The organism is Saccharospirillum sp. HFRX-2 (genome assembly GCF_043196805.1).
Taxonomy (GTDB): Bacteria; Pseudomonadota; Gammaproteobacteria; order Pseudomonadales; family Natronospirillaceae; genus Saccharospirillum.
Genome location: NZ_JBEBMU010000003.1, coordinates 1 through 353786, shown reverse-complemented (window position 1 = coordinate 353786; position 353786 = coordinate 1). Strand labels below are relative to the sequence as shown.

Annotated in this window: 331 protein-coding genes and 1 tRNA gene; 152 read left to right on the top strand and 180 right to left on the bottom strand. The window is 56.9% G+C overall.

Annotated features, from left to right (window positions below):
- Positions 1–351 precede the first annotated feature (351 nt).
- The 5 genes from ABMA60_RS09940 to ABMA60_RS09920 form a co-directional block, all read right to left on the bottom strand.
- Positions 352–993 (bottom strand): sulfite oxidase heme-binding subunit YedZ, encoded by a 642-nt coding sequence (locus ABMA60_RS09940; protein WP_392802274.1) that lies wholly within the window; start codon positions 991–993, stop codon positions 352–354.
- A complete protein-coding gene (gene msrP, locus ABMA60_RS09935) occupies positions 993–1961 on the bottom strand; it encodes a protein-methionine-sulfoxide reductase catalytic subunit MsrP (RefSeq protein ID WP_392802271.1) in 969 nt (322 codons plus the stop codon). Before msrP ends, ABMA60_RS09940 begins: the two co-directional genes overlap by 1 nt.
- A gap of 80 nt (positions 1962–2041) precedes the next feature.
- A complete protein-coding gene (gene pssA / locus ABMA60_RS09930; RefSeq protein WP_392802269.1) occupies positions 2042–2833 on the bottom strand; it encodes a CDP-diacylglycerol--serine O-phosphatidyltransferase in 792 nt (263 codons plus the stop codon).
- A gap of 44 nt (positions 2834–2877) precedes the next feature.
- On the bottom strand, positions 2878–3774 hold the full coding sequence (gene ilvY / locus ABMA60_RS09925; RefSeq protein WP_392802266.1) for an HTH-type transcriptional activator IlvY: 897 nt from the start codon (positions 3772–3774) through the stop codon (positions 2878–2880).
- An 84-nt stretch (positions 3775–3858) separates the two neighbouring features.
- Positions 3859–4023 (bottom strand): hypothetical protein, encoded by a 165-nt coding sequence (locus ABMA60_RS09920; RefSeq protein ID WP_392802264.1) that lies wholly within the window; start codon positions 4021–4023, stop codon positions 3859–3861.
- A gap of 188 nt (positions 4024–4211) precedes the next feature.
- Here ABMA60_RS09920 and ABMA60_RS09915 point away from each other — a divergent pair, with 188 nt between their 5' ends.
- From ABMA60_RS09915 to ilvC, 4 genes are all read left to right on the top strand, one after another.
- Complete coding sequence (locus tag ABMA60_RS09915; RefSeq protein ID WP_392802262.1) at positions 4212–5312, top strand: ABC transporter ATP-binding protein; 1101 nt, start codon at positions 4212–4214, stop codon at positions 5310–5312.
- An 82-nt stretch (positions 5313–5394) separates the two neighbouring features.
- Positions 5395–6372 carry an ABC transporter substrate-binding protein gene (locus ABMA60_RS09910; RefSeq protein ID WP_392802260.1) on the top strand — a complete coding sequence of 326 codons (978 nt, stop codon included), beginning with the start codon at positions 5395–5397 and terminating at the stop codon, positions 6370–6372.
- The gene (locus ABMA60_RS09905; protein ID WP_392802258.1) at positions 6372–8072 is read left to right on the top strand and encodes an ABC transporter permease; all 1701 of its coding nucleotides are present in this window, start codon (positions 6372–6374) and stop codon (positions 8070–8072) included. The genes ABMA60_RS09910 and ABMA60_RS09905 overlap by 1 nt, the downstream gene beginning before the upstream one ends.
- A gap of 139 nt (positions 8073–8211) precedes the next feature.
- Positions 8212–9696 (top strand): ketol-acid reductoisomerase, encoded by a 1485-nt coding sequence (ilvC, locus tag ABMA60_RS09900; RefSeq protein WP_392802255.1) that lies wholly within the window; start codon positions 8212–8214, stop codon positions 9694–9696.
- A gap of 136 nt (positions 9697–9832) precedes the next feature.
- Here ilvC and zigA read toward each other — a convergent pair whose 3' ends face one another.
- Positions 9833–11032, bottom strand: coding sequence for a zinc metallochaperone GTPase ZigA (zigA, locus tag ABMA60_RS09895; protein WP_392802251.1), 1200 nt, complete (start codon positions 11030–11032; stop codon positions 9833–9835).
- Between the two features lie 111 nt (positions 11033–11143).
- On the opposite strand from zigA, the gene ABMA60_RS09890 reads away from it, so the two are divergent.
- Genes ABMA60_RS09890 through ABMA60_RS09870 form a run of 5 tightly spaced genes read left to right on the top strand, consistent with a single transcriptional unit; the run spans position 11144 to position 14551 of the window.
- Entirely contained in the window at positions 11144–11821 is a 678-nt protein-coding gene (locus ABMA60_RS09890; protein WP_392802248.1) for a DUF1826 domain-containing protein, read from the top strand.
- Positions 11822–11852: 31 nt separating this feature from the next.
- Complete coding sequence (locus ABMA60_RS09885; RefSeq protein ID WP_392802246.1) at positions 11853–12020, top strand: hypothetical protein; 168 nt, start codon at positions 11853–11855, stop codon at positions 12018–12020.
- On the top strand, positions 12020–12682 hold the full coding sequence (locus ABMA60_RS09880; RefSeq protein WP_392802243.1) for a metal ABC transporter ATP-binding protein: 663 nt from the start codon (positions 12020–12022) through the stop codon (positions 12680–12682). Before ABMA60_RS09885 ends, ABMA60_RS09880 begins: the two co-directional genes overlap by 1 nt.
- The gene (locus tag ABMA60_RS09875) at positions 12675–13556 is read left to right on the top strand and encodes a metal ABC transporter permease (protein WP_392802240.1); all 882 of its coding nucleotides are present in this window, start codon (positions 12675–12677) and stop codon (positions 13554–13556) included. Before ABMA60_RS09880 ends, ABMA60_RS09875 begins: the two co-directional genes overlap by 8 nt.
- Positions 13553–14551, top strand: coding sequence for a metal ABC transporter solute-binding protein, Zn/Mn family (locus ABMA60_RS09870; protein WP_392802236.1), 999 nt, complete (start codon positions 13553–13555; stop codon positions 14549–14551). Before ABMA60_RS09875 ends, ABMA60_RS09870 begins: the two co-directional genes overlap by 4 nt.
- A 71-nt stretch (positions 14552–14622) precedes the next feature.
- On the opposite strand, the gene ABMA60_RS09865 is transcribed toward ABMA60_RS09870, so the two are convergent.
- The 4 genes from ABMA60_RS09865 to ABMA60_RS09850 are packed head-to-tail and all read right to left on the bottom strand — an operon-like array spanning position 14623 to position 19392.
- A complete protein-coding gene (locus ABMA60_RS09865; protein WP_392802233.1) occupies positions 14623–16062 on the bottom strand; it encodes an ABC transporter ATP-binding protein in 1440 nt (479 codons plus the stop codon).
- A complete protein-coding gene (locus ABMA60_RS09860) occupies positions 16059–16904 on the bottom strand; it encodes an ABC transporter permease (protein ID WP_392802229.1) in 846 nt (281 codons plus the stop codon). The genes ABMA60_RS09865 and ABMA60_RS09860 overlap by 4 nt, the downstream gene beginning before the upstream one ends.
- Positions 16904–17842: an ABC transporter permease gene (locus ABMA60_RS09855; RefSeq protein WP_392802226.1), complete on the bottom strand. Its 939-nt coding sequence runs from the start codon at positions 17840–17842 to the stop codon at positions 16904–16906. The genes ABMA60_RS09860 and ABMA60_RS09855 overlap by 1 nt, the downstream gene beginning before the upstream one ends.
- On the bottom strand, positions 17842–19392 hold the full coding sequence (locus tag ABMA60_RS09850; RefSeq protein WP_392802224.1) for an ABC transporter substrate-binding protein: 1551 nt from the start codon (positions 19390–19392) through the stop codon (positions 17842–17844). Before ABMA60_RS09850 ends, ABMA60_RS09855 begins: the two co-directional genes overlap by 1 nt.
- A 180-nt stretch (positions 19393–19572) precedes the next feature.
- Between ABMA60_RS09850 and ABMA60_RS09845 the strand changes: the two genes are divergently transcribed.
- From ABMA60_RS09845 to ABMA60_RS09835, 3 genes are read left to right on the top strand one after another with little or no spacing between them, the layout of a single operon-like run.
- Complete coding sequence (locus tag ABMA60_RS09845; RefSeq protein WP_392802221.1) at positions 19573–20913, top strand: flavin-containing monooxygenase; 1341 nt, start codon at positions 19573–19575, stop codon at positions 20911–20913.
- The gene (locus ABMA60_RS09840; protein ID WP_392802218.1) at positions 20910–21845 is read left to right on the top strand and encodes an SDR family oxidoreductase; all 936 of its coding nucleotides are present in this window, start codon (positions 20910–20912) and stop codon (positions 21843–21845) included. The genes ABMA60_RS09845 and ABMA60_RS09840 overlap by 4 nt, the downstream gene beginning before the upstream one ends.
- Positions 21838–22722, top strand: coding sequence for an SDR family NAD(P)-dependent oxidoreductase (locus tag ABMA60_RS09835; protein ID WP_392802215.1), 885 nt, complete (start codon positions 21838–21840; stop codon positions 22720–22722). The genes ABMA60_RS09840 and ABMA60_RS09835 overlap by 8 nt, the downstream gene beginning before the upstream one ends.
- Here the strand turns inward: ABMA60_RS09835 and ABMA60_RS09830 are convergent.
- Positions 22716–23918 (bottom strand): EAL and HDOD domain-containing protein, encoded by a 1203-nt coding sequence (locus ABMA60_RS09830; protein ID WP_392802211.1) that lies wholly within the window; start codon positions 23916–23918, stop codon positions 22716–22718. The genes ABMA60_RS09835 and ABMA60_RS09830 overlap by 7 nt on opposite strands.
- Positions 23919–24031: 113 nt before the next feature.
- Positions 24032–24946 (bottom strand): allantoinase PuuE, encoded by a 915-nt coding sequence (gene puuE / locus ABMA60_RS09825; protein WP_392802207.1) that lies wholly within the window; start codon positions 24944–24946, stop codon positions 24032–24034.
- Between the two features lie 76 nt (positions 24947–25022).
- Between puuE and ABMA60_RS09820 the strand changes: the two genes are divergently transcribed.
- The 12 genes from ABMA60_RS09820 (at position 25023) to ABMA60_RS09765 (ending at position 37851) form a co-directional block, all read left to right on the top strand.
- A complete protein-coding gene (locus ABMA60_RS09820) occupies positions 25023–25550 on the top strand; it encodes a DUF6942 family protein (RefSeq protein ID WP_392802205.1) in 528 nt (175 codons plus the stop codon).
- A gap of 76 nt (positions 25551–25626) precedes the next feature.
- Entirely contained in the window at positions 25627–26061 is a 435-nt protein-coding gene (locus ABMA60_RS09815) for a MarR family winged helix-turn-helix transcriptional regulator (RefSeq protein WP_392802203.1), read from the top strand.
- Positions 26062–27684 (top strand): MDR family MFS transporter, encoded by a 1623-nt coding sequence (locus tag ABMA60_RS09810; RefSeq protein WP_392802200.1) that lies wholly within the window; start codon positions 26062–26064, stop codon positions 27682–27684. It begins immediately after the preceding gene.
- 222 nt (positions 27685–27906) lie between these two features.
- The gene (gene xdhA / locus ABMA60_RS09805) at positions 27907–29349 is read left to right on the top strand and encodes a xanthine dehydrogenase small subunit (RefSeq protein WP_392802197.1); all 1443 of its coding nucleotides are present in this window, start codon (positions 27907–27909) and stop codon (positions 29347–29349) included.
- Positions 29342–31675, top strand: a complete 2334-nt coding sequence (xdhB, locus tag ABMA60_RS09800; protein WP_392802195.1) for a xanthine dehydrogenase molybdopterin binding subunit — start codon at positions 29342–29344, stop codon at positions 31673–31675. Before xdhA ends, xdhB begins: the two co-directional genes overlap by 8 nt.
- On the top strand, positions 31672–32520 hold the full coding sequence (gene xdhC, locus ABMA60_RS09795; RefSeq protein WP_392802192.1) for a xanthine dehydrogenase accessory protein XdhC: 849 nt from the start codon (positions 31672–31674) through the stop codon (positions 32518–32520). Before xdhB ends, xdhC begins: the two co-directional genes overlap by 4 nt.
- Positions 32517–33020, top strand: coding sequence for a 2-oxo-4-hydroxy-4-carboxy-5-ureidoimidazoline decarboxylase (uraD, locus tag ABMA60_RS09790; protein WP_392802189.1), 504 nt, complete (start codon positions 32517–32519; stop codon positions 33018–33020). Before xdhC ends, uraD begins: the two co-directional genes overlap by 4 nt.
- 171 nt (positions 33021–33191) lie before the next feature.
- The gene (uraH, locus tag ABMA60_RS09785; protein ID WP_392802186.1) at positions 33192–33521 is read left to right on the top strand and encodes a hydroxyisourate hydrolase; all 330 of its coding nucleotides are present in this window, start codon (positions 33192–33194) and stop codon (positions 33519–33521) included.
- Positions 33521–34729 (top strand): urate hydroxylase PuuD, encoded by a 1209-nt coding sequence (locus ABMA60_RS09780; protein ID WP_392802183.1) that lies wholly within the window; start codon positions 33521–33523, stop codon positions 34727–34729. The genes uraH and ABMA60_RS09780 overlap by 1 nt, the downstream gene beginning before the upstream one ends.
- A 91-nt stretch (positions 34730–34820) precedes the next feature.
- Positions 34821–36344 carry an HDOD domain-containing protein gene (locus ABMA60_RS09775; RefSeq protein WP_392802180.1) on the top strand — a complete coding sequence of 508 codons (1524 nt, stop codon included), beginning with the start codon at positions 34821–34823 and terminating at the stop codon, positions 36342–36344.
- A gap of 1 nt (position 36345) precedes the next feature.
- Positions 36346–37203 (top strand): archaetidylserine decarboxylase, encoded by an 858-nt coding sequence (asd, locus tag ABMA60_RS09770; protein ID WP_392802177.1) that lies wholly within the window; start codon positions 36346–36348, stop codon positions 37201–37203.
- Between the two features lie 72 nt (positions 37204–37275).
- Entirely contained in the window at positions 37276–37851 is a 576-nt protein-coding gene (locus tag ABMA60_RS09765; RefSeq protein WP_392802174.1) for a ProQ/FINO family protein, read from the top strand.
- Between the two features lie 2 nt (positions 37852–37853).
- Here the strand turns inward: ABMA60_RS09765 and epmA are convergent, their stop codons facing one another.
- The gene (epmA, locus tag ABMA60_RS09760; RefSeq protein WP_392802171.1) at positions 37854–38798 is read right to left on the bottom strand and encodes an EF-P lysine aminoacylase EpmA; all 945 of its coding nucleotides are present in this window, start codon (positions 38796–38798) and stop codon (positions 37854–37856) included.
- A 264-nt stretch (positions 38799–39062) separates the two neighbouring features.
- On the opposite strand from epmA, the gene ABMA60_RS09755 reads away from it, so the two are divergent.
- Positions 39063–41228, top strand: a complete 2166-nt coding sequence (locus tag ABMA60_RS09755) for a hypothetical protein (RefSeq protein ID WP_392802168.1) — start codon at positions 39063–39065, stop codon at positions 41226–41228.
- 124 nt (positions 41229–41352) lie between these two features.
- Here the strand turns inward: ABMA60_RS09755 and efp are convergent, their stop codons facing one another.
- Complete coding sequence (gene efp / locus ABMA60_RS09750; protein ID WP_392802165.1) at positions 41353–41928, bottom strand: elongation factor P; 576 nt, start codon at positions 41926–41928, stop codon at positions 41353–41355.
- Here efp and epmB point away from each other — a divergent pair.
- On the top strand, positions 41927–43003 hold the full coding sequence (gene epmB, locus ABMA60_RS09745; RefSeq protein ID WP_392802163.1) for an EF-P beta-lysylation protein EpmB: 1077 nt from the start codon (positions 41927–41929) through the stop codon (positions 43001–43003). The two genes, efp and epmB, sit on opposite strands and share 2 nt — an antisense overlap.
- Here epmB and serB read toward each other — a convergent pair.
- Together serB and ABMA60_RS09735 are read right to left on the bottom strand one after the other, a co-directional pair.
- Positions 42997–44208 (bottom strand): phosphoserine phosphatase SerB, encoded by a 1212-nt coding sequence (gene serB / locus ABMA60_RS09740; RefSeq protein ID WP_392802160.1) that lies wholly within the window; start codon positions 44206–44208, stop codon positions 42997–42999. The genes epmB and serB overlap by 7 nt on opposite strands.
- Positions 44209–44230: 22 nt before the next feature.
- Positions 44231–44407: a hypothetical protein gene (locus ABMA60_RS09735; RefSeq protein ID WP_392802157.1), complete on the bottom strand. Its 177-nt coding sequence runs from the start codon at positions 44405–44407 to the stop codon at positions 44231–44233.
- Positions 44408–44583: 176 nt separating this feature from the next.
- Between ABMA60_RS09735 and ABMA60_RS09730 the strand changes: the two genes are divergently transcribed.
- Genes ABMA60_RS09730 through ABMA60_RS09715 form a run of 4 tightly spaced genes read left to right on the top strand, consistent with a single transcriptional unit; the run spans position 44584 to position 48039 of the window.
- Positions 44584–45906, top strand: a complete 1323-nt coding sequence (locus ABMA60_RS09730; protein ID WP_392802155.1) for a hypothetical protein — start codon at positions 44584–44586, stop codon at positions 45904–45906.
- The gene (locus ABMA60_RS09725; protein ID WP_392802153.1) at positions 45903–46919 is read left to right on the top strand and encodes a FecCD family ABC transporter permease; all 1017 of its coding nucleotides are present in this window, start codon (positions 45903–45905) and stop codon (positions 46917–46919) included. Before ABMA60_RS09730 ends, ABMA60_RS09725 begins: the two co-directional genes overlap by 4 nt.
- The gene (locus ABMA60_RS09720; protein ID WP_392802150.1) at positions 46916–47695 is read left to right on the top strand and encodes a heme ABC transporter ATP-binding protein; all 780 of its coding nucleotides are present in this window, start codon (positions 46916–46918) and stop codon (positions 47693–47695) included. The genes ABMA60_RS09725 and ABMA60_RS09720 overlap by 4 nt, the downstream gene beginning before the upstream one ends.
- 20 nt (positions 47696–47715) lie before the next feature.
- Positions 47716–48039, top strand: a complete 324-nt coding sequence (locus tag ABMA60_RS09715) for a Rieske (2Fe-2S) protein (protein ID WP_392802147.1) — start codon at positions 47716–47718, stop codon at positions 48037–48039.
- Between the two features lie 68 nt (positions 48040–48107).
- Here the strand turns inward: ABMA60_RS09715 and ABMA60_RS09710 are convergent, their stop codons facing one another.
- Complete coding sequence (locus tag ABMA60_RS09710; protein ID WP_392802144.1) at positions 48108–49262, bottom strand: aminotransferase class I/II-fold pyridoxal phosphate-dependent enzyme; 1155 nt, start codon at positions 49260–49262, stop codon at positions 48108–48110.
- 38 nt (positions 49263–49300) lie between these two features.
- Here ABMA60_RS09710 and gluQRS point away from each other — a divergent pair, with 38 nt between their 5' ends.
- The 19 genes from gluQRS (at position 49301) to ABMA60_RS09615 (ending at position 73502) form a co-directional block, all read left to right on the top strand.
- Positions 49301–50212 carry a tRNA glutamyl-Q(34) synthetase GluQRS gene (gene gluQRS / locus ABMA60_RS09705; protein ID WP_392802141.1) on the top strand — a complete coding sequence of 304 codons (912 nt, stop codon included), beginning with the start codon at positions 49301–49303 and terminating at the stop codon, positions 50210–50212.
- Between the two features lie 151 nt (positions 50213–50363).
- On the top strand, positions 50364–50714 hold the full coding sequence (locus tag ABMA60_RS09700) for a carboxymuconolactone decarboxylase family protein (protein WP_392802138.1): 351 nt from the start codon (positions 50364–50366) through the stop codon (positions 50712–50714).
- A 181-nt stretch (positions 50715–50895) separates the two neighbouring features.
- Positions 50896–52521: a sensor histidine kinase gene (locus ABMA60_RS09695; RefSeq protein WP_392802135.1), complete on the top strand. Its 1626-nt coding sequence runs from the start codon at positions 50896–50898 to the stop codon at positions 52519–52521.
- A gap of 1 nt (position 52522) precedes the next feature.
- The gene (locus ABMA60_RS09690) at positions 52523–54061 is read left to right on the top strand and encodes a DUF3369 domain-containing protein (protein ID WP_392802133.1); all 1539 of its coding nucleotides are present in this window, start codon (positions 52523–52525) and stop codon (positions 54059–54061) included.
- Between the two features lie 110 nt (positions 54062–54171).
- Positions 54172–54339 (top strand): hypothetical protein, encoded by a 168-nt coding sequence (locus tag ABMA60_RS09685; RefSeq protein WP_392802131.1) that lies wholly within the window; start codon positions 54172–54174, stop codon positions 54337–54339.
- Positions 54339–57293 (top strand): sensor histidine kinase, encoded by a 2955-nt coding sequence (locus ABMA60_RS09680; protein WP_392802129.1) that lies wholly within the window; start codon positions 54339–54341, stop codon positions 57291–57293. The genes ABMA60_RS09685 and ABMA60_RS09680 overlap by 1 nt, the downstream gene beginning before the upstream one ends.
- 74 nt (positions 57294–57367) lie before the next feature.
- On the top strand, positions 57368–58807 hold the full coding sequence (locus ABMA60_RS09675) for a sigma-54-dependent transcriptional regulator (RefSeq protein WP_392802127.1): 1440 nt from the start codon (positions 57368–57370) through the stop codon (positions 58805–58807).
- A gap of 618 nt (positions 58808–59425) precedes the next feature.
- Positions 59426–60766, top strand: a complete 1341-nt coding sequence (gene pcnB, locus ABMA60_RS09670) for a polynucleotide adenylyltransferase PcnB (RefSeq protein ID WP_392802124.1) — start codon at positions 59426–59428, stop codon at positions 60764–60766.
- Positions 60763–61242 carry a 2-amino-4-hydroxy-6-hydroxymethyldihydropteridine diphosphokinase gene (gene folK, locus ABMA60_RS09665; RefSeq protein ID WP_392802121.1) on the top strand — a complete coding sequence of 160 codons (480 nt, stop codon included), beginning with the start codon at positions 60763–60765 and terminating at the stop codon, positions 61240–61242. Before pcnB ends, folK (ABMA60_RS09665) begins: the two co-directional genes overlap by 4 nt.
- A gap of 99 nt (positions 61243–61341) precedes the next feature.
- Entirely contained in the window at positions 61342–62139 is a 798-nt protein-coding gene (panB, locus tag ABMA60_RS09660; protein ID WP_392802118.1) for a 3-methyl-2-oxobutanoate hydroxymethyltransferase, read from the top strand.
- A gap of 27 nt (positions 62140–62166) precedes the next feature.
- Positions 62167–63009: a pantoate--beta-alanine ligase gene (gene panC, locus ABMA60_RS09655; protein ID WP_392802115.1), complete on the top strand. Its 843-nt coding sequence runs from the start codon at positions 62167–62169 to the stop codon at positions 63007–63009.
- A gap of 44 nt (positions 63010–63053) precedes the next feature.
- Positions 63054–63434 carry an aspartate 1-decarboxylase gene (panD, locus tag ABMA60_RS09650; RefSeq protein ID WP_392802112.1) on the top strand — a complete coding sequence of 127 codons (381 nt, stop codon included), beginning with the start codon at positions 63054–63056 and terminating at the stop codon, positions 63432–63434.
- A gap of 190 nt (positions 63435–63624) precedes the next feature.
- Entirely contained in the window at positions 63625–65271 is a 1647-nt protein-coding gene (pgi, locus tag ABMA60_RS09645; RefSeq protein WP_392802110.1) for a glucose-6-phosphate isomerase, read from the top strand.
- 220 nt (positions 65272–65491) lie between these two features.
- Complete coding sequence (locus ABMA60_RS09640; RefSeq protein WP_392802107.1) at positions 65492–65953, top strand: type II secretion system protein; 462 nt, start codon at positions 65492–65494, stop codon at positions 65951–65953.
- 73 nt (positions 65954–66026) lie between these two features.
- Entirely contained in the window at positions 66027–66620 is a 594-nt protein-coding gene (locus ABMA60_RS09635; protein ID WP_392802105.1) for a Tfp pilus assembly protein FimT/FimU, read from the top strand.
- On the top strand, positions 66604–67179 hold the full coding sequence (locus ABMA60_RS09630) for a prepilin-type N-terminal cleavage/methylation domain-containing protein (RefSeq protein ID WP_392802103.1): 576 nt from the start codon (positions 66604–66606) through the stop codon (positions 67177–67179). Before ABMA60_RS09635 ends, ABMA60_RS09630 begins: the two co-directional genes overlap by 17 nt.
- Positions 67179–68072, top strand: coding sequence for a type II secretion system protein (locus tag ABMA60_RS09625; protein WP_392802100.1), 894 nt, complete (start codon positions 67179–67181; stop codon positions 68070–68072). The genes ABMA60_RS09630 and ABMA60_RS09625 overlap by 1 nt, the downstream gene beginning before the upstream one ends.
- Positions 68069–68485 (top strand): hypothetical protein, encoded by a 417-nt coding sequence (locus ABMA60_RS09620; RefSeq protein ID WP_392802097.1) that lies wholly within the window; start codon positions 68069–68071, stop codon positions 68483–68485. Before ABMA60_RS09625 ends, ABMA60_RS09620 begins: the two co-directional genes overlap by 4 nt.
- Complete coding sequence (locus ABMA60_RS09615; protein ID WP_392802095.1) at positions 68463–73502, top strand: DUF6701 domain-containing protein; 5040 nt, start codon at positions 68463–68465, stop codon at positions 73500–73502. Before ABMA60_RS09620 ends, ABMA60_RS09615 begins: the two co-directional genes overlap by 23 nt.
- Positions 73503–73521: 19 nt before the next feature.
- On the opposite strand, the gene ABMA60_RS09610 is transcribed toward ABMA60_RS09615, so the two are convergent.
- Both ABMA60_RS09610 and ABMA60_RS09605 read right to left on the bottom strand, forming a co-directional pair.
- Entirely contained in the window at positions 73522–73824 is a 303-nt protein-coding gene (locus ABMA60_RS09610) for a hypothetical protein (RefSeq protein WP_392802092.1), read from the bottom strand.
- A gap of 29 nt (positions 73825–73853) precedes the next feature.
- Complete coding sequence (locus ABMA60_RS09605) at positions 73854–74804, bottom strand: OmpA family protein (protein ID WP_392802089.1); 951 nt, start codon at positions 74802–74804, stop codon at positions 73854–73856.
- 157 nt (positions 74805–74961) lie between these two features.
- Between ABMA60_RS09605 and rnt the strand changes: the two genes are divergently transcribed.
- Both rnt and ABMA60_RS09595 read left to right on the top strand, forming a co-directional pair.
- Complete coding sequence (gene rnt / locus ABMA60_RS09600) at positions 74962–75651, top strand: ribonuclease T (RefSeq protein WP_392802087.1); 690 nt, start codon at positions 74962–74964, stop codon at positions 75649–75651.
- Positions 75648–75953 carry an MTH1187 family thiamine-binding protein gene (locus ABMA60_RS09595; RefSeq protein ID WP_392802085.1) on the top strand — a complete coding sequence of 102 codons (306 nt, stop codon included), beginning with the start codon at positions 75648–75650 and terminating at the stop codon, positions 75951–75953. Before rnt ends, ABMA60_RS09595 begins: the two co-directional genes overlap by 4 nt.
- A gap of 22 nt (positions 75954–75975) precedes the next feature.
- Here ABMA60_RS09595 and ABMA60_RS09590 read toward each other — a convergent pair whose 3' ends face one another.
- The 3 genes from ABMA60_RS09590 to trxA form a co-directional block, all read right to left on the bottom strand.
- Complete coding sequence (locus ABMA60_RS09590) at positions 75976–76362, bottom strand: DUF1761 domain-containing protein (RefSeq protein ID WP_392802083.1); 387 nt, start codon at positions 76360–76362, stop codon at positions 75976–75978.
- Positions 76363–76476: 114 nt separating this feature from the next.
- Entirely contained in the window at positions 76477–79089 is a 2613-nt protein-coding gene (locus tag ABMA60_RS09585) for an acyl-CoA dehydrogenase (protein ID WP_392802080.1), read from the bottom strand.
- 248 nt (positions 79090–79337) lie between these two features.
- The gene (gene trxA / locus ABMA60_RS09580) at positions 79338–79664 is read right to left on the bottom strand and encodes a thioredoxin (protein WP_392802078.1); all 327 of its coding nucleotides are present in this window, start codon (positions 79662–79664) and stop codon (positions 79338–79340) included.
- 124 nt (positions 79665–79788) lie between these two features.
- Here trxA and ABMA60_RS09575 point away from each other — a divergent pair, with 124 nt between their 5' ends.
- Positions 79789–80673: a LysR family transcriptional regulator gene (locus ABMA60_RS09575; protein ID WP_392802076.1), complete on the top strand. Its 885-nt coding sequence runs from the start codon at positions 79789–79791 to the stop codon at positions 80671–80673.
- Positions 80674–80686: 13 nt separating this feature from the next.
- Here the strand turns inward: ABMA60_RS09575 and orn are convergent, their stop codons facing one another.
- Positions 80687–81229, bottom strand: a complete 543-nt coding sequence (gene orn / locus ABMA60_RS09570; protein WP_392802073.1) for an oligoribonuclease — start codon at positions 81227–81229, stop codon at positions 80687–80689.
- 72 nt (positions 81230–81301) lie between these two features.
- On the opposite strand from orn, the gene rsgA (ABMA60_RS09565) reads away from it, so the two are divergent.
- Positions 81302–82318 (top strand): small ribosomal subunit biogenesis GTPase RsgA, encoded by a 1017-nt coding sequence (gene rsgA, locus ABMA60_RS09565; RefSeq protein WP_392802070.1) that lies wholly within the window; start codon positions 81302–81304, stop codon positions 82316–82318.
- 24 nt (positions 82319–82342) lie between these two features.
- Here the strand turns inward: rsgA (ABMA60_RS09565) and ABMA60_RS09560 are convergent, their stop codons facing one another.
- The 4 genes from ABMA60_RS09560 to ABMA60_RS09545 all read right to left on the bottom strand — a co-directional run bounded on the left by ABMA60_RS09560 (position 82343) and on the right by ABMA60_RS09545 (position 85675).
- Complete coding sequence (locus ABMA60_RS09560) at positions 82343–82912, bottom strand: hypothetical protein (protein ID WP_392802067.1); 570 nt, start codon at positions 82910–82912, stop codon at positions 82343–82345.
- A gap of 25 nt (positions 82913–82937) precedes the next feature.
- The gene (locus tag ABMA60_RS09555) at positions 82938–83474 is read right to left on the bottom strand and encodes an outer membrane beta-barrel protein (protein ID WP_392802064.1); all 537 of its coding nucleotides are present in this window, start codon (positions 83472–83474) and stop codon (positions 82938–82940) included.
- Positions 83475–83621: 147 nt separating this feature from the next.
- Positions 83622–84995 carry a S1 family peptidase gene (locus ABMA60_RS09550; RefSeq protein WP_392802061.1) on the bottom strand — a complete coding sequence of 458 codons (1374 nt, stop codon included), beginning with the start codon at positions 84993–84995 and terminating at the stop codon, positions 83622–83624.
- A 227-nt stretch (positions 84996–85222) separates the two neighbouring features.
- A complete protein-coding gene (locus tag ABMA60_RS09545; protein WP_392802059.1) occupies positions 85223–85675 on the bottom strand; it encodes a hypothetical protein in 453 nt (150 codons plus the stop codon).
- 411 nt (positions 85676–86086) lie between these two features.
- On the opposite strand from ABMA60_RS09545, the gene ABMA60_RS09540 reads away from it, so the two are divergent.
- On the top strand, positions 86087–86506 hold the full coding sequence (locus tag ABMA60_RS09540; protein WP_392802057.1) for a hypothetical protein: 420 nt from the start codon (positions 86087–86089) through the stop codon (positions 86504–86506).
- Between the two features lie 1530 nt (positions 86507–88036).
- Positions 88037–88636, top strand: coding sequence for a DUF4291 domain-containing protein (locus ABMA60_RS09535; RefSeq protein ID WP_392802055.1), 600 nt, complete (start codon positions 88037–88039; stop codon positions 88634–88636).
- 238 nt (positions 88637–88874) lie between these two features.
- On the opposite strand, the gene ABMA60_RS09530 is transcribed toward ABMA60_RS09535, so the two are convergent.
- The 6 genes from ABMA60_RS09530 to ABMA60_RS09505 form a co-directional block, all read right to left on the bottom strand.
- Positions 88875–89207, bottom strand: coding sequence for a hypothetical protein (locus tag ABMA60_RS09530; RefSeq protein ID WP_392802053.1), 333 nt, complete (start codon positions 89205–89207; stop codon positions 88875–88877).
- Between the two features lie 20 nt (positions 89208–89227).
- On the bottom strand, positions 89228–97465 hold the full coding sequence (locus ABMA60_RS09525; protein WP_392802050.1) for a hemagglutinin repeat-containing protein: 8238 nt from the start codon (positions 97463–97465) through the stop codon (positions 89228–89230).
- Positions 97466–97703: 238 nt separating this feature from the next.
- Positions 97704–99383, bottom strand: coding sequence for a ShlB/FhaC/HecB family hemolysin secretion/activation protein (locus ABMA60_RS09520; protein ID WP_392802047.1), 1680 nt, complete (start codon positions 99381–99383; stop codon positions 97704–97706).
- A gap of 266 nt (positions 99384–99649) precedes the next feature.
- Positions 99650–100273, bottom strand: coding sequence for a peroxiredoxin (locus ABMA60_RS09515; protein ID WP_392802044.1), 624 nt, complete (start codon positions 100271–100273; stop codon positions 99650–99652).
- A 243-nt stretch (positions 100274–100516) separates the two neighbouring features.
- Positions 100517–103009, bottom strand: coding sequence for an ABC transporter permease (locus ABMA60_RS09510; RefSeq protein ID WP_392802041.1), 2493 nt, complete (start codon positions 103007–103009; stop codon positions 100517–100519).
- Entirely contained in the window at positions 103006–103710 is a 705-nt protein-coding gene (locus ABMA60_RS09505) for an ABC transporter ATP-binding protein (RefSeq protein WP_392802039.1), read from the bottom strand. The genes ABMA60_RS09510 and ABMA60_RS09505 overlap by 4 nt, the downstream gene beginning before the upstream one ends.
- Between ABMA60_RS09505 and ABMA60_RS09500 the strand changes: the two genes are divergently transcribed.
- Together ABMA60_RS09500 and ABMA60_RS09495 are read left to right on the top strand one after the other, a co-directional pair.
- On the top strand, positions 103709–104362 hold the full coding sequence (locus tag ABMA60_RS09500; RefSeq protein ID WP_392802036.1) for an arylesterase: 654 nt from the start codon (positions 103709–103711) through the stop codon (positions 104360–104362). The genes ABMA60_RS09505 and ABMA60_RS09500 overlap by 2 nt on opposite strands.
- Positions 104363–104393: 31 nt before the next feature.
- Positions 104394–104906: a sugar O-acetyltransferase gene (locus ABMA60_RS09495; RefSeq protein ID WP_392802034.1), complete on the top strand. Its 513-nt coding sequence runs from the start codon at positions 104394–104396 to the stop codon at positions 104904–104906.
- Positions 104907–104923: 17 nt separating this feature from the next.
- On the opposite strand, the gene folK (ABMA60_RS09490) is transcribed toward ABMA60_RS09495, so the two are convergent.
- The 3 genes from folK (ABMA60_RS09490) to tsaD are packed head-to-tail and all read right to left on the bottom strand — an operon-like array spanning position 104924 to position 106847.
- Positions 104924–105454 (bottom strand): 2-amino-4-hydroxy-6-hydroxymethyldihydropteridine diphosphokinase, encoded by a 531-nt coding sequence (gene folK, locus ABMA60_RS09490; RefSeq protein ID WP_392802031.1) that lies wholly within the window; start codon positions 105452–105454, stop codon positions 104924–104926.
- Positions 105454–105810 carry a dihydroneopterin aldolase gene (gene folB / locus ABMA60_RS09485; RefSeq protein WP_392802028.1) on the bottom strand — a complete coding sequence of 119 codons (357 nt, stop codon included), beginning with the start codon at positions 105808–105810 and terminating at the stop codon, positions 105454–105456. Before folB ends, folK (ABMA60_RS09490) begins: the two co-directional genes overlap by 1 nt.
- Complete coding sequence (gene tsaD / locus ABMA60_RS09480; RefSeq protein ID WP_392802026.1) at positions 105807–106847, bottom strand: tRNA (adenosine(37)-N6)-threonylcarbamoyltransferase complex transferase subunit TsaD; 1041 nt, start codon at positions 106845–106847, stop codon at positions 105807–105809. Before tsaD ends, folB begins: the two co-directional genes overlap by 4 nt.
- Positions 106848–107062: 215 nt before the next feature.
- Between tsaD and rpsU the strand changes: the two genes are divergently transcribed.
- From rpsU to ABMA60_RS09440, 8 genes are all read left to right on the top strand, one after another.
- Positions 107063–107278: a 30S ribosomal protein S21 gene (gene rpsU, locus ABMA60_RS09475; RefSeq protein WP_108126214.1), complete on the top strand. Its 216-nt coding sequence runs from the start codon at positions 107063–107065 to the stop codon at positions 107276–107278.
- A 42-nt stretch (positions 107279–107320) separates the two neighbouring features.
- Positions 107321–107767: a GatB/YqeY domain-containing protein gene (locus ABMA60_RS09470; RefSeq protein WP_392802024.1), complete on the top strand. Its 447-nt coding sequence runs from the start codon at positions 107321–107323 to the stop codon at positions 107765–107767.
- A gap of 325 nt (positions 107768–108092) precedes the next feature.
- Positions 108093–109982: a DNA primase gene (gene dnaG, locus ABMA60_RS09465; RefSeq protein ID WP_392802021.1), complete on the top strand. Its 1890-nt coding sequence runs from the start codon at positions 108093–108095 to the stop codon at positions 109980–109982.
- Positions 109983–110185: 203 nt separating this feature from the next.
- Positions 110186–112045, top strand: a complete 1860-nt coding sequence (rpoD, locus tag ABMA60_RS09460; protein ID WP_392802019.1) for an RNA polymerase sigma factor RpoD — start codon at positions 110186–110188, stop codon at positions 112043–112045.
- Positions 112046–112188: 143 nt separating this feature from the next.
- Entirely contained in the window at positions 112189–113145 is a 957-nt protein-coding gene (locus tag ABMA60_RS09455; protein ID WP_392802017.1) for a TAXI family TRAP transporter solute-binding subunit, read from the top strand.
- Position 113146: 1 nt separating this feature from the next.
- Positions 113147–113656: a DUF1850 domain-containing protein gene (locus ABMA60_RS09450; protein ID WP_392802014.1), complete on the top strand. Its 510-nt coding sequence runs from the start codon at positions 113147–113149 to the stop codon at positions 113654–113656.
- Positions 113653–115671, top strand: a complete 2019-nt coding sequence (locus ABMA60_RS09445; protein WP_392802012.1) for a TRAP transporter permease — start codon at positions 113653–113655, stop codon at positions 115669–115671. The genes ABMA60_RS09450 and ABMA60_RS09445 overlap by 4 nt, the downstream gene beginning before the upstream one ends.
- 246 nt (positions 115672–115917) lie before the next feature.
- Entirely contained in the window at positions 115918–116475 is a 558-nt protein-coding gene (locus ABMA60_RS09440) for a TMEM165/GDT1 family protein (protein WP_392802009.1), read from the top strand.
- A gap of 40 nt (positions 116476–116515) precedes the next feature.
- Here ABMA60_RS09440 and ABMA60_RS09435 read toward each other — a convergent pair whose 3' ends face one another.
- From ABMA60_RS09435 to ABMA60_RS09385, 11 genes are all read right to left on the bottom strand, one after another.
- A complete protein-coding gene (locus ABMA60_RS09435; RefSeq protein WP_392802006.1) occupies positions 116516–116698 on the bottom strand; it encodes a hypothetical protein in 183 nt (60 codons plus the stop codon).
- Entirely contained in the window at positions 116679–117809 is a 1131-nt protein-coding gene (locus ABMA60_RS09430; RefSeq protein ID WP_392802004.1) for a hypothetical protein, read from the bottom strand. The genes ABMA60_RS09435 and ABMA60_RS09430 overlap by 20 nt, the downstream gene beginning before the upstream one ends.
- A complete protein-coding gene (locus tag ABMA60_RS09425; RefSeq protein WP_392802002.1) occupies positions 117788–118870 on the bottom strand; it encodes a glycosyltransferase in 1083 nt (360 codons plus the stop codon). Before ABMA60_RS09425 ends, ABMA60_RS09430 begins: the two co-directional genes overlap by 22 nt.
- Positions 118871–119058: 188 nt before the next feature.
- Positions 119059–120324, bottom strand: a complete 1266-nt coding sequence (locus tag ABMA60_RS09420) for a D-amino acid dehydrogenase (protein WP_392802000.1) — start codon at positions 120322–120324, stop codon at positions 119059–119061.
- A 12-nt stretch (positions 120325–120336) separates the two neighbouring features.
- Positions 120337–121299, bottom strand: coding sequence for an ornithine cyclodeaminase family protein (locus ABMA60_RS09415; protein ID WP_392801997.1), 963 nt, complete (start codon positions 121297–121299; stop codon positions 120337–120339).
- 3 nt (positions 121300–121302) lie between these two features.
- Positions 121303–121656: a RidA family protein gene (locus tag ABMA60_RS09410; RefSeq protein WP_392801994.1), complete on the bottom strand. Its 354-nt coding sequence runs from the start codon at positions 121654–121656 to the stop codon at positions 121303–121305.
- Between the two features lie 33 nt (positions 121657–121689).
- Positions 121690–122724: a histone deacetylase family protein gene (locus ABMA60_RS09405; protein WP_392801991.1), complete on the bottom strand. Its 1035-nt coding sequence runs from the start codon at positions 122722–122724 to the stop codon at positions 121690–121692.
- A 10-nt stretch (positions 122725–122734) separates the two neighbouring features.
- Positions 122735–124012, bottom strand: a complete 1278-nt coding sequence (locus ABMA60_RS09400; protein WP_392801988.1) for a TRAP transporter large permease — start codon at positions 124010–124012, stop codon at positions 122735–122737.
- Positions 124012–124557 (bottom strand): TRAP transporter small permease, encoded by a 546-nt coding sequence (locus ABMA60_RS09395; RefSeq protein ID WP_392801985.1) that lies wholly within the window; start codon positions 124555–124557, stop codon positions 124012–124014. Before ABMA60_RS09395 ends, ABMA60_RS09400 begins: the two co-directional genes overlap by 1 nt.
- Positions 124558–124612: 55 nt before the next feature.
- On the bottom strand, positions 124613–125677 hold the full coding sequence (dctP, locus tag ABMA60_RS09390; protein WP_392801983.1) for a TRAP transporter substrate-binding protein DctP: 1065 nt from the start codon (positions 125675–125677) through the stop codon (positions 124613–124615).
- Between the two features lie 128 nt (positions 125678–125805).
- Complete coding sequence (locus ABMA60_RS09385; protein ID WP_392801980.1) at positions 125806–126591, bottom strand: AraC family transcriptional regulator; 786 nt, start codon at positions 126589–126591, stop codon at positions 125806–125808.
- A gap of 508 nt (positions 126592–127099) precedes the next feature.
- Between ABMA60_RS09385 and nrdA the strand changes: the two genes are divergently transcribed.
- The 3 genes from nrdA (at position 127100) to yfaE (ending at position 130844) form a co-directional block, all read left to right on the top strand.
- Entirely contained in the window at positions 127100–129367 is a 2268-nt protein-coding gene (nrdA, locus tag ABMA60_RS09380) for a class 1a ribonucleoside-diphosphate reductase subunit alpha (protein ID WP_392801978.1), read from the top strand.
- 89 nt (positions 129368–129456) lie between these two features.
- A complete protein-coding gene (gene nrdB / locus ABMA60_RS09375; RefSeq protein ID WP_392801975.1) occupies positions 129457–130581 on the top strand; it encodes a class Ia ribonucleoside-diphosphate reductase subunit beta in 1125 nt (374 codons plus the stop codon).
- Positions 130578–130844 (top strand): class I ribonucleotide reductase maintenance protein YfaE, encoded by a 267-nt coding sequence (yfaE, locus tag ABMA60_RS09370; RefSeq protein ID WP_392801973.1) that lies wholly within the window; start codon positions 130578–130580, stop codon positions 130842–130844. The genes nrdB and yfaE overlap by 4 nt, the downstream gene beginning before the upstream one ends.
- Positions 130845–130890: 46 nt before the next feature.
- Here yfaE and ABMA60_RS09365 read toward each other — a convergent pair whose 3' ends face one another.
- The 3 genes from ABMA60_RS09365 to ABMA60_RS09355 form a co-directional block, all read right to left on the bottom strand.
- Complete coding sequence (locus ABMA60_RS09365) at positions 130891–131055, bottom strand: hypothetical protein (protein WP_392801971.1); 165 nt, start codon at positions 131053–131055, stop codon at positions 130891–130893.
- A gap of 65 nt (positions 131056–131120) precedes the next feature.
- Positions 131121–132773, bottom strand: coding sequence for a sensor histidine kinase (locus ABMA60_RS09360; RefSeq protein ID WP_392801968.1), 1653 nt, complete (start codon positions 132771–132773; stop codon positions 131121–131123).
- Complete coding sequence (locus tag ABMA60_RS09355) at positions 132766–133560, bottom strand: response regulator transcription factor (protein ID WP_392801965.1); 795 nt, start codon at positions 133558–133560, stop codon at positions 132766–132768. The genes ABMA60_RS09360 and ABMA60_RS09355 overlap by 8 nt, the downstream gene beginning before the upstream one ends.
- A gap of 247 nt (positions 133561–133807) precedes the next feature.
- Here ABMA60_RS09355 and ABMA60_RS09350 point away from each other — a divergent pair, with 247 nt between their 5' ends.
- The 4 genes from ABMA60_RS09350 (at position 133808) to ABMA60_RS09335 (ending at position 137422) form a co-directional block, all read left to right on the top strand.
- Positions 133808–135280, top strand: coding sequence for a hypothetical protein (locus ABMA60_RS09350; protein WP_392801963.1), 1473 nt, complete (start codon positions 133808–133810; stop codon positions 135278–135280).
- A gap of 11 nt (positions 135281–135291) precedes the next feature.
- Entirely contained in the window at positions 135292–135981 is a 690-nt protein-coding gene (locus tag ABMA60_RS09345; RefSeq protein WP_392801960.1) for a VWA domain-containing protein, read from the top strand.
- A gap of 178 nt (positions 135982–136159) precedes the next feature.
- Positions 136160–136519: a hypothetical protein gene (locus tag ABMA60_RS09340; RefSeq protein ID WP_392801958.1), complete on the top strand. Its 360-nt coding sequence runs from the start codon at positions 136160–136162 to the stop codon at positions 136517–136519.
- Positions 136520–136594: 75 nt separating this feature from the next.
- The gene (locus ABMA60_RS09335) at positions 136595–137422 is read left to right on the top strand and encodes a 23S rRNA (adenine(2030)-N(6))-methyltransferase RlmJ (protein ID WP_392801955.1); all 828 of its coding nucleotides are present in this window, start codon (positions 136595–136597) and stop codon (positions 137420–137422) included.
- Here the strand turns inward: ABMA60_RS09335 and ABMA60_RS09330 are convergent.
- The gene (locus ABMA60_RS09330) at positions 137410–138252 is read right to left on the bottom strand and encodes a helix-turn-helix transcriptional regulator (RefSeq protein ID WP_392801953.1); all 843 of its coding nucleotides are present in this window, start codon (positions 138250–138252) and stop codon (positions 137410–137412) included. The two genes, ABMA60_RS09335 and ABMA60_RS09330, sit on opposite strands and share 13 nt — an antisense overlap.
- Before the next feature lie 102 nt (positions 138253–138354).
- On the opposite strand from ABMA60_RS09330, the gene ABMA60_RS09325 reads away from it, so the two are divergent.
- Positions 138355–139776, top strand: coding sequence for an MFS transporter (locus ABMA60_RS09325; RefSeq protein ID WP_392801950.1), 1422 nt, complete (start codon positions 138355–138357; stop codon positions 139774–139776).
- Positions 139777–140213: 437 nt separating this feature from the next.
- On the opposite strand, the gene ABMA60_RS09320 is transcribed toward ABMA60_RS09325, so the two are convergent.
- Both ABMA60_RS09320 and ABMA60_RS09315 read right to left on the bottom strand, forming a co-directional pair.
- A complete protein-coding gene (locus tag ABMA60_RS09320) occupies positions 140214–141101 on the bottom strand; it encodes a hypothetical protein (RefSeq protein ID WP_392801948.1) in 888 nt (295 codons plus the stop codon).
- 7 nt (positions 141102–141108) lie between these two features.
- Positions 141109–142083 (bottom strand): ABC transporter substrate-binding protein, encoded by a 975-nt coding sequence (locus ABMA60_RS09315; RefSeq protein ID WP_392801946.1) that lies wholly within the window; start codon positions 142081–142083, stop codon positions 141109–141111.
- A gap of 178 nt (positions 142084–142261) precedes the next feature.
- Between ABMA60_RS09315 and ABMA60_RS09310 the strand changes: the two genes are divergently transcribed.
- From ABMA60_RS09310 to ABMA60_RS09290, 5 genes are all read left to right on the top strand, one after another.
- Entirely contained in the window at positions 142262–143167 is a 906-nt protein-coding gene (locus tag ABMA60_RS09310) for an ABC transporter substrate-binding protein (protein ID WP_392801944.1), read from the top strand.
- A gap of 9 nt (positions 143168–143176) precedes the next feature.
- Positions 143177–144181, top strand: coding sequence for a FecCD family ABC transporter permease (locus ABMA60_RS09305; protein WP_392801942.1), 1005 nt, complete (start codon positions 143177–143179; stop codon positions 144179–144181).
- Entirely contained in the window at positions 144178–145206 is a 1029-nt protein-coding gene (locus tag ABMA60_RS09300; protein WP_392801939.1) for a FecCD family ABC transporter permease, read from the top strand. The genes ABMA60_RS09305 and ABMA60_RS09300 overlap by 4 nt, the downstream gene beginning before the upstream one ends.
- A 325-nt stretch (positions 145207–145531) precedes the next feature.
- Positions 145532–146725 (top strand): multidrug effflux MFS transporter, encoded by a 1194-nt coding sequence (locus ABMA60_RS09295; protein WP_392801936.1) that lies wholly within the window; start codon positions 145532–145534, stop codon positions 146723–146725.
- A gap of 353 nt (positions 146726–147078) precedes the next feature.
- Complete coding sequence (locus ABMA60_RS09290) at positions 147079–148659, top strand: hypothetical protein (RefSeq protein ID WP_392801934.1); 1581 nt, start codon at positions 147079–147081, stop codon at positions 148657–148659.
- 339 nt (positions 148660–148998) lie between these two features.
- Here ABMA60_RS09290 and ABMA60_RS09285 read toward each other — a convergent pair whose 3' ends face one another.
- Positions 148999–149277 carry a putative quinol monooxygenase gene (locus ABMA60_RS09285; protein ID WP_392801931.1) on the bottom strand — a complete coding sequence of 93 codons (279 nt, stop codon included), beginning with the start codon at positions 149275–149277 and terminating at the stop codon, positions 148999–149001.
- A 678-nt stretch (positions 149278–149955) separates the two neighbouring features.
- Between ABMA60_RS09285 and ABMA60_RS09280 the strand changes: the two genes are divergently transcribed.
- Both ABMA60_RS09280 and ABMA60_RS09275 read left to right on the top strand, forming a co-directional pair.
- Positions 149956–150339 (top strand): helix-turn-helix transcriptional regulator, encoded by a 384-nt coding sequence (locus tag ABMA60_RS09280; protein ID WP_392801928.1) that lies wholly within the window; start codon positions 149956–149958, stop codon positions 150337–150339.
- The gene (locus ABMA60_RS09275) at positions 150336–151604 is read left to right on the top strand and encodes a type II toxin-antitoxin system HipA family toxin (protein WP_392801925.1); all 1269 of its coding nucleotides are present in this window, start codon (positions 150336–150338) and stop codon (positions 151602–151604) included. The genes ABMA60_RS09280 and ABMA60_RS09275 overlap by 4 nt, the downstream gene beginning before the upstream one ends.
- Positions 151605–151994: 390 nt before the next feature.
- On the opposite strand, the gene ABMA60_RS09270 is transcribed toward ABMA60_RS09275, so the two are convergent.
- From ABMA60_RS09270 to ABMA60_RS09190, 17 genes are all read right to left on the bottom strand, one after another.
- The gene (locus ABMA60_RS09270; RefSeq protein WP_392801923.1) at positions 151995–152249 is read right to left on the bottom strand and encodes a hypothetical protein; all 255 of its coding nucleotides are present in this window, start codon (positions 152247–152249) and stop codon (positions 151995–151997) included.
- A 670-nt stretch (positions 152250–152919) separates the two neighbouring features.
- The gene (locus ABMA60_RS09265) at positions 152920–153276 is read right to left on the bottom strand and encodes a hypothetical protein (RefSeq protein ID WP_392801920.1); all 357 of its coding nucleotides are present in this window, start codon (positions 153274–153276) and stop codon (positions 152920–152922) included.
- A gap of 86 nt (positions 153277–153362) precedes the next feature.
- On the bottom strand, positions 153363–154319 hold the full coding sequence (locus ABMA60_RS09260; protein ID WP_392801918.1) for a hypothetical protein: 957 nt from the start codon (positions 154317–154319) through the stop codon (positions 153363–153365).
- Positions 154320–154410: 91 nt separating this feature from the next.
- On the bottom strand, positions 154411–155223 hold the full coding sequence (locus ABMA60_RS09255) for a DUF2971 domain-containing protein (protein ID WP_392801916.1): 813 nt from the start codon (positions 155221–155223) through the stop codon (positions 154411–154413).
- A gap of 104 nt (positions 155224–155327) precedes the next feature.
- A complete protein-coding gene (locus ABMA60_RS09250) occupies positions 155328–156029 on the bottom strand; it encodes a hypothetical protein (protein WP_392801913.1) in 702 nt (233 codons plus the stop codon).
- An 80-nt stretch (positions 156030–156109) separates the two neighbouring features.
- Positions 156110–157792, bottom strand: a complete 1683-nt coding sequence (locus tag ABMA60_RS09245) for a hypothetical protein (protein WP_392801911.1) — start codon at positions 157790–157792, stop codon at positions 156110–156112.
- A gap of 521 nt (positions 157793–158313) precedes the next feature.
- On the bottom strand, positions 158314–159015 hold the full coding sequence (locus ABMA60_RS09240) for a hypothetical protein (protein WP_392801908.1): 702 nt from the start codon (positions 159013–159015) through the stop codon (positions 158314–158316).
- A gap of 83 nt (positions 159016–159098) precedes the next feature.
- Positions 159099–159533, bottom strand: coding sequence for a hypothetical protein (locus tag ABMA60_RS09235; RefSeq protein ID WP_392801905.1), 435 nt, complete (start codon positions 159531–159533; stop codon positions 159099–159101).
- 244 nt (positions 159534–159777) lie between these two features.
- The gene (locus ABMA60_RS09230; RefSeq protein WP_392801902.1) at positions 159778–160020 is read right to left on the bottom strand and encodes a hypothetical protein; all 243 of its coding nucleotides are present in this window, start codon (positions 160018–160020) and stop codon (positions 159778–159780) included.
- Between the two features lie 547 nt (positions 160021–160567).
- The gene (locus ABMA60_RS09225; RefSeq protein ID WP_392801899.1) at positions 160568–161530 is read right to left on the bottom strand and encodes an ABC transporter substrate-binding protein; all 963 of its coding nucleotides are present in this window, start codon (positions 161528–161530) and stop codon (positions 160568–160570) included.
- A 5-nt stretch (positions 161531–161535) separates the two neighbouring features.
- Positions 161536–162525 (bottom strand): iron-siderophore ABC transporter substrate-binding protein, encoded by a 990-nt coding sequence (locus tag ABMA60_RS09220; protein ID WP_392801896.1) that lies wholly within the window; start codon positions 162523–162525, stop codon positions 161536–161538.
- Positions 162526–162599: 74 nt separating this feature from the next.
- Positions 162600–163514, bottom strand: coding sequence for a sucrase ferredoxin (locus ABMA60_RS09215; RefSeq protein ID WP_392801894.1), 915 nt, complete (start codon positions 163512–163514; stop codon positions 162600–162602).
- Between the two features lie 13 nt (positions 163515–163527).
- Entirely contained in the window at positions 163528–164595 is a 1068-nt protein-coding gene (locus tag ABMA60_RS09210) for a FecCD family ABC transporter permease (RefSeq protein WP_392801891.1), read from the bottom strand.
- Entirely contained in the window at positions 164595–165623 is a 1029-nt protein-coding gene (locus ABMA60_RS09205; RefSeq protein ID WP_392801887.1) for a FecCD family ABC transporter permease, read from the bottom strand. The genes ABMA60_RS09210 and ABMA60_RS09205 overlap by 1 nt, the downstream gene beginning before the upstream one ends.
- Complete coding sequence (locus tag ABMA60_RS09200) at positions 165620–166489, bottom strand: ABC transporter ATP-binding protein (protein ID WP_392801884.1); 870 nt, start codon at positions 166487–166489, stop codon at positions 165620–165622. Before ABMA60_RS09200 ends, ABMA60_RS09205 begins: the two co-directional genes overlap by 4 nt.
- Positions 166490–166635: 146 nt before the next feature.
- Positions 166636–167736 (bottom strand): hypothetical protein, encoded by a 1101-nt coding sequence (locus ABMA60_RS09195; protein ID WP_392801881.1) that lies wholly within the window; start codon positions 167734–167736, stop codon positions 166636–166638.
- A gap of 35 nt (positions 167737–167771) precedes the next feature.
- Positions 167772–169676, bottom strand: a complete 1905-nt coding sequence (locus tag ABMA60_RS09190; RefSeq protein ID WP_392801878.1) for a TonB-dependent receptor plug domain-containing protein — start codon at positions 169674–169676, stop codon at positions 167772–167774.
- 170 nt (positions 169677–169846) lie between these two features.
- Between ABMA60_RS09190 and ABMA60_RS09185 the strand changes: the two genes are divergently transcribed.
- The 4 genes from ABMA60_RS09185 to ABMA60_RS09170 are packed head-to-tail and all read left to right on the top strand — an operon-like array spanning position 169847 to position 173535.
- A complete protein-coding gene (locus ABMA60_RS09185; RefSeq protein WP_392801876.1) occupies positions 169847–170869 on the top strand; it encodes a hemin-degrading factor in 1023 nt (340 codons plus the stop codon).
- Entirely contained in the window at positions 170866–171690 is an 825-nt protein-coding gene (locus tag ABMA60_RS09180) for a hemin ABC transporter substrate-binding protein (RefSeq protein WP_392801873.1), read from the top strand. Before ABMA60_RS09185 ends, ABMA60_RS09180 begins: the two co-directional genes overlap by 4 nt.
- The gene (locus tag ABMA60_RS09175; RefSeq protein ID WP_392801871.1) at positions 171687–172733 is read left to right on the top strand and encodes a FecCD family ABC transporter permease; all 1047 of its coding nucleotides are present in this window, start codon (positions 171687–171689) and stop codon (positions 172731–172733) included. Before ABMA60_RS09180 ends, ABMA60_RS09175 begins: the two co-directional genes overlap by 4 nt.
- The gene (locus ABMA60_RS09170) at positions 172726–173535 is read left to right on the top strand and encodes a heme ABC transporter ATP-binding protein (protein ID WP_392801867.1); all 810 of its coding nucleotides are present in this window, start codon (positions 172726–172728) and stop codon (positions 173533–173535) included. Before ABMA60_RS09175 ends, ABMA60_RS09170 begins: the two co-directional genes overlap by 8 nt.
- Positions 173536–173554: 19 nt before the next feature.
- Here the strand turns inward: ABMA60_RS09170 and ABMA60_RS09165 are convergent, their stop codons facing one another.
- From ABMA60_RS09165 to ABMA60_RS09105, 13 genes are all read right to left on the bottom strand, one after another.
- Positions 173555–178489, bottom strand: coding sequence for an RICIN domain-containing protein (locus ABMA60_RS09165; RefSeq protein ID WP_392801865.1), 4935 nt, complete (start codon positions 178487–178489; stop codon positions 173555–173557).
- Positions 178490–178599: 110 nt separating this feature from the next.
- The gene (locus ABMA60_RS09160; RefSeq protein WP_392801863.1) at positions 178600–179550 is read right to left on the bottom strand and encodes an SMP-30/gluconolactonase/LRE family protein; all 951 of its coding nucleotides are present in this window, start codon (positions 179548–179550) and stop codon (positions 178600–178602) included.
- A gap of 101 nt (positions 179551–179651) precedes the next feature.
- Positions 179652–180422 carry an IclR family transcriptional regulator gene (locus tag ABMA60_RS09155; protein ID WP_392801860.1) on the bottom strand — a complete coding sequence of 257 codons (771 nt, stop codon included), beginning with the start codon at positions 180420–180422 and terminating at the stop codon, positions 179652–179654.
- 233 nt (positions 180423–180655) lie between these two features.
- On the bottom strand, positions 180656–182161 hold the full coding sequence (locus ABMA60_RS09150; protein ID WP_392801858.1) for a CoA-acylating methylmalonate-semialdehyde dehydrogenase: 1506 nt from the start codon (positions 182159–182161) through the stop codon (positions 180656–180658).
- A gap of 9 nt (positions 182162–182170) precedes the next feature.
- Positions 182171–183337, bottom strand: coding sequence for an iron-containing alcohol dehydrogenase (locus ABMA60_RS09145; protein WP_392801856.1), 1167 nt, complete (start codon positions 183335–183337; stop codon positions 182171–182173).
- A gap of 181 nt (positions 183338–183518) precedes the next feature.
- On the bottom strand, positions 183519–185060 hold the full coding sequence (locus ABMA60_RS09140) for an FGGY-family carbohydrate kinase (RefSeq protein ID WP_392801853.1): 1542 nt from the start codon (positions 185058–185060) through the stop codon (positions 183519–183521).
- Positions 185061–185243: 183 nt separating this feature from the next.
- Positions 185244–186086 carry a class I fructose-bisphosphate aldolase gene (locus tag ABMA60_RS09135; RefSeq protein ID WP_392801850.1) on the bottom strand — a complete coding sequence of 281 codons (843 nt, stop codon included), beginning with the start codon at positions 186084–186086 and terminating at the stop codon, positions 185244–185246.
- 20 nt (positions 186087–186106) lie between these two features.
- Entirely contained in the window at positions 186107–187843 is a 1737-nt protein-coding gene (locus tag ABMA60_RS09130; protein ID WP_392801847.1) for an FAD-dependent oxidoreductase, read from the bottom strand.
- Between the two features lie 63 nt (positions 187844–187906).
- Positions 187907–188893 carry an aldo/keto reductase gene (locus ABMA60_RS09125; RefSeq protein ID WP_392801845.1) on the bottom strand — a complete coding sequence of 329 codons (987 nt, stop codon included), beginning with the start codon at positions 188891–188893 and terminating at the stop codon, positions 187907–187909.
- Between the two features lie 2 nt (positions 188894–188895).
- Positions 188896–189852 (bottom strand): sugar-binding transcriptional regulator, encoded by a 957-nt coding sequence (locus ABMA60_RS09120; protein ID WP_392801842.1) that lies wholly within the window; start codon positions 189850–189852, stop codon positions 188896–188898.
- Between the two features lie 16 nt (positions 189853–189868).
- Complete coding sequence (locus ABMA60_RS09115; RefSeq protein ID WP_392801839.1) at positions 189869–190870, bottom strand: ABC transporter permease; 1002 nt, start codon at positions 190868–190870, stop codon at positions 189869–189871.
- A gap of 45 nt (positions 190871–190915) precedes the next feature.
- Complete coding sequence (locus ABMA60_RS09110) at positions 190916–192481, bottom strand: sugar ABC transporter ATP-binding protein (RefSeq protein WP_392801836.1); 1566 nt, start codon at positions 192479–192481, stop codon at positions 190916–190918.
- A gap of 92 nt (positions 192482–192573) precedes the next feature.
- Positions 192574–193626, bottom strand: a complete 1053-nt coding sequence (locus tag ABMA60_RS09105; RefSeq protein ID WP_392801833.1) for a substrate-binding domain-containing protein — start codon at positions 193624–193626, stop codon at positions 192574–192576.
- A gap of 368 nt (positions 193627–193994) precedes the next feature.
- On the opposite strand from ABMA60_RS09105, the gene ABMA60_RS09100 reads away from it, so the two are divergent.
- From ABMA60_RS09100 to ABMA60_RS09090, 3 genes are all read left to right on the top strand, one after another.
- The gene (locus tag ABMA60_RS09100; protein WP_392801830.1) at positions 193995–195245 is read left to right on the top strand and encodes an MDR family MFS transporter; all 1251 of its coding nucleotides are present in this window, start codon (positions 193995–193997) and stop codon (positions 195243–195245) included.
- Positions 195242–195895 (top strand): SAM-dependent methyltransferase, encoded by a 654-nt coding sequence (locus tag ABMA60_RS09095; RefSeq protein ID WP_392801827.1) that lies wholly within the window; start codon positions 195242–195244, stop codon positions 195893–195895. The genes ABMA60_RS09100 and ABMA60_RS09095 overlap by 4 nt, the downstream gene beginning before the upstream one ends.
- Positions 195896–196040: 145 nt before the next feature.
- Positions 196041–196532, top strand: coding sequence for an Hsp20 family protein (locus tag ABMA60_RS09090; RefSeq protein ID WP_392801825.1), 492 nt, complete (start codon positions 196041–196043; stop codon positions 196530–196532).
- A gap of 65 nt (positions 196533–196597) precedes the next feature.
- Here the strand turns inward: ABMA60_RS09090 and ABMA60_RS09085 are convergent, their stop codons facing one another.
- The 3 genes from ABMA60_RS09085 to ABMA60_RS09075 all read right to left on the bottom strand — a co-directional run bounded on the left by ABMA60_RS09085 (position 196598) and on the right by ABMA60_RS09075 (position 198472).
- Positions 196598–197353: a hypothetical protein gene (locus ABMA60_RS09085; protein ID WP_392801823.1), complete on the bottom strand. Its 756-nt coding sequence runs from the start codon at positions 197351–197353 to the stop codon at positions 196598–196600.
- The gene (locus tag ABMA60_RS09080) at positions 197338–197904 is read right to left on the bottom strand and encodes an RNA polymerase sigma factor (protein WP_392801821.1); all 567 of its coding nucleotides are present in this window, start codon (positions 197902–197904) and stop codon (positions 197338–197340) included. The genes ABMA60_RS09085 and ABMA60_RS09080 overlap by 16 nt, the downstream gene beginning before the upstream one ends.
- Before the next feature lie 166 nt (positions 197905–198070).
- Entirely contained in the window at positions 198071–198472 is a 402-nt protein-coding gene (locus tag ABMA60_RS09075) for a hypothetical protein (RefSeq protein WP_392801819.1), read from the bottom strand.
- A 426-nt stretch (positions 198473–198898) separates the two neighbouring features.
- Here ABMA60_RS09075 and ABMA60_RS09070 point away from each other — a divergent pair, with 426 nt between their 5' ends.
- The 3 genes from ABMA60_RS09070 (at position 198899) to ABMA60_RS09060 (ending at position 201645) form a co-directional block, all read left to right on the top strand.
- A complete protein-coding gene (locus ABMA60_RS09070) occupies positions 198899–200443 on the top strand; it encodes a glycerol-3-phosphate dehydrogenase/oxidase (protein WP_392801816.1) in 1545 nt (514 codons plus the stop codon).
- A gap of 64 nt (positions 200444–200507) precedes the next feature.
- Positions 200508–200984, top strand: a complete 477-nt coding sequence (locus ABMA60_RS09065) for a Fur family transcriptional regulator (protein ID WP_392801814.1) — start codon at positions 200508–200510, stop codon at positions 200982–200984.
- A 163-nt stretch (positions 200985–201147) separates the two neighbouring features.
- Positions 201148–201645: a response regulator gene (locus ABMA60_RS09060; protein ID WP_392801812.1), complete on the top strand. Its 498-nt coding sequence runs from the start codon at positions 201148–201150 to the stop codon at positions 201643–201645.
- 19 nt (positions 201646–201664) lie between these two features.
- On the opposite strand, the gene ABMA60_RS09055 is transcribed toward ABMA60_RS09060, so the two are convergent.
- Positions 201665–202699 carry a type IV pilus twitching motility protein PilT gene (locus ABMA60_RS09055; protein WP_392801809.1) on the bottom strand — a complete coding sequence of 345 codons (1035 nt, stop codon included), beginning with the start codon at positions 202697–202699 and terminating at the stop codon, positions 201665–201667.
- 176 nt (positions 202700–202875) lie between these two features.
- On the opposite strand from ABMA60_RS09055, the gene ABMA60_RS09050 reads away from it, so the two are divergent.
- The 9 genes from ABMA60_RS09050 to waaA all read left to right on the top strand — a co-directional run bounded on the left by ABMA60_RS09050 (position 202876) and on the right by waaA (position 210487).
- On the top strand, positions 202876–203586 hold the full coding sequence (locus tag ABMA60_RS09050; protein ID WP_392801806.1) for a YggS family pyridoxal phosphate-dependent enzyme: 711 nt from the start codon (positions 202876–202878) through the stop codon (positions 203584–203586).
- A 58-nt stretch (positions 203587–203644) separates the two neighbouring features.
- Positions 203645–204466 (top strand): pyrroline-5-carboxylate reductase, encoded by an 822-nt coding sequence (proC, locus tag ABMA60_RS09045; protein ID WP_392801803.1) that lies wholly within the window; start codon positions 203645–203647, stop codon positions 204464–204466.
- A 40-nt stretch (positions 204467–204506) separates the two neighbouring features.
- On the top strand, positions 204507–205133 hold the full coding sequence (locus ABMA60_RS09040; protein ID WP_392801800.1) for a YggT family protein: 627 nt from the start codon (positions 204507–204509) through the stop codon (positions 205131–205133).
- Between the two features lie 61 nt (positions 205134–205194).
- A complete protein-coding gene (locus tag ABMA60_RS09035) occupies positions 205195–206346 on the top strand; it encodes a homoserine O-acetyltransferase (protein ID WP_392801797.1) in 1152 nt (383 codons plus the stop codon).
- The gene (gene metW / locus ABMA60_RS09030) at positions 206343–206945 is read left to right on the top strand and encodes a methionine biosynthesis protein MetW (RefSeq protein WP_392801794.1); all 603 of its coding nucleotides are present in this window, start codon (positions 206343–206345) and stop codon (positions 206943–206945) included. Before ABMA60_RS09035 ends, metW begins: the two co-directional genes overlap by 4 nt.
- A 5-nt stretch (positions 206946–206950) precedes the next feature.
- The gene (locus tag ABMA60_RS09025) at positions 206951–207394 is read left to right on the top strand and encodes a DUF4426 domain-containing protein (protein ID WP_392801792.1); all 444 of its coding nucleotides are present in this window, start codon (positions 206951–206953) and stop codon (positions 207392–207394) included.
- A complete protein-coding gene (gene rdgB / locus ABMA60_RS09020; RefSeq protein WP_392801789.1) occupies positions 207391–208005 on the top strand; it encodes an RdgB/HAM1 family non-canonical purine NTP pyrophosphatase in 615 nt (204 codons plus the stop codon). Before ABMA60_RS09025 ends, rdgB begins: the two co-directional genes overlap by 4 nt.
- Positions 208002–209159 carry a radical SAM family heme chaperone HemW gene (gene hemW / locus ABMA60_RS09015; RefSeq protein WP_392801786.1) on the top strand — a complete coding sequence of 386 codons (1158 nt, stop codon included), beginning with the start codon at positions 208002–208004 and terminating at the stop codon, positions 209157–209159. The genes rdgB and hemW overlap by 4 nt, the downstream gene beginning before the upstream one ends.
- A complete protein-coding gene (waaA, locus tag ABMA60_RS09010) occupies positions 209156–210487 on the top strand; it encodes a lipid IV(A) 3-deoxy-D-manno-octulosonic acid transferase (RefSeq protein ID WP_392801783.1) in 1332 nt (443 codons plus the stop codon). The genes hemW and waaA overlap by 4 nt, the downstream gene beginning before the upstream one ends.
- A gap of 7 nt (positions 210488–210494) precedes the next feature.
- Here waaA and ABMA60_RS09005 read toward each other — a convergent pair whose 3' ends face one another.
- The 6 genes from ABMA60_RS09005 to ABMA60_RS08980 form a co-directional block, all read right to left on the bottom strand.
- Positions 210495–211061, bottom strand: a complete 567-nt coding sequence (locus tag ABMA60_RS09005; protein WP_392801780.1) for an MliC family protein — start codon at positions 211059–211061, stop codon at positions 210495–210497.
- A 276-nt stretch (positions 211062–211337) separates the two neighbouring features.
- Positions 211338–211544: a cold-shock protein gene (locus ABMA60_RS09000; RefSeq protein WP_108126131.1), complete on the bottom strand. Its 207-nt coding sequence runs from the start codon at positions 211542–211544 to the stop codon at positions 211338–211340.
- 401 nt (positions 211545–211945) lie between these two features.
- Entirely contained in the window at positions 211946–213013 is a 1068-nt protein-coding gene (rsgA, locus tag ABMA60_RS08995) for a ribosome small subunit-dependent GTPase A (protein ID WP_392801776.1), read from the bottom strand.
- Positions 213014–213287: 274 nt separating this feature from the next.
- The gene (locus ABMA60_RS08990) at positions 213288–213986 is read right to left on the bottom strand and encodes a response regulator (RefSeq protein WP_392801772.1); all 699 of its coding nucleotides are present in this window, start codon (positions 213984–213986) and stop codon (positions 213288–213290) included.
- Positions 213987–215351 (bottom strand): ATP-binding protein, encoded by a 1365-nt coding sequence (locus ABMA60_RS08985; RefSeq protein ID WP_392801769.1) that lies wholly within the window; start codon positions 215349–215351, stop codon positions 213987–213989. It abuts the gene before it with no gap.
- Between the two features lie 5 nt (positions 215352–215356).
- Positions 215357–216808, bottom strand: a complete 1452-nt coding sequence (locus ABMA60_RS08980) for a TrkH family potassium uptake protein (protein ID WP_392801767.1) — start codon at positions 216806–216808, stop codon at positions 215357–215359.
- A gap of 210 nt (positions 216809–217018) precedes the next feature.
- On the opposite strand from ABMA60_RS08980, the gene ABMA60_RS08975 reads away from it, so the two are divergent.
- Positions 217019–219115: a hypothetical protein gene (locus ABMA60_RS08975; RefSeq protein ID WP_392801764.1), complete on the top strand. Its 2097-nt coding sequence runs from the start codon at positions 217019–217021 to the stop codon at positions 219113–219115.
- 188 nt (positions 219116–219303) lie between these two features.
- Here ABMA60_RS08975 and ABMA60_RS08970 read toward each other — a convergent pair whose 3' ends face one another.
- Complete coding sequence (locus ABMA60_RS08970; protein WP_392801762.1) at positions 219304–221220, bottom strand: alkaline phosphatase family protein; 1917 nt, start codon at positions 221218–221220, stop codon at positions 219304–219306.
- A 152-nt stretch (positions 221221–221372) separates the two neighbouring features.
- Between ABMA60_RS08970 and ABMA60_RS08965 the strand changes: the two genes are divergently transcribed.
- Positions 221373–223244, top strand: a complete 1872-nt coding sequence (locus ABMA60_RS08965) for a PhoX family protein (protein ID WP_392801759.1) — start codon at positions 221373–221375, stop codon at positions 223242–223244.
- A 76-nt stretch (positions 223245–223320) separates the two neighbouring features.
- Here ABMA60_RS08965 and ABMA60_RS08960 read toward each other — a convergent pair whose 3' ends face one another.
- The 4 genes from ABMA60_RS08960 to ABMA60_RS08945 all read right to left on the bottom strand — a co-directional run bounded on the left by ABMA60_RS08960 (position 223321) and on the right by ABMA60_RS08945 (position 226890).
- Entirely contained in the window at positions 223321–224088 is a 768-nt protein-coding gene (locus ABMA60_RS08960; RefSeq protein ID WP_392801755.1) for an EAL domain-containing protein, read from the bottom strand.
- A gap of 72 nt (positions 224089–224160) precedes the next feature.
- Positions 224161–224964 (bottom strand): ABC transporter permease, encoded by an 804-nt coding sequence (locus tag ABMA60_RS08955; protein WP_392801752.1) that lies wholly within the window; start codon positions 224962–224964, stop codon positions 224161–224163.
- Positions 224961–225788, bottom strand: a complete 828-nt coding sequence (locus ABMA60_RS08950; RefSeq protein ID WP_392801750.1) for an ABC transporter ATP-binding protein — start codon at positions 225786–225788, stop codon at positions 224961–224963. The genes ABMA60_RS08955 and ABMA60_RS08950 overlap by 4 nt, the downstream gene beginning before the upstream one ends.
- Positions 225789–225879: 91 nt before the next feature.
- Positions 225880–226890 carry an ABC transporter substrate-binding protein gene (locus tag ABMA60_RS08945; protein ID WP_392801747.1) on the bottom strand — a complete coding sequence of 337 codons (1011 nt, stop codon included), beginning with the start codon at positions 226888–226890 and terminating at the stop codon, positions 225880–225882.
- Between the two features lie 374 nt (positions 226891–227264).
- Between ABMA60_RS08945 and ABMA60_RS08940 the strand changes: the two genes are divergently transcribed.
- Positions 227265–228935 (top strand): methyl-accepting chemotaxis protein, encoded by a 1671-nt coding sequence (locus ABMA60_RS08940; protein ID WP_392801744.1) that lies wholly within the window; start codon positions 227265–227267, stop codon positions 228933–228935.
- Between the two features lie 52 nt (positions 228936–228987).
- Here the strand turns inward: ABMA60_RS08940 and ABMA60_RS08935 are convergent, their stop codons facing one another.
- The 3 genes from ABMA60_RS08935 to ABMA60_RS08925 all read right to left on the bottom strand — a co-directional run bounded on the left by ABMA60_RS08935 (position 228988) and on the right by ABMA60_RS08925 (position 232029).
- The gene (locus tag ABMA60_RS08935) at positions 228988–230382 is read right to left on the bottom strand and encodes a PepSY-associated TM helix domain-containing protein (protein WP_392801741.1); all 1395 of its coding nucleotides are present in this window, start codon (positions 230380–230382) and stop codon (positions 228988–228990) included.
- Between the two features lie 46 nt (positions 230383–230428).
- On the bottom strand, positions 230429–230749 hold the full coding sequence (locus ABMA60_RS08930) for a hypothetical protein (protein ID WP_392801738.1): 321 nt from the start codon (positions 230747–230749) through the stop codon (positions 230429–230431).
- Between the two features lie 146 nt (positions 230750–230895).
- Positions 230896–232029 (bottom strand): GGDEF domain-containing protein, encoded by a 1134-nt coding sequence (locus ABMA60_RS08925; protein ID WP_392801735.1) that lies wholly within the window; start codon positions 232027–232029, stop codon positions 230896–230898.
- A 148-nt stretch (positions 232030–232177) separates the two neighbouring features.
- Here ABMA60_RS08925 and ABMA60_RS08920 point away from each other — a divergent pair, with 148 nt between their 5' ends.
- Positions 232178–233146 (top strand): ATP-binding cassette domain-containing protein, encoded by a 969-nt coding sequence (locus ABMA60_RS08920; protein ID WP_392801732.1) that lies wholly within the window; start codon positions 232178–232180, stop codon positions 233144–233146.
- Positions 233143–233994 carry an ABC transporter permease gene (locus ABMA60_RS08915; protein ID WP_392801729.1) on the top strand — a complete coding sequence of 284 codons (852 nt, stop codon included), beginning with the start codon at positions 233143–233145 and terminating at the stop codon, positions 233992–233994. Before ABMA60_RS08920 ends, ABMA60_RS08915 begins: the two co-directional genes overlap by 4 nt.
- Before the next feature lie 6 nt (positions 233995–234000).
- On the opposite strand, the gene ABMA60_RS08910 is transcribed toward ABMA60_RS08915, so the two are convergent.
- Entirely contained in the window at positions 234001–234669 is a 669-nt protein-coding gene (locus tag ABMA60_RS08910) for an alpha/beta hydrolase (RefSeq protein WP_392801726.1), read from the bottom strand.
- 123 nt (positions 234670–234792) lie between these two features.
- Between ABMA60_RS08910 and ABMA60_RS08905 the strand changes: the two genes are divergently transcribed.
- Both ABMA60_RS08905 and ABMA60_RS08900 read left to right on the top strand, forming a co-directional pair.
- Positions 234793–235557, top strand: coding sequence for a dienelactone hydrolase family protein (locus ABMA60_RS08905; protein WP_392801723.1), 765 nt, complete (start codon positions 234793–234795; stop codon positions 235555–235557).
- A 65-nt stretch (positions 235558–235622) separates the two neighbouring features.
- On the top strand, positions 235623–235958 hold the full coding sequence (locus tag ABMA60_RS08900; protein ID WP_392801719.1) for a DUF3703 domain-containing protein: 336 nt from the start codon (positions 235623–235625) through the stop codon (positions 235956–235958).
- A 6-nt stretch (positions 235959–235964) separates the two neighbouring features.
- On the opposite strand, the gene ABMA60_RS08895 is transcribed toward ABMA60_RS08900, so the two are convergent.
- Positions 235965–237119 (bottom strand): L-lactate dehydrogenase, encoded by a 1155-nt coding sequence (locus tag ABMA60_RS08895; RefSeq protein ID WP_392801716.1) that lies wholly within the window; start codon positions 237117–237119, stop codon positions 235965–235967.
- A gap of 140 nt (positions 237120–237259) precedes the next feature.
- Between ABMA60_RS08895 and modA the strand changes: the two genes are divergently transcribed.
- The 10 genes from modA (at position 237260) to ABMA60_RS08845 (ending at position 249310) form a co-directional block, all read left to right on the top strand.
- Positions 237260–238030: a molybdate ABC transporter substrate-binding protein gene (gene modA, locus ABMA60_RS08890; RefSeq protein WP_392801713.1), complete on the top strand. Its 771-nt coding sequence runs from the start codon at positions 237260–237262 to the stop codon at positions 238028–238030.
- Complete coding sequence (gene modB, locus ABMA60_RS08885) at positions 238027–238719, top strand: molybdate ABC transporter permease subunit (protein ID WP_392801709.1); 693 nt, start codon at positions 238027–238029, stop codon at positions 238717–238719. The genes modA and modB overlap by 4 nt, the downstream gene beginning before the upstream one ends.
- On the top strand, positions 238716–239789 hold the full coding sequence (gene modC, locus ABMA60_RS08880) for a molybdenum ABC transporter ATP-binding protein (RefSeq protein ID WP_392801707.1): 1074 nt from the start codon (positions 238716–238718) through the stop codon (positions 239787–239789). The genes modB and modC overlap by 4 nt, the downstream gene beginning before the upstream one ends.
- A gap of 281 nt (positions 239790–240070) precedes the next feature.
- On the top strand, positions 240071–241141 hold the full coding sequence (chvE, locus tag ABMA60_RS08875; protein WP_392801705.1) for a multiple monosaccharide ABC transporter substrate-binding protein: 1071 nt from the start codon (positions 240071–240073) through the stop codon (positions 241139–241141).
- 42 nt (positions 241142–241183) lie between these two features.
- The gene (gene mmsA / locus ABMA60_RS08870) at positions 241184–242728 is read left to right on the top strand and encodes a multiple monosaccharide ABC transporter ATP-binding protein (protein WP_392801701.1); all 1545 of its coding nucleotides are present in this window, start codon (positions 241184–241186) and stop codon (positions 242726–242728) included.
- 1 nt (position 242729) lies between these two features.
- The gene (mmsB, locus tag ABMA60_RS08865) at positions 242730–243932 is read left to right on the top strand and encodes a multiple monosaccharide ABC transporter permease (protein ID WP_392801698.1); all 1203 of its coding nucleotides are present in this window, start codon (positions 242730–242732) and stop codon (positions 243930–243932) included.
- Positions 243933–244033: 101 nt separating this feature from the next.
- A complete protein-coding gene (locus tag ABMA60_RS08860; protein ID WP_392801696.1) occupies positions 244034–245794 on the top strand; it encodes an IlvD/Edd family dehydratase in 1761 nt (586 codons plus the stop codon).
- 11 nt (positions 245795–245805) lie between these two features.
- Positions 245806–246576 carry an SDR family NAD(P)-dependent oxidoreductase gene (locus tag ABMA60_RS08855; RefSeq protein WP_392801693.1) on the top strand — a complete coding sequence of 257 codons (771 nt, stop codon included), beginning with the start codon at positions 245806–245808 and terminating at the stop codon, positions 246574–246576.
- Positions 246577–246782: 206 nt separating this feature from the next.
- The gene (locus tag ABMA60_RS08850) at positions 246783–248369 is read left to right on the top strand and encodes an aldehyde dehydrogenase (NADP(+)) (RefSeq protein ID WP_392801690.1); all 1587 of its coding nucleotides are present in this window, start codon (positions 246783–246785) and stop codon (positions 248367–248369) included.
- Between the two features lie 20 nt (positions 248370–248389).
- Complete coding sequence (locus tag ABMA60_RS08845) at positions 248390–249310, top strand: SMP-30/gluconolactonase/LRE family protein (protein WP_392801688.1); 921 nt, start codon at positions 248390–248392, stop codon at positions 249308–249310.
- Positions 249311–249471: 161 nt separating this feature from the next.
- Here ABMA60_RS08845 and araD1 read toward each other — a convergent pair whose 3' ends face one another.
- Entirely contained in the window at positions 249472–250470 is a 999-nt protein-coding gene (gene araD1 / locus ABMA60_RS08840) for an AraD1 family protein (protein ID WP_392801686.1), read from the bottom strand.
- Between the two features lie 182 nt (positions 250471–250652).
- Entirely contained in the window at positions 250653–251378 is a 726-nt protein-coding gene (locus tag ABMA60_RS08835) for a FadR/GntR family transcriptional regulator (RefSeq protein WP_392801683.1), read from the bottom strand.
- A 182-nt stretch (positions 251379–251560) separates the two neighbouring features.
- On the opposite strand from ABMA60_RS08835, the gene ABMA60_RS08830 reads away from it, so the two are divergent.
- Positions 251561–252496: a hypothetical protein gene (locus ABMA60_RS08830; RefSeq protein ID WP_392801681.1), complete on the top strand. Its 936-nt coding sequence runs from the start codon at positions 251561–251563 to the stop codon at positions 252494–252496.
- 4 nt (positions 252497–252500) lie between these two features.
- Here ABMA60_RS08830 and ABMA60_RS08825 read toward each other — a convergent pair whose 3' ends face one another.
- The 7 genes from ABMA60_RS08825 to ABMA60_RS08795 all read right to left on the bottom strand — a co-directional run bounded on the left by ABMA60_RS08825 (position 252501) and on the right by ABMA60_RS08795 (position 260755).
- Positions 252501–253295: an ATP-binding cassette domain-containing protein gene (locus ABMA60_RS08825; protein ID WP_392801678.1), complete on the bottom strand. Its 795-nt coding sequence runs from the start codon at positions 253293–253295 to the stop codon at positions 252501–252503.
- On the bottom strand, positions 253292–254572 hold the full coding sequence (locus ABMA60_RS08820; RefSeq protein WP_392801676.1) for a sugar ABC transporter permease: 1281 nt from the start codon (positions 254570–254572) through the stop codon (positions 253292–253294). The genes ABMA60_RS08825 and ABMA60_RS08820 overlap by 4 nt, the downstream gene beginning before the upstream one ends.
- A gap of 78 nt (positions 254573–254650) precedes the next feature.
- Positions 254651–255679: a D-xylose ABC transporter substrate-binding protein gene (gene xylF / locus ABMA60_RS08815; protein WP_392801673.1), complete on the bottom strand. Its 1029-nt coding sequence runs from the start codon at positions 255677–255679 to the stop codon at positions 254651–254653.
- Positions 255680–255949: 270 nt separating this feature from the next.
- On the bottom strand, positions 255950–257560 hold the full coding sequence (locus ABMA60_RS08810; RefSeq protein WP_392801671.1) for a glycoside hydrolase family 43 protein: 1611 nt from the start codon (positions 257558–257560) through the stop codon (positions 255950–255952).
- A 10-nt stretch (positions 257561–257570) separates the two neighbouring features.
- Positions 257571–258416 (bottom strand): carbohydrate ABC transporter permease, encoded by an 846-nt coding sequence (locus tag ABMA60_RS08805; protein WP_392801668.1) that lies wholly within the window; start codon positions 258414–258416, stop codon positions 257571–257573.
- A gap of 9 nt (positions 258417–258425) precedes the next feature.
- Positions 258426–259376 (bottom strand): carbohydrate ABC transporter permease, encoded by a 951-nt coding sequence (locus ABMA60_RS08800; RefSeq protein WP_392801665.1) that lies wholly within the window; start codon positions 259374–259376, stop codon positions 258426–258428.
- A gap of 113 nt (positions 259377–259489) precedes the next feature.
- Positions 259490–260755, bottom strand: coding sequence for an extracellular solute-binding protein (locus tag ABMA60_RS08795; RefSeq protein WP_392801662.1), 1266 nt, complete (start codon positions 260753–260755; stop codon positions 259490–259492).
- 244 nt (positions 260756–260999) lie between these two features.
- Here ABMA60_RS08795 and ABMA60_RS08790 point away from each other — a divergent pair, with 244 nt between their 5' ends.
- Positions 261000–262184, top strand: coding sequence for an ROK family protein (locus tag ABMA60_RS08790; protein ID WP_392801659.1), 1185 nt, complete (start codon positions 261000–261002; stop codon positions 262182–262184).
- Positions 262185–262200: 16 nt separating this feature from the next.
- Here ABMA60_RS08790 and ABMA60_RS08785 read toward each other — a convergent pair whose 3' ends face one another.
- The 4 genes from ABMA60_RS08785 to ABMA60_RS08770 all read right to left on the bottom strand — a co-directional run bounded on the left by ABMA60_RS08785 (position 262201) and on the right by ABMA60_RS08770 (position 265606).
- Positions 262201–263034: a hypothetical protein gene (locus ABMA60_RS08785; RefSeq protein ID WP_392801657.1), complete on the bottom strand. Its 834-nt coding sequence runs from the start codon at positions 263032–263034 to the stop codon at positions 262201–262203.
- Between the two features lie 76 nt (positions 263035–263110).
- The gene (xylA, locus tag ABMA60_RS08780) at positions 263111–264430 is read right to left on the bottom strand and encodes a xylose isomerase (RefSeq protein WP_392801654.1); all 1320 of its coding nucleotides are present in this window, start codon (positions 264428–264430) and stop codon (positions 263111–263113) included.
- 157 nt (positions 264431–264587) lie between these two features.
- Positions 264588–264974, bottom strand: a complete 387-nt coding sequence (locus ABMA60_RS08775) for a VOC family protein (RefSeq protein ID WP_392801652.1) — start codon at positions 264972–264974, stop codon at positions 264588–264590.
- A gap of 29 nt (positions 264975–265003) precedes the next feature.
- Entirely contained in the window at positions 265004–265606 is a 603-nt protein-coding gene (locus ABMA60_RS08770) for an RNA polymerase sigma factor (RefSeq protein WP_392801650.1), read from the bottom strand.
- Between the two features lie 323 nt (positions 265607–265929).
- Here ABMA60_RS08770 and amt point away from each other — a divergent pair, with 323 nt between their 5' ends.
- The gene (gene amt, locus ABMA60_RS08765; protein ID WP_392801648.1) at positions 265930–268110 is read left to right on the top strand and encodes an ammonium transporter; all 2181 of its coding nucleotides are present in this window, start codon (positions 265930–265932) and stop codon (positions 268108–268110) included.
- A 61-nt stretch (positions 268111–268171) separates the two neighbouring features.
- On the opposite strand, the gene ABMA60_RS08760 is transcribed toward amt, so the two are convergent.
- On the bottom strand, positions 268172–268849 hold the full coding sequence (locus ABMA60_RS08760) for a glutathione S-transferase (RefSeq protein WP_392801645.1): 678 nt from the start codon (positions 268847–268849) through the stop codon (positions 268172–268174).
- Positions 268836–270167, bottom strand: coding sequence for a TolC family outer membrane protein (locus tag ABMA60_RS08755; protein WP_392801643.1), 1332 nt, complete (start codon positions 270165–270167; stop codon positions 268836–268838). Before ABMA60_RS08755 ends, ABMA60_RS08760 begins: the two co-directional genes overlap by 14 nt.
- A gap of 272 nt (positions 270168–270439) precedes the next feature.
- Between ABMA60_RS08755 and ABMA60_RS08750 the strand changes: the two genes are divergently transcribed.
- The 9 genes from ABMA60_RS08750 (at position 270440) to ABMA60_RS08710 (ending at position 278769) form a co-directional block, all read left to right on the top strand.
- A complete protein-coding gene (locus tag ABMA60_RS08750) occupies positions 270440–271048 on the top strand; it encodes an NUDIX domain-containing protein (RefSeq protein ID WP_392801640.1) in 609 nt (202 codons plus the stop codon).
- A 7-nt stretch (positions 271049–271055) separates the two neighbouring features.
- Entirely contained in the window at positions 271056–271499 is a 444-nt protein-coding gene (locus ABMA60_RS08745; protein ID WP_392801637.1) for a DUF1249 domain-containing protein, read from the top strand.
- Positions 271500–271621: 122 nt separating this feature from the next.
- Positions 271622–272419 carry a 3',5'-cyclic-AMP phosphodiesterase gene (gene cpdA, locus ABMA60_RS08740; protein WP_392801635.1) on the top strand — a complete coding sequence of 266 codons (798 nt, stop codon included), beginning with the start codon at positions 271622–271624 and terminating at the stop codon, positions 272417–272419.
- 175 nt (positions 272420–272594) lie between these two features.
- Positions 272595–274496: a DNA topoisomerase IV subunit B gene (gene parE, locus ABMA60_RS08735; RefSeq protein ID WP_392801633.1), complete on the top strand. Its 1902-nt coding sequence runs from the start codon at positions 272595–272597 to the stop codon at positions 274494–274496.
- A 30-nt stretch (positions 274497–274526) separates the two neighbouring features.
- The gene (gene cobU / locus ABMA60_RS08730; RefSeq protein ID WP_392801631.1) at positions 274527–275042 is read left to right on the top strand and encodes a bifunctional adenosylcobinamide kinase/adenosylcobinamide-phosphate guanylyltransferase; all 516 of its coding nucleotides are present in this window, start codon (positions 274527–274529) and stop codon (positions 275040–275042) included.
- A 1-nt stretch (position 275043) separates the two neighbouring features.
- A complete protein-coding gene (gene cobT, locus ABMA60_RS08725; protein WP_392801628.1) occupies positions 275044–276096 on the top strand; it encodes a nicotinate-nucleotide--dimethylbenzimidazole phosphoribosyltransferase in 1053 nt (350 codons plus the stop codon).
- Complete coding sequence (gene cobS / locus ABMA60_RS08720) at positions 276093–276866, top strand: adenosylcobinamide-GDP ribazoletransferase (RefSeq protein WP_392801626.1); 774 nt, start codon at positions 276093–276095, stop codon at positions 276864–276866. Before cobT ends, cobS begins: the two co-directional genes overlap by 4 nt.
- Positions 276859–277407 (top strand): histidine phosphatase family protein, encoded by a 549-nt coding sequence (locus ABMA60_RS08715; protein WP_392801623.1) that lies wholly within the window; start codon positions 276859–276861, stop codon positions 277405–277407. Before cobS ends, ABMA60_RS08715 begins: the two co-directional genes overlap by 8 nt.
- Positions 277408–277458: 51 nt before the next feature.
- The gene (locus ABMA60_RS08710; RefSeq protein ID WP_392801621.1) at positions 277459–278769 is read left to right on the top strand and encodes an NAD(P)/FAD-dependent oxidoreductase; all 1311 of its coding nucleotides are present in this window, start codon (positions 277459–277461) and stop codon (positions 278767–278769) included.
- A gap of 155 nt (positions 278770–278924) precedes the next feature.
- Here the strand turns inward: ABMA60_RS08710 and folE are convergent, their stop codons facing one another.
- Together folE and lpxL are read right to left on the bottom strand one after the other, a co-directional pair.
- Positions 278925–279566 carry a GTP cyclohydrolase I FolE gene (gene folE, locus ABMA60_RS08705; RefSeq protein ID WP_392801618.1) on the bottom strand — a complete coding sequence of 214 codons (642 nt, stop codon included), beginning with the start codon at positions 279564–279566 and terminating at the stop codon, positions 278925–278927.
- Positions 279567–279631: 65 nt separating this feature from the next.
- On the bottom strand, positions 279632–280597 hold the full coding sequence (gene lpxL, locus ABMA60_RS08700) for an LpxL/LpxP family Kdo(2)-lipid IV(A) lauroyl/palmitoleoyl acyltransferase (protein WP_392801616.1): 966 nt from the start codon (positions 280595–280597) through the stop codon (positions 279632–279634).
- A gap of 81 nt (positions 280598–280678) precedes the next feature.
- Here lpxL and ABMA60_RS08695 point away from each other — a divergent pair, with 81 nt between their 5' ends.
- Positions 280679–280825 (top strand): hypothetical protein, encoded by a 147-nt coding sequence (locus ABMA60_RS08695; RefSeq protein WP_392801614.1) that lies wholly within the window; start codon positions 280679–280681, stop codon positions 280823–280825.
- A gap of 26 nt (positions 280826–280851) precedes the next feature.
- On the opposite strand, the gene ABMA60_RS08690 is transcribed toward ABMA60_RS08695, so the two are convergent.
- Entirely contained in the window at positions 280852–281235 is a 384-nt protein-coding gene (locus ABMA60_RS08690) for a RidA family protein (protein WP_392801611.1), read from the bottom strand.
- 177 nt (positions 281236–281412) lie between these two features.
- Here ABMA60_RS08690 and speA point away from each other — a divergent pair, with 177 nt between their 5' ends.
- Positions 281413–283329: a biosynthetic arginine decarboxylase gene (speA, locus tag ABMA60_RS08685; RefSeq protein WP_392801608.1), complete on the top strand. Its 1917-nt coding sequence runs from the start codon at positions 281413–281415 to the stop codon at positions 283327–283329.
- 164 nt (positions 283330–283493) lie between these two features.
- On the opposite strand, the gene ABMA60_RS08680 is transcribed toward speA, so the two are convergent.
- Together ABMA60_RS08680 and leuA are read right to left on the bottom strand one after the other, a co-directional pair.
- A complete protein-coding gene (locus tag ABMA60_RS08680) occupies positions 283494–284111 on the bottom strand; it encodes a YqiA/YcfP family alpha/beta fold hydrolase (RefSeq protein ID WP_392801605.1) in 618 nt (205 codons plus the stop codon).
- A 54-nt stretch (positions 284112–284165) separates the two neighbouring features.
- Positions 284166–285863, bottom strand: coding sequence for a 2-isopropylmalate synthase (gene leuA, locus ABMA60_RS08675; protein WP_392801602.1), 1698 nt, complete (start codon positions 285861–285863; stop codon positions 284166–284168).
- Between the two features lie 335 nt (positions 285864–286198).
- Between leuA and ABMA60_RS08670 the strand changes: the two genes are divergently transcribed.
- Positions 286199–286684: an Lrp/AsnC family transcriptional regulator gene (locus tag ABMA60_RS08670; protein WP_392801598.1), complete on the top strand. Its 486-nt coding sequence runs from the start codon at positions 286199–286201 to the stop codon at positions 286682–286684.
- A 132-nt stretch (positions 286685–286816) separates the two neighbouring features.
- On the opposite strand, the gene ABMA60_RS08665 is transcribed toward ABMA60_RS08670, so the two are convergent.
- The 3 genes from ABMA60_RS08665 to ABMA60_RS08655 form a co-directional block, all read right to left on the bottom strand.
- Positions 286817–287089 (bottom strand): HU family DNA-binding protein, encoded by a 273-nt coding sequence (locus tag ABMA60_RS08665; protein WP_108126709.1) that lies wholly within the window; start codon positions 287087–287089, stop codon positions 286817–286819.
- Positions 287090–287150: 61 nt separating this feature from the next.
- Entirely contained in the window at positions 287151–288314 is a 1164-nt protein-coding gene (locus tag ABMA60_RS08660) for an FAD-dependent oxidoreductase (protein WP_392801594.1), read from the bottom strand.
- Positions 288311–288478, bottom strand: coding sequence for a rubredoxin (locus ABMA60_RS08655; RefSeq protein WP_392801591.1), 168 nt, complete (start codon positions 288476–288478; stop codon positions 288311–288313). Before ABMA60_RS08655 ends, ABMA60_RS08660 begins: the two co-directional genes overlap by 4 nt.
- 192 nt (positions 288479–288670) lie before the next feature.
- Between ABMA60_RS08655 and ubiA the strand changes: the two genes are divergently transcribed.
- The 3 genes from ubiA (at position 288671) to phoR (ending at position 291667) form a co-directional block, all read left to right on the top strand.
- Positions 288671–289534, top strand: coding sequence for a 4-hydroxybenzoate octaprenyltransferase (gene ubiA, locus ABMA60_RS08650; RefSeq protein WP_392801588.1), 864 nt, complete (start codon positions 288671–288673; stop codon positions 289532–289534).
- A gap of 109 nt (positions 289535–289643) precedes the next feature.
- A complete protein-coding gene (phoB, locus tag ABMA60_RS08645) occupies positions 289644–290351 on the top strand; it encodes a phosphate regulon transcriptional regulator PhoB (protein WP_392801585.1) in 708 nt (235 codons plus the stop codon).
- On the top strand, positions 290348–291667 hold the full coding sequence (gene phoR, locus ABMA60_RS08640) for a phosphate regulon sensor histidine kinase PhoR (protein ID WP_392801582.1): 1320 nt from the start codon (positions 290348–290350) through the stop codon (positions 291665–291667). Before phoB ends, phoR begins: the two co-directional genes overlap by 4 nt.
- Here the strand turns inward: phoR and ABMA60_RS08635 are convergent.
- The 10 genes from ABMA60_RS08635 to ABMA60_RS08590 form a co-directional block, all read right to left on the bottom strand.
- Positions 291632–292552 carry a response regulator gene (locus ABMA60_RS08635; protein ID WP_392801580.1) on the bottom strand — a complete coding sequence of 307 codons (921 nt, stop codon included), beginning with the start codon at positions 292550–292552 and terminating at the stop codon, positions 291632–291634. The two genes, phoR and ABMA60_RS08635, sit on opposite strands and share 36 nt — an antisense overlap.
- Positions 292553–292639: 87 nt before the next feature.
- Positions 292640–293470 (bottom strand): hypothetical protein, encoded by an 831-nt coding sequence (locus tag ABMA60_RS08630; RefSeq protein WP_392801577.1) that lies wholly within the window; start codon positions 293468–293470, stop codon positions 292640–292642.
- Positions 293471–293896: 426 nt separating this feature from the next.
- Positions 293897–294697, bottom strand: a complete 801-nt coding sequence (locus tag ABMA60_RS08625) for a S1/P1 nuclease (RefSeq protein WP_392801575.1) — start codon at positions 294695–294697, stop codon at positions 293897–293899.
- Entirely contained in the window at positions 294664–294999 is a 336-nt protein-coding gene (locus ABMA60_RS08620) for a DUF3392 domain-containing protein (protein ID WP_392801572.1), read from the bottom strand. Before ABMA60_RS08620 ends, ABMA60_RS08625 begins: the two co-directional genes overlap by 34 nt.
- Before the next feature lie 173 nt (positions 295000–295172).
- Positions 295173–295248: transfer RNA gene (locus tag ABMA60_RS08615), tRNA-Thr, on the bottom strand.
- 115 nt (positions 295249–295363) lie between these two features.
- The gene (phoU, locus tag ABMA60_RS08610) at positions 295364–296080 is read right to left on the bottom strand and encodes a phosphate signaling complex protein PhoU (RefSeq protein ID WP_392801569.1); all 717 of its coding nucleotides are present in this window, start codon (positions 296078–296080) and stop codon (positions 295364–295366) included.
- A 17-nt stretch (positions 296081–296097) separates the two neighbouring features.
- Positions 296098–296973, bottom strand: a complete 876-nt coding sequence (gene pstB / locus ABMA60_RS08605; RefSeq protein WP_392801566.1) for a phosphate ABC transporter ATP-binding protein PstB — start codon at positions 296971–296973, stop codon at positions 296098–296100.
- A gap of 32 nt (positions 296974–297005) precedes the next feature.
- Entirely contained in the window at positions 297006–298319 is a 1314-nt protein-coding gene (pstA, locus tag ABMA60_RS08600; RefSeq protein WP_392801563.1) for a phosphate ABC transporter permease PstA, read from the bottom strand.
- Complete coding sequence (gene pstC / locus ABMA60_RS08595) at positions 298312–299700, bottom strand: phosphate ABC transporter permease subunit PstC (protein WP_392801560.1); 1389 nt, start codon at positions 299698–299700, stop codon at positions 298312–298314. Before pstC ends, pstA begins: the two co-directional genes overlap by 8 nt.
- Before the next feature lie 158 nt (positions 299701–299858).
- Entirely contained in the window at positions 299859–300905 is a 1047-nt protein-coding gene (locus ABMA60_RS08590) for a substrate-binding domain-containing protein (protein WP_392801557.1), read from the bottom strand.
- 270 nt (positions 300906–301175) lie between these two features.
- Here ABMA60_RS08590 and ABMA60_RS08585 point away from each other — a divergent pair, with 270 nt between their 5' ends.
- The 4 genes from ABMA60_RS08585 (at position 301176) to mtgA (ending at position 304507) form a co-directional block, all read left to right on the top strand.
- Entirely contained in the window at positions 301176–301601 is a 426-nt protein-coding gene (locus ABMA60_RS08585; RefSeq protein ID WP_392801554.1) for an acyl-CoA thioesterase, read from the top strand.
- 116 nt (positions 301602–301717) lie between these two features.
- The gene (locus tag ABMA60_RS08580; protein WP_392801552.1) at positions 301718–302398 is read left to right on the top strand and encodes a TIGR00153 family protein; all 681 of its coding nucleotides are present in this window, start codon (positions 301718–301720) and stop codon (positions 302396–302398) included.
- A 46-nt stretch (positions 302399–302444) separates the two neighbouring features.
- Complete coding sequence (locus ABMA60_RS08575) at positions 302445–303710, top strand: inorganic phosphate transporter (protein WP_392801549.1); 1266 nt, start codon at positions 302445–302447, stop codon at positions 303708–303710.
- Positions 303711–303820: 110 nt separating this feature from the next.
- The gene (gene mtgA, locus ABMA60_RS08570; protein ID WP_392801546.1) at positions 303821–304507 is read left to right on the top strand and encodes a monofunctional biosynthetic peptidoglycan transglycosylase; all 687 of its coding nucleotides are present in this window, start codon (positions 303821–303823) and stop codon (positions 304505–304507) included.
- Positions 304508–304511: 4 nt separating this feature from the next.
- Here the strand turns inward: mtgA and ABMA60_RS08565 are convergent, their stop codons facing one another.
- On the bottom strand, positions 304512–305435 hold the full coding sequence (locus ABMA60_RS08565; protein ID WP_392801543.1) for a cation diffusion facilitator family transporter: 924 nt from the start codon (positions 305433–305435) through the stop codon (positions 304512–304514).
- A 126-nt stretch (positions 305436–305561) separates the two neighbouring features.
- Between ABMA60_RS08565 and ABMA60_RS08560 the strand changes: the two genes are divergently transcribed.
- Entirely contained in the window at positions 305562–306428 is an 867-nt protein-coding gene (locus tag ABMA60_RS08560) for a DMT family transporter (protein WP_392801540.1), read from the top strand.
- 8 nt (positions 306429–306436) lie between these two features.
- Here ABMA60_RS08560 and ABMA60_RS08555 read toward each other — a convergent pair whose 3' ends face one another.
- The 4 genes from ABMA60_RS08555 to ABMA60_RS08540 form a co-directional block, all read right to left on the bottom strand.
- A complete protein-coding gene (locus ABMA60_RS08555; RefSeq protein WP_392801538.1) occupies positions 306437–307495 on the bottom strand; it encodes an AI-2E family transporter in 1059 nt (352 codons plus the stop codon).
- A 75-nt stretch (positions 307496–307570) separates the two neighbouring features.
- Positions 307571–309199, bottom strand: coding sequence for a methyl-accepting chemotaxis protein (locus ABMA60_RS08550; RefSeq protein WP_392801531.1), 1629 nt, complete (start codon positions 309197–309199; stop codon positions 307571–307573).
- Between the two features lie 142 nt (positions 309200–309341).
- Positions 309342–309692: a DMT family protein gene (locus ABMA60_RS08545; RefSeq protein WP_392801528.1), complete on the bottom strand. Its 351-nt coding sequence runs from the start codon at positions 309690–309692 to the stop codon at positions 309342–309344.
- Between the two features lie 88 nt (positions 309693–309780).
- The gene (locus tag ABMA60_RS08540; protein ID WP_392801525.1) at positions 309781–310224 is read right to left on the bottom strand and encodes a hypothetical protein; all 444 of its coding nucleotides are present in this window, start codon (positions 310222–310224) and stop codon (positions 309781–309783) included.
- A gap of 178 nt (positions 310225–310402) precedes the next feature.
- On the opposite strand from ABMA60_RS08540, the gene ABMA60_RS08535 reads away from it, so the two are divergent.
- Complete coding sequence (locus ABMA60_RS08535) at positions 310403–311128, top strand: hypothetical protein (protein ID WP_392801522.1); 726 nt, start codon at positions 310403–310405, stop codon at positions 311126–311128.
- Between the two features lie 60 nt (positions 311129–311188).
- Here the strand turns inward: ABMA60_RS08535 and ABMA60_RS08530 are convergent, their stop codons facing one another.
- The 3 genes from ABMA60_RS08530 to ABMA60_RS08520 form a co-directional block, all read right to left on the bottom strand.
- The gene (locus tag ABMA60_RS08530; RefSeq protein ID WP_392801520.1) at positions 311189–313528 is read right to left on the bottom strand and encodes a putative bifunctional diguanylate cyclase/phosphodiesterase; all 2340 of its coding nucleotides are present in this window, start codon (positions 313526–313528) and stop codon (positions 311189–311191) included.
- Positions 313518–314204 (bottom strand): methylamine utilization protein, encoded by a 687-nt coding sequence (locus ABMA60_RS08525; protein ID WP_392801517.1) that lies wholly within the window; start codon positions 314202–314204, stop codon positions 313518–313520. Before ABMA60_RS08525 ends, ABMA60_RS08530 begins: the two co-directional genes overlap by 11 nt.
- Before the next feature lie 116 nt (positions 314205–314320).
- On the bottom strand, positions 314321–315214 hold the full coding sequence (locus tag ABMA60_RS08520) for a helix-turn-helix domain-containing protein (protein ID WP_392801514.1): 894 nt from the start codon (positions 315212–315214) through the stop codon (positions 314321–314323).
- 208 nt (positions 315215–315422) lie between these two features.
- Between ABMA60_RS08520 and ABMA60_RS08515 the strand changes: the two genes are divergently transcribed.
- A complete protein-coding gene (locus ABMA60_RS08515; protein WP_392801511.1) occupies positions 315423–317474 on the top strand; it encodes a methyl-accepting chemotaxis protein in 2052 nt (683 codons plus the stop codon).
- Between the two features lie 87 nt (positions 317475–317561).
- Here the strand turns inward: ABMA60_RS08515 and ABMA60_RS08510 are convergent, their stop codons facing one another.
- The 7 genes from ABMA60_RS08510 to ABMA60_RS08480 form a co-directional block, all read right to left on the bottom strand.
- The gene (locus ABMA60_RS08510) at positions 317562–319046 is read right to left on the bottom strand and encodes a mannitol dehydrogenase family protein (protein ID WP_392801508.1); all 1485 of its coding nucleotides are present in this window, start codon (positions 319044–319046) and stop codon (positions 317562–317564) included.
- Between the two features lie 99 nt (positions 319047–319145).
- Positions 319146–319976 (bottom strand): carbohydrate ABC transporter permease, encoded by an 831-nt coding sequence (locus ABMA60_RS08505; RefSeq protein WP_392801505.1) that lies wholly within the window; start codon positions 319974–319976, stop codon positions 319146–319148.
- A 10-nt stretch (positions 319977–319986) separates the two neighbouring features.
- On the bottom strand, positions 319987–320865 hold the full coding sequence (locus ABMA60_RS08500) for a carbohydrate ABC transporter permease (RefSeq protein WP_392801502.1): 879 nt from the start codon (positions 320863–320865) through the stop codon (positions 319987–319989).
- An 80-nt stretch (positions 320866–320945) separates the two neighbouring features.
- On the bottom strand, positions 320946–322268 hold the full coding sequence (locus tag ABMA60_RS08495; protein ID WP_392801498.1) for an ABC transporter substrate-binding protein: 1323 nt from the start codon (positions 322266–322268) through the stop codon (positions 320946–320948).
- A gap of 115 nt (positions 322269–322383) precedes the next feature.
- The gene (locus tag ABMA60_RS08490; RefSeq protein WP_392801496.1) at positions 322384–323283 is read right to left on the bottom strand and encodes a helix-turn-helix domain-containing protein; all 900 of its coding nucleotides are present in this window, start codon (positions 323281–323283) and stop codon (positions 322384–322386) included.
- A 102-nt stretch (positions 323284–323385) separates the two neighbouring features.
- The gene (locus ABMA60_RS08485; RefSeq protein WP_392801493.1) at positions 323386–324186 is read right to left on the bottom strand and encodes a DODA-type extradiol aromatic ring-opening family dioxygenase; all 801 of its coding nucleotides are present in this window, start codon (positions 324184–324186) and stop codon (positions 323386–323388) included.
- Positions 324187–324329: 143 nt separating this feature from the next.
- Complete coding sequence (locus tag ABMA60_RS08480) at positions 324330–324923, bottom strand: DUF2239 family protein (RefSeq protein ID WP_392801490.1); 594 nt, start codon at positions 324921–324923, stop codon at positions 324330–324332.
- A gap of 119 nt (positions 324924–325042) precedes the next feature.
- On the opposite strand from ABMA60_RS08480, the gene ABMA60_RS08475 reads away from it, so the two are divergent.
- From ABMA60_RS08475 to glgX, 11 genes are all read left to right on the top strand, one after another.
- Positions 325043–325969: an AEC family transporter gene (locus ABMA60_RS08475; RefSeq protein ID WP_392801486.1), complete on the top strand. Its 927-nt coding sequence runs from the start codon at positions 325043–325045 to the stop codon at positions 325967–325969.
- Between the two features lie 335 nt (positions 325970–326304).
- On the top strand, positions 326305–326913 hold the full coding sequence (locus tag ABMA60_RS08470) for a hypothetical protein (protein WP_392801483.1): 609 nt from the start codon (positions 326305–326307) through the stop codon (positions 326911–326913).
- 159 nt (positions 326914–327072) lie between these two features.
- On the top strand, positions 327073–328443 hold the full coding sequence (gnd, locus tag ABMA60_RS08465) for a decarboxylating NADP(+)-dependent phosphogluconate dehydrogenase (protein ID WP_392801480.1): 1371 nt from the start codon (positions 327073–327075) through the stop codon (positions 328441–328443).
- A gap of 192 nt (positions 328444–328635) precedes the next feature.
- Positions 328636–330465 (top strand): methyl-accepting chemotaxis protein, encoded by a 1830-nt coding sequence (locus ABMA60_RS08460; RefSeq protein ID WP_392801477.1) that lies wholly within the window; start codon positions 328636–328638, stop codon positions 330463–330465.
- Between the two features lie 261 nt (positions 330466–330726).
- On the top strand, positions 330727–331029 hold the full coding sequence (locus ABMA60_RS08455) for a hypothetical protein (RefSeq protein ID WP_392801475.1): 303 nt from the start codon (positions 330727–330729) through the stop codon (positions 331027–331029).
- A gap of 123 nt (positions 331030–331152) precedes the next feature.
- A complete protein-coding gene (locus tag ABMA60_RS08450; RefSeq protein WP_392801472.1) occupies positions 331153–332610 on the top strand; it encodes an ATP-binding protein in 1458 nt (485 codons plus the stop codon).
- On the top strand, positions 332607–333194 hold the full coding sequence (locus ABMA60_RS08445) for a hypothetical protein (RefSeq protein WP_392801469.1): 588 nt from the start codon (positions 332607–332609) through the stop codon (positions 333192–333194). The genes ABMA60_RS08450 and ABMA60_RS08445 overlap by 4 nt, the downstream gene beginning before the upstream one ends.
- On the top strand, positions 333184–334557 hold the full coding sequence (locus ABMA60_RS08440) for a sigma 54-interacting transcriptional regulator (RefSeq protein WP_392801466.1): 1374 nt from the start codon (positions 333184–333186) through the stop codon (positions 334555–334557). Before ABMA60_RS08445 ends, ABMA60_RS08440 begins: the two co-directional genes overlap by 11 nt.
- 105 nt (positions 334558–334662) lie before the next feature.
- On the top strand, positions 334663–335508 hold the full coding sequence (gene htpX / locus ABMA60_RS08435) for a protease HtpX (protein WP_392801462.1): 846 nt from the start codon (positions 334663–334665) through the stop codon (positions 335506–335508).
- Between the two features lie 90 nt (positions 335509–335598).
- Entirely contained in the window at positions 335599–337785 is a 2187-nt protein-coding gene (glgB, locus tag ABMA60_RS08430) for a 1,4-alpha-glucan branching protein GlgB (protein ID WP_392801459.1), read from the top strand.
- Positions 337775–339739, top strand: coding sequence for a glycogen debranching protein GlgX (glgX, locus tag ABMA60_RS08425; RefSeq protein WP_392801456.1), 1965 nt, complete (start codon positions 337775–337777; stop codon positions 339737–339739). Before glgB ends, glgX begins: the two co-directional genes overlap by 11 nt.
- A gap of 60 nt (positions 339740–339799) precedes the next feature.
- Here the strand turns inward: glgX and rplQ are convergent, their stop codons facing one another.
- The 28 genes from rplQ to rpsJ all read right to left on the bottom strand — a co-directional run bounded on the left by rplQ (position 339800) and on the right by rpsJ (position 353490).
- Positions 339800–340198, bottom strand: a complete 399-nt coding sequence (gene rplQ, locus ABMA60_RS08420; protein WP_108166115.1) for a 50S ribosomal protein L17 — start codon at positions 340196–340198, stop codon at positions 339800–339802.
- A gap of 30 nt (positions 340199–340228) precedes the next feature.
- Positions 340229–341230 (bottom strand): DNA-directed RNA polymerase subunit alpha, encoded by a 1002-nt coding sequence (locus tag ABMA60_RS08415; protein ID WP_108166116.1) that lies wholly within the window; start codon positions 341228–341230, stop codon positions 340229–340231.
- A 24-nt stretch (positions 341231–341254) separates the two neighbouring features.
- The gene (rpsD, locus tag ABMA60_RS08410; protein WP_392801451.1) at positions 341255–341875 is read right to left on the bottom strand and encodes a 30S ribosomal protein S4; all 621 of its coding nucleotides are present in this window, start codon (positions 341873–341875) and stop codon (positions 341255–341257) included.
- An 18-nt stretch (positions 341876–341893) separates the two neighbouring features.
- Entirely contained in the window at positions 341894–342286 is a 393-nt protein-coding gene (rpsK, locus tag ABMA60_RS08405) for a 30S ribosomal protein S11 (RefSeq protein ID WP_108126662.1), read from the bottom strand.
- Between the two features lie 45 nt (positions 342287–342331).
- Complete coding sequence (gene rpsM, locus ABMA60_RS08400; RefSeq protein WP_108166118.1) at positions 342332–342688, bottom strand: 30S ribosomal protein S13; 357 nt, start codon at positions 342686–342688, stop codon at positions 342332–342334.
- A 147-nt stretch (positions 342689–342835) separates the two neighbouring features.
- Complete coding sequence (gene rpmJ / locus ABMA60_RS08395) at positions 342836–342949, bottom strand: 50S ribosomal protein L36 (protein WP_108126660.1); 114 nt, start codon at positions 342947–342949, stop codon at positions 342836–342838.
- 39 nt (positions 342950–342988) lie between these two features.
- Complete coding sequence (secY, locus tag ABMA60_RS08390; protein WP_392801446.1) at positions 342989–344302, bottom strand: preprotein translocase subunit SecY; 1314 nt, start codon at positions 344300–344302, stop codon at positions 342989–342991.
- Between the two features lie 6 nt (positions 344303–344308).
- Positions 344309–344743: a 50S ribosomal protein L15 gene (gene rplO / locus ABMA60_RS08385; protein WP_392801442.1), complete on the bottom strand. Its 435-nt coding sequence runs from the start codon at positions 344741–344743 to the stop codon at positions 344309–344311.
- 2 nt (positions 344744–344745) lie between these two features.
- Positions 344746–344934: a 50S ribosomal protein L30 gene (gene rpmD, locus ABMA60_RS08380; protein WP_392801439.1), complete on the bottom strand. Its 189-nt coding sequence runs from the start codon at positions 344932–344934 to the stop codon at positions 344746–344748.
- A gap of 6 nt (positions 344935–344940) precedes the next feature.
- Positions 344941–345447, bottom strand: a complete 507-nt coding sequence (gene rpsE / locus ABMA60_RS08375; protein WP_392801437.1) for a 30S ribosomal protein S5 — start codon at positions 345445–345447, stop codon at positions 344941–344943.
- 10 nt (positions 345448–345457) lie between these two features.
- The gene (rplR, locus tag ABMA60_RS08370; protein ID WP_108166123.1) at positions 345458–345808 is read right to left on the bottom strand and encodes a 50S ribosomal protein L18; all 351 of its coding nucleotides are present in this window, start codon (positions 345806–345808) and stop codon (positions 345458–345460) included.
- Between the two features lie 11 nt (positions 345809–345819).
- Positions 345820–346353, bottom strand: coding sequence for a 50S ribosomal protein L6 (gene rplF, locus ABMA60_RS08365; RefSeq protein ID WP_392801432.1), 534 nt, complete (start codon positions 346351–346353; stop codon positions 345820–345822).
- 15 nt (positions 346354–346368) lie between these two features.
- Positions 346369–346761, bottom strand: a complete 393-nt coding sequence (gene rpsH / locus ABMA60_RS08360) for a 30S ribosomal protein S8 (RefSeq protein WP_392801429.1) — start codon at positions 346759–346761, stop codon at positions 346369–346371.
- 75 nt (positions 346762–346836) lie between these two features.
- Positions 346837–347142, bottom strand: a complete 306-nt coding sequence (rpsN, locus tag ABMA60_RS08355; RefSeq protein WP_392801426.1) for a 30S ribosomal protein S14 — start codon at positions 347140–347142, stop codon at positions 346837–346839.
- 11 nt (positions 347143–347153) lie between these two features.
- Complete coding sequence (rplE, locus tag ABMA60_RS08350) at positions 347154–347693, bottom strand: 50S ribosomal protein L5 (protein WP_108166127.1); 540 nt, start codon at positions 347691–347693, stop codon at positions 347154–347156.
- Between the two features lie 14 nt (positions 347694–347707).
- Positions 347708–348037, bottom strand: coding sequence for a 50S ribosomal protein L24 (gene rplX / locus ABMA60_RS08345; protein WP_392801422.1), 330 nt, complete (start codon positions 348035–348037; stop codon positions 347708–347710).
- 32 nt (positions 348038–348069) lie between these two features.
- On the bottom strand, positions 348070–348438 hold the full coding sequence (gene rplN, locus ABMA60_RS08340) for a 50S ribosomal protein L14 (RefSeq protein WP_108166129.1): 369 nt from the start codon (positions 348436–348438) through the stop codon (positions 348070–348072).
- A gap of 31 nt (positions 348439–348469) precedes the next feature.
- Positions 348470–348730 (bottom strand): 30S ribosomal protein S17, encoded by a 261-nt coding sequence (rpsQ, locus tag ABMA60_RS08335; protein ID WP_392801417.1) that lies wholly within the window; start codon positions 348728–348730, stop codon positions 348470–348472.
- 1 nt (position 348731) lies between these two features.
- Positions 348732–348923, bottom strand: a complete 192-nt coding sequence (gene rpmC / locus ABMA60_RS08330) for a 50S ribosomal protein L29 (RefSeq protein WP_108166131.1) — start codon at positions 348921–348923, stop codon at positions 348732–348734.
- Positions 348923–349336 carry a 50S ribosomal protein L16 gene (gene rplP / locus ABMA60_RS08325; protein WP_108166132.1) on the bottom strand — a complete coding sequence of 138 codons (414 nt, stop codon included), beginning with the start codon at positions 349334–349336 and terminating at the stop codon, positions 348923–348925. The genes rpmC and rplP overlap by 1 nt, the downstream gene beginning before the upstream one ends.
- A gap of 11 nt (positions 349337–349347) precedes the next feature.
- Positions 349348–350031, bottom strand: a complete 684-nt coding sequence (gene rpsC, locus ABMA60_RS08320) for a 30S ribosomal protein S3 (protein WP_108166133.1) — start codon at positions 350029–350031, stop codon at positions 349348–349350.
- Positions 350032–350045: 14 nt separating this feature from the next.
- Positions 350046–350378 carry a 50S ribosomal protein L22 gene (gene rplV, locus ABMA60_RS08315; protein ID WP_108166134.1) on the bottom strand — a complete coding sequence of 111 codons (333 nt, stop codon included), beginning with the start codon at positions 350376–350378 and terminating at the stop codon, positions 350046–350048.
- A gap of 15 nt (positions 350379–350393) precedes the next feature.
- Positions 350394–350669, bottom strand: a complete 276-nt coding sequence (gene rpsS, locus ABMA60_RS08310; protein ID WP_108126644.1) for a 30S ribosomal protein S19 — start codon at positions 350667–350669, stop codon at positions 350394–350396.
- Between the two features lie 22 nt (positions 350670–350691).
- A complete protein-coding gene (rplB, locus tag ABMA60_RS08305) occupies positions 350692–351519 on the bottom strand; it encodes a 50S ribosomal protein L2 (RefSeq protein WP_392801409.1) in 828 nt (275 codons plus the stop codon).
- A 17-nt stretch (positions 351520–351536) separates the two neighbouring features.
- Positions 351537–351833, bottom strand: a complete 297-nt coding sequence (gene rplW, locus ABMA60_RS08300; protein ID WP_392801406.1) for a 50S ribosomal protein L23 — start codon at positions 351831–351833, stop codon at positions 351537–351539.
- Positions 351830–352438 (bottom strand): 50S ribosomal protein L4, encoded by a 609-nt coding sequence (gene rplD / locus ABMA60_RS08295; RefSeq protein WP_392801404.1) that lies wholly within the window; start codon positions 352436–352438, stop codon positions 351830–351832. The genes rplW and rplD overlap by 4 nt, the downstream gene beginning before the upstream one ends.
- A 10-nt stretch (positions 352439–352448) precedes the next feature.
- Entirely contained in the window at positions 352449–353081 is a 633-nt protein-coding gene (rplC, locus tag ABMA60_RS08290; protein ID WP_392801402.1) for a 50S ribosomal protein L3, read from the bottom strand.
- A gap of 97 nt (positions 353082–353178) precedes the next feature.
- Complete coding sequence (gene rpsJ / locus ABMA60_RS08285; RefSeq protein ID WP_108126639.1) at positions 353179–353490, bottom strand: 30S ribosomal protein S10; 312 nt, start codon at positions 353488–353490, stop codon at positions 353179–353181.
- Between the last annotated feature and the right edge of the window lie 296 nt (positions 353491–353786).

Here is a 353786-nt window from a genome sequence, read left to right as displayed (position 1 = left end):
CTGACAGGTCACTTGTCGATCGAGTTTTGCCTCGAAAGGCATATAGGTCGACCCACAAGCGCCCACACGAATTACTTCTGACGATGTTAAAGATCACAAGGTGTCACAGCTGTTGGTGACCACCCTTTAGCGTGGCGCGCATTCTACCGATCGGCGCCGCACTGTCAACCGAAGATTCAGATTTTTTCTTTTCAAAACAGGCACTTAGAAAGCACCGAACCAAGAGAAGAAAGACTGGAAAACTTCGTTCCCCAACCGCGCTCAGCGGCGAGGGAGGCGTATAATAGTCTTTTTGCGGCCGCTGTCAACGGCCGCTGAAGGGAAAGTTGAAAGAAAGGTGCCGAACGGCGTTTAGGCGGCTTTTTGTTTCAGTGCACTGTTGGTTTTTGCGCCTCGGCGTACCCGCAGTTTGACGACCAAACGCTCGCCTAAGAGCACCATCGCCAGCAAGGTATAAAGCCAGGCTTCGAAGGACGACACCCGTGACTGCAGCCAAAAATGAATCAATGCCAGCACGATTATTAGATAGATGACCCGGTGCAGACGTTTCCAGTTTTTCTTCAGACGACGCACCATGGCTTTGGGCGACGTCACCGCCAAGGCCAACAACCCCACCCAGGCCAGCATGCCGAGATAGATAAAGGGTCTCTTACCCAGGTCTTCGACAAAGACGCGCCAATCCAACTCGATCCAGCCAAACAGATAAGTCGCCAGATGACAGCTGGCATAGAAGAAACAATAAAGTCCCAACATGCGTCGATAGCGAACGGCCTTAAATGCGGTATGCCGAGACAAGGGGGAGCAACTGAGCGTTATCAACAACAGCCACAGCGCCCACTTACCCATCTCTTCCAGCACCACTTCCAACGCATCCACACCCAGGGTGCGCGGATCAACGATAAACAAAGTCCAGTAGTAAAGCGCCGGTGACAGAGCCAACAAAAACAGCGCCCACCACAGCAAGCCTTGCTTTGGTAAGAATTGAATACGCATTAGAAGAAAGTCCGCAGATCCATGCCCTGGTACAGCGAAGCGACTTCGTCGTAACCATTAAACAGACGGGTACCGATACGATTGATGTCGCCATTCGGACCGATGCGACGCTCAGTTGCCTGGCTCCAACGCGGATGGTCGACCTCAGGATTCACATTGGCATAGAAACCATATTCGTTGGCATTGGCGATATTCCAGGTGGTCGGTGGCATCTCTTCAACGAACTCAATTTTGCTGATCGACTTGATGCTTTTAAAACCGTACTTCCAAGGCAGCAGCAACCGAATCGGCGCACCATTCTGATTGGGCAACGGCTCGCCATACATACCCACCGCCAGGAAGGCTAACGGATGCATGGCTTCATCGAGTCGCAAGCCTTCGACATAGGGATAGTCGATAAAAGAAAACAAGGAGCGCTGGCCGCGCAATTCATCCGGACGCTGGATGGTTTGAAAAGCCACATAGCGCGCTTTGGATTTCGGCTGGAAGGGTTTGAGCAAGGCCGCCAGTTCGATACCGATCCAGGGAATCACCATCGACCAGGCTTCGACGCAGCGCAGTCGATAGATACGCTCTTCGGTACGCTTGCCGCTGAGCAACGCCTCCAGATCCAGAGTGCCGGGGTTATCACACAAGCCGCCAACTTCAATTTCCCAAGGATAAGGATTGAACTCATCGGCATGATTGGCCGGATCACTTTTACCGGTACCGAATTCATAGAAGTTGTTGTAGCTGGTGGCGTCGCGTTGATCAGTCACACCTTCATCGGTAGTGATTGAGCGATAAGCCGTGTTAGCAACCTTGGTACTTAACCAGGGCGGTGCCGCGGGTGGCGTCGCCATGGCTGCGGGTACCAGGCTGGTCATTGCCAGACCGCCGGCAGCCTGCATCAACTGACGACGATTCAGGTAGGCAGATTTTGGGGTGACGTCATTCTCTGTCAGTTCGGAGCGTTGTTTGATAATCATGGAGCCCTCCGTAAAAACCGGTCGTGGGCCTTGAGGCCCGTTCACATACTGTACGTAACGGACCTCTGACCGGTTCTGCTTCAGGAAGTTCCGGACTTACGGGCGTTACGGTACTGCCGAGCACGTCGCCAGATTTCAAAAACCGGGCCCGACAACGCATAGAGCACCGCCATCCCCAGCAAGACCCGCGGCGGGTCCAGAGCGATAAGCGCCAACACCGCTACCGATAGCAGCAACACTACAAAAGGCACGCGACCACGGTCACTGAGGTCCTTAAATGAATAATAGCGTATCGGACTGACCATCATGGCACCGACCAAAGGCACAACGACGACCATGATCCAGGCAACGGACTCGCCGGCCACACCCGACTTGGTCAACGCCCAGACAGAGCCCCAAAGAATGGCGGCGCCAGCAGGACTTGCCAGCCCGACAAAGAATTTTTTGTCGACGCTGTTGATCTGAATATTGAACCGAGCCAGACGCAAGGACGCACCGGCGACAAAAATAAAGGCGGCAACCCAGCCCAGATTATCCAGGCTGTGCAGCGACCATTGGAAGATCAAAATCGCCGGTGCCACACCAAAGGCCATGTTGTCAGACATGCTGTCGTACTGCGCGCCAAACTCGCTTTGAGTATGCGTCATACGCGCTACGCGTCCGTCCATGCCGTCCAGCAACTGAGCGGCAAAGATCGCAATAGAAGCCCGCACAAAATCGCCGTTGATGGCCGAGACAATGGAAAAAAAGCCGGCAAACAGCGCCGCTGTGGTCAGCAAGTTGGGCAGCAGATAGATGCCACGGCGATGGGCTGGCTGTTGCACCGGAAGATTTTGCGTCGGTTGTGCCACCTTGCTGTCATTGGAACTCATAGTTCCCTCCAAATAATAAAATCGAAATGTTAGCTACCGACCATTCAGTTCACGGCATCGGTCAGGTCACTGGCCGTTTTCCAGAAAGCGCTCACCAACGGATCCTGCAGACGTCGATTAAGGACGCAAGCACCCACGTCAAAGGGTTCCAGCTGGCTGTCGGTCTCAATGCGCTCGATTTTCTCTTGCAACGGACTGTTTTCAATCACCAGCCCGGGTACCACGCCAATACCGAATCCCAACCCTACCATGCTGACGATGGCCTCGTTACCGGCCACCTGAGCGTAGATATTCGGCTTGATGCTGTGGGCGCGAAACCAGTTGTCCAAACGCTTGCGAGCCAGGCCGTATTCAGACACCACAAAGGGTATCTGACCCCAGGGAATGGGCGATTGTTGCAGTTGAGTACGCACCGGGCAATCAATCGCCGGCGCGATAAATTCCAGCGGTGTTTCCACGATCGACTGAAACATCAACGGATTGGGCAAATGATCCGGACGCGGCGCGATGGCGATGTCGGTTTCATCATCCATCACCTTCTGCACCGCCTGGGCGGCATCACCGGTTTCCAGCACCACTTCAATATTGGGAAAACGGGCGCGGAATTCGGTCAGCAATCCCAGCATAAAGCTGTAGCTGGCGGTCACCGAGCAATAGAGGCGAATCTGGCCGCGCAACTCAACCGGATCGTTCTGCAGTTTGTGGCGCAGATCCTGCCAGTGCGCCAGCGTTGACTCGGCAAATTCACGAAACAACCGCCCCGCCTGAGTCAGTACCACAGTGCGGTTATCACGTTCGAAAAGAGTGGCACCCAGTTCGTCTTCCAAACGGGCGATGCTTCGACTGAGCGTCGAAGGACTGACGTGCATGGCTTCGGATGTTTTGCCGTAATGCAGGGTCGCAGACAGGTGCAAGAACTGTTTCAGTGCTCGCAGATCCATAACGGGCCTCCTCTGAAGAGGCCTGATTATGGCATGGCCCAGCCTTTATTGCAGCAAACGCAATAAAGACAGAGCACAATTGCGTCAGTAGTCAGTATTAAGTTTGATGAAGGTTTCGTAGGTCGTGGACAGCACCCAAAACCCGGCATCAATCAGGCTTTCTGTCAGGCTGGTGACCGCTTGTGGCCGACTCATTAATGTGACCATTCCCAATAGGGAAAGCGCCAGCCACAGTTGCTTAATAGACATGCTTAGCTCCTTTAAGAGAATGGGCCCGACCCCTTCCCGGCGCAAAGTTTAGCAAAACTCAGACACCAGTCACTATCAGAACTTCTTAAAAGGCTCTGAGATCATCATTCCGGGCTGTCACGGCGCTGTCAGATTTCGGTCACATTAGCGTTATACCATCCGGTTTCCTGCTGTTACCCGAACCCCTTATGACCGATTTCGCGCTCGTCGTCAGTGGCCTGTACAAACACTTTGGCGACAAAACCGCCTTGGCTGGTATTGATCTGGCCCTGCCCAAAGGTCAGGTACTGGCGTTATTAGGTCCATCCGGCTGTGGCAAAACCACCCTGTTGCGCTGCATCGCTGGCCTGAGCAACCTGGATGCCGGACACATTGACCTCCATGGTCGACGCGTCGCCCAGGCCGGTCACCAGCTCAGTCCTGACCAACGAGAACTGGGCATGGTGTTCCAAGATTACGCGCTCTGGCCGCATATGAGCGTGGGCGAAAACGTCGCCTTTCCGTTGGAAATGCGCGGCATCGCCAAGCAGCAGCGTCAACAACAGGTGGACTGGGCATTGTCGTTGGTCGGACTGGCCGATTACGCCTCGCGCAGCCCGGGCTCACTGTCCGGTGGCCAGCAACAGCGCGTGGCACTGGCGCGCGCCATTGTCGGTCGCCCACAACTGCTGCTGATGGACGAACCGCTGTCCAACCTGGACAAAGGTCTGCGTGAAAACCTGGCGCTGGAAATTCGCAGCCTGATCGAAGAACTGTCATTAAGCGCCGTCTTCGTCACCCACGATCAACAGGAAGCTTTCGCTCTGGCCGATCAGGTGGCGGTGTTGCAACAAGGTCGTATCCAGCAAGTCGCCACACCTCAGACACTGTTTCGCCAGCCGGCAACAGCCGATATCGCCAACTTTATCGACGCCGGAGCTTTGCTCGACGGCCAGCTACAGCCGAAGGGCTTGCAGCTGGGCAAACAATGGTTGCCGCTCGGTTGTGACACCGATTATTCAGGACCGGTGCGGTTGCTGTTGCCACGTCATGCCATCCGCATCGATGCCAGCGAGCCGATCCAACTTCAGGCGCGAGTGCTGGGGCAGTTATTTCAGGGCGACTACTGGAGCCTGCGCCTGCAACTTGACGATCAGACCGAGCTGACGCTGAAAACCCCGGATCTTGCCGCCCAGAAGCAACGCATCGAGCTGGGCATCGATCCAGCGGCGATCACCGTCTGGGGAGATGACGGCCAGCTTCTGCCCGGGCTCTATAGCGTCAACACCAACTGGGTCAGCAGCGGCTGATTCAGTGTCTTGTGCGGCAGCCCGGCTGTCATTTCCGTCACTTGCTCCCACTCATTACTTCGACCAACAAGGGAAACCAACCATGTCATCACGCTATCTCGGTTCCATCCTGCGTACCGCTATCGCCAGCCTGACGCTGGTCGGTGCCAGCGCCTTCAGTCACGCTGACACCCTGACCGTTTATTCCGCCGGCCCCGGCGCGCTGATCAATGATCTGGCGGCTGATTTCACCGCCGAAACCGGTATTGAGGTCAACGTCTTCCAAAGCACCACCGGCCAGGTTATGGCACGCCTGGAAGCCGAACGCAGCAACCCGCTGGCCGACATCGTTATTTCCGCCTCCTGGGACAGCGCCGTCGATCTTGATGCCGAAGGTCTGCTCTACGCCTACCAATCACCCAACGCCGCCATGGTGCCCGATTACCTGAAGACCGATCACTACGTTGCTCAAGGCGTATCGGCCCTGGCGCTGGTGTGGAATCGCAACAGCAGCACCCCGGCGCCAAGCGACTGGCACGATCTGACCAACCCGGCTTACGCCAACCAGATCACCATGCCCGATCCGGCCCAGTCCGGCGCCGCCTTCCAATTGCTGACCGGCCTGATCAGCGCTGACGGCGAAGCCGCGACCTGGGAGCTGATCAGCGACCTGGACGACAATGGCATGATCGTTCCCGGCCCGAACGCCCGCGCACTGAACCCGGTGCTGCAGGGAGCCAAGTCGGTTGTCTTTGGTGCGGTGGATTACATCTCTTTAGGTCAGCAGGCCAAGGGTGAAGCCATCGACGTCATCTTCCCGGCCAGCGGCACGGTGATCGCACCGCGTCCGATGATGATTCTGCAATCGACTCAACAACCAGAAGCGGCTAAACGCTTTATCGACTTTGTGTTATCCGAGCAGGGCCAGGCACGCGTCGCCGAGCGTTACCTGATGCCAGCACGCACAGACATTCCGGCGCTGCGTCCGACCATCAATGAACTGCACATCATTGCTGTCGATGACGCCGTCAACGGCCAGCGCGAAGCCATCCTGCAGCACTTCGCCGACACCGTTAATTAATGTCGCTACCGTCGCCAACCCACTGGCTGCGTTCGCTGAACACAGCCAGCCTGATCATGTGGCTGACGGCGCTGGCCGTGCTGGTTCTGGTCGGCCTGCCGCTGCTGTTTATTGTGTTGCAGGCGATTTTCCCGGGGCTGTCGCGGGGCGAGTTAAGCGGCGCCTTCAGCCACCTTGCCAGCACCCTGGGTGATGCCAATCTGCTTGGTCTGTTGCGCAACACCGTCCAATTGGGTTTGGCGGTGGTCATCGCCTGTACGCTGCTGGCAGTACCTCTGGGGGCATTGCGCGCCCTGACTCAGGTACCGGGCGGCGCTCTCTGGGACGTGCTGTTTCTGATCCCCTTTATGATTCCGCCCTTTATCGCCGCCCTCTCCTGGATGCTCACCCTGCAACCCAGTGGCTACGCCCAACAGCTGTTCGGATTGCAGGCCAACGACTTTCTGTTTTCGTTTGCCGGCATCGTCTTTGTGATGGCGCTGAATGTTTTTCCTGTGGTCTATTTCGCCGTTTCGCGCACCATGATGGGCATCGGCGGCCGTTTTGAAGCCGCAGCGCGGGTCAGTGGCGCCAGCCGCTGGCGCGCTTTTTGGCGCATCACCTTGCCGCTGTCGACGCCAGGAATTGCCGCCAGCCTGCTGTTGGTGTTTGCGCTGACCATTGAAGAGTTCGGCACGCCAGCCACGCTCGGCGCCCAGGCTGGTTATCAGGTTCTGGTCACCGGTATTCACAATCGGTTTTCCGACTGGCCGATCGATATTCCCGGCGCAGCACTGCTGTCGATCCTGCTGGTGATGTTGGCAATGGGCGCTTTCTATTTGCAGCACTGGCTGGTCACCCGACGCTCCTACGTCAGCCAGACCGGCAAACCCGGTGCTACGACTCAAGCAGCATTAGGCCTCTGGCGCTGGCCGGTGGTGCTGTTGTTCAGTCTGACCGCTGCCGCTGCCGTGGCGGTGCCGATTCTCGCCGTGCTCGCCACAGCGCTGACGCGCACCCTGTCCGGTGGCCTGGCGCTGAACAACCTGTCCTTGGGCCACTTTCAAGCCCTGCTCGATCAAAGCAGTGGCGCGGTATCAGCGCTGAGCACCAGCCTCGGCCTGGCCATCGCCGCCGCTCTGTTGACCGGTGTACTGGGTGCTCTGGTGGGGTATCTGGTGGTGCGCGCCGAAGTCAGAGGACGACGCCTGCTCGACTTTTTGTCGCTGCTGCCCAACACCATGCCCGGCATCGTCATCGCTGTGGGTCTGATCCTGGCGTGGAACCAGCGTTTCTGGCCGATCCAGATCTACAACACCGGCGCCATGCTACTGCTGGCTTATACCTGTCTACTGCTGCCCTATCCGGTGCGCTATTCACAGGCTGCCTTCCGCCAGATGAGCGACAGCCTGGAAGCCGCCGCCCGCGTCAGCGGTGCCGGCTTTATCACCACCTTCCGACGCATTTTGCTGCCGGCACTGGCGCCGAGTCTGGTGGTCGCCATGCTATTGGTCTTTGCCATCGCCTCGCGCGAACTGGTGGCGTCGTTGATGGTTGCGCCCGCCGGCACCGTGACCGTCGCCACCTTTGTGTTCAGTCAGTTCGAGCAGGGTTCACCCGGTGTTGGCATGGCAATGAGCGCCGTGGCCATTTTCACCACCACTGCCTTGTTGGTCGGACTGACGGTATTGAGCGGTAAACGGCTGCCCATCAATCCCTGACGGCAGCGCCCGCGGCCGCCACCAAATGCATTTCCAGCAACAGTCCGTTGTGAACAATTCATTTAAAGCAATATCCAAAAGCCGCTAGACTGCGGCGCTAACGGTGGGTTTTCCACCATGACTGTTAACAGGATTTCGCATGAGCACTAACTATTTCAACACCCTCAACCTGCGTCAGCAGCTGGCTCAGTTGGGCAAATGTCGCTTTATGGACAAGGCCGAGTTCGCCGATGGCTGCAACGCCCTCAAAGGCAAGAAAGTCGTCATCGTCGGCTGTGGTGCCCAGGGTCTGAACCAGGGTCTGAACATGCGCGATTCCGGTCTGGACGTCGCTTACGCCCTGCGCCAGTCCGCCATCGACAACAAGCGCCAATCGTGGAAAAACGCCACCGAGAACGGCTTCGAAGTCGACTCCCACGAAAACCTCATTCCCAAGGCCGATCTGGTCGTTAACCTGACGCCGGACAAACAGCACTCCAGCGTCATCGAAGCGGTGATGCCGCTGATGAAGCAAGGCGCGGCCCTGGGTTATTCGCACGGTTTCAACATCGTCGAAGTCGGTCAGAAAATTCGTGACGACATCACCGTCGTTATGGTCGCACCCAAGTGCCCGGGCACCGAAGTTCGTGAAGAGTACAAGCGCGGCTTTGGCGTACCGACCCTGATCGCCGTTCACCCGGAAAACGACCCCAAAGGCGAAGGCCTGGAAATCGCCAAAGCCTGGGCGGCGGCCACCGGTGGTCACCGTGCCGGCGTGCTGGAAAGCTCCTTCGTGGCCGAAGTGAAATCCGACCTGATGGGCGAACAAACCATCCTCTGCGGCATGCTGCAGGCCGGCTCACTGCTGTGCTACGACAAGATGATTGCCGAAGGCGTCGACGCTACCTACGCCAGCAAACTGATCCAGTACGGCTGGGAAACCGTGACCGAAGCGCTCAAGCACGGCGGCATCACCAACATGATGGATCGCCTGAGCAACCCGGCCAAACTGCGCGCCTATGAATTGTCAGAAGAACTGAAAGGCCTGCTGGCGCCTCTGTTCCAGAAACACCAGGACGACATCATCAGCGGTCACTTCTCCGCCACCATGATGGCCGACTGGGACGCCGACGATAAAGACCTGCTGGGCTGGCGCGAAGCCACCGGCCAGACCGCTTTCGAAAAAGCGCCGGAAGTGAAAAACGATCTGTCTGAGCAGGAATACTTCGACAACGGCATCCTCATGGTCGCCATGGTTAAAGCCGGTGTTGAGCTGGCGTTCGAAACCATGGTCGACAGCGGCATCATCGAAGAATCGGCTTACTACGAATCACTGCACGAACTGCCTTTGATCGCCAACACCATCGCGCGTAAGAAGCTGTACGAGATGAACGTGGTGATCTCCGACACCGCCGAATACGGCAACTATCTGTTCGCCAACGCAGCAGTGCCGCTGCTGGCTGAGAAGTTCATGCCGAAGATCAAAACCGACGTTATTGGCAAAGGTCTGGGTAACACCAGCCTTGAGGTCGACAACATCGAATTGATCCAAGCCAACCAAGCGATTCGCAACCATCCGATCGAGTGGATCGGTGAAGAGCTGCGCGGTTATATGACTGATATGAAACGTCTGGTCGAGGCTTGATTGCATAGCCCCGACCGGGTGACCGTCTCTCAGTGAGGTCCCCAAAAGGGAATGAGTGTTAGCCCGCCTAATCGGCGGGCTTTTTTTATGTCCATGGATGGACGGTATCCGACAGTGCAGGACGCAAGACTAGCGGTTACGCCCAGGCCGGAAACGGATCTTCCAGTTCGCGCCAGGCCTGTTCGCCAGCAGCCAGCTCTGCTTCGCTGAGTAAGCAGGCATCGAGCTTTTCCACGACCTGATCACGGTCCAGGTTCTGACCGATAAACACCAATTCCTGACGACGATCGCCATAGGGTTCCTGCCAGATCGAACGAATGGCACCCAGATAATCCTCATCCTCTGGCCACTGTTCTTTTGCGACCGCCGCCCAAAACATACCGGCAAAACCATAGCGTGCTATGCCGCCCGCCTGCTGCCATTGGCCGACAAAATCCGGCCGTGTCGCCAGCCAGAAGTAGCCTTTGGAGCGAATCAGTTTGCCCGCTATATCGGAGCTGTGCAGGAAATCGAAAAAGCGCTTCGGGTGAAACGGACGCCGGGCGCGATAAGCAAAACTGCCAATGCCGTATTCTTCGGTTTCCGGCAGATGTTCGCCGCGCATTTCCTTCAGCCAGCCCGGTGCCTGTTCGGCCTTGGCAAAATCAAACAAGCCAGTGGCGAGGATTTTCTGACTGGGAATCTGACCATTCACAATGGGCACAATCTCGGCGTCGGTATTGAGTGTGCGCAAAATGGCACTGAGGCGTTTCAGTTCTGCCGGTGCAATCAGATCGGTCTTGCTGACCAAAATAATGTTGGCGAACTCCACCTGATCGACCAGCAGATCAGTCACACTGCGCTGGTCTTCCTCACCCAGGCTTTCACCGCGTTCGGCCAAGGCCTGAGCCTGATCGTAATCATCTAAAAAGTTGGCACCATCGACCACCGTTACCAGCGTATCGAGCTGCGCGACATCGCTGAGCGTGACGCCTGCTTCATCGGCAAAGGTAAAGGTCTCTGCCACCGGCAGCGGCTCGGAAATGCCGGTCGATTCAATCACCAGATAATCAAACTGCCCGGCTTCGGCCAGACGCCGCACTTCAATCAACAAATCTTCACGCAGCGTGCAACAGATGCAGCCGTTGCTCATCTCCACCAGCTTTTCCTCACGCCGGTTCAGCGATACGTCCTGGCGCACCGTGGCGGCATCGATGTTGATTTCGCTCATGTCGTTGACGATGACGGCAATGCGCAAGCCTTCGCGATTGTTGAGCAAATGGTTCAGCACCGTGGTTTTACCGGCGCCAAGAAAGCCGGACAACACTGTTACCGGCAGCTTCTGTGGTTCAGTCATGGGAAATCCTCTGTCGCAGTCGGCCGAGCAACACGGTTCAGCCATATTGATGTATCAATGGCCAAAATGTTATGTTGTAACATCTCTCCATGCAACCCTGATTAAATCGACATGACTTCAGCATCTCAGCCGCTACCGACCAACCACAGCCACCGCCAACCCCAATACCGACGCAGTGACGACATTCTGGTGTTGACCGACATCTACCAAGACGATGTCAATCTGGCCTGCTGGCAAGCGCCACCCTTGGATAACGTCACGCTCAGTTTCCTTGACGAACTGCGCCAAACGACGCCCGGAGTGCACATCAAAACAGCGCTGCCAGCGAGCCAGGCCGAGGCCATTCTGACCACTTATTTCCCTGACCATCCAGGCCGTACCAAATTAGTCGATTGGCTGTGCCAGTGCATCGATCTGTTTGCCTACCTGTTCGACCAACAACGCGTCGGGGTGCGATTTCGCTGCCTCGACCAAGCCATGTGCCCGCGCTTTCACGTCGACAACCTCGCCGTTCGGCTGGTCCACACCCTGACCGGCCCGGGCACCCACTGGCTGCAAGAAGACAATCTGGATCGCAGCAAACTCGGTCCGCGCCCAGCGGGGCAAAGTGACATCGAATGCGGCCTGATTCAGGACGAACAACAGATTCAACGACTGCAAGCCGGCGATGTGGCACTGCTTAAAGGCAGCGGCTGGGCCGACAGCCCGGTGCCTGCGCTGGTGCATCGTTCGCCCACCGAAGACTGCAGCGCCGGCCGCTGGGTGTTAACGCTGGACCTGGCCGATTAATCGCGCCGCTAACCAAAGAGCCGTTCAAACCATGACGACACACACCCCATCAAGCTACACCACCGACAACTGGAAACTGCCACGCTCGCAGCGACCTGCGCCACTGAGTCTGTTTATCGCCACTGGCGGTCAACGCGCCCTGCTCGCAGCGCTGCTGACGGCTGGCATCTGGACACTGGCCTTCACGGCAGTCGGCTGATGAACCTGGTTGAGCTGAAGCAACTGAGTGTCGGCTACGACCGACCCTTGCTGTATATCGAACAAGCCCAGTTAAAGCCCGGCGACCGGGTGGCACTCATTGGTGCCAATGGCAGCGGCAAGTCCACTCTGCTCAACACCCTGACCGGCCGCATTCCGGCTTTGGGCGGCAGCTTGCGGCTACCGCCAGCGAAGCAAATCGGTTATCTGCCGCAGCAATCGGAGCAGGATCGCGATTTTCCGATCAGCGTGTTCGAATGGGTCCTTTCCGGCCACTGGCACCGCCGTGGTTTGTTCGCCGCCTTCAGCCGCAGCGATCAAATGCTGGTGCAGCAGCAGCTGCAACGCTTTGAATTGCTCTCACTGAGCCACCGTCCTTTAGATCAATTGTCGGGCGGGCAATGGCAGCGAGCGCGCCTGGCACGGCTGCTGGTTCAGCAACCGCGCTGGCTGCTGTTGGACGAACCCTTTAACAACCTCGACGAACTCAGCCAGACGGTCATGATGGCGGCCATCCAGGACGCCAGCGAGGCCGGAACCGCCGTGCTGTGCGTCTTGCACGACAGCAAGCTGGCGGCATCGGGTTTCGAACTCCATTGGCACATTGCACAGGGACAGCTCGACACCAGCGCTTCGACCAGGGCGGAGTTGCTGCATGCTTGACGCCCTACAACCCTTCGTTGAATTCGCCTTTATGCGCCGAGCGTTGTTCGGTTGCTGGTTACTCTGTCTGAGCAGCGCGCCGGTCGGTGTCTTTATGGTGCTGCGGCGCATCAGCTTGACCGGCGATGCGCTCTCGCACGCCATCTTGCCGGGCGTGTCCGCCGGTTATTTACTGGCCGGTTACTCCGTGGTTGCCATGGCCAGCGGCGGCCTGGTTGCTGGCGCGCTGGTGGCCTTGATTACGGCCTGGTCGAGCCGCCGTACCCGAGCGCCCAAAGACCGCAATCTGGCGGCGTTTTATCTCACCTCTTTGGCGTTAGGCGTCTTTATGGTGTCGATCCACGGCAGTTCGGTCGACCTGATGCATCTGTTGTTTGGCGCCGCTCTGGGCATGACCGATGCTGCCCTGATCTGGATTGCCGGCACCGCCACCGTCACGCTCTGGACCCTGCTACTGCTGATCCGCCCGCTGGTGCTGGACAGCGTCGACAGCGCCAGCTTGCAGCAAGGCCGACTGGGCAATCTGGCCGAAACCAGCCTGATGTTGCTGATTGTGCTCAATCTGGTCGCCGGTCTGCACGCCATGGGCAGCTTGATGGCGGTCGGGTTGATGATTCTGCCCGCGACCATCGCCAGCCATTGGTGCCAACGCCTGGAAAGCTATCTGCTCAGCGCCGTTTTGCTCGGCGCGGCGGCCTGCACGCTTGGTCTGCTCGGTTCTTTTTACGCCGACTGGCCGACCAGCCCGACCATCCTGCTGTGTTTAGGCGGCGTCTTTCTGTTCTCGCAGTTGTTTGGCCGCTACCGAAGCCTGTTGGGCAACCGGCTGCGCGCCTGGCTGCATCCTCACCCATCCAAGGAGATCCATTCATGAAGGTTTTTCGTTTGCTGACTCTAACGCTCTTGCTGTCAGCCACCACTGCCGGCACCGCCCTGGCGCAGGACAAGCTGAAGGTCGTCGCCACCTTCAGCATTCTCGGCGACCTGGTTCAGCAGGTTGCCAGCGACAAGGTTGACCTGACCGTCCTGGTCGGACCCAACGGCGATACCCATGTCTACGAACCGACACCCAGCGATGCCGTCGCCATTGCTCAGGCCGATCTGGTGATTCTCAACGGTCTGGAATTTGAAGGCTGGCTGCCACGCTTACTGGAATCGGCCGAATACCAGGGGCCGCAACTGGTACTGGGTGAGCAAATCGAAGCCATGCCATTCCATGATCATGATGAAGAAGAAGACCACCACGATCATGACGAAGCCCACCATGAGCATGAACATCACCATGACGAAGACGGTCATCACGACGAGCACGACGAAGGCCACCACCATCACCACGGCGAATTCGATCCTCACGCCTGGCAAAGCGTGCCCAACGTCATTCAGTACGTAGCCGCCATCAGCGAGCAATTACAGCAACTGGACCCGGAAAACGCCCGCTTCTATCGCTACCACCGCGACTATTACAGCCAGCGACTTAGCGACCTGCAGAGCTGGGCAGAAACCGAATTCGATGCCTTACCAACTGAACATCGTCGTCTGATTACGCCGCACGATGCCTTCGGCTACCTGGCGCGCGATTTTGATTTGCACATCGAATCGCCTCAGGGTCTGTCGACCGAATCCGAAGCCTCGGCGCAAAAAGTCGCCCAGCTGATTCGCCAGGTGCGTGACGAAAACATCGCCGCCCTCTTTGTCGAAAACATCGCCAACGATGCGCTGGTGCGTCAGATCGAACGTGAAACCGATGCCCGGGTGGGCGGCACCCTGTACACCGGCGCCTTGTCAGCAAGTGATGGTCCGGCGCCCACCTACGAAGCCATGATGCGCCATAACTTCCAGACGCTGCTGACGGCACTGGCACCGGAATAAAGCTAGGAAGCGCGGATGCTTTAACCGCGGGAGAAAAAAGGGCGCTATCGATCGATAGCGCCCTTTTTGGTTCAGGCCGCCTGTCGCTGGACAGCGGCCTCGGTTGGCTTTTGTTCCAGTCGAATCAGCTGATCGGCAATGCGTTCGGCCAACGCCGGATCGTGGGTCACCAACAATAAGGCCAGTCCACGTTCGGCGACTTCGGCCAGCAACAGTTCAATAACCTTTTTCTGGCTGACCGGGTCCAGTCGCGACGTGGCTTCATCGGCAAACAACATCACCGGTTCCAGCAACAAGACCCGGGCAATCGCCAGACGCTGCAACTCACCGCCGGAAATACCACTCGGACGACGCTGCAACAAAGCTTCCGCCAGTCCCAACTCGCTGAGCAAATGGTTCAGACGGGCGCGTTCCAGGCCGTGCAACGCCAGCAGATCATCGAAGGATTGGCGCAACGTCTGGTGCGCAATAAAGGCCGCCGGCGGGTCCTGATAGATCTTCTGGTACTTCAACGGCGACGCGCTTTCCGGCCAGTTCAACTGACCCTTATCGGCCGGCAACAGGCCGGTCAGCACATTACCCAGGGTACTTTTGCCACTGCCGCTGGGGCCGAGTACCACCGTCACTTCGCCTTCACGCAGCGTCACATCCAGATCACTGAACAGGTGCCGGTCGCCAAAGCTTTTACTAAGCCCTTGCGCTTCAACCACCACCGGACGCTGAGCGCTGACCTTGGTCTGAGGCAGTGGCCAGTGCTGTGGCATGGCGGCAATCAGTTCGCGACTGTAGGGTTGCGTCGGCGCCTTTAACCACTGCTCGGTGGCACCGTCTTCCAGCAGCCGACCGTCACGCATCACACCCAGGCGACCACCGAGAGCGGCAACCAGATCGAGATCGTGGGTAATCACCAGCAAAGCCCGACCGGCATCCGCTTCGGTCAACAACAGCTTGGCGACGGTCTCACACAGGGCTTTATCGAGCCCCTTGGTCGGCTCATCGGCGAGCAGTAACGGACTGGCGGCAATGCGCGCCATGGCAATGGACACGCGCTGCGCCATACCGCCGGACAATTCAAACGGATAGCTGAGCAGATTATTGCTCAGTCCCAGAGCGCTCAGTTCGGTCGTCGCCAGCTTGCGCGCCTGCTCCAGCGGCATACCTTCCAGCGCCAGCAAGACTTCGGCGACCTGATCGAGCACCGTCATGGTCGGGTCCAATGCCAGCCAGGGTTCCTGCGGCAGCAAAGCAAAGTGCCGCCCCCAGAAAGCGCGACGCTGCGCCGCCGGCAGCGCCAGCAGGTTTTCACCCTGGTAGCGAATCGCGCCGCTGCAGTGCAAGTCATCGGGCAGGCTGCCCATCAGCGCATGCATTACCAGACTCTTACCGGAGCCGGTTTCACCGACCAGGCAAAAAGGTTCTCCAGCCTGGATGGAAAAACTGACGTCAGTCACCAGAGACTGACCGTCAGCGGTTTTGATAGTTAGCTGTTCAATTTCGATCAAAGCGCTCATTTCGGTTTAGCTCCGGCAAAGAGTTGCAGCGACAGCACCAACAGAAAGATGGCCGTAGCCGGCATCAGCACCTGCCAGGGCGCTTCGCTGTAATGCGGCATCAGTTCAACGATGATGGCCCCGAGTTCCGGTGTTGGTGGTCGCAAACCGACATGAATGGCACTGAGCGTACTGACCGCCACCACCGCCGAGCCCATGGCAAAGGCGAACAGCGTCAACATCGGCAACGCCAGCGCAGGCAATAACAAGCGGCGCAGAATATAGCCCCAGCCAAAGCCGAGCCGCAGCGTGGCTTCGACCACCGGCTGGGTAAAAACCCGCGCCGCTTCAATGCGCGCCACCCGGAAGAACTCCACCCACAGATAGAGCGCCAGACCCAGATAGAGCGGACCAAAACTGCCCGGCGCAAAGGCCAGCAACAACAGCACCAATAACAAACCAGGCAAGGCCAGTACCACATCGGACAGGCCGACCAGCGCGCGCTCGACCCAACCACCATGCCAGGCAGCAAGAATGCCCAGCGCTATGCCAGGCAGGGCGGCGCTGGCGGCGGTCAGCAAGGCCATGACAAAGGACAACCGCGCGCCGTGCGCCAAACGCGCCAGCATGGAACGACCAAACTGATCGGTGCCCAGCCAGTGCTCGGCATCACCCGGTGCGACCAGCACGGCATCGTAGTCTTGCGACAACGGATCGGCTTCGATCAGCACCGGTCCCAAAAAGGCAAACAGGCCCAACGCCAGCAAGATGGTCGCGCCAACCAGACGACTGGACGTCCAGAAGCCAACAGACTGTTGTTCCGGCAACACCTCGGCCGGCAAAGTAACGGTTGAAGCTGGCATCAGGCAGCCCTCCGTAAACGCGGGTCTAACTGCACACAGCCCAGGTCCACCAGGCTGTTGAGCACCACAAACAGACCGCCCATAGCCAGCGCAGTGCCCTGAACCATGGGCACATCGCGCGCGATAATGGCGTGCACCAGCGCGTGGCCGATGCCGGGGAAGGCAAAGATGGATTCCACCACCACCACACCTTCAACCAGATAAACCAGTTGCAGCCCCAGATAGGTGAACACCGGCAGGGAGGCATTGCGCAACGCATGGCGCTGCACCACGGCGCGGTCACTGAGCCCTTTGAGACGAGCGTGGGCGAAGTAGGGTTCACGGGTGACGCGCACCATAGCATCGCGCATCACCCGCGATGACATCGCCGCCAGCCCCAACGCCAGGGTGATGGCGGGCAACAGCAGATGCTGCCAACTGCCAAAACCGGCGGTGGGCAGCCAGCGCAACGTGACGGCGAAGATCACCATCATCAGCACCGCCAGCACAAAGGGTGGCACTGCCCGCAGCGCTGTCGCCAACACCAGGGTAAAACGATCCATCCAGGAACCGGGCATCAGCCCGGCCAGGGCGCCCAGCGTCGGCCCGATGAACAGCGAAATGATAAAGGCGAGCACCGCCAGCATCAGGCTATGGCCCAGCTGCAACCCGATTTCATCGACCACCGGCGCGCCGGTCACCAGCGAATGACCCAGATCGAAACGCAACAGATCACCCATCCAGACGACAAAGCGCTGCGCCAGCGGCTGCTCCAAATCGAGTTCCGCACGCACCTGTTCGGCAATGGCACTGTTCATCATATCCGGGCCGTAGCGACCGGCGGCGATACGCATGGCCGGATCACCCGGCAGCGCCACCATCAGCGCAAAACTCAGGGTGCCGACGATCAGCACCACCGCCACACACTGCATCAAGCGCAGCATCAACAGCTGTTTCATCAGTCTTCCGTCCAACGCAGCTCGGAGAGGTAATAATTCTGCTCATAAGGATCGACATAAACGCCTTCCAGACGCTTGCTGGACGCCACGGCCAACTCACTCCATACCACCGGAATGGTCGGCAGTTCGTCGTGCAGTACCGCAGTGAGTTGCTGCAACTGAGCGTCGCGTTCATCCGCATCGGTGCTCACACTCAGCTGATCAATCAAGCCAAAGGCGCGCTCGTTCGACCAGTTCATGGCGCCCCAGTCCGCACCGCCCGGGCCGTAATCTTCCATCACCGTCGCCAAGGGGTCGGGCACCATGGAGAAGCTGCGCGTAACCAGCGCTAAATCCAGGGTGCCATCCTGATGACCCGCCGGAATCTCGGTATAGCTGCCCACGGAAATCTGCAGATCGATGCCCACGGCCGCCAACTGATTCTGAATTGCCGTCGCCAGCAACGGCAGATCCGGCCAGCTGGCGTAGGTGCGCAAGGTGACTTCAAAACGCTGACCATCGCGCGCTAAATAACCGTCGTCGCCGAGCGTCCAACCGGCTTCGCTGAGCAGGTCGCTGGCGCGCTGCGGATCGTATTGCAGCGGTGCCAGTTGGCTATTGCTCCAACCGGAAATGGCTGCCGGGAATAGCTGTTCAGCGGCCAGGTCCGGGTTACGCATCACCACCCGGGCCAGGGCTTCACGATTGATCGCCAGACTCATTGCCTGACGTTCCTGGGCGCTGTCGAAAAACGGCTTGGCGGTATTCAATTTCAGCAAGCGCGTGCGCGGAATGGTCACTACTTGCAGATTGATGTTCGGATCGTCCGCCAACTGCTGGGTCGCTACTGGCAGCAGCGACAGCGTCAGGTCAGCATCGCCGCTTTGCGTCATCATGGTCCGCGTTTCACCGCGCGGCACCGCCAGATAGCTCACCCGTTCGATATGGGCGCGGCCCTGCCACCAGTCGTCAAAGGCCGACAGTTCAATGCGCAGCGGCGGTACCACTTCGTTAACCTGATAAGCGCCGGTACCGACGATGGCGGTGATTTCTCCGGCGTCATCAAAGGACGAGGGCGCCAGCATCAGGGTGCTGTAATGCGCCAGAAAAGCCGGCAGCAAAGCGAAGGGTTCGCTCAGACTGATAACGACCGACTGATCATCGGCGGTTACATTTTCAATCGGTGCATTCTGCAACACACCCGGCCGCTCCAGCGCACGACGCAAATTGCTGGCAACCACCTCTGGCGTCAGCTCAGAACCATCGTGGAACAGCACCGCATCACGCACGTCCATCCGCCAGCTAAGGCCATCGTCAGACACCTCAACGTTCTCGACCAGTTGCGGCACCAGCTGGCGCTCGTGGTCGATGGTGAACAGCGTTTCCGCCGCTTGCATCCGGGTAAACAGATAACCCGATTTGGCCGGTTCCAAACCGGAGATTTCCAGCGGACTGGCAATATCCAGCACCTCGGATGAAGTATCGGACTTCTTATCGCCCAGACCCACCCAAGCCGCCAGCGCTGCCAACACCACAACCGCACCGACTAAAATTCCCGTCTTTTTATTCACACGCTTTCCTTTTATCAGATATGTTACATCGTAACATTGTATTTAATCGCAGCGGCTGTCGTGGCGTCAAGCAGGCATAGGCTGTCCCAAATAAACCACTGACCGTCTCGAAGCAGCCAAGCCAGGGCCAGCACCCTGTCCTTATGCTGATTGCTTGAATCACCACTCCAGGACAGGGTTATGCTTCCCTACGCCATTATCGGCGCCGGTCCGATGGGACTGTGCAGCGCGCGCCGGCTCAGTCAGTACCAACTGCCATGGATCGGTTTTGAACTGAACGACGGCGTCGGCGGGTTATGGGACATCGATAATCCACACTCGACGATGTACCAATCGGCGCATCTGATTTCGTCAAAAACCATGACCGAATTCCGTGACTTCCCGATGCACGAATCGGTGCCGCCCTACCCCAGTCACCGCCAGATGAAGGCCTATTTCGAGGCCTACGCTGAACACTTTGACCTGCACTGCGGCTTTGCCTTTAACACCCGAGTGCTCAAGGTTGAGCGTGATGGCGACCACTGGCAGATCGAGACTGAATGCAAGGGTCGTCAGCAACGTCATGCCGTCGCCGGGGTATTGCTTGCCAGCGGCACCTTGCACGCGCCCAAACACCTCGACCTGCCCGGCCATTTCAGTGGTGAGCAACTGCACAGCGCCGACTATCGCGACCCGGCGGTGTTCGATAACAAAAGCGTACTGATCATCGGCTGCGGCAACAGCGGCTGCGACATCGCCGTCGATGCCGTACACCGCGCTGCCCGCGTCGATCTGTCGGTGCGCCGCGGTTATTATTTTTTGCCCAAATTCGTTGCCGGCCGGCCCATCGACACCCTCGGCGGCAAGGTGCGTTTGCCGAACCGACTGAAGCAATGGATCGATGGCGGCATCATCCGCGCCCTGATCGGCAAGCCGTCCGATTACGGCCTGCCAGACCCGGATTATCGCCTGTACGAATCGCATCCGGTGGTGAACTCCCAGTTTCTGCATCACATCGGTCATGGCGACATTCAACCCCGTGCGGATGTGCAAGCGGTCGATGGCCACAGCGTCACTTTCAGCAATGGTGAACAGGCCGACTACGATTTGATTCTTCAGGCTACCGGCTACCGTCTGAGTTATCCCTACATCGATTCACGCGAACTGAACTGGCAAGGCGCCGCGCCGGACCTGTTTTTAAATGTGTTCAATCCGGACAACCCCAATCTGTTTGTGATGGGCATGATCGAAGCCGCCGGTCTGGGTTGGCAGGGTCGTGATGAGCAAGCTCATCTGGTGGCGCTCTACCTGCATCAGCGCGCCCGCGACACCGTTTCGGCGCGTCAGTTTGAACGCGCTATTCGCGCCCATCCGAACAGCGACTGTCGCGGTGGCATGAACTATTTAGCCGTCGATCGCATGGCCTATTACGTTCATAAAGCGACCTATCTGAAGACGCTGAAAAAGCACCAGCGACGCCTGCAACGTGACCTCGAATCGCCACTGCGCAGCATCGTGCACAGCGCCGAGGAAGTGGCATGACACACATCCTCATCACCGGCGCCAGTGGCTATCTGGGTTATCAATTGGGCTGTCGGTTAAGTCAGCACTATGCGGTCACCGGGCTCGATATTCGCGCCAGAGACGACAGTCCCTTTCCCATCGAGCAGCGCGACATCAGCAGCGCAGGTCTGGCCGACTGGATGGACCAGGAAGCCTTCACCCACGTTATTCATCTGGCCTCGGTACTCGAACCCAGCCGCGATCGAGCGCGCGACTACCGCATCGATGTCGAAGGCACCGAGCAATTATTGGCCGCCTGCGTCGCCACCGGCGTACGCCATTTCACGCTCACATCCAGCGGCGCCGCCTACGGTTATCATGCCGACAATCCCGACTGGTTAACCGAGCGTGATGCGCTGCGCGGCAACATCGAATTTTCCTACGCCTGGCATAAACGGCTGGTCGAAGAACGGCTCGCCGACTATCGCCAAAACCACCCGGAATTACGCCAGTTAATTTTGCGTCCTGGCACCGTTCTCGGTCGCCACACCCACAACCTCATCACCCGTTTATTCGAAGGCAAACGACTGATCGCGTTAAAGGGTTCCAGTTCGCCTTTTGTCTTTATCTGGGATCAGGATGTGCTCGCCATTATCGAACAGGGCGTGCGCGAAGAAAAAAGCGGCATCTACAATCTGGCGGGCGACGGCGCACTCACCCTGGATGAGATTGCCGAACAATTGGGTAAACCCATCTGGCATTTACCGGTGCCTTTAGTGCGCTTTGGTTTAAGCTGCGGGCGTCTTTTTGGGTTAACCGCTTACGGCCCAGAGCAATTGAATTTTTTGCGCTATCGGCCGGTGCTGGCCAATACCGCTTTAAAACAGGAGTTCGGTTACTGTCCGCGCAAAACCTCCGCTGAAGTCTTGGCCGAATTCGCCGCTGGTCTGAGAACCTTGCCGCATGGTTGATGCCCAAGCCACCACGCTGATTACCGGCGCTGCCTCTGGGCTGGGTTGGGAATTGGCGCAGCGTTATGCACGGCTTGGCCATCGATTATTACTGGTCGATTGCAACGCCGAAGCGTTGGAAGAGTGTCTAACTCACCTACAAACTCAACTACAGACCCAACAACCGCAAGCCAATCACTGCAGCAAGGTGCAAGACCTCACTGGGCTCGATGCCGCTGAGCAAATTGTCGCCTGGGTCGCCACGCTCACTCCGAGTCTGACCTTGCTGATCAACAACGCCGGCATCACCCATCGCAGCGTCGCCCAAAAGACGCAGCCGGCGGTGTTTCGTCGGGTTATGGCGGTGGATTATTTTGCGCCTTTAGAACTGACGCTGGCGCTGCGTCCGTTACTGGAAACAGCCCCCGATCATCGTGATCGAGGGGTCATAGTGATCGGTTCCATGGCTGGCTGGATGCCGGTGCTCGGCCGTGCAGGTTATTGCGCCGCCAAGGCAGCACTGCATCAGTTTTTTGAAACCGCCCGTGCCGAAGGGTTGATTCGCGCCGATGAATTAACGCTGATTTATCCGAGTTTTCTGGCAACGCCCATTGAGCAGAATGCGCTCGACCAAAACGGCCATAGAGCTCAGCATCGGCGCTCGTCAGTCGGAAAAATCCGCGACGCCGGCTGGATGGCCGAGCGTATTATCACCAATCATCGCAAACGCAAACGCCGCTGTTTTCCAGACCGTTTCAGTGCGATGGCCGCCTGGTTATATCGGCTGTGGCCCGATCTGTATTTGCGCTTGATGCGCCAGCGATTGGCGGAAGAATTAACATCCGATCAATCCGTCCGGCCAGGCTCACCACCCCATCCAAATACCCATCATCACTGACCGAGTAATTCATCGGCCCGCTCAATAGCACCGTTATACAACGCCGACAGATCAAACAGTTCCAGCTCATAGTCGCGCAAAAAATCAGCTTCCAGTGGCTTGCCATGTGCATAGTCTGTCGCCAGATTCAGCACTCGTCCTGTCAATCCAGTTCTGTCACTCAGAGCGGCTTTCAGATCTTCCTTAAGCGGCAGTTCAATGAGCACCTGCGGCATAGGTTGATCCATCAGTGCATCCAGCACCGATAACAAACCCACAGTGAAAAAACAGTCCTTTTCATCGGGTGCCAGGCGTTCACCCAATTGCTCGCAGAAGAACGCTCGGGTCAGCGCTTCGCGCTGCAATTCTTTGGGTTTGTTTTCAAAGCGATCCATATTAATCAAGGTTGCCCAGCCACGAATACGATCGATCCCCAGCAAGGTCACTGCCTGATGAATGGATTCGATACTGTGCGCCCGACGATAAAAAGACGAGTTCACCAGCTGCAACAATTTATAAGACAGCACCGTGTCCTGTTGCACCAGATAATAGATGTCATTGACCGTTACATCCGGCTTATATAACTGCGCCAGAACCTTCAGCAGATTAACGCGCAACGGCTGTAATCGTCGCCCATGAACCGCTTCGGGGCGACAGAAGAAATAACCCTGAAAATAATCAAAACCCTGGTCCAGACAAAATTGAAAGGTGTCGTAATCTTCAACTTTTTCGGCCACCAGTTTTACCGGGTGAGACGACAACTGACGCACCAGTTCGACAATGCCGTCGCGGCTGGTTGCCAGCACATCGATTTTGACAATATCGACCAGATCAATCAGTTCCGGTCGATAATCTTTCTGCTCGAAATCATCCAGCGCCATGCGAAAACCGCGCTCGCGCAAATGACTGAGTATCGGCACCAGATCGTCATCGGCGTGATAATCTTCCAGCACTTCAATAATCAGGGTCTGACGCAGAAAATCTGGCAGCGCATTGAGCATCGTTTTAGTGACATTCAATAAACCGGGTTTCTGATTCAGCGCCTGAGCGATGTTGCTGTGGGTATATGCATTGAGCATGACCGCCTGGGTGGCCAGATCGCCATCCTCGAAAACGGCCTGGGTTAGATCGCCCTGCCGGAACAACAACTCATATCCAAACACCTGCAAGCCACGATCAAAAATCGGTTGGCGGGCAAACAGTACTTCTTCGGACACGATACACCCTCCGAAACTTCAGCCCGCTACTATACCAATGACATCGGGAAATTGTCTGCTGGCAAAACCGGCCCGGTGTCGGATCGGACCGCCTGGCGCTGCATTAAAATTCACTAATTTAGTGGATGCATTGCCTGCCAGTGATGAGCGATGGCTTCACGCGTCGTGACCCAAACATCGCTGTGCGATTGCACATAATCGACAAAGCGTTTCAGACCCGCAAAGCGGCCCGGCCGGCCGGCCAATCGGCAATGCAGACCGATATTGAGCATGCGTGGTGTAGTCGCGCCCTCGTCATAAAGCACATCGAAGGCGTCTTTCAGGTAGGTGAAAAATTGCTCGCCGGTGTTGAAACCTTGAGGTGTGGCAAAACGCATATCGTTGGTGTCCAGGGTGTAGGGCACCATCAATAAAGGTCGTTGATAATTGAGATCATAATAAGGCAGATCGTCGGCGTAACTGTCGGAGCAGTATAGGAACTCCGGACGCTCGGCGACCAGTTTCAGCGTATTCGGACTGGTGCGGCCGGTGTACCAACCCGCCGGATGTTTACCGGTCAGACGCTGATGAATGTCGATCGCCAACGCCATATGTTCGCGCTCAACGTCTTCGGAAATAGTTTGATAATGAATCCAGCGGTAACCGTGAGAGGCAATTTCCCAATCCGCTTTGAGCATGGCTTCGACCGCCTGGGGATGACGTTCCATGGCCATGGCCACGCCAAAAACCGTCACCGGCAACTGACGTTCAGTAAACAACCGATGCAGCCGCCAGAAGCCAGCGCGGCTGCCATATTCGTAGATGCTTTCCATACTCAGATGACGCTCTGGATAAGCTTCGGCACCGACTATTTCCGACAGAAAACGTTCCGATTCGGCGTCGCCGTGCAGTTGGCCGTTTTCACCGCCCTCTTCGTAATTGATGACGAACTGCACCGCCAACCGCGCCTTATTGGGCCATTGCGCCGCGGGCGGCTGGGCACCGTAACCGATCAGGTCGCGCGGATAGTGCGTTTGCGAACTGGACATGGGTAAACTCCGATCACAGATAGAAAGCGCATTTCACAGCAAAAAACCGACCAATTGAACAACTTACGGATTCGCAATGCCCCAAGACCTAGCGAACACAGCCATTGGCCTGGGTGATGCCGATGCCCGGTGGGTGCTCTTCGCACCGCATCGACCACCGCTGGAGCCCTATCAGAGCCTCGACCGACTGCAGCCGCTGGCGCAGGGTGAACTGGGCGCGATGGTCAGCGCAACAGGCAATCACTGGCGCAAAATTTTTAATCTCTACGCCAAGTTAGTGCACCGTCTCGAGCCACAGGAACCGCGTTGGCAAGACTGTCGCGACCAGCGTCTGCTGCAAGCCGGCAGCGGTTGCGCACTGCTGTTCTCCGCGCCACCGCTGCCGGCGAATAACCGCTGGCAACTGGTTATGGGTAAGGCCTACGCCGAGAGTTGCGGGCTTGATCAACTGGACAATCTGCGCACGGAAAATGGCTTTCGCTGGTCACCGTCACGCCGCCTGATACTGACACCCTATTTTGACTACCGCGCCCTCTCCAACGCCCGTCTGGACGACCTGTACCGATTAATTGACGGCCAGAGCAACGGCCAATTTAAGCTCTAACAGCGGTCCACACTGGCCGCTTTCACTTCCCTGAGTAAACTATTTACTACCTAAACTAAATTATTTAGGAAGTGTAATGAAACCCCAACCTGAAGACAGCCGACGCTTCCAAAGCGCCACCCGCCGCTACGGTTTGCTGATCAAGCCAGTGATGGCGCAGAGAGTCGAACAGGCCACCGGCCACCCCTTTACCGACTATCCGTTGCTGTCGGCCGTTGCCCAGGGTGTCCGCTCACCGAGCGACATCAGCAAACGCATCCAGGTATCCAATTCCCGAGTATCGCACCTTATTGAGCGCGGCCTGAGTAACGGCCTGATTCGACGCGAACTGGACCCGGCCGACAGCCGTCGCTTTTTGCTGTCGCTGACCGAGGAAGGCGAAAACCTGTTGGCGCAGGTCTCCAAGGCACTGCACGACGTCATCGTGCAATCGGGGTTGACGCAAGACGAACTGACGGCCGCAACCCGCGTAATGGAAAAGCTGGCCGCCACCCTGACCGAGGAGCCGTAAATGCCCAAGAACGAATTCACCAAGGCGGAGCGCAACGCCACCCTGATCGGCGCCATGCTGGCGCTGTTTCTGGCCGCGCTCAACCAGACCATTGTTACCACCGCCACACCTGAGATCGTGCGGGAACTGGCCTTTCCCACCAGCTGGATTACCTGGATTGCCACTGCCTATCTGGTGACCAGCACCGCCACCCTGCCGATCTGGGGCAAGCTGTCCGACCTCTATGGCCGCCGCAACAGCATCACCACCGGCATACTGTTGTTCAGTTTCGCCGGTCTGTGCTGCGCCCTGGCGCAATCACCGCTGCAACTGGTCCTGGCGCGGGCACTGCAAGGCCTGGGCGGCGCGGCGATTCTAACCAATGCATTGGCGGTGATCGGCGACCTCTTTACCCCCGAAGAGCGGCCGCGCTATCAGGGTTTGTTCGGTGCGGTCTTTGGCCTCAGTTCGGTGATCGGCCCGGGCATCGGTGGTCTGCTGACTGACCTGGTCGGCTGGCACTGGATCTTTCTGGTTAATCTGCCCATTGCGGCGATTGCGCTGACTTTTGTGCTGACGCGCATGCCAGTGCTGCGTCACGACGGCCCACGCAAAATCGATTACAGCGGCGCCCTGCTGTTACTGCTGGCGGTGATTCCGCTGTTGCTGGCGCTGTCGCTGGCGCCGTCCCGCTTTGCCTGGAGTGCCCCTCAGACGCTGAGCATGCTGGCGTTATCCGTCGGCGCGGCGCTGAGCTTTGGCTGGCATCAATGGCGCGCAGCCGAACCCATCATCGAATTGCGTCTATTTCTTGATGCGCGCTATGGCTTATCAGCGCTGGCCAGTTTTCTGGTCGGTGCTGCCTTTCTCGGCTCGCTGGTGTTTATTCCGCTCTATATGGTCAACGCTCTGGGCGTCAGCGCCACCGCGTCCGGCGCGACACTGATCCCGCTGACGCTGGGCATTGTCTTTGGCAACATCGTCAGCGGCCAGCTGGTGTCGCGCATCGGTGCTTATAAACCGGTGCTGATTCCCAGCCTGTTACTGCTATTGACCGGGGTAATCTGGCTGACCTTGACGTTAAGCCCGGACCAAAGCCAGCTGGCGGTCACCACCCGCGTGGTCTTACTCGGCATTGGCCTGGGCCCGTCCATGCCGCTCTTTACCCAGATGATGATCAACGCGGCTCCAGCCGACAAAATCGGCATGGCCTCCAGTGCCGCCAACTTTACCCGCCAGTTTGGTTCCACTCTGGGCGTGGCGGTGATGGGCACTATTTTCGCGGCGGTGATGCAGGCGCAACTGAGCGGCCAGGTGTTACCGGCCATTCCCGATGTACTGACCGACTACGAGGCCGTCGCCGAACTGACCGAGGCCGATGTTCAGCAACCGCATCTGGATTTGGCGGCCTTGCAGGCCGACATCGAAGCGCATTACCAGACTGAATCGCTGTCTGCCGGGGACGAACGCAAGGCAACGCTGGCTGCGGCTGAAGCACTGGATCGCGATCTGCGCAGCGCCTGGACCGAGAGCATGAGCGCCATTCTCTGGGCTCAGGCACTGGTCATTACCCTCGGCCTGATCCTCACCTGTTTTATTCCCGAAACCCGGCTGCAACATCGGCGCTCAACCGCCTCGGCCTAAGCCGTTACCATTCGAACCAAAACGGCGCACCGTAAAAATTGCGCGCATCGTTTTGGTTCATTCGAGGCTTCGGACAACCGGCTCCGAAGCCGCGCTTTTCCCGCCCCGCTGCTTCTTTGCATTTCCTGACCGTTCGGTCATATTATGGTCTTTAATTTGCATTGCTAAAAACAACAAGGGCAAGCAACCGTGACGGCTTGCCCGCGAACAGCGAGCCATGGCATGACCACCTTTTTATTAAACCGGTCCCGCGTCGAGCTGGCGCCGACCGATCCGGACCTCACCGTTCTCGAATACCTGCGCCAAGACGCCAAACTGACCGGCACCAAAGAAGGCTGCGCGTCCGGCGACTGCGGCGCCTGCACCGTAGTGATTGGCGAACGCACCGAGGCGGGGCTGCGTTACCGCGCCGTCAACAGCTGCATCACCTTCGTCCACAGCCTGGCCGGCAAACAATTGCTGACAGTCGAGCATCTGGCCGCAACCGGCCAGTTGCATCCGGTGCAGCAGGCCATGGTGAAACACCACGGCTCGCAATGCGGCTTTTGCACGCCCGGTTTTATCATGAGTCTGTTTGCGCTCTACCACAGCGACACCGCGCCGGAACGCGAGGCGGTGCTTAATGCGCTGTCTGGCAATCTCTGTCGCTGCACCGGTTATCGGCCAATTATCGATGCCGCCATGGAATTGCTCGAACAGCGTCACGGCGATGCGTTCAGCGAGCAGGCCGAGGCCATTGAGGCTGAATTGGCGGCGATGAACCCGGCCCAGAGCGACAGCGGTGTCGGCTTCTGGCAGCCGCGCAATCGCGATGAGTTGGGCGAGATGCTGGCCGCGCATCCCGAAGCTCGGCTCAGCGCGGGCAGCACTGACCTGGCGCTGGAAAAAACTCAGTCAGTCAAAGAGCTGCCCGCCCTAATCGACCTAACCGCCGTAGCCGAGTTGCAGCAACTGAATGTCGACGCCGCCTTTATCAATATCGGCGCGGCCCTGCCTTACGCCGATCTGGCTCCGGCGCTGCTGGCCGATTACCCCGAAGCCAGCGAATGGCTCGATCGCCTCGGTTCCACGCCGATCCGCAATCGCGGCAGCCTGGGCGGCAACCTCGGCAACGCTTCACCGATTGGCGATACCCCGCCGCTGCTGATTGCGCTGAATGCCGAAGTCACGCTGGCCAGCTCAAACGGTCAGCGTCGGTTGCCGGTCGCGCAGTTGATCACCGGCTATCGCCAAACGGTGCTGGCCGACGGCGAATGGATCGACACGGTTCATATTCCGCGCCGACCCGACAACAGCACGGTACGCGCCTACAAGATTTCCAAGCGCTTTGAAGACGATATTTCCACCGTCTGCGCCTGCTTCTATCTAGAGCGCGATGGCGACAGCGTCACCATCTTCCGCGCCGGTTTTGGCGGCCTGGCTGCAACGCCGTTAAGCCTGGATGACTGGTCGCAACAGCTGGTTGGCCAAGCCTGGTCGCAACTGGATATCGATGCCGTCGCCAGCGATCTCGCCAGCCGACTGCAACCCATCGACGACGTTCGCGCCAGCGCCCAGTACCGCATCACCGTCACCGCCAATCTGCTGCGTCGCTTCTATCTGGAAACCAGCAACAGCGGTTTGATTACCCGTGTATCGAACCCGGGAGCCTTCCATCATGCGTAAACTCACCGATGCCCTGCTCAAGCCCGAATTCAGCCTCGGTCAGGCTGGTCAGCCGGTCGAACACGACAGCGCCAGCCGCCAGGTCGCAGGCCAAGCCCGCTATATCGACGATATGCCCGAGCCTGCCGGTTTGCTGCACGCAGCCGTTGGCCAGGCCGATGTCGCGCACGGCACTCTTAAGTCGCTGCAGTTGGATGCGGTGCGCTCGGCGGCCGGTGTAAAGCGCGTCATCAGCGTTGCCGATGTGCCCGGCCATACCGACATCGGCGCCGTCTTCGGCGGCGATCCGGTGCTGGCGGAAGACACCATTTTGTTTCACGGTCAGCCGTTATTTGCCGTCGCTGCCGACAGCTACGAACAGGCGCGCCTGGCGGTCAAGGCGGCCAGCTGGGAAATCGAAGCCAGCGACGCCATCCTCAGTGTCGAACAAGCCCGAGCCGCCGGCGCCGAAGTCGGTAAGCCGGTGCATTTTCGCTATGGTGATGCCGATACCACGCTCAAAAACGCAGCGCATCAAATCAGCGGCCGCATTCAGATCGGTGGTCAGGAACACTTCTATCTGGAAGGCCAGGCCAGCCTGGTTATCCCCGAAGAAGACGGCGGCATGCTGGTCTACACCTCCAGCCAGCACCCATCCGAAGTGCAGAAACTGGTCGCCGAAGTGCTGGGGATTTCCTTTAACAAGGTCACCGTCGACGTGCGGCGTATGGGCGGCGCTTTCGGTGGTAAGGAAAGCCAGGCGGCGCAGTGGGCGTGCATCGCAGCCTTGCTGGCGCATCACACCGGCCGGCCGGTGAAAATACGGCTGCCGCGCAGCATCGATATGAGCGCCACCGGCAAACGCCATCCGTTCGATAACCGCTGGCAGCTGGGTTTTGACGACGCGGGCGTGATTCAGGCGGCGAAAATCGAGGTCAATGGCTTCTGCGGTTATTCGCCGGATTTATCGAACGCCATTGTCGATCGCGCCATGTTCCATGCCGATAATGCCTATTTCCTCGGCGATTCGGCCATCGACGGCTACCGCTGCCTGACTCACACCGTTTCCAACACCGCCTTTCGCGGCTTCGGCGGACCTCAGGGCATGATGACCATCGAAGCGGCCATGGACGATATCGCCCGCCATCGCGGCGAAGACCCGCTGACCATCCGCAAGCGCAACCTTTATGGTCAGGGTGAACGCGATGTCACGCCCTACCAGATGACCGTCGAAGACAACATTCTGCCGCAGCTGATCGAACGTCTGGAAACCACCAGCGACTATTGGCAACGCCGCGCAGCAATCACCGAGTTCAATCGCCAAAGCCCGATCATCAAAAAAGGCCTGGCGCTGACGCCGGTAAAATTCGGCATCTCCTTCACCGCCAAACACCTGAACCAGGCCGGTGCGCTGGTGCATATCTATACCGATGGTTCGATTCACCTGAACCACGGCGGCACGGAAATGGGTCAGGGTCTGTTTACCAAGGTGGCGCAGATTGTCGCGCTCGAATTCGGCGTCGCGCTGGAGACCGTTCAGGTCTCCGCCACCCGCACCGACAAGGTGCCCAACACCTCGCCCACGGCCGCCTCCAGCGGCACCGATCTGAACGGTAAGGCGGCGCAAAACGCGGCGCGGGCAATCAAGCAACGGCTGATCGAATTCGCCTGCGATCATTATGGTTTAAGGCCCGATGAAGTCAGTTTCCAGGCCGGCAAAGTCACGCTGGGCACTAACATCATCGACTTCGCCGACCTGGTGCAAACCGCCTACCTGAACCGCATTTCACTCTCGGCCACCGGCTACTACCGCACGCCCAAGCTGGAGTGGGACGCCGAAAACGGCAAAGGCCGGCCCTTCCTGTATTTCGCCTACGGCGCGTCCTGCTCGGAAGTCAGCATCGACACCCTGACCGGCGAATACTCGGTCGATCGCGTCGATGTGCTGCACGACGTCGGCGACAGCATCAACCCGGCGCTCGACATCGGTCAGATTGAAGGTGGCTTTATTCAGGGCATGGGCTGGTTGACCAGCGAAGAACTGAAGTGGGACAACAGCGGCCGGTTGCTCAGTAACAGCCCGGCGAACTACAAAATCCCGGCCATCGGCGATACCCCGCCGGTGTTCAATGTCGATCTCTACCCACAACCCAACCGCGAAGACACGGTGTTTAAATCCAAAGCCGTGGGTGAGCCGCCGCTGATGCTGCCGATCAGCGTCTGGTGTGCGCTGCGCGATGCCATCGCCAGCGTCAGTGACTACCAACTCAGCCCGGCGCTGGATACACCGGCCACGCCGGAACGGGTGCTGTTTGCCATCGAAGCACTGAAAGGACGCCAATCATGAAACGACATTGGCGCTGGTTCGAAGCGGTCAACGAGCTGCAACAAAACGGCGAGCCGCTGGTACTGATCACCGTGCTCAGCACCGCCGGCTCCACGCCACGTGACGCCGCCACCAAGATGGTGGTCAGCGCCGCCGATCAGTGGGACACCATCGGTGGCGGCAACCTGGAATATCAGGCCATCGAACGAGCGCGGGAGCTGCTGGCCGCGGGCGAAGCGCGAACCGAGGTCGAACGTGTCGAACTCGGCGCCAGTCGCGGCCAATGCTGTGGCGGTGCGGCTCAGTTGTTGTTTGAAGTGCTGGTAAACGCTCGCCAACCTTTGGCGGTGTTCGGTGCCGGCCATGTGGCCCAGCGCTTGCTACCGATACTGGCGCCCTTGGATGTGCAACTGAGCTGGATCGACCCGCGCGCCGACTGGTTAGCCGCAGCGCCCGCCGGCGTACGCGTGGAATGCCTGAGCAACCCGGTCGATGCCGTGGCAGATCTGCCGGAAAACGGCTGGATGCTGGTGCTCACTCACAATCACCAACTCGATTTCGAGTTGGTCCAGGCGGCGCTGAAACGACCGGATATTGGTTATATCGGCGTTATCGGCTCGGCCACCAAAGCCAAGCGTTTTCGTCAGCGGTTGGCGCATCGTGGCTGGTCAGACGCCGATATCGCGCGCCTTATCTGCCCGGTTGGCCTGGCAGACATTCCGGGCAAACGTCCGGCGGAAGTGGCGGTATCGATTGCTGGCCAACTGATCCAACGGCTGCATCAGCCGATGGCGCAGTCGGCCAAAAAAGTGACCGGCCTGAACTGGCAACACAGCCAGTCGCTGAACCAGGAAGAAACGGAATGACAGTGGAAGAAATCAACGCCCTGCCCGCCGATCAAATGGCTGCTTTTTTGCGCACCACCTGCACCGCCGAGCGCTGGATTGAACGCATGGTTGCGGCGCGGCCGTTCAAAGACCGTACCGACCTGCTCGACAGCGCCCGCATCCACTGGGCCGGCACCAACGAAGAGGACTGGCGTCAGGCGTTCGAAGGCCACCCGATGATTGGCGACATCGACAGCCTGCGCGCCAAATACCACGCCAGCAAAGACCTATCGAGCGCCGAACAGGCCGGTGCAACTGGCGCCAGTGAGGCCACCTTGCAAGCGCTGGCCGAAGGCAATAAGCGCTATCTGAAACGCCACGGTTTTATTTTTATCGTCTTCGCCAGCGGCAAAACCGCCGACCAGATGCTAGAGCTGCTCAACGCCCGCATCGACAACAGCACCGATCAGGAACTGAAACTGGCGGCGCAGCAGCAGTTGAAAATTACTTTGAAGCGGTTGGATGAAGCCGTCTTATAAAGCGATGTGAAACCACTGCATTAAGCGCCGGTTGGCGGACCCTTCACCAGAGGGCGTGGATTCCCAGGGATGGGAATCCCCGAGCATACATGGACGTACTTGCAGCGTCCCTCTGGGGGAGGGTCCGCCAACCGGTGCGGCCAACGCCGACAACAAAAACACGGAGTCAAAATGAGCCACACCCTCTCAACCCATGTGCTCGATACCACCCTGGGCCAACCCGCCCGGGGCATGAAGCTGACGCTGAAAAATTCCAGCGGCGAGATCATCGCCGAAGGCGTCACCAACGCTGACGGTCGTTTTGGCGACTGGCCCGAAGGCGGTTTCGCCGATGGCGTTTATGCGCTGACCTTCCATACCGGCGACTATCTCACCGCCACCCACGGTCAATCTTTCTACCCCGAAGCGACCGTTTGTTTTCAGTTGTCCGGCAGCGATGCGCACTACCACGTGCCGCTGTTGGTCAGTCCCTTTGGCTATTCCACCTACCGAGGCAGTTAATGGACGTTTTTTTCGCTGAATGGGTCAGCCTGTTTTTACGCTGGTTCCATGTCATCGCCGGCGTCGCCTGGATCGGCTCGTCGTTTTATTTTATCTGGCTCGACAACCACCTGAACGAGCCACCGCAATGGAAAAAAGACGCCGGCATTGGCGGCGATCTGTGGGCGGTACACGGTGGTGGCTTTTATGAAGTCGCCAAATATAAGGTCGGCCCCGAGGCGATACCCGAGAAGCTGCACTGGTTCAAATGGGAAGCCTACACCACCTGGATTACCGGCTTCCTACTGCTCACCTGGGTCTATTATTTTGGCGCTCAAGCCTATCTGATCGACCCCAATGTGATGCCGCTCAGCACCGGCCGCGCCATAGCTTATGGTCTGGGTTATCTGCTTGCCGGCTGGGTGATTTACGACGCCCTGTGCCGCACCAAACTGGTCGAAAGCCGCTGGTTTGGCGTGGTTATTTTTATCATCGGCTGCGGCTTTGCCTGGCTGCTGACGCATACCTTTTCCGGCCGTGGCGCCTTTATCCATATGGGCGCGCTGATCGGCACCATCATGGTCGCCAACGTCTTCTTCAAGATCATCCCCGGCCAACGCAAAATGGTCGCCGCCGTGGCGCGGGGCGAACTGCCCGATCCGAAACCGGGCCTGATCGGTAAGCAACGCAGCGTCCACAACAACTACTTCACGCTGCCGGTCATCTTTTTGATGATCAGCAACCACTACCCGATGACCTATCAGGGCGACGACAGCTGGCTGATCTTGATGGCCATCATCGCCATCACCCTGTGCGTGCGGCATTACTTCAACCTGGCGCATCGCGGTATTCGGCAACCGGCCTTTCTGGTCGCCGCGGGCATCGCCTTTGTGCTGATGGCGGCCATTCTCAGCTGGCCAGAATCGACACCGGCAACCAGCAACAACGCCGCTCACAGCGAAGCAACCGCTTCGGTGATGTCCGATGCCGACGCTCTGGCGCTGGTGCAGAACCGCTGCGCCAGCTGCCACTCGGCGCAGCCGACCGACAGCCTGTTCCCCTCGGCGCCATCGGGCGTGGTGCTCGATGATCTGGCCCAGATTGAGCGCTGGTCCGGACGCATCGAACAACGCGCCGTGGTCACCCGCGACATGCCGTTTCTGAACCGGACGGAAATGACCGACGACGAACGCCTGGCGCTCGGCAACTGGTTAAAACAACGTTTTTAAGCCACACTAAAATGTGGGTCGGCCATTGGGATTGCCGGCCCACCCCGATCCGTGTCGGGGACCAGCCACAACCGGACCCGACGACCTGCGGATGAGCACTTCCAACCCCTGGCTAGAACGTATTCAAGCGGCCAATCTTCCCGCTCTGATTCCCCAAACTGCCCTGCCTTCGTCGGACGCACCGCTGTCCGACTGGAGCCAGGCGGTGCGTGAAGATCCGTTATTGGCCATGCAGATCATGGGGCAGGCCAACCGCATTTACGCCACCCGCGACCAGCAACTGAGCACCCTCGATCACGCCGCAGCTGTGCTCGGTGTACAGCGCCTGATCAACCTGAACCGCACCATTCCGCGCATCAGCCCGGGCAGCACTGCCTATCGCGGCCTGCGCCTGAACATTGCCGATAGCCTGGTCGCCGCCAGCCTGATGAAGCAATGGTTCGAGCAGCGCAGCCTGCCCTGGAGTGACGCCGATTTCTGGGGTGTGCTGTTTCACAACCTCGGTTTCTGGGCGCTGTGGCTGCTGGAGCCGCAGCGGATGGAAGCCTTTGAGCAACGCTCGACCGAAGGCCGCGACCGCGCCGAACTGGTCGAAAATCTGATCGAACAACCACTGATCCACTGGACCCGCCGGTTGTGCCATTACCTGAACTTACCGCAGCCACCAGAGCATCTGAGCGCCGCAGAACTCGACCAAATCAGCGAGCGTCTGTTGCCCAATCGCAGCGCCATGCTCAGCGCGCTGCTGCCGCTCAGTCACGAACTGGCGTATCAACTGAGGCTATCGTGGGATTCGCCGGCGCTGGACCGACTGTGCAAAATTGGCGCAACGGCGCTGGGCCTCGCCGACTTCCGCCAACGGCTGAAAACCTGGATTCCTCAGGCAGCGCGTCAATACCACCTGCCGGAAGCCGGCAGCGCGGCCCGGCAATTGCTGGCGCACCAGCCACCGATCAGTAAAGCGGCGCCGGGCGTCGCACCCAAAAAAGTCCGCGACCCCAATCTCGATACTGCCGATGATCTGCGCCTGCGTGAAAAACCCCCAGAGCCGCGTCCCCGGGTGGCCGCCAAACCCGTACCGCCGCCAGCGCCACCACCGCCACCGGTGAAAAAGCGCAGCGCTGTGAATCAAGATCACCTCGATAACGCCCGCACCCTGTTGCGGCGCGACATTGAACTTCCCGATGCGGAAATCCACAAGACAGCGCTCGAAGGCCTGCAAAAAGGTCTGGGGCTCAGCCGTATCGTGATTTTAAAAATGATCGAAGGTAACTGGCAGGCGACGCGCACCGCCGGTTGCAGTTATTATCTGCTGCTGCGTAACCTGCGCCTGCCGTTGTTTAAAAGCACGGTGATGCAGGAATTCAGTCGCCGTACCGCCGCTTTGTGGGTCAACGACAGCAATCGCAACAAAGGCCAGCAAACGCTGCCGGCCGATCTGTTGAAAGCCGCCGATGGCGAAGCGTTTTTCTTGCGCTCTTTCAAGATAGGAACGGCAATACCGTTGCTGATTTACGCCGACGCCAAAGACGATAAAGAAGAACTGAACGAACACGATTATCGCCTGTTCCGTGAATTTTGTGCCGACTGGAACAGCGCCCTGAACCGGAAATAACATGAGCTCACTGACCGAACGCCTCTTCGTCGCCAGCCAATATCTGGCGCCGCATCATCTGTTGTCTCGTTTTGTCGGCCGTCTGGCCGCCAGCGAATGGGCACCGATTCGCCGGCTGTTTATCGGCCGCTTTGCCAAGCAATTTCAAGTCAATATGAGCGAAGCCGAACGCGAAAATTTAAGCGACTATCGCAACTTCAACGACTTCTTCACCCGCGCCCTCAAGCCCGGCGCACGGCCGCTGCCGGACGATCAACAGCGCTTAATCTGCCCGGTCGACGGCGCCGTCAGCCAGGCTGGAAAAATCGAAAATGGCCGACTTTTCCAAGCCAAAGGCCGCGACTACAGCCTCACCGAATTACTCGGCGGCGATGCCGACCAGGGCAAGGCGTTTCGCGACGGTCGTTTTGCCACGCTGTATTTATCGCCACGCGACTACCACCGCATCCATATGCCGTGCGACGGCAAACTGATCCGCACCACCTTCGTGCCCGGTCGGCTGTTCAGCGTCAATGGTGTCACCGCCGACAACGTGCCGCGTTTATTTGCCCGTAACGAACGGCTGGTGTGCGAATTTGAGACCGCGCACGGCCGCATGATTCTGGTCTTGGTCGGCGCAATGATCGTCGCCAGCATCGAAACCGTCTGGTCCGGCATCGTCGCGCCCGACGGCCGCCGCATCAAACACCAGCACTTCGGCGAAGACGGCCCCCAGTTCAAGCGCGGCGAAGAAATGGGACGCTTTCGGTTGGGCAGTACCGTCATCGCTTTATTCGAAGCCGACGCCCTGGAATGGGACGCCACCATCAGCGCCGGCCAGCCGGTTCGACTGGGCCAACCGCTCAATGCGACAAAATGATGAACAAGGTCTCTGGAATCGGGTTTTCAAAGCCGGTATCCTGCGCCGTTCAATGAGCTTGCCGGACAGACCATGACCGACGAAACGACCCAGGAAGATGTGTCTCAAACCAAGCCTGAAGCCCAGCCTCAGGCCGAGGCGGCTACGGCCAGGAAAAAGAAGACCGACGCCCAGCGTAAAAAAGAGTTTGAGGCCAATCGCAAGGCCATGGATGAATTGTGCGAGCTGTATCCGCAAGCGTTCAATCCGCGCCAGCCGAAGCCGCTGAAAATTGGCATTCACGAAGCCTTGGCCGAAGACGGCAAACTGTCGAAAACGCGCATTCGCCGCGCGCTCAACGTCTATGTGCGGTTGCGTTCCTACTACGCCTGCATGGTGGAAGGCGCCGATCGCGTCACCATCGACGGCAGCGCCGCCGGCACCGTCAGCGCTGAAGACGCCGCGCACGCCAAAGAAAAACTCGACGCCATCGACAAGCGTCGTGCCGAGCGTGCCGCCAAAGCCAAGCCAAAAGACAAAGCAAAAGCCAAGGCAAAACCGAAAGCCAAACCTAAAAAACCGGCGCAGCCGAAGGTGTCGGCCGAGGACCAGGAAAATCGCTTGCAACGCAAGTTGGAAGCCTTGGTTAACAAACCCAAAAACGACTGAGTTCAGGCGTTTTCCCGGTTAAAGGGCAGGACCGCAGCAATGCGGTCCTCGCCCAGTATCCGCATCAATAACCGATCCACACCCAGCGCCACCCCGGCGCAATCCGGCAAACCCGCCTGCATCGCCGCCAGCAACCGCTGATCCATCTCCGCCTCTGGCAATTGCTGAGCTTTTCTGCGTTGCTGATCTTCGGCAAAACGCCGCTGCTGCTCGGCCGCATCGGTCAGTTCGAAATAGCCGTTAGCCAGCTCCATAGCGCCCCAGTACAACTCAAAGCGCCGCGCCAATGTCAGCTCATCCTGGGTTTCAAATTGCGCCAAGGCAGCCTGGCTGGCGGGGTAATGCGTAATAAACGTCAGTTGATCGGCCGGCAAAGAAGGTTCCACCACCAGCGCCATCAACGCATCGAGGCAGTCATCGCGTTGCCAATCATGGCTGTCGGCTGCCAGATGCTGATGCACGGCCGCGCGCAGCTCCGTTACATCGGCCCGGTGCGGATCGGGCAAACCAGCCTGTACGAACGCTTCAAGGTAACTCAAACGTTCGGCCGCTAACTCTGGCTGGCCGGAAACCTCGCGGCACAACTGCGCCACCTCATCCATTAACTGAGCATCATCCCAACCCAACCGATACCACTCCAGCAGACTGAACTCAGCGTTATGGCGCGCGCCGCTTTCATCCTGGCGAAATACATGACCCAGCTGATAACAATCGCCCATGCCCGCCGCCAATAAACGCTTCATGGCGTACTCCGGCGAGGTCTGCAAAAAACCGCCGTCGGTGGTGCGGATATTAGTGAGATTGACATCGGTCACGCCGACGTTCGACAACACCGGCGTATCGACTTCCAGTACCTGGCGCGCCGCAAAAAAAGCGCGAATATCCGCCAATAACTGAGCCCGGCGGCGCAGGTTGTTTAAGCTCGCTGTGGGTTGCCAGTCAGTCATCTTGAGTGCCTGTGATCATCATCTCTCCCCAGTCCATCCATCGTTGCCACCTTCTTCGCTGCGCTGACCAACACCGGTTTTCCGTTAAACGAGAAGCGCGTCACACAATCATATTCGCACTTAAAAAAACAACGATGTTTCAAACGCTTATTCAAATGAGCGTCCTTTATTGTCTCTGAGTTTGAGCCCCAGGCAGGAGGTTATAACTCAGGCCCGGGCACGCTGCGACAAACAATGCAGACCCCAACATTATGGAGCACCACGATGAAACGGATTCCAAGGATAGGTTACACCGCCTTGCTGATCGGCCAGTTATTATGGTTACTGGCCGCCTGCGATTCTTCCAGCACCAAAGTCAGCCCCGACACCACCCAACCCAGCGCCACCATCCAATTCCCCACGCCCAACGCCCTCACTGAATCCGACACCATTCGGGTCAGGGGCACCACCAGTGGTTTCGACAGCGGCGTCGACTCGGTCGTAGTCAATAGCGTACCCGCCACCAGCGACGATGGCTTTGCCCACTGGTCGGCGGAAGTGCCGCTGGTCTATGGCAAAAACCCCATCACCGTCGATGTTCGCGACCGGGCAGGCAACCGCAACAGCCTGGCGGCACAGGCGCAGGTGACCTACCAGCCCAATATCCTTCAGAACCCAAATGCAATCGCCCTCGACAGCGTTAACAACCGGGCGCTGGTGGTGGACTCCGGTTTAAAAGCCCTGCTAGAAGTGAACCTCAACAACGGCGAACGCACGGTGATTTCCGATGCCACCATCGGGGGCGGCGATAAGGCTTTCAGTTCTCCGAATGCGATCGCACTCGACAGCATCCACAACCGGGCGCTGGTGGTGGACAGTGGTTTAAAAGCCCTGCTGGACGTGAACCTCAGCACTGGCGAACGCAGGGTGATATCGGATAATGACACTGAGAACGGCGGCCCGGCGTTCAACTTTCCCATTGCCATCGCCCTCGACAACGACAACAAACGGGCGCTGGTGATCGACAACGAGAATTCACCTGCCCTGCTGGCCGTCGACCTCAATACCGGTGAACGCCGGGTTATTTCGGATAACGACACTAAAGGCAGCGGCCAAACGTTCGCCACCCCCACTGCGATCACACTTGACAGCGACAACAACCGGGCGCTGGTGCTAGACGCATTTTTAAACGTTGTGTTGGCCGTAGACCTAGCTGACAACAATAACGAAGGCAAACGCACGGTCATTTCGGATACAACACCGAAGGACGGTGAAACGACGCTCAGCAAATCAGTTGCGATCACCCTCGACAGGGACAACATGCGAATACTGGTGCTGGACGCAGGTTTAGACGCCTTGCTGGCTCTGGATCGAGACAAAAAACTCACGATCATATCGGATGCCACCACAGGGAGCGGCGACAAGGGATTCAGCTCTGCCACTGCCCTTGCACTCGACAGCGATAACAAGCGGGCGCTGGTGCAAACCAGACAGGGCCTGCTGGCCGTGGATCTCAACACCGGCCAACGCACGGTTATTTCGGAGACCTCCATCGGGGGCGGCGACAAAGCGTTTAGCTCACCCCAAGCAATCGCGCTCGACCGCGACAACACCCGGGCGCTGGTGGTGGACGCCAATTTACAAGCCCTGTTCGCAGTGGACCTCAACACCGGCGAACGCAGGGTTATTTCGGATAACGACACCAAGAATGGCGGCCCGACGTTCATCGCCCCCTATGCGATGGCACTCGATACCGACAACAACCGGGCGCTGGTGGTGGACAAAAGTTTAAAGGCCCTGCTGAAAGTGGATCTCAGCACTGGCGAACGCGAGGTTGTTTCGGATAACGACACCAAGGGCAGCGCCCCGGGGCTCAGCTATCCCAGTGCGATCGCACTCGGCCGCAACAACAAAGAGGCGCTGGTGTTGGACGATGGTTTAAATGCACTGCTGGCGGTGAATCTCGATACCGGCGAACGCAGCCTCATTTCCGATAGCACCGACGACTACGGCGACCAGATGTTCATCTCCACTCCCGTTGCAATCGCATTCGACCGTGACACTAAGCAGGCGCTGATGCTGGACAATGGTTTAAAGGCCCTACTGGCCGTGGATCTCGGTACCGGAGACCGCGGGGTCATTTCCGATAACTCCACAGACTTCAGCGGCCAGAAGTTCATTTCTCCCATTGCGATCGCACTCGATAGCAACAACAACCAAGCGCTGGTGCTGGACTACAGTTTATATGCCCTGCTGGCCGTAAACCTCAAGACTGGCGCACGCACGGTTATTTCCGATGCCTCCACCGGGGGCGGCGATAATGCGTTCTACAACCCCACTGCAATCGCACTCGACAGCGTCAACAACCGAGCGCTGGTGCTGAACGATGGTTCAAACGCCCTGCTGGCCGTAGACCTGACAAACGGCGACCGGGTCTATGTCTCCAAATAAAAAGTGCGCCTAACGGCGCGCCAACCTGTGCCAAAAAAAAACGAACCTCAATCGAGGTTCGTTTTTTATATCCGTTCGTTGTGAAACGGCGGTGTAACACAGCAATAACACTGCGCCGGAATCCTCAGTCGGATTTGGCCCGGCTGATGTATTCGCGGGTGCGGGTATCGACGCGGATTTTCTCACCCTGGTTCAGGAACAACGGTACTCGAACCACAGCGCCGGTCGACAGCGTTGCCGGCTTGGAGCCACCGGTGGCGGTGTCACCTTTCAAACCCGGGTCGGTTTCCACCACTTCCAGCTCGATGTGGTTGGGCGGCGTGACCGAAATCGGGTCGCCGTTGTACAGGCAGACCACATAGGTTTCCTGTTCTTTCAGCCAGTCTTTGGTGTCACCCACAGCAGCGGCGTCGGCCGGCAGCTGCTCAAAAGAACCGTCGGTCTTCATAAAGTGCCAGAACTCGCCGTCTTCGTAGAGGTATTCCATGTCGATGTCCATCACATCGGCAGATTCGACGGATTCACCGGACTTGAAAGTACGTTCCCAAGTGCGGCCGGTTTTCAGGTTCTTCAGTTTAACGCGGTTAAAGGCCTGGCCTTTACCGGGTTTTACAAATTCGTTTTCGACGATGGTGCAAGGGTCGCCCTCGAGCATCACTTTCAGCCCTGCACGGAATTCATTGGTAGAATAGGAGGCCATGACCTGTCCTGATTGCCTGGAAATTCAAGAGGAGCGTATGTTAACCGAGTTCGAGCCCCGTGTGGACTCCCCCACCATCATTTCCACCCAAGCGCTTCCATCCTGGCAAACCGAGCTGAAAAACGCCGTCCGTTCGGTCGCGCAATTGCTGCAACTGCTCGATCTTAAGGCAACAGACCTCGACCAGCCGGCGCTGGCCGATGCCGATTTTCCGCTGCGCGTGCCGCTGAGTTACGTCAACCGCATGCAACGCGCAAATCCGCACGACCCGCTGTTGCGCCAGGTGTTGCCGAGCGGCGCTGAACTCGATCCGCAACCGGGTTACCTGGATGACCCGCTGGCCGAACGCGAGCACGCGCCGGCGCCGGGCATCGTGCACAAATACCAGGGCCGCGCCCTGGTGATCACCACTCAGGCCTGCGCGGTGCATTGCCGTTACTGTTTCCGTCAGCACTTTCCCTACGCCGATAACCGCCTAAGCCCGACGCAATGGCAAGGCGCGCTGAATTACTTAGCCAGCCAGGATGACCTGCACGAAGTCATTTTCAGCGGTGGCGACCCGCTCAGTCTGCCTAATGAACGGCTGGCCGAACTGATGGCCGATCTGGAGCAATTACCCAACCTGACCACGCTGCGCATTCACAGCCGCACGCCGATTGTGATGCCGTCGCGCATCGATGCGGGACTGGTGCGTCTATTGGAACAAACGCGCCTGAAAACCGTGCTGGTGGTGCACGCCAATCATGCCAATGAAATCAACGCAGAAGTTCAACAAGCGCTGGCACCGTTGCGGCAAAATGGCACTTTGCTACTGAATCAGGCGGTGTTGTTGGCGGGGGTGAATGATTCGATCGAAGCGCTGACCGATTTGAGCCAGGCGCTGTTTTCCGCCGATGTGTTGCCCTACTACCTGCACCAGCTCGATGCGGTGCGCGGCGCGGCGCATTTTGATGTACCCGACGAACGTGCCCAGCAATTGTGGCGCGAATTACAGGCCAGTCTGCCGGGCTATCTGGTGCCGAGGTTGGTGCGCGAAGTGCCGGGCGATGCCGGCAAACGCTGGCTGAATCAGTAGATGTCCTGGTCGCGGAAACCGAGCAGATAGAGCACGGCGTCCAGACCTAAGGTCGAGATGGAATGACGTGCGCTTTCACGCACCAGGGGTTTGGCACGAAAGGCGATGCCCAGGCCCGCTTCAGAGAGCATCGGTAAGTCGTTGGCGCCATCGCCGACGGCAATGGTTTGCTCCAGCTTAATGCCTTCGCGCTGCGCCAGTTCGCGCAGCAGTTCGGCCTTGCGCGCGCCATCGACAATGGTGCCGCTGACGTTGCCGGTCACCTTACCATCGACAATTTCCAGCTCGTTGGCATAGACGTAATCGATGCCCAGTTTGCGCTGTAGATAGTGGCCGAAATAGGTAAAGCCGCCCGATAAAATTGCGGTTTTAAAACCGTAGGCTTTGAGCGTGCCGATCAAGCGTTCGGCGCCTTCGGTCAGTGGCAGCTTCTCGGCGATGTCGGCCAGCACGCTTTCATCCAGCCCTTTCAGCAACGCCAAACGCTCGCGGAAACTGGCCTGAAAATCCAGCTCACCGGCCATGGCGCGTTCGGTAATGGCGACCACCTGCTCGCCGACGCCGGCGGCGTGCGCCAGCTCGTCAATGACTTCGGCTTCAATCAGCGTTGAATCCATATCGAAACAGACCAGACGGCGGTTGCGGCGGTAAACCGAATCGAGCTGGAAGGCGACATCGATATCGAAACGCGCGCTGATATCCAGAAACGCCTGACGCAAGGCAGCGTCATCAGCGGGCTGGCCACGCAAGGTCAGTTCGATGCAGGCCTGGCCACTGTCATCGGCCTGATCGAGCGCGATGCGGCCAGTCAGACGAGTGATGTCCTGAATGTTCAGGCCCTGTTTGGAGACTTCGCGCGATACCCAGGCCAGTTGCTCCGCGCTGATGCGCCGCGCCAGCAGCGTCAACACATAACGGTCTTTGCCTTGCTGGGAGACCCAGTCGCTGTAGGCGTCGTCGCTGACCGGGGTAAAGCGGGCGTCGATGCCTAAATCGTGGGCGCGGAACAGAATTTCTTTCAACAAGGCCGAGGTGTCTTCACCGTCGGGCAGCTGCAGCAGCATGCCCAGCGACACCTGGTCGTGAATGACGGACTGCCCTAAATCGAGCAAGGTGACGCCGAACTGCGCCAGCGTCTGGGTCAGGTCGGCGGTCAGACCGGGGCGGTCATGACCACTGACCTTGAGCATCAGGATGGTACTCAAGGACGAGCTCCGTCAGTTGGGCTCAGCCCTTGATGTTTTCCAGCGTTTGCAACGCCTGGTCAGCAACCTGTTCCAGCTTGGCGATCAGGTCTTCGGTTTCGTGGGTCGACAACGCGCGGTAGCGATCCGGGCCCATCAGAAACAGACCTTGTTTGATTTCTTTCAACTGGGCAGCCAGTTGGTTGGCGGCATCACTCATGGGACATCCTCTCAACATCAATTGGGCGGACCGGCCTTAGCAGCCGGGCGGTTCTTTAAAGCGACGAATACCGCTACCATTGCGCCCTTGGGTCGACAGTCCACTCAACCGACTGTCGCTCCGGGGGGCCCCCTAGCGGAGGCGATATTGTATCGACCAGACTGAATTATTCCACCATGCATGCTCTGCGTTGGCTCTGGCAGCCATTGACCGCCTTCGCACTGGCCATTTTGGTCGTGCTCAATCTGTTACTCGCCTGGCTGTGGTATCTGCCAGCGCTGAATGCCATCGACCAGACCCAGCAGCGCCTCGGCGAAAGTCTGGCACGGACTCTGGCTTTTGATATCGCCGCGCCCTTGCAGCGTAGCGATCGCTTGGCGATCAGTTTGTTATTGAATCGCACCGCCGAAGAACCCTTAGTGGCGTCAGCTTCGCTCAGCGCCGCCGATCAGAATTTAACGCTCAACTCCCGGCCGGTCGGCCCCGAACCACTGGACCCAGTGGCCTTTGAACATCCGGTGCATTTTGAATCGACCTTGCTCGGCCAGGCCGAAATTCAACTCGATCAACGTCTGTTGATTCAGTGGCGCACCCGCACTCAACGTTCCTGGTTTTTGTTCAATCTGCTGGCGCTGGCCTCTGCCGGCGGACTGATTTTCTGGCGCAGCCAGATTCAGGACGCCACCACCGGCAAGCTGGCACGACAGCTCAGTGAGCATCTGCCGGGCTGGCGCGCTCAGTTCAGCGGCCCGCCGGAAGCGCAACTGAAAGCGTTAGTCGCGCGGTTGAGCAATTCGCTCGATTCCAACAGCCAGGTATTGCGTACCCTGGCGACTGCGAGCAGCGACGGCGAAGCCGAACGCTTGTTGGAACAGGTGCATCTGGCCGGCGAACAGGGCGCTTATTGCGACGTCGCCTTGCTCCATGTGCAGTGCCATAACTGGGACGCCATGACCCGCCACTACGACGCCCACCAACTGCAAAGCCTGTGGGCGCGCTACGAAAATCTGATCACTCAGGTCGGTGAACTTTACGGCGGTGTGTTGTTGCCGGAAGGTTTTACGCTGGTGTTTGGCCTGGGTGATGACGAGCATTTCGCCATGCACGCGGTCAGCGCTGCGCGCGTCCTGCAACTGGCGATTCTGCAAAGCCAGCGTGAACATCCGGCGTTGCAACCGGCCTTTGGTTTTTCACTCAGCGCCGGTCCTGCCTTTGTTTCGCGCACCACCAAACACGGTTTGCCGCTGCCGTTGGTCGCCGGTGATGCCGCCCAGTGGCTGCAGCAGGTCAGTGCCCAGCAACCGCGTGGCGCCATCTATCTGGCTGAACCGATGTTGCAGTATCAGGAAGTGAACCAGAGCATCGAAGTCTCTTTGCTGCGTGACATTACGCTCAGCGACGGCGGCCGTTTGGAAGTCTGGGAGCTTGATGCCATTGCCGGCCATCGCGATCGTTTGCTGGCGTCTCAGGCGCATACCCTGGTCGAGCGCTTGCGATGACCGTCAGCGCCCGCAAGCTGGCCTGGCTGGTGGTCACCCTGACGCTGTTGTCGGCCTTTTGCGCGCTGAGCGTGGGTCCATCGAGCCTGACCACTGCTCAAGTCTGGCAGGCGCTGGGCCAGCCGGGTGCCAGTGTGGACAGCCTTATTGTCTGGCAGATTCGCCTGCCGCGCTTGCTGCTGGCCTTGTGCGTCGGTGCTTTACTGGGCATCAGCGGCGCCATGATTCAGGGCTTGTTTCGCAACCCTTTGGCCGAACCCGGTTTGATGGGCGTTTCCAGTGGCGCGACCCTGGCGGTTGTCGCCACGCTGATTTTCGCGCCCGCTCTGCTGACGATGTTGCCATCTGCTTTGCAAACACTGACCCGACCCGCCACGGCTTTTATCGGTGGTTTAATCGCCACTCAACTGGTCATGCTGATCGGCCGCGACAGCGCCAGTTCACCGCTGCGGCTGATCCTCGCCGGTGTCGCTTTTAATATGTTGGCCGCGGCGGGTCTGGGGCTGTGCTCTTATCTCGCCAGCAACGAACAACTGCGCACCCTCACCTTCTGGACGCTGGGCTCCTTCGGTGCCGCAACCTGGGCAGCGGTGGCTATCACCGCCACGGTGTTGGTGACCATCACCCTGCTGGCCTGGCCGCTGCATAAACCCTTAAACGCGCTGTTGCTGGGCGAATCTGAGTGCCGTCATCTGGGCTTTAACGTGCCGCGCTTGAAACGCCAGGTGATTTATCTGTGTGCGGCGGGTGTCGGCGCTGCCGTCGCCTTTACCGGCATCATCGGCTTTATCGGCCTGGTCGTGCCGCATATGGTGCGTTTGTTGGTGGGCCCGGACCATCGCCGGGTGTTGCCGCTAAGCTTGGGCTTCGGCGCGCTGTTGACGCTTTGGGCCGATTGGCTGGCGCGGGTAGTGATCAGCCCGGCCGAATTACCGGTCGGCATTATCACCGCGCTGCTGGGCGGACCTTTCTTTATTTACCTGATCCATCGCCAACGGAATGCCGGGTTATGAGTCTGACGGGCGAGCGTTTGCAACTGCAGCTGTCTCCCGGCCGCACTGCACTGGACGAGGTTTCCGTTCAGCTCGACGCCGGTGAAGTGCTGGCGTTGATCGGCCAGAACGGCGCGGGGAAATCGAGCCTGCTGAATGTGCTCAGCGGCGAGCGCGCGCCAAACGCCGGCCAGGTACGCCTGCACGACCAGGCCATCAACGACTGGCGCGGTGAAGACAGAGCGCGTCTGCTCGCGGTGTTGCCCCAGCAACATTCGCTGAATTTCGCTTTTCGCGTGGCTGAAGTGGTGGCGCTGGGTCGCTACCCGCACGCCACCGGCAAACGCCGCGACGACAGCATCGTCGCCGAGGCCATGGAACTGTGTGAATTAACCGACCTGGCGCAGCGCAATATTCATGAAATCAGCGGTGGCGAACTTCAGCGCGTTCATCTGGCGCGAGTGCTGGCGCAAATCTGGGACGCCCAGCCGGAAGGCCATCGTTTTCTATTACTGGATGAGCCGGCGGCCAGCCTCGATCTGCATCATCAACAACGGCTGTTTCAGGCGGTGCGTGGTTTTGCCCGGCGTGGCGTGGGTGTGCTGCTGGTGGTGCACGATCTGAATTTGGCGGCGCGTTACGCCGACCGGGTGCTGTTGCTCGATCGCGGTCAATCAGTCTGCACTGGCCGCCCCGCCGAGGTGCTGACCGCGGCAAACATTCAACATCATTTTGGGCTGAGCGTGACGGTGCAGCCGCATCCGCATCACGACTGCCCGCTGATTATCAGTCACTGAGGGGAGTACTGAGGAAAATCATGACCGAACTGTGCAACGTTAACGACCTGGAAGAAGGTCAGTCACTGGGTTTCGATTTACCCGACAACCCGGTTTTTGCCGTGCGCAAAGACGACCAGATTTACGTCTACAAAAACAGCTGCCCGCATCTGCATACGGCGCTGGAATTTATGGAAAACCAGTTTCTCGATATGGACGGCGCGCTGATCGAATGCTCAACGCATGGCGCGTTATTTGAAATCGAAACCGGTCATTGTCTGGTAGGGCCGTGCCAGGGCGAGTATTTGACGCCGGTGGGGTTTGAGGTTCGCGATGACATGATTGTTATTGCGGGAGACGCTTAGGCGCTTCGCGCCGGGAGACGCTGGGTTAGCGTATCTGGCGTCTTCCGTCTCCCGTTCAGCGTCTAGCATTAGCGAATAAACCCAGCCAATCGCTCCACCGCCTCCTCCAGCACCCCTACCTCCGCCGTATACGCAATCCGCACCGCGCTATGTTCCGTGGCGCCACCGAAATCGATACCTGGGGTGATGGCGACGCCAGTTTCTTCCAGCAGTCGATCGCACCAGTCCACCGCGTCGTTTCCGTAGGCCGACATATCGGCGTACAGATAAAAGGCGCCATCAGGTTGTGCGAGCAAAGGTAGGCCGAGTGCTTCGAGTTTCGGTGCCAAATAATCGCGGCGCTTACGCAGTTCATCGCGGCGGGCAAAACATTCGGCTTCGACCTCCGCATCGAAGGCGGCCAGAGCGGCATGCTGCGCCATCGACGGCGCCGATAAATAGAGATTTTGCGCCAGCCGTTCCGCCGCCTCTATCGCATAAGGCGGCACCACCAGCCAGCCCAAACGCCAACCGGTCATGCCGTAGAATTTGGAGAAACTCTGGGTCACCCAGACATCGTCGGTGACGTTCAAGGCCGACGGCGGCAACGCCTCGGTAAAGGTCAGGCCGTGGTAGATCTCATCGGCAAATAACGCCAGCTGATGACGCTGCGCAAAGTCCGCCGCCTGCTGCCATTCATCCATGGTCAGCACCTGGCCGGTCGGGTTGCACGGCGATGCCAGCAGCAAGCCCTGACTGTTCGGCGTCAGCGCCGTTTCCAGCTTGGGCAACGACAGTCGCAAGCCTTGCTCGGCCAAAGGAACCGATACCGGTTTGGCGCCGATCACTTCGAGAAAATTGCGATTACAGGGATAACCCGGCTCTGGCAGCAACACCTCGCGACCGGCATCGATGCTGGCAGCAAACGCCAGCAACAGGGCACTGGACCCGCCGGGCGTGACCAGAATGCGTTCCGGTGCGACCTCAACGCCGTGCCAGCGCCGGTAGCGATCGGCAATGGCTTCACGCAGCGGCTGCAAACCGGTCGCTGGGGTATAGCCGGTATGGCCGTTGGCCAGCGCCGCCTGGCCGGCTTCGATAATGGCTTTTGGCGTACCGAAATCCGGCTCGCCCACATAGAGCCCGATCACCGAACGGCCCTGGTCGGCCAGCGTCTTGGCACGCGCCAAAATCTGCATCACTTGGAAGGGCTGAATGCGGTCGGTGCGGTTGGCGAGCTTCATTGTTGGCGAGTCCGTGGCTGGGAAGGTCCGGCGGCATCATGCAGAATGTCGGGCCGAGCTTCAATTGCGGAACCCTGCTACGCATGATCAATACGCCCTATCGCGGCCGCTTTGCGCCCTCACCGACCGGCCCTTTGCATCTGGGTTCGCTGGTGGCGGCGCTGGTCAGTTACCTGGATGCACGCGAGCGCGGCGGCGCTTGGCTGGTGCGTATTGAAGATCTCGATCCACCACGCGAACAACCCGGCGCCGCCGACGCCATTCTGCGCAGTCTGGAAGCACATGGCCTGCACTGGGACGAAAGCCTGCGCTATCAAAGCCAGCGCAGCGACGCCTACATAGCCGCACTGGAACAACTGGCGAGCGCCGATCAACTGTTCTGGTGCCGTTGCAGCCGCAAGCAACTGGCCGACCAACCCATCTACCCGGGTACCTGCCGTGACTGTCGGCAGCCGCGAACGGACGCCGCCATTCGCTGGCAGGTGCCCGAGGTCATTGAACGTTTCAATGATCGTTATCAGGGTGAACAAAGCGTCGATCTGGCGGCTGAGCTGGGCGATGTGGTGCTGCGTCGCCGCGATGGTCCTTTCGCCTATCAACTGGCGGTCACCGTCGATGACCTGGACCAGGGCATTACCGAGGTGGTGCGCGGCATCGACCTGCTCGATTCCACGCCCTGGCAACGCGCGCTGTTGCGCAGCCTCGGTGCCACACCGCCGGACTACGCACACTTCCCGGTACTGATTGGCGACAATGGCCAAAAGCTCAGCAAGCAGAATCACGCTCCGGCACTGGATGACAGGCACGCCAGTGACAATCTACAACAGGCGTTCAGCTATATGGGCCTGGCGATCGAGCCGGATCAGCCGCAAACCATGCTCGCCCAGGCGCTCTCGGCCTGGCCGGCTCAGCAGTTGCAAGGCCGCCAGCAAATTGCCGTTAAAAATTGACGCAGAGCAAGCTTTAAGCCTCGACCCTGCTTGCTTTGCGACACCGCTCCCTCACCTTTTACAGTGAGGCGATAAGCCGTTGGTTTGAGGTGTTGAGCGGTGCGGACAGCGGCTTCTCATCGGTCCATCTTTTAACAAAAAGGAGCGCGCCATGAGCACACAAACCCACCAAGCCGTCTATAAAAACCTGCAGCAGTTGATGGAACAACTGGGCAACGAAGCCCCCGCTGTGATGTCCGCCTTTGGCCAGCTGCATGAAGCTGGCGTTGCCAGTGGCGCGCTGGATACCAAAACCAAAGAACTGATTGCGCTGGGTATCGCCATTACCGTGCGCTGCAATGGCTGCATCGCCTTTCACGTTCACGATGCGTTGCAATCCGGCGCCAGCCGCGCAGAAGTCATCGAGACCATCGGCGTTGCAGTGCTGATGGGCGGCGGCCCGTCCATGGTCTATGGCTGCGAAGCCCTGGATGCCTTGAACGAATTTGTCCAGGCCGCTTAACCGTCCGGGGACGAGCGCAAACGCTGAAACCTTCAGCAGCGTCTCGTCCTCCACTCAACACCCTGGTTAATTCCAGCCGCCAATCCAGCGTTCGAGCACTGATCGGACAGCCCCGCGCCCGCTCACTGGCAAAAGCCAATATCCCCGCCTAACCTTGAACCAGACTCTTGTGAGAACTGCCATGTTTGAGGTCAATGCGTTTCTCGCCAGACGCTTGCTGGCTGCCATCACCCTGGGTGTGGCCTGCGCAATTCTGGTGACGATATTGATGCAGTCCTGGACGCTGACGCGGACCATGGAAGGCTTGCGCGACCAGAACGTCGATGCCTCTTTGAGTAATATGTTGCCGCTGATCAACGAATCCATCTGGGCGTTCGACAGCGCTAACGTCGAGCGCGCCGCCGAGGCACTGTTGCGCGACCCTTACATCTCCGGCGTGGCGATACGCTCGGTGGAGGGAGAGATTGACCTGCAACTGGGCGACTTGGCTGGCCAGAATCCGGACTGGCTGCAACCGGCCGACTCGCGCACCGAACGACTCACCGAAACCGCCCTGATCATCGCCACGCCGGTGGCGCACGAATTCAACGGCAGTTTGACCACCATCGGCTGGATTTATCTGCGTTCGGACAACGAATTGATCCGCAACCAGGTGGGCCTGGTTTTGGGCGGCGCGCTGGTGTCGGCCATCGTCGCCATCATCGCCTTGCTGGGCGCTTTGTACTGGGTGGTGCAGCATCTGGTGGCGCGACCCATCCGCCATTTCAGCGACTATGTGCAACGCATCTCGCCTCGGGACGTCACCCAGTGGAGCCAGCAGCGCGAACCCTTGCTGGAAGGTCGCAACGACGAAATCGGTCAGCTCTACGAGGTGTTCAACCGCCAACACGACAGTCTGGTCGAACGCGACAGAGCCTTGCGCCGGCACCAGGACAACCTGGAAAAAATCGTTGCCGAACGCACCGAGCAGCTGCAACAAAGCAACCGCAGCCTGACCGACTCGCTCGATAAATTAAAAATTGCTCAGGAAGAATTGCTGCAGAGCGAAAAACTGGCGTCGTTGGGTAATCTGGTCAGCGGCGTAGCGCATGAGGTGAACACGCCGCTGGGCATTTCCATTACCGCCGCCAGTCACCTGACCTCGGAAGCCCGGCTGGCGCAGCGGGCGCTGCAGGGTAATGAACTGAAAAAGTCCGATCTGGAGCGTTTCTTTAATGAATGTCTGGAAACCGGCGACCTGCTGTCGGCCAACCTCGACCGCGCCGCCCAGCTGATTCGTTCCTTCAAACAGGTGGCGGTCGACCAGACCAGCGAAGAACAACGCCGCATCAATCTGCACGCCTACATTGATGAAGTGCTGGCCAGTTTGCGACCCAAGTACAAGACCGCTCCGGTGGAGATCATTAATGATATCGACCCGGACATCACCACGCGGCTGTCACCGGGTGCACTGGCGCAGGTGGTCACCAACCTGGTGATCAACTCACTGCTGCACGGTTTTGACGACGGCCAACGCGCCGGCCAGATTCGTTTTTCCAACGCCCCGGCCGGTTCCAATCGTCTGGCACTGCTGTACGAAGACGACGGTCAGGGCATGAGCGAGGAAACCCTGAAACACATCTTCGATCCGTTTTACACCACGCGCCGCTCCAGCGGCGGCAGTGGTTTGGGGATGAACATCGTGTTCAATCTGGTGACCGGCAAATTGGGCGGGCGCATTCAGATACACAGCCCGCCGCACGACGGCTGCCGCTTCCGCATCACGCTGCCGCTGGAGCCGGCGGCTGAAGCAGTGGAGGATGCTTAGCATGAGTGACGAACTGATCTTTGCTGAAGAACAATCTCAAGACGGCCCGAACGACCAGAAACCCTGGAAAGTGCTGATCGTCGATGACGACGATGAAGTGCACACCATCACCACTCTGGCGTTGCGCAACTTCCAGTTCGATGGCCGGCCCTTGCAGTTTCTCCACGCCTACAGTGCGGCCGAAGGCATTGAACAGGTACGCAACCATCCTGACCTGGCGCTCTGTCTGCTCGATGTGGTGATGGAAACCGAGCACGCCGGTCTGGATATGGTCGAGGTGATTCGCGACCAGTTGCGCAACTCCTTTACCCGTATCGTGCTGCGTACCGGTCAGCCCGGCCAGGCCCCGGAAGAAACCATCATCGCCGATTACGACATCAACGATTACAAAGAGAAAACCGAACTGACGCGCAGCAAGATGCACACCCTGCTGTATTCGTGCCTACGTTCCTACCGCGACATTCTGGCGCTGGAGCGCAACCGTCAGGGGCTGGAACGCATCCTCAACGCCTCGACGGCGCTGCAGCAACATGCCTTTATCCAGGATTTTGCGCACGGCATTCTGGAGCAGATTTCCGCCATCCTCGCGCCCGATGAAGATGCGCTCTATGCCCTGTGCGAAGGCGTTGCTGCGCACGAGCAGTTCGGCCGCCTGACGGTGCTCGCCGGTACCGGTCAATACAATCACCAGGTGGGTCAGCCGGTGGCGGATCTGCTGCCGGTCAGTGCTCAGTCATTTATCAAAAGTCTGGATACCGGCTTTCGCGCCCAGCAACTTGATGGCGGCTATCTGTGTCTGTACCGCTCCAGCGAAATGCATCTGAGTGTGCTGTTTCTGAACGGACTGGTGGTGCGTAATTCTATGGAGCGCCATCTGCTGGAAGTGTTTTGCCAGAATGCGTTAACCGCTTTTGAGAACCTGGCGCTGCGCACTGAACTGGAAGACAGCCAGCGCGAGGTGGTCTATCTGCTCGGTGATGCGGTGGAGCATCGCTCGCGCGAGACCGGCCAGCACCTGCGCCGGGTGGCGGAAATCAGTTATCTGCTGGCGCAAAAAGCCGGTCTGCCCAGCACCGAAGCACGACTGATTCGCGAGGCCGCACCACTGCATGACTTAGGAAAGATTGCCATTCCGGACGCCATTTTGAACAAGCCCGGAGCGCTCGATCCCGACGAGTGGGCGGTGATGAAAACCCACGCTCAGTGCGGCTATGATCTGCTCAGCCACACCGATAAACCGATCCTGAAAATGGGCGCCCAGATTGCGCGTGAACACCACGAGCGCTGGGACGGCAAAGGTTACCCACGCGGCCTCGCCGGCGAAGACATCAGCATCGGCGGACGCATTACGGCCCTGGCCGATGTCTTCGATGCGCTGTCCAGCCGCCGTTGTTATAAAGAGCCCTGGGCGCTGGAAGAGGTCAAAGGGCTGTTTGCAGCCGAACGCGGCAAGCACTTCGACCCGCAACTGGTCGATCTGTTGCTGGCCAATTTCGATGAATTCGCCGAGATCAAACGACGCTATCCAGACCCCAGCTGAACGCTATCCGCGAACGGCGGTGCTCTTACCTGCAAACGCCTGCGGCGGTGCTCTTACCTTCGACCGCCTGCGGCGGTAAGATGGCCGCCGCATAGTGAACGCTGGTCCCGATGTCTCTTTCCATTCTGCTGAAATTACTGATTCTGCCGCTCTATCTGCTGCTGCCCTTTACGCTGGGTTGGGCGGGTCGTAGCGATTTGTGGCCGCTGCCGTTTTTAATCTGGGCCGGGCTGATTGCCATCAATGGTTTGGCTGAATATCTGCGGAGCCGGCGCTGATGGTGTTTCGTTGGGAACTGCTGCTGACCGTCGGTCTGGGCTATCTGCTGGTGTTGTTTTTGATCGCCTACGCCGCCGAACGCGGCTGGGTGCCGCAGCGCCTGACTCAGCATCCGCTGGTCTATGTGTTGTCGATCGGCGTCTACTGCAGCGCCTGGGCGTTTTACGGCAGCGTCGGTCTGGCCTACGAAGTCGGTTATGGCTATCTGGCTTATTACCTCGGCATGGCCGTGGCGTTGATGTTTTCCGCCATCATTCTGCGCCCGGTGCACGAGCTGGCGCGCAGCTATCAACTGGCCTCGCTGGCCGATCTGTTTGCCTTTCGTTATCGCAGCCGCTGGGCCGGTCTGGTCACAGCGCTCGGCGTTTTATTGGCGATGCTACCCTTGCTGGCGCTGCAGATTCAGGCCATCACCGACACCCTGACGCGGCTCGACCCGCAAACCCAGGCCAAACCACTGGCCTTGCTGATCTGTGTGATCCTGCTGGCGTTTTCGGTGCTCTTCGGTGCCCGCGATGTGACTCCGAGTGAGAAGCACCCGGGGCTGATTTTCGCGCTGGCGTTTGAGTCGGCCTTCAAACTCATTGTGCTGCTGGTGCTAGGCGCAGTGGCTTTAAGCCATCTGTTCGGTGGCTGGTCCGGCTTGCTGGAATGGCCGGCGAGTCTGCCGGTGAATCGCGCCATCGAACCCTTGCAACCGGTGCAATGGTTTTCACTGCTGCTGATGTTTATCGCTGCGCCGCTGGTGCTACCGCATCTGTTCCAGCTGCTGTTCCGGGAAAACGCCGACCCGCGCCGGCTGCGTCTGGTGGCCTGGGCGGTACCGATTTATCTGTTGTTGATGGCGCTGCCGATCATGCCGATTTTCTGGGCCGGCATGAGTCTGGGCGCGCCGGTGAATCCGGAATATTTCTCGCTCGGTCTGGGCCTGGTGCTGGAACAACCCTGGCTGGTCTGGCTGGCGTTCCTTGGTGGTCTGTCGGCCGCCGCCGGCATTACCGTGCTGGCGTCCATCGCCCTGGCTTCGATGGCGCTGAATCATCTGGTGCTGCCGTTCCACAAACCCAGCTTCGATACCGATGTCTACCGCTGGCTGCTGTGGGTGCGCCGTTTGCTGATCGGTGTGGTGATCGGGCTGTCGTACTGCCTCTATTTGTTTCTCGGGCAGCTGCAGAACCTGTCGTCGCTGGGCATCACCGCCTTTACTGGCTTGCTGCAACTGCTGCCGGGCATTCTCGGCCTGCTGTTCTGGGCCGGTGCCAACCGCAAAGGCTATATCGCCGGTATGTTGGTTGGCCTCGGTGTCTGGGCGATCAGCTTGTTGGTGCCACTGGTCACCGACAGTCTGCATCTGACCAATCGGTTGCCGCTGCAATTTGCGCTGCAAACCGATCATTGGTCGATGACCACCCTCAGTTCGCTGGCGCTGAATACCTTGGTGTTTATTCTGGTTTCGGTGTTTACCCGCACCAGTCCGGAAGAGCAGGAAGCGGCTCAGACCTGTGTTATCACCTCGGTTGACCGCCGTCATCGATTGCCGCTGAAAGCGCGCAATGCCGAAGAATTTATCGAATCGCTGAGCCGGCCGTTAGGACGCATCATGGCCGAGCGTGAAGTCAAACGCGCCCTGAAAACGCTGGGCTTTCCGCTCGGCGAATACCGGCCCTATGCGCTGCGCCGACTGCGCGACACCATCGAAGCCAATCTGTCCGGTCTGATGGGCCCCAGCGTTGCTCAAGCCCTGGTAATGCGGGCGCTGCCGTACGAACAAAGCGGCACCATCGAGCGCGACGACATTCATTTCTTTGAGCAAAAGCTTGATGGCTTCCACCATCAATTGACCGGTATGGCGGCGGAGCTGGACCGGCTGCGGCGCCACCATCGCGAGACGCTCTACAACCTGCCCATCGGTGTCTGTCACCTGGCCAACGACGGCGAAATATTGCTGTGGAACCGGGTGATGGCGGAGATGACCGGCATCAGCGAGAACGAAGCCATCGGCGCGCGCCTGGACAGTCTGCCGACTCACTGGCACGACCTGCTGCACGACTTTATTCAAAGCGGCGCCAGCAAGGTCACGGTCGAACAACCCGATGCCCAGGGCCCCGGCAAACGCTGGTTCAGTCTTCATCAGGCGCCCGGCCCATTGCGGTTGTCGATGAACGAAGGTCAGGTGGTGCTGCTCGAAGACGAAACCGAGCACAAATTGCTGGAATCGGAACTGGTGCATTCGGAGCGGCTGGCGTCGATTGGCCGGCTGGCCGCGGGTGTGGCGCATGAGATCGGCAACCCCATCACCGGCATCGATTGTCTGGCGCAGGATCTGCGCTACGTCACCGACCCAAACGAGCAACAGCAGATTGCCGACCAGATTCGCGATCAGGCCAAACGCGTCACCCGCATCGTGCGTTCGCTGGTGAATTTCGCCCACGCCGGCCAGCAGGACGACAGCAAGAGCGAGCATCAGCCTTATCCGCTGCGCCAGGTGGTGCAGGACGCCATCGATCTGCTGTCGCTGTCGCACAGCCAGACGGTCGTGTTCGATAACCAGATCGACCCGGAACTGGTGCTGCTGTGCGAACCCCAGCGGCTCAGCCAGGTGTTTATCAATCTGCTCGGTAACGCCCGCGATGCCAGCCCGGCGGGTGAGACCGTTGTTATCAGCGCCACGGTCGATGGCGAAAGCGTACTGGTGGAAGTGGTCGATCGCGGTGTCGGCATCGATGAAGCGGTGATCGATCATGTCTTCGATCCATTCTTCACCACCAAGGAAGTCGGCAAAGGCACTGGCCTTGGGCTGTTTCTGGCCTACACCATCGTCGAGGAACACTACGGTCATATCAGCGTCGAGAGCCCGGCTTTCCACGCCGACAAGCTTGGCACTCGTTTCACAATTCGGTTACCCTTGCACACCCTGTTACCAGAGGTAACAGGCGAGACCGAATCTGACTAGGTCACCGGACGGCTTTCCCAGCCCGGTGCCAGCGCTAACAGCGACGCCCACCGGGCGATCTGACGGAGGCCAAGATGAGCGACATCCTCGTTGTTGAAGACGAAAGCATCATCCGCTCGGCACTGAAACGCCTGCTGGAACGTCACCAGTACCGGGTGACCGAAGCCGAATCCGTCACCGAAGCCAGCCAGCACGACCTGAACCGCTTCAACCTCATCATCACCGACCTGCGCCTGCCCGGCGCGCCGGGCACCGACCTGATCGAGATGGCCAAGTCCGTCCCGGTGCTGATCATGACCAGCTACGCTTCCATGCGTTCGGCCGTCGATGCGATGAAGATGGGCGCCGTCGACTACATCGCCAAACCCTTCGATCATGAAGAGATGGTGCGCACCGTCAGCCGCATCATTAATGAGCAGCGTCGTCAGCAGGTGCGTATCGAGAGCCCGGAGGAGTCTGACAGTCCCAATCCGGACGAACCCCAGGCCGCCAGCGTTCTTGGTGATCTGGTCGGTCGCTGCGATGCCATGCAGCAACTCTATAAACGCATCAGGCGGGTTGCACCGGCCGATGTCACTATCCTGATTCACGGTGAATCCGGCACAGGTAAGGAACTGGCCGCCCGCGCCATTCATCAGCACAGCCCGCGTCATGACCAGTCGCTGGTCACCGTCAACTGCGCCGCCATCCCCGAAAGCCTGATCGAGTCGGAACTCTTCGGTCACGAAAAAGGCGCTTTCACCGGCGCCACAGCAGCACGCCAGGGTCTGGTCGAAGCGGCGGAAGGCGGCACTCTCTTTCTGGATGAAATCGGTGAGCTACCGATGGAAGCTCAGGCCCGGCTGTTGCGCGTGCTGCAGGAAAGCGAAGTGCGCCGCGTCGGCTCAGTCCATGCGCGCACCGTTGATGTCCGGCTGATCGCCGCGACCCACCGCAACCTCAAGCAACTGGTTAAGGAAGGTCGTTTCCGCGAAGACTTGTATTACCGCCTGCAGGTGATCGAAGTCACCCTGCCGCCACTGCGCGAACGCGGCCAGGATGTGCTCGACATCGCTGAACACCTGCTCGCCAAGCACGCCCGCCGCTTGAAGCTCGAAGGTTCGGTGGTGTTGTCGCGTGACGCTCGCGATGCGCTGCTGAAATATGACTGGCCCGGCAACGTGCGCGAACTGGAAAACGCCATTCAGCGGTCGTTGATCCTCTGTGACGACGGTGAAATCGGCCTCGATGAGCTGGGCCTGGATGAAAACGAATGGCAGATTCCGGAATCGCTGGCAGGCCGGGAAAGTACCGGTAACGATCAAAACAGCAGCAACGAGCTGCAACCGGAAAACGAAGAACTGTCGCTGGAAGACTATTTCCAGCATTTTGTCTTGGAGCACCAGCAAAGCATGTCCGAGACCGAACTGGCGCAAAAACTCGGCATCAGCCGCAAATCCCTGTGGGAACGTCGTCAGCGCCTGGGCATTCCGCGCCCGAAAAAGAGTGCCGCGACCGCCAGCTCTTCGCGTTAAAAACGCCCGCTTTCGCTCAGCGTTCCACCGGTCGAACAGCACCCCAAATAACCGTAACAATCCCGCCCAAAACTTCGTAACAAAACTGACACCTTACGTAACAGATGGACGCTGACGAGCTGCTTACGTTTTAACCACACTTTGCTAACCATTTGTTTAATAAAGATTTTTTATTGTTGGCACGCAGCCTGCTCTTACTAGCGCGCAATGCAGGAAAGGCCCGCGAACAAAAACAATAATGGGTCGACCGAGATGCCTTAAAGCGCCCCCACCCAAAAACAACAATAAGGGGGCTGCATTCGGATCCGGACCGCATCGCCTAAAGCGCAAAAACAAAAACAATAAACGCTGAATAACAATAAAAACCGCACTCACAGAGTAAGGCCTCAATAAAAACAACAACGGCCCGCCATTGTACTCTTGCTGCTGAAGCCGGCCTCGTGCCGGCTTTCTCGTCTTTATCCCCTTCCTTATCTTTGTCCCCTTCACCAGCCATATTTAACCGCCCAAACCACCCGAATCTGCAGCGCTGCGGACAGCTTCGCGCCGATCATGGAGAACAGCCGTCAGTTCCGCTAAACTGCGCCCTTCGTTTTTCGTTGAGAACACAGCCCTCGCATGGTCGTAGAATGGATTAAGCGCTGGTTGCCCGCCAAAGGCCCGGCGCAGGCACTGCAGACGGTGACGCGTGATCACCATCGTATCTCCCGCAAGGACATCAGCCCGAACGCACTTAAGGTGTTGTATCGTCTGCAAAATGCCGGCTATCAGGGCTATCTGGTCGGCGGCTGTGTGCGTGACCTCCAACTGGGTTTAAAACCCAAGGATTTCGACGTCGCCACCGACGCCACGCCCGAACAGGTGCGCAAGCTGTTCAGCAATTCCCGCCTGATTGGCCGCCGTTTCAAGATCGTGCACGTCACCTTCGGCCGCGAAATCATCGAAGTCACCACCTTCCGCGGCCGTGCTGGCGATGCCGGACCGGGCGAGCAAAAACAATCGAACGAAGGCCTGCTGCTGCGTGACAACGTCTACGGCAACCTCGAAGAAGACGCCGAACGCCGCGACTTCACCGTCAATGCGCTCTACTACACCCCCAAAGATTTTTCGCTGCGGGTCTACGGCAGCGGTCTGAAGGACCTGGAAAACCAGACCCTGCGCATCATCGGCGATCCCCATACCCGCTATCGCGAAGATCCGGTGCGGATGATGCGAGCGCTGCGTTTCGCCGCCAAACTCGACTTCGAGATCGAACCGCGCACCAGCAAACCCATCGCCGAACTGGCGCCACTGCTCAGCCATGTGGCGCCGGCGCGGCTGTTTGATGAAGTCATCAAGATGCTGATGTCCGGCCAGGGTCTGGCGACCTGGCGGCTGATGCGCGAATACGGTCTGGTTGAGCCCTTGTTGCCGGCTACCCACGCGGCTCTGGCGCGCAACAGCGACCGCCCTTACAACGGCTTTATCGAACAGGCGTTGATCAACACCGACGATCGAATCAATCGCGGTCGTCCGGTCACGCCCGCCTTCTTGTACGCGGCGCTGCTGTGGCCGGCGGTGCGCGAAGATGCCGAACATCGCATCGATATGGGCAGCCCGGAAGTGCCGGCCTGGCAGCAGGCCATGGCGCAGGTGGTGGCTGACCAGGTGCGTTCCATCACCATTCCCAAGCGTTTCTCGCTGCCGATGAAAGACATCTGGGAATTGCAGCTGCGCCTGCCCAAGCGCACCCCCAAACGCGCCGAGCAAACCGCTGCCCATCCGCGTTTCCGCGCCGGTTACGACTTCCTGCTGGTGCGTGAACGCTCCGGCGAACAGCCGGGTAATCTGGGGCGCTGGTGGACCGATTATCAGGAACAGAACCCCGATGTCCGCGCGGCTATGGCACGCGATACCGCCAACACCAAACCGAAGCGTCGCCGGCGTCGGTCACCGGCGTCCAACAGTTCCGAGTCGTGAGTCAGGCCTGGATTGCGCTGGGCAGTAACCTGGGTGATTCCGGTGCCTTGCTCGACCGGGCGCTGGAACAGCTCGCCCAACTGCCCGACAGCCAATTGGTGGCGCGCTCCAAGCGTTATCGCACCGCGCCGGTTGGCGGGCCCGAGCAACCGGACTTCGTTAACGCCGCCTGCCTGCTTGAAACCCGACTGAGCCCGATCGAACTGCTGCGCGCCTTGCAGCACATAGAACAGAACGCCGGCCGGGTACGTCACGAACGCTGGGGGCCGAGAACGCTCGATCTGGACATCATCGCCTTTGACGATCTGCAATCGGACGACCCAAAGCTGACCCTGCCCCACCCGCGTGCCCATCAGCGCGCCTTCGTGCTTTACCCGCTGGCCGATCTTAATCCACACCTGCTGATTGCCGGTCGCAGCGTACAACACTGGCTCGACAGCGTTGCCGATCAGTCCATAAAGCGGCTGCCAGACTGACTGCTCACCGCGATTGACACTTTGATGACATCCGTTGCTTGACTTGCTCGGACCAAATCGCAACCATTCGCACCCTCTTCAGCGACAACGCCCGGTACCATGGCCAAAACCAAGACAACGGCGAGCCTGCAAAAAAAGGTCGCCGAGGGTGAGAAATTCACCGTTCTGACCGCTTACGACGCCACCTTCGCACACCGATTCTCCGAATGGGGCATCGATGTTTTGCTGATTGGCGATTCCCTGGGCAACGTGATTCAGGGCCAGCAAACCACCCTGCCAGTGACCATGGACGACATGGTTTATCACACCGCCAACGTGGCGCGCGGCAATCAGGGTGCCCTGCTGATGGCCGACCTGCCGTTCAACAGCTACGGCACCGTCGAGCAATGCCTGCACAACGCCGGCCGGCTGATGCAGGCCGGTGCGCAAATGGTCAAAATTGAAGGCGGTGCCTGGCTTGCCGAACACATCACAGCTTTAAGCCGCATGGGCATTCCCAGCTGCATTCATCTGGGTCTGACGCCTCAGGCGGTCAACAAGCTCGGTGGTTTTAAGGTGCAGGGTCGCGACGAAGCAGCCGCCCAGGCGATGATCAACGACGCTCTGGCGGCGGTTGATGCCGGCGCCGATATGCTGTTGCTCGAATGCGTACCGTCAGCGCTGGGCAAAGCCATTACTGAGGCGGTTTCAGTTCCGGTGATCGGCATTGGCGCCGGTCCCGACACCGACGCCCAGGTGTTGGTCAGCTATGACCTGCTCGGCTTCAACCCGCACCGCATGGCCAAGTTCGTCAAAAACTACATGGCCGACAACGACAGCATCGAAGCGGCAGTCACCGCCTATATTCGCGATGTCACCAGCGGCGCCTTCCCCGGCCCGGAACACAGCTTTGAATAACGCTCCCAGCGCGAGAGAGACTCTGCGATGAAAACCGTCGATAACATGGCGCAGCTGCGCGCCAGCCTGGCCGAGCTGCGTCAGGGCGGCAAAACGGTGGCCTTCGTGCCCACCATGGGCAACCTGCACGAAGGCCATATACGCCTGGTGACCGAGGCGCGCAAAAACGCCGACATCGTGGTCGCGTCCATCTTCATCAACCCAACTCAGTTTGGCGAAAACGAAGACCTGTCCGGCTACCCGCGCACCTTGGAAGAAGACAAAAAACGCCTGATTGCCGAAGGCTGTCAGCTGCTCTATACCCCGACCACGGCCATCATGTATCCCGAACCGGATCTGACTCGCGTCGACGTCAAACACATCACCACCTTGCACTGCGGCGCCAGCCGGCCAGGCCATTTCGTCGGCGTCGCCACCATCGTGCTCAAGCTGTTTAACCAGGTGCAGCCGGATGTTGCCGTCTTTGGCCTCAAGGATTATCAGCAGTTCACCGTGCTGAAGATGATGGTCGACAATCTGTTCCTGCCGATTCGCATGATCGGCGTCGATACCGGTCGCGCCGACGACGGTCTGGCGCACAGTTCACGCAACAACTACTTAACATCGGATGAGCGCGAGCGCGCACCAACGCTGTACCAAATCCTCAGGGAAACGGCGACAGCCATCGAAGCCGGCGACAACCACTTCGCGCAACTGACCCGCCAGGCCAAGGAACGCCTGACCGAAGCCGGCTTCACGCCGGATTACTTCAATATCAGCCGCCGTCTGGACCTGGAACCGGCCGGTGACGATGACCGCGAACTGGTTATCCTCGCCGCTGCGTTTTTAGGAAAGGCGCGACTGATCGACAACATCCAGCTCGATCGCTGATTCCAGAATCGTGCTGACTGCGTTCCCAAGGTGGAGATTGATCCATGCAACTGAACATGCTCAAAGCCAAACTGCATCAGGCCCGAGTCACCCATGCGGTACCCGATTATGAAGGCTCCTGTGCCATCGGCGGTGACCTGCTCGATATGGCCGGCATTCACGAATACGAACAGATCCAGATCTACAACATCACCAATGGCGAGCGCTTCACCACCTACGCCATTCGTGGCGAAGACGGTTCCGGCATTATTTCGGTTAACGGCGCTGCGGCACACAAGGCGTCGGTCGGCGACGTCATCATCATCTGCGCCTACGCCGTGCTCGACGAAGCCGAACTGCCTCAGTTCAAACCGAGCATGCTCTATATGAACGCCGACAACAGCGTCAGCCACACCAGCAACGCCATCCCAGTCCAGTTCGCCTGACTTTTGTTTGATGGCCGCCAAGGGCGGCCATTGCTTTTCAGCATCTCCCATCCAAAAATGTAGTTTTCTTTCACCTCACGGTGGTCTTGCCCTGCTTTTTGTCATTAAATGACAGCCCGTTTGGCCACCTTGAAGCCTGGCTGAACGACGTCATTTCACAGTCACCGCATTGATCAAAGTGAGCCAAGCCATGTCCTACGATCCGACGCAACTGAGCACCTGGCAGAAACTGCACGAACACAAAAAGCGCGTTGAACCGCTGCATCTGCGCGATCTATTCGCCCAAGACCCGCAACGCGGTCCGCGTTTGTCCGCCTCTGCCGCCGGCCTGGATCTGGATTACTCAAAAAACCGCATCACCGATGAAAGCCTGGCTGAGCTGATGGGACTGGCGCGCGAAGCCGGCCTGCCGCAAGCCATCAAAGCCATGTTCAGTGGCGAGGTGATCAACCGTTCGGAAAACCGTCCGGCGCTGCACATCGCCTTGCGCAACCGCAGCAATCACCCGATCAAGGTCGGTGACGAAGACATCACCGCCACCGTCAACGACACCTTAAAACGCATGCGCGCTTTCGCTGAATCGGTGCACAGTGGCGAGTTCGCTGGCTACACCGGCAAGAAACTGCGCACCATTGTGAACATCGGCATCGGCGGTTCCTTCCTTGGCCCCAAAGTCGTTTCCGACGCGCTCAAACCTTACTGGCAAGACGGCTACGAGCTGCGTTACATCGCCAATATCGACGGCACCGATGTCACCGAAACCTGCCGCGATCTGGACCCGGAAACCACCCTGTTCGTGGTCGCCTCGAAAAGTTTCGGCACGCTTGAAACACTGAAAAATGCGCAGGCCGCGCGTGACTGGTTTTTGCGTCAGGGCGGCAAGCCGGACGACGTCAAACATCACTTCGTCGCCGTGTCCACCAACGTTAAAGCCGCCACCGAATTCGGCATTGACGAAGCCAATATGTTTCCGATGTGGGACTGGGTGGGCGGTCGTTATTCGCTGTGGTCGGCCATTGGTCTGGCGCAATCGATCGTGCTCGGTTTCGATGTCTTCGAACAACTGCTCAGCGGCGCTCATGCTATGGACGAGCATTTCCGCACCACCGGCCTGGAGCACAACCTGCCGGTGATCATGGGCATGCTGGGCGTCTGGTATCACAACTTTTTCGGTGCCGAAACGCAGGCGGTGCTGACCTACGATGAAACGCTGAAAGATCTGCCTAATCACCTGCAACAGGTGGATATGGAATCCAACGGCAAGAGCGTGACTCAGGATGGCAAGCCGGTCGGTTGGTCCACCGGCCCGGTGATCTGGGGCGGCACCGGCACCAACGGCCAGCACGCTTATCACCAGTTATTGCACCAGGGCACGCGTCTGATCCCGGCCGATTTCATCATGCCGCTGACCAGCCACAACCCGGTCGATGATCATCATCAGTGGTTATTTGCTAACTTCCTCGGCCAGCAACAGGCCATGCTCGAAGGCAAAACCGAAGCCGAAGTCATGGCTGAACTGACGGCTAAAGGCATGAGCGAAGCCGAAGCGCGGGAAGTCGCACCGCACAAGGTGATCGCCGGTAACCGACCCTGCAATACCCTTACCTTTGAAAAACTGACGCCGGAAATTCTCGGTGCGCTGATTGCGCTCTACGAACACAAAGTCTTTGTGCAAGGCGTTATCTGGGGCGTGAATTCGTTCGACCAGTGGGGCGTTGAGTTAGGCAAGGTGCTCGGCAACAGCGTTTTCGAGGCGCTCAGCACTGGCAACACCGACGGCTATGATTCGTCGACCGCTGTTTTAATCAAACGATTTCGCGACAACCAAGCCAATTAAACCTTTCTAATTTCCCGCCGATATACCGCTAGCCCAGATAGTATCTGGGCTAGCAAATATCTTTCTATTCTAAAAATCGTTTGAATAGCCGTGTGAACACTCTAGAATTGTCTACACTTTATAGGCAGCCAGTGTGGAGTCGGCGGCCCGTTCTGACGGCATCCCCTCCTGCACTGCGGCCCACCTTTTTTAAAATTGACCGATACGGATACAAGAAGTAATGAAAAAACAGCAAGGTTTTACGCTTATCGAACTGATCATGGTGATCGTGGTGTTGGGCATTCTGTCGGCGTTTGCCCTGCCGCGTTTTGTGGATTTTAGTAGCGGTGCAGAAACCGCCAGCCTCGAAGGCAGCCTGGGCTCGGTGCGTTCAGCATCAGCTATTGCCCACGCTCAAGCATTGGCAACGGGCACTACCGGTGCGACCGGCACAGTGTCACTCGAAGGCGTAAACATCAGTTTGGTACACGGTTATCCCGCAGCCGGTTCTATCGGCGATGCCGCTGGTTTGGATGGTTTTGAAGAAGCGCCCATTACCGGTGGCGTTATCGTGCACTTAGGTGACGGCAAACCCTGCTTTACTTATGCTGAGCCCACTGGGGCAGGTACGGCGCCTACCATCACTTACGACGACTCTTTCGTCTTTGACGACGACGACGACACCTGCGCCGCAGCCTCGTAACATGATTTAATACCTGTCTCTTGACTGGATGCCAGGGCTGCATCGCTAATGCAGCCTGGCATTCGCTAAGGTCTTGATCGTATTGCGACCTGAGGGAGTTACTACCATCATTTCCCGAACCCCAGGTACAGTCGCCACAGGTTTCACCCTAGTCGAATTGGTCTTGGTCATTGTCATCATCGGCATTCTGGCCGCCGTCGGCATGCCGCGTTTTTTTAACGCCGACACCTTCGAAGCCGCAGACGACCGCACCGCCTTTCAGTCAGCCTTAAACCTGGTGCGCAATCGCGCCGTGACCGCTCAGTGCAGCTATGAAGTGCGCATCGACAGCAACGGCTGGAGCGTCTGGCGTGACCAGGACAGCGCCACCAGTTGCGATTCCAGTAACGGTTTCAGCTCACCGGCGCCAGTTTGCGGTAACGATCCGGCCTATGCGTTCAGCGACGGCAATGGCGGCGACTTAACCGGTACCTTGTCGCTGCCCGCCAATTCGGCAACGCCGCAGGTCCGGCTGATTTTCACCCCGCGCGGCCAGGTGCATCGGCTCACGTCCGCGTGCGGCGGCACAATCGATGCCAACAATCCGCCCGCCCCGGATACCAGCATTATTCTGAACGGGGCCACCCTGCGCATTGATGGAGTCACCGGCTATGCCAGCTTGCAGTAAGGGCGCCAGACGCCAGGCCGGGCTGACGTTGATCGAGCTGATCATCACCATCGTCGTGCTCGGCATTGCCGCCGTCGCCGTGTTGCAAATTCTCGGGGTGCTGGTGTTGCGTAATGTCGACCCGATGCTGCGCAGCCAGAGCCGTCTGCTGGCCGAAGCCATGCTCAACGAAGTTCAGACCAAAGCCTTTTTCGACAGCAATGACGACCCGGCGCTAAATCCCGGCAGCATTCCTCTCACCATCTGCCCGACACCGGAAACGCTGAGCGATAACGACCGCAATGGCTGGGACAATATCTGCGACTACAACGGTTACGATTCCGATCCCGACGGACCGAGCTTTCGCGATGGCTCGCCGATGACGGAACTCGCTGATTATCGGGTTCAAATAGCGGTCAACGCTGGTTTTGGCGTTTCGCTCGGCGACCTGAGCAACACCGCCGGCTGCGTTCCGCAGATCGCCCACATCAACGTCACCGTTACCGATCCGCGCGGCCAGCCACTGACACTCGACGCTTACCGCACCAGTTATTTCAATGACACTCAGGGAGGCTGCTGATGCTGACATCCAGTCGCGGTTTTACCCTGATCGAACTGGTCATTGTCATCGTCATCACCGGTATTCTGGCGGTGGTGGTCGGGCCTTTGATCGGTCGCGGTTACAGCAGTGTGTTCCAGTCCAGCGAACGCGCTTCTTGGGTACAGCAGGCGGAATACGCCTTTTTTCATCTGCGTCAGGATTTGAGTCAGTCGGTGCCTAACTCGGTGCGCACGCCGATTAATAACAGCGATACCCAGGCCGTGGAATTTCTCGGTTTTAGCCAGACCGGCGCCACGCCCCGACTGCGCTATCGGCAACAAGCACTGAGCGGTTTTGATCAACTGACAACCGGCGGCGATAACGCCTTTGATGTCTTTGCTGACCTCGGCAACTTACAGCTGCCGGCCAGAGTCAGTATTGCCGGCGGCAGCGCTGCCCAGGTGCTGGGTGACTGGCAAGCCAATGCCTCAAGTGGAAGCCTGGCAGTCATCAGCAGCTACAATGTTCACAGCGATGACCCAGCCGACTTTAACTGTGACTGCGGTGCCTGCGCTAACTGCCCGGTGACGACGCTCAATCTGAACAACGCCGCCCATACCTTTACCGACCACTCTCCGTTTTATCGCGCCTATCTCAGCGATGGCCCGGTGGCTTACCAGTGCAGTGGCGGTTTTCTGTGGCGGCACAGTGGTTACAGCAGCGTCAGCAACAGCGATTTGAGCGACCGCCTATCGCTTGCTGGCAATGCGGTAACCAGCGCCCGGGTGATCGACTCGGTGCAAAGCTGCCGCTTCGACTGGCAGCCCGGCACCGTCATGCAACCGCCCAGCCTGACGGTGACACTGAGTATCGGCAATGCGCGCGAGAATATCCGTTTGATCGACACCATCATCCTGGCAGGTGCGCTATGACATCGCCGCAGCGCCAGCAAGGTTTCACCCTGGTGGCGGTGATCTTTCTGATCATCGTGCTCGGCGGCGCTCTGGCGTTGCTGGCAACACTCGCTACCCAAAGCAGCGGACAGATCACCCAGAACCTGTTGCAAAGCCGGGCGCGTCTGGCGGCCCAGGCCGGGCTCGAATGGGGCACGCAGCAACTGGTCACCGCTGGTGATCCGGCCACCCTGTGCACGGGCACTCTAGAGGGAGCGACGGTCACCGTACCCGCTTACCCCACTATCAGCGTCCGCCTGCTTTGCCAGCAACGCCAGTACGGCAACCCAACCATCGTGCTTTATGATTTAACCGCCCGGGCCGAATACGGCCAGCTGGGCGCGGCGGACTATGTGTGGACGGAGCAGAATGCGACGCTGGAATTTAATTAAACCGGTTTTCGGCCTGCTGCTGGTTGGCTGCATCGGTACCCTCCAGGCAGCGACTTACAATCTATCGCTGGGTCAGCGTCCTTACTGTTCAACCAGTTGGAGCGTTTCAGGTTCGACCTATCGCTGCAACAGCAATGGCCGTATTACTTTGGGCAGTGGCGATATCGTCATCGCCAATGGCTCTGCAACATTGATTGCCAACGACGGTTTTAACCTGCGCAACGCCACAATCGGCACAACCACCAGTCCCATCAAGATACAGTCGAGCTACGGCGATATTGATGCCAATGGCGCCACGGTGTTCGGCGATCTGGAAGCCAGCAGCGGCGACATTGACCTCACCAATAGCAGCGTCGATGGCAACATTATGACCGGCGGCAGTATCGACCTGTCCGGCGGTTTGGTCAGTGGTGATGTCACCAGTTCCAGTCACGGTATTGTCGCCGATGGCACCTTGCTGCAAGGAACCGTCACCGCAAATGGCAATATCCAGCTGACCGACAGTGAGGTTATCGGTCAGGTCACCAGCACCTCCAACAGCATCACAACCACCGATTCAGACCTACTCGGTGGTGCTCAGTCAAACGGCGATATTCGCATCACGGGCGGTACCCTGACCGGCGATTTCCACTCCACCAGTAATCGGATGTACCTCGACCGGGTCACCATGACCGGTGGCAGCCTCAACGCCGGCACCATCCGCATTACCGATTCCAGCCTGGGTGGCGCCACTGGAGTGGTCAACGCCAACGCCCGCAATGGCGCCATCAGTTTAATCAACAGCTCGGTGATTTATGGCGATCTGACAGCGCCAAGCTGGTCCACCATCAACGTCTCCGACGACAGCCAGGTGTTTGGCACCTGCACGCCGCAAAGCCCGGGTTGCATCAATCGACCACCGGTGAATTGCCCACTCGCGAGTGGCTTGGAAGGTGAGTACTTTGCCAATGTCGACTTATCGCCACCGAGCGCCTTTACCCGTACCGACAGCCAGATCGATTTCAACTGGGGCAATAATTCACCCGATCGCAACGCCGTTGGCCGCGACGATTTCTCCATCCGCTGGAGCGGCTATCTGCGTGCGCCGACCAGTGACCAATTCGACATCGCCGTGCGCAGCGACGACGGTGTGCGCCTGAGCGTCGACGAATTCCTGATCATCAATAACTGGACCAATCACAGCGCCACTCTGGACAGCGCCGAACTGAATCTGGAGGCCGACCGCTATTACGCGCTGGAGCTGGAATATTACGAAGCAACCGGCAGTGCCCGCATCGAATTACTGTGGGATATCACCAACGACGGCCGCACCAATTTCACTCCCATTCCAGCGCAGTATCTGGTGCATTGCGACGCGCTGCTGCCCACACCGACACTGGCGTGGCGCATGGACGAACCGCGCTGGAACGGCAGCCCCGGCGAAGTCACCGACAGCAGCGACAACAATAACAGCGGCACCGGCGGCGGCAATATCAGTACGGTGCCCGGCTTTTTGTGTCGCGGCGGTGAATTTGACGGCGTTGACGATTTTATCCGCGCGCCATCGCTCTATAACGCTCTAAGGGGTGATGCGACGCTAAGCTTCTGGATTCGAACCAGGGCCACCGGCAACGACACCCCCTATCTGGCACCGGGCATTAGCGGCGTCGAAGAAAGTGGCGGCACCGACGATATTTTCTGGGGCTGGCTGGACAGTCGCGGACACATCGGCCTGGCCGTCGGCAACGACAGCGACGGCAAATCAAAACAAGCCATCAACGACGGCGATTTCCATCACGTCGTGCTGATTCGCAACGCCAGCAACGGCAATTACCGCATCTATATCGATGGCCAACTGGATCACGCCGGGCGTCAGGCCAGCGGCTTGATCGGAACCTACTTCGAAAGCCTCGGCCGGGTAGAAAACACCAACGGCGGGCCAACCTATTTCCAAGGTGAGCTTGATGAAGTCATGGTGTTCGAGCAGTTGTTCAGCAACGGCGACGTCAAACTGCTGTACGACCTGCAACGCCAGGGTAAAAACCTCGACGGCAGCGATCGCGACCTCAGCCAGTGCGGCGGCAGCCAACCGTTTTGCATCACCGATAATTTCCAGGGTGCACTCGACAACAGCCAATGGCAGGTTAACGGCAACGGCTTTACCCCACGAACCCAGGGCGGCCGACTGCGCCTGACCGACGATGCCGCCAATCGCGCGACCTCAGCGACGCTGTTGCAGCGTTTTCCCAGCGCCGGTAATCGCATCCAGGTGGAATTTGATTTTTACGCCTACACCAACAACGACGATGCCGCCGACGGCGTCGCTATCGTGTTGTCCGATGCCAGCCGCGCGCCGGTCGCCGGTGGTTACGGCGGTTCGCTCGGTTACGCCCAGAACAACAATGCCAACGAAGATGGTTTCCTCGGTGGCTGGCTGGGCGCCGGTATTGATATCTTCGGTAACTACGCCAACGCCACCGAAGGTCGTCAGGGCGGTGTGGGCCAACGGCCAAATTCGGTGTCGGTGCGTGGCTCGGGTGAGGGCCGAAGTGGTTACGCCTACCTGGCCGGCACCGCCGCCAACCTGTCGCCGGCGCTGCTGACCGGACGTAATAATGCTCAGCGCTATCGGCTGACGGTCGATCACAGCAATGGCAGCCAGGCGCTGGTCAGCGTCTATCGTGATGCCAACAAGGATGGCATTTTCGATCGTCTGGTCGGGCCCTTCGATGCGCTCACTCATCCCGGCCAGAGTGCAATACCCGCAGAAATGCTGCTCACCCTGACCGGCTCGACCGGTGGCTCCAGCGCCACTCACGAAATCGACAACCTGGAAGTCTGTGCCACCAGGGCCGAACCCTATGAACCGGAAATTCACCACTTCGAACTGGTGCGCAGTCGCGCCACCGGTCTCACCTGTGAACCGCTGGCGGTGGCGGTGCGCGCCTGCCTCGATGCCCAATGCAGCAGTCAATACAGCAAGCCGTTTGATATTCAGCTGAACGCCAACGGCCCCATCAACAGAAGCGTATCCGGTGACGACATCAACAGTGGCGACCGCCTGAATCTGTGGTTGAGCAATGCCGGCGACTACAGCCTCTCAGTCGCCAACAGCACACCGGCAACGACCAATGCCAGCGCACTAAAATGCTTTATCGGCACGACCGCGCAGGCTAATTGCAACGTCACCATGAAAGACACCGGGTTGCGCTTTTTCGACCCTGATGACAGCGACCAAAGTTCGCTGCCGCTGATCGATCTGGTCGCCGGTGCTGCACGAAATATCAGCGTTCAGGCGGTCGAAACCGATCCTGGCACGCGCCTCTGTCAGGGCATTTTTGATGACGGCGAAACACTCGATTTCAGCATCGGCAGCCGCTGCAGCGACCCAGCCACCTGCCTGGCTGGCGAACAGGTGGTGCTCGACGGGACCAACCTGCCCAACCCACAAGACAAGATAGCCGGCGCCGAGCGCACCAGCGTTGCACTGACCTTCAACACCGACTCGACCGCCAGCTTCGAAGTCATGGCGCCAGACGTTGGCAAGCAGCCGCTGTTGATGTCGTTTGAGCTTAACGACCCGGACAGCGATCCGAGCGCCATCACCGTCATCAGCGATCAAATTGATCTGCGCGTGCGGCCGGCGGCGTTACAGATCGTCACGGTTGAAGGCTCCGGGCGAACACCGGGCCTAAATGAAAGCGTGGCTGACTTGCTGGACGAGAACTATTTTGAAATCGCCGGCGCCCCCTTCTCGGTGACCCTGGCCGGACTCGATATAGAGGGCGAGCCAACCGCCAGCTTCGGCCGCACCACGGTCATGCCCGAGGTGACCTGGTCATCGGATCTGCGCGCGCCCAGTGCTGGCCTCGCTGGCGCCATCGCACCAAAGATCAGTGAGGCCGATCAGTGGAGTGCCACCGACGACGACAACCAACTGCAAACCACCGGCGTCAGCTATTCCGAAGTCGGGGTCACGGCACTCAGCGGCAAGATTGAAAGCTATTTGGACACTGACGGCGTGGCTGATGTCAGCGTCGAAATCAATGAACGTCCGCTGGGGCGTTTTGTGCCGGCCTGGCTGAGCGTCAGTCAGGAAGGTCTGGCGCAATGGAGTGAGCACACTTATCGCTATCAGGGCCAACCGGGTGATCTGAGCGGCCTGAGTTTGAACATCGTCGCCAAAGATTACGCCGGCCTGCCGCTGGCCAACTACGATGGCGACCTGTTCAGATTCGGTACCGACTTCTCGGGCTCGATTACTCGCCTCGACAGCCAGAATACAACCGGCGCGGCGCTGCAATACAACAGTGACGATCTCGACTGGCAGCGCGACGAGGACGACGTCGACTACGATGCCGACACTGCCGCACAACTGGACTTAGCGGATGTCGAACTGACCTGGCCGCGTAAAACCCTACCTGATGCCAACGATGTGTCGCAGAAAATCGACAGACTGCGCCTGAGCCCTGCTGCGCTGACCGACAGCGACGGCGTCTGCTACAAGCCCAATGGCGATGCAGAGGAAGCCTGCGCGCCCTTCGATTTCGAACTGTCTGAGGTGCAACTGCACTACGGCCGGCTCAACGCCGATCCGCGCGCCAGTGGCACCACAACTCAGGTCATTCTCCCGGTTTGGGTGGAGCCCCTGACCGCTGTCGATCCGGATCAGGAACCCGCCTTTACCTTCAACGACCTGGTCACTGCGGACGGCCAAACCAGCAACACCGAATTGACCGGCCTCATAGCCGATGGCGTGTGTCGCCTGGATGGGGAGAACGATGTGGCTGACTGCGCCGCCATTGCCGCCGGCGCCACCGGCCAACTCAGCGGTTTAACCAGCGGCCAGGGTTATTTCACCGTGGCAGGCAACGGCGCTATTGGCGTGGTTGGCGTCCGTGCTCGGGTGCCAAACTGGTTGAGCTGGGATTGGGATGATGACAGCAGCACGGATGAGAACGGACCCGCCTCCATGCTGTACTTCGGCCAATACACCGGCCGGCCGCCGCTGCTGTTCCAAGGACCGGGCTTCCGTTAACGCCAGCCCGCAAAAGTGGTCAGATTAACGGCCATAAGCGCAGGCTGCCACTTGCCGGCGGCTCGCTGACAAAGCGCACCAGAGCGTCGTAATCAAAGCCGCGCCAGCGCGACATATACTGGCGAATCTGGGCTTCGCCGGGAATGCCGACCGGCACCAGAGCCTCACCGCGCGTGCGGGTGCGCAGATGCCAGTAGCACAGGTCGTTATTGGCCATCACGGCCACTTCTTCCAGGTCCGCCATATCCAGCTCGGTCTTGGCTTGCAGGCCACGGCGGTATATCAGGCGGTCTTTGTTCAGTTCCACGGCAGGGGTCGTCATCGGGTTGCTTTCTCCATTACTGCAATCGTTCAGCGCGCTTCAAAATCCGGCAGGCCGTCAAGTGGATCATTGGGTTGGTCTTCCAAGCGTCGCACCAGAATGGTGGTTCGACGGTTGGCGTTACGGCCGGCGACGGTCTCGTTGCTGGCCACCGGATAGCGGTCGCCCTGGTAATCGGTTTCGATCATGCCTGGTTCGATGCCGTGTTCGACCAGATAATCGGTGACCAGATTGGCGCGACGCTCGGACAGCCGCCGGTTTTCGTAGCGGGTGCCCTGGTTATCGCTGTGGCCGACGACCGACAGCGACAAAATAAAGGGATCGGCCTCGATGTAGGTGATCATGTCATCGAGGATGGATTCGCCCTGGGGCGTTAAATAATCCTGGCCCGGCGGATAGAGCACAGTGGTACGTTCGATCTGCGCGAAATTCACCGGCAGCAGGCCCGCCGAACAGGCCAGGTACTGCGGATAAAACTGTTTGAAATCGACCGGTGACAGCCGCACCCGCACCGGCTCGGAGCGGTACTTGGCCTGGCGGGTCAGCGTCGGCGACATGCCATTGCTCAGCTCGGCCATCATGCGCCGCGCCCGGTCCGGTTCGACCCGCAACGGAATCAAGCGTTCACGCACCCGGGTGTAACCGAGCGCCGAGGTCAGCGCGCTGGAACGCCATTCCGGCGCTTCGATGGTGATCGCCGCTTCGCCTTCGGCCATCAAATTGCGCGACACTTCCAGATAAAATTCCAGATCCCGCCCGGCTTCCTGAAAGAAAACCGCCATGCCGTAATTGGGAATCGGCTGCATGAATTTGCAGTAGAATTCGTTGCCTTCGGACACCCAGTCGGTATCGGTCATGCCGGTACCGAAGGTGACTGCCTGGCTGGTCAACGTCAGGCTGGCCAGCATCAGCGACACACTGAAACGGCGAGTTCTCGCCGCCGTGCGCCGCCACCGGGCCAATCGTTGCCGTCCGTTCATGCAATTTCCTCGTCTTACGGTCGTTCTGTGCGGATTATTATTGGCTATAGCAAAGCCTTTGCCAGTCTTGATGAGGTTATCGGCCGGACCATCAGTTTCCTTGCCATAGCAAGCAACTTCATTAAGATGACCGACAAACCCCTGGAGTGGAGCGCGCGTGTCGCACCCCGATGCCCACTGGCTGCTGTCGCAGCGTTTTCGTGGCTACTACCCTGTTGTTATCGACGTTGAAACCGCCGGCTTCAATGCCCAGACCGATGCCCTGCTGGAAGTTGCGGCCATGACCTTACGCATGGATAACGAAGGCTGGCTGCAACCCGATGAAATCCAGTTCTTCAACGTTGAACCCTTTGCCGGCGCCAACCTGGAACCGGCTGCGCTGGAGTTTACCGGTATCGATCCGGATAACCCGCTGCGCGAGGCCGTCGACGAAAGCACCGCCCTGACCAGCATCTTTAAAATGGTGCGTCGTGGCATCAAGGAAACCGACTGCAAGCGCGCCATTCTGGTCGGCCATAACGCCACGTTCGATCATTCTTTTATGATGGCCGCGGCCAATCGCGCCAACCTTAAACGCAATCCGTTCCATCCGTTTTCCACCTTCGATACCTCGGCACTGGCCGGTTTGGTGTTCGGTCAGACGGTGCTGAAAAAAGCCTGCACCACGGCTGGCATCGACTTTAACGACCGCGAAGCCCACAGCGCCGAATACGACACCCGCAAAACCGCTGAGCTGTTCTGCGAGATGGTGAATCGGTGGAAAAAACTCGGTGGCTGGCCGCTGTTTGAAGAGCCGGCGACAATGGCCGATGCGATGGACGCTATGGATCAGGAGCACGGTTCATGAAATGCATGGCTGATTTGTGTGTCATTCCTATCGGCGAAGGCGTGTCGGTGGCCGATGAAATTGCGCAGTGCCAGCGGATTCTGGCGCGCTTTGCGATCGACACCGAACTGCACGCCTACGGCACCACCTTGTATGGCGACTGGGACGAGGTCTTCGCCGCCATCAAGGCCTGCCATGCGGAGCTGCATGAAGCCGGTGTCACGCGCTTGAGTTCGACCATTAAAGTCGGCACCCGCAGCGACAAAGACCAGACCTTCGCCGACAAGAAAAACGCTGTGCTCGACCGCCTCGCCAAAGACTGATCAGCGTCCTGCTAGCACTTTCTTACCGTAAAAAACCGCAGATCGCGCCCATCAGAATAAACACCAGACTGGTGTGGCCAACGTTGATCAGATAGAGCCGCATCGGCCGGTGCTCGAACAGATAATGCACCGCCAGGGCCAGCGCAAAAAACAGCGCGGTTAAACAACCCAATTGCACACCGTGCATCACGGTGTCATCCCGTGCCGCCAGCTCGAAGAAAATTGCCATGATCAATTCGAGCCCGACGGTCGCGCCCATCATCAGTTTAAAATTGGACTGTTTAACCTGCTCCAAGGTCACACCAGCCGCCTGACGCCATTCCTCGCCCAACAGAGGGCCGTACCACAAAGCGCCAACGCCCATACCGACAACCGTGGCCAATACGACTGCGACAATATCCATCACCATGACAAAGCTTCCCGGTCAGCAAAACAATGCTGCCAGCATAGGAGATAAAACGGAGGAAAGGGAAGTGGCGGCAGCGTGCCGTTGAGGCAACGCCACCGCCAGGAGAGCAGAGGCTTAACTGGACTCGTTCGAGGACGAACTGTCCATATTCTTCTCGGAGGTACTGCGCGCCGTTGTGGTGGCGCTGGCATCCGTCTTGGCCTTGGACTTCGCCTTGGCTTTTGCTTTCGGCGCTGCCTTTGCTTTGGCTTTAGCAGGTGCCTTGGCGGCAGACTTGGGCTTGCCGTTGTGCCACACCACCTTGGATTGATCGCGCGCCAGTTCGTCGAAGGCAAAGTCATCGACCGTCAGTAAGTCGAGCACCTCGGCTTCGTAAGTGACCATAAAGTCACGATCGTCCTGGCTGATCAGCTTGGCCTTCAACGCCTCTTCAAAACGCTGCTCCGGGTGCAGCGCCGTCATCGGCAACTGACCTTTGGCGTAGGCTTTGTCGATGGTGCGGTATAGATCGGTGGCGCGCGCGTTGTCTTTCAGCAAGGCGTTGTAACGCGCGACCGGATTGCTGTACTGACCTTTGCTCTGCGTCTGCCAGGTGTCTTCCAGCAAGTAGGCACGCAGCTTGGAATCGGTCGATACATCGTGAGCGATTTCCGAGGTCAGCCGGTCGGCCGGCATATGCCAGCGACGACCCAGCGGCAGGACCACCGGACGCACCGCCCGCGCCACCCAACGGTTAGGCAGATTGTGCAGCACTTCATCCAGCGCCAGTTCAGCACGGTGCAACAGGAATTCACAGGAATAACGCATCAGCGCTTCTTCACCCGGCACCTTACGACCTTCCTGCCATTGCTTGAGCACCATCGACGTCATGTACAGATTCGACAGCACATCACCGAGCCGCGCCGAGAGCATTTCACGCAGCTTCAGCGAACCGCCGAGCGTGCCCATGGCGACATCCGCCATCAGACTGAACGAGGCGCTGAAGCGGTTTACAGCGCGCGCATAGCGTGCAGCCTCGCCATTGAACGGATTGCTACCCGTCGGTACACCCAGCGCTGCGCTGAACGAACGCGCCACGTTGCCAGCGACCATGCCCAGATGGCCGAAGATGGCTTTGTCGAAGGCTTTAATATCGTCGGCGTCTTTGGCCGCCAGCTCATCGAGCACATAGGGATGGCAACGAATCGCACCCTGACCAAAGACCATCAGGCTGCGGGTCATGATGTTGGCGCCTTCAACGGTGATCGACACCGCTGTCGCCGAATAACCAATGCCTAAATAGTTACGCGGACCCAGAGTGACGGTTTTGCCACCATGAACGTCCATGGCATCGGTCACCATCTGACGTTGGAACTCGGTCAGCTGGCTCTTCAGAATGGTCGAGGGCACCGCCGGTTTCTGGCCGTTATCGATCATATTGGCGGTATGCGCCACCGTCGCCCGGGCGATGTAACCCATGGCCGCAATGCGCGCCAACGGCACTTTAACGCCTTCCATTTCCGCCACCGGCGTATTGAACTGACGACGAATGCGCGTGAAGCCACCAGCCAGACCGGCCATATAACGACCGGTTCCGGACGCGCCAGACGGCAAGGTAATGCAACGACCCACCGACAGACATTCAACCAGCATGCGCCAGCCCTGGCCGGCCATTTCGGCGCCGCCGATCAAATACTCCAGCGGAATAAATACATCTTTGCCTTTGATCGGGCCGTTCATAAAGGGGCTGCCGATCGGGCAGTGACGACGACCAATTTCCATGCCATCGGTGTCGCGCGGAATCAGCGCGCAACTGATGCCGATGTCTTCAACATCGCCGAGCAGTTTATCCGGGTCGAACATCCGGAACGCCAAACCAACAACGGTGGCGACCGGCGCCAGGGTGATCCAGCGTTTTTCAAAATTCAGCCGCACACCGACCACTTCCTTGCCGTTGTGCAAGCCTTTGCAGACGATACCGGTATCGGGAATCGAGGTGGCATCGGAACCGGCACGCGGACCGGTCAGACCGAAGCACGGCACTTCACGGCCATCAGCCAGACGCGGCAGGTAATGATTCTTCTGCTCTTCGGTGCCGTATTTCAGCAGCAACTCGCCTGGGCCCAGAGAGTTGGGCACGCCGACAACGACCATCAAGGTTTCGTTTAACGACAGCTTTTGCAGCACCGCCGATTGCGCCTTGGCAGAAAAACCCAGGCCGCCATATTCCTCGGGGATGATCATGCCGAAGAATTTTTCTTTCTTCAGGTAATCCCACACCGCTTCCGGCAAGTCAGCCTGTTCAACGGCAACTTCCCAGGCATTGACCAGACCGGTGACGTGATCGCACTGCTTATCAATAAACGCCTGCTCACGTTCGCTTAATCCCGGATTACGCTGACCCAGCAACTGCTGCCAACGCGGCTGGCCGGAGAACAACTGACCGTCCCAGAAGACGGTGCCGGCTTCCAAAGCAACGCGCTCAGTTTGCGACACACGCGGCGCTACTTGCTTGAAAAAGGCGAACAACTTGGGCGTCAGCCAGCTGCGCCGCAATTGCGGCAGACCAGCGAAGGCGACGACCGCAGCGATCAGGGCGTACAACAAACCCAGCAACGGACTGCCCAGCACGAAGGCGACAACCGTCAGGACCGCCAGGGTGATGACCGACACCAACGCGCCCGGCTCACGCCGCAACACCGCCAGCATCACCACCACAGCGAGGATCAACACCAGTAAATGGTTCATAAGGATCTCCCGGTTAGAAAACACTTGTCACAGTAAACCAAACAACTGTTTGAAAACGTATCGATTTACGGACTCAGATGCCAATACTAGGAGATTTTTTTAACGGTTGTTGACTTCAGCGCAATAAAAAACACCCAATCCGACTCTTGTTGAATACAAAAACGCCAGACAAAAAAATGCCCGGCATAAAGCCGGGCTAGAAATGAGCGGGCCGGGAAAAAGCCCGCTGCTCCCTGGGAAAAGGGGAATCAGGAAGCGTGCTCACCAATGAAAGTTTTCAGCGCGCTGGCGGGTTGAGCGCCAACACGAGTACCGACCGGTTTGCCGTTTTCGAACATCATCAGCGTCGGCAGACCGCGCACACCGTACTTGGACAGTACTTCCGGGTGGGCATCGGCATCGAGCTTAACGATGGTGACCTTGCCGTCGTATTCACCAGCCAGGTCTTCCAGCACGGGGGCGATCATTTTGCAGGGACCGCACCAGTCGGCGTAGAAATCGACCAAAGTCAGGCCTTCACCGCCTTCGACAGACTGGGCGAATTGTTCAGCGTTCAGCATGGTTACAGCAGACATAATGTTGTTTCCTTGAATGACTAACTTTGACAGGACACATAATAGGCCTGATCCGATTTGATACTAGCCATGAATTCTGAGCTTCTTTGTGCCATATTTGGCACAATCAATCGGAGCAGTTTTTATGGATCTGGACGGCCTGTCCCTTTTTATCGATATCGTCAAAGCTGGCAGCATCACCACCGCTGCCGACAAACGCGGCGTGCCGAAGTCGACATTGAGCCGCCATCTGCGTCAATTCGAAGAGCAACTGGGTGTCAAACTGCTGGAGCGGTCAACGCGCCGGCTGGATTTGACCGAAGCCGGCCAAATGCTGTTCGACAGCGCCACGCCCTACATCGAAGAACTCGATGACATTCAGGATTCGGTGCGCGCCTACCAGCGTCAGCCCAAAGGTCGACTGGCGATTCAAATGCCGCAGGAACTGTTCACCACCCAGATGGGCGAATTGATCAGCGAATTCCTGCAGCGCTACCCGGACATCAGCCTCAGTTGCACCCAATACAGCGGCCTGTTCCCGGCACCCTCGCCGGATTACGACCTGCAATTTGTGCTGCACGATAATCCCTTGCCGCCGAGTGAATGGATCGCTCGCACGCTGATGAGTATTCCTCAGGGTTTGTTTCTGGCGCGTCATTGCAGCGATCAGCAACCTGCGCAACTGAGTGATCTGGCGCGCTGTCGTTGTATTTTGCAGGCCGGTGAAACCCAGTGGTCGTTTCGCAAAGGGCAGCGTGTTGAGACGGTGGCAGTATCCGGGCGATTAGTTCTGAACAGTCCGGATATGCAGTTGCAAGCCGCGATACGCGGCCTGGGGCTGGCCCGGCTGGCGCGTTACCAGGCCGAGCCTTTTGTGCGCCGTGGCGCGCTGTTGGAGGTCAAGCTGGAGGGTCAGCCGGTGGCGCAGCAACTGACGGTGATTTACCGCAGCCGCGAATTGCCGTTAAAAACCCGACTGTTTCTCGATCATTTCCAGAACCACATCGGCCGGTTGTACAGCGTGCTGTAACCGGCGTGATGGCTCAGACCTTCAGGAAGCTATCGCGGTAATGCCGCAGTTCATTGATGGAATCGAGAATATCGTCCAGCGCGCGATGGCTGCCTTTTTTATGAACGCCGTCCAACACGTCCGGCCGCCAACGTCGCGCCAACTCTTTTAACGTCGAAACATCGATATTGCGATAATGGCAGTAGCTATCGAGCTTGGGCATATAACGAATCAGAAAACGTCGATCCTGCCAGATGGAATTGCCACACAGCGGTGACGCGCCCGGCTCTACCCACTCATTGAGAAAATCGAGTGTCTGCTGTTCCACTTCCGCTTCGCTTAAGTCACTGTCTTTAACGCGCTGCGTTAAACCGGACTGACCATGATGAGTGGTGCACCATTCGTCCATACCATCGAGCAGCGCATCACTCTGATGCACCACCAGCGTCGGCCCTTCGGCCAGCACATTAAGATCTTTATCGGTGACCACCGTGGCGATTTCCAGGATGCGATCGCTGTCCGGATCCAGGCCGGTCATTTCCAGATCAACCCAAATCAGATTCGTTTGTTTATCCATGCATTCAACCTTTGTTCCGGTGGACGTGTAGAATAGACGCAGAGTATAGCGCCTGAGCCTTCACGTCGATTCATGAGCAAACGCAAACTGTCCCGCCAGCAACAATTCCGCATTCGCAAAGTTCAGGATGAACGCCTGTCGCGCGCGCAGAAGAAAGAGGCCACCATCGATGAAAGCGCGCTCGGCGACGCCCGCCCCGGTCTGGTGGTCAGCCACTATGGCGTCACCACCGATGTGGAAAGTGACGATGGCCAGCGCACCCGTTGCCACAAACGCACCAACCTGCCGGCGCTGGTCACCGGTGATGTGGTGCTGTGGCAACCGGACGACAACAACAGCGGCGTGATCACCGCCTGCCAACCCAGACGCAGTGAACTGGGCCGCCCCGACAGTCGCGGTCAGATGCGTCCAGTGGCCGCTAACGTGGATCGCATTATCATCGTCGCCGCACCCAGCCCGAGAACACCGGCCAACCTGATTGATCGCTACTTAGTCGCTGCTGCGCACCACGACATCCACCCGATCATCGTACTGAACAAAATCGACTGCCTGGACCAGGCGCCGGAAATGCGTGACGAACTGAGCGAATACCAAAACCTCGGCTACGAAACCCACGCGCTTTCCGCCCAGACTGAAGCGGGCATGGCGGAAATTCGGCAATTGGTGGCGACCGGTAATTCGGTTTTCGTCGGGCAATCGGGTGTCGGCAAATCGTCCATCATTGCCACTTTATTACCGGAAGAAGTGATTAAAGTCGGTGATATTTCCGAAGCCACCGGCAAAGGCCGACACACCACCACCACCGCCAAGCTGTATCACATTCCCGGTGGCGGCGATTTGATCGACAGCCCCGGCATTCGCGAATTCGGCCTCTGGCACGTCGACGCCGACAGCCTGCTCGCCGGCTTTCCGGAACTGGCCAACTCGGCCGGCCAATGCAAATTCCGCGATTGTAATCACAAGAGTGAACCAGGCTGCGCGGTGCGTCAGGCAGTCGCAGATGGCACGCTCTCGCAACGACGTTACGAGAGCTTTCTGGCAATCCGGGATTCGCTGGATGAAGTATCGATGCGCGAAGAACCGCGCTGACGGAATAAGCGGAATAAACCGCCGCTAGAGTTTCAACTCAATATTGAAGATGACCGAGGTGTTGGCAACGTCGACAAAATTGTCGTCATACCAATCACGGTCCGTCATCCGCGACATCATAAAAATCGAACTCAGCTGCAAGTGATCATTCGCTTCATAACCGGTTTCGAGCAAAAACGCCTGGCCGGTGTTGACGATAGGGTCGTTACCATTATCGGCGTCAAATCGACTCAGAGCGACGCCCAATGAAAAGAAAGGCGAACCGATATCCGACTCCAGATAATGGGTATAACCCACACCGAGGAGGCCCAGGGTTGCGGTATCAATGTTCGCTTCCTGGTTGTCATAACTCATCCGGGAAGCCTGCCCGAACACAAAGAGCGCATCGACCGGCGTCGTCATCACTCCCACTTTAACCCGCCCTACCAGGCCATCACTGGATGCCGCCGGCTGATTTTCAACATCCCAGGTAGAAACACTCTGATTGTTGATGCCATAACCCAGGCCCAGATTCAGCACTAACTCATTGCGCTCGGCACTGGCCTGACCGGCCAGCAGGCAACCTGCAACGACTAAAACGATCTTGTTGATCATCGATACAACATCCCCGAACGCAGGCTCAAAATTTATATTCCAACTGGAAAGTGAATGTCTTCAACAACAACCCTTCCCGACTTGAGCGATTGATGGTGTCACTGACGTCCAACACAGCGCCCATATGCAGGTTCTCACTAAACTCATTACCCGCCCCCACCAGAAAACCGAAACCTTCAGCGTCGCCCTCGCTGAACTCCTGCGACAGCGCAACACGACTCATGCCCATAGCCGCCTCAACATAAGGAGAGCCGACTGTCGGATTCAGAAAATAGGTGTAACCCAGACCAGAAAAAGAGCTGACACCCCGGGCGCCATCCTCCCAATCGGAACGGTCGAAGCGGAAAAAGCCGAGGCGATATTGGTAATACAAGGCGTGCTGAGGCGAGAACATGCCGCCCAACTTAAAGGACGTCATGAAGATGGGACGTTCATAAACGGTAATATCCGCACCGGTACTGGAGAAATCGGCATCGGACGGCCCCAAGCCAATGCCAAGACCCACCAGAATATCGTTGCGTTCGGCATAGGCTGATGCGCTACTCAGAACAAGCAACGCCAAGAGAATTCGTTTTAGCACTGGAGACCTTCCATAAAGTGTCACTACGGCTCAAAGCGACCTGTCTGGAATATTACGGTATTGCCAAAGGCATGCAATGACCGATGCCGACAAAAGGTGTCGGATCTGTCCGCGACCCTCAGCATCGTTTCAAAGCGGCGCCGCGCCGTGACCCACCCGATTGGAATAACGCACCGGGTTTTCGATCTGCCAAACGTTGTCGGAGATCGGCAGCGGCATCACAAAGCGCAGCATCTGAGGCGCGGTACGACACAGGTCTTTTTGCGTGCGCAACAGCGTCAGACGGTTGCCATCAACCCGCAAAAACAGATGATCATCTTCAGTACAGCCATGAGACACCACGGAAAACTCAAAGCCTTCCGCCGTGACTTCCGGATTGAACAGCACTTCGGGCTCACCTGCGCCTTGGGGCATGGTGGAGCAGCCAGCCAGAACACCACTCACAAAACCTGCCAATAATACCTTGCGCTGGCGCAGCACCATCAATGGCAACGACAACAACCACCACCAAGCACTCGAAAACATCGTGCCGCCTTGCTTTCTCCAGGAACGCTCGTTCATCTTATTCACTATCCAGGGTCTCAATTCTTTAATATCGGCATAAACGCCATAGGATTTAGCGCAGCCCAAACTCCAGCTGACAACGCCGATCTGCTCGTATCCATTGCCAGCATCATAGACCAAGGGACCACCGCTATCGCCCTGGCAGGAATCCTTCGGCTTATTGCCGTCAGTTGGATCTTCCCCATCGGCAAAACCCGCACACAGCATAGACGGCCCATGTATCAAGTCAGCGCCACCTGCAAAGCGGGCATATTCATCTTGGCAGGTGCGGTCAGACACCGTGGGTAACGCAACAGCCTGGAGCTCGGCGCTCGGCTCAGCCACATCATTATTGAATGACTTACGGGTATCACCATGACCAATGACAACCGCATCGGCAAGCAAGGTTGATTGTCCACGCATAGAGAGATTGATGAACTCACTATCGACATTCATAGGCAAACGAATCAGCGCCACATCGTTACGCAACGTCGTCAAACGAAAACCTGGGTGCACGGCAACTGTATGAATGGAGCGACGCACCTGGAAAGCAGCAGATGGCAGCTTTGCCATGGCGATATAGCCTTTGTAATCGAGTCCTGGCTGCGGACTGTCAGTCCCCACCAAACGGCAATCACCTACATCTGAACAATGCACATAATCGTACTCCCCGGAGTGATTCCCCAACACAACAGCGAATGAGTCGCCCTCTTTTAAATGGGTAAAACAATGCGCCGCGGACAGCACAATGCCAGCCCCCAGATAGCTACCACCACAGCTATGAAACCAGACCATATTGGAGGAGTCGCCCGATAAAGAACGGGGCACCAGGAGCGCAGCATAAAAGCCATAGCCAGTCTCCACTGATTCACCGCCAATAATCTTTGGCGTGATGTCCAGCGCCCTGACAGAAGACGACAACAATAGAAAAACAGCTATCCATAGCCCATGTTTCATCATCGCTTGAGATCCTTCTCTATGCCCCGAATCAGGCAATATAACGACAGCTGGTATTAAATAGCCGAAGTGGCTTGAAACAGCAAGGTATGCTCTATCATCAGAAAGCGCAATCAGGCATGAGCAGAGTGACTGCTTTGCTCAGGTACGGATATCATATGCTATTTATGCAGACGGCCATTACGATGGGTGTCCCCTTAATACTTCAGGTGTCCCCTTAATTGTTTTATTCAAAACTTGCCAGAAATCAACTCCAAATAAATTTGATCAGCGAAGTAAGGTATTGAAGTGTCTACACATAATACGGCACTTATGAATTCTTCAGGAGGCATATAATTATGATAGCTAATATAATGACCAACCATAGTCGGAGCTATAAAATAGGTATTTTGAGCATATGGAATTAACAAATTCGCAGCCCCTAAAACCTCTTTACCCTCTTGATTTTCAATTGAAATATAATCCGAATTACATAACTTACATTTTCTTGCCGAACGCTTACGAGAAATCTGAGCATTGAATGAGTTAGTGCCAATAATTATAGAATTTAGTTTATCAACAAATCCTACCGGCACAGCCCCTTTCTTGAATTCATTTTCAACATCGAGCCAACCAATATTATAAGCTGAACTAACCGGCTCACTTAAGAAGTGGCTATACAAACTATAATCATTGTAGTGCATATTTATTATCTCATTCAATGTACATGCGGCCCATTAAACACAACCCATATGGGGTTGCAACAACTGGTCTAACTTAGTACTCAAATCAACTGTCGTTGAATTTTCAAAGATATTTAACGGAGGGTTTGTAGGTGCTTTCAATGTATAGTTAGGAACAATTGCACCAGGCAGCTGACTAACTGGACACCCACTCTAACCCTTGACAGCCGGCCGTTGTATAGCGAACATCGCAATACTGTATATTTATCAGGGTTGATGAGTATGCCAAAGCCAAGGAAGAGCCTTATCTCACTTGACGCAACACCCTATTACCACTGCGTCTCCCGCTGTGTACGACGTGCCTTCCTCTGTGGCCGTGATCCACAGACGGGGATGAACTTTGAGCATCGGCGCGGTTGGATCGAGCAGCGCATGCGCGAACTGGCCCAGGTATTTGCATTGGATATCTGCGCCTATGCCGTTATGTCCAATCACTATCATATGGCACTTAATATCCATGCGGCCCAGGCCAAGGCCTGGAGCACCAAAGAGGTAGTCGATCGCTGGCATATTCTGTTTAAAGGGGTTCCACTGACCCATCGCTACTTAGCAGGCTCTTTGCAAACCAAGGCTGAAATGGATGTTGTAGAAAACCTGGCTGCTCAATGGCGTGACCACCTAATGGACATTAGCTGGTTTATGCGGGTCTTGAATGAAGGCATTGCCCGACAAGCAAATTTCGAAGATCAATGCACTGGCCGTTTTTATAAAGGCCATCCATGGCCTTTACCGAAAGCTCGCTTCGCTCGTGCCAATTCGTTCCGGACGAATTGGTCGGGAGGGTCGATTTAAATCCCAAGCATTGCTTGATGAAAAGGCTCTGGCAGCTTGTTTGGCCTACATTGATCTCAATCCGGTCGAGCTAAGATGACCACTAGCCCAGAGCGCTCAGACTACACTTCAGCTCTACTACGTATTCAGAAAGTGCAGGAAGGTAAAACGCCAACCAGACCCAAACAACCTAAGGGCCTATTTCCATTCGTGAGTTACCCGCGACAGAATATGCCAGCAGGCTTACCGTTTCGACTGCAAGATTATCTGGAACTGTTGGATTGGACTGGCCGGCAAATTCGTAGAGGAAAGCGTGGACATATCGATGATTCACTGCCGCCAATACTGGAGCGACTTAATATCGATCCTGAAAAGTGGCTTTACACCTCAACATACTTCGAAAGTTCATTTAAAAATTTAGTTGGCTCAACACATTCGCTGATCAGTGCATGCCAAAGGTTAGGGTATCAGCGAACGCCAGGACGTTCTGCTTCGGTGCTGTTGACTCAATAAAACCATCCCTACAAATCCCACCAACTAACCTTCTTCAGTGATTCCCCGCGTCCGAAATTCAAGAAATACGCTGCGAATACACTCAAAATTAGCGTCGAACGTAATAACCGTTCAGGTAGCGACTAAAACTTATTCTAGGGCAATCGGTTTTAATCGTGTTTTCGCTATGATGGGTGTCCTGTTTATTGTCGTATCGATGAGTCACTGCCGCCCATTCTGGAGCGACTTAATATCGATGCTGAAAAATGGCTTTATATCTCAACGCACTTCGAAAGTTCATTTAAGAATTTAGTTGGCTCAACACATTCGTTGATTAGCGCCTGTAAAAAGCTTGGCTATCGAGGAACACCAGGACGTTCGGCCTCAGTGCTTTTGACTCAATAAAAATCGTCCTCAAACAAACTAACCCTGATCTTCTTCAGTGACTCAGCATGTCTGAAATTCCAGAAGGACGCTGCGAATACACTTATAATTAGCATCGAACGTAATAACTGTTCAGGTAGCAATTAGAACCTGTACTAGGACCATCTGTTTTAAGCGTGTTTTCGCTACGATGGGTGTCTGGTTTATAGCCGGACATAAACAATAGAAAGGTAGGAGCCTAAAAAATCGAAAAGCCGCTTCCTATCTCGGGCCTCTTGCAATGGGTGTCTTGTTTATCGCTTGGTTTATCGGCTTCAAACCGAGTGGGTGTTTTAGACAGTCAAGTGCGGATCTCATCAGGGCCCGGGGTATCCTCAAGGAACCCCAATTAGAAGGCCGGATATATGTCAGTACGACTGCACTTTGCATCATTCCTTTGATTGAGAATGGCAGTAATAAACTAAACAAATGCGTTGGGTTCTCACCCAACCTAAAGGGCTGCTATGCCTTGACAGTGGTCGGGCGTCCATATATGCCTTGTTTATCCACTAGTATTCAAAGATACTTTTCAGTGCTGTCTGGCAGTTTATCTTCCTTCCCGGAAATTCAACTTGGCCAATACCTATGCCACTATCACCGCTATATATCAGGCTCATGGAATACAGGAATACAGTAATGCCTAACAAAACACACCAAATTCGCGCCACCTATGACGATAAAACCATACGCGTTTATCAGGCCTATAGCGACGCCATAGCAGATGCTGCACTGGAGCATGGAACGTTCAGATCGCCCCCTTTTAAAATGGAGCGCATGACTTGGATTAAACCTTCATTCCTATGGATGATGTATCGCTCTGGCTGGGGGGAAAAAGATGCCAACCAAAATCGCATTCTGGCCATCGATATATCAAGAGAGGGATTTGAGTGGGCCTTATCAAACAGCGTGCTGAGTCATGAAGCCAAGAACTATAAAGATAGAGATGAGTGGTTAAGAATAAAAAAATCAACACCCGTCCGGATACAATGGGACCCCGAAAGGGATTTCCACTTACAGCCACTGGAGCATCGAGCCATCCAGATCGGTCTGTGCAATGAAGCTGTCACTCTTTATGTTAACGAATGGATACAGCGCATTACCGATGTAACATCTTTAGCGGAGAACATTCGCTCACTGGTGCATGAAGAAAACTTAGAAGCCGCCAAGTCACATGCGCCGATAGAGACAAAATACCCTCTCAATGATGCGTTATTTGAAAGGATAACGCCTAGGTGAGTTAAAAACGCTGTTTATTACGAAACCTAAAGCGCCTTTATTATTAAGTTGGATGCCTCTTTTTAGCTGGCTGCTTGGTAACTCTGTTGAACTACAGACTCGTAGAAGGTTTTTTGGCGGTTTCCACTAAGGTGAGTACTCCCTTAATTCGGCCAAATTTTTAATCCAACTTATAGCTAAGCTGCAATCTAACTGGTCATTTTTTTGTCGCCACCTTTAAGATGGGTGTGCATTTAATCTACGACCCATACGTACCAAATGGACCATATATAACTTTATTATCAGCAATAGCTTGAGAAAACTCAGACTGGCTAGGTAAGCTATTGATATGGTCAGGCCACATCTCATTAATATGCTCATCCCATGAAGCAACATCCATTTCATGCAGCGGTTCTAAAATCTCTTCAAGATAAAGCCCATCATTAGCCAGCTTTTCTAAAATATTTTTGACAGCCATATCATAATCAATTCCTTGCGAATAACAACTAACATACGCCCCCTCAACCTCCTTCGGCATTATAGAGTTTTCTAGCCCTTTTACATGACACGACACGATAAAAACTTTTCTCATCCGCTCACCTCTTCTTTTATCTATAAATCATTGGGATCAACAATTCGGACAGTTGACGGATCCATCGCATCCCTTAACCACTGAATTTGTTCCGAATCACGTAACCCAAACTGATCAGAAGCTTTGATATCGACTTGCAAAGGTGACGTTACATTATTGCCTGTAGCTGCTCTATCGTATACTGCTGTCGATCGCAATCTATCTGCTAAAGAAGAATTAACCTCAACAGCCGTGACTGTAGCATTTCCATTTCGATTTACCAGAGCAAATTCCTTCGCCCTTTCTGGTTGTCCAATATTTATGAAAAGTGCTCGTTCACTACCGTCCCTGTTAATAACTTCGGGTATAGTCCCATCACTTGAAATACGAGGAGGATATGGGTTGGTATCCACTCTATAGAGAGTATCCGTACTCGTAGTATCAAAGCGTGTGTATGGCCCCACATAATCAACGCCGTCAGCGTGATTGCCTGGAAGATACGAGAATGGGCCGTCTGCAACTATACTATTATCTACACTCTCATCAGAGCCCTTCGTTACGGCTCTACTCGTGCTAACATTATTTATTGCGGAAGCGGGAAGATCCGATGCCGCATCAACTACATCGTCAGCCCTCCTAACTACTTTCGCCCCTACAGTTAGAACTTTTCCTGCGCCAAATCCAAGGGCCATCTCTGTACCAGTCTCTACAGCCACCCTTGTCAAATCTGCTGTGGGATTAAACTCTTCCGTATGTGTTTCTAGAGAGAGAGTTTTTAATACTTGATCTCCAGCCAAGTAATTGTGATCACCTAGCAGCGCCTCTGCATTATCCTGTAACCCATTTAATGCAGAATCTTGAAGGCCCTGCCCGAAACCACGGACAGTTTCGCAATCGTCACAAACACTACCAACCAGTTCTGTCGCGGCACCAACAGTGTAGATTAAGGCATTGTCTGTAACTTCTTTCGCATTAACTATTACTGAAACAGCGACTTCATTGCTATAAATGAAATCATTTCCGCGATCGAGCAACCCGTATTCAAAGTTGTCTTCATCAGGGTTGCTCTCAACTTCAAACGTCTCCAGTGTTCGCTGAATATTCAAGCCATCTCTTAGGCTAGCATTCCCAGCATCTTCCATCGCTTTCAGTTGTTCGTAATGTGGATCGTTCTCAGAGACACCAGCAGAACAATGAACAGCGGCACATGCTTGCTCGTTGACTTTTTCTAGTAGAGCACTTCGCATTGCGGGCGTTATAAATGGATTATTGTGTATTGCTAATCTTGTCTCATCCAATAGCCCAGCTTCCGCGCCCGTAAAATCGCTATAATTGAGCTCTCCCCGGTCATCGGCCATCCGGAACAGCGTATTATTCGCCGCCAACAACTGCGCATTAGCCGCCGGATCCTGAACCGCTATCGGCGCCGGACGGTTTTCATTAATCTGATCCCTATTAGCAAACGCATTCAAGCGATAGCTCATATCCGCCAGGAAGCCGGTGGTATGGGCATTGATTTCCTCAGCTCCAGCCAGGTGCATGCCTTCGTGGGTCACCGTATTGACCACGCTGTTGATGCTGTCGTCACCAATGCCAACATACATGGCGTCACCACCAATCTCAGCGGCGCCATGCACACCATTACCTTCTTTATTAACCACGCCTTCTACGACCCGAACCCGATCTCCATCTCCACCATTGATTACAGCGTCGATGTCATTGATCGCATCTTGCATCGCCTGTGCATCTTCAATATCCCCGTCACGCATGGCTTCGGTCATGCCTGCAGTTTTGCCTTCGTTATCAGAGGCCAAACGTTTCGAATTAATGGTTGCGTTAAAAGCATCATCCATCTGACCCAAGCCACGACCTTGAAGAAGGTCACCTGCACCACCGACGGTCGCAGCGGTAATAGCCGCTACGTCAGTGAACGCGCCAGTTCCCGCTTTAAGGGTGTTTCCAGCAAACGCCAATTGGTTCCTCAGGATTCTGTCGCGGCCCGCTTCTGTCAGATACTGACCATCCACCATCAAACTGGCATTCAAACCGCCAGTATCGATATCAAGAGTGGTTATCTGTGCATCTGCAACGTCACGATTCAGACCTTCAGGCGCATTGCTGTCATCCAAGGCGACACCACCGACTTGAATGTTTCCACCGCCCAACGTCGCTTGGGTGCTGCCTTCCATTTCATGGCCGGAACGGCTGGCGTTGATTGTGCCACTGCTGGGTTTCCAGCCACCGCTATCGGAACCCTCTCCAGCCTCTGCCGAGTTGTTGCTGAAATTCATCGTCAGACCGAAACCAGTTTGACTGCTGTGACTGCTGTCTTCCAAGCTCGACACATTCAGTTCACCAGTCACCAAGTTCAGGTTGCCATGATCTTCCAGTACGCCTTCTTCGTTGAAGCTGGCGTTTGCAATCATTCCGCCGACTAAGGTGGTGCTATCCGCGGTAACCTGGCTGTTTTCACCATCGGCAATTAAAAGGTGAGATTGGTTACTAACCTGTTTGCCACTACCTTCGCCTTCACCAGTATTGGCACCCAGGCTGCTAAGCGGATTGGTATCACTGAACCCTACATTCACACCCTTACTTGAATTAGTGCTGTTATGAGTATCTTGAAGGCTTTCGATGGTTAAGTTACCGACATCGAGCTGTGCTGTCTGAGCAGAAACTTCAGCACCACGCAGCGTTAGGTTTTCACTGTTACTCGTGAGAGTGCCAACATTAAAGCGGCTATTAACGTATTGGGTGCTGCTGTTTTCACTTTCAGAACTATTCACCCCGACACTGCCACTAGCGCCTCCACCACCTAATTTTACTGTAGCACTGGCTGTAACACTGCTGCTTTCACTCGAACTGGAACTGGAATTAACACCAGCAGTGATAAGAGTATTGGTACTGTTCAGACTGGCGAGACCGGCCGCAATGTTGCTGCCTTCGAAGGTCGCATTTTCACTACTAACACTCAGACTACCCGCGTTAATGGACGAACCTTGCCAGGTATTCTGGGTGCTTTCGCTGTGACTAGAGGAGTTAGTCGTTTCAACATTAAGGTTAGCGTAAAAACCGGTCCCGCCCGTAGTCGCGACACCGGCAACAGACGCGGTGAGAGCGATCTGCGCCTGGACTGCCGCTGCAACTGCGGCAGCGTGGTTCAGCTTGTAATCTTCCAGTGCGGCCTCGTCTAACTCGCCGTTTTTGACCCGTTCTTCTGCTCGCTCAAGTGCCCTGTATGCTTTGCCAACATTCTCTGTGGCAGCAACCAACGCTTCACCGGCTTTGTAGGAGTCTGCGTAAGCATTGCGCGCGCCGACCGTTACTGTCGTTACCTCTGTTTCAGTATCTGTTTCATTGGTCATTGTTGCCTGATGGCCACCAACAACAATGTCCTCTTCCGCCTGCAGTACCGCCTGATTTTCAACATTCAGAGTACTGGCCAGAATATTGATGTCCTCATCGGCCAGCATAATCAGATTGCCAGCGTTTATATTGCTGCCTTTATGAGTCGTCGACGTTTGGGTTTCGGTGACAGTTGTGTCGGTATACTCAAGGCCACCGACGGTTAATTCAGCACTGTCTTTGTCATAAGACATGCCGACACCGGCTATAGTGGTTTCACTTTCAGACGTTTCGGAAACATGTGTTTCTTCTGCCGACAGAACGTTCACGTTGTCAGCGGAAACAATAGCGGTACCTTCTGTCGTAATGTCGCTGGCAACAATATCGACCTGCTCTTCGGCGGCCAAAATCAAGTTGCCACCCGCTTCTAAGGAACTACCCTGTTGCGTGGTCGAGGTATTACGCTCACCGCTTGACTTCGAAAGAGTGACTTCAAAATCGTCGTCAATATAGCTGCCAACGTAAGCCACATAGCCTGCCGCAACCTTAGCAATCCCAGTCCATTCCTCCGTCTCATGCTTCCAGTCTTCATTGGTCAGCGCCAAGGAGTCGACGATCAACTGGTCAGGCGTGCCTTCGCCATTAACGGCGCTGAAACTGCCGTCGTCATTCTGCTCCACTTCCAGGTTGCCGATCATCAGGTTGTTTTCGGCATCCAAATTGGAGGCAGTGATATGAACGGTGTTGTCCGCTTGCAGTTGAATGTTGTTACCACTCAGAGAACTGCTGGCAGCCGTTTGTTCAATGGAGCCTTCGTCTTTGCTTTTTTTCTTGAAGGTGCCTTCGCGCTCTGATGTCTGGCGGTTGTAGCTTTCGTTAACCGCTGCGGTGATTTCGATGTCCGCTGCGGCAATCTGCAAGGTTTCGCTGGCGCTGAGCTCGGAGGCTTGTACGGTGACGGTATCATTGGCCTGAATAACCAGGTTGCCATCACCGGCGCTGAAGCTGGAACCAACGGCGGTGGTGCTGCGAGACTCGGTGCTGTTACTACCGCCACCGCCAAACAGGCCACCGCTCCAACTCGTTTTCTTGGAACTGGAGGAGTAATCGACGCCCGCCAGAATTTCTACGCCGCCTTCTTCGGCCTGAACGGTCAGCCCCTCTCCCGCTTCAACATTGGCTGCTGTTGCAGCGATGTCGTTACCGGCCAGCATGGTGATGTTACCGCCGCCCGTTATTTGGGTACCAACGTCATGGCGTTCTTCATTGGCAATGGTGGTACGGCCGGCTTTGATGTTGTCGCTGGAACTTTCGGTAACCGTGTTTAGGTTCAGGTCGTTTTCGGCATCCAGGTAAACATCACCGGCACTGTCGAGTTGCGCGCCGGTCAGGTTGATGTCGTTACCGGCGGTGGCAATGATTTTTCCGGTGCCATTGGTAACCGACAGACTGGCGTATTGATCAATGACCTGACTGGTACTTTCGCCGACTTGTTGCGTTGTCGAGGTGTTAGAAAACCAGTTAACGTTATTTCGAACAGATTGTTCGTAAACACCACGGCCTTGTGCAGTGGTGGTGGTCACGTTCAGGTCGTTGCCTGCATTCAATGCCAGCAGGTCTTCGGCCTTAACACTGGCGCCGATCACATTGATGTCTTCATCGGCGGAGAGCTGTACTTGCTCACCAGTAATGGCGCCGCCTTCGTGGTTGATGTTATCAGCGTCAACCTTGGCTGTTTCAGTGGCCTGAACAGTACCGGTGTTGGTGAAGTCGCCATCGACATCGATGTTGATGTTGCGACCCGCTAACAGAGCACCACTGGCTTCCAGATCGCCCTCGCGGACGATGGTGTAAACCTTGGGCACCAACGCAGTGGTAACCTGGCCATCAGCCAGTGTGACTTCCTGCTCCACCAACCAAACGATGTCGGTGGTCAAGGCCTCAACTTGAGCGGCTGTTAAGGCGATGCCGGGACGTAATTCTTGCTCTTGTGCAAAGGTAACGCCGGCGGTCATCAGATTTTGGTATTGGGTATTGTCGTCGGTGTTGTCGCCGAGATAACGCTGACCCGTTTGGGCGATAATTTGCTCTTTGATCAGTTGCTGTTCGTAGAAACCATCACCTAAACGAACGGGCGCTTCACCTTCTGAGAAGCCCAAGGCTTGCAACATGAAATCGGAATTGAGCCAGTCACCATAGTTGGCAAAGGCGGGGTCGGTTTGGATCAGGTAGCCCGACGAGGTGTTCGGCATGATTTGGAACAGGCCGCTGGTAGTCAGCTGTGCCAGCGAAGGCGCATCACCCAAGCCTTCCGCTTGAGTTCTGGCATCGACCGACGAGGTTAGATCGACCGTTGCATTTTGTTCTTCGCGAAAAGCAGCTAAATCAACTGTACGGTTAAATGTTTTTTTGTACGTTTTTGTTGGATAACGAGTTCTTCTTTCGCAGTAGATGTCAGCAGGGCCCCAGCACTTCCAATAACGCTCCTTATAGCGATAAATGCCATTATGAGTTGTCGTTACTCCGACTTCTGTCGCTATATTTCTAAGCGTCGTACCTTCAACGTCTAACGTTTCGCCCGCGACTATATGACTGTCGATATTTCGAGCATCAGCACTGGCAATGTTGATGTCACTGCCACTGCGAATTACCCCCTGGGTTTTTGATGTTACTTCAGCACCATAAACATTAACGGTGTAGTCACGGTAATCCGTGCTGTTGATATCGACGTGTTCATGATAAGAGTCGTCAAGGACGATTTTATATTGCAAGTGATCGTCACGGTTCACCAATCGATCGGCATTGAGGAACATATCCCCATAACTCTCAATGGTCGCACTGCGGTTCAGAACGTACTCTGCCGAACCGGTCGCCATATAGTTCTCATCCAGACTGCCACCGATCGACAACTCACCCAAACTCACCAAGGTCGAACCATCGGCGTTGTCGACATTGGTCGCGCCTATATCGAGCCGTTCGCGTGCAGCGATGGTGCCGGTTTGGGTGGTACCGTCGGTGGTTTCAGCGAAGTTATTGAGTTGCTCAGCTTGCAGACCGATATGGTCGCCATAAATGCGACCGCTGCCGATATTGGTCAGCGTACCGGCGTCGATGTAGGTGAGGTCGCCGTCGATCAGGCCACGGTTGGTTAAGGTGTCGGCGACCGTCAGTTCGGTGCGGCCGGCGTTGATGGTGCCGTTGTTGCTAAAGCTGCCGGTGAAGGTGAACGTCAGGTCATTTTCACCCTGGATGTCGCCGGCGTCGTTGTTCAGCGCATCCAGTTGGGCGATCAGGCTGCCAGCGCTGAGTTGGCCGTTGCGGTTGTTCCAGTTTTCAAGCGTCAGGTCGGCGCTGCGGGTGTCGATCAGGCCATCGCTGTTGTTCAGCGAGCTGCCGTCCATGCTCAGACTGTTGAGCTGGAGTTCGCCGGTTTGGTTGTTGATCGATTCGGCGGCGAGGTTCATTAAGCCCGCGCTGGAGATCGTGCCGTCCTGGTTGTTAGCCAGGTTGTTAACCTGGATGCGACCGGCCAGTGGTTTTTCAGCGGACGTCTCATCGGCGCTGTCGACCGGGGCGGCCGGTTCACCGCTGTTGCCATCGGTCGGGGCGTCGATGTCGTCCGGGACGTCCAGGTCAATATCGTCGTCGCTCTCCTGTTCCAGCTGGCCGAGCCAGCCATTGCGGTTGTCGAGTTCGGCCAACTCCAGATCCAGTTCTCGGCTGCCCAGTTGTTGGAGGGTGCCGTTGGCGTTGATCAGGGTGTCGGTTTCAATATCGAAGCGGTTGGTTTGCAGGTTACCGTCGCGGTTGTCGAGCGTCTCGGTGTGGGCAATCAGGGCGTCTTCGGCGGTGATGTCGCCGCTGTTGGTTAAGGTCTCGGCGGTGAGGTCGACATCGCCCTGCTCGGCCTGGATGATGCCGGCGTTCAGCAGTTGGCCGTCTTCGGTGATGACGACGTTGCCACTGGTCGCGGCCAGGGTGCCGTGGTTGTGAATGCCGACGCCGTCTTCGGTGCCGACCAAGAAGATTTTACCGGCGTACATGCCACCCAGGGAGGCGACGTCGATGGACGCGCCCACCGGGGCGTCGGTGTCGTCGTCCAGGGTTAATTGCGAGGCGTCCAGACTGCTGGCATTCACCTTATTGGCGCCGGCGATTACCGACAAATCTTGTGCCCAGATGCCGGCGTTCACATCCACGGCGCGCGCAATCAAACGGGTGTAATCGGTTTGCTGACCGTCCAGGCCATCGCCGTTGATGCCAATGGTGCCACCGGTAACGCGATAGTGATCGAGATGACCGCCGAGCATGACCGGGCGACCGGTGGTCAAAGTGGCACTGGAGGCGTTAATAAAACCGGCGCCATCGACCTGAATACCCGAGGGGTTGGCGATGATCAGCTCGGCACGGCGGCCGGCAATTTCGATGTAGCCTTGCAGGTATGACGGATCGTCGCTGTTGATTTCGTTGAGAATAATACTGGCCGTGCCCTGACTCAGGTTGGCGTTGCCTTCCACCCAACCGGCCAATTCGGTTTGCACCGAATTTTTGCTGTTGTTGAGAATCGCCCCGTCGCCGCCGACGTCGAACTGGCTGTAGACGTTGCGCGATACACCGCCGGCACTGGGCTTGGTGATGTTTACCTGAGTGACGCCGCTGGCGGATTCAGTCACCGTTGCCTGATGCGCATTGCTGGCGTTGCTGTCGGCGGTGATTTGCGTGTCGGCCTGAACCATCGTCAGGCCACCAATCAGCACCACCAGACCTTTGCCCACCGCCCGGGTCAGCAAACCAAATAAGCGTAAGGGTGAGGACTGCAACGGCGGAACCGATGCACCGTTAGCAGCACGATCACCGGAACCGGCCAGCTCACCAGCCACCATCAATTGGCCGCGTACGGCATTAAAAATTACGCGAAAGCAACGCTTATTCATTGGGGAGTTCCCTCTCTATGAACACCAGGACAGTCAGGGTGACGGACCGTGCTCACAGCTTGGGGATAGAGTGAAGGCGGTCACGAAAGAGGGATATAGGGAATTAAAAATAGGGTGTCAACAAAGCGGACAGATGTGCGCCTGTTTTTTGTCAAAATAATAATTTCAACAAGCAAAAACGTTATTTTTTTGACCTTTGATAAGGCTTAAATATTCGAGTGCCAAAAAACCGACACCCCTAAAAAGACTTCGATATCTGAAAGCGATAAATCGTCCCTTCGGTCTCCAAAGATTCAGGAGAAACCAACGGAAAACTGAGGCTGTTTTCATAAGACAGGCCCCATAGCTGGCCTTTCAAACCCAGGCTGCTTCCTGCTAAATACTGGTCTTCAGCGAAGATGGTTCCGGCATCCAGGCCCAACGTCAGTTGGTGACCGTTACCCGGCAGATATGATAAAGCAGGCACAACCCAGGTGAGATCATTACGCCAATAAAAACCGGATTCGCCACTGAACCCACCATTAAATCCTCGCACTGAATAGGCGCTGCCAATGGAGAACTGATCACGGGGTATCAACTGGGTTATATTAGCTTGTGCTTTTATTTGCGAGTCGATACTCCAGTTTTGGTTAAGCCACTGGAAGGGTTGGCGATAGCCGGTATTCATCATGAACCATTGCGGGTTTTCTACGCCATCTCCGCGCGTAACTTCTGGATCTTCTATTGCGCCAAATGCCATTAATCCCAGTTTGTAGGTCAGACCGGAACTAAGCGTCGCCCGCCCAACAAACAACTGATGATTTAAGGCCGCCTCCAGCGAACTGCTGCGCCGGCGCTGCACTTCGATCTCAACATCATTGATGTAGTTGGCCGACTGGCGCGCCTGAACACTCAGATGTCCAGATAACTTATTGCGGTCGTTACGAAAAAGGGTTCGCTCGACTTTCACACTCTGGTTGGCGTTGGTACCGCCGTATTTATAGTCTTCGATCACGCCTTCAACCATCTGGAAGTTTTCGCTGATCCCGCCGTTGAAGCTCAATAACCAATAGCCGTAGGGGATGGAATAGTGACCGTTCACGCCTTGCGATCCATGATCATCAACATCGAATACAATCGACTGGGTATAACTTAAATAAAATAAGTCGTTAAACGCCCAGTAAGGATCGTAATTAATGGTGACACCGGCCTGATAAATACCGCTCGACTCACTGCCGCTGTTATCCAAGGTTTCAGTCACTCGCAAGGGGTCACCCTGACTCCATTGAATCACCAGATCGCTGTAGCCCGGCTCTTCGCCCGGTTCGATGTCGATATTCACATCCACCGACGGCACACGCTTAAAGTTTTCCAGCGCCTGTTCAATATGACGCAGATTTAACAAGTCTCCGCGGCGCATAGGCAGTGCATTCCAATAGGTAGCGCGCCTCGGTACACCTTCAACAAAACGAATGTCTTCGACATAACCCGGCAATAACGTCAGGCTTAACACACCGGAATTCATATCCTGAGCTTCGGCTACCACGCGGCTGGTTACAAAGCCCGCACCGATAACGGCATTCTGGGCTTCAGTCATCATGCGGTTTATACCTTCAGCACCGATGCAGTTGTCCGGTGGCAACCCTTCATTGAGATTTTTTTCCAACCACTGAAAGCGGTCATACTCATCCGACACCAGTCGAACTTCAGTGATTGGGAAACACGGACCAGCTTCCTCTTCAGGCTCTTCGGCTAAAGGAATTTGTGGTGTGTCGAGAAAAATATCGGGTTCGTTCAGGAAGCGCTCATTCAGTTCGTCCTGCCAACCCTCAAAGCGCCTGAACTGCTCCAGTGATTCTTGCTCACTGCGATCCAGCGTTTCCTGGCTGGGGGCTTGAGCTGACCATGCGCATACCGGCGCAATAAACAGAACGAACAACGCACTTCGAATGGATGGACGACTATCGCTGCGAACAGATTGATTGGAAAGACAACACAACAAACCCTTAGCTCCTTTACCCCAAGTTCATTCAGTTTGGCACAGGGGTCGGGCTGGATACTAAAGGTAGCTTTCAATAATGACCATCTTTAGGAAAGCAATGAGCGGAGAATTAAGCCGTTAAAACTAGGATTTCAATTATTCGAGCAAGCCATAAAACAAAAAACCCGGCTGATGCCGGGTTTAATTGAAAAGCTCAAACAACCTTACAGCTTCTCAGAGTTGGTACCCAGGTACTCAGCAACGCCGTCCGGGGTGTTAACCATGCCGGCATCGCCTTTCTGCCAGCCTGCCGGGCAGACGTGACCGTTTTCTTCGAAGAACTGCAGCGCTTCAACCACGCGGACCAGTTCGTCGATGTTGCGGCCGATCGGTTCGTCGTTCATGTGCTGAGCCCGAACCACGCCTTGCTTGTCGATGACGAAAGACGCACGGAAAGCGACGCCAGGCGGGTAGTAGCTGTCACCACCGATAGACTCAACGCCGAAGGCTTTGGTGATGTCATGGTTCATGTCGCCAACCATGGTGTACTTCACTTTGCCGATGCCGCCTTCGTTGATCGGGGTGTTGCGCCAGGCGTTGTGGGTGAAGTGAGAGTCAACAGAAACAGAGATGACTTCAACGCCCAGTTCTTTCAGTTTTTCAACGCGGTGGTCCAGAGCGATCAGCTCGGACGGGCATACGAAGGTGAAGTCCAGCGGATAGAAAAACACCAGGGCGTATTTGCCCTTGATGGTTTCAGCGAAGTTAAAGTCGTCAACGATCTGGCCGTCGCCCAGTACGGCGGGGGCTACAAATTCGGGGGCTTTACGTCCAAGCAATACGCTCATACGAGACTCCTGTCGGATCCAATTATGGTGTGTTTAGGGTCAAAAAATCGGGGCATCGCCGATGCATTGATGCAGCCTAAGAATACGGTCTTTGTGATGACAACTCATGACATGGACCTCTATAAAGGTTATAGCAAATAGCTATCACCATCTTCGACTCTGTCAATCAATCACCGGCTTACTGCGCCCTACAGAATGGGGGCTTGGACCGGCGCCTTCAAGCACCGATCCACTTTGCAAGGTTCAAACTGACTTCAGCACCACCATCGGCGGCGCCTTGATGACTCTGCGAGTGGAAACCACGCCGATGGCACCAATCACCACAGCGCCGATGAACGGGCCCGTGATCCAAAGCAAAGTGTGCGGTGTCCACTCCAGATTGAGCATCTCCACCTGGAAATAGGCCAGCGCGGCTTCGGCACCCAAGGCGCCAAGTAACCCCGCGAGCGCACCCAGGGCTGAAAATTCAATCCATAAACCACCACGAACCAGCGCTGCTTTCGCGCCCAGCGTTCGCAAGATAGCGCTTTCCATCAGCCGCACATCGAGCGTCGCCTGGACGCTGGCGAGCAGCACGATAAAGCCGGCCACCAGCACCAGCGCCAGAATGAACTCAACGGCAACGGTGACCTGGCCGACGATGGATTGGATCTGGCTGATGATGGCGTCTACTTCAATCAACGTGACTGTCGGGTATTGCCGCATTAACTCGGCCAGTATGGGTTTCTGCTCCGGCGACAGATAGAAGCTGGTCAGGTAAGCCGCGCCAGAGCCCTCAAGTATTGGACCACTGAAAATGATGTAGAAATTCGGTGCCATTGAATCCCATTGCACCGAGCGAATGCTGGCCACTTCGGCGGTAACCGCTTGACCACCGATATCGAAACTCAGCTCATCACCGATGTTAATATCGAGATCTTCGGCAAATTCTTCCTCCACCGAGACGCGCGATAATTCGGCATCGCCATCCTGCCACCAGTCGCCGGCAACGATTTCGTTATCGTCGGCCAGGGTGTCACTCCAGGTCAGGTTCAGTTCGCGACGGAAGTCATCGCCTTCGGGCTGAAGACGCTCCAGACGAGCCTCCATGGACTCGCCTTCTACCTCGGTCAAACGACCGCGAATCATTGGGTAGAAAGGTTCGCGCTCTACATCGGCGCCATCGAGCACGGCTTCAAAGCCGGGTCGCTCATCTTCGAATAAATTAAAGGCGAAATGATTGGGCGCGCCTTCGGGCAGTTGGTTTTGCCATTCGCCAATAAGCGACGAGCGCAACAGCGTCAGCACAAACAACAACATCAAGGCGATGGCGAACACCATGATTTGAAAAGCATTTTGCCGACTGTGACGCTGCAAGCTGGCCAGGCCCAAACGCCAGGTCGTGCCCAGACGACTGCCATAACGACGCACCACGGCGATCAGCAAAACCGCCAAGACCGAGACGCCGAGAACAGTCACCAAACCACCGCCAAGCAAGGCCGCCGTCAACCACAGATCACCGCTGTACAACCAGACCAGCGCCACCACAGCGGCCGCACCTAAGGCCAGCGTTAAACGGCGGCCGAGCGTGCCGCCTTCGAGTTCCGATCGCAGCACCCGCGCCGGTGGCGTATGGCGTAATACCCAGACCGGCGGAAAGGCAAAAGCGAGCAAACAAATCAGACCGGTTACAAAGCCGATCAACAATGGCCGAATGCCCGCGGGTTCCAATTCACGTGGCAGCAGATCACCCGCCAGTTCGAGAAAGCCCCAGTGCAAAAACCAACCCAAAGCCAAACCAGCAAAGACCACCAGCACACCCAGCACCAGCAAATTACCGGCGTAAAGCCAGGCGATACGACGCGGCGTCAGCCCCAGAGTTTTCAGCAAGGCCACGTGACCTAATTGACGGTCGGCGTAACGTCGCGATGCCAGCGCCAAGGCAACGCCCGCCAACATCACACCCAGTGAGCCGGCGAGCATCAGAAAACTTTCCGCGCGTTCCAAAGCGGAGGTGATGCCGTCGTTGGCGTCGCTGGGGTCCACCCAGCGATATTGGTAGTCAGAGTTGTCGCCAAAGTTCTGTTCGAACTGATTGCGGAAACCGGCAACATCACCACCAAGCAATAACCGATAACGCACTCGACTACCCAGCTGCACCGCACCTGTGGCGTCAATGTCGGCAACGTTAATCAGCACCCGAGGACCGACGCCAAAGAAGGAGCCGGCACTATCGGGTTCGCTGATTAAAGCGGCGGTGACGGTCAGCTCTGTATTGCCTAAACCAATAGTATCGCCGATGTTGATACCGAGCGCCGGAAACAAACGCGAGGTTAGCCAGGCCTCACCCGGTGCCGGACCGGAGGTAATCGCTTGACCCACACCGAAAGGAGTGTCCGCCAACACCACCTCACCTTTAAGCGGATAGGCACTGGATACCGCCTTGACCGAACTCAATTGCAGGTTGCCATCGGCACCGAACGCCATGGCCTGGAAGGTCACCATATCGGCGGTTTGCAGACCGGCAGCCTGAGCTTGTTCGCGTACGGCGTCATCGATGGTCTGGCGTGAACCGCCGCGTATCTGCGCATCGGCGGCGAGCAAACTGCCGGTTTCATCGAGGATGGAATTGCGGATGCGATCGGTGAATAAACCGATGCTGGTAACTGTGGTCACGGCCACTAATAAGGCCGCGATCAGCACGTTTAATTCGCCGCCGCGCCAATCACGCCACAGCAGTTTTAACGATAAATTCACGCTGGCTGCTCCTCACTGAAAAGCTCAGCCAGTTCGCCGGCTTTCATTTCCAGTTGTCGCGAGCAACGTGCGGCGAGTTTGGGATCGTGGGTGACCAGCACCAGAGTGGTATCGCTGGCGCGGTTTAAGTCAAACAACAGATCGGCGATGGTCTCACCAGTGCGGGTATCGAGGTTGCCGGTGGGTTCGTCGGCAAACAGAATCGGCGCTTCGCTGGCGAAGGCTCGGGCGACGGCTACACGCTGTTGTTCGCCGCCGGATAACTGCAAAGGATAGTGGGTTTCACGACCATCGAGACCGACGCGCTGCAACCAGTCACGCGCGCGCGTCTCGGCATCGCGAACGCCTTTTACTTCCAATGGCAACATGACGTTTTCCAACGCCGTCAGCGATGGCAGCAACTGAAAGTTCTGGAACACAAAACCGACCAACTCGCCACGTAATAAAGCGCGCTGTTCTTCATCCAGAGCGGTGATCTCGCGACCGCCCAACCAGACTTCACCACTGGACGGCCGATCAAGGCCAGCCAGCATGCCCAGCAGTGTCGATTTACCGGAGCCGGACGCGCCGACAATGGCCACCGATTCACCGCGTTCGATGCGCATATCGATGCCTTTAAGGATGACTAAGCGCCCTTCCCGGCTGGGCACTTCCTGTTTAAGCTGCCGGGTCTCGATCATCGCCTTGGATTCCGTTGTCATGAGCGTTACTTCTCTACAGAGCAAATGGATTGTCAGCGGCCTCGTGGCCACTGTTCTGATTCTTGCCACCTTTTTGTCAGCCCCGGCCCGTGCCGCCACCCTTTTGGTGATGGGCGACAGCCTAAGCGCCGGCTATGGCATTGACCCGGAAGATGGCTGGGTCAGCTTGCTGGCGCAGCGACTCGACCAACAGGACGCTTCGCACCAAGTCATTAATGCCAGTATCAGCGGCGAAACCTCGCGCGGCGGGCTCGATCGTCTGCCTGCCTTGCTGGAACAACATCAACCGGATCTGGTGCTGCTCGAACTCGGCGCCAACGACGGCCTGCGCGGCTATCCGGTACCGCGCATCACCACCAACCTCAGCCGCATGATTGAACTGAGCGAGCGCGCCGGCGCCGAGGTCATTTTGCTGGGCATTCAATTGCCGCCTAATTTTGGCAACCGTTACACCGAGCCGTTTTTTCAGCAGTACGCCGATCTGGCCGAGCAATTCGACTTACGCTATCTGCCTTTCCTGCTCGAAGGCGTGGCGCTGACCGATGCCCTTATGCAGGACGATGGTCTGCATCCGACCGCCGCCGCCCAGCCTCAGGTGCTGGACAATGTATGGCCGCTGGTCGCCGCCGCCCTGAGCGAGAGGTCATCTTGACAGAAAGATTACAACGCACCGAAGGCCGGTTATGACCGAGTTCGAACGCATGCGCGAGGGCTTGCCCTTCGATGCCAAAGACGCCGATTTACGCCAGCGCCGCGAAACCGCCCGCCTGGCCTGCGCGCGTTTTAACGCCCATCCCAGCAAGGGCAATCTGCGTCATATCACGCGGCTTTTTGCAGTACATGACCAGGCCGTCATCGAGCCCGGCTTCCAGTGTGATTATGGCAGCCAGATTCACCTCGGTCGGAACGTCTACATTAATTTCCAGTGCATTCTGCTCGACGCCGCCGACATCCATATTGGTGACGACGTTCTGCTCGGCCCGGGCGTTCATCTCTACACCATCGACCACCCCAGAGACGCCATCGCCCGCGCTGCCGGCGAATGCTTCGCTAAGCCAATACGTATCGGTAATCGAGTTTGGATTGGAGGCGGTGCTAAGGTTTTGCCCGGCATCCGCATTGGCGATGACGCCATCATCGCCGCCAACACAGTGGTGCGGCGCGATGTAGCGGCCGGGGAGCGTTTTTTTGGCTAAGTAATAAAGCTAGGGAATTACAGCGACTGATCGCGCCATTGGAAAGGGACCGGCCAGAGTTTCTGGCGGTCTTTGGGATAGGCCGCCCACAGCTCAGCGTAACTTTGCTCACTGCCGGGCATGCGGGTGTCAGGCAGAATATCCGCCATGGGTTTGAGCACGAAGGCATTCTCGGCGGTCTCGGCACGCGGCAATTCAACGCCATCCAACTCGCCGACCACATCGCCGTAAGTCAGCACATCGATATCCAGGGTTCGCGGACTGAATTTGGGGCCGCTGCGATTACGACCGTGATCGTCTTCGATGCGTTTGAGCAAACGCACTATCTCAGCCAGCGGCTGAGCGGTGCGAATCAGCACCACCGAATTCAAAAACGGACTGCCATCGAAACCGACCGATTCACTTTCATAGACCGGCGAACAGAGCAGCTCACCAAAGGCGTCAGTCAGCGCATCCAGAGCGCCGCTGATATGACGGTAACGATCAATATTGCTGCCCAGACTCAAGGCAACATCAAGGACGGCAGCATTAGTCTCGGTTCTTTCCATCAAGGGAAGGTTCGCCTTATGCGGATGCCGACAGCCTGGCAATCGGCCACGGCGCCAGCTTTATTAATGCGTAATTCGATGTCAGTAATGCCAGCAAAACGATGAATTTCCTGGCACAGCCGTTCGCCGAAGGTTTCGATCAGCTCGAAGCTTTGCTCGGCCGCCCAACTGCGAATATGGCGCGACAGAGCGTCGTAATCGAGCGCCTTGCTGATATCGTCATTCACGGCGGCTGGCGCGCAATCGTAGGCCAGCGATAAATCGAGCCAGAGGTTTTGGCGGATCTCACGTTCCCAGTCGTAGACGCCGATCAGCGTTTCAACTTTTAAGCCTTCGAGAAAGACGCGATCGGTCATAACGACTCCGCAGCGATAGGTTCCAGGCTGTCTAACGGCCAGCGCGCTTTAATGTCGATCGACAAATCCGAGTGCTGACCGGCCAATAAGCGCTGCGCACCGGCGTAGGCGATCATAGCGCCGTTATCGGTGCAGAATTCCAAACGCGGATAAAACAGCTTGCAGCGCTGATCATCGGCCATGGCCTGCAATTTCTCGCGCAACCGCCGGTTAGCGCTGACGCCACCGGCAATCACCAGAGCGCGATGCCCGGTGGCTTTTAACGCACGTCGACATTTAATCACCAGCGTATCGACCACCGCCTCCTGAAAGCCACAGGCGATATCGGCCATGACGCTTTCAGGCACGCTTTCGTCGACGGCATGTTCGGCCACGGTTAAGCGCACCGCAGTTTTCAAACCAGAGAAGCTGAAATCCATGCCCGGCCGGTCGACCATGGGACGGGGAAACTCGAAGACGCCGGGCGTACCGGTGTCGGCCAGTTTCGACAGCAGCGGCCCACCAGGATAGGGCAAGCCCATCATCTTGGCGGTCTTGTCGAAGGCTTCACCGGCAGCATCGTCCAGGCTTTCGCCGAGCAGTTGGTATTCACCCACAGCGCGCACATCGACCAACTGGGTATGGCCGCCACTGACCAGCAGAGCGACAAAGGGAAAGCGCGGCGGATTCTCTTCCAGCATCGGCGCCAGCAAATGACCTTCCATATGGTGCACACCCAGCGCCGGCACTTCCCAGGTCCAGGCCAGCGAACGCGCCAAAGAAGCGCCCACCATTAAGGCACCTACCAAGCCAGGTCCGGCGGTATAGGCGACGGCATCGACCTCGCCAAAGGGCAGATCGGCCTCTTTGAACGCCTGTCGAATCAGCGGCACCAACTTGCGAATATGGTCGCGCGAGGCCAGCTCCGGCACCACGCCGCCGAACTCGGCATGCATGGCCACCTGGCTGAACAGCGCATGAGACAAGAGTCCGCTGTCCGTATCGTAGAGGGCAACACCGGTTTCATCGCAGGAGGTTTCGATACCAAGAACGCGCATCCGGGCTCCACAGTCAGTCACTTAGGGATCATCGTTTAGGGTCTTAGTTCCGGTCGGAACAGCGCTGCGCAGTGTAATGAAGCACCACCGATAAAGGAACCCAGGCTTTACACCCGGCAGAGGGCGACGTAAAATTGCGCGCCTCAAATTCAGGGGGTTGCGAAACGCCCGTATTTCCTGAGTTGAGGCCAAACCCACAAACAAAGGTTGATTGAATGCCAAGCGTAAAAGTCAGAGAAAACGAGCCATTCGACGTCGCATTGCGTCGTTTCAAGCGTTCTTGCGAAAAAGCCGGTGTGCTGTCTGAAGTTCGTCGTCGCGAACACTATGAGAAGCCCACTTGGGTTCGTCAGCGCAAAGCCGCTGCCGCCGTTAAGCGTCACGCCAAGAAGTTGCAGCGTGAACAGAAGCGCCTGGTCCGTCTCTACTGATCAATACCTTTTAAAAGCCGGTTTCGAGTGGGTTAACCGACGATGTCTGAGCTCAAGCATACGATCACGGAAGCAATGAAAGACGCCATGCGTGCCAAAGAAAAGGCACGCCTGGGCACCATTCGCCTGATCCTTGCTGAGCTCAAACGCATCGAGGTTGACGAACGAATCGAGCTGGACGATGCCCGAGTTCTGGCCGTCCTGGACAAGATGAATAAGCAGCGTCGCGATTCCATCCAGCAGTTTGAAGCTGCGAATCGAGACGATCTGGCCGCAGTTGAGCGGGAAGAAATGGAGGTGATTGCCACTTTTCTGCCTGCGGCACTTAGCGAAGACGAAATCAACGCCCTGGTCGATCAGGCCATCAGCCAGACTGGCGCCAGCGGCATGCAGGATATGGGTAAGGTCATGGGTGTGTTGAAACCCCAGTTGCAAGGCCGAGCCGACATGGGCGCGGTCAGCAAGACCATCAAAGCCCGCCTGGGTTGAGTATCAACCCGATCGTAAATAGTTGAGCATCAACCCGATCGTTAAAGGGTTGAGTGATCAACCGAACTATCAGAACTTCCAACGTTATCTATTTTCTCCGCTCTACCAACTACCACGGCTTGCGTTATGCTTGCCCCTTAGTTGCCTGGCGGACGCGCCTGACTGGTGCGCACAGCTTTCGTCGGACGTCGTGAATACATCCCTGTAGACTCGAGCTCAGCATCCATGCTGAGCACGCCGCCGAAATCTGCACCCACCACCCAGCCGCTTCGTTCAGTGGTGATTTGAACCATCGAACTGATTGCTCACGCTTTTTGAGGAACGCATGGCCGGCCTGATCCCCAACGACTTTATTGACGATCTGCTCGAACGCACCGACATCGTCGAAGTCATCGGTCAGCGCGTGCCGCTCAAGCGTAAAGGCAAAGATCACTGGGCCTGCTGCCCGTTTCACAACGAAAAATCACCGTCCTTTTCGGTCAACCCGGCCAAGCAGTTCTATTACTGTTTCGGCTGTGGCGCTTCCGGCACCGCCTTACGCTTTTTGCAGGAATACGAACGCCTGCCGTTTCCCGAAGCGGTGGAAGAACTGGCGCGTCTGGCGGGCGTCGATGTGCCACGCGAAGAGCAATCGCCGCAACAACGCGAGCGGCAAAAACGTCAGCGCAGTCTCTACGATTTAATGAGCAGCTGTGGCGACTATTTTGCTCACCAGCTGTATCACCACCCCAAAGCCGGTGAAGTACAGCAATACGTGCTCAATCGCGGCCTCAGCGAAGAGGTGGTGCAGCGCTACCAGATCGGTTTCGCGCCCGCCGGTTGGCAGAACCTGATTCAGCATTTCGGCGACAACGACGAAAACCGCAGCCAGTTACTGGCCACCGGCATGACCATTCGCAACGACGCCGGCCGCGAATACGACCGCTTCCGCGAGCGGCTGATGTTTCCGATTCGGGATCTGCGTGGCCGCACCATCGCCTTTGGCGGCCGGGTACTCTCGCCCGATGGCAAACCCAAATATCTGAACAGTCCGGAAACGCCGATTTTCCACAAAGGCCAGGAACTCTACGGCCTGTATGAAGCGCGTCAGGCGCTGCGCAATTTCGACAACATCATCATCGTCGAGGGCTATATGGACGTGGTGGCGCTGGCGCAGTTCGGCGTCAAAAATGCCGTCGCAACACTGGGCACCGCCACCAGCCAGACGCACGTCTCAAGGCTGTTCAAACTGACGCCGGAAATCGTCTTTTGCTTCGATGGCGATGCCGCCGGTCGCCGCGCCGCCCTGCGCGCTCTGGAGAACACCCTGCCGGAAATTCGTGACGGCCAGCAGGCGCGCTTTTTATTCCTGCCCGACGGCGAAGACCCGGACAGCCTGGTGCGCAAGGAAGGTTACGACGGCTTTATGCACCGCGCCCGCCAGGCGCAGAGCCTGCCGGATTTTCTGTTTCAACATCTGCAGTCTCAGGCCGATACCTCTAGCCTGGATGGCAAAGCGCGCTTGGCAAGTATCGCCCGTGGCTGGATCGATCAGGTGCCCGAAGGCGTGCTGCATCAATTGCTGCTGCAACAGTTATCAAACCTGGTCGGTTTACCGGTCGAACAGATACTGCGCAGCTACAAGCCGATCAAACCGGCCACGGCTGAACCCGAGCCAATGCCGGCCTATGATCAACCGCCGCCGGACGACTATGGGCCTTATGACGAGGCGCCGCCCTATCGCGACGCAGGCGCTAACAGCCAGGCCCTGAGAAGTGGCATGGGCGTGCGCTTTTCGCTGGTGCATCGCTGTCTGGCCTGGCTCATTCGCCATCCGGAAATGGCCCACGAACTGGACCTGGCGGCGCTGGAAACACTGCCGGAGCAGGAAGGCAAAAGCCTGCTGACGCAAGTGGTCGGGCTTTTGCAGGAAGCGCCCGGCAACGATCTGTACCATGCCTTTGACTATCTTTGTCAGCATGGTTTACGCGAAACTCTGGCGCCCATCGCGGCCTCGGATTATCTGTGGCTGGAGCATCGCGTACTGGAAGGTGAGACCACCGATGCCACCGAGCTTGCCAGGACAGAACTTGAAAAACTGCTGGTCGCCCTTAAAAAGAGGGCTCCCCACGCGGAGTATGAGGCGCTGAAACAGCGCATCAACAACCTGGATCCTTCACTGACGAAGGCTGAGAAGCAGCGCTTCCTAGAGCTGCAAAAGCAACGCAAGCTGTGATGGGCAGTTTAGACCGACCGATACTGACTTCGGCCAGGGCGGACTGACTGACTTCATCACCGAAACGCCTTGGCTGCTACCGGGCCAAGCTGTTTTCGACCCTGAGAAAGTGTTGGTCAAAAATTGGCTAACACCCTGAATTACGGTAAAATGTAGGGCTGTTTTGCGCCCGCCTGATCCACTACTGAACTGACAGGGTTTCTATGGCTGAAAAATCTCAGCAACAGTCACGCCTCAAAGAACTTATCGCCCGCGGTAAGGAACAGGGCTACCTGACCTACGCGGAAGTCAACGACCACCTGCCGGAGGAAATCAACTCCCCGGATCAGGTAGAAGACATCATTGCCATGATCAATGACATCGGCATCAGCGTGTTCGAATCGGCGCCCGACGCCGAACAACTGCTGATGAACGATGAAAGCAGTACTGACGACGATGACGCCACCGAAGAAGCCGCCGCCGCTCTGGCTGCGGTGGAAACCGACACCGGCCGCACCACCGACCCGGTGCGCATGTATATGCGCGAAATGGGCACCGTCGAGCTGCTGACCCGCGAAGGCGAGATCGTGATCGCCAAGCGCATCGAAGAAGGCACCCGTGAAGTCATGCAGGCCATGGCTTTTTATCCGGGTGTTATCGAAGACATTCTGCAGACTTACGAAAACAGCCAGACTGAAGAAGGCGGCCGCCTGTCCGACTTCCTCACCTCCTTCCAGGACCCGGATGATTCTGACCCGGAACCGGCCGCCGACTCACCGGACGCCATCGCCCCGCCTGACATCAAAGATGACAGCCGCGACGATGACAGCGATGACGACGACGATTCCGACAGCGATGACGACGACAACGAAGGCGGTCCGGATCCGGAACTGGCGCGCGAGCGTTTCACCCTGCTGGCCGAACAGCTCAAAGACGCCACCAAGGCGATCGATAAGCACGGTCGTTACAGCCAGGAAGCCAACGACGCCTTGAGCGCCATGGGCATGACCTTCTCCTGCTTCAAACTGGCGCCGCGTCAGTTCGATGAATCGCTGGATAAGATCAAAGACATCGTCGACACCATTCGTGTTCAGGAACGTAAGCTGCTGCAAATCTGTGTGCGTCAGTTGAAGATGCCGCGCAAAGAGTTTGTGAACACCTTCGTGGGTAACGAAACCGACGAACAGTGGCTCAACAACCTGCTCGAAGACAGCCGTTTCGCCGAAGAAGCCTTCAAGTACGAAGTCGAACTGCGTCGTGCCCAGCGCAAACTGCGCAATGTGCAGAAGCAGAGCGGCATCACCCTGGCGGAAATCAAGGACATCCACCGGCGCATTTCCATTGGCGAAGCGCGTGCGCGTCGCGCCAAGAAAGAAATGGTGGAAGCCAACCTGCGTCTGGTGATCTCCATCGCCAAGAAGTACACCAACCGCGGTTTGCAGTTCCTCGACCTGATTCAGGAAGGCAACATCGGCTTGATGAAAGCCGTCGACAAGTTCGAATACCGTCGCGGCTACAAGTTCTCGACCTACGCCACCTGGTGGATTCGTCAGGCCATCACCCGCTCCATTGCGGACCAGGCGCGCACCATTCGTATTCCGGTGCACATGATCGAGACCATCAACAAGCTGAACCGTATTTCCCGCCAGATGTTGCAGGAAATGGGTCGCGAGCCGACGCCGGAAGAACTGGCTGAACGCATGGAAATGCCGGAAGACAAGATCCGCAAGGTGCTGAAAATTTCCAAGGAACCGATCTCCCTGGAAACGCCGATCGGCGACGATGAAGACAGCTCTCTGGGCGACTTTATCGAAGACAACACCATGGAAATGCCGATCGATTCGGCCACCGTCACCGGCCTGCGCGAAGCCACGCGTGAAGTGCTGTCCGGCCTGACCGCGCGCGAAGCCAAGGTGCTGCGCATGCGTTTCGGCATCGACATGAATACCGACCACACCCTCGAGGAAGTCGGTAAGCAGTTCGATGTGACCCGTGAACGGATTCGTCAGATCGAAGCCAAGGCACTGCGCAAGTTGCGTCACCCGACGCGCAGCGACCACCTGCGTTCCTTCCTCGACGAGTAAGCGAACGCTTAGGTATAGAAAAACCGGCCTCAGGGCCGGTTTTTTTGTGGGCCATCGCCAAGCTCGGGTACTATCGACCTCGGTTCACAGAAACCGACCTCACACAAAAACAACCTCGCACAATAACAATAGAGGAACGCACGATGAAAACCCTACTCCCTGCTTTGGGCGCGACCCTGCTGCTGGGCTGGTCCGCGGCCCAGGCTGAAGACCTGTCCATTGCCACCGGCGGTACCGGCGGTACTTACTACCCACTCGGCGGCGGTCTGGCCGAATTGATCAGCGAACATCTGGATGGCGCCACCGCTGTGGCGGAAGTCACCGGTGCCTCGGTGGAAAACATGGGGCTGATCCATCGCGAAGATTCTGACCTCGCCATCGCTCTGGCCGACACTGTGCTGCAAGCCTACGAAGGCGGTGAGCGCTTCTCCGGCCGCAAACTGGATGTCGCCGCCCTGGCGTCGCTCTATCCCAATGCGGTGCAAATCGTCACGCTCGCCGATTCAGGCATCAACTCACTGGCCGACCTGGCCGGTAAGCGCGTCTCTGTCGGCGCTCCTGGCAGTGGTACCGAAGTCAACGCCCAGGCGATTCTGGAAAGCAACGGCATCAGCTACGACGACTTCACGGTGCAACGCCTGAACTTCAACGAAACCGCCGATGCGCTGCGTGATGGCGATATCGACGCCGGTTTCTGGAGCGTTGGCCCGCCCACCAGTTCCATCCTCAGTCTGGCCAGTGCGCGCGATATTCGCCTGCTGCCGTTGAGCGATGCGGAAATCCGCAATGCGGTTGCCGTTGAGCCGGTGTTCGCGCCCTATCAATTGCGCGCGGGCCTGTACGAAGGCATGGACAGCGCCGTACAGACCGTAGGCATTCCCAACGTCCTGGTGGTGAACACCGCCATGTCCGATGACCTGGCCTATGAAATCACCAAGCTGCTGTTCGAACGCGTCGAGGAACTGCGCGCCATTCATCCGGCCGCTGACGACACCACGGTCGACTTTGCGCTGACTTCTACACCGATCCCGATGCATCCGGGTGCGCTGCGTTACTACGAGGAAATCGGCGCTGATATTCCGGCCCGGCTGCGCCGCTGAGGTGAGTCGGCCACGCTTGTCGCGCTCGGCCTGGATCGTTCTGGGCGCGGTGCTGTTGCTGGCCAAGGCGCCAGCGGCAGCGCCGGAATCGGCTGGAACGCTGGTGGTTCAGGCAGCCGACGGCGCACCGCTGGCCAGCCTGGCGTTACCGGCCGACGGACGCTGGTGTCTGCTGTGGCATCACTCGGTACAGGGCTTTCAAGTCGAAGACTGTTACCGAGTGGCCGATGGCCAGATGCTGCTGAGCAGCACGCACACCCCGGACTTCGCCGCTGGCCTGGGCCATACGCCGGGGCGCGGCCGTTTGCTGTCTGACACCGAGCACGGCTATCGCATTGTCGATATTGATGCGCCGGTGCCAGCCAATCGTTTTTTGTTGCGCGTCGGCAGTATGCGCGTCGATCATCGCATTGCGGTGGGTAAGCGGCGTCTCAGCCTCAGCCAATTGGCGGCGGGCGAACGCGTCGAAATTCGGCTGATCCCATCGACTGACGGACCTTCATCGTTATGAGTCACTATTCCGCCCTTCCTATCAAAACCAGTGGCAGTTGGCAGCCAGAGGCGCTGCCGGGCAACCGCTTCAGCCTGGCGCTGATTACCATCCTGGGCATCGGTTTATCGCTGTTTCATCTGTACGGCGCCGGCATTCAACCGCTGGGTCTGTTCTATCAACGCGGCATTCATTTGGGTTTGATGTTAATGCTGTGTTTTGTGTTGTTTGGCCCACGTCCGGGCCAGACACGTGGCCCGCTGGCGATCGCGCTCGATACGGTGCTGGTTGCAGCCGCTGCGCTGTCGGGCTTTTATCTGGTGTATTTTCTCGATGACATCGTGGGTCGCGCCGGGTTTTGGTCGAGCACCGATATCATTGTCGCCTGTGTTTGCATCGTCACCGTGCTCGAAGCCAGCCGCCGCGCCGTCGGCACCGGCCTGACCATTATCGGTGCGGTGGCTATCGTTTACGCCCTGGCCGGTTCACGCGGCGCCCTGCCTTGGCTGGGTGAATGGCTGCCGGGATTGTTGAGTCACCGGGGCTATTCGCTGGATCGTCTGGCGGCTCAGCTTTATTTGGGTCAGGAAGGCATTTTCGGATTGCCTTTGGGCGTCGCCGCTACCTTCGTCTTTATCTTCGTGCTGTTCGGCGCGCTGCTGGAAGTGACCGGCGCGGGCAAGTTCTTTATCGACCTGGCATTTTCCGCCACCGGTCGTCAGCGCGGTGGCCCGGCCAAGGCAGCGGTGTTGGCGTCGGCCAGCATGGGCTCGATTTCCGGCAGCGCCATTGCCAATGTGGTCACCACCGGTGCCTTCACCATTCCGTTGATGAAGAAACTCGGTTATCGCCCGGCTCAGGCCGGTGGCATTGAGGCCGCGGCCAGTACCGGCGGGCAGATCATGCCGCCGCTGATGGGCGCTGGTGCCTTTTTGATTGCCGAGTACACCCGCCTGCCCTATCTGGACATCGTTAAGGTCAGCATCTTTCCGGCGTTGCTCTATTTCGCCACCGTCTATCTGTTTGTGCACATCATCGCCGTTAAGCAGGGCATGAAAGGTTTGCCGGGTTCAGAACTGCCGCAGGTGCGTCAGGTGCTCGCCAGCGGTTGGTATTTTCTGGCACCGCTGCTGTTGCTGGTCTATCTGCTGGTGCTGGGCATTTCGCCGATGCGGGTGGGTTTCTACGCCATCGTCGGTTTGATTGGTGTGGCCGGGCTGAACGGGCTTTGGCTGGCGTTTCAACAAGGTCGCCGCGAGGGTCGTTTACGCCAATGCCTGACTCAAGCGCTGCGCGATGGTTCGATTAAGCTGTTGCAGGCACTGGAACTGGGCGCGCGCAATGCGCTGGCGGTGTCCATCGCCTGTGCGGTAGCAGGCATCATCGTCGGTGTGGTCGGCTTAACCGGTCTGGGACTGAAGTTTTCCTCGATGATGATCGCCTTCTCCGGCGGCCATCTGCTGTTGGCCTTGCTGTTGGTGGTCATTGCCAGCCTGATTCTCGGCCTGGGTCTGCCGGTGACCGCCAGCTACATCGTGCTGATCGTCTTGGTCGGCCCGGCGCTGACCAACGAATTCGGGTTGTCGTTGCTGGTCGCTCACCTGCTGGTGTTCTGGTATTCGCAGGATTCCAACGTCACCCCGCCGGTGGCGCTGGGGGCCTTCGCCGCAGCGGCGATTGCCGGGAGTAAGACCATGGAAACCAGTGTGCAATCGTGGAAATTCGCCAAAGGACTGTATCTGATTCCGCTGTTCTTTGTGTTCAATCCGATCATCATCGAAGGCGGGCCACTGCTGTTGCTGCTGTGGAATGGTTTGATTGTCATTCTGGCTCTGGTTGCCTTTGCCGCCGTGATTGAGGGCTATCTGTTTGCGCCGCTGCCGATCTGGCAACGACTGGTACTGACGGCGGCGGTTATCGCCATTTTCTACCCCAGCCTGGCGTTTGAGATAGCCGGAGTGATCACCATGGTGGCGCTGTTGTCGGTCAACGCCTGGTCGTCGTCCAGGCACCGAGACGCTCCGGCCAACGGCTGAGCAACCCAGGGCCGTCGCTTGTCTCCCCCCGGTCGAGCCGCTAAACTGCGTGCCGTCTTGGGGGAGTAATCGGCCGGTATTGTTCCATCCCCACCGGCGCGGCGGTCAACATAATTGAGCCACAGCTCATGGTCGTCGCACCCAGCCTCTCGGCTGGCTTGATGAGACCTAAGGCAAACGGCACGGTGCCGGGCGGGACCGTGTGGTTTGCCTTATGTGATCTCATCCCGCCCCTAAGGAATCATCTTGGACGCTCTGCTCAGTTCCACCGCTGTGGTGACTCTTGCCGAAATCGGAGACAAAACCCAACTGCTGACGCTGTTGTTGATCACGCGTTTTCGCGCGCGTACGGCCATCACCTTCGGCATTCTGATCGCTACTGTCATCAACCACGGCATCTCGGCCTGGCTCGGTGACTGGCTGGTCGGTTGGATACCGGCGGGTTGGGGCCCTTGGTTGATCGGCCTGAGTTTTATTGCCGTCGGCCTGTGGATTCTGATTCCCGATAAAGACGATACCGATACCAGCAGCGTCGAACGCTGGGGCCCTTTCCTGGCAACGCTGGTGTTGTTTTTCCTGGCCGAAATCGGCGACAAAACCCAGATCGCGACGGTTATTCTGGCGGCGCAATATCAGTCCATCTTATGGGTCACGCTGGGCACCACCGCCGGCATGCTGGCCGCTAACTTGCCGGTCATTTTTGCCGGTAACTGGGTCATGGAAAGAGTTCCGGTGCGCGCCGCTCACCTGTTTGCCTGCGCGCTCTTTATCGGTTTTGGGGTGTGGACGCTGGTGTCGTTCTGACACCGCCACTGACACCGGCAACTACCCGCATTCAATCGGGTTATTTTGGTGGAGTTTCGCCAGCCATACGCTCAATTCGGACTCGCTCTGCCTCGCGGTCTAACCAGGCTTGGTAGACCGGGTCCGGCGTGGCCACGAGAACGCGCCAACCCAGCCACAGATAAAATACCGCCAGCGCAATAATGGCCAGGCCGCGCAACAGATCAGTACTTAAAATACGCATGAGGCACAAACCAGGCTAACACCATGATGGCAATCCACACGCCGCTGGCGGCAAAGTACATCGGCCAGAGGCGGTGCAGACGATAGAAAACAAAATACAGCGCCACCAGAAACGGCGGCTGCCAAAAAACAAAACGCGGCATCGACATCAAGCCGGTCAGCAATGGCATAAAAAGGGTCGGAATCATAAACAGGGCCAGGGCGTATTGCCGACAATACATCAGCACCGCAATTGAGATAATTCCCAGCACCGCCGTCAGCGAGTAATAACCGGATTCAAAACCGCGAAAGCCATCAATAATAGCGCCGAACGGATTTTGCAGCGTGCGTCCCCAGTATATCTGCGCCGATTTGAACGCCAGAGGATCGCCAACCAACTGATCCAGCAACAGCATAAACAGCGCCAGCCCCAGAGGGATCAGCATCAGCCCGAGCAACCAGTTCAGATTGCGGCGACTCAACCACTGTTGCTTATCCCGACGCTGCCAAGCCAGCAGCAAATAGGGCAACACAAAAAACACCCCTACCACCCGAGTGGCCGATAGCAACGCTGCTATCGCACCCGACCACCAGTAACCGCGCTGCAAAGCGATAAATGACAGCGTCAACAACAGGAAATACAGCGACTCGGTATAGCCGGCGTGCATATAAATAACGAAGGGATTCAGCGCAACCAAGGCGCCAGCCCAGTGCGGTTGCACGTCGGGATGATAGTGCCGCAGCAGTTTGATAAAGGCGTAAATATTGCCCAGCAGAAACAGCTTACCCAACAGTATCAACGCCGTCTCAGCGCTGATCGGCAGCACAGCTACCAAGCCGCGCGCCAGCATCGGCAACAACGGAAAAAACGCCCAGTTTGCGTAGCGGAGCAAGTTGGTATCGGTGCTGCCATCGGCGTAGCCGCCCGAGGTAAGATCGGCATACCACAAACAGTCCGCCAGACAGAAACCGGAAAAACTGGGCATTTCAATGGGCAGAAAACCCGAACCGATCAGCGCTACCGAATAGACCAGCACATTGCTGACCGCAAACAACAGCAGCGCAATGCCGAGGTCATTGCCGAGCCATTCCAGCCGAACCCACTTTGATGTTAGACGCGACACCAAACCCATAACCTCGACGCCTGATAGTTCCAGAAAAAGCCGGCAAGAATGCCAGAGAAACTGGCCAGCCACCACTGGGTATCGTGCGCGTAGAGGAACACCGAAACCAGATAACTCAAACCAGCGCCCATGGAACAAATCAGACCGTAAGACAACAACGCCTTCAGGTAATGCGCATGACGACGCTGATTATTGGCAAAGGTCAGCCAGTCATTGAGCTGAAAATTTCCCACCATCGCCACCAGGATCGCGACCGCCTGCGCCAAGCGGAAATCCACCGCAAAAACCTGCAGCAGTAACCACAACACACTCAGATGCACCGCCATACCAATCGCACCGACCAGACCATAAAGACACAGCGCAAACGGAAAGCGTTCACCAAAGCGATGCTTAACCAGAAACTCGAGCATTTGCAGAGCAACGCGGCTGTCGAGTTTGCTTTCACCGGCGACGCGGCTGCGAAAAACATAAGGCACCTCGGCAACACGCGTTTGCCTGGGCGCCTTGGCCACCAGCTCGAGCAAAATCTTGAAACCGTCGCTGCCAACCTGGTCGATATGACGACGCGCAAAATCGCCGCGCATCAGAAAAAAGCCACTCATCGGATCGCTCAGCGAATGGCGAATAAACATCCGGCTCAGCAAGGTAGCGGCACGACTGACCAGCAAGCGCAGACGCGACCAATCCGATACCCCGCCATCACCGCTGTAACGACTGGCCACCACCAGATCATGGTGCTGCGCCTGAACCAGCATCTGCGGCAGGATGCTTTCATCGTGCTGCAGATCGGCATCCATGATCGCCACGCACTCACCACGCGCGGCCAGCACGCCTTCCTTGCAGGCAGAATTCAGACCACGGCGCCCTTTGCGACTGATATAACGAATGCGCTCATCGCTGCTGGCCAGCTGTTGAATCGCCGCCAGCGTACCGTCAGGCGAATCATCATCGACAAAGATGACTTCCCAGCAGTACTCCGCTAAGGCCTGGCGCAACCGTTGCACCAAAGTAGCAATATTTTCAACTTCGTTATAAGTCGGAATAACCAAGGAGAGCTGAACCGCAGACACCCAACCACCTTATACGTTTCATTAACTCGAAAGCGCAGAAGGAGATCATTTAGATACCTTAAAGGCAAGTGCTAATGATCAGCACAGGAAGGTTTTGTGGACTGATTCGCGACTATTATTTATTGTTCGGCCTCAAAAGGATAATTGGTATTGTAATGCTATACCTTTAGAACAAAGCCGATCATCCTTCATCCGCGAACCCCAAAACCCCTTAAATAGTCTGGCAAGGCTTCACCATCGAGCTGGCGGGCGACCCAATTGGCAGAGCCGGCGGAGAGCGTCCAGCCAAAGGTACCGTGGCCGGTATTAAAATACAGATTGGGCAAACGGCCATCCGGGCTGGCACCCAACAATGGCGGACCGTCCGGCGTCATCGGCCGAAAACCGGCCCAGGCCTGCTCCACCTGGCCGTTGGTTGCTGCGGGAAAGCGGCTGCGCAGTGCCTGTTGCATCACCTCAAAACGCGCTGGCGGCAGGCGGCGATCGAGACCGCACAGTTCCACAAAACCACTGACTCTCAACCGCTCACCCAGACGGGTACAGACGACTTTGTAGCGATCATCGAGCACGGTGGAACGCGGTCCCTGATCGGCGTTGATCAGCGGCAGCGTCATCGAATAGCCTTTCACCGGGTAGATCGGCGCCGCCAGACCCACCGACCGTGCCAGTACCCGGCTGGCAACGCCGGCACAGAGCGCTGCCGCATCGAGTTCCAGCCGCTCGTCGTTATCGAGGATGACGGCGCGCACTCTGTTGTTCTCGACAGCCAGTTCTTTAACCGAGACACCGTAGCGAAAGCGCACACCCGCAACGGCTGCCTGAGCCGCCAAAGCCTGAGTGAACTGATGACAATCGCCGGTTCCGTCGCTGACCAGGCGCAACCCTCCGGCCAGCGGGGCGTCGTTATTCAAGGCTGGTTCGTAACGACGTACGCCTGCTGCATCGAGCAGTTCATAGTCGATGCCTAAACGCTCCAACAGGGTGGTATCGGCGCCCAGGCGTTCGCGTTCTTTGACGCTGCTGGCCAGCTCAATCAAACCCCGGTGATCGCCATCGAATGCCAGCGCCGCTCCCAACTCCTCCTGCAGCGCCAAAAAGCACTGCCGGCTGTGTTCAGCCAGACGCAACATGGCTTCGCGGTTGGCATCGAAGCGGCCAGGCGTCAGAGCGTGTTTGAGCGTACGCAACGCAAAGGCGAGCGTTTCCGGGCTGGGCGGTAACGCCAGTTTGAACGCGCCGTTCTTGCTGAAAAAAGTTCGCAGCGCCTGCTGCATCAAAGCCGGCGAGGCCCAGGGATAGACCGCGCCATAAGAACGCTGGGCGGCATTGGCGCGGCTGGTTTCCAAGCCAGGTTCACTGAGTGCTTCAACAACGGTGACGTCATGACCACGCTGACACAATTCCCAAGCCAGGGTGACGCCGGTCACGCCGGCGCCAATCACTACAACTTTCATGTTCATATCCGTTTAGTTGGCAGCCTTCACCTGCTGCCAGACTTCAATCGCAGCCGCCAAATCTTCCAGCGATGCACCGACCGATTTAAACACCGTTATGGCATCTTCATCGGCGCGACCCGAATGCTGCTGTCGCGTCAGCTCAGCCAGATCGGCGCGGATATCGGCAAACTCAAAACCACTTTCGTGTTGCGCAAAATGCAGATCCCCCGCCTCGCCTTTGGCGCCGGCGTAGGTATCGACAAAAACCGCCTGACCATCGATGCAGGCAGCATCGGTTTCGCGCATCGACTTGCGAAACGCACCGACCAGATCCAGATGAGTACCACGACTCAGCCAGGCGCCGTGTACCAGTGGCTCGGTGGACAGGGTGGCGCAACTGACCACAGCGGCGTCAGCGACGGCGCTGGCCAGATCGTCCGTTGCCTCGACCGACTCCAACACCTGCACGCCACCCTTGTAACCACGGTATTCATCAGCCAGCGCTTTGGCTTTATCTATATTGCGACCCCAGATGCGCACCCGCCGGATTGGTCGCACTGCGGCGTGCGCTTCAATCAGCATCGGCGCCAAGCGACCGGTGCCGACCACCACCAGACTGTCGGCCGACTCGCGCGCCAGATAACGCGCCGCCAACGCCGAGGCCGCTGCAGTACGACGCCGTGTCAGTTCGCTGCCATCCATACAGGCCAACGGCTGACCAGTGTCGCCATCGCACAGCAGATACAAGCCGGAAATGGCCGGCAGGCCACGGTCGGCATTTTGCGGAAACACATTGACCATCTTCATGCCGATAAACCCATCCGGCTCCCAGGCCGGCATCAGCAACATGGTCGCTTCGCCCTCGGGGCGTTCGATGGCGTGATGATGACGCGGTGGCGCTTCGATGCCCTGGCGAAAGGTGGTGTCCAGTCGGTCCACCAGCGCCGGCCAAGGCAAGGCCGTCGCCACGGCCTGCGACGACAGAATATCCATGCCTTACTCCTTAACGGCCGCGGTCACCATGATTTCGACCAGCCATTCCGGCTTGGCCAGCTTGGCTTCCACACAGGCGCGGACCGGCGGACGACCGGGCGCCACCCAGGCATCCCAGGCGGCGTTCATGGCATCAAAATTAGTCATATCGGTGACCCAGATGGTCGCCGCTAACAGATGCGACTTATCCGAACCGCCTTCGGCCAGTAGCGCGTCAATTTGCTCCAGTATCTGTTGGGTTTGACCGGCGGTATCGGCGCTGGCATCGGCAGCCACCTGACCGGCCAGATAGAGCGTGCCGTTGTGAACCGTGACCTGACTCATGCGTGCGCCTGGCTTGTGATATTGAATGCTCATGGGGTTTCCTTATCGATCGTTGCAGTAAAAAAATCAGCCGTTCAGGCCGGATAAAAAAGCGCTCAGGTTAGCGCCCAGTGCCGGCGTCGGATAACCGCCTTCCTGGACCACCACCATCGGTTGTGTCAGTTGCGCCAGCCGCCGACCGACGCGGGTAAAGTCATCGGTGGTCAAGGTCATGCCGGCCAGCGGATCGTCCTGATGGGCATCAAGTCCCAGAGCGATAACCACCGCTTCGGCGCCAAAGTCATCGAAACCTTTAAGCAGTGTTTCCAGCCCATCCATAAAGGCATCACCATCGGCGCCGACGGGCAAGGGCACATTGAGATTAAAACCCTCGCCCGCGCCGTCACCGGTCTCCTTCGCCGTGCCCCAGAAAAACGGATAAAAGCCATCCGGATCGGCATGAATGGAACCGGTCCAGACATCGTTGCGCGAATAAAAAATTTCCTGAGTGCCGTTACCGTGATGCAGATCGACATCGACAATCGCCACCCGCGCAAAGCGTTCACGCAACACCGCCGCCGCCAGCGCCGCATTGTTCAAAAAACAAAAACCTCCGGCGCGTTCCGGCCCGGCGTGATGACCCGGCGGACGACACAAGGCATAGCTGCGCTGAGCCGGATCCAGCAACACCGCTTCCGCCGCTCGTTCGGCCGTCGCCGCGCTGGCAACAACGCCGCTGTAACTGGTCGGCCCTAACGGGCAGGCCATATCGTGCAGATGCCAGCCGGCCTGACCGACCGGGTGGCTGGGGTAATGCTGAGCCGACGAGGTAGGATGAACGTTGGGTGCAACGCGCTGGGGCGCACCGGGCAGTTCGCCCCAGCGCTGTTGGATGGTTTTCAAAAAGCTCAGATAACGCGGCTGATGCACCGAGGCCAGCCGCTGCGCCAGCGCCGCCGAACCCTGACCATCGAGTTGCTCGACCGCCAACCCCGCTTTATCGAGCGCGGCCAGCAAGACATCAGCGCGAGTGCTCTGTTCGGGTGACGGGGCCGGCTCGCCGCGCAACAAAAAGCTATCGGGCGAATGATCCGCCTGACGCGGAGAGTAAAAGCACTGCATCTTGGCTCCATTAATCCAGCAAAGAAGGAATCCAGGTCGACAACAACGGGAACTGCGCCAGCAACACGATGACCACCAGAAACGCCAGATAAAACGGCCAGCTGGCCACAATGGCACGCTCGTACGGCACCTTGGCGATGCGTGCGGCGGTCATCAGGGTCATGCCCACCGGCGGCGTGGCATTGGCGACGTTCAGCGTGACGATCATGACGATGGCAAAGTGCAGCGGATCAAAACCAAGCCGCACCATGGCCGGCACGATCACCGGTGCCACCACCACCAAGGCCGGCAACACATCCATCACCGTGCCGAGCAAAATCAACAGCACGCACACCAGCAAAATCTGAATAATGGCAACATCGGAAATAGCGGTAATAATTTCGGCGGCATCGCGGGCAATGCCTGAACGGGTCACAAACCAACTGAGCACCGCCGAAGTCGCCAGCAGAAAAAACACCACCCCGGATAAACGCACCGTGGTTACCAAGGATTCCAATACCTTGCGCCAGGTCAGATTGCGGTACAGCAGAAAACCAATCGCCAGAGCATAGACGGTGGCAAAGCCTGACGCCTCGGTAATGGTGGTAGCGCCGGTCAAAATGCCGCCGAGAATAATCACCGGTACAAACAAGGCGGGCAGCGCGGTCACAAACGCAATCAAGGCCACCTTGATCGACTGTGCCGGCTGACGCGGATAACCGCGTTTAAAAGACAAAACCAAGCTGGTACCGAGCAAAACCGCCGCCATCAACACACCGGGAATGATGCCGCCGGCAAATAAATCGATCACCGAAATATCGCGCAGCATGGAGGCATAGACCACCATCACCACACTGGGTGGAATGATCGGCCCGATGATCGACGAACAGGCAGTAATGGCCGCGGCGTAATCGGCGTCGTAACCCTGCTTTTTCATCTCCGGAATCATGATCTTGCCGATGGCCACGGTATCGGTAATGGCCGCACCGGTAAGGCCGGCAAAGAACAGGGAGACGGTCACATTCACATGCGACAAAGCACCGCGCACCCGACCGAGCAAGGCGTTATTAAAAGCAATCAGTTTGCGCGTCAAACCACCCTGGTTCATCAGCTCGGCGGTAAAAATAAAATAGGGCACAGCGATCAACATATAGCCGGACACGCCGGAGAACATGCGATCGGCCACAATGCCAATCATGCGTTCGCCACCGAGCATAAAAGAACCGGCCATACCGGAGACAGCCATCACAATGGCCACCGGCGCACCGATCAACAAAATTAAAACAAAAACAATCAAGGCGACGGCCATCACACACCCTCCTGTTCAGCATCATCCAGGCTGGCATCAATCAGTTCGTCTTCATCGAGATAATGCTCGAGCAGCGAAAAGCCCTGCGCCAGATGCAAGAGGATGATCACGCCGGTAATGGGTACGGCAATGGTGGTTAATTTATACGACACCTGAATGCTGTCGGAGACCATATAAATCTGCCGGGCGTTGCTGAAAAAATCCCAGCCATAAACGATCAGCGCCAGACCAAAAAGCGCCAGAATTGCCATCGATAAACCAGCGGCAATACGCACCCCCCAGTCGGGCAACACACGCATCAACAAGGTCATGGCGACGTGCTCACCCGAATGCAGTGCCACCGTTGACGACAGCAAACCAATCCACGGCAAAAACAAACGCGCCAATGAGTAGGTCCAGCTCAACGCACCGCCAGTGAAAAGAGTGTAGAGAAAACCGGTAAAGGATATCGCGAGCATCGCCAGTACACAGAAAATGCACACCGCAATGGCAGCGGTATTAACGCCATCGCTCAACGCCCGCGCTGCGGTTAACAAGCGCTTCATCACAGACTCCAGAAGTTGACCGACGCCGTTCTTGAGCGCCGGTCAACGGTCAGTTTCAGTTGCCGTAGCGGGCGTAGTCCTGCTGCTCAAGTTCGCTGCCGATGCGCTCGACTTCAGCCCACAGATCGTCGATCAGGCTTTCATCCAGACCGAAGTCGTCCACGATCCATTCCTTCCAGGCCGGACGCGCAATCTCGGCCATGCGCTGACGTTCACTGGTCGGCATCAGGTAGCACTCGTCAAAAACTTCGCAGGATTTTTCCCAGCTGGCGGTCGCAAAAGCACCGGACGCTCCGTGACTCATGGTCACCGCTTCGCGCGCCGCTTCAATGATCACCTGCTGATACTCTTCCGGCAGTTCCTGATACCAGCTTTCGCTGACCACCCAGCTGGCGCTGTTATAAACGTGGCCGGTCAAGGTGGTGTAGTCCGTGACTTCGTTGAAGTTAAAGGTGGTGTTCAGCACCGGCGCGTTGAACTGACCATCGGCCAGCCCGGTTTCCAAAGCGGTGATTAATTCACCCCAGGGCAGCGGTGTGGCGGATGCGCCCAGCGCATTCATCATGGCCACGTGGGCCGGGTTTTCTTCGACGCGAATGTTAAGGCCTTCGAGATCTTCGACGGTACGAATCAGGCGTTCGTTGTTGGTGAAAGCCACAAAGCCGCCGCCGTCATCGAAGGTGCCGAGGTAACGCATATCGGCTTCGTCGATGGCGCCGCTCATAAAATCGGCAAACCATTCACCGTCGAAAAACGCCCAGGCCTGACGCCAGTCTTCAAACATAAAGGGCGTGGTGACCGCCTGATATTTCGGATAGAAGGACGACATCGCACCAGAGGTCAGAATGGTCGATTGCAACGCCCGGCCACCGGCCTGAACCTGCGAACCGGTTTCCACTTCCGAGCCGAGCTGACCACCGCCGAAGATAACAACTTCCACTTCCCCGTCAGTACGTGTTTCGACCTGGTTTTTAAAATGCACCAAGGCCGGATAAATAGCGTTATTGTTCAGGTTTTCCGGAATCAAAGTAGCGATGGCCATCTCGTATTCCGCGGCTTCGGCAACGCCGAATGCCAGGCCAGCGGTTAGCGCCAGCGCTGTTGTCTGCTTGCTGATCATGGGTCTCTCCCTTTTTTAAGCGATTATTATTGGTTTGGTTTATGGAGCCGCTGTGATCGCGTTATTTCGACTCTAAGGGAGAGCGGTGAGAGGTGCTTGCCCGAGGCTCAGGCAGTTTTGCCCGAAACTCAGGTACGCAGCGAAGAGGGCGCGCAGCCGAAGCGGCGCCGACAGGCGCGGCTGAAACTGCCCTGATCGCGAAAACCCACTTCGGCGGCAATGGTGCCGATGGGCCAATCGGTTTCGCTGAGCAACCAGCGCGCCCGTTGCAGGCGACGTTGCTGCACGAAAGCCATGGGCGTCTGGCCGGTCTGGGCGCGAAACGCCTGGTGAAAATAGCCCGGGCTGAGACAACACAGCGCCGCCAGATCTTCGACTTTAATATCGCTGGCCAGATGCGCCTCAACATAGGCCACCAACTGATTCATGCTGGCCGACGACAGCCGGCTGTGCACCGACGGCGCCGCCACCGCGGGGCGTCGTTCGGCCGGCAGAGCCCGATCGTACAACCCCAAATAGAGGGTGCGCAGAATCAGCGCCGAGATTTCATCGTGCAGCCCGGGTGTCACCCTCGCCTGCTGCGCCAGGGTAGCGCCCATCTGTTTGAGCGCGCCGGGCACACTATAAAAGGTGGGCCGCTCGAACAGCCGCTGGGCATCGTCGCTGCGCGTGAGTTTGCCCAGGGCGGCGACCGGCAGATCCATCACCAGGGTGGTGTTACGGCCGTCGCCCAGGTAATCGTGATGATAACCGGACGGAATCAGACAGCCGGTGTCGCCGGTAATGCGATTACCCCGACCTTCAATGCTCAGTTCGGTGTTGCCAGAGGTTGCCAGAATCAACTGATGATGGTCGTGCGAGTGCGACACCCATTGCTGCGTCAATGTACAGGTTTGTAATTGTACGATGGCCATGGTGTACACCTGCGGATTTAGGTTTCAGTAAACGACATCTTGGGGTTGACGAAAGGCATGCGTTTGAACCTATCCCAACGCGTTCGCGCACAAAAATCAACCAGTCAGATTCAGCCCCCCTTTATGCGGTCAATTGCGGGCAAGCGAACACTCACCTTAAAACTATATATTGACAGCATCCTCGTTAGCGACCACCATATCTAGGCATTTTGGCACTTAAGCCCAGCAGCGCCCTGAACGTCAGCAGTGGCCTGGAAAACGCCATAACAGCCCGCCCCGCACGTTTGAAAAACGCTGTCCCGGGTGGTGCACAACGCAGGATCCGCCGTCGTAATCCTGCCGGTTGAGGCAACCAAATGCACAGCGAAACGCCTTGCTTTCAGTACCCCTCAGGGCGTTCCTTTTTGACACCCAGCAGGCGGAGGTGAACTGCGGCACAACGGCAACAAGCCAGGAGGGTTTGCACCGTTCGACGCGTCACCACCAGAAGACCAAACAGGAGACGCAGGTGAACACTTCTCAAATCACAGTGGCCAAGCGCGACGGGCATTCAGAACCACTGGACCTCGACAAAATTCATAAAGTACTGAACTGGGCGGCTGAAGGCCTCGACGATGTATCGGTTTCCCAGGTGGAACTGAAAGCCCAGCTGCAGTTTCACGATGGCATCACCACCAGTGATATTCACGAAACCCTGATCAAGGCCGCGGCCGATCTGATCAGTGCAGAAAACCCCGATTACCAGTACCTGGCCGCGCGCCTGGCGATCTTCCATCTGCGCAAACGCGCCTATGGTCAGTTCCAGCCGCCGAAACTGCGCGACCACGTAGAAGCCATGGTCGAAGCTGGCCGCTACGATTCACACCTGTTCACCGATTACTCCGAAGCCGACTACGAAGCGATGGAAAGCTTCCTGCGTCACGAGCGCGACCTGAACTTCTCCTACGCCGCCGTCAAGCAGCTCGAAGGCAAATACCTGGTGCAGAACCGGGTGACTGGCGATGTTTATGAATCGCCGCAGTTTTTGTATGTCTTGATCGCCGCCAGCCTGTTTTCGTCCTACCCGAAAGACCAGCGTCTGGACATCATCCAGCGTTTCTACGAAGCGGCCTCGACCTTCAAATTGTCACTGCCGACACCACTGATGTCCGGTGTGCGTACGCCAACACGTCAGTTCAGTTCCTGCGTACTGATCGAATCTGACGACAGCCTCGATTCCATCAACGCGACTTCAGCGGCCATCGTGCGTTATGTCAGCCAGCGCGCGGGCATCGGTATTAATGCCGGTCGTATTCGCGCCATCGGCTCACCGATTCGCGGCGGCGCGGCTTTCCACACCGGCTGCATTCCGTTCTACAAACATTTCCAGACCGCGGTTAAATGCTGCTCGCAAGGCGGCGTTCGCGGTGGTGCGGCCACCCTGTTTTACCCGCTGTGGCACCTGGAAGTGGAAAGCCTGCTGGTACTGAAAAACAACCGTGGTGTTGAAGAAAACCGCGTGCGTCAGCTCGACTATGGCGTGCAGATCAACCGTCTGCTGTACACCCGTCTGATCAAAAACCAACAGATCACGCTGTTCAGCCCAGGCGATGTTCCGGGTCTGTACGACGCCTTCTTTGAAGACCAGGAAGAGTTCGAACGGCTCTACGCTGAGTACGAACAGCGCACCGACATTCGCAAGAAATCCATTCCGGCCGTGGAACTGTTTTCCACCCTGCTGCAGGAACGCGCCTCGACTGGTCGTATCTACATTCAGAACGTCGACCACTGCAACACCCACGGCGCTTTCGATCCGAAACAGGCGCCGGTGCGTCAAAGCAACCTGTGCATGGAAATCACCCTGCCGACCAAGCCGCTCAACGACATCAACGATGAGAACGGTGAAATCGCTCTGTGTACTCTGGCCGCGTTCAACCTGGGCGCGCTGGAATCACTGGACGAACTGGAAGAGTTGTCCGAACTGATCGTGCGCGCACTCGACAGCCTGCTCGACTACCAGGACTACCCGGTCAAGGCCGCCGAAATCGGTTCCATGAAGCGTCGCACACTGGGCATCGGCGTCATCAACTACGCCTACTACCTGGCCAAAAACGGCAAGAAATATTCCGACGGTTCTGCGCTGGAATTGACGCACGATACCTTCGAAGCCATTCAGTATTATCTGCTCAAGGCGTCCAACAAACTGGCCGGTGAATTCGGTGCCTGTTCTGGTTTCAGCGAAACCCAGTACGCCGCTGGCAAACTGCCGATCGACACCTACAAGAAAGATCTCGACAAGGTGTGCAACACCGAGTTGAAACTGGACTGGGAAGGTCTGCGTGCCGACATCAAACGCGACGGTCTGCGTAACTCCACGCTGACTGCGCTGATGCCGTCCGAAACCTCTTCACAGATCGCCAACGCCACCAACGGCATCGAACCGCCGCGTGGTCTGGTCTCGGTCAAGACTTCTAAAGACGGCGTCATGAAGCAGGTGGTACCGGACATCGCCAACCTCAAAGACCAATACGAACTGCTGTGGCAACAAGGCAGCAACGAAGGTTATCTGAACCTGGTCGGTGTCATGCAGAAATTCGTCGACCAGTCGATTTCCGCCAACACCAACTACGACCCGGCGCGCTTCGAAGGCGGCAAAGTACCGATGCAGAAACTGATCGGCGACCTGCTCACTGCCTACAAACTCGGTGTGAAAACGCTCTACTATCACAACACCCGAGACGGCGCCGGTGCCGAACTCGAGGACGACGATTGCGCATCCGGAGCATGCAAAATCTAAATCCCCAACGGCCTCACCTTCGGGTGGGGCCGAATTCATTGACCCATCCGATTTGTTAGATTTTCAGCTGCGGCTGACAAGGACACATCATGAGTTACAAAACATTCAACCAGGCTGATTTTGATCCGTTCAGCCAACCGATGTTTTTTGGCGAAACCGTCAACGTCGCGCGTTATGACCAGCAAAAATACAGCATCTTCGAACGACTGATCGAAAAGCAGTTGTCGTTTTTCTGGCGCCCGGAAGAAGTCGATCTCAGTGGCGACCGTAAAGACTTTATCGCCCTGCCCGATCACGAACAGCACATCTTTTTGAGCAACCTCAAATACCAGACACTGCTCGACAGCGTGCAAGGCCGTTCACCGAACGTCGCCCTGCTGCCGATCGTCTCGTTGCCGGAACTGGAAACCTGGATCGAAACCTGGGCGTTCAGCGAAACCATTCACTCGCGCTCCTATACGCACATCATGCGTAATGTGTTGACCGAGCCGGGCAAGGTATTCGACGACATCGTAGCCAACCCGGCCATCGTTGCGCGCGCCACTTCGGTCACCCGTTACTACGACGAACTGATCGCCCAGACGCAACGTTTCCAGACGGCGTCCGATGAATGGCGCGCCGGCGCCGACGGCAAAAAAGCGCTGCGTGAATTAAAGCGTGCTTTGTACCTCACCATGGTGTCGGTCAACGTGCTCGAAGCGATTCGTTTTTACGTCAGCTTCGCTTGCAGCTTTGCTTTTGCCGAACGCTCCAAGATGGAAGGCAACGCCAAAATCATTCGCTTTATTGCCCGCGACGAAGCGCTGCATTTAACCGGTACTCAGCACATGCTGAACCTGATGGCCAAAGGTCAGGACGATCCGGAGATGGGTGAAATTGCCGCTGAAGAGCAAGAAAATCTGGTGAAGATTTTCAAAGAAGCCGCCGAGCAGGAACGCGAGTGGGCCAAGTATCTGTTTAAAGACGGTTCGATGATCGGCCTCAACGCCGACATCCTCGGTCAGTACGTTGAGCACATTACCGACCAACGCCTGGCGGCACTGGGTCAACAGCCGTTGTTCGGTGCGCCGAAAAATCCGCTGCCGTGGATGGACGCCTGGCTGCAAAGCGATTCGGTGCAGGTTGCGCCCCAGGAAACCGAAATCACCACCTATCTGGTTGGCGCCATTCACTCTGATGTCGACGCCGATGCGCTGGGCGATTTCGAGTTGTGAGTCAGCAACGTTCGGACAACCGCAATACCCGCAAAGTCACGCTGTTCCCGCAGCGTGACAAAACGGTGCTGCAACAACTGGAAGATCAGGGTTTTCAAATTCCCTATCAGTGCCGCGAAGGTTATTGCGGCGCCTGCCGCATGACACTGATTCGTGGTCGGGTTGAAGAGGTTGGCGAGCCACTCGCCTTTTGCGGCGCCAACGACATTCTGGCGTGCAGTTGTAAGGTGGTGGTCGATGCCACGGTGGAGTTTTGGGATTGACCAGAAAGGCGGGCTGACACTGTGAGTATCAGCCCGCCATGACGACTTACATATCGTCGTCTTTCATCATGTCGTCGTCTTTCATCATTTCGCTGTCTTTCATATCGTCGTCCATCATGTGATCGTCCGATCCCATGCTGGAACAACCAGCAACGCCCAACAAAACGATAAAAGCAGCGGCAGGCAGGCTCAGCAGTTTGAGTTGACTCATGATCGTTATTCTCCGTTTGCAGTGAGTTGACCCAGCCGCCATCGGCGCCCGGGTCAGACTTCGACTCAGCCTTTGGAGAAAGGTTCCGTGCCGGTATCGCGAAAATCTTCCAGCGCCCTAAAAGGTTCATTGAGCCGCTCAAAATCCGGCTCTAAATCGCTATCAAAACCATCATCTTCCAGCCGTGTCTGCGCCAACGGCAAGGCCACTTCGAACGCCACACCGCGCACATCCAGCGGTGTAAACAGCAACTGCGACTCACGGCGGCGGTTTTGCAGCTGAATCACCCAGGCCGGCCGACCGGGGTTATCCGGGTCCAGCCAGAGTGTTTTGCCGCTGCTGTCATCGAGCGTTAAACGTTGCGGTTCGCGGCGCCCCTGAATGGCAATTTCAATTTCCGCAGCGCGATGATCAAACTGCCAGCTGCGTTCTTTGTCAGCCGTGCCGTCGGCCTGTTTTACCAGGGGCAGTTCGTTGTCCAGCAGGGTTTCAATAATATCGCTAACCACGCGACCGTCTTTTAAAGTCACCCGCAGCGATAACCGACTGGCTTCGTTTTCGATATTGCGAATCCGCACCTGGCCTTCATAGCCTTTGACGATCTCACCGACAAAAAATAACCCCAAGCCTTTGCCGTGATTTTCCTGAACGCGGCGGGTCGAATAACCCAACTGAAAAACCCGCTGCTGATCTTCTTCGCTGATCGGTGGTCCGCCATTGAAGACACTCAGATGAGCGCGCCCTTGCTGCTCACTGAGCTTGACGGCAATGCGCCGGTACTTATGTCGATAGGGCCGTTTGCCACTGAAGAACTGGGCATTTTTCAGCAGGTTTTCCAGCATCAATACCCAGTGGTTTTCATTACCCAGCAAGCTGCCACAGGGTTCTATCTCGATATGGAACTGGCTGTCATCGCTCCAACGCAGCGGCAGATCCTGTTGCAGTTGCTGTACAAAATCCTCGGAGTTTTCGAGCATCGGGATCAGCGCTCGTTCCAGCGCACGCTGGGGCGAGAAGTCCGGTTGCAGTGCCCAGGTCGAGGTCGCTTCGGGGTTCAGTTCGCGCTGATAATATTGTTCTTCCAGCTCGCCCATCTGGTTAGCGATGTGCAGCGCAATATTATCCGCCGTCGCCAAATCCAACAGGTCCCACAGATAGCGTAGTTGCTCTAACGCATCGCCGGTCATACGGCGGGCAAAGTCGCCTTCGGGCAGGCCGGCATAGGCCGCTTCCAGTGCGCCCTGAACCTTGTCGAAACTGATCACACCGTTGTGACGCACTTCGGCGGCGATGCTTTTAAAGTGCAGAAATTTTTCGTCGTATTCGATGTATTCGAGCAGCTTATCGCTGATAAATAATTTCAGTTTGTCCGCCTGGCCAGCGTGGGTGTGGGCCTTGCGCTGCAGTTGCTTGCGGCTGTCCCAGAGCTGATTGATTTCATCGCGCAGCCGTTCACGCTCGCGGCGATGTTTTATTTTGTCGCGTCCATAACGATGCGCATCCCACCACAGCAAGAGCGCAAAAACGGCCATGGCGGCCACTTTATAAGGCCAGTCGAAAACGGCGTCGGTCAGACCGTAATAGGCCGCGATCTCTGGTTCAGTCGCCAAAAATAAATAGGTGACCAAGGCCAGGGCAGCAAAGCTGCTGGGCCAACTGAAATGAATCTTCAATTTGGCCTGATAAGGCTGATCGTTATTGGCGGTTTGTTTAGACATCCGGCCTCCAGCAATAAGATTCTTCATCGCCAAAGGTGACGATGCCCTGTCCCTGTCGGCAGCGTTCACTGAAGGCATTGGGTTGGGCTTCAGCCTGGTCAAAAGCGCGCCTCAGGGTGCGAATGTGCTGACGGTAATTGGCGTAGGAAAAGCGTTCCGGGTCGGCATCGAGTTTATCGGCAATCTGCAAGGTCGACAGCGGGCTGGGCGCCGCCTCGACCAGATAACGCAGAATTTTGCGCGGCGTCGGTGCCAGTGGTCGCCGGGCATTGGTCGGATTCATCAGCCGAGTGCCGTGCCAGAACACTTCCCAGGTGCGGGTATCGATGCTCAGCGAGCCGCTGCGAATGGTGTCGTCATTCTGTGGCTGAGCGGCGCTGTTTTGGTGGTGTTGTTGGCGCAAAACCGCGCGGATACGCCAGCACAACACGGCTTCCACATTACGCTGATGCTTGGCGATAAAGTCCATGGTGCCGCTTTGTTCAAAAGCTTCCTGCTCAATGTCGGTTCCTGAATGTTCCGACAAATACAGCACCGGCAACCCCGGCCAGCGCTTGTGCAAGGCACGCGACACCTGCAAACCGGCCATGCTGTTGCCGCCCATATGGGCATCGAGCAAGGCCACATCGGGCGCTGCTTTGGCGGTGCGGATGTGCTGGCAGGCGGCTTCGGCAAACTTAAAGGTGGTCACCTCGGTCGGCTGGCCACCAAAATCGGTGGCCTCAAGCACAGGCTTGAAGCGCTCTATCCAGTGACTTTGGTCTTCTACCCACAAAATATTGGTCATGGTGTTGCTACTGCGATGACGGATAGTGCCAGTCTAGCATTGTAAAGACGGCTCTAGCGTGAAGGAGTTAACGGGGAATGCTTAACGCTGGACGGGAGACGGGAGACGCCAAGTAGCGGTCAACCAGCTTCGCTGGTTGCGTAGCAAGCGTCTGGGCGGCAATCCGCTCCCGCCAAATCTCACAAATTTTTCACCAGCACCCAGCACACTCCGCGTCGTACTCGAATCCAACAAGAGGAACGACGCCATGTTCGAACAACTACTAACCGTCTGGTCCGATTCGCTCGCCATCTCGGCGGCCATCTGGCTGGTGTTGCTGGTTACCGTTTTGTACCTGGGCCGCCAGCAGGCTCATCAACTTTTTATCACTCTCGGCCGCGCCATCCATAACGCCATGCGTCTGGCGGCGTTTTCGGTGCGTGGGCTGGAGACCCGTCTGATCGTCCGTAACCGCGATGTGCTCATCGCTCAAGGCCGGGCCCAGGCGGAAAAAACCATTGAGCGCGAATTCAATCGGGTCAGCACCCTGGTCGAACGCGATCTGGGCGCTTACCCCAAGCTGCACCGCAAAATAGCCGACGCCATCGAAAAAATCGAAGCCGACTATCAGGCTTCGACGCAAGCCGCACCGCTGCCACCGGCCTGGTCCGAAGTGGTGGAAACCATAGCGGCGTTGCCGACCAACGGCGACCCGGCCATGAACAAGGTGCTCAACAACATCAAGGACGCCATCGAAGAGTCGCACCAGCAAACCTTAAAGGCCTATCAGAAGGCGACGCTCGACCGTCATCGCCATCTGAGCACCATGCAACCTCAGTGGCGTACGCTGCAAAGCTCGATGGATAACGTTAAGAAAACCCTCGATGGCCTGGAAGAACGCACCCGCACCATCGACGGCCAGATGCAGCGCTACGAGTCCATCCGCAAAGGTGAAGACGCCTCGGTGAACGCGCTGACGTCCTCGTCCATCACCCAGTTTTTGATTGCCGGTCTGGTGTTGGTTATCGCCACCCTGGGCGGCCTGATCAACTTCCAGCTGATCGCCCTGCCGATGTCAGAAATGGTTGGCGCGACCTCCACCATCGGTTCAATGCGCACCTCAGACATTGCTGCTCTGGTCATCATTCTGGTGGAAATCGCCATGGGTCTGTTCTTGCTCGAATCGCTGCGCATCACCCATCTGTTCCCGGTGATTCACTCCATGGACGACCGTCTGCGCCGGCGCATGATCATCATTACCCTGACCATTCTGACCATCCTCGCCACCATCGAAGCTTCTCTGGCTTATATGCGTGATCTGCTGGCGCTGGACCGTTCCGCGCTGCAGCAATCGCTGTCTGGCGTGGCCGTGGTCGAAGCGCAATTCCGCTGGATTCCGTCCATCGGCCAGATGGTGATGGGCTTTATTCTGCCGTTCGCGCTGGCATTCGTCGCCATCCCGCTGGAATCCTTTATCCATTCACTGCGCACCGTTATGGGCATGGTCATGGTTGGCCTGCTGCGCACCCTGAGAGTGGCTTTGCGACTGGTCGGCAGCCTGGGCCGCTATGCCTGCCAGATCGTCATCAGCCTTTATGACCTGTTCATCATGGTGCCGCTGGGCGTGGAACGACTGATCAAGTCACGTCGCGAACAGCATCGTCCGGAAGACGACTGGGACGACGAACCGGCGCTGTTGGAAAGCAAGCGCATCCGCAACCAATCCACCGCAGACGTTTGAGGAGAATCACCATGCGACTGCTGAACTCACTGCAACACCTGACCCGCCGCGGCCGTCTGGCCGCCAGCACCCTAGCGGTCACCGTACTACTGGCCGGCTGTGGTGAACCGCCGGTACAAAGCCGCGCTGTTTATATGCTGATGGATATTTCCGGCACCTACACCGAGCAATTGGATAAGGCCGAGAAAATCATGAACTACCTGCTGGGCACGCTGAACACCGGCGATTCACTGGCACTGGCACGCATCGACAGCGCCAGCTTCAATGAAGAAGACATCATCGTTCAGGCAACGTTCGACCCGCGCCCCAGCGCCGCCAACGATCAAAAGCGCGCCTTCCAGAAACAGATGCACGACTTTATCGCCAGCGTGAACGGCGGCAGTGCCTACACCGATGTTACCGGAGGTGTGATTCAGGCGGTCGACTATCTGAACGAAACCGAAGCCGGTGAAAAATACCTGCTGGTGTTTTCCGACCTGGCGGAAGAACTGCCCGAAGGCCATATCCGCGACTTCCCAATCGACGTCGCCGGCATTCAGGTGGTGGCACTGAACGTCACCAAACTGAACCAGGACAACATCGATCCGCGCGACTATCAAAACCGCCTCGATGCCTGGCAGGCACGGGTACTCGACGGTGGCGGCGAATGGCAGGTACTGAACGATCTGGAACGCATGGATCGTGTGATCGCAATGAACTGACTCTTTAACGGGAAGCCAATCTTCCCGACACCCTTGTCATTATGGCGTCCTACTCTGCTTGTTTTACCGGCCCTTCGTGGCCGGTTTTTTTATCGGCAAAGCCAGTCCCTTAAACCTTGACAGCCTCACGTCTGCCACTTAACTTAATGATAATAGTTATCATTACAAGGAAGGCCGTATGACCCAGGCAGCCATCGCCCCGACTGCATTGCTGGCGCGCAAAATCCGCTTTGCCTCAGAACCCGACAACCCCGAACTACTGCGTCACTGGCTGGATGCGCCGGTGCCACATCGACTGCAAAGCCAGGCCTCGCAACGCCATTATTACCGGCTGCAATATCAGCTATTGCGCGAAACCATTAGTGACGAATTCGTCCCTGAAGACTGGCGTTGCCGTTGCCTGGAATCGATTTACCAACCGCTGCAACGCCTGGAGCAACTAGCGCAAAGCAGCGCTGAAAAACGTGAGGTGAGGGATCTGTATTTCGAAGTGGCGATGATGAGCCGCTGCTGCCGGCCGCCGCAAACCCTGCATTAGTCGATAGCGGTGCTGGTCGCCAGCGCCCCTAGCGCTTAGTATGCCCGCTCTTTTCCGCTCAGAGTTCCCAGCGCCATGCTCAGCTACCGCCACGCCTTTCACGCCGGCAACCACGCCGACATGCTCAAACATCTGGTACTCAGCCTGTGCGCCGATTATTTAACGCGCAAAGACAAACCGCTGGTGTATGTCGACACTCATGCCGGCGCCGGCGCTTATCGATTCAGTGCCGCCCAGGCGCAAAAAACCAAAGAATTCGAAACCGGCATCAGCCGCTTATTAGCCGCCGACAAACCACCGGCTGAGGTTCAGTTTTTTCTCGAAGCGCTGAGCCGCACCGGTCTGGACTTGAACGAGCTCTATCCCGGCTCGCCCGCCATTGCCGCCAGCTTGCTTAAAGCCGATCACCGCCTGCAGTTATTCGAATTGCATCCCAACGACTTCCCGGCGCTGGAACGTCACTTTCACGGTGATCGCCGGGTGCGCTGTTATCAACGCGATGGCTATGAGGGTTTGTTGTCGGCGATGCCACCCAAGGAAAGACGCGCTCTGGCGCTGATCGATCCGCCCTACGAACAGAAATCCGATTACGATCAGGTGGCCGCAACGCTGGCGACCGTCACCCGCAAGTTCCAGCCGCTGTGCGCGCTGGTCTGGTATCCGATCGTGCAGCGCGAACGCAGCGATGCGCTGGTGCGCAAGCTGAAGAAGCTGAGCAAAGACTGGTGTGTGGCGGAGCTGAATATCGCGCAAGACAGCGACGGCTATGGCATGACCGGCTCGGGTATGTTCGTGCTGAATCCGCCTTATTTATTGGCCGAGCAACTGCGCAATTGTTTGCCGTGGCTCAGTCGGCAGTTATCGGATGAGGGATTCTTCGCGCTCGACCATCAATCTGGCTGAGCCATCAGTTGGTGCAATTTGACGTCGGTGGCGTCATCTTGCGGCATGTACACCATCATGCGGTCGCCATTGCGCGGCGCCGTCCACCAGTTCAACACCTGAAAGCGTAAAACGCCAACCTCAGGGTGATGTGCTTCTTTGAGCATGTTCTCCACGCCATTGATTTCATAACGCTGCCAATAGCGGCGAAATTCCTCGGAGACCATCAGGCTGTCCAATCGTAGCTGCCATGCCGGATCGCCTTCGTGCGCGGTCATCTGGCTGCGAAACCGGCCGACCATTCGTGGCAGCGTCTGCTCCAATGAGCGAAACCGGCTGCGCAGCGTTTCGTTATTGAACGCCAGATACATCACATTGCGGTCAAATTCGTCGAGCTCGCTCAATTTAAAACCGTAGAAATTATCCAGTGCCCGATTCCAAGCCAGATAATCCGAGCGCGCATTCAGCATATAGGCCGGGTACGGCAGCAGTTTATCGAGCATCTTCTGACACGCTTCCAGCATCGGGTCGACATCACCGGACTCGCGATTAAGCGGAGCCAGTTGCGCCAGACTGAACAGATGATCGGTCTCGGCCCGATTGCATTGCAGCGCCTCGGCGATGGCAAGCATGGTCGCCGCCGATGGCCGCACTTCCCGACCTTGTTCCAGCCAGGTGTACCAGGTGGTGCTGACGTTCGCGAGTTGCGCCACCTCTTCACGCCGCAAACCCGGCGTGCGGCGGCGACCCTGGCGCGGCAAGCCAAGACGAATCGGGTCCAGGCTCTCGCGTCGACTGCGCAGAAAGTTGGCCAATGCCTGGCCTGGCGTGGATTGATCAACCGTGGTCATCGCCTTTCCTGTTAGTTTTGATACCAGGATAACTACTTACTGGTACCTGTTTAATGCGCTGCTGATAATGCGCGTCCTTTCGGTATGAATCAAGGAACCTGAATGACCACAACCACCACTCAACACCTGGGTCGACTTGGCCTGGTATTACTGTTGTGCGGGCAGATGCTGCCCTTAATCGATGTCGCCATTATTAATGTCGCGCTCAACACCATCAGCGCCAGTCTCAATGCCAGCCAGATCGAACTGGAATTGCTGATGAGCGTTTATAGCCTGGCACTGGCACTGACCTTGGCATTCGGTGGTCGCAGTGGCGACCGTTTTGGCCGCCGCCGAGTGCTCAACATCGGCGTCGCCCTGTTTGGCCTGGCGTCATTGTTCTGCGGTTTGGCGACCAATATTCCCATCTTGCTGGTCGGTCGTTTTCTGCAAGGTATCGCCGGTGGGCTGATCATCCCGCAGGTGTTGGCGACCATTCATGTGTCACTCAGCGGTCGAGCGCATTCCAACGCCATCGGCATTTTTGGTGCGGTCATTGGCCTGTCGTTTTTGATCGGTCAGATTCTGGGTGGCTGGATCATCGCAGCGGACATCGCCGGTACTGGCTGGCGCGGAATTTTTCTGGTCAACGTGCCGGTTTGCCTGCTGGTGTTGTTACTCGGCCCGCGCTTTATTCCGCAAACGCGATCCGGGCAACCGGCGGGTTTTGATGTCAGCGGCACGCTGCTATTGGCGGTTGCCATCGCATCCATCCTGTCGCCTTTGGCAATTGGTCCGTTGTTGGATTGGCCACGCTGGTGCTTCGTGCTGATGTTGGTGGGCGTGGCGCTGTTGCCGCTGTTTTTGCAACTGGAGCGCCGCAAAGAACACCAACACCGCTGGCCATTGATTCCGCCGTCGCTGATGCAAACCGGCTCGGTTCGTTTTGGTCTGGTGCTGGCGTTGTTCTTCTTCACCTACGTCAGCGGCATGATGTTTTGCCTGGCGCTGAGTTTTCAAATGGGATTGGGCATGACGGCGCAGCAATCGGGCAATGCGTTTATCGCCTGCGGTGTGGCCTTCTTTGCCGCGTCCTACGTCAGCGCCCGCATCACCGCCCGTTTGGGGTTACTCAACACCCTGCTGTTCGGCTGTGTGCTGACGCTGCTGGGATTGGTCTGGTTGCCGCTGACCCTGGCGTCCATCTGGTCGCAACCCGATGCGGTTCAGTTGATTGGCAGCACCGTCTTGCTGGGTTTTGGTCAGGCGTTGGTGTTGGGCAGTTTCTTCCGCATTGGCTTGTCGCAGGTACCCGCCGAACAAGCTGGCAGCGCCTCAGCCGTGTTAAGCACCGCTCAACAGATTTGCCTGTGTTTTGGACCGGCGTTTTATGGCCTGGTGGTGCATCAGATGAGTTTAACAGAAGGATTATTGGCAGGACTGACAGCGGCTTTCCATGTGCAGCTCATTGCCATTGCAGCGCTGGCATTTGCCACCTTGGTTTACATCCGGCTGCAACGACGCACGGCAACCGGCGCCGTGTAATAACGGCATCAGAACGCGCTGAAGCCCTGCTGCCAGAATTGCGCAATGGCAATAGCAGCAGTAAACAGCGCGCTCACGCACAGCAATGACAGCAGTTTGATTTTGATGTCCATAACGCAGTTCCTTGGCGCAAAAGGCGACCGGTAAAAAAACACCGGCCGGGATGCATGTTCGCCCACCCATCCCGGCCGGCAACCATTCAGTACCCTTACGTCCTGTTCCGCTTCCAGCCAGACCCGATCACGACAGAGGGAGAGTAATCGGAAAACGGTGCGGAGGTCGTCCATGTTCGATGGCGTGCGGACCGTGCTCCAAACCATCGAGGCGGGTACTGAATCGACCTTCGAGAGCAACATTAACGATAATTATTATCATTTGCAAATGATAAATGTGACTTTCGTCACAACTTAGCAGCTCGATCGCTTTTCCCAGCAACCTCAGTCGTGATGGTGACGCAGCAAATGCTGGCGCAGCCGCTCATCGCGTTCGACCGGTTTGACCAGCACGCAGGTGCTGCACAGATGGCCGCTGTCGGCGGTGTAGTAACGGCAGCAGCCGCCGCGGGCGCGGAAGGTCTGGGAAATGGTTTCACCCGGCTTGCTGGGGTGATCGACCGTGATCTCGACAAAGCCGGTCTTGGAATTGTGCATTGCCGCCTGCGGATCGCCGATCAGCGCATCGGCAACGGCGCGCGCCTGGGCTTCCATCTGCAACACCTGCCCGGTGGTCAGAAAAGCGCCGGCCAGAGAATCGGCCGCCTGGCGCCATTGCGCGCCGCGGCTTAACCGGCTGATCGATTTAAAGCGCTCGATCAGCGGCGAGAGCACGCTTTCCAATTGTTCGTTCAGATGGCGGTACAGCTGTTCAGTAGACTCGACAGCAACGCCACCGGCGGGCAGTTCACCCTTTTGGTCGGTCCAGAAACGGTCGTCGATAAAACGCCAGTCGATGGCCTGATAGGTGCCGGATTCTTTGCCGTGTTGCCAGGGCACTTGGCGAGTCCGGAACGCCAGGCGGTCAGCCTGCAACAGCGGCACCTGTCGACCGAGCAACAACAGCGGCGCCAGCACTATCACCAGATAGTGCACCACCCCGCCAAGCAGGAAGGCGACCTGACCTTTGTCATCCAGCCCCGGGCAGCGTTGCGCTTCCAGCGCCAGCAATTCATCGCGCAGCGGCGACTGTTGTTTCAGCAATTCACTGAAGGGCGTCCATTCACCTTCCAGCGGACCAACGTCCGAGCCCAAATGCTCTGACACCGCCGCCATTCGTGCCAGCGAATCAGCCAGAGTGGGAACTTTGTAGAGACGCGCCGCTGAGCTCATGATCGTCTTACTCCACCGATGACGGAACGACGGTATTGGGATCACCATCGACCGCCAGTTCCAGTTCCGGCACCAACTCGTCGAGCAGATAATCCATGCTCAGCGGGCTCATAAAGGAAAAGGCACCACCGAGCAGTTCGCCGACAAAGACTTCCCGGCCTTCCCGATTGGCCGTCAACATCGGTCGTAACGACAAACCATCGACGGCTTCCAGCGCACTACTGCCCGACAGCCAGACCAGCACATCCACATCCAGTAAATCGAGGCGTTCTTCGCTGAACGACGCATAGAAAGAGCTACCGGCTATTTCGTCGTAGACCTCGGGAATATCAAACCCAAAGGACTGCATTAACTGACTGCGCAAATCGTTGGAGCTGTAGGCGCCGACATCGCCGTTGTAATAAAAAGCGATGGCCGCCTCTTTGCCCTGAAATTCCGGGTGGTTTTCTGCCACGGCGTCAATGCGCGCCTGCAACCGGCTGACCAGCGCCTCGGCCTGGTCGTCTTTACCCAGCGCCCGTCCAATGGTGCGCGCGCGAACATCCCAGGGCACACCGTAGTCGATGTAATCACCCGACTGCGGCAAGGTCGGCGCAATACGGCTTAAGCGCTTGTAGACGCGGTTACTCATGCCCGAGGAAATGCCGATGATCAGGTCCGGCTCCAGCTCGGCAATGGTTTCGTAATCGAGGTTGCCACGACCAAGCACCACCGGCTGGGCATCACCCAGTTCGTCCTGCGCCCAGGGCCAGGTGGCGTAGGGCATCTCGCCGTACCACTCACGAATGGCCACCGGCTTAACGCCCAGCGCCAGAATATCGTCCTGATCGCTGAAACCGACCGAAACCACCCGCAGCGGTTCGGCATCGATGGTGGTGCTGCCGTACTTGTGTTCCAGCGTGACCGGAAAAGCCGATTCGGCCTGGGCGGCACCGGCCAGGGCTAACAAAAAGAACGCACCAATACGCAAGAGTGACGACACAGCAAGACTCCAAAATAAGGCAGCGGAGTGCGGTTTGAGGCCGCCTTCCGGTTGAAGGGAACTGGCCGGAATAGTATTGAAAATGAGAACTCCTATCAATAGTATGTCGGGTCTTTGCGCTGGCCTGACCGCCGCCACACGCGCCACCCAATCCCGCCGATACAAACCAGAGGACGCCATGTTCAAGCTCAGAATCGCCCTGCCGCTGCTTGCCATCTGGGGTTTTGCCCAGGCCGACACCCTCACCATCGATCACGCCATGGGCAGCACCGAACTGGACGCGCCGGCGGTGCGAGTCGTCACCCTCTATCAGGGCGCTACCGATGCGGCGGTCGCACTGGGCATTACCCCGGTCGGAGTCGTCGATTCCTGGGTGGAAAAGCCCATGTATCAATACCTGCGCGATGAACTGGAAGGCGTGGCGCATGTCGGTCTGGAAACTCAGCCCAACCTCGAAGAAATCGCCGCGCTGAACCCCGATGTGATCATCGCCGCCAAGATGCGTCACGAAGCGGTTTACGATCAGCTCAACCAGATCGCCCCGACCATCGCCCACGAAACGGTGTTTCAGTTTAAGGAAACGCTCGATCTGGTTGCCGCCGCTACCGGTCGCACTGACGCCGCCGAGCAATGGCATCAAAACTGGGACGCGCGCATCGCCGAATTCCAGCAAAAAGTCGCCGAACTGGACACCATCGATTGGCCACAGCAAGTAGCGCTGCTGAATTTCCGCAACGACCATGCGCGCATCTATTACTCCAGTTTTGCCGGCAATATTTTGAACGAACTGGGTTTTGAACGGCCGCCAGCGCATCAAGAAGATGTCTGGGGTGTGAAGCTGACGTCCAAAGAAAGCATTCCGGCAATGAACGCCGATGTGTTCTTTATCTTTATGACCGAAACCGACGCCACCGTGATGGAAAACTATCAGGAATGGACCAGCCATCCGCTGTGGAACACCCTCGATGCGGTGCGTAATGATCAGGTTTACCGCGTCAATGAAGTCGACTGGAATATGGGCGGCGGGCCGATTGCTGCCCAGCGCATGGTCGACAGCGTGTTCGAACATTACGGTCTGGACTGAATCCCGACCTTGCTAGCCAACACCTTCACCAAAAGCCTGGCGCTGTTTTTCTGCCTGCTGCTGACGCTGGTCAGCGGCTTTGCCAGCATAGCGCTGGGCCAGACGGCGATGTCGCTCGACACCGTCTGGCAGGCGCTGTTCGCCTACGACGACAGCGTCGTCAACCACATCATCGTGCGCGCCAACCGGCTGAATCGGGCGGTGCTGGCACTGCTGGTCGGTTCCAGCCTGGCGGTGTCCGGCGCGCTGATGCAGGCGTTAACCCGTAATGCACTGGCCTCGCCCAGCCTGTTCGGCATCAACGCCGGCGCGCTGTTTTTTGTCGCTCTGGCGTTCAGCTTTTTATCGCTGACCTCGGTCAGTCAGTTTATCTGGTTTGCCTATCTGGGTGCGGCGGTGGCCGGTGTGCTGGTGTATCTGCTCGGCATGAGCGGTCCGGCCGGTCTGTCGCCGGTGCGTATCGTGCTCGCCGGCGCGGCCATGACGGCTTTGTTCGTTGCCTTCACCCAGGGCCTGCTGATCCTCAATCAGGAAAGCCTCGAAGGCATTCTCTATTGGCTCGGCGGTTCGGTGGCCGGTACCTCTTTTGCCACCATGAAACCCTTTGTGCCGATCTTTGTGATCGCGCTGATCGCCACGGCCTTACTGGTCCGGCAGATCAACCTGATGATGCTCGACGAAGCCGTCGCCCGCAGCCTCGGCCAGAACGTGCTGGCAACGCGGCTGGCGTTGGGCGTGATTGTAGTGGTGCTCGCCGGCGGCTCGGTGGCTTTGGCCGGGATGATCGGTTTTATCGGTTTGATTATTCCGCATCTGGCGCGCGGACTTTTTGGTCGCGATCACCGCTGGGTGTTACCGGCGTCTGCGTTATTGGGCGCCAGCCTGTTGCTCGGCGCCGATACGCTGTCGCGCTTTATCGTGCCGCCTCAGGAAATTCCGGTCGGCGCGCTCACCGCTCTGGTCGGTACGCCCTTTTTTATTATGGTGGCGCGTAAGCGGAGCCCCGCCTTATGAGCCATTTTCTGTTGCGCAACCGTTCCGAAAGCCTGGCGCTGGCGTTGCATCGGCGCACGCTAACCGGCTGTGTACTGGCGTTGCTGGCACTGGGCGGACTGCTGTTGCTGAGCCTTTGCCTGGGTTCGAGCGTGCTGACGCCGACCGATGTTTTCACCGCTGCGTTCCGGCCGGACAGCGAGCATCGTTTTGTCGTCCATACGCTGCGTCTGCCCCGGGCTTTATTGGCGGTTCTGGTCGGTGCCGGTCTGGGCGTTTCTGGCGCGGTGTTACAGCAACTGGTGCGTAATCCATTGGCCTCGCCGGACATTATCGGTGTCACCGATGGCGCCGCCGTTGCCGCCGTGCTGTTTCTGGCCTGGGGCAGCGCGCTGAGCCTGGACTGGCTGCCGCCGCTGGCGATTGCCGGGGCGTTAACCAGTTCGGTTTTAATCTACGGCCTGGCCTGGCGCGGTGGTGTGCTGCCGATCCGGCTGGTGCTGGTCGGTATCGCTCTGGCCGCAGCGCTCAAGGCCATTACCACCCTGGTGTTGGTGATGAGCCCGCTGTCGACCACGGTGCGCGCCTATGTCTGGCTGACCGGCAGTCTGTACGGCGCCCAGTGGCAGGATGTCTGGGGTTTATTGCCCTGGACGCTGACACTGTTGCCGCTAACGCTGTTGTTCGCCCGCCAGCTCGGCCTGATGGGCATGACCGACAGCCAGGCGCTGGGTTTGGGCTTGGCCGTTGGCCGCTATCGTTTGCTGTTGTTGTTATCCAGCGTGGGGCTGGCCGGTTCTGCGGTCGCCTTTGCCGGCGGCATCGGTTTTGTTGGTTTGCTGGCGCCGCATCTGGCACGCGGTTTAACCGGCCAAACCATCGTCGGCCGACTGATCGGTTCGGCCTGCACCGGTGCCGCCCTGGTACTGATTGCCGACCTGATCGGCCGCACCCTCTTCCTGCCTCAGGATTTGCCCGCCGGCATTTTCGTTTCCGCCGTCGGCGCACCCTTCTTTATTTATCTGCTGTACCGGCGTCGTCATTAATTCATCACCAACTGTCGATAAGCTGCTGCGCCAAACGATTAGACTCAAGATTGACCAAGGCCGCCAAGCGGCACAGGGACGTGCCGTCCGCCGGACCTTGTTCGGGCGCGAGCCTTGGCAACTCAAGAAGAACCACGCATCTTCGCCAGAGTTGCCAAGGCGTGTCGTTCACTCAGCAGGGACGCTGAGTGAACGACGTAGATAAAATGCCAGAAAAGCATGACCTTCGGGACATTCGCCACTCGCTGTAAACCGTTATTCTGTTGCAGTGTCCGCACCCGTCTCGGTTGCCTTGCCGGGACATCAAACCTCAAAGGAACCATCCGTGAATACCGACTTATTCAAAACAGCCCTGATCCTTGGGCTGATGGGCGCCCTTGGCCCCTTCGCCATCGATATGTATCTACCCGCCATGCCCACCATCACGGCGGACCTGGCCACCACCACCTCGGCCACTCAGGGCACCTTGATGTCCTTCTTTGTTGCCTTTGGCCTGTCGCAACTCTTCTATGGCCCGGCGTCTGATGTTTTGGGCCGCAAGCCGCCGCTGTATTTCGGTCTGGGTCTGTTCGCCGTCGCCTCCATTGGTTGCGCGCTGGCGCCGAGCATTGAATGGCTGATCGTACTGCGCTTCTTCCAGGGCGTGGGTGCGGCTGCCGTGATGTCGATTCCGCGCGCCGTTATTCGTGACCGCTACACCGGCGCAGCGGCGACTCGCTTAATGTCGACCGTGATGCTGGTGATTTCCGTCGCCCCCATGCTGGCACCGATGATCGGCAGCGCCGTTATCATCCCGTTCGGCTGGCGCGCCGTCTTTATCGCCTGTGCACTGGTCACCATCGTCAGCGTCAGCGCCGCCAAATTCGGCCTGCCGGAAACCCTGGCCCCGGAAGATCGCGCACCGTTTAAATTCAGCAACATGATGCGCGCGTTCAAGACGCTCTTCGCTGACCCGGTGTTTATGGGCCTGACGTTAATCGGCGGCATGGGCATGGCCAGTTTCTTCTCGTTCCTGTCCATCGCCTCCTTCCTGTACACCGACTACTACGGCCTGAATCCGTTCCAGTTCAGCCTGTTCTTTGCCGTCAATGCGCTGGGCTTTTTCAGCACCAGCCAGATTGCCGCCAACCTGGGCAACCGCTTCGGTTCCATCGCCGTCGTAAAATGGGCCGTCGCCGGCTACGCCACCTCAGCGCTGTTATTGCTGACCTTTGTACTGCTCGGCTGGGACGCCTTCCCGCTGCTGGTCGCCATGCTCGCCCTCACCTTCGCCTTCCTCGGCCTGGTGATCCCCACCTCCATGGTGTTGGCACTGGAAGAACACGGCCCCATCGCCGGCACCGCTGCTTCTTTGGGTGGCACCTTGCAGATGGTTTTGGGCGCGGTTGCCATTGCCATTCTGAGTGCGCTCTTTAATGGCACACCGGTCGCACTGGTGGCGGGCATCGCAACCTGCGCGACCATTGCGGTGGTGTTGTCGGTGGTTACGCTGAAAACGGTTGAGCCTGCTACGGCTTGACGTTAGTACGGAACGCAAAAACGCCGGGCTTTTGCCCGGCGTTTTTTTATGCCCGTTGAACCATCACCTCAATAACCGCGTCGTCCAGGCCTTGAGCCAGCTGGGCCGGCACACCGGATTTAACCGATCACCCAACTGTATGCGGTGTGGGTGTCTGGTTAACCGGTCTTTAAAAGCAGACCTCAAAGCTTCAACCCCCAACAACCTTCACTTTTGTGACCCATCGCTCAATCTCCCGCCAACAACTCCACTATTTTCCGTCGGTTTAGTGTCAATATATTGGCGTTCGCTGAGCACGCTGATCTAAAAAACCAGCTCAGCTCGGCTGGATCACACTGTTAAGGAGAACGGTTATGGAAAGCATTTATAGAAAGCGGTTACGGAAAGCAGTTATGGAGAGAAGCGAAATGACTAACACCTTAGGCAAACCCTTTAAACACACTCATTGGTCGGCACCTAGCTTAGCCATGCTGCTAAGCCTCGGCCTGGCCGCCTGTGATTCCGGCTCGTCCACGCCCGGTACACAATCACCCCCGCCCCCACTCGGACCAAACTCTAAGCTTGAACTCAGCGCCTGGGTGGGTGCTGACAACAGCCAACTAACCATCAGTGGCGACTACAATGGCTTGGAAGACCTACACTTCTACCTCGGCCAAGACCCGGACTGCGATGTCATCGCCGATGGCGAAACCTGCGCCCAGGAACACAAACTGACCAAACAGCCCTTTACCTTCAACGACAAAACCCACCTCAAACTCGGCCTCGAACAACCCCTCTACGCCCGCTTGCGCCTGGGCGAACGGGAAGCCACTACCCCAGTGGAGCTAAATGAAAGCGTTTATGCCGAATTCAGCCCACGCTCCGATACCCAAGTCGTCCGCTTCGATGCCGGTGAGGGCGAACGGCTGTGGCTGGTGGGTGGACATGACGGGGCCAATAATCTCAACGACATCTGGTCCTCAACCGATGGCATCCATTGGGAGCAGGTAGAAACCGCCCCGGGCCAACCCCTGTTTGCACCACGCTCCGGCCATCAACTGGTAGTCTTCGAGGCCAAAAGCGATGAGGAAAGCGTTCCACAGGGCCCGCAGCTTTGGGTGATTGGCGGTGCGAACGGCGGAAACTATTTCAATGATGTCTGGTCTTCCCCGGACGGCGTTCATTGGACCGAACACGAACCCGTCTGCACCGGCGACTGCTTCAGTGCACGGAGTGACCATCAAGTGGTGGTGTTCGATGCCAACAACGAAGGCGAACGACTTTGGTTGATTGGTGGTGCCTCTGTGGACGGTGACGGAAACAATGACGTCTGGTCGTCAGTCGATGGCATTCATTGGCACCAAGTGATCGAGGCGGCCGACTTCCCAAGACGCACTGAGCATCAAGTGGTGGTGTTTGATACTCACGATGAGGCAGGGACTGTTGAGCACCAACTGTGGCTGGTTGGCGGTACGTCGAGTGACCTTTCAACCGGCGCAATACCCTTCTACAACGATGTCTGGTCGTCGAAGGATGGCAAAAAATGGGACCAACAAAACCTCTGCACACCCAAACCATGCTTCGTTGGCCGTGCCGGCCATGAGCTAGTGGTTTATGCCGCACCCGGCGAGACCGTGCCTAAACTATGGCTGGTTGGCGGGCGACGTAACGATATAAATCTAAATGACATATGGTCATCCAACGATGGCGTCGAATGGAACCTGGAAACCGATGCCCCATCTCTCTCAGCACGCAACTCACATCAACTGGTAGTGTTCGGCAGCAACCCAGATAAACCAGAAGACAATGCGCTGTGGATGATTGGCGGCAATACCTACTTCAATATTTCCGACTCGAACGTTAACTATAACGAGGTGTGGCGTTCCACCGATGGCAAAGATTGGCGGTTGTCCGTCAAAACCCCCTTACAGAATCCGCTCTCAAACGAACAGTAACCACAAAACAAAAAGGCGCCTCGGCGCCTTTTCTTTTTAAAATATTGAATGCTGAATTCGTTAAATATCGCACCTAAAACATCTAATAAACGGCCGAGAATACACTTATTTAAACGCTAAAATCGCTAACGAATTATCCGGCAGTTGCAGCCATGGATACATCAGCGATAGCACAGCGATAATGGTGTAGCGTTTTCATTGTTCTATAACTTAAAACCATCCCAATCAACGAAGTCATCCCTTCACCGTTGACCAACCTATGCAGACAACCTTTCCCACGCCTTATCCTACTGTGCCCATAACTATGTACCGTTTCATACACATCCAATCTGGCCGGTATTAACTGCGTTGAATACGGTAATTCCGTATAACATTGTTACTAACCGCTCCCCAGCGAGAGGCTTTAACGTTCTGCTGATGTAACGCAAATGCCGTCTCGCTGGCAAACACTTCATAGACAGTAAAACGGGTATGCTCATTGGGATCTTGCTCAACGCGAAAATCCAAACAACCGGCTTCCGCCCGCGTCCGATCGATATGCGTGGGCAATTCCGCTAGCAAAGAATCCAGGTCGCCGATGGGAACATCGATGTAGCCCGTCAGAGTGATTATTGGCATTGGGCTTAGCTCGCTGATTGTCAGTACACACTATAAACGAGATATCCATTTAACTACTGACATTAATTCGCTTACAGCTGAGATAGCTTACCAGCTTACCTGGACACCCACCTTAAGCCTTGACACGGAAAGACACCCATCTGAACGATTTCCTATGATGGGTGTTTTGTTAACTCTCCGCATAATTACTTACACATTAACTAGGTCGATTTTCATAGTTTCGTTTTATCAAGAACAGCAAACAAGATACTTATCTTTAAAGAATCGTATGAGGCTGATTTCAGTTAAGGCAAAGCAGTGATGGTTGATAACGCCACTGCTAAGTAAGAAAGGTCCACTACGTACGCTACCGCCCAGCCGGTTACAGAGCGCGCCAAGTTCTTAATTATCCGAATAGGGTTACGACTACGCCTTTTTGTGACGCATCTCAAATTTATGGGTGCGGTCATGTCCGCTTTTGGCGATGAACGGTGTTTCAAGGTGCAGTATTGGTTGAAACGCTTTGTGTGAAAGCTTGGAAGCAAATGCTTGAGTGGGAAAGTCGTGAGGTTTTGGTCCAGCAGTACAACATTAAAGCTCAATAGAAAAAGCAACTTATATGTTTCTTTTTCTGTTTTCGATAGGATGAACACCTTAAAAGCAACAAATAAGTTGCCTTCTGCAAAATAAGCAACCAATATGTTGCTATATACTGGAAAAGCAACATATACGTTGACCATGATGAAATCGATACTGCGACAGATAAAACGGCGGCGACTGGCTCTTGGCCTTAAACAGAGCGATATGATGATGCGCGTTGGCGTTTCGCGTCAGCAATATCAGCGTCTGGAATCAAAAGGCAACCCCAGGCTGGATACGCTGGAGTTGATCGCTAAGGGTTTGAATAGCGAGCTTGTACTCATTCCAAAGGAAAAACTAGGCGTTGTTTTGGCGCTCCTTGAGCACGAGAGTTCCGAGCCAGGCAGCGCGCAAAGGCTTCAACCGGGAAATGGGGTTGGGGAAGAGGCAAAGGAAAGTCTTTCAGATGATCCGTGGCAGGGTTTGCTGGAGGATGAATCATGAGTGACGACCGTAGCAATGAAATAAACGTGCTTAAGTTGAGCTTGCACGGAAGATTGGTTGGCTATTTGGCTGGCTTTCAAAACGGTAAGAACGTGCTTAGTTTTGCCGAAGAATTCATAAATGATACAAACCGCCCCACATTCAGTTTGATCACTCATCCAGCATTTCCTCGTTCTAGACAGATACTGTCGGAACCTTGGGCAAAAAATCAAAAATTACATCCTGTTCTGTCTAACTTACTTCCTGAAGGCTCATTGCGTGAGTTAATTGCACGAGAGCTCAAAGTCCATACCGACAACGAGTTCCGTATTTTTTCATATTTGGGTGATGATTTGCCTGGCGCTTTGATCGCCGAGCCTTTGGAGCCTGACGATGTTCCAGGAAATATACTCAGTACTTACGGCGACGTTCGCGCAGTAAGGTTTGAAAAAACATCAGCGGAAAATAAATTTTCGTTGGCCGGTGTCCAAATGAAATTTTCAATGAAAGAAAAGGATGGACGCTACAACCTTTCCAAAAACGGCGTTTTGGGAGATTGGATTGTTAAAACGCCATCCACCCGGCATAAAGATGTACCTCTGAATGAATACACGGCAATGAAACTAGCTGAATCGGTTGGTGTCGATATTCCAGAAATAAAATTGGTTGAACTGAATAAACTCGACAATCTTCCTCCGATAAATCTACCCGATGAAAAGCTAGCTTTTGCAATTAAACGTTTTGACCGCAATGGTGACGCGCGCATTCACATGGAAGACTTTGCCCAGGTTTTGGTCAAATATGCGCATGAAAAGTACAACAACGCCAACTACGAACAAATCGGCCGACTCATTTACAGTTACTCTGGCAACAGCATAACTGATGCACAACAGTTAGCCAGAAGACTACTCGTTAATATTCTTCTAGCTAACGGCGATGCGCATTTGAAGAATTGGAGTTTGATTTATTCAGACACATTCACGCCCCGACTTTCACCCGCATACGACATCGTCACCACGAACGTCTATATCGATGGTGAAAAAAATTTCGCGCTCAACTTAGGAAAGACTAAAGATTGGTACGCCGTCTCAATGGAACATTTTCAGTCGTGGGCTGATCATGCTGAGATTCCCTGGAGAGCCATTAAACCGCACTTGGATGATGTAATGGATAAGGCTCGAACTCATTGGCGGGAAATGATTGAAGACCTTCCAATGAATGAGACGCACAAGGAAAAATTGCAGATACACTGGCGTAATTTGCATGACGATTTTCGAATTAACTAAGGTTTGAAAATTCCGCTAGTGCTGAACAAGGGATTCAACAATCTGTAACGTCAGATAAAAAAAACAGGTTTGTGGGGGACTACAGATGCAATGATGATTAAGCGGTCAATCCGCCTTGACACGAGTCTGGTCAGGACACGGTTGATTTAAACCGAATGGGTGTTTTAGACAGTCAAGTGCGGATCTCATCAGGGCCCGGGGTATTCTCAAGAAACCCCAATCAGAAGGCCGGATATATGTCAGTACGACTGTACTTTGCATCATTCCTTTGATTGATAATGGCAGTGACAAAATAAAACAAAGGCGTTGGGCTTTCGCCCAACCTGAAGGCCGCTATGCCTTGACAGTGGTCGGGCGTCCATATATGTCTTGTTAACTAACTTGCTTGGTTTAACCTTCTGATTCGGAAAGCAATGTCCACAAGATCTTGTAACCATTGGCGATGCCAACGCCTGAATCTAAGCCAGAGTCTAAAATTACATTGACTCCCTCGTCTTCGAGTGGGTCTTCGGTAAACAATCCATCTAAGTGGAGGGATGAGACATCCACATATTCGCCATCCTCAAGCTCCGTATGTAACTCGTAAGTGGCCACAAGTTCATCGGCTTTATAGATCAATACCTTATAATCTCTCTCGATGCTCATAGAATCGCCTGCAATGCATAATCTATGGTTAAGATGCCGGAGCGAATACATAACTATTGCTAAAAGTAGGTGTCTTGCTAGCCCCTTGCTCCTCTAATTTGATCTAAGCCATTTACCCTGCTATTGGTTAGATTGGTCGCTGTCTGACTTGGCTTCAAACTAAACCATTATGAGGAACAAAACTATGGCTGTACGACATACCCCTCCGAACGGTGAAAGTATCGTGCACAAAGGGCAAAAAGGCAGAGATACAGGTTGCGGAATTGATACCACTAAAAACCCATCGCATTGGACAAATACCAATAGTGCTATCACCTGCAATAAAAATGGATGTAAAAACTAAAGGCTAATTGGGCGCCCACTTAACGACTTCCTAAGGTGGGTGTCCTATTAGACTACTTATTAGACTACTAATTAGCGCTTGCAAAAAACTCGGCTATCGACGAACACCCGGGGCGTTCTGCCTCAGTGCTTTTAACTCAATAAATCTTTCTCGAAAAATCCGCCGACTGATCTTCTTCAGTGATTTATCGTGCCTGAAATTTGGCATTGATACTGCGTAGATGTTTAAAAACCAATATCGAACGCATCAACTGTTTATATCGCAACTAAAATGTTTTGAAAGATCATTGGTTCAATGGTGTTTTCGCTAGGGTGGGTGTCCTTTTAACTAACGTTGGTCATTGAAACTCCAGCTCTCTTTTCCATCTTTGGAGTAACAGGGGAAGAAGTACCAGTATGAACCTTCCCCGATTGGCAGCATGTCACCTGAGTGTGTGCAATCACCATAGAATTTTAGATCACCTAATCGAATAAATGCAGCAGCTGTATAACCTTCCCAGTTATTCTTTATTTCCGTTTTAATGAAGCCTTTATTTGCAGATTCAGTTATCTCATTTAGTATTGGTGCCAACTCGGAAACTCTTTTGAAGGATTTCTCTAATGTTTCTTGATTAGGCAAGTCTTCCTTTTGAAGTTTGTCTAAGTCTGAGTTAACTAGTTTTCTTATCTCTTTTTTTAGACTCACTCGAAACTCTTTTTCCTATTGCACTTAACGCCTAAAGCACGGGCGAAAAAGCCAGAGTGAAGCGGCATTTTTGACGTCCTGTACCTTTACTTGTTAGATGTTTCCTGACTAAATAGCGGGTCTCTTTTTAAGCGTATATTGATCTCTTTTTCATCAATACTTTTAGCCTGATCTAGTTGTTCCTGAAACTGCAAATTCAAAGATTTTTGTATTCTTGCTATGTTGTAGTGTACGACTGCTTTTGACGAAGACGCCATATCAACTTCTTCAGCTAAATGCACTAAAACATTGAGCATATTTTTGCGATCTTTTTCATTTGATGCGATGGCATCTGCACCGATAAGATCTGCTTCAACCCAATATCTCCTTGCACTACCGGAGTTTAGGTACTCCCTCGCTTTTTCGGGGAACCCGTATAGAGAAAGAAGAGAAGCTATATTGTCCTTTTGGCTACCTGATGAAATCGAGCCACCTCGAAGCAGCTTAAATATAACCAGAGGAAAAATTTCTCGATATCTCTTATTTGACAACATGAATGCAAAAATACCCGCATAAGCAGCAGCAAGGGCAATGCCTATGGCGGGTTTAATTTCACTTTTTGTTGCCCCGATCTTTTCTCCCACTATGCCTTTAGCCCGTAGTGATACTTCGGGCTCTGAAGCCAAAGTTGACTGATTTTTTAATAATACAGATAGACTAAGCCCTTCGTTTGGGTTCAAGCTAGTTATTGATAACGTCACTGAATCATCTTTAATATCTTTTTGATATTTGATCGCATTATCAATACGTATATTTGATTTCTCTATCTGTGACTCAGGGAATCGTATTATTAGGGTTATATCTTCCGCTGTTTCATCTCCACTATTTGAAACCTCAAATTGCTGAATGAAAACTTGGCTACCGCTATCGTCAAAGGGAATACTTCTTACATAGTTGTATGTAAGCTCAGGTTCCTTGGTTTGCCACCAAAAGAGAAAAATTCCGGTCCCTATGGTAACAATGGCCGTGACTAACCCAGTTGCTAATATTGATTTCCAGTTCATAAATTTCTCTCTGAGCAGAGCCTACATCTAACGCCCTGGCTTTACGGCGTGCCGGAGCGCCAGCGTAGGTACGTCCGCCAACAGCCATTGGTTAGCTTTTGTTGATAGATGGTTTTGCAACGAGTTTCCATGAGTGAACATCAGGTTCACATTGCATCATCTTCATATCTTTTCTCCCCCAGGACTGGAGCACACCTTTCAACTCTTCATCAGTAACAGAGCCTTCTTTGGTAACATTTCGATATAAATGCCGCCCCAAGTATATTTCCTTAAGTGAGTTCTCCGGCACATCAAAGCAGTATAGAGGTCGACCAGAGACAGTCACCTTATTCCATTCACGATAGCGACCGCCACCAGTGTGATAACCGAAGGGGATATCCTCTATATTCTTTACAACACGGACTTCTTCTTCGTATGCCCACTCGAGAGACTTATACAGAAAAGCTCTCTTCATTAGGTTGAAGGCACTCGAGTCAAAGCGGAGCCTACCACCAATATTCAGTAGCTCATCTTCGCCAATCATGGGGAGATCGTTGTGCGGCTTCGTAGCCGAGTAGATCATCTCTCCGTACTGGCCTGGAATCACATTGCTTTGCAGGTCTGAAAAGCCTGTCAAATCGCAATCGAACCCAAGAACTACTCCTTGATGAGAGTCTCCATAATGCGACCACATAAGCGCGTTTAACGGCTGACGAGTCAACGATAAAACACCGTATTTCCTCGAGAAATGGGTTCTACAAGCATCCGTGGCGGTTTTCGCGCTTATAGACTCATCGCTATCTTCAAAACCAAAGGCTGTGCATTCAAAAGGGTCGTTCAAATCTTCAAGACATGAAAATCCTAGTGACAGGGTTTCAATCACCTTTCGAGCAGCACCAAAGGACATGTACTTGTATAGAATCATGAACCTGCCTCAAGAGAAGCTAACGCCGCAATAAACGGACCGAAAAGCGTAGCTTATTGGGTCCGGTGGAGGCCCAAAGAGCCAGAACGAATTTCACTGCCTTGTTATGTGTAGTTCTTGGTACTCTCTCGCAGCTTATCTATATTCACAATTGGTTGGTCGAAATCCTTGGCCTCAAGGGTTTCCAGCCTATGGACCGCAATATTTCTAAAATTCTTCGTTTCCTGCCAGAGCTCTTTGATAGGTTGCTCGGCTTTATAGAAAATCAATGCCCCCGGCCTATGATCAGGCAAATTCATAGATTTAGCTCGATCAATAAGCTCATGCTCGAAGATGCCCCACTTACCCAAAAATGTACCCAGTTTCTTTTGGATCTGGCTCTCTGAAATCAGAGATAGCTCAACTTTAAAAAGGTTTTGAAATAACGTTTTGGCCAAAGACAAATAGGTTTGCACCCTAGCAATTTCTACAGTTATTCCATTACCAGAGTGATATAACTGATTCCGAATTCTGTGATACCACTCGATTTCATCAAGACTAACACCGGTAAGATTTTCACCTGCGAATTCTTCAAGTAAATCTAGAAGAAGAGGAAATGAGTTGCTCGCCTCTTCAAGCTGCTTCCGAGAGGGTTTACCTCCTTTGTCTTTGCGTCGAGGTAGACCGAGATACGTTTTGATCATGAGTTCGACCGCATTATCAACGCTGATCATGGCGATTCGTCTGTCAAAATCACCGTCATGTGCAATATGATCTACAGCGTGCTGAAGTAATTCTTTTGGTCCTTCTGACCACGGTCCGTCCATTGCCTACCTCTTATACATAACGCCGCGCTCTGCGGAAAATTTGGAATGCAGCGAAAAATTTGTCCGACAGCAGCGCCTTGTTAAGCATTTTTCTTATGAATATCGAAAAGAAGACCTACTGGTGATTTCTTCACTTTCTTGTTTTCATCTGCGAGGTCTCTAATTGATTTTGGAATGTCTTTTAATTTCGGCACATCAAACATTTGACCTGCTGCTATTGTAGCCATACCCCAAACAGGAGTTCCAGTGACTGCGGCGGCCACTTCAAGCGAGCCAACAACTAACCACGAACCAATATCTTTGCCTGCAAACTTCCATTTTCTACTACTGAGATCATCTATATTTTTTTGGTGTTGGCTAAATGCTAAATTTATATTATCGAAAATCTGGTCTCGACTGCGATGAAAATTAGCAGGATTGACTTCAATTAAATCATTTACCCCTTTACCTAAAATTTCTCTAATCTCTTCCATTGCGCCTTCTTTTCGTATTTCAATTAGTGCTTCTGGAGGGATGTTTCCAATCCAATGCATCTCACCTGTTGAAAGATCACTAAGGCCTTTAACGACATGGAGGTCTTGAGAATTTAATTCTGACTCAGCTCTTTCAGCATCGTACTCCATCTTCCATACGAGGTACTGCCAGGATGTCGGAGCATCTATCATCGGAGTGCCATTTAAGCGTCTTGCTTTAACAAGCATTTCGTTGCTGACAGACATGCGGCCAAGAGCTTGACTCGCTAACGCTACTCCGGGAGCAATTTGACCAAAAGGCTGCATATGTTCACTTTTCATTGCCTTTTCTATTTGGTCTCCAATATCTTCATCCCAATCTGTGTCGAATAAGACTCTACTACCGTCAGATATTTCAGCGACGGTTCTTTCAATTGAGTCCAATGAACCACAAAAGTCCATTAACTCTTCGAAAGACTCAAAATCTCGACCAAACAATTTACCCGCGTGAACTAATGAATCCTCTCTTCCTAAACGATTGAAAAACTCCCGTTCGCCTTCTTGCAAGACGCCCATATCAGGCAATATAACAACTATCGGATATTCTACATCTGCACACGCCAGCTCCCTGTATTGCAGGATGTTCATTGCGTGTTTCATGAAGTAGTAGGCTTTATCCGCGAGACTATAATGTTCGAAAATTACTTTAGACCTTAAGAAAGGATCTGGAAGAATAATTGTATCGGTATATATACCACACTTAGACGCGATATTTTCATCATGCGAAGGAAAAAGATCACCGCCAAAAATGCCCTTTACGTTGTGATGCATATCTTCGACATGGATGTGTGCTATTTCGCCAATGCCTTCCCAAAATTGATCTATCACATCAAGAAACTTATTGAGATTTTCTGTTATTTCTTTTATAGAACCTTCGCTATTTTGTGCCGCCATTCCTGCATCATGAGGAGTCATTCCTCTTTGATTCATAATCTTAAAAAAGCTTCCAAAATTGTCTTCAATGAATTTAAAATACATATTTTGTATTTCACTCAATGAAGCTTCTTTTTTAAGCTCCTCACGATCATGCATCGCGGTGACTGCTAGCGCCATAGACCTTACAAGACCGTCCACAGTATCGAGATCTACCTCACCATCTGGACCGGTGCGAACAGCAAGAAGGCTCTTCTCCACATCAAGTCCTTCAGCAATCCTTATCTTCCCTTCTTTAAATTGCTCTTGAAGAATCTTCAAACGTCGGCGAAGCCTTTGTTCATATTCAACTTCTTCGATTGACTTATCTTCGCTCATTTAGAACTCCAATTTCGATGAGATGCTTAACGCCGTAAGCAGCTGCGGCTTTATAGTGGATTGTTTTGCGCTAGCGGAGCGTTAAAGCGCAAAACAAGGAACGGAAAGGCAGTCAGACTGACTTCCATTGCTAAGCCAGTAATTTCCTAGCGTCAATATGCTTGAATCTCCCCTGCTCATCCAGATAAAAACCATGCAAAGGCATATTATATTTTTCAAGTATAGACTTAATAAAATCGACTGGACTTTTACCCTTTATTATCTCTCCCTGAAGACTATATTTTGGATAGTAGAGTATCCCAAGATTTGCATGCACGAAGTAGATTCCTAGCCCAATAGCATTTGGAGATAAGGAGGCAAAAAAGGTGACGCCGTAAGCTCCACCTTCGAAAGGCAAATAGGACACCCATCGTAGTGCATAGCGGTTAAGGTAGGTGTCCTATTAGCTCATCGCTATCGTACTCTTCATTATCATTAGTCATTTACTTTTCTCATATATTGAATCTTGATCTTCATAACATCTAATCAGCCGATGCGTTAGCGGTCGGCTGAATTGAATCGTTAGCTGGCTTGACTTTAGACTGTCTTTTTTTCGCAATATGATAAAGCCCGTCTTTATATGATTTACCTTGCCAAATGAATGAAATACATACAAGCACTGACAGAATAATGGAGACCACATAGTACCAATTAATATCGGCGGACTTATTCAACTCCGGCAGCGAGTAAATAAGAAATAATATCCACAACAGGAACACATATATACTGATAAGTATATTAACCTTTGACACCGAAACTTCTGCTGGCCCTGTAATAAAATTGGAAGCACGTTGACACCCATTCATTTCATCATTTCGCTTTAACTCGATTTTATATAGAGGCCCGGTGATACCGTCCTCTAATATGTCAACATGTTTTTCCCAGTTTTCCTGCCAGTACTTACTTCCTTTATTTACACACACCCAACCAAATGAAAACACCAACCCTATACAAGATAGGAAAACAGAAAGATCGGTTCTTAAAGGTGAGTCAGATGCCTGCACAGCTAAGAACGCAGCAAAAGTAGCACCGATAAATGTCCAAAAATAAGTAGCCCTTTTCCAGTAAAGTTCGATTTCAAATTTACGAATATCGACAGCCTGATTAAATGCTGCCAACTCCTTTCCCCTAAATTCTTGAGCATATTCTTCAGGAGATAATGTTTTTGTTGTCGTATTCGTCATCTATCTCATATCTCTGATTTCTACTTACAGCTAACAGCTTATTTCTTGTCACTTACGCCTTTGGAACTAACAGGACACCCATCTTAATGATTTCCTATGATGGGTGTCCTGTTAACTTCACTAGGCTCAATATCCTCGTGTGCAACAAACCCCGAGATGGCGTAATTCCTTAGTACATGTTGGAGTTGACCAGTTTTGACCTTAAAGGAAGCAAGGTGGCTTAAAAACAATCTGAAATGTCCAACTTTCCAAAACGTAGCCTCTTTAGGGGCGCTTGAAGAGTACGCGTGGTCTAGTTCTAACTCGTCTGCGATACTGAGCACCAAATCTTCTTTCGCACCGGCCAATAGCTCCTTAACGTAAACCCACTTGCTATTAACACTCGGTTGGAAATCCCTGCAGTCAATGCCGTAGGCACCGAGAAAAACATCGATGTCAGAAAAGCCCATCTTCGACTGGAGTTCACCGCCAATTCGATCAATGAGATTAATGAGATTAATTCTGTCTAATACCTTCATCGCGAAGATTTCTTTCTCACATAACGCCCACACCATGCCCGGCTTTGTAGTGAAGGAAAAGCCTCAACGAAAAATCCGTCGTTATGCCTCCGACTGTTATAAATCAATTGGTTACTGACGCAATATTCGTTCATCTTGCCCCCTGTATTGAGTATTAATGACAAGCGCAACGGCGCCAGCTTGCGAGCGTCCGGCACCTAAAGTGGCGAATTGCCGCGCATTGTTATGACTTGAACAAAGATAACTAGTCATACTTTAGGTACGACGAAACATCCCTTACCTTTGCCATTTCTTGATCAATATGTTGCTGGTTGCAGCCTTGCGATTTTAGCCAATCTTCAATGCCTTTTAGATAATCCGCATAGCCAACATTTTCTTTATTCGCTGCTTCAAGTAGCTCCGCCGCTCTCTCAGAATCATTTGCGTGACCGGCAAACTTCTTGTCGGCGACGCCAAAAGCGCCTGCTATTTTGTCTTTCCAGCTCATAGGACCTCCGATTTCGATTTAGTCATAACAGCCTATTCATTGTCACTTACGCCTCTTATTTAGGCGCAACCTTGGTTCCACGTAACCACAGTATTTTCAGCTATCGTATATCCCAGTGTGGTTGAAGGCTTACTACCGCTAACATCAATTCAGAGAAACTGTCCCCGACGCCTATTCCTTGTATCAGTATCTCCAAAGACGCGAGCCTTGTTTGCTATCAACACCTATTCGAAATAAGCAACGGCATCTCCCTTAAGCTCTTCGCAATAACCACGCTACCGCCAGGCCGGTTACAGGGCACACCAATGGTATTACTTGTCATCAGACGAAATCTGCGGTGCATCTAGGGTTAACGCTAAATGTGATGGAGTTCAAGATTAGGTGGCGCGGATGTGTCCGCTTTGGGGGAGTGAACGATGTTCAATAATGTTCAGAACGCCTTCCTTGGCGATGGGTTCAAAACGATAGAACCCGTGCTGGCGGGGCCTGGCGCTGTTATTCCTGATCGCGCCCATTAATACCCCGCCATGGCTTTACCAGCTATCTATCAGTCAGCTTTTTTCTGCCAATCCCGCCCAACAACATGCGTGGTCAACAAATCCAAATTCAGTTCCAACGCACTGAACGCGTAGCCGAAGCTGGCGTAGGGGAAGAACAGCACCTGGCCTTGGCGGCAGGCGTGGAGTGCCTGGCACCAGCTGGGGAAAAAGCTGTTTAGGCCAGCGCGCACGGCTTCGGGGCCGTCTTCTGGGGTGCTGCCGTAGAAGTTGATCAGGAAGTCGGCGTCTATATCCATCAGCCGTTCCGGGCTGAGTGAGATCTGGCGTTCGTCCATTTGCGCAATCCAGTCGGGTAACGCTAGGCCGAGGTCGTCGATGGCGACGGTTAAGGCGCCTAGGTCGCGATACACGTAGAGGGCGTCGCCGGCGGGAAACGAGAACACCACGCTGATGTCCGGTTTGGTTTCCAGCGCTTCGAAGTAACCGCGCGTTTGCGCCAACTTGCGTTGATAGTTGGCGTCCAGGCGTTGGTAGTTGGCTTGCTGGCCGGTGATCTCGGCCAGGCGTTGCATGCCTTCGCGCACCGGATATTCGTTGGGATCGATGACCACCGTTGGCGCAATGCGCGACAGTGGTTCGGCCTGGGTTTCGATCATGGTGATGATCAAATCCGGCTGCAGGCTGGCAATGCGTTCGTAATCCAGTTCGTTGTAGCTGCCAATAAAGTCGATGTCGCTGTTGGCGAAGGTGATGCCGAGCAAATCCGGTACGGCGCGCAGGTAGGGTTGGCCTTGGGCATCCAAACGGCCTGCACTGCCGACCAGCGGTACGCCCAGTTCCAGTAACGGTAAGGTCAGGCGGTTGTCGTTTTGCGAAATCACCCGCTGTGCTTGCAGCGGAATCTCGACTTCACGACCGGCGTCGTCGATCACGGTCTGGGTTTCGGCCAGTGCCAGCAATGGGCTAAGCAGCACAGCCAGCAAAAGCGTTTTCAGCGCGTTTAAGGTCATGGCGATTAATCCTGTTCGGGAACTTGGGTGTTCGGGTCGCCATCGATGGCGGTTTCTATCAATGGCACCAGCAGATCGACCGCGTATGGCAGGCTCAGCAGCGTGCCGTAAGACAGCGCGCCGTTGCGCTCGGAGGTGTCGGGCAGGAAGATTTCACGGCCTTCTTGGTAGGCGCGTAATTGTGGCCGCAGCGGCAGTTGTTCGATCTGTTGGCGCGAATCCGCCGAGCTGTACCAGAACAACAGGTCGGCATCCAAACGCGGCAGTTCTTCTTCCGACAGGGTGATGTAGAACTCGCCCGGCTCGGTCAGCGCTGTAACTTCGGGCAAGACGGTCAGGCCCATGGCCTGGATCAACGCCACCGAGGTGTCTTCGGCGGAATAAACACCCACGCTGTTGTTCCAGTAGGTCGCCATCACGAAATTTTTGCCCCGCCAATCGGGATGCTGATCGGCGGCTTGTTGCAGGCGATTTTCGACCTCGGCGATGCGCGCTTCAGCCGCGTCGGTGCGATTCAACACCCGGGCGACCAGGCGCGCGCGTTGGTCCCAGGTCAGCGCGTAATCACCAACACCCGGCGGCACCGCCACCACGGGGGCAATTTTGCTCAACTGCTGATATTCCTGAGCGGTAATGCCGGAGCGGATGGCGATGATCACATCGGGTTCGGTGGCGGCAATTTGTTCGAAGTTCAGTTCACCGCGTAACACTTGCGGTTGTTTGGTGACCAGCGGCTGTACCCAGGGCCAGTAGCTGTTGTCGTAATCGCCAAACCAGTAACGCACCGTTAGCGGTTGGTAGCCCAGTGCCAGTAAGTTATCGCCACCGGCGTAATCGATTGAGGCGACGCGTTCGGGTTGGGCGGGAATGACAGTGGTGCCGAATTTGGTGTCCAGACTGAGCGGGTATTGGGTGTCGGCCTGAGCAAACGCAGCGGCGACACTGAGGGCGAGTAAAACGGCGTAACGACGGAACACAGAACCAGGGCAGCGCATCTTATATCCTTCACTTGGACCAAAACGTTAATGATAACAATTCCCATAACGTTTTGTGATGCGCTTTGTCGAACTCAGCTTACCGCTTCAACAACGACTGGCTGCCAGGTGTCGTAAACCGCCGGTGGCAGGCCTTCGTCGATATCCGCACAGGTGCCGTAACGAACGCTAGTGATGGCTTCAAGCTGTACATACAGCGCGCCCTCAGCACTGACGGACTGCCAGTGGGCGTGGAAATCGAGACCGCCTGCGCGGCTTGCAGGCAGCTCGGTCAGCTCAATGTTCAACGGCACTGTGCCGGCCGATTGCAAATGCTCACGCGCCGCCACATCAGCGACTTGCTGCGCCGGGCTTAACCGGCCATCGCCACGGTAGTTGGGCAAATAAGGTTGGTCGGCCAGCTCGGCCTGCAACAGCGCGCCGGCCTGCTCCGGTTCGATGCGACCGTATTTGCGCAGCGCCGGAAACATCAGCGCCGAGGATGCCAACCGACAGCCGCCCAGATGGCTGCTCTGCCAGATTTCAAAAGCGTCGTCATAGGCTTGCGCCGCCTGATCCAGAGCTTTGAAGGCGGCGTTGCCGAACTTGGCGCAGCATTTGTCTTTTACGCCGTGGGTGCAGCACAGCAGGATGCGGCTGTGCACCGCGCCAACCTGCCAAGGCGCCAGCGATTGCTGCTGTTGCAGGGCATCGAGGAATGCAGCCAGTTCCCCGCGTGGGACGTTAAAGGCCAGACATTCGGGCATTAAGTAAGCGCGATGCACATCACCGCCTTGATCGGCGCGATGGATCAGATTGACGCGACGGCCGGCAGCCACCAGGGCGCGAATCTGGTCGGACACCTCCGGCGTCATCGACTTGGCCTGATGGTAGGTCCGGGTCCAGTCGCCAATGGGCCAACTGAGTAAGAGGTTATTGGGCAGATGCGCTGCGGTACCGGGCAGCGGCTCGCCAACCTCTTGACTGTATTGAGCGCAAAACTGCGTCATCGATGACTCCGCGTTAGAAGGTGCTTTTGGCCTGAGCCCGGTGCAGCAATACCACAAAGAACGGCACACCAATGATGGCCGTCACCAAGCCCGCCGGAATCTGTATGGGGGCGAACAGCGCGCGACCAAGCAGATCGGCCAACATCACCAGCAGCGCACCCAGCAGCGCCGTCAGTAACAGGTGTAACCCGACCCCGGCCCGGGCAAGCCGGCGCGCGGCGTGAGGCGCAATCAGCCCGACAAACCCCAGCGGGCCAACCACCGCCGTGGCAATCGCTGCGAGCGCTACCGCCACACTGATCAGGGCATAGCGGACCCGGCGCGCCGATACGCCCAGACCAATAGCGGTATCTTCACCCATCTGCAGCGCCGCCATGGCACGCGATAACCCCAGCGCCAGCGGCAACAGCAGCACCAGCCACAGGCTCAGCATCTGAACATCCGGCCAGCCTGCGGTGTGCAGACTGCCGCTGAGCCAGGCCAGCGCCGATAAGGCGCGCTGAACATCGCCGTAGGTCAGCAAGGCAGAGGTAATGGCGGTAATAAAAGCCGCCATGCCGATGCCCATCAAAATAAAACGAATGGAACTGCCGCCCTGTCGATTCCAGCTTAATGCCTGAATCAACGCAGCAACGATCAGCGAACCGCAAAAAGCCGCCCAGGGATACCAACTGCCGGGCAGCTGCGGCCAAACAATGGTCAGCGACACCACCGCCAGACCGGCGCCCTGTGAAATACCCACCAACGCCGGGTCGGCCAGGCCGTTGCGGGTAACGTTTTGCAAGGCAGCGCCCGACATGGCGAGCATGGCGCCCACCAGCGCCGCCACCAGGGTTCGCGGAAAGCGGAATTCCCACACCACGATGGCGCGGTCTGATTCAGCATGCAGGCCGTTCAGCACCTGCCACACCTCGGCCGGTGACATCGAATAACTGCCCAGCATCAAACTCAGCGCCAGCAGCGCCAGTAACGCCAGACACATCCCGACTAACGCCAGCAAGGGTTGGCGTGGCAGTCGCAATGCCAGGCGTTCATTGGCCAGACGCAGGGTCCAGTAGACAGAAGGGGATGCTTTAGCCATTAGCGCGCTCGCTGCCGAACCAAGTGAATAAACAGCGGCGCCCCGACCAAGGCGGTGACAATGCCGGTGGCGATTTCCTGTGGCCGCAGAATCAGCCGGGCGATGATGTCGACGCCGAGCAGATAAGCCGCGCCGATCAACGCCGAATAGGGCACGATCCAGCGGTAATCGGAACCGAAAAACAGCCGCACGGCGTGAGGAATCACCAGGCCGACAAAGGCCAGTGGGCCGGCCAATGCCACGGAACCGGCAGTCAGCGCGACCACACAGAGCAGCGCCTGCACTTTCAGCCAGCCGGTGCGCACGCCCAAACCAAGCGCGACCTCATCGCCCATCGCCAATATCGTCACCTTGTTGGCCAGCAGCATGGCCAGCGCCAGCGCAATACCCAGCCACGGCAACGCCACCCAGATCAGATCCCGACCGGAACCGGCCAGCGAGCCGACCAGCCAGACGCGCAGCTGTTCAAACGAATCCTGATTGAGCAGATGCGCCACGGAAATCAGCGCGGTCAGAAAAGCAGTAATGGCAGCGCCGGCCAGCGTCAGAGTCAGCGGCGTGGCGCCACCGGGTGCCCACTGGGCAATCAGCCAGACCACCAGCGCCGCCACCAAAGCCCCCAAAGCGGCGACCCAGGGCAACCAGAAACCGTCGAGCCAGTTGAACACGCCAATCACCATGACCACGGCAAAAGAAGCGCCGGCCATCAAGCCGAGGATATGGGGTTCGGCCAGCGGATTACGCGTCACGCCCTGCAATAAAGCGCCGGACACCGACAGACTGGCGCCGACCAGCACCGCCATCAGCGCTCGCGGCAAACGCAACTGACGCACGATGATGTGATCAAACTGACTGGGATCGAAATGCAGCAATGCCTGAAACACCGTACCCAGCGGCACCGGGCGCGCACCTACGGCCAGATGCCAGGCAAATAAAACGGCGATCACCAACAAACACAGCGGCAAAGCCGACAGGCCCAGCCACAGATGCTGTCGTGATCCAGGGTTGGCGACGGCGGCTGCCGTCATGCGATGCGGGCTCCAACCTCAACGGTCGACGACACCTCGCCTAAAGAGGACGGCACGCAGAGCAGGCGTTGCGAATGCGGATCGCGAATCACATGCGCATCCAGATCGAACACCGCCTTCAGGTTAGCGCTGTTAAAGATGGCTTCCGGCGTGCCGGACTGCTCAATGCGACCGCTGCGCAACATCACCAGCCGGTCGGCATAGGCGGCGGCAAGGTTCAGTTCGTGCAGTACGATCACCAAAGTACGACCGGTGTCGTGGGCCAGCCGCACCAGCATATCCATCAAGTCGACCTGCACTTTCAGATCGAGAAAGGTGGTCGGTTCATCGAGCAGAATCAGATCGGTTTCCTGCGCCAGCACCATGGCAATCCAGCAACGTTGACGCTGACCGCCGGACAAACCATCGACCGGCCGGTCGGCAAACTCCATCACCTGCGCGGTTTCCATGGCGCTGTTCACCGCCCGCTCGTCGTCACTCGACCACTGGCGCAGCAGGCTTTGGTGCGGAAAGCGACCCTGCCCGACCAGTTCACGCACGGTCAAACCTTCCGGCGCGATCGGCCCCTGCGGCAACAGGCCGAGTTTCTTAGCCACTTCGCGCGTCTTGCTGCGATGAATGTCTTCACCATCCAAAATCACCTGCCCCGAACGCGGCGACAGAATACGCGCCAACGCTTTCAGCAGCGTCGACTTACCGCTGCCGTTGGGGCCAACCAGAATGGTCACTTCACCATCGGGCACTTCAAAATCGACACCATCGAGAATATTGGCATCGTCATAACCCACAGTCAGGGCTTCGCCATGCAAACGGCTGCCGGTGTTGTGAGAGTTGCGGGAAGAGTTAGCGGTGGAATTCGCAGTCATGGGCACTCTTGGAGGTCAGAGCAGAAGAATCTGTAGGAAGGGAATGGTATTGCGAATTGGTTGCATTTTCAAACTTGATGGTGGTGCGAGCGGGTATGAAAAAGCCGGGCTGGGCCCGGCTTGATGGTGATATATGAAGGTTAAACTTACATCGTTACGCCGTAATAAATTGCAGCGCTTCCGTTACCAGACTCACCGCCGTTAAGGAGGAAAGTGCCGTCGCCAGTCAACTGCACATCCCAAACACTACCAGAGCAGCTGACCGTAGTGCCCGAATCGAAGTCAAAACAACTTGCTGGAAGTGGTGCCGTACCACCCGTTGTTGCTGTCCACGTCACAGCGGTATCGCTGAACGTTCCATCACTATTTCCTTGCACGAAGAAATCGACCTCGATGGACATCGTATGATTTGGCATAAAATCGTAGGTATATTTCTTAACACTCATTTTCGCAAAACTATCGCCTTCCGCAGAGCGAATAATGTGTACATTGCCTGGATTGGCAACATTGGCATTTGGACTAGCCGCTCCATGCACAAGAGCTGTTCCTTCACGATTTATCGCCGCTTCAAATTCATCGCCCGTAAACGACAAATCATTGAGGTCGTAACTTGCCGCTAAAACGTCGTTAGCCTTGCCCGGTTTATCGCTTGAGTTTGCGTTGGTAAACACCGACACATTAGCGCTGCCATTACTGTTGTAGTACTGGCTTTGCGCGGCCGCTAGCGCCACCTGTCGGTCTTCACCGAGCGTTACGGAAGTTCTGCTGAAGGCGAGATCAAAGTCGCTCGTTGATACGCCTTCAGAAGTGCCGCTTTCATCAAAGACTAAGTACGCCGCGCCGGCGGATGCATCCAATTCAATCTCATTAATGGTGTGCGCTTCCAAGGGTTCCAGCTGTCGGTATCGAACAGTTACATGGCCACTGACATCCGAATCGTTGTAGTAGTTTGACATCTGAAACAGCGTAACAATGTCGCCATCACTAGACGCAGCGCCCGCATTTTTCAAAACGAACACACGATAGTTCGGATAAATGCCATGACCGCCCTTCAGGTCATAGGCGTACCAAGGGTTTTTAACCAAGGCATTGGTGAAACGATCCGTCGCAAAGGCACTGCCAAAAATGCTGTTACCGTCGGTGATGGGTATTTGTTGCGCCCCTTCTTCACCGTCCTCAGTCGGATTGCAGCCTGCCAATACCAAGACGGAAAACAGCACCGGCAATCCCAGTTTAGAAAATGTCATATCTCCTCCCATTATTTTTAATGTTTTAAAAAAAGTTATTGCGGCGCATATCGCACAGCGACCAAATACTCACGCCCGGCAATGGGCAAAGGATCTTGACTGCGCGCCGTTTCCGACCAGACATCGGTCAGGTTGTCGACGCCAACGGTCAGCGTTATGGCGGGTGTTAATTCGGTTGCCAGAGAGACATCAATTAAGGTGTAAGGGTCGACCGGCTGACTCTCTTCGGCGGCATAAAATTGCGGCCCGGTATGGGTGAGGCGGGTGTTGAGTCGATGCGGTTTTAGCGTGCTGAATTGCCATTGATGATTCAGGCCAAGGTGATACTCCGGGCGGCGCGCCAGGCGCTCGCCGGTTAGGCTGTCTTCGGCATACAGCCACTGAAATTCGGCTGATAAAGAGTGCGATTTCCAGCTGCCATCCAGACCTAAGTTAATGCCCCAGATATCGGCTTCTTCGACGTTGCTGTATTGGTAATCGGTGATGCCGCCGCTGCTGGATACTTCGCGGGTGCTGATTAAGTTCTTAACGTCGCGCACAAAGATTTCGACCGAGGCCGGGCCAGCCACCCATTCAGCCTGAGCGCTCAAAGATGTCTCAGGTTGCAAATCTGGATTACCGATCACGCGATAGCCATGCAGGCTGTGATCGAACAAATAGAAACGTTCTTTTAAATCCGGAACGCGATAACCCAGGCCGACGCTGGCGCGAATAAATTGCTGTTCGGATAAGTCCAATCGCGTTGCCAGGTTCGGCGCCCAATGCAGGCCGTAACTGTCTTCCCAATGGCCACGCAAACCGGTGACGATCTCGACCCGCTCACCGACGAACCAATCGTCTTGGACATAAACCTCAACGCTTTGCTGGTCCGCCGGTTCAATTTCTTTGACATCCGCTTGGCCCAATTCTTCTTTGGTCTGCCCCAGATAAGCCGCACCGAGTCGAGCACCGACGACCTGATCGCGCGATGCCCAACTGAAAAACAATCGGCTGTCGATGGACGCATCCCAGCTTTCATAGGTGCGCGTCAGGTCGACCTCTTCGGTTGCCATCTTGTCTTGCTCGGAAACACCGCGACCTAAACCGCCGGCCAGAATAATTTCAGCCTTGTCGCTTTTGGCGTGGTATTGGCCGGTGAGGTGTTGTTCGAACACCGAGTTTTCGTTGGGGTTGCCGGTCACAGCGTGTTCACCGGGTTGCGATAAATCCCAGCCGCTCCAGCCAAAACCGAGGCTGTGATTCACATCACCGCGCAGGTCCCAGCGTTCGTCCAGCGACCAGGACAGACCGCTGGCGCTTTGGCCTTCCCAGGTATCGGGTGTGCGATCAAAACCGGTGTCATAAGACAGCGACGCAGTCGACGCCAATTGCCCACCGACGAAGGGCGTCACCACGCGACCATCGACATCGGTCCGGGTCGGGCCACGGTCGGTACTGGCTTCGGCTTGACGGGTGCGAATGCCAACTTCATAGCCCGGATCTTCCGCTTGGCGGGTGATCAACTGCACCACCCCGCCCATGGCCGCGCTGCCGTACAGCGAGGACGCATTGGCGGCAACAATTTCAATGCGTTCGACATTCGCCAACCGCACCTTGCGAGTGTCGATGTTCGAGCGATTAGCCTGGTTCAGCGGCACCCCATCGACCAGCACCAGGACATGTTTTTCACCCATACCATTCAGCATGATCGACGACCCGGTCTGCCCATGCGTCTGAATCAACTGAATGCCCGGCACATCGCCCAGCAGATCTTCGAGCGTTGCGGCCTGGCTGCTTTCAATGGCGTCGCGGCTGATCACCTGCACCGGCACCGGGCTGTCTTCGATCAGGGTTTCGCTGAGCGTGCCGGTGACGACAACGGTGTCGAGCTCTGGCTTATCGGCGCTCTGGAGGCTTTGTTCAGCTTGAACGGCGCCCGTGGCGACCAGCAGTGCGGGCAAGATGGCGCACCGAAACGCACGCCCTGACGAGGGTTGGCTGACTCTCTTCATTTCTTTTGATAACCATTTGTAAATGCAAATACTTATCAATTACGATATAGAAACAACCACGCTCTCGTCAACAGAGTTGAGAATCATTCTTAAAAACAGACAACCCTTAGAGGCACACCATGATTCACGCTGAACTGGCTCAGGCCTGGGCCAAGCTCAAGGCTGATACCCCCAAACTGCGCATTCGCAACGCTGCCGATCAACTAAACGTCAGCGAACTGGATTTGCTGTTGACCCGTCTGGGCGACGGCGTGACCTGGCTCTCGGTCAGCGGTCACCAACTGGCCGGCAACCTGCCCAAGCTGGGCACGGTGATGGCGCTGGTGCGTAACGATAACGCCGTGCACGAAACCACGGGCGCCTTTGGCGAACTCAAAGGCGGCGAGCAGACCGGGCTGTTTCTCGGCGCTCAGGACCAGCGGTTGTTCTTCTCCAAATGGGCCTTTGTGGTGGCGGTGGAAGAAGATGAACGCCACAGCTTGCAGGTGTTCGATGCCACGGGCACGGCGGTGATCAAGATCTACCGCAAAGACGCGACCGATGCGGACGCCTGGAATGCGCTGGTGGCCGCATACAGCGCCGAGCTAACTCAGGCCCCAGCGTTGGAAAAAGCGGCAAAGCTGGTGCGTCGCGCCGTAAAAAACGTCGATCAATTCCGCAGCGAATGGAACGCCATTACCGATGTGCATCAATTCCACGGTTTGCTGAAACGCCATGAAACGGACCGCTTGAGCGCACTCGAAGCGGCCGGTTCGGAACTGGCCGAGCGCGTCGATGTCAGCGCTTGCGAAGCCGCCATCACCGCCTGCCGCGACCGCGCCATCCCGCTGATGACCTTCGTCAGCAACGCCGGCGCCGTGCAGATTCACACCAAAGTGCCGCAAAAACTGCTGCGCACCGGCCCCTGGTTCAACATTCTCGATCCGGGTTTCAACCTGCATCTGAGCACCGAGGCGATCGACTCCGCCTGGGTAATCCGCCGTCCGACCAGCGATGGTCAGGTGACGTCCCTGGAAGCTTTCGATGCCCAGGGCAATTCCATCGTGCAGTTCTTTGGCGAACGCCACGAGGGAAATGCTGAACGCGCCGACTGGCGGGCGCTGATGGATGAGTTGACTGCTGCCGAGGAGGTGCCGGCATGAGGCTGAAGTCCGCTTTGCTCGCGCTGACCACTCTGGCAATGGCCGGTCTGGTTCAGGCCGAACGATTGGTCACCATCGACGGCTCCATCACCGAAATCGTTTATGCGCTCAGCGCCGAAGACCGGCTGGTCGGCGTCGACACCACTTCGATTTATCCGCAAGCGGCCACCGAACTGCCCGACGTCGGTTATATGCGCACGCTGTCGGCCGAAGGCATTTTGTCGCTGGCACCGGAGCGCATCATCACCACCGAAGATGCCGGCCCGGCCGATGCGCTGGAGCAATTGCAGAACGCCGGTGTGCAGATCGACATTCTCGACAACGAACCCAGTCTCGACGGCCTGAAAACTAAAATTCAGGCCACCGCCGATGCGCTCGGTCTGAGTGACGCCGGCGTTCAACTGGCCGCCGAAGTCGACGAAGAAGTGAGAGCAGCGCAACAGGCGTTGCAGCAAAACGTCGGCGAATTGAAGGTGATGTTTGTGATGGACGGCGGCTCGCGTGGCTTTCAGGTGGCCGGCACCGGCACGCTCGCCAACGGCGCTTTGCAAGTCGCCGGTTTCAACAACGCCTTTGGCGATATTCAGGGCTACAAGCCGCTGACGCCAGAAGCCGCCATCGAGGCCAACCCAGACGCCATTCTGGTGTTTCACAGCCAGGACGATTTGGCGACGCTGGCCGCGAACCCGGCCTTGCGCCTGACCGCTGCAGCGGAAAACGGCCACATCTACAGCGTCGATGATATCGACCTACTGGCCTTCGGCCCGCGTCTGGGCTGGTCGCTGCAACAACTGGCGGAGCGCATGGCCGAGTCTTTATGAACACCACGCCGTTTTCGTTGGCCATGACGGCTCTGCTGGCGCTGGCCGTGGTCATGGCGCTGGCGATTGGCGCGGTGCCGGTATCGCTTGATCAGCTCGGTTTGTGGTCGCTGCGCTGGTGGCCGGGTAACGCCATCGAATTGCCGCGCCATGTGGAGATTGTGCTCAGCGATATCCGCGCGCCGCGCTTGCTGATGGGCATGTTGATCGGTGCGTCTCTGGCCATGGCCGGCGCGGCGATTCAGGGTTTGTTTCGCAATCCGCTGGCCGATCCGGGTTTGATCGGTGTGTCCAGCGGCGCGGCCTTGGCGGCACTGGCGGTGATCGTGCTCGGCAATACGCTGCTCGCCGGCTGGATGGCGACCTTGGGTTTTCTGGCGCTGCCGCTGGCGGCGTTCGGCGGCGCGTTAGCAGTCACCTGGATCATCTACTGGATCGCCAAGCGCACGCCCGGCGGCGGCCAGATCACTACCCTGATCCTGGCCGGCGTTGCCATCACCGCTTTCGCCGGGGCGGTGTCCGGCATTCTGACCTTTCTCGCCAACGACGCGGCGCTGCGCTCTTTCACCTTCTGGAGCATGGGTTCGCTGGCCTCGGTCACCTGGCGTGATCTGGCGGTTTCGGCACCTTGGATAGTGGTATCGCTGATCGCCTTTCCGTTGCTGGCACCGGCATTGAACGTGCTGCTGATGGGCGAAGCTGTGTGCGAACACCTGGGCATCGATCCGCATCGCATTCGCCGTCTGGTGTTTATTTTTACTGCCCTGGCCGTGGGCGCTGGCGTCTCTGTCGCCGGCATGATCGGCTTTGTCGGTTTGGTGGTGCCGCATCTGGTGCGGCTCTCCATCGGGCCCGACCACCGGGCTTTGATTCCCCTGTCCGGTATCGTCGGCGCCGCCCTGCTCGTCTGGGCCGACATCCTGGCCCGCATCGTGGTAGCGCCGGCGGAGTTGCCCATTGGCATCATCACCTCGCTGATCGGCGGGCCTTTTTTCCTCTATTTATTGCTGCGGCAAAACGACAGGACGCTGAACCATGATTAACGCCCGCAATCTTTATTGGCGAGCCGGCCAACGCGCGCTGGTCGAGGGCATCGACCTGCAACTAAAGCCCGGCGAACTGGTCGCCGTGCTCGGTGCCAACGGTGCCGGCAAGTCATCGCTGTTGAAAATTCTCAGCGGCCAATGGCCGATGCAGGACGGCGAAGTCGAACTGAACGGACGTTCGTTGAGCCGTTTTTCGCGCGCCGACTTAGCCAAAGTTCGCGCCGTCATGCCGCAATCGAGTCCGCTGCATTTTCCGTTTCAGGTCTGGGAAGTGGTGGCACTCGGGCGCACGCCTTACGGTCGTAAACGCAAAGCAGTGGAGAAAAAACTGGCGCTGGAACGGCTGCGTTTAACCGGCACCGATCATCTTGCCGAGCGTTTATTTCCAACGCTCTCCGGTGGCGAAATGCAGCGCGTGCAATTGGCGCGGGTGCTGCACCAGTTGTTGTCGTCCACGGCGGAAAATCGCTATTTATTTTTGGACGAATGCACGGCGAGTTTAGACCCGGCGCATCAGCATCAGGTGTTTCAATTAGTGCGGCAATTAACGACGCAAAATATCGGTGTGTTCGCCATCGTGCACGACATTAATTTAGCGGCGCAGTACGCCGACAAGGTGTTGTTAATGAAAACGGGCCGAGCATTGGCGCTCGGCCCCGTTAAGGAAAGTTTGACCTCAGCTCGCATCGCCGAGGCTTTTGCGCTGCGCACTCATTGCCTGGCGCATCCGGAAGCGGATTGGCCATTGTTGGTGGCGCAGCGCGAACCGGTCGAACGATTACCCGGCGGCGTTCACTGACGCCCCCGGTGTTTTTCGTTCAGTTCTGGCGCCAGCGCTGGCCGTCACTGCTGGAGCAGGTTTGCTGTTCGAGCGTGACGCCATTGGCGGTGCCGTCGTTCAGCAAGCCCAGACACAAACCACTCAAGCGCGACTGCAACTGGAAGTAGCCGTCACCGGTATCGACCGGCAGCCACTGCTGGTTATTGCCGCCGTTGCAGGTCCATTGCTGGACATTGGCGCCGGCGCTCGTGGAGTTGCCGTCCACGTCCAGACATTTGCCGGAATGCTCGGCGGTCAGCGTCAGGTAACCGGCGCTGGTCGGCGTGGCCTGCCAGCGTTGGTTGGCGTCGTTGTGACAAGTCCAGAGCAGCACGTCATCACCGTCGGCACTACCGGCGCTTTCCACATCGGCGCAGCGGCCGCTGGATTTCGATTGCAGCCGGCCGGTGCCGATTAGCAGTTCGTCCGGTCCTTCAATCTGCAATAAATAGCTGGCCAGTTGCTGGCGTTGTTGCAGCGTTAAGGTATCGGTGCCGCCATGGCTGCTGGAATCGAGTACGTCTTCCAGTGTGGCGGCCTGGCCGTTGTGCAGGTAGGGCGCTTTGAACCAGAGGCCGAGCAACGACGGTGTGTCGAATCCGACACCCGCCAGCGATTGCCCACTGCCCTGGCCGGAACTGGCCTGAATGGTGCCGACATCGTGGCGCTGGCCATCGGTGAAATAGTCACCGCTGTGGCAGGAGGCGCAGTTCAGGCTGTTGAACAGCGCTTCGCCGGCGACACCGTCTGAGGTCAGGCTGCCATCGCTGTTGCGGTACGGGCTGGCCGGTGTTTCCGCGAGCGAAGTGACATAAGCCGCCAGATCATCAAGGTCGGCATTCAGTCCGGCTTTGGCTGCACCGAGCGGATCGGACGTGGCGGCAAAGTCGGCCGCCGACAGGAAGCCGCTGCCACCGAACTCGCCGCGAATGTCGTTTTCGAAATCGTGGATTTCGTCGAAATTCGCCGTCCAGTGCACATTGCCGTCGCGGGTGCCGGCGGCGCCGATCAGGCTGCGGGTGTTGCGCAGGCCTTCACCTCTGTTGGTGAAGTCCCAGACGCGGCCGTCGGAATCGCCATCGATGTGGCAGGAGGCGCAGGTCAGATAGCCGTCGAGCGCCATGCGGGTGTCGTCGGCGTTATAGAAGATGCGCTTGCCGTTAAGCACCTGCGCTGACAAGGCTTCGCTGCCGACGGTATCGACCAGCGCCAGTGACGATGCCAGGAAGTTGGTACCGTCGATCAGACCGCCGGTATCGAACACTTCCACGCTGCGGCCCATAAAGTTGTGCACGTACAGACGGCGGCCATCGTCGCTGATCGCCAGACCTTTGGGCGCGCGATCGGTGATCAGCTGACCGAGGCTGGAGCCGGCGTAAGCATCGAGCAATTCCACCTTGTTGTTGGCCTGGAGCGCGACAAATACATAGTCACCGAGCGGTGTGAACACGGCGTCCGTGGCGAGGTTCGAATCGTTGAAATCGAACTGGGCGGCGAAGTCTTCGTCGTGCGTCGCCAGATCGATTTGCGAGACGATGGTGCGCACCGTGCTCTCGAAGGTCAGGGCTTCACCGCTTAAGAAAGTACCGCGACCGGTGTTCACTTTCTGCGATGGCACCCAGGCGCGTTCGCCGTCGGGCGAGATGGTGACCGAGGCCAGATAGTTCGGATAACCCTGGGAACGGTCTTCGCCATCGACGGTGCTGGTGTCGTTTTGCAGCACGATGGTCTCCGCCAGATTGAGGCCAGCGGCACTGACCCGCCAGACTTCACCTTGCGGCTGCACCGGCGAGATAAAGCGCGTCACATAGATGTTCTGACCATCGGCCGAGACCGCCAGACCGCGCGGCGTTGCGCCGACATCGAGGCTGTCGAGCTGAGCGCCGGTGCCGGTATCGAGCGACAGCAATTCGCCGCTGGCTTCCAGGCTGACATACAGCGAGGAGCCGGCTGGATTGAACACCACGCCGTAAGGCTGCGAACCGCGCGGCAGATCGACGGTGGTCACCACAGCGCCGCTGCTGCCATCGAGCACGCTCAGGCTGTCGCTGCCCTGGTTGGCGACCCAGACATTGCCGTTATTGGCGATGGCCAGAGTGCGCGGTTTGTCGCCGACGCTGACTTCCCAGTCCACCTGCAAGGTTGCAGCACTGATCGCGGTGACCGTGCCGGCATCGGTATTGGCGGTATAAATCCGGCCGTTGGCCTGAGCGATGCTTGAGGCGCGCGTTGGTGCGCTCGCGGTCAGGGTGCGATGCACCGTTTGCAACCGGTTGGCGTTGGCGGTGTTGTTGCTTTCATCACGCACCGTGACGATTACCGGATAGTGGCCGGCGTTGGCGTAGCTGTGGCTGGCGGTGGCATCGGTGGAGAAACCGCGGCTGTTGCCATCGCCAAAGTCGAAGGCGTATTCCAGGGTGCCGTCGCCGCCTTCGCCATCGGCTGCGAACTGCACGCTCTGGCCGGCTTCAACCGCACCGGGCGCGGGCAATTCGACGCTTAATGGCAGCACCAGCTCATCGAACAAGGCGCGTTGCTCGGTGGCGGAATCAGCGAAGGTGCCGCTGGAAACTTGCGTCCAGCTGTTGCCGTCAGCGCTGACTTCAACGCGGTAGTTGGCAATGCGGCCGTTGGATCCAGACTGGCGCGGCAGGTAATCGATACCACCGAGCACCTGACCTTCGGCCAGCTTCAGCGTGAGGTGATGCGGATGCACCGGATTCGCCGCCTGCCATTCGGTGTGCCAGAAGGTGGCGGGGTTGTTGTCGATAGCGTTAAAGGCGGAACCGTCTTCACCGGCCAGCTCTTCGCTGTCGACGTCGTAGAGGTCGAGATTGGCCACCGAAATCGCGTTGAGATTGCTATCCAGCACGGTCAGTTCGGCGACCGAGGTCCAGGCCTCGCCGTTGACTTCCGAATCGGCAATCAGCTTCACAAAGCATACTTCGTTGCCCACCGCATTACAGCCCTGTACCGGTTGCAGCGCGCTGAATTCGTACAGCGCGGCCCAGGAACTTGGCGGCAAGGAGGTGAAGTTGACGCGCATGTATTGGGCGGTGACCGGCGCAAACGTCAGCGTCTGCTGGATGGTGGTTTCCGGGTTGTTGCTGCGATCGGCGACCTGGGTCCAACTGCTGCCGTCGCTGGAGACTTCGATCGTGTAGTTGTGTTGCTCGCCACCGAATTCGAAGGTCAGTTGGGCGCCGGAGAACTCGTGCGGCGTGCCGTAATCGACCTGGAACCATTGCGGCACCGAGCCATCGCTGGCGGTCCAGCGAGTGCTGTAATCGCCGTCGTTACCGTCGCTGGCCGGGTGACCGGATTGCGTCGTACTGGCGCTGGCCGTGCCGCCGCCAATCGGGCAGTTCTCGCTGCAATCGGCCGAGCCGGAACCGTCGCCGGTGGTAAAGGTTGAGCTGAAGGCGACATCGGTGGTATTGCCGGACCAGTCGGTAATACCGCCAGCTGGCACGATAACTTCATAGGTGGTGTTGGCCTGCAGGGCGGCATCGGGCGTGAAGTTAACGATGTCGGCCTGACCGCTGTACTGACCGGCCAGCGGCACACTGCTGCCCTGTTCGCGCACGATGAAGGTGGTGTTATCGAGCGAGCTGATCAGCGCATTGTCAGCCAGCGCCAAACCGATACGGCTTTTCAAACCTTGATTGGTCGCGCCATCGCGCGGGCTCACCTGAGTGACGTTGGGACCGGTCGAATCGGCGGCCGTTTGATGGACGATAAAACCATTGCCACCGCCGTGGTCGTTACCGATATAAACCAGGTTACCGAATACCGACACCTGGCCATGGTCGCTGCCACCACCGACGCTCAAGGTGCCTGCGCCCTGCAACACCGGATCGGCCGGCGTGCTCATATCGACAACGCTGACGTCTTCCTGATTACCAGAGAAATAACGGTCGCCCTGAGTCGCGCAATAGAGCGCCTCATCGATGCGCAGTTCGTTCTTGCTCAGTTCCACAAATTGCGTCGGGTCACTGATATCGACCACCTGCATGTAAGCCGGAGTCCCACGGTTGGTGAACATCACCTGGGAGCCGTTAAAACAGATGGCGTAAAAGCGTTGGCCGGGCGAATAGGTTGCCAGCAATTGCGGTTGCGCCGGGTCGCTGATGTCGATGCTGGCAACGCGGCCATTGGTGTCCATGCTCGACACCACCATATGGTTGCCCATCGCAAAGATCGGCCCGATGCGGAAACCGCCGAGCAGGGAAATCGGCGTGCGGCTGACGATTTCCAGATTGTTGATGTCGCTGGTGTCGATCACCGTGATGCCCTGGTTGGCATTGGCGACATACAAATACGGCGCTTGCCAGGTCAGTTGCCAGGAGGTGTTGGTGTAATCGCCAGCGGCGATATTGGGAATATCGAAAGCGGTGACGCGCTCTGGTGGCACGCCCGGGCCAACGTCGGTGAAGTCCCAGATTTCCACGCCGTAGCCGGTGGGAATGGCGGCGTAATAACGGCCATTCTGAATGGAAAAACCGGTGCCGTGGTTTTCGCGGAAGTCACCGGTCTCACCTAAAAAGTGCGGATCCTGCTGACCGTTGCTGTAGCCGTTGTAGGCGTTGCCGAAGCTGTAGGTGGAATCGTATTTGCGCGCCACCTGCGTCGGATTGCGCGGATCGGACACATCCAGCACCAGCCAGCCGCCGGACGAATGGCCGTGGTCGGGCGCGAAAATGCCGACAAAATAGCCGTTGTACATATAACCCAGATTCAGGCCGAACACGGCCGCCGGGTCGTTGGAATTATCGGGAATACCGAGCGAGCCATCGACCAGCGAAATGCGCTGGTACAGCTCGCCCGCGTTGTAGTTGAGATTGCCCAGGCCCGGCCCGTTCAGAGCAAAGGCGAATGGCACGGCGGCCAGCGACAGCAGCGTCGCCAACAGCATCCTTCTTATTGTTTTCATTGTGATCTCCTTGCCGAACGAACGACGCACGGATCGTTCGGACGCACTGTGATTGGCGTAAGACCGGCTGAGTTTTTTGTTGGGTCAGTCCGGTCAGGTCTGGCTGAAATTCAGGATCGGGCAACCTCCTTAACCGCGCCGGGCTCCTGCCCGTCACTGTTACATTGCGCTTCAGGCAACCCGCTCCAGGGCACCCGGATATGGAACAGACCGCCGGCTTCGGGCTCGTGGGCGCGCTCAGCATCACTGAGTTCAAACTGGGCGGTGCAGATAAACAGATCACGCCGGTCCGGCCCGCCAAAGGTGCAGCGGGTGACTTGGGAAACCGGCAGATGAATGCGCGTGCTCAGCCTGCCATCGGGCGCAAAACGGCTGACGCAACCACCGCCCCAGTGACACACCCAGAGCCCGCCCTGATCGTCGCAGCACAGGCCATCGGGTTTGCCTTCGTCCTCGGCGAGGGTGGTGAAAATACGCGCTGGCCCGAGTTCACCGCTGACCGGGTTCAGGTCGTAGCAGCGCACCTGGCGGTGGAACATATCGACGGCGTAGAGGCGTTTGCCATCCGGGCTGGCGGCGATGCCGTTGGCGACGGCAAAACCAGCATCGACAGCGGTGCAATTCAGGTCGGCATCCAGGCGAAAGAGCTCCCCTTTGGGACTCGCTAAATCAGCCTCGCACAGGCTGCCGGTCCACAACCGGCCGGCGCGGTCAGCGATGGCATCGTTAAGGCGGATGTCGGTTTGGTAGGCGCAAGGGTCGAGCAGGAAAGCGGTGGTTTTGAAATCGGCATCGAGCCGGTAAAGGCCACTGCGGCTGGCGGCAATCCAGTCGCCGGCGTCGGTCGGCACCAAAGCGGTGATGCCGATATCGACCTGATGTTCGCTGTGCCGGCCGCTGGCGGGATGGAAGCGATGGATGCGGTCGCTTTCGATATCGGCCCACACCAGGGTGGCGGATTGGGCGCACCAGATCGGGCTTTCGCCGATCACATCGGCGCAGGGCAGCACACAGACTGGGGTATCGGAAATTGGATCAGCGAGCGGTTGGGCGAAGGTCATTGAGCGGGCTCCGCAAGGTTGTTGTTTTTTTAAACAACCTAGCGGGAGCCCGCACCAAAGTCAAAATAATGAGACAAATAATCTCATTATTGAAATATATTTCAGTTTTTCACGCCATCGAGCACCTGACCGAGCTCGGTGGCGGCGCGTTGCATGGCCGGAATATGGCTTTTTAACTCGTCCAGCGAGCAGCGAATCACCGGGCCGTGCGCAAACAAGCAAGCCACCAATTGACCATCGCCGGTGCGCACCGGCACCGAGACCGCCACCATGCCATCGATAAATTCTTCGTTGTCGGTGCCAAAGCCTTGCGCCCGGATGCGTTCGAGTTCCGTGGCCAGTTCGCTCGGGTCGGTCACGGTATTGCGCGCCCGCTTATCCAGCGGCAGGTTGCGAATGACCCGCTCGCGCACGGCTTTGGGCAACAGCGCCAGATACAGTTTGCCACTGGCGGTACACCAGATCGGCACTTCGCTGCCTACCGGCAAATGCACCTGTAACGGCCAGTTGGCCTGAACGCGATCGTAATACAGCATGTCGGTGCCATTAGGGATGGAAATGCCGCAGGTTTCGTCCACTTCCCGCGCCAAGCCTTGCAGAATCGCCTGACGCTGAATTTTCACCTCGTTGCTGCTGAGCACACCCAAGGCCACTTCCTGCAACGCCGACCCGGGCACCACATTGCCTTTGAGATTGATCTGCAAAAAACCCGCTTCTTCCATCTGCTGCACCAGACGATGCACCGTGGCTTTGGGAATATCGAGTTCGTCGATCAGGCTCGGCAAGGAAGCACCGCGTTCGGCCAGACTGACGGTTTTAAGGATGTCGAGCACACGCAGGATGGAAGAGCCTTTTTCGCGGCGTTGGGTCATGGATGGGGTGGGCTCCGTGCCGGTGGTGGAAGTTGGGGACTATATCACGTCATTTTTAGGCAGGTCTTGAGGCGCAATAAAAACCACTGGAAGTAGCGGCGTTCTTAGCAAGATACTTATGTGGGAAAACAGGCGCATCCCTGCGCCCAAACTTCATCCCTGCTCCGCTCTAAAGGCGGTTTTCAGACAGGCAGTCATTGGCCGAAGCCGTCTTGCATCGCACTCGAAAATAATTACTTCATCGTCGGCATCACAAACTCGGCCGGTGCCGCGACCTCGCTGTCGGGCCAGCGCGTGGTGATGGTTTTCATGCGCGTGAAGAAACGCACGCCGTCCGGGCCGTGCATATGCAGCGGGCCGAACAGGGAACGCTTCCAGCCGCCGAAGCAGTGATAAGCCATGGGCACCGGAATCGGTACATTGACGCCGATCATGCCGACCTGAACTTCCTCGCCGAAGCGACGCGCGGCCTGGCCATCGCGCGTGAAAATAGCAGTGCCGTTGCCGTATTCGTGAGCGTTGATTAATTGCACCGCGCTGTCGAAATCGGGCACGCGCACCACACATAAAACCGGGCCGAAAATTTCTTCGCGGTAGATGGTCATCTTGGGTTGAACGTGATCGAACAGACAGCCGCCGATAAAGAAGCCATCTTCGTGGCCGGCGACTGTTAAATCGCGTCCATCGACAACCAACTGCGCGCCCTGCTCCGCGCCGCTATCGACATAAGAGCGCACCTTGTCGCGATGCTCGCGGGTGATCAGCGGGCCCATATCGTTTTCGGTTTTTACACCGTAACCGGCGCCAATTTTCAGCGCCTCGACGCGGGGTTTGAGTTGCTCAACCAGCGCATCGCCGACGGCGTCGGTTACCGCCACCGCCACCGAAATCGCCATGCAGCGTTCACCGGCGGCACCGTAAGCCGCGCCCATCAAAGCGCTGACCGCGCCATCGAGATCGGCATCGGGCATCACCACCAGATGATTTTTCGCGCCGCCCAAGGCCTGGGCGCGTTTGCCGTGGGCGCTGGCGGTTTGATAAATGTATTCGGCGATGGGCGTGGAGCCGACAAAGCTGACCGCCTGGACGCGTTCATCAGTGAGCAAGGTATCGACGGCTTCTTTATCGCCATTGATCACATTAAAAACGCCATCCGGCAAGCCGGCTTCGCGCAACAATTCGGCCAGACGCAGCGCCACCGACGGATCTTTCTCCGAGGGTTTCAGCACAAAAGTATTACCGGCGGCGAGCGCTATGGGGAACATCCACATCGGCACCATGGCCGGGAAATTAAAGGGCGAAATACCGACGCAAACGCCAAGCGGCATCATCTGGCTGTGGGTATCGACACCGGTGCCGACGTTGCGGCTGTATTCACCTTTTTGCGCATGCGGCATACCGCTGGCGAATTCGACCACTTCCTTGCCGCGCGTTAATTCACCGCGCGCATCCGACAACACCTTGCCGTGCTCGCGGCTGATCAGTTCGGCCAGTTCGTCTTCGTGTTCTTCAAGCAAAGCTTTAAAACGAAACAGGACGCGTGCGCGGGTTAAGGCCGCGGCCGTGGACCAGGCAGGAAAAGCCGCCTGGGCAGCAGCGATGGCCTGGCGGGTGTCGTCGGCCGACGCCAGTTGCACCCGCGACTGAACCTGGCCCGTCGCCGGATCATAAACGTCGGCGTAGCGTTCACTGGCGCCACTAACGCGTGCGTTATTAATAAAGTGTTCGATGGTTTTCATGGTGATTCCTTAAGCCTGATTCCAAACTTTTTTATAGAGCGTGACGATTTCGTCAGCCGTCGGTACACGCGGATTATTACCCGGCGAACCCGACGCCAATGCCTGCTCGGCCATCAATTCCAGCTTGCCGAAAAAGTCGCCTTCCCCAATGCCAAAACCAGCCGGCGTTGGCACTTTTAATTCGTCGTTCAATGCTTTTAATTCAACCAGCAATTTGGCGTTGGCGGCGGCATCGCTATCGCTTGCGGTGGCAATGCCCATGGTGCGTGCGCAGGTGGCGTAACGCGCTTCGGCAGCCGGGAGCGACCACTCAGTAATGGCCGGCAACAGCATGGCGTTGCTCAAACCGTGCGGCACATGAAAGTGCGCACCGATTGGCCGGCTCATGCCGTGCACCAAGGCAACCGAGGCGTTGGAAAAGGCCACGCCCGCAAGAGTCGCGCCAAGCATCATGGCTTCGCGCGCGGGCTTGTCGTCGGGGTGGTGATAGACGCGGCGCAGATTCGGCGCAATCAATTCGATGGCCGCGAGCGCCTGCTGGTCACTGAACTGATTCGCCTTCTGACTGACGTAAGCTTCGATGCCATGGGTCAGCGCGTCGATGCCTGTATCGGCAGTCACCCGCGCTGGCGCCGTCATCGATAATTCGTAATCGATCACCGCCGCGACCGGCATAAAACCCAATCCCATGCAGAGCATTTTTTCGTCGGTTTTGGCATCGGTAATGATGGTGACGCGGGTCGCTTCTGAGCCGGTACCGGCGGTGGTGGGAATGGCGATCACCGGCAGGCCGGCTTCATCGACGATGCGCGGCACCTTGTAATCGGCCATCTGGCCACCGTGCTTACCGAGAATGGCGATGGCCTTGGCGCTGTCGATGGCCGAGCCGCCGCCGAGGGCGATCAATGCATCGAAATCACCGGCCTTGACCTGTTCGACGGCGGGTAACAATGAATCCTCGGTCGGCTCGGCCATGGTGTCGGCAAACACTGCGCTGTGAATGCTGGCCGTCGCCAGGATGTCTTGCAGGCGTGCCGCGTGGCCGAGCTGCACCATAATCGGATCGGTGATCAGCAGCGGTTTTTTGCAGCCCAGCGTCTGCAACAAGGCCGGCACCTGTTGCACTGCGCCGGCGCCGGTTTCCATCAGTCGGGGTAGAACGATTCTATGAGTCATGTCGGACCCTCCTTGCCGCCGGCGGACCGGCATCTGTTGGGCGGCTCAGGCGCCGCTCTCGCTGTTATCTGGTCAATATAATTTATATTGAGACTTTTTGTACCGTTTTTACAAATTTAAATTTTAAGCCGCACAAAGCCGACCCGGTGCCTGTTACCGGGTCAGCAGGGTTCACGGGGAATTAATCGCTCGGGGTCAGGCCCTGATTAAACTCGGCCAGTTGCTGCCACAGCGGTTCCATGGCGCGGCGCAACTGGCAGAAGAACTGATAGCGCCGCTCGAAGAAGTCGCGTTTATCGGTGCAGGGCTGATAGTGAGCGCTCAGTCGCGTCATTCGGGCGGTGCCTTCGGCGTAGTCGGCAAAACAACCAGCGCCGACGCCGGCGGCAATGGCGGCGCCCAGGGCGCCGGTTTCGCTGCCGTCAGCGGTGTCGATCTCGACATCGAGCACATCGGCAAACAACTGGGCCCAGTAATCGCTGCGCGCGCCGCCGCCGGTTAAGCGCACCGAATCGAAGTGCACACCGGCGGCGCGCAAACGATCAAGATGCTGGCGATGGCCGAACACCACGCCTTCAAACAACGCATAGAGCATGGCGCTGCGGTCGTGCCAGCCAGTCACGCCATAAAAGCCGCCGCGTGCGTGCAGCGCCTGACCGGCGCCATACAGATAAGGATGGAACAATGGCAGATCGGCGGGCAGCGTTACGTCGGTGAGTTCTTCGGCGATGATCTGATAGACAGAAGCGTCGCGGTCACGCGCGCGCTGGCATTCATCGGCGCAGAACTCGCGGATAAACCATTCCAGATTGGCGGTCGAGGTGGCGCTGGATTCAATCGCCAGAAAACGCTTCGCATCGAAGGTACTGGCCATAAACACCGAGCCGGGCTCGGGCGGCTGCTCGACGATCACCTGATTAATGCTCCAGGTACCGGCAATTAACGACGCCTGACCGGTGCGTTCAACACCACTGCCCAGAGCGCTGGCGACTACATCGAACAGACCGGCGACTACTGGCGTGCCCGCAGCGAGGCCAGTGGCTTTTGCTGTGGCCGCAGTCACCTCGCCGACCACCTCGGTCGATTGATGCAACGGCGGCAACCAGTCGTGGGCGTCGTCCAGACCGTAAGCAGCCAGCAGTTCATCGGAATAACCGCCCCGGCCAAAATCGATCAGGCCGCAACCGCTCATATCGCTGAAGTCGCTGGAACGCGCGCCGGTCAGCCGATGCACCACAGCATCCTTGCACAAAAAAGCGGTGCCAATGCGCTGATACAGCTCCGGCTTATGCTGGCGCAACCAACGCAACAACACCGGCGTCTGCGCCGCCCAGATGCCTTGATGGTTCAGCGGCAGAATCGCCGCCTCGTCCAGTTCGCCACTGGCGACCAAAGCTTCGGCGCGCGTGTCCATCGACTGAATGGCTTTGAGCGGCTGGCCGTCGCGGTCGAGCAGATACAAGCCATTGCCGTGGCCACTGACGCCGATGGACTGAATCGCCGCACCGGTCACACCGGCTTTTTTCAGGGCACCGGCAATGGCATTTACACAGTGCTGCCAATGCTCGTCCATATCGGTTTCGGTAAAACCGGGCGCCGGTTTTTGGGTATCGACACTTTCAGCATGCACCGCAATTTCGCGGCCGTTCAAATCGAACAGCGCTGCTTTCACCACGGTATTGCCGCAATCGATGCCCAGTAATAAAGGCGTCTGGGTTGCCATAACTTGCTCGCTTTTTGTTGTTGTTTTATTTCGAACTTAACCACCACCAGTAGCGGCTGTCTTGGGTGGTCCGCTTGGAGGACGTCTTTGACATGGATGTCAAAGTCGAGCCCCCATGGATGGGTTTACGGCGTGCCTCCAAGTGGACCACCCAAGATGGCAGCGGACCGCTAACCTCCAAACTCAACCCTGCTCGTAAATCCCCATAGCCGCCTGCGCACTAACGCCATCATGGATCATCGCCATCAAGGCCTTCACCACCCGACTCGGGTCCGGATGCTGATAGATATTACGACCATAGACCATGCCATGCGCGCCCTGTTTCAGCAGTTGCTCGGCCTTGCCAAACACCGCCGACAAATCCTCTTTGCCGCCACCACGGACCAACACTGGACAACGCGCCGCTTCCACCACTTCGTGGAAATCTTCAGCTTCGGTCGTCGGATCGGCCTTAATAATATCGGCACCCATCTCGCGCGCCAGCCGCACCAGGGTGACGATTTTTTCGCGGTCGCCATCGACCATATAACCGCCCTTGCCATCATGCGGACGCATCACCAACGGCTCGATCATCAACGGCATCCCGACACGGTCGCAGGCATTACGAACTTTACCGATATTCTTCACACACTGGCGAAACAGATCGGGTTCATCAGGCAGCATAAATAAATTCACCACCACACAGGCCGCATCCATTTGCAGCGCTGTGTTAATCGGATCGTCTTCATTCTGCAACACCGCCCACATACTGCGATGACGTTCCGGGTTGTAGGGATTACCCATATCGGTGCGCAATACCAGCGCCGGCTTGTCTTTGCCATTGCGGTTTTGCAGCAAATCCGCCTGGCCATAATTCATCTGAATGGCATCGGGATTGGCCGCGACTAACTGATCAACCACACCGGCCATATCGCTCAGGCCATTCAAAAAACTCGGCTCATTACAGACGCCATGATCGATGGCGACATCCAGACATTTGCCGTTATTCAACAAGCGGTTCATCCGAACCTTATGCGTATTAAACATGATGCACTCCTTATGATGCGTCAGGCCGAACGCGAATTGCGTTCGGCGGGGTTCAGTTGCCAGTCCGCCAGGCCATGCAGGCGGCGAAGCTGGTCTCGGGTTTGTTGCAGCATGGCGTTACCTTCGGCATCACTCAGTGCCAAATGCCGGTTCAGTAACGCCTGTAATTCGATTAAACAGTCGGGCGAAATACGTCCGCCAATGCCAATACTGGTGCGGCGTAAGACCAGATCCAACAACGTCTGGGTCGCCTCGAATTCGATCAGAAAACCAATTTCACGTTCGCTGTAATCGTTAAGGCTGCGCAACGGTTGATCGCTGCCAGCAGCCAGATAATCGAGCACTTTTTCCGCACGGGTACCGTAACGCTCAAACAATTGCGTCAAGCGCTCCAGTGACTCGGCGTAACGCTGTTGCCAATCATTAAGCAGGTTTTGTCGGGCGCGGCTGTCGCTCGGATAATGCCGACCACCGCCAATGGCTAGCGCGTTGGTAGCGACGTTTCGCTCACGTTTAAGCTGCTGCAAAACCCGGTCGGCAACCTGTTCGCCGAAGGCGCGGAAGGTGGTCCACTTGCCGCCGACCATCGACAAAATCGGGAAAGACCGTTGCGGTGTTGGCGCGCTTTCGCGGCACTGATGATTGCGACTGATCTGGCCGGTCACCGCCGCGTCGCTGCGCGGCAAGGGGCGAATGCCACTGAAACGATAGAGAATCTGTTGCGGCTCAATGCGAATGTTAGGAAACACATAAGCCAGCGATTCGAGAATGTATTGCTCTTCTTCCGGCGTGCAATAAGGCTCGTTTGGCGAGTCCACTGGCAAGTCGGTGGAACCGACCAAAACCTGGCCCATAAAAGGAAACAGAATGCAGACGCGACCGTCTGGCGTTTCATAAAAAATCATATGGTCGCCGGTGGCCGCGCGCAGTTCATCATTGGCAACAATCAGATGCGAACCTTTGGTACCGCCGATAAATTCACTGGCACTGTTCATCGCCTCATTGGTGTGATCAATCCAGGCACCGCTGGCGTTAATAACGACCTTAGGTTTGAGCGTGGTTTGGGCACCGCTGAGTTGATCAGTCAGGGTTAATTGATCGTCTTGGGTATTCGTCAAAGCGACATAATTCATCGCCAGCGAATCAGGCGCGCTGGCCTGGGTGTCGAGCACCATTTCCAACGCCAGACGTTCGGGATAACTGATCCAGGCATCGTAATAGGTCGCGCTACACACCAGTTTTTCATTCAGTTGTGGCCAGCGCTTTAAGGTTGCCGAACGCGAGCGAAAACGATGTTTCGGTAACGCCTGACGGCGACGGGTATAGAAGTCATATAACCAAAGCCCGGCCTTGATAATAAAAGCGCCGCGACGCGACGGACCGGGTTCGCGACCGAACAGACGACTGAGCGCTGCGCCGACACCGGCGAGCCAGTAGAAAATCGGGATCGTGGTCGGCAGCGGCCGTACATAATGGGGCGCGTTGTGCAGCAGCGCATTGCGTTCAGCCAGGGATTCACGCACCAGAGCCGTCTCGCCGGTTTCCAGATAACGTAAACCACCGTGAATCATGCGCGATGGCGCGGCGCTGGCGGCGCCACAAAAATCGCCCTGATCAATCAGCACCACATCAATGCCCTGCAACGCCAGTTCGCGATAGACACTGATGCCGTTAATACCGGCGCCGATTACCACTACCTCAGCCGTTTCCCTGGCGGTTAATTTTTGCCACAGCGCGGCCCTGCTATGCTCGTTCATAACCCTGATCTCATCTGCATTTGGTCGATTGGGCGCGCGTCACCGCGCCCGCTGGCGTGAGCGCTAGCCGTCGATATCCGACAGGTGCTTAGCCCGGGCCGCTTCGATGTGTGCGCAGTCGGCGGCGCTTAATTCAACCTCGCCGGCGCGAGCATTTTCCGCTGCCTGGGAAGGATTGCGCGCGCCGCACAGCGCGTAGGTAATACCGGGTTGCTGCAAGGTCCAGGCAATAATGATCTGGCCGGGCGTGGCGTGGTACTGACTGCACAAGGGTTCGATATCGGCAAAAAAATCAGCGACTTTTTTGCGGTTGTCGACACTGAAACGCGGATTATTTTTGCGCTGGTCGTCACCCTCAAACTGACGCGTCGGAGTCATTCGTCCGCTGAGCAAACCCAGCGCCATAGACGAATAACTCAAACAGGAAACACCGTTGCTTTTGCAGATCGGCAACAGCGTGGTTTCGATGCCGCGATCAATGGCCGAATAGCATTCCTGGATGGCATCGACCGGACCGAATTTCAGGTATTCGCGAAGGTCTGCTTCGCTGGCATTACTGATACCGATGGCGCGAATTTTCCCCGCCTTTTTCAGTTCCAGTAACTTATTCATGGTGGCTTCAATCGGCGTGGTTGGGTCCTGCCAATGAGTGATGTACAGATCGATATAATCGGTACGCAACCGTTTCAGGCTTTGCTCCAGTTCGTATTCGATGGACTCCGGGCCGAGGTAGCGATTGACCGGCTGACCGTCTTCGTCGACGAAGAATTTTCCCTTGGATTCGTCGTGCCAGATCATGCCGCACTTGGTTGCCAGAATAACTTCGTCGCGCCGGCCTTCAATGGCGCGACCGACTAATTCTTCGGAACGACCCAGACCATAAGCCGGAGCGGTATCGACTAGATTGATGCCACGGTCGAGGGATTCACGGATGGCGGCGATGGAGTTGTCATCGTCATGACCACCCCACATCCAGCCGCCCATGGCCCAGGTGCCGAGGCCGACAACCGAGGCTTGAATGTCTGTGCTACCGAGCGTTCTCATCTTCATAGTCAGGCTCCTTTTTCCAAGCGTTTTAGCACTGCCTTGGTGGTGACTTCATCGCTGATCAGCGTTTTGAAAAAGCGACCGCGCAAAGCGCCCACGATGGGGTTCACCTTGCTGGCGGAGGCTGCCACCCCAACCGACAGTGGAATGTCGCGCAATTCATTCAGTGTTAACGCGACCAGTTTTTCGTTATGTTGATGACCGACTAATTGGCCATCAACGTTAAACAGATGGGCGAACAGATCGCCGGTCGCGCCTTCGTTGATCAAGGCATCGCGATCGGTTCGGCTCATGGCGCGTAAATCGAAATAGCTGGAATCCTCGGGCACGATGGAACCGATACCCAGCAAGGCGATGTCGGCGTGACGGGCTTTGTCGAGCACTTCGCGCGTCTGGCGCATGTCCATCAGCATGTTGCGTTCTTCGGCGCTGTCGGCGAACAGCGGCGCGTGCAATTGCAGCGCGCGTCCGCCAAGGCGTTCGGCCAGCTCCATCGCCAGGTGATTTACATCGGTGTAATGCTTGCCTTGCACACCACCGGTGGCTGGCACCACGGTCACGTCGTAATGGCGCTGTGGATTGAGCGCATTAACGATTTCGGTAATCTGCTTGCCGCCACTGATGCACAGCACATCGCCATCGCGCAGGTGTTGCAGCAGATAGTCGGCGGCGGAACTGCCGACGGTGCGAGCGACGGTATCCGGGTCGTCCGAGTAAGTCGGGCTGACCAAAGCTTCGGGAATACCGCTGGCCTCGGTGAGCGCTTTTTCCAGTTCAAACAACGACTGGTAAGGCGTCTTGATACTGATCTCCAGATAGCCTTCGTCGCGCGCCTGGCGGATGATGCGATTAACTTTGGCGGTCGACAGTCCCAGCAGTTTGGAAATATCGGACTGATTGCGCTGCTCAATAAAATGCATCGTCAATATCCGGCTGAACAATCGCGCCTTGTCGTAATCCACCTTCATCTCCTTCGCCTTAACCCTGTTGCACCGAACGGTTGTGCAGGATGTGATCGATGGCCACAGCCGCCAGCAGAATCAGACCTTTAATCAGGTCCTGCCAGTACACCGAAACGTTGAGCAAAATCAGTGAGCTCGACACCACCGATAACAAAGCGATACCGAGAATAGCGCCAAATACAGTGCCTTCTCCGCCTTTCAATGAAGCGCCACCAATCACCGCTGCGGCGATGATATTGAGCTCGAGCCCGACACCAAAGTTGGGCGTGGCCGCGCCGAATTTGGACATATAAATAATGCCGGCCAGACCACAAAGCGTTGAGCTGAGTACCGTCACGCCAATCTTGATGCGGTTAGTACGAATGCCGGAGAATTCTGCAGCGCGCTCGTTACTGCCGGTGTAGAAAATCTTCCGGAAAGCAGTGGCGTTGCGCAGCAGATAGTCGGCGATGATCACCACCACAAAGAAAATAATGATCGAAAACGGCACACCCCAGAGCGTGCCCTGACCGACGAATTTAAATTCCGGTGGTAATGAAAATAGCGAAATCGGCGTGCCCTGGGTAATCACCATCGAAGCGCCGCGGGCGATGCCCATAAACGCCAGCGTTACAATAAAGTGATGCATGCGAATGCGGGTCACGCAGTTGCCCATGATCAGGCCAATGATGCTGCAGATACCAATTGACGTCAGGCTGGCTAACCAGGGGTTCATCCCCAGCACAAACAGCTTGGCGGCCATCACCATGGCCAGACACATGACCGCGCCAACCGACAGATCGATGCCACCGACAATCAGCAACATGGTCATGCCGACCACCACAATGCCCTCGGTGGAGAACGACAGCAGCATGGCCTTCATATTGGCCCAGGTCAGAAAATAGGGTGAGGCAAAACTCATCACGATAAACAGGCCGACGATGATCAGAATCAACGTCAGTTCGCGCATTTTCCGGATGTTGCCGAACAGTCCCCGATTCGCTGGATCGGGTGAAAAACTCGGTGTATTGGCGGTCATAAAACCACTCTCCTGTATTGCCTGTTGTTATTGTTTTGCACGGCCTTAGGTCGCCGGTTGCACACGCAATTGCGCCTGGTTTTCTGCGCCGGTTTTTGCCGCGGCCGGGCCCAGACCAGAGGCCAGGCGAATCAACCGATCTTCATTAATTGCCTCGCCACTGACGATGCCGTTGTTGCGTCCTTCGCACATCACCATGACGCGATCGCACAGACCGACCACCTCGGGCAATTCAGAAGAGATGACAATGACACCTACGCCCTGGCTGGCGAGCTCACGCGTCAGCCGATGGATTTCCGACTTGGCGCCAACATCAATGCCGCGCGTCGGCTCATCCATAATCACCAGGCGCGGTTTCACCGAGAGCATCTTGGCAATGGCGACCTTTTGCTGGTTGCCGCCGCTCAACGACGACACCGGGTGATCGAGCCGGCCGTATTTCAGGTTCAGCCGTTGCGCCAGTTCGGTGGCCTGCTCGCGCTCCAGACGACGATTCACAAAGCCGTAACGCGATACCTGATCGAGATCGAGCGCGGCGATGTTGCCGGCAATCGGCAGGTCTAGAAAAACGCCGTTTTCTTTGCGATCTTCCGACAGATAAACAATGCCCAGTCCGACACTGTCCTGATAATTGCGAATGTCGGCGCGCTGCCCCAAAAAAGTCAGCTCGCCGCCGGTGCGTTTGTGCAGTCCGCAAATGGCTTTCACCACCTCGCTGCGACCGGCGCCGATCAAGCCGGCGATGCCAAAAATCTCACCGCGATGGACGCGGAAACTGACATCGTGAAAACGCCGTTCATCGGAATAATTTTGCACGTCGAGCAAGACCTCGCCGGACTCCGGCGGCGTGCTCAATTTAGGCGGATAAAGTTCACCCAGTTCGCGGCCGACCATCTTGCCGACGATGGCATCGGGCGTGGTGTCGGCAATATTTTCGGTGCACACAAACTGGCCGTCGCGCAGCACGGTGATGCGATCGCACTGCTCAAAAATTTCCGCCATGCGATGGCTGATATAAATAATGCTGATGCCCTTGGCTTTCAGCTGCTGCATGATGCGAAACAGTGCCTGAGTTTCGCTTTCGGTGAGCGCTGCGGTCGGCTCATCGAAAATTAAAATATCGCAGTTGAGGGTTAAGGCTTTGGCAATTTCCACCAGCTGCTGATTGGAAATACTCAGTTCTTGGATAAGCGCATCCGGATCAATATCCGCCAGCGGTTTAATGGCGTCGCGAGCGATGCGGCGAATCTCACGAAAATTCACAAACCAGCGTTTGCTGGCGTTGAGCATCGGCATGGAAATATTTTCCGCAACCGACACATCCGGACAGAGTGCAATTTCCTGATGCACCAGACCGATACCCATTTTTTGCGCCGCCAATGGATCGGCAATCTGCGTCGCCTTGCCATGGACGCGAATCTCACCGGCGTCGGGCTGGTGAATGCCGTCGATGATTTTCATCAAGGTTGATTTGCCCGCGCCGTTTTCACCGGCCAGCGCATGGATTTCACCCTTGCGCAAACTGAAGTTGACGCCGCGCAATGCCCGGGTCGCGCCGAAGGCTTTTTCGATGCCGATCAATTCCAAGACGGTTTCATCAAAGCGTGTCAAAACCGATCCTCCCATCTGTCCAAAACAGCGTCCCTGCGGTGCTTAAGAATCCCTGCGGGGGCGGTGCGGAATGCACCGCCCCCAAACCGGTCTTACTCGTTAATACCGCGTGTGCCACGACGTTCGAGGTAATCACCCCAATAGAAGTCGTCGGCGTTGTCGGCGGTGACGATGGAGAAGCCATTATCGACAAAGGGCACACCCATGGGGTTAAAGCCGCTGCGCAGATAATCGTTCATCGGATCGATCTGTTCCGGATGCGCCGCCAGGTAGAGCAACATCATGCCCATATAACCCTGGATACCCTGGTTGGGGTTGACCGCACCGAAGATTTCACCGGCTTTGATCATGTCCAGAATCTTGGCGTTAACGTCGGCGTTGAATACCTTGATGCCGCGATCCAACTCCTTCGCCGCCTGAGCAGCACCGAGGGCGGAGTTGGCTTCGGGCATAAAGACCGCACCCAGATTCGGGTTGGCTTGCGCCATGGTCAGTACCGCGTTGTAGGCGCGGGTCGGGTCCTGGTTGCTCGCGGCGCGGGCGACCAGTTCCATATCCGGCCAGTTCGATTCCATGCGCTCGATAAAGGCAGCGATGCGACGGTCGTGGTTGTCCTGACCGGGGTTTTCCAGCACGGCGTATTCGCCTTCACCGCCCATGGCTTCGGCGATGGTGTCGGCGGCGTAACGGCCTTCCTGGTAGTTGTCGGAAGTGATAAATGAAACCCGGTCGCTGTTGGGAGAATCGGCGGCAAAGGTCACCACCGGAATGCCCATTTCAGCAGCGCGGTTGATCGGTTCGATAAAGGGATCGGGGTTCATCGGATGCAACAGAATGCCGGCTGGATCGCGCGCCAGAATCTGCTCGAAAGACGCCAGCTGCTTGTTAACGTCGTATTCCGGGGTACCGGTGTAAACGGTGTCGCAACCCATCTGTTCGGCGGCTTGCTTCATCATTTCATAGACCGGGAACCAGTACTCGACGCCAGAGACCATAACGTTCATGTAGTAGGTTTCGCCCGGATCGCAGCGGAAGGGACCGTGATCGTGGCCCGAGCTGGGCGCTTCTTCGGCCAGCGTCAGGCTGGCTGCGAGGGTCAGTGACAGGCCACACAGACCCCGTTTGAGGATGGACAACTTACTCATCAGCACTCTCCTTATTTTTATAGGTGCATTGAGATTCGTCAGGCGTTGAACAGCATAGGTAGTCGATTACGCCTTTGTTTGAAATATATTTCAGTTAAAAGAAATAAATTTCATAGATGGATAGTAATTGCACAATTTTGGGGCTGTCAAAACATTTTTGAGACATTTTGTACCGTTTTTATTAAGTGTTTGATTTTGCTATTGATTTAACGGTGTCTTTTTTCGCGTCGAAACAGAGGCACTTTTCCCGCCTGGTCGCGATAAATTCCTGTTCGACAAAAAGCATTGGCGATCTCCGCCGCCGTGACACCCTGACCATCGCTCCCTATAATCCAGCCCCCTTCACCAGTCGTCGTACGGGCCCGCCGATGCTCCATCGCTTGTCGCAATTCTCACCGCTGATCTGGACTGTTATCGGTGGCACCTTTCTGACCCGCCTGACCTACTTTATGGTCTGGCCATTTATGGCCATTTTGCTCAAAGAGCAGTTCGACTTATCGGTGTTCACCATCGGGCTGATTTTGAGTAGCGCGGCCTTCACCGGCAGTTCGTTAAGTTTTGTCGTGGGCAATTTGTCCGATCGCTTCGGCCGTCGAGTGGTAATGATTTCCGGCACACTGGCATCGGCCATCGCCTTCGGTAGCCTGGCGTGGGCTCATCATTTACCGGTTTATATCGCCTGCATCTTGCTGGTCGGTGCCGGTTACTCGCTGCTGGAGCCGCCTTCGAAAGCGATGATTTCCGACGAAATCAGCGACCCGGAAGCGCGCGGTCTGGCTTTTAATCTGCGTTATTATTTTCTCAACATTGGTGCCGCCGCCGGGCCCTTAAGTGGGGTTTATTTTGGCCTGACTGCCCAACAATCGACCTTCAGTTTGGTGATGGCGACCTATGTGATATACGGCTTGGCATTGGCTTATTTCAGCCGTCATCAACCCAGTATCAGTGACGATCAAAAAGCCGCAGCAGGCTTGGCGAAAGCCTGGATCGTGCTGAAAAAAGACAAGGCGTTTCAGCTGTTGGTGATCGCCAACACCCTGATCATGACTTGCTACGGCCAGTTCGAAGCTACCCTGGTGCAGTACCTGGGTTTGGTGCGGCCCGGCGATGCGGTTGGTTTGTATGCGACCCTGGTGATGGTCAATGCCGCGACCATTTTGATCTTTCAATTTCCGATGCTGGCTTTGTTGCGCAATATCCAACTGCACAACCGCATCTATTTAAGCCTGGCGTTATTCGCGCTCGGTTTCAGTGCTTACGCCTGGTTGCCGCAACAGCTTGCCATCGCCTGGATACTGGCCACGTTGATTATGAGCGTGGGTGAATCGGTGCTGTTTCCGACCCTGAATATTCAGATCGATGTGATGGCTCCCCAGCATTTACGCGGCAGTTATTTTGGCGCCAATGCGCTCAGCAATTTTGGGTTTTCGCTGGCGCCCGCCTTCGGCGGTTTAATGTTGGAATTGCTCGACCACAATGCCTGGTGGGTGACCGGCGCGCTGGTGTTACTGGCCATGGCGTTGTACTACCTGGCCGTGAAGCTGTTACCCGCCCGCCGCCAATGGATTGCCGAATTGGAAGCCGAAGTACGCGCCGTTGAACCGGTCGCGCGAGCATGAAAACCCGACTGGGCAAACGCCTGACGGCGCTGTTCAACGTCGTTGCCGATGACTACGACAGCGTTTGGGATCTGTGTTGCGATCATGGCCGGCTCGGCATGGCGCTGCTGGAAACCGGGCGCGCACCGCAAGTGCATTTTGTCGATTGCATCGACAGCATTATGACCGACCTGGCGGCGCGCTTAGAGCAATATGGCGCGCGCCATTATCAGTTACAGTGTTGTCCGGCCGAGCAAATTTCCTTGCCGACAACGGGCAAGCATCTGCTGGTGCTGGCCGGGGTCGGCGATGAAGTGACCATCCGCATCGTGCAACAGCTGAACGCTCAAACCACTGACGCCCAAATCGATTGGCTGATTTCACCGGCCAATAATCTGTTTCAGGTGCGGCAGTTTTTGCAGCCGATTTTTGGGATCTTGGATGAAGGCGTGGTCGCGGAAAACGGCCGTCTTTATGAGTGGTTGTGGGTGCGTTCCGACGCGCTCGAAACGATTGAAAATCCGGCACCTTTTTGGAACCCGGAGGATGCCGAGCATCGTCGTCACCTGAGCAAATTGCTCAAGCACGCTCGCCAGCAGCAGCGCCAGGGGCATAATCCGCAAGCTAACGCCGCTGCCCTTGCTTACGCCCAATTGCTCGAAGCGCGCTAACGTAATCTTTACAAACCTTCCCCCTTTGCTCTGAGTTGGGCTGTCCCTATTTAGTGCTTTGCCAGCGGATGTCTCGATGAGAGTCCGAGGGCAACGGCCATAAGGGCCAACACTTTATATTGCTTCTCAATGGAGGATATACACCATGACTACGATTGATCTCACTCCCCTGTACCGCAGCACCATCGGCTTTGATCGCATGGCGTCTTTGCTCGATTCCGCGTTGCGCGGTGAACAGTCCAGCGGTGGCGGTTACCCGCCGTACAACATCGAAGTGACTGGCGAAAACCAATACGGCATTACTCTGGCCGTGGCCGGTTTCGAAGAGTCCGAACTGGATATTCAGGTGGAAAACGGTGTGCTGAGCGTACGCGGCAAGAAAGCCGACAGTGAAGGCAACGACCAGCGTCGCTTCCTGCATCAAGGTATCGCCTATCGCTCCTTCGAGCGTAAGTTCAACCTGGCCGACCATGTGGAAGTCAAAGGTGCCGAACTGCGCAATGGCCTGCTGACCGTTAGCCTGGTCAAAGAAGTGCCGGAGGCTATGAAGCCGAAGAGCATCGCCATTAACAGCGGTTCCAACACTCTGGAACACAAGAAAGACGAAAAGGCCGACCAAAAGGCCAAAGTCGCCTGAATCCGCGACTGGATTAAACGTCGCTGTTAAAGCAAAAGGCCGGCAATCGCCGGCCTTTTTTGTGCTTACCAATTCGTCAATTGTATGCAGGGTCCATCGAGCGCCGCCGTTTCCAGACTGACGCTGTCAGCCGAGGTACTGACCGCCAGGTTGTGACTGTTAGCCACCGCCTGCCAGGCATCGGAATCCAGTTGCCAGCGACGATTCTCCGTCGTGACCTTGCCCAGATAAACCCAGCTTTGCTCTGCTCCACCGTCAGCCCACAGGTGCAGTTCGCCTTCCGGCCGGTCACCCAATCGCTCTGACCACTGAGTGGAAATCCAGGGCGCATCGCCGTCCCGACCTTTATAGCCACTGACCACCAGCGCCACATTGCCTTGCCAACTCAGCGGTGCCATATAGTCGGCGGCGCGCAGTTCCGTCGGTTGCCCCAGGACTAAAGTCAGGGTGACCACCAACGCCATAGCCGTCGCCATGCCACCAACAGCACTGGTGCGCCAGATATCCCACTGGGCGACGAGGCGTGACCAGGATGAGGTCGACTCGGATGAGGACTGCTGTTTCATATCGGCTTTAACGCGACGATCGATGCGCGACCAGAGATCGGCAGGTACCGCCTGTTCCGGGTAAGGCTGCTGCAGCGGCTCAAGATGAGTGGACCAAAAATCAACCGCCGTGCGCAGCGCCGTATGGCGACGCATCAGTTGTTCGGTACGACGCCGCACCCGGGGAGTCATATCACCGGCGACGTATTGCGCCGCCAGTTGATCGCACAATTGCGGGTTGTCGTATCGAGCGGCGCTGTTCAGGCTTCCAGACATTTTTTCAGCTCCTGCAATCCGCGCCGAATCCAGGCTTTAACCGTGCCCAGCGGCCGTGCCAAACGTTCGTGCAATTCCTGATGGCTGTAGCCATAGATGTACGACAGCACGATGGCTTCACGTGCGTTTTCGTTAAGTTGATCCAGGCATTGATGCACACCCAGATCATGGCTTTCCGAAGCGGGCATTTCGACCAGAATATCGGCGCCGGGATCTTCGGATAAATCTTCGCGCTTGCGTTTGATGCTCTTCAAGCGATCCAGCGCCGCATTACGCGTCATCACCGTCAGCCAGCCCATGACCGAACCGCGGCCGCTGTAATCGCCCGCCTGCTGCCAGATTTTCAGGTAAACGTCCTGCAACACATCGCAGGCTTCCTGCTCGTTTTTCAGAATTCGGTTCGCCACGCCCATCAGGCGACTGGATGTTGCATCGTAGAGTGACTTCAAAGCAGCGTAATCCTGATGAGCAACACGATTCATCACGCGCATCATCCAGGCCGAATCGTGCTGCTTGGAAGCATCTGGCACTGAGCTTGAAGATTGGGTCACAACTACAATCCCGATTAATCTGGCCAAACGTCTGGTGACGTTTTGCGGTGGCCACGGCTGATAAAATTCAGCCCGGCAATTTGGCCGGGCTGATCCTTGAACGCAAACCGGAGTGTTCACGCTATTAATCTGGGGCGCTGCTAAGAGACTCCCCGACTTTCCTTAATTACCGGCCCATCTGGACAACGAACCAGGAGCCACCGACTTCATGTCCGGTGACGTCGCCCGGCTTTTTATCGTTCACCCAGTAATACAGGGGCTGACCATCATAAGCCCACTGGCGGCTGTCGTCATCCCGTTCAATGACAGTAAACATGCCGCTGTCCCGAGCGCGGCGACCGGCTTCAAACGGCGGCCAGCTTTGCGCGCAACCGCCGTAACAGTTGGACTTGCTGGCGTCATCACGGGTGAATATATAGAGCGTCATGCCGTCGTCATCGGTCAGTACCGAGCCCTGGCTGCTGTCGTGGGTGTCCACCGGAACATTGTCAGGCAGGTTTTCGGCCAGAACACTGGCGGCCAGTGCCAGCAAGGTTGCAGTTGCGGTGGTGGTGATCAGTTTTTTCATGGTCATACTCCTTGAATTGTCAGGACAGTGTCTGTGTTCCCTGAGTAAGACGACCTTGGCACAGCCCCGGATGCATGACGTTGTTTTTTATTCCGCTCGCTGAACGTTGCTATAAAAGCCCATCGTTCGAACAGCCTAAAGCGTGCGTTGCTTTTTAATGACGCCCCAGTGACAGCTGAGACAGTCCGGGTTTAAGGCTGGCGCGCCGGCCAAGCAAAGGGAGCGTCAGTTCATCATGGTATTGGGCAGAAACAGCGTTAGCCTAGCGGTGAACACGCCTACATCGGTTTGCGCTATGGCGCCCTGTTCGATCTGGATAATTCCCTCGATAGCGAAACACAAAACGAAAAATAACGAATATTTATTTACTAATAACGAACATCGGCGCTACCATCCTTTCACTCTCTTCATCTGACAGGAGCCAGCATGCCTCGCCCACTCCAAGCCGACCAACCCTGGGACCGCCAGGCACAACGTCAAGCTATGACCGAAGCCGACCTCGATGTGCTGATCATCGGCGGTGGTGCCAGTGGCGCGGGGGTGTTGCTGGACGCTCAAAGTCGCGGACTGAAAGCCGCCCTGATAGAACGTCAGGACTTTATGGCCGGCACTTCGAGTCGCTCCACCAAGCTGATTCACGGCGGCGTGCGCTATCTGGAACAGGCTTTCAAAACGCTCGACATCGGCAAATACCAGTTGGTGCGCGAAGCGCTGGCCGAACGCAAACGCATGCTCGCCATGGCACCGCATCTGGCCTGGCCGCTGACGCTGATCACGCCGGTCAAATCCTGGATCGGCCTGCCCTACTACCGCACCGGCCTGGGTCTTTATGATCTGCTGGCTGGCTCGCAACGGCTCGGTCGGTCACGCATCGAGAGCAAAAACGAACTGAAACGCGCCTGCCCGGCCATTGACGAAACACCACTCAAAGGCGGTGTCAGCTATCAGGATGGCCAGTTTGACGACGCCCGTTTCGGCATCGCCATGGTCCGCACCGCTCTGGAGCAAGGCGGTTTGGCGTTGAATTACTGCGCAGTTGACAGTCTGATCATGGACGACAACCGCGTCACCGGCGCCCGCTGCCGTGACCAGCTCAGCGGCGATGAATTCGAGCTGCGTGCCCGCGCCGTGGTCAATTGCACCGGCCCCTGGACCGACCAACTGCGCCAGATAGCTAACCCCAATGCCAAGCCGATGATGACCGTTTCCAGTGGCATTCACCTGCTGATCGATCGCGAACTGCTGCCCGATGGCCGCGGCATTCTGATCCCCGAGACCGAAGATGGCCGCGTGCTGTTCCTGCTGCCCTGGCTGGGCAAGACGCTGGTCGGCACCACCGACGATCCGGCCGAACTCAGCGATCAGCCAGAAGCCAGTCAGCAAGAAATCGACTATCTGCTGCGCCACCTTAATGGCTTGCTGAGTGACACCATCAGCGAGTCCGATATCAGCGCTACCTTCTCCGGCTTGCGGCCTTTGGTCAGCGATCCGCACGCTGCGGGCACCTCCGGGCTATCGCGCGATCACGTCATCGTCACTGAGCAAGGCCTGACCAGCCTGACCGGCGGTAAATGGACGACCTGGCGCCGTATGGCGGAAGACTGCATGGATGTGGTGGTTAAAGAAAACGGACTGAAGGCCGGCCCGTGCCGCACTCAATCGCTGCAACTGGCCGGTGCCAACGGCGATCGTGCCGCCACCGAGCAGGCGCTGAAAGAGCTGCCGGCCGACATCGCCGACCATCTCTGGCAGGCCTATGGTGATCGCGCCGCGGCCGTGCTGGCCCAAGGTTCAGCGCAGCGCCTGCTGGACGATGCGCCCTATGTTGACGCCGAACTCAGCTGGGCGCTGGATTACGAAGGCGCCTGCCGCGCCGAAGACGTGCTGAACCGACGCCTGCGTATTGGCATGCTGAACCAGCGTCAGGCCGAGGCCATTGGCAAGCAACTGGCGGCGCGGCTGGCCAATTGAGCAAGGCTTCGCTTCGCCGGCCTGACTGGTTACCATAGGTCCCTCATCTTGATGACCGACTGCCATGACTGATCAAAAACAGGCAATTCTGGATAAAGCCAGCGAACACTGCCAACAACTGGGCGAACGTCTGACGCCGAAGCGCGAACGCTTGCTCGACTTGCTGCTGGCCGCAGAAGGCCCCAAATCCGCCTATGACCTGATCAGCGATCATCAGGCCGCCTACGGTGAGGCGCCTGCGGCCATGTCGGTGTATCGGATGCTGAATTTCCTGGTTGATGCTGGCCTGGCGCATAAGCTGGCCACCACCAACCAGTTCCTCGCTTGCTCGCACATCAGCTGCGATCACGATCACGAAGTGCCGCAGTTCCTGATTTGCGACCGCTGCCAGGCGGTTGAAGAAGTCGGCATGCAACGCGCCTTGATGACCGAACTCAAAGCCAGCGCCAGTCGCGTCGGCTTCCAGATGGGCAGCCAACAGCTGGAAGTGCATGGCATCTGTGCCCGCTGTGTTCAGCAAGCGGCCATAGCCGACGCCTAAGCACCCGTCCCCGCCGAATCGAACCTTTTAGCCACTGTTTCGACACAGCGGACAGATATGCGCCCTTGAGAACGATTTCAGAATTGCAAACAACCGGCTTTTGACTATCTTAGTGGCACGGTAATCGCTGGACGTTCCAGCGCGGCGAACAGGAGTGACGCTGATGACGCCCGTGGATTGGCTGGCCGAAGAAAATGATGACGACAGCCCGGCTTCCAATGAAAGCTGGCAAGTCTTGGTCGTCGATGACGAACCCGAAGTTCATGCCGTAACCCGCCTGGCATTAAGACGCTTTCGCTTCGAAGACAAACCGCTCATCGTGCATACCGCCGCCAGCGCAGAAGAAGCCCTCAATATCGTGCGTCAGCTTGGTGATGACCTGGCGATGGCGTTGATTGATGTGGTGATGGAATCCGAGCACGCGGGCCTGGATCTGGTCAAAGCGATTCGCGAGGAGATCGGCAACCACCTGATCCGCCTGGTGCTGCGCACCGGCCAACCCGGCTATGCCCCGGAAAGCGAAGTCGTGCGTGACTACGACATCAACGACTACAAAGAAAAAACCGAACTGACCGCGCAAAAATTCCAGACCTTAATGTACGGCGGTCTACGCAATTATCGCGACCTCAAACAGATGCGCGCTGCGGCCACCCGACACTGATGGCCAGCTCCGACTGAACTTAAAAATTCTCCGGATGCTTGGCTTTCTGACGCGCCGCATCGCGCTCAACCACCCCACTTTGCACCAATTGCGCAAGGCTCTGATCCAGCGTCTGCATGCCCTGCTGCGCACCGGTCTGAATGGCCGAATACATCTGCGCCACCTTGTCTTCACGAATCAGGTTCCGAATCGCCGGCGTACCGATCATGATTTCGTGCGCTGCCACCCGGCCACCGCCCACCTTCTTCAATAAGGTCTGGGAGACCACGGCCTGCAGCGACTCGGACAACATCGAGCGCACCATGGCTTTTTCTTCACCGGGGAACACATCCACCACCCGATCGATGCTCTTGGCCGCCGAGGTGGTGTGCAAGGTGGCGAAAACCAGGTGACCGGTTTCAGCGGCGGTCAACGCCAGCCGGATGGTTTCCAGATCACGCAGCTCACCGACCAGAATGATGTCCGGATCTTCGCGCAGCGCCGAGCGCAAGGCATCGGCAAAACTGTGCGTATCGCGATGCACTTCGCGCTGGTTGACCAGGCATTTTTTGGCCTCGTGCACAAACTCGATGGGATCTTCGATGGTCAGGATGTGGTCTTGCTTGTTGTCATTGATGTAATCGAGCAGCGCCGCCAGCGTTGTTGATTTGCCCGAACCGGTCGGTCCGGTTACCAGCACCAATCCTCGCGGCACCTTGGCGATTTCCTCAAACACCGGCCCCAGGCCCAGCTCTGCCATACTCAACACCCGCGAAGGAATGGTGCGAAACACCGCGCCACAACCCCGGTTCTGGTTAAAAGCATTCACCCGGAAACGCGCCACGCCAGGCACTTCAAAGGAAAAATCCGTCTCCAGCCGCTGCTCGAATTCGGCGCGCTGCTGCTCTTTCATAACGGAGTGCACCAACGCCTGAACCTCAGCATGCGACAAGGCCGGCACATTCACCCGGCGCATCTCACCATCGACCCGAATCATCGGCGGCAATCCGGCAGAGAGATGCAGATCGGACGCATTCTGTTGGGCGCTGAAGGCCAGAAGTTCGGTCATATCCATGAGAAAAAGGCTTCCTTCAAAAGTGGGCGGATGATACTCAGGCGAGTCGAAAACCGGTATGCTGTTGCGCTTTGCAAGGCCGGTGGCGAGCGCCGCCAGCCCTAATGAATAACGACGCCAGTGTAACCGAAGAACGATGTTTTGCGAGCACCGTTCCTGCTTGTCGGAGTGCCAGCTTGAGCCCTGAACAAAGCCCGTTGTACGACCGTTTGGCCCGCGTGAACAAGCGCATCAACGCCGCCTGTGCGCGAGCCGGCCGGTCTGCTGATGAGATCACCTTAGTGGCCGTCAGCAAAACCTGGCCGCTGGCCGATTTGCAGGCGGCCGTCGCCGCCGGCGTCACCGAACTGGGTGAAAACTACGTTCAGGAAGCGGTCGACAAGGTGCAGCAATGGCAAGGTCCGGCGCCGGTCTGGCATTTTATCGGTCCATTGCAGTCGAACAAGACACGGCTGGTCGCTGAGCACTTTGACTGGGTGCAGAGTGTTGATCGACTGAAGATCGCTCAACGCCTGTCTGATCAGCGCCCGGAGCACTTGCCAGCGCTCAACATCTGCATTCAGATCAACATCAGCCAGGACCCGGCCAAAGCCGGCATCGACGCTGCTGAACTGCTGACTTTTGCCGACCAGCTCAGCGCGCTGCCGCGCTTGCGTCTGGGCGGCATCATGGCCATTACCGCCGCCGATCTCAGCGATACCGAACTGCGCCGCCAGTTCAATGAATTGAAAAGCCTCAGTGATACCCTTATTCAACAGCAGCCGGATGCCGGTGTTTTGTCGATGGGCATGAGCGCCGATTTCGAAACCGCCATCGAGTGCGGCGCGACTCATGTCCGGGTGGGCAGCGCGCTCTTTGGTCAGCGCAACTATGCTTCGCAAGCATGACGTTGATCATTAGCGGCCACCATCAATTAACAGCGGCAACGTTTTGAAGGAGACCAGAATGCAAACAGCCACCATCGGCTTTCTTGGTGCCGGCAATATGGCAGGCGCCATTATCAATGGCATGCTCGCCAGTGGCTTTGACGCCAAACGCATTCAGATTTGCGATCGCAACCCGCCCAAGCGCGACGACTTTGAGCGCAAAGGTTTAGTCACAACCGCCGATGCGGCCGAACTCGTCGCCGCTTGCGATATCCTTGTGCTGGCGGTCAAACCCCAGGTATTGAAGTCCGTTATTGAGCCCCTGGCACCCGCATTTCAGGCACGGCGTCCCTTGGTGGTCAGCGTGGCTGCCGGCGTCACTGCCGAAAGCATCGACCGCTGGCTGGGTGGCGATTTCGCCATTGTGCGCACCATGCCCAATACACCTTCGCTGGTTATGACCGGCGCCACCGGCCTGTTCGCTAATAAGCGCGTCAGCGCCGAAGAACGCACGGCAGTACAGCAGATTTTTGATGGTGTCGGCGCCACCCTCTGGGTCGATAACGAAGACGAATTGCACGCTGTCACCGCCACCAGCGGCAGCGCACCGGCTTATTTCTTTCGCTTTATGGAAGCCATGCAGAAGGCCGCCGAACACCAAGGTCTGGATGCCGACAGCGCCCGCGCTCTGATCGTCCAGACCGCCCTGGGTGCCGCCAAGATGGTGCAGGAAACCGGCGAAACGCCGGCCGAACTGCGCCGCAAGGTCTGTTCACCCAATGGCACCACCGAACGCGCCATCCGCAGTTTCGAGGCAGACGACCTCGATGCGATGGTGGATCGAGCCATGCAAGCTTGTCGTGTGCGCTCAATTGAATTGTCCGAAGAACTGGCTGACTGAGCCTCGCTCGTTGCCACCGACCGATTAAAAGGAGCCCGACATGGTGCTGGCTAGTATCGCCGTCCTAATTCTGAAAACCGCCTTCAGTATTGTGCTGATCGCCTTGATTGCCCGCTTCCTGGCGCAGGTTGCGCGCGCCAATACCTATAACCCTTTGGCCCAGACCGTACTGAAAATCACCAATCCGTTTTTGCTGCCGCTGCGGCGCATTATTCCCGGCTTTGCCGGTCTCGATATTGCCGCTCTGGTGTGCATCTGGATCGGTCAGTTTGTTTTGGCCCTGGCCATTATTCTGGTGAACGGTAACAACCCTGTGCCGCATCTGGGTTCGATGGCGGTGCTGTCGTTGTTGGCGGTCGCGGGTCTGCTGATGACGGTGCTGCAATGGAGCATGATCATCGTCGCCATTGGCAGCTGGATCAGCATGGGTCAACAAAACCCCATGCTCAGTTTTCTGCAGGAACTGGTGGAGCCTTTTGTCGGTCCGTTCCGGCGCTTAAACCTGCAAATCGGCATGCTCGATTTGTCCTACATCATCGCCTTTCTGGTGCTGATTATTCTGCGCGATTTTATTCTTGGCGGCGTCATCGTGCCGATGACCGGTCTGTACGACAATAATTTTATTGGCTTTGCCACTGGCGGCATCATGCCGGTGATCGGCCTCTAAGCGTTATCGATTCGCCCGCCTGCAACGCGCCGACGGAATGAGCTCAACAGGACATCGCTTCATGCCCACAGAAATACCGGCCGACAGTGTCGGCCTGGTCGAACCCCAGACCGCTTTTTTTGATGAGCCGTTGCCACTGCGCTCCGGTCGTTCGCTGTCGTCTTATCAACTGGTTTATGAAACCTACGGCACGCTCAATGCCGATCGTTCCAACGCCATTTTGATCTGCCATGCCCTCTCGGGTCATCACCATGCCGCCGGTTTCCACAGTACCGATGAACGTAAACCCGGCTGGTGGGATGCCTGCATCGGACCGGGCAAAGCCATCGACACCGAGCGTTATTTTGTGGTGTCACTGAATAACCTCGGCGGTTGTCACGGCTCCACCGGACCCACCGATGTCGATCCGGAAACCGGTCGTCGTTACGGCCCTGATTTTCCCATCATGGCGGTGCGCGACTGGGTGAAAAGCCAGGCGCGTCTAGCCGATCGTCTGGGCATTGAACAATGGCTGGCGGTGATCGGTGGCAGCCTGGGCGGCATGCAGGCAATGCGCTGGTCTATCGACTATCCAGAGCGCTTGCGTGGTTGTGCGGTGATCGCCTCGGCGCCCAAATTATCGGCGCAAAATATCGCTTTTAACGAGGTGGCGCGTCAGGCCATTACCAGCGACCCGGATTTTCACGGCGGCCATTATTATCAGCACGATACGTCACCGCGCCGCGGCTTGATGTTGGCGCGGATGCTCGGTCATATCACCTATTTGTCGGAAAGCGGCATGCGCGAAAAGTTCGGCCGCGAACTGCGTCAGGGCAAACTGCATTTCAGTTACGATGTCGATTTCGAAGTCGAATCCTATCTGCGTTATCAGGGTGAAAATTTCTCCGATAATTTTGATGCCAATACTTATTTGCTGATGACCAAGGCACTCGATTATTACGACCCGGCCGGTGATCACGATGGTGATCTGGCGCGGTGCCTGTCACAGAGCCAGTGTCGTTTTCTGGTGACTTCCTTCAGCAGCGATTGGCGCTTTACGCCGGCGCGCAGTGAAGAAATTGTGCGTGCTTTGGTGCGCGCTAAAAAGCCGGTCAGTTATCTGGAAATTGAGGCGGACCAGGGTCACGATTCGTTTCTGTTTCCGATTCCCGAGTACGTTAAATTGCTGAGCGGTTTTCTGGCTTCACTGAGCACCGAAGGAGCGCCGGCATGAGTCAAATAGAACGCCCCGATTTCGATTTTATCGAACCCTGGATCGAACCCAACAGCCGCGTGCTCGACCTCGGTTGTGGTGACGGCGGCTTGCTCGCCATGCTGCGAGACAACAAAAACGTGCACGGTTACGGCCTGGAAATCGATACCGATAATATCGTCGAATGCGTGGCACGCGGCGTCGATGTTATTCATCAGGATCTGGATGCGGGCCTGGACAATTTCGACGACCAGAGTTTCGATACCGTCATCATGACGCAATCGTTGCAACAGACCACAGCGCCCGATCGCATCGTCGAGGAAATGCTGCGCATCGGCCGCCAGGCGGTGGTGACTTTTCCCAACTTTGGCCACTGGACCACGCGCGCCTATCTCGGTTTTCGCGGCCGTATGCCGGTATCGGAATCCTTACCCTACGCCTGGTACGAGACGCCCAACATTCACTTCTTCACCTTTCGCGATTTCGAAGTACTGTGTCGCGAACGCGGCATAAAAATTCTCACCCGAGCGGTGGTGGATCGCAATCACCAGGCCAACTGGAAGATGCGCATGCTGCCCAACCTGCTCGGTGAAATTGCGCTCTATCACATCAGCCGGTGATCGCCATGATTCGTTCTGTCTTCTTTATTGCACTGTTCGGTGTGCTGTCATTGACTGCCCAGGCCGAACAAAAAGTCGTCTTCAATGGCGACTACGAACTGCACTACATCGTCTTTAATTCGACCATGTTGCAGCCAGAGATCGCGCGTCAATACAACCTGCCTCGCGCCGGTCGCAGCGCCATCGTTAACCTCTCGGTTTTGCAACAGCAGGACGATGGCGTGGCCACGCCCGTTGAAGCAACGGTCAGCCTGAGCGTGCGTGATTTACTCGGCCAACAACGCAACATTGAACTGGACGTCGTACGTGAACAAAACGCCATCTATCACCTGGGCATCGTGCGTTTGCTCGACCGTGAAATGCTCTGGTTTGATATCAACGTCGAGATTCCCGGCGAACGCGATTACGAGTTTAGCTTCAGCAAAGAAATGTGGGAGGAAGACGCATGAGCAGCGCCTGGGTACTGGCCTCCGGTAACGCCGGCAAACTGCGCGAATTCCGCCACTTGCTGGAGCCGCTGTCGATCGATATTCAACCCCAGGGCGAACTGGGCGTGACCGACGCCGACGAAACTGGCCTGAGCTTTATCGAAAACGCCATCCTCAAGGCCCGCCATGCCGCAGCGGCCACCGGACGACCGGCCTTGGCCGACGATTCCGGCCTGGAAGTGGACGCACTCAACGGCGAGCCGGGTATTTATTCAGCGCGTTATGCATTGCGCGCCGGCGGCGAAAAAAGCGATGCCGCCAATATCGAACGATTGCTGCGTGAACTCGACGGCGTACCTACCGAACAACGCAGCGCTCGCTTTCAATGTGTGCTCGCGGTGTTGCGTCACGCTACCGATCCGACCCCGCTGATCGTGCAACGCAGCTGGGAAGGTCGCATTCTGGAAACCCCATCCGGCAGCGATGGCTTTGGTTACGATCCGGTGTTTTTTGTGCCCGAACTGGGCAAGACGGCGGCCGAACTGGATAAGGCCACTAAGAACAAAGTGTCGCATCGCGGCCAGGCGCTGGCAGCCTTGTTGCCGCTGCTGCGTGATCGTTTCGGTCTATGACACCCCAGTCGTCAACGCTGCCACCACTGTCGGTTTATGTGCACGTGCCCTGGTGCGTGCGCAAATGTCCCTACTGCGATTTCAATTCCCACGCTCTGGATCCCAGCGCCATTCCCGAGGCCGACTATTTAGCACGGTTGATCGAAGACCTGGAGCAGGACGCACCTCTGGCGCAAGGCCGCGCGGTGCATTCGGTGTTCTTTGGTGGCGGCACGCCGAGTCTGCTCAGCGCTGAAACCATCGGCGCCATTCTCGACGCGCTGCATCAGCATTTGGGTTTGGCCGAGGATTGCGAAATCACCCTGGAAGCCAACCCAGGCACCATCGATGAAAGTCGTTTTAGCGGTTTGCGCGCGGCCGGTGTGAATCGCTTATCCATCGGCGTGCAGAGTTTTCAGGCGCACCAGTTGGAACGTCTGGGCCGTATCCACGATCCGGATCAGGCGGTGCACGCAATCGAACGCGCCCGCGAAGCAGGCTTCGATAATTTTAATATCGATTTGATGCATGGCTTGCCGGAACAAAGCGAAGCCGATGCACTGGCTGACCTCGATCGCGCTATCGTCTTGAACCCGACGCACCTGAGTTGGTACCAACTGACCATCGAACCCAATACCGAATTCTACCGACGTCCGCCAGAACTGCCGGTGGATGATACGCTCTGGGCGATTCAGGAAGCCGGCCAGCAACGCCTTAAAGAAGCTGGTTTTGCGCAGTACGAAGTCTCGGCTTACGCCCGCGATGACAAGCGCTGCCGGCACAATCTCAATTACTGGGGTTATGGCGACTATTTAGGATTGGGCCCGGGCGCGCACGGTAAAATCACCCAAACCGATCCGTTCGTTATTCGCCGCACCCGTAAAACCCGGCTGCCGAAAGATTATCTGGACCGCTCACGACTGCTGCTGCGTCAGGAAGAAGAGGTCAGCGCTGAAGACCGGCCGTTCGACTATTTCATCAACAGTCTGCGCCTGGTCGAAGGCATGCCGCTGGACCATTTTGAGGTCGCCACCGGCCTGGATCGCGCTACACTGGAACCGACTCTAAGCCAGTTGCAGCAACAAAATTTACTGACCATCGAGGCTGGACGCTTGCGTACTACACCCCAAGGTTTTCTATACTTAAATGACATTCTTGCCGAGTGGCTGGCATGAGCACTCTAGCGCGCCACCTCTATTCGCTGCTGTTTTATCTGCTGACGCCGCTGCTGTTGGTGCGCGTCTGGCTGCGCGGTCGCACCCTGCCGGCTTATCGCAAACGTCTGGGTGAGCGTTTTGGTCACTGGCCCAAAATACCGGCCGGTGCGCTCTGGGTGCATTCGGTCAGCGTCGGTGAAACCATCGCTGCCAAGCCGTTAATTGAACGCTGGCTTGAGCGCCATCCAGGTATGCCGGTTTTGGTCACGACGATGACACCCACCGGTTCCGAAACCGTTAAAGCGCAATTCGGCGACAGCGTTTATCACGCCTATCTGCCCTGGGATTTACCGCACGTACAGCGGCGTCTGCTCAAGCGCCTGCAACCGCGTGCGCTGGTGATCATCGAGACCGAGCTGTGGCCCAACCTGTTACACGCCTGCAAACAGGCCAAAGTACCGGTACTGCTGGCCAATGGCCGCCTGTCCGAGCGTTCCTTGCGCGGCTATCAGCGACTGAGCGCTTTGATCGGCCCGATGATGCGCCAGCTCGATGGTGTCGCGGCCCAACACGCACCCGATGCCGAACGCTTTGCTGAACTGGGCATCGACAGCAAACGCATCGAAGTCACCGGTTCGATTAAATTCGATTTACCGCTGACGCCGGAACTGCACAGCCGCATCGACACCTATCGTCAGCAGCTGTCTGGCCGGCCGGTCTGGGTGGCAGCGAGCACCCATGCCGGTGAAGAAGAAACGCTGCTCAAGGTGCATCGTGATATTCGCGCCAAACTGCCCGATGCTCTGTTGATTCTGGTGCCCCGTCATCCCGATCGTTTCGATGCGGTTGCCGATTTGCTCGATCGCGAACGCTGGCGCTACAGCCGCCGCTCACGCACGGGTCAGCCGCGCAAAAATGATGCGGTCTTTCTGGGCGATACGCTGGGTGAATTGCTGCTGTTTTACGGCGTGGCGCATGTCTCGGTGATCGGCAACACCTTCAACGAAGGCGGTGGCCATAACCCCATCGAACCGGCGGCGCTGGCCAAGCCCATTCTGCTGGGCCCGAGCTTTATCAACTTCCAATCCATCGTCGATGCAATGCTTAAAGAGCACTGTCTGGTGACGGTCGAAAACAGTACAGAACTGACCCAGCGCCTGCTCGGCCTGCTGCAAAGCCAGGATTTGCGCGACACCTACGGCCAACGCGCCTATCTGTTTTTCCAGCAGCAACAGGGTGCCTTGCGACGCTTGGAAAGCTGGATCGAAAAGCACCTGGATTTGAATCCAGACAGCGACCCGAGCAGCGCCTCACGCGACATTCGTCCGCTGCGCACCGGCCACTGACACTCGGTTAAAGCGCCTTTGGCCAGGCTTTCGTCAAGGCTCGACCACAGCCATGAAATGCCTGGCCGTCCAGGGTAACGACTGCCGTCCAATCGAAATCTTCGCCACTCATGCTGTCCTGACAAGGCACCGGCTCCAGATGAATGATCAATTCGGTCACCTCACCGCTTATATCGTAACTAATGCCTGGCCCGACGGCCTTGGCTTCAGGCAGCGGGGTGACGGTTCGTACCTGGCCGTAGTCGGTTAACAAATGCGCCTCGCGATCGCTCAACTCCAATAGCCAGCCCGGCTCGTTGCCTAAGGCACGAAAGTTGACCGGATAACGCCCGAGCGTATCGCGTGGCGCCCGGGCTTCGTTGAGCTGGCACTCGGTTTTGGCCTGGCCGGGCAACGTCAGCAAGGCGTGATTGCCTCTATCCCAGAACTCCACATCCTCACCGACAAAACGCGCTCCGGAAGCCGAGCGCGCCTGGCTCAGTTCAACCGGTCCGTCGGGTAAATACAGCCGGGCATCCTCGGCACTGAGGTAATAAAAACTGACACTGGTCTGAGCGCATTCAAAAACACTCAAACTGGCTTGATCCGTGGTTTCGGTAACGGGCTCGCGACTGGCACAACCGGCCAGGATCCCAAGCAAAACACACCCAGCTAACACCCTGCCTTTATTCAAAACCCTCTCCTTGTAGGATGATTAGGATGCTTCCAGCATGCCTGTCGCCGGGTGCTAATTGAAGTGCGCGTTATAAAGAGGGTGACGTCGGTCATACCGGTGCGCACAAAAAACCGCAGCCACAAAAAAAGGCCGCCGAGGCGACCTTTTATGGAATGGGGTAAACCGATTAGGGTTTTAAATAACTTCGACGTCAGAGGCTTGAGGACCTTTCTGACCTTCAGTGATGGTGAACTGAACGGCTTGGCCTTCAGCCAGAGTGCGGAAACCGTCACCCTTGATGGCGCTGAAGTGAACGAAAACGTCTTTGCCGCCTTCCACTTCAATGAAGCCGAAGCCTTTGGTTTCGTTAAACCATTTTACTTTGCCAGTCTGTACAGACATTGCTTTCTCCTGGAAGAGGATGCGATGTATTTCGGACAGCGCTCGAGCCAGAGCAATCCAGACAGTCGCTGCCGGTAAAGATAACGTCTTACTTACGCGCAACCTGCTTAGGGAACTTCTTCAGAGTACGACAAAGTCTCACCGGGTCTTGCTTATAAGTATTGCGACAATCTTTTACAAAGCTCACTTTAGCGAAGCCAAATCGGATGTAAAGTACTTTTTAGCGCCCCGAAAAGCCGCCAAAGTCGCTTAACAGCGCCGTTCTCACCCGCTTTCTGAGCGTTGTTCGACAACTATCTGATATTGCTCGTTTTTTCACCAATTGCGAGTCACGCCCGACCCAAAAACAGCTTGCTGGCCGGGCGTGAATTTCTAATGACAGCCGACTAGCGACGGTCAACTCAGTCGGTTTTTTTGGCCCGTTGCTGGTCTTGCACCACGCGCTTAGCCATCTTGCTGAACGCCTTGTGGCGACGCCGTTGCTGCCACTTGGTTTCGCTGGCCTGGGCGGTTTCACGCTGCAGTTTTTGATAGGAACGCAGCCGCCGGGCATCCAACTCGCTCGACGCCACGGCCGCCTCTATCGCACAGCCGGCGTCACCTTGATGCGAACAGTCGCCGAAACGACACTGCTGCGCCAGCGCTTCAATATCATCGAACAGGGCGCTGACACCCTCGGTCGCCTCACCCAAACGCAACTCACGCATGCCCGGCGTATCCATGATCCAGGCGCCCAGAGGCGTGCGTTCCATCTGTCGTTGAGTGGTGGTGTGCCGGCCTTTGGCGTCGTCTTCGCGAATGGCCGCAGTGGCATAGCGCGCCTCGCCGATCAGGCTGTTGGTGAGCGTGGTTTTGCCAACGCCGGACGACCCTACCAAGGCCAGACTCTGACCCCGCATCAACCAGGGTGACAGCGCATCAACCGACCAGCTTTGGCGGGCATCGAGACAGACCACCGGCAAATCCGAACGCAGCGACTGCGCCTGATCACGCAGTGCGTCAGCGTCCGCGCTCAAATCCGCCTTGGTCAGTACGATCACCGGATCGACACCCGCATCCAGCGCCAAGGCCAGATAGCGCTCCAGCCGCGACAAATTAAAGTCGGCATTGCACGAGGCGACGATCAGCAAGGTGTCGAGATTGGCTGCGATCAACTGAGGCTTCGGCTCAGAGCCCGAGGCGGTGCGCCGCAACAGCGTCTGCCGCTGCAGCAAGCGTTGTGGTTCACCACTGACAGCATCGAGCCACAGCCAATCGCCCAGCGTCGGGCGATCTTCGGCCTCGGCGTGGCGAAAAGCGCCGCTGATCATCCAGCTGTGTGCGCCCGTTTCGTCGAGCCATTCCAGACGATCGCGATGCACCGCCGTCACTCTGGCCGGCCGGCCATTGGACAGTTCGTCGAGACTCAGTTGTTGTTGAAATACCGGTCGCCAGCCGAGGTCGGCCAGCGTTAATAATGCAGAAGTCATGAGGGTTTCCCTTCACGGAGCCAGCGTCAAACTGGCATTAACAGGCTAAGATCCAAGTCATTTAACTTGGATCGATCCGGTCCGATTCAGGGCAGGTAAAACTGGAGCGAAAGCTCCACAGGAAGAAGGAGTGCGCTCAGCCTCGACCTGCCACTGGGGCAAGCTCTACAAAGGTCATGTTCATCAAAACGCCTCCTTTTTGAGATGGGACTTCATCGCCACAGCGACAACGCCCAGCAGTTTGCCGCAGCCACAGCGGCCAAGCAATAGCCAATCAGTTTGATAGCTGGTTTTGTCCCAGAAAACGATAACCGACACCCGGCTCGGTTTCGATGTAGCGCGGGTTGGCCGCATCGTCATCGAGCTTCTGACGCAGCTGACGAACCACATTACGCAGATACTGAGTATCGTCGCGATGCGTCGGCCCCCAGATGGTTTCCAGCAGTGCCGTCTGGGTCACCAACCGACCCGAGGCCAGCATCAGGTGACGCAACACCGCCCACTCCTTACGCGTCAGCACCACATTGTCGTTACGCACCAACAACCGACGCTGCGCCACATCGATGCTCAGATAAGCATCATTAAACAACGGCTCCGGCTGCATTGGCTCGGTCGCCCGTGACGCCAGCAAGCGGCGCACCCGAGCCAGAAGCTCATTAACGCTGAAGGGCTTCACCACATAATCCAGCGCGCCCAGATCCAGCGCCTGCACTTTTTCGGCTTCATCCGAACGCACCGACAATACCAATACCGGCAGACTGCGTTCCGCCAAAATGCGCCGCAGCACCTCCTTGCCATCCAAGTCCGGCAAGCCCAGATCGAGCACCACCAAGGCCGGCTCGGCCAGCGCCGCCTGAGCCAGACCGGTGGCGCCATCACTTGCCTCAATCACCTCATAACCCTGGGAGGTCAGGCTGATGCGCAAAAATTTGCGGATCTGCGGTTCGTCATCAATGATTAGAATTCGGTTCATCTACGCTTCTCCCGACCGGCCAGCCTGCGACAACGGCAAGCTCAGTCGTAAACAATGGCCGAAACCCTCCGGCGGCGGCACGATGCACGCCTCGCCACCATGCACCCGCATCATGCCGCGGCAGATGGTCAACCCCAGACCGGACCCTTTTTCGTAGCGATCACCCCGGCTGAACGAATAGAACTGGGCAAACACCGCCTCCCATTGATCGACCGGCAGTCCCTTACCCTGATCGCACACATCCAACACCATCCAGTCATCCTGACGCCGCACCCTGATCAATACCTGGCCATCCGGCGGCGATGCTTTGAAGGCGTTATCAACAGCGTTGTAGAGCGCCTGTTCAACCAAAGCGGCGTGTACCCAAAGCGATGGCAAATCCACCTCGGCCTTGAGTCGCAAACGCTGGCGCTGACTGTCTTGCGTCAAACGACGTGCCATGACGGCGTAGAGTTCTTCGACCGACACCCACTGCCGATTCAGCGATAACTCACCCTGCCCCAAGCGCGTCATATCGAGCAGATTCTGGATATAGGTTTCCAGCCGTTGGCTTTCATCGATGATCGAATCGAGCAAATCCAGCCGGTCCTGTTCCGACAAATCGGCGTGCAAATCACGCAACGATGTCGCCGAGCCCATCATCGTCACCAGTGGTGTTTTTAAATCGTGCGATACCGACGACAACAAGGCCGAGCGCAAACGCTCTTCATCGGCCTGGCGCTCGGCGCGTTTCAGTTCGTCGGCGGCAGCATCCCGCTCCAGCGCCGTCTGTACCTGTTCACCCAGGCTGCGCACCAGCGTCCGCCAACTGGCCGGCAAGCGCTGCTCGTTGAGTACTTCGACGCGCAGTGCCCGAGCGCCGGTTAAGGCGTCGCGTTCGCCGGGTGCCGGGATGAGCCGCAACTGATCGGGAAACCGTTCGGCACTGAATTCGGCCAGCGCTGCGGTTAAATCATCGCCGCGCTGTAACTGCGCCATTAACCGCAGCTGGGCTTTCAGAAAGCCTTCCTGGAACTGCAACTGCAGCAGTTGCGAGCGCAACCGATAGGCCAACCAACCGGCCAGCAGCGCAAAGAAAACATAAGCCAGCGCCGCCGCCAGTTCGCCCGCATCGTGCATCTGAAAACTGAAACGCGGCTGGGTATGAAAGAAGTTAAACAGCGCAAAACCGAGAAAGGCACAGATCAATACCCCGGCCCAACCGGTCCAGAGTGCGCACACCAGCGCGACCATTAAATACAACAGCAGATGCGTCGACTGGTTCAGCCAGGCGCCGGGCAACCAACCCAGCAAGGTGACCAACACCGGCAACAGCGTCGCCAGCAACCAGGCGTTCCGATTAGGCCAGGGCAGTCTCAACAGCATTCTCCTTACCAACGCCAGAAGCCGGGCGTAAAGGGCACAATCAGCGCCAGAAACTCCAAGCGACCGAGCAACATGGCAACACACAACAACAACTTGGCCACTTCATTGAGCGAACTGAAGTTGCCAGCCGGGCCGATAATAGCACCGAGCCCCGGGCCGATGTTCATCAGCGCGGTCAGGGCGGCCGAGGTTGCGGTTACCGCATCCAGGCCGGTCATCGCCAGCAACAGACTGCAGCCAAGCCAGCTGACCATGACCAGAAAGAAATACGCCAGCGCAGCAACCAGCACGCCTTCTTCAACGCGGCGCTGATTATATTGCCGGGAAAAATGCGCTTTCGGGTGCAACGAATGAAACAGATGTTCGCGCGTCATCAACGCCAATAACTGATAGCGAAACAGCTTGATGCCACCGGATGTCGAACCGGAACAGGCGCCACTAAACATCAGAAACCCAAACACCAGCAACGCAAAACCGCCCCACTGCGAATAGTCATCGCTGGCGTAACCGGTGGTGGTTATCACCGATACCAGATTGAACAGACTGTGCGTCAGCAACTCACCCCAGGACAATTCACTGCCGGCCAGCCGACGCGCCAAGGTCACCGCCAGGGTCGCTGCCAGCACCAGCTTCAACAGCAGTTGCACCTGCGCATCGCGCAGCAGCAGCCAACTGCGTTCACGCACCGAATTCACAAACAATAAAAACGGCATACCGCCGAGCAACATAAAGGCGCTCGCCGCCCACAATAAAGCAGGTCGCTGGAACTGACCGAAGGACGCATCCGAGGTTGAATAGCCGCCGGTGGCGACGGACGTCAGCGCATGATTGAAGGCCTGAAAAGCGGTCATGCCCAGCGCCCAATAAGTTAAAAACGCCAGCAGTGAAATCACCGCATAGGCCAGCGCAATGGTCAGCGCCACCCGGGCGATGCGACTGTTTTGAATATCGGACCACTCAGACGATTCGGTACGAAACAAACGCATACCGCCGACTTTAAGAAACGGCAGCACCGCCACCGCCATCAGAATAATGCCGATGCCGCCGACCCACTGAGTAATGGAGCGCCACACCAGTAAAGCGCGCGGCCCCCGATCCAAGCCGGCAATTACCGTCGAGCCGGTGGTGGTCAAACCGGACACACTTTCAAACAGCGCATCGACAAAGCTCAGTTCCGGCCAACCCCAATAAAGCGGCAGCGCGCCGGTGACCGACAACAGCGTCCAGTTAAACAGCGTCACCAAAAACATCTGACGGGGGCGCAAACGCTGCAGTCGGCCGCGACCGAGCACAAAACACAACAACGCCAGCACCACACAAAGCACCGCACTGAACACCAGCGGTCGCACCAGTTGATCGTTGTGCCAATCGACCCAGAGAATCGGCACCACCATAAAACCCGCCCAGACCAGCAAGGTAAAAGAAGCGATCTGCAGCGCCGGTTTCAGCTCGGACATCACTCGCCTCCCAAGACGAGACCTGATGCCGAACAGTCTATGGAGAGCGCCGTAAGCGAACTATCAGGCCAGCCGAAGCGGCGTAATTTCTGCGTAATAGCAACAGGCGCACAGTTGTCCGCCCTGGCAGTACCGTTCGCAGACCATCCTGCTACACTCGGCAGTCTTCACCCACTAGGAGGGGATTCTCCCCCGCTTTCGGAGTTTTGGATGAAAGGCATACATCGCTGTCTGTTGATGGCAAGCACCCTGTTAGTGGCCGCCCCGGCCTGGTCATTTAACTTCTTTGGTCTCTTTGGTTCCGACGATTCCGAGCTGGAACGTCTACTCGCCAGCGCACCGGCCGACACCGCCTGGTTTACCGCCGGCCATTCCGACATAGACAGCTACAGCTTTATGCAGGGCGAACCCTACAGCGCCAATCAGCCACCGATGACCGAGCTTTATGAGCTCACCGACAATTCCCCGGGCCTTGCCGTTCTGCTGCGCATGTATGAAGACTTTATTGCCCAGCTCGACAGCACCAACACCAACCTGCAGGCTTACTACGGCATCGAAGCCGGTGATTACTACGCCTTCTATCTCGATGGTCTGATGCCGGTCGTGCGCATGACAGTCAGCGACCCGGAAGCCTTTATGCAACGCTGGAACGACGCCGCTGCCGAGACTGGCAAAGCCGCCAAGACGCGTCAGATTGCCGGTCTGGATGTACAGCAATGGCGACTGACAGCAGTGCAGGATAACAACCAGATGAACCTGGCGTTGAGCCTGGACGACGGCATCGCCACCCTCACCGTCATCAACGAATTCGACAATGACGACCGCCTGGCCCAGCGTTTTGGTCGCGCCGCCGTCAGCGAATCGCTGGTCGACAGCGAAACCTGGAAAGCCCTGGGTGATGAATACGATTTCGACACTCTGATGCGCGGTTATTTCAGCATCACCGAAGTCGCCAAGGCCGTCTTGCAGCCACACACCAGCCTGATGGGTCAGGATCTGCAAGCGCTGATTCCCAGCGAAATGGCTGAGCTGAACGCCACGGTCAGCGCCAACTGCGCCGACGAATGGCAAGGCCTGGCGCAGAGTGTGCCGCGTCTGGTTTACGGCATTGAGGACTTGGACGTCAGCGCCGACAGCATCATGCAAAGCCTGCGCTTTATCCTGGAAATGAATAACCGGGCCGTCACCACCGAACTGGCCAAACTGCCCGGTTCGCTGCCGGCCTACAGCAATGACGCCAGCGACAAGATTTTTGCCCTGGCCGCGGGTATCGACCTGAACGCTCTGTCGCCGGTGATCACCGCGCTGTGGACGGAATTCTCCAACGCCAGCTTCAGCTGCCCGCAACTGGTGGAAATGCAGACCGCTTTGCGCAACAGCCTGAACCCGTCTTTTGCCGGCATGATCAACGGCGTGCTGCCGGGCTTTAAAGGTCTGGGTGTGGCTGCTTTCAACCTCGAACCCAACGCCCAATCGCCGACTGGCCTCAGTGGCTCTGCGCTGATCAGCGCCAGCGCCGACGATCCTGCCATCCTCGCTAACACCCTGCGTGCCAGCGCCGCCGCCTTCTATCCTATTCCGCAGATTCCCAGCAACGGAGATCCGGTCGCGTTGCCCATGCCCTACTGGCCGGAACCCATCTACCTGGCGATTAAAGGCTCGCACCTGGTGGCCTACACCGGCGAAGCCGCTGCGCAAGCTGCCGACGAGCTCAGCAACGAACCGCTGAATCGCGATGGCACTTTCGGTGGCGCCTTTAACATGGCGCGCTTTGGCGAAGCGATGATCGACGGCATGCCTTACTTCAACCTGCCCACTCGGGGCGAGTGCGAAGCCACCTACCTGTCGATGCTGACCTTCAGCGAATTGCCAGTGGAATACACCTACCGCGAAACCTACACCGAACGCGGCTGGGAAGCGGTGCTGAATGCCACCATCGGCCGCCCGGACAGCGCCGGAAACCAGATTGAGCCGGGCCAGTACCAGACCTCCGTGCTCAGTTCCGATTGCCAGTGGTACCCCGACGGCACCGAAACCTTTACCGCCGAGGGCGCTGGTCGATACGTGCAAAAAGATGACCAGCAACAATGCGAGCTCTATACCCTCGATTACCAATGGCGCCAGGAAGGCAACCAGCTGTTCCAAGACAGCCAGTCAGCCCAAAGCCGTGACAGCTGCAGCCAGTCACTGGCAGCGGTTGAAGCGGAAAGCTACCAATGCACCGTTCTCGGCATGAGCGAAGACGGCTTCTACTGCCTCTACGACGCCGGCCTCGACAGCGAAATGCTGATGCACTACCGCCGTTGAGCGGTTAAAGAAGCCTTGAGCTGTTCAAAAAAGCCCCGCTGATGCGGGGCTTTTATTGCCTGCATGGGTAGACAGTAACCAACCCAGTTACCCACAGAAGCCGTGGACAAGGTTGTGTACAACCTCGGGAGAAGTGGGTTCAGCCCCGCCGTACGCCAGCCTTTTGAAAATCGTTAAAAAACAAACAGTTAATCCGAGGTCGGAGCAAACTTTATAGTGCTGCCGTCGGCGCACAGAAGGCTCACCTCGCGCGCGGCGCCCGCTTCGTCGAGCCACAGCTGGCCCAGGGCCGAGCAGTTGACCAGAGCGCGGCCTTTTTGCCCTTCGGGTAAGCGGGTGCGAATCGACATGCGGCGTCGCTTGGTCAGCCAGTTCAATGGCGATTTACGGCCATAAAGCCAGCGGTTGAGTCGATCAAACCCCGGCAGCAGCGAAGCTGGAAATTCGTTCTTCAAACCGCTGCAGGTGATCTGGGTGATCACCGGTTGGTGCTTGCTGCGGCGCAGCACCACATCGTAGACAAAGGAATAATGCACATCGCCGCTGAGTATCATGAAATGGCCGGGCGTTTTACGGTGCCGGAAAATATTCAGCATGATGCTCGCCGCGCCCCGGTGCGCCATCCAGTTTTCCGCATCCACCAGCAAGGCCTGACCAAAGTAGGTGAACACCCGCTGCACGGTTTCAATCAACTTAACGCCATAGACCGGCGCGGCTGACACCATGACCACCGCGTCATGGTTGATCAGTTCTTGCTGCAATTCCGTCATGGCTTCCCAGTCGAGCAAACCCGATGGCCGGCTCGGTCGCTTTTCCGACGGCCAGCGCTGGGTGCGCGTATCGAGCACCACCAGCTTGGGTTCGGTATCGAGACAAAAATGCCAGTGCTCCCACTGCAATAAGCGATCGATCAGGCTGTTGTGTGCCTGGTCGCGTTGCTCAATGCCCACGCCATTGGCAAAACACTCAGGCACGGCCTTATCGAACAAGGGCGCCATGCGTTGTGGTGCGTTACCCCAACCCTGACACAGCAGATAACCGATGATGGCGTTGCCGATAATGCGTCGCGCAAAGGGATGACCATAAGCGGCGTCTTCCCAGGCGCGAGTCAGGTTCCAGTCATCAGTGACGTCGTGATCGTCAAAAATCATATAGGTCGGCAGATGCGCCATGGCGCGTTGCACCGCGGGCAAGCTGTCGACAAATCCCTCCAGCGCTTCACGCTCGCGCTGATAATCGTCGATAAACTCGGCGTCGATATCTGGCGCATCGAGCGATAATTTCGACCACAGTTGTGGCGACCAGACCAACAGATACATAGCCAGAATTTCCGCCAGGCTGACCAGATGATTGCGCGCCGAAGCATCGGTAAAAATCGGTTTGCGCACCCCGGTAAAAAACGCTTCCAGTAATTTCCGGTTGTCTTTATCGCGCGGTAACAACTCGGCGCGACGATAATAAAAATCGGTGTTTCCGTGCAGCTCTGAGCTCTGGTTCAGCGCCGCGCCCTGCCAGCGTTCGTCGGCCAAACCCAAGGCTTCAATCAGCTGGTGAATGACATGGAGCATGGGGCCGGCAACGTCATCGGCATAGATCTGATCGCCCGTCATCATTAATAAGGCTGGACATTGTTGCGGCTTTTCCAAAGTGTCAGCCAGCACATCATCGGCACGCGCCAGCGCGTCCTTCGACGGAAAATGCGGCTTACGGCAGGAGCCGTGCAGCAAATAATCCAGCCGACCACGGCGTACCAAAGAAGGCCGCTCTTCGCCGTCGTACAACAACCCCGGCACCAGTTGTGCGAGGTTGTGTTCGGTATCCGCCTGCTGCAGCCAGAGGTCGTAACCAAAACGCTGATCGGCCGGCAATGGCTGTTCGACATTGAGACTGATCAGATTGATCCAGGCGCGTTCACCAATGCGCACCGACTGACAACAGTCCGCCAGATCAAAGTCCATCACCGGCATGTTGTCGCAATGCAATTGTGCGCGGCCGGACGGCTGTTGGGTGGTCACCAGCCACAACACCAATTGCTGCGCATCCAGGTGTCGCACCTGTGGCCCGGCCACAATCAATGGCCAGTCATCGACTATTTGCTTCGTCAAACGGCTACTCCCCAATCCCCAATTCAATCCATTCGAACAGCATACAGACAAGCGTCATCTGTTGGTCATGCAATTGTCACAGCCATTCGCAAAACTGCGACATCGCTATCGCTTCGCCCACCCAATTGAAAAAAACACAGGACCTTCAAACGATGCATATCCCACACGACGAAAATAACAAACCGGTCGAATTCGACCGCCTGATCGACCACGCCATCAGCCGCCGCAACCTGATCAAAGCCGGCAGCGCTGCTGGCGCCACGGCCTTCCTGGGCGGCGTTGCGCCGCTGGCCCTGGCCGTCAACGAAGCCACGACGCTGATGAGCTTCGACAACATTCCCACCAGCACCGCTGACGACATTTCACTGCCGCCGGGCTACCGCTATGAAGTGCTGATGTCCTGGGGTGACCCGGTATTGAAAGGCGCGCCGAACTTTGCCCGCGACAACAGCGCCGCCGATCAAGCCGGCCAGTTCGGTGACAACACCGACGGCATGGAACTGTTTCACCTGACCGACCGTAACGGCAATATCGACCCGGATCGCGCCGTGCTGGCGGTGAACAACGAATACCTCAACGACGAATATTTCTACACCCACGGTGAAGCCGCCAAGACTGCCGAAGACGTGCAAAAAGGCCTGAACGCCCACGGTGTTACCGTGGTCGAATTGCAGCGCAAGCGCAATGGCAGCTGGGAATATAAGAAAGGTTCCGACTACAACCGTCGCTTGCATGGCAACGCCGAATTTGAACTGACCGGCCCGGTTGCCGGCACCGCCTACGTGAAAACTTCGGCCGATGCTTCTGGCCGTCGCGTCTTCGGTACCTTCAACAACTGCGGCGCCGGTCGCACGCCCTGGGGCACCTACATGACCTGCGAAGAAAACTTCAACGGTTATTTCGGCGCACCCGAAGGCACCAGCCTGAGCGACGCTCACAAGCGTTACGGTCTGAGCGAAAACGGCTCCGGCTACAACTGGTGGCAACACGAAAGCCGTTTCAACCTGGCGCAAGAACCGAACGAACCGAACCGCTTTGGCTGGATTGTCGAAATCGACCCGACCGACCCGACCTCAACGCCGAAAAAGCGCACCGCCATGGGCCGTTTCAAACACGAAAACGCGGCCATGACCATCAACCACGACGGCCACGCTGTGGTCTATATGGGCGACGACGAGCGCGGTGAATTTATCTATAAATTCGTTTCACGCGGCACTTACAACCCGGATGATCGTGCCGCCAATATGCGTCTGCTCGAAGACGGCAGTCTGTACGTTGCCAAGTTCAATGACGACGGCAGCGGCCGCTGGATTGAACTGCGTCATGGCGTTAACGGCCTGAACCAGGCCAATGGTTTTGCCGACCAGGCCGACGTTCTGGTGCGTGCCCGTGCCGCCGCCACCTTTGTTGGCGCCACCACCATGGATCGCCCGGAATGGGTCGCCTGTCACCCGTCCGCACCGATGGTGTTCTGCACCCTGACCAACAACAGCCGTCGCGGCACCAGCGCCGCCCAACCTCTGAACGGACCGAACCCGCGTGCTGAAAATGACTACGGTCAGATCGTGCGCTGGATGCCGGAAAACCGCGACCACACTTCCGAATATTTCGGCTGGGATCTGTACGCCATCGCCGGCAACCCGGCGGTGAAGACCGGCGCCTACGCCGGCAGCGACAACATCACCGAAGAGAACATGTTTAACAGCCCGGACGGTCTGCGTTTCGACGACTTCGGCCGCCTGTGGATTCAAACCGATGGCGACTATTCCAACGAAGGCGACTTCGCCGGCCAGGGCAACAACCAGATGCTCTGTGGCGACCCGGTAACCGGTCATATCCGCCGCTTTATGGTCGGCCCGCAAGGTTGTGAAATCACCGGCCTGAGCTTCTCCAACGACCACCGCATGGCGCTGGTCGGCATTCAACACCCGGGCAGCGCCTGGCCGAATGCCGATCGCGACGGCGTACCGCGTTCGTCCATCGTCGCGGTTTACCGCGAAGACGGCGGCGTGATCGGCGCCTGATTGAATCACCAATAAGAATCGGACTCTCCAACCTTTTAAGCCCCCGCTCGCGGGGGCTTTTTTATGTTGAAAAGATTTAATTAAGGCTAGAAAAATCCACCTCGGGCAAGGCTTCAAAGGCAGGACGGGCGAAGTAATAACCCTGAAACAGATCGATACCCAGATCGCGCAGAAATTTGAATTCAGCTTCGGTTTCCACGCCTTCAGCCAAAGTGCGGCAACCCAGTTCCTGCAACATGGTGTGGGTGGAACGCACGATGATCTGGCGTTTGGGATCGAGCTCAATACCGCGCACCAAACCCATATCCAGCTTAACGATATCCGGCTGCACCTTGGCCAATAAATTCAGCCCGGCATAACCATCGCCGTAATCGTCCAACGCAGTAATAAAACCCTGCTGCTGATAGTGGCGCAAAATATTGACCAGATGATCATGGTCCGCCACCCGCTCCACTTCGGTGATTTCAAACAGGATGCGCTCGATGGGAAAGTCATTCTCACGCGCCGCTGCCAGGGTGGTGCGAATACACAGCTCCGGCCGGTAAACCGCATTGGGCAGGAAGTTGATGCTGAGTATGCCATCCAGGCCCAGTTGAGCAGCCAGGGTAATGGCTTTTACCCGACAGGCTTGATCAAAGCGATAGCGGTTGTCGTCGCTGATCCGCTCAATGATGGTGCCGGCAGGCTCGCCATTGAGGCCACGCACCAAAGCTTCGTAACCGAAGATGCGCTGGTCACGGAGGCAGACAATGGGCTGGAAAGCCATGGAGAAATCAAAACCAAGCAGGTCAGCCGAGCGGCATTCATGGCAGGCCAGCTCACGAAAATCGACAGGTTTGTTCATAGCAAAAGGCGATAGCACTGTTTTTTTCAGTGTAGATGGCGGGGGCTGTGAACGCACCCCGCCGGGAGAAATTTACTGCTGCGAGCGAAACGCCCAACCAGTCATGCGTTTTTCCACCAGCACGAAGAGGGCGTACATCACCACCCCTTCGAAGGCCAGCGCCAGCAAGCCTGCAAACACCAGTGGCACTTCGAAGTTGGCTTGCGCCATCAACATCATATGGCCGAGGCCGGAGTTGGCGGCGACGGTTTCGGAAATCACCGAGCCGACAAAGGCCAGGGTAATGGCGACTTTTAGTGAACCGAAAAAGTGCGGCATCGCTCCAGGCAAACCCACCTTTAACAGGCGGTCGATTTTCGACGCCCCGAGCGCACGCAAGACATCATCCATTTCCGGTTCGGTGGTCGCCAAACCAGTCGCGACGTTGACCACGATGGGGAAAAACGAAATTAAAAAGGCGGTAAGAATGGCCGGCACGGTGCCAATGCCAAACCAGAGCACCAGAATCGGCACCAGCGCCACTTTCGGCACGGAATTAAAACCAACCATCAGCGGATACAAACCGCGATACAAACGCCGCGACCAACCGATGGCGATGCCCAGAATCAAACCAAACACCACGGCCAGACCAAAGCCGGCGGCAGTGGTCCACAAGGTCTGAATGGAATTGACCACAAGGGCGCGCTGAAATTCGATACCGGTCTGCACAATCACCGACGGCGGTGGCAGGAAATAAACCGGAATATCGCTCAACCGACAGATCAGTTCCCAGAGCACAAAAAAGCCGACCGTTACCCAGAACGACATGGCTTCTTCGCGTCCCAGCCAGCCAAATAAGCGCTGACTCCAGGATCGTTTCGTTGCGGCGTTACTCATGACGACGCCTCCTGCAAGGAGCCAATAGAACTGCTGCCATCTTCGGCGCGCGCACTGCGAATGTGCTCGCGCAATTCATGGACAGCACTGACAAATTCCGGCTGATAACGACTTTCCAGCGTCCGTGGCCGGGCAAAATCGATGTCGCGTTTTTCGATAATCTTGCCCGGTCGTGCGCTCATCACATAGACGGTGTTCGAGAGATAAACGGCTTCGGTCAGATCGTGCGTCACCAGCACCACGGTGAAGCGTTGTTGTTGCCACAACTCCTGCAGCACGTTCCATAATTCTTCACGGGTGAACGCATCGAGCGCGCCAAAAGGTTCATCGAGCAACAAGAGTTTCGGTTCATGAATCAGCGCCCGACACAGCGAAGCGCGCTGGCGCATACCACCGGACAATTCCCAGGGGTATTTATCGCCCTTGCCTTTAAGACCGACCGCCGCCAGGAGTTCTTCGCCACGGCGACGATATTGCGCCCGACGTTTGCGGAAATCTTTTTTTGTTGCCGGCGCCACTTCCAGCGGTAGCAGCACATTTTCCAGGGTGGTGCGCCAGGGCAGCATGATGGCGTTCTGGAACGCCATGCCCACCTGAGCGCGTGGCCCGGTCACCGGTTCGCCATCGAGCACGACGCTGCCTTGTTGCGGAATCAGCAGGCCGGAAAGCAATTTCATAAAGGTCGATTTACCGCAGCCACTGGGGCCGACGATGGCCGCGAAGTCACCTTCTTCGACCTGCAGGTCGATGCCGTCGAGCACCAGCTGGGATTCGTCCATACCGCCGTAACCCAGGCGCAACGATTGAATGTCGATAAAACTCATGCTGGACCTATGTGTTTGGACAAGGGGTATAAAAAGTGTTTAGACAAGAAGTATAAAAACCCCGGCACGTCGGCCGGGGTTTGGGTCACGCTCAGGGTGCGACCATCCGCTCTTCCATGGCGGGCAGGAATTCGTCGGTGAAGATGTCATCGACGCTCGGCTTGTTGCTGTACTCGTAAGTCAGACCGATTTGTTCGATGGCGTTGGCCATGCGGTCTTCATCGATGTCGCCCATGCCGTTTTCCAGCACATAGTCGGTCAGGATGTTATCGGCAATGGTCATTTGCAGACGCTCCAGCTCCACCGCTTCACGCGCCACGGTGTTGTGCTGCAACACGTACTGCACCGCCGCTTCCGGATCGGCGATGGTGTCACGCCAGCCGCGCAGGGTGGCACGGATAAAGGCTTCCACCGCTTCAGGGTTTTCTTGGGCGAAAGCCGGATTAACGATGATGGCGTTGCCGTACAGATCGACACCGTAATCACTCATCAGCATGACCACGATGTCGTCTTCCGGTGTGCCTTTGGATTTCAAATTGATGTAGGACGAGAACGAAAAGCCGGTGATGGCGTCGACATCGCCCTGGGCCAGCATCGGCTCGCGCACCGGGAAGCCAACGTTGTCGATGGTGACGGCATCGGCGTCAATGCCGTTGGCCTCGACGAAGATCGGCCATTGCGCATAGGCGCCATCGGTAGCCGGTGCACCCAGCGTTTTGCCTTCCAGATCCTTAGGTGTTTCAACACCCAGACTGCGCCGCGCGACGATGGCGAACGGCGGCGCGTCATAGGTCATCATGATGGCTTTGACTGGTAGGTCAGCGCTGTTCTGGTCGCGGAATTTGATCAGCGAATTCACATCGGCAAAGCCCAGCTGGTAAGTGCCGGAGGCGACGCGCGGAATGGCTTCCAACGAACCGGAACCGGAATCGATGCTGACGTTGAGTCCTTCTTCTTCGTAATAGCCACGCTCCATGGCCATCAGGTAGGGCGCCGCCGGGCCTTCGAATTTCCAGTCGAGCGCAAAGTCGATATCGGTCGCGCTGGCGCCGGCTGCAGCCATCAGGCCGGCCAGGCCGCTGAGCCAAGTCCGCTTATTCATGGTAGATCCCCTCATTAGCATCGGTTGTCGTTATGGCGATCGATGCACTGCAAGGGGTAGGCCAGTTTGTTAACAATGTGAACAAATGATCGATATGGCCGCTTTAGAGAAACATTTGTTTCATCCGATCACCAAAATAAGCCTTCTGTAACAAAACACAGACGGACGTACGCGCACCAAAGCTGACATACTGCGCCACCCAACGCTCCATTATGGAGCGCTAGCGTTTGAATACAGCAAAGATCGCAGCTGATCGCGCTGGTATCGCTTCCATAACAGAGACAATTCGCAGCGGCACGGCTTTCGCATTCAAGCTTTTCCCAGCTTAAGCCGATGTTCTATGCAACGGCCGCTATTTCCTTGAGCTCATACGAATGAAAAAAATCTCCCTGACGTTGAAGATCAGTGCACTGGTATCGGCCCTCATCCTGGCCCTGCTGGTGCTCGCCGTGTTCTTCATCGCAAGTTTCAATACCGTCATTGCCAACAGCGAGAAGGATGCTCAGCTGCGTCGACTCAGTGAAAACCTGACTCAGGGATGGGAGACCCTGAATCAGCAATACGACAGGGTTACCGAATTGGGACCCCAGTATTTCGCCAGCGCCATCAGCGAGGAAGAACTGCAGGCGGCCATCGATGCCGCCGACGCCACTGAAGCCGAGCTGCGGCAAACGGTCGGGCAATTGAACCCAGATCTGATTCGCAGTTGGGATTCGGTGATGATGAGCCAGACTGACCTGTCGCTGGGCACGCTGGCTGAGCAATTCAACAACGGCCTGGACCAGCTGGAAGAAGCCTCAGCCAACGCCGCCACCGCCTGGCTCGGCAAAGCCGCCTGGAACGAGCGCAATGCCATCAAAGCGGCCATGACGGAAGCGCTGGCACCGGTCGATAACGTGATCGGACAGATTTCAACGCAATACAGCCAACTGGTCGATTTGCGCTCCGCCAAACTGATCGCTTCTCAGCAGGCCACGGTACAGGTGTTGATTGCGGCGCTGGCGGTGTTGATCGGCATTGCCGTGGTGGCGGCGGTGTGGACCTTGCGCAAGATCAAGCGCGACTTGAAATCCATTGTTCAGGCGACCCAGCGACTGGCCAGTGGCGATCTCAGCCAACACATCGAAGCGCGCGAAAACGGCGATGAGGTCGATGAAGTCATGCTGGCGGTGGCGCAGATGAACACCAAGCTCTCGGACATCGTCGGTTCAGTCATCGAACTGTCGGAGCATCTGAAACGTTCCGCCGACGACATCATGGCCGACACCGAAACCCGCTTCCGCGATGCCGAAAACCAGCAGCAGAAAATGCACGAACTGGCGACCGCCATCGATGAACTGCACACCGCTTCCGGTCAGGTATCGGAGGCCGCCAGTCAGTCGATGACGGTATCCGAACAAGCCAAAGACGCCGCCGACAGCGGCTTCCAGACGGTGCAGGACACCATCAGCTCGATCCAGACACTGGCCACCGAGATCGAACAATCGGTCAGTGTGATTGAAAAGCTCGATGGTCAGGCGGAAAACATCACCGCCATCATCAGCTCCATTCAGGCGATCGCCGAACAGACCAACCTGCTGGCGCTGAATGCGGCCATCGAGGCTGCGCGTGCCGGTGAACAGGGTCGCGGTTTCGCCGTGGTCGCCGATGAAGTCCGCAAGCTGGCGCATCGCACTCAGCAATCGACCGAAGAAATTCAGCAGACCTTGGAAGAGTTGCGTTCTGGCAGTCGTGAAGCGGTCACGGTGATCGGCGACAGCCACGCCAAGTCGGTCGCCACCGTCGACACCGTGGGTGAAGCCGGTCGCACCATCGAACAATTCGTCGGCGCCGTTGATCAGATCAAAGACTGGACCTTGCAAACCTCAGCCGCCGCCGAAGAACAGGCGGCGACGCTCAGTGGTATTTCCGAAACCGTCAGCGATGTAAACCGTATCAGTGAAGACAACGCCAAACGCGCCCGCGTTTCACTCGGCTCCACCGAAACGCTGAACGCGCTCAGCAAGGATTTATTGCAGTCGGTTTCTTTCTTCCGGTTGCAATAAATCTACCGAGGCCGGTTCGGTTTTTTAAGACCAAACCGGCCGCGTTTTTCAGTTACTGATACCAGGCTCGAAGCGAACCAACGCGCGGTAACAACCAGCGATCCGCTACCAAAAAGATCAGCAAAGCGGCGGCAGCGACCGGGAAAAACAGCGACATCAACAACAGCAATACAGCGGCACTTTTCCAGATCGGCAGGTCCGGTTGCGGTGGCGCCTCCAGTCGCGCCGAGCCCGACGGCCGACGCTTCCACCAGGCAACAACGGCGGCACAACACAGCAACATGACCGACCAGCAAAACAACAGATTGAAGGCAAAATTCCACCCGCCAACATCGCCCTGATGCCAGGCGATACCCGCAGCCATGGCTTTGGCCCCCAGAGAGTAATCTGCAAAGCCAACCTCAGCGAGTACCTCACCACTGTATTGATCGATATGCAGCGTCCGGTCATTGCGCGGATCGGTAATATCGCCGCTCATGGTATCGGCAGACAGGGTGTAAACGCCCTGATCATCGGTCGGCAAATTTAACTGATAAGCGTCCATTCCCAACTGATCGGCAAGCGCAGCAACACGGTCGAGACTGATGCGTCCGGGAACCCTATTGGTTGTCGAAGCAGCACCATGCGCGTGGCTACCATGATTGGAATGGTCGACCTCAGCGGTGGATTCGGGCAACGGCGTTTGCTCTAAATTCCACGGCACTTCTTTATGGTCACCATGGTTCAGATCGGCATGGGTTTTATCAGACAGCGGCGCCGACCACTTTGATGCCGGAAAGGTATTCCAGGCCTGCACAAACTGACCACCCCAGATGTTGGTCCAGGACAAACCGCTGAATAAAAAGAACAGCAAAAACGCTGATAAATAGAGACCGACATTAGCGTGCAAATCACGCCAGAAAGGTCGCTTGTTCGGCTTACCACGAACACTGAGCGATTGACGCAAAGTCCGTCCCTGTCGTGGCCACCACAAATAAAGTCCACTGAACACCAGCAGAACCGCCAGACTCGCCGCCAACTCAACCAGCATGTCGCCGGTATCGCCCAGCATCAATTGACCATGAACATCATTGGCCCAGCTGTAGAGACCGCTGTCATCGGGAAGGCTGCCCAGCACCTGACCGCTGTAGGGATTCACGAAAACACGCAGCGTCGAACCTTGTGGCGTTATCAGTTTGAATTGATTGCTCTGCCCGGCTGATCGAGCCGGAATAAACAAACTGACGGTGCCATCTAACTCGGATTCCACGGCCTGTTTTTGCGCATCCAGCGAAACCGTCTGCGCTTGCTCAGTGACCTGATACAAATCCGCATGCTGCCATTCGCGCAAGGGTTCGCTGATCAGCATCAACATGCCGGTCGTTGCCAGCACGAATAAAAAAGGCACTACAAACAAGCCGGCGTAGAAATGCCAACGCCACATCGATAAAAAGAATTTTTTAGCCATAACTCACCTGCACCAATCATTTATTGGTAAGAAGAAATCACAAAAATTAACGAATGACGGATGAGTGGGCGGGCGGTGCGCGAATGGAATAATGGGAGAGAATTGTGCTGTCGTAGAAAACGACTGGCGTTTGCTCAGCGACGACAACCCTCTGCTTCGGAGGCGCCATCACAACAACGCTGGCGGTATCCATTTGTTTCAGCAGGCAGTCGCAACCATCGTCGACCGAGGGTGCTTCGTCCGATCCCAGGTCCACTTGTACCCAATGCACACCCTGACTGGAACAAATAACCATCCAGACAGTAGGCGTCATGGTCGCTGCATTGAGCAGTGGAATATGAATATAGAACAGCCAGCAGATAAGCATCAGCTGTAAGCGGGGCTTGGTTATTTTTAGTCTGGCCGGCCGCATGGCGTTCTATTCAGGCAAGGAATCCGTTGGCAATATGACACAAGTTGTCAGCCAATAGAATTCGTAAATTCAGGCATCTGAATAATGCAATTTTCGGCCATTCAGGATTGTTCGGCCGGAACCGTTCCCGCTGCTATTTCAATACGGTTGCGGCCGGCTGCCTTGGCGCGATAAAGCAGTTGATCGGCGCGCACCAGGGCATCGCTTAAATCTTCTTCCGGCTGAAAATCGGTGACGCCAAAACTGATGGTCACCTGGCGCTCAGACTCCATAAAACGCTGCTGCGGCATGGCCTGATGCAGGCGCTGTAAAATCATCTGCGCCTGTGCCAGCGTTGTACTGGCAAAGACAATGACAAATTCCTCGCCACCCCAGCGACACACCAGATCTTCTTCGCGCACCTGCTCCAGCAAAAAAGCCGCCACACCACGCAGGACGTCGTCGCCGACCTCATGACCGAGCTCATCGTTGATCGGTTTGAAGTTATCGATGTCGCCCAAGGCGATCACACTGCTGGCACCGGTGCGTCGTGCCTGGGCGCGCCACGGATGCAGAAATTCACGCAGGTAACGACGGTTGTAGAGTTGCGTCAGTTCATCGCGCGTGGCCAATTCGACCAGATCACGACGCTGGCGTTCGAAATGACGCCGCACCAAAACCACCGACATGATCAAAGGCGCGGCCGCTAACAGCACATTGGCACTGTAGAGAAATTTCGCCCAGAGCAGCAGTTCGCCGTCATAGCGCTGCCCGGGAAACGCCAGGTTCAAACCCAAAAATAAACCAATGCAGGCCAGACCGGTCAGGCTCGCCCAGCGCACCTCCAGCCGGGAGTTAATGACCGCCAGACAGGTGGTTGGCCACAGATAAAACTGGAAACCAAATTCCAGGCCCAAAAAATAGACCGCTGCAATTGAGTATCCACAGAGTTCGGTGCAAACCAGTATCACCGCCAGCAGATGTTCACCCTGCCGATTGGCAACAATAGCCAGAATCCAGAGCGACATGCTGAGGAGACTGAACAGCACCATCGGCGTTACCTGGTAATGGTGATACAAGACCACCAAAAACACATGCGCCAACAATGAAAACAGACTGGAGATTTGAATGGCTAGGAATTCCAGATATTGATCTTTGGCAACCCGTGTCGGTTTTCGCAGCGAGAACAATCGACGCCATCGATTGTTTGAAGGAGAGGCATCCATGAGTGAGTGACGGTCCAGGTTGTCAGGCATTAAAGAGCATCAGTATAGCAAGGCTCAATGGCCGCGCCCGGCGGAAAACAGGGCGGCAATGGGCCTTAGTCAGGGTATCAAAAATGCTGGCAACGGTTTCAGTCAACACCTAGAGTTAAGCCTCCGTTTTTCACAGGAGTGAAGCCTTATGCAAGGCTGGGCCATCGACGTGCAAAACCTGCATAAACACTTCGGTTCCACCCAAGCGGTAACAGGACTCAACCTGAAGGTGCGGCGCGGCAGTGTCTATGGTCTGCTCGGCCCCAACGGAGCTGGCAAGACCACCACAGTGCGCATGCTGGCAACGCTGCTACAACCAGACGACGGCCAGGCCCAGGTACTCGGTCTAGATCTTGTAAAGGATGCTCAGGCGATCCGCCAGCGCATCAGCCTGACCGGCCAATTCGCGTCGGTCGATGAAGATCTCAGCGGCCGCGAAAATCTGCGTTTGCTGGCCCGTCTGCTGGGCTTTAAAGGTCAGGCCGGACGCGCGCGCAGCGATACACTGCTGGCCAGTTTCGACCTGCTTGAGGCCGCCGACAAAGAAGTAAAGCATTATTCCGGTGGCATGCGCCGCCGGCTCGATATCGCCGCCTCGCTCATCGTGCCACCGGATTTGCTGTTTCTGGATGAACCCACCACCGGACTCGACCCGCGCTCACGCAATCAGGTGTGGGACATCGTGCGAGCCCTGGCCGCTGCCGGCACCACCGTCTTGCTGACCACTCAATATCTGGAAGAAGCCGATCAACTGGCCGAGCGCATCGCGGTCATCGACCACGGCCGGGTGATTGCTGAAGGCACCAGCAGCGAGCTGAAACAGAAGGTCGGTTCGGGCGTTTTACGCCTGCGCCTTGCCGATGCCTCGCAACGACCCGCGGCCGGCGACTGGCTCAGCCAGCAATTGCAGGCCAGCGTCAGCTTCGATACCGAACCTGCGTCGCTGAGCGTGCCCTGCGCCGACCCAGCTCTGGCCAGCAAAACCCTGCAGGGATTGACCGATAACGGCTTTGCCCTGGCGAGTTTCGGTTTAGGCCAACCCAGCCTGGATGAGGTATTCCTGGCGCTGACCGGCCAGCCATCGGACCTTGAGACCCGCGAGGACCTGCCCGCATGACCGAGCAACTGCGCAGCACCGATTTCGATAACCAAACCGCCAAAGCGCCAACCGATCTGCATGCCCTGATGCAGCAACAAGCACCTGAGCTGCCCGGCACGCTGTCGAACCTGGCCACCTTCGCCTGGCGCGCCCTGCTGAAAATCAAACACGTGCCGGAACAGCTGTTCGATGTGCTGATCACGCCGATCATGTTCACGGTGATGTTCACCTTCCTGTTCGGTGGTGCTCTGGCGGGCTCGCCACAGGAATATCTGGTGTTTCTGCTGCCCGGCATCCTGGCGCAGACGGTGGTGTTCACCACCATCTATACCGGCGTGACGCTGAACACCGACATCAGCAAGGGCATCTACGACCGCTTCAAATCGATGCCGATCTGGCGGGCGTCGCCACTGGTCGGCGCCATGGCCGGCGATGTGATTCGTTATACCGGTTCTTCGGTGATCGTGTTCATTATCGGCATGCTGTTGGGCTATCGCCCGGGAGGTGGGTTTTTCGCGGTGGTGTTGGCCATCGTGCTGTTAAATCTGTTCGCCTTTGGCATTGGCTGGGTGTTTACCACCATCGGCCTGCTGTTGCGCACGCCCGGCGCAGTGATGACGCTGAGCTGGACGGTGCTGATGCCGGTGACCTTCGCCTCCAACATCTTTGTCGACCCAGCCACCATGCCCGCCTGGCTGCAAGCAGCCATCGGCGTGAACCCGGTCGCGCATCTGGTGACGGCGCTGCGCGATATTCTCGCCGGTCAGCCCAGCCTGGCCGGCATTGCGCTGTCGCTGCTGGCGCCGGCGGTGTTAACAGCCATCTTCGGGCCGCTGACCATGATGCTGTACCGGCGCCAGCGCTGAGCGGATTCAGTCCAGCGGCGCGGTCAGCCGCTGGCGCAACCAGGCGGCGATATCGCGAATCTCCGCCATATCGACAGAGTGCTCCATCGGGTAGGTGTGGTAATCCACCGAGTAACCTCGCGACTTGAGCGTATCCACCGCTCTGTTGCCCAGCGTTTGCGGCACCACCGGATCGAACATGCCGTGACAGGCGAGCACCGAAATAGCTTTGTTAGCATCGCTGCTGCGATTGGTTTCAGCCGTCGCAAAGTAGGTCGACAGCGCCATCAGCCCGCCCAACGGCTCGGGGTGACGCAGCGCCGCCTCATAGGCCACGGCGCCACCTTGAGAAAAACCGGCGATGATAATGCGCCGGCTGTCGATGCCGCGTTCACGTTCACGGGCGATAAAAGCATCGACGGCGTCGGCCGAAGCTTCCAACTGCGCAGTGTCGATGGTGCGGTCGATGTCGATGGCAGTGATGTCATACCAGGCCGGCATACGCATGCCACCGTTAACGGTGACCGGAATAGACGGCGCGTGCGGGAAGATAAAACGCACCGCCAGATCGTCCAGCTGGAGTTCGGGCACGATGGCTTCGAAATCGTGGCCGTCGGCGCCCAGGCCATGCAGCCAGATGATTGTGGCGGTCGGTTCCGGATGGGTTTGCAATTCGACGGCAGGTAACAGTGCCATGTTCTACCTTCATAGTTCAGACTGTGTACCGGAGTATAAAGACTGCCGCTGTTCGCGCCGAGTCTGATCTGGCTATCGCGATGGCACGTACTGTTTCAACCACTTCATCCCGAGGAGAAGTTCATGAAACCGCTGCAGTTAATCTTTGCCGTCTTTACCCTGTCGCTGGCCGTTGTGCTCAGCGCCCGCGCCGACATCACCGGCACCGACTACGACTACACCATCAACGGCACCGCCTACCAGGGTTATGTTGCCCACAACAGCAATCTGGATGAAAGCCGGGGCACCGTGCTGATTATTCACGACTGGGATGGTCTGACCGATTACGAAAAACGCCGCGCCGAGATGCTCGCCAGCCTGGGCTACACCGCCTTCGCCATCGACGTCTTTGGCCGCGACAACCGCCCCACCTCCATGCAGGAAAACCAGCAGCGCACCGGTGAAATGTACGCTGACCGCGCCGCTTTTCAGCGTCGTTTAACGGCGGCTCTGGATGCAGTGGATGACATTCCCGGCGGTACCGATAACGTCGTCGTCATCGGCTACTGTTTCGGCGGTGCGGGCGTATTGGAACTGGCGCGTACCGGAGCTGAGACCGAAGGTTTTGTCTCCTTCCATGGCGGCCTTGGCCTGCCTGAAGGCCAGGATTACGACGACGTTAGCGCCCCGGTATTGATTCAACACGGTTCCGCCGACCCGGTTTCCGGCATGAGCGATGTCGCCGCCCTGCTCGACGCGCTGCAAGCAGCCGGTGTTGAACACAACGCCCAGATTCACGGCGGCGCACGCCATGCCTTTACCGTTTATGGCAGCGGCGATTACGACCTCGATGCCGACCGCGCTTCCTGGCAGGCGTTAACGGCGTTTTTGGAAGAGCGCCTCAACTAACCCCTTGAAGCTACAACGACTGTAGCCTTCATGCTGGCATTCCAACCCACCTCCGGAATGCCAGCATGCCCCTCACACCGCGCCGCCAGGCTTTTCTCGACGCCATGAACAAGGCCCGCTTCGCCTATCAAAACGGCGATCTGGACGAAGCTTTCTATCAACTGGAAAACGCTCATGTACTGGGGCAGACCCGAACCGGCGAGCACACTCTGAGTCACTGGTGGATGTTGAAGATCGGCTGGTGCCGCAGCGATACCCGCGAAGTATGCGGACAACTCACACGCATCCTGGCATCCCTGCTGTTCAGCCGGCTGTGGGTGCCGACCGGTAACACAGGCGGTGCCAATGTCCCGGCCGTTAAACCGATGCCAATCCGGGAAGAACTGCGGCGCTATTTTTAACCGGAATCAGGCGCCAAAGACGTGCGGATTCACCAGATTGTGTTGGCCGACATTCAAAATATCCCGCTCACCACAAAGCGCCATCGAGATATCCAATTCCCTGTGCAGAATGTTCAGCACATCGGTGACGCCCTGTTCACCCGCCGCACCCAAGCCGTACAAAAACGCCCGGCCGATGTAGGTGCTTTGTGCACCCAGAGCGATGGCTTTTAAGATCTGCTGGCCGCTGCGAATGCCGCCATCGAAATGCACTTCGATGTCGTTGCCGACCGCATCGAGAATCGCCGGTAAGGCTTCGATGCTCGACGGCGCACCGTCCAATTGCCGACCGCCGTGGTTCGACACAATGATCGCATCGGCACCGGTTTTGACGGCTGACCTGGCATCCTCCGGATCCATAATGCCTTTCAGAATCACCGGGCCGCCCCAGCGTTCTTTGATCCAGGCGATATCATCCCAGGACAGCTTCGGATCGAACTGTTTCGCCGTCCATTCTGACAAGGATGACAAATCCTCCACGCCGGTAACATGGCCGACGATATTGCCGAAGCCATGGCGTTTGGTGCCCAACATCCGCAAACCCCAGGCTGGTTTACTCATCAATTGCAGGATTGAATTGAGCGTGAATTTCGGCGGCGCCGACAGACCATTGCGCAGGTCTTTATGACGCTGGCCGAGAATCTGCAGATCGAGCGTAATCACCAACGCCGAACAACCCGCAGCTTTAGCGCGGTCGATTAACCGGCCGATAAAGTCGCGATCGCGCATCACATACAACTGAAACCAGAACGGCTTTTCAGTATGGGCGGCGATGTCTTCAATGGAGCAGATGCTCATCGTCGACAGCGTAAAAGGCACACCGAATTTTTCGGCCGCTTTGGCGGCTTTAATTTCGCCATCGGCCCATTGCATACCGGTTAACCCGGTCGGCGCCAGCGCCACCGGCATGGCGACCTTCTGGCCGATCATGGTGGTTGCAGTGGAGCGGTTGGTCATATCGACGGCGACGCGCTGGCGGAATTTCAGTTTATTAAAATCCATCTCATTGGCGCGGTAGGTCGATTCGGTCCAGGAGCCAGAATCGGCGTAGTCGTAGAACATACGCGGTACGCGGCGGCGGGCGAGTTGCTGGTAATCGTGAATATCGCAGGGCTTGGCCATCGGAAGTCTCGAACTGAAAAACAATCGACGCACTCTAGTAGCGGCGCTACCGGCCTGTCCATAGACCTTTGTATCTACCTTGCCTGTCTATTGATGATCGTCAATGATGTCGACCTTGTGACTGCAGATTTGAAGTTCCCATGCCGCTTTATCGTTTGTTAACCCTGTTACTTTGTCCATTACTTGGGCTAGCCGCCCAACCGCTGTGGGCCGATACCGTGACCGCCGCCGTCGCCGCCAATTTCACCCGGCCGATGCAGGCCCTGGCCGATCGCTTTGAAGCCGACACCGGCCATCAACTGCGGCTGTCCTTCGGTTCTTCCAGCCAACTCTTTGCCCAGATTCAAAACGGCGCGCCCTTTGATGTGTTTTTGTCGGCCGACCAGGCCAAGCCGCAAGCCTTGATCGATGCTGGCGATGCACTCGCGGGTTCAGACTTTACCTACGCCGTCGGCACGCTGGCGTTATGGTCGGCCACGCCAGACCGTTTCAGTAACGGCGAAGCGCTGTTGCGCAGCGGCGACTTCAATCGCCTGGCCATCGCCAATCCACGATTGGCGCCCTATGGCGCAGCGGCAATGGAAGTATTGGAGCGGCTGGGCCTGAACGAACAACTCGCCGATCAATTGGTGCTGGGACAAAACATTGCCCAGACGCATCAGTTTGTTGCCACCGGCAATGCGGAATTGGGATTGGTGGCGCTGTCGCAGTTGGTCAATCATCGCAAGGTGCCGACCGGCACCACCTGGATTATCCCCAACAACTATTACCACCCCATCCGCCAGGATGCGGTCTTGCTCAGTCGAGCCGAAGATAACGCCGCCGCCCTGGCGCTGTTGGATTATCTGCGCAGCGATACCACTCAGGCATTGATTGAAACGTATGGTTATCACATCGAGGTGCCAGGGTGACACTGAGCAGCGCCGACTGGAACGCCCTCTGGCTGACGCTGCGTCTGGCCAGCGTCTCAACCCTGGTGCTATTGGTACTGGGGACGCCCTTGGCCTGGTGGCTGGCGCGCACCCGCTGCTGGCTGAAAGGACCGATCGCTGCTTTGGTTGCCTTGCCTTTGGTGTTACCGCCCTCGGTGCTGGGTTTTTATCTGCTGATTTCACTGGGCCCGAACGGACCCATCGGACAACTGACTCAGGCGTTGGGCATTGGCTTGCTGCCGTTCACCTTCACAGGCCTCGTCGTCGGTTCGGTGCTCTACTCTTTGCCCTTTGTAGTTCAACCGATTCAGAACACTTTCCAAGCCATCGGCGATCGCCCGCTGGAAGCGGCCGCCACCTTGCGCGCCGGGCCCTGGGACCGGTTCTGGACAGTAGCGGTGCCGCTGGCCCGGCCGGGTTTTATCAGCGCTACCGTACTCGGCTTTGCGCATACCGTTGGCGAGTTCGGTGTGGTGTTGATGATTGGCGGCAATATTCCGGATGAAACCCGCGTCGCCTCGGTGCAGATCTACGACCATGTAGAAGCCTTGGCTTACGATCAGGCCCATACACTGGCCGCCGTCTTGGTGGTGTTTTCCTTCGCCGCGCTGGCGGCGCTCTACACCTTGCAACGGCGCAGCACTCATCTGAATTGGGGGCGCTCATGAGCGAGCCGCTGCAACTGCGTTTTCAACATCGCTACCCGGGCTTCGCGCTGGACGTCGATCTGAAGCTGCCGGGCAATGGCATCACTGCACTATTTGGTGCATCTGGTTGCGGTAAGACAACTCTATTGCGCTGCATTGCCGGTCTGGAAAAAGCTCAGTTGGGCCATTTAACGGTCGCCGGTGAATGCTGGCAGGATGAGCAGAAATTCCTGCCCACTCACCGTCGCCCGCTCGGTTATGTGTTTCAGGAATCGAGTCTGTTCGACCATCTGAATGTCGCCGGCAATCTCGATTACGCCGCCAAACGTGCCGATGCCGGTAACACGCCATTATCGCGTGCCGACATCATCGAACTATTGGGTTTGGACAAACTGCTGCAACGTAAACCCGCCGAGCTTTCCGGTGGCGAACGTCAGCGTGTTGCCATTGCCCGCGCCCTATTGATCAACCCCAGCCTGCTGCTGATGGACGAGCCCTTGGCCTCGCTCGACACCCAGCGCCGCGCCGAAATTCTGCCCTACCTGGAAAGCCTGCACGACGAACTGGCCTGCCCGATTCTCTACGTCAGCCACGCCGCCGAAGAAGTCGCCCGCCTGGCCGATCATCTGGTGGTCATGCAGGCGGGGAACGTCAGCGCCAGCGGCCCGCTGACCGAACTGCTCAGCCGCGCCGACGACCCACTGCGCTTGGGCGACCAAGGCGGTGTGGTGCTGGAAACCCGCCTCGCTGAACGCGATAACGACTGGGGCCTGATGCGTCTGGAAAACGGCGCGCTCAGTCTCTGGGTCGGCGATAACGGCAAGGCGCTCGATGCCGCCATACGAGTGCGTATTCTGGCGCGCGACGTCAGCCTCAGCCTGAGCGAAGCCAGCGATTCGAGCATTCTTAACCGCTTACCGGCGCGCATTATTGAGCTTACCGACAGCGATGACGCCAGCATTACCGTGCAACTTCTCGTCGGCAGCCAGACGCTGCTGGCGCGCCTGACACGGCGTTCGGTCGCCCAGCTTAACCTCCAACCCGGCCAGCACGTCTGGGCACAAATCAAGTCGACGGCGCTGCTGCGCTGAGCCCCGACCGCTGCTTCTTACAGTGGTTGCGCATAAAATCTTATTATAATACATTTAATTTCAATCGGGCCTTATCGGCCCGGTGCAGCGCTCCGTCCCGACAATAAACAAAGCAGGGGATGAGCTTTTCCTGGTTTGATCGGCAACAGCGGTCAAACAGCGCTGCAAAAAATACACGATCCCGAAAAAGTGCCTTTGCTCAGTACCGGAGCGGGCCAACCAACAACAATATTGCTGGCGGCAGTGATTCACAGCGCTGTAACGCCTTGGGAGAACAACTCATGACTGTCTTTAAGACCGCAGCCCGGCTGTGCGCTTTGTCGCTCGCCACCGCTTTTACCGCAACACTGGCCACTCAGGTCGCCGCTGAAACCGTCGGCATCGCCATGCCCACCAAGTCATCCGCGCGGTGGATTTCCGACGGCGAAAGCATGGTGCGCCAATTCGAAGAAGCCGGTTACGACACCGATCTGCAATACGCCGAAGACGACATTCCGACGCAGTTGTCACAGATTGAAAACATGATCGTTAAAGGCGTCGATGTACTGGTGATTGCGTCCATCGACGGCACAACATTGTCGTCAGCGCTGCAACAAGCGGCCGACCTGGGCATCGAAGTGATCGCTTACGATCGCCTGATTCGCGGCTCAGCAAACGTCGACTACTACGCCACCTTCGATAACTTCCAGGTTGGCGTTTTGCAGGCGCAATACATTGTCGATGCGCTGGATCTGGCAGACGGCGATGGCCCTTACAACATCGAACTGTTCGGTGGCTCGCCCGACGACAACAACGCCTACTTCTTCTACAACGGCGCCATGTCGATCCTGCAACCTTACATCGACAACGGCCAGTTGGTCGTTCGCTCCGGCCAGACCGGCATGGACACCGTTTCCACACTGCGCTGGGACGGTTCAGTCGCTCAGGCGCGCATGGATAACCTGCTCTCAGCTTACTACTCCGATGCCCGCGTCGATGCCGTGCTGTCGCCTTACGACGGTCTGTCCATCGGTATTATTTCTTCGCTGAAAGGCGTTGGTTACGGCAGCGGTAATTTGCCGATGCCGGTAATCACCGGTCAGGACGCCGAAGTGCCTTCAGTTAAATCCATCCTCGCCGGCGAGCAGACCATGACGGTGTTCAAAGACACCCGCGAACTGGCGCGCGTCACTGTCGGTATGGTCGATGCGTTGTTCCGTGGCACCGAGCCGGAAATCAACGACACCTCCACTTACGACAACGGCGTCAAGGTGATCCCTTCTTATCTGCTGGTACCGGTCAGTGTCGATGAAGACAACTGGGAAGACGTCCTGGTCGACAGCGGTTACTACAGCGAAGACGACATTCGCTAAGCCCTTTGGCTGGCCGGCACCGCCGGTCGGCCTTTTTTTGGTATGAGAGGGTGCGCAGTGAACACCATTTTAGAAATGCGCGGCATCACCAAAACGTTCCCGGGTGTGAAAGCGCTCAACAACGTTAATCTGGCCATCCGCGACGGCGAAATTCACGCTCTGGTGGGCGAAAACGGCGCCGGTAAATCAACCTTAATGAAAGTCCTCAGCGGCGTGCATCCGCACGGCAGCTACGACGGCGAGATTCTGTTCGACGGTGAAGAGCGTCAGTTCAAATCCATCGCCGACAGCGAGCGCCTGGGCATCATCATCATTCATCAGGAACTGGCCTTGGTGCCATTACTGTCGATTGCCGAGAACATCTATCTGGGCAATGAACAGGCACACAACGGCATTATCGATTGGCCACGCAGTTATTCTCAGACCGAAAAGCTGCTCGCCAAAGTCGGACTCAGCGAAGCACCGGGTACGCCAGTGGGCGAGCTGGGGGTGGGCAAACAGCAGCTCGTTGAAATCGCCAAGGCGTTATCAAAAAACGTGCGCCTGCTAATTCTCGACGAACCCACCGCCAGCCTGAACGAAGCCGAAAGCGCCGCCTTATTGGAACTGCTCAAGGAGTTTCGTGCTCAGGGCATTACCTCCATTTTGATTTCGCACAAACTCAACGAAGTCAAACAGGTGGCCGACACCGTCACGGTATTGCGCGATGGCGCCACCGTCAGTCGGCTCGATTGTGCGACTGAAGAAATCAGCGAAGATCGCATTGTTTCCGACATGGTTGGACGCGCCTTATCAGATCGTTTTCCGCCACGCAAACCGAACATTGGCGACATCGTTTTTAAAGTGCGCAACTGGAATGTGTTCCATCCGCAGCAGTCCGATCGGCAGATTATTCATAACGTCAGCCTGGATGTTCGCGCCGGAGAAATCGTCGGTATTGCCGGCTTGATGGGTTCCGGTCGTACTGAACTGGCGATGAGTATTTTCGGCCGCGCTTATGGCCAGAAAATCAGCGGTGAAGTGACGCTGCACGACCAGCCGATGGACGTCAGCACGGTGCAGCGAGCGGTCGGTTCCGGCCTCGCCTACGCTACTGAAGACCGCAAAACCTACGGCCTGGTATTGGACGATACCATCAGCCGCAACGTCTCCATGGCCAACCTCGGCGCCGTCAGCCGGGGAGCGGTAATGAACGATCAATATGAAGACAACGTCGCCGAAGGTTACCGCCAAAAAATCAATATCAAGACGCCGCATGTACAGCAAAAAGCGGTCAATCTGTCCGGCGGTAATCAACAAAAAGTGGTGCTGTCGAAATGGCTGTTTACCGACCCTGAAGTGTTGATTCTGGATGAACCAACCCGGGGTATCGACGTCGGCGCCAAATACGAAATCTACAGCCTGATCAACGAACTGGCTGCTCAGCACAAAGCCATCATCGTCATCTCTTCAGAAATGCCTGAATTGCTCGGCATCAGCGATCGCATCTACGTCATGAACGAAGGCGAGCTGATCGGCGAACTGCCGCGTGAGCAGGCATCGCAAGAAGCCATTATGACGATGATCATTCAATCCGGGAGACACTGACATGTCGACACAAGCATCCGTGGACCAGCCCAAGGCAAAGCAGCCATCGCTGGGCGGTTTCTTCAAGTCGCATCTGCGCGAATACGGCATTTTGATCGCCCTGGTGGTGATCATGGCGCTGTTCCAATTTTTAACCGACGGCATTCTGCTGAAGCCGCTTAACCTGACCAATCTGTTTTTGCAGAACTCCTACATCATCATCATGGCGCTGGGCATGTTGATGGTCATCGTCTGCGGCCATATCGATCTGTCGGTCGGTTCGGTGCTCGGTTTTATCGGTGCGCTGGCGGCGGTGATGATGGTGCAATGGGAATGGTCGGCGCCGGTCACCTTTGTCGCTTGTCTCGCCGTCGGCACGCTGATTGGTATGGCGCAAGGTTACTGGATTGCCTATTACCGCATTCCGGCCTTTATCGTCACTCTGGCCGGCATGCTGGTGTTTAAAGGCCTGACGCTGTGGTTGCTCGGCGGCCAGTCGGTCGGTCCGTTTCCGGAAACCTTCCAGAAACTGAGCACCGGCTTTCTGCCTAACCTCTTGCCCGGCGATGGCTTCCATATGACCTCCATGCTGCTCGGTATTGCCGTGGCAGCGCTGTTGCTCTACTTCAATATCCGCGCCCGCGCCAAACAGGCACAGTACGGCGCGGCACGCGAGCCATTGCAGTTTTTCTGGCTGCGCAACGGCCTGATCGCCGCAGCGGTAATCTACATCACCTACCTGCTGTCGACCTACAAAGGCCCACCCAATGTGCTGATCCTGATGGCGCTGCTGATTTCCATCTACACCTTCGTGACTCAGCGCACCACCTTCGGCCGGCGCATCTACGCTATCGGTGGCAACGAAAAAGCCGCCATGCTGTCGGGCATCAACACCAAACGCCTGACCTTCCTGACCTTCGCCAATATGGGCATGTTGGCGGCGCTGGCCGGCATGGTATTCGCCGCTCGACTGAATATGGCGACGCCGAAAGCGGGCCTGGCGTTCGAGCTGGATGTGATCGCTGCTGTCTTTATCGGTGGCGCTTCGATGCGCGGCGGTTCGGGCAAAATCATCGGCGCGGTCATCGGCGCCCTGATCATGGGCGTGATGAACAACGGCATGTCCATCCTCGGTGTCGGCATCGACTGGCAGCAGGTGATCAAGGGTCTGGTGCTGCTCGCTGCGGTGATCTTCGACGTTTACAACAAGAACAAGAGCGGCTGAGCGGCCACTTCCTTTTAAACGGGCAAGCCGGGCAACCGGCTTGACAGGCGCTCCGATCACTCCGACCATTTGTATTATTTTATTATTAATAGGGCACCGCCATGACGGCTAATAACGACGGCAAGGGCAGCAAACCAAATTCCAGTACCCCACTGCGTTCTCAGCAGTGGTTCGGTACGCGCGACAAGAACGGTTTTATGTATCGCTCCTGGATGAAGAACCAGGGCATTCCCGATCATCATTTCGACGGCCGGCCGATCATCGGTATCTGCAACACCTGGTCGGAATTGACGCCTTGCAACGCTCACTTCCGGCAGATTGCCGAGCGGGTGAAAAACGGCATTCGCGAAGCGGGCGGCGTACCGGTGGAATTCCCGGTGTTCTCCAACGGCGAATCGAACCTGCGGCCGACCGCGATGCTGACGCGCAACCTGGCGTCCATGGATGTTGAAGAAGCCATTCGCGGCAATCCCATCGATGGCGTAGTGCTGCTGACCGGATGCGATAAAACCACGCCCGCCTTGCTGATGGGCGCGGCCAGTTGTGATGTGCCGGCCATTGTCGTCACCGGCGGCCCCATGCTGAACGGCCAGCACCACGGCGAGCCAGTCGGTTCCGGTACCCTGGTGTGGCGTCTGCACGAAGAGTACAAAGCCGGCAAGATCGGCCTGCAGGATTTCCTCGACGCCGAAGGCGGGATGTCACGCTCGGCCGGTACCTGTAACACCATGGGCACCGCTTCCACCATGGCCTGCATGGCGGAATCGCTCGGTGTCAGCCTGCCGCACAACGCGGCTATTCCGGCGGTCGATTCACGGCGTTATGTGCTGGCGCATCTGTCCGGCATGCGCGCCGTGGAGATGGTGCACGAAGACTTAAAACTCTCCAAAGTGCTGACCCGCGATGCCTTTTTGAACGCCATCCGCACCAACGCCGCCATTGGTGGTTCTACCAATGCAGTGATTCACCTCAAAGCCATCGCCGGTCGCATCGGTGTCGATCTGGAACTGGATGACTGGAATGAAGGTCGCGAAGTACCGACGCTGGTGAACCTCCAGCCTTCGGGCCAGTATCTGATGGAAGAGTTTTATTACGCTGGCGGCCTGCCGGCGGTATTGCGCCGCCTGAACGAGGCCAAACTGATCAAGGGTGACTGCCTGACCGTCAATGGCAAAACCCTGGCCGACAACGTCAAAGACGCGCCCTGCTACAACGACGACGTTATCCGGACCCTCGACAATCCATTGATCGCCAATGGCGGCATCTGCGTGCTGCGCGGCAATCTGGCACCGCGCGGCGCAGTATTGAAACCGTCGGCGGCGAGCCCGGAGCTGATGAACCATCGTGGCCGCGCCGTGGTGTTCGAAAACTTCGACGACTACAAAGCGCGCATCAATGACCCGGATCTGGACATTGATGCCAGCTGCGTCATGGTGCTGAAAAACTGCGGGCCCAAGGGCTATCCGGGCATGGCCGAAGTGGGCAACATGGGTCTGCCACCGAAACTGCTTAAAGCAGGTGTGACCGACATGGTGCGTATTTCCGATGCGCGCATGAGCGGCACAGCCTTCGGCACGGTGGTGCTGCACGTCGCACCCGAGGCGATGGAACTGGGTCCGCTGGCGGCAGTGCGTAATGGCGACATCATTCATCTGGATGCCGACGGCGGCGTGCTCAACCTCGACATCAGTGATGCCGAGCTGGAGCAACGCCTTAAAGAACTGCGCGCCGACCACATCATCGCCCGTGAAGGCGGCTATCTGGAACTCTATCGCGACCGGGTGCTGCAGGCCGACGAAGGCTGCGACTTCGACTTCCTGGTCGGTTGTCGCGGCGCGGCCGTGCCGGCCCACTCGCACTGATCGGAGGCAAGATGCAACTGAGTAATCGTTACCCCAGCCTGGATGGCGCCGTTGTCTTTATCACCGGCGGCGGCTCCGGCATTGGTGCCGGCCTGGTCGAAGCCTTCGCCGACCAGGGCTCGACGGTGGTGTTCGTCGATATCTTAAAAGACGAATCCATCGCCCTGGCGAAAACGCTGAATGATCGTCTCGGCACCGAGCGGGTTTATTTCCACCACTGCGATCTGATCAACGTCGAACAGTTACAGCAAATTATCCGCGATACCGGCGAGCGCTTTGGCCCGATCAAGGCGCTGATCAACAACGCCGCCCAGGACACTCGTCATGATTTCCGCGAGGTCACGCCCGAATACTGGAACGAACGCATCAACATCAACCTGCGACCCCAGTTCTTCGCCGCCCAGGCGGTGTACGAACAGATGAAGCAGGCCGGCGGCGGTTCCATCATCAACTTTGGCTCCATGAGCTGGCACGAGTGCCAGGGCAACATGACCGGCTACACCACCTCCAAAGCCGCCGTACTCGGCATGACTCGTGGCCTGGCGCGCGACATGGGCCCAGACCGCATCCGCGTGAATACGCTGACGCCGGGCTGGGTCATGACCGAACGCCAACTGGCCAACTGGGTTAACGAAGACACCAAGGCGGAGATTCACAGCAGCCAGTGTTTGAAGGAAGAACTCTATCCGGAGCACATCTGTTCGATGGCGTTGTTTTTGGCGTCGGACGATAGCCGGATGTGCACCGCCCAGGACTACATCGTCGACGGCGGCTGGATTTGAGCGGGACAAAGGTGGATTTCAGTGGCAGTTCACTTCGTCAAAACGCCCGTCTCGGCGTTAAGCGAGTTTGAAATAGCGCTGCTATTCCTGCGCTCACTTGCCTTGATACGGACGCTTTGACTTCGTTCCTTTGCCACTGAAATCCGCCTTTGGCCCGCTGAAAAGACAACTGAAAGTAAGAACATAAAATTCAAGGAGACAGCCTTATGAGTATTACCGGTAAGCAACTGATCGGCGGCAACTGGCAGGCCGGAGACGCCGGCAGTTATCAGGCCGTCAATCCGGCCACTGGCGAACAGCTTGGTCCCGAATTGAGCTTTGCCAGCGAAGCTCAGGTGAGTGCAGCGACTGAAGCGGCGGCCAAGGCGCTGCCGGCTTTTGCGGCGACCAGCTTGGAAGACCGCGCGGCTTTTCTGGAGGCTTGTGCCGAACAAATTATGGCGCTGGGTGATGAATTGCTCGAGCGCGTCAGTCTGGAAACTGGCTACCCGCGTGCGCGTGCCGAAAACGAGCGCGGCCGTACCTGCAACCAGTTGAAGATGTTCGCCGGTGTGGTTCGTGCTGGTGATTTCCTCGATGTGCGTATCGACTCCGCCTTGCCGGAACGCACCCCGCCGCGCCCAGATTTGCGCTTTGTTAAGCAGGCGCTCGGACCGGTCGCAGTGTTCGGTTCATCCAACTTTCCGCTGGCGTTTTCCGCTGCCGGTGGCGACACCGCTTCAGCGCTGGCCGCTGGTTGCCCGGTGGTGGTGAAAAGCCATAACTCTCATCCCGGCAGCGGCGAATTGGTCGCTCAGGCCTTGGCAAAGGCCGCTGAGCAATGTGGTATGCCAGCCGGGGTCATTAACTTTGTCGCCGGTGACGGCAATGGCATTGGCAGCCAACTGGTGACCGATCCGAACATCAAGGCGGTGGGCTTTACCGGTTCCTATCGCGGCGGTGCAGCGCTGCATCAACTGGCCAACAATCGACCCGATCCGATTCCGTTTTTTGGCGAGATGGGTTCCATTAATCCGCTGGTCGTTTTACCTGAAGTTTTAAAGGCGAGTGCGAAGGAAATCGCTCAGGGTTTTGTTGGTTCGCTCACCTTGGGTACCGGCCAGTTCTGTGTGAATCCAGGTCTGGTGTTGGGCATTGCCGGCCAGGAACTGGACACCTTTGTCAGCGCCACCGCCGAGGTCTTAACCGGTCAACCGGCCGGAGTGATGCTCAACCAGGGCGTCGCCGGCGCTTATCAAAAAGGCGCCGATAAACTCGGTCAGCAAAGCGGTGTTGAAAGCGTCGCCGCCGGTGCCGAACCAGGCACGCAAGGTTACTGCGGCCAGGCGCGGCTGTATCGCGTTGCCGCCAAGGATTTTCTTGCCAACCCGGCGTTGCAGGAAGAAGTGTTCGGGCCGACATCACTGGTGGTGGTGTGCGCTAACGCGGCCCAGTTGACCGAAGTCGCCAGCGCGCTTTCCGGCCAGCTTACCGGTACACTGCACGGCACCGAAGCCGAGCTTGGCCAGCACAGCGAGCTGGTGCGTATGCTTGAGCAGCGCGTCGGTCGACTGGTGTTCAACGGCTTCCCGACCGGTGTCGAAGTCTGCGAAGCGATGATGCACGGTGGTCCACATCCGGCGTCGAGCGACACCCGTTTTACCTCGGTCGGCACTGCGGCAATCGACCGCTGGCTGCGCCCGGTTTGTTATCAAAACAGCCCGGCCAGTCTGTTACCTCCGGCACTGCAAAACGCCAACCCTTGGCAACTGCGCCGCCGAGTGGATGGACAATGGCAAACCGGCCCGCTATAAGCGGGCTTTTTGGAGTATCAATGACGGATCAACTGGAACTGCTGTTCAGCCTGGATTTGGGCAATGAATTGGGCGAAGCCGTGCAATGGCACCACGCCAGTCAGACGCTGTGGTGGACCGATATTCACCAAAGCCGGCTGTATCGCTACGACTGGGCCAGCCAACAACTGACCGACTGGCACACTCCCGATCGAATAACCTCCTTCGGCATTCTCGACACCCAGCCGGTCCGTCTGCTTGCCGCCTTCGCCGGCGGCTTTGCGCTCTATCAACCGGAAAACGACGACGTCCAATGGCTGGCGCAACCGGAACGGCACCTGCCGGGCAATCGTTTCAACGACGGTCGGGTCGATCGCCAGGGCCGTTTCTGGGCCGGCACCATGCAGGACATTCCTTCCGACACGGGCGATCGCCAACCCGTCGGTACGCTCTACCGACTCGACTCGACTGGCGCCACGCCGGTTATTAACGACCTGACCATTCCCAATACGCTGTGCTGGTCACAAGACAGCCGTCAGCTGTTTCACGCCGATACGCCGACCGGCCAGATTCGTCGTTATGATTTCGATGCCAAAAGTGGCGACATCGACAACGAAACCCTCTTCGCCAAAGCGCCACGCGGCTATCCCGATGGAGGCCTGATCGATGCCGAGGGTTACCTGATGTGTGCGCTTTTTGGTGGCAGCGCCGTGGCACGATTCAACCCAGAGGGCGAGTTGGTGGCACTGCATGAATTACCGGCGTCCCAACCGACCTGCGTCGCGCTTGGTGGCCCCGATCTGAACGTCTTGTTCGTGACTTCAGCCACCGAAGCCATGAGCGACGAACAACTCAAAGCCGAGCCCAAAGCCGGCAGTCTCTTTGCTTATGCCACGCCTTATAAAGGTGTGCCGGAATGCACGCCCGATGCGGCTTTGTTGCCGCAGCCATTAAGCGACTGATTACCTTTCGATAAACAAAGTTGGGCAAGATAGAGTGTTCGCCAGCAGGCAGCTTGATGGCGGGCGTCGGCACACAGGGATGTGTGCCGTCGAGCTTACAGGGAGGTACTTGCAGCGCACCGCCAGCAAGCTGCCTGCTGGCGAATACGACCCCCTGGCGATTAAAGTCCCTTAACGATTACCAACTTCTCATCACCCACAGTCTTCAGCGGATTGCGCAAAGCCCGGCCAAAATCCCTGGCTTCAATTTCAAAAACATCGCCTTCCTGCGCTTCAATACCATCGGCAAAACTCAAGGTCGCGGTACCAAAAAAATGCAGATGCGCATCGCCCGGGCGACGGAACAATTCATACTTAAAATGATGATGTTCCAAATTCGCCAGGCTGTGACTCATATTGGCTTCACCGGACACAAAAGGTTTTTCCCAAACCACTTTATCGCCACGACGCAGTCGCGACATGCCATTAATTTCCTGAGGTAAATCGCCGACCAATAATTCCGGACCCACGGCACAAGGACGCAATTTCGAATGCGCCAGCAACAGATAATTCTGACGTTCAGTCTGGTGATCGGAAAACTCATTGCCCAGCGCAAAACCCAGACGCCACGGCTGGCCGTTATCATCAATTAAATAACAACCGACGATCTCCGGTTCTTCGCCACCATCAAGTGCAAAAGCCGGCGAACGCAACGGCTTACCCGGCGCCGCTACAATGCTGCCATCGCCCTTATAAAACCATTCCGGCTGCGCACCGACTGTTCCATTGGCGGGTTTCCCACCTTCTACACCCTGCCGAAACATCTTCATGCTATCGGTGAGTTCGGCGTCGCTTTTGCCCTGGGTTTTAGCGTGCATACTGTCGCGCGTATCGGCGCTGCCCAGATGCGTAAGACCGGTGCCAGTCACAAACAGATGCGCCGGATCAGGATGGGCAAAAGGCGCCAGCAAGCGTTGTTCGTCGATCAGTTTCTGGTAATCCAGACGCTCATCAGTGGCGCCACGCTGCACCGCTTCTTCCAGGCTTATACCTTCACTGATAGCGCGCTTGGCCAGGTAATAAAGCGAACTTTCCGGGCTGATCGGCTGGATTTCGGTGTCGGAAATTACCCGACCGATCGCCGGTTGGTTGTCATCGGTTAAATACTGAATCAGTCGCATCGTTTTTCCTTTTTTGTTGTTGGTCATCGCGCTGATATCGGATGAGATTCTTATTTATACTATAATAGCATTTTTAACAAAAAGCAGCCTAGCGCCCCGGCCTGAGCCCGTCAACAACTAAGCAAAGATGGATTTCTAAGAAGAGAATCAACAGCGGCTTGGACGTTAAGGTCCCTGGGTCGTCAGGCGGTTTTGCCCGGCTGCTCCAGTTCGCTTTCGATAAAACGCAGGGCTTCATCAATCAGTGCGTACATGGCATCGCGAGCTTCATCGGGTTGCCGGCGCTCGATGGCCTCGAGCACCTTGCCGTGGTCGGCAACGACACCAGCGGGATTACTTTTGAGTACGTTGGTATGACGAATACTGACGTTCAAGGCGGTGCGGGTGAAATCGCGCATGCGAATAAAGAAACGGTTTTCGCTGGCGTAGAGAATACTGATGTGGAAATCGATATCGGCTTCGAGCGAGGCTTCGGCGTCTTTGCCGCGCGCTGCTTCCATCCGATCCAAGGCATCGTGAATGGCGCGCACCCGTTCCGGTTGCGCATGACGCGCCGCCAACCAAGCCGCTTCGGGTTCGATGGCGATACGCATTTGCAAAAATTCCTGCAACACCCGCATCGATGGATTACTTTCCAGCGACCAACGCAGCAGATCGGGATCGAGAATATTCCACTCTTCTTCCGGCAATACCCGAATGCCCTGGCGTTGACGACTGGAAATCATGCCTTTGGCGGAGAGCATTTTAACGGCCTCACGAACAGCGGTGCGACTGACACCAAAGTCCTCGCAGAGAACCGCTTCACTGGGCAGGCTTTCATGAACATTGTATTCGCCACAGACGATGGCGCGACCCAGCTCCTGGGTCATGCGCTGTGACAAGCTCAAATTTCGTTCCAGTACCGCCATTCAGTTCTCTCAGCCGGAAGGTATTACCGATCTGCCAAATCGACAGGGTTAATTATCTTATAATAACACAGCCGAGCGATGAGGCTCCATCAGGGCAAGCCCGTGCCCCTATGCACCGAAATGGTGTCATTTTTTCGTCAGAGGGGCTATATTCCGAGACATAATAAAATGTTCACTGGCCCATGAACGCACCTTCGCTTTACGCCGCGATAGACCTCGGCTCCAACAGTTTCCATCTGGTTGTCATGCGCTCGGATGGCGCTCACTTGCAATCCGTCGAATGCAAGCGCGAACTGGTGCGTCTGGCCGCTGGCGTCGATAACGACACCGGACGCCTCACCAAAGAAGCGCGTAATCGCGCACTACGCTGCCTGAATCATTTTCGCGACGCGCTTCAGCATATCCCCAAAGCTAATATCACCGCCGTCGGCACCAGTGCCTTTCGTCGTCTGGTCGGCGATGTGCGTTTTCTGCATCAGGCAGAAACGGCGTTAGGGCAACCGATTCGAATTCTCAGCGGTGAAGATGAAGCGCGTTATATTTATCGCGGCGTTTCTCAAAGTCGCGATGACAGCGCCCGGCGTTTCGTGCTCGATATTGGCGGCGGTAGCACTGAGTTGATCGTCGGCCGCGGTCGCCAGGCCGAGGTGGTTGCCAGTCTGGATCTGGGCTGCGTAACCTTGACCGGTCAGTTCCTCAGCGGAGACCGCTTAACTGACCAGCAACTGGCTGCTTGTGAGGCACAGGTCGACGCGCAAATCGCGACCATCAGTGATCGCTTCAAAGGGGTTCAGTGGGATGACGTTATCGGCTCGTCCGGCAGCATCAAAGCCGTCAGTTGGGCGCTGAGTAATTTGGGATTAATATCCAACGGGGTGATAGAACGCGGTCAACTGGATCGTCTGCATCCGGTGCTGACGCAGGCAGAAAGTCAGCAGCAACTGTCGCAATTATTGGAACTGAACCCGCGTCGCATTGCCGTTTTTGCAGCCGGCTACATCATTCTGCAGCGCGTTTTTCATGCCTTCGATCTGGATTCGATGCGCATTTCTCATCAGGCTATTCGCGAGGGCCTGATCGATGAAATGATCGAACCGGCCCTCGTCACCAGCAGCTAATCCGTCAGGCGGACTGTTCCACCAAAGCGCCAGGCCCTGCAGTCGCCGCGGCCGGACATTTGCCCAGAATAATCATGCCTAGCACATCGTCCTTAGTGACAGCATTAACCGGCGCGGTGCCGACCAACTGACCATTCTTCATCACGCTGACCCGATCGGACAGATCGAACACATCGTGAATGTCGTGGCTGATTAAAAAGATGCCGATACCCTGCTCTTTCAGGTTCTGAATCAGCTGCGACACCTGAGCGGTTTCTTCCGGACCCAGCGCAGCGGTCGGTTCATCCATGATCAGAATGCGCGCATTAAAATACAGCGCCCGGGCAATGGCGACCGACTGACGTTGACCACCCGAGAGCGCCCGCACCGGATCCTTAAAACGCTTAAAGTTGGGATTCAAGCGACCCATCACTTCGCGGCAGGCGGCTTCCATCGCAGCGTCATCGAGCGTGCCCCAGGCGGTGCGTAATTCACGCCCTAAAAACAGATTGGCCGCCGCATCGACGTTATCGGCCAGCGCCAGCGTCTGATAGATGGTTTCAATGCCCAGCGCCTTGGCATCGCGTGGGTTGTTAATACTGACCGGTTTGCCATCAACGCGAATCTCACCGCTTTGTTTTTGATAGGCGCCGGAGAGAATTTTAATCAAGGTCGATTTACCGGCACCGTTATGACCGAGCAAACCCACTACTTCACCGGGATAAAGATCGATAGAAACTTCATCAACAGCGTTAATGCCGCCAAAGGAAATGGAAATTTTATCCATTTCCACCAGGGGCGTTTTTTGTGTGTCCGTCATAATGTCGCCCTCTTGCGGTAAAGCGTGTCGACCCAGACGGCCAGCACTAGAACCAGGCCGACCACCATGTTTTGCAACGGCGTATCGACACCGACCAAAACCATGCCCGATTGCAGCGACTGCATTACCAGGGCACCGAGCATGGCGCCGGCGACTTTGCCGACACCGCCGGCCAGCGAGGTGCCACCAATAACCGCAGCAGCAATCACATAGAGCTCATCCAAGGTGCCCTGCGCATTGGTCGCAGCGTTCAGACGGGCGGTGGAAATGGCAGCGGCAATGGCCGCCAGAATGCCCATCAAAATAAAGACTTTCATGATCACCCAGCGAGTGTTCACGCCCGCCAGCTCAGCCGCTTCCGGGTTTCCGCCAATGGCAAACACATAGCGACCGAAACGGGTGCGGGTGGCGATAAAGGTCATGACAATACCGACGGCCACCGCCATCAATACCGGCACGGCAAAGCCATGAGAGATGATCAACCCGCCTTCGGGAACGACCATACCCTGAGCTTCAGCGTAGCGAGCTGCGACGCGCTCTGGCCAGTGGTAAGCATTGGCGACCGCAGCGGCGCCCAGCACCGCCGAGCAATAAACCACGGCCATAACCACTTCTGCCCAGATCGGACGCAGCGGGAAATGATGCAGGCGACGGCGACGGCGCCCCATTAACACAGCGGCAATGATCAGCGCGCAAAATACCAGCGCAATCAGCCAGGTAACCGGTCCACCGACCGAGCCTTCCGGTCCGCCGCCCATCATTTGAAAGTGGCTGTCCATCGGTGCAACGGTACGGCCCGAGGTCACCAGCCAGGCAGCACCGCGCCAGGCCAGCAAACCGCCCAACGTAACAATAAATGCCGGCACCGCCAGATAGGCGATAACAAAGCCCTGCAGGGCACCGATCAAAGCGCCGACGACAATGCCGACACCCAGTGCAATCAACCAGGTAAAGGGATGGTCATAACCAATCAGCGGTGGCAACAATTCAGCCTGGGTGACACCAATGATCATGCCGGTGACACCGAGTACCGAGCCGACCGAAAGATCGATATTACGAGTGACAATCACCAGCACCATGCCGGTTGCCATCACTGCGACCGATGAGGTCTGAACGCTGAGGTTCCACAGATTACGCGCACTGAGAAAAGCGCCGTCGCTGGCCAGACCAAAGCCGAGCCAGATCAGCGCCAATACGGCGACCATGCCGAGAATACGTAAGTCGGCTTCGGTCGCAGCAAAAAATCGTTTAACGGGATTGGCGATATTAGCCGCCATGGACTGAGCTCCTAATTACCAGGATTGAGATCAACCGGGAACAGCAAGCCGGACTGGAACGTCCGGCTTACCCTAGTCTCAGTTACAGACAGCGACCTGACCAGAGGGCACGCCCTGGCAAACAGTCGCACGATCAACCCAGCCGGCGTCGATCACTTCGTTCAGGTTATTGCGGGTAATCGGCAACGGCGCCAGGAAGATGGCGTTCATGGTCACGCCATTGGGACCATCGCTCCAGGTGGTGGCACCCGGTACATCTTCCAGCGGAGTACCGCTTGCCATCAGGAAGGCAATGTTGGCGGCGGCTTTACCCAGCTCACGGGCATCTTTCCAAACTGAAACAGTCTGAGTGCCCAACGCGATACGGTTCAGCGCCGCGTGGTCACCATCCTGACCAGAGACCGGCACAACACCATCCAGACCTTGGGCAGACAGCGCCGAGACCACACCACCGGCGGTACCATCGTTAGAGGCAACGACGGCATCGACATTGTTGTTGTTGGCCGTCAGGAACTGCTCCATGTTGCGTTGCGCATTGGCCGGAATCCAGCCATCGGTATAGGCTTCACCGACATTGCGAATCGCACCGCTATCGATGGCGCCTTGCAGCACATCCAATTGACCAGCGTGCAGGAAGTCGGCATTGGGATCGGCTGGCGAGCCTTTGATAAACACATAATTACCGGTCGGCTGTTGTTCAAACACAGCACGCGCCTGCAAACGACCCACTTCGCGGTTGTCGAAGGTCAGATAGAACGCATCGGGGTTTTCGATCAGACGGTCGTAACCGACCACCGGAATGCCTTCATCGGCAGCGGCCTGAACCGCCGGACCAATGGCACTGGAGTCCTGCGCCAGGATGATCAGCGCATCGGCGCCATTGGCGATCAGGCTTTCTACATCGGTCAATTGCTTGGCTGCCGATGACTGTGCATCGGCAGAAATATAATCGGCACCGAGGCGATCAAGCGCGCCTTTGATGGCGGCCTCGTCAGTTTTCCAGCGTTCTTCCTGGAAGTTGGACCAGGACACGCCAATGGTGATGTCGTGGGCAAGGACGGGAAGGGCACAAACACTCAGGCCGAGTGCGATCAGCGTACGTTTCATGAATTGCTCCTAGCTTGTCTGCTTTGTTGTTGTTATTGCGCTACAGCCATCGAAGGAGAGCTTCGATATTATTTTTATTACGCGAATTTATTCTTTTCGAAAAGGGCCATCACAGTCAATAGAAAGGCCAATAACTTTGGTATTAGTTCGTTTTTTAGGCAGTTCCTTCATGTTTTTATTCGCCTCTGGAATAAAAAAGACCCGGCCGTCTTCCCTGAGACAAGCCGGGCCAGGTGGCACCGCAGGACGAACGAAGCCAAAGACAACCCTTTAATCACGCTCCTGATAATGAAAATCCGCAAAGTCGGCCACGCCGGCTGTACCGGCCAGATCCTGAGCCGCCATACCGACAAAGGCACCGGTAAAATTATTGCCCGCGCCGGTTCCGGCTTCGTCGCTGAGCCAGGAATGTTCCAGCTTTAACGGCAGCCGCTGCCAGTCACCGCCGGCTACGGCAAAGGAAAAATACAGATGCTCGAAATGGACCTCGGCACGCAATCGAATCGGCCCCGGTGGTAAGGCAATGGGCGACGCACCGAGCGGATAAAGCGCATGGCCGTTACTGTCCCCCTGACAACTCATGACCGCCAGACAGCGACCAAGCTGCTCATCAGAACTGACGTACAGATAGTGGTATTTGCGCGAGTTGTAGTAACACACCAGGCCAGCCATCTGCTGGAAATGTTCCGGCTCGAACTCCAAGGTCGTGGTCGCGGTAAATTGATGCGCCTGCTGACGCCGCGCCACCAGGGCCGAGCGATATAGACTGCCCAAAGATTCACGACCATAAAGACGCAAATAGCCCGGACGTTCAGTCAGGCTAAACAGCTGATCAGGATAAGGCGTGCGCAGCCATTGAAAAGCCATGGGCAGTTCGGCGCTGGAAAAATCGCTGACTTCATCTCGCGGTTGCGGGGTTTTATGAACCTCGACGCCTTTCGGCGGTAGCACTTCCACTCTCGGTGTCGGGTCACCATCGAGCGGCCAGGGCCAGCCATCGTCGCGCCACTCCAGACGCTGAATCGCCGTTTCACGACCGAGCGGACTGCGACCACGATTGCGCAACGGCCGGCTGCACAGATGCACCAAAAAGGTCTCACCCTCGGCGGTTTCTACCCAGTCACCATGGCCGGCGCGCTGCAAATGCGCTTGCGGATTAGTACGCGCCGTAGTGATGTGCGTCAGCGGATGCAGTTCGTACGGACCGTCGATATTGCGCGACCGTGCCAAGGTGCAGGCATGATCGTATTCGGTGCCACCTTCGGCGGTGAGCAAATAATAATAACCACCCCGTTTATACAGATGCGGTCCTTCTTCCATGCCCAGGTTGCTGCCATGAAAAATGTTTCGCACCGGGCCAAAAGGCTGCAGTGTTTCGGCGTTTAATTCCTGCAGCACAATGCCGCCGAACGAGGGTTTTCCCGGCCGGTAATCCCAGAGCATATTCACGAACCATTTACGGCCGTCATCGTCATGAAACAGCGACGGATCAAAGCCACTGGAATTGACATAAACCGGAGCACTCCAGTCGCCATCAATGCTGGCGCATGTGGTGATGTAATTATGAGCGTCTTTGGCGTCACCCTTGTGGCGTTTTACATCGGTATAGACCAGATAAAACAAGCCATCGCTGTAGGTTAAACAGGGTGCCCAAACACCACAGGAATCGGGGTTGCCACGCATGTCGAGCAAGTCCGGACGGTTCAGCGGCCGCGCTACCAGAGTCCAGTTCACCAGGTCTTTGGAGTGATGAATCTGCACACCCGGATACCACTCAAAGGTGGATGTGGCGATGTAATAATCCGAGCCGACGCGGCAAATGGACGGGTCCGGATTAAAGCCCGGAAGAATCGGATTTTGAATGCGAATATCAGTGCTCATCGAAACTCCACTAACCTTTGACAGCGCCACCGGTCAAACCGGCAACGATGTATTTTTGGGCGAATAAAAAGAACACCACCGCTGGCAAAATGGTGATGGTGATATAGGCCAGAATGCGATTCCATTCAGCGCCGTATTGACCGCGAAATTCCATCAAGCCGAGCGGCCATGGATAAACCGCTGAATCATTCAGCATGATCAGCGGAAAGATGTAATTGTTCCAACTTTGCACCAGAACAAAAACGCCCACGGTCGCCAATATCGGTTGTGACAACGGAATCACAATGCGCCAGAAAAAGCGGCCGTAACCGCAGCCATCGACCAGCGCTGCCTCGAATAAATCCTTGGGTAATTGTTCAAAAAAAGTTCGGAACAAAAGCACACTCATGGCCAGGCCAAAAGCCACTTGCGGCAGAATGACACCGGCGTAGGTATCGAGCAGACCCAGATCCCGAATCTTGATAAACAAGGGCAAAATCGCCGTCGCACCGGGAAACATCATGCCCAGGATGACGTACGAATAGAGGTAATTGCGGCCAGCGAATTTGATGTGCGAAAAAGTAAACGCCAGCATCGATGCCAGTATCAACACCAGCGCCACGGTAAAGCCGGTGATCAAAACGGAGTTACCGAGCATGCGCCAGGTATCGGGACTGATCAGAATGTCCCAGTAGGCGCTGGTCTGCCAGACTTCCGGTAAGCCGAGCGGATTGGCGCGCAGCTCGCCCTGAGTTTTAAACCCACCGAGCACCGTGATCCAGAACGGCAACAGCACGAAAACAGCGGTGATCAGCATCAGGCCCCAGCGAGCCAGGCGCGCCGAATAACCGATTTCCAGTTGGGTGTTTGCGGTCATAAGGGTCTCCTAGTCGCGCTGGCGCATGACAAAGCGCTGATAACTGAAAGCAAACACAGCGCAGGCCAAAAACAGCACCACGGCAACGGCGCTGCCAAAACCGACGCGCGTACGCACGATGCCGAACTCATAGAGATAGGTGACGATGGTGTGCGCCGAACCGCCCGGGCCACCGGATTGCACCAGTGGCATCGCCATTTCGAAAAACTGCAACGCACCTATCACGCTGAAGAAAATCGATAAGCGAATCGCCGGCCAGATCAACGGCAGCTTAACCTTGGTGATGATTTTCCAGGGACTCGCACCATCGAGCTTGGCGGCTTCAATCATGTCATCGGAAATGCCCTGCAAACCGGCGATATAAATCATCATGTGGTAACCAAAATACTTCCAGATCACCACCACCAGAATGGCATTGAAGGCCCAGTCGGAATCGGCCAGCGGATAAAAGGCGTCCATATTAAAAAAGCCGGTGATGGCCGCAACCAGGCCGGTACCGCCGTCGTAAATAAAACGCCAGATCAGACCGGCAACGACGTCAGCAAGAATAAAGGGCAGAAAGAAGATCAACCGGAACAGATTGTTGACCCGGCTTTTTGACGCCACAGCGAGCGCCACGGCCATCGCCAGTGGCAACTGGATGGCCAGAGAAATCAGCACAATTTTTATGGTGTTCCAGACCGCTACATGAAACACATCGTGTTGCAGCATTTGCGCAAAATTGCGCAGCCCCACCCAGCGACCGCCTTCGGACAGTTCGGTAAAACCGTTCCAGCGAAAGAAGGAATAAATACCGGATTCGCTGATGGGCAGAATGACAAAGAGCGTAAATACCGTCAGCGCCGGCGGCAAAAACAGCAGCAAGGTTGTCAGCCGGCCACCGGAGTTATTGCGGTAAAACCAACTGTTCAGGCGTTGGCGCCAGCCGGACGAATGCGACGGCAAAATCTGGGTGCTCATGAGCGTGACCTAAGTAGTGCGACAGCGTGACCTAAATAGTGCTACCGGTCGCTGCCTGTCGCTTTAACGAGCAGACAGCGCCGGTGATTTTTATTGTTTATAGCAACGACCGATTAACGGAAATCCCAGGCTTCCTGGATGCGCTCAACCGCGCCTTCCGGATCTTCGTCGCCAGAGGTCAGCTCGGCGGAAATGTCGTTGATCACACCGCCGACATCAGCACCCAGGGCCTGATCCCAGAACACCTGATGCCAGGATGAGCGGGCGATGTTTTCGGCAATCACCTTCATGTGCGGGTTCTGCACCGAGCTTTCCGCACCACGGGCCACCGGGATGATGATGTCCTGCTCGGCCAATTTGGCCTGGTTTTCCGGCGACAGGAAGAAGGTCAGCCATTCGACCGCCGCGTCGGTGCCATTGCCTGCGGTAAAGGCCCAGCCATCAACACCGCCCAGAGTCGCGCTGGGGTCGCCGTCACCGCCTTCAACAGCCGGGAAGCTGAAGTAACCGAGGTCGGCATCGCTGACGCCTTCGCCACTTTCACTTTCCGAACGCTGCACGCCGATGTCCCACTCACCCATCAGATGAATAGCGGCCTGGTGATTACCGAAGACGTTCGCCGCTTCGTTGTACTTGGCACCCAGATAGCCTGGCTGGAACGGATCCAGATCAGCGAGCCGTTGCAGTTCAACACCGGCGCGAACATAAGCCGGATTTTCGAAGCTGGCTTCGTCGGCGAGGATGTCGTTAAACAGTTCCTGACCACCGATGCGCATGGCCAGGTAAGTCCAGTAGAAGTGCAGCGGCCAGCGCTCACCACCACCGGCGGCGATCGGCGTAATGCCGGCGTCTTTGATTTCCTGAACGACTTCCAGGAAGTCATCCCAGGTTTCGATGTCGTCAGCCGACACCCCGGCCTGTTCGAACAGTCGCTTGTTGTACCAGAAACCGACCTGAGCCAGTCGGTAAGGCGCGCCATACAGACGGCCGTCGATTTCAAAGGCGGACAGGGCTCCCGGTGAGATGTTCTCACGCAGGCCATCGGCCTGATCGGTGATGTCGGCAAGCAAACCGGAAGTGGCACGGGTGCGATAGTTGGCACCGCCGAAGCTCCAGTACAGATGCGGTTTGGCGGACGATTGCAGCAGCGTCGGCAGGCGTTGCTTCATGGCCGAGTCGTCCTGGAATTCCAGATTGACCTGAATGTCCGGGTGCTGGGCTTCGAAATCCTGGCGGATCTCTTCCCAGGCAGCGCGGATTTTTTCATCTTGCTGGTTGTGCAAGACGTTCACTACTTCTTCCGCTTGCACGCTGACGGCTGCGGCAGCCAGGCTGAAAGCCGCCAGCGAAGCCGGCAGCAGGGTCTTAAAGCGAGTCATGGTCGGTCCTCCTGGGAAGCTCTATGCAAGGCATGCGAGGCTCCCCTTGGTTTTATTGTCTTTGTTTTACCAAGTAAGCGTCTGGCAACGCTTCGGGACTTTAGCGGTGTTGCCACTAAATTTAAGTCTCAAACTAAATAGACCATAACCGCCTTTGCGATGTCAAAATATTTTCGAGAGTCGACTAAAAAGTATCGAAACCCTAAACTGGCCGACTTGTCCGAAAAACCTTAGAGCCGGCTGCATGAAGAAGACCGACACCGAACAGATCCGCGCCGCTAACCGCGTCGATATCATCAATGCACTGCGTGTTTTCGGCCCGGTGGCCCGCGTCGATATTGGCCGCATTACCAAACTGAGCCCGGCAACGGTCACCGCTATCACCTCTGAGCTGGCCGGCGAAGGCGTGATTGAGGAAGTGCAGGCGCCGACGCCGAGCACCGGACGTGGCCGCCCCCGGGTGCTGATCGACCTGAATCCGAATCACGCCTGTGTGCTGGGCATCAAGCTGTCGATCAACGAAATCCGGCTGATGCTTGGTGATCTCAAAGGCAACATCCTGGCCGAAAGCGTGGTCACCGCGAAAACCCAGGCCCACAATCAGGATTCACTCAATGAAATGCTGGTCAGCCAGGCCAAGCGGTTTATGGCGGATTATCCTCAGCAGGCGCAACGCCTGGTCAGTCTGGGCATCGCCATTCAGGGTTTTGTCGATGTGCACGCCGGCGATGTGGTGTGGAGCCCGGCGCTGAACATGCGTCACGTCAATCTGACCCGGGCGCTGGAAGAAGCCTTCAACTGCCCGGTCGAATTAGCCAACGACGCCAACTGCATCGCCTACGCCATTCACAAACAGCCGGACTACGCCAATTGCCGCGACTTCGCGGTGATCATGATCGGCTACGGTGTGGGCGGTGGTTTGATCGTCGGCGGTGAACTTTACAGCGGTCATTTTGGCGCCGCCGCTGAGTTCGGCCACACCAAATTCAGTCACGAAGGCCCGCAGTGCGCCTGTGGCAAACGCGGCTGCATCGAAGCCTATGTGGCCGACTATGCGCTCTATCGCGACGCCAGCGCCGTGATGGATTTACCCGCTACCGACCGCCGTCACCCCTCGGAAAAACAGATGGGTCGACTGACGCAGTTGGCGATCGAAGGGGATGCCGCGGCCAGCCGTTTATTTCATCAGGCCGGCAAGGCGCTGGGCTTTGGCATTGCCAATATCCTGGCCTTGCTGAGTCCGCAGAAAGTCGTGGTTACCGGTCCGGGTGTGCGTGCCTATGAGCAGATGCAGGCGGGTATTGTCGAAGGCATCGACGATTCGTTGATTCCGGAACTGATCGGCCGCGCCGATATCGATCCCTACCCCTGGTCCCAGGATATGACCGGCAAAGGCATCATCGCGCTGGCATTGAAACACTTCCGCTAAGCCGCCGCGGCGCGCTTTATTCACCGCGCCGACGCGGTGCCGGACAGATCAGATGTTCGGCGCGCAGATGAAACATTTCCACTTCCGGATTGCTGAAAAACCCGACTTCCCAGGGGTTTTTAGCGATAAAGGCTTCCTGCACCGTGCGAAACAGCGGCGTGTCCTTCGGCACATCAAAGGCGTGCCCGCTGATAATGCTGTAATTCCATTCAATGGCCTGCTCAAAGGCGTAGGTCGCGCGGTTGTCGATGGCAAAGAGACAGCGGTTATCGCGTTTAAGCAAGGCGGATTTGAAAGTACTGGGAAAGGTAATAAAGAAAATATCGTCCGCTTCGGTCGACAAAAACGCCATCACCGTGGTGTGCGGTTGCTGCTCGGCATGGGTGACCAATACGCCGACTTTGTTGTCGCGTTCATCGTTATCGATGTCCGGTAACTGCGTCATCGGCGTTGGCGGTAACGCCTGCTCGGGTCGCGCATCTTGCGGAAATTGATAACCGGATTGCTGATATTCCAGCACCACCGACAGCCCGTAAAACACCTGAAATTCCACCGGCCGGACCAACACCCGATTGTCATCCAGACGCACCACCTGCCCTTTGTAAGACAGACGATAGACGCGCAATTGCGCATCGTATTCCGACACACCGGTGCGATTATCCAGATGGATGGTGATGCGTGCGCCCGGCGTTAACCGATGGCCACGGGCAAAACGCAGCTCCAGTTCATTATCTGCACGCAACTGGGCGCCGCAGATATAGACATCGGTCTCGTGCCCGGCATCAAGGTAAGTCGCCGCCACCGCTAAAACCGGAGACGGTATAAAATCACTCAGCCTTTGTTCGGTCATCAATCGGCTCTCTTTAGTCGTCTGGCGCAGTATAGGGCAACGCCAGACGACTGGGCAGAGAGCCGTTCAGCCAGAGTTATTTATAGATCACCCGGTTAACCCGGTTCTCCAGCATTTCCTGATGGCTCGATACCGGTTCCGGTTTCAGGTTCTGCTCAACGGCGTAATTGGCAACCGCTTCCAGATCCCATTTGCCACCCAGGATGTTGCGCCCCAGGTCACCCTGCCAGCCCGCGTAACGCTGCTCGACAAAGTCGCTGAGCGTCTTCTGCTCGACCAGTTCGGCCGCCTTGGTGAAGGCCAGTGCCAGCACATCCATAGCGCCGACATGCGCATGGAACAGATCGCTCGGGTCGATGGAGGTACGGCGCAGCTTGGTATCGAAATTAAAACCGCCGGTGGTGAAACCGCCCGCCTGGATAATGTGGTAACAGGCCAGCGTCATTTCCTCGACCGAGTTGGGGAACTGATCGGTATCCCAGCCGTTCTGGTGATCACCGCGGTTGGCATCGACCGAACCTAAAATGCCCAACGATCCGGCGGTGGCAATTTCGTGCTCGAAGGTATGACCGGCCAGAGTGGCGTGGTTCACTTCGATGTTCACCTTGATCTCTTTTTCCAGACCGTACTTCTGCAGGAAACCAAAGACGGTGGCGGAATCGTAATCGTACTGATGTTTGGTCGGCTCCTGCGGCTTGGGCTCGATCAGCAAGGTGCCTTTGAAACCGATCTTATGCTTGTACTCAACCACCATCTGCATAAAGCGACCGAGCTGTTCCTGCTCACGTTTGAGGTCGGTATTGAGCAGCGTTTCGTAACCTTCACGACCGCCCCAGAGCACATAATTAGCGCCACCGAGACGGTGGGTTGCAGACATCGCATGCTGTACCTGCGAAGCCGCATAAGCGAAGACTTCCGGATTGGGATTGGTCGCCGCGCCGGCCATATAACGCTTGGCACCGAAATTCTTGGCCGTGCCCCAAAGCAGTTTCATGCCGGTTTCGGCTTGCTTGGCTTCGGCGCGTTCAATCATTTCATCGAAGTTGCGGCGGCTTTCACGAATGCTGTCGCCTTCCGGGGCGATGTCGTAGTCGTGGAAGGTCCAGAACGGCGCGCCAACTTTGGTGAAAAATTCAAACGCCACATCCATTTTCTGATGCGCCAGCGCCATCGGCTCCGCGCCCTTGTGCCAGGGCCGGTCAAAGGTGCCTTCACCGAACACATCAAAACCGTCCCAGCAGAAGCTGTGCCAGTAACAGACCGCAAAGCGCAGTTGTTCCGCCAGGGTTTTACCCAGTACCACTCGTTCGGCGTCGTAATGATGGAAAGCCAGGGGATTGTCGGAGTCGGGGCCTTCGTAGCGAACCGGCTCGATCTCGCTGAAATAGGTCGACATGGTGGGTCCTCTCGTATCGACGGCCCGGATCAGGGCCATTGTTGTTGTTTTTAATTTACCTCTCGAATTTATAATGAGGAAGATTGCCGAACGAGTCAAACAAAAAAGCCAGTCCAGCGAATGACCGCCTGGACTGGCCGCTGCTGACCAACTGAACTCAGGGTTTTAACGATCGCGGCAGTTCGCCGGATTGCCACAAGCCCAGACCAAAGCCATCCGGGTCCAGAAAGTCGGCACTCCAGCCACCCGGTGCTTCGGATACCGGCGTCACTATGGTTACGCCCGCGTCCGCAAGCTCAGCGACGATGTCGTCGATGCCGCCGTCATCCACTTCAAAAACAACAGCCGGGGTATTGCCGCGCTCGCCTTCCATCTCGAAGAAGATCAAATCCAGGCCATTGCTCAATTGGCCTTGCAACCAGAACGGCTCGGCACCTTCCATGCGTTGCAAATCGAGCGCCAGGGTTTCGTTATAAAACTTCTCGGTGCGCGCAATATCGCTGACGTAATAGACGATGCTGGCGCTTTTGGGTTTGAAGCTCATGGTGGTTTCCTTGTTGTGGGTTCATGGCCTTATTGCCGCCAAGCAGGCATTTGTGAGCCGCGAATAACAAAAAGATGGCCATCCGGGTCGTGACTGGCCAAAGCACCACCGCGATAAAACAACTTCGACAACAGCGCTTGCCGAATCCGGCCGTACGCCAGCCCCGGCAGCAAACCGGGTAAATCGACCGGGATTGTCAGTTGCTGCCGCCGGGCCTGCTGTTTCAACACCACAATTCGCTGACGCAGACTGGTATCGCTCAGCCTCAGCAAATACTGGATTTCACGACGGCTGTGACCGGACAACGCCAGCAGCGCGACGGCTTTCAAGGCTGGCGTCAGACGGCCAAGCCAAGCAGCCATGTCGGTTGGGTCCGGCGCTTCCAGCTGTGAATGTTCGTTCGCCCAAAGCGTTTCACGGTTTTGTCGACGCCGCTTTGTCCGAGCGGCCATCCGCGCTTTATTGCGCACCGTACCCACCAGCCATTGGCGCGTTTCCTGCGTTTCAAAATCCACTCGTCCAACTTCAAACGCCGCCAGATAGGCGTCCTGCACCACGTCTTCAACCTCACTGGCATCGACTAAAAGACGGCGCGCCAGGGCGCACAATTGAGGGTATTGGCTGGGTCGCATGGAGGCTGCTCTGGTTTAGATGGAATCCGGCTGGTCGCCAATGTTCCGGCGACCAGATGACACTGGTCAATTATTAATCCATTTGCCGCCAAAATACTGTCCAACACAGAACCAGTCGAGTAATCTTGCTCGGCCACTGTCCCCAGAACGACAGGGACTTCCAACGATACGCTCGCGCTGTTCAAACTCACCAGACCCGCCCCGTTGTTTGAGGACGAGCGATGTTTATTTTGCCTTCACCCCCGATGCGCCGCCCTGGGCGTTCCCTACTTGCTTTAATAATATTCATCCTTGGTTTCAGTGCATCGGTTCAGGCTGCGGATTTGCCTGAGTTGGATGTCGACGCCAAGCTCGATTTGCTGTGGATCGGCATCAGCGCCGTTCTGGTGTTCTTTATGCAGGCCGGTTTCTGCCTGCTGGAGACCGGTTCAATCCGTAAAAAGAACAGCTTTAATGTCGCGGTCAAGAACATGTCCGACCTGCTGTTGTCGGTAATCGGTTTCTGGATGATCGGTTACGCCCTGATGTTTGGCAGCTCGGTCGGCGGTTGGTTCGGCACCAGCGATTTCTTTTTCAGCGACAGCCACGCACCCTTCGACATCATGTTCTTTTTGTTCCAGATGATGTTTGCCGGTACCGCCGCCACCATCGTCTCCGGCGCCGTGGCCGAGCGCATGCATTTCAGCGGTTATCTGATTATTTCGGTGGTCATCGCCGCGCTGATTTATCCGCTGGTCGGCCACTGGATCTGGAACGGCGACGGCTGGCTGGCGCAACGCGGTTTTATCGATTTCGCCGGTTCTACCGTGGTGCACTCCACCGGCGCCTGGTTGGCACTGGCGGGCATCATCGTGCTGGGACCACGCTTTGGGCGTTTCACCGCCGACGGCAAAGTCAGCCCTATGATGGGACACGACCTGCTGCTCACCACGCTCGGTGTCTTCATTCTTTGGTTTGGCTGGTTCGGTTTTAACGGCGGCAGTGAGCTGGCGTTCAGCAGCGCCGTGCCGGGCATTCTGTTTAACACCACCCTGGCCGCTGCGGCTGGTGGTGCAGTCTGTTTGGTGCTCGGTCGACTGATCAGCCCGGTGATTCGCATTGAGCTGATTCTCAATGGCGTGCTCGGTGGTCTGGTCGCGGTCACCGCCGGTTGCGCGGTACTGCATCCCATTGGAGCGGTCATCATTGGTGCCTGTGGAGGTTTGATCGCCCATTTCGCCAGCGAATTCTTGCTGCGTATCTGCAAGCTGGACGATCCCGTTAGTGCGGTTGCTGTCCACGGTTTTGCCGGCGCCTGGGGCACCCTGGCGTTGGCTTTTCTAGCACCGGTGGAAAACCTCAATCACGGCATGATGGCACAGCTTGGTGTGCAGGCACTGGGCGTTGGCGCGGTGTTGTTGTGGTCTCTGGGCACCGGTTTTATTTTGTTCCTGGCGCTGAAAGCGACCAGGATGCTGCGTGTGTCCGAAGCCTTCGAAGTACAGGGTTTGAATGTATCCGAACACGGCGCGTCCAACAGTTGGCTCGATACCTTGCGCGCCATGCAGAGCGTCATTGAAAGCAAGGATCTGTCGACCCGGGTCGAGGTGGAAATCGGCAGCGAAGCCGGTGAAGTGGCGGCCTGTTTCAACGCCATGATGGATCAGTTCGAAGGCAATATGCGCCGCATGGCGCTGACCTCGACCGAGGTCGATAAAAGCGTCCGCGCCCTGCTGGAATTCAATCAGCAGACCCGTGCTCGTCTGGCCGAGCAGGAAAGCAACAGTCAGGCGATCGGCGAATCGGTCCAGGCGCTGCACGAACAGTTAAAGGCCATCACCCTTCAGACCGCCGAGGTCAATGAGGTGTCCGATCGGGCCAGTTCGGAAATGCAGGGCACGGCCGGTACCATTGCCACCGCAGGCACGGCGGTGGCAACCATGAAAACAAGCATCAACAAAGCCGCTGAACTGTTGGGCCATCTGGATCAGCGCATTATCGATGTCGGTGATGTCACCACCATGATCAACACCATCGCCGAACAGACCAATTTACTGGCGCTCAACGCCGCCATCGAAGCGGCCCGCGCCGGCGACAGCGGTCGTGGTTTTGCGGTGGTTGCCGGTGAAGTGCGCAGCCTGGCAAAACAAACGCAACAATCGACCTTGCGCATCAGCGGTTTGATCGAGCAATTACGCGCTGATGCCGAGCGCGTTAAAACCGCCATCAGCGACGGTGTTGAACAGGCCAACAGCAGCACCGAAACCATCGACAACACCGGCCGTGCCTTGCAACTGATTCACGAAGCCATCGATGGCATGAACCAGATCAGCCATTCAGTGGCTGACACCGTCCGCATTCAGGAGCAGGCCACCGAAACCATTCGCGCCAGCGTCGAACGCATTCACGATACCGCTCAGCAAACCGGCCGTGACATGAGCGACCTGATCAACGACAGCAATCAACTGGAACAGGCCAGTCGCGATATTGCCCAGGCAGTCGCGCAATATCGCTTGCTGCACTGAGACCACAGCAATAAAAAAGCCCGCTCAGGCGGGCTTGTTTATTTTGGCGGACAACGACGCTTCAAGCCGGCGTCATCGGCCCGCCTTTTTCCAGCGCCCGCTGATACGCCGGGCGAGCACGCAAACGCTCAAGATAGTGTTGCAGTGCCGGATAGGCATCCAGGCCAAAACGACTGGCCGCCGCTTCCAGCGGGAAACTCATCTGGATATCGGCCGCCGTCAGCTTATCGCCAGCGAGCCAGTCACGACCCTTGAGCCAGTCATTGAGCACCTTCAGGTGAGTAGTGACCTGAGGACGCAAAAAAGTCTCGACCGCCTTCTGGCTGATCATGCGGGCAATGGGCCGGATAAAGAACGGCATCTTGCCTTGCGGGATTTTACGGAACACCACGGTCATGACCATCAGCGGCATCAGTGAGCCTTCGGCGTAATGCAGCCAGTAAAGGTAATCACTGCGGCCCGGCTCGCCCGGCGCAATGCCCAGTCCGGATTCCGGGTTCTCCTCAACCAGGCTTTCCAGAATGGCGCCGCTTTCAGCCAGAGTACGATCATCCAGCGTCAGCACCGGCGACTTGCCCAAAAGATGCACGTCGCGCAATTCCTTGGGCGCCAGCCAGGAGGCGTTGCGTGGATACCGCTTCACCTCATAAGACCGACCCATTTCCTCGAGCAACCAGAGCACCCGATGCGAGCGGGAATACTCCAGATGATGAACGATCAGCGTTTCAGGGTTGGACAAGATACATCTCCAAGCCTGCCAGATCGGCTTCACTCAACTGACCGGCCGCTTCTTTCAATTGCAGACGGTCAAACACATAGTTGTAACGCGCTTCGGAGTAAGCCTGACGCGCCTGGAACAACGCCTGCTGGGCATTGAGCACTTCAACAATGTTACGGGTGCCGACTTCGTAACCCACCTGAGTGGCTTCCAGCGCGCTTTCGCGAGAGGCCACAACCTGCGCCTGCGCCTGAATATTCTGCACGTCGGTTTGCACCTGATGGTAGAGGTTGGTGACCTGAACGCTGATGCTGCGCTTAAGCAATTCCAGGTTTTGTTCGGCGATGTTGTTATTCAGACCGGTGGTCAGAATTTCCGAGGAGGTTGCACCGCCAGTGTAAATGGGTATCGACAGTGACAGCGCCACAGTTGACGTGGTTCGTTCGCTGAAATCAGTGCCATCAACCAGCGGGTCGCTGTATCTCATGCTAGCGTTAGCACTCAATACGGGCAGCCGGTTATTACGGCGCGCTTGCAGTTCTTTCTGACCCGAGGCCAGACCCTGTTCGGCCGCCAGCACATCCGGATGATTGGCCAGGGCGAAATCGACCCAGTCCTTCAATTCGCCTTCGGCAGGCATTTCAACGGGCAACTCATCACCGAGTGTGAGCACCGAATCCGGCGTTTCACCGATCAGCACTGACAGATTCTGCAGCGCAGTGCTGGCGCTGTTGCGGGCCTGGATCAAGGCAACACGAGTTTCATCCAGTGTCGCCTGGGCATCCATAACATCGGTCACCGTCACCAGACCGACTTCATAACGCTGTTCGGTCTGCTCGAACTGACGCTCAACCGCGGCCAACTGGGCAGCGATGGAATCGCGCGCATCCTGGGCACGCAGAACGTTCAGATAAGCTTCGGCAACGCGCACCATCAAGTCTTGCATGGCGGCTTCGGTCTGGATTTCGACGCGCGACGCATTCAGTTTCAAAGCGCTGTAGGCATCGACCGCCGCCAGCGCAAAGAGGTTTTGCGACACACTGATGCTGGCAGACGCTGCTTGGCAGTTTTCAAAGTCTGGGTTCAGCTGGTAATCCGCTTGGCCTCTGGCTTCACACGCACTGGAAGCACTCCAGCCAGCTTCAGCATTCACCGACGGCAACAGTCGGCTCAAGCCACTTTGCACCTGCACCGCCGCGTTTTCTTGATTCAGCCGCTGCACGGCAATTTCGGGATCTTTGTCCAAAGCCTGATGATAGACATCCATCAGGGAAACCTGAGCCCAGGCACCAGAAGTAACGACCAGTGTCAGGGCACCAGCCAGGGTTCGTAAACGCATCACGCTGTCTCTTCAAAGCTAGGATGAATGGGGTGGCATCATTATGCGGACAACGACTGGCATTTCGCAGCCCATGCGCCCGACTTTACGCCAATAGGTCGACATTGTGGCGATGCCAGTCAAGGCAAAACAGCCCCAAAAGTCACGCCCTGCTTTATATTGTGGGCAACCGAATATCCCGCCTTATCCACTACCAGGCACTGTGTCATACTGGCCGACCCTGACGGCACCAGCACAGTTAACATCCGCTCGCAGCAACCTTTGAGGACCGCATGAAACGCGATACCGACGATTTTCAGTTTCGCATCGACCAGCGCGAAGCACTCTATCGAGGCTTTTATCAGATGGATCGCCTGACCATCAGCCACCAGCGTTTCAATGGCGGTGAGCAACGCATCACGCGCGAAATGATGGACCGCCTGGATGCCGTCTGTGTGTTGCTGGTCGATCTGTCGCTGGATGAGGTGGTGTTGATCGAACAATTCCGCGTCGGTGCCATCAAGACGCCCAACCCCTGGTTGCTGGAAGTGGTGGCGGGTTTGATCGACAAGGATGAGTCACCCGAAGAAGTGGCGCGCCGCGAAGCCATTGAAGAAGCCGGTGTTGAACTCGGCCGTCTGCACCCCATTTCGCACTATCTGCCTTCACCCGGCGGCAGCAACGAAAGCGTCTATCTTTATATAGCCGAAGCCGATGCCAACGCAGCCAAAGGCGTGCACGGCCTGGATGAGGAAGGTGAAGATATCCGCGTGCTGCGCGTGCCTTTCACTCAAGCCTTTGCCGCCTGCCAGGACGGCACCATCAATAACGCCGCTGCGCTGATTGCCTTGCAGTGGTTACAACTGAATGTCGACTGGCTGCGCCAACACTGGAGTCAATAAGGGGCTTATGCCAAAACGCTACGTACCCGACCTGCCGGAACAGAATGCCCTTAGCGAGGCGAATTTTCTGCGTCTGGAAAAACTGTTGGGCGATCTCGATCAACCCCAATATCGCTTTCACTGGTACGGCAGCAGCGCAGCACCGGTGCAGATGGAAGTGGCCATTATCGAGCGCTTCAAATTCACCTCCACGCTGATTCTGACCAAGTCCAACCCGGCCTTACCCGCACCGATTCAGGATATGCAACTGACCATCCGCATGTACCATGATGCCCGCATGGCCGAAGTGGTCAGCTGGGATAACGGTCGTCAATTATCAGGCGTCTACCCCTACCCCAATGAGCGGATGTATCAGATTGACGAAAAAGCCCAGGCCAATCTGTATCTGGGTGAATGGCTGGCGCATTTATTACGCCACGGCATTGCTGAACCGGCCTGGACAGCTCAGTGACAAGACGACGCCACAAAAAATCATAATCGTTGTAATAGTCGTTTAAACGCCGCCACAAGGTCGCTTTTAGCGCTACTTTGGTGTACAAATAACGCTCTACAAACGGACTTCAGGCTTTGATTTTGACTCACCAAACTCTGAATATCGTGCAGATCACCGACCCTCATTTGCACGCCAGCCAGGATGGCACTCTGCTGGGCATGAACACCCAAAAAAGCCTGGATCACATCCTTGAACGCATCCAGGCAGAACAGAATCACATCGATCTGCTGCTGGCCACCGGCGACATCGCTCAGGATGGTTCGGTCGATGCCTATCGTCGCTTTATCCAACTACTGCAACCGCTGAATGCACCGCTGCGTTGGACAGCGGGCAATCACGACAAGCGCGACAACATGAAAGCGGCGCTCGAAGGCCACGAGTCCATTGGCCGGCCGTGCTACGAATTCGACAACTGGGTGGTCATCCTGCTCGACTCCACCGTGCCCGGAAAAGTCTACGGTCACCTGGCCGACGACCAACTGGCACTGCTCGACCAACTGCTCACCCAACATTCAAACAAACACGCCCTGGTCACCTTCCATCATCATCCTTGCTCCATGGGCAGCGTGTGGATGGACAAGATCGGCATCGATAACCCGGATGCACTGCAGGCCATTTTAAGCCGTCACAACAACGTTCGCTGTCTGCTCTGGGGCCATGTGCATCAGGCCAGTGACCGGATCTTTGACGACATTCGCTACCTGTCGACACCCTCGACCTGCGTGCAGTTCACGCCGCAATCGGCAGATTTCGGTGTCGATACCGCCGGCCCAGGCTACCGCTGGCTACAGTTGCACGCCGATGGCAAGATCGACACCGGCTTGTCCCGCGTGGAAGATGTCGATTTCGAGATCGACTTCGGCAGCCAGGGCTATTAAGTACATCTAGGAGCCTCTGAACAACCACCCCAAAGCCTTGGAGAGTTGTTCAGAGGCTCCCTAACTCCCTGAAATTTCAGTCGAAACTCGACGCCGGCGGCGTCGGGGCAGTATCCTTGAACCTATTCAACCCGGCCCAGCGCCGAACCCGTTTTTGTACGAGGCAAACCACAACATGAGTCAGAGCAGTTATTCGGCCGATGCCATCGAGGTACTCAGTGGTCTCGACCCGGTGCGTAAGCGCCCGGGCATGTACACCGATACCAGCCGCCCCAACCACCTGGCCCAGGAAGTCATCGATAACTCAGTCGACGAAGCCATCGGCGGCTATGCCAACAGCATCGAGGTGGTGCTCTACAAAGATAACTCCCTCTCGGTGGCCGATAACGGCCGCGGCATGCCAGTCGACATTCACCCTGAACACGGCGTACCGGGCATCGAACTGATCCTCACCCGACTGCACGCTGGCGGTAAATTCTCCGGCAAAAACTATCAGTTCTCTGGCGGCTTGCACGGCGTCGGGGTGTCGGTGGTCAACGCCTTGTCGCAGCTGCTGGAAGTGGCCGTCAAACGCAATGGCAAGATCTACCGCATGGGTTTTGCCGACGGCGAAAAAGCCTCCGACCTGGAAGAAATCGGCACCTGCCCGAAGCGCGAAACCGGTACCACGGTGCGTTTCCTGCCCGATCCCAAATATTTCGACAGTGGCAAATTTCTGGTCAGCCGACTGCGCCATGTGCTGCGCGCCAAGGCGGTACTCTGCCCTGGGCTGAGCATCACTTTCTATAACGAAGAAAAAGACGAAACCGATCACTGGTTCTACGAAGATGGCCTGCGCGATTACCTGCATTCGGCCACGGCCGTTTACGACCCGCTGCCCGCCGAACCCTTTGTCGGTTCGTACAGTAGCGAAGAGGAAGCGGTCGACTGGGCGGTGCAATGGCTGCCCGATGGCGGCGAAGGTGTGCAGGAAAGCTACGTCAACCTGATTCCCACCGCCTTGGGCGGCACCCACGTTAATGGCTTGCGCCAGGGTCTGCTTGATGCGTTGCGCGATTTCTGCGACTACCGCGGCTTGCTGCCACGTGGCGTCAAACTGAGCCCGGAAGACGTCTGGGATAAATGCCATTATGTGCTGTCGTACAAGCTGCGCGATCCGCAGTTTTCCGGCCAGACCAAAGAGCGGCTGTCATCACGCCAGGCTTCGGCTTTTATTGCCGGTATCGTCAAAGACGCCTTCGCACTGTGGCTGAACCAACACACCGATCTCGCCGATCAGATTGCTGAACTGGCCATCAACAATGCCCAGTCGCGCCTTAAACAAGCCAAGAAAGTAGCGCGCAAAAAAGTCACTCAAGGTCCGGCACTGCCCGGCAAACTGGCCGACTGTTCCGGTGTGGAAAGCGCTCGCTCAGAGTTGTTTCTGGTGGAAGGTGACTCGGCCGGCGGCTCCGCCAAACAGGCGCGCGACCGAACCTTCCAGGCGATCATGCCGCTGCGCGGTAAAATTCTGAACACCTGGGAAGTCGACAGCAATGAACTGTTGGCCAGCCAGGAGGTGCACGATATCGCCGTTGCTCTGGGCGTTGATCCAGACACCGACAACATCGAAGGTTTGCGCTATGGCAAGGTCTGTATTCTCGCCGATGCCGACTCCGACGGTTTGCACATCGCGACCTTGTTATGCGCTCTTTTCGTCAAACACTTCCGCACCCTGGTCGATAACGGCCACGTGCACGTAGCCATGCCGCCGCTGTATCGTGTCGACGTCGGCAAGGAAACCTTCTACGCCCTGGACGATTCCGAACGCGACGGCATTCTCGATCGCATCAAGGCGGAGAAGAAAAAAGGCAAGCCGCAGGTCACCCGCTTTAAAGGCTTGGGAGAGATGAACCCTATCCAACTGCGCGAAACCACCATGGACCCGAACACCCGCCGGCTGGTGCAACTGCGCATCGAAGCCGAAGACAGCGAAGCGACCCGCGAAGTCATGGATATGATGCTGGCGAAAAAACGCTCCGGCGATCGCAAAACCTGGCTGGAATCCAAGGGTAATCTGGCGGATGTGGTGAGCTGAGTCGGCAACTAATCAGGAGCGGGATCCTCTATGGCGGTACATCTGATCCTCGGTGGTGCCCGCTCCGGAAAATCCCGCTTTGCTGAAAGTCGTGCGCTGCAAAGCGCCGGTGATTTGTATTATTTTGCCACCGCCCGTGCCGGCGACGCCGAAATGCAGGCGCGTATTGAACATCATCAAGCCGGGCGCAACGCCCGCTTTCAAAGCCATGAAATCCCGCTTGATCTGGCGGCTGCCGTGGCCGAATTTGACCGCAGTGGTAACACCATTCTGGTCGACTGTCTGACGCTCTGGCTCAGCAACTGGCTGACCGAAGATCCCGATCACTGGCCCGCTCAGCGCCAGGCTTTTCTCGATGCGCTGCCAGGCAGCCAGGGCCACTGGCTGCTGGTCAGCAATGAAGTCGGTCAGGGCATCGTGCCGCTGGGCGAGCTGAGCCGGAGGTTTGTCGACGAAGCCGGCTGGTTGCATCAGGCCATTGCCGAACTGGCCGACGAAGTGACCTGGGTGGTCGCCGGCCTGCCGCAAACCTTAAAAGCGCCCTGATATGCCCTACTCCTTTGCCATCAACGCCCTGCCGACCGATCTCGATGAGGCCATTCAGCAACGGCTCGACAATCTGACCAAACCGCCCGGCTCGCTGGGGCAGTTGGAAAGCATTGCCACACAAATTGCCCGCATCCAACACACGACAACGCCACAGCTGGGCGCTTTGCATCATTGGGTATTCGCTGCCGATCACGGCGTTTGTGCTCAGGGCGTCAGTCCCTATCCAAGCAGCGTAACGCGGCAGATGGTGCAGAATTTTCTCGCCGGCGGTGCGGCCATTAATCAATTCTGCCGGCAGCATGCGGTGCCGTTAAAGGTGGTCGATGCTGGTTTGAATGGCGAGCCGCTGGACGATCATGCCGATTTAATTCAGGCGCGCGTTAGCAACGGCAGCGCCGATTTTACTCAACAACCGGCCATGTCACCGGCGCAGTTTGAACAGGCGATCAGCACCGGCGCTGAACTAGCGCGACAGTCACTCGAAGCTGGCGCCGATGTGCTCAGCTTCGGCGAAATGGGCATCGGCAATACCACGGCGGCGGCGGCTTTGATGGCCGCCTGTTGCCATCGCGATGCAGCAGATTGCGTGGGCGCTGGCACCGGAGCTTCGAAGCCGATGCAACAACATAAGGCGGACGTTATTGAGGCTGCGTTACGCCTGCACAGCTCACAGCTAACGAATGGTGCGGCAATTATGCAGCATCTCGGCGGCCTGGAATTGGCGATGATGGCCGGTGCAATGGCTGCCACCGCCGAAGCCGGCCATGCCTTTATAGTCGATGGATTTTTGGCGACGGCGAGCTTAGCGACGGTGTGGAAAGATCAGCCGGCCATTGTCGATTACGCCTTATTCAGCCACTGCTCCGATGAAAGTGGTCACCGCGAATTGCTCAAAGCGCTCGGCGCAAAACCACTGCTGCAACTGGACCTGCGCTTGGGCGAAGGCACTGGCGCGGTACTGGCCTGGCCTTTGATTCAGTCGGCGGTTGCCATGCTCAGCGGTATGGCCAGTTTCGACAGCGCCGGTGTCAGCCGGAGCGACGCCGAATGATCGCTGCGCTGACTCGCCAATATCACGCCTTCTTTAACGCCTGGGTGTTTTTCACCCGGCTGCCCGCGCCGCCGAAAGTCGCCTTTAACGACGACCACCTAAACCAGGGCAGTCGCTATTTCAGTTGGATCGGAGTGATCGTCGGCGCCATGCTGGCACTTATCTTTCATGGCCTGCAGTCAGTTTTACCCCTCGCACTCGCGGTCGGTTTAATGCTCGGTGCCAGCCTGTTGTTGACCGGCGCTTTTCACGAAGACGGCTTGGCCGATGTATTCGATGGCCTCGGTGGCGGCTTTAGCAAAGACGCCGCCCTGAGCATTATGAAAGACAGCCGCCTCGGCACTTATGGTGCAGCGGCGCTGGTGATCACTCTTGGCTTGCGCGGCATAGCTCTGTTCTACGTCTTAAGTGATGCGCCGCTGAGCGCTTTCTGGCTGCTGCCTTTAGTGCACGGCTGGAGTCGTTTCTGGGCGATTTCGACCTTGTGGACACTCGACTACGCGCGCGCCGATGCCACTAGCAAAAGCAAACCTTTGGCGACGCGCTTTGGTGTTACCGCCAGTCTGGTTGCAGCCTTACCGCTGCTCATTATTGTGATGCTGCCTTGGCAGACGCTGCTCTGGGCAGTGCTGTTGGCGGTGTTATTGCGCGCTGTTCTGGTCGGCTGGTTCCGCCGCCGCCTCGATGGTTATACCGGCGATTGCCTGGGTGCGGCCCAGCAATTACAGGAGTTGCTGTTGCTGCTGGTCTGGGTGGCCAGCGGTGTTTAACAGCCCGCAATTCGTGCGTCACGGTGCGCCGCTTGAGACCGGCTTCTGTTATGGCCACAGCGACCCCATCTTGTTGGCAACACCGGCGCAAACGGCGGCTCGGTTAAAGCTAAAGCTCGCGCCCTGGCAACGGCTGTTCACCAGCCCATCGCCACGCTGTGCGCAACTGGCGCTGGCTTTGGACGAAAAGGCTGAGTTAATACCCGCCTTACGGGAACTGAATTTTGGCGACTGGGAAGGCAAGGCCTGGGATGCCATTGATCGCGCCGGGCTCGACCGCTGGGCGCAGCAACCTCTGGAATTTGTGATCCCCGGCGGTGAAAGCGGCCGCGATCTGTACCGGCGTGTGGCCGACTGGGCCAATACCATCCGCCTGGGTAAGGACGATTTAATCATTGCCCACGCTGGTAGTTTGCGTGCCTTGGCGGCAGTCTTGTTAGAGTGTCCTTTTGATGATTGCTGGCAATGGCCGTTAGCCTACGCCACAGCAGTGCGCTTGCATCCGAACACCGCTGGCTTCGTATCCGAAGACACCGCCTGACGCGGTCGAGCAGCCAGCCACCGATTTCTTTCTAAACTTTGGGATCTAACCATGAGCAACGACATCGAACAGATTGTCATCATCGGCGGTGGCGCCGGCGGGCTGGAACTGGCCACGCGACTGGGGCGCCTGTGGGGACGCAAAGGCAAGGCCCGCGTCACCCTGATCGACCGCAACAACACTCACCTGTGGAAACCGCTGCTACACGAAGTGGCCGCCGGTTCGCTCGATGCGGGCGTCGATGAGGTCAACTACCGTGGCCATGCGCGTCGCCACGGTTTTCACTTTACCCTCGGCAGCGTTTACAGCCTGGATAGAGAGCGACGCGAAGTGATACTGGCGCCGCTGGTCGATGAAGAAGGCCAGACCGTGCTCGACGAACGCCGCGTGCGCTACGATCAACTGATCTTCGCGCTCGGCAGCGTCACCAACGATTTCGGCATTCCCGGCATCGCCGACCATTGCCTGATGCTCGATGCCCCCGGCCAGGCCGAACGGTTTCATCGCCATCTGCTTAACGCCTTTTTACGCCAGGATCGCGCCCGTGCTGCAGGTCAGGATGCACAACTGAAACTGGTCATTGTCGGCGGCGGCGCCACCGGTGTTGAGCTGTCGGCGGAGCTGTACAACTCCGCCACGGTGTTGCAGGACTACGATCTGGACCACATCGGCCCGGAACATTTGCAGGTCAGTCTGCTGGAAGCCGGCCCGCGCATTCTGCCGGCGTTGCCGGATCGCATTGCCGGCTCGGTGATCAAGGAGCTGAGTAAGCTGGGCGTTAAGGTGCGTCATAACACCAAGGTGGTGCGTGGTCACGACGGCGCGCTGGAAACCGACGAAGGCGAGATGATCGACGGCGATATTATGGTGTGGGCCGCCGGTGTTCGCGCACCGAATTTCCTGAAGGATCTGGCCGGGTTGGAAAGCGCGCGCAACAACCAACTGATGGTCAACCAGACCTTGCAGACCACCCGCGACGAACGCATCTGGGCGCTGGGCGACTGCTGCGCCTGCCCGCAAAGCGATGGCAGTTGGGTGCCACCGCGCGCTCAGTCAGCACACCAGATGGCGAGCCATATTCTGAAAAACCTTAAACGCCAAAAAGCCGGCAAGGCATTAGTGGATTACCACTACAAAGACCACGGTTCACTGATCAGCCTGAGCCGATTCAGTACCGTCGGTTCCTTGATGGGCAACCTGACGCGTGGTTCGATGATGATTGAAGGACGCCTGGCGCGGCTGGTTTATATCAGCCTCTATCGCCAACATCAGATGGCGCTGCACGGTGTGACACGAACGCTGATGCTGGCGTTGATTGACCGGCTGAATCATGCGATTCGGCCGAGGTTGAAGTTGCATTGAGGCGCCTGGCGGCGCCTGCTCTAAGCTAAACGGGAGCGGTATGCCGCCCAGACGGGAGACGCTAATTACTGCACGGGCGCCGCCGGCGCCCGACAAACCCGCGCCTCACGTCTGGGCGGCACACCGCTTCCGTCCAGCGTCTCCCAAAGCGCCTCTCAGGCGCTTAAAAACTCTGCTCTACGTGCCGCGTCCTGCAAAAACACCCCACCCAAAGCACGCGTTTCCGTACGCGACTGGCCGTCGCGAACACCGCGTGCTTTGACGCAGTAATGCGTGGCGTCGATCTGTACCGCTACGTCCTCGGTGCCGAGCAAGGTCTGCAGCGCCACCAGAATCTGCTGGGTCAGTCGTTCCTGAACCTGCGGTCGTTGCGCGAAGAAACGCACAATGCGATTGATCTTCGACAGACCGATCACTTTTTCTTTCGGCAAGTACGCCACCGTCGCCAGGCCATCGATGGTGATGAAGTGGTGCTCGCAGGTCGACAGCACTTCGATGTCGCGCACCCGCACCATTTCGTTGACGTTCATTTTATTATCGATCTGGGTGATCTTGGGAAAGTGCTGGTAATCCAAGCCGGAGAAAATTTCGTCGACGTACATCTTGGCGATGCGCAATGGCGTTTCCACCAGGCTGTCATCGGCCAGATCCAATCCGAGCGTGCCTGCCACTTCCGCCATCAAGCTCTCAATGCGGGCCACTTTCTGATCACGATTGAGGTCGTTGGGCACCATGGGGGTTTCCAATCCGCGAGCGATCAAGGCTTCCTGGACGGCCAGGGCTTCGTTACTGAACATGGGCAATTTCCGATCTGGGCAGGTTTATGCAATACGACGTTGTCAGCGTGTCGGATGACCGCCGATCAATAGACCGACGGTTCGCCTTCCGGGCGGGTCTTAAAGCGCTTGTGCAACCACAAATACTGCTCAGGTTGTTCGCGCACCTTGGCTTCCAACCATTGGTTGAATACCCGGGCGTCGGCGTCTTCATCGTCGCTGGGGATCGGCAAGGCAGGTTCAAAGCGCGCCACATAACGGCACGGATCTTCATCGCGATAGAAAAACACCGGCACCACCGCCGCACCACTCGATTTGGCGAGCTTGGTGGTCATGGTCACGGTCGCGGTGGGGATGTTGAAAAACGGCACGAAGGTGGAGGCCTTACGACCGTAATCCTGATCCGGTGCGTACCAGACGATGCGGCCTTCGCGCAGCGAGCGGATCAAGCCACGCATATCACGCCGGGCGATGCTGCGTGAACACCAGCGTTCGCGCGAACGGGTCATAAAGTAGTTGAGCAGTTCGTTGTCGTGCTTGCGGTAGATCAGATCGTATTCGCGAATCAGACCAAACAAAGCACCGGCCATATCGAGAATGGTGAAGTGACCACCCACTAACAACACGCCTTTGCCCTGCTGCTGAGCGGCATCGAGATGTTCGAGACCTTCCCAGCGGACTTTATCGCGCATTGGCTCCATGGGTTTCACCCAGGATCGCGCGGTTTCCAACATGCCGAGAATGTAGGAGAAGAAGCTGCGCTTAAGCAGCTCGCGGTGCTCGGCCTCGCTCAAATCGGGAAAACACACTTTCAGGTTACGATCGGCGACATGACGACGACTGCGCGCCGCCGCCATCAGGATCGGCGTTAACCAGCGCGCTACTCGTACCCGGCCGCGCTCGCTGAGCCGGCCGATGCAGTGCATAAAACCGATAAACAGCCAGGGTCCCCAATAACGCGGGGCTAGGAAATCGCGATAATGGAAGCGATCGGTTACGCGTGAATCGCGTTGGCGGGTTTTTCGGGGACGAGGTGCTTTGGCTTGACGCATGCTGGGCCGGGATCGTTAAATGACGCTCTAGTTTATCAAAACCGGCCCAGCCGGGCGATTGCAAATCAGGACATTCAGACAATGGCTAAGCCTCTGCCTAAAATTCTCACTCGCCGCCGCGGCGCCCATAAGCTGCTCAGTGCTCTGGCGGCCTTGCAAGTTCACTGGCAAGGCTACAAAGATGCGCGCGCGGCCCTGAAGGCGCGTAAAAAAGCCGGCCGCGCTTAATCGTCACGCTTCCCTGCCGGGCTGGCTTAAGCCAGTCCCAAGACTCCATCCATTTCCACATTCGCGCCCTTGGGCAGTTCGGCCACGCCGATAGCCGCGCGCGCCGGGTAGGGCTGCACGAAATACTCGGTCATGATGTCGTTGACGGTGGCGAAGTGGCCGAGGTCGGTCAGGTAGATGTTGAGCTTGACGATATCCTGCAAACTGCCGCCGGCCGCTTCACAAACCGCGCGCAGATTACGGAACACCTGATGCACCTGAGCGGAGATGTCGCCATCGACCAGCGTCATGGTCTCCGGTACCAGCGGAATCTGGCCGGACAGATAAACGGTGTCGCCCATTTTGATGGCTTGCGAGTAGGGACCAATCGCCGCCGGGGCCTGGTCGGTACTGATAACGCTCTTGTTCATGGTGAGGCTCTCTTTAAGTCGATTTTATTATGAATGTCGGCTTCAGCCCGGCCATATCGCCGACTGACACCGCTGAAAAAGTGAGCCACGCATTATCGCCAATTGCGGCGCAACTACAAAGCACTACAATCCGCTAACATTCATCCTTTTTCCCTTATTGCGGGAGTTCGTTCGCTCATGAATTGGTCCGTCAATGACGCTTTGGAACGCTACAACGTCGATCGCTGGTCAGAAGGTTATTTCGGCATTGCCGAAGATGGCCGGGTCACGGTGCGCCACGATTCCGGTGACATCCGCCTGACGCGCATCGTCGAGGCGGCGCGCAGTCAGGGACTGCAATTGCCGTTGCTGGTGCGCTTTCCGCACATCCTTCACGATCGGGTAGCGCGTATTGTTGAGGCGTTCGATCAGGCCATCGTGTCGGAAAAATACCAGGGGCGTTATCAACCACTGTATCCGATCAAGGTGAATCAGCAGCGTCGTGTGGTGGAAGAAATCATCGCCGGCCAACAGCGCGTCTGTGGCGGCCGCATTGGCCTGGAAGCCGGATCCAAACCGGAACTTTTGGCGGTGATGGCCGAAGCCTACAAAGGCGAAACCACCTTGGTGTGCAACGGCTATAAAGACAAAGAATTTATCCGTCTGGCGTTACAGGCGGAGAAACTCGGTCACCGGGTCTATCTGGTGGTCGAAAAAGCCAGCGAAGTCGACTGGATTGTGCAGATCGCACGCGAGCTCGAAGTGCAGCCACGCATTGGCGTAAGAGCGCGGCTGTCGTCGATCGGCAAAGGCAACTGGCAGAACACCGGTGGCGAGAAATCGAAGTTCGGTTTAACGGCATCCGAAGTGCTGAACGTGGTCGAAACCTTAAAAGCCGCGGACCTGCTCGACGCCTTCCAGTTGCTGCATTTCCATCTCGGTTCACAGATTGCCAACATCCGCGATATTCAGGTCGGGCTGCGCGAGTGCGCGCGATTTTATGTGGAACTGCGCGAACTCGGTGCGCCGATCAGTGCGGTGGATGTTGGTGGCGGCCTGGGTGTCGATTACGAAGGCACGCGTTCGCGCTCCAGTTGCTCTATGAATTACAGCACGGCCGAATACGCCAACAACGTCATCTATGCCTTCCGTCAGGCGGCGGAAATGGCCGATCAGCCGCATCCGGATGTGTTCAGTGAATCCGGCCGCGCGGTGACCGCTCACCATGCGGTGCTGATCACCGACGTGATCGAAGAAGAACGCGCCGAAAGCAGCGAATTGCAGGCGCCGGACGCCGAGGCGGTGCCGGCGCTGCACGAGCTCTGGTCCTGCCATCAGGATCTCGACAATCGCAAACGTTCATTGCCGGAGCTGTATCACGATGCCGGTTATTTTCTCAGCGAATGCCACCAGGCCTATAACCTTGGCCAGTTGAACCTGGCCGGTCGCGCTCAGGCCGAAGAGCTGGCGCGCAGCCTGAACCTGAAATTGCGCACGCGACTGAACGCAGCCAAGAGCAGCCATCGAGTTATTCTCGATGACCTGAACGAAAAGCTGGCGACAAAACTGTTCGTGAACTTTTCGGTGTTTCAGTCGGTGCCGGACATCTGGGGTATCGATCAGATTTTCCCGGTGCTGCCATTAACTGGCCTGGATCGTGAACCGACCGAGCGCGGTGTTATTCAGGACATCACCTGCGACTCGGACGGCCGCATCGATGGCTATGTCGACGGCGAAGGCATCGAAACCACGCTGCCGCTGCCCGCCTGGCAGGCCGACGAAAAACCCTGGTTGGGCTTTTTTATGGTCGGCGCCTATCAGGAAATTCTCGGCGATTTACACAACCTCTTTGGCGATACCGACAGCGTCGATGTTTACCTCGACGGCGGCGATGCGGTGCGCCTGGAGAACCAGCGCAAAGGCGATTCGATTGAAGCGGTGTTGCGCTCGGTCGATTTCAATCCGGAATTGCTGCGCTCGGCTTATCAGCGCCAGCTTGATGCGTCGACACTCGATAGCGAGCAGCAAAGCCGTCTGATGCGCGATTTCGAGCAGGGCCTAACGCGCATTACCTACCTGGAAGCGCGCCAGGCGACGGCGCCAATCGACGCTTGAATCTGCGCTGCCCGTTTTGCAGCGCACCGTTTTCGGGTGATTATCCGGCGCGTAGCGTCGGTGCTCACACCGTTAAATGTGAGCGCTGCCGACGGGCATTTTTGATTGGGGTGCGCAAAGGCTGGTTCGGCTATCGCCGCGAAACGCGGGTGCGCTGAGCGCGGTTAAAGCTGGATAATGCTGTCCCAGGCTTCGCGCCAATGTTCGAAGCGATGGCTGCCACCAGCGTATTGGTGCAACTCGCACCAGGGTTCACACAGTGCAGCGGTGGCCGCGCTGGTCAGCACCTCATCCCCTTCGTCCAGAAACACCGTCAGCCGATCGCCAAAGCCCGCCAATAGCGACGGTACTCGCTCAAGCCAGGTGGTCAGTTCCGGGCCGACCGCAGCATCAACATGGTGGCGAGTGCCGGTTACGTAGTTAGTTAATTGCTGACCGAGGCTGTCTTCCAGCAGGCCACTTTCGTGCACCAGCAGCGGGTTAATCAACACCGCCTGGGCATCAAAGCGATCGCCTTCGGCCAGCGCCAGCAAGGCCAGCAAACCGCCCATCGACGAGCCCATCAGCAGCGGACGCCCCGGTGCCGCATTGAGTTTTTGCACCAGGCCGGCCAAGGCGTCATGCATCTCGGGGACGCTGTAATAGAAGGCGTTGTGCGCCTGGAACTGCCAGCCGCTGGCTGCGGCCTGATCATAAAAATAGCGCGCTTTGTCGCTGGGAAGTTCGCCGTCGACTTCGACCGCGGAGTTAAAACCGTTGATATAGATGAGGGTTGTGCTCATCTTTTTGCCCTGAGTTGCCACACTGCTCGACATCCTTGTCGAAGCTCGAGTGTTTTACAAGGCGGGCGCTTCGGCACCGGCGGCGGCTACATCGGCTTTGCTAGCACGCTGGTAACGGCCAACGGCGGTGAGCAGCGATTGCAGCGCCGTGGTCGAGGTGTCTTCCGCCAGAGCAGCGGCGGTCACCGGGGTGTTGTTAACCAGCACCTTCAGGCAGCACAGCGCTTTGGCGTTGGTGCCTTCGCTGAGCGCAAATTCGTCGTAGGCATCGACTTTCAGCGACAAATCGAACTGTTTCTCCAACGCCGCCGCCAAGGCTTCCAGCGCGCCCTGACCGTAACCCTGCAACAGGGTCGGGCTGCCGGCGTCGCCGAAATTGACCTGAGCTTCAACGCCGGCATCGGTGCGATGCAGGTCGTAGGTGTGCAAACGCCAACCATCGGGAATGGCCAGGTATTGCGAATCGAACAGGCTGTGCACGCGCTGCGAATCGACTTCATCGCCGGTCACTTCAGCATCACGCTGCACGACCTTGGCGAAATCGATCTGCAACCAGCGCGGCAGCGAAATACCGTAATCGCGCTCCAGCACGTAGGCGACGCCGCCTTTGCCGGACTGGCTGTTGATGCGCACCACTTCTTCGTAACGACGACCCAGATCGGACGGGTCGATCGGCAAGTAAGCCACCTGCCAGATATCGCCTTCGCTGCGCTTGTTCAGGCACTTGCGAATGGCGTCCTGGTGGCTGCCGGAGAAGGCGGTGAACACCAACTCACCCGCGTAAGGATGACGCGGATGGGTTTCGATTTCGGTGCAGTATTCAACGGTGCGAATGATGCGCGCCATGTCCGACAAATCCACTTTCGGGTCGATGCCCTGGGAGTAGAGGTTCATCGCCATGGTCACCAAATCCATATTGCCGGTGCGCTCGCCGTTGCCGAGTAAGGTACCCTCGATGCGATCGGCACCGGCCATCAGACCGAGTTCGGCTGCCGCCACGCCACAGCCACGGTCGTTATGCGTGTGCAGGCTGACAATGATGTGTTCGCGCTGTTGGATGTGGTCGCAGACCCATTCGATCTGATCGGCGAACACATTGGGTGTTGCCATTTCCACCGTCGCCGGCAGGTTGATGATCATCTTCTGACCATCCTGGGGGCGCCAAACATCAGTTACCGCGTCGATCACTTCGACGGCGTAATCCAGCTCAGTGCCGGTAAAACTTTCCGGTGAGTACTGGAAGGTCCAGTCGGTATCCGGGAATTGCGCAGCCAGGCGCTGTACTTCTTTGGCGCCTTCAACGGCGATGGCTTTGATGCCATCGCGGTCCTGTTCGAACACCTGCTCGCGCTGCACCGTCGAGGTGGAGTTGTAGACGTGCACGATGGCGCGCGGTGCGCCTTTAAGCGCTTCATAGGTGCGCGCAATCAATTCCGGCCGCGCCTGGGTCAACACCTGAATGTTGACGTCATCGGGAATGCGGTCTTCTTCAATCAATTTACGGCAGAAGTCGAAATCCGGCTGGCTTGCGGCCGGGAAGCCGATCTCGATCTGCTTGAAGCCCAGATCGACCAGCAGATCAAACAGCTGCTGTTTCTGGGTCAGGTTCATCGGCTTGACCAGCGCCTGGTTACCGTCGCGTAGATCAACCGCACACCACTGCGGCGCCTGCTCGATAACCTGGTCAGGCCAGCGGCGATCAGTCTTGCGGATAGGGGCGAAGGGACGGTACTTGCGGTGGTCGAAGCTCATGTCGGTGTCCTGTTTTCTCTGGCCGGCCGGGATCTCCGGTGGGCTCAGTGTGCAAGATTAGCTAAGGGGTCAATGCAGCTCAACATGATGGACCGGCTCGCGACGATCGGTCGGAACCGGCCAGCTCGGCAGCGGTCCGGGTCGGTCCGACTGCATGGTCTGGCCTTGTGGGCTGGACCGGGTCTCGGCCAGCGTGGGTAGACGGCAGACCGGTTGAGCAACGTGACACAGTATAGGCCGGCGCCTTCGCAAGGTGTTTGCGAATTTGCTGTTTATTCGCTCAATATCGACATAATATGTCGCTAACTAATAAATATTGGACATTTAATTTCACGATGAATGAAAAACTGGTCAAGATCGACAAGATAGACCGCCGCATTCTGGAATGCCTGCAGGCCGATGGTGGGCTGACCAACCAGGAACTGGCCGAGCGTGTCGGGCTGTCGCCCTCGCCCTGTTTGCGCCGGGTTCGGGCACTGGAAGAGGCAGGCATCATTTTAAAAAGAGTCACCTTGCTGGAACGCAAGGCGCTGGGACTATCGCTGACGGCCATCATCCTGATCAGCATGGACCGCCACATTCCCGAGCGTTTCGCCGAGTTCCAAAGCCAGATCGAAGCCTGCCCGGAAATTCAGGAGTGTTATCTGATTACCGGTCACGACGCCGACTACATGCTTAAGGCGGTGGTGCCGGATATGGATACCTTTCAGGAACTGCTGCTTAACCGCATCACCCGGATTCCGGGCGTGACCGGCGTGCATTCCAGCTTTGTACTGCGTCGGGTGGTCGATAAAACCGACCTGCCGCTGGGTTATGTTTAGATGGACAGCGTCTAGGCGGGTTGTTTTAGATGAGAATGCTTAGGCGGGAAATAAAACGCTAGAAACGCAAACGGGGCCAGACAGGCCCCGTTTCCTAACAATGCCGCTGGGCGGCACCGCTAACCATCAAACTCAGTTGACAGCGTCTTTCAGAGCCTTGCCAGGCTTAAAGGCAACAGTGTTGCTGGCTGGGATCTGAATGGTTTGACCTGTTTGAGGGTTCTTACCGGTACGAGCGGCGCGGGCACGAGCTTCAAAAGTGCCGAAACCGACCAGAGTCACAGATTCTTTTTTGGCAACGGTGTTGGTGATCTGATCCAACATGGCATTCAAAACATCGTTGGCCTTCTCTTTAGAGATGTCTGCTTTCTCTGCAATTGCAGCGGCCAGTTCAGGTTTACGCATAAGTATTTCCTTCTGTTTTTATCGTGGTACACGATGCATCTTTCAGCATACGTTACGGTTTTTAGGTTGCCAACAGCGGCGGGACTGTCTTCAACCAGGTGTTACGTTCTTTGATACGTTCGCCGCACAGGGCAAAGCCCAGTACATCATCCCCGCGGCGATACACGGCCGCTAGATTAGCGCCACTGCCCTCGATTTGCCATGCCCCATCGCCTCTTGGTGGGTAGGCGATCACAGGACAGGCCGGAGTTTTTACCGTAATCGGCATCGCCGGCCAGCTCACTGGCGTCGGTTCACCGGCCAGCGTTTTCGCCAAAGCCCGCGCTGCAGTGGTCAACGGCAGGATATACATGAGGTTCAGGCCATCGATTTCGGCGCAGTCTCCTAAGGCGTAGATATCGGCCTGACTGCTTTGTAAAAGTCGGTCAACGACCACGCCCTTATGCACGGCCAGGCCAGCTTCGCGCGCCAGGCGGATACGGGGCGCGAGGCCCACCGCCGACAACACCACCTCGGTGCGCAGCTGCTGGCCGTTGGTCAGGCTGACACTCAGCGCACCGTCTGCAGCGCTATCCACCCGGCTGGCCAGTGGTCCCAGATGGAATCGCACACCGAGCTGCTCCAGTTCGGTTTGCAGAGCGCGACCGATTTCCGGCGGTACCAGACCGGTCAGCAGGCTTTCGCTGGGTGCGGCGACGTCTACCTGATAACCGGCACTGGCCAGGTCGTTGGCGAATTCACAGCCAATCAAGCCAGCGCCCATAATGGTGACCTTGGAATGGCCGTCCAATGCCTGCTGGAAGGCGGCGAAGTCATGACGATCATTCACCCGGCAGATTCGCTCCAGCGCATTGCCTTCCAGTGGTGGCTGCAAAGGTTCAGCACCCACGGCCAATACCAGTCGACCCCAGGTCTGCGGCTGACCCTGGCTGAGCTGCAGCGTGCGAGTCACGGTATCGATAGCCGTCACTTCGGTGTGCGTCAGAATCTGTGCCTGGAATTGTTCGGCAGCGACCTCAGCGGTCATCTGCACCAGATCATCAGCGGTCTGCTGTTTGCTCAGTGCATTAGAAAGGTTGGGCTTGTAATAGCCGGCGCCGTCATCGGCGGTGATGATGACCAGAGGGGTGTCGCTGTCATGCTTGCGCCATTCCCGCACCAGCGTATAAGCCGCCAGGCCGGAGCCCAGCACCACCAGCGGGGCAGACGTTGAAGTCGGTTTCATGCCAGTTCAATCATCTCGAAATCGGCCTTACTGGCACCACAGTCGGGGCAGTACCAATCTTCAGGAACTTCTTCCCAGGGTGTTCCGGGTGCAATGCCTTCATCGGGCAGGCCTTCGGCTTCATCATAGATAAAACCGCAGACGATACATTGCCATTTCTTCATTTTCGCCTCTGTTGCAGCGAGCGCAGTCGGGGGATGGGTTGGTGCGTTGGACGCAGAAACTACTGACAGCAGCCGCTAAAAGCAAGGCAGTTGTTATCACTGGCAAATGCCCAAACCCGTGGATACACTGGCCGCCGTCGACTGGCCCGGGTAGGACACGGGCTGCTAGCAACCGGTCTGAACGGAACCATTATGACCCTCTCAGCTTGGCCCCATTACCTGAAACTGACCCGACTCGATCGCCCCATCGGCATCTATCTGCTGTTATGGCCGACGCTCACCGCCTTGTGGCTGGCGGCCGGCGGTTTACCCCCTATTCATCTGGTGCTGATCTTTATTCTGGGCACCGTGGCCATGCGCAGCGCCGGCTGTGTCATTAACGATTACGCCGATCGTCATTTCGATGGCCACGTTAAACGCACCGCCACCCGGCCGCTGGCTCAGGGTCTGGTCAGCGAGCGCGCGGCCTTAACCTTGTTCGCGGTATTAACGCTGATCGCCTTTGCGCTGGTGCTGCTGACCAACCGCACCACGGTGTTGATGTCCTTCGTCGGGCTGTTTCTGGCGGCGCTTTATCCGTTTATGAAGCGCCATACCTACCTGCCGCAACTGTTTCTGGGCGCGGCCTTTTCCTGGGCCATTCCGATGGCCTACACCGCCGTGGACGCGCCTTTTACCGCCGCTACCTGGCTGCTCTATATCGCTAATATTCTGTGGACGGTGCACTACGACACCCTCTACGCCATGGTCGATCGCGATGACGATCTGAAAATCGGCGTTAAATCGACCGCCATTCTGTTCGGCGATGCCGACCGCTTAATGGTCGGTCTGTTGCAGATCATGACCTGGGTCGCCTGGTTGTTGTTGGGACTGCACGCCGACCTGGGGCTGTTCTGGGGCCTGGGTCTGGCCGTAGCCGCCGGTTGTTTTGTGTTCCAGCAGTGGTTGATTCGCCATCGCGAACGCGACCCGAGCTTCCGCGCCTTTCTCAATAATCACTGGGCCGGGATGGCGCTGTTCGTCGGGGCGGTGATCGATTTGGGTACGCCGCTGTAGCAGCCGCTCTCTGACGCATTGCAGATTTTTGACAATCTGATGAAAGCTGTAACACTGCTGTCATCAAAGCCGCGTCTAATAGTCACGAACGTGATAGCCGGGGTTACTCATGAACGCTCGCAGCATTCTTATTGTTGACGACGAATCCGCCATTCGTGAAGTCATTGCCGCCGCTTTGGAAATGGCGGGTTACCGCACGCTGGAAGCGGCCGATGCCACCGAAGCCCATGCGCTGGTGGTCGACCAGAAACCGGATCTGATCCTGCTCGACTGGATGATGCCGCAAGTCAGCGGCATTGAGCTGGCACGGCGTCTGAAGCGTGATCCGCTGACCGCAGAAATCCCCATCATCATGCTCACCGCCAAAGGCGAGGAAGATCACAAGATCACCGGTCTGGAAGCGGGTGCCGATGACTACATCACCAAGCCGTTTTCACCGCGTGAACTGGTCGCTCGTCTGAAAGCCGTGTTGCGTCGCGCTACACCGGCCGGGGTTGATGAACCCATCGAAATTCAGGGTCTGACACTCGATCCAGCCAGCCACCGCGTTTACGACGCCAGCGGCGAGTTGAGCATGGGCCCGACCGAATTCCGCCTGCTGCAATTCTTTATGAGCCACCCAGAGCGTGCCTACACCCGATCGCAACTGCTCGATCAGGTCTGGGGTGGGAATGTCTATGTCGACGAACGCACCGTGGACGTTCATATTCGCCGCCTGCGTAAAGCCCTGGGCTCGCCGCACGAGGCGCTGGTGCAGACGGTGCGCGGCACGGGATATCGCTTCTCCACCAAAGTTTCGGCACAATCGGCTTCATGATCCGAGATATCCGTCGGCCTTATTACCGCAATCTGCTGCTCTTCTTCGCCGCCGTCGCCACGGTCGGCTTCCTCTTGGGTTATCCGCTTCGGGCGTTGTTGGTGGCGTCCCTTGGCTGCCTGCTGTGGCAGTTGTTTCAGCAAGGCCGCTTGATCCAATGGCTGCGCAATGGCGCACGCTCCGAACCACCCGACGCCGGTGGCCTCTGGGGCATGGTATTCGATCACTTCTACAGCGTGCAGCGCGATCATCGTCAGCAAGTGCGGCACCTGCAAAACGTCATCAGCCGCATTCAGACCTCCACCCAGGCGCTACGCGACGGCGTTATCCAGCTGGATCGTCAAGGTGCGCTGGAATGGTGGAACCCGGCGGCCGAAGCGCTGCTCAGCCTGAAGCCTCAGGACCAGGGCCAGTTACTCACCAACCTGCTGCGCGATCCGACCTTTGTGCGCTTCTACAACAAGGGTGAAATGAGCGAGACGGTGCAGCTGGAAAACCCGGCCTTTCCGGATCGCTACATCGATGTTTCCATGACCATCTACGGCAAGGGCGAACGCCTGCTGTTGATCCGCGACACCACGCGCATCAAGCAACTCGAGCAAATGCGCCAGGACTTCGTTGCCAACGCCAGCCACGAACTGAAAACTCCGCTGACGGTGCTCAAAGGTTATCTGGAATCCATCCTCACCTTCGGTGGCGATCTGCCACCGGCGCTGAGCAAGGGTCTGACCAATATGGAAGCCCAGACTCAGCGCATGGATAATCTGGTGAACGATCTGCTGGTACTGACGCGGCTTGACGCCGAAGTACAGCATTCGGTGCGGCAAAGCGTGAATGTGGGTGAATTGCTGGAGAAAATTGCCGCCGATGCGCGCGAGCTGTCGAACGATCGCGGCCATCGCATCAGCGTGCAGCTGGACAGCGACGCCGCCTTACAGGGCGATGCCTCAGAATTGCACTCGGCGATCAGCAATCTGGTTTATAACGCCGTCAATTACAGCCCGGACGGCAGCGATATCGAACTGAAATGGAAAGCCTCGGCGGCGGGTGGTTTTATCGCCGTTCACGACCAGGGCATCGGCATCGACCCACGCCATATTCCACGCCTGACCGAACGCTTCTACCGGGTCGATCCGGGCCGTTCCAGCGCCCGTGGCGGCACCGGTCTGGGTCTGGCCATCGTCAAACACATCCTGCAGCACCACCAGGCACGACTGGACATTGCCAGCGTGCCGGGGCGCGGTTCGGTGTTTACCTGCTGTTTCCCGGCCGAGCGGGTGTTAGCGGCTGCGGAACGCTCCGACAAGACGGCTTAACACCGCCATCTTATCTTCGTCCTCATCGACAAACTTGACGCTGACGCGGGCGCGTCGGCAATCCTGACTGGGTTCCTGCAACGCAAGTCCAGTAACAAAACCATTAACCCGCGCCACCACACCTTCTTGTTCGGGGGCCTGGATATCGACCACCACCTGCTCGTGCAACACCGGCGGGTAGGTATCCTCAAAGGCGATCTGCACCGCCACTTCGTTCAGATTGATGTCCCGCAACAGACCCGCCCAGATCGATTGATTAGAGCGCAACGACACCTGCCAGTTCATCTTCTTGCGGTTCTGAGGAATCGGCGGGGCATTATTGTTGTTGGCCGAGGCCACCAGCTTGCTGCTGGGCGAGCCGGCAGTCAGCAAACTGGCCGCCGATGCCTGCTCTGCCGGCTTGCCACCCGTCAACAAGCTGGCTGAATCGTCACTGGATTTAGTCTGATTCATGGCCGAACGGCCTTTGAGAATGGCGCGAATCAGGTCTCGGTGATTGACCGACAGGGCTTTGAAAATTTTGCGCAGCAGCTGTTCGTTACTGAACGGTTTGCCGATGTAATCGTTAACGCCCGCTTCCACGGCTTTCACCACGTGGTCTTTATCGCCACGACTGGTCACCATGATAAAGGGCGTTTTATCTTCAGCTTCGACCTGCTCGCGATTACGCAGCCATTGCAGCAGTTCCAGGCCGGACAACTCCGGCATTTCCCAGTCACACAACACCAGATCGTAGCGTTTCTTGACCAAGAGCGCCTGAGCCTTGCTGCCGTTGACGGCCTCATCGATCTGACACTGGGTAAATTGACTGCGCAGAGCGCGCTTCACCAGATCCCGAATAAAGCCAGCGTCATCGGCCACCAGAAAATGTAGTGTCTGCAGCATTCCTTCCTTTCCTGAAAGAGCGGGCCAAGCCGCCAATAAATGTCGATGATAGTGGTTCAGGCTAGTTCAAGGCCAGCCTGTCTACCACTAGTCGGGATCAATTTGCAGTTGCCAGCGGTGAGCATCCGGCGTGATACAACCCAACTCCACCGAGCGAAACCGCATGTCGCGCTTCAGTGCACGAATGCCTTCAACGACCTCTTCGGGCGTCGCCACCGACCAGTAAATGGCCCGCACCAGATCACGGGCTATCGGCAAGGCGGGCTTGTCGCGATACTGCGGCGTGGTCTTAGCGGGCATCAACAACCGCCATTCCTGGTTATCGGCCTGGGAGACATGATCTTCAAGTAAACCCGGAAATGGATTATCCGCACTGACTTTAAAACGATGCGCCTGGCCATAGCGCACCGGCGCCAGCAACGACGGCCGCTCCTTAGTGCTGGCCAGCGACTTGTGCGCACTGTTCAACGCCACCGCCAAACCACTGAACCCCTCCGCCAAATCGCGCCAGCCGGCGTAGCACACCGGCGATGCGAATAACCGCAGCAACCGACCCTGGCCTTGCCAGCCGTTGTCATAATGCGGCTGCTCGCCATCCTGATGACGGCGCGCAGCGGCACGAATATCGGCCTCGATGGCACCGCCCTGAGCGCGAAAATGCTCGAAGCTGAGCAGGCCACGCACCGCCTCCGGCAGCGCTTCATACTGACGCTGCCACTCCGCCTCCATGGCCTCTTCGGAAACCGGACGCTGCTGCTGGCGCTGCTGCAGCCAGCGATCAAACTGCGCAAAGGGATAGGCCAGCGGTGCGCCCGGTTGCATCGGCAAATAGCCGGCCTTAAGCCAACTCAGCCAAGCGTTGGGGCCAAACGCATGTAAGCGCCCTCCGGGGCGGTCTGCTTGCTGGTTTTCCGACATGGGATGTAAGACTTTTCCTACAAAATGCGTACGCAAGCCGGTTGATTACACCGGCGCTTTTCATGGGTGCGCCAGACAAAGCGCCCGGCAACGGACCTGACCACTGAATCGCCTCCGATCAGCGACCGGGTACCACCGCAGTGTCCGTCAGGCAGGCCATATAATAACCATCGTGTTGTGGATGAACACCCGGGAAGCTCGCGGCAGGATGCCCAGCCACGGGAAGGCGCACAGATGCAGGAACCAGGACCGATACCGGGATTGGTATTTCAGGAAAGGGGCAGGACGCTCCTGTGCCAGGATGGCACCCGTTCAGGTACGAACGGCGCCTTTGGGCGGCGACAAGGGGAGGCTCGCCTCCCCTTGCAACTCGTCCGGCAACACGCACCTAATTCATCAGCTCACGCTTACCAACCAACTGCCCACTTAAGCATCGCCATAAATCGTATTCAACAGCGCCGCCAAGCGCACCGCTGCTTTTTTCAGTTGCACCTCTAATACCGGCAACGCCTCGCGTCGATAGGCGGCATCATATTCGCCGCGCACCGCCAGCGGATAGGCCACCTCCATGGCAATCTGATGCGTCTCCCAGGCCCAATCGACGACGCTCATCGAACTCAGCCACTGCTGCGCTTCTTCGTCGGTAATCTCCCGCTGATAACGCTGCGCCGTGGCAAACACCGGTGCATCCAGCTCGCGGTACAACGACTGGGTCCACACCCAGTTCAGGTTAACCCGCTCCAGCTCGCTGGTTTTCAGCGCAATCAGCCGCCCGGCCTGGTCACGCGCCAAACCCGCATTTACGGGAATGTGCAGGTCGGTCATAAAGTGAATCAGATACTGCAGCGCGCGGCGCTTTTCCGCCTTCTCATAGCTGTTGCGGATCAGCACCAAGCGGCTTTCCAAAATGGCACCCACCACACAGCGATTGCGCGGGCAGTGTTTGGCAGCCTCAAAGCCTTCATCCTCGGCATCGAACAGCACGGTGCGCAAATCCTCCGCCGGCGCATGCTCTTCCGCCCAACTGGCCAGGTTGACCAGATCGGTGCGCCAGTGCGGCCCATAGAGATCTTCCAGGCCGGCACGGGCTGCCTCGTTCAGCCGCAACTCCGCCAGCTGCACCACCAGCCGGTGGCCCTGCTCGTTAAAGGCGCTGGCAGAACCGGCCAGGCACAGCAGCAGCGCTGCCAGAATCAGCCGCGGCGACTGTTTTTCTCGGCGAGCCAACCGACCAGGAAGAAGGTGATAATAACGATCGGCGCCAGCCAGTAAGGCCCGGCCGACAGCAGAATGCGACGTACGAAGGGAATCAAAAAGACGGTCAAGGCACCGTATCCAAATGCACATAGGGCTACAAACACCAGAGTCCGAATGATGAAGTGCGCGCCCCGTATCATGCTCCAGACGGCGCGATTAAGGTTATTACCATAGATCACCAGCAAGGTGGCGACCAGAGCCGCCGCGACAAAGGTCAGATGCGGGCGGATCAAGCCGGACAGATACGCCAGCAGGTCGGTCAGAACAGACATGAATTGCTCCATCAGCCAAAGAATTCAGTCAGACAACACTGTCCAACAACACAACAGCCGATGACTCTACCACAAGGATAAAAACACCGGCATGACAGCGTTCGCGACTTGAGCGAGAGGAAAGCGAAGGCCAGAAACGACAAAACCCGCACAAGGCGGGTTTTGGGAAGAAGTGGTGCCGGCACCAAGAGTCGAACTCGGGACCTACTGATTACAAGTCAGTTGCTCTACCAACTGAGCTATGCCGGCAACGGCTGCGTAATATAGTGATTTGCAGTCGGGCCGTCAACATCCATTGCACAACAAGCAGTTGATTCCCAACGGTTTTTCAGCCTGAGCCGGTTGCCCGGCTCAGCTGCAGATATCAGCCCTTCTTGACCTGGGCAGCAACCTGCTCCAGGGCTTTGTGGCGGACGTCCTTACCTTGCACCAGGAAGATCACCGATTCAGCCACGTTGCGGGCGTGGTCGCCGATGCGTTCCATGGAGCGCAGTGACCACATGACGTTCAGGGCGCGACTGATGGAGCGCGGGTCTTCCATCATGGTGGTGATCAGCGAGCGGATCGCGGTGCCGTATTCCAGATCGACGGCTTTGTCCTGATGCAGCACGCTCAGGGCGCTGTCGGCGTCGAGTCGCGCGAAGGCGTCGAGTGAATGCTGCACCATCTGGCGCACCTGTTCGCCGATATGGCGCAGTTCCACGTAACCCTGAGGACCAGAGCCGGTATCGGCCAGTTCCAGCGTATGACGTGCGACCTTGGAGGCTTCGTCGCCGATGCGTTCCAGGTCGTTAACCGCCTTGGTGACGGCGATAACGAAACGCAGGTCAGAAGCCGCCGGATGACGTCGCGCCAGAATGCGGGTGCACTCTTCGTCGATGTCGATTTCCATGCTGTTGACCGTCTGATCGGTCTCAATGACACGCTGCGCCAGAGCGGTGTCCATGTCCATCAGCGCTTTGATGGCGTCTTCGACCTGCTGTTCAACCAGGCCGCCCATCTGCATCAGGTTTTTGCGCGCCTCTTCCAGTTCGGCGTTGAACTGAGTGGAGGTGTGCTTATCGAATTGCATCTTGTCCATGACGTTATCCTCTGGGATCAACCGAAACGACCGGTGATGTAGTCTTCGGTGAGTTTGTGGCTGGGCGAGGTGAAGATATGGTCGGTTTCGCCAACCTCGATCAGTTTGCCCAGGTGGAAGTAGGCTGTGCGCTGAGAAACCCGCGCCGCCTGCTGCATGGAATGCGTCACGATGGCGATGGTGTAGTTCTGCGACAGTTCAGCGATCAACTCTTCGATGCGCGCTGTGGCAATAGGATCCAACGCCGAACACGGCTCGTCCATCAAAATCACTTCCGGCGAAATGGCGATGGTGCGCGCGATGCACAGACGCTGCTGCTGACCGCCGGAAAGACCGGTCGCCGGCTTGTCCAGCCGGTCTTTGATTTCATCCCACAGACCGGCTTTACGCAGCGCGGTTTCCACCACTTCATCCAGCTCGGCGCGACGAGACACCAGGCCATGAATACGCGGGCCATAAGCGACGTTGTCGTAGATCGATTTGGGGAAAGGGTTCGGCTTCTGGAACACCATGCCCACCTTGGCGCGCAGCGCGACCACATCCATATGCTTTTTATAGATGTCTTCGCCGTCGAGCAGAATGTCGCCCTGAACGCGGCAGATGTCGATGGAATCGTTCATCCGGTTCATGGTGCGCAAAAAGGTCGACTTACCACAGCCGGACGGGCCGATCATGGCGAGCACTTCGTTCTTGCCGATGTCCAGGCTGACGTTGTCGATGGCCTGAGCATCGCCGTAAAAAACGTCGACCGAACGGGCGCTCATGCGCGGGTCGTCAACAAGGGCCGGGCCCACGGTGCCTTCCCAGTTTTCCAAAACGGGATGGCGGCTTTCCGGCTTGCTGATGGCGTTGTCGTCCATCGATTGATCCGTGTACTGGTTTGAAATTGTCATCTGTCACTCTCCAGTTCTAGCAAGGTCTGGCCTTACCAGCGACGCTCGAATTTTCTACGTAAAAAGACGGCCAGCAAATTCATCACTGCCAGGAAGCCCAGCAGCACCATGATGGCGCCCGATGTTTTGGCGATAAAGGCCCGCTCGGGGCTGTCCGACCAGAGGTAAACCTGCACCGGCAACACCGTGGATGGGTCGGTAAAACCGCCCGGAATATCGACGATAAAGGCAACCATGCCGATCATCAGCAGCGGTGCCGTTTCACCCAGCGCCTGCGCCATACCGATGATGGTGCCGGTCAGCATGCCGGGCATGGCCAGCGGCAGAACGTGGTGCATGGTCACCTGCATTTTGGATGCACCCAGGCCGGTCGCGGCTTCGCGAATCGACGGCGGCACGGCACGAATGGAAGAACGCGCCGAGATAATAATGGTCGGCAGCGTCATCAAGGTGAGTACCAGACCACCGACCAGCGGCGCCGAACGCGGCAGGCCGAAGAAATTGATAAAAACCGCCAGACCCAACAAACCAAAGACGATGGACGGTACCGCCGCCAGGTTATTGATGTTGACTTCGATGATGTCGGTCAGGCGATTTTTCGGCGCAAACTCTTCCAGATAGATGGCCGCTGCGACGCCGATCGGGAAGGACAACAGCAAGGTCACCACCAGCGTATAGAAAGAACCCACCACCGCGCCCCAGATACCCGCGGTTTCCGGGTCACGCGAATCACCGTTGGTGAAAAAGACCGTATTGAACCGACCTTTCAATTCGCCGGCTTCTTGCCAGCTGTCAATCCAGCCCAGTTCCTGATTGCTGATGCGGCGTTCGGACTCCGGCAAATCGCGGTCGATGATGCCTTTGCGCAGCAAATCCAAGTCATCATCAGCCAGCACCCAGAGGCGCTCGGTCTGACCCAGCAGTTCGGGATGAGCCTTAAGACGGTCGCGCAGTCGGTATTCGGCCGAACCACTGACCAGAGACGTCAGCGCGCGCGTATCCTGACGGCCGGACACCTCCGGGAAGCGGTCCAACAACGCCTGGCGCACCACACTGCCGTAATCGCCCTGGCTCAATTGATCCGGATCGGTGGCGTCGTCGATGTACAGCACTTGCGGATCGTAGGTGACTTCCAGCTCCACATAGGTGGTCCAGAAAGCCGACAAACCCTGGCTGAAAATGGTCGACAACAGGATCACCAGAAAGCCCAAACCGGCCGCGATGGACGCAATACCGTAGGCCTTGAAGCGCCACTCGCGGGCATAACGCGCCTTGAGTTTGGCGTGCAGACGTTCCTGCTTGACGCTTGCCAGTCGTTCGATGGCGTCGAGTTTTTGATCAGTCATATTGCTCGCGGAACCTCTTCACGATCGCCATGGCGACGACATTCAACATTAGGGTGGTAAAGAACAGCATCAGACCCAGCGCAAAGGCGGACAGCGTTTTCGGGCTGTCGAATTCCTGGTCGCCGACCAGCAAGGTGGCGATCTGCACGGTCACGGTGGTCACCGCTTCCAGCGGATTGGCGGTCAGGTTGGCAGCCAGACCGGCCGCCATCACCACGATCATGGTTTCACCGATGGCGCGCGACGCCGCCAAGAGAATGCCGCCCATGATGCCCGGCAAGGCGGCTGGGAAAATCACCTGACGGATGGTTTCGCTGCGCGTTGCACCCAAGCCATAAGAGCCATCACGCAGGCTGTTGGGAACCGCGTTGATAACGTCATCGGACAACGAAGAAACGAAAGGAATGATCATGATGCCCATCACCAGACCGGCGGCCAGCGCCGATTCGGCGGAGACGCCATCGAAGCCGATGCCGGCAAACACATCGCGCACCACCGGCCCCATGGTCAGTGCCGCGAAGAAGCCGTACACCACCGTCGGAATACCGGCCAGCACTTCCAGCAGCGGTTTGATGATGCTACGGACGCGCGGTTTGGCGTATTCGGCCAGATAGACCGCCGACATCAAACCGATCGGCACCGCTACGAACAAGGCGATGGCCGCGATCATCAGCGTACCGACGAACAGCGGTATGGCACCAAAGGCACCGGACGAGCCGACCTGATCGGCACGAATGGCGATCTGCGGGCTCCATTTGGTACCGAAGATAAAGTCGAAGAACGGAATGGCCTGGAAGAAGCGGATGCTCTCGAACAATACCGACAGGATGATGCCGATGGTGGTAAAGATGGCGATGGTCGAGCACAGCAACAGCAGGCTCTTCAGAACGAATTCAAACTGCGGGCGGGCACGCAAGGTCGGCCGCGTGACCAGCCAGCCGACCACAGCACCGGCGATCATGGTCAGCAGCGTCAGCACCACTTTGAACAACTGACTGCGCTCACGCATGTGCTCAAGCAGTTCGGCGGCCTGGATCAACATCGGATCGGAACCGGCCAACAGCGAACCGGAGTTGATGTTCTGAATTTTGGCCAGCGTCAGGTTCATCTGCGGCGAGCCCATCTGACCGTAACTGTCCGGCAGAAAATCCATCACAGCGTTGATGATGATGCGTTCTTCCAGGCCAACCCAGACCATCAGCAACAGGAAGCCGGGCAAGACAGCCCAGACCGCCGCCATCAAGCCATAGTAGTTAGGCAACGAATGCAGGTATTTGATCTTGGCAGCACCGCCGACCAACTGGATGGAACGCGCCCGACCCAGGGTGTAAGCAAGCGCCGCCAGAGCCACCATAACCAGCATCAGCGTCGAGGTTTGCATCAATAGAGCTCCAAAGTTAGCGATATGTCCGGGTTAATCAGCGCACGCCCTGACTAACCCGGAAACACCTGACGGTCGACTATCTCTAACCACCATGTTGAAACAACAACGGGAGAGCCAGTGGCTCTCCCGATCAGTCACTGCATCAAACCGGGCGCTTAGAGTTCCAGCGGTTCCAGATTGTCGACAGCCTTTTTCATGCGCGAGTATTCAGCGTTGTCCAGCGGGATCAGACCACGGTCAACCAGGTAACCGTTAGAACCGATGGCACGACGGTTGGTGAACTCGGCAACGTATTCTTCAACACCCGGGATCACGCCAACGTGCGCTTTCTTAACGTAGAAGAACAGCGGACGGGAAACCGGATATTCACCACTGGCGATCTGTTCGAAAGTCGCTTGCACGCCTTCTACAGCAACGCTCTTAACGCGGTCAGAGTTCTGGTCCAGGAAAGAGAAACCGAAGATGCCCAGGGCAGTCGGGTCGTTTTCCAGACGAGAAACGATCAGGGTGTCGTTTTCACCGGCTTCGATGAAAGCGCCGTCTTCACGCATGGTAGCGCAGACTTCACCGAACTTGTCTTCATCGCTGTCTTCCAGAGCGGCGATGGCGTCAAATTCAGCACAGCCTTCTTCCATAACCAGTTCAACGAAGGCGTCACGAGTACCGGAAGTCGGCGGCGGACCGAAAACGCGAATAGCGTGGTTCGGCAGGTCGCTGCGGATGTCACTCCAGTTTTCGTACGGGTTTTCTACCAGACCATTGCCGTTCGGGTTCGGCACAGTAGCCGCCAGCGCCAGGAACAGTTCGGCTTTGGAAACGTTCATGCCTTCGCCGTTAACGCTTTCAGCAACAGCGATGCCGTCATAACCGATCAGCACTTCAACAACTTCTTCTACGCCGTTCGCTGCACAGGTTTCCAGCTCGGAAGCCTTGATGCGACGAGAAGCGTTGGTGATGTCAGGAGTGGATTCACCCACGCCCTGGCAGAACAAACGGATACCACCACCAGAACCGGTTGATTCGATAGTCGGGGTAGCATAAGAAGTGGTCTGACCGAACCGTTCGGCCACAACAGTGGCGAAAGGATAAACGGTCGAAGAACCGACGATGCTGATCTGGTCACGGGCTTCGGCAAAAGCGGTGCCGGACAGAGACGCGGCCATAGCTGCCACCAGGGTGGCGCCAATCATTGTTTTCTTCACTGGTAACCTCCAGTTAGTTCATCACTGAGTGAAGCCCCGACCTTTCCCCTTGGAAACGCCAGTGGCTTCATGGGCTCGCAAGGGATGCTAGGTGCGTCGGATGACAACTGTATGAACTAAAGATGACAGTATTATGACAAGCTGTCATTGTCGTCTTTGCGACTATCAATGGCCGGTTTTTGACCATATCCAAGCCACGGCGACGCCGTTATACTGGCGCTCTTATCAAAACAACTATCCACCCAACAACGACAATAACGAGCCAGAGTCATGAGCAAACTGGACGCCACCAATCCAGAACCCCGCGGTGAATTGCAATTACGCGTCGTCGCTCAACCCAAAGACACCAACACCAACGGTGATATTTCCGGTGGTTGGCTGGTCACTCATATGGATATGGCCGCCAGCGTTGCCGCCGGTCGCATCGCTCGGGGCCGCACCACGACTATGGCCATCGGCGATATGGCCTTTGTCCGGCCGATCAAAGTCGGGTCGGTGATCTGCTGCTATACCCATATTCTGGGCATGGGCCGTTCGTCCATTCGCATCGGCGTGGAAGTCTGGTGCCGCATGCCCGAAGACGCCGAGCGACAGAAGGTGACCGAGACCGAATTCGTCTACGTCGCCATCGACGAACAGCGCCGCATTCGGGCGCTGCCGCAAGCGGATCTGGAAGTCAGCCTGAGTAATCACTGAGGCGGACGCACCCGCCGTGCTGTTTTGTTGTCCGCATTTTCTGCGCTGATGACATTTTTATTACAGAAAAAGGCCTCTATAATGCGCGCCCAGTTCGCATAACAGAGGACAGCGACATGGCTGCCGACAGTCCATTGATGGCGCTGTTTGGCCGATCTCCGGTCAAGCCCATTCAAGAGCACATCAAAAAAGCCCACGCCTGCGCCGAACGCCTGCTCGACTTTTATGACACCGCGCTCAGCGGTGACTACCAAGCTGCCGAACAGGTTCGCCTCGATATTGCCGGATTGGAAAAAGACGCCGACAAGCTGAAAAAGGACATTCGGGTTCATCTGCCCAACAGCCTGTTTATGCCGGTGCCCCGTTCGGATCTGCTCGAACTGGTCACCCAGCAAGACCGCCTGGCCAACCGCGCCAAGGACATCGCCGGCATCATGGTCGGTCGTGAAATGGCCATTCCCGCACCGCTGCAACCGCTGATGCGTGAATACCTGGAAGCGGCCATCGCGACCAGTGCCAAGGCCGCCGACGCTTTGGCCGAACTGGACGAATTATTCGAAACCGGTTTCGGTACCAAGGAAATCACTCTGGTGTCCAAACTGATCGACGCTCTGGATGATCAGGAACACCGCACGGACGAATTGGAAATCAACATCCGCAAGGCCCTGCGTGCCGTGGAATTGGATCATCCGCCCATTGAGGTGATGTTCCTCTACCGCGTCATCGAGTTGATCGGCGATCTGGCCGATGTCGCTCAGCGCGTAGGCGCCCGCCTGCAAATCCTCATGGCTCGCTGATTCAGCGGGCCTTTCTTTTATGTATTGTTAAGACAGAGGACAGCGCATGACCATCATTGCCGAATATGGCCCATGGTTCGTTCTGCTCGCCTGCGTTTTTGGTTTTTTCATGGCTTGGGGTGTTGGCGCCAACGACGTCGCCAACGCCATGGGTACCTCGGTCGGTTCGCGCGCCCTGACGGTGCGCCAGGCCATCGTCATCGCCATGATTTTCGAGTTCGCCGGGGCATACCTGGCTGGCGGTGAAGTCACCGGCACCATCCGCAAAGGCATCGTCGATGCGTCGGTGCTCGAAGGCTCACCCGAATTATTAGTCTACGGCATGATGTCGGCACTGCTGGCCGCCGGGATCTGGTTGGTGATCGCTTCCTATATGGGCTGGCCGGTCTCGACCACTCATTCCATTGTCGGCGCCATCGTCGGTTTTGCCGCCGTCGGCATCGGCGTCGACTATGTGCAGTGGGGCAAGGTAACGACCATTGTCATGAGCTGGGTGATATCGCCACTGCTCTCCGGCACCATTGCCTTCCTGCTGTTCCGCTCTGTTTATCGCCTGATTCTCAATACCGACGATCCGTTCGCCAACGCCAAGCGCTATGTGCCGGTTTATATGTTCCTGACCGGTTTTATCATCGCCATGGTGACGCTGACCAAAGGTCTGAAACACGTCGGCCTGCAGCTGTCCTTCCTGTCCAGTCTGGCGCTGGCCGCGCTGGCGGGTCTGGTGATTCTTGGTCTCGGTCTGCTGATGCTGCGCCGCGTTCAGGTTGACCCCGAAGCCGACCGCGCCTTCCGTTACGCCTCGGTTGAACGCGTTTTTGCCGTGTTGATGATATTCACCGCCTGTGCCATGGCCTTCGCGCACGGCTCTAACGACGTCGCCAATGCCGTGGGACCACTGGCGGCGGTCATTAATGTCGTTGCCAATCACGGCGATATTGCTGCTCAGTCGGCGATGCCAGCCTGGGTGCTGCTGATCGGCGGTGCGGGTATTGTCGTTGGTCTGGCGACCTTTGGTTACAAAGTGATGGGCACCATCGGGCGTCGCATTACCGAGCTCACGCCCAGCCGAGGCTTTGCCGCTGAGCTGGCTGCCGGTACCACCGTGGTGCTGGCCTCGGGCACCGGTCTGCCGATTTCCACCACCCACACTCTGGTGGGGGCGGTGCTCGGCGTCGGTCTGGCGCGCGGTATTTCCGCACTGAACCTGAGGGTTATTGGCACCATCGTCGCTTCCTGGGTGGTCACCCTGCCCGCCGGTGGTTTGCTCGCCATCCTCTTCTTCTTTATGTTTAAAGGCATGTTCGGCTAAGCCGGGCAGACGTCACCGGAACGTAAAAGCGCTGTTTTGTGAGCCCGATCGGCTCACAAGGCGGCGCCGGTCGATTATAATCCCGCGCCCTTTTGAACCGCCGGCTGTTCATGTCGAAACTGTCGTTCACATCGTTGTTGCGAACTCTGGCGCTGTGTTGCCTGTCGCTGGTGTTGTTCAGCCTGTTGCTGACGGTGCCGCTGCGCTGGATCAATCCGCCGATCACCGCCTTTATCCTGCTCGATGGCGAAGCCTCTGCCAGCCAGATGCGCCAACACTGGACGCCACTCGATCAAATCGATCCAAACATGCCGATAGCCGTGGTCGCCTCGGAAGATCAGCTGTTTCCCACCCATTTCGGTTTTGATTTCAGTTCTATCTGGGAAGCAATCCACGAAGAAGACGGCCCGATGCGCGGCGCCTCCACACTCAGCCAGCAACTGTCTAAAAACCTCTATCTGTGGTCCGGCCGCAGCTTGTTCCGCAAGGGTATTGAAGCCTGGTTTACGCTGTTGATTGAACTGACCTGGCCCAAGGAGCGCATTCTGGAGGTCTATCTGAATGTGGTGGAGTTTGGTCCGGGCATTTATGGCGTGGGTCAGGCCAGCGAGACCTTTTTCGGCAAATCACCCAGCCAACTGACGCGCTATGAGGCGTCTTTGCTGGCCGCGGTACTGCCCAACCCCAAGCGGTTATCGGCGCAGCGCCCGTCCGACTACGTCTATAAGCGCGCCTACGATATCCGCAACGCCATCCGCTACCTGGGCGGGCCCAGCTATCTGGCCGGTATTCTCTGACCGTTCAGCAATGGTCGTCGGTCGGGCAATGATGCGGCTGGTATTCCAGTTGCAAAGTGGTGTGACCGATGCCGAAATCGTGCTGCAACAGTTCGCTGGCGCGGTGAATCAGCGCATCGTCATCCGCCGCCTGTGGGCGAACCAGATGCGCGGTCAGGGCCGTTTCCGTGGTACTTAACGCCCAGACGTGCAGATGGTGCACATCCAACACATCCGGCAGTTGCTCCAGGGCCATTTCCACCTGACGCAGATCGATATTCTTCGGCACCGCATCGACCGCCAGGTTCAGCGATTCGGTCAGTAACGACCAGGTGCCGACCAGAATCACCGCAGCAATGACCAGACTGACCAGCGGGTCGATCCAGCTGATGCCGGTCAGTAGAATCAAACCACCGGCAATGACCACGCCGAGCGACACCCCCGCATCCGCCGCCATATGCAAAAAGGCGCCACGAATGTTCAGATCGTGCTGACCCTTCATAAAGAGCAGCATGGTCAGAGCGTTGATCAGCGTGCCGATGGCGGCGACGCTGATCACGGTAACACCGGCGACCGGCGCCGGATCGCTGAACCGCTGTAGCGCCTCCCAGGCGATGGCACCGACTGCCACCAGTAACAGCAAGGCATTGGCCAGCGCCGCCAGAATAGTGGTTTTCTTCAAACCGAAGGTGCGCAATCGACTGCTATGACGCCGGGCCAGCGCACTGGCACCCCAGGCCAGCAACAGACCGAGTACGTCGCTGAGGTTATGGCCAGCATCGGCCAGCAACGCCAGCGATCCGGCCCAGAAACCGTACAACGCCTCGATCACCACAAAGCCAAGATTCAGCGCCACGCCCAGTGCAAAGGCCCGGTTGTATTGCGCCGGTGCATGAGCGTGACCGTGTGAATGGTTATGCCCGGCGGTTGAACCGTGATGATGCGACATCAAAACATCTCCTTCAGGATTTGATGCTTATTAAAAACCCTCAAGTCATTGTAGGTTCAAGCCCAATCTTCGCGACCGGGCAGACGGCGGTATATAGTGGCGCTTTTGCCGACGGACCGAACCACCATGACCGCTTCCCCGCACCTGATCAGCTTCACCCTCCTGGCTCTGGTCGCCTTCGCCGCCAACTCGGTACTGTGTCGCTGGGCTCTGGGTGACGCCACCATTGATGCCGCTTCCTTTACCGCCGTACGGCTGGTCGCCGGCGCCCTGGTGTTATTGCTGCTGGTTAAATTGAGCAGCCACAAACTGCCGCTTTATCGCGCCGTCAAAGCCGGCTCTATTTCCGGCGCCGCCTGGTTGTTTCTCTATGCGGCGGGCTTTTCCTTTGCCTATATCCAGCTCGATACCGCCACCGGCGCGCTGATTCTGTTCGGCACCGTGCAACTGACGCTGATCGGCATCAGCCTGTGGCAAGGACATCGCTTGAACAGCACCGAATGGGCCGGTGTGTTTGCCGCCTGTGCTGGTTTCGTCTATCTGATTCTGCCGGATCTGACCACACCATCGTTGCGAGGCATGGTGTTAATGATGGGCGCGGGCATCGCCTGGGGTTTGTATACGCTCAACGGTCGCGGCTCCAGCCAGCCGCTGCTCGATACTGCCGGCAATTTTGTGCGCACCGCGCCGCTGGTCTTGCTGTTGTTCGTGCCTTTTATTGAAACCGTGCAAATCAGCCGGGAAGGTTTCTGGCTGGCGGTGCTGTCGGGTGCGCTGGCTTCCGGCTGTGGCTATGCGTTGTGGTATGCGGTGTTGCCGTCGCTCAGTGGTGTTCAGGCTGGGGTTTTGCAGTTGTCGGTGCCGCTCTTGGCGGCTGCCGGTGGGGTGCTTTTGGTGGGAGAACGACTGGACCCGCGTCTGGTGCTGGCCAGCTTTTTACTGCTCGGCGGCATCGCCCTGGTGCTGTGGGGACGCCGCCAAGTCAAAGCGTGAATTAGGCGTCAATAAGGTGCTTCATCGTTGCGATTAAAATCGCGCATGAAGATGTCCCAGAAGGTCATGAATAAGGCGGCGATCAGGGGGCCGATTACAAAGCCATTAATTCCCATTAAGGCGATACCGCCCAAGGTAGAAAACAGCACAACGTAATCAGGCAGTTTGGTGTCTCGTCCGACCAGAATGGGGCGCAGAATATTATCAGCCAAGCCAATGACCACCATACCGTAAGCCACCAGCACGATACCGGAAATCCACGACCCACTGGCGATCAGGTAGATCGCCGCCGGGCCCCAAACCAGGGCTGCACCAACGGCCGGAATCAGCGACAAAATTGCCATCAGCACACCCCACAAAATCACCGCCGGTATGCCCAGAATGGCAAAAATGATACTGCCCAGGGCGCCTTGAACGATGGCGACCACCAGGTTGCCTTTGACCGTTGCACGGGTCACTTCAGCGAATTTATCGAACAGCCGATGTTCGCGTTCATCACCGAGCGGCAAAGCGCGGATAAAAAGCGCAATCAGTTTGTGGCCATCGCGCAGCAGGAAAAACGCCAGATACAGCATCAAGCCGAGGTTCAACACCAGGCTCATGGTGTTCTGACCGATACTCAGCGTTTCCTGAGCCAGGTACTGGCTGGCGGTGACCGCAAAATCCGACAGGCGCTGACGGACATTCTCGGTATCAATACCCGCCTTGTTCAGTAAATCTGGAACCATCGGGAAGGCCGTACGCAACTGATCGAGAATATCGCCCAGTGAGATGTCGCCCTCCTGAATACTCTGAAACAGGTTAACGGCTTCATTGACCACCTGCATAACGATCAGCAGTACCGGCAAAACCACGATGACAACGCAACACAATAACGTGATCAGCGCCGACAAGTTGCGGCGATTGCCAGTAAGCCGTAGGAATCGTGTCTGCAGCGGATAAAAAATAACAGTAATGGCAACGGCCCAGAAAATGGCGCCCCAAAAAGGTTCTAATACAAAGAAAAATGCCAGGCTGACGAGCAGTAATAAGAGCAGAAAAAACCGGTTTTCGAGTGTTTGCCTCATGGCAATGGGTTCCCTGAATACTCAGTCTGCCACATTACTCGAAAGCCGGTTTTCATACAGCATTCCGTCATCGCTTTACACTTGGAAACGTGATGCCCGTTGCGATAATTCATTCGCCACCGAAGCCAATTCCTGCGATGACATTTCGATCGCCTTGGCCTGCTCTTCGGTACTCAATGTTTGCTCACTGATCTGAACCACGTTGCTGTTGATGTTCTGGATCACCGCGCTTTGCTGGGTGGTTGCCGCAGCAATCTGCTGGGTTTGGTCAGACAGCTCATCCAGCGCCTGACGAATTTGCCCGAACGATTCGGTGACCTCAGCCATCTGCTCGGTGGTGCGGCTGGCATAGCTGCGGCTGTCATCCATCACCTGGTAAGCCTGTTCGGCGCGTTGCTGCAATTGCTCGATCTTGCCGCGAATTGCCTCGGTGGATTCCTGAGTTTTGGACGCCAGGGTGCGCACTTCATCCGCCACCACAGCAAAGCCACGACCCTGCTCGCCGGCACGCGCCGCTTCGATCGCTGCGTTCAGCGCCAGTAAGTTAGTCTGGTCGGCGACGCCAGTAATGACTTCGACGATCTCATCAATGCTGCGCATCTCGATGGCCAGTGAGCGTATGACCTCGGCGGCCTCGCCCACTTCCGACACCAACCGATCGGTCACTTCACGGGTGGTGTCCAGCGTCTGCTGACCACTTTCGGCATTCTGGCGAACGCCGCTGGCCAGGTCGCTGGTTTTCTCAGTGTTGCGCGCCACATCATCAAAGGTAGCGGTCATTTCTTCGATGGCTGCAGCGATGGAATCGATGGCGCTCAACTGCTGCTGAATTTCACCGCGGGTGGTGCTGATCGACTGACTGAGCTCTTCACTGGTAGCGTTCAGTACGTCGCTTTGATCGCGAACATCGAGAATGACCGAACGGGTTGAATCGAGCAGTGAATGCAGCGACTGCGCAATCTGGTTGACCTCCCAACTCGGCTGGGTTGGCAGCCGCTGCTTCAGATCAAGATCATCCGAGACACCCAGGGTAAATTGAGTCACCCGCGCCACTGGTCCGGAAATCTGCGAGCCGATGCGCCACGACAGCAATCCCAGCACCACCAGTACGCCTGCCGCGCCGAGCAGTACCCAGCGTTGCAGCTGGAAGTAACGCTTGTCGATATCGTGGGTATACATGCCCGTCACCAGGGTCCAATTCCAGGGCCGGTAAGCGACGCCGAGACTAAGCTTAGGTTGCGGCTGTGCTTCACCCACCTTGGGCCACAGGTAATTAAAACGGCCACGACCGTTACCCGCTTCAACGGCACGCTCAATGCCCACCATCACCGCCGTACCCTCAGTGTCGAGAATCTGCCGGCCGTCGCTGCCCATGATCTCTGCGGAGGGATGCTGCAGCACCCGCAATGACCGACTGTCGAGCGTGAAGACGTATTCGTCTTGCAGATAACGCAACTGATTCAACAGCCTGATGGCTTCAGACTGGGCTTCGGTTTCGCTCATATCACCGGCCCGAACCTGTGCTCGAAAACCATCCAACAAGGTCACAACACTGTCCAATTGTGCCTGCATCAACTGGGCACGATCTTCGATCATTTGCTCACGCACCACACCGAGCAATAACAGCACAACACCGATCAAAGCGACCATGGCCAGACCGGACAATAGCGCCAAACGATGAAAAATCTTCAGACGACTGAACATAAGGCAGGAACACTCCACAGCAGGAGGTTGGTACAACTCGGCGTTATAAACCGAACCCGCCACCAATCTATGGGTGAAAATTTGTGAAGCAAGTCACAGAGTTGATCTGAGTCAGACTGAATGAAAAAAGGTGACTTCCGGCCTAAAACAGACGCTCGCGGAAAATAAAGAAGACCGCACCGAGCAAACACAAGCCCGCCCAGAGATAATCCAGTTTGAGTGGCTCACGCAGGTAAAAAAGTGCGAACGGCACGAACACACTGAGGGTAATGACCTCCTGCAGTATTTTCAGCTGTCCTACCGAGTAAACCGTATGACCGATACGATTCGCCGGTACCTGCAACAGGTATTCAAACAAGGCGATACCCCAGCTGAACAGCGCCGCAATGATCCAGGGTTTGTGATTGAGCGTCTTAAGGTGGGCGTACCAGGCAAAGGTCATAAAGACGTTGGAACAGGTCAGCAACAGGACGGTGATTACCAGCGGCGGCACGATGTTAACTTCCAATAAAAAGGGTCAGCCAGTGTAATACTGGACTGACCCTGAATCATCCTGATGCGTTGCTAAAAGACGCCAGGCGCTACAAAGAGGATTGCAAAAACCGCAGTTCATCCACCAAACGATCGCTGTGGATCACCAACTGGCTGAGCACATCCTGCTCGTCATCGCTCCAGTCCAGATCCGCCGCTTCATCGACTTCACTGCGCCACTGGGCTTCAGCTTCCATCAGCCGTAACACCAAAGTCGCTTCGGAATGCACTCGCGACTGAACCCAATCACTGATGGCCTTGAGCAAGGCCCGTTCCTGATTTCCAGCCTGCGGCAACTCACCGCGAGCACGTTCCATGGCCTCAATTCGTCCCAACATAGCGCTGCGCGCCTCTATGGCACGTCGCAACAGCGTCTCTGTGGGTGCGGACACCACTTCCTGATCGACCAGATCCTGATAGCGTTCGATCAATTCCAGACCGTGGGCATGTATGCCCGCCAGTGCCGCCCCATACTCATCGCGTAAGATCGACATCCTGGCCTCCTCGCCTCGAACCCTGGTTGATCGGGCACAAAGCCCGACGTGAACGGCTTCATCATGGCGCCACTGCGGTAAAAATAAAGCCCCGACCAAGTAAAGGCGCTAAGCTGGTTGAAAAATAGCCAATCAACCGTATCTTAGAAAGCACACGTTCGACCAGGGAGGCAAAACAATGCCCATCGAACCGACTGGTAGTCTCAACAACCTCAATCCGCTGAACCGTCAGGACAGCCTGAACGCGCCCCAGACGCGTGCCGCTGAACAGACGACACCAGCGCCCCAATCGCCCAACCAGAACGCCGTTCAAGCCGACGTTCAGGTCGATACCAGCATCGACAGCCGCCGTGCTGCCATTCGCTCTCAAGTGCAGGAAGCCAATGAACTGGCGGTCTCGCAGCAAGACAGAGGCGAAGTGCTGGAGCAACTGCGCGGCGAGCGCGAACGTCTGGCTCAAGGTTCTGACGATGCCAATGACTCGACAGAACAGCCGGAAAGCCAGCGCCTGGTCAGCGAAGACACCTTTGCTGCGCTGGAGCGAATCCGCTCGCTGGCAGTGGAGGATCCCTTTGGCACCGGCTCGGCCGACGCCGGCCCGCTGGCTGACAACGGCTTTTTCGTGCGCAGCCGTCAGGACGCGGTCGATACGCTGGACCAGGCCATCAGCGCGCTGGAGCGTCAGTCCGATCTGGATACCGGCCGTTTGGAAGAGTTGCGTGAAACCTTCAATACCAACCAGGACGCCACCCTGAGCGAGGGCAACAGGGCTTTCAGCGATGGTGAAGAGGCCGGTTCAGCGGCGGCTCAACTGGCACTGGATATTCGTGAACAAACGCCGACCGATCTGTTCGGCTTAGGTGAGGAAGATCGGGAAACCGTGCTCAGTGCACTGCAACCTTAAATCACTGACGCATGAAAAACGGGCCAGCGACTGATGACATCAGCGCTGGCCCGTTTTTAGTCAAGCGCGCAAAAAGCTTTCGCGCTGCTCGTTGAAGGTGGCCAGCCAATCCATCAAGTCGTCGTAAGGCAACGCCTTGGCCAGACAATAACCCTGAATACAGTGACAACCCATGGCTTCCAGCAAGGCGACCGAAGCCGGGTCTTCAACACCCTCGGCCAGTACCGTCAGCTTCAACTGCTGCGCCATCTCGATGGTCGAACGAACGATGCATTGATCGTCTTCATCCGTGGCCAGATTCAAAATAAACGCCTTGTCGATTTTCAGTTCATGCACCGGCATCGACTTCAACTGCGCCAGCGATGAAAAGCCGGTGCCGAAGTCGTCCATCGCCAATTCGACGCCAGCATCATAAAGCCGCTGAAGATTTTTCAGCGCCCGTTCGGTATCGGCCATCATGGCGCTTTCGGTGACTTCGAGAATCAATTCTTCACCCTTCAGACCGTGCTGTTTGATGCGCGCCAACAGGCTGTCGACAAAGCTGTCTTTGAGAATGTCCTTGGCCGATAGATTCACACTGATGCCCAGGTCCGGATAGCCTTCGGCCTGCCAGCGACGCATCTGACGAATGGATTCATCGAACACCCAGTCGGTAATCAGGGTGATGTCACCCGATTGCTCAGCCAGGGGAATAAATTCCTCCGGGAACATCCGTCCGAGCACCGGGTCGTGCCAGCGAATCAGCACTTCCACCGAGCGCATACGTTGATGTTCCAGGCTGTATTGCGGCTGAAACATCAACTGGAAACCGCCTTCGGCAATGGCGTGCTGCAAGCGGTTGGTCACGGTGATACGCCGCAGATGACGCTCATCCTGACCTTCCTGATAGGTGGCAAAACTGTGGCCTAAATGACGCGCTTCGCTGATCGCCAGATGAGTGCGCCGCATCAGGTCTTCGTAATCGCTGGCCTGCTGCGGACAGAACACCATGCCCAAGCGCGCTTCCACCTTGATTTCCAGGCTGTCGTGGCGGAAAGCGTAGTCAAACAACGCCAGGTAACGCTCGGCTTCGGCATGGGCGCCGGTTTCGGTCAGACCATCGATCAACAGCAAGAACTCATCGGTACCGATGCGACCAACGCGGTCGGATTCGCGACAGGCATCGGCCAGACGACTGGCCACCTGCGGCAGCACTGCGTCCATCACCGCCAGGCCGTAGACATCGCTTAGATCATCGTAGTTGCTCAGCTGCAGCAACATCACCGCAAAGGGCGCTTCGGGTTGACTGCTCAGTCGCTCACTCAACTGCCGGCCGAATTCATCGCGATTGGGCAAACCGGTCAGCAAGTCGTGCTGGGCCTGATAGAGAATATGGCGTTCGCGTTCTTGAATGGCGCTTTGCATGTTATCGAGCGTATCGCCCAGAACCGCGAATTCGTCGCTGCCCTGCAAAGCCACCGGCTGGGTGTAATTACCGCGGGCAATACGGCGCGCTGCCACTACCAGCGCATTGATCGGCCGGCTGATGCCACTGGCGATCAGGGCCGTTGCCAACGCCGCCAGCGCCAACGCAATGGCGGCGATGGCGAGCATCTGGTTGCGCAGGCTGTCGTAAGCGGCCAGCGCTTCTTGCAGTGACACCGACAACAACATGCCCAGTTGCTGACCGTCGCGATCTTTCAAGACGCCTTGCCGGCTCAACCAACCGGCTTCACTGAAGCGATCGGTCGCCTGGCCGAGTACCGCGCTGAAATCACCGTCCAGAGCATCCAGCGGCAAGTCGGCATTGAGCGTGGTAAAGGCGCGCACAGGCGCCGATTCGCCGCCGCGAAACAGCAGCGTCAGGTTGGTACCGGTAATGCTTCGGAAGCCCTCCAGCAGCGCTTCATCCATGATAAAACCCATGCCCACCCAGGCGATCAACTGGGGCGCACGCACCGGCACCATCACCAGTTGGTAAGGTGCATCGTCGGCCAGCGTCAGCACGCTGAAGGCTTGTTCTTCGCGGTCGATCGATTCACGCAGCTCAGCCAGTTCAGCAGCGATATTGTGGGTGCTGATCAACACCTCACCGGCCGGGTCCATCAGCACGATCATATCAGCGCCAACCCGATCCCCGTGATTGGCCAGCACGCTGACGATGGTGCCTTCTTCGTTGGTGGCGATGGCCTGTTTAAAACCAAAGTCTTCCGCCAGCAAGGTGGTGCGGTCGGTCAACTGACGGCTGTTATCCACCAGCAGCGTATCGAAGACGCGTTCAGCAACCGCCAGTTCGCGGTTGGCACCGGCACGCGCATTGGCATCGGTGGCGCGTAATACTGCCCACAGCGTCGCGGCCAATGTCAGCCCGAGCAGGCTGAGGAAGATCAGTAACAGCCGGGTGCGAAAACTAATTGCCATCGGACTGATACCTTTGCAGGCGGTCGTACAAGCTCGACGGCGACTGCGACGGATCATCAACACTCAGTTCAAAAGGTAACTGGATTTCCAGACGGTCCGCTTCAGCATCGGCGAGGTCAGCTATGGCGAGTTGAAAAGGCTCATCCATATCCGGATGCCAGATCACCAGATAAGGCGACTGCTCGGCATTGAACGCCGGCAAGGTCACTTCGCCGGTTGCGTCGGTTTGGCCATACAAGGCACCTTCGACGACATAGATATAACCGCGCATGGAATCGTGAATATTGCAGCCCAGGGCGACCAGACCGGCTTTATCGAACTCGACCGGTGGCGCATCGTTGCCTTTATAAAGCTGCAATTCGAAGGTTTTGGCGGCGGAGAAAGAATAGACGTGGTGGCGGGTTTCATCGCTGTTGGGGAAACGCACCTTGGTACCGGCGCGAACCACCGCGATTTCCGGCACAAAAGCGATGTCGACCTGATCGACAATGGCTTCTTCCGGCAGTGGCGGCACCTCAACAGCAGCCGCACCTTTGAGTTCAACAACCGCCTCGCCGACATCCTGACCACTCTGGTCGGTCAGATGCAACGTTGGCAAGGTTGCCGCCATAACTGTGACCGGTCCCAGCGACGCTGCCAACAACAACGCCGCACCGGTCAACCGTCCCTTGTTCATCGACTTCACCCTAATACATTGTCTGCGGATAACGATCACTATAACCGAGAATGATAGTGATCGCGCGAGGGAGCCACTGAACTGGCTCCGTTAGGATAAGACGACGCCCAAGCCCTTCAGCGACGCAGAGAAACCTTGATCGGTGTTTTACCGCGGATGGCGATGGACTCGCGATACTGACGCGGTGTCATGCCTTTAATTTTGAGGAAATGCCGATTGAAATTCGCCACGTTGGAGAAGCCGGCTTCGAAGCAGATATTGGTGATCGGCTTGCTGCTGACCTCCAACTGCTCGCAGGCCCGGCTGATGCGCAACCGGGTGACGAAATCGATAAACCGATAACCAGTCGCCTTCTTGAACCAGCGCGAGAAAAACGACGGCGTCAGGTTCAACTGACCGGCCACTTCATCCAGCGTCAATTCACGAGTGCAGTGCGCAATGATATAGCTGACCGCGGTATTCACCCGCTCTTCGGTTTGGCTATCGGATTCGTTTTCGTAGGAACGACTCGACAGCAACTGATAGTCGCCGGTCTCCGCCAGGCAGGTCATGACTTCCAGAAAACGCAGCACTCGCGCCATGCCTCTCAGGCCGGCAATTTCGGCAAAGTCATCGATGACCAGCGCGCTGGCCTCAGGCGAAAACTCAATGCCAAAGCGCGAATCGGCCAGCATCGACTGCAGCGAGCGCATTTCCGGAAGACATTCGGCCAACGCCTGAATGCGCTGGTCGGAAAAATTGATCACCCGATCGCGAATGCCTTTCTCGAAATGCCCCAGCGACACCCAGTTATGCGGCAAATAAGGCCCACAGAGAAACACCGTGCCGGGCCTGAACGGGCCGACATAATCGCCAATAAAGGCATTGCCTTCGGTGCTTTGAATCAGGTGGAGTTCGTACTCGTCGTGGTAATGCCAGCGCACCAGCGAGCTGTCGGCACCATGCGCCAGATAGCGGAAACTGCGATCAGCCTCGTAGACGGCTTCATAGCTCGGTTTCACAACACTCATGCGGCTGTTACCCCGTCGGTTTGGGACTCAGAAAGGACGACGTGAACGGCCCAAAGTGTAACCCATGGTCTCTGGCCCGACAGCAAAATGACAAAAAAGTATCGATATTAAACGATAAGCTATTGGTCAGACTGGCAGGCTGGCCGTTAACTGAACCATACAATAAGAAATAGCGGCTGTAGCTGCCTGGCCGCCCAAGGCAACCGATATGAAGCTTCCTACTCTGCCCCGCCCCAGTATCGTGCTGCGCATCGGCCTGGGTTTCACCCTGGTCATTGCTGTGGTCGCTATCGCCACCGCGGTGGGCATCGGCTACGGCCGCCAGACCATTCACAGCGTCAACCAACTGACCGGCAATGCCACGCCTATCGTCACCACCAATAATGAGCTGGATTTGTCGATCAGTCGCGCCGCCGAACGCTTTCAACAAGCCCTGGCACAACACAACGCCGACGACCTGGGCGTGATACGTCATCAACTGGACGCCAGCCAGTCCCGGCAGCGAGCACTGGCCGAACAGCTCAGTCAATTACTGGCCGGTCTCGATAACGCCGCAGCCGCCAACACCAGCCTGGCCAGCCTGAGGGACCTGCTCACCCAGATGTCGACGCTGACCGACACCGCTCTTAACCAGCACCAGCAAAGCCTCGCCGTGCGCGCCCGTTTCGACACCAACGCCGCCACTGCCGATCAACTGGCAGCCGATATCGGTCCTTTGTTCGAGAACCTGCTGTTTTCGCTGTCGGACGACTACTCCCTGGCCGTCGCCTACGAATTCTATGCCTCCTTTCTCAGCGGCCTGATGGTGATCAAAAACATCAGCCTAGCCGATTCCATCGAGCAACTGGCCGAGCGCGAACAGCAATTCAACACCTGGGACCAAAACCACCAGACGCAGTTCTTTAACTTCACTACCCTGGCGATGCGCGTTGCCGAAGCCCAGAGCTTTATGCGCTCGGCCCAGGAAACCTCAACGTTGCTGACCGAACTGACCCAGGGCACCGAAGACCAGCCCGGCCTGATTGCCGACCGCCGCACCCTGCTCAACGTCGAAGCCCAGCAAACCCAGACGCTGGCGAACCTGGCGCAATTACAGAACCAGGCCGCCGCTCAACTGAGTGCATTGAACGATTTCGCTCAACAATACTCCGAGCGCACCAACCAGACCGTCTCCAGCCATTTGATGCTCAGTCTACTGGCCAGCATCGCTGCACTGGGCATCGCCATTGTCGTCACCCTGGTCGTGGTCTGGCTGATCATCCGTTCCATCCGGCCGCCGATGCGACGCCTGCAAACCGCGTTACGCGCTTTGTCGCAAGGCGACCTCAGCGTTCGTTTAAGTCATAACAGCCGCGATGAAATGGGCGAACTCAGCCGCTCGGTCGAAGCCGTGCGCCAGTCACTCAACAGCATTATTGAAGGTCTGCGTGAGCGCTCACTGACCATGCAACGCTCGGCACACGACAGCCAGACGCTATCGCAACGGCTCAGCCACAACGCTGGACGGCAAAGCGAAGACATCGAATCGCTGTCGGCCTCGATGACGCAGATGAGCGCCTCTATTCAGGCCGTCGCCGACACCACCCGCCAGGGCATGGACGAAAGCCAGCAAGCCAATCAGGAAATCGAAGCCACCCTGAAAGAGATGCGCAATAACCAGCAAGCGCTGGCGCAACTGAGCGAAGGCTTTGAAGAATCGGTGCGCACCATGACCGAACTGACGCAACAGATGCAGGCCGTGGAAACGGTGTCTGAAGAAATTGAAGGCATCGCCGAACAAACCAACTTATTGGCCCTGAACGCCGCCATCGAAGCCGCCCGCGCTGGCGAAAACGGCCGTGGTTTTGCCGTCGTCGCCGACGAAGTGCGGGCGCTGGCCAGCCGTACCGCCGACTCCACCACCCGCATTCGCGCCATCATCGAACAACTCACCACCGGCTACGGCCAACTGGCGCAGCGGCTGCAAGACAACCGCAACGCCATCGAGCAATGCCACCAGGTGGCCAGCCATTCCAGCCAGAGCCTGGAAGGCTTTCGCGGCCGTATCGGCCATATCGACCAACTCAGTCGCAGCATCGCCGAAGCCACCAGCGAACAGGACAGCTCCGGCCAGGAAATGAGTGAACGCCTGGTGCGTGTCGCCGGAGTCGCCCGCGAGACCCGCGACGACGCCGCTTCCGCCTCCGCAGACAGTCAGCGTCTGGGCGACGCTGCCAGTCAGTTGGAAACCGAAGTCGAACGTTTCCGTTTAGACAGTTAGCCAATCAAAGGACAAAAAAAGGCGGCCCCCGGGGCCGCCAAGCGCTGCCGATGCCTTATTACCTAAGGCACCCACCATGAATCGTCATCAATGTTCGCTTAACAGAGCCTGCAAGGCGTTATAACCGCCTTCAGTAACAGTGCGCAGGTACCAGTGCTCAACCAAAGCCAGAAACGCCTCGTCCTGACCGGCCGGTTGCTGGCCGAACAGCGCATCGGTTTTGAGCAACGACAGGCGGTCGTCGCGCGTCGCCTGGTTCTGTTCATCGCTGAGGTTGAATTCAATAATACGCAATGGCTGTCCGTCGTCGGATTGGCCGTTCAGATACGCCAGGAAGGTGGCAAACAAAAACGCCAGACGATGCATGGCCAAACCATGACGCTGAGCATCACGCACCACTGGCATGACGTAGTTTTTCAATTTGGCGTAACCGTCCGAACAGATACGGACTTGCTGATCGGCAATCTGTGAGTTACCAAAGCGCTCGATCAGAGTGTCTTCGTAGGCGCGGAATGGCATCACTTCTTTGGCCAAAGTCGGCTCGGCATCGAGCTCCATATACTGACGGACCAGCTTAAGAATGGCGGCGTCTTTAATGGCCAGATCAACGCGTTCGTAACCAGCCAGATAACCGACAAAACCCATCATCAAATGGCTGCCATTTAACAGACGCAGCTTGGTCATTTCATAAGGCGAAACGTCGTTGGTAAATTCGGCGCCGACTTTTTCCAGAGCCGGGCGACCGGCAATAAAATTGTCTTCAATGACCCATTGAATAAAGCTTTCACAACCCAGCGCACACGGATCGTTAACGCCATAGCGTTCAGCAATACGTTCGGCATCGGCAACTTCCGGCGCCGGAGTAATGCGGTCGACCATGGAGTTCGGATAGGACACCGACTGCTCGAACCAGGGTTTCAAAGCCGGCTCGGCCAGTTCGATAAAGGCGAGCATGGCTTTGCGTAACACATTGCCGTTATGCGGCACGTTGTCACAAGACATTAAAGTGACCTTGCCAGCATCACCTAAAGCAGCACGCAACTTGGCGGCCTGCCACAAATAACCAAAGAGTGTTTTGGGTGCTTGCGGGTGGGCCAGGTCGTGCTGAATGTCCGGGTGTTCGCTGAAGAAACGATCTTTGTCGAAGTCGTAACGGTAGCCGCCTTCGGTGATGGTCATGCTGATGATTTTCACCTCCGGATCGGCCAGCGCATCAATCGCCTGCTGAGGATTTTCCGGCGCGAAAATCAACCGATGCAAAGAACCGATGACGCGGTCGGTTGAGTCTTGATCGTCTTTCTCAGTCAGGCAATAGAGGCCTTGCTGTTGCTGCAAGGCATCGAACAATTTGGCATCGCCGGGCATCAGACCAATACCGCAAATACCCCAATGAGACTCACCGCCAGCGGCCAGGTAATCGTCCAGATAACGCGCCTGATGGGCGCGGTGAAAACCGCCGACACCAACATGGACAATACCGGTGGTCAGCTTGCGCTCATAAGCAGGCCAGCCAAGGCCATCGGGACAGGTCGCTGCGGTGAGTTCCGCCAGCGCTTGAGAAGATCGAGACACGCACTTACCTCCGTCAGCGAAGTCGAACTTCGCTCGATTTTCTAACAACAAGGTTGACAACAGGGCGGCCAAAGCCGCCCTCAATAAAACAGTGCTCTACTACTTAACCGCACCAAAGGTCAGACCACGCACCAACTGTTTCTGACTGATCCAGCCGAAAATCAGAATCGGTGCCACCGCCAGAGTGGATGCCGCCGACAGCTTGGCCCAGAACAACCCTTCCGGACTGGAATAGGAGGCAATCAAGGCCGTCAAAGGCGCAGCACTGGAGGTGGTCAGGTTCAGTGACCAGAAAGCTTCATTCCAACTCAGAATCAACGACAGCAAGAAGGTGGATGACAAACCACCGAGCGAGATGGGCAACAACACATGGCGAATTTCACCCCAGACATGAGCACCGTCCATACGGACCGCCTCGAGAATGTCGTTGGGCACTTCGCGGAAGTAGGTGTAGACCATCCAGACAATGATCGGCAGGTTGATCAGGGTGAAAATAATGATCAAACCGATCTTGCTGTCGAGCAGGTTGGTGTCACGGAACAGCAGATAAATCGGCACCAACACACCCACCGGCGGCAGCATTTTGGTCGATAACATCCACAGCAACAGACCCTTGGTGCGCTCGGTCGGATAGAACGCCATGGCGTAAGCGCCCGGCACGGCAATCAACATACCGAGGATGGACGAACCAAAACTGATCACCACCGAGTTCCAGAAAAATTTCAGGTAATCGCTGCGCTCAAACACCACCAGATAGTTTTCCAAGGTGGGTTTAAAGAACAACGAGGGTGGCGTGGAGAACGCATTCAATTCCGTTTTCAGGCTGGTTAAAACCATCCAGAAAATCGGGAAGAAAATCAGCAGAGCAACCAGCCAGGCAGCAATGGTGACGCTGATACCTTTAACGATTTTAGCGCGATGCATATCCATAACCGGTCTCCTATTGCTCCGCCAACGACTTGCCGACAGCCCGAATCAAAAAGACCGCCACGATGTTGGCCAGAACGACCGCGATGATGCCACCGGCTGACGCCATACCGACGTCGAACTGCAGCAACGCCTGGGTGTAAATCAAATACGCCAGGTTGGTCGTCTGCGTACCCGGGCCACCCGAGGTGGTGGTGAAAATTTCTGCGAAAATCGACAGCAGGAAGATGGTCTCAATCATGATGACCACCACCAATGGCCGCGACAGATGCGGCAAGGTGATGTGCCAAAACGTTGAGATCGGACCGGCACCGTCCATCCGCGCCGCTTCCAGTTGTTCCTGATCCATCGACTGCATGGCCGTCATCAAAATCAGGATAGCGAAGGGTAACCATTGCCAGGAAACGATGATGACAATCGAGGTCATCGGCAGGTCGGTGAACCAGTCAATGGGTTCCAGACCGACCTGGCGAAACAGCCAGGCAAAGAGACCACTGACCGGATGCATCAACAGATTCTTCCAGATCAGGGCGTTTACCGTGGGCATAATGAAAAAGGGTGATATCAACAACACACGGACCACACCACGGCCCGGAAAGGGGTTGTCGACCAATACAGCAATCAGCGTACCCAGACCGACAGTGATAATGAGTACTGAGCCGACCAGTACCAGGGTGTTCATAATGCCGGCAATAAAACTGGGATCGGTGAAGAACCAGTAGTAGTTTTCAAACCCGATAAAATCGCGACCGCCAGGGATCATCAGGTTGAAATTCAAAGTAGAGAAATAGATGGTCATGGCCAGGGGCACGATCATCCATAACGCCAACAGGATGACCGATGGCGCGACCAGTATCTTGGCGATACCAGCGTTGGTGTTGATCTGAGACATGAGACTGGCTTCCGATAAAACGGGCCCCGCCGGGATAACCCGGCGGGGCTTGATTACGAGCGATTAACGACGACTGAGGATCAGTCCTGGTAGCCCGCGCGACGCATTTCGCGATTCACCACTTGGTTGGCGTTACGCAGCGCCTGGTCAACCGAGACGTTACCGGACAGTGCACCGGAAACCTGCTGACCAACAACCGTACCGAAGCCACTGAAGCCCGGAATGGCAACGAACTGAACACCGGTGTACGGGGAGTCGTTCAGAGTCTGGTCGTTCGGGTCGGCTTTCTGCATTTGTGACAGCGTCATGGATGCAAATTCAGCCGCGTCCAGGTATTCCTGGTTTTCGTAGGTAGAGTTACGAGTGCCCGGCGGGATAGCGGCGATGCCGTATTCCTGTGCAACCAGCTCGGAGTACTCTTTGGACGTCGCCCAGGTAACGAATTCTTGAGCGGCATCTTTGGCGTCAGAGCTGACCGGAATAGCCAGGGCCCAGGCCCACAACCAACCGCTGCCTTTGCTGGTTTCCTGCATCGGAGCGGCGGCAAAACCAACTTCGTCAGCAACCTGGCTCTGGCTTTCGTCAGTCACAAAGCTGCCGGCGACAGTGGCGTCAATCCACATGGCGCACTTGCCCGTGTTGAACAGCGCCAGGTTTTCGTTGAAGCCGTTGCTGGAAGCGCCCGGAGGACCATAGTTACCCAGGATATCGACATAGAAGTTAATGGCTTCGTGCCAGGCTTCACCGTCGAGTTGCGCATTCCAGTCCATGTCGAACCAGCTGCCACCGAAGGCGTTAACCATGGTGGTGACCAGCGCCATGTTTTCACCCCAGCCGGCTTTACCACGCAGGCAGATGCCGTACTGTTCGTTGGCCGGATCGTGCAGGGCAACCGCGAATTCGCGCATCTGATCCCAGGTTGGCTCAGTCGGCATGGTCAGACCGGCTTCTTCGAACAGATCTTTGCGGTAGTAAGTCATGGAGCTTTCGGCGTAGAACGGCAGCGCATACAGAGTGCCGTCGTTCGACAGACCGCCACGAACGGACGGGAAGATGTCGTCTACGTCATAGCTGGCAGGCAGATTGTCCATCGGCTCCAGCCAACCGTTATCGCCCCAGATCGGCGTTTCGTACATACCGATGGTCATGACGTCGAACTGGCCGCTGTTGGCAGCAATGTCCGTGGTCAGACGCTGGCGCAGTACGTTTTCTTCCAGGATTACCCATTCCAGATCGATATCCGGATGCGCTTCTTCAAAGGCGGAAGACAGCGCCTGCATGCGAATCATGTCGCCGTTGTTTACCGTACCGATGGTGACGGTTTCGGCCAGGGCTGCGGTAGAGAGGGAGATGGCGCAGGCCAAAGTGGCCAGACGCACTGAGGGTGCTTTTGTTATTTGCATCGCTATTACCTGTCCATTGTTGTTTTTGTGTGAATCAACCGGACGACAGTGACCGGTGGATTACCCCATTAAACGTATGGACTGGCCAGGCAACCAATACTGCACCCAAAAGTTTCTATACTTTTTTGACTTCAGTGGAAATTGGCAACCGGTGCACACCACCACGCAACGCGAGCGAGTCCCGATATTGCCTGGGTGTCATGCCTTTTATCTTGAGGAAATGCCGGTTGAAATTGGCGACGTTGGCGAAGCCCACTTCAAAGCAGATGTTGGTGATGGGGTCTGGCGTCAGTTCCAGCCGTTCGCAGGCTTTACTGATGCGCATCCGGGTGACGAAATCGATAAAACGGTGGCCGGTGGCGCGGCGGAAATAGCGCGAAAAAAAGGTCGGCGACAAGCGTACCAGCGAAGCCACGTCATCCAGGCTGATGTCGTCGGTGAAATGCTCGGCGATGTAATTGACCACGGTATTGATGCGCTGTTCGAGCAACGGATCAGCCTGATGTTCATAGGCGCGCGTCGACAACACTTTGGCGTCGCTCTGTGCCAAGCGGTTCATCACCTCAAAGAACTCCAGCAGCCGGTTCATACCACTGGCGCGCTCAATGCGATCGAAGGCCGGCACCAGCTCGTGACTGACAGTGGCGTCGAATTCCAGGCCGTAACGGGAAGCATCGAGCATCGGCTGCAGGGACTGCATTTCCGGTAGCAACAGACTGAGCCGGGACATCAGTTCGTCGCTGAAATTGATGACCTGGTCGCGGGTGCCTTTTTGCCACTGGGCGGTGGTGATCCAGTTATGCGGCAGGTTAGGCCCGCACAGAAAAACAGTAGGCGACCGGAACGGACCAATATAATCGCCAATAAAGGCTTTACCACGGGTGGCGCGGATCAGATGCAACTCGTATTCACGATGGTAATGCCAGCGGATCAGCTCGCTGTCAGCGGCGTGCGACAGATAGCGCAAACTGTGTTCGCGCTCCTGCACCAGTTCGAATTCGGGCTGAGTGGACATGGGACCTCCGGCGGCGAGCTTGTTGTGCTATTGGTAGGCTCGCCCGACGTTGCCAAATCATAGGCGCTTGTCAGTCCCAGGTACACTCTCCACAGCCTGGCGTTAATTCCACAACGCCGCTATGGCGCGCTGCCCCAGCATGGCTTCGTCGAAAATGATTTCCGCCGGGGCGCCTTCCGCCGCACCCAGACAGACATGCAACGGCAACAGATGCTCTTCACGCGGGTGACAGAAACGGGCGTGCGGTGCTTCCGTCCAGGCCGCCAGTGCGTCCTGACGTTGCTGCGGCGACAATTCCGGATCGGTCAGCTGCTCCACCAGCCACTGATGAAAGGCCTCACTTTGCGGGCTGGCTGGACCACCCTGGAAGTTATAGGCGCGCATATTATGGAAGGAAAAACCGGAGCCAATGATCAACACGCCCTGTTCACGCAAGGCCGCCAACGCACGACCCAGTTGCAGATGCACCTGCGCATCCAGCCCTTTCACCAACGATACCTGCATCACCGGAAAATCGGCCTCGGGGTAAATCAGCTTCATCGGCACAAAGACGCCATGGTCATAGCCACGATCGGTTTGACGATCAAAGACGAGGCCCGCTTTATCCAACTCAGCGGCGATGGTCTGCTGCCAACTGAGCGGATTTTGCGCTGGATACTGATATTCGTAAGTCTCAGCTGGAAAGCCGTAATAATCGAAATACAGCCCCGGATCGACGTCGGCCAATACCGTCGGTTGGTCGGCCTCCCAATGCGCGCTGATCACCAACACCGCCTTGGGTTTTTCCCAGCGCGTCGACACCTGCTTGAGCAGATCGATGATGGCCTGATGATTCGGATCACCCATCAGCGGCAGCGGACCACCACCATGGGGTAAAAAGAAAACCGGGGCTTTGGCAGACATAACAGCTCTCCTCTGTAATGCCGCTCACTCTAGTTCCGCCCCAGTGGCGCCACAATCGGAAAAGACTGACCGAGACCTTCGTGCTTTCTGAACGATACCCGGAACAATGCTCCGAAAATGGCCCTGAACAAGACCGGCGGGCTTTAGTGCGCAGCCACCGGCAAGGCCTGTTCCGCCTGCTGTACCTGAGCCACCAGCTCAGTGACGTGCTCGACAATGGCCGGCGGCCAGTTCGCCATCAGCTCGAACATAGAGTCGTAATTTCGGCGATAAAACTGGCGCAACACCTCTTCATATTGCGGCAGATCACCAGCCAGCGTTTGCAGCAACCGATCAACCGCCTGACGCGCTTCCTCCAACACCAGTTCCGGCGATCGCCGCGCCGCCTCGACCAGACGTCGCAGCGCCGCCGAAGCACCGCCCGGCTGGCCATTCAGCCACTGCCAGTGACGCGGCAGCAACGACACCTCCCGCGACTGCACCCCGAGCTTGGGACGACCGCGCGAACGTTTGGCGCCAGGCTCAGCCAGACCATATTGCTGCGCCAGCATTTTCAGGATGACGCCGTCGTCCTGACTGAAATCGATTTCCACCAGGCGCGCGCTGCGTCGGTCCAGCACCAGCAGATCGCCACCGACACAGGGTTGTTCTGCCAGATAGCGTCGCGCTGAAGACAACGCTTCCGCTGGCGCATCCAGCGCCACCTTGTCGTTGCCGTGAAAGATGATCAGTTCCATAATCGCCTCATTTATACCCGGAATTAATTTATTTTAATTTAATCCGGGTAATATTCAAGAGTTTATCGGCCTTCGCTCGCCGCCTACACTGATGCGCTTTGTGCCCGGAAACTGACACCATGATCGCCGACGCCCTCGGACCGGTTTTTTTATTGATCCTGATCGGCGCCCTGCTGGGGCGGCTGAATTTCCCCGGGGCCGACATCTGGCCCGGCATCGAACGACTGACCTATTACCTTGCTTTTCCGGCCTTGCTGGTACATCGCCTGGCGCTGGCGGATTTTTCTGCGGCCGGTTTGGGCCAACTGGCCTTGGTGATCAGCGCCAGCTTGCTGAGTTTGAGCGTGCTGATCGGGTTGCTCAGCCCCTGGTTGGCCAAAGATGGGGCAGCGGTTACCTCGGTATTCCAGGGCGGCATCCGCTTCAATACCTATATCGGTCTGGCAGCGGCCAGTGCTCTGTTTGGTGACGCCGGCCTGGTCTGGGCGGCGATGGCCGTGGGCGTGATGATTCCGCTGATCAATGTGCTGTGCATTCTGGCCTTTGCCATCGCTGGCAGTCAGGCCGATATCAGTGCCGGCCGGGTGGCGAAGCAATTAGCCACCAATCCGCTGATTCTGGCCTGTCTGCTGGGATTGGGCCTGAACATCGTCGGCATTGGCTTGCCCGGCTGGAGTGCCCCGACGCTGGCGTTGATGGGCGCGACGGCCCTGCCCTTAGGTCTGCTCGCGGTCGGGGTCGCGCTGACACCGCGCTCGCTCGGCGGTGATGTCGGCGCGATTCTGATCTCCAGCCTGTTCAAGTTCATCGCCCTGCCGGTGTTGATGCTGAGCTTTGGTTATTGGTTTGCACTGCCGATCTTAGCAATGCAGGTTTTGCTGTTGCTGGCGGCGCTGCCGACGGCGTCATCGGCCTTTATTCTGGCGCGCCAGCTTGGCGGCGATACCCGTTTAATGGCCAACATCATCACCGTGCAATCCTTGCTCGGTTTTGTGTCCTTACCCCTGTGGCTCTGGTTCGGCAGTTTCTGGCTGGGAAATCCGTGATTAAAAGCTGCCAAGCTGTTGATGCCATGGGTTTTCACTTGATCACGACTGCATCACACTTTATAAACTCTGGGACCTTGGCTATTTTTTACGCCACGGTTTTCGAATAGCCGCCCAGCGGCTGTATTCAGCCTGTTCAGCCCGGTTGCCGGTTGCAGTTTTGTGGATCGGTATTGGGTGCGGTGCGGATGCCTGGTGCTAAGACAGCCTTGATGGATAACTATCCAGCCTGCTTTCACGATGTACCGCGGAATGCTCTTCATCGCTGAAGTGTATTGGTCGCTCACACAATCTGCCGACGAATACAGTTATGGTGAGATTTCCCCGGAGGGATGATGATTTACAAGAACACTCGCTTTTCCAAAACCCTGAATGTCCTGGTGGGTGCACTGGTTTTTGCCCTGGGTACCAGTGCCGGTACTTTCTATCTGCAGGATACCCTGTTCGTTTTTATCCAGTTTAATTCCTACGCTCACTGGGCCGTGGTGTTGATCGGTCTGCCCATTGTCATGGGTCTGATTCAACGCCTGATCAAAATTGTCTACCCGCTATTCAGCACCCTGATCGGTACGCTGATCAGCGCGGGCGTGCTCTATCCGCTTTATGGGTCCCGCTTCTGGGCCGAACCGCCGCAATTGCTGGATATGCTGATCTATATCCTGATCGTTTCCGGCATCGGCTTTTTGGCGTCCCAGCCATTGCGCACCACCTTCCTGGCAGCGTTTCGGATCAAGCGGTCATCAGCAGCACCGGCCGCTAAATCCAGCAAGACGTCTAAACCTGCGGCTAAGAGCAGCGCTAAAAAAGTCGATGGCACCCGCACCCAACGTGTCAGTCGGCCAGCCAGTTCTGACCGCAGCGTGGTTGCACTGATTGAACTGTCGGTTGGTTTGATCTCTCTGGCGTTGAGTATTTTCAGTATTTTCTTCCTCGGCAGCGGCTGACGACTGCCCGACCGGCGCGCCTTTAACGCGTGCCGGTTTTTCCTGTCACATCCCTTCAATACCGGACTGTTGTCAATAATTGCATTTGTCAGTTTTGCCCTTATTGATGCACACCGGATCCCCAAGACAACAGCAATATATTCTGGCGAGGAGTAGCGCATGAGCGGTGACTGCAATATCGGTCTGATCGGCCTGGCGGTAATGGGTCAAAACCTGGTTCTTAACCTGCTGGATCACGACAATAAGGTGGCCGTCTACAACCGAACGAGCTCAGTCACCGACGATTTCGTCAAACAAAGCGCCCACGACAATTTGGTTGGCACCGACTCGCTGCAAGGCTTTGTCGATGCGCTGGCCAAACCCCGCAAAATTATTCTGATGGTTAAAGCCGGCAGTCCGGTCGACGCAGTGATCGACGAACTGCAGCCATTGCTCGACGACGGCGACATCCTGATCGATGGCGGCAACTCCTTGTTTACCGATTCCCAACGCCGCAGCGATGCACTGACGCCCAAAGGCATTCACTTTGTCGGCTGTGGCATTTCCGGCGGCCAGGACGGCGCCCGTTTCGGACCCTCGATGATGCCCGGTGGCGATGAATCCGCCTGGCCAGCGCTGAAGCCGATTCTGCAAGGCATCAGCGCCAAGACCGACGCCGGCGAGCCGTGCTGTGAATGGATGGGCGACGGCGGCTCCGGTCACTTTGTGAAGATGGTGCATAACGGCATCGAATACGGCGATATGCAGATGATTGCCGAAATCTACCATCTGCTGGGTGCCACTGGCCTCGACAACGCCGCCATTGCCGAGAAATTCGACGCCTGGAACCAGGGTCGTTTGTCGTCCTATCTGGTGGAAATCACCGCCGAAGTGCTGCGCATCAAAGACGACGACGGCAGCGACTGGGTCGATAACATCTGGGATAAAGCCGGCCAGAAAGGCACCGGCAAATGGACCGCCATTCAGGCGCTGGAGCTGGGCGTTCCCGGCTCGATCACCACCGAAGCGGTGTATGCCCGCGCCCTGTCTTCACGCTGGGATGAACGCCAGCAACTGCACGATTTCTATCAGCCCAAGCAAACATTAGCCGGCTATGACGGTCTGGTCGATGACGCCGAAGCGGCGCTCTATGCCGCCAAGCTGATCGCTTACGCCCAGGGTTTCTCGCTGCTGTCTGAGGCAGCACGTGAATACAACTGGAAGCTGAACATGGCCAACATCGCCCAGGTGTGGAAGGCCGGTTGTATTATCCGCGCCAAGGCGCTGGATCCGATTCAGAAAGTGTTTGAGCAACAGCCAAAGCTCGACAACCTGATGCTCAGCGACTTCTATCGTACCGAGCTGAATGGTTGTGAAGGCGCGCTGCGTCGCTTGCTGGCCCGCGCCATTGAAGGCGGCGTGCCGACGCCGGCACTGTCCAATGCGCTCGCCTATTTCGACGGCGTACGCAGCGCCCGCCTGCCTGCCAACCTGATCCAGGGTCAGCGCAACTTCTTTGGCGCGCACGAATACGAGCGCCTGCCGAGCTGATCACAACCATCAGGGAACACTGTTCAGCCTGAGCAGTGTTGCCCTGATGGACCCTAGCGTTCCAAAACAACGTTCAATAAAGCCTTTCTCCCGCCGCTAAACTGATCTACCCGCTGTGTTTTATGCGCGGGTCTGTAGTTCGACGGCGGATATAAAACAATGATAAAGAATCTCAGTTTTCGCATGAAGCTCATGCTGCTTGTTGTCAGCGCATTGCTGGGGCTTGCCATCCTTTATGTGGTGGCGTTGCAAGGGCTCAATCAGCAGCAGGATTCCACTGATCAACTTGAGCAACTCAATCACCAATCGACTCGATTGGATGCTTACACGCTCGAAGCCTTGCGCCTAAGAATCAGCGTCTTCCGACTCAACGACGACAACATCACGGCGGTACAGGACGATCTGCAGGCGGCACTTGAGCGGCTCGATGCCGAAAACCTCGATGCGGGCAGCAGCACCGGTTTGCCCGGCTTTTTGAACCAATACCGCAATTACCTTCAAGCCACGGCGGCCTACATAGAACAGGCGCATTGGCTGGGTTTGACGCTGGAAAGCGGCTTTAACGCCCAGGTGCGCGAAAAGGGTAATCAGATCAGCGAAGATGTCGGCTTTCTTTCCTTCGTGCAGGAGCAGATTGAGCAGATCCGCAACCAGGAAGTGATCTACCTGTCACGACCGTCGGCGCAAAGCTTCGAACAGTTACAGACAACCTTCGAAACCTACATCAGCTTTCTCAGCGACTATGGTCTGGCTGAACGCTTCACCGAGCAGAACAATAGCTACCGCGAAATCCTCAATGAACATCGCCAGGGCAGCAGCCAGCTCGAAGACAACCAGGCTGCGATGAGCGCGGCACTGGATGCCATGGATGCCCAGCAGTTGCAGGTGCGTACCGAACTGGACCAACGCATCAGCCAGGCGCAGAACCACGCCGACTCCAGCGCCACCCGCGCCCGGACGTTGCTGGCGCTGGTGAGCCTGGGTATTGGGCTGTTTATGCTGGCCATCGTCTTCGGGATCACCCGCAATGTCAGCCTGACACTGAAGCACATCATCAGCGATCTCAACAAGGTCAAAGAGGGTGATCTCAGCGCGCGCCTGAGCGTCAATCAAAAACGCAACGACGAGTTCGATCAGCTCAGCGGCCAGGTCAACGCCAGTACCGAAGGTCTGGGCGCGCTGGTTAAGGCGGTGTCGACCTCAGCCCGCAGTTCAACGCAGATGATGCAGGAACTGATCGGCGAAACCCGCAGCCTTGAGCGCAGCAACGAACAGATCAACGATCAGGGCCAGAGTGTCGCCGCCAGCACCGAAGAAATTTCCGCGACGCTGTCGGACGTGGCCGAAACCACCCGGACGCTGTCTGAGCAGGTACGGCAGACTCAGCAATCGGCCAAAACCGGCAGCCAGATTCTGCATCAGGCGGTTAACAGTCTGGGCGAAACCAGCCAGATGGTGGCGCAGATCGACGTCAAACTGAACGAGCTGAACGATCGCTCGACCGACATCGACAACATCGTCGAAATGATCAATGGCCTGGCCGAGCAGACCAATTTGCTGGCTTTGAACGCCGCCATCGAATCGGCTCGCGCCGGTGATGCCGGTCGCGGTTTTTCAGTGGTCGCCGATGAAGTGCGCAAACTGGCGGAACAAACCGTCGATGCCACCTCGCGAATTGACGCCATCGTCAGCGACATCCAGGGCTTTACCCGCCAGGCGGTGGAAGTGACCGACAGTGGTCGTCATCACCTCGAGGCGGTTGAGAAAAACAGCGCCGATGCTGTCCAGGCGATGCAGGCGATTGAGAACGATGCCGAGCGCGGTGTGGCCGCGGCCGACCAGATGGCGCATGCCATCGAAGAAGTCGACAAGGCAGCGTCGGGCATCAGCCGCGATATGGAAAGCGTGGCCAGCCATCTGCGCAACGACAACCAGGCGCTGAAGCGGGTTCGGGCTCAGGTTGAGGATGTTTCAAAACGCCTGGAAGAACTGGATCGACAAACCCAGCGGTTCCGGACCTAAAGCAGGTGTCGCCATTTGGCGACACCCTAACTTATTGATTTACAAGACTTTTCTTAATATCCCCTGCTATAGCGTCGCCAATCGCCGACGCTTTCCCCTTGCCAAGCATCGCCCCGCCAACCACCAAACCACCCTATCTCATTGTTTTTAAACGTTTTTTCTGACTTGGCACGCCACTTGAAATAGTCCAATTAACCCAGGCGGACAGCGACCTGGGCGACATCAAAACTTTGATCTAAACCACAGTCAGGAGTAAACGCCATGAAAACTGCAATCGCAATTACCACTACTCTGATAGCGTTCACTGCCACCGGTGCTCTGGCCGACCAGTTGGCGGCTACCAGCCAAACGCAAGACCACGAAGCGCTGTTCGAACAGTTCGATGCCAACAGCGACAGCGTGATTTCCATGGAAGAAGCGTCCGCCAGCATGACGCTGACCGAAGAGTTCGAAACGCTCGACGAAGACGGTTCTGGTGATCTGACCCTGGCCGAATTTGAAGAGCTGGAACTGAACAGCGGCATGGAAAGCGGTACTGGCATGGAAGGCCAAGGCGCGTCCTAATGCGTCCGGCCGGCCTTTAGCAGGTCGGCCACACCCACAGACCGTCCTCTAACGGTCACTTTACCGGCGCCTGGCGCCGGTTTTTTTGTTATCAGCGGACTCATGATCAACAAAGGAAAGGCTGTGCAGCGGACCCGGCTCCGTCAGACACTCAACAAGCTGTTACGCCCGGCCTCATTGCGCCAGTGGGTGCTGACCAGCTTTGCTATCGCATTAATTCCGCTGGCGGTCTTGCTGTGGCAAGCGCACGCCGCCTTGAACGGCATTAACGACCTGGCCGTTCGCGAAGCTCAGGACGCGGTGCGCAATGCCCGGCAGATCGAAGGCCTCGACAGTCTGGTCGTCGATATAGAACGCGCCCTGCGCCAATACGATATTCTGCGCACCGACGCCGCCCACCAAACCGCAGCCAGACAGTTACAAGATTATTCCCAAGCGCTGAGCACGCTCTGTTTCAGCGCAGCTCAGCAACAGCCACCGCCGGTCTGCGCCGAGCAGCAACAAGTGCTGAGTGATCTGGGCGAAAACTTCGACAGCTTAGACGGCATCGAGCTCAACGAGGCGTTACGCACGCTGCGATTGCATCAGCGGCAGTTAAACCACAGTGTCTGGCAGCGCCTGAATGAACGCCTGGCGCAACAACAGGATTACGTCACTCAACGCCAAGACTGGCTCAGCGTCCAGACGGTGCTGCTGGTACTGGTGACGCTGGTGCTGGTGTTCTGGGCCAGCCGGCGTATTGCCACGCCCATTCAGCGACTGGATCGGATGATCCGCACCATTGGTCAGAACCAAACCAACAAGACCTTACCAGCCCAGGTTAATGGTCCGCGTGAACTGAACGAGTTGGGCGAGCGGTTGCACTGGTTATCGGGCCGGCTGGAGCAACTCGAGTCACTGCGCCTGGCGCTGTTGCGGCACGCCTCGCACGAACTGAAAACGCCATTGGCGAGCATGAAAGAAGGCTGTGCGCTGCTGGCCGATGGCATCGCCGGTCCACTCAATCCCAGCCAACGCGAAGTCCTGACACTGCTCACCCGCAGCACTGAACGACTGGCGCAACTCACCGATCAATTACTGGATTACAACCAGCTGCTGCAACAAAGCGAGGTCGACCCGCAACGCATCAACCCCAGCGATCTGATCAACATCACCGTGCAGCAACATGGCCTGGCGCTGCGACAACGTAACTTCAGCGTGGAAATTGACTGTGCTATGACCTCGCTCAACACCGACCCACGCCTGTTTCAACGCATTCTCGATAACCTGCTCAACAACGCCCAAGCCTATGGTTACCAGAATGGCCGGGTGCGCATCGCCCTGAGTCAACAGCAAGACAACCTGCAACTGGACGTCGCCAACACCGGCCCGGCCATCCCGGCAGACCAGGGCGACAGCCTGTTTGCGCCCTTCCAGCGCGGCCAGGCGCCACGGCTGGATGCGCTTCGTGGCACCGGCCTCGGCTTGTCGGTGGTCAGCGACTGCGCCCGCCTGCTCGGTGGCCAGGCACACTTTGTTGATCTGCCGGATTTCGATGTTTGCGTGCGCGTACAATTGCCGTTAAAGGACACCTTTTTATGAAGCTTTTTTTCCGCTGTACGCCCTTAGTGGTGGTACTGGCTGGTTGCCAATCCTTCGCGCTGAACCCGAGCACGGCATCGGTCGATGGTGCCACCGAGCAATGCATTGCCCCGACTCAGGTGCCGGAGCTGGAGGACAATCAGAACGCCCGTCAGGGCTGGCTTAACATTCAGCTGGAGCTGGCCAGCGGACCACAGATGCAACAGTGGCGCGCCTTGCAGCACTACGACGTCACCGAGCCGGCCAGCGCTGAACTGATCGCGGCCCTGGTCACCAGCCGCGCCGATATGCCCGAAGCGCTGCGCCGTCTCGGCCAGCAGACCTTACAACGTCAACAGCCGTACCTGCCGGCGTCAGTGCAGCCGGTTTTCGATCAGACACTGCAATTTAACGACGCCCTGCTGGAACGCGACCTCAGCCGGCGCCAACGCCAGGCCAGTGAACGGCGGATGCTGCAACTGGAAGCGGATCTGGCGGAGAAGGAACGCCAGATTGAAGCCCTGACGGCGATCGAATCACAGCTGCGCCAAGAAGAACTCAGCGCACCGCGAGCCCCGGATGCAGGAGACGCCGATGACCGTTGATACCCAAACTCGCCCCCGTCTGCTGCTGGTCGATGACGACGACAGTCTGCTGCGACTGCTGGCCATTCGGCTCGATAACGAAGGCTATGCGGTTACCGCTGTGGACAGCAGCGCCGCCGCCCGACAGGCGCTCGATCAGCAACGCTTTCAACTGGTGCTGAGCGATCTGCGCATGCCCGGCGAAGACGGTCTGGAATTATTCGACTGGATCAGCCAGCGCCAGCCGGACTTGCCGGTCATTCTGATGACCGCGCATGGCTCCATTCCCGAAGCCGTCGAAGCCACCCAGCGCGGTGTTCTGGGTTTTCTGACCAAACCCCTGGACCACGCTGAACTGCGCGAATTACTGGAAAAGGCGCTGGCACAGGGCGCCGATCAACGTCAGGCCGATTGGCGTCGCGACCTGCTCAGTCGCAGCGATGTCATGGAAAATTTATTGGCCCAGGCCGGCCAGGTGGCACTGAGCGATGTCAGCGTGCTGATCTCCGGCGCCAGCGGCACCGGCAAGGAAGTGCTGGCCCAGGCCATTCACCGCGCCAGCCGCCGCGCCGACCAGCCTTTTATCGCCATCAACTGTGGTGCCTTACCGGAGCATCTGCTCGAGTCCGAACTCTTTGGTCACACCAAGGGCGCCTTCACCGGCGCGGTGCGTGAGCAAGATGGACTGTTTCGTGCTGCCGACGGCGGTACTCTGTTTCTCGATGAGATCGGCGATATGCCGCTGCCGTTACAGGTTAAATTGTTGCGCGTACTGCAGGAACGCCAGATTCGCCCGGTCGGCAGCAGCCAGACCATTGCAGTGGATGTACGGGTGCTCTCAGCCACTCATCGCAATCTGCCCGAAGCCATGGCCGAAGGTCAGTTTCGCGAAGACCTGTACTACCGGCTGAAAGTGGTGGAGTTGCATCTGCCAACGCTGCGCGAGCGCGCCGAAGACATCCCGCTGCTGGCGCGTCATCTGTTACGCCAGGCCAGTGAGCGTCACCAGGCCGATGTTCGCGCCTTTTCCGACGCCGCCCTGGAACGACTGATGACCGCCCAATGGCCAGGCAATGTGCGCCAGTTGGTTAATGTGATTGAGCAATGCGTCGCGCTGAGCCCGAGCCCGGTTATTGCGCCGGCGCTGGTAGACCAGGCACTGGCTGATCAAAGCCATCATTGGCCGACGCTGACCGAAGCGCGCGATCAGTTTGAACGCCAGTATCTGATTCGTGCCTTGCGCATGACCGAAGGCAAAGTCAGCTGGGCAGCGGATTTGATCGGCCGTAACCGAACCGACCTGTACAAGCTGTTCAAAAAACACGGCCTCGACCCACGCGACTTTAGCCTCAACAACAGCCCCACCGACAGCGAAGCCAGTTAACACCCCGGCCTTTGCAATTCCTTGGCACTCGCTCTGACCGGAGTCACTTGCCTGACATCGGGCTGTCCCCATAATGTTCGGACGATAACCGACAGAGGGTCGATTATGTTCCGTACACTGTTATTTTTGGGCACCAACCTGGCCATCGTCCTGGTTCTGGGTGTCTTCCTGAATATCCTGCTGCCGATTCTCGGCATCCAGGCGGGCAACACCACCGGCTTGCTGGTCATCGCCTTCGTCTTCGGCATGGGCGGCAGCTTTATTTCACTGCAGTTATCCAAGTGGATGGCTAAGCGCGCTACTGGCGCCAAGGTTATTGAACAACCGAGCACCGACGCTGAGCGTTGGTTGATGACCACGGTCGAACGTCTGGCCAAACAGGCCAATATTGGCATGCCGGAAGTAGCGGTTTTCCCCTCACCGGACGTCAATGCCTTTGCGACTGGTGCCAGCCGGGATAACTCTATGGTGGCGGTCTCGGTGGGTCTGCTGCGGTCGATGAATCAAGACGAAGCCGAAGCGGTGCTGGCGCATGAGATCTCCCACATCGCTAATGGCGATATGGTCACCATGGCGTTGGTGCAGGGCGTGTTGAACACCTTCGTGATCTTCTTTGCCCGACTCATTGCTCAACTGCTGGTACGCGGCGGCAATAACCAGGGCAGCTATCTGGCCTATTTTGGTGTCACCATGGTGTTGGAAATGGTCTTTGGCGTACTCGCCAGCATTGTTGCCATGTGGTTCTCGCGCCAGCGCGAATTCCGCGCCGATGCCGGCTCAGCCAAGCTGGTCGGTGCACCGAAAATGATTGCCGCCTTGCAACGCCTAAAAGGCAGTCATGATTCAGAACTGGACGGCCAACTCGTTGCCTTTGGTATTAAAGGCAAGGCGCGCGAACTGTTCGCCTCCCACCCCAGCCTGGACGACCGCATCGCTGCTCTGCGCAGCTAAGCCATTGTTCTAGCCGGTGTGCACCAAACGCGCACCGGCCTTCGTTAGCAGTTAGACTGAAGGCTGACTGCTAACCATCTCGGTCTTGTCATGGATATCGATCGACAGGCGCTGGCCACACGGCTCAGCCAAGCTCTCGAAGCCAACCCCTTTACCTTTCTGGGTCCGCAACAGACAGCGGATGACGTTTGTCTGCGTGTCTACCAACCAAAGGCAAAACGCATCGAGGTGCTGCCGTTCGACAGTCAGCGCTCACTCGGGCTGATGACGCCGGTGCATCCCGATGGGTTGTTTGAACTGCCATTGGCAAAAGCTTTGCAGCAACCCTATCGACTGCAGATTGAAGGTCAGGATGGCCACGGCTGGACCGCCTTCGATCCCTACCAATTTGCCCAGCGCAGCCAGACCGACTTCGATACCGATCCACTGCGCATCGACCGCAATCTGGGCGCGCAATGTTGCCGAGCGGAAATCGGTCAACAGTCAGTGGAAGGCGTGCGCTTTGCGCTCTGGGCACCGGCCGCCAGCAGCGTCAGTGTGATCGGTCACTTCAATGGCTGGGATGAACGCCGCCATCCTATGCAACAGCATGATGACGGCATTTGGCGACTCTTTATTCCCGGCCTGGTCAGCGGCGATGACTACAAATTTGCGCTGACCGATGCTCAGGGCAAACGCCTGCCGCACAAGGCTGACCCTGTCGGTTTTCAGGCTCGACAGTTCCCGCAATTTAATTCCGTGATTACCAATCACAGCCGCTACCAATGGCAGGATAAACACTGGTGTGAACGCTCACTCACCAGCCCACAAGCAGCACCTGTGAGTATTTATGAAGTCCACGCTGGCTCCTGGAAACGCCCTGGCGGAGAGCCGCTCAATTACCGCCAACTGGCCGACCAACTGATTCCCTACGTGCTCGATCTGGGTTTTACGCATCTCGAATTTCTACCGCTGATGGAGCATCCGTACGACGGCAGCTGGGGCTATCAGCCGCTGGGGTTATTCGCGCCGACCAGTCGCTACGGCACTCCGGACGATTTCAAATATCTGGTCGATCAATGCCATCAGGCCGGGCTTGGCGTCATTCTCGATTGGGTGCCAGCACACTTCCCGGCGGACGAACATGGCCTGGCTCGGTTCGATGGCAGCCCACTTTATGAAGACGCCGATCCGAAGCGCGGCTGGCATCCGGACTGGCAAACCTATATCTACGATTTTGGCAAACCGGAAGTGCGCGACTTTCTGATTGCCTCGGCGCTCTATTGGCTGAAGGTGTTTCATATCGATGCGCTGCGCGTCGATGCGGTGGCCTCCATGCTCTATCTCGATTATTCACGCGGCCCCGGCGAGTGGACGCCCAATGTCGATGGCGGCCATCACAACTACGCAGCCATTGGGTTACTGCGGCAGTTGAACCTGGCCATCGCCGAGCGCTGCCCGCGCGCCTTTTGCATCGCCGAGGAATCGACCAGTTTTGACGGTGTTACCCGCCCGGTCGACCAAGGCGGACTGGGCTTTGATTTCAAATGGAACCTGGGCTGGATGCACGACAGCCTCGACTATTTCCAGCATCCTCCGAATGACCGTCCCGGTCATGCCCAGCAACTGAGCCATACCCTAAACTATGCCTTTGCTGAGCACTTTGTGTTGCCGCTGTCCCACGACGAGGTGGTACACGGCAAGGGCACCATCCTCACACGCCAGCCCGGCGATGACTGGCAACAACGCGCCAACCTTCGGCTCTGTTTTGCCTGGCAATACGTTCATCCGGGTAAGAAACTCAACTTTATGGGCAACGAATTGGCGCAGCGACGCGAATGGAGTGAAGTGCAGGAGCTGGACTGGACGCTGTTAAAAGACCCTCACCACGGCGGTATTCACGCGCTGATGCGCGATTTGAATCGGCTTTATAGCGAGCAAACTGCGCTGCATCGTGGCGACGGCCGGCCTGAAGGTTTTACCTGGTTGCGCAACAGCAATGCAGAGCAGAGTGTCTTCAGTCTCTGGCGCTGCGATCCCGACAGTGCTGAACAAATACTGATCGTGCTCAATACCCAAACCGAACCCCAGCTCGATTATCGACTGGGTGTCGCTGCGGCTGGACGCTATGACATTCTGTTAAACACCGATTCACGTTTCTATGGCGGCAGCGATTTCGACAGCGGCGTCTGGCTCGACAGTGACGAAACAGCTTGTGACAACCAGCCGCAAAGCCTGCTACTGCAGTTGCCTCCCTTAGCCGCGCTCTTTATCAAGCGACGCAACGATGCACACTGAGCTGCGATGTCTGGCCGGCAGACCTTATCCTCTGGGCGTAAGCCGGCAACCGGACGGCACTAATTTCGCGGTTTACAGCCCCAAGGCGACGCGCCTTTGGCTTTGTCTGTTCGATGAAAACGGCGCGGAACAGCAGTTGGAACTGAGCGAACGCAGCGGTGCTATCTGGCATGGACTCGTTGTCGATCTACCGGCCGGTCAGCGCTATGGCTTTCGTGTAGATGGACAATGGCAACCGGAACAGGGTTTATGGTTCAACCCGGCTAAGCTGTTGATCGACCCCTATGCGCAGGCATTAACAGAGTCGGTGACATCACACTCCAGCTTCTATGCCACGGATCCCAACACCGACAGCGCACCCTTTCTGCCCAAAGCATTAACGCCAGGCCCGGACAACTTCGACTGGCAAGACAGCCAATCCCCACAAACACCCTGGTCACAAACGCTGATCTATGAGCTACACGTCAAAGGCTTTACCCAGCGTCACCCGGACATTCCTGATGTGCTGCGCGGCCGCTATCTGGGCATCGCCCATCCGGCGAGTCTGGACTATTTAACATCACTGGGTGTGACCGCCGTTCAACTGATGCCCTGCTTCGCCTTTATGACCGAACAACGTCTGGTTGATCTGGGGCTGACGAACTACTGGGGTTACAACCCGGTTGGCTTCTTCGCGCCGGAACCGCGCTATGCCGTGGACGACGCCGTGACCGAATTCAAAACCATGGTGCGCGCCCTGCATCAGGCCGGCATCGAGGTCATCATGGATGTGGTTTACAACCACAGTGCGGAAGGGAATCAGGCTGGGCCCGTGCTGAATCTTAAAGCGCTCGCCAATGACCACTACTATCGCCACCCCGAGCACCAAGGCGGTAGCTATCTCGACTACAGCGGTTGCGGTAACAGCCTGGATCTCGGACAAGATGCCACGCTGCGCCTGGTGATGGACAGCCTGCGGCATTGGCGCCAGCACTATCAGATCGATGGTTTTCGCTTTGATCTAGCCGCCAGTCTGGGTCGCGAAGCCGAGGCATTTTCCGGTCAGGCGAGCTTCTTTAAAGTCGTGCAGCAAGACCCGCAACTGGCCGGCTGCAAACTCATTGCCGAACCCTGGGATTTAGGACCTCAGGGTTATCAGGCCGGACAATTTCCGGTTGGCTGGGTCGAATGCAACGACGCCTATAGAGATACCTTGCGGCGTTTCTGGCGCGGTGATGATCACCAGTTGTCAGCCTTTATCGATGCACTGCAGGGTTCGCCACAGCGCTTTGGTGAGTCACGTGCGGGTGCCAGCCAGAGCCTTAACCTCATCACCTACCACGACGGTTATACGCTCGCCGATCTGGTCAGTTATGAACAGCGACACAACCAGGCTAACGGCGAAGACAATCGCGACGGCCATGGTGAAAATTTCAGCCGTAACTGGGGGGTGGAAGGCGACACAACAGAGACCGATATCATTGCGTTGCGGCACCGCACGCAGCGCAATCTACTGGCCAGTTTGCTGTTGTCACCCGGCCCGATTCATCTGTTGGCGGGTGACGAGCTGGGTCGCAGTCAGGCGGGAAACAACAATGCTTACTGTCAGGATAATGAATTGAGCTGGTTGGGTTGGAGCGCCAAAGATAATGCCTTGATCGATTTCGTACAGCGCTGCATTGCGCTGCGCAACAGCGGCTTATTTGATACCGGCGCAGCTAAAGAGTATCGATTACCGGACGGCCAGATGCTGCATCAAACTGCCGATCAAAACGAGCCTAACGCCGTAGCAATAAAGCTGAACGAAGCCCTTTGGCTATTGTGTAATGCCACTGAGAAAGCGCAGAACTTTTTACTCACAGAAGGGCATTGGCAGCTGCTGTTAAGCAGCGATCCAGAAGGTGTGTCGAGTGGCAACGGACAACACGAATGCCTGCTGACGCCCTGGTCCTTAGCGGTCATTCAAAGCGACTAAAAGCCTTTCTATCAGACACAAAAAAGCCGCCCGAAGGCGGCTTTTTTAATAGGTGAAAACTTAGCCTTCAGCGGCTTCGTCTTCAACGACCTCGGCGTTGACCGGACGGTCAACCAGCTCAACGATAGCCATCGGTGCGTTGTCACCAGCGCGGAAGCCGCACTTGAGGACACGCAGATAACCACCCGGGCGCTCTTGATAACGCGGACCCAGTTCGCCGAACAACTTGCCAACAGCTTCTTTTGAACGCGTGCGGTCGAACGCCAGACGACGGTTGGCTACGGAATCTTCCTTAGCCAATGTGATCAGGGGTTCTGCGTAGCGACGCAGTTCTTTCGCCTTGGGCAAGGTCGTTTTAATCACTTCGTGCTCGAACAAGGAGTTCGCCATGTTTTGGAACATGGCCTTGCGGTGAGCACTGGTACGGTTAAAGTGACGACCACTTTTACGATGACGCATTGTTACATTCCTTACCAGCCGGAAATAAGGTTACGACAGAACCTTATCGTCATTCTTCAAACTTGCAGGTGGCCAGTTCTCCAGGACCATGCCCAGAGAAAGACCCTTGGATGCCAGAACGTCTTTGATTTCAGTCAAAGACTTCTTACCGAGGTTCGGCGTCTTCAGCAGTTCTACTTCGGTGCGCTGAATCAGGTCACCAATGTAGTAGATATTTTCTGCTTTCAGACAGTTCGCCGAACGAACAGTCAGCTCGAGGTCATCGACCGGACGCAGCAGGATAGGATCGATCTTGTCTTCTTCCTTCTCCGGCTCGCGCTCAGACTGATGGTCGAGATCAACAAAAGCCGCTACCTGCTGTTGCAGGATAGTCGCTGCACGACGGATCGCATCTTCCGGATCCAAAGTGCCTTTCGTTTCCAGCTCAATCACCAGCTTGTCCAGGTCGGTGCGCTGCTCAACACGGGCGTTTTCAACGCTGTAAGCAACGCGGACTACCGGGCTGTACGTGGCGTCCAACTGCAGTTTACCGATGGGTTTGCTCTCGTCTTCCCCACTGCTGCGGGCTTCCGCGGGGACATAACCACGGCCAGTGGTCACGCGCAGCGTCATGCTCACATCAGCGTTGGCACCGAGGTGCGCCACGATGTGCTCTGGATTGGCCACTTCAACGCCATGATCCAGTTGGATGTCGCCCGCAGTCAGTGTACCGGCGCCTTTCTTGCTCAGCGTCAGTGTCACTTCGTCACGGTCGAACAGCTTGACGGCAACGTCCTTGAGGTTCAGCAGGATTTCTTGAACGTCCTCCTGAACACCCTCGATGGTGCTGTATTCGTGCAGTACACCGTCGATTTCCACTTCGGTGATAGCGGCGCCCGGCATGGACGACAGCAGAATACGACGCAGCGCGTTACCCAGGGTATGCCCGAAGCCACGCTCGAGCGGTTCGAGAGTGATCTTGGCCCGGTTGGCGCTGATTTCCTGCACATCGATATGACGTGGCGTCAAAAAGTCGTTAGCTGAACGCTGCATAGATGCCCCTAATTTGCAGTGAGATTACTTGGAGTACAATTCCACGATCAGGTTTTCGTTGATCTCGGAAGGCAGGTCGGCACGCTCTGGACGAGCACTGTATTTGCCTTCCATCTTCTTGGCATCAACTTCAACCCAGGCAACGGGTGCACGCTGAGCAGCGATGTCCAGTGCGTTTTGAATACGCAGCTGGTTTTTGCTCTTTTCGCGTACCGCGACGACATCACCCGGCTTAACTTGGTAAGACGCGATGTTAACGGTCTGACCATTCACCAGGATCGCCTTGTGCGATACCAACTGACGAGCTTCAGCGCGTGTGGCACCAAAACCCATGCGATACACCACGTTATCCAGACGACCTTCCAGCAGTTGCAGCAGGTTTTCACCCGTAGCGCCTTTGCGGCGGGCAGCGTCGGTGTAGTAGTTACGGAATTGCTTTTCCAGCACGCCGTAGATACGACGCACTTTCTGTTTCTCGCGAAGCTGAACACCGTAGTCGGACAAACGACCACGACGTGCGCCCTGTACACCAGGCGGTGTTTCGGCTTTGCACTTGGAGTCGAGTGCACGCACCCCACTCTTCAGCAGCAGATCTGTGCCTTCGCGACGAGACAGCTTACACTTGGGACCAATATAACGTGCCATTGATTTCTGTCTCCTATCTTACACGCGGCGCTTCTTGGGCGGGCGGCAACCGTTGTGAGGAATGGGCGTCACATCGGTAATGTTGCTGATTCGATAGCCACACGCGTTCAATGCTCGTACCGCGGATTCGCGACCTGGACCGGGGCCTTTGACCTCAACGTCCAGATTCTTCAGACCATACTCCTGTGCTGCAGTACCGGCGCGCTCGGCGGCGATCTGTGCAGCGAAGGGGGTGCTCTTACGAGATCCACGGAAACCGGAGCCACCGGAAGTTGCCCAACTCAGGGTGTTTCCTTGGCGGTCCGTAATGGTCACGATGGTGTTGTTAAAGGAGGCATGGATGTGCGCAATGCCATCCGCTACCTGCTTTTTCACCTTTTTGCGCGACCGGTTTTGACCTGGCTTTGCCATCTTCGATTTCCTATGCAAAAACTGTTGTCAATAAACCAGACAGAATTAGCGTCTGATTGGCTTGCGGGGGCCTTTACGGGTACGAGCGTTCGTCTTAGTACGCTGTCCACGCAGAGGCAGGCTACGGCGGTGGCGGATGCCACGGTTGCAGCCCAGATCCATCAACCGCTTGATGTTCATCTGAATTTCACGACGCAGGTCACCTTCAACGGTGAACTTGCCAACTTCGGTACGGAGCTCGTCCAATTTTTCATCGGACAGATCCTTCACCTTAGCAGTGGGTTCAACCCCAACCGCGGCACAGATGTCATAAGCAGTGGTGCGACCGATACCATAGATATAGGTCAGCGAGATCACCGCATGCTTATTGTCAGGAATATTGACGCCTGCTATACGGGCCATTCAACTTACTCCAACTATTTTTAACCTTATAAAAGGCTGAACCTTTAATAGAGCCCAACGGCTCTATTAATGAACGCCCCCATTACGAGGGCGCGAGATGATAGCGCTTGATTATGGGTAAATCAAGCGCCCATCAGCCGGCTGGGATCAACCCTGGCGCTGTTTGTGCTTGGGATCTGTGCAGATCACACGAACAGAGCCGTTACGACGGATGATCTTGCAGTTACGGCAGATTTTCTTGACCGACGCACGTACTTTCATGCTTGACTCCAATTACCGGTATAGACACCGTTCGCTGCGCTAGTTACCAATCGATTTCAGATTGGCTTTCTTCATCAGCGAAGCGTACTGGTGCGACATCAGATGACTTTGCACCTGAGACATAAAGTCCATCACAACCACCACCACGATCAGCAGGGAAGTACCACCGAAGTAAAACGGCACATCGGCGGCAATCACCAGAGCCTGGGGCAGCAACGACACCGCAGTAATGTAGATCGCACCGAAGAAGGTCAGACGAGCCGAGACACCATCGATATAACGAGAGGTCTGCTCACCTGGACGAATGCCCGGAATAAAAGCACCTGAGCGCTTCAGATTCTCGGCCACATCCTTCGGATTGAAGGTTACTGCTGTGTAGAAATAGCAGAAGAAGATCACCGCGATGGCAAACACCAGGATGTACAGCGGCTGGCCCGGGCTGAGCAGCAGGGCAATGTCCTGCATCCAACCCATACCATCACTGCTGCCAAACCAGTTACCCACCGACGCCGGGAACAGCAACAAACTGGACGCGAAGATCGGCGGAATAACACCCGCCATATTGATCTTCAGCGGCAGATGGCTGCTCTGCGCCTGGAACACCTTACGGCCTTGCTGACGCTTGGCGTAATTGATGGTGATCCGACGCTGACCGCGTTCGATGAAGACGATGAAAGCCACGACCGCAGCCGCCAGAACACCGATCAACAGCAGCGCAATGATGCTCAGATCGCCTTGACGGGCACTTTCGAAGCTCTGACCGATGGCACCTGGCAGACCCGCAACGATGCCGGCGAAAATCAGCATGGAAATGCCGTTGCCAATACCGCGCTCAGTGATCTGTTCACCCAGCCACATCATAAACATCGTACCGCAGGTGAAAGTCACCACGGCAACGAAGTAGAAAGACGGGCCGGTAGTAAAGGCCACGCCCTGACTGGCCAGGCCAGCGGCCAGTGCAAGTGATTGCACCAGCGCCAGACCCAGAGTGCCAAAGCGGGTGTACTGGCTCATCTTACGCCGACCCGCTTCGCCTTCTTTCTTCAGCTGTTCCAGTTGAGGACTCACGACCGTCAGGAGCTGCATGATAATCGACGCCGAAATGTACGGCATAATGCCGAGGGCGAAGACGCTCATGCGTTCCAGTGCACCACCGGAGAACATGTTGAACATGCTCAGGATGGTGTCGCGGTTACGTTCGAACAGTGCCGCCAACTGGTCCGGGTTAATACCCGGAACCGGAATGTGGGCACCGACTCGGTACACCAGGATCGCCAGCAGCACGAAACGCAAGCGAGACCAAAGTTCGCTCAGGCCGCCTTGTGATCCAGTCGGTTGTCCTTGTCTGGTCATGGGGGATTATTCCTCTACCTTGCCGCCTGCAGCTTCAATCGCTGCCTTGGCACCCTTGGTGACTTTCAGGCCTTTGACGGTGACCGCCTTGCTGATTTCACCAGACAGGATGACACGGGCACGCTTGATCTGATGACCGATAATGTCGGCCTGCTTCAGTGCGTCCAGGTCGACAACACCCGCCTCGACCTTGGCCAGTTCATGCAACCGAATTTCGGCTGTGAACGCTGCCTGACGAGAGGTAAAACCGAATTTCGGCAGACGACGCTGCAATGGCATCTGGCCGCCTTCAAAACCCGGCTTAACACCACCACCGCTGCGTGATTTCTGACCTTTGTGACCACGACCACCAGTCTTACCCAGACCAGAGCCGATACCACGGCCAACACGCTTGCCTTCGGTACGGGAGCCCTCAGCGGGGCTCAATTTGTTCAGAAACATTTTTATTCACCCTCAACGATGCGAACCATATAGTTCACTTTGTTGATCATGCCGCGAACGGAAGCAGTATCTTCCAGTTCGCGAACCTGACCCACTCGGCTCAGGCCCAGACCTTTAACGCACAATTTGTGCTTAGGCTGGGTGCCGATGGGGCTGCGAAACAGCTGAACTTTTACAGTCTTATTCGCCATGGCCGCTTACTCCACAATATCTTCGACGGATTTGCCGCGCTTGGCTGCAATGTCGTCCGGAGAACGCATTTTGGCCAGACCGTTAACGGTCGCGCGAACGACGTTGACCGGGTTGGTCGAGCCGTAGCACTTAGCCAGTACGTTCTGAACACCGGCGACTTCCAGAACGGCACGCATAGCGCCGCCTGCGATAACACCAGTACCGTCGGACGCTGGCTGCATGTATACCTTAGAGGCACCATGACGAGCGTTGACCGGATACTGCAGCGTGCCGTCAGTCAGGTGCACTTGCACCATGTTACGACGCGCAGCGTCCATCGCTTTCTGGATCGCGACAGGCACTTCACGTGCCTTGCCGCGGCCGAAACCAACCTTGCCATTGCCATCGCCGACAACAGTCAGGGCGGTGAAACCGAAAATACGGCCACCCTTCACTACTTTGGCGACACGGTTAACCTGAACCAGTTTTTCCTGCAGATCGCCGCCAGCTTGAACTTGATCGTTATTCGCCATCATTCACACCTTAGAATTTCAGGCCACCTTCGCGGGCAGCGTCTGCCAAAGCCTTAACCCGACCGTGATAACGGAAACCGGACCGGTCGAAGGCCACCTCTTCGATGCCAGCTGCCTTGGCGCGCTCTGCAATCAGAGCACCAACCTTGGTGGCTGCATCGATGTTGCTGGTTGTGCCGTCACGCAGCGCGCTGTCCAGAGTAGAAGCCTGGACGACGATCTGGCTGCCATTGGGTGCGATAACCTGTGCGTAAATGTGTTGGTTCGAACGATTCACACACAGACGATGCACGCCCAATTCGCGGATCTTGATGCGGCTGCGACGAGCACGGCGTAAACGGGATACTTTCTTTTCGCTCATGACCTATGCCCTTATTTTTTCTTGGCTTCTTTGCGACGAACGTATTCGTCGGCATACCGAATGCCCTTACCTTTATACGGCTCCGGCGGACGGAAGGCGCGGATTTCAGCCGCCACCTGACCGAGCCGCTGCTTATCGGCGCTCTTCAGGACGATTTCGGTATTGCTGGGAGTCTCAGCCGTCACACCCTCAGGCAGGGCGTAGTCGATCGGATGAGAGAAGCCAACGGTTAAATTAACGGTTTTACCGGCTGCCTTAGCACGGTAACCGACACCATTCAGTTGCAGACGCTTTTCAAAACCATCGGTAACGCCAACCACCATGTTATTAACCAGCGCACGCATGGTGCCTGACATGGAGTGAGCGAATTTGCCGCCGTCACGGGCAGCAAATGTCAGAACGTTGCCGTCCTGTTTAACTTCAACGGTGTTGTGCAGCGCCGTTTCCAAAGAGCCGTTTTTGCCCTTAATGGAAATTTTGTCGCTGCCGAGCTTAACGTCCACACCTGCGGGTACTGTAATAGGAGCATTCGCTATTCGAGACATCGTTAAACCACTCCCTTAGAAGACTTCGCAGATGACTTCACCGCCAACGCCGGCTGAACGCGCGGCACGGTCGGTCATGACACCTTTGGAGGTGGATACGATGGAGATACCCAGTCCGCCTGCCACTTTGGACAGCTCAGTCGCAGCCCGGTACTGGCGCAAACCAGGACGGGAAATACGTTTGATGGACTCGATCACCGGCTTGCCTTCGAAGTAACGCAAGGTGATATGCATTACTTTTTTGACATCGCCTTCAACAGCGTAGTCATCCACATAACCTTCTTCCTTCAGCACGTTCGCAACAGCGATCTTTTGCTTCGAGGAAGGCAGGCTGACAGTGGCATGGCCCGCTTGTTGGGCATTACGGATACGGGTGAACATATCCGCAAGTGTGTCTTGCATGCTCATTTAAGTTTCCTCACTGTGCAGTCAAATGCGGTAGCCGGCGCAGATGCGCCGGCCCGGTCCACTTGACTTACCAACTTACCAACTGGACTTCTTCAAACCAGGAACGTTACCCAACATGGCTTGTTCACGCAGTTTGATACGAGACAGACCGAACTTGCGGTAAACCGCATGAGGACGGCCAGTCACTTGACAACGACGCTGCAGACGCACCGGACTCGCGTCACGGGGCAGTTTCTGCAAAGCCTGTTGTGCTTCCCAAACCTGCTCGTCAGAGCTGGCTGGATCTTTAATAACCGCTTTCAGCTTGGCGCGCTTTTCAGCGAACTTGGCAACGGTCTTTTCGCGCTTAGCTTCGCGCGCTTTCATGCTCTCTTTAGCCATGACCTTTCCCCTTAACCTTTGAATGGGAAGGCCAGCGCCTTCAGCAGAGCGCGACCTTCATCATTGGTGCGAGCAGTGGTCGTGACAGTGACGTCCAGACCGCGCAGTTTATCGACCTTATCGTATTCGATTTCCGGGAAGATAATCTGCTCTTTCACACCCATGCTGTAGTTGCCACGGCCATCAAACGACTTCGGGTTAATACCCCGGAAGTCACGAACACGCGGCAGCGCGATGTCGATCAGACGGTCCATGAATTCCCACATACGCTCACCGCGCAGGGTCACTTTGGCGCCGATCGGCCAGTCTTCACGGATTTTGAAACCCGCGATGGACTTGCGCGCCTTGGTTACCAACGGCTTCTGACCAGAGATGGCCTGCAGGTCGGCAACAGCGTTGTCGATCTGCTTCTTATCACCGATGGCTTCGCCCACGCCCATGTTCAGAGTGATCTTGGTGACGCGGGGGATTTCCATAACGTTCTTGTAACCGAACTCTTTCTGGAGTGCGGCGACAACGTCGGTTTTGTAGAGCTCTTTGAGTCTAGACATGTCGATTCCGCCCCTTATGCGCCAATTTCTTTCTGCGTGGACTTGAAGATACGCACCTTAGTGCCGTCTTCTTTGACCTGAAAACCAACCCGGTCGCCCTTGTTGGTTTCGCTGTTGAAGATGGCCACATTGGATGCAGCGATCGGCGCTTCTTTATCGATGATGCCGCCCGGGATGTTCATGTTCGGGTTCGGCTTCTGGTGCTTCTTAATCATGTTCACACCAGAGACGATAAACAAAGTGCCTTTCTTGGCGTCAGTGATCACTTTATTGATCTTGCCGCGCTTGCCTTTGTCTTTGCCGGCAATTACGACAACGTCGTCGCCAGTTTTAAACTTGTTCATCTTTTACTCCACTTCCTACTACCGTCTCGTGCTTAGAGCACTTCCGGCGCCAGGGAAATGATTTTCATAAATTTCTCAGTACGCAGTTCACGGGTTACCGGGCCAAAGATCCGGGTACCGATCGGTGCGTTCTGAGCGTTAAGCAGAACCGCAGAGTTGGTGTCGAAACGGATGACAGAACCATCCGGACGACGCACACCCTTACGGGTCCGTACGACAACAGCGTTCATGACCTGGCCTTTTTTGACCTTACCGCGCGGAATTGCTTCCTTAACGGAGATCTTGATCAGGTCGCCAATGCGGGCGTAACGGCGGTGTGAACCACCCAACACCTTGATGCATTGAACGCGTTTAGCACCGCTGTTATCCGCAACGTCTAGTACGGTTTGCGTTTGAATCATTTGTCAAACTCCTCTTACACGCCAAGCGGTGTTAAACGGTAGTTGCACGTTCATCAATGCTTACCAGCCGCCAAGTCTTGGACTTGGACAGCGGACGACACTCTTCGATGGTAACGGTGTCGCCGATCTGGCACTCATTGCTTTCATCGTGCGCATGCAGCTTGGTAGAACGCTTTACGAACTTGCCGTAAATCGGGTGTTGAACCCGGCGCTCGACCATAACGGTAACGGTCTTGTCAGACTTGTTGCTGACAACCTGACCAGTCACGGTACGGGTATTGGTCTCAGACATATCAGGCACCTGCTTTCTCTGTCAGCACTGTTTTAACACGAGCGATGTCCTTGCGGACTTGCTTCAGCAGGTGCGTCTGAGTCAGCTGACCCGTCGCCTTTTGCATGCGATATTTGAACTGATCGCGAAGCAACTCCAACAGGTTGGTCTTCAGCTCGTCTACGGATTTTTCACGAAGATCTTTAGCGTTCATCACATCACCTGCCGTTTAACAACAACGGTCGCAACCGGAAGCTTGGCAGCAGCCAGGCGGAACGCCTCCTGCGCGATTTCTTCCGATACGCCTTCCATTTCGTACAAGACCTTGCCTGGCTGAATCTGGGCAACCCAGTATTCAACGTTACCCTTACCTTTACCCATACGAACTTCCAAAGGTTTCTTGGAGATGGGTTTGTCCGGGAAAACACGGATCCAGATCTTGCCGCCACGTTTGATGTGGCGAGTCATGGCACGACGCGCTGCTTCGATTTGACGAGCAGTGATACGACCACGACCGGTTGCTTTCAGCGCATATTCGCCGAAGCTTACTTTGCTACCGCGTTGTGCCAGGCCACGGTTACGGCCCTTCTGCACTTTGCGGAATTTTGTGCGTTTAGGTTGCAGCATCTACGTACTCCTTACCGTGAAGCCTTTTTCTTGGGCGCCTTGGCTTGAGCACGAACTTGCTCGATACCACCCAGGATTTCGCCTTTGAAAATCCACACCTTGATGCCGATAACACCGTAAGTGGTGTGTGCTTCGGCAGTGGCGTAGTCGATGTCAGCACGCAGGGTGTGCAGCGGTACACGACCTTCGAGGTACCATTCGGTACGCGCGATTTCTGCACCACCCAAACGACCGCTGACCTGAACTCGGACACCCTTGGCGCCGTTACGCATAGCGTTCTGCATGACGCGCTTCATAGCGCGACGGAACATAACGCGGCGTTCCAGCTGACCGGCAACTGATTGAGCAACCAGCTTGGAATCCAGGTCCGGCTTACGGATCTCTTCGATGTTGATGTGCACCGGAATGCCCATCATCTTGGAGACTTCCTGACGCAGCAGCTCGACATCTTCACCTTTCTTACCGATGACGATGCCCGGGCGAGCCGTATGGATAGTGATCTTGGCGTTCTGTGCAGGACGCTCGATCACGATCTTGCTCACCGAAGCTTTCTCAAGCTTCTTCTCCAGGTAACTACGTACCTGGATATCGTTCAGCAACTTGTCAGCATAACTACTTGAATCGGCATACCAGACCGAGCCGTGGTCTTTAGTGATGCCGAGTCGGATCCCGGTGGGATTAACTTTCTGACCCATCTGTCATTCTCCCCTTATTTCTCGGCAACTTTAACCGTGATGTGACTCGTACGTTTAAAGATACGGTCAGCACGGCCTTTGGCTCGCGGACGGATACGCTTCATAGTCATCGCTTCATCAACAAAGATGGTGGAGACCTTCAGTTCGTCAACGTCTGCGCCGTCGTTATGTTCGGCATTCGCAATAGCCGACTCCAGAACCTTCTTGACGATCGCAGCGCCCTTTTTGGGGCTGAATGTCAGCAGGTCCAGAGCTTCGGCCACGGACTTACCGCGGACCATGTCTGCTACCAGGCGTGCTTTCTGGGCAGACAAGCGCGCACCGCGCAATACAGCTTGTGTTTCCATAGTGTCTACCCTCGTTTACCGCTTAGCCTTTTTGTCAGCAGCATGACCCTTGAACGTCCGAGTCAGCGCGAACTCACCCAACTTGTGACCGACCATGTCTTCAGTGACATAGACAGGAACATGTTGACGGCCATTATGGACTGCAAAGGTCAACCCGACGAATTCCGGGAAGATTGTGGAGCGACGCGACCAGGTTTTGATGGGTCGCTTGTCACTGGCTTCCAGTGCAGCCTCTACCTTCTTCATCAAGTGCAGGTCTACAAATGGACCCTTCTTAAGTGAACGTGGCACAGCCTATTTCCTCTTAAATCAGTTACTTCGAAGAACGACGACGAACGATGTACTTGTTCGTGCGCTTGTTCTTACGAGTCTTGTAGCCCTTGGTGGGAACACCCCAGGGAGTGACTGGGTGACGACCACCGGAAGTCTTGCCTTCACCACCACCGTGCGGGTGATCAACCGGGTTCATAACAACACCACGAACCGTCGGACGAACACCACGCCAGCGTGAAGCACCGGCTTTACCCAGTTGACGCAAGCTGTGCTCAGAATTGCTCACTTCACCTAAGGTGGCGCGGCAATCAGCCAAAACTTTGCGCATTTCGCCAGAACGCAGACGCAAGGTGGCATAAGTGCCTTCGCGCGCGACCAGCTGAGCTGAGTTACCAGCAGAACGGACCATTTGGCCGCCTTTGCCAGGCTTCAACTCAATGTTGTGAATCACAGAACCGACCGGAATTGAACGCAGCGGCATGGTGTTGCCCACTTTGATCGGCGCGTGTTCACCGGAGATGATTTCATCACCCGATTTCAGACCGGCCGGAGCCAGTACGTAACGACGTTCGCCGTCTGCGTACAGCACCAGAGCGATGTTCGCAGTCCGGTTCGGATCGTATTCCAGACGCTCAACTTTGGCAGTGATGCCATCTTTGTTGCGCTTGAAGTCGACCTTACGGTAATGCGACTTGTGACCACCACCGATATGACGGGTAGTGATCCGGCCCATGTTGTTACGACCACCGGACTTAGATTGCTTCTCTACCAGAGGCGCGTGCGGCGCACCACGGTGCAGGTCCGGGTTGTAAGTCTTGGTGACGTGGCGACGTCCAGCTGACGTCGGCTTGGTTTTTACGATAGCCATTGTTCGCAACCCCTACCTTATTCTGCCGCCATGAAATCAATTTCTTGGCCGTCTGCCAGACGAACATAGGCCTTCTTCACATCGTTACGCTTGCCGAAGCCGCGTGCGGTGCGCTTAACCTTGCCCTTCTGGATCAGAGTGCGAACAGACTGAACTTTGACATCGAACAGTTGTTCAACAGCCTTCTTGATTTCCGGCTTTGTTGCATCCTTGGCCACACGAAAAACGTACTGACCAGTGCCTTCCGCTACGATGGTCGCTTTTTCGGAGATATGCGGACCGAAAACGACCTGATAGATACGTTCCTGGTTCATGCGAATACCTCCTCAACCTTCTTCAGGGCACTCACGGTGATAACGACTTTCTCGTAAGCCACCAGATTGACCGGAGTGATGCCAGTCACATCAGAGACTTCGATATGCGGCACGTTACGAGCGGACAGGTAGAGGTTTTGATCGACCTCTTCCGACACCACCAGAGCATTGGAAACATCCAACTCTTTCATCTTGGCGATAAAAGCCTTGGTTTTAGGTTGCTCAATGGCCAGGCTCTCAACCACGACCAAACGCTCCTGGCGAACCAGCTCAGACAGAATGGACTTCATAGCACCGCGATACATTTTACGGTTAACTTTTTGAGACCAGTCTTGAGGACGAGCAGCAAAGGTCTTACCACCGCCAACCCAGATGGGCGAACGGATGGTACCGGCGCGGGCGCGACCAGTGCCTTTTTGGCGCCACGGCTTCTTGCCGCCGCCAGCTACGTCAGAACGACTTTTTTGAGCACGAGTACCCTGACGGGCGCCAGCCAAGAAGGCATTGACGACCTGGTGTACCAGGGCTTCGTTGTAATCTTTGCCAAACGTTGCGTCAGACACTTCAACCTTGGCGCTGGCTTTTCCTGCAACTGTAATATCCATTGCTTACCTCTCAGCCTTTAACCGCGGGTTGAACAACAACGTGCGCACCGGTAGCACCCGGAACAGCACCGCGAATGAGCAGCAAGTTGCGCTCAGCGTCGACACGAACGATTTCCAGCGACTGCACTGTGTTGCGCACATTGCCCATCTGGCCAGCCATCTTCTTGCCTTTCCAGACACGACCTGGAGTTTGGCATTGACCGATGGAGCCCGGTGCACGGTGCGACAGTGAGTTGCCGTGGGTGGCGTCTTGGGTGCGGAAGTTGTGGCGCTTAATAGCACCAGCGAAGCCTTTACCCTTGGAGGTTCCGGTCACATCCACACGCTGGCCTGTTTCAAAGACAGAAACAGTCAGCTCATCACCCAGATTGTATTCAGCGCTTTCGCCCAGAGTGAACTCACGAGTAAAGCTACCCGCTTCAACGTTCGCTTTAGCGAAGTGGCCAGCCTCGGCCTTGGTGACACGATTAGCACGACGCTTACCAGCGGTCAGCTGGACAGCAACGTAGCCATCGGATTCCAGGCTTTTGACTTGCGATACCCGGTTGGGCTCGACTTCAATGACGGTCACCGGTACGGAGACGCCGTCGTCGGTAAAGACGCGGGTCATACCGGTCTTACGACCAATCAGACCAATAGACATTTCTTTCTTTCCTCTATGTATGGGGCTTCAACCCGCTATGGCCGCCCGAGTGCTCAAATTCATGATTCCAGGGGCGTTACATTAGAGACACTTAGGATTAGCCAAGGCTAATCTGTACGTCCACACCTGCTGCCAAGTCCAACTTCATCAACGCATCAACGGTTTTTTCAGTCGGCTCGACAATGTCCAGCATGCGCTTGTGAGTACGAATCTCGTACTGATCACGCGCATCCTTGTTCACGTGCGGAGAGACCAGCACGGTATAACGCTCTTTACGGGTCGGCAGCGGAATAGGGCCGCGAACCTGAGCGCCAGTACGCTTGGCCGTATCGACGATCTCCTGAGTCGAAGCATCAATCAGGCGATGATCGAACGCTTTCAAGCGTATTCTGATCTTTTGGTTCTGCATGTGACCAAAGCTCCAAGATTGTTAAACAGCAATTACGGCTACCCCCGGGAAATCAGGGGAGGCGTATTGTATGTATCTCGAGCAGGGGTGTCAACGCGATGTTGAAAGGGAATTTTTAGGCAGGAAAATGGTGAAAAATCAGGGAGTTAGCAAGAAGGGAGACGCTTAATGGGAGACGGAAGACGCTTAAGTGCGTTTCCCGTCTCCCGTCAAGCGTCCGGCGGAGTCACCCGAAGGTGACTCCAGCGATCATCACTCGATGATCTTGGCTACAACGCCGGCGCCAACGGTACGGC

What these genes read in the sequence shown, in the direction of transcription:
- ABMA60_RS09940 (WP_392802274.1), bottom strand. Translation starts at nt 993, where the DNA reads ATGCGTATTCAATTCTTACCAAAGCAAGGCTTGCTGTGGTGGGCGCTG.
- msrP (WP_392802271.1), bottom strand. Translation starts at nt 1,961, where the DNA reads ATGATTATCAAACAACGCTCCGAACTGACAGAGAATGACGTCACCCCA.
- pssA (WP_392802269.1), bottom strand. Translation starts at nt 2,833, where the DNA reads ATGAGTTCCAATGACAGCAAGGTGGCACAACCGACGCAAAATCTTCCG.
- ilvY (WP_392802266.1), bottom strand. Translation starts at nt 3,774, where the DNA reads ATGGATCTGCGAGCACTGAAACAGTTCTTGCACCTGTCTGCGACCCTG.
- ABMA60_RS09920 (WP_392802264.1), bottom strand. Translation starts at nt 4,023, where the DNA reads ATGTCTATTAAGCAACTGTGGCTGGCGCTTTCCCTATTGGGAATGGTC.
- ABMA60_RS09915 (WP_392802262.1), top strand. Translation starts at nt 4,212, where the DNA reads ATGACCGATTTCGCGCTCGTCGTCAGTGGCCTGTACAAACACTTTGGC.
- ABMA60_RS09910 (WP_392802260.1), top strand. Translation starts at nt 5,395, where the DNA reads ATGTCATCACGCTATCTCGGTTCCATCCTGCGTACCGCTATCGCCAGC.
- ABMA60_RS09905 (WP_392802258.1), top strand. Translation starts at nt 6,372, where the DNA reads ATGTCGCTACCGTCGCCAACCCACTGGCTGCGTTCGCTGAACACAGCC.
- ilvC (WP_392802255.1), top strand. Translation starts at nt 8,212, where the DNA reads ATGAGCACTAACTATTTCAACACCCTCAACCTGCGTCAGCAGCTGGCT.
- zigA (WP_392802251.1), bottom strand. Translation starts at nt 11,032, where the DNA reads ATGACTGAACCACAGAAGCTGCCGGTAACAGTGTTGTCCGGCTTTCTT.
- ABMA60_RS09890 (WP_392802248.1), top strand. Translation starts at nt 11,144, where the DNA reads ATGACTTCAGCATCTCAGCCGCTACCGACCAACCACAGCCACCGCCAA.
- ABMA60_RS09885 (WP_392802246.1), top strand. Translation starts at nt 11,853, where the DNA reads ATGACGACACACACCCCATCAAGCTACACCACCGACAACTGGAAACTG.
- ABMA60_RS09880 (WP_392802243.1), top strand. Translation starts at nt 12,020, where the DNA reads ATGAACCTGGTTGAGCTGAAGCAACTGAGTGTCGGCTACGACCGACCC.
- ABMA60_RS09875 (WP_392802240.1), top strand. Translation starts at nt 12,675, where the DNA reads ATGCTTGACGCCCTACAACCCTTCGTTGAATTCGCCTTTATGCGCCGA.
- ABMA60_RS09870 (WP_392802236.1), top strand. Translation starts at nt 13,553, where the DNA reads ATGAAGGTTTTTCGTTTGCTGACTCTAACGCTCTTGCTGTCAGCCACC.
- ABMA60_RS09865 (WP_392802233.1), bottom strand. Translation starts at nt 16,062, where the DNA reads ATGAGCGCTTTGATCGAAATTGAACAGCTAACTATCAAAACCGCTGAC.
- ABMA60_RS09860 (WP_392802229.1), bottom strand. Translation starts at nt 16,904, where the DNA reads ATGCCAGCTTCAACCGTTACTTTGCCGGCCGAGGTGTTGCCGGAACAA.
- ABMA60_RS09855 (WP_392802226.1), bottom strand. Translation starts at nt 17,842, where the DNA reads ATGAAACAGCTGTTGATGCTGCGCTTGATGCAGTGTGTGGCGGTGGTG.
- ABMA60_RS09845 (WP_392802221.1), top strand. Translation starts at nt 19,573, where the DNA reads ATGCTTCCCTACGCCATTATCGGCGCCGGTCCGATGGGACTGTGCAGC.
- ABMA60_RS09840 (WP_392802218.1), top strand. Translation starts at nt 20,910, where the DNA reads ATGACACACATCCTCATCACCGGCGCCAGTGGCTATCTGGGTTATCAA.
- ABMA60_RS09835 (WP_392802215.1), top strand. Translation starts at nt 21,838, where the DNA reads ATGGTTGATGCCCAAGCCACCACGCTGATTACCGGCGCTGCCTCTGGG.
- puuE (WP_392802207.1), bottom strand. Translation starts at nt 24,946, where the DNA reads ATGTCCAGTTCGCAAACGCACTATCCGCGCGACCTGATCGGTTACGGT.
- ABMA60_RS09820 (WP_392802205.1), top strand. Translation starts at nt 25,023, where the DNA reads ATGCCCCAAGACCTAGCGAACACAGCCATTGGCCTGGGTGATGCCGAT.
- ABMA60_RS09815 (WP_392802203.1), top strand. Translation starts at nt 25,627, where the DNA reads ATGAAACCCCAACCTGAAGACAGCCGACGCTTCCAAAGCGCCACCCGC.
- ABMA60_RS09810 (WP_392802200.1), top strand. Translation starts at nt 26,062, where the DNA reads ATGCCCAAGAACGAATTCACCAAGGCGGAGCGCAACGCCACCCTGATC.
- xdhA (WP_392802197.1), top strand. Translation starts at nt 27,907, where the DNA reads ATGACCACCTTTTTATTAAACCGGTCCCGCGTCGAGCTGGCGCCGACC.
- xdhB (WP_392802195.1), top strand. Translation starts at nt 29,342, where the DNA reads ATGCGTAAACTCACCGATGCCCTGCTCAAGCCCGAATTCAGCCTCGGT.
- xdhC (WP_392802192.1), top strand. Translation starts at nt 31,672, where the DNA reads ATGAAACGACATTGGCGCTGGTTCGAAGCGGTCAACGAGCTGCAACAA.
- uraD (WP_392802189.1), top strand. Translation starts at nt 32,517, where the DNA reads ATGACAGTGGAAGAAATCAACGCCCTGCCCGCCGATCAAATGGCTGCT.
- uraH (WP_392802186.1), top strand. Translation starts at nt 33,192, where the DNA reads ATGAGCCACACCCTCTCAACCCATGTGCTCGATACCACCCTGGGCCAA.
- ABMA60_RS09780 (WP_392802183.1), top strand. Translation starts at nt 33,521, where the DNA reads ATGGACGTTTTTTTCGCTGAATGGGTCAGCCTGTTTTTACGCTGGTTC.
- ABMA60_RS09775 (WP_392802180.1), top strand. Translation starts at nt 34,821, where the DNA reads ATGAGCACTTCCAACCCCTGGCTAGAACGTATTCAAGCGGCCAATCTT.
- asd (WP_392802177.1), top strand. Translation starts at nt 36,346, where the DNA reads ATGAGCTCACTGACCGAACGCCTCTTCGTCGCCAGCCAATATCTGGCG.
- ABMA60_RS09765 (WP_392802174.1), top strand. Translation starts at nt 37,276, where the DNA reads ATGACCGACGAAACGACCCAGGAAGATGTGTCTCAAACCAAGCCTGAA.
- epmA (WP_392802171.1), bottom strand. Translation starts at nt 38,798, where the DNA reads ATGACTGACTGGCAACCCACAGCGAGCTTAAACAACCTGCGCCGCCGG.
- ABMA60_RS09755 (WP_392802168.1), top strand. Translation starts at nt 39,063, where the DNA reads ATGAAACGGATTCCAAGGATAGGTTACACCGCCTTGCTGATCGGCCAG.
- epmB (WP_392802163.1), top strand. Translation starts at nt 41,927, where the DNA reads ATGACCTGTCCTGATTGCCTGGAAATTCAAGAGGAGCGTATGTTAACC.
- efp (WP_392802165.1), bottom strand. Translation starts at nt 41,928, where the DNA reads ATGGCCTCCTATTCTACCAATGAATTCCGTGCAGGGCTGAAAGTGATG.
- ABMA60_RS09735 (WP_392802157.1), bottom strand. Translation starts at nt 44,407, where the DNA reads ATGAGTGATGCCGCCAACCAACTGGCTGCCCAGTTGAAAGAAATCAAA.
- ABMA60_RS09730 (WP_392802155.1), top strand. Translation starts at nt 44,584, where the DNA reads ATGCATGCTCTGCGTTGGCTCTGGCAGCCATTGACCGCCTTCGCACTG.
- ABMA60_RS09725 (WP_392802153.1), top strand. Translation starts at nt 45,903, where the DNA reads ATGACCGTCAGCGCCCGCAAGCTGGCCTGGCTGGTGGTCACCCTGACG.
- ABMA60_RS09720 (WP_392802150.1), top strand. Translation starts at nt 46,916, where the DNA reads ATGAGTCTGACGGGCGAGCGTTTGCAACTGCAGCTGTCTCCCGGCCGC.
- ABMA60_RS09715 (WP_392802147.1), top strand. Translation starts at nt 47,716, where the DNA reads ATGACCGAACTGTGCAACGTTAACGACCTGGAAGAAGGTCAGTCACTG.
- ABMA60_RS09710 (WP_392802144.1), bottom strand. Translation starts at nt 49,262, where the DNA reads ATGAAGCTCGCCAACCGCACCGACCGCATTCAGCCCTTCCAAGTGATG.
- gluQRS (WP_392802141.1), top strand. Translation starts at nt 49,301, where the DNA reads ATGCAGAATGTCGGGCCGAGCTTCAATTGCGGAACCCTGCTACGCATG.
- ABMA60_RS09700 (WP_392802138.1), top strand. Translation starts at nt 50,364, where the DNA reads ATGAGCACACAAACCCACCAAGCCGTCTATAAAAACCTGCAGCAGTTG.
- ABMA60_RS09695 (WP_392802135.1), top strand. Translation starts at nt 50,896, where the DNA reads ATGTTTGAGGTCAATGCGTTTCTCGCCAGACGCTTGCTGGCTGCCATC.
- ABMA60_RS09690 (WP_392802133.1), top strand. Translation starts at nt 52,523, where the DNA reads ATGAGTGACGAACTGATCTTTGCTGAAGAACAATCTCAAGACGGCCCG.
- ABMA60_RS09685 (WP_392802131.1), top strand. Translation starts at nt 54,172, where the DNA reads ATGTCTCTTTCCATTCTGCTGAAATTACTGATTCTGCCGCTCTATCTG.
- ABMA60_RS09680 (WP_392802129.1), top strand. Translation starts at nt 54,339, where the DNA reads ATGGTGTTTCGTTGGGAACTGCTGCTGACCGTCGGTCTGGGCTATCTG.
- ABMA60_RS09675 (WP_392802127.1), top strand. Translation starts at nt 57,368, where the DNA reads ATGAGCGACATCCTCGTTGTTGAAGACGAAAGCATCATCCGCTCGGCA.
- pcnB (WP_392802124.1), top strand. Translation starts at nt 59,426, where the DNA reads ATGGTCGTAGAATGGATTAAGCGCTGGTTGCCCGCCAAAGGCCCGGCG.
- panB (WP_392802118.1), top strand. Translation starts at nt 61,342, where the DNA reads ATGGCCAAAACCAAGACAACGGCGAGCCTGCAAAAAAAGGTCGCCGAG.
- panC (WP_392802115.1), top strand. Translation starts at nt 62,167, where the DNA reads ATGAAAACCGTCGATAACATGGCGCAGCTGCGCGCCAGCCTGGCCGAG.
- panD (WP_392802112.1), top strand. Translation starts at nt 63,054, where the DNA reads ATGCAACTGAACATGCTCAAAGCCAAACTGCATCAGGCCCGAGTCACC.
- pgi (WP_392802110.1), top strand. Translation starts at nt 63,625, where the DNA reads ATGTCCTACGATCCGACGCAACTGAGCACCTGGCAGAAACTGCACGAA.
- ABMA60_RS09640 (WP_392802107.1), top strand. Translation starts at nt 65,492, where the DNA reads ATGAAAAAACAGCAAGGTTTTACGCTTATCGAACTGATCATGGTGATC.
- ABMA60_RS09630 (WP_392802103.1), top strand. Translation starts at nt 66,604, where the DNA reads ATGCCAGCTTGCAGTAAGGGCGCCAGACGCCAGGCCGGGCTGACGTTG.
- ABMA60_RS09625 (WP_392802100.1), top strand. Translation starts at nt 67,179, where the DNA reads ATGCTGACATCCAGTCGCGGTTTTACCCTGATCGAACTGGTCATTGTC.
- ABMA60_RS09620 (WP_392802097.1), top strand. Translation starts at nt 68,069, where the DNA reads ATGACATCGCCGCAGCGCCAGCAAGGTTTCACCCTGGTGGCGGTGATC.
- ABMA60_RS09615 (WP_392802095.1), top strand. Translation starts at nt 68,463, where the DNA reads ATGCGACGCTGGAATTTAATTAAACCGGTTTTCGGCCTGCTGCTGGTT.
- ABMA60_RS09610 (WP_392802092.1), bottom strand. Translation starts at nt 73,824, where the DNA reads ATGACGACCCCTGCCGTGGAACTGAACAAAGACCGCCTGATATACCGC.
- ABMA60_RS09605 (WP_392802089.1), bottom strand. Translation starts at nt 74,804, where the DNA reads ATGAACGGACGGCAACGATTGGCCCGGTGGCGGCGCACGGCGGCGAGA.
- ABMA60_RS09595 (WP_392802085.1), top strand. Translation starts at nt 75,648, where the DNA reads ATGAAATGCATGGCTGATTTGTGTGTCATTCCTATCGGCGAAGGCGTG.
- ABMA60_RS09590 (WP_392802083.1), bottom strand. Translation starts at nt 76,362, where the DNA reads ATGGTGATGGATATTGTCGCAGTCGTATTGGCCACGGTTGTCGGTATG.
- ABMA60_RS09585 (WP_392802080.1), bottom strand. Translation starts at nt 79,089, where the DNA reads ATGAACCATTTACTGGTGTTGATCCTCGCTGTGGTGGTGATGCTGGCG.
- trxA (WP_392802078.1), bottom strand. Translation starts at nt 79,664, where the DNA reads ATGTCTGCTGTAACCATGCTGAACGCTGAACAATTCGCCCAGTCTGTC.
- ABMA60_RS09575 (WP_392802076.1), top strand. Translation starts at nt 79,789, where the DNA reads ATGGATCTGGACGGCCTGTCCCTTTTTATCGATATCGTCAAAGCTGGC.
- orn (WP_392802073.1), bottom strand. Translation starts at nt 81,229, where the DNA reads ATGGATAAACAAACGAATCTGATTTGGGTTGATCTGGAAATGACCGGC.
- rsgA (WP_392802070.1), top strand. Translation starts at nt 81,302, where the DNA reads ATGAGCAAACGCAAACTGTCCCGCCAGCAACAATTCCGCATTCGCAAA.
- ABMA60_RS09560 (WP_392802067.1), bottom strand. Translation starts at nt 82,912, where the DNA reads ATGATCAACAAGATCGTTTTAGTCGTTGCAGGTTGCCTGCTGGCCGGT.
- ABMA60_RS09550 (WP_392802061.1), bottom strand. Translation starts at nt 84,995, where the DNA reads ATGATGAAACATGGGCTATGGATAGCTGTTTTTCTATTGTTGTCGTCT.
- ABMA60_RS09545 (WP_392802059.1), bottom strand. Translation starts at nt 85,675, where the DNA reads ATGCACTACAATGATTATAGTTTGTATAGCCACTTCTTAAGTGAGCCG.
- ABMA60_RS09540 (WP_392802057.1), top strand. Translation starts at nt 86,087, where the DNA reads ATGCGCGAACTGGCCCAGGTATTTGCATTGGATATCTGCGCCTATGCC.
- ABMA60_RS09535 (WP_392802055.1), top strand. Translation starts at nt 88,037, where the DNA reads ATGCCTAACAAAACACACCAAATTCGCGCCACCTATGACGATAAAACC.
- ABMA60_RS09530 (WP_392802053.1), bottom strand. Translation starts at nt 89,207, where the DNA reads ATGAGAAAAGTTTTTATCGTGTCGTGTCATGTAAAAGGGCTAGAAAAC.
- ABMA60_RS09525 (WP_392802050.1), bottom strand. Translation starts at nt 97,465, where the DNA reads ATGAATAAGCGTTGCTTTCGCGTAATTTTTAATGCCGTACGCGGCCAA.
- ABMA60_RS09515 (WP_392802044.1), bottom strand. Translation starts at nt 100,273, where the DNA reads ATGAGCGTATTGCTTGGACGTAAAGCCCCCGAATTTGTAGCCCCCGCC.
- ABMA60_RS09500 (WP_392802036.1), top strand. Translation starts at nt 103,709, where the DNA reads ATGAGCGTTACTTCTCTACAGAGCAAATGGATTGTCAGCGGCCTCGTG.
- ABMA60_RS09505 (WP_392802039.1), bottom strand. Translation starts at nt 103,710, where the DNA reads ATGACAACGGAATCCAAGGCGATGATCGAGACCCGGCAGCTTAAACAG.
- ABMA60_RS09495 (WP_392802034.1), top strand. Translation starts at nt 104,394, where the DNA reads ATGACCGAGTTCGAACGCATGCGCGAGGGCTTGCCCTTCGATGCCAAA.
- folK (WP_392802031.1), bottom strand. Translation starts at nt 105,454, where the DNA reads ATGGAAAGAACCGAGACTAATGCTGCCGTCCTTGATGTTGCCTTGAGT.
- folB (WP_392802028.1), bottom strand. Translation starts at nt 105,810, where the DNA reads ATGACCGATCGCGTCTTTCTCGAAGGCTTAAAAGTTGAAACGCTGATC.
- tsaD (WP_392802026.1), bottom strand. Translation starts at nt 106,847, where the DNA reads ATGCGCGTTCTTGGTATCGAAACCTCCTGCGATGAAACCGGTGTTGCC.
- rpsU (WP_108126214.1), top strand. Translation starts at nt 107,063, where the DNA reads ATGCCAAGCGTAAAAGTCAGAGAAAACGAGCCATTCGACGTCGCATTG.
- ABMA60_RS09470 (WP_392802024.1), top strand. Translation starts at nt 107,321, where the DNA reads ATGTCTGAGCTCAAGCATACGATCACGGAAGCAATGAAAGACGCCATG.
- dnaG (WP_392802021.1), top strand. Translation starts at nt 108,093, where the DNA reads ATGGCCGGCCTGATCCCCAACGACTTTATTGACGATCTGCTCGAACGC.
- rpoD (WP_392802019.1), top strand. Translation starts at nt 110,186, where the DNA reads ATGGCTGAAAAATCTCAGCAACAGTCACGCCTCAAAGAACTTATCGCC.
- ABMA60_RS09455 (WP_392802017.1), top strand. Translation starts at nt 112,189, where the DNA reads ATGAAAACCCTACTCCCTGCTTTGGGCGCGACCCTGCTGCTGGGCTGG.
- ABMA60_RS09445 (WP_392802012.1), top strand. Translation starts at nt 113,653, where the DNA reads ATGAGTCACTATTCCGCCCTTCCTATCAAAACCAGTGGCAGTTGGCAG.
- ABMA60_RS09435 (WP_392802006.1), bottom strand. Translation starts at nt 116,698, where the DNA reads ATGCGTATTTTAAGTACTGATCTGTTGCGCGGCCTGGCCATTATTGCG.
- ABMA60_RS09430 (WP_392802004.1), bottom strand. Translation starts at nt 117,809, where the DNA reads ATGGGTTTGGTGTCGCGTCTAACATCAAAGTGGGTTCGGCTGGAATGG.
- ABMA60_RS09420 (WP_392802000.1), bottom strand. Translation starts at nt 120,324, where the DNA reads ATGAAAGTTGTAGTGATTGGCGCCGGCGTGACCGGCGTCACCCTGGCT.
- ABMA60_RS09415 (WP_392801997.1), bottom strand. Translation starts at nt 121,299, where the DNA reads ATGGATATTCTGTCGTCGCAGGCCGTGGCGACGGCCTTGCCTTGGCCG.
- ABMA60_RS09410 (WP_392801994.1), bottom strand. Translation starts at nt 121,656, where the DNA reads ATGAGCATTCAATATCACAAGCCAGGCGCACGCATGAGTCAGGTCACG.
- ABMA60_RS09405 (WP_392801991.1), bottom strand. Translation starts at nt 122,724, where the DNA reads ATGCAGTGCTTTTACTCTCCGCGTCAGGCGGATCATTCGCCCGATAGC.
- ABMA60_RS09400 (WP_392801988.1), bottom strand. Translation starts at nt 124,012, where the DNA reads ATGGCCGTCGCCTTGATTGTTTTTGTTTTAATTTTGTTGATCGGTGCG.
- ABMA60_RS09395 (WP_392801985.1), bottom strand. Translation starts at nt 124,557, where the DNA reads ATGAAGCGCTTGTTAACCGCAGCGCGGGCGTTGAGCGATGGCGTTAAT.
- dctP (WP_392801983.1), bottom strand. Translation starts at nt 125,677, where the DNA reads ATGATCAGCAAGCAGACAACAGCGCTGGCGCTAACCGCTGGCCTGGCA.
- ABMA60_RS09385 (WP_392801980.1), bottom strand. Translation starts at nt 126,591, where the DNA reads ATGGCCATCGTACAATTACAAACCTGTACATTGACGCAGCAATGGGTG.
- nrdB (WP_392801975.1), top strand. Translation starts at nt 129,457, where the DNA reads ATGAGTTACAAAACATTCAACCAGGCTGATTTTGATCCGTTCAGCCAA.
- ABMA60_RS09365 (WP_392801971.1), bottom strand. Translation starts at nt 131,055, where the DNA reads ATGAGTCAACTCAAACTGCTGAGCCTGCCTGCCGCTGCTTTTATCGTT.
- ABMA60_RS09360 (WP_392801968.1), bottom strand. Translation starts at nt 132,773, where the DNA reads ATGTCTAAACAAACCGCCAATAACGATCAGCCTTATCAGGCCAAATTG.
- ABMA60_RS09355 (WP_392801965.1), bottom strand. Translation starts at nt 133,560, where the DNA reads ATGACCAATATTTTGTGGGTAGAAGACCAAAGTCACTGGATAGAGCGC.
- ABMA60_RS09350 (WP_392801963.1), top strand. Translation starts at nt 133,808, where the DNA reads ATGTTCGAACAACTACTAACCGTCTGGTCCGATTCGCTCGCCATCTCG.
- ABMA60_RS09345 (WP_392801960.1), top strand. Translation starts at nt 135,292, where the DNA reads ATGCGACTGCTGAACTCACTGCAACACCTGACCCGCCGCGGCCGTCTG.
- ABMA60_RS09340 (WP_392801958.1), top strand. Translation starts at nt 136,160, where the DNA reads ATGACCCAGGCAGCCATCGCCCCGACTGCATTGCTGGCGCGCAAAATC.
- ABMA60_RS09335 (WP_392801955.1), top strand. Translation starts at nt 136,595, where the DNA reads ATGCTCAGCTACCGCCACGCCTTTCACGCCGGCAACCACGCCGACATG.
- ABMA60_RS09330 (WP_392801953.1), bottom strand. Translation starts at nt 138,252, where the DNA reads ATGACCACGGTTGATCAATCCACGCCAGGCCAGGCATTGGCCAACTTT.
- ABMA60_RS09325 (WP_392801950.1), top strand. Translation starts at nt 138,355, where the DNA reads ATGACCACAACCACCACTCAACACCTGGGTCGACTTGGCCTGGTATTA.
- ABMA60_RS09320 (WP_392801948.1), bottom strand. Translation starts at nt 141,101, where the DNA reads ATGAGCTCAGCGGCGCGTCTCTACAAAGTTCCCACTCTGGCTGATTCG.
- ABMA60_RS09310 (WP_392801944.1), top strand. Translation starts at nt 142,262, where the DNA reads ATGTTCAAGCTCAGAATCGCCCTGCCGCTGCTTGCCATCTGGGGTTTT.
- ABMA60_RS09300 (WP_392801939.1), top strand. Translation starts at nt 144,178, where the DNA reads ATGAGCCATTTTCTGTTGCGCAACCGTTCCGAAAGCCTGGCGCTGGCG.
- ABMA60_RS09290 (WP_392801934.1), top strand. Translation starts at nt 147,079, where the DNA reads ATGGAAAGCATTTATAGAAAGCGGTTACGGAAAGCAGTTATGGAGAGA.
- ABMA60_RS09285 (WP_392801931.1), bottom strand. Translation starts at nt 149,277, where the DNA reads ATGCCAATAATCACTCTGACGGGCTACATCGATGTTCCCATCGGCGAC.
- ABMA60_RS09280 (WP_392801928.1), top strand. Translation starts at nt 149,956, where the DNA reads ATGTTGCTATATACTGGAAAAGCAACATATACGTTGACCATGATGAAA.
- ABMA60_RS09275 (WP_392801925.1), top strand. Translation starts at nt 150,336, where the DNA reads ATGAGTGACGACCGTAGCAATGAAATAAACGTGCTTAAGTTGAGCTTG.
- ABMA60_RS09270 (WP_392801923.1), bottom strand. Translation starts at nt 152,249, where the DNA reads ATGAGCATCGAGAGAGATTATAAGGTATTGATCTATAAAGCCGATGAA.
- ABMA60_RS09260 (WP_392801918.1), bottom strand. Translation starts at nt 154,319, where the DNA reads ATGAACTGGAAATCAATATTAGCAACTGGGTTAGTCACGGCCATTGTT.
- ABMA60_RS09255 (WP_392801916.1), bottom strand. Translation starts at nt 155,223, where the DNA reads ATGATTCTATACAAGTACATGTCCTTTGGTGCTGCTCGAAAGGTGATT.
- ABMA60_RS09250 (WP_392801913.1), bottom strand. Translation starts at nt 156,029, where the DNA reads ATGGACGGACCGTGGTCAGAAGGACCAAAAGAATTACTTCAGCACGCT.
- ABMA60_RS09245 (WP_392801911.1), bottom strand. Translation starts at nt 157,792, where the DNA reads ATGAGCGAAGATAAGTCAATCGAAGAAGTTGAATATGAACAAAGGCTT.
- ABMA60_RS09240 (WP_392801908.1), bottom strand. Translation starts at nt 159,015, where the DNA reads ATGACGAATACGACAACAAAAACATTATCTCCTGAAGAATATGCTCAA.
- ABMA60_RS09235 (WP_392801905.1), bottom strand. Translation starts at nt 159,533, where the DNA reads ATGAAGGTATTAGACAGAATTAATCTCATTAATCTCATTGATCGAATT.
- ABMA60_RS09230 (WP_392801902.1), bottom strand. Translation starts at nt 160,020, where the DNA reads ATGAGCTGGAAAGACAAAATAGCAGGCGCTTTTGGCGTCGCCGACAAG.
- ABMA60_RS09225 (WP_392801899.1), bottom strand. Translation starts at nt 161,530, where the DNA reads ATGACCTTAAACGCGCTGAAAACGCTTTTGCTGGCTGTGCTGCTTAGC.
- ABMA60_RS09220 (WP_392801896.1), bottom strand. Translation starts at nt 162,525, where the DNA reads ATGCGCTGCCCTGGTTCTGTGTTCCGTCGTTACGCCGTTTTACTCGCC.
- ABMA60_RS09215 (WP_392801894.1), bottom strand. Translation starts at nt 163,514, where the DNA reads ATGACGCAGTTTTGCGCTCAATACAGTCAAGAGGTTGGCGAGCCGCTG.
- ABMA60_RS09210 (WP_392801891.1), bottom strand. Translation starts at nt 164,595, where the DNA reads ATGGCTAAAGCATCCCCTTCTGTCTACTGGACCCTGCGTCTGGCCAAT.
- ABMA60_RS09205 (WP_392801887.1), bottom strand. Translation starts at nt 165,623, where the DNA reads ATGACGGCAGCCGCCGTCGCCAACCCTGGATCACGACAGCATCTGTGG.
- ABMA60_RS09200 (WP_392801884.1), bottom strand. Translation starts at nt 166,489, where the DNA reads ATGACTGCGAATTCCACCGCTAACTCTTCCCGCAACTCTCACAACACC.
- ABMA60_RS09195 (WP_392801881.1), bottom strand. Translation starts at nt 167,736, where the DNA reads ATGACATTTTCTAAACTGGGATTGCCGGTGCTGTTTTCCGTCTTGGTA.
- ABMA60_RS09185 (WP_392801876.1), top strand. Translation starts at nt 169,847, where the DNA reads ATGATTCACGCTGAACTGGCTCAGGCCTGGGCCAAGCTCAAGGCTGAT.
- ABMA60_RS09180 (WP_392801873.1), top strand. Translation starts at nt 170,866, where the DNA reads ATGAGGCTGAAGTCCGCTTTGCTCGCGCTGACCACTCTGGCAATGGCC.
- ABMA60_RS09175 (WP_392801871.1), top strand. Translation starts at nt 171,687, where the DNA reads ATGAACACCACGCCGTTTTCGTTGGCCATGACGGCTCTGCTGGCGCTG.
- ABMA60_RS09170 (WP_392801867.1), top strand. Translation starts at nt 172,726, where the DNA reads ATGATTAACGCCCGCAATCTTTATTGGCGAGCCGGCCAACGCGCGCTG.
- ABMA60_RS09165 (WP_392801865.1), bottom strand. Translation starts at nt 178,489, where the DNA reads ATGAAAACAATAAGAAGGATGCTGTTGGCGACGCTGCTGTCGCTGGCC.
- ABMA60_RS09160 (WP_392801863.1), bottom strand. Translation starts at nt 179,550, where the DNA reads ATGACCTTCGCCCAACCGCTCGCTGATCCAATTTCCGATACCCCAGTC.
- ABMA60_RS09155 (WP_392801860.1), bottom strand. Translation starts at nt 180,422, where the DNA reads ATGACCCAACGCCGCGAAAAAGGCTCTTCCATCCTGCGTGTGCTCGAC.
- ABMA60_RS09150 (WP_392801858.1), bottom strand. Translation starts at nt 182,161, where the DNA reads ATGAAAACCATCGAACACTTTATTAATAACGCACGCGTTAGTGGCGCC.
- ABMA60_RS09145 (WP_392801856.1), bottom strand. Translation starts at nt 183,337, where the DNA reads ATGACTCATAGAATCGTTCTACCCCGACTGATGGAAACCGGCGCCGGC.
- ABMA60_RS09140 (WP_392801853.1), bottom strand. Translation starts at nt 185,060, where the DNA reads ATGGCAACCCAGACGCCTTTATTACTGGGCATCGATTGCGGCAATACC.
- ABMA60_RS09135 (WP_392801850.1), bottom strand. Translation starts at nt 186,086, where the DNA reads ATGTTTAATACGCATAAGGTTCGGATGAACCGCTTGTTGAATAACGGC.
- ABMA60_RS09130 (WP_392801847.1), bottom strand. Translation starts at nt 187,843, where the DNA reads ATGAACGAGCATAGCAGGGCCGCGCTGTGGCAAAAATTAACCGCCAGG.
- ABMA60_RS09125 (WP_392801845.1), bottom strand. Translation starts at nt 188,893, where the DNA reads ATGAAGATGAGAACGCTCGGTAGCACAGACATTCAAGCCTCGGTTGTC.
- ABMA60_RS09115 (WP_392801839.1), bottom strand. Translation starts at nt 190,870, where the DNA reads ATGACCGCCAATACACCGAGTTTTTCACCCGATCCAGCGAATCGGGGA.
- ABMA60_RS09105 (WP_392801833.1), bottom strand. Translation starts at nt 193,626, where the DNA reads ATGAGTAAGTTGTCCATCCTCAAACGGGGTCTGTGTGGCCTGTCACTG.
- ABMA60_RS09100 (WP_392801830.1), top strand. Translation starts at nt 193,995, where the DNA reads ATGCTCCATCGCTTGTCGCAATTCTCACCGCTGATCTGGACTGTTATC.
- ABMA60_RS09095 (WP_392801827.1), top strand. Translation starts at nt 195,242, where the DNA reads ATGAAAACCCGACTGGGCAAACGCCTGACGGCGCTGTTCAACGTCGTT.
- ABMA60_RS09090 (WP_392801825.1), top strand. Translation starts at nt 196,041, where the DNA reads ATGACTACGATTGATCTCACTCCCCTGTACCGCAGCACCATCGGCTTT.
- ABMA60_RS09085 (WP_392801823.1), bottom strand. Translation starts at nt 197,353, where the DNA reads ATGTCTGGAAGCCTGAACAGCGCCGCTCGATACGACAACCCGCAATTG.
- ABMA60_RS09075 (WP_392801819.1), bottom strand. Translation starts at nt 198,472, where the DNA reads ATGAAAAAACTGATCACCACCACCGCAACTGCAACCTTGCTGGCACTG.
- ABMA60_RS09070 (WP_392801816.1), top strand. Translation starts at nt 198,899, where the DNA reads ATGCCTCGCCCACTCCAAGCCGACCAACCCTGGGACCGCCAGGCACAA.
- ABMA60_RS09065 (WP_392801814.1), top strand. Translation starts at nt 200,508, where the DNA reads ATGACTGATCAAAAACAGGCAATTCTGGATAAAGCCAGCGAACACTGC.
- ABMA60_RS09060 (WP_392801812.1), top strand. Translation starts at nt 201,148, where the DNA reads ATGACGCCCGTGGATTGGCTGGCCGAAGAAAATGATGACGACAGCCCG.
- ABMA60_RS09055 (WP_392801809.1), bottom strand. Translation starts at nt 202,699, where the DNA reads ATGGATATGACCGAACTTCTGGCCTTCAGCGCCCAACAGAATGCGTCC.
- proC (WP_392801803.1), top strand. Translation starts at nt 203,645, where the DNA reads ATGCAAACAGCCACCATCGGCTTTCTTGGTGCCGGCAATATGGCAGGC.
- ABMA60_RS09040 (WP_392801800.1), top strand. Translation starts at nt 204,507, where the DNA reads ATGGTGCTGGCTAGTATCGCCGTCCTAATTCTGAAAACCGCCTTCAGT.
- ABMA60_RS09035 (WP_392801797.1), top strand. Translation starts at nt 205,195, where the DNA reads ATGCCCACAGAAATACCGGCCGACAGTGTCGGCCTGGTCGAACCCCAG.
- metW (WP_392801794.1), top strand. Translation starts at nt 206,343, where the DNA reads ATGAGTCAAATAGAACGCCCCGATTTCGATTTTATCGAACCCTGGATC.
- ABMA60_RS09025 (WP_392801792.1), top strand. Translation starts at nt 206,951, where the DNA reads ATGATTCGTTCTGTCTTCTTTATTGCACTGTTCGGTGTGCTGTCATTG.
- rdgB (WP_392801789.1), top strand. Translation starts at nt 207,391, where the DNA reads ATGAGCAGCGCCTGGGTACTGGCCTCCGGTAACGCCGGCAAACTGCGC.
- hemW (WP_392801786.1), top strand. Translation starts at nt 208,002, where the DNA reads ATGACACCCCAGTCGTCAACGCTGCCACCACTGTCGGTTTATGTGCAC.
- waaA (WP_392801783.1), top strand. Translation starts at nt 209,156, where the DNA reads ATGAGCACTCTAGCGCGCCACCTCTATTCGCTGCTGTTTTATCTGCTG.
- ABMA60_RS09000 (WP_108126131.1), bottom strand. Translation starts at nt 211,544, where the DNA reads ATGTCTGTACAGACTGGCAAAGTAAAATGGTTTAACGAAACCAAAGGC.
- rsgA (WP_392801776.1), bottom strand. Translation starts at nt 213,013, where the DNA reads ATGACTTCTGCATTATTAACGCTGGCCGACCTCGGCTGGCGACCGGTA.
- ABMA60_RS08990 (WP_392801772.1), bottom strand. Translation starts at nt 213,986, where the DNA reads ATGAACCGAATTCTAATCATTGATGACGAACCGCAGATCCGCAAATTT.
- ABMA60_RS08985 (WP_392801769.1), bottom strand. Translation starts at nt 215,351, where the DNA reads ATGCTGTTGAGACTGCCCTGGCCTAATCGGAACGCCTGGTTGCTGGCG.
- ABMA60_RS08980 (WP_392801767.1), bottom strand. Translation starts at nt 216,808, where the DNA reads ATGTCCGAGCTGAAACCGGCGCTGCAGATCGCTTCTTTTACCTTGCTG.
- ABMA60_RS08975 (WP_392801764.1), top strand. Translation starts at nt 217,019, where the DNA reads ATGAAAGGCATACATCGCTGTCTGTTGATGGCAAGCACCCTGTTAGTG.
- ABMA60_RS08965 (WP_392801759.1), top strand. Translation starts at nt 221,373, where the DNA reads ATGCATATCCCACACGACGAAAATAACAAACCGGTCGAATTCGACCGC.
- ABMA60_RS08960 (WP_392801755.1), bottom strand. Translation starts at nt 224,088, where the DNA reads ATGAACAAACCTGTCGATTTTCGTGAGCTGGCCTGCCATGAATGCCGC.
- ABMA60_RS08955 (WP_392801752.1), bottom strand. Translation starts at nt 224,964, where the DNA reads ATGAGTAACGCCGCAACGAAACGATCCTGGAGTCAGCGCTTATTTGGC.
- ABMA60_RS08950 (WP_392801750.1), bottom strand. Translation starts at nt 225,788, where the DNA reads ATGAGTTTTATCGACATTCAATCGTTGCGCCTGGGTTACGGCGGTATG.
- ABMA60_RS08945 (WP_392801747.1), bottom strand. Translation starts at nt 226,890, where the DNA reads ATGAATAAGCGGACTTGGCTCAGCGGCCTGGCCGGCCTGATGGCTGCA.
- ABMA60_RS08940 (WP_392801744.1), top strand. Translation starts at nt 227,265, where the DNA reads ATGAAAAAAATCTCCCTGACGTTGAAGATCAGTGCACTGGTATCGGCC.
- ABMA60_RS08935 (WP_392801741.1), bottom strand. Translation starts at nt 230,382, where the DNA reads ATGGCTAAAAAATTCTTTTTATCGATGTGGCGTTGGCATTTCTACGCC.
- ABMA60_RS08930 (WP_392801738.1), bottom strand. Translation starts at nt 230,749, where the DNA reads ATGCTTATCTGCTGGCTGTTCTATATTCATATTCCACTGCTCAATGCA.
- ABMA60_RS08925 (WP_392801735.1), bottom strand. Translation starts at nt 232,029, where the DNA reads ATGCCTGACAACCTGGACCGTCACTCACTCATGGATGCCTCTCCTTCA.
- ABMA60_RS08920 (WP_392801732.1), top strand. Translation starts at nt 232,178, where the DNA reads ATGCAAGGCTGGGCCATCGACGTGCAAAACCTGCATAAACACTTCGGT.
- ABMA60_RS08915 (WP_392801729.1), top strand. Translation starts at nt 233,143, where the DNA reads ATGACCGAGCAACTGCGCAGCACCGATTTCGATAACCAAACCGCCAAA.
- ABMA60_RS08910 (WP_392801726.1), bottom strand. Translation starts at nt 234,669, where the DNA reads ATGGCACTGTTACCTGCCGTCGAATTGCAAACCCATCCGGAACCGACC.
- ABMA60_RS08905 (WP_392801723.1), top strand. Translation starts at nt 234,793, where the DNA reads ATGAAACCGCTGCAGTTAATCTTTGCCGTCTTTACCCTGTCGCTGGCC.
- ABMA60_RS08900 (WP_392801719.1), top strand. Translation starts at nt 235,623, where the DNA reads ATGCCCCTCACACCGCGCCGCCAGGCTTTTCTCGACGCCATGAACAAG.
- ABMA60_RS08895 (WP_392801716.1), bottom strand. Translation starts at nt 237,119, where the DNA reads ATGGCCAAGCCCTGCGATATTCACGATTACCAGCAACTCGCCCGCCGC.
- modA (WP_392801713.1), top strand. Translation starts at nt 237,260, where the DNA reads ATGCCGCTTTATCGTTTGTTAACCCTGTTACTTTGTCCATTACTTGGG.
- modC (WP_392801707.1), top strand. Translation starts at nt 238,716, where the DNA reads ATGAGCGAGCCGCTGCAACTGCGTTTTCAACATCGCTACCCGGGCTTC.
- chvE (WP_392801705.1), top strand. Translation starts at nt 240,071, where the DNA reads ATGACTGTCTTTAAGACCGCAGCCCGGCTGTGCGCTTTGTCGCTCGCC.
- mmsA (WP_392801701.1), top strand. Translation starts at nt 241,184, where the DNA reads ATGAGAGGGTGCGCAGTGAACACCATTTTAGAAATGCGCGGCATCACC.
- mmsB (WP_392801698.1), top strand. Translation starts at nt 242,730, where the DNA reads ATGTCGACACAAGCATCCGTGGACCAGCCCAAGGCAAAGCAGCCATCG.
- ABMA60_RS08860 (WP_392801696.1), top strand. Translation starts at nt 244,034, where the DNA reads ATGACGGCTAATAACGACGGCAAGGGCAGCAAACCAAATTCCAGTACC.
- ABMA60_RS08855 (WP_392801693.1), top strand. Translation starts at nt 245,806, where the DNA reads ATGCAACTGAGTAATCGTTACCCCAGCCTGGATGGCGCCGTTGTCTTT.
- ABMA60_RS08850 (WP_392801690.1), top strand. Translation starts at nt 246,783, where the DNA reads ATGAGTATTACCGGTAAGCAACTGATCGGCGGCAACTGGCAGGCCGGA.
- ABMA60_RS08845 (WP_392801688.1), top strand. Translation starts at nt 248,390, where the DNA reads ATGACGGATCAACTGGAACTGCTGTTCAGCCTGGATTTGGGCAATGAA.
- araD1 (WP_392801686.1), bottom strand. Translation starts at nt 250,470, where the DNA reads ATGCGACTGATTCAGTATTTAACCGATGACAACCAACCGGCGATCGGT.
- ABMA60_RS08835 (WP_392801683.1), bottom strand. Translation starts at nt 251,378, where the DNA reads ATGGCGGTACTGGAACGAAATTTGAGCTTGTCACAGCGCATGACCCAG.
- ABMA60_RS08830 (WP_392801681.1), top strand. Translation starts at nt 251,561, where the DNA reads ATGAACGCACCTTCGCTTTACGCCGCGATAGACCTCGGCTCCAACAGT.
- ABMA60_RS08825 (WP_392801678.1), bottom strand. Translation starts at nt 253,295, where the DNA reads ATGACGGACACACAAAAAACGCCCCTGGTGGAAATGGATAAAATTTCC.
- ABMA60_RS08820 (WP_392801676.1), bottom strand. Translation starts at nt 254,572, where the DNA reads ATGGCGGCTAATATCGCCAATCCCGTTAAACGATTTTTTGCTGCGACC.
- xylF (WP_392801673.1), bottom strand. Translation starts at nt 255,679, where the DNA reads ATGAAACGTACGCTGATCGCACTCGGCCTGAGTGTTTGTGCCCTTCCC.
- ABMA60_RS08810 (WP_392801671.1), bottom strand. Translation starts at nt 257,560, where the DNA reads ATGAGCACTGATATTCGCATTCAAAATCCGATTCTTCCGGGCTTTAAT.
- ABMA60_RS08805 (WP_392801668.1), bottom strand. Translation starts at nt 258,416, where the DNA reads ATGACCGCAAACACCCAACTGGAAATCGGTTATTCGGCGCGCCTGGCT.
- ABMA60_RS08800 (WP_392801665.1), bottom strand. Translation starts at nt 259,376, where the DNA reads ATGAGCACCCAGATTTTGCCGTCGCATTCGTCCGGCTGGCGCCAACGC.
- ABMA60_RS08795 (WP_392801662.1), bottom strand. Translation starts at nt 260,755, where the DNA reads ATGACTCGCTTTAAGACCCTGCTGCCGGCTTCGCTGGCGGCTTTCAGC.
- ABMA60_RS08790 (WP_392801659.1), top strand. Translation starts at nt 261,000, where the DNA reads ATGAAGAAGACCGACACCGAACAGATCCGCGCCGCTAACCGCGTCGAT.
- ABMA60_RS08785 (WP_392801657.1), bottom strand. Translation starts at nt 263,034, where the DNA reads ATGACCGAACAAAGGCTGAGTGATTTTATACCGTCTCCGGTTTTAGCG.
- xylA (WP_392801654.1), bottom strand. Translation starts at nt 264,430, where the DNA reads ATGTCGACCTATTTCAGCGAGATCGAGCCGGTTCGCTACGAAGGCCCC.
- ABMA60_RS08775 (WP_392801652.1), bottom strand. Translation starts at nt 264,974, where the DNA reads ATGAGCTTCAAACCCAAAAGCGCCAGCATCGTCTATTACGTCAGCGAT.
- ABMA60_RS08770 (WP_392801650.1), bottom strand. Translation starts at nt 265,606, where the DNA reads ATGCGACCCAGCCAATACCCTCAATTGTGCGCCCTGGCGCGCCGTCTT.
- ABMA60_RS08755 (WP_392801643.1), bottom strand. Translation starts at nt 270,167, where the DNA reads ATGCGTTTACGAACCCTGGCTGGTGCCCTGACACTGGTCGTTACTTCT.
- ABMA60_RS08750 (WP_392801640.1), top strand. Translation starts at nt 270,440, where the DNA reads ATGAAACGCGATACCGACGATTTTCAGTTTCGCATCGACCAGCGCGAA.
- ABMA60_RS08745 (WP_392801637.1), top strand. Translation starts at nt 271,056, where the DNA reads ATGCCAAAACGCTACGTACCCGACCTGCCGGAACAGAATGCCCTTAGC.
- parE (WP_392801633.1), top strand. Translation starts at nt 272,595, where the DNA reads ATGAGTCAGAGCAGTTATTCGGCCGATGCCATCGAGGTACTCAGTGGT.
- cobU (WP_392801631.1), top strand. Translation starts at nt 274,527, where the DNA reads ATGGCGGTACATCTGATCCTCGGTGGTGCCCGCTCCGGAAAATCCCGC.
- cobT (WP_392801628.1), top strand. Translation starts at nt 275,044, where the DNA reads ATGCCCTACTCCTTTGCCATCAACGCCCTGCCGACCGATCTCGATGAG.
- cobS (WP_392801626.1), top strand. Translation starts at nt 276,093, where the DNA reads ATGATCGCTGCGCTGACTCGCCAATATCACGCCTTCTTTAACGCCTGG.
- ABMA60_RS08710 (WP_392801621.1), top strand. Translation starts at nt 277,459, where the DNA reads ATGAGCAACGACATCGAACAGATTGTCATCATCGGCGGTGGCGCCGGC.
- folE (WP_392801618.1), bottom strand. Translation starts at nt 279,566, where the DNA reads ATGTTCAGTAACGAAGCCCTGGCCGTCCAGGAAGCCTTGATCGCTCGC.
- lpxL (WP_392801616.1), bottom strand. Translation starts at nt 280,597, where the DNA reads ATGCGTCAAGCCAAAGCACCTCGTCCCCGAAAAACCCGCCAACGCGAT.
- ABMA60_RS08695 (WP_392801614.1), top strand. Translation starts at nt 280,679, where the DNA reads ATGGCTAAGCCTCTGCCTAAAATTCTCACTCGCCGCCGCGGCGCCCAT.
- ABMA60_RS08690 (WP_392801611.1), bottom strand. Translation starts at nt 281,235, where the DNA reads ATGAACAAGAGCGTTATCAGTACCGACCAGGCCCCGGCGGCGATTGGT.
- speA (WP_392801608.1), top strand. Translation starts at nt 281,413, where the DNA reads ATGAATTGGTCCGTCAATGACGCTTTGGAACGCTACAACGTCGATCGC.
- ABMA60_RS08680 (WP_392801605.1), bottom strand. Translation starts at nt 284,111, where the DNA reads ATGAGCACAACCCTCATCTATATCAACGGTTTTAACTCCGCGGTCGAA.
- leuA (WP_392801602.1), bottom strand. Translation starts at nt 285,863, where the DNA reads ATGAGCTTCGACCACCGCAAGTACCGTCCCTTCGCCCCTATCCGCAAG.
- ABMA60_RS08670 (WP_392801598.1), top strand. Translation starts at nt 286,199, where the DNA reads ATGAATGAAAAACTGGTCAAGATCGACAAGATAGACCGCCGCATTCTG.
- ABMA60_RS08665 (WP_108126709.1), bottom strand. Translation starts at nt 287,089, where the DNA reads ATGCGTAAACCTGAACTGGCCGCTGCAATTGCAGAGAAAGCAGACATC.
- ABMA60_RS08660 (WP_392801594.1), bottom strand. Translation starts at nt 288,314, where the DNA reads ATGAAACCGACTTCAACGTCTGCCCCGCTGGTGGTGCTGGGCTCCGGC.
- ABMA60_RS08655 (WP_392801591.1), bottom strand. Translation starts at nt 288,478, where the DNA reads ATGAAGAAATGGCAATGTATCGTCTGCGGTTTTATCTATGATGAAGCC.
- ubiA (WP_392801588.1), top strand. Translation starts at nt 288,671, where the DNA reads ATGACCCTCTCAGCTTGGCCCCATTACCTGAAACTGACCCGACTCGAT.
- phoB (WP_392801585.1), top strand. Translation starts at nt 289,644, where the DNA reads ATGAACGCTCGCAGCATTCTTATTGTTGACGACGAATCCGCCATTCGT.
- phoR (WP_392801582.1), top strand. Translation starts at nt 290,348, where the DNA reads ATGATCCGAGATATCCGTCGGCCTTATTACCGCAATCTGCTGCTCTTC.
- ABMA60_RS08635 (WP_392801580.1), bottom strand. Translation starts at nt 292,552, where the DNA reads ATGCTGCAGACACTACATTTTCTGGTGGCCGATGACGCTGGCTTTATT.
- ABMA60_RS08630 (WP_392801577.1), bottom strand. Translation starts at nt 293,470, where the DNA reads ATGTCGGAAAACCAGCAAGCAGACCGCCCCGGAGGGCGCTTACATGCG.
- ABMA60_RS08620 (WP_392801572.1), bottom strand. Translation starts at nt 294,999, where the DNA reads ATGTCTGTTCTGACCGACCTGCTGGCGTATCTGTCCGGCTTGATCCGC.
- phoU (WP_392801569.1), bottom strand. Translation starts at nt 296,080, where the DNA reads ATGGACAAGATGCAATTCGATAAGCACACCTCCACTCAGTTCAACGCC.
- pstB (WP_392801566.1), bottom strand. Translation starts at nt 296,973, where the DNA reads ATGACAATTTCAAACCAGTACACGGATCAATCGATGGACGACAACGCC.
- pstA (WP_392801563.1), bottom strand. Translation starts at nt 298,319, where the DNA reads ATGACTGATCAAAAACTCGACGCCATCGAACGACTGGCAAGCGTCAAG.
- pstC (WP_392801560.1), bottom strand. Translation starts at nt 299,700, where the DNA reads ATGCAAACCTCGACGCTGATGCTGGTTATGGTGGCTCTGGCGGCGCTT.
- ABMA60_RS08585 (WP_392801554.1), top strand. Translation starts at nt 301,176, where the DNA reads ATGAGCAAACTGGACGCCACCAATCCAGAACCCCGCGGTGAATTGCAA.
- ABMA60_RS08580 (WP_392801552.1), top strand. Translation starts at nt 301,718, where the DNA reads ATGGCTGCCGACAGTCCATTGATGGCGCTGTTTGGCCGATCTCCGGTC.
- ABMA60_RS08575 (WP_392801549.1), top strand. Translation starts at nt 302,445, where the DNA reads ATGACCATCATTGCCGAATATGGCCCATGGTTCGTTCTGCTCGCCTGC.
- mtgA (WP_392801546.1), top strand. Translation starts at nt 303,821, where the DNA reads ATGTCGAAACTGTCGTTCACATCGTTGTTGCGAACTCTGGCGCTGTGT.
- ABMA60_RS08565 (WP_392801543.1), bottom strand. Translation starts at nt 305,435, where the DNA reads ATGTCGCATCATCACGGTTCAACCGCCGGGCATAACCATTCACACGGT.
- ABMA60_RS08560 (WP_392801540.1), top strand. Translation starts at nt 305,562, where the DNA reads ATGACCGCTTCCCCGCACCTGATCAGCTTCACCCTCCTGGCTCTGGTC.
- ABMA60_RS08555 (WP_392801538.1), bottom strand. Translation starts at nt 307,495, where the DNA reads ATGAGGCAAACACTCGAAAACCGGTTTTTTCTGCTCTTATTACTGCTC.
- ABMA60_RS08550 (WP_392801531.1), bottom strand. Translation starts at nt 309,199, where the DNA reads ATGTTCAGTCGTCTGAAGATTTTTCATCGTTTGGCGCTATTGTCCGGT.
- ABMA60_RS08540 (WP_392801525.1), bottom strand. Translation starts at nt 310,224, where the DNA reads ATGTCGATCTTACGCGATGAGTATGGGGCGGCACTGGCGGGCATACAT.
- ABMA60_RS08535 (WP_392801522.1), top strand. Translation starts at nt 310,403, where the DNA reads ATGCCCATCGAACCGACTGGTAGTCTCAACAACCTCAATCCGCTGAAC.
- ABMA60_RS08530 (WP_392801520.1), bottom strand. Translation starts at nt 313,528, where the DNA reads ATGGCAATTAGTTTTCGCACCCGGCTGTTACTGATCTTCCTCAGCCTG.
- ABMA60_RS08525 (WP_392801517.1), bottom strand. Translation starts at nt 314,204, where the DNA reads ATGAACAAGGGACGGTTGACCGGTGCGGCGTTGTTGTTGGCAGCGTCG.
- ABMA60_RS08520 (WP_392801514.1), bottom strand. Translation starts at nt 315,214, where the DNA reads ATGAGTGTTGTGAAACCGAGCTATGAAGCCGTCTACGAGGCTGATCGC.
- ABMA60_RS08515 (WP_392801511.1), top strand. Translation starts at nt 315,423, where the DNA reads ATGAAGCTTCCTACTCTGCCCCGCCCCAGTATCGTGCTGCGCATCGGC.
- ABMA60_RS08505 (WP_392801505.1), bottom strand. Translation starts at nt 319,976, where the DNA reads ATGGATATGCATCGCGCTAAAATCGTTAAAGGTATCAGCGTCACCATT.
- ABMA60_RS08500 (WP_392801502.1), bottom strand. Translation starts at nt 320,865, where the DNA reads ATGTCTCAGATCAACACCAACGCTGGTATCGCCAAGATACTGGTCGCG.
- ABMA60_RS08495 (WP_392801498.1), bottom strand. Translation starts at nt 322,268, where the DNA reads ATGCAAATAACAAAAGCACCCTCAGTGCGTCTGGCCACTTTGGCCTGC.
- ABMA60_RS08490 (WP_392801496.1), bottom strand. Translation starts at nt 323,283, where the DNA reads ATGTCCACTCAGCCCGAATTCGAACTGGTGCAGGAGCGCGAACACAGT.
- ABMA60_RS08485 (WP_392801493.1), bottom strand. Translation starts at nt 324,186, where the DNA reads ATGTCTGCCAAAGCCCCGGTTTTCTTTTTACCCCATGGTGGTGGTCCG.
- ABMA60_RS08480 (WP_392801490.1), bottom strand. Translation starts at nt 324,923, where the DNA reads ATGGAACTGATCATCTTTCACGGCAACGACAAGGTGGCGCTGGATGCG.
- ABMA60_RS08475 (WP_392801486.1), top strand. Translation starts at nt 325,043, where the DNA reads ATGATCGCCGACGCCCTCGGACCGGTTTTTTTATTGATCCTGATCGGC.
- ABMA60_RS08470 (WP_392801483.1), top strand. Translation starts at nt 326,305, where the DNA reads ATGATTTACAAGAACACTCGCTTTTCCAAAACCCTGAATGTCCTGGTG.
- gnd (WP_392801480.1), top strand. Translation starts at nt 327,073, where the DNA reads ATGAGCGGTGACTGCAATATCGGTCTGATCGGCCTGGCGGTAATGGGT.
- ABMA60_RS08460 (WP_392801477.1), top strand. Translation starts at nt 328,636, where the DNA reads ATGCTGCTTGTTGTCAGCGCATTGCTGGGGCTTGCCATCCTTTATGTG.
- ABMA60_RS08455 (WP_392801475.1), top strand. Translation starts at nt 330,727, where the DNA reads ATGAAAACTGCAATCGCAATTACCACTACTCTGATAGCGTTCACTGCC.
- ABMA60_RS08445 (WP_392801469.1), top strand. Translation starts at nt 332,607, where the DNA reads ATGAAGCTTTTTTTCCGCTGTACGCCCTTAGTGGTGGTACTGGCTGGT.
- ABMA60_RS08440 (WP_392801466.1), top strand. Translation starts at nt 333,184, where the DNA reads ATGACCGTTGATACCCAAACTCGCCCCCGTCTGCTGCTGGTCGATGAC.
- htpX (WP_392801462.1), top strand. Translation starts at nt 334,663, where the DNA reads ATGTTCCGTACACTGTTATTTTTGGGCACCAACCTGGCCATCGTCCTG.
- glgB (WP_392801459.1), top strand. Translation starts at nt 335,599, where the DNA reads ATGGATATCGATCGACAGGCGCTGGCCACACGGCTCAGCCAAGCTCTC.
- glgX (WP_392801456.1), top strand. Translation starts at nt 337,775, where the DNA reads ATGCACACTGAGCTGCGATGTCTGGCCGGCAGACCTTATCCTCTGGGC.
- rplQ (WP_108166115.1), bottom strand. Translation starts at nt 340,198, where the DNA reads ATGCGTCATCGTAAAAGTGGTCGTCACTTTAACCGTACCAGTGCTCAC.
- ABMA60_RS08415 (WP_108166116.1), bottom strand. Translation starts at nt 341,230, where the DNA reads ATGCAGCGTTCAGCTAACGACTTTTTGACGCCACGTCATATCGATGTG.
- rpsD (WP_392801451.1), bottom strand. Translation starts at nt 341,875, where the DNA reads ATGGCACGTTATATTGGTCCCAAGTGTAAGCTGTCTCGTCGCGAAGGC.
- rpsK (WP_108126662.1), bottom strand. Translation starts at nt 342,286, where the DNA reads ATGGCAAAGCCAGGTCAAAACCGGTCGCGCAAAAAGGTGAAAAAGCAG.
- rpsM (WP_108166118.1), bottom strand. Translation starts at nt 342,688, where the DNA reads ATGGCCCGTATAGCAGGCGTCAATATTCCTGACAATAAGCATGCGGTG.
- rpmJ (WP_108126660.1), bottom strand. Translation starts at nt 342,949, where the DNA reads ATGAAAGTACGTGCGTCGGTCAAGAAAATCTGCCGTAACTGCAAGATC.
- secY (WP_392801446.1), bottom strand. Translation starts at nt 344,302, where the DNA reads ATGACCAGACAAGGACAACCGACTGGATCACAAGGCGGCCTGAGCGAA.
- rplO (WP_392801442.1), bottom strand. Translation starts at nt 344,743, where the DNA reads ATGTTTCTGAACAAATTGAGCCCCGCTGAGGGCTCCCGTACCGAAGGC.
- rpmD (WP_392801439.1), bottom strand. Translation starts at nt 344,934, where the DNA reads ATGGCGAATAAGACTGTAAAAGTTCAGCTGTTTCGCAGCCCCATCGGC.
- rpsE (WP_392801437.1), bottom strand. Translation starts at nt 345,447, where the DNA reads ATGGCGAATAACGATCAAGTTCAAGCTGGCGGCGATCTGCAGGAAAAA.
- rplR (WP_108166123.1), bottom strand. Translation starts at nt 345,808, where the DNA reads ATGAGCGAAAAGAAAGTATCCCGTTTACGCCGTGCTCGTCGCAGCCGC.
- rplF (WP_392801432.1), bottom strand. Translation starts at nt 346,353, where the DNA reads ATGTCTCGAATAGCGAATGCTCCTATTACAGTACCCGCAGGTGTGGAC.
- rpsH (WP_392801429.1), bottom strand. Translation starts at nt 346,761, where the DNA reads ATGAGCATGCAAGACACACTTGCGGATATGTTCACCCGTATCCGTAAT.
- rpsN (WP_392801426.1), bottom strand. Translation starts at nt 347,142, where the DNA reads ATGGCTAAAGAGAGCATGAAAGCGCGCGAAGCTAAGCGCGAAAAGACC.
- rplE (WP_108166127.1), bottom strand. Translation starts at nt 347,693, where the DNA reads ATGTCTAGACTCAAAGAGCTCTACAAAACCGACGTTGTCGCCGCACTC.
- rplX (WP_392801422.1), bottom strand. Translation starts at nt 348,037, where the DNA reads ATGAACAAGTTTAAAACTGGCGACGACGTTGTCGTAATTGCCGGCAAA.
- rplN (WP_108166129.1), bottom strand. Translation starts at nt 348,438, where the DNA reads ATGATTCAAACGCAAACCGTACTAGACGTTGCGGATAACAGCGGTGCT.
- rpsQ (WP_392801417.1), bottom strand. Translation starts at nt 348,730, where the DNA reads ATGTCTGAGACCAATACCCGTACCGTGACTGGTCAGGTTGTCAGCAAC.
- rpmC (WP_108166131.1), bottom strand. Translation starts at nt 348,923, where the DNA reads ATGAACGCTAAAGATCTTCGTGAAAAATCCGTAGACGAGCTGAAGACC.
- rplP (WP_108166132.1), bottom strand. Translation starts at nt 349,336, where the DNA reads ATGCTGCAACCTAAACGCACAAAATTCCGCAAAGTGCAGAAGGGCCGT.
- rpsC (WP_108166133.1), bottom strand. Translation starts at nt 350,031, where the DNA reads ATGGGTCAGAAAGTTAATCCCACCGGGATCCGACTCGGCATCACTAAA.
- rplV (WP_108166134.1), bottom strand. Translation starts at nt 350,378, where the DNA reads ATGGAAACACAAGCTGTATTGCGCGGTGCGCGCTTGTCTGCCCAGAAA.
- rplB (WP_392801409.1), bottom strand. Translation starts at nt 351,519, where the DNA reads ATGGCTATCGTAAAAACCAAGCCGACGTCAGCTGGACGTCGCCACGTC.
- rplW (WP_392801406.1), bottom strand. Translation starts at nt 351,833, where the DNA reads ATGAACCAGGAACGTATCTATCAGGTCGTTTTCGGTCCGCATATCTCC.
- rplD (WP_392801404.1), bottom strand. Translation starts at nt 352,438, where the DNA reads ATGGATATTACAGTTGCAGGAAAAGCCAGCGCCAAGGTTGAAGTGTCT.
- rplC (WP_392801402.1), bottom strand. Translation starts at nt 353,081, where the DNA reads ATGTCTATTGGTCTGATTGGTCGTAAGACCGGTATGACCCGCGTCTTT.
- rpsJ (WP_108126639.1), bottom strand. Translation starts at nt 353,490, where the DNA reads ATGCAGAACCAAAAGATCAGAATACGCTTGAAAGCGTTCGATCATCGC.